The sequence below is a fragment of the Streptomyces spectabilis genome, assembly GCF_008704795.1.
Classification (GTDB): Bacteria; Actinomycetota; Actinomycetes; order Streptomycetales; family Streptomycetaceae; genus Streptomyces; species Streptomyces spectabilis.
This window is the reverse complement of the sequence record NZ_CP023690.1, coordinates 5,925,584-6,382,317: the sequence shown is the minus strand read 5'-3', so window position 1 is coordinate 6,382,317 and position 456,734 is coordinate 5,925,584. Positions and strand designations below refer to the sequence as shown.

General features: G+C 72.1%; 398 protein-coding genes, 2 tRNA genes, 5 pseudogenes and 1 riboswitch (1 of these 406 cut by a window edge). Of the genes and pseudogenes, 168 read left to right on the top strand and 237 right to left on the bottom strand.

What is annotated here, in order from left to right; translation table 11 throughout:
• Positions 1-311 carry the 5' portion of a nuclease-related domain-containing protein gene (locus CP982_RS28145; RefSeq protein WP_150513025.1) on the bottom strand. The gene continues 493 nt to the left of window position 1, outside the view, so only the first 311 of its 804 coding nucleotides appear in the window; it begins with the start codon at positions 309-311; its stop codon lies beyond the left edge, outside the window.
• Positions 312-642: 331 nt separating this feature from the next.
• On the opposite strand from CP982_RS28145, the gene CP982_RS28140 reads away from it, so the two are divergent.
• The 8 genes from CP982_RS28140 (at position 643) to CP982_RS28110 (ending at position 7,093) form a co-directional block, all read left to right on the top strand.
• Entirely contained in the window at positions 643-927 is a 285-nt protein-coding gene (locus tag CP982_RS28140; protein ID WP_150513024.1) for a hypothetical protein, read from the top strand.
• Positions 928-965: 38 nt separating this feature from the next.
• A complete protein-coding gene (locus CP982_RS42665; protein WP_245004358.1) occupies positions 966-1,172 on the top strand; it encodes a hypothetical protein in 207 nt (68 codons plus the stop codon).
• Entirely contained in the window at positions 1,082-1,621 is a 540-nt protein-coding gene (locus CP982_RS28135; protein WP_342355649.1) for a class F sortase, read from the top strand. Before CP982_RS42665 ends, CP982_RS28135 begins: the two co-directional genes overlap by 91 nt.
• Before the next feature lie 57 nt (positions 1,622-1,678).
• Positions 1,679-2,476 carry a hypothetical protein gene (locus CP982_RS28130; RefSeq protein ID WP_372503422.1) on the top strand — a complete coding sequence of 266 codons (798 nt, stop codon included), beginning with the start codon at positions 1,679-1,681 and terminating at the stop codon, positions 2,474-2,476.
• Entirely contained in the window at positions 2,473-3,789 is a 1,317-nt protein-coding gene (locus CP982_RS28125; RefSeq protein ID WP_150513022.1) for an ATP-binding protein, read from the top strand. Before CP982_RS28130 ends, CP982_RS28125 begins: the two co-directional genes overlap by 4 nt.
• A 108-nt stretch (positions 3,790-3,897) precedes the next feature.
• On the top strand, positions 3,898-4,215 hold the full coding sequence (locus CP982_RS28120; RefSeq protein WP_150513021.1) for an SH3 domain-containing protein: 318 nt from the start codon (positions 3,898-3,900) through the stop codon (positions 4,213-4,215).
• A gap of 71 nt (positions 4,216-4,286) precedes the next feature.
• Entirely contained in the window at positions 4,287-5,639 is a 1,353-nt protein-coding gene (locus CP982_RS28115; protein WP_150513020.1) for an FtsW/RodA/SpoVE family cell cycle protein, read from the top strand.
• The gene (locus CP982_RS28110) at positions 5,636-7,093 is read left to right on the top strand and encodes a penicillin-binding transpeptidase domain-containing protein (RefSeq protein WP_150513019.1); all 1,458 of its coding nucleotides are present in this window, start codon (positions 5,636-5,638) and stop codon (positions 7,091-7,093) included. The genes CP982_RS28115 and CP982_RS28110 overlap by 4 nt, the downstream gene beginning before the upstream one ends.
• An 88-nt stretch (positions 7,094-7,181) precedes the next feature.
• On the opposite strand, the gene CP982_RS28105 is transcribed toward CP982_RS28110, so the two are convergent.
• The 4 genes from CP982_RS28105 to CP982_RS28090 all read right to left on the bottom strand — a co-directional run bounded on the left by CP982_RS28105 (position 7,182) and on the right by CP982_RS28090 (position 10,591).
• Positions 7,182-8,330, bottom strand: a complete 1,149-nt coding sequence (locus CP982_RS28105; RefSeq protein WP_150513018.1) for a C40 family peptidase — start codon at positions 8,328-8,330, stop codon at positions 7,182-7,184.
• Between the two features lie 155 nt (positions 8,331-8,485).
• Complete coding sequence (locus tag CP982_RS28100) at positions 8,486-8,776, bottom strand: hypothetical protein (protein ID WP_150513017.1); 291 nt, start codon at positions 8,774-8,776, stop codon at positions 8,486-8,488.
• A gap of 37 nt (positions 8,777-8,813) precedes the next feature.
• Positions 8,814-9,545 (bottom strand): TetR/AcrR family transcriptional regulator, encoded by a 732-nt coding sequence (locus tag CP982_RS28095; RefSeq protein WP_150513016.1) that lies wholly within the window; start codon positions 9,543-9,545, stop codon positions 8,814-8,816.
• A 107-nt stretch (positions 9,546-9,652) separates the two neighbouring features.
• Entirely contained in the window at positions 9,653-10,591 is a 939-nt protein-coding gene (locus CP982_RS28090) for an AurF N-oxygenase family protein (RefSeq protein ID WP_150513015.1), read from the bottom strand.
• A 227-nt stretch (positions 10,592-10,818) separates the two neighbouring features.
• Between CP982_RS28090 and CP982_RS28085 the strand changes: the two genes are divergently transcribed.
• Positions 10,819-11,925, top strand: coding sequence for a ferritin-like domain-containing protein (locus tag CP982_RS28085; RefSeq protein ID WP_150513014.1), 1,107 nt, complete (start codon positions 10,819-10,821; stop codon positions 11,923-11,925).
• An 80-nt stretch (positions 11,926-12,005) separates the two neighbouring features.
• Here the strand turns inward: CP982_RS28085 and CP982_RS28080 are convergent, their stop codons facing one another.
• The 5 genes from CP982_RS28080 to CP982_RS28060 all read right to left on the bottom strand — a co-directional run bounded on the left by CP982_RS28080 (position 12,006) and on the right by CP982_RS28060 (position 17,886).
• Positions 12,006-13,241, bottom strand: coding sequence for a styrene monooxygenase/indole monooxygenase family protein (locus CP982_RS28080; protein WP_150513013.1), 1,236 nt, complete (start codon positions 13,239-13,241; stop codon positions 12,006-12,008).
• A gap of 62 nt (positions 13,242-13,303) precedes the next feature.
• A complete protein-coding gene (locus tag CP982_RS28075) occupies positions 13,304-13,936 on the bottom strand; it encodes a GTP-binding protein (protein WP_150513012.1) in 633 nt (210 codons plus the stop codon).
• A complete protein-coding gene (locus CP982_RS28070) occupies positions 13,917-14,339 on the bottom strand; it encodes a DUF742 domain-containing protein (RefSeq protein WP_150513011.1) in 423 nt (140 codons plus the stop codon). The genes CP982_RS28075 and CP982_RS28070 overlap by 20 nt, the downstream gene beginning before the upstream one ends.
• A complete protein-coding gene (locus CP982_RS28065; RefSeq protein ID WP_229878557.1) occupies positions 14,339-14,803 on the bottom strand; it encodes a roadblock/LC7 domain-containing protein in 465 nt (154 codons plus the stop codon). The genes CP982_RS28070 and CP982_RS28065 overlap by 1 nt, the downstream gene beginning before the upstream one ends.
• Before the next feature lie 155 nt (positions 14,804-14,958).
• Positions 14,959-17,886 carry a sensor histidine kinase gene (locus tag CP982_RS28060; RefSeq protein ID WP_483409933.1) on the bottom strand — a complete coding sequence of 976 codons (2,928 nt, stop codon included), beginning with the start codon at positions 17,884-17,886 and terminating at the stop codon, positions 14,959-14,961.
• Positions 17,887-18,262: 376 nt separating this feature from the next.
• Here CP982_RS28060 and CP982_RS28055 point away from each other — a divergent pair, with 376 nt between their 5' ends.
• Positions 18,263-19,108 carry a protein phosphatase 2C domain-containing protein gene (locus tag CP982_RS28055; RefSeq protein ID WP_150513008.1) on the top strand — a complete coding sequence of 282 codons (846 nt, stop codon included), beginning with the start codon at positions 18,263-18,265 and terminating at the stop codon, positions 19,106-19,108.
• Between the two features lie 303 nt (positions 19,109-19,411).
• Complete coding sequence (locus CP982_RS28050; protein ID WP_150513007.1) at positions 19,412-20,770, top strand: hypothetical protein; 1,359 nt, start codon at positions 19,412-19,414, stop codon at positions 20,768-20,770.
• A 34-nt stretch (positions 20,771-20,804) separates the two neighbouring features.
• Here CP982_RS28050 and CP982_RS28045 read toward each other — a convergent pair whose 3' ends face one another.
• Positions 20,805-21,299 carry a MarR family winged helix-turn-helix transcriptional regulator gene (locus CP982_RS28045; protein WP_150513006.1) on the bottom strand — a complete coding sequence of 165 codons (495 nt, stop codon included), beginning with the start codon at positions 21,297-21,299 and terminating at the stop codon, positions 20,805-20,807.
• 315 nt (positions 21,300-21,614) lie between these two features.
• Between CP982_RS28045 and CP982_RS28040 the strand changes: the two genes are divergently transcribed.
• Positions 21,615-22,469, top strand: a complete 855-nt coding sequence (locus tag CP982_RS28040; RefSeq protein WP_150513005.1) for a lysozyme — start codon at positions 21,615-21,617, stop codon at positions 22,467-22,469.
• Between the two features lie 106 nt (positions 22,470-22,575).
• Here the strand turns inward: CP982_RS28040 and lon are convergent, their stop codons facing one another.
• Positions 22,576-24,993, bottom strand: coding sequence for an endopeptidase La (lon, locus tag CP982_RS28035; protein ID WP_150513004.1), 2,418 nt, complete (start codon positions 24,991-24,993; stop codon positions 22,576-22,578).
• Between the two features lie 215 nt (positions 24,994-25,208).
• On the opposite strand from lon, the gene CP982_RS28030 reads away from it, so the two are divergent.
• A complete protein-coding gene (locus CP982_RS28030) occupies positions 25,209-25,910 on the top strand; it encodes a GNAT family N-acetyltransferase (RefSeq protein WP_150513003.1) in 702 nt (233 codons plus the stop codon).
• A 713-nt stretch (positions 25,911-26,623) separates the two neighbouring features.
• Here CP982_RS28030 and CP982_RS28025 read toward each other — a convergent pair.
• The 3 genes from CP982_RS28025 to CP982_RS28015 all read right to left on the bottom strand — a co-directional run bounded on the left by CP982_RS28025 (position 26,624) and on the right by CP982_RS28015 (position 28,857).
• Positions 26,624-27,307: a hypothetical protein gene (locus CP982_RS28025; protein ID WP_150513002.1), complete on the bottom strand. Its 684-nt coding sequence runs from the start codon at positions 27,305-27,307 to the stop codon at positions 26,624-26,626.
• A gap of 40 nt (positions 27,308-27,347) precedes the next feature.
• Complete coding sequence (locus CP982_RS28020; RefSeq protein WP_229878490.1) at positions 27,348-27,698, bottom strand: PadR family transcriptional regulator; 351 nt, start codon at positions 27,696-27,698, stop codon at positions 27,348-27,350.
• 394 nt (positions 27,699-28,092) lie between these two features.
• Positions 28,093-28,857, bottom strand: coding sequence for a rhomboid-like protein (locus CP982_RS28015; RefSeq protein ID WP_229878492.1), 765 nt, complete (start codon positions 28,855-28,857; stop codon positions 28,093-28,095).
• 583 nt (positions 28,858-29,440) lie between these two features.
• Here CP982_RS28015 and CP982_RS28010 point away from each other — a divergent pair.
• From CP982_RS28010 to erm, 6 genes are all read left to right on the top strand, one after another.
• The gene (locus tag CP982_RS28010; RefSeq protein ID WP_150513001.1) at positions 29,441-30,169 is read left to right on the top strand and encodes a spermidine synthase family protein; all 729 of its coding nucleotides are present in this window, start codon (positions 29,441-29,443) and stop codon (positions 30,167-30,169) included.
• Positions 30,170-30,235: 66 nt separating this feature from the next.
• Positions 30,236-30,976: a response regulator transcription factor gene (locus CP982_RS28005; RefSeq protein ID WP_016641312.1), complete on the top strand. Its 741-nt coding sequence runs from the start codon at positions 30,236-30,238 to the stop codon at positions 30,974-30,976.
• 170 nt (positions 30,977-31,146) lie between these two features.
• The gene (locus CP982_RS28000; RefSeq protein ID WP_150515749.1) at positions 31,147-32,217 is read left to right on the top strand and encodes a HAMP domain-containing sensor histidine kinase; all 1,071 of its coding nucleotides are present in this window, start codon (positions 31,147-31,149) and stop codon (positions 32,215-32,217) included.
• 278 nt (positions 32,218-32,495) lie between these two features.
• Entirely contained in the window at positions 32,496-36,269 is a 3,774-nt protein-coding gene (locus CP982_RS27995; protein WP_150513000.1) for a multifunctional oxoglutarate decarboxylase/oxoglutarate dehydrogenase thiamine pyrophosphate-binding subunit/dihydrolipoyllysine-residue succinyltransferase subunit, read from the top strand.
• A 118-nt stretch (positions 36,270-36,387) separates the two neighbouring features.
• Positions 36,388-36,570, top strand: a complete 183-nt coding sequence (locus CP982_RS27990; protein ID WP_003961784.1) for a DUF6104 family protein — start codon at positions 36,388-36,390, stop codon at positions 36,568-36,570.
• A gap of 372 nt (positions 36,571-36,942) precedes the next feature.
• Entirely contained in the window at positions 36,943-37,743 is an 801-nt protein-coding gene (erm, locus tag CP982_RS27985; RefSeq protein ID WP_150512999.1) for a 23S ribosomal RNA methyltransferase Erm, read from the top strand.
• On the opposite strand, the gene CP982_RS27980 is transcribed toward erm, so the two are convergent.
• Entirely contained in the window at positions 37,717-38,649 is a 933-nt protein-coding gene (locus CP982_RS27980) for a TIGR03620 family F420-dependent LLM class oxidoreductase (protein WP_150512998.1), read from the bottom strand. The genes erm and CP982_RS27980 overlap by 27 nt on opposite strands.
• Positions 38,650-38,754: 105 nt before the next feature.
• Between CP982_RS27980 and CP982_RS27975 the strand changes: the two genes are divergently transcribed.
• Positions 38,755-39,381, top strand: a complete 627-nt coding sequence (locus CP982_RS27975) for a TetR/AcrR family transcriptional regulator (protein ID WP_150512997.1) — start codon at positions 38,755-38,757, stop codon at positions 39,379-39,381.
• A 73-nt stretch (positions 39,382-39,454) separates the two neighbouring features.
• On the opposite strand, the gene CP982_RS27970 is transcribed toward CP982_RS27975, so the two are convergent.
• A complete protein-coding gene (locus tag CP982_RS27970; protein ID WP_150512996.1) occupies positions 39,455-40,306 on the bottom strand; it encodes a serine/threonine-protein kinase in 852 nt (283 codons plus the stop codon).
• Between the two features lie 195 nt (positions 40,307-40,501).
• Between CP982_RS27970 and CP982_RS27965 the strand changes: the two genes are divergently transcribed.
• Complete coding sequence (locus CP982_RS27965) at positions 40,502-41,467, top strand: DUF4097 family beta strand repeat-containing protein (protein WP_150512995.1); 966 nt, start codon at positions 40,502-40,504, stop codon at positions 41,465-41,467.
• Between the two features lies 1 nt (position 41,468).
• Complete coding sequence (locus CP982_RS27960) at positions 41,469-42,698, top strand: PadR family transcriptional regulator (protein ID WP_150512994.1); 1,230 nt, start codon at positions 41,469-41,471, stop codon at positions 42,696-42,698.
• Between the two features lie 292 nt (positions 42,699-42,990).
• Here CP982_RS27960 and CP982_RS27955 read toward each other — a convergent pair whose 3' ends face one another.
• The 4 genes from CP982_RS27955 to CP982_RS27940 form a co-directional block, all read right to left on the bottom strand.
• Positions 42,991-43,545 carry a Clp protease N-terminal domain-containing protein gene (locus CP982_RS27955; protein WP_150512993.1) on the bottom strand — a complete coding sequence of 185 codons (555 nt, stop codon included), beginning with the start codon at positions 43,543-43,545 and terminating at the stop codon, positions 42,991-42,993.
• Positions 43,545-43,754, bottom strand: a complete 210-nt coding sequence (locus tag CP982_RS27950) for a helix-turn-helix domain-containing protein (protein ID WP_030687611.1) — start codon at positions 43,752-43,754, stop codon at positions 43,545-43,547. The genes CP982_RS27955 and CP982_RS27950 overlap by 1 nt, the downstream gene beginning before the upstream one ends.
• 112 nt (positions 43,755-43,866) lie before the next feature.
• A complete protein-coding gene (locus CP982_RS27945) occupies positions 43,867-44,829 on the bottom strand; it encodes a zinc-binding dehydrogenase (protein ID WP_150512992.1) in 963 nt (320 codons plus the stop codon).
• Between the two features lie 212 nt (positions 44,830-45,041).
• Positions 45,042-46,262: an NAD(P)-dependent malic enzyme gene (locus CP982_RS27940; RefSeq protein WP_150512991.1), complete on the bottom strand. Its 1,221-nt coding sequence runs from the start codon at positions 46,260-46,262 to the stop codon at positions 45,042-45,044.
• 600 nt (positions 46,263-46,862) lie between these two features.
• Between CP982_RS27940 and CP982_RS27935 the strand changes: the two genes are divergently transcribed.
• The 3 genes from CP982_RS27935 to CP982_RS27925 all read left to right on the top strand — a co-directional run bounded on the left by CP982_RS27935 (position 46,863) and on the right by CP982_RS27925 (position 49,853).
• Positions 46,863-47,828, top strand: a complete 966-nt coding sequence (locus CP982_RS27935; protein WP_150512990.1) for an ABC transporter substrate-binding protein — start codon at positions 46,863-46,865, stop codon at positions 47,826-47,828.
• Between the two features lie 319 nt (positions 47,829-48,147).
• Positions 48,148-49,092: an amino acid ABC transporter permease gene (locus CP982_RS27930; protein WP_150512989.1), complete on the top strand. Its 945-nt coding sequence runs from the start codon at positions 48,148-48,150 to the stop codon at positions 49,090-49,092.
• Complete coding sequence (locus CP982_RS27925; RefSeq protein ID WP_150512988.1) at positions 49,092-49,853, top strand: amino acid ABC transporter ATP-binding protein; 762 nt, start codon at positions 49,092-49,094, stop codon at positions 49,851-49,853. Before CP982_RS27930 ends, CP982_RS27925 begins: the two co-directional genes overlap by 1 nt.
• Positions 49,854-49,952: 99 nt before the next feature.
• Here the strand turns inward: CP982_RS27925 and CP982_RS27920 are convergent, their stop codons facing one another.
• A complete protein-coding gene (locus CP982_RS27920) occupies positions 49,953-50,726 on the bottom strand; it encodes a class I SAM-dependent methyltransferase (protein WP_229878494.1) in 774 nt (257 codons plus the stop codon).
• Between the two features lie 117 nt (positions 50,727-50,843).
• On the opposite strand from CP982_RS27920, the gene CP982_RS27915 reads away from it, so the two are divergent.
• Complete coding sequence (locus CP982_RS27915; protein WP_150512987.1) at positions 50,844-51,473, top strand: CGNR zinc finger domain-containing protein; 630 nt, start codon at positions 50,844-50,846, stop codon at positions 51,471-51,473.
• Here CP982_RS27915 and sodX read toward each other — a convergent pair.
• Positions 51,377-51,838 carry a nickel-type superoxide dismutase maturation protease gene (gene sodX / locus CP982_RS27910; RefSeq protein WP_150512986.1) on the bottom strand — a complete coding sequence of 154 codons (462 nt, stop codon included), beginning with the start codon at positions 51,836-51,838 and terminating at the stop codon, positions 51,377-51,379. The two genes, CP982_RS27915 and sodX, sit on opposite strands and share 97 nt — an antisense overlap.
• A 142-nt stretch (positions 51,839-51,980) precedes the next feature.
• On the opposite strand from sodX, the gene sodN reads away from it, so the two are divergent.
• Entirely contained in the window at positions 51,981-52,376 is a 396-nt protein-coding gene (gene sodN, locus CP982_RS27905) for a superoxide dismutase, Ni (protein WP_144320877.1), read from the top strand.
• A gap of 179 nt (positions 52,377-52,555) precedes the next feature.
• Positions 52,556-54,098: pseudogene (locus tag CP982_RS27900) on the top strand (GTP-binding protein).
• A gap of 22 nt (positions 54,099-54,120) precedes the next feature.
• Here the strand turns inward: CP982_RS27900 and CP982_RS27895 are convergent.
• The 3 genes from CP982_RS27895 to CP982_RS27885 all read right to left on the bottom strand — a co-directional run bounded on the left by CP982_RS27895 (position 54,121) and on the right by CP982_RS27885 (position 56,945).
• A complete protein-coding gene (locus tag CP982_RS27895) occupies positions 54,121-55,047 on the bottom strand; it encodes a sigma-70 family RNA polymerase sigma factor (protein ID WP_150512985.1) in 927 nt (308 codons plus the stop codon).
• Between the two features lie 261 nt (positions 55,048-55,308).
• Positions 55,309-55,947: an HAD-IA family hydrolase gene (locus CP982_RS27890; protein ID WP_150515747.1), complete on the bottom strand. Its 639-nt coding sequence runs from the start codon at positions 55,945-55,947 to the stop codon at positions 55,309-55,311.
• Between the two features lie 89 nt (positions 55,948-56,036).
• Positions 56,037-56,945, bottom strand: coding sequence for an EamA family transporter (locus tag CP982_RS27885; RefSeq protein ID WP_150512984.1), 909 nt, complete (start codon positions 56,943-56,945; stop codon positions 56,037-56,039).
• Positions 56,946-56,970: 25 nt separating this feature from the next.
• Here CP982_RS27885 and CP982_RS27880 point away from each other — a divergent pair, with 25 nt between their 5' ends.
• On the top strand, positions 56,971-57,540 hold the full coding sequence (locus tag CP982_RS27880; RefSeq protein ID WP_150512983.1) for a CGNR zinc finger domain-containing protein: 570 nt from the start codon (positions 56,971-56,973) through the stop codon (positions 57,538-57,540).
• A gap of 22 nt (positions 57,541-57,562) precedes the next feature.
• On the opposite strand, the gene CP982_RS27875 is transcribed toward CP982_RS27880, so the two are convergent.
• The 6 genes from CP982_RS27875 to CP982_RS27850 form a co-directional block, all read right to left on the bottom strand.
• The gene (locus CP982_RS27875) at positions 57,563-58,534 is read right to left on the bottom strand and encodes a hypothetical protein (protein WP_229878496.1); all 972 of its coding nucleotides are present in this window, start codon (positions 58,532-58,534) and stop codon (positions 57,563-57,565) included.
• A 112-nt stretch (positions 58,535-58,646) separates the two neighbouring features.
• The gene (locus tag CP982_RS27870; RefSeq protein WP_150512982.1) at positions 58,647-58,973 is read right to left on the bottom strand and encodes a hypothetical protein; all 327 of its coding nucleotides are present in this window, start codon (positions 58,971-58,973) and stop codon (positions 58,647-58,649) included.
• A gap of 44 nt (positions 58,974-59,017) precedes the next feature.
• The gene (locus CP982_RS27865) at positions 59,018-59,614 is read right to left on the bottom strand and encodes a dihydrofolate reductase family protein (protein WP_150512981.1); all 597 of its coding nucleotides are present in this window, start codon (positions 59,612-59,614) and stop codon (positions 59,018-59,020) included.
• A gap of 102 nt (positions 59,615-59,716) precedes the next feature.
• The gene (locus CP982_RS27860) at positions 59,717-60,346 is read right to left on the bottom strand and encodes a GNAT family N-acetyltransferase (protein WP_150512980.1); all 630 of its coding nucleotides are present in this window, start codon (positions 60,344-60,346) and stop codon (positions 59,717-59,719) included.
• A gap of 212 nt (positions 60,347-60,558) precedes the next feature.
• Positions 60,559-61,635, bottom strand: coding sequence for a family 2 encapsulin nanocompartment cargo protein polyprenyl transferase (locus CP982_RS27855; RefSeq protein ID WP_150512979.1), 1,077 nt, complete (start codon positions 61,633-61,635; stop codon positions 60,559-60,561).
• Between the two features lie 129 nt (positions 61,636-61,764).
• The gene (locus CP982_RS27850; protein WP_150512978.1) at positions 61,765-63,171 is read right to left on the bottom strand and encodes a family 2B encapsulin nanocompartment shell protein; all 1,407 of its coding nucleotides are present in this window, start codon (positions 63,169-63,171) and stop codon (positions 61,765-61,767) included.
• 228 nt (positions 63,172-63,399) lie between these two features.
• On the opposite strand from CP982_RS27850, the gene CP982_RS27845 reads away from it, so the two are divergent.
• The 4 genes from CP982_RS27845 (at position 63,400) to CP982_RS27830 (ending at position 68,034) form a co-directional block, all read left to right on the top strand.
• Positions 63,400-65,997: a phosphatidylglycerol lysyltransferase domain-containing protein gene (locus CP982_RS27845; protein WP_150512977.1), complete on the top strand. Its 2,598-nt coding sequence runs from the start codon at positions 63,400-63,402 to the stop codon at positions 65,995-65,997.
• A gap of 84 nt (positions 65,998-66,081) precedes the next feature.
• Positions 66,082-66,315 (top strand): hypothetical protein, encoded by a 234-nt coding sequence (locus CP982_RS27840; protein WP_150512976.1) that lies wholly within the window; start codon positions 66,082-66,084, stop codon positions 66,313-66,315.
• A 162-nt stretch (positions 66,316-66,477) separates the two neighbouring features.
• Entirely contained in the window at positions 66,478-67,068 is a 591-nt protein-coding gene (locus CP982_RS27835; RefSeq protein WP_170316498.1) for an N-acetylmuramoyl-L-alanine amidase, read from the top strand.
• 123 nt (positions 67,069-67,191) lie between these two features.
• Positions 67,192-68,034 carry a 1-aminocyclopropane-1-carboxylate deaminase/D-cysteine desulfhydrase gene (locus CP982_RS27830; RefSeq protein ID WP_150512975.1) on the top strand — a complete coding sequence of 281 codons (843 nt, stop codon included), beginning with the start codon at positions 67,192-67,194 and terminating at the stop codon, positions 68,032-68,034.
• On the opposite strand, the gene CP982_RS27825 is transcribed toward CP982_RS27830, so the two are convergent.
• Positions 68,013-69,611: a Na+/H+ antiporter gene (locus CP982_RS27825; protein WP_150512974.1), complete on the bottom strand. Its 1,599-nt coding sequence runs from the start codon at positions 69,609-69,611 to the stop codon at positions 68,013-68,015. The genes CP982_RS27830 and CP982_RS27825 overlap by 22 nt on opposite strands.
• 45 nt (positions 69,612-69,656) lie before the next feature.
• Between CP982_RS27825 and CP982_RS27820 the strand changes: the two genes are divergently transcribed.
• The 3 genes from CP982_RS27820 to CP982_RS27810 all read left to right on the top strand — a co-directional run bounded on the left by CP982_RS27820 (position 69,657) and on the right by CP982_RS27810 (position 71,753).
• Positions 69,657-69,917: a UBP-type zinc finger domain-containing protein gene (locus CP982_RS27820; protein WP_030683382.1), complete on the top strand. Its 261-nt coding sequence runs from the start codon at positions 69,657-69,659 to the stop codon at positions 69,915-69,917.
• Positions 69,918-70,161: 244 nt separating this feature from the next.
• Positions 70,162-70,575: an ATP-binding protein gene (locus CP982_RS27815; protein WP_030683379.1), complete on the top strand. Its 414-nt coding sequence runs from the start codon at positions 70,162-70,164 to the stop codon at positions 70,573-70,575.
• Positions 70,572-71,753 (top strand): RNA polymerase sigma factor SigF, encoded by a 1,182-nt coding sequence (locus tag CP982_RS27810; RefSeq protein WP_150512973.1) that lies wholly within the window; start codon positions 70,572-70,574, stop codon positions 71,751-71,753. The genes CP982_RS27815 and CP982_RS27810 overlap by 4 nt, the downstream gene beginning before the upstream one ends.
• Positions 71,754-71,829: 76 nt before the next feature.
• On the opposite strand, the gene CP982_RS27805 is transcribed toward CP982_RS27810, so the two are convergent.
• Complete coding sequence (locus tag CP982_RS27805) at positions 71,830-72,282, bottom strand: hypothetical protein (protein WP_150512972.1); 453 nt, start codon at positions 72,280-72,282, stop codon at positions 71,830-71,832.
• Positions 72,283-72,409: 127 nt separating this feature from the next.
• On the opposite strand from CP982_RS27805, the gene CP982_RS27800 reads away from it, so the two are divergent.
• Together CP982_RS27800 and CP982_RS27795 are read left to right on the top strand one after the other, a co-directional pair.
• A complete protein-coding gene (locus CP982_RS27800; RefSeq protein WP_150512971.1) occupies positions 72,410-73,378 on the top strand; it encodes a diacylglycerol/lipid kinase family protein in 969 nt (322 codons plus the stop codon).
• A gap of 320 nt (positions 73,379-73,698) precedes the next feature.
• Positions 73,699-73,956, top strand: a complete 258-nt coding sequence (locus CP982_RS27795; RefSeq protein WP_003992873.1) for a WhiB family transcriptional regulator — start codon at positions 73,699-73,701, stop codon at positions 73,954-73,956.
• Positions 73,957-74,153: 197 nt separating this feature from the next.
• On the opposite strand, the gene CP982_RS27790 is transcribed toward CP982_RS27795, so the two are convergent.
• Together CP982_RS27790 and CP982_RS27785 are read right to left on the bottom strand one after the other, a co-directional pair.
• Positions 74,154-75,620, bottom strand: coding sequence for a sensor histidine kinase (locus CP982_RS27790; protein ID WP_150515744.1), 1,467 nt, complete (start codon positions 75,618-75,620; stop codon positions 74,154-74,156).
• 494 nt (positions 75,621-76,114) lie between these two features.
• Positions 76,115-76,732, bottom strand: coding sequence for a TetR/AcrR family transcriptional regulator (locus CP982_RS27785; protein WP_150512970.1), 618 nt, complete (start codon positions 76,730-76,732; stop codon positions 76,115-76,117).
• A gap of 95 nt (positions 76,733-76,827) precedes the next feature.
• Here CP982_RS27785 and CP982_RS27780 point away from each other — a divergent pair, with 95 nt between their 5' ends.
• Positions 76,828-77,670 carry an SDR family oxidoreductase gene (locus tag CP982_RS27780; protein ID WP_150512969.1) on the top strand — a complete coding sequence of 281 codons (843 nt, stop codon included), beginning with the start codon at positions 76,828-76,830 and terminating at the stop codon, positions 77,668-77,670.
• Between the two features lie 41 nt (positions 77,671-77,711).
• Here CP982_RS27780 and CP982_RS27775 read toward each other — a convergent pair whose 3' ends face one another.
• Positions 77,712-78,782, bottom strand: a complete 1,071-nt coding sequence (locus tag CP982_RS27775; protein WP_150512968.1) for an SIS domain-containing protein — start codon at positions 78,780-78,782, stop codon at positions 77,712-77,714.
• A 429-nt stretch (positions 78,783-79,211) separates the two neighbouring features.
• On the opposite strand from CP982_RS27775, the gene nagB reads away from it, so the two are divergent.
• The gene (nagB, locus tag CP982_RS27770) at positions 79,212-79,997 is read left to right on the top strand and encodes a glucosamine-6-phosphate deaminase (protein ID WP_150512967.1); all 786 of its coding nucleotides are present in this window, start codon (positions 79,212-79,214) and stop codon (positions 79,995-79,997) included.
• Between the two features lie 91 nt (positions 79,998-80,088).
• Here the strand turns inward: nagB and CP982_RS27765 are convergent, their stop codons facing one another.
• The 4 genes from CP982_RS27765 to CP982_RS27750 all read right to left on the bottom strand — a co-directional run bounded on the left by CP982_RS27765 (position 80,089) and on the right by CP982_RS27750 (position 84,780).
• Positions 80,089-81,582 carry a glycoside hydrolase family 3 protein gene (locus tag CP982_RS27765; RefSeq protein WP_150512966.1) on the bottom strand — a complete coding sequence of 498 codons (1,494 nt, stop codon included), beginning with the start codon at positions 81,580-81,582 and terminating at the stop codon, positions 80,089-80,091.
• Positions 81,583-81,591: 9 nt separating this feature from the next.
• Positions 81,592-82,422: a carbohydrate ABC transporter permease gene (locus CP982_RS27760; RefSeq protein WP_150512965.1), complete on the bottom strand. Its 831-nt coding sequence runs from the start codon at positions 82,420-82,422 to the stop codon at positions 81,592-81,594.
• Positions 82,419-83,399, bottom strand: coding sequence for a carbohydrate ABC transporter permease (locus tag CP982_RS27755; protein WP_150512964.1), 981 nt, complete (start codon positions 83,397-83,399; stop codon positions 82,419-82,421). Before CP982_RS27755 ends, CP982_RS27760 begins: the two co-directional genes overlap by 4 nt.
• Before the next feature lie 106 nt (positions 83,400-83,505).
• A complete protein-coding gene (locus tag CP982_RS27750; RefSeq protein WP_150512963.1) occupies positions 83,506-84,780 on the bottom strand; it encodes an extracellular solute-binding protein in 1,275 nt (424 codons plus the stop codon).
• A 343-nt stretch (positions 84,781-85,123) separates the two neighbouring features.
• Here CP982_RS27750 and CP982_RS27745 point away from each other — a divergent pair, with 343 nt between their 5' ends.
• The 8 genes from CP982_RS27745 (at position 85,124) to CP982_RS27710 (ending at position 95,181) form a co-directional block, all read left to right on the top strand.
• Positions 85,124-85,957 (top strand): GntR family transcriptional regulator, encoded by an 834-nt coding sequence (locus CP982_RS27745; protein ID WP_221515156.1) that lies wholly within the window; start codon positions 85,124-85,126, stop codon positions 85,955-85,957.
• 178 nt (positions 85,958-86,135) lie between these two features.
• On the top strand, positions 86,136-88,277 hold the full coding sequence (locus CP982_RS27740) for a carbon starvation CstA family protein (protein ID WP_150512962.1): 2,142 nt from the start codon (positions 86,136-86,138) through the stop codon (positions 88,275-88,277).
• Positions 88,274-88,474 carry a YbdD/YjiX family protein gene (locus tag CP982_RS27735; protein ID WP_150512961.1) on the top strand — a complete coding sequence of 67 codons (201 nt, stop codon included), beginning with the start codon at positions 88,274-88,276 and terminating at the stop codon, positions 88,472-88,474. Before CP982_RS27740 ends, CP982_RS27735 begins: the two co-directional genes overlap by 4 nt.
• 121 nt (positions 88,475-88,595) lie before the next feature.
• Positions 88,596-88,883: a DUF3311 domain-containing protein gene (locus CP982_RS27730; protein ID WP_150512960.1), complete on the top strand. Its 288-nt coding sequence runs from the start codon at positions 88,596-88,598 to the stop codon at positions 88,881-88,883.
• The gene (gene mctP / locus CP982_RS27725; protein WP_150512959.1) at positions 88,880-90,502 is read left to right on the top strand and encodes a monocarboxylate uptake permease MctP; all 1,623 of its coding nucleotides are present in this window, start codon (positions 88,880-88,882) and stop codon (positions 90,500-90,502) included. The genes CP982_RS27730 and mctP overlap by 4 nt, the downstream gene beginning before the upstream one ends.
• A 74-nt stretch (positions 90,503-90,576) precedes the next feature.
• Positions 90,577-91,212 (top strand): hypothetical protein, encoded by a 636-nt coding sequence (locus CP982_RS27720; protein WP_229878498.1) that lies wholly within the window; start codon positions 90,577-90,579, stop codon positions 91,210-91,212.
• 197 nt (positions 91,213-91,409) lie between these two features.
• Positions 91,410-91,536: riboswitch (cobalamin riboswitch) on the top strand.
• 133 nt (positions 91,537-91,669) lie between these two features.
• A complete protein-coding gene (locus CP982_RS27715; protein WP_150512957.1) occupies positions 91,670-94,087 on the top strand; it encodes a ribonucleoside-diphosphate reductase subunit alpha in 2,418 nt (805 codons plus the stop codon).
• A 137-nt stretch (positions 94,088-94,224) separates the two neighbouring features.
• The gene (locus CP982_RS27710; protein ID WP_229878558.1) at positions 94,225-95,181 is read left to right on the top strand and encodes a ribonucleotide-diphosphate reductase subunit beta; all 957 of its coding nucleotides are present in this window, start codon (positions 94,225-94,227) and stop codon (positions 95,179-95,181) included.
• Here CP982_RS27710 and CP982_RS27705 read toward each other — a convergent pair.
• Complete coding sequence (locus CP982_RS27705) at positions 95,094-95,324, bottom strand: hypothetical protein (protein ID WP_150512956.1); 231 nt, start codon at positions 95,322-95,324, stop codon at positions 95,094-95,096. The genes CP982_RS27710 and CP982_RS27705 overlap by 88 nt on opposite strands.
• Before the next feature lie 93 nt (positions 95,325-95,417).
• Between CP982_RS27705 and CP982_RS27700 the strand changes: the two genes are divergently transcribed.
• Positions 95,418-96,389 (top strand): GlxA family transcriptional regulator, encoded by a 972-nt coding sequence (locus CP982_RS27700; RefSeq protein WP_150512955.1) that lies wholly within the window; start codon positions 95,418-95,420, stop codon positions 96,387-96,389.
• A gap of 47 nt (positions 96,390-96,436) precedes the next feature.
• On the opposite strand, the gene CP982_RS27695 is transcribed toward CP982_RS27700, so the two are convergent.
• The 10 genes from CP982_RS27695 to CP982_RS27650 all read right to left on the bottom strand — a co-directional run bounded on the left by CP982_RS27695 (position 96,437) and on the right by CP982_RS27650 (position 106,874).
• On the bottom strand, positions 96,437-97,816 hold the full coding sequence (locus CP982_RS27695) for a bifunctional albaflavenone monooxygenase/terpene synthase (protein WP_150512954.1): 1,380 nt from the start codon (positions 97,814-97,816) through the stop codon (positions 96,437-96,439).
• On the bottom strand, positions 97,813-98,925 hold the full coding sequence (locus tag CP982_RS27690; RefSeq protein ID WP_150512953.1) for a terpene synthase family protein: 1,113 nt from the start codon (positions 98,923-98,925) through the stop codon (positions 97,813-97,815). The genes CP982_RS27695 and CP982_RS27690 overlap by 4 nt, the downstream gene beginning before the upstream one ends.
• A gap of 427 nt (positions 98,926-99,352) precedes the next feature.
• Entirely contained in the window at positions 99,353-100,003 is a 651-nt protein-coding gene (gene def, locus CP982_RS27685; protein WP_150512952.1) for a peptide deformylase, read from the bottom strand.
• 83 nt (positions 100,004-100,086) lie between these two features.
• Positions 100,087-101,067, bottom strand: coding sequence for a tetratricopeptide repeat protein (locus CP982_RS27680; protein ID WP_150512951.1), 981 nt, complete (start codon positions 101,065-101,067; stop codon positions 100,087-100,089).
• A 280-nt stretch (positions 101,068-101,347) separates the two neighbouring features.
• Positions 101,348-102,640, bottom strand: coding sequence for an HD-GYP domain-containing protein (locus CP982_RS27675; protein WP_150512950.1), 1,293 nt, complete (start codon positions 102,638-102,640; stop codon positions 101,348-101,350).
• A complete protein-coding gene (locus CP982_RS27670) occupies positions 102,637-104,004 on the bottom strand; it encodes an HD-GYP domain-containing protein (protein WP_150512949.1) in 1,368 nt (455 codons plus the stop codon). Before CP982_RS27670 ends, CP982_RS27675 begins: the two co-directional genes overlap by 4 nt.
• A 192-nt stretch (positions 104,005-104,196) precedes the next feature.
• Positions 104,197-104,496, bottom strand: coding sequence for a mycothiol system anti-sigma-R factor (rsrA, locus tag CP982_RS27665; protein ID WP_030683322.1), 300 nt, complete (start codon positions 104,494-104,496; stop codon positions 104,197-104,199).
• On the bottom strand, positions 104,493-105,176 hold the full coding sequence (gene sigR / locus CP982_RS27660; RefSeq protein WP_189719296.1) for an RNA polymerase sigma factor SigR: 684 nt from the start codon (positions 105,174-105,176) through the stop codon (positions 104,493-104,495). The genes rsrA and sigR overlap by 4 nt, the downstream gene beginning before the upstream one ends.
• A gap of 221 nt (positions 105,177-105,397) precedes the next feature.
• The gene (locus tag CP982_RS27655) at positions 105,398-106,057 is read right to left on the bottom strand and encodes an alpha/beta hydrolase family protein (protein WP_150512947.1); all 660 of its coding nucleotides are present in this window, start codon (positions 106,055-106,057) and stop codon (positions 105,398-105,400) included.
• Position 106,058: 1 nt separating this feature from the next.
• Complete coding sequence (locus CP982_RS27650; protein ID WP_150512946.1) at positions 106,059-106,874, bottom strand: SOS response-associated peptidase; 816 nt, start codon at positions 106,872-106,874, stop codon at positions 106,059-106,061.
• Between the two features lie 49 nt (positions 106,875-106,923).
• Here CP982_RS27650 and CP982_RS27645 point away from each other — a divergent pair, with 49 nt between their 5' ends.
• The 4 genes from CP982_RS27645 (at position 106,924) to CP982_RS27630 (ending at position 110,694) form a co-directional block, all read left to right on the top strand.
• Positions 106,924-107,646: a M50 family metallopeptidase gene (locus CP982_RS27645; protein WP_150512945.1), complete on the top strand. Its 723-nt coding sequence runs from the start codon at positions 106,924-106,926 to the stop codon at positions 107,644-107,646.
• Between the two features lie 194 nt (positions 107,647-107,840).
• Complete coding sequence (aroA, locus tag CP982_RS27640) at positions 107,841-109,181, top strand: 3-phosphoshikimate 1-carboxyvinyltransferase (protein ID WP_150512944.1); 1,341 nt, start codon at positions 107,841-107,843, stop codon at positions 109,179-109,181.
• 16 nt (positions 109,182-109,197) lie between these two features.
• Positions 109,198-110,208 carry a ribosome small subunit-dependent GTPase A gene (gene rsgA / locus CP982_RS27635; protein WP_150512943.1) on the top strand — a complete coding sequence of 337 codons (1,011 nt, stop codon included), beginning with the start codon at positions 109,198-109,200 and terminating at the stop codon, positions 110,206-110,208.
• 162 nt (positions 110,209-110,370) lie between these two features.
• Positions 110,371-110,694: a DMT family transporter gene (locus CP982_RS27630; protein ID WP_150515741.1), complete on the top strand. Its 324-nt coding sequence runs from the start codon at positions 110,371-110,373 to the stop codon at positions 110,692-110,694.
• Here the strand turns inward: CP982_RS27630 and CP982_RS27625 are convergent.
• The gene (locus tag CP982_RS27625; protein WP_150512942.1) at positions 110,660-111,289 is read right to left on the bottom strand and encodes a TetR/AcrR family transcriptional regulator; all 630 of its coding nucleotides are present in this window, start codon (positions 111,287-111,289) and stop codon (positions 110,660-110,662) included. The genes CP982_RS27630 and CP982_RS27625 overlap by 35 nt on opposite strands.
• Before the next feature lie 146 nt (positions 111,290-111,435).
• Between CP982_RS27625 and hisN the strand changes: the two genes are divergently transcribed.
• Both hisN and CP982_RS27615 read left to right on the top strand, forming a co-directional pair.
• Positions 111,436-112,233 (top strand): histidinol-phosphatase, encoded by a 798-nt coding sequence (gene hisN, locus CP982_RS27620; RefSeq protein WP_150512941.1) that lies wholly within the window; start codon positions 111,436-111,438, stop codon positions 112,231-112,233.
• 244 nt (positions 112,234-112,477) lie between these two features.
• On the top strand, positions 112,478-112,894 hold the full coding sequence (locus tag CP982_RS27615) for a CBS domain-containing protein (protein ID WP_150512940.1): 417 nt from the start codon (positions 112,478-112,480) through the stop codon (positions 112,892-112,894).
• Positions 112,895-112,969: 75 nt separating this feature from the next.
• Here the strand turns inward: CP982_RS27615 and CP982_RS27610 are convergent, their stop codons facing one another.
• Positions 112,970-114,439 carry a catalase gene (locus tag CP982_RS27610; protein ID WP_150512939.1) on the bottom strand — a complete coding sequence of 490 codons (1,470 nt, stop codon included), beginning with the start codon at positions 114,437-114,439 and terminating at the stop codon, positions 112,970-112,972.
• Between the two features lie 126 nt (positions 114,440-114,565).
• Here CP982_RS27610 and CP982_RS27605 point away from each other — a divergent pair, with 126 nt between their 5' ends.
• Positions 114,566-114,985, top strand: a complete 420-nt coding sequence (locus CP982_RS27605) for a Fur family transcriptional regulator (protein ID WP_150512938.1) — start codon at positions 114,566-114,568, stop codon at positions 114,983-114,985.
• Positions 114,986-115,145: 160 nt separating this feature from the next.
• On the opposite strand, the gene CP982_RS27600 is transcribed toward CP982_RS27605, so the two are convergent.
• The 4 genes from CP982_RS27600 to CP982_RS27585 form a co-directional block, all read right to left on the bottom strand.
• A tRNA-Met gene (locus CP982_RS27600) sits at positions 115,146-115,219 on the bottom strand.
• A gap of 169 nt (positions 115,220-115,388) precedes the next feature.
• The gene (locus CP982_RS27595) at positions 115,389-117,200 is read right to left on the bottom strand and encodes a tetratricopeptide repeat protein (RefSeq protein WP_150512937.1); all 1,812 of its coding nucleotides are present in this window, start codon (positions 117,198-117,200) and stop codon (positions 115,389-115,391) included.
• Between the two features lie 248 nt (positions 117,201-117,448).
• Positions 117,449-117,522, bottom strand: a tRNA-Met gene (locus CP982_RS27590).
• A gap of 80 nt (positions 117,523-117,602) precedes the next feature.
• Entirely contained in the window at positions 117,603-120,530 is a 2,928-nt protein-coding gene (locus tag CP982_RS27585) for a UPF0182 family membrane protein (protein WP_150515740.1), read from the bottom strand.
• A gap of 147 nt (positions 120,531-120,677) precedes the next feature.
• Between CP982_RS27585 and CP982_RS27580 the strand changes: the two genes are divergently transcribed.
• Complete coding sequence (locus CP982_RS27580; protein WP_221515158.1) at positions 120,678-121,235, top strand: PPA1309 family protein; 558 nt, start codon at positions 120,678-120,680, stop codon at positions 121,233-121,235.
• Positions 121,236-121,321: 86 nt separating this feature from the next.
• Here the strand turns inward: CP982_RS27580 and CP982_RS27575 are convergent, their stop codons facing one another.
• From CP982_RS27575 to CP982_RS27560, 4 genes are all read right to left on the bottom strand, one after another.
• On the bottom strand, positions 121,322-122,416 hold the full coding sequence (locus tag CP982_RS27575; RefSeq protein WP_150512935.1) for a YlbL family protein: 1,095 nt from the start codon (positions 122,414-122,416) through the stop codon (positions 121,322-121,324).
• Positions 122,417-122,524: 108 nt separating this feature from the next.
• Positions 122,525-122,704: a hypothetical protein gene (locus CP982_RS27570; RefSeq protein WP_030683279.1), complete on the bottom strand. Its 180-nt coding sequence runs from the start codon at positions 122,702-122,704 to the stop codon at positions 122,525-122,527.
• 162 nt (positions 122,705-122,866) lie between these two features.
• A complete protein-coding gene (locus CP982_RS27565) occupies positions 122,867-123,331 on the bottom strand; it encodes a molybdenum cofactor biosynthesis protein MoaE (protein WP_150512934.1) in 465 nt (154 codons plus the stop codon).
• Positions 123,332-123,504: 173 nt separating this feature from the next.
• On the bottom strand, positions 123,505-124,617 hold the full coding sequence (locus CP982_RS27560) for an SDR family oxidoreductase (protein WP_144320819.1): 1,113 nt from the start codon (positions 124,615-124,617) through the stop codon (positions 123,505-123,507).
• 192 nt (positions 124,618-124,809) lie between these two features.
• Between CP982_RS27560 and CP982_RS27555 the strand changes: the two genes are divergently transcribed.
• Complete coding sequence (locus CP982_RS27555) at positions 124,810-126,288, top strand: zinc-dependent metalloprotease (protein WP_150512933.1); 1,479 nt, start codon at positions 124,810-124,812, stop codon at positions 126,286-126,288.
• Positions 126,285-126,815 (top strand): NUDIX hydrolase, encoded by a 531-nt coding sequence (locus CP982_RS27550; protein ID WP_150512932.1) that lies wholly within the window; start codon positions 126,285-126,287, stop codon positions 126,813-126,815. Before CP982_RS27555 ends, CP982_RS27550 begins: the two co-directional genes overlap by 4 nt.
• A gap of 97 nt (positions 126,816-126,912) precedes the next feature.
• On the opposite strand, the gene CP982_RS27545 is transcribed toward CP982_RS27550, so the two are convergent.
• The 4 genes from CP982_RS27545 to CP982_RS27530 form a co-directional block, all read right to left on the bottom strand.
• The gene (locus CP982_RS27545; RefSeq protein WP_150512931.1) at positions 126,913-127,668 is read right to left on the bottom strand and encodes an AIM24 family protein; all 756 of its coding nucleotides are present in this window, start codon (positions 127,666-127,668) and stop codon (positions 126,913-126,915) included.
• Between the two features lie 14 nt (positions 127,669-127,682).
• Entirely contained in the window at positions 127,683-128,363 is a 681-nt protein-coding gene (locus CP982_RS27540; protein WP_150512930.1) for an AIM24 family protein, read from the bottom strand.
• 11 nt (positions 128,364-128,374) lie between these two features.
• Positions 128,375-130,129, bottom strand: a complete 1,755-nt coding sequence (locus tag CP982_RS27535; protein ID WP_150512929.1) for a TerD family protein — start codon at positions 130,127-130,129, stop codon at positions 128,375-128,377.
• A 152-nt stretch (positions 130,130-130,281) separates the two neighbouring features.
• Complete coding sequence (locus tag CP982_RS27530; RefSeq protein WP_144320814.1) at positions 130,282-130,878, bottom strand: M48 metallopeptidase family protein; 597 nt, start codon at positions 130,876-130,878, stop codon at positions 130,282-130,284.
• Between the two features lie 350 nt (positions 130,879-131,228).
• On the opposite strand from CP982_RS27530, the gene CP982_RS27525 reads away from it, so the two are divergent.
• Together CP982_RS27525 and CP982_RS27520 are read left to right on the top strand one after the other, a co-directional pair.
• Entirely contained in the window at positions 131,229-132,374 is a 1,146-nt protein-coding gene (locus tag CP982_RS27525; protein ID WP_150512928.1) for a TOMM precursor leader peptide-binding protein, read from the top strand.
• A gap of 33 nt (positions 132,375-132,407) precedes the next feature.
• Positions 132,408-133,823 (top strand): ABC1 kinase family protein, encoded by a 1,416-nt coding sequence (locus tag CP982_RS27520; protein WP_150512927.1) that lies wholly within the window; start codon positions 132,408-132,410, stop codon positions 133,821-133,823.
• A gap of 66 nt (positions 133,824-133,889) precedes the next feature.
• On the opposite strand, the gene CP982_RS42660 is transcribed toward CP982_RS27520, so the two are convergent.
• From CP982_RS42660 to CP982_RS27495, 5 genes are all read right to left on the bottom strand, one after another.
• The gene (locus CP982_RS42660) at positions 133,890-134,081 is read right to left on the bottom strand and encodes a hypothetical protein (RefSeq protein WP_150512926.1); all 192 of its coding nucleotides are present in this window, start codon (positions 134,079-134,081) and stop codon (positions 133,890-133,892) included.
• Positions 134,082-134,212: 131 nt separating this feature from the next.
• Positions 134,213-134,536: a hypothetical protein gene (locus CP982_RS27510; RefSeq protein WP_150512925.1), complete on the bottom strand. Its 324-nt coding sequence runs from the start codon at positions 134,534-134,536 to the stop codon at positions 134,213-134,215.
• The gene (locus CP982_RS27505) at positions 134,533-134,901 is read right to left on the bottom strand and encodes a WhiB family transcriptional regulator (protein WP_030684686.1); all 369 of its coding nucleotides are present in this window, start codon (positions 134,899-134,901) and stop codon (positions 134,533-134,535) included. Before CP982_RS27505 ends, CP982_RS27510 begins: the two co-directional genes overlap by 4 nt.
• 168 nt (positions 134,902-135,069) lie before the next feature.
• The gene (locus CP982_RS27500) at positions 135,070-135,399 is read right to left on the bottom strand and encodes a hypothetical protein (RefSeq protein ID WP_150512924.1); all 330 of its coding nucleotides are present in this window, start codon (positions 135,397-135,399) and stop codon (positions 135,070-135,072) included.
• A gap of 164 nt (positions 135,400-135,563) precedes the next feature.
• Positions 135,564-137,771, bottom strand: a complete 2,208-nt coding sequence (locus CP982_RS27495) for an ATP-dependent DNA helicase UvrD2 (RefSeq protein ID WP_150512923.1) — start codon at positions 137,769-137,771, stop codon at positions 135,564-135,566.
• A 269-nt stretch (positions 137,772-138,040) separates the two neighbouring features.
• Between CP982_RS27495 and CP982_RS27490 the strand changes: the two genes are divergently transcribed.
• Positions 138,041-138,283 carry a mycoredoxin gene (locus CP982_RS27490; protein WP_150512922.1) on the top strand — a complete coding sequence of 81 codons (243 nt, stop codon included), beginning with the start codon at positions 138,041-138,043 and terminating at the stop codon, positions 138,281-138,283.
• A 16-nt stretch (positions 138,284-138,299) separates the two neighbouring features.
• Here the strand turns inward: CP982_RS27490 and nudC are convergent, their stop codons facing one another.
• From nudC to CP982_RS27460, 6 genes are all read right to left on the bottom strand, one after another.
• On the bottom strand, positions 138,300-139,247 hold the full coding sequence (gene nudC, locus CP982_RS27485; protein WP_150512921.1) for an NAD(+) diphosphatase: 948 nt from the start codon (positions 139,245-139,247) through the stop codon (positions 138,300-138,302).
• A 60-nt stretch (positions 139,248-139,307) separates the two neighbouring features.
• A complete protein-coding gene (locus CP982_RS27480) occupies positions 139,308-140,729 on the bottom strand; it encodes a dipeptidase (protein ID WP_150512920.1) in 1,422 nt (473 codons plus the stop codon).
• A 10-nt stretch (positions 140,730-140,739) separates the two neighbouring features.
• Positions 140,740-144,357, bottom strand: coding sequence for an ATP-dependent helicase (locus tag CP982_RS27475; RefSeq protein WP_150512919.1), 3,618 nt, complete (start codon positions 144,355-144,357; stop codon positions 140,740-140,742).
• 69 nt (positions 144,358-144,426) lie between these two features.
• Positions 144,427-145,125 (bottom strand): hypothetical protein, encoded by a 699-nt coding sequence (locus tag CP982_RS27470; RefSeq protein ID WP_150512918.1) that lies wholly within the window; start codon positions 145,123-145,125, stop codon positions 144,427-144,429.
• 160 nt (positions 145,126-145,285) lie between these two features.
• Positions 145,286-148,696, bottom strand: coding sequence for an ATP-dependent helicase (locus CP982_RS27465; RefSeq protein WP_221515246.1), 3,411 nt, complete (start codon positions 148,694-148,696; stop codon positions 145,286-145,288).
• Positions 148,697-148,903: 207 nt separating this feature from the next.
• Positions 148,904-149,299, bottom strand: coding sequence for an MGMT family protein (locus CP982_RS27460; protein WP_229878499.1), 396 nt, complete (start codon positions 149,297-149,299; stop codon positions 148,904-148,906).
• A gap of 173 nt (positions 149,300-149,472) precedes the next feature.
• Between CP982_RS27460 and CP982_RS27455 the strand changes: the two genes are divergently transcribed.
• The 3 genes from CP982_RS27455 (at position 149,473) to CP982_RS27445 (ending at position 155,757) form a co-directional block, all read left to right on the top strand.
• The gene (locus tag CP982_RS27455; protein WP_150512916.1) at positions 149,473-152,397 is read left to right on the top strand and encodes a lysylphosphatidylglycerol synthase transmembrane domain-containing protein; all 2,925 of its coding nucleotides are present in this window, start codon (positions 149,473-149,475) and stop codon (positions 152,395-152,397) included.
• Between the two features lie 112 nt (positions 152,398-152,509).
• A complete protein-coding gene (locus tag CP982_RS27450; RefSeq protein WP_150512915.1) occupies positions 152,510-154,099 on the top strand; it encodes an alpha/beta hydrolase in 1,590 nt (529 codons plus the stop codon).
• A gap of 71 nt (positions 154,100-154,170) precedes the next feature.
• Positions 154,171-155,757, top strand: a complete 1,587-nt coding sequence (locus CP982_RS27445; RefSeq protein WP_150512914.1) for an alpha/beta hydrolase — start codon at positions 154,171-154,173, stop codon at positions 155,755-155,757.
• 88 nt (positions 155,758-155,845) lie between these two features.
• Here the strand turns inward: CP982_RS27445 and moeZ are convergent, their stop codons facing one another.
• The 12 genes from moeZ to CP982_RS27390 form a co-directional block, all read right to left on the bottom strand.
• The gene (moeZ, locus tag CP982_RS27440; RefSeq protein WP_144320799.1) at positions 155,846-157,024 is read right to left on the bottom strand and encodes an adenylyltransferase/sulfurtransferase MoeZ; all 1,179 of its coding nucleotides are present in this window, start codon (positions 157,022-157,024) and stop codon (positions 155,846-155,848) included.
• Positions 157,025-157,087: 63 nt separating this feature from the next.
• Positions 157,088-157,915 carry a spherulation-specific family 4 protein gene (locus CP982_RS27435; protein WP_150512913.1) on the bottom strand — a complete coding sequence of 276 codons (828 nt, stop codon included), beginning with the start codon at positions 157,913-157,915 and terminating at the stop codon, positions 157,088-157,090.
• The gene (locus CP982_RS27430) at positions 157,903-158,853 is read right to left on the bottom strand and encodes an NAD-dependent epimerase/dehydratase family protein (RefSeq protein ID WP_150512912.1); all 951 of its coding nucleotides are present in this window, start codon (positions 158,851-158,853) and stop codon (positions 157,903-157,905) included. Before CP982_RS27430 ends, CP982_RS27435 begins: the two co-directional genes overlap by 13 nt.
• Before the next feature lie 303 nt (positions 158,854-159,156).
• The gene (locus CP982_RS27425) at positions 159,157-160,254 is read right to left on the bottom strand and encodes a hypothetical protein (protein WP_229878500.1); all 1,098 of its coding nucleotides are present in this window, start codon (positions 160,252-160,254) and stop codon (positions 159,157-159,159) included.
• A 107-nt stretch (positions 160,255-160,361) separates the two neighbouring features.
• The gene (locus CP982_RS27420) at positions 160,362-162,107 is read right to left on the bottom strand and encodes a DUF3492 domain-containing protein (RefSeq protein ID WP_184925218.1); all 1,746 of its coding nucleotides are present in this window, start codon (positions 162,105-162,107) and stop codon (positions 160,362-160,364) included.
• Positions 162,108-162,341: 234 nt separating this feature from the next.
• The gene (locus tag CP982_RS27415) at positions 162,342-163,979 is read right to left on the bottom strand and encodes a dipeptide ABC transporter ATP-binding protein (RefSeq protein WP_150512911.1); all 1,638 of its coding nucleotides are present in this window, start codon (positions 163,977-163,979) and stop codon (positions 162,342-162,344) included.
• Positions 163,976-164,983, bottom strand: a complete 1,008-nt coding sequence (locus CP982_RS27410; RefSeq protein WP_150512910.1) for an ABC transporter permease — start codon at positions 164,981-164,983, stop codon at positions 163,976-163,978. The genes CP982_RS27415 and CP982_RS27410 overlap by 4 nt, the downstream gene beginning before the upstream one ends.
• A complete protein-coding gene (locus CP982_RS27405) occupies positions 164,980-165,984 on the bottom strand; it encodes an ABC transporter permease (protein WP_150512909.1) in 1,005 nt (334 codons plus the stop codon). Before CP982_RS27405 ends, CP982_RS27410 begins: the two co-directional genes overlap by 4 nt.
• 21 nt (positions 165,985-166,005) lie before the next feature.
• Positions 166,006-167,730, bottom strand: a complete 1,725-nt coding sequence (locus CP982_RS27400) for an ABC transporter substrate-binding protein (protein ID WP_150512908.1) — start codon at positions 167,728-167,730, stop codon at positions 166,006-166,008.
• 214 nt (positions 167,731-167,944) lie between these two features.
• On the bottom strand, positions 167,945-168,037 hold the full coding sequence (locus CP982_RS43140; RefSeq protein ID WP_311775232.1) for an Ms4533A family Cys-rich leader peptide: 93 nt from the start codon (positions 168,035-168,037) through the stop codon (positions 167,945-167,947).
• Positions 168,038-168,104: 67 nt separating this feature from the next.
• The gene (locus CP982_RS27395; RefSeq protein ID WP_150512907.1) at positions 168,105-169,502 is read right to left on the bottom strand and encodes a DUF3152 domain-containing protein; all 1,398 of its coding nucleotides are present in this window, start codon (positions 169,500-169,502) and stop codon (positions 168,105-168,107) included.
• A gap of 8 nt (positions 169,503-169,510) precedes the next feature.
• Entirely contained in the window at positions 169,511-170,548 is a 1,038-nt protein-coding gene (locus CP982_RS27390) for an alpha/beta fold hydrolase (protein ID WP_150512906.1), read from the bottom strand.
• 215 nt (positions 170,549-170,763) lie between these two features.
• On the opposite strand from CP982_RS27390, the gene CP982_RS27385 reads away from it, so the two are divergent.
• From CP982_RS27385 to CP982_RS27370, 4 genes are all read left to right on the top strand, one after another.
• Complete coding sequence (locus CP982_RS27385) at positions 170,764-170,982, top strand: hypothetical protein (protein ID WP_150512905.1); 219 nt, start codon at positions 170,764-170,766, stop codon at positions 170,980-170,982.
• A gap of 167 nt (positions 170,983-171,149) precedes the next feature.
• A complete protein-coding gene (locus CP982_RS27380) occupies positions 171,150-171,791 on the top strand; it encodes a TetR/AcrR family transcriptional regulator (RefSeq protein ID WP_144320788.1) in 642 nt (213 codons plus the stop codon).
• Between the two features lie 154 nt (positions 171,792-171,945).
• A complete protein-coding gene (locus CP982_RS27375) occupies positions 171,946-172,173 on the top strand; it encodes a DUF3107 domain-containing protein (RefSeq protein WP_138961648.1) in 228 nt (75 codons plus the stop codon).
• Between the two features lie 288 nt (positions 172,174-172,461).
• A complete protein-coding gene (locus CP982_RS27370) occupies positions 172,462-172,731 on the top strand; it encodes a hypothetical protein (RefSeq protein WP_150512904.1) in 270 nt (89 codons plus the stop codon).
• Between the two features lie 48 nt (positions 172,732-172,779).
• Here the strand turns inward: CP982_RS27370 and CP982_RS27365 are convergent, their stop codons facing one another.
• Positions 172,780-173,544 (bottom strand): ferritin-like fold-containing protein, encoded by a 765-nt coding sequence (locus CP982_RS27365; protein ID WP_221515163.1) that lies wholly within the window; start codon positions 173,542-173,544, stop codon positions 172,780-172,782.
• A 531-nt stretch (positions 173,545-174,075) separates the two neighbouring features.
• Between CP982_RS27365 and CP982_RS27360 the strand changes: the two genes are divergently transcribed.
• Together CP982_RS27360 and CP982_RS27355 are read left to right on the top strand one after the other, a co-directional pair.
• Complete coding sequence (locus CP982_RS27360; RefSeq protein ID WP_260422935.1) at positions 174,076-175,548, top strand: DEAD/DEAH box helicase; 1,473 nt, start codon at positions 174,076-174,078, stop codon at positions 175,546-175,548.
• A 118-nt stretch (positions 175,549-175,666) separates the two neighbouring features.
• On the top strand, positions 175,667-176,560 hold the full coding sequence (locus CP982_RS27355; RefSeq protein WP_150512902.1) for an alpha/beta fold hydrolase: 894 nt from the start codon (positions 175,667-175,669) through the stop codon (positions 176,558-176,560).
• Between the two features lie 19 nt (positions 176,561-176,579).
• Here the strand turns inward: CP982_RS27355 and CP982_RS27350 are convergent, their stop codons facing one another.
• Complete coding sequence (locus CP982_RS27350) at positions 176,580-177,494, bottom strand: NYN domain-containing protein (RefSeq protein ID WP_184925221.1); 915 nt, start codon at positions 177,492-177,494, stop codon at positions 176,580-176,582.
• A gap of 214 nt (positions 177,495-177,708) precedes the next feature.
• On the opposite strand from CP982_RS27350, the gene CP982_RS41865 reads away from it, so the two are divergent.
• On the top strand, positions 177,709-177,861 hold the full coding sequence (locus CP982_RS41865) for a hypothetical protein (RefSeq protein ID WP_138961645.1): 153 nt from the start codon (positions 177,709-177,711) through the stop codon (positions 177,859-177,861).
• Positions 177,862-177,964: 103 nt separating this feature from the next.
• On the opposite strand, the gene CP982_RS27345 is transcribed toward CP982_RS41865, so the two are convergent.
• From CP982_RS27345 to CP982_RS27330, 4 genes are all read right to left on the bottom strand, one after another.
• The gene (locus CP982_RS27345; RefSeq protein ID WP_150512901.1) at positions 177,965-178,567 is read right to left on the bottom strand and encodes a MarC family protein; all 603 of its coding nucleotides are present in this window, start codon (positions 178,565-178,567) and stop codon (positions 177,965-177,967) included.
• A 115-nt stretch (positions 178,568-178,682) separates the two neighbouring features.
• Entirely contained in the window at positions 178,683-179,558 is an 876-nt protein-coding gene (locus CP982_RS27340) for a PHP domain-containing protein (protein WP_150512900.1), read from the bottom strand.
• Positions 179,559-179,728: 170 nt separating this feature from the next.
• Positions 179,729-180,370: a DUF6758 family protein gene (locus CP982_RS27335; RefSeq protein WP_150512899.1), complete on the bottom strand. Its 642-nt coding sequence runs from the start codon at positions 180,368-180,370 to the stop codon at positions 179,729-179,731.
• Positions 180,371-180,586: 216 nt separating this feature from the next.
• Positions 180,587-181,180, bottom strand: coding sequence for a suppressor of fused domain protein (locus CP982_RS27330; protein WP_150512898.1), 594 nt, complete (start codon positions 181,178-181,180; stop codon positions 180,587-180,589).
• A 507-nt stretch (positions 181,181-181,687) separates the two neighbouring features.
• On the opposite strand from CP982_RS27330, the gene CP982_RS27325 reads away from it, so the two are divergent.
• Both CP982_RS27325 and CP982_RS27320 read left to right on the top strand, forming a co-directional pair.
• Positions 181,688-182,803, top strand: coding sequence for a magnesium and cobalt transport protein CorA (locus tag CP982_RS27325; RefSeq protein WP_144323748.1), 1,116 nt, complete (start codon positions 181,688-181,690; stop codon positions 182,801-182,803).
• Between the two features lie 41 nt (positions 182,804-182,844).
• Positions 182,845-183,360, top strand: a complete 516-nt coding sequence (locus CP982_RS27320) for a hypothetical protein (RefSeq protein ID WP_150512897.1) — start codon at positions 182,845-182,847, stop codon at positions 183,358-183,360.
• 31 nt (positions 183,361-183,391) lie between these two features.
• On the opposite strand, the gene CP982_RS27315 is transcribed toward CP982_RS27320, so the two are convergent.
• The gene (locus CP982_RS27315; protein WP_229878503.1) at positions 183,392-184,117 is read right to left on the bottom strand and encodes a hypothetical protein; all 726 of its coding nucleotides are present in this window, start codon (positions 184,115-184,117) and stop codon (positions 183,392-183,394) included.
• A gap of 273 nt (positions 184,118-184,390) precedes the next feature.
• Here CP982_RS27315 and CP982_RS27310 point away from each other — a divergent pair, with 273 nt between their 5' ends.
• The 3 genes from CP982_RS27310 to CP982_RS27300 are packed head-to-tail and all read left to right on the top strand — an operon-like array spanning position 184,391 to position 187,417.
• Positions 184,391-185,665, top strand: a complete 1,275-nt coding sequence (locus CP982_RS27310; RefSeq protein WP_144320779.1) for a magnesium transporter MgtE N-terminal domain-containing protein — start codon at positions 184,391-184,393, stop codon at positions 185,663-185,665.
• Positions 185,655-186,239, top strand: coding sequence for a DUF1003 domain-containing protein (locus CP982_RS27305; RefSeq protein WP_150512895.1), 585 nt, complete (start codon positions 185,655-185,657; stop codon positions 186,237-186,239). Before CP982_RS27310 ends, CP982_RS27305 begins: the two co-directional genes overlap by 11 nt.
• Positions 186,240-186,283: 44 nt before the next feature.
• Positions 186,284-187,417 (top strand): Mrp/NBP35 family ATP-binding protein, encoded by a 1,134-nt coding sequence (locus tag CP982_RS27300; protein WP_150512894.1) that lies wholly within the window; start codon positions 186,284-186,286, stop codon positions 187,415-187,417.
• Between the two features lie 67 nt (positions 187,418-187,484).
• Here CP982_RS27300 and CP982_RS27295 read toward each other — a convergent pair whose 3' ends face one another.
• From CP982_RS27295 to sigE, 5 genes are all read right to left on the bottom strand, one after another.
• A complete protein-coding gene (locus tag CP982_RS27295) occupies positions 187,485-188,159 on the bottom strand; it encodes a hypothetical protein (protein ID WP_184925224.1) in 675 nt (224 codons plus the stop codon).
• Between the two features lie 206 nt (positions 188,160-188,365).
• On the bottom strand, positions 188,366-188,839 hold the full coding sequence (locus CP982_RS27290; protein ID WP_150512892.1) for a sec-independent translocase: 474 nt from the start codon (positions 188,837-188,839) through the stop codon (positions 188,366-188,368).
• Positions 188,840-188,958: 119 nt separating this feature from the next.
• The gene (locus CP982_RS27285; RefSeq protein WP_150512891.1) at positions 188,959-190,737 is read right to left on the bottom strand and encodes a trypsin-like peptidase domain-containing protein; all 1,779 of its coding nucleotides are present in this window, start codon (positions 190,735-190,737) and stop codon (positions 188,959-188,961) included.
• Positions 190,738-190,824: 87 nt separating this feature from the next.
• The gene (locus CP982_RS27280; RefSeq protein ID WP_150512890.1) at positions 190,825-191,814 is read right to left on the bottom strand and encodes an anti-sigma factor family protein; all 990 of its coding nucleotides are present in this window, start codon (positions 191,812-191,814) and stop codon (positions 190,825-190,827) included.
• On the bottom strand, positions 191,811-192,575 hold the full coding sequence (gene sigE, locus CP982_RS27275; RefSeq protein WP_184925227.1) for an RNA polymerase sigma factor SigE: 765 nt from the start codon (positions 192,573-192,575) through the stop codon (positions 191,811-191,813). Before sigE ends, CP982_RS27280 begins: the two co-directional genes overlap by 4 nt.
• A gap of 149 nt (positions 192,576-192,724) precedes the next feature.
• On the opposite strand from sigE, the gene CP982_RS27270 reads away from it, so the two are divergent.
• Positions 192,725-193,423, top strand: a complete 699-nt coding sequence (locus CP982_RS27270; RefSeq protein WP_144320773.1) for an O-methyltransferase — start codon at positions 192,725-192,727, stop codon at positions 193,421-193,423.
• Between the two features lie 132 nt (positions 193,424-193,555).
• Here CP982_RS27270 and CP982_RS27265 read toward each other — a convergent pair whose 3' ends face one another.
• Positions 193,556-193,723 (bottom strand): DUF3117 domain-containing protein, encoded by a 168-nt coding sequence (locus CP982_RS27265; RefSeq protein WP_003966491.1) that lies wholly within the window; start codon positions 193,721-193,723, stop codon positions 193,556-193,558.
• A gap of 342 nt (positions 193,724-194,065) precedes the next feature.
• Here CP982_RS27265 and chcB point away from each other — a divergent pair, with 342 nt between their 5' ends.
• A complete protein-coding gene (gene chcB, locus CP982_RS27260; RefSeq protein WP_150512889.1) occupies positions 194,066-194,866 on the top strand; it encodes a 2-cyclohexenylcarbonyl CoA isomerase in 801 nt (266 codons plus the stop codon).
• Here the strand turns inward: chcB and CP982_RS27255 are convergent.
• Both CP982_RS27255 and CP982_RS27250 read right to left on the bottom strand, forming a co-directional pair.
• Positions 194,851-195,462 carry a DNA-3-methyladenine glycosylase I gene (locus CP982_RS27255; RefSeq protein WP_150512888.1) on the bottom strand — a complete coding sequence of 204 codons (612 nt, stop codon included), beginning with the start codon at positions 195,460-195,462 and terminating at the stop codon, positions 194,851-194,853. The two genes, chcB and CP982_RS27255, sit on opposite strands and share 16 nt — an antisense overlap.
• Positions 195,459-195,920, bottom strand: coding sequence for a DivIVA domain-containing protein (locus CP982_RS27250; protein ID WP_150512887.1), 462 nt, complete (start codon positions 195,918-195,920; stop codon positions 195,459-195,461). The genes CP982_RS27255 and CP982_RS27250 overlap by 4 nt, the downstream gene beginning before the upstream one ends.
• 160 nt (positions 195,921-196,080) lie before the next feature.
• On the opposite strand from CP982_RS27250, the gene folP reads away from it, so the two are divergent.
• Positions 196,081-196,941 (top strand): dihydropteroate synthase, encoded by an 861-nt coding sequence (folP, locus tag CP982_RS27245; RefSeq protein ID WP_150512886.1) that lies wholly within the window; start codon positions 196,081-196,083, stop codon positions 196,939-196,941.
• Positions 196,942-196,990: 49 nt separating this feature from the next.
• On the opposite strand, the gene CP982_RS27240 is transcribed toward folP, so the two are convergent.
• On the bottom strand, positions 196,991-197,746 hold the full coding sequence (locus CP982_RS27240; protein ID WP_150512885.1) for an LOG family protein: 756 nt from the start codon (positions 197,744-197,746) through the stop codon (positions 196,991-196,993).
• 92 nt (positions 197,747-197,838) lie between these two features.
• The gene (gene dapE / locus CP982_RS27235) at positions 197,839-198,930 is read right to left on the bottom strand and encodes a succinyl-diaminopimelate desuccinylase (RefSeq protein WP_150512884.1); all 1,092 of its coding nucleotides are present in this window, start codon (positions 198,928-198,930) and stop codon (positions 197,839-197,841) included.
• 122 nt (positions 198,931-199,052) lie between these two features.
• Here dapE and CP982_RS27230 point away from each other — a divergent pair, with 122 nt between their 5' ends.
• Both CP982_RS27230 and CP982_RS27225 read left to right on the top strand, forming a co-directional pair.
• Positions 199,053-199,949: a heavy metal transporter gene (locus CP982_RS27230; protein WP_229878505.1), complete on the top strand. Its 897-nt coding sequence runs from the start codon at positions 199,053-199,055 to the stop codon at positions 199,947-199,949.
• A 300-nt stretch (positions 199,950-200,249) separates the two neighbouring features.
• Entirely contained in the window at positions 200,250-200,651 is a 402-nt protein-coding gene (locus tag CP982_RS27225) for an ATP-binding protein (RefSeq protein ID WP_150512882.1), read from the top strand.
• A gap of 73 nt (positions 200,652-200,724) precedes the next feature.
• Here CP982_RS27225 and CP982_RS27220 read toward each other — a convergent pair whose 3' ends face one another.
• On the bottom strand, positions 200,725-201,816 hold the full coding sequence (locus tag CP982_RS27220; RefSeq protein WP_150512881.1) for a bifunctional succinyldiaminopimelate transaminase/glutamate-prephenate aminotransferase: 1,092 nt from the start codon (positions 201,814-201,816) through the stop codon (positions 200,725-200,727).
• 94 nt (positions 201,817-201,910) lie between these two features.
• Positions 201,911-202,231, bottom strand: coding sequence for a ferredoxin (gene fdxA / locus CP982_RS27215; RefSeq protein ID WP_019058397.1), 321 nt, complete (start codon positions 202,229-202,231; stop codon positions 201,911-201,913).
• A gap of 143 nt (positions 202,232-202,374) precedes the next feature.
• Between fdxA and CP982_RS27210 the strand changes: the two genes are divergently transcribed.
• The 3 genes from CP982_RS27210 to CP982_RS27200 all read left to right on the top strand — a co-directional run bounded on the left by CP982_RS27210 (position 202,375) and on the right by CP982_RS27200 (position 205,288).
• Positions 202,375-203,385: a GNAT family N-acetyltransferase gene (locus CP982_RS27210; RefSeq protein ID WP_150512880.1), complete on the top strand. Its 1,011-nt coding sequence runs from the start codon at positions 202,375-202,377 to the stop codon at positions 203,383-203,385.
• 124 nt (positions 203,386-203,509) lie between these two features.
• Entirely contained in the window at positions 203,510-204,364 is an 855-nt protein-coding gene (locus CP982_RS27205) for a transglutaminase-like domain-containing protein (RefSeq protein WP_150512879.1), read from the top strand.
• Positions 204,365-204,409: 45 nt separating this feature from the next.
• Entirely contained in the window at positions 204,410-205,288 is an 879-nt protein-coding gene (locus CP982_RS27200; RefSeq protein WP_150512878.1) for a transglutaminase family protein, read from the top strand.
• A gap of 18 nt (positions 205,289-205,306) precedes the next feature.
• Here CP982_RS27200 and CP982_RS27195 read toward each other — a convergent pair whose 3' ends face one another.
• The 8 genes from CP982_RS27195 to CP982_RS27155 form a co-directional block, all read right to left on the bottom strand.
• On the bottom strand, positions 205,307-205,984 hold the full coding sequence (locus CP982_RS27195; RefSeq protein WP_150512877.1) for a response regulator transcription factor: 678 nt from the start codon (positions 205,982-205,984) through the stop codon (positions 205,307-205,309).
• Positions 205,981-207,216, bottom strand: a complete 1,236-nt coding sequence (locus tag CP982_RS27190) for a sensor histidine kinase (protein ID WP_372503420.1) — start codon at positions 207,214-207,216, stop codon at positions 205,981-205,983. The genes CP982_RS27195 and CP982_RS27190 overlap by 4 nt, the downstream gene beginning before the upstream one ends.
• Positions 207,213-208,091 (bottom strand): ABC transporter permease, encoded by an 879-nt coding sequence (locus tag CP982_RS27185; protein WP_150512876.1) that lies wholly within the window; start codon positions 208,089-208,091, stop codon positions 207,213-207,215. Before CP982_RS27185 ends, CP982_RS27190 begins: the two co-directional genes overlap by 4 nt.
• On the bottom strand, positions 208,088-209,047 hold the full coding sequence (locus CP982_RS27180) for an ABC transporter ATP-binding protein (RefSeq protein ID WP_150512875.1): 960 nt from the start codon (positions 209,045-209,047) through the stop codon (positions 208,088-208,090). The genes CP982_RS27185 and CP982_RS27180 overlap by 4 nt, the downstream gene beginning before the upstream one ends.
• Positions 209,048-209,184: 137 nt before the next feature.
• Complete coding sequence (locus tag CP982_RS27175; RefSeq protein ID WP_170316496.1) at positions 209,185-211,230, bottom strand: hypothetical protein; 2,046 nt, start codon at positions 211,228-211,230, stop codon at positions 209,185-209,187.
• A gap of 140 nt (positions 211,231-211,370) precedes the next feature.
• Positions 211,371-211,766, bottom strand: coding sequence for a DUF6113 family protein (locus CP982_RS27165; RefSeq protein WP_150515734.1), 396 nt, complete (start codon positions 211,764-211,766; stop codon positions 211,371-211,373).
• A gap of 170 nt (positions 211,767-211,936) precedes the next feature.
• On the bottom strand, positions 211,937-212,845 hold the full coding sequence (mshB, locus tag CP982_RS27160) for an N-acetyl-1-D-myo-inositol-2-amino-2-deoxy-alpha-D-glucopyranoside deacetylase (protein ID WP_150512873.1): 909 nt from the start codon (positions 212,843-212,845) through the stop codon (positions 211,937-211,939).
• A gap of 104 nt (positions 212,846-212,949) precedes the next feature.
• On the bottom strand, positions 212,950-213,144 hold the full coding sequence (locus tag CP982_RS27155) for a hypothetical protein (RefSeq protein WP_144320756.1): 195 nt from the start codon (positions 213,142-213,144) through the stop codon (positions 212,950-212,952).
• A gap of 169 nt (positions 213,145-213,313) precedes the next feature.
• Between CP982_RS27155 and CP982_RS27150 the strand changes: the two genes are divergently transcribed.
• Positions 213,314-215,488 carry a S9 family peptidase gene (locus CP982_RS27150; protein ID WP_150512872.1) on the top strand — a complete coding sequence of 725 codons (2,175 nt, stop codon included), beginning with the start codon at positions 213,314-213,316 and terminating at the stop codon, positions 215,486-215,488.
• Positions 215,489-215,694: 206 nt separating this feature from the next.
• Here the strand turns inward: CP982_RS27150 and CP982_RS27145 are convergent, their stop codons facing one another.
• From CP982_RS27145 to CP982_RS27090, 12 genes are all read right to left on the bottom strand, one after another.
• Entirely contained in the window at positions 215,695-216,717 is a 1,023-nt protein-coding gene (locus CP982_RS27145) for an ABC transporter ATP-binding protein (protein ID WP_150512871.1), read from the bottom strand.
• The gene (locus CP982_RS27140) at positions 216,710-217,762 is read right to left on the bottom strand and encodes an ABC transporter ATP-binding protein (protein ID WP_229878507.1); all 1,053 of its coding nucleotides are present in this window, start codon (positions 217,760-217,762) and stop codon (positions 216,710-216,712) included. Before CP982_RS27140 ends, CP982_RS27145 begins: the two co-directional genes overlap by 8 nt.
• Positions 217,763-217,768: 6 nt before the next feature.
• The gene (locus tag CP982_RS27135; protein ID WP_150512870.1) at positions 217,769-218,737 is read right to left on the bottom strand and encodes an ABC transporter permease; all 969 of its coding nucleotides are present in this window, start codon (positions 218,735-218,737) and stop codon (positions 217,769-217,771) included.
• Positions 218,730-219,653 carry an ABC transporter permease gene (locus CP982_RS27130; RefSeq protein WP_150512869.1) on the bottom strand — a complete coding sequence of 308 codons (924 nt, stop codon included), beginning with the start codon at positions 219,651-219,653 and terminating at the stop codon, positions 218,730-218,732. Before CP982_RS27130 ends, CP982_RS27135 begins: the two co-directional genes overlap by 8 nt.
• Positions 219,654-219,723: 70 nt before the next feature.
• Complete coding sequence (locus tag CP982_RS27125; RefSeq protein ID WP_150512868.1) at positions 219,724-221,346, bottom strand: peptide ABC transporter substrate-binding protein; 1,623 nt, start codon at positions 221,344-221,346, stop codon at positions 219,724-219,726.
• A gap of 466 nt (positions 221,347-221,812) precedes the next feature.
• The gene (locus CP982_RS27120) at positions 221,813-222,967 is read right to left on the bottom strand and encodes an ABC transporter ATP-binding protein (RefSeq protein ID WP_150512867.1); all 1,155 of its coding nucleotides are present in this window, start codon (positions 222,965-222,967) and stop codon (positions 221,813-221,815) included.
• Positions 222,960-224,012: an ABC transporter ATP-binding protein gene (locus CP982_RS27115; protein WP_150512866.1), complete on the bottom strand. Its 1,053-nt coding sequence runs from the start codon at positions 224,010-224,012 to the stop codon at positions 222,960-222,962. Before CP982_RS27115 ends, CP982_RS27120 begins: the two co-directional genes overlap by 8 nt.
• An 11-nt stretch (positions 224,013-224,023) precedes the next feature.
• A complete protein-coding gene (locus CP982_RS27110) occupies positions 224,024-224,986 on the bottom strand; it encodes an ABC transporter permease (protein WP_150512865.1) in 963 nt (320 codons plus the stop codon).
• Positions 224,979-225,905, bottom strand: a complete 927-nt coding sequence (locus CP982_RS27105; protein ID WP_150512864.1) for an ABC transporter permease — start codon at positions 225,903-225,905, stop codon at positions 224,979-224,981. The genes CP982_RS27110 and CP982_RS27105 overlap by 8 nt, the downstream gene beginning before the upstream one ends.
• Before the next feature lie 80 nt (positions 225,906-225,985).
• Positions 225,986-227,617, bottom strand: coding sequence for a peptide ABC transporter substrate-binding protein (locus tag CP982_RS27100; RefSeq protein ID WP_150512863.1), 1,632 nt, complete (start codon positions 227,615-227,617; stop codon positions 225,986-225,988).
• A 509-nt stretch (positions 227,618-228,126) separates the two neighbouring features.
• Positions 228,127-230,034, bottom strand: coding sequence for a translational GTPase TypA (typA, locus tag CP982_RS27095; protein ID WP_150512862.1), 1,908 nt, complete (start codon positions 230,032-230,034; stop codon positions 228,127-228,129).
• A 143-nt stretch (positions 230,035-230,177) separates the two neighbouring features.
• Entirely contained in the window at positions 230,178-232,529 is a 2,352-nt protein-coding gene (locus tag CP982_RS27090; RefSeq protein WP_150512861.1) for an ABC transporter family substrate-binding protein, read from the bottom strand.
• 595 nt (positions 232,530-233,124) lie between these two features.
• On the opposite strand from CP982_RS27090, the gene CP982_RS27085 reads away from it, so the two are divergent.
• The 5 genes from CP982_RS27085 to CP982_RS27065 all read left to right on the top strand — a co-directional run bounded on the left by CP982_RS27085 (position 233,125) and on the right by CP982_RS27065 (position 238,498).
• Positions 233,125-233,451 (top strand): hypothetical protein, encoded by a 327-nt coding sequence (locus CP982_RS27085; RefSeq protein WP_150512860.1) that lies wholly within the window; start codon positions 233,125-233,127, stop codon positions 233,449-233,451.
• Between the two features lie 55 nt (positions 233,452-233,506).
• On the top strand, positions 233,507-234,340 hold the full coding sequence (locus tag CP982_RS27080; RefSeq protein ID WP_150512859.1) for a hypothetical protein: 834 nt from the start codon (positions 233,507-233,509) through the stop codon (positions 234,338-234,340).
• A gap of 49 nt (positions 234,341-234,389) precedes the next feature.
• A complete protein-coding gene (locus tag CP982_RS27075; RefSeq protein ID WP_150512858.1) occupies positions 234,390-236,318 on the top strand; it encodes a fumarate reductase/succinate dehydrogenase flavoprotein subunit in 1,929 nt (642 codons plus the stop codon).
• Positions 236,315-237,103 carry a succinate dehydrogenase/fumarate reductase iron-sulfur subunit gene (locus tag CP982_RS27070; protein WP_150512857.1) on the top strand — a complete coding sequence of 263 codons (789 nt, stop codon included), beginning with the start codon at positions 236,315-236,317 and terminating at the stop codon, positions 237,101-237,103. The genes CP982_RS27075 and CP982_RS27070 overlap by 4 nt, the downstream gene beginning before the upstream one ends.
• A 135-nt stretch (positions 237,104-237,238) precedes the next feature.
• Positions 237,239-238,498 (top strand): alpha/beta hydrolase family protein, encoded by a 1,260-nt coding sequence (locus CP982_RS27065; protein WP_229878509.1) that lies wholly within the window; start codon positions 237,239-237,241, stop codon positions 238,496-238,498.
• A gap of 19 nt (positions 238,499-238,517) precedes the next feature.
• Here the strand turns inward: CP982_RS27065 and CP982_RS27060 are convergent, their stop codons facing one another.
• A complete protein-coding gene (locus CP982_RS27060; RefSeq protein WP_150512856.1) occupies positions 238,518-239,192 on the bottom strand; it encodes an SMI1/KNR4 family protein in 675 nt (224 codons plus the stop codon).
• A 245-nt stretch (positions 239,193-239,437) separates the two neighbouring features.
• On the opposite strand from CP982_RS27060, the gene CP982_RS27055 reads away from it, so the two are divergent.
• Positions 239,438-241,462 (top strand): TPM domain-containing protein, encoded by a 2,025-nt coding sequence (locus CP982_RS27055; RefSeq protein ID WP_150515731.1) that lies wholly within the window; start codon positions 239,438-239,440, stop codon positions 241,460-241,462.
• Positions 241,463-241,562: 100 nt separating this feature from the next.
• Complete coding sequence (locus CP982_RS27050; RefSeq protein WP_150512855.1) at positions 241,563-242,276, top strand: PspA/IM30 family protein; 714 nt, start codon at positions 241,563-241,565, stop codon at positions 242,274-242,276.
• Between the two features lie 29 nt (positions 242,277-242,305).
• On the opposite strand, the gene CP982_RS27045 is transcribed toward CP982_RS27050, so the two are convergent.
• The 8 genes from CP982_RS27045 to CP982_RS27010 all read right to left on the bottom strand — a co-directional run bounded on the left by CP982_RS27045 (position 242,306) and on the right by CP982_RS27010 (position 252,138).
• Positions 242,306-245,080, bottom strand: coding sequence for a SpoIIE family protein phosphatase (locus CP982_RS27045; RefSeq protein WP_221515259.1), 2,775 nt, complete (start codon positions 245,078-245,080; stop codon positions 242,306-242,308).
• Positions 245,081-245,549: 469 nt separating this feature from the next.
• Complete coding sequence (locus CP982_RS27040; protein ID WP_245004352.1) at positions 245,550-246,002, bottom strand: ATP-binding protein; 453 nt, start codon at positions 246,000-246,002, stop codon at positions 245,550-245,552.
• Positions 246,003-246,305: 303 nt separating this feature from the next.
• Positions 246,306-246,710, bottom strand: coding sequence for a (deoxy)nucleoside triphosphate pyrophosphohydrolase (locus tag CP982_RS27035; RefSeq protein ID WP_150512854.1), 405 nt, complete (start codon positions 246,708-246,710; stop codon positions 246,306-246,308).
• A 24-nt stretch (positions 246,711-246,734) separates the two neighbouring features.
• Positions 246,735-246,917, bottom strand: a complete 183-nt coding sequence (locus CP982_RS27030) for an SPOR domain-containing protein (protein ID WP_150512853.1) — start codon at positions 246,915-246,917, stop codon at positions 246,735-246,737.
• Positions 246,918-247,324: 407 nt separating this feature from the next.
• Positions 247,325-248,077, bottom strand: a complete 753-nt coding sequence (locus CP982_RS27025; RefSeq protein ID WP_144320735.1) for a GntR family transcriptional regulator — start codon at positions 248,075-248,077, stop codon at positions 247,325-247,327.
• Between the two features lie 146 nt (positions 248,078-248,223).
• Positions 248,224-249,480 carry an alpha/beta hydrolase gene (locus CP982_RS27020; protein ID WP_150512852.1) on the bottom strand — a complete coding sequence of 419 codons (1,257 nt, stop codon included), beginning with the start codon at positions 249,478-249,480 and terminating at the stop codon, positions 248,224-248,226.
• A gap of 213 nt (positions 249,481-249,693) precedes the next feature.
• Positions 249,694-251,277, bottom strand: coding sequence for a S8 family peptidase (locus tag CP982_RS27015; RefSeq protein ID WP_150512851.1), 1,584 nt, complete (start codon positions 251,275-251,277; stop codon positions 249,694-249,696).
• A gap of 354 nt (positions 251,278-251,631) precedes the next feature.
• Complete coding sequence (locus CP982_RS27010) at positions 251,632-252,138, bottom strand: MarR family winged helix-turn-helix transcriptional regulator (protein WP_150512850.1); 507 nt, start codon at positions 252,136-252,138, stop codon at positions 251,632-251,634.
• Between the two features lie 199 nt (positions 252,139-252,337).
• On the opposite strand from CP982_RS27010, the gene CP982_RS27005 reads away from it, so the two are divergent.
• Both CP982_RS27005 and CP982_RS27000 read left to right on the top strand, forming a co-directional pair.
• Positions 252,338-252,946, top strand: coding sequence for a malonic semialdehyde reductase (locus tag CP982_RS27005; protein ID WP_150512849.1), 609 nt, complete (start codon positions 252,338-252,340; stop codon positions 252,944-252,946).
• A gap of 39 nt (positions 252,947-252,985) precedes the next feature.
• Positions 252,986-254,224 carry an MFS transporter gene (locus CP982_RS27000; RefSeq protein ID WP_150512848.1) on the top strand — a complete coding sequence of 413 codons (1,239 nt, stop codon included), beginning with the start codon at positions 252,986-252,988 and terminating at the stop codon, positions 254,222-254,224.
• 55 nt (positions 254,225-254,279) lie between these two features.
• Here the strand turns inward: CP982_RS27000 and CP982_RS26995 are convergent, their stop codons facing one another.
• Positions 254,280-255,698, bottom strand: a complete 1,419-nt coding sequence (locus CP982_RS26995; protein WP_150512847.1) for an amidase — start codon at positions 255,696-255,698, stop codon at positions 254,280-254,282.
• 60 nt (positions 255,699-255,758) lie between these two features.
• Here CP982_RS26995 and CP982_RS26990 point away from each other — a divergent pair, with 60 nt between their 5' ends.
• Positions 255,759-256,340, top strand: coding sequence for a Uma2 family endonuclease (locus tag CP982_RS26990; protein WP_150512846.1), 582 nt, complete (start codon positions 255,759-255,761; stop codon positions 256,338-256,340).
• A 65-nt stretch (positions 256,341-256,405) separates the two neighbouring features.
• On the opposite strand, the gene ychF is transcribed toward CP982_RS26990, so the two are convergent.
• On the bottom strand, positions 256,406-257,494 hold the full coding sequence (gene ychF, locus CP982_RS26985) for a redox-regulated ATPase YchF (RefSeq protein WP_144320727.1): 1,089 nt from the start codon (positions 257,492-257,494) through the stop codon (positions 256,406-256,408).
• A gap of 250 nt (positions 257,495-257,744) precedes the next feature.
• Between ychF and CP982_RS26980 the strand changes: the two genes are divergently transcribed.
• Entirely contained in the window at positions 257,745-258,482 is a 738-nt protein-coding gene (locus CP982_RS26980) for a DUF6542 domain-containing protein (protein WP_425329810.1), read from the top strand.
• 34 nt (positions 258,483-258,516) lie between these two features.
• On the opposite strand, the gene ppgK is transcribed toward CP982_RS26980, so the two are convergent.
• Both ppgK and CP982_RS26970 read right to left on the bottom strand, forming a co-directional pair.
• Positions 258,517-259,260, bottom strand: coding sequence for a polyphosphate--glucose phosphotransferase (ppgK, locus tag CP982_RS26975; RefSeq protein WP_150512845.1), 744 nt, complete (start codon positions 259,258-259,260; stop codon positions 258,517-258,519).
• A gap of 63 nt (positions 259,261-259,323) precedes the next feature.
• Entirely contained in the window at positions 259,324-260,310 is a 987-nt protein-coding gene (locus CP982_RS26970; RefSeq protein ID WP_150512844.1) for a 4-hydroxy-3-methylbut-2-enyl diphosphate reductase, read from the bottom strand.
• Between the two features lie 97 nt (positions 260,311-260,407).
• Between CP982_RS26970 and CP982_RS26965 the strand changes: the two genes are divergently transcribed.
• The 4 genes from CP982_RS26965 to CP982_RS26950 all read left to right on the top strand — a co-directional run bounded on the left by CP982_RS26965 (position 260,408) and on the right by CP982_RS26950 (position 264,230).
• Positions 260,408-261,817: an APC family permease gene (locus CP982_RS26965; RefSeq protein ID WP_150512843.1), complete on the top strand. Its 1,410-nt coding sequence runs from the start codon at positions 260,408-260,410 to the stop codon at positions 261,815-261,817.
• A 175-nt stretch (positions 261,818-261,992) separates the two neighbouring features.
• The gene (gene xseA / locus CP982_RS26960) at positions 261,993-263,201 is read left to right on the top strand and encodes an exodeoxyribonuclease VII large subunit (RefSeq protein ID WP_150512842.1); all 1,209 of its coding nucleotides are present in this window, start codon (positions 261,993-261,995) and stop codon (positions 263,199-263,201) included.
• A gap of 9 nt (positions 263,202-263,210) precedes the next feature.
• Positions 263,211-263,435, top strand: a complete 225-nt coding sequence (locus CP982_RS26955) for an exodeoxyribonuclease VII small subunit (protein ID WP_030668228.1) — start codon at positions 263,211-263,213, stop codon at positions 263,433-263,435.
• Between the two features lie 204 nt (positions 263,436-263,639).
• Positions 263,640-264,230, top strand: coding sequence for a malonic semialdehyde reductase (locus CP982_RS26950; protein WP_150512841.1), 591 nt, complete (start codon positions 263,640-263,642; stop codon positions 264,228-264,230).
• Positions 264,231-264,330: 100 nt separating this feature from the next.
• On the opposite strand, the gene CP982_RS26945 is transcribed toward CP982_RS26950, so the two are convergent.
• On the bottom strand, positions 264,331-264,879 hold the full coding sequence (locus tag CP982_RS26945) for a DUF4245 domain-containing protein (RefSeq protein WP_150512840.1): 549 nt from the start codon (positions 264,877-264,879) through the stop codon (positions 264,331-264,333).
• A gap of 160 nt (positions 264,880-265,039) precedes the next feature.
• Between CP982_RS26945 and glpX the strand changes: the two genes are divergently transcribed.
• On the top strand, positions 265,040-266,074 hold the full coding sequence (gene glpX, locus CP982_RS26940; RefSeq protein ID WP_144320720.1) for a class II fructose-bisphosphatase: 1,035 nt from the start codon (positions 265,040-265,042) through the stop codon (positions 266,072-266,074).
• Between the two features lie 141 nt (positions 266,075-266,215).
• On the opposite strand, the gene CP982_RS26935 is transcribed toward glpX, so the two are convergent.
• Together CP982_RS26935 and CP982_RS26930 are read right to left on the bottom strand one after the other, a co-directional pair.
• Positions 266,216-266,635 carry a WhiB family transcriptional regulator gene (locus tag CP982_RS26935; RefSeq protein ID WP_144320719.1) on the bottom strand — a complete coding sequence of 140 codons (420 nt, stop codon included), beginning with the start codon at positions 266,633-266,635 and terminating at the stop codon, positions 266,216-266,218.
• A gap of 181 nt (positions 266,636-266,816) precedes the next feature.
• Positions 266,817-267,491 (bottom strand): DUF1707 SHOCT-like domain-containing protein, encoded by a 675-nt coding sequence (locus tag CP982_RS26930; protein WP_150512839.1) that lies wholly within the window; start codon positions 267,489-267,491, stop codon positions 266,817-266,819.
• 209 nt (positions 267,492-267,700) lie between these two features.
• Here CP982_RS26930 and CP982_RS26925 point away from each other — a divergent pair, with 209 nt between their 5' ends.
• Entirely contained in the window at positions 267,701-269,365 is a 1,665-nt protein-coding gene (locus tag CP982_RS26925; RefSeq protein ID WP_150512838.1) for a fumarate hydratase, read from the top strand.
• Positions 269,366-269,422: 57 nt separating this feature from the next.
• Here the strand turns inward: CP982_RS26925 and CP982_RS26920 are convergent, their stop codons facing one another.
• Complete coding sequence (locus CP982_RS26920) at positions 269,423-270,976, bottom strand: ricin-type beta-trefoil lectin domain protein (protein ID WP_150512837.1); 1,554 nt, start codon at positions 270,974-270,976, stop codon at positions 269,423-269,425.
• Positions 270,977-271,128: 152 nt separating this feature from the next.
• Here CP982_RS26920 and CP982_RS26915 point away from each other — a divergent pair, with 152 nt between their 5' ends.
• From CP982_RS26915 to CP982_RS26895, 5 genes are all read left to right on the top strand, one after another.
• Positions 271,129-272,541, top strand: coding sequence for a class II fumarate hydratase (locus CP982_RS26915; protein WP_150512836.1), 1,413 nt, complete (start codon positions 271,129-271,131; stop codon positions 272,539-272,541).
• Positions 272,542-272,647: 106 nt separating this feature from the next.
• Entirely contained in the window at positions 272,648-273,334 is a 687-nt protein-coding gene (gene fomD / locus CP982_RS26910; protein ID WP_150512835.1) for a cytidylyl-2-hydroxypropylphosphonate hydrolase, read from the top strand.
• 116 nt (positions 273,335-273,450) lie between these two features.
• The gene (locus CP982_RS26905) at positions 273,451-274,128 is read left to right on the top strand and encodes a class I SAM-dependent DNA methyltransferase (RefSeq protein WP_372503417.1); all 678 of its coding nucleotides are present in this window, start codon (positions 273,451-273,453) and stop codon (positions 274,126-274,128) included.
• Between the two features lie 56 nt (positions 274,129-274,184).
• On the top strand, positions 274,185-276,257 hold the full coding sequence (locus CP982_RS26900; RefSeq protein ID WP_184925659.1) for a SpoIIE family protein phosphatase: 2,073 nt from the start codon (positions 274,185-274,187) through the stop codon (positions 276,255-276,257).
• Positions 276,258-276,421: 164 nt separating this feature from the next.
• A complete protein-coding gene (locus CP982_RS26895) occupies positions 276,422-277,918 on the top strand; it encodes a catalase (protein ID WP_184925662.1) in 1,497 nt (498 codons plus the stop codon).
• A gap of 71 nt (positions 277,919-277,989) precedes the next feature.
• On the opposite strand, the gene CP982_RS26890 is transcribed toward CP982_RS26895, so the two are convergent.
• The gene (locus CP982_RS26890) at positions 277,990-280,446 is read right to left on the bottom strand and encodes a transglycosylase domain-containing protein (protein ID WP_150512833.1); all 2,457 of its coding nucleotides are present in this window, start codon (positions 280,444-280,446) and stop codon (positions 277,990-277,992) included.
• Between the two features lie 340 nt (positions 280,447-280,786).
• Here CP982_RS26890 and CP982_RS26885 point away from each other — a divergent pair, with 340 nt between their 5' ends.
• From CP982_RS26885 to CP982_RS26875, 3 genes are read left to right on the top strand one after another with little or no spacing between them, the layout of a single operon-like run.
• Positions 280,787-281,314: a PadR family transcriptional regulator gene (locus CP982_RS26885; RefSeq protein WP_144320709.1), complete on the top strand. Its 528-nt coding sequence runs from the start codon at positions 280,787-280,789 to the stop codon at positions 281,312-281,314.
• On the top strand, positions 281,311-281,997 hold the full coding sequence (locus CP982_RS26880) for an ABC transporter ATP-binding protein (protein WP_144320708.1): 687 nt from the start codon (positions 281,311-281,313) through the stop codon (positions 281,995-281,997). The genes CP982_RS26885 and CP982_RS26880 overlap by 4 nt, the downstream gene beginning before the upstream one ends.
• Positions 281,994-284,432, top strand: a complete 2,439-nt coding sequence (locus CP982_RS26875) for an FtsX-like permease family protein (protein ID WP_150512832.1) — start codon at positions 281,994-281,996, stop codon at positions 284,430-284,432. The genes CP982_RS26880 and CP982_RS26875 overlap by 4 nt, the downstream gene beginning before the upstream one ends.
• 164 nt (positions 284,433-284,596) lie before the next feature.
• Here CP982_RS26875 and CP982_RS26870 read toward each other — a convergent pair whose 3' ends face one another.
• On the bottom strand, positions 284,597-285,535 hold the full coding sequence (locus CP982_RS26870) for a LysR substrate-binding domain-containing protein (protein WP_150512831.1): 939 nt from the start codon (positions 285,533-285,535) through the stop codon (positions 284,597-284,599).
• Positions 285,536-285,665: 130 nt separating this feature from the next.
• Here CP982_RS26870 and CP982_RS26865 point away from each other — a divergent pair, with 130 nt between their 5' ends.
• Both CP982_RS26865 and CP982_RS26860 read left to right on the top strand, forming a co-directional pair.
• Positions 285,666-286,220 (top strand): peroxiredoxin, encoded by a 555-nt coding sequence (locus tag CP982_RS26865; protein WP_150512830.1) that lies wholly within the window; start codon positions 285,666-285,668, stop codon positions 286,218-286,220.
• Positions 286,221-286,222: 2 nt separating this feature from the next.
• Positions 286,223-286,753 (top strand): alkyl hydroperoxide reductase, encoded by a 531-nt coding sequence (locus tag CP982_RS26860; RefSeq protein ID WP_150512829.1) that lies wholly within the window; start codon positions 286,223-286,225, stop codon positions 286,751-286,753.
• A 173-nt stretch (positions 286,754-286,926) separates the two neighbouring features.
• Here the strand turns inward: CP982_RS26860 and CP982_RS26855 are convergent, their stop codons facing one another.
• From CP982_RS26855 to CP982_RS26840, 4 genes are all read right to left on the bottom strand, one after another.
• Positions 286,927-288,204, bottom strand: coding sequence for an AI-2E family transporter (locus CP982_RS26855; protein ID WP_372503524.1), 1,278 nt, complete (start codon positions 288,202-288,204; stop codon positions 286,927-286,929).
• A gap of 526 nt (positions 288,205-288,730) precedes the next feature.
• Positions 288,731-289,471, bottom strand: coding sequence for an aggregation-promoting factor C-terminal-like domain-containing protein (locus CP982_RS26850; protein ID WP_446560836.1), 741 nt, complete (start codon positions 289,469-289,471; stop codon positions 288,731-288,733).
• A gap of 515 nt (positions 289,472-289,986) precedes the next feature.
• Complete coding sequence (gene phoH2 / locus CP982_RS26845) at positions 289,987-291,309, bottom strand: RNA 5'-3' helicase PhoH2 (RefSeq protein WP_150512827.1); 1,323 nt, start codon at positions 291,307-291,309, stop codon at positions 289,987-289,989.
• A 297-nt stretch (positions 291,310-291,606) separates the two neighbouring features.
• Positions 291,607-292,368, bottom strand: coding sequence for an isoprenyl transferase (locus tag CP982_RS26840; protein ID WP_150512826.1), 762 nt, complete (start codon positions 292,366-292,368; stop codon positions 291,607-291,609).
• Positions 292,369-292,799: 431 nt separating this feature from the next.
• Here CP982_RS26840 and mgrA point away from each other — a divergent pair, with 431 nt between their 5' ends.
• The gene (mgrA, locus tag CP982_RS26835) at positions 292,800-293,837 is read left to right on the top strand and encodes an L-glyceraldehyde 3-phosphate reductase (protein ID WP_150512825.1); all 1,038 of its coding nucleotides are present in this window, start codon (positions 292,800-292,802) and stop codon (positions 293,835-293,837) included.
• A 278-nt stretch (positions 293,838-294,115) separates the two neighbouring features.
• The gene (locus CP982_RS26830; protein WP_150512824.1) at positions 294,116-294,478 is read left to right on the top strand and encodes a DUF192 domain-containing protein; all 363 of its coding nucleotides are present in this window, start codon (positions 294,116-294,118) and stop codon (positions 294,476-294,478) included.
• Between the two features lie 273 nt (positions 294,479-294,751).
• Here the strand turns inward: CP982_RS26830 and CP982_RS26825 are convergent, their stop codons facing one another.
• The 25 genes and pseudogenes from CP982_RS26825 to CP982_RS26710 form a co-directional block, all read right to left on the bottom strand.
• A complete protein-coding gene (locus CP982_RS26825) occupies positions 294,752-295,126 on the bottom strand; it encodes a winged helix-turn-helix transcriptional regulator (protein WP_150512823.1) in 375 nt (124 codons plus the stop codon).
• 69 nt (positions 295,127-295,195) lie between these two features.
• Positions 295,196-295,984 (bottom strand): class I SAM-dependent methyltransferase, encoded by a 789-nt coding sequence (locus tag CP982_RS26820; protein ID WP_150512822.1) that lies wholly within the window; start codon positions 295,982-295,984, stop codon positions 295,196-295,198.
• Between the two features lie 39 nt (positions 295,985-296,023).
• Entirely contained in the window at positions 296,024-297,442 is a 1,419-nt protein-coding gene (locus CP982_RS26815) for a DUF6177 family protein (RefSeq protein WP_150512821.1), read from the bottom strand.
• On the bottom strand, positions 297,439-301,449 hold the full coding sequence (eccCa, locus tag CP982_RS26810; RefSeq protein ID WP_150512820.1) for a type VII secretion protein EccCa: 4,011 nt from the start codon (positions 301,447-301,449) through the stop codon (positions 297,439-297,441). The genes CP982_RS26815 and eccCa overlap by 4 nt, the downstream gene beginning before the upstream one ends.
• Before the next feature lie 27 nt (positions 301,450-301,476).
• Positions 301,477-302,676 (bottom strand): CpaE/TadZ family protein, encoded by a 1,200-nt coding sequence (locus CP982_RS42655; RefSeq protein ID WP_170316495.1) that lies wholly within the window; start codon positions 302,674-302,676, stop codon positions 301,477-301,479.
• A 14-nt stretch (positions 302,677-302,690) separates the two neighbouring features.
• Positions 302,691-304,007 carry a type VII secretion integral membrane protein EccD gene (gene eccD / locus CP982_RS26800; protein ID WP_372503416.1) on the bottom strand — a complete coding sequence of 439 codons (1,317 nt, stop codon included), beginning with the start codon at positions 304,005-304,007 and terminating at the stop codon, positions 302,691-302,693.
• A gap of 67 nt (positions 304,008-304,074) precedes the next feature.
• Positions 304,075-304,368 (bottom strand): hypothetical protein, encoded by a 294-nt coding sequence (locus CP982_RS42650; RefSeq protein WP_150512818.1) that lies wholly within the window; start codon positions 304,366-304,368, stop codon positions 304,075-304,077.
• 67 nt (positions 304,369-304,435) lie between these two features.
• On the bottom strand, positions 304,436-304,819 hold the full coding sequence (locus CP982_RS26790) for a hypothetical protein (RefSeq protein WP_150512817.1): 384 nt from the start codon (positions 304,817-304,819) through the stop codon (positions 304,436-304,438).
• A gap of 10 nt (positions 304,820-304,829) precedes the next feature.
• On the bottom strand, positions 304,830-306,881 hold the full coding sequence (locus CP982_RS42645) for a hypothetical protein (RefSeq protein WP_229878515.1): 2,052 nt from the start codon (positions 306,879-306,881) through the stop codon (positions 304,830-304,832).
• The gene (locus tag CP982_RS26780) at positions 306,878-307,291 is read right to left on the bottom strand and encodes a DUF6507 family protein (RefSeq protein WP_221515706.1); all 414 of its coding nucleotides are present in this window, start codon (positions 307,289-307,291) and stop codon (positions 306,878-306,880) included. The genes CP982_RS42645 and CP982_RS26780 overlap by 4 nt, the downstream gene beginning before the upstream one ends.
• Positions 307,292-307,341: 50 nt before the next feature.
• The gene (locus CP982_RS26775; protein WP_150512815.1) at positions 307,342-307,653 is read right to left on the bottom strand and encodes a pore-forming ESAT-6 family protein; all 312 of its coding nucleotides are present in this window, start codon (positions 307,651-307,653) and stop codon (positions 307,342-307,344) included.
• An 81-nt stretch (positions 307,654-307,734) separates the two neighbouring features.
• Complete coding sequence (locus tag CP982_RS26770; RefSeq protein WP_144320688.1) at positions 307,735-308,064, bottom strand: hypothetical protein; 330 nt, start codon at positions 308,062-308,064, stop codon at positions 307,735-307,737.
• Between the two features lie 307 nt (positions 308,065-308,371).
• A complete protein-coding gene (locus CP982_RS26765; RefSeq protein WP_229878521.1) occupies positions 308,372-309,007 on the bottom strand; it encodes a GNAT family N-acetyltransferase in 636 nt (211 codons plus the stop codon).
• Positions 309,008-309,100: 93 nt separating this feature from the next.
• Positions 309,101-309,727 (bottom strand): OmpA family protein, encoded by a 627-nt coding sequence (locus CP982_RS26760; RefSeq protein ID WP_150512814.1) that lies wholly within the window; start codon positions 309,725-309,727, stop codon positions 309,101-309,103.
• 3 nt (positions 309,728-309,730) lie between these two features.
• Positions 309,731-310,330 (bottom strand): hypothetical protein, encoded by a 600-nt coding sequence (locus CP982_RS26755; RefSeq protein ID WP_150515722.1) that lies wholly within the window; start codon positions 310,328-310,330, stop codon positions 309,731-309,733.
• Positions 310,331-310,365: 35 nt separating this feature from the next.
• On the bottom strand, positions 310,366-310,617 hold the full coding sequence (locus CP982_RS43135) for a hypothetical protein (RefSeq protein WP_342355651.1): 252 nt from the start codon (positions 310,615-310,617) through the stop codon (positions 310,366-310,368).
• Between the two features lie 207 nt (positions 310,618-310,824).
• Positions 310,825-310,917: pseudogene (locus tag CP982_RS43130) on the bottom strand (pilus assembly protein TadG-related protein); the annotation flags it as partial.
• A gap of 65 nt (positions 310,918-310,982) precedes the next feature.
• Positions 310,983-311,209: pseudogene (locus tag CP982_RS26745) on the bottom strand (hypothetical protein).
• Positions 311,210-311,426: 217 nt separating this feature from the next.
• A complete protein-coding gene (locus tag CP982_RS26740) occupies positions 311,427-312,317 on the bottom strand; it encodes a DUF5936 domain-containing protein (protein WP_268255439.1) in 891 nt (296 codons plus the stop codon).
• Between the two features lie 17 nt (positions 312,318-312,334).
• Positions 312,335-313,282, bottom strand: a complete 948-nt coding sequence (locus tag CP982_RS26735) for a type II secretion system F family protein (RefSeq protein ID WP_150512812.1) — start codon at positions 313,280-313,282, stop codon at positions 312,335-312,337.
• A 30-nt stretch (positions 313,283-313,312) separates the two neighbouring features.
• On the bottom strand, positions 313,313-314,653 hold the full coding sequence (locus tag CP982_RS26730) for a TadA family conjugal transfer-associated ATPase (protein WP_150512811.1): 1,341 nt from the start codon (positions 314,651-314,653) through the stop codon (positions 313,313-313,315).
• A gap of 6 nt (positions 314,654-314,659) precedes the next feature.
• Positions 314,660-315,004 (bottom strand): TadE/TadG family type IV pilus assembly protein, encoded by a 345-nt coding sequence (locus CP982_RS26725; protein WP_184925681.1) that lies wholly within the window; start codon positions 315,002-315,004, stop codon positions 314,660-314,662.
• A gap of 101 nt (positions 315,005-315,105) precedes the next feature.
• Positions 315,106-316,716, bottom strand: a complete 1,611-nt coding sequence (locus CP982_RS26720; RefSeq protein WP_150512809.1) for a CpaE/TadZ family protein — start codon at positions 316,714-316,716, stop codon at positions 315,106-315,108.
• 62 nt (positions 316,717-316,778) lie between these two features.
• A complete protein-coding gene (gene cpaB, locus CP982_RS26715) occupies positions 316,779-317,489 on the bottom strand; it encodes a Flp pilus assembly protein CpaB (RefSeq protein ID WP_150512808.1) in 711 nt (236 codons plus the stop codon).
• A 102-nt stretch (positions 317,490-317,591) separates the two neighbouring features.
• Complete coding sequence (locus CP982_RS26710) at positions 317,592-318,494, bottom strand: hypothetical protein (RefSeq protein ID WP_229878525.1); 903 nt, start codon at positions 318,492-318,494, stop codon at positions 317,592-317,594.
• A 208-nt stretch (positions 318,495-318,702) separates the two neighbouring features.
• On the opposite strand from CP982_RS26710, the pseudogene CP982_RS42640 reads away from it, so the two are divergent.
• Positions 318,703-318,923 (top strand): annotated as a pseudogene (locus CP982_RS42640) (tyrosine-type recombinase/integrase); the annotation flags it as partial.
• Positions 318,924-319,048: 125 nt separating this feature from the next.
• On the opposite strand, the gene CP982_RS26700 reads toward CP982_RS42640, so the two are convergent.
• From CP982_RS26700 to CP982_RS26690, 3 genes are all read right to left on the bottom strand, one after another.
• The gene (locus tag CP982_RS26700; protein ID WP_150512807.1) at positions 319,049-319,420 is read right to left on the bottom strand and encodes a DUF6188 family protein; all 372 of its coding nucleotides are present in this window, start codon (positions 319,418-319,420) and stop codon (positions 319,049-319,051) included.
• A 2-nt stretch (positions 319,421-319,422) separates the two neighbouring features.
• Positions 319,423-326,289 (bottom strand): polymorphic toxin-type HINT domain-containing protein, encoded by a 6,867-nt coding sequence (locus CP982_RS26695; protein WP_229878527.1) that lies wholly within the window; start codon positions 326,287-326,289, stop codon positions 319,423-319,425.
• Between the two features lie 97 nt (positions 326,290-326,386).
• Positions 326,387-330,157, bottom strand: coding sequence for a laminin G domain-containing protein (locus CP982_RS26690; RefSeq protein WP_308294314.1), 3,771 nt, complete (start codon positions 330,155-330,157; stop codon positions 326,387-326,389).
• 538 nt (positions 330,158-330,695) lie between these two features.
• Between CP982_RS26690 and CP982_RS26685 the strand changes: the two genes are divergently transcribed.
• Positions 330,696-331,733 carry a chitinase gene (locus tag CP982_RS26685; RefSeq protein WP_150512806.1) on the top strand — a complete coding sequence of 346 codons (1,038 nt, stop codon included), beginning with the start codon at positions 330,696-330,698 and terminating at the stop codon, positions 331,731-331,733.
• Positions 331,734-331,797: 64 nt separating this feature from the next.
• Here the strand turns inward: CP982_RS26685 and CP982_RS26680 are convergent, their stop codons facing one another.
• A complete protein-coding gene (locus CP982_RS26680; RefSeq protein ID WP_150512805.1) occupies positions 331,798-333,129 on the bottom strand; it encodes an Nramp family divalent metal transporter in 1,332 nt (443 codons plus the stop codon).
• A 267-nt stretch (positions 333,130-333,396) separates the two neighbouring features.
• Here CP982_RS26680 and CP982_RS26675 point away from each other — a divergent pair, with 267 nt between their 5' ends.
• Positions 333,397-334,740, top strand: coding sequence for a M14 family metallopeptidase (locus CP982_RS26675; RefSeq protein ID WP_150512804.1), 1,344 nt, complete (start codon positions 333,397-333,399; stop codon positions 334,738-334,740).
• Positions 334,741-335,234: 494 nt separating this feature from the next.
• Here CP982_RS26675 and CP982_RS26670 read toward each other — a convergent pair whose 3' ends face one another.
• From CP982_RS26670 to CP982_RS26655, 4 genes are all read right to left on the bottom strand, one after another.
• Positions 335,235-336,743: a GntP family permease gene (locus CP982_RS26670; RefSeq protein ID WP_150512803.1), complete on the bottom strand. Its 1,509-nt coding sequence runs from the start codon at positions 336,741-336,743 to the stop codon at positions 335,235-335,237.
• A 316-nt stretch (positions 336,744-337,059) separates the two neighbouring features.
• Positions 337,060-337,479 carry a RidA family protein gene (locus tag CP982_RS26665; protein WP_030668394.1) on the bottom strand — a complete coding sequence of 140 codons (420 nt, stop codon included), beginning with the start codon at positions 337,477-337,479 and terminating at the stop codon, positions 337,060-337,062.
• A complete protein-coding gene (locus CP982_RS26660) occupies positions 337,476-338,240 on the bottom strand; it encodes an IclR family transcriptional regulator (RefSeq protein ID WP_150512802.1) in 765 nt (254 codons plus the stop codon). The genes CP982_RS26665 and CP982_RS26660 overlap by 4 nt, the downstream gene beginning before the upstream one ends.
• Positions 338,237-339,400, bottom strand: coding sequence for a sugar kinase (locus CP982_RS26655; RefSeq protein ID WP_372503414.1), 1,164 nt, complete (start codon positions 339,398-339,400; stop codon positions 338,237-338,239). The genes CP982_RS26660 and CP982_RS26655 overlap by 4 nt, the downstream gene beginning before the upstream one ends.
• 218 nt (positions 339,401-339,618) lie before the next feature.
• Here CP982_RS26655 and CP982_RS26650 point away from each other — a divergent pair, with 218 nt between their 5' ends.
• Both CP982_RS26650 and CP982_RS26645 read left to right on the top strand, forming a co-directional pair.
• Positions 339,619-340,944: an amino acid deaminase gene (locus tag CP982_RS26650; RefSeq protein WP_150512801.1), complete on the top strand. Its 1,326-nt coding sequence runs from the start codon at positions 339,619-339,621 to the stop codon at positions 340,942-340,944.
• Between the two features lie 215 nt (positions 340,945-341,159).
• Entirely contained in the window at positions 341,160-342,773 is a 1,614-nt protein-coding gene (locus CP982_RS26645) for an N-acyl-D-amino-acid deacylase family protein (protein ID WP_150512800.1), read from the top strand.
• A gap of 23 nt (positions 342,774-342,796) precedes the next feature.
• On the opposite strand, the gene CP982_RS26640 is transcribed toward CP982_RS26645, so the two are convergent.
• Positions 342,797-343,702, bottom strand: coding sequence for a S1 family peptidase (locus CP982_RS26640; protein ID WP_150512799.1), 906 nt, complete (start codon positions 343,700-343,702; stop codon positions 342,797-342,799).
• A 250-nt stretch (positions 343,703-343,952) separates the two neighbouring features.
• Between CP982_RS26640 and CP982_RS26635 the strand changes: the two genes are divergently transcribed.
• Both CP982_RS26635 and CP982_RS26630 read left to right on the top strand, forming a co-directional pair.
• Positions 343,953-345,164, top strand: a complete 1,212-nt coding sequence (locus tag CP982_RS26635) for a pyridoxal phosphate-dependent aminotransferase (RefSeq protein WP_144320674.1) — start codon at positions 343,953-343,955, stop codon at positions 345,162-345,164.
• Positions 345,165-345,274: 110 nt separating this feature from the next.
• Entirely contained in the window at positions 345,275-345,682 is a 408-nt protein-coding gene (locus CP982_RS26630) for an SCO4983 family protein (RefSeq protein WP_150512798.1), read from the top strand.
• A gap of 105 nt (positions 345,683-345,787) precedes the next feature.
• Here the strand turns inward: CP982_RS26630 and CP982_RS26625 are convergent, their stop codons facing one another.
• Complete coding sequence (locus tag CP982_RS26625) at positions 345,788-347,638, bottom strand: phosphoenolpyruvate carboxykinase (GTP) (RefSeq protein WP_184925671.1); 1,851 nt, start codon at positions 347,636-347,638, stop codon at positions 345,788-345,790.
• A 240-nt stretch (positions 347,639-347,878) separates the two neighbouring features.
• On the opposite strand from CP982_RS26625, the gene trhA reads away from it, so the two are divergent.
• A complete protein-coding gene (gene trhA, locus CP982_RS26620; RefSeq protein ID WP_372503413.1) occupies positions 347,879-348,631 on the top strand; it encodes a PAQR family membrane homeostasis protein TrhA in 753 nt (250 codons plus the stop codon).
• Positions 348,632-348,726: 95 nt separating this feature from the next.
• On the opposite strand, the gene CP982_RS26615 is transcribed toward trhA, so the two are convergent.
• Positions 348,727-349,248 (bottom strand): hypothetical protein, encoded by a 522-nt coding sequence (locus CP982_RS26615; RefSeq protein ID WP_221515707.1) that lies wholly within the window; start codon positions 349,246-349,248, stop codon positions 348,727-348,729.
• Between the two features lie 234 nt (positions 349,249-349,482).
• On the bottom strand, positions 349,483-351,507 hold the full coding sequence (locus tag CP982_RS26610; protein WP_150512795.1) for a thioredoxin domain-containing protein: 2,025 nt from the start codon (positions 351,505-351,507) through the stop codon (positions 349,483-349,485).
• A 237-nt stretch (positions 351,508-351,744) separates the two neighbouring features.
• Between CP982_RS26610 and CP982_RS26605 the strand changes: the two genes are divergently transcribed.
• From CP982_RS26605 to CP982_RS26590, 4 genes are read left to right on the top strand one after another with little or no spacing between them, the layout of a single operon-like run.
• The gene (locus CP982_RS26605) at positions 351,745-354,972 is read left to right on the top strand and encodes a tetratricopeptide repeat protein (RefSeq protein WP_150512794.1); all 3,228 of its coding nucleotides are present in this window, start codon (positions 351,745-351,747) and stop codon (positions 354,970-354,972) included.
• 51 nt (positions 354,973-355,023) lie between these two features.
• Positions 355,024-357,489, top strand: coding sequence for a tetratricopeptide repeat protein (locus CP982_RS26600; protein WP_150512793.1), 2,466 nt, complete (start codon positions 355,024-355,026; stop codon positions 357,487-357,489).
• Positions 357,490-357,494: 5 nt separating this feature from the next.
• Positions 357,495-358,790 carry a CHAT domain-containing protein gene (locus tag CP982_RS26595; RefSeq protein ID WP_150512792.1) on the top strand — a complete coding sequence of 432 codons (1,296 nt, stop codon included), beginning with the start codon at positions 357,495-357,497 and terminating at the stop codon, positions 358,788-358,790.
• The gene (locus CP982_RS26590; RefSeq protein WP_150512791.1) at positions 358,787-359,806 is read left to right on the top strand and encodes an alpha/beta hydrolase family protein; all 1,020 of its coding nucleotides are present in this window, start codon (positions 358,787-358,789) and stop codon (positions 359,804-359,806) included. The genes CP982_RS26595 and CP982_RS26590 overlap by 4 nt, the downstream gene beginning before the upstream one ends.
• A gap of 23 nt (positions 359,807-359,829) precedes the next feature.
• Here the strand turns inward: CP982_RS26590 and CP982_RS26585 are convergent, their stop codons facing one another.
• Positions 359,830-360,069, bottom strand: a complete 240-nt coding sequence (locus CP982_RS26585; protein ID WP_150512790.1) for a hypothetical protein — start codon at positions 360,067-360,069, stop codon at positions 359,830-359,832.
• Positions 360,070-360,951, bottom strand: coding sequence for a mycothiol conjugate amidase Mca (mca, locus tag CP982_RS26580; RefSeq protein ID WP_150512789.1), 882 nt, complete (start codon positions 360,949-360,951; stop codon positions 360,070-360,072).
• A gap of 122 nt (positions 360,952-361,073) precedes the next feature.
• Between mca and CP982_RS26575 the strand changes: the two genes are divergently transcribed.
• The gene (locus CP982_RS26575) at positions 361,074-361,505 is read left to right on the top strand and encodes a DUF4307 domain-containing protein (protein ID WP_150512788.1); all 432 of its coding nucleotides are present in this window, start codon (positions 361,074-361,076) and stop codon (positions 361,503-361,505) included.
• Positions 361,506-361,671: 166 nt separating this feature from the next.
• The gene (greA, locus tag CP982_RS26570; RefSeq protein WP_144320664.1) at positions 361,672-362,169 is read left to right on the top strand and encodes a transcription elongation factor GreA; all 498 of its coding nucleotides are present in this window, start codon (positions 361,672-361,674) and stop codon (positions 362,167-362,169) included.
• A 76-nt stretch (positions 362,170-362,245) separates the two neighbouring features.
• Here greA and CP982_RS26565 read toward each other — a convergent pair whose 3' ends face one another.
• The 3 genes from CP982_RS26565 to ilvA all read right to left on the bottom strand — a co-directional run bounded on the left by CP982_RS26565 (position 362,246) and on the right by ilvA (position 365,534).
• Positions 362,246-363,100, bottom strand: coding sequence for an ABC transporter permease (locus CP982_RS26565; RefSeq protein ID WP_150512787.1), 855 nt, complete (start codon positions 363,098-363,100; stop codon positions 362,246-362,248).
• A complete protein-coding gene (locus tag CP982_RS26560) occupies positions 363,097-364,122 on the bottom strand; it encodes an ATP-binding cassette domain-containing protein (protein ID WP_150512786.1) in 1,026 nt (341 codons plus the stop codon). Before CP982_RS26560 ends, CP982_RS26565 begins: the two co-directional genes overlap by 4 nt.
• Before the next feature lie 182 nt (positions 364,123-364,304).
• Entirely contained in the window at positions 364,305-365,534 is a 1,230-nt protein-coding gene (gene ilvA / locus CP982_RS26555) for a threonine ammonia-lyase (RefSeq protein WP_150512785.1), read from the bottom strand.
• Between the two features lie 145 nt (positions 365,535-365,679).
• On the opposite strand from ilvA, the gene CP982_RS26550 reads away from it, so the two are divergent.
• From CP982_RS26550 to CP982_RS42630, 3 genes are all read left to right on the top strand, one after another.
• Positions 365,680-366,192 carry a MarR family winged helix-turn-helix transcriptional regulator gene (locus tag CP982_RS26550; protein ID WP_150512784.1) on the top strand — a complete coding sequence of 171 codons (513 nt, stop codon included), beginning with the start codon at positions 365,680-365,682 and terminating at the stop codon, positions 366,190-366,192.
• 238 nt (positions 366,193-366,430) lie between these two features.
• A complete protein-coding gene (locus tag CP982_RS42635; RefSeq protein WP_150512783.1) occupies positions 366,431-366,919 on the top strand; it encodes a sigma factor-like helix-turn-helix DNA-binding protein in 489 nt (162 codons plus the stop codon).
• On the top strand, positions 366,916-367,170 hold the full coding sequence (locus CP982_RS42630) for a hypothetical protein (RefSeq protein WP_150512782.1): 255 nt from the start codon (positions 366,916-366,918) through the stop codon (positions 367,168-367,170). The genes CP982_RS42635 and CP982_RS42630 overlap by 4 nt, the downstream gene beginning before the upstream one ends.
• Before the next feature lie 38 nt (positions 367,171-367,208).
• Here CP982_RS42630 and CP982_RS26535 read toward each other — a convergent pair whose 3' ends face one another.
• On the bottom strand, positions 367,209-368,363 hold the full coding sequence (locus tag CP982_RS26535; RefSeq protein WP_030668471.1) for a cystathionine gamma-synthase: 1,155 nt from the start codon (positions 368,361-368,363) through the stop codon (positions 367,209-367,211).
• Positions 368,364-368,484: 121 nt separating this feature from the next.
• On the opposite strand from CP982_RS26535, the gene CP982_RS26530 reads away from it, so the two are divergent.
• The 3 genes from CP982_RS26530 to CP982_RS26520 all read left to right on the top strand — a co-directional run bounded on the left by CP982_RS26530 (position 368,485) and on the right by CP982_RS26520 (position 371,274).
• Positions 368,485-369,603 carry a hypothetical protein gene (locus CP982_RS26530; protein WP_150512781.1) on the top strand — a complete coding sequence of 373 codons (1,119 nt, stop codon included), beginning with the start codon at positions 368,485-368,487 and terminating at the stop codon, positions 369,601-369,603.
• A 165-nt stretch (positions 369,604-369,768) separates the two neighbouring features.
• Positions 369,769-370,476 (top strand): peptide-methionine (S)-S-oxide reductase MsrA, encoded by a 708-nt coding sequence (msrA, locus tag CP982_RS26525; RefSeq protein ID WP_150512780.1) that lies wholly within the window; start codon positions 369,769-369,771, stop codon positions 370,474-370,476.
• A gap of 3 nt (positions 370,477-370,479) precedes the next feature.
• On the top strand, positions 370,480-371,274 hold the full coding sequence (locus CP982_RS26520; RefSeq protein ID WP_150512779.1) for an alpha/beta fold hydrolase: 795 nt from the start codon (positions 370,480-370,482) through the stop codon (positions 371,272-371,274).
• A gap of 21 nt (positions 371,275-371,295) precedes the next feature.
• Here CP982_RS26520 and CP982_RS26515 read toward each other — a convergent pair whose 3' ends face one another.
• Both CP982_RS26515 and CP982_RS26510 read right to left on the bottom strand, forming a co-directional pair.
• Entirely contained in the window at positions 371,296-371,685 is a 390-nt protein-coding gene (locus CP982_RS26515) for a VOC family protein (RefSeq protein WP_150512778.1), read from the bottom strand.
• Between the two features lie 235 nt (positions 371,686-371,920).
• Entirely contained in the window at positions 371,921-373,006 is a 1,086-nt protein-coding gene (locus CP982_RS26510; RefSeq protein ID WP_150512777.1) for an NAD(P)-dependent alcohol dehydrogenase, read from the bottom strand.
• A 128-nt stretch (positions 373,007-373,134) separates the two neighbouring features.
• On the opposite strand from CP982_RS26510, the gene CP982_RS26505 reads away from it, so the two are divergent.
• On the top strand, positions 373,135-374,022 hold the full coding sequence (locus CP982_RS26505) for a helix-turn-helix domain-containing protein (protein ID WP_150512776.1): 888 nt from the start codon (positions 373,135-373,137) through the stop codon (positions 374,020-374,022).
• 16 nt (positions 374,023-374,038) lie between these two features.
• Here the strand turns inward: CP982_RS26505 and CP982_RS26500 are convergent, their stop codons facing one another.
• The gene (locus CP982_RS26500) at positions 374,039-374,836 is read right to left on the bottom strand and encodes a group II truncated hemoglobin (RefSeq protein WP_150512775.1); all 798 of its coding nucleotides are present in this window, start codon (positions 374,834-374,836) and stop codon (positions 374,039-374,041) included.
• The gene (locus CP982_RS26495; protein WP_150512774.1) at positions 374,833-375,258 is read right to left on the bottom strand and encodes a winged helix-turn-helix transcriptional regulator; all 426 of its coding nucleotides are present in this window, start codon (positions 375,256-375,258) and stop codon (positions 374,833-374,835) included. The genes CP982_RS26500 and CP982_RS26495 overlap by 4 nt, the downstream gene beginning before the upstream one ends.
• 25 nt (positions 375,259-375,283) lie before the next feature.
• On the opposite strand from CP982_RS26495, the gene CP982_RS26490 reads away from it, so the two are divergent.
• Positions 375,284-375,688 (top strand): YybH family protein, encoded by a 405-nt coding sequence (locus CP982_RS26490; protein ID WP_150512773.1) that lies wholly within the window; start codon positions 375,284-375,286, stop codon positions 375,686-375,688.
• Positions 375,689-375,751: 63 nt separating this feature from the next.
• On the opposite strand, the gene CP982_RS26485 is transcribed toward CP982_RS26490, so the two are convergent.
• The 3 genes from CP982_RS26485 to CP982_RS26475 all read right to left on the bottom strand — a co-directional run bounded on the left by CP982_RS26485 (position 375,752) and on the right by CP982_RS26475 (position 381,192).
• On the bottom strand, positions 375,752-379,018 hold the full coding sequence (locus CP982_RS26485) for a S8 family peptidase (protein ID WP_150515716.1): 3,267 nt from the start codon (positions 379,016-379,018) through the stop codon (positions 375,752-375,754).
• Between the two features lie 345 nt (positions 379,019-379,363).
• A complete protein-coding gene (locus CP982_RS26480; RefSeq protein WP_150512772.1) occupies positions 379,364-380,611 on the bottom strand; it encodes a L,D-transpeptidase in 1,248 nt (415 codons plus the stop codon).
• Between the two features lie 245 nt (positions 380,612-380,856).
• Positions 380,857-381,192 (bottom strand): hypothetical protein, encoded by a 336-nt coding sequence (locus CP982_RS26475; protein ID WP_150512771.1) that lies wholly within the window; start codon positions 381,190-381,192, stop codon positions 380,857-380,859.
• Between the two features lie 111 nt (positions 381,193-381,303).
• Here CP982_RS26475 and CP982_RS26470 point away from each other — a divergent pair, with 111 nt between their 5' ends.
• Both CP982_RS26470 and CP982_RS26465 read left to right on the top strand, forming a co-directional pair.
• Positions 381,304-381,561, top strand: coding sequence for an LPXTG cell wall anchor domain-containing protein (locus tag CP982_RS26470; protein ID WP_229878528.1), 258 nt, complete (start codon positions 381,304-381,306; stop codon positions 381,559-381,561).
• A gap of 77 nt (positions 381,562-381,638) precedes the next feature.
• Positions 381,639-383,114, top strand: a complete 1,476-nt coding sequence (locus CP982_RS26465) for an APC family permease (RefSeq protein WP_150512770.1) — start codon at positions 381,639-381,641, stop codon at positions 383,112-383,114.
• Between the two features lie 61 nt (positions 383,115-383,175).
• On the opposite strand, the gene hutH is transcribed toward CP982_RS26465, so the two are convergent.
• The 5 genes and pseudogenes from hutH to CP982_RS26440 form a co-directional block, all read right to left on the bottom strand.
• Positions 383,176-384,714 (bottom strand): histidine ammonia-lyase, encoded by a 1,539-nt coding sequence (gene hutH / locus CP982_RS26460; protein WP_150515714.1) that lies wholly within the window; start codon positions 384,712-384,714, stop codon positions 383,176-383,178.
• Positions 384,715-384,799: 85 nt separating this feature from the next.
• On the bottom strand, positions 384,800-385,942 hold the full coding sequence (locus tag CP982_RS26455; protein ID WP_150512769.1) for a GGDEF domain-containing protein: 1,143 nt from the start codon (positions 385,940-385,942) through the stop codon (positions 384,800-384,802).
• Between the two features lie 65 nt (positions 385,943-386,007).
• Entirely contained in the window at positions 386,008-386,802 is a 795-nt protein-coding gene (locus CP982_RS26450) for an enoyl-CoA hydratase/isomerase family protein (protein ID WP_150512768.1), read from the bottom strand.
• 85 nt (positions 386,803-386,887) lie between these two features.
• Positions 386,888-388,162, bottom strand: a complete 1,275-nt coding sequence (locus CP982_RS26445) for an adenylate/guanylate cyclase domain-containing protein (RefSeq protein ID WP_150512767.1) — start codon at positions 388,160-388,162, stop codon at positions 386,888-386,890.
• 228 nt (positions 388,163-388,390) lie between these two features.
• Positions 388,391-389,253, bottom strand: a pseudogene (locus tag CP982_RS26440) (biotin--[acetyl-CoA-carboxylase] ligase).
• Between the two features lie 127 nt (positions 389,254-389,380).
• On the opposite strand from CP982_RS26440, the gene CP982_RS26435 reads away from it, so the two are divergent.
• Both CP982_RS26435 and CP982_RS26430 read left to right on the top strand, forming a co-directional pair.
• Positions 389,381-391,033, top strand: coding sequence for an acyl-CoA carboxylase subunit beta (locus CP982_RS26435; protein ID WP_229878529.1), 1,653 nt, complete (start codon positions 389,381-389,383; stop codon positions 391,031-391,033).
• Positions 391,034-391,077: 44 nt separating this feature from the next.
• Positions 391,078-391,284, top strand: a complete 207-nt coding sequence (locus CP982_RS26430; protein ID WP_138961501.1) for an acyl-CoA carboxylase epsilon subunit — start codon at positions 391,078-391,080, stop codon at positions 391,282-391,284.
• A 43-nt stretch (positions 391,285-391,327) separates the two neighbouring features.
• Here the strand turns inward: CP982_RS26430 and CP982_RS26425 are convergent, their stop codons facing one another.
• Complete coding sequence (locus tag CP982_RS26425) at positions 391,328-392,782, bottom strand: FG-GAP repeat protein (RefSeq protein ID WP_150512766.1); 1,455 nt, start codon at positions 392,780-392,782, stop codon at positions 391,328-391,330.
• Positions 392,783-392,925: 143 nt separating this feature from the next.
• On the opposite strand from CP982_RS26425, the gene mmpB reads away from it, so the two are divergent.
• Positions 392,926-393,054 (top strand): morphogenic membrane protein MmpB, encoded by a 129-nt coding sequence (gene mmpB / locus CP982_RS42995; protein ID WP_260423091.1) that lies wholly within the window; start codon positions 392,926-392,928, stop codon positions 393,052-393,054.
• A gap of 28 nt (positions 393,055-393,082) precedes the next feature.
• A complete protein-coding gene (locus tag CP982_RS26420; RefSeq protein ID WP_150512765.1) occupies positions 393,083-393,694 on the top strand; it encodes a nucleoside triphosphate pyrophosphatase in 612 nt (203 codons plus the stop codon).
• A 9-nt stretch (positions 393,695-393,703) separates the two neighbouring features.
• On the opposite strand, the gene CP982_RS26415 is transcribed toward CP982_RS26420, so the two are convergent.
• The gene (locus CP982_RS26415; RefSeq protein ID WP_150512764.1) at positions 393,704-394,135 is read right to left on the bottom strand and encodes a hypothetical protein; all 432 of its coding nucleotides are present in this window, start codon (positions 394,133-394,135) and stop codon (positions 393,704-393,706) included.
• A 359-nt stretch (positions 394,136-394,494) separates the two neighbouring features.
• Here CP982_RS26415 and CP982_RS26410 point away from each other — a divergent pair, with 359 nt between their 5' ends.
• A complete protein-coding gene (locus CP982_RS26410) occupies positions 394,495-396,267 on the top strand; it encodes an acetyl/propionyl/methylcrotonyl-CoA carboxylase subunit alpha (RefSeq protein ID WP_150512763.1) in 1,773 nt (590 codons plus the stop codon).
• A 97-nt stretch (positions 396,268-396,364) separates the two neighbouring features.
• Positions 396,365-396,934 (top strand): TetR/AcrR family transcriptional regulator, encoded by a 570-nt coding sequence (locus CP982_RS26405; protein ID WP_150512762.1) that lies wholly within the window; start codon positions 396,365-396,367, stop codon positions 396,932-396,934.
• A gap of 33 nt (positions 396,935-396,967) precedes the next feature.
• Here the strand turns inward: CP982_RS26405 and CP982_RS26400 are convergent, their stop codons facing one another.
• Together CP982_RS26400 and CP982_RS26395 are read right to left on the bottom strand one after the other, a co-directional pair.
• The gene (locus tag CP982_RS26400; protein ID WP_144320639.1) at positions 396,968-397,939 is read right to left on the bottom strand and encodes a DeoR/GlpR family DNA-binding transcription regulator; all 972 of its coding nucleotides are present in this window, start codon (positions 397,937-397,939) and stop codon (positions 396,968-396,970) included.
• A 224-nt stretch (positions 397,940-398,163) separates the two neighbouring features.
• Entirely contained in the window at positions 398,164-399,612 is a 1,449-nt protein-coding gene (locus tag CP982_RS26395) for an NAD(P)H-quinone dehydrogenase (RefSeq protein ID WP_150512761.1), read from the bottom strand.
• A gap of 379 nt (positions 399,613-399,991) precedes the next feature.
• On the opposite strand from CP982_RS26395, the gene CP982_RS26390 reads away from it, so the two are divergent.
• The 4 genes from CP982_RS26390 (at position 399,992) to CP982_RS26375 (ending at position 404,425) form a co-directional block, all read left to right on the top strand.
• Positions 399,992-400,429 (top strand): gamma-glutamylcyclotransferase family protein, encoded by a 438-nt coding sequence (locus CP982_RS26390; RefSeq protein ID WP_150512760.1) that lies wholly within the window; start codon positions 399,992-399,994, stop codon positions 400,427-400,429.
• A gap of 104 nt (positions 400,430-400,533) precedes the next feature.
• Positions 400,534-401,358: a purine-nucleoside phosphorylase gene (locus CP982_RS26385; protein WP_144320636.1), complete on the top strand. Its 825-nt coding sequence runs from the start codon at positions 400,534-400,536 to the stop codon at positions 401,356-401,358.
• 50 nt (positions 401,359-401,408) lie between these two features.
• On the top strand, positions 401,409-403,076 hold the full coding sequence (locus tag CP982_RS26380) for a phospho-sugar mutase (RefSeq protein WP_150512759.1): 1,668 nt from the start codon (positions 401,409-401,411) through the stop codon (positions 403,074-403,076).
• A 128-nt stretch (positions 403,077-403,204) separates the two neighbouring features.
• The gene (locus tag CP982_RS26375) at positions 403,205-404,425 is read left to right on the top strand and encodes a mannosyltransferase family protein (protein ID WP_150512758.1); all 1,221 of its coding nucleotides are present in this window, start codon (positions 403,205-403,207) and stop codon (positions 404,423-404,425) included.
• Between the two features lie 280 nt (positions 404,426-404,705).
• Here CP982_RS26375 and CP982_RS26370 read toward each other — a convergent pair whose 3' ends face one another.
• A complete protein-coding gene (locus tag CP982_RS26370; RefSeq protein ID WP_150512757.1) occupies positions 404,706-405,350 on the bottom strand; it encodes a PH domain-containing protein in 645 nt (214 codons plus the stop codon).
• A gap of 205 nt (positions 405,351-405,555) precedes the next feature.
• Here CP982_RS26370 and CP982_RS26365 point away from each other — a divergent pair, with 205 nt between their 5' ends.
• The 4 genes from CP982_RS26365 (at position 405,556) to CP982_RS26350 (ending at position 411,338) form a co-directional block, all read left to right on the top strand.
• On the top strand, positions 405,556-407,889 hold the full coding sequence (locus tag CP982_RS26365; RefSeq protein WP_150512756.1) for a glycosyl hydrolase family 18 protein: 2,334 nt from the start codon (positions 405,556-405,558) through the stop codon (positions 407,887-407,889).
• Positions 407,890-408,017: 128 nt separating this feature from the next.
• Positions 408,018-409,010, top strand: coding sequence for a deoxyribose-phosphate aldolase (gene deoC / locus CP982_RS26360; RefSeq protein ID WP_372503412.1), 993 nt, complete (start codon positions 408,018-408,020; stop codon positions 409,008-409,010).
• Positions 409,011-409,015: 5 nt separating this feature from the next.
• Positions 409,016-410,452, top strand: a complete 1,437-nt coding sequence (locus CP982_RS26355; protein ID WP_150512755.1) for an aldehyde dehydrogenase family protein — start codon at positions 409,016-409,018, stop codon at positions 410,450-410,452.
• Entirely contained in the window at positions 410,445-411,338 is an 894-nt protein-coding gene (locus CP982_RS26350) for an aldehyde dehydrogenase family protein (RefSeq protein ID WP_150512754.1), read from the top strand. The genes CP982_RS26355 and CP982_RS26350 overlap by 8 nt, the downstream gene beginning before the upstream one ends.
• A 59-nt stretch (positions 411,339-411,397) precedes the next feature.
• Here the strand turns inward: CP982_RS26350 and CP982_RS26345 are convergent, their stop codons facing one another.
• On the bottom strand, positions 411,398-411,781 hold the full coding sequence (locus CP982_RS26345) for a hypothetical protein (RefSeq protein ID WP_150512753.1): 384 nt from the start codon (positions 411,779-411,781) through the stop codon (positions 411,398-411,400).
• Positions 411,782-411,899: 118 nt separating this feature from the next.
• On the opposite strand from CP982_RS26345, the gene CP982_RS26340 reads away from it, so the two are divergent.
• Positions 411,900-412,601, top strand: coding sequence for a uridine kinase family protein (locus CP982_RS26340; RefSeq protein ID WP_372503522.1), 702 nt, complete (start codon positions 411,900-411,902; stop codon positions 412,599-412,601).
• A gap of 168 nt (positions 412,602-412,769) precedes the next feature.
• Here CP982_RS26340 and CP982_RS26335 read toward each other — a convergent pair whose 3' ends face one another.
• The gene (locus CP982_RS26335) at positions 412,770-413,540 is read right to left on the bottom strand and encodes a SigE family RNA polymerase sigma factor (RefSeq protein WP_150512751.1); all 771 of its coding nucleotides are present in this window, start codon (positions 413,538-413,540) and stop codon (positions 412,770-412,772) included.
• Positions 413,541-413,752: 212 nt separating this feature from the next.
• Between CP982_RS26335 and afsQ1 the strand changes: the two genes are divergently transcribed.
• The 5 genes from afsQ1 to CP982_RS26310 all read left to right on the top strand — a co-directional run bounded on the left by afsQ1 (position 413,753) and on the right by CP982_RS26310 (position 417,575).
• A complete protein-coding gene (afsQ1, locus tag CP982_RS26330) occupies positions 413,753-414,430 on the top strand; it encodes a two-component system response regulator AfsQ1 (RefSeq protein WP_030562528.1) in 678 nt (225 codons plus the stop codon).
• The gene (locus CP982_RS26325) at positions 414,427-416,028 is read left to right on the top strand and encodes a sensor histidine kinase (RefSeq protein WP_150512750.1); all 1,602 of its coding nucleotides are present in this window, start codon (positions 414,427-414,429) and stop codon (positions 416,026-416,028) included. Before afsQ1 ends, CP982_RS26325 begins: the two co-directional genes overlap by 4 nt.
• Positions 416,025-416,630 (top strand): hypothetical protein, encoded by a 606-nt coding sequence (locus CP982_RS26320; RefSeq protein ID WP_150512749.1) that lies wholly within the window; start codon positions 416,025-416,027, stop codon positions 416,628-416,630. The genes CP982_RS26325 and CP982_RS26320 overlap by 4 nt, the downstream gene beginning before the upstream one ends.
• Positions 416,631-416,759: 129 nt before the next feature.
• Positions 416,760-417,269, top strand: a complete 510-nt coding sequence (locus CP982_RS26315; RefSeq protein ID WP_229878531.1) for a VanZ family protein — start codon at positions 416,760-416,762, stop codon at positions 417,267-417,269.
• Positions 417,270-417,371: 102 nt separating this feature from the next.
• Positions 417,372-417,575, top strand: a complete 204-nt coding sequence (locus CP982_RS26310; RefSeq protein ID WP_150512747.1) for a PspC domain-containing protein — start codon at positions 417,372-417,374, stop codon at positions 417,573-417,575.
• A gap of 67 nt (positions 417,576-417,642) precedes the next feature.
• On the opposite strand, the gene CP982_RS26305 is transcribed toward CP982_RS26310, so the two are convergent.
• Entirely contained in the window at positions 417,643-418,107 is a 465-nt protein-coding gene (locus tag CP982_RS26305; protein WP_150512746.1) for an ATP-binding protein, read from the bottom strand.
• A 131-nt stretch (positions 418,108-418,238) separates the two neighbouring features.
• Entirely contained in the window at positions 418,239-419,432 is a 1,194-nt protein-coding gene (locus CP982_RS26300; RefSeq protein ID WP_150512745.1) for an adenosine deaminase, read from the bottom strand.
• Positions 419,433-419,534: 102 nt separating this feature from the next.
• On the opposite strand from CP982_RS26300, the gene CP982_RS26295 reads away from it, so the two are divergent.
• Positions 419,535-420,299: an alpha/beta hydrolase gene (locus CP982_RS26295; protein ID WP_150512744.1), complete on the top strand. Its 765-nt coding sequence runs from the start codon at positions 419,535-419,537 to the stop codon at positions 420,297-420,299.
• A 112-nt stretch (positions 420,300-420,411) separates the two neighbouring features.
• Here CP982_RS26295 and CP982_RS26290 read toward each other — a convergent pair whose 3' ends face one another.
• Together CP982_RS26290 and CP982_RS26285 are read right to left on the bottom strand one after the other, a co-directional pair.
• Positions 420,412-422,112 carry an FAD-binding oxidoreductase gene (locus CP982_RS26290; protein ID WP_150512743.1) on the bottom strand — a complete coding sequence of 567 codons (1,701 nt, stop codon included), beginning with the start codon at positions 422,110-422,112 and terminating at the stop codon, positions 420,412-420,414.
• A 282-nt stretch (positions 422,113-422,394) separates the two neighbouring features.
• Positions 422,395-423,357 (bottom strand): LysR family transcriptional regulator, encoded by a 963-nt coding sequence (locus CP982_RS26285; protein WP_150512742.1) that lies wholly within the window; start codon positions 423,355-423,357, stop codon positions 422,395-422,397.
• A 63-nt stretch (positions 423,358-423,420) separates the two neighbouring features.
• Between CP982_RS26285 and CP982_RS26280 the strand changes: the two genes are divergently transcribed.
• Positions 423,421-424,713 (top strand): MFS transporter, encoded by a 1,293-nt coding sequence (locus tag CP982_RS26280; RefSeq protein WP_150512741.1) that lies wholly within the window; start codon positions 423,421-423,423, stop codon positions 424,711-424,713.
• Between the two features lie 173 nt (positions 424,714-424,886).
• A complete protein-coding gene (locus CP982_RS26275) occupies positions 424,887-425,870 on the top strand; it encodes a sigma-70 family RNA polymerase sigma factor (protein ID WP_150512740.1) in 984 nt (327 codons plus the stop codon).
• Here the strand turns inward: CP982_RS26275 and CP982_RS26270 are convergent.
• The 13 genes from CP982_RS26270 to CP982_RS26210 all read right to left on the bottom strand — a co-directional run bounded on the left by CP982_RS26270 (position 425,781) and on the right by CP982_RS26210 (position 442,085).
• Positions 425,781-426,170: an STAS domain-containing protein gene (locus tag CP982_RS26270; protein ID WP_150512739.1), complete on the bottom strand. Its 390-nt coding sequence runs from the start codon at positions 426,168-426,170 to the stop codon at positions 425,781-425,783. The genes CP982_RS26275 and CP982_RS26270 overlap by 90 nt on opposite strands.
• A 164-nt stretch (positions 426,171-426,334) precedes the next feature.
• Positions 426,335-427,612: a thymidine phosphorylase gene (locus CP982_RS26265; protein WP_150512738.1), complete on the bottom strand. Its 1,278-nt coding sequence runs from the start codon at positions 427,610-427,612 to the stop codon at positions 426,335-426,337.
• A gap of 115 nt (positions 427,613-427,727) precedes the next feature.
• Positions 427,728-428,120: a cytidine deaminase gene (locus CP982_RS26260; RefSeq protein WP_150512737.1), complete on the bottom strand. Its 393-nt coding sequence runs from the start codon at positions 428,118-428,120 to the stop codon at positions 427,728-427,730.
• Positions 428,117-429,379, bottom strand: coding sequence for an ABC transporter permease (locus CP982_RS26255; RefSeq protein ID WP_150512736.1), 1,263 nt, complete (start codon positions 429,377-429,379; stop codon positions 428,117-428,119). The genes CP982_RS26260 and CP982_RS26255 overlap by 4 nt, the downstream gene beginning before the upstream one ends.
• A complete protein-coding gene (locus CP982_RS26250) occupies positions 429,376-430,500 on the bottom strand; it encodes an ABC transporter permease (protein ID WP_150512735.1) in 1,125 nt (374 codons plus the stop codon). The genes CP982_RS26255 and CP982_RS26250 overlap by 4 nt, the downstream gene beginning before the upstream one ends.
• Positions 430,497-432,128, bottom strand: coding sequence for an ABC transporter ATP-binding protein (locus CP982_RS26245; protein ID WP_150512734.1), 1,632 nt, complete (start codon positions 432,126-432,128; stop codon positions 430,497-430,499). The genes CP982_RS26250 and CP982_RS26245 overlap by 4 nt, the downstream gene beginning before the upstream one ends.
• A gap of 202 nt (positions 432,129-432,330) precedes the next feature.
• Positions 432,331-433,386 (bottom strand): BMP family lipoprotein, encoded by a 1,056-nt coding sequence (locus tag CP982_RS26240; RefSeq protein ID WP_150512733.1) that lies wholly within the window; start codon positions 433,384-433,386, stop codon positions 432,331-432,333.
• 490 nt (positions 433,387-433,876) lie between these two features.
• Entirely contained in the window at positions 433,877-434,977 is a 1,101-nt protein-coding gene (locus CP982_RS26235; protein WP_150512732.1) for a BMP family lipoprotein, read from the bottom strand.
• 297 nt (positions 434,978-435,274) lie between these two features.
• Entirely contained in the window at positions 435,275-436,525 is a 1,251-nt protein-coding gene (locus tag CP982_RS26230) for an amidohydrolase (protein ID WP_150515711.1), read from the bottom strand.
• A gap of 522 nt (positions 436,526-437,047) precedes the next feature.
• On the bottom strand, positions 437,048-438,202 hold the full coding sequence (locus CP982_RS26225) for a hypothetical protein (protein WP_150512731.1): 1,155 nt from the start codon (positions 438,200-438,202) through the stop codon (positions 437,048-437,050).
• Positions 438,203-438,391: 189 nt separating this feature from the next.
• Positions 438,392-439,327 (bottom strand): N-acetylneuraminate synthase family protein, encoded by a 936-nt coding sequence (locus CP982_RS26220; RefSeq protein WP_150512730.1) that lies wholly within the window; start codon positions 439,325-439,327, stop codon positions 438,392-438,394.
• Between the two features lie 14 nt (positions 439,328-439,341).
• The gene (locus tag CP982_RS26215) at positions 439,342-440,637 is read right to left on the bottom strand and encodes an N-acylneuraminate cytidylyltransferase (protein ID WP_150512729.1); all 1,296 of its coding nucleotides are present in this window, start codon (positions 440,635-440,637) and stop codon (positions 439,342-439,344) included.
• A gap of 98 nt (positions 440,638-440,735) precedes the next feature.
• Positions 440,736-442,085 (bottom strand): DUF6716 putative glycosyltransferase, encoded by a 1,350-nt coding sequence (locus CP982_RS26210; RefSeq protein ID WP_150512728.1) that lies wholly within the window; start codon positions 442,083-442,085, stop codon positions 440,736-440,738.
• 198 nt (positions 442,086-442,283) lie between these two features.
• On the opposite strand from CP982_RS26210, the gene CP982_RS26205 reads away from it, so the two are divergent.
• The gene (locus tag CP982_RS26205; RefSeq protein WP_030668679.1) at positions 442,284-443,264 is read left to right on the top strand and encodes a glycosyltransferase family 2 protein; all 981 of its coding nucleotides are present in this window, start codon (positions 442,284-442,286) and stop codon (positions 443,262-443,264) included.
• A 32-nt stretch (positions 443,265-443,296) separates the two neighbouring features.
• Positions 443,297-444,703 (top strand): alpha-2,8-polysialyltransferase family protein, encoded by a 1,407-nt coding sequence (locus tag CP982_RS26200; RefSeq protein ID WP_150515710.1) that lies wholly within the window; start codon positions 443,297-443,299, stop codon positions 444,701-444,703.
• Between the two features lie 119 nt (positions 444,704-444,822).
• On the opposite strand, the gene CP982_RS26195 is transcribed toward CP982_RS26200, so the two are convergent.
• Positions 444,823-445,458: a TetR/AcrR family transcriptional regulator C-terminal domain-containing protein gene (locus CP982_RS26195; RefSeq protein ID WP_150512727.1), complete on the bottom strand. Its 636-nt coding sequence runs from the start codon at positions 445,456-445,458 to the stop codon at positions 444,823-444,825.
• A 29-nt stretch (positions 445,459-445,487) separates the two neighbouring features.
• On the opposite strand from CP982_RS26195, the gene CP982_RS26190 reads away from it, so the two are divergent.
• The 3 genes from CP982_RS26190 to CP982_RS26180 all read left to right on the top strand — a co-directional run bounded on the left by CP982_RS26190 (position 445,488) and on the right by CP982_RS26180 (position 448,492).
• Complete coding sequence (locus CP982_RS26190; protein WP_150512726.1) at positions 445,488-446,951, top strand: FAD-dependent monooxygenase; 1,464 nt, start codon at positions 445,488-445,490, stop codon at positions 446,949-446,951.
• The gene (locus CP982_RS26185; protein ID WP_150512725.1) at positions 446,948-447,445 is read left to right on the top strand and encodes a MarR family winged helix-turn-helix transcriptional regulator; all 498 of its coding nucleotides are present in this window, start codon (positions 446,948-446,950) and stop codon (positions 447,443-447,445) included. Before CP982_RS26190 ends, CP982_RS26185 begins: the two co-directional genes overlap by 4 nt.
• 108 nt (positions 447,446-447,553) lie before the next feature.
• Positions 447,554-448,492 carry a L,D-transpeptidase family protein gene (locus CP982_RS26180; RefSeq protein WP_150512724.1) on the top strand — a complete coding sequence of 313 codons (939 nt, stop codon included), beginning with the start codon at positions 447,554-447,556 and terminating at the stop codon, positions 448,490-448,492.
• 349 nt (positions 448,493-448,841) lie between these two features.
• On the opposite strand, the gene CP982_RS26175 is transcribed toward CP982_RS26180, so the two are convergent.
• From CP982_RS26175 to CP982_RS26165, 3 genes are all read right to left on the bottom strand, one after another.
• Complete coding sequence (locus CP982_RS26175) at positions 448,842-450,011, bottom strand: hypothetical protein (protein WP_150512723.1); 1,170 nt, start codon at positions 450,009-450,011, stop codon at positions 448,842-448,844.
• The gene (locus CP982_RS26170) at positions 450,011-450,682 is read right to left on the bottom strand and encodes an RNA polymerase sigma factor (protein WP_144320599.1); all 672 of its coding nucleotides are present in this window, start codon (positions 450,680-450,682) and stop codon (positions 450,011-450,013) included. The genes CP982_RS26175 and CP982_RS26170 overlap by 1 nt, the downstream gene beginning before the upstream one ends.
• Positions 450,683-451,014: 332 nt before the next feature.
• Entirely contained in the window at positions 451,015-451,842 is an 828-nt protein-coding gene (locus CP982_RS26165; RefSeq protein WP_150512722.1) for a hypothetical protein, read from the bottom strand.
• A 306-nt stretch (positions 451,843-452,148) separates the two neighbouring features.
• Here CP982_RS26165 and CP982_RS26160 point away from each other — a divergent pair, with 306 nt between their 5' ends.
• Positions 452,149-453,546: an FG-GAP and VCBS repeat-containing protein gene (locus tag CP982_RS26160; RefSeq protein ID WP_150512721.1), complete on the top strand. Its 1,398-nt coding sequence runs from the start codon at positions 452,149-452,151 to the stop codon at positions 453,544-453,546.
• A 102-nt stretch (positions 453,547-453,648) separates the two neighbouring features.
• On the opposite strand, the gene CP982_RS26155 is transcribed toward CP982_RS26160, so the two are convergent.
• From CP982_RS26155 to CP982_RS26145, 3 genes are all read right to left on the bottom strand, one after another.
• Positions 453,649-454,164 carry a hypothetical protein gene (locus CP982_RS26155; protein WP_221515712.1) on the bottom strand — a complete coding sequence of 172 codons (516 nt, stop codon included), beginning with the start codon at positions 454,162-454,164 and terminating at the stop codon, positions 453,649-453,651.
• Positions 454,165-454,257: 93 nt separating this feature from the next.
• Positions 454,258-454,770, bottom strand: coding sequence for a hypothetical protein (locus CP982_RS26150; RefSeq protein WP_150512719.1), 513 nt, complete (start codon positions 454,768-454,770; stop codon positions 454,258-454,260).
• A 120-nt stretch (positions 454,771-454,890) separates the two neighbouring features.
• Positions 454,891-456,498: a beta-N-acetylhexosaminidase gene (locus CP982_RS26145; protein ID WP_150515709.1), complete on the bottom strand. Its 1,608-nt coding sequence runs from the start codon at positions 456,496-456,498 to the stop codon at positions 454,891-454,893.
• Positions 456,499-456,734: the final 236 nt, after the last annotated feature.

Sequence of the window (456,734 nt, the reverse complement as noted above, 5' to 3'; positions counted from 1 at the left end):
GCCGACGGCGGGTCCCGTTCGAGCCGGACGCGCAGCGCCTCCCCCGGCCGGTTCGGCGCGAGGTCGTCGTCGGGGTGGAGGGAGAGCCGGGCCAGCTCGGCGGGGGTGGGCACGGGTGGGGGCCCGACCGCGACGTTGCCCGTGAGGAAGGGGGCAAGGACGTGCAGGACGTCCTCCTCCTCGGCCGCGCTGAGCAGGTTCACCCGGGCGGTCTCGCGGTCGTACCAGGCCACGTTCCTGCCGTCCGCCCGGCACACGTAGAGCCGCTCATGACCGTGTCGGAAGGCCGGTACGACACGCAGTCCGCTCATCCCCATCACCCCACCGACCATGGGAACAGTCCGGACGCGCCTCGGGCAAGAAGCTGACAGGGCCGCAAGGAAGTTGATGCCCGTGCGCCCGTTGTTCACCCCGCCCGGCCCGGCCCGCGCGCCGTGCCTTCCCCGCCCGGCCCGGTCCACGCGCCGTGCCCTCCCCGCCACGCCCCCGGCCCCCCATTCCGTAACGGCACCGCCCGCACAGCTATGGCGCGCTGTTACACACTCGCCGAACCGCCGCAATGGCGGACACCTAGCGTCGTAGCTGCCATCGCCTCCCGCCCGCCGGGGCCGGGCCCCGCCGCACGAGCGCAAGGAACGTACCGTGAGCCATCCCCGCCGCACCGCAGCCCTCCGTACCGCCGCCGTCGCCGTGCTCGCGGGCGGCGCGCTGCTCGTCCCCGCCACCGGCGCCCTCGCCGCCGAGCCCGCCCCCGCGCCCCGGCACGCGGACGAGACCGTCACCCCCAAGGGCGGCGTCCGCGCCGGTGCCGACGGGCTGCGCGAGGCGGGCGACCCCGCCTTCCTGGCGGCGGGCGGCGCCATGGCCGCCGCCGGAGCCGCGGGGCTCGGCTTCGCGATGCTCCGCCGGGGCCGCACCGACGGCTGACCCCGCCCCCTTCTCCGCAGACCAGCCCAGGAGCGCTCATGACCACCCCCACCGCGCAGCCCCAGGAAGACACCGCCGCCCCCGCCCGCCGCCGCACGGGGCGCATCGCGGCGGCGGCCGCCCTCACCGCCGCCGTCGGCGTCGGGCTCATCGCCTGCGGCCAGGGCGGGCACGGCGCCGCCGCCCCCGACGTGACCGTGAAGAACGCGGCGGCCGCGCGGGCCAAGCAGGCCCCGGCCCCCTGAAGGAGTCGAAGCCGACCGGGCTGCGGATCCCGTCGGCCGGGGTCGACGCCTCGCGGATGCTGGACCTCGGCATCGGCGCGGACGGGGAACTGGAGGTGCCGCCGGTCGCGAAGGCCGAGGTGCCGGGCTGGTGGACGGGCGGCGTCACGCCCGGTCAGAAGGGCGCGGCCGTCCTCGTCGCGCACTACGACACCGCGAAAGGACCGGCGTTGATGCGGAACGTGGCCGAAGTGAAGGTCGGCGACGCCATCATGGTGCCGCGCGCGGACGGCAGCACGGCGACGTTCCGGGTGCGCGAGATCCAGCAGGTCGACAAGAAAGACTTTCCAACCCATAAGGTGTACGGGGCGACCGACCGGCCGGAGCTGCGCCTCCTGACGTGCGGCGGCCCGATCAGGAACGGCCACCGCGCCGACAACATCATTCTCTACGCCGACCTCGTGCGGTGACCAGGCTCCCCCGGCTCCTGGCTCCGCGCGCCCCATCACCGTCCCCGGCCCGCAGGAGTGCAGTTGAACCCCAGCCGCAGCCGCCGCAGCGCGCTCGCCGCAGCCGCCCTCGCGCTGCTCGCGGGGGCGTTCACCGCGGGCTGCGGCGACCCGGGCGACCTGCGCGGCGCGGGCGCGACCCCCACGGCCGTCGGCCCCACCCGCCTCTGGCCCGACCTGCCGCCCGCGTCCTCCCCCCTCGGTGACTACGGAACGGCGGACACCGAGGAGGTCAAGGGCGTGCGGGTGCCCGGCGGCGACCTGCACGAGGTGGACCCGGTCGCCATCGTGAAGGCGCAGGCCGCCGCGCACCCCGACGACTACAGCGGCCCGTCCGCGCTCTACAAGGAAACCGTCGACGCGCTCAAGAACTGCGGCAAGAAGGGCAGGGAGTGCCCGGTCCTCAAGGCGTACTACCGCGACTTCACCGGTGACGGGAAGGACGACATGGTCATCGGCATCCGGATGCCCGAGGAGCAGCTCGCCATCCGCGTCTACGCGATGGAGAAGGGGCATCTGACGCAGATCATGGGCACCTCCGACGCCGTGCTCGGCGTGGAGCTGGCCGGGCGCGACCTGGTGCTCCGCGCGGCCTCCGACATCCCCGGCTACGAGTACCGCACGGCCTGGTCCTGGGACCGGCACCAGCGCGCGATGCTGCCGACCCGCGACGAGTTCCTGCGCTCGTCCGACGCGCCGCGCGCCAAGGGAGAGCGCAGCCCGGCGCCCGAGCTGACCGAGATCCCCGCCGAGGAGGCGCCGCCGGTTCCGGCCCCGGGACCGAGCTCCAGCGCGCACCCGGACACCGGCGCATGAGCGAGCCCCGCAGGCCGCGCCGCCCCCGGCTCCCGCTGCGCCTGCCCGCCTGGACCGCGACCCTGACGTGGAAGGCCGCGGTGTTCATCGCCGTGATGTGCTGCGCCCTCGCGGCGCTGCTCGGCGTCCTGGTGCACGTGGCGGTGACGAACCAGACCGTGGGCCAGGCCCGTGAGCGCGCCCTGTCCCGGCTCGACGACGCCACCAAGCAGTACGAGGCGGGCGGCCGCCTCGGTCCGGGCGCGGGCATCGATCCGCCGGGCCTGCCGGACCGGCTGCGCGACCTCGCCGTGGGCGGGGAGCGCGGCACGATGGTCGGCGACCACGACAGGACGCCCACGGTGTGGGCGGCGGGGCCCGCGGACGGCGGCCGGGCGATCGCCGTGGAGGTCGACTACGCGCAGGGCGCCCGCACCATCGACGGCCTCGACCGGGCGATCCTGGGCTCGTCCGTGCTCGCGATCGGCGCGACCCTGCTGGTCGGGGCGTTCGCGGTGACGCGCGTGACGCGGCGCCTGCATCTGACGGCCCGGGTCGCGCGCCGCATCAGCGCGGGCGACCTGGACGCGCGCGTGCACGACCCGCGCACCCGTGACCCCGGCCGCCACCAGGACGAGGTGGCCACGGTCTCCGGGGCCCTGGACACCATGGCCTCCTCGCTCCAGGGCAAGCTCCTGAGCGAGCAGCGGTTCACCGCGGACGTGGCGCACGAGCTGCGCACCCCGCTGACCGGGCTGCACGCGGCGGCCGAGCTGCTGCCGCCCGGCCGCCCGACCGAGCTGGTCCGGGACCGGGTGGCCGCGCTGCGCACCCTCACCGAGGACCTCCTGGAGATCTCCCGGCTCGACGCGCGCAACGAACGCGTGGACCTGGACGCGGTGCGGCTCGCTCCACTGGCGGAGCGCGTGGTGCGGGCCTCGGGCGCCGAGGTGGAACTGACCGTCGTCCACGACCTCGTGGTGGAGACCGACGGGCGGCGCCTGGAGCGGGTGCTCGGCAACCTCGTCGCGAACGCCCTCAAGCACGGCGCCCCGCCGGTGCGCCTGACCGTGGACGGGCCGGTGATCACCGTGCGGGACCACGGCCCGGGCTTCCCCGACTACCTGGTGGAGCACGGCCCGCAGCGCTTCCGCACCGAGGGGACGACCAAGGGCCACGGCCTCGGTCTGACCATCGCGCTCGGTCAGGCGCGGGTGGTCGGGGCGACCCTCACCTTCACCAATGTGGCGCAAGGGACGGGAGCGGTCGCGACGCTCACGCTGCCGTCCGACGAGCGGCCCTCCGGGGACGAGCCGGACGAAGTCCGGGCCTGACGGGAACACCTGACCGCACGTGACCTTTTGCGGACGCCGGGTGTCGCTTTTAGCGTGAATCGCGGCCTGTGAACCGGCCGCACACCGCACTCCCCCGAGGAGACCCTCATGGCCCTTCGTCCCCGCTCCCTCGCCGTCACCACGCTGGCCACCGCCCCGGCCCTCGCCGCCGACAGCAATGAGCACCCCCGCGTCTACAAGGGCAAGGTCACCGCCAAGGGCGGGCTGCTCCTGCGCGACCGGCCCACGCGGGGCAGCCACGTCATCCGGCACGAGCCGTACGGCAAGATCGTGCACATCTTCTGCAAGACGCGCGGCGACAACGTGCGGGGCAACGACCGCTGGTACCTCCTCACGGACGGCACCTGGGCCTGGGGCGCCGCGCACTACATCGCCAACATCGGGCCCGCGCCGCGCTGGTGCTGAGCCGCCGCGGCCACCGCGGCCGAGGCGGGGCATAACCGGACATTAGGCCCGGAGCTTGCTACGTTCCGGTCATGGAGGTCCGCGTCCCGCGGCGCCGGGGCACCGAACTCGCCCTGATCGTCGTCGCCGTCCTGCTCTCGGTCTACGGCTACTGCGACGTGGGCCTGGCCAGGACCGGCTCCGTCCCGCCCGGCGCCGCCGGCTACGGGGCCGGTCTTGGCGTGCTCGCGCTCCTCGCCCATCTGGCGGTGCGCCTGCGGGCCCCGTACGCCGACCCGCTGCTCCTTCCGATCGCCGTGCTCCTCAACGGCCTCGGGCTCGTCCTCATCTACCGGCTCGACCTGGAGACGCCCGGCGACCGGGCCGCGCCCACCCAGCTGATCTGGTCCACCATCGGCGTCGGCCTGTGCGTCGCGGTCGTGGTCCTGCTGCGCGACCACCGGCTGCTGCGGCGCTACGCGTACCTCTCCGTCGTGGCGGCGCTCGTGCTGATGATCGTGCCGATCTTCTTCCCGGCCGTGAACGGCGCCCGCATCTGGATCCGGGTCGGCGGATTCTCCATCCAGCCGGGCGAGTTCGCGAAGATCCTCCTCGCGGTGTTCTTCGCCAGCTACCTCGCGGCCAACCGCACCGCACTGGCCACCACGGGGCGCACCCTCTGGAAGTTCGTCCAGCTCCCCACCGGGCGCGTGCTCGGCCCGGTCGTGGCGATCTGGCTGCTGAGCGTCGGGGTCCTGGTCCTGGAGCGGGACCTCGGCACCTCGCTGCTCTTCTTCGGGCTCTTCGTGGTCCTGCTCTACGTCGCCACGGGCCGCACCGGCTGGATCGCCGTCGGCCTTCTGCTCGCGGCGGCGGGCGCCTACGCGGTCGGCTCCCTCGAACCGCACGTGCACAGCCGCGTCGCGGACTGGCTGCACCCCTTCGCGTCCATCGAGGCCGGACAGGGGCCCAACCAGCTCGCCCAGTCGCTCTTCGCGTTCGCGGCGGGCGGCCTGCTCGGCACCGGGCTCGGGCTCGGCCACTCCATCCTCATCGGCTTCGCCGCGAAGTCCGACTTCATCCTGGCGACGGCGGGCGAGGAGCTGGGCCTCGCCGGACTCACGGCGATCTTCCTCCTCTACGCGCTGCTCGTGGAGCGCGGCTACCGCGCCGGGCTCGCCCTGCGCGACCCCTTCGGACGGCTCCTCGCGATCGGGCTCGCCTCGATCGTGGCGCTCCAGGTGTTCGTGATCGCGGGCGGCGTGACCGGGCTCATCCCGCTGACCGGCATGGCGATGCCGTTCCTCGCGCAGGGCGGCTCGTCCGTCGTCACCAACTGGATCATCGTGGCGCTGCTCATCCGGCTGAGCGACTCGGCCCGCGCGCACGCCGGGGCCGGCGGGGAGCCCGCCGGGGACCGGCTCCACCAGGAGGCGCCCAGGTGACCCGGTACATCCGCCACGCCGCGGCGTTCTGCCTGCTGCTGCTCGTGGCCCTGCTCGTGAACGCCACCCGCGTGCAGGTCTTCGACGCCCAGGAGTACGACGACAACCCCGCCAACCGCCGCCGCGACATCGAGCGCTTCGCCGCGGCCCGCGGCGACATCCTGGTGGACGGCCGCCCGGTCACCGGCTCCAAGGACACCGGCGAGCAGCTGCGGCACGAACGGACGTACGCGCAGGGACCGCTGTACGCGCCGGTGACGGGCTTCGCCTCGCAGGTGTACGGCACGACCTTCCTTGAGCACGCCGAGGACTCCGTGCTCTCCGGCACCGAGCCGATGCTCGCGCCGCTGCCCCTGTGGCACGACCTGACCCGGTCGCGGAGCCCCGGCGGCGACGTCGTCACCACCGTGAAGGCCGCGGTGCAGCGGGCCGCGTACGCCGGGCTCGACGGCAAGAAGGGCGCCGTGGCCGCGCTCGAACCGGCCACCGGCAGGATCCTCGCGCTCGTGTCCACACCGTCGTACGATCCCGAGCGGCTCTCCGGCACCGGCCGCTCGGTGGCGGACTCCTGGGCGCGGCTCAACGGCGACCCCGACAAGCCGATGCTGAACCGCGCGCTGCGGCAGACGTATCCGCCGGGCTCGACGTTCAAGGTGGTCACGGCGGCCGCCGCGCTCGACTCGGGCGAGATCACCGACGTGGACGCGCCGACGAAGTCCCCCGACCCGTTCACCCTCCCCGGCACCTCGACCCGGCTTTCGAACGAGGTCACCGGCTGCGCCGACGCCAGCCTGCGGTACGCCTTCCGGTGGTCGTGCAACACCGTGTTCGCCAAGCTGGGCGCCGACACGGGGCTCGGCGCGATGGTGGAGACGGCCGGGAAGTTCGGCTTCAACGACCCCGGGGTCAAGGTGCCGTCGTCGGTGGCCGCCAGCACCTTCGACACGTCGATGGACCGGGCGCAGCTCGCGCTCTCCGCCATCGGCCAGTACGACACCCGGGCCACGCCGCTGCAGATGGCGTCGGTGGCGGCGGCCGTCGCCAACGGCGGCTTCGTCAAGGCGCCGCACCTCGTGGAGCGGACGACGACCGCGTCCGGGACCACCGTGGACTCGACGCCGACGCGCACGCTCCACCAGGCCATGGGCCCCGGCACGGCGATGCGGCTGCGGGAGCTGATGACGGAGGTCGTCGAACGGGGCACCGGCACGAACGCGGCGATCCCCGGGGTGACCGTGGGCGGCAAGACCGGCACCGCGCAGCACGGGCTCGGCAACTCCGGTACGCCTTATGCCTGGTTCATCTCGTGGGCGCAGAAGCCGGGGGACGGGGAGCCTTCGGTGGCTGTGGCGGTGGTCGTCGAGGACGCGGCCGCGGCCCGCGCGGACATCAGCGGGGGCGGGAGCGCGGCTCCCATCGCCCGGGCCGTGATGGAGGCCGCGCTCTCTGGCTGAGGGCCTTTGCTGCCGTCTGTCGACTGCGGGTGCGTTGTGGCTGGTCGCGCCCGCGCGGCGGAGCCGCAAATGACACAGCCCCGCGCCCCTATGGGGCGCTCAGGCCGGTGTCCGCTCCTGCGCGGGCGCCGGGGGGCAGGCGTGGCGGACGGTAGTCGGGCACCGGGGTTGCGCCTGGGTCGGGGCGGACCGCGCCTAGCAGGGGGTTCGCCGCGAGGGGGGAGACCTTCACCTTCGCGCCGGGGCGGGGGGCGTGGACCACGAGGCCGTCGCCCAGGTAGAGCGCGATGTGCGTGGCCTTCGGGAAGTAGACCACCAGGTCCCCCGGCCGCAGCTGCCGCAGCGGCACCCGCGGAAGCCGCGCCCACTGCTCCTGGCTGGTGCGCGGGATCTCCCGGCCGCCCGTGCCCCACGCCCGCTGCGTGAGTCCGGAGCAGTCGAACGAGGCGGGCCCCTCGGCGCCCCACTCGTACGGCTTCCCGATCTGCGCGACGGCGTACCGCACGGCCCGCTCCCCCCGGGCCGACGGGGCCCGCCGTGCGCCCGGCGCCCCGAGCGCGCCGGAGGCGACGAGCTCGCGCTGGGCGGCGTCGGCGCCCGCCCGCTCGGCCCGGCCGACCGCGGCCAGCTCCTCGGCGCTGAGGGATGCGAGCAGCTCCTCCACCTCGCGCAGGCGTGTCCGTACGCCGTCGCGGGCCCGCTCCTGTCGCCGGGCGAGGGACTCCTGCGCGGCCAGGGCCCGCCGGGCGGCGCGGGCGAGGCCGTCGGCCCGCTTCTCGCCGTCGACGAGGCGGGTGACGGCCGCGGCCCGGTCCGCCGCGGCCCGGCGCAGCACGTGGCGCTGGTCGAGGGCGCCCCGCGGGCTGCGGGCGAGCAGCAGCCGGACGTACGAGGAGATCTCCACGCTGTTGTTCTGGTACTGCTGGCGGGCGAGGCGCCCCGCCGCGCCGCGGCCGTCGCGCACCGCGGTCCGTGCCGCGGCCAGGCGGCGGTCGAGGTCCGCGACCCGGCGGCGCTGGTCCGTGAGCTCCTCGTCGGTCGCGTTGTACGTCTCGGTGGACTCCTCGGCCTCGCGGTACAGGCGCTGAAGGTCCGTCAGGAGGGTGGCGACGGAGCGTTCGCCGGGGGCGGGGGCGGGCCCGGGGGCAGCGAGGGCAGGGGGCAGCGAGGGCAGGGGCGCCACCAGTGCGGAGAGCGCGGAGCCGGCGCAGGCCCAGCGCAGCAGCCTTCCTGACACGTCATCACCTCCGGTGCGCGACGGGCCTTCCGGCGCGCACCGCGAGCATCCGGCCACGGGCCGGGGCCCGCCTCCCGGCGGTGGGCGGTTGGCGCAACGAGGTCACTCGTCCTTGGGGCGCGCGGCGCGCCACCTTGCCCCGGCGGGGCGGGGGGCTAGTCCCGGTGGGCCTGGGGCTTGGACCAGGGCCACTTCAGGTCGCGCAGGCCGCCGCCGCGGGGGTCCGCGTCGGGGTCGTACTCGTACCGCCAGCCCGGGTGCAGCCCGAACCGCTTGGCGGTCTCGGCGGGCACCCGCCGGTAGACGAGCACCGTGGGCTCGCCGCCCGCGTCGTCCGGCACCGGGACCCGGTACACCTTCGGCGGATGACCGGTCGGCCCGAGCAGGACCGGGAGCACGCGGCCGTCCAGGGGGCCGCCCACGAAGGGGGTGTCTTCACTCTTCACCGGCCCAGTGTCCGTCACCCGGCGGCCCGGGCGCCCGTCACACCAGGTGCGCGGCCTGCGCCACCACCGGAAGGACCCGCCGGACCAGCTCGCCCACCGGCCCGTCGGGGCTCTCCAGGGCGAGGGCGCGGCGCACCACCTCCGCGGTCTGCGGGTCCCGCCCCGCGGTGGCCGCGACCTGGGCCACGAACTGCTCGACGAGGAGCTCGCGCAGCTCGTCGAGGGGCGGCCGCTTGTCCTCGTCGAGCCAGATCAGGGAGGCCGCCTCCACCGCGGTGACCCACATCCGCACGGTGGTGCGCAGCCGCGGTCCGGCGGGCTCGGCGAGGTCCATGTGGGCGAGGATGTGCGTGACGGCGGAGCGGCGCACCCCGTCCACGATGGCGGTGGTGCGGGAGGTCTCCACGACGCTGCCGCCCTGGAGCAGCGCGCTGAACCCGGCGTCGTGCTCGTCGACGAAGGCCAGGTACCGGTCGACGGCCCGGGACAGGCGCTGGGTGAGCGGCCCGTCCTGGGGCTCGGCGAAGCACTGCTCCAGGTCGTCGGCGGCCGACCGCAGCGCGGCCTCGTACAACTGCTGTTTGCCGCCCGGGAAGTAGCGGTAGACGAGGGGGCGCGAGACCCCGGCCGCCGCCGCCACGTCGTCGAGCGAGACCTCTTCGGGCGCGCGGTGCGCGAACAGCGAGAGGGCGGCGTCGAGCAGCTGGCTCCGCCGCTGCTCGACGCTCAGGCGCCGGTACGCACGGGTGGGGCTTACGGCTGCGGTCATGCTCCGCAGAGTAACCGGGTTGTCGTACGAATGGTTCGGTCCGTTTTGTCGATCGTCCGCGGCCGCAGGTGGCCGGTCGCGCGGTGGCCCGCGCCCTCACGGAGCACTCAGGCGAGCAGCCCCGACGACTTCCACAGCCTTCGGCCCGGCCCGCGCAACACCCCGATGTCGTCGAGGAAGTCGGTGAGGCGCTTGGCGCCGCTCTGCATGACCTCGCGGCGGTGGCCGCTCGCCTTGACCTGGGCGAGGGCCTCGCGGCGGTCGAGGCCCACGTCCGTGTAGACGCGCGGGTTGACGAAGGCGATCGAGAAGACGCGGGCGGCCTCGCCGGAGCTGATCCGGGTCAGCTCGCGCTCCCAGCGCGGGGCGGTCACCATCTGGCGGCGCAGCTCCTCGCGCGCGTAGCGGACGTGCCGGGCCTCCTCCACGACGTGGATGCGGGTCACGCCGCGCACGAGGGTCTGCACGCGCTCGTCGGGGAAGGTCAGGCGCTGCATCCAGTCGAGGATCTCCTCGCCGAGCAGCGTGCAGGCGAACGAACCGGGCGTGGTGGAGACGGTCTTCAGGAGGCGGGCGAGGTTGTGGTTGAGCCGCGACACGGGGTACGTGGGCGCGCCGTTCTTCTCGATCATGCGGGCGAACATCATCGAGTGGCGGCACTCGTCGGCTATCTCCGTGAGCGCGTACCGCACGTGCGCGCTGGTCACGGACTTGTCGTAGATGTGCCGCACCAGGAGCTGCATCAGGATGATCTCGAACCAGATGCCGAGGGACGCCAGCGAGGCCGCCTCGTGCCGGGCGAGGTCGAAGCGCTGCTCCTCGGACATCCGCTTCCACATCGGGGTGTCGTAGAGCGAGACGAGCTCCGGCGGCCAGAACCACTTGCCGTCCTCGACGGGGGCGTCCCAGTCGAGTTCCCTGTCCGGGTCGAAGGAGTGCTTGGCGGAGGACTCAAGGAGCCGGGCGGCCACTTGTTCGCGGTCCTTGAGCAGGCCGAGCGCGTCCCGCAGACCGGTGAGCTCGCCGTCTTCGGTCACGGTCGTCATGAGGTCTCCTGCTCTTCGGGGCTGGTGCTCTTCGGGGTCCTTCCGGTGCCGTCCAGGACGGGTTACCGGCGGTCACCTCTTATGAGACTGCTTGTCAGCAAGGCCGTCAATCCCTTGCGCGCAACTTGTTGACCGCTCGTCTACCACCGTGTGAGCCTGCCAACCAGCCACCATTTCGCGGCGGTTGCGGAGACGACGGGGCCGCCGAGACCCGTGAGGAGCCGTCAGTGTCCACTCGCGATCTGTACACCAGGAGCCAGCAGGACCTCACCTGGCAGGTGCCCGCCACCGGGGCCGCCCGCTTCAGCTGGGAGTACGACGACGGGCGCGAACGGCTCCTGAACCTGTACCAGAAGGGCAAGGACAAGCAGTGGGACGGCGCCAAGCGCATCGACTGGGACCTGGAGGTGGACCCCCTCGATCCGCTCGGCACCCCCGACGAGGCCATGACCCTGTACGGCACCCGGCACTGGGACCTGATGAACGGGCACGAGCGCGGTGAGCTGCGCAAGCACTACGCCTCCTGGCAGTTCAGCCAGTTCCTGCACGGCGAGCAGGGCGCCATGGTGTGCGCGGCCCGCATCGTGGAGTCCGTCCCCGACCTGGACGCGAAGTTCTACTCCGCCACCCAGACCATGGACGAGGCCCGGCACGCCGAGATCTACAGCCGCTTCCTGCACGAGAAGATCGGCATGCTCTACCCGGTCAACGACAACCTCCAGGGGCTGCTCGGCGACACCCTGCGCGACTCCCGCTGGGACATGCCGTACCTGGGCATGCAGGTCCTCATCGAGGGCCTCGCCCTGGCCGCGTTCGGCATGATCCGCGACACCACGGACAAGCCGCTGCCGCAGCAGATCCTCGCCTACGTCATGCAGGACGAGGCCCGGCACGTGGCCTTCGGCCGCATGGCCCTGCGCGACTACTACCGGCAGCTCACCGACGCGGAGCTGCGCGAGCGCGAGGAGTTCGTCATCGAGGGCTGCCATCTGATGCGGGACCGGCTGCGGGGCGTCGAGGTCCTGGAGAACTTCGGCGTCCCGAAGCGGGAGGCCGAGGAGCTCAGCGAGCGCTCCGAGTACCTCCAGCTCTTCCGCAGGCTGCTGTTCAGCCGGATCGTCCCCTGCGTCAAGGACATCGGCCTGTGGGGCGAACGCCTCCAGCGGGCGTACGTCGACATGGGCGTCTTCGAGATGGGCGACTCGAACCTGGATCTGCTGATGGCCCAGGACGAGGAGATCGCGGAGAAGCTGGACGCGGAACGCTTCGCCGCGGAGGAGCGGCAGCGTGTGGCCGAGGTGGACGCCACGATCGCCTCGGGCGGCGCAGCCTAGGCGATCGGCGCTCCGCGCCTCGTCCTCAAACGCCGGACGGGCTGGATCTCCCAGCCCCTCCGGCGGTTGAGGAGTGGGGGCTACGCCCCGGCCACCTCCGCCAGGTACGCCTCCGCGCGAGCCGGGTCGTAGAAGTAGGCCTCGAAGTCCGCCGGATCGTTGAAGCCGTTGGCGAAGCGGTCGGCCACCGGCGGGAGGCCACCCGCCGCCCCGAGGAGGGTGAGCACGTGCTCCGGCGGGGGCGCGAGCATCGCGTTGGTCCACTTCGTGACGTGCCGCGCCGTCTCCCAGTACCGCTCGAACGTCGCCCGCATCCAGTCCTCGTCGAAGGGCCGGTCCCCGTGCTCCACGATGGCGGACAGGTACGACGCCGCGCACTTGGAGGCGGAGTTGGAGCCCTGCCCGGTGATCGGGTCGTTCGCGACGACCACGTCGGCGACGCCGAGGACGAGGCCCCCGCCGGGCAGCCGCCCGACGGGCTTGCGGACGGTGGGGGCGTACCGGCCGGCAAGGGTGCCGCCCGCGTCGGTCAGCTCGGCCTTCGTGGCGCGCGCGTACTCCCAGGGCAGGAACTTCTCAAGCAGCCCGAGGGTGAGCGAGAGGTGCTCGTCGGGGTCCTTCACTCCCTGGAAGACGTCGAGGGGGCCGCCCGGCACGCCCTCCCAGAAGAGGATGTCCGCACGGCCGGACGTGGTGAGCGTCGGCATCACGAACAGCTCGCCCACCCCCGGCACCAGATTGCAGCGGACCGCGTCGAACTCGGGGTGCTCGGGGCGCGGCCCGAGCCCGTGGACGTAGGCGACGGCGAGCGCCCGCTGCGGCGCGGCGTAGGGCGAGCGCTCCGGGTCCCGCTCGAACATCGACACCAGCTCGCCCTTGCCCGCCGACACCAGGACCAGGTCGTAGGCGCGCGAGAAGTAGTCGAGGTCGCCGACGGCCGCGCCGTGGATGACGAGCTGGCCGCCGCGCTGGGCGAACGTCTCCATCCACCCGGCCATCTTCACGCGCTGGTCGACGGACTGGGCGCGGCCGTCGAGCCGGCCCACCCAGTCGATGACGCGGGCGGAGTCGGGCCCGGCGACGGACACGCCGACGCCCTCGATGTCCGGGGCCTGCGACTCCCAGAAGTTGAGCCCCAGGTCGCGCTCGTGCTGGAGGGCGGTGTGGAACATGCACTGCGTCGACATGACCCGGCCGGACCGGATCTCGTCCGCCGTGCGGTTGGACATCAGCGTGACCTCGTACCCCCGCGACTGGAGTCCGAGCGCGAGCTGGAGACCGGACTGACCGGCTCCGACGATGAGTATCTTCCGCATACGGGTCCTTCCACCACTTCCGGGAACTCGGCGGGCGCTCGGGCGCGGGCACGCCCGAGCCGTCACTCGGGCGTTTCGTCCAGCGCGTGGCCCACCAGGGCGAGCAGTGATTCGATCACGGAAGGCCGCTGTCGCGCGTCCATGATCAGAACGGGTATCCGGTCGGCGATGGTGAGCGCCTCGCGGACGTCCTCCGCCTCGTACCGCTCGGTGCCCTCGAAGTGGTTGACCGCGACGACGTACGGCAGGCCGCAGCTCTCGAAGTAGTCGAGCGCGGGGAAGCAGTCGGTGAGCCGGCGGGTGTCGGCGAGGACGACCGCGCCGATCGCCCCGCGCACCAGGTCGTCCCACATGAACCAGAAGCGCTGCTGGCCCGGCGTGCCGAACAGGTACAGGACGAGGTCGTCGGCCAGCGTGATGCGCCCGAAGTCCATGGCGACCGTGGTCGTGGTCTTGCCCGGGGTGGCGCTCAGATCGTCGGTGTCGGCGCTGGCCTGCGTCATCAGCGCCTCCGTCTTCAGGGGCGTGATCTCGGAGACCGCCGAGACGAGCGTCGTCTTGCCGACGCCGAAGCCGCCCGCGACCACGATCTTCGTGGCGATCGGCGCGCGCGTCCGGTCCAGCTGCCAGTCCTGTACGCCCTCTTCGCCGTCGAGCAGTTCCCGGACGCGGGCGTCAGATGCCGCGGAGCCCATGCAGCACCCTCTCCAGCAGCGCGCGGTCCGGCCGCCCCGGGCCGTGGCCCGTCCCGTACACGCGGATCCTTCCCTGGTCGGCGAGGTCGCTGAGCAGGACGCGGACCACCCCGAGCGGTATCTTCAACAGCGCCGAGATCTCCGCGACCGTCCGCATCCGGCGGCACAGCTCCACGATGGCCCGCAGCTCCGGCAGCACCCGGGCGGCCAGCGGGTCGCCCTGCCCCAGCTCGCGCCGCTCCTCGGCCGCTTCGAGCGCGGGCTGGGCCGCCACGAACGTCTCCACGAGCAGGACGTGCCCGAAGCGGGTGCGGCCGCCGGTGAGCGAGTACGGGCGCACCCGCGCGGGTTTCCGGTCGGCGCCGCGCACCGGCAGGCGGGGCGCCGCCGCGCCCGCGCCCATCAGGCGTTCTCCATCGACTGCCGCAGCTCGCTGCGGAGTTCGGGCGTCAGGACGTGCCCGGCCCGGCCGACGAAGAGCGCCATGTGGTACGCCACGACGGTCATGTCGCAGTCGGGGGTGGCGTGCACCCCGAGCAGCGAGCCGTCGCTGATCGCCATCACGAAGAGGCTGCCCTCGGCCATGGCGACGACGGTCTGCTTGACCGTTCCTCCGTCCATGAGCTGGGCCGCTCCGAGGGTGAGGCTGCCGAGCCCGGACACGATGGTGGCGAGGTCCGCGCTCGACCCCCGGGGCCCGGTCGGCCGGTGGGCGGGGCGGCTCTCGGCGTTGCGGGCGGGGTCGGAGGACAGCAGCAGGAGGCCGTCGGACGAGACGACGGCCACCGAGAGGATGCCGGAGACCTCCTCGACGAGGTTCGTCAGGAGCCAGTGCAGATTGCGGGCCTCGCTGCTCAGGCCGTGCACGGCGGGCCCGGCCCCGTCGGGCTGCCTGGCAGGGGCGGACTCCTCGGGTCTCGCCGACTCGGGTCTCGCCGACTCGGGTGTCGTCGACTCGGGTGTCGCGGACTCCTCGGGTTTCCTGGTCTGGGCGGAAGAACCGGGTGTGCGCATGGGCGCAGTCAACTGCTTGCCTCCTCGACTGGGTCCCCCGGAACATCTGCGGTCCCTGCTGTGTCCACGGCCCCGGCGGGGCCCGGCCCGCGGGCCGCCTGGCCGGCGAGCTCCGCCGCCACGTCCCGCCGCCCGCTCCTGGCCCCCTGCTGGAACCCGCCGAGCCTGCGCCGCAGTTCCTCGGCGTCGACTCCGGCGGGGCGGGTCCTGGGCGCGAGTCCCCCGGCGATCGGGCTGACCCTCGGGGTGCGCTTGGGCAGGCCCTTGGCGGTGAAGACCTGGGGCCCGGCCTCCGGCGGGGTGTCCGCCTCGGGCACGTCCTCGTCGGGCAGCGCGTGCGGCGCCGGCTCCCGGTGCTCGTCGGGGTGGTCGGCCCCGAGCGTCGGCACCAGAAGTTCCATGGTGGTCTCCGCGGCCGCGATCAGGGGGTCCCGCTCCCCCGAACGCGTCGGCAGCACGCGGGAGTCCGCCTCCGCCTCGGAGCCGTCCCGGGCGGCGGGCACGGCGGGCGTCGGCTCGGCCGCGGGCAGCTCGACCGGGGAAGGCTCCGGCCGCGGAGCCACCGCGGCGGGCGGTTCGGTGAGTATGCCGTCGGGCAGCACCACGACGGCGGCCACGCCGCCCTGCTTCTGCTCGCGCAGCCGCACCCGCGCCCCGTGCCGGGCCGCGAGCCGGGCCACCACGTACAGGCCGAGCCCGAGTTCGTCGCCGCTCTCGTGCTCGTACGCGTCCTCGGGGGAGAACGCGGAGTACTCGGCGAGGCGCGCGTTCAGCTCCCGCAGCCGCTCCACGCTCGCGCCGATGCCGTCGTCCTGTACGGAGAGCATCACCTCGCCGTTCTCCAGGAGCCAGCCGGCCACCTCGACGGAGGAGTCGGGCGGCGAGAACGACGTCGCGTTCTCCAGGAGCTCCGCCACCAGGTGGCTGATGTCGTCCGCGGCGAACCCGGCGATGTGGGAGTGCGGCGGCAGGGTGGCGATGCGGACACGCTCGTACCGCTCGATCTCGCTGACGGCGGCGCGGACGACGTCGACGAGCGGCACCGGGCCCGCGTGCTGGTGGCCGTGGTCGGCGCCCGCGAGGACCAGGAGGTTCTCGCTGTGGCGGCGGGTGACGGTGGCGAGGTGGTCGAGCTTGAAGAGCGTGGCGAGCCGGTCGGGGTCCTGCTCGCGCTCCTCCAGGTTCTCGATGACGGCGAGCTGGCGCTCGACGAGGCCGAGCGTGCGCAGCGCGAGGTTCACGAACGTGCCCTGGATGCCGCGCCGCACCCGGTCCAGGTTGGTGGCGGCGTCGGCCAGTTCGGCGCGCAGCGCGTCGCGCTCGTCGGCCATCGCCTGGCGGGCGTCGGCCATCGTCTGGCGTCGGCCGATGAGGTGCTTGCGGTCGGCTTCGAGCGTGCCGAGGCGCTCCTGGAGGGCGATCGCGTGGCCGTGCAGCGCGTTGACGGACCGTACAACGGCGGCGAACTCGTCGTCACGGCCGGTGAACCGCACCGGCTCCGCCGTCCCGGGCTCCGCCGCGACCCGGGCCGCGCCGAGGCGCAGCACGGCGAGCGGGCGGGTGAGCGAACGGGCCGTCGCCATGGCCACGCCGACGGCGAGGAGCAGCAGCGCGCCGACGAGCCCCACCCTGATCTCCAGGGCGGTGACATCGTCGTCACGCAGCTCCGCGAGGCTCTTCGTACGGGCGGTGGCGAGCGCGCTCTCGGCGCCGCGCATGGCCTCGATGCGGGCGGAGAGGGCGGTGTTGACCTTGTCCCGGTCCAGGCGCTGGTCGGCGGCGGACAGCTCGCGCTCGTCGGTGAGCCGGTCCAGGTACTGCTCGGCGGTGGTCACGTCGGAGCCGGTGACCGTCGTCTCGTAGGTGGCTCCTGCCCTGGCGGGCGCGGCCTCCTGGAAGTCGGCGAGCGCGGCGAGTTCGCGGACGTGGGCCTGCTGGGCGGCGGCGCTGAGGTCGTCGCGGCGCCCGGCCTCGGCGTCCGCCTCGTCGGCCTCGGACGTGGGCAGGCCCGTGACCGGGTCGACGGTGGTGCCGGTGGCGGCAGGGCGGGGCACGGAGAGGGCGGCGAGGAGCAGGCCGCGCGTGGCACCGGCCTGGTCGACGGCGTGGTCGAGGTCGGCGAGCGCGTAGGCGCCGGAGCCCGCGCGCGGCGGCAGTTTCTCGGCGAGTTCGCGGGTGAGGGCGTGGAGTTCGCCGATGGCCTTCGCGTACGCCTTGTGGGCGTCGAGGGCGCTGCTCCTGCCGGTGAGCGCGGAGCGCCGCACGGTGGCGAGCTCCGCGAGGTCGCTGCGGAGCCCGGCGGTCACGGAGCTGTTGGTGTTCGCGTCGGCGGCGGCTTCGCGCAGCTCCTCGATCCGCCGGTCCACGCGGGCGCTGCGGCTCTCCGACAGGCCCTTGCCCTCGGGGCGTCCGGCGGCGATGTAGGCGGTGACCTCGTCGCGCTCGTCGGCCAGCGAGTGGCTGAGCGTGATGGCCTGCTGGGTGAGCTCGGAGAGCGTGACCAGGCTCTGGGAGTCGTTGAGATCCTCGGACGCGGCGATGATCGCGGGCGCCCCGGCCCCCGCGACGGCGGCGGCGACGACCGCGACGGCGACGATGAGGCGGTTGCGGACGCGGGCCTTGGGAGGCGTGGGGGCGGCCTGCGGGGGCACCGGCTGCTCGGGGGCGCCGGTGGGGTGCTCGGGCTCCGCGGGCGCGTCCGCGCGCGCGAGGGGCGTGTCCGTGGCGGCCGTATCCGTGGCGGCCGTGTCCGTGGGGGCCGTGTCCGTGGCGGCCCGGGAACCGTCGTGCGCGGCGTCGACAGGGGTCTCCGCGCGCCCCTCGCGCCCCGCGGCGCCGGTGCCCTGGCCGGAGGGACCGGAGGGAGGGGTCGCGCCCGGTCTGGCCCTTCCCGGGGCCTGCTGGCTGCCTTCGCGCCGAGGCCGCATCTCTTGCACCGGAGCTCGCATTCCTGTTTTCGTCTGCCCTAGGGCCCGGGTGACGATCCGTCAACGCGAGCGCTCCCGGCACGGACCCTGACCTTGCCAGACGATTCCAGTGCCGGTGCACGGCAGTCTCGCATCGTCCGCCTGGCCACCTGAAGGAGTGAACATCGACTGGGAGTTGGCGGGCAAGTCACGCTGCGTGTCGTGAGGGCCGCGCGCGGTGCGCCGGTTGGACGTCCGTGAGCGGCTTTGGCAGGATGCGCCGCCACACCCTTCGGAGCCGTCGATTCCGGCCGTTTTCCGCTGCCGTGACCGCCGCCGCGAGCCCCCTCCTGGCCACCGCGCACCCTCCGGCCCCGCCGGGGCGGGCCTCGGGCAGACTGACCCGATGCGCATCGAACTGGCCACCGAACCCGGCGACCCCGACCGCCCCAACGAGGACTACGCGTCGGTCGCGCTGCCCGCGTCCGGACAGGGCGGATCACTGGTCCTGCTCGACGGTGTGACGCCCCCGGCCGAGGACGTCGGCTGTCTGCATTCCGTCCCCTGGTTCACGGCGCGGCTCGGCGGCGCGCTGGGCGAACTGTCCGTTTCACGACCGGACCTGACGCTCCCTGAGATTCTCGCGGCGGCGATCTCCCGCACCGCGGACACCCACCGTGACACCTGTGACCTTTCTCACCCGCGCACACCGCAGGCGACGGTGGTCCTCGCGCGGTGGGACGCGGAGCGCGTCTCGTACCTCGTCCTGTCCGACTCGGCGCTGCTCGTCGCGGGGCCCGGCGGCGCGGTGGACGCGGTCCTCGATCCGCGCCTTGACGAGCTGCCCGCCGCCGTGTGCGAGCTGCGCGACGCCGTACGGGCGCTGCCGCGCGGCTCCGCCGAACGGCACGCGCTCGGCCGTGAGTACGCGGCCGCCGTCGAGGCCCTGCGGAACGCCGACGGCGGCTTCTTCACCGCCGCCGCCGACCCGGCCGTCGCCGCCCGCGCGGTCACCGGCACGCTTCCGCGCTCCGCCGTCACCGCCCTCGCCGCGCTCACGGACGGGGCCGGGCGCTGGGTCGAGACGTTCCGCGAGGGCGGCTGGGCCGACTGCTTCGCGCTCCTTCGCAAGGACGGGCCGCGGGGACTCGTGGAGCGCGTACGCGAGTTGGAGTCGGCGGACCCGGACGGTACGGGGTTCCCGCGCGGGAAGCGGCACGACGACGCGGCCGTGGTGTACGCGGAGCTGTAGCCGGGGTTCGGCGTGGAGCCGTAACCGGGTTTCGGCGCGTCCGCAGGTGGGTTTCGGCGCGTCCGCAGGTGGGTTTCGGCGCGTCCGCAGGCGGGTTTCGGCGCGTCCGCAGGTGGCAAGAAATCTCCACGCATTCAATTCCCTTTCGGGCCCGGCCCGGTGAATTCATCTCCGGGACATTTGAACTGAACTAGCGAACAGCAATTGGCTGTTGAAATTCGCTTCGACGGCACGGAAGGATCAGCGAGCGAGGGGAACGCATGGCCACATCCGGCCATGTGCCCACGCACGAAGGAGAATTGAATGTCCCAGCGCTTGGCGGTCCGCGCGGGTTCCGTACTCGCGGCCGCGCTGGTGCTCAGCGGCTGTGGCGGCGACGGCGGCGACAGCGGGAGCGGAGAGGGTGGCGGCGCGGAGCCGGCCGCGGCCGAGGCGAAGGTGCTCGCCGAGGTGGCCCAGCCGAAGGTCGGCGAGATGGCCGGGGCCATGGGCATGTGGACGACCGACCGGCATTTCGTGAAGGCCGGGCTCAAGAAGATATCCGGCTATCCACTGACGGGCGGAAAGGCCGCCTGGGAGGTGCCGTTGGCCGGGGAGATCTGCTGGTCGTCCCAGACCCCCACGAAGGACGGGAAAGTCGCGGTCGTCTTCCAGGACGACAAGAAGGACCCGTCGGTCTGCACCGAAGTCGGCGTCGTCGACATCAAGCAGGGGAAATTGCTGTGGCGCAGACAGGGGGCCGACGCGAGCGGCACCAGCGAGATGTTCGACGAGGTGACCATCGGCGGCGGCACGGTCGCCGCCGCCGGCACCGGCGCGAGCGCGGGCTGGAAGCTCGACGGCACGCCGCTGTGGAAGCCGTCCGACGAGCCGTGTGACACCGTCGGCCACGCGGGCGACGAGACCAAGCTGGTCGTGGTGCGCGACTGCGGCGACACCGAAAGCCCCAGGCCGAAGGTCGAGACGGTCGACCCCGGCACCCGCGCGGTGAAGTCGACGTTCGCGCTGCCGCGGGGCACCGAGTACGTCCATGTGGTGTCGGTCGACCCGCTGGTCCTGGCCGCCGACGACGGCGACGCGCAGGGCGGCAGCGGCATCTCCCGGTTCATCGCCGTCGACGACAGCGCCGCGCGCGGCAAGGCGCTCAGCACGATCCCCGCCGACGGCGGCGAGCACGGCAAGTACGAGGCCGAGTGCCCGGCCACGGAGGTCACGGGCTGTGCCCAGCTCGCGGTCAGCAAGGAGCGCAACGCGCTCTACCTCGCCACCCGCGATCCGGCGAGCAGCGCGTCGGCGGCCCGGAACGACCTGGTGTCCTTCGACCTCAGGACCGGCAAGCAGCTGCGCCGCGCGCCCGGCTCCGACGCGGGCCGCATGGTGCCGATCGGCCTCGACGAGGGCGGCAAGGTCCTCGCGTACCAGGAGGCGAGCATCGTCGGCGAGGAGGGCGGCGCGGTCTGGCGCGTCGACCCGGCCACGCTCAAGTCGACGAAGCTGCTGCAGAACCCGTCGGACAGCTATGAGACGGAGGCGAGGTTCGAGTCGGATCGCCGCCTGCTCTACGCGGGCGGGCGCCTGTACCTGGGCGCCGACCACGTGACGGAACCGTCCACGGTGTACAAGACGCCGCAGCCGCTGGCGGTGGTCTTCGGCACGGACTGAGGGGCACCCGGGGCCCGGGCCGGGGTGGGGTCGCCTAGAACTCGGCCCGCGCGTTGAGCTGCCGGAGCAGCCGGGCCAGCTCCGCCACCTCGGCCCGGTCCCATCCGGCGAGCTGGCGCACGTACCGCTCGCGCCGCCCGCGGCGCACGGTCCGGAACCGCTCGCGCCCCTCGTCCGTGAGCCGCACGAGCCAGGCCCTGCCGTCCGCGGGGTCCGGCTCCCGCGTGACCAGGCCCAGCTGCTCCAGGGCCCGCAGCTGGCGGCTCATGGTGGCCTTGCCGACGCCGATGAAGGCGGCCAGGTCCGTGGCGCGCCGCGGACCGGACTCGTCCAGGAAGGCGAGGAGGCCGTACGCGGCCGGTTCCAGATCCGGATGGACCTGGCGGGCCATCTCGCCGGACGAGGCCCGGGCGCGGCGGAGCAGCAGCGTCAGCTCCCGCTCCAGGGCGAGGAACTCGTGGTCCACACCACCGCCCGCCCCCGCCCCGCCCGCACCGGAACCCCCGCCGTGGTGCGTGTCCTCACGCATGTCAGCACCCCTGCCGCACTTTCCCGAACCTGAAAGTTTTCGCCGACCGCGGCCATCGCCGCAGCTCGCCCAGTATTTCGCAGGCGTAGACCAACGGCGGCCACGAGAGCCCCTTCCCTCCCGTTGTCTACGTGCGTAGCTTCTTTAGTGACATGTTCACACCAGTCAGTTCGGTGACATCGGTTCGGTGACATCGATCGCCGTGACATGTCGACAGGTCCCCCCACCGAGTCCGTACGCCGCACCGGGCGAAGCGCCACACCTTCGGCCACGCCTGCGCCGGACGGACTCCATGAGGCCTTTCGGAGGCACGCCATGCCCGTGCACAGACCTCGTACGGCCCGCACTCGTACGGCCCGCAGCGGACACTCCGCCGCGGGCGTTCTCCTCGCCGTCCTGTCCGCTCTCGCCCTGCTCGTCGCCCTGCCCGGCGCTGCCCAGTCCGCCGACGGCGACGACATCCCACCGCGCGGCAGCGCCCGCATGGGCCAGGGCGTCATCGAGCACGACGGCCAGGGCGGCAGACCGAGCGGCGGCGACGCCGCACAGACAGAGGGCGTCGACGTCAGCAGCCACCAGGGCAACGTCAACTGGTCGGCCCTGTGGAACAGCGGCGTCCGATGGGCCTACGTGAAGGCGACGGAGTCCACCTCCTACCGCAATCCGTACTTCGCCCAGCAGTACAACGGCTCATACAACATCGGCATGATCCGGGGCGCCTACCACTTCGCCACCCCCGACACCTCCAGCGGCGCCGCCCAGGCCAACTACTTCGTCGACAACGGCGGCGGCTGGTCCCGCGACGGCAAGACCCTGCCGGGCGCCCTCGACATCGAGTGGAACCCCTACGGCGCCGCCTGCTTCGGCAAGTCCCAGAGCGCCATGGTCAGTTGGATCCAGGACTTCCTGAACACCTACCGGGCGCGCACCGGCCGCGACGCCGTGATCTACACGGCCACCACCTGGTGGAAGCAGTGCACCGGCAACTACGGCGGCTTCGGCTCCGCCCACCCCCTGTGGATCGCCCGCTACAACACCAGCCCCGGCGAACTCCCCGCCGGCTGGGGCTTCCACACCATGTGGCAGTACACGTCGTCCGGCCCGATCGTCGGCGACCACAACAAGTTCAACGGCGCCTACGACCGCGTGCAGGCCCTGGCCAACGGCTGACCGGGCCGCCCCGGCAGCACCCTCCGTATCCATGTGCGGCACCCCCCATGTGCGGCAAGGTCCGGGGCCCTCAGGGCCCCGGACCTTCACCGCCCCGCCGCGCCCGTCACGCCGCGGCGGGAACCTTCACCTCGGCCGGTGCGAGGGCCAGTTCGAGCACCTGCCGGACGTCCGTCACCGCGTGCACGTCGAGCTTCTCCAGGACCTCGGCGGGGACGTCGTCCAGGTCCGGCTCGTTCCGCTTCGGGATGATCACCGTGGTGATCCCGGCGCGGTGGGCGGCGAGCAGCTTCTGCTTGACGCCACCGATCGGCAGCACCCGGCCGGTCAGCGACACCTCGCCGGTCATCGCCACGTCCGTGCGCACCTGGCGGCCGCTGAGCAGCGACGCGAGCGCCGTCGTCATCGTGATGCCCGCACTCGGCCCGTCCTTGGGCACCGCGCCCGCCGGGAAGTGGATGTGCGCGCCCCGGTCCTTCAGATCGCCGACGGGCAGCTCCAGCTCCGCGCCGTGGGAGCGCAGGAAGGACAGCGCGATCTGCGCGGACTCCTTCATCACGTCACCCAGCTGTCCGGTGAGCGTGAGCCCGGCCGCGCCCGTCTCCGGGTCGGCGAGCGAGGCCTCGACGAACAACACGTCGCCGCCCGCCCCGGTGACCGCGAGCCCCGTGGCCACGCCGGGCACCGCGGTGCGCCGCTCGGCCGGGTCCTGCGCCGACTCCGGCACGTGGTGCGGCCGCCCGATCAGCTCGCGCAGCGCGTCCGCGCCGACGGTGAACGGCAGCTCGCGCTCGCCCAGCTCGTGCTGCGCCGCGACCTTGCGGAGCAGCCGTGCGATGGAACGCTCCAGATTGCGCACCCCCGCCTCGCGCGTGTACTCACCGGCGAGCCTGCGCAGCGCGCTCTCGTCGACCGTCACCTCGCCCTCGCCGAGCCCGGCCCGGTCGAGCTGGCGCGGAACCAGGTGGTCCCTGCCGATCACGACCTTCTCGTCCTCGGTGTAGCCGTCGAGCCGGACCAGCTCCATGCGGTCGAGCAGGGCCTCGGGGATGGCCTCCAGGACATTGGCCGTGGCCAGGAAGACCACGTCGCTCAGGTCCAGCTCCACTTCCAGGTAGTGGTCGCGGAACGTGTGGTTCTGCGCCGGGTCGAGCACTTCGAGCAGCGCGGCCGCCGGGTCGCCCCGGAAGTCCGAGCCCACCTTGTCGATCTCGTCGAGGAGCACCACCGGGTTCATCGAACCGGCCTCTTTGATGGCCCGCACGATCCGGCCCGGCAGCGCGCCCACGTAGGTGCGCCGGTGCCCTCGGATCTCCGCCTCGTCCCGCACGCCGCCGAGCGCGACCCGCACGAACTTGCGCCCCATCGCGTGCGCCACCGACTCGCCGAGCGAGGTCTTGCCCACGCCGGGCGGCCCGACGAGCGCGAGCACCGCGCCGCCGCGGCGGCCGCCGACCACGCCCATGCCGCGGTCCGAGCGCCGCTTGCGCACCGCCAGGTACTCGGTGATCCGCTCCTTCACGTCCTCCAGGCCCGCGTGCTCGGCGTCGAGGACCTCCTGCGCGCCCTTGATGTCGTACGCGTCCTCGGTCCGCTCGGTCCACGGCAGCTCCAGGACCGTGTCGAGCCAGGTGCGGATCCAGGAGCCCTCGGGAGACTGGTCGCTCGTGCGCTCCAGCTTCTCGACCTCCTTCAGGGCGGCTTCCCGCACGTGCTCGGGCAGGTCCGCGGCCTCCACCCGGGCGCGGTAGTCGTCGGACTCCTCCTCACCCTCCCGGCCATTCAGCTCGCGCAGCTCCTTGCGCACCGCCTCCAGCTGCCGCCGCAGCAGGAACTCGCGCTGCTGCTTGTCCACGCCCTCCTGGACGTCCTTGGCGATCGACTCGGCGACGTCCTGCTCCGCCAGGTGCTCGCGCAGCTGCTCGGTGGCGAGCCTCAACCGGACCGTCGGGTCCTCGGTCTCAAGCAGCTTGACCTTCTGCTCGGTCGTGAGGAACGGCGAGTATCCGGAGTTGTCCGCGAGCGCCGAGACGTCGTCGATCTGCTGCACGCGGTCGACGACCTGCCAGGCCCCGCGCTTCTTCAGCCAGCTCGTGGCCAGCGCCTTGTACTCCTTGACCAGCTCGGCCGTGGCCCCGGGCAGCGGGTCCGGCACGGTCTCCTCGACCTGGGCCCCCTCCACCCACAGGGCGGCGCCGGGGCCGGTGGTGCCCGCACCGATCCGCACCCGGCCGCGACCGCGGATCAGCGCCCCCGGGTCGCCGTCCGAGAGCCGGCCCACCTGCTCGACGGTGCCGAGCACACCGGTGCCCACATACGTCCCGTCGATACGCGGAACAAGCAGCACCTGCGGCTTGCTGCTACTCCCACTGGACCTCGCGGCGGCCTGAGCGGCCTCCACCGCGGCTCGTACGTCGGCGTCGGACAGGTCGAACGGCACCACCATGCCGGGCAGCACGACCTCGTCATCGAGCGGCAGCACGGGCAGAGCGAGCGAGGTGTAAGCCGTGGACTCAGCAGCCATGATCTCCCCTTCGGCATTCAAGTTGAGCTATACCGACTCAATGCTTATGAGCCTTGGATTGTTCCCACGGGTTTGTTCGCTGTGAGCGATCACCTCTGCCCCCACGGAAACGCGGCTCTGTAATCTTCACTTCGCCAGTTCATCCATTACTGGTGAGGGCTGCACCTGCCAATCGGCCATTACACGGCCGTTGGCCGACACGGGGAGGCATTCGGATGGAAGCGACGGGGGCGACGGGGACCGCGGAGGCCCGGGAAGCCGACGAGGCGGTTCGCGCCTGGGTCGACGGCTGGGTCGTCTCTCGCGGAGCGGCTCCGCCGGTGGTGGAGCCCTGGGGCTACACGATCGACGTCGGCCTGGCCAAGCACCCGTCCCGCCACGTCTTCGGCTCGCCCCACGGGGGCGCCCTGGAGGCCGACGTACGCAAGGTCGCCGCGTCCGTGTCGGGTGCGGATGTCTGGCTGAAGGTCTTCGCCGAGCCGTCGCGGGTCACGCCGTGGCTCGGCCCGGAGTGGTGGGTCGATCCGGAGGAGGGCTACTTGATGACGGTGACCCTGACCCCGGCGCCCCCGCAGCACCTGGTGGCACCGGAGGGTTACCGGCTGCGCACTTGGATGCGGGGTGGTGTCGTGCGAACGATGGTGACCGCCGCCGACGGCTCCTGGGCGGCGCGCGGCCAGATGGCACCGACGGGCCGCACCGCGGTCGCCGACCAGATCGAGACCTCCCCGGCGCACCGCCGCCGCGGCCTGGGCAGCCTCGTCATGCACACGCTTCAGACTGCCGCGGCCGAGCAAGGCTGCGAGATCGGCGTCCTGGCGGGGACCGTGGAGGGGCGCGCCTTGTACGAGTCGCTCGGTTGGCAGGTGGTGGCACCACTGACGAGCGCCCGCCGGAAGGGTCCGGACGAGTCCTGAGCGGTGGCTGGTTAGTCGACGGCCGGGCTTGACCGGCTATGTGGTGTGGCGGCGGTTGGGTAGTGGGTGTGGTGATTGCTCGGGCTTGGCTGGTGGTCGCGTGTGGTGATTGGTCCTGCTTGGCGCCTGGTCTTACTAGGTGAGTGGCCGCGTGTGGCGGCTGGTCCCGCTTGGTGAGTGGCCGTGCCTGGCGACTGGTCCCGTGTGCCGGCTGGTCGCTCGTGGTGACTGGTCGCTCGTGGTGGTTGATTGCTTTTGGTGCTGCTTGCCGCCAACGCCTTGGTGGTTGCCTGCTGCGTCGGCCGCGAGTTGGCAGGTCGGCCGTGGTCCGCAGCGTCGGTGGCTGCCGCTGGGGCAGTGGCCGTCCCGCTGTGTCGGCAGTCGCCGTCCGGGCAGCCACTGTCCCGCTATGTCCGCAGCCGACGCCAACTCAGCCGTCGTCCCGGTGCATGGGCAGTGGCCCTCAAGGCAGCCACTGTCCCGGTGCGTCGGCAGTTGCCACTGGTTCAGGCACGGCCCCGCCGTGTCAGTAGTCGCCGCCAAGTCAGCCACAGTCCGGCTGCGTGGGCAGGTGTATGCCGCCGTGGGCGGTGCCTGCCGCTACAGGCGCTGGCTGTCACCGCAGGCTGTGCCTGCCCCCGGGGCGAAGCCTGGTTTCTCGGCCAGCGCCCACGGCGCAACGCCCTCGCTTCCCCGGGCGCCAGCCCGTCCCCTCACCCCTTCGAGGGCCCTCCCCTTCTCGCTCGGAAGTCCTTGACGGCGTACGGCAGGCCGGGCACGAGGAACAGCAGCGTGCCCCACAGCGGCAGGCGGAAGAGTGGGTCGTCGCCTATGAGCCAGCCGGTGAACTCAGCTACGGGCAGCGCGGCGACGCCAAGGAGCATCCAGCGTCTGAAGCCGAGGTTCCCTCGCCGCATTCCCCAGGTGACGGCGCCTATTGCCAGCGCCCCGTAGAAGGCGATGCGGGGCGCCTCTATCTCCAGGGTCAGGGTCCGGTCGAGGAGATGGGTGAGCAGCAACAGGGAGCCGACCACGAAGGGGATCAGCGCCGCCATGCGCAGGACGCGCAGCGGCAGGGGCGTGTGTGCGCGGGCCCAGGCGGCGGCGAACGCCTTCACGTCGGCCCCGACCACGTCCTGCGGGGTGCGGCCCGCGGCGGCGGCTTCCTCCAGGTGGCCGGAGAGCTCGTCGAGCATCTCGCGCAGGGAGGCGTCGTCGATCCCGCGGTACTCCCAGTTGCTCCGGCAGACGGCGAGGGCGCGCTCGCGGGTGAGCCCGGTGTCGGGTGCGGCCTTGCCCGGCGGGTCGTGGTCCGGTGTTCGAGCAGCCGACGCGGCCGCCCCCGCTCCCGTCCTCGCCTCGCCGATCGCCGTCGCGCTCGTCGTCTCGTACGTCATGTGCCGTCTCCCCCGATTGGTGCCGTGTCGTGCGCCCCGGTCAGGTCCCCAAGGTGCTGGAGACCGCGCCCGTGAAGGCGGTCCAGGTGGTGCGGCCGCTTGCCAGCTCGGCCGCGCCCGCCTCGGTCAGGCGGTAGTACTTGCGCGGCGCCCCGCCCGCGGCGGACGGAGCGCGATAGGAGTCGACCAGGCCCGCCCGCTCCATACGTGCGAGCAAGGGATAGATACTCCCCTCGCTCACCAGGTCGAGGCCGCTCTCGGTCAGGGCTTCCACGAACTCATAGCCATACCGAGGCCGCTCCGCGATGAGCGCGAGCAGACACAGGTCGAGCACCCCGCGCAGCAGCTGGCTACGGCGCTGGTCGTGCGACGCGGACAGCTCCTTTGTCATGCGGTACAAGATAGTCGCCCATTGCCTTGCGGCGCAAGAGTCTTGCGAGAATCAATCCCCGACGCTTCCGCAAGGTCCGCCGACATCCGCCCGATCCACCCGGAGGCCGCGCGGCGTGGCGCGACCCGCCCTGCCACACGACTGCGCTACTGCGCTACTGCACGACCCCACGGCGCGAGCCCGCGCCGCCCGCACCGACCAAAGCCCCAGCTCAAGCCAAGGCCACACCAAGACCCGAGCCGACGCCGAAGCCGAAGGCGGCACCAGAGCCAAGGCCGGAGCCAGCCCAGGAGCCAAGCCACGAGCCAGGGCCCGCCCCCAAGCCAACCCCGACGTCAGCACCCACGCTCCCGCCGAGCCCAGACCGACCGACGCGCCGAGCCCCCCGCCCCGCCTAAGCCACCCCGCCCCGCCCCTGCGGGCTCCGCAGCAGCGGCCACGTAGCCACACCCACGGCGAGGGCGAGCAGATGCCCCCAGTTCGTCATCGGGTCGGTGAACGCGATGAGGTCCTCGACGAGCATCCAGCCGAAGCCCGCCAGAACCACCCAGCGCAGCCACGGCCCGAGGACGCCCGCAAGCGCGCCGACGCTCGCGGCGACGCCGAAGCTGATGCCGTAGTCGAGCCGGTGCAGAGACGTGCCGGGCAGGTGGCCGACGAGGACGGAGAGCCCCACCGGGATCTCCGTGGCGAGGGTCGCGACGACGTGCCCGAGCACGAAGACGCCCGCGGCGCGCAGCGCGCCCACGCGCCGTTCGAGCGCGGTGAGGACGAACAGGAACCCGATGGCGTACGGCGACGTGATGCCGCCCGCGATCCACAGCGCGCTGGCGAGGAGGACGAACACGGGCCGGTCCGCGAGGTGGGCGACGTCCGTGCTCGAACCCTGGTGCATCGAGGAGATCACCGACGGGTCGGCGTGCTCGGCGACCAGCGAGGTGACGAGGAGGACGACCGCGTATCCGAAGGTGAAGGGCGTCCCGGTCGGAGTCGGCAGCAGCCGCCAGGGTCGCAGCCGGCGGAGCCCGGACCACGCCGCGGCACCGGGAGAAACGGGCCCTGCGGGAACGGCGGACGCCGGGACGGAGGCGGAAGCCTGCCCGCCCCCCGTCGCAGCCGGACCGACTGCCGCGGCCGGGCCACCCCCGTCCGACCCCAACCCCGAACTGGATTCCGAGCCCAAGCCCGAACCCGAACCGGCCCCGGAGCCGGAAGCCCCCTCAAACCCATCCACGGCACCCGCGGCCCCCACGGGGGACCCGACCAGCACCACCCGCCGCTGCCGCGGCACCGCGTCCAGCACGCCCTCGCGGGATATCCCGTCCAGCACGTCTCCGCTGCCGACCGCCCCGGGCTCACCCTGACCGGAAGCCTCGTCGGCCTCCCCGCCGGAACCCGCAGAAGCGCCCCCATCAGTACCCATAGAGGCGCCCACGCCTGAAATGGTCCGGTTCACGCTGAGGCGCTCCCTCCGTCAAGGAACTTCACCAGGAACTTCGCTAGGAACTTCCTACGCGACTGCATCACAAATCGATCACGTTCGCTACATCACGAATGGATCACGTTCACGCTTCACCGATCGTTCCCCTGCTGTCTATGACCGACGCCACGTGGGACGCGATTCACAGGAACTCACAGCAACCCGCGCTCATTCCTCGGCGTCCCGCGCGCGGGACGCCGAGACCCTCCGGGGGCCGGTCAAATCCCTGGAGTCACGGGTGGACGGGCAGCAGGATGGGGGGATGCGCACTCCGTATCACCCCGATCCCCCCGTGGTGCTCGACAGGCGCGACGGCCCCTACGGCGAGGTCGTACTGCGCCGCCACGGAGACCTGCTCCAGATCATTGCCAATGGCATGTTCCTCATGGACACCTCGGACGGCCGCTCCGAGCGCCTCCTGATCGACGCCGCCCACGAGGCGCTGGACGGGCGCCCGCGGCCCAGCGTCCTCATCGGCGGTCTGGGAGTCGGCTTCTCGCTCGCCCACGCGGCCGCCGACCCACGCTGGGGCCGCATCACCGTGGTGGAGCGGGAGCGGGCGGTCATCGACTGGCATCGGGACGGACCGCTCGGGGAGCTCTCGAAGCAGGCGCTCGCCGACCCGCGCACGGAGATCCTGCACACCGATCTGATCGCATATGTCAGGGGCGCATTCGCAAGCGTCAACGAAGCAGGAATCCCCCACTCCGGTGCGTCCCCGAGGACGTACGACGCTCTCTGTCTGGACATCGACAACGGGCCCGACTGGACCGTCACGGAGGACAACGGGAGCCTCTACTCACCCGCGGGACTCGCCGCCTGCCGGGCCCGGCTCACCCCCGGCGGCGTCCTCGCGGTGTGGTCCGCGCAGCCGTCATCCGCTTTCGACTCTGCTTTGCGGAATGCCGGATTCCAGCACGTACGTACGGAAGAGATCGCCGTTGCCCGGGGCGTCCCGGACGTGGTCCATCTCGCGACAAGGGCTGCGTAGCCGAGGTGCCTCCGCGCCCCGTACTCTGCTGACCGGACACCAAGCGATCACGTCAGGGGCGGGGCGATGGAGCAGACACACACCTCCCACAACAGCGCCACGGCGGCGATGCCGGGAGCACAGCGCCGGGTGCTCGTGGTCGAGGACGACCCGACGATCGTGGACGCCATCGCCGCCCGTCTGCGCGCCGAGGGTTTCGTCGTGCAAACGGCGGCGGACGGCCCGGCTGCGGTGGACACCGCCCAGGCTTGGCAGCCCGATCTGCTGATCCTCGACATCATGCTGCCGGGATTCGACGGCCTGGAGGTCTGCCGCCGCGTGCAGGCCCAGCGCCCCGTACCGGTGCTGATGCTGACGGCGCGGGACGACGAGACGGACATGCTCGTCGGGCTCGGCGTCGGCGCGGACGACTACATGACCAAACCGTTCTCGATGCGCGAACTGGCCGCACGCGTGCATGTGCTGCTGCGCCGCGTGGAACGGGCCGCGCTCGCCGCGACGACGCCGCGCAGCGGCATCCTGCGCCTCGGCGAGCTGGAGATCGACCACGCGCAGCGGCGGGTGCGGGTGCGCAGCGAGGACGTGCACCTGACACCCACGGAATTCGACCTCCTGGTGTGCCTGGCGAACACCCCGCGCGCGGTGCTCTCGCGCGAGCAGTTGCTCGCCGAGGTGTGGGACTGGGCGGACGCCTCCGGCACCCGCACCGTCGACAGCCACATCAAGGCGCTGCGGCGCAAGATCGGCGCGGAGCGCATCCGCACGGTCCACGGGGTCGGGTACGCCCTGGAGACGCCGACGCCATGACCGCGGACCCCGGCGCCGCCGACGGCCCGCCCCCCGGCGCCCTGAGCGGCACGACGCCCCAGAGCGCCGGGAGCGGTACGACGGCGTACGGCGCCGTGGGAGGCATGGCGGGCGGCACCCCGGGCATGGGTGGTCTGAAGTGGCGCTGCGACCGGGGTGGAGGTGGTGGGATGAGCGGTCCCTTCGGCGGGCTCAGACCCTTCTCCATCAAGACGAAGCTCGGGACGCTGGTGGTCGTCTCGGTGTTCATCACCACCGGGCTGCTGATGGTGGCCATGAAGACCGAGACCGAGCTGCGCTTCATCACGGTCTTCTCGGTGATCGCCACCTTGCTGATCACGCAGTTCGTGGCCCACGGCCTCACCGCGCCGCTGGACGAGATGAACTCGGTGGCCCGCGCGGTCTCGCACGGCGACTACACACGCCGTGTGCGCGGCGCCGACCGGCGCGACGAGCTGGGCGACGTGGCCACGACGATCAACCGCATGGCCGACGACCTGGAGGCCCAGGACCAGCAGCGCAAGGAGCTCGTCGCCAACGTCTCGCACGAGCTGCGCACCCCCATCGCGGCCCTGCGGGCCGTCCTGGAGAACGTGGTCGACGGCGTCTCGGCCGCCGACCCGGAGACGATGCGCACGGCCCTGAAGCAGACGGAGCGCCTGGGCCGTCTCGTGGACACGCTTCTCGACCTCTCGCGCCTGGACAACGGGGTCGTGCCCCTCAAAGCGCGCCGCTTCGAAGTGTGGCCCTATCTGTCGGGGGTCCTGAAGGAGGCCAATATGGTCGCCTCCGCGCGCAAAGGGATGCCGTCCGGCTCCGGCAGTCACACGCGGACGGATGTCCATCTGCACCTGGACGTGTCGCCCCCGGAGCTGACGGCGCACGCCGACGCCGAGCGCCTGCACCAGGTGGTCGCCAACTTGATCGACAACGCCGTGAAGCACAGCCCGCCGCACGGCCGCGTCACCGTCCGTGCCCGGCGCGGGCCCTATCCCGAGTCCTTGGACCTGGAGGTCCTCGACGAAGGACCCGGGATCCCCCAGTCGGAGTGGCACCGGGTGTTCGAGCGCTTCAACCGGGGCGCGCACGCCGGCGCGCCGCCCGGGGGCGACGGCGGCACGGGCCTCGGGCTCGCCATCGCCCGCTGGGCCGTCGATCTTCACGGCGGCCACATCGGGGTGGCCGAATCGGCTCGCGGCTGCCGGATCCAGGTCAGCCTTCCGGGCCTGCTCGAAGACTGAAGTTGACGTAAGGTTCGAAGTGGAAGCGAGTCACGGGCGCGCAGGTCACGCGCCCGGACGGGCCGCAGCCGCGTGTCGACGTACCCGAGGGGTCTCCACGTGGAGCCGCGTCGTAGGCAAACCTCGCTTGTTTCCCGCCATTTACAGCCCCGAAACTCGCAATCCAGTGTGACTTACGCGACGGATGACCGGCCCGGCCTGCACCTGGCGTCCTTGGAGGCGTAGCCTTTATTTCCGCTGTCCATCACCTTGTGAAGCGGAAGAGGGCGGTTGCCGCCGTGTCGCCACAGTCCCCCAGTAACTCGAGCACTTCGACCGACCAAGAAGCGCAGGGCAAGAACCCTGCTGCCGCGTTCGGTCCCAATGAGTGGCTCGTCGACGAGATCTATCAGCAGTACCTCCAGGACCCGAATTCGGTCGACCGTGCCTGGTGGGACTTCTTCGCCGACTACAAGCCAGGGGTAGGCGCGTCCGTCGCCGCTCCGGCCAAGCCGGCGGGTGACGCGGCCGCGGGGGTCGCGTCCACCACGTCCCCCGCCCCGGCCGCGCCCGCCGCGCAGCCCCCGGCCGCCGCCAAGCCCGCGCCCGCCGCGAAGGCCCCGGCCCCCGCCGCCAAGCCCGCCGCGGCGCCGCCCGCGGCCGCGAAGCCCGCGGCCAAGGCCGCGCCCGCGACGGAGGCGCCCGCCGGTCCCGAGTACGTGACCCTGCGCGGTCCGTCCGCGGCCGTGGCGAAGAACATGAACGCCTCCCTGGAGGTGCCCACGGCGACGTCCGTGCGCGCGGTCCCGGTGAAGCTCCTGTTCGACAACCGCATCGTCATCAACAACCACCTCAAGCGCGCCCGCGGCGGGAAGATCTCCTTCACGCACCTCATCGGGTACGCGATGGTGCAGGCCATCAAGGCCATGCCGTCGATGAACTACTCCTTCGCGGAGAAGGACGGCAAGCCGACGCTGGTCAAGCCGGAGCACGTCAACTTCGGCCTCGCCATCGACCTCGTGAAGCCCAACGGCGACCGCCAGCTGGTCGTGGCGGGCATCAAGAAGGCCGAGACCCTGAACTTCTTCGAGTTCTGGCAGGCCTACGAGGACATCGTCCGCCGCGCCCGCGACGGCAAGCTCGGCATGGACGACTTCACCGGCGTCACGGTCTCCCTGACCAACCCCGGCGGCCTCGGCACCGTCCACTCCGTGCCGCGCCTCATGCCCGGCCAGTCGGTCATCATGGGCGTCGGCTCCATGGACTACCCGGCCGAGTTCCAGGGCACCTCCCAGGACACCCTGAACAAGCTGGGCATCTCCAAGGTCATGACCCTGACCTCGACGTACGACCACCGGGTCATCCAGGGTGCCGCCTCCGGCGAGTTCCTGCGGATCGTCGCGAACCTGCTGCTCGGCGAGAGCGGCTTCTACGACGAGATCTTCGAAGCGCTGCGCATCCCGTACGAGCCGGTCCGCTGGTTCAAGGACATCGACGCCTCGCACGACGACGACGTCACGAAGGCCGCCCGCGTCTTCGAGCTGATCCACTCCTACCGCGTCCGCGGCCACGTCATGGCCGACACGGACCCGCTGGAGTACAAGCAGCGCAAGCACCCGGACCTGGACATCACCGAGCACGGCCTGACGCTCTGGGACCTGGAGCGCGAGTTCGCCGTCGGCGGCTTCGCGGGCAAGTCGATGATGAAGCTCCGCGACATCCTCGGCGTCCTGCGCGACTCGTACTGCCGCACCACCGGCATCGAGTTCATGCACATCCAGGACCCGAAGCAGCGCAAGTGGCTCCAGGACCGCATCGAGCGCCCGCACGCCAAGCCGGAGCGCGAGGAGCAGCTGCGCATCCTGCGCCGGCTGAACGCGGCGGAGGCGTTCGAGACCTTCCTGCAGACGAAGTACGTCGGCCAGAAGCGCTTCTCCCTGGAGGGCGGCGAGTCCGTCATCCCGCTGCTCGACGCGGTCATCGACTCCGCGGCCGAGTCGCGCCTGGACGAGGTCGTCATCGGCATGGCCCACCGCGGCCGCCTGAACGTCCTCGCGAACATCGTCGGCAAGTCGTACGCCCAGATCTTCCGCGAGTTCGAGGGCAACCTCGACCCGAAGTCGATGCACGGCTCCGGTGACGTGAAGTACCACCTGGGCGCCGAGGGCACCTTCACGGGCCTGGACGGCGAGCAGATCAAGGTCTCCCTGGTCGCCAACCCCTCGCACCTGGAGGCGGTCGACCCGGTCCTGGAGGGCGTCGCCCGCGCCAAGCAGGACATCATCAACAAGGGGGGCACGGACTTCACCGTCCTGCCGGTCGCCCTCCACGGAGACGCGGCCTTCGCGGGCCAGGGCGTGGTCGCCGAGACGCTCAACATGTCGCAGCTGCGCGGCTACCGCACGGGCGGCACGGTCCACATCGTCATCAACAACCAGGTCGGCTTCACGGCCCCGCCGGAGTCGGCGCGCTCGTCGATGTACTCCACCGACGTGGCCCGCATGATCGAGGCGCCGATCTTCCACGTGAACGGCGACGACCCGGAGGCCGTGGTCCGCGTGGCCCGCCTGGCCTTCGAGTTCCGGCAGGCGTTCAACAAGGACGTGGTCATCGACCTGATCTGCTACCGCCGCCGCGGGCACAACGAGACCGACAACCCGTCGTTCACGAACCCGCAGATGTACAGCCTCATCGACAAGAAGCGCTCGGTGCGCAAGCTCTACACCGAGTCCCTGATCGGTCGCGGCGACATCACCCTGGAAGAGGCCGAGCAGGCCCTCCAGGACTTCCAGGGCCAGCTGGAGAAGGTCTTCACGGAGGTCCGCGAGGCCACCACGACCCCGGCTCCGGCCGAGGTCCCGGCCCCGCAGACCGAGTTCCCCGTGGCCGTGGACACCGCGGTCTCCCAGGAGATCGTCAAGCGGATCGCCGAGTCCCAGGTCAACATCCCCGACCGGATCACCGTGCACCCGCGCCTGCTGCCGCAGCTGCAGCGCCGCGCGGCCATGGTCGAGGACGGCACGATCGACTGGGGCATGGGCGAGACCCTCGCCATCGGCTCCCTGCTGATGGAGGGCACCCCGGTCCGCCTCGCGGGCCAGGACTCCCGGCGCGGCACCTTCGGCCAGCGGCACGGCGTCCTCGTGGACCAGACGACCGGCGAGGACCACACCCCGCTGCAGTACCTCTCCGAGGACCAGGCCCGCTACAACGTCTACGACTCGCTCCTGTCCGAGTACGCGGCGATGGGCTTCGAGTACGGCTACTCGCTGGCCCGCCCCGAGTCGCTCGTCATGTGGGAGGCGCAGTTCGGCGACTTCGTGAACGGCGCGCAGACGGTGGTGGACGAGTTCATCTCGTCGGCCGAGCAGAAGTGGGCGCAGACGTCCGGCGTCACGCTCCTGCTGCCGCACGGCTACGAGGGCCAGGGCCCCGACCACTCGTCGGCCCGCCCGGAGCGGTTCCTCCAGCTCTGCGCCCAGAACAACATGACGGTCGCGATGCCGACGCTCCCGTCGAACTACTTCCACCTCCTGCGGTGGCAGGTGCACAACCCGCACCACAAGCCGCTGGTGGTCTTCACCCCGAAGTCGATGCTGCGCCTCAAGGCCGCGGCCTCGAAGACGGAGGAGTTCACGACGGGCGGCTTCCGCCCCGTCATCGGCGACGCGTCGGTGGACCCGGCCGCGGTCCGCAAGGTCGTCTTCTGCGCCGGCAAGTTCTACTACGACCTTGAGGCCGAGCGGCAGAAGCGCGGTGCGACGGACGTCGCGATCATCCGCATCGAGCGCCTGTACCCGCTGCCGGGTGCCGAGCTCCAGGCGGAGATCGCCAAGCACCCGAACGCCGAGAAGTACCTGTGGGCCCAGGAGGAGCCGGCGAACCAGGGCGCGTGGCCCTTCATCGCCCTCAACCTGATCGACCACCTGGACCTGGCGGTCGGCGCCGACATCCCGCACGGCGAGCGCCTGCGCCGCATCTCGCGGGCGCACGGCTCGGCCCCGGCGGTCGGCTCCGCCAAGCGGCACCAGGCCGAGCAGGAGCAGCTGGTGCGCGAGGTGTTCGAGGCCTAGGCCCCGGCACGGTCGTACCAAGGTGGGCCCGGCCCCGAGTTCTCGGACTCGGGGCCGGGCCCACCGGCGTTCCGGCCTACGATGAACAGGCACATCCCGTCTCGTCAGGAGCATGACTTTGTACTTCACCGACCGTGGCATCGAGGAGCTGGAGAAGCGGCGCGGCGAGGAGGAGGTCACCTTCGAGTGGCTGGCCGAGCAGCTCCGCACGTTCGTGGACCTCAACCCGGACTTCGAGGTGCCGGTGGAGCGCCTGGCGACGTGGCTGGCACGCCTGGACGACGAGGACGAGGACGAGTAGGGGGCAGTGCCCCGAAGGGGCGCGGGGAACTGCGCGCCCAGCCACGACAGACCGCCAGGTGCTCCACGGCCCATCCCTCCGATGCCAACGAAGCACTGAGGGCGGGGCACGGCGACCCGGTCGGCTCCGAAAATCGATTGCCGCCCGTGGCGCGGGCGGCCTATCGTGCGCCGCATGTGTGGAATCGCAGCCAACGCTGCCTGCGCGGTGACGAGGTACCGCCGCCCGTAGCGGCGGTCGGTCTCTCCCGCGCCACCGCGGAACACCTCGCTCCATGGTGGCCCTCAGGAACGGAACGCTCCGCCGCTTCAACGCGTCAGCGTCGAGCGGCACTTCGTGCTGCCCGGCTCACCTCGAAGCCGCGGAGTCCCTGTGCGCACGCACCACACCACCCCCACGCACCGTCACGGCCGTCATGAGCTCGGCCAGAACTTCCTCACCGACCGGGCCACGATCGACGCCTTCGTCGACCTCGTGGCCCGCACCCGGGGGCCGATCGTCGAGATCGGCACGGGCGACGGCGCGCTCACGCTGCCCCTCCAGGGGCTCGGCCGGAGCCTGACGGGCATCGAGATCGACGCCCGCCGCGCCGCCCGTCTGGCCCGCCGCACGCACCCCTCGACGACGATCGTCACCGCCGACTTCCTGCGCTACCCGATGCCGTCGACGCCGCACGTCCTGGTCGGCAACCTGCCCTTCCACGAGACGACGCCGATGCTCCGCCGGATCCTGCGCACACCGGCCTGGACGGATGCCGTCCTGCTGGTCCAGTGGGAGGTCGCGCGCCGCCGGGCGGGCGTCGGAGGGGCCACGTTGATGACGGCCCAGTGGTGGCCCTGGTACGCCTTCACGCTCGTCCGGCGGGTCCCCGCGGGGGCCTTCCGTCCGCGTCCCACCGTGGACGGCGGCCTCCTGACGATCGCCCGCCGCGACCGCCCGCTCGTCGACCGCGCGGCCCTGAAGGCCTACCAGGACCTCGTGCACCGCGTCTTCACGGGCCGGGGCCGGGGCCTGCCCCAGATCGTCGCCACCGCCTGCCCGGGCCTTCCCAGGCGCGGCGTGCAGGAGTGGCTGGGCCGCCACGGCCTCGGCCCGGCGCGGCTGCCCAAGGACCTCACGGCGCCGCAGTGGGCGGAGCTGTACGCCCTAGGGGCGGGCGGGCGCCGCCGTTAGCACCGGCGCCAGCTCCCGCCACTCGCGCAGCGGGAACGCCCCGTCGGCCGTCAGGACCTGGACGCACACGTGGTCCGCCCCGGCGGCGAGGTGTTCCCGTACGCGCGCGTGGAGGACATCGACGTCCCCGTAGGCGACGATCGCGTCGACGAGCCGACGGCTCGGGCCGCCGCCCGGCGGCAGGTCCTCGTCGCCGAACCCCAGCCGCCGCAGGTTCGCCGCCTGGTGCGGCACTCGCGCGTACCCGGCGACGTGCTCCTCGGCCACGGACCGGGCCCGCGCCCGGTCCGTGTCGAGGACGACGGCCTGCTCCACCCCGAGGAACGCGTCGGGCCCGAGAGCCGCGCGGGCCCGCGCGGTGTGCTCCACCGACACGAAATAGGTGTGCGCTCCCCCGGTGCGCTCAGCCGCGAGCCCCAGCATCTTCGGGCCCAGCGCGGCGAGCAGCCGACGGGGAGCGGGCTCGGGCACCGGCCCGTGCGCGGGCGCCGCGTCCATGGCGTCCAGATAGGCCCTCATGGTCGTCACCGCCTTCCCGCGCGCGGGTACGCGATAGCCGTCGACCTCGATGACGGTGTCGTCGACCCGGTGTCCGCCGAGGCCGAGGACGTGCCGCCCGGGGAAGGCCTCCCCCAGCGTGCGCTCCGCGTTGGCCATGGCGAGCGGCTCGCGATAGGCGATGTTGGCGATCCCGGAGGCGACCGGGACGCGCCGCGTGGCGGAGAGCAGCAGCCAGGCCTGCCCCACCGTGTCGCGGCCGAACGCCTCTCCGTACCAGAGGGCTCCGTAGCCCAGTTCCTCGATCTCGGCGGCCGCCTCGCGCACGCGCCCGGCGGGCTGCCCTTCGAAGGCGAAGGTCCAGACACCGACCCGCCCGAGCCCGTCCGGCCCCTGAAGTCCCCGCATGTCGACACCCCTCACCCTTTACCGGAGAGCTTCTCCGGATATTTGTGGAGGTACAATACGGAGAAGTTCTCCGGACAGCTACCCCGACCTCGCTGGAACGCAGAGATGACCGAGACCCCAGGGCGGGCGACCGCCGAGTCGGCCGCCACCACGCCGCACGGCCGCGCCCCGCGCGCGGACGCCGTCCGCAACCGCGAGCGCATCGTCGCGGCCGCCCGGGAGGCCTTCGCGGAAGCGGGGCCCGAGGCGTCCCTCAACGACATCGCCCGGCGCGCGGGCGTCGGACCCGGCACGCTGTACCGCAACTTCTCCGGGCGGTCCGAGCTGCTGGCGGCCGTCCTGAAGGACCGCATCGACACCCTGTGCGGACGCGCGGACGACCTCCTGGCGGCGGACTCGCCCTACGACGCCCTCGCGGAGTGGCTGCACGCGTTCCTCGTTCACGCGCGCGTGAACCAGGGGCTCGGCGGCACCCTGCTGCTCGAACAGCTGGAGGAGTCGGGCGCCCTGGGCATCGACTGCCACGAGCGCGTTCACGACGCCGTGGCGGCACTCCTCACCCGCGCCCAGCGGACGGGCGCGGCACGCCCCGACCTGAGCCCCTCCGACCTGCTCCACCTGGTCGTCGGCATCGCCCTGTCGACGGCGTGCACGGGCGGATCGGCACCGGAGGACCCCCGGCGGCCCGAGCGGCTGCTCGGCCTGGTCCTCGACGCGGTGCGGGCGCGCTGACGGAGGGCGCGGCCCGGCGAGGGCTCACGTACGGCACGGGGCACCGAAGGCGGCCGGTCCCGCGCCCGCGCGGCTACTCCCGCTCCCGCGCCCGGTCGTACGCGAACCCCAGCACCCCGTGCACCACGAGGACGAGGCCCGCCACCGTCCAGCCGCCACCGCCGCGCCGCCGCAGGGACCAGGCGAGGAGCGGCACTCCCGCCGCGAGCTGGCCGCCGGCCAGGGCACGCGCCCGCGGCCCGCGCAGCCAGGGGCCCAGCGGGCCGCTCTCCACCGCGTCGAGCTCGGCGCGCACCGCGTCGCGCCAGCCCGACCACTCGACGCTCCGTACGCCGTCCAGGACGCGGGCCACTTCCCGTAGCCGGTCCGCCGGTTCGCCGGGGTTCAGGCCCGGTGGCAGGTCGACTCCCACACGCGTGAGGACCGCGATGAGGCCGCGCAGCCGGGCGCGCGCGTCCGCGTCCGAGTCGGGGCGGGTCAGCGGATCCAGGGCCTGCATGTCGAGCACCGGGTCGAGGCCGAGCCGGGCGGCGAACGTCCGCATGGCCTCGTCCTCGCCGACCGGGGTACCGTTCGCCAGCCACACGTACCCGACCGTCCGCCGGAAGCCCGCCGCGAGCGTGCAGCCGGAGCGGTCGGCGTCCCACCACAGCGCGAGAACCGGCCACGGCGAGCCGACGGCGAGCGCGGTGGCCCACCCGGCGAGCACACTGTCGACCGGCTCCCCGCCCTCCAGCCACGGCTTGCCCTCGGGCACCAGCACGCTCCACTCCGGGCCCGCGGGCGCGAGCAGCATCCGCTCGCGCAGCAGTTGGGCGACCGTCTCGACGGAGTCCGGCCGGGCCCGGCAGAGCAGCAGCGCACCGGGAGAGGAGGCGGCGTCGGCGGAGTCCGTCGCGGGGGCGGGGGTCGACTCGGAGGACATGGCCCCACGCTAGGACAAACCATGATGTTTGGCGCGCGGCCCCCGGCCGAGTGCGGCGCGAGGTTTCGATGAAGCGCGACGTCCGGTTTCCGGCGAAGAAGTACGTCTTGACTTTCCGTATCCACGATATATCGTGTCTAGTCAAGGATGCGATATGGCGCGTTGCGTCCGAGCCGCCCAAGGAGGTCAGTCACCATGCCGAAGTGGTCCGTCGATGAGCCCAGGAAGCTGACGTTCGACGCGCCCGTGAGGCGCCTGCACGTACGCGTCGTGAACGGCACGGTGAACGTGGTGGGCACGGACGACGACACAGCCAGGCTGGAGGTGTCCGAGATCGCGGGCCCCCCGCTCGTCGTGACGCACTCCGACGACACGCTCTCCGTCGTGTACGAGGACCTGCCGTGGAAAGGCCTTCTCGGGTGGCTCATCCCCAAGGGCACGCGCCGCAGCGCGGTGGTGTCCGTCGCCGTGCCGGCCGGGACCCAGGTCGAGGTGGGTGCGGTCGGCGCCGGAGCGGTGGTCACGGGGGTCGAGGGCCGGGCGGAGGTGCGGAGCATCACGGGCGACACGACCCTGGTCGGCCTGACCGGGCCGGTCCGCGCCGAGACGGTCTCGGGCGCCGTCGAAGCCCAGGGCATCACCGGGGAGCTGCGGTTCAACTCGGTCTCGGGCGACTTGACGGTCTTCGACGGAGCGGGGTCCTCCGTTCGGGCCGAATCGGTGAGCGGCTCGATGATCCTGGACCTGGATCCGGTCGGCGGTCCGGCCGACATCGGGCTCAGCAGCGTCTCGGGCGAGATCGCCATCCGGCTGCCCCGCCCGGGGCACGCGCAGGTGGAGGCGGACACCACGAGCGGCTCGGTCTCCAGCGATTTCGAGGAGCTGAGGATCAGCGGCCTCTGGGGCTCGAAGAAGATCACGGGCAGGCTCGGCTCCGGCCGCGGCCAGCTCAAGGCGACGACGGTCACCGGCTCGATCGCGCTGCTGCGCAAGCCGGACGTAGAGGAAGATCGGTACGAGACCGACGAGCCCGCGCGGGACTCCGCCCCGGCGGACGCCCCGTCCCCGGCTCCCCCGGCCGACGCCGTGACCGAGACCCCGACCGGCGCCCCGGAGGCGGACACCGCCGCCGACGCCCCGACCGACAAGAAGGTGCTCTGAGATGCCCCCCGTGTTCGCCCACGGCCGTCTGCGCCTGTACCTGCTCAAGCTCCTGGACGAGGCCCCGCGCCACGGCTACGAGGTGATCCGCCTCCTGGAGGAGCGCTTCCAGGGTCTTTACGCGCCATCGGCGGGCACCGTCTATCCCCGCCTGGCCAAGCTGGAGGCGGAGGGCCTGGTCACCCACACCACGGAAGGCGGCCGCAAGGTCTACTCGATCACGGACGCGGGCCGTGCCGAGCTGGCCAGCCGCAGCGGCGAGCTGGCCGACCTGGAGCTGGAGATCCGCGAGTCGGTCGCCGAGCTGGCCGCCGAGATCCGCGACGGCGTGCAGGGCGCGGCGGGCGAGCTGCGGCGCGAGATGCGGGCAGCGGCCCAGCAGGCCCGGACGGCGGGCAGGAGCGGCACGGGGAGCCACTCGGGTCTCGGCGACTTCCTCGACGGTTCCTGGACGGACAGCGAGGGCTGGCGCCAGGCGAAGGAAGAGGTCCGGCGGGCCCGGCAGGAGTGGAAGGAGCAGGCTCGGCGCGCGAAGGACGAGAGCCGCCGCGCCCGCGAGGAGGCCCAGCGGGCCCGCCGCCAGGCCCGGGACGCGCGGGAGCAGGCGCAGGAGGAGGCGCGGGAGGAGTGGCAGCGCATGGCCCAGCGGGTGCAGGAGCATGTGCAGGACCACTTCGCGCGCGGCGACTGGCCGACAGGGGTGCGGGAAGGGCTCGCCGAGCTGGCCAAGGAGGTCGGTGAATTCGGCAGGGGGTTCGGCAAGGACTTCGTGGACTTCGGCTTCGGCGACACGGACCGCAAGCGGGCCAAGGGCACCGAGCACGATGTGAGGCCCGAGCGGGACGCGGCCTCCGGAGGGGACGCGGCATCCGCGCCCGACGCGGCCTCCGACACCGGGAAGCCCTCCGGCGCGAGCGAGACCCCCCACACGGGCAAGGCCTCCGACACGAGCAAGGCCTCCAGCACAGACAAGGCTGCCGCGCCGGGCCCCGTGTTCGCACCGCCGCGCGACCAGGTGCCGGTGGAGTACCTGCCGGACTGGGCCCAGGAGGAGGCGACGGGCGGAGATCCCGCGCGCGATCTGGAGCGGCTCCTCGACCGCCTCCGTGACGACGTCCGCGACGCGGCCCGTGACCACGGCGTCTCCCCGGAGCAGCTCCGCGAGGCCCGCCGCCACCTGTCGGAGACGGCGGCCCATGTGACGGCGATACTGCGCATGCCCAAGCCCTGACGGACGACGGCCACGCCGGAGCCCGGAGCCACGCCGGGCTCCGGGCCGGCCGGGCATCGGACCGACCAGCCATCGGAGCAGCCGAGCATCGGGCTGGCCCGGCGTCAGGGCGGCTGGGCACCGGACCAGCCAGGCATCAGACCAGCCAGACATCGGCCCGACCCGACATCAGCACAGCCGGACCTCAGGACAGCAGGGCAGCAGGACAGCAGGACAGCAGGACAGCAGGACAGCAGGGCAGTCAGACCCAGGACCCGGAGGGCACCCGACCGGCCCGCCCAGCCCCGGCTGCCTACGCAAGCACCCGGTCCAACGCCTCCCGCGTCACCCCCCGGTCACCGAGCACCTCCGCCACGATGCCGGGCCGGGTCGTCAAGGCGAGCAGGATGTGCTCGTCACCGACAGTGCGTTCCCGTCGCGCGGTGGCGATCCGCAGGGCCCGCACCAGCACGTCCTTGGCCTCCCGGGTGAAGGGGCGGTGGCCGAACCAGGAGCCGAGCCCCTTGCGCCCGCGGCCCGCCCCGGCACCCGCCAGGGCGCCCGCCCCATGGGTCTCCTCGACACGGGCGACGATCTCCTCGACATCGATGCCGAGCCCGGCCAGGGCCTCGGTGTCCGCCTGGGTGAGACCGCCGCGGCGGCGGGCCTCGGCCAGCGCATCGGCGATCTCCTCGCGCCGCCGGTCGGCCCCCAGCGCCGCCAGGGCGAAGGAGGCGCGGCTGCCCTGCCGGTCGAGCAGGGCCAGCAGGAGATGACCGTCGTCGACGGAGTCGGCGCCCACCCGCTCGGCGTGCTCGACCGCGCCGGTCACCACAGCCCGGCCGTTGCTCGTGAACCGCTCGAACATCACTGCCTCCCGTATTTCTTGTGCACGGCCTGCCTGCTCACGCCGAGCTCGGCGGCGATCTCCTGCCACGACCAGCCCTGCTGGCGGGCGCTGCGCACCTGGACGGCTTCGAGCTGCTCCACGAGGCGCCGCAGCGCCGTGACGGCACGCAGCCCCACCCGGGGATCGCGGTCGCCCGCGCGCTCGGCGAGATCCGTTGCTTCGGTCATACATGTCAACGTAGGTTGACACCCGCCCTCGCGTCAACCCTGGTTGACAAGAAGGCGGGTGAGGGAGGCTTCCGCGGTGCTCCGACCGCTGGAGGGGAGGGCCCCAGAAGGCTCAGACCGTCAGCACGATCTTGCCGAACTGGTCCCCCGCCTCCAGGCGCTCGAAGCCCTCCCGCGCGCGGTCCAGCGGCAGGACCTCGTCGACGACAGGGCGTACCCCGGTGTTCGCGCAGAACGCGAGGAGGTCTTCGAGCTCGTCCTTCGTGCCCATCGTGGAGCCGACGATCCGCAGCTCCAGGAAGAAGACGCGGGTCAGCTCGGCGTGCGAGGGGCGGTCGCCGCTGGTGGCGCCGGAGATGACCAGCGTGCCGCCGGGCCGGAGCGCCTTGATGGAGTGCGACCAGGTGGCGGCGCCGACCGTCTCGATCACCGCGTCGACCCGGTGCGGGAGCCGCGCGCCCGCGGGCAGCGCGTCCACCGCGCCCAGCTCGACGGCCCGCTTCCGCTTGGCCTCGTCACGGCTGGTGGCGAAGACCTTGAGGCCCGCCGCCCTGCCGAGCACGATCGCGGCGGTCGCGACGCCGCCGCCCGCGCCCTGGACGAGGACCGAGTCGCCGGGGCGTACGCCCGCGTTGGTGAACAGCATGCGATACGCGGTGAGCCAGGCCGTGGGCAGGCAGGCGGCCTCGGCGAAGGAGAGCCCGGCGGGCTTGGGCAGGACGTTCCAGGTGGGCACGGAGACCTGCTCGGCGAAGGTGCCCTGGTACTTCTCGGTGAGGATGGTGCGGCGCTCGTGGGGGCCGACGCCGTAGCCGGACTGGCCGATGACGGAGTGCAGGACGACTTCGTTGCCGTCCTCGTCGACCCCGGCGGCGTCACAGCCGAGGATCATCGGGAGCTTGTCCTCGTCGAGGCCGACTCCGCGCAGGGACCACAGGTCGTGGTGGTTGAGGGAGGCGGCCTTCACGTTCACGGTGGACCAGCCGGGGCGGGGCTCGGGGGCGGGTCGGTCACCCACCTCAAGGCCGTTGAGGGGGTGCGCGGGGTCGATGCGGGCGGCGTAGGCAGCGAACATGGCGCCGACCGTAGTCCCGCTCCCTGGCCCTTAGGAACGGCCCGAAGGTGTGACCCGCGCCGCGCCCCGGGGGCCGCAGCCCGGACTGACAGCGCGCCCCCGCGGCGAGCAGAAACCGCCAGGCCCCACCCCGCCGGGGCGAGATGGGGCCTGGGCGGGGCGGAGCCCGGGCGAGATGAGGCCCCGGCGAGGCGGGACCCGGAACCCTCCCGTCAGCGGCGGGCGACCCCTTCGGCCCGGGCCGCCGCGGCGACCGCGGCGGTGACCGCGGGCGCCACCCGCTCGTCGAACGGGGACGGGATCACATACGCGGCGGAGAGCTCGTCCCCGACCACACCGGCGAGGGCGTCGGCGGCCGCGATCTTCATGCCCTCGGTGATGCGGGAGGCCCGCACCTGGAGCGCGCCCGCGAAGATGCCGGGGAAGGCGAGGACGTTGTTGATCTGGTTCGGGTAGTCAGAACGGCCCGTCGCCACCACGGCGGCGTACTTGTGGGCGATGTCCGGGTGCACCTCGGGGTTCGGGTTGGCCATGGCGAACACGAACGAGTTCGGCGCCATCGAGGCCACCGCGGCCTCGGGGACCGTACCGCCGGACACGCCGATGAACACGTCCGCACCGGCGAGCGCGCTCTCCAGGGAGCCGCTCAGACCCGCCTTGTTCGTGAGCTCCGCGAGCTCGCGCTTGACCGGGGTGAGGTCGTCCCGGTCCCGGCTGACGATGCCCTTGCGGTCCGCGACCGCCACGTCACCGAGCCCGGCCTCCAGGAGGAACTTCGCGATGGCGACGCCCGCCGCGCCCGCGCCGGAGATCACGGCGCGCAGGTCGCCGAGCGTCCGGTCGGTGAGCCGCGCCGCGTTGCGCAGCGCGGCGAGGGTGACGACCGCCGTGCCGTGCTGGTCGTCGTGGAAGACCGGGATGTCGAGGCGCTCCTGCAGCCGCCGCTCGATCTCGAAGCAGCGCGGCGCGGAGATGTCCTCCAGGTTCACCCCGCCGAAGGAGGGGGCGAGCCGCACCACGGTCTCGATGATCTCGTCCGTGTCGGTGGTGCCGAGGGCGATCGGCACGGCGTCGACGCCGCCGAACTGCTTGAAGAGGATGGCCTTGCCCTCCATCACCGGAAGGGAGGCCTCCGCCCCGATGTCCCCGAGGCCGAGCACGGCCGTGCCGTCGGTGACGACGGCGACGACGTTCGACTTCCAGGTGTAGTCGTGGACGAGGTCCGGCTGCTCGGCGATGGCGCTGCACACTTTCGCCACGCCGGGCGTGTACGCGAGGGACAGGTCGTCCTTGTCCCGTACCGGGACGGTGGCCTGCACGGCCATCTTGCCGCCACGATGCAGGGCGAAGGCCGGATCGAAGGGCTCTTCGGCGCCTTCGTGACCGGTACTCGTACCGCTGTCGCTGCGAGGATTGACGATCTCCGCTGCCACTGTTTCTGACCCCTTAAGTGTTCATGGTTGAGGGTGGACCACTTCCTGGTGGAGAAGTGGGGCGGGAACCGCGTCCGTGCTGAGGCCTCGGGCCTTGCGGCCCGTGACCCTCCGCCTGTCGGCGGAGCGGTACGGGAGGTACGTAACGGACGCGCGGGCGCGCCGCACACGCGCCCTGGCCCCGGATGAGGGGTGTAACCGTCTTTTCTACCGGATGCTTCCTGCCGCCGACGAGCCATATCTGTCGCAGCCCCATGTGAACGGCGGGTTTCGGGCCCGGGACGGGCCGACGGAGGTCGGGGATTTATCCCTATATGAGACAAAGGTCCGTTCGGCGGGTCCACATAGCGAGATTGGGTGGTTATCCCGTGGTTGCCACCACTTCGCCCCACCCCGTCAATGAGCAAGGCGTACCGGCCTGTTGTGGCCCCCGGATCGCCCGTTATCCGATTTTGACATCTCCGGCCCCCAGAATCGGACGGTCCGAATGGCAAGATGCACCATCACACGAGGTCGCGACACCCGAAGGTGTGTGCACGACGGTGTGTGCACAACCCCATGTCAGACCCATGGCTACTCCCCATCCGCCGGAGGACCCCTATGACCGCAGGCACCACTTGTCGCACGACCGCCGCGAAGTCCGCGAAGTCCCGGATCGTCGCTGTCGGCGCGATCGCGGTCGCCGGCTCGCTGCTCCTGACCGGCTGCGGCGACCAGCGGGACAACAAGAAGGGCGACGGCGGCAAGAAGGTCGTCGACGCGCCGCTCTCCGACATGCTCCCCACGAACGTCCGCAACAAGGGCGTCATCAAGGTGGGCTCGGACATCGCCTACCCGCCGGTCGAGTTCAAGGACAAGAACGGCGACACGGTCGGCATCGACCCCGACATCGCCGAGGCCATGGGCAAGCAGCTCGGCGTGGAGTTCGAGTTCGACAACGGAACCTTCGACACCCTGCTCGGCGGTCTGCGCTCCAAGCGGTACGACATCGCGATGTCGGCGATGACGGACACCAAGAACCGCCAGGAGGGCATCGACGAGGAGACCGGCAAGAAGGTCGGCAAGGGCGTCGACTTCGTCGACTACTTCACCGCGGGCGTCTCGATCTACACCAAGAAGGGCGAGGACCAGGGCATCAAGACCTGGTCCGACCTGTGCGGCAAGAAGATCGTCGTCCAGCGCGGCACCGTCTCGCACGACATGGCCAAGGCCGAGTCGAAGAAGTGCAAGGGCGGCAAGAAGATCTCCATCGAGTCCTTCGACAACGACCAGCAGGCCCAGACCCGGCTGCGCTCGGGCGGCGCGGACGCGGGCTCGTCGGACTTCCCGGTCGCCGCGTACGCGGTGAAGACCTCCGGCGGCGGCAAGGACTTCCAGCTCGTGGGCGACCAGGTGGAAGCGGCCCCGTACGGCATCGCGATCTCCAAGGAGAACACCAAGCTGCGCGACGCGATCAAGGCCGCGCTCGACGCGATCATCGCGAACGGCCAGTACGAGAAGATCATCAAGGAGTGGGGCGTCGAGGCCGGCGCGGTCAAGGAAGCCAAGGTCAACGGCGGCAAGTGAGCGCCTGACCGGACGCCGCGCCCCATCGGCGGCCACGGCCACGCCACGGCAGCTCCCGCTCGGGCCCACGGCCCCCCTTCGGCAGGCCCCGCCCGGGCCCACGACCACCGGTCGGCGGGCCCGGGCCACCGGCCGGAGGGTCCGCGCCACCGCCGGACCCGCGGCGGGCCGTCGGCACCCCGACGGCGGCCCCAAGAGCCCGAGGCCCCAAATCCCCGAGGCCCCGAGAGCTCAAAGGCCCCGAAGCCACCGAAGGCCCCCGGCAGGCCCGCGTCCTGCCGCACCCCTCGTCACACCTCGTCGCTGAAAGGCACCACCCGTGACAACGGACATCACCAAGTCGGGCTCGCCCGGCCCCAAGGACGAGCCGCCACGCTCGGCCCCGGAAGCCATCAAGGCCGTCCCCGTGCGGCACTACGGCCGCTACGTGGCCGGCGTGCTCGCCCTCGGCGTACTCGGCGCGATCATCTACGCCTTCTCCCAGGGCGACATCAACTGGGACGCCATCCCCGACAACTTCTTCGACGAGCGCATCCTCAAGGGTGTCCGCGAGACCCTGATCCTCACGGTCCTCTCGATGCTCATCGGTGTCGTGGGCGGTGTCGTCCTCTCGGTGATGCGCCTGTCGAAGAACCCGGTGACCTCGTCGATCGCGTGGTTCTACATCTGGTTCTTCCGCGGTACGCCGGTCCTGGTCCAGCTCTTCGTCTGGTTCAACCTGGGCTTCGTCTTCGAGTACATCAACCTCGGGCCGATCTACCAGGACGAGTGGTCGGACTTCATGACGCCGTTCCTGACGGCGCTGCTCGGCCTCGGCCTGAACGAGGCCGCGTACATGGCGGAGATCTGCCGCGCCGGTCTGCTCTCGGTCGACGAGGGCCAGACGGAGGCCTCGCAGGCGCTCGGCATGAGCCACGGCAAGACGCTGCGGCGCATCGTCATCCCGCAGGCGATGCGCGTGATCGTGCCGCCGACGGGCAACGAGGTCATCAACATGCTGAAGACGACCTCCCTGGTGGCGGCCGTCCAGTACTACGAGCTCCTCAAGTACGCCCAGGACATCGGCACCTCATCGGGCGCCACCGTCGAGGCCCTGCTCCTCGCCGCCACCTGGTACCTGATCATGACGTCGATCCTCAGCGTCGGTCAGTTCTACCTGGAGCGGTACTACGCGCGCGGCTCCTCGCGCAGCCTGCCGGACACCCCCTGGCAGAAGATCAAGGCGAACATGCTGTCGCTGGGCAACCGTTCGGGAGTGCGCTGATGACCGCCATGGTGAAGGCCGAGAACGTCCACAAGTCGTTCGGCCACGTAGAAGTCCTCAAGGGCATCGACCTGGAGGTCAAGTCCGGCGAGGTGTTCTGCCTCATCGGCCCCTCCGGCTCCGGCAAGTCGACGTTCCTGCGCTGCATCAACCACCTGGAGAAGATCAACGCCGGTCGTCTCTACGTCGACGGGGAGCTGGTCGGCTACCGGCAGAAGGGCGACAAGCTGTACGAGCTCAAGGACAGCGAAGTCGCCATGAAGCGCCGGGACATCGGCATGGTCTTCCAGCGCTTCAACCTCTTCCCGCACATGACGGCCCTGGAGAACGTCATGGAGGCGCCGGTCCAGGTCAAGGGCCAGCCCAGGGCGGCGGCGCGGGAGCGCGCGGGGCAGCTCCTGGAGCGGGTCGGGCTCGCCGACAAGGCGAAGAACTACCCCTCGCAGCTCTCCGGCGGCCAGCAGCAGCGCGTGGCCATCGCGCGCGCCCTGGCGATGGACCCGAAGCTGATGCTGTTCGACGAGCCGACGTCGGCGCTCGACCCGGAGCTCGTCGGTGACGTGCTCGACGTGATGCGCGACCTCGCCGAGTCCGGCATGACGATGATCGTCGTCACGCACGAGATGGGCTTCGCGCGCGAGGTCGGCGACAGCCTCGTCTTCATGGACGGCGGCGTGGTGGTCGAGTCCGGGAACCCGAGGGACGTCCTGACGAACCCGCAGCACGACCGGACGAAGTCGTTCCTGTCGAAGGTCCTGTAACACTCGCGGGGTGCCGCACGGGCCCGCGGAGTCGCGGAAGGGGCGGTCCGGATCCTCCAGGATCCGGGCCGCCCCTTGCTGCCGTGCGCGGGGAAGTCCCTACTTCAGCCCCAGGACCATCGCGTCCGACGGCGACGACCACACCGTGCGGGCCTCCGCGAAGCCCGCCTCGCGCAGGGTGCGGGCGTGCCACTCGGCGGGCGGGGTGTCGCCGTCCGCGTGCTCGCCGTAGATCTCGAAGCGCTTGGCCGTGGGCCCGGCGAGCACCGGGTCCTGCGCGGCGAGCGCCCACCAGTCCGCCCAGTCCAGGACGCCCGCGGCCCGGGCCGCGGCCTGGCGGGCGTGCCGCTGCTCGCGGTCGGCGGCGTTGAGGCGCGGCGTCGTCGGGTCGGGCATGTGGTCGGCGTTGAGGAAGACGCCGCCGTCGCGGACGAGGCCGCCGAGCCGGTGGTAGAGCGCGGCCAGCGGTTCGCTGAAGAGCCAGTGCAGGGCAGTGGCCGTGAGCACCGCGTCGTAGGAGTCGTGCGGGAGCTGCGACGCCCAGGCCGGGTCCTTCAGGTCCGCGGTCACGAACGTGACCCGGTCGTCGTCCGCGAAGGTGCCCTCGGCGATGGCGAGCAGGGCCGGGTCGAGGTCGACGCCGACGCTGGTGGCCTTGGGGAACCGCGCCAGGAGCCGGGCCGTGATGGTGCCCGTGCCGCACGCGAGGTCCAGGACGCGGGGCTCCGGGCCGACCAGGGCCTCGACCATGTCGAGCATGACGCGGAACCGCTCCTCGCGGTCCGGCATGTACCACTCCTGCTGCCGGTCCCAGCTCTCCTGCCAGGCGCGCCAGTCGGTTCCGAATCCCGTACCGCTAGCCGTTTCCGTCACCGGAAGCCCTCCGTCCCGTACTACCCTCGATTAACCTCGACAGGTAACACCCGCGATGGAAAAGCGACTGTTACCACGCCCGCAGACGAAGATAGCCCGCCCCGGTAAGGACTACAAGTGGAACTGGCCTATTACTCGGACTATGCCGTACGTCTGGTCAACACCGAGGAGCCGGAGCGCAACAGGGACACGCTGACGTCGGTCGAGGCGGTCCGCGAGCTGTTCGGGGCCAACCAGCAGGCGGGCCGGCGCGCCACGGACTCGGACGTGACGCGCTTCCGCTCGGTCCGGGGGCGGCTCAGGGCGGTCTTCGAGGCGGCGGACGGCGGCGACGAGACCCTCGCCGTGGACCTGCTGAACTCGCTGCTCCTGGAGTTCCCGGTGAGTCCGCAGATCTCCGGCCACGACTACCGCGACGACGACGGCCGTCCGTTGTGGCACATGCACCTGGCCGACCACCCGTCGAACGCCACCGCCGGGTACGCGGCGATCGCGGCCATGGGCCTCGCCTTCCACCTCACCGAGCACGGCGTGGACCGGCTCGGCCTGTGCGAGGCGGCGCCGTGCCGCAACGCCTATCTGGACACCTCGACCAACCGCTCCCGGCGCTACTGCTCCGACCGCTGCGCGACCCGGGCGAACGTGGCGGCCTACCGCGCGCGCAAGCGCTTGGAGAGCGAGCGGTCGGCGAGCACGGGGCGCACGGCGGAGAAGGTCCAGGAGACCAGCGCCGTCAGGGACAGCTGACGCCGCCCCAGCGCCTCACGCTCCTGGCGGAATCTGCCGAGCGGCCGGAAGCGCCCCCGCACCCGGGCGAGCACGAGGTCCTCCGGCACCACGCCGTAGACGTTGCTGTCACCGCCCGTGTTGTATGGATTGTCGCCGAGGACCCACCAGCCGCCGTCCCGCCGCTCGACCGCGCGCTTGACCACCAACAGGTCCTGTTGCAGCGGGTGCCGCAGGATCACCACGTCGCCGGGCCGCACCCGCGCGCCGTGCTGCACCAGCATCCAGTCCCCCGGATTCAGCGTGGGCACCATCGACGGACCGTCGACCTCGATCAACTGGAACGGCACGCGTGTCTCCCGCCCGTCTGCCGTCATTTCCGGCATCAGACAACCTCCCGGTCCAATCCTCCACCAGTTCCAGTGTGACCCTGGACTTTTGACCTAAGCCCATGGGGGCACTCGCGAAATCACGTCTCTCACGGAGTAATGTCCCACCTGAGAAGACGATCACGAGGAGGACAGCTCAATGCTTTCCCGCCTGTTTGCCCCCAAGGTCAAGGCCAGCGCCCACTGCGACCTGCCTTGCGGCGTGTACGACCCGGCCCAGGCCCGCATCGAGGCGGAGTCGGTCAAGGCCGTGCAGGAGAAGATGGCCGCGAACGACGACCCGCACTTCCAGGCCCGCGCCACGGTCATCAAGGAGCAGCGCGCCGAGCTCGCCAAGCACCACGTCTCGGTGCTGTGGAGCGACTACTTCAAGCCGCCGCACTTCGAGAAGTACCCGCAGCTGCACGTACTGGTCAACGACACCCTGAAGGCCCTGTCGGCCGCCAAGGGCTCGACGGACCCGAAGACCGGCGAGAAGGCCCTTGAGCTCATCGCCGAGATCGACCGCATCTTCTGGGAGACCAAGAAGGCCTGATCCCAGGGCGGTTCACACCGCGGAGGGGCCCGTACGGAGCGATCCGTACGGGCCCCTTCGTCATACCGGCGGCCCCATGGAGACCCCGGATGCGCCGGACGCCCATGTCCCACCAGGAAGGAACCGACCCCATCACGAGGACATGACGCCCTGTGCCGTCGCACACCCCCGCACACACGCTGAACCTGGGAGTCCTGGCGCACGTAGACGCCGGTAGGACCAGCCTGACCGAGCGGCTCCTGCACCGCGCCGGTGTCGTCGACGAGCTCGGCAGCGTCGACGACGGCAGCACGCTCCTCACGCTCGCCTTCGTCAACAAGGTCGACCGCCGGGGCGCCGACGGCGAGCGCGTACTCGCCGAGATCGGCCGAAAACTGCCCCCGGGAGCCGTCGCCCTCGGCGCGGTCCGCTCCCCCGGTACGCGGGGCGCGCGGGCCGTCCCGTACGCGCCGGACGACGCCTCTTTCCGCGCCCGCCTCACCGAGTCCCTCGCCGAGCGGGACGACGCGCTGCTCGCCGCGTACGTCACGGACGACCGCACCGCCCTCACGTACGCGCGCCTGTACTCCGGCACGCTGCGGGTGCGCGACCGGGTGCCGTTCGGCGGCCGCGCCGAGCCCGGCAAGGTCCCCGCGGCCAGCGTCTTCGAGCAGGGCATGGCCGTGCGCCGCGAGGCCGTCGTCGCCGGGCAGATCGCCCGCCTCCGGGGCCTCGGCGACGTACGGATCGGGGACGTGCTCGGCGACGTGCATGACCTACCGGAACGGCGCGCGCCGCGGCGGCACTTCGCGCCGCCCACCCTCGAAACCGTCGTCGAGCCGCGTCGGCCGGGCGACCAGGGGCGCGCTGCACGCCGCACTCACCCGGCTAGCCGAGCAGGATCCGCTGATCGGCCTGCGGCAGGAGGTCTCCGTCAAGCTGTACGGCGAGGTCCAGAAGGAGGTCATCGAGGCCACGCTCGCCGAGGAGTTCGGCGTCGGCGTCGACTTCCGCGAGACCACGGCCCTGTGCGTGGAGCGGGTCGTCGGCACCGGCGCGCACGTCGAGGTGATCGACACGGACCCCAACCCGTTCCTCGCCACGGCGGGGCTGCGCGTGGAGCCCGCGCCACCGGGCTCCGGCGTCGCGTTCCGGCTCGGCGTCGAGCTGGGCTCGATGCCGTACGCGTTCTTCGCGGCGATCGAGGAGACCGTGCGGGAGACGCTGCTCCAGGGCCTGCGCGGCTGGGAGGTCTCCGACTTCCTCGTCACCCTGACGCGCTGCGGGTACTGGCCGCCCCAGAGCCACGCGCACGCGGTCTTCGACAAGAGCATGTCGAGCACGGCAGGGGACTTCCGCCTCCTTACACCGCTCGTCCTCATGGACGCGCTGCGGGCGGCGGGCACACGGGTGCACGAGCCGGTGCACCGGTTCCGGCTGACCGTCCCCGCCGAGGTGTTCGGCACCCAGCTGCCCGTCATCGGACGCCTCGGCGCGGTGCCGGACGCACCGGTGGCGCACGGCTCGGCGTACGTGCTCGACGGCCTGATCCCGGCCGCGCGCGTGCACGAGCTCGGGCAGCTGCTGCCCGGCCTCACGTGCGGCGAGGGCGAGGTGGAGTCCGCCGTCGAGCGCTACGAGCCGGTGCGCGGGGTGCCGCCCGCGCGCCCGCGCACGGACCACAATCCGCTGGACCGGAAGGAGTACGTGCAGCGGGTCACGCGGCGCACCCGGGTGGGCTGAGGCAGTGGGCTCCCGGCTGCCGTCAGTCCGTGGCCTCCCCGGTGACGGCAGCGAGCGTGTCGGCGTCCAGGAGCGCGGCGAGCCGGTCGTGGTCCGCCAGGATGTTGATCTCGACGATCCGGCCGTCGCGCACGGTGAACTCGCCGACGGAGAACGGCTTTCCGTTCACCACCGCCATCTGCCCCACCCTGCCGTTGACGAGCACCAGGTGCGTCGAGAGCGCGACCGTGGCGAACGAGCGCGCCCCCGCCACCACCTCCTGGGCGCCCCGCACCAGGCGCGAGAGGCCCGCGACCTCGCCGCCGTCGGCCCGCAGCACCACGTCCGGGTCGAGGAGTTCGAGCAGCGCGTCGAACTCGCCGCCGCGCGCCGCCGCGAGGAACGCCTCGACGACCTCGCGCTGCCTGGCCCGGTCCGGGTCCGGCACCGGCGCCGCGTCCCGCACCCGGCGGCGGGCGCGGCTCGCCAGCTGCCGGGTCGCGGCCGGGGCCCGCTCCACGATCGGCGCGATGTCCTCGAACGGCACGGCGAACATGTCGTGCAGGACGAACGCGAGGCGCTCGGCGGGGCCGAGCGTGTCGAGAACGACGAGCAGGGCGAGGCCCACCGAGTCGGTGAGCAGCGCCGCCTCTTCGGGGTCGGCCGTCCCGCTGCGGCCGGGCAGCGCGCTGACCTGCGGGTCGGGCACATAGGTGGCGGGCACGTCGAGCGACTGCTCGCCGCGCTGCTGGCGGGAGCGCAGCAGGTCCAGGCAGATGCGGCCCACGACGGTCGTCAGCCAGCCGCCCAGGTTCCGCACGGCCTCGCTGTCGGCGCGGCTGAGCTTGAGCCAGCTCTCCTGGACGGCGTCCTCGGCCTCGCTCAGGGAGCCCAACATGCGGTACGCGACCGCCTTCAGGTGGGGCCGGTGCTCCTCGAAGCGCTCCGCGAGGAGATCTCTTCCGTCCATCTGTCACATTCCTTCGTCGCGATCCGTCAGTGCGGTGACACACCGAGAACGGCGGTGCGTCACCCGCCGCGCTGCGGCGCCGAACAGAAGATCACGAAGCGGTACGTCCACGGTATCCGTCCTCGCGCGAATGTGACATGGACGGGCGTGTGACGTGGAGGACAGACAGATGACCGTGCTTGTGCAGCACCCGGGCCGGGCGGCCGGCGGACCGGCCCGGTGACGGAGGGGCCGTCCGCGCTGCCCCGCGCCCCGCCCCGGTCAGCCGAACAGGGGCGCCAGGGCCGCGCGCAGGTCGTCCGGCCCCCGGTACAGCACGCCCCGCATCCCGAGCGCGGTCGCCGCGGCCACGTTCTCCTCGCGGTCGTCCACGAACAGACAGCGTGTGACGGCGGCTCCCAAGCGCTCGGCGGCCAGTTCGTAGATCCGCCGGTCGGGCTTGGCCAGGCCCAGCGCGGCGCTGCCGACCACGTCGTCCACCAGGGAGGTGAGGCCGAGCCGCGCCAGGTCCTCGTCCAGCCAGGGCGTGGCGTTGGTGACGATCGACACCGGTACGTGGGCACGGGCGCGGCGCAGCAGATCGACGACCGTCTGGTCGGCCCAGAACCCCGACTCGGCCAGTGCGAGCCCCAGTTCACGGCCGCGCGCCGCGTCGAGCCCCCGGCGCACGGCGAGCCCTTCGGCGATCGCCGCCACCCACTCGTCCTTGCCGATCCTGCCGAGCATCAGCGGCAGATCGGTCTCGGGCGCGAAGGCGATCTCGGCGGTGGCCCCCTCGGGCAGTCCGGCCGCGCGCTCCAGCTCCGTGAGGCCGGACATGTCGTAGAAGCGGATGACGCCGTCGAGGTCGGTGAGAACGGCGTCGAAGGGGCGTGGCTCCGCGGCGGCCGCCGGGCGCATGAGGTCTGCCTGGGCGTCGGTCACCGGATGAGGCCTTCGAGTCGGGTCATGGGCCCATCATGCACATGAGCCCACCGGGCGGTGAGGCACTACACCGCCCCGCCGCCCCCGGCAGCGTGGGCCTCCGCCTTGGCGGTGCCGTCCTCGGTCCCGGCGGCGTTCCCCGACCACACCGCCCACGCGCAGGCCGCCACCACGAGTGCCACCGCTCCGCACTGCCGTACGTTCAGCTGCTCGCCGAGCGCGGCGAACCCGACCGCCGCGCCGACCGCGGGCCCGAGCGCCAGCAGCACCCCGAAGGCGCGGACCCCGACGCGGCGCAGGGCGAGCAGGTCCAGTGAGTACGGGATCAGGGACGACAGGAGCGCGACGAGGAGGCCGGTGCCGAGGACGGCCGGGTGCCGGGCGACGGCCGCGCCGTCGGTCGCGGCCGCGACCGGCACGAGGAGCACCGCGCCCACGGCCAGCGCGACCGTGAGCCCGGACCAGTCCGGAAAGAGCCGCCCCACCCGCCGGTTGAGCACCACGTACGCGGCCCGGCAGACCGCGGCGAGCGCGCCGAGCGCGAGCCCCGCGACCGGCAGCGCCCCGCCCGGCGCCGCGAGCAGCAGCACCCCCGCGAGGGCGAGGAACCCCGCGCAGAGCTGCGCCGGGCTGCGCGAGAGCGCGAGGGCGAGCAGGAGGGGCCCGAGCAGTTCGAGGGTGGCGGCGACCCCGAGCGGCAGCTCGCCGATGGCCTGGAAGTACGCCGTGTTCATGGCCGCGAGCACCACGCCGAGCCCCACGGCGGCCCGCCACCGCTCGGCCGTGAACCGCCCGAGCCGCGGCCGCACCACACACCACAGGACGAGGGCCGCGAACCCGAGCCGCATGCCCGCGAGGGCGGTCGGGCTGACGTGCGCGTACGCGGCCTTCGCGACCGCCGCGCCCGCTTGCAGGCTGACCACCTGCGCGAACACCAGGCCGAGGGCGCCGCGCGCGGCGCGAGTGTTCCCCATGGGCCCAGCGTGATGTCATGCCCTTATGCATTTCAACCATTACGGAGGCGAGGCGGCACTGCTCGCGGCGGACCTGGTGAACGCCTACGCGGGCCCGGACGGCACGGACCCGAACGACACGGACCCGGACAGCGCGGCCTGCGCGACCGGGGCGGCCGACCCGTCGGCCCTGCTCGCCGCGCACGGTGTCGTGGAGCACGCGCTCGCCCCCGCGCAGCGGCGGGACGTCCGCGCCTGGGCCCGCCGCCTCGCCGACTGCTTCGGCCCGCAGGACCTGGCGGAGCGCTGTGCCCGCATCAACCGGCTGCTCGACGACGCGTCGAGCCGCCCGTACATCGCCCTGCACGACGGCACCCCGCACTTCCACTACAGCGCGCCCGGCGCCGACCCGGCGGCCCACGTGCGCGCCCTGACGGCGGCCGGGCTCGCGTACATCGTGTGCCACGCCGACGCCCGCCGCCTGGGCCGCTGCGCCCGCGCCGCCTGCGGCCGCGCCTTCGTGGACACCTCGCGCGCGGGCCGCCGCGCCTACTGCTCGGTGCGCTGCGCCAACAACGACGCGGTGGCCAGGCACCGGGCACGCCGCCCCCGGTGAACGGCCGCCCCGCGCAAGGCCGTCAGGCAGACGGCCGCTGGGCGAGTGCCCGGCGCACCACCGCCCGCACTCGCTCCAGGTCGGCGCGGACCGCGTCGTACGACGCCTGGTGCCGGGATATGTCGTACCGCTGCTTCTTGGCGGCCACGGTCCACCACACGCCGACCGTGTTGTGCTCGCGCTTGCACTCGATGTCGGCGACGGCGGTGCCGCGCTCCCGGCCCGTGCGCGCGGTCCGGCCGTCGCCGGCGCGCCGCCACGCCTTGTCCAGGAAGGCGGCCTCCGGGCTCGCGTAACGCTTGAAGCCCTTGCCCTCCACGCAGTCGGCCCACGCGTCGAGGGCGCGCCGCATTCGCCGGTCCTTGGCGACGGCCTTGTCGAGGACCGCGCGGCGCTCGGCGACGTATCCGGTCATGCGCGGCTCGTCCTTGACGTCGGCCCACAACTGGCGCGCCCCGCGCTGGGAGCAGCCGCCGTCCGGAACCTCGCGGCCGTTGACCTTCGAGCTGCCGTGCAAGGCCTTGTCCACGCCGCGCAGCACTGCGGACTCGTCCCGCGTGACCAGGCGGCCCTTCGAGAAGCGCCGCTCGCGGTACTCCTTCACGGCGTCACTGTCCACGCCGTACCCCACCCGCCGGGCCTGGTCGAGGTCGAGCGTGCCGGTGAGCGTGGTCGAGATCATCGTCCCGATGGCGACGTTGCTCATGGTGGTGTCGCGCTCGCGCCAGCGCAGGGGGAAGTCGGTGAAGCCATAGGACTTCATGCAGGCCTGGGTGAGGCGCAGGGTGGCGGCCTCCTGCCGGTCGTAGTCACGCCGACCGAACTCGTAGCGATCCAGCGGAAGTTCCGGAAGGTCATGCTCCGTGTCGACCTCGGGCACCCCGGAAGCACGCGCGCCACCGGCCGAGCCGCCGCCCTCGGACCCGCACCCGGCAAGCGCCACCACCGCCACCACCGCCGCGGCAGCCCACCGTTTCCCCCACATCACCTTCATGCCCGGGACCTTATCGGCACCCACTGACAATCAGCCGTCCACGCAGGTCAGTTGGGGCATGACGCACCGACGGTACGACCGGAGTCCCGGCCGCCGCACGGCGATCGGCGACTCAGGCGCCGGGGTCCCGCTCCGGCTCCACGACGGATTTGGTGTCGGCCTCGGCGGGGCCGGGCGCGGGCGTCTGAGGGCGCCCCTTCTGCTGCTGGTGGGCGCCCCGCCGTCGGCCCTTGTGGCCGCGGCGGCCCCCGCCCCCGGACTCCTCCTCGGTGACGCACGCGTCACACGCGGGGTTGCGGCACGGGGCCGGTCCCCAGACGGGAACGTACGCCCCGAGCACCTTGCGTCGCTTGATGGCCGTGCCGACCAGCCGTCCGCAGCTCGGGCATGCGTGCTCGCCCTCGGGACGGGGGACGGACCGGCTCCCATCAGTGCCCATAAACCCAGGATATGGCGGTTTATGAGAGCCGCACAGCCCAAGCGTCACCCGTTTGCGGACTGCCGCGCGTAGTTCCGTACGACGACTCCGTTGCCGAAGACCCGGGACGAGGTCAGTGTGAAGCCGCTGACGGCGGACTCCACGCCCGCGAACATCGGCATGCCGGAGCCGAGCAGCACCGGATACGTCTTGAGCACGAGCTCGTCGATCTCGTCGCGCAGCACGCCCGCGAGCTGCGCGCCCCCGCACAGCCAGATGTCGAGGTCACTGTCCTCGGCCTTGAGTTCGCGCACCTTGCCGACGAGGTCGTCGGCGATGACCTGGACCTTCGGGTCGGGCGCCGTACCGAGGCCGCGCGAGGCGACGTACTCGCGCAGGTGCGCGTACGGGCTGGGAATGCCCTCGTCCAGGCCGACCTGGTAGGTGTTCATGCCCTGGATGACGGTGTCGAACCTCCGGTTCGGCGCGCCGTCGAAGCCAAGGATGCGGCGTCCGGCGACGGAGATCGTCTCCGGGTACTCCGTCTTGAGGAACTCCAGGAACTCCTCGTCCACGTACGCCATGTAGGAGTTGGCGTCTCCGCTCGGGTCACCGATGAACCCGTCGATCGAGACGGCGACGAAGTAAGTGAGCTTGCGCAAGCTGGAACCTTCCCCCAAGGCGACGGGTGAGCGCTCACGGCGGGCCGCTTCCGCAGTCTCCCCACGAGCTACTCCCTTTGTAGTGCTTCAGGCACAGTGGCTTCAACGGCTCGATGAAGCTCCGGTTCGGCCGAGCCGCGGCTCGCGCCACATGGGCCACATCGTGGGCCCGTCGGGAAGGTCGAGAGCCTGCCCCAGGTCGGTGAAGCCGAGGCGCAGATACAGCTCACGGCTGCGCGCGTTGCTCGCCTCCAGATACGCGTGCAGGCCGTCGCGGTCGCATCGCTCCAGGACGGCGTTGACGAGCGCCGTGCCGAGCCCCTGCCCCTGCCGGTCGGGCCGCACGGCGATCATGTGCAGATACTGGTGCGGCCGGTCGGTCGGGTGGATCTCGGACGTCAACTGGCCGATCACCTCGACCCGTTCGTTGTCCGGGTCGACGGCCTCCCGGAGCTGCGCGGGCCCGTCCTCGGGCGCGCCGTCCGCGTGTTCCGCGCCCGCGGGCACCGACCACCACAGCGCCACCGCGGACCCGTCCTCGGCGATGTCGACGTACCCCTCCGCGAACGCGAGATCGAGGAAGGCGCCCATCAGCGCGCCGTGCCTGCGCCGCCGGCGCTCCTCGTCCGGGAACAACCAGCTGCTCACGGGGTCCCGGTGGAACGACTCGTTCATGAGCCGGACGACATCCGCCCGGTCACTCTCGGTCGCTCTCCGTATCGCCACTCCCACGTCCCCACTCCTTCACCGTCAACTCCTCCCCCCGCTGCGCCGGTTGCAGCCTAAGTGATCGATTCGTACGTGGCGACGGAGCGGCACGCCACCGGGCACGGGGCGGCGAGAAGGCGGAGCGGCCTCCCGAACGCCCGGTGGATGGCGGCCGCCGACCGCACGAGGCGGCACGACGAGCCCCCACCCACCGGGCACCCCCCTCGGGCCGGTCGTCAGTGGGTACGGCGGGTGACGTACTCCGCGAGCGCCAGCAGGCCCCCCGCCCGCTCGGGGTCCGGCACCGCGCGGGCAAGCTCCTGCAAGGCCCGGGACATCCGGTCGGCGGCCTGCGTCTGCGCCCAGTCCCGCCCTCCGGCGCCCTCGACCGCGTGGGCCATCCGCTCCAGATCGCCCGCCTCGGCCCTACGGCCGTACAGCGCGGCCAGAGCGGCCCCGTCCGGGGTGCCGGAGGCGAGCGCGGCGACCACCGGCAGCGACTTCTTCCGGGCCGCGAGGTCCGCCCACACCGGCTTGCCCGTCCGCACGGGATCCCCCCAGATCCCGATCACGTCGTCGATGAGCTGGAAAGCGAGCCCCGCCTGTCTGCCGAACCCGTCGAGGGCGTCGGCGGTCTCCGCCCCGGCGCCCGCGTACACGGCCCCGATCGCGCACGCGCAGCCGAGGAGCGCTCCGGTCTTGGCCTCGGCCATGGCGAGGCACTCGTCGAGCGAGACCTCACCGGGGGCGCGCCGCTCCAGGGTGCAGTCCACCTGCTGCCCGGCGCACAGTTCCACGACGCAGGCGGCCAGGCGGGCGGCCGCCACCGCGGCCCCCGGGTGGGGGTCCTCGGCGAGCAGCCGCTGCGCCAGGGCCTGGAGCGCGTCCCCCGCGAGGATCGCGTCGGCGTCGCCGAACACGGTCCACGCGGTGGGCCGGTGCCTGCGGGTGGTGTCCCGGTCCATGACGTCGTCGTGCAGCAGCGTGAAGTCGTGGGTCAACTCCACGGCCGCCGCCGCCCGGACGGCCGCGCGCGGGTCGCCGCCGAGCGCCCGCACCGCCGTCAGGACGAGCGCGGGCCTGATGGCCTTGCCCGCGCTCCCCGCCGCGGGCGTGCCGTCCGCGCGCTCCCAGCCGAAGTGGTAGAGCGCGACGCGGCGCATCGACCCCGGCAGCGAATCGACGGCCCGGCGCAGCTCCGGGTCGACGCGGCGGCGCGCCGCCGCGAGGATGTCCGCCGCCTCGCACCCCTCCGGAGGACCGTGACCCCTGGGGGCCCGCACACGGTCCGTCACGTCCGTGGTGTCCGTCATGGACCTACTCCGGCGTGGAGGCGGACGGTGGCCGATCCTTGGTCCCCGGGCGCGTACAAGAAGGGTGCGCCCGGCGCCGCTGCAAGGGACACGGACGGCGGTGCTGTCGCCACGGGCAGGGGCGGCGGGTCACCTCCAGCGGCCGATCTCGACGTTCTCCAGGATGCCGAGGGCATCGGGAACCAGGACGGCCGCCGAGTAGTACGTCGAGACCAGGTAGGAGATGATCGCCTGCTCGCTGATGCCCATGAAGCGCACGGACAGGCTGGGCTCGATCTCGTCCGGGAGGCCCGCCTGGTGCAGACCGATGACGCCCTGCTCGTCCTCACCCGTACGCATGCAGATGATCGAGGACGTGCGCTCCTCGGTCACCGGGATCTTGTTGCACGGGAAAATCGGCACACCGCGCCAGGTGGGGATGCGGTGCCCGGACATGTCGATGGTCTCCGGAACGAGTCCGCGCTTGTTGCACTCGCGGCCGAACGCGGCGATCGCGCGCGGGTGGGCGAGGAACAGCTTCGATCCGCGCCTGCGGCTGAGCAGCTCGTCCAGGTCGTCCGGGCTGGGCACGCCGTCGTGCGGCTGGATCCGCTGGTCGTACTCGCAGTTGTTGAGCAGCCCGAACTCGCGGTTGTTGATGAGCTCGTGCTCCTGGCGCTCCTTCAATGCCTCCACGGTGAGGCGCAGTTGCTCCTCGGTCTGGTTCATCGGCTGGTTGTAGAGGTCCGCCACGCGCGTGTGGATGCGCAGGACGGTCTGGGCGACGCTCAGTTCGTACTCACGCGGCCGCGCCTCGTAGTCCACGTAGGTGCCGGGCAGTACGGGCTCGCCGACGTGGCCCGAGGAGAGGTCGATGGCTGCTTCGCCATAGGTGTTCGTGCGCTGGGACGGAATGGACCGCAGTCCCTGGAGATGGGCGCTCAGGGAGTCGGAGCGCTCCGCCACCTGCTCCAGGTCCTGGCGTGGGAGCGCGAGGACCGTGCACGCGGTCACCGCGCGGACGGTGTACTCCCAGATGGTCTCCGGGTCGATCAGCGCCTGCTCCCCGAAGTACGCGCCGTCCGCGAGGGTGCCGAGGACCGTGTCGTCGCCGTAGGGGCCGGTGCCGATCTGCTCGACCCGGCCGTGGGCCAGCAGGAACACCTCGTCCGCCTGGCTGCCGAAGGACGCGAGCACCGAGCCCGCCTCGAACTCCCGCTGCTGGCAGCGCTGCGCAAGCTCCGCGAGCACGTCCTGGTCCTCGAAATCCCGCAGTACCGGCAGCTCGCCGAGCTCGGCGGGGATGACCTCCACACGGTCCCCGGTCTTGATGAACGTGACCCGGCCGTCACCGACCGAGTAACTCGTCCTGCGGTTCACTCGGTACGTGCCGCCCTGCACCTGGACCCAGGGCAGCATCCGCAGCAGCCAGCGCGAGCTGATCTCCTGCATCTGCGGCGCGGACTTGGTGGTGGTGGCCAGATTCCGCGCGGCAGAGGTGCCGAGACTCTGCTGCGGCCTGCCTTCGTCCGTACGGATCTCTTCGCCTACCGACATGGACAATGCCCTCCCGATCATGTGCTGGCTGCGTTCGTCAGCCTTTCAGCACGGTGAGTACGGGCGCCATTACACAAATGAGCGGGAATGGATCGGGGCGGACGGGGCACGCTGCCGTTTACCAGGCGCGATCCTTCGTACGTTCGTCCAAGGTCGAGGGCGGGGCGCGCATCACCCGTTCGGCCCACCCCGGATGTGCCTGCGGCGGCCGCCTGATGCGCTCGGTGGATGAGCACCCCCGAGGGCCCGGCGGGCGGCGCCGCCGCGGAGCCGGCGCCACGGCCGCCGCTCGCACCGCCGGGCGAGCGGGGTCCCCTGCGCTGGTTGCGCGCCGCCCGGCGCGCCTTCGCGCCGGTGAGCCACGCGCCCGTGACGGTGTTCCTCGTCGTGGCGCTGTGGGCCGTCGGGCTGTTCACCGGCAGCCTCGGCGGTGGCCCCGACGACGAGCTGCTCGCCGACGTCGGCGTGGGCGTGCCCGCGCTCGCCGACGGCCGCTGGTGGACACCGCTCACCTCGATCCTGTGGTGCTCGGGGATCGGCAACTACGTGGGGTCCACGGTCCTGTTGCTGCTGCTCGGTCCGGCCGCCGAGGTCCGCGTGGGATCGGTGCGCACCGCCGTCCTCCTCGTCGTCGGCCAGGTGCTCGGCTCGCTGCTCGGCACCGGCGTGGTCAAGGTCGGCGAGCTGGCGGGCGACGACTGGCTGGCCGACCTCGCCCAGGACCTCACGGCGACACCGGGCATCGCGGCCTGCGCGGTGGGCGCCTTCCTGAGCTTCCGGCTCAGCGCCCTGTGGCGGCGCAGGCTCCAGCTCGCGCTGATCGTGTTCCCGCTGATGCTCGCCCTCTACGTAGGACACCTCCAGGACGTACTGCGGTTCGCGGGCACGGTCGTGGGCCTCGCCGTGGGCGCGCTCGCGCACCGGGACTCGCACCGGCTGCGCGTGCCGCACGCCTCGCACACGGAGGGCCGCGTCCTGGTGGCCCTCGTCGTCGCGGCCTCGGCACTCGGCCCTCTGATCGCCACCCTCTACAGGGACGCGCTCGGGCCTTTCGACGTGCTCGACCTGTACGTCTCCGGGGGTCCTGGCCCCCAGGAGATCGCCGACGCCTGTGCCACCCCCGGCCCCGACTGCGACCGCGTACGCGCCCAGGACCACTTCTACGGCTCGCCCGCGATGCTCATGGGCGTCGCCATCCCCCTGCTCCTCCTCGTCCTCGCCGAGGGCCTGCGCCGCGGGCTGCGGCCCGCCTGGCGGATCACGGCGGCCGCGCACCTGGTGTGGCTCGGCCTCATGGCGTACCTCCTGAGCGACGTCGCCGCGCATCCCGGCCGCTACGCCCTCGAAGGCGGCGATACCGCCGACCAGAAGCGGGCGATGGTCCAGGCAGTGGTGGAACAGGCGCTGCTCCCCCTGTTCGTGCTGCTCCTGCTCTTCCTGGCCCGCCGGCTCTTCGACCAGCATCTCGGCCGCGCCGCGGTGACGGCGCTGACCGGGGTCATCGGCGGGACGCTGCTGCTGTCCTGCGCCGCCTACGTGGGCATCGGCTACGCGGTGCGCGACCAGTTCGCCCCGGACGCCACCTTCGGGCGGCTCGTCGCGGGGCTGCCCGCGCAGTTCCTGCCGCCCAGCTACGAACCGCTCTTCTTCCGGGGGCGCTCCCCGGTACCGGTCGGCGGCACGGCACTGTCCCTGTACGAGTACTGCGGCGTGGTCTTCTGGGTGGTCACCCTGATCGCCCTCTTCGTAGCGTTCCGGCGGCCTTCGGTGCGCACGGACGCGGGCGCGGCGGCACGTGCGCGTGCCCTGCTCACCGAGCACGGCGGCGGCACGCTGTCGTACCTGGCGATGTGGGACGGCAACGACTACTGGTTCAGCGCCGACGGCAGGGCGGCGGTCGCCTACCGGGTGCGGTCCACGGTCGCGCTCACCACGGGCGACCCGTTCGGCGTGCCCTCCGCGCGCGGGGACGCGGTCGAGGGGTTCGCCGCCTTCTGCGACGAGCACGGCCTGACCCCGTGCTTCTACAGCGTCACGGCCGCGGTCAAGGCCCGTACGGACGCGGTCGGCTGGAGCGCGGTACAGGTCGCGGAGGACACCGTCGTACCGCTGCCGGACCTCGCGTTCACCGGGAAGAAGTGGCAGGACGTGCGCACCGCCCTGAACAAGGCCAAGAAGCAGGGCGTCACCGCCGAGTGGCACGTCTTCCCCGAGGCGCCCCTGGACCTGACGGACCAGATCCGCTCGATCTCCGAGGAGTGGGTCGCCGACAAGGGACTGCCGGAGATGGGCTTCACGCTCGGCGGCATCGCCGAGCTCGACGATCCGCACGTGCGCTGTCTCCTGGCGGTCGACGAGGGCCGCACGGTGCACGGCGTGACGAGCTGGATGCCCGTCCATGGAGCAAATGGGGCACACGATTTCGGCCAACCCGTGGGGTGGACGCTTGACTTCATGCGCAGGCGGTCGGACGGATTCCGGGGAGTGATGGAGTTCCTGATCGCGTCCGCCGCGCTCGGCTTCAAGGAGGAAGGCGCCCAGTTCCTGAGCCTGTCGGGCGCTCCGCTGGCCCGCGCCGACACCGCGGAGCCGACCGCCGCGCTGCAGCGCCTGCTCGATTACGCGGGCCGCACCCTGGAGCCCGTATACGGCTTCCGTTCCCTGCTCCACTTCAAGGCCAAATTCCAGCCCGAGTACCGCCCGATGTACATGTGCTACCCCGATCCCGCGGCGCTGGCGAGCATCACGCACGCGATCGGCAAGGCATATCTGCCGCACATGTCGGCAGCCCAAGGAGTCCGCCTGATGCGCAAGCTGGCCGCGTAGGGCGGTGGGAGGGGAACTGCAAGATCCGCGCGCTCGTTGCACCACACATACGCAGCGAGCGCACCAACCGTCAGGAGAAAGCACATGGCAGGCTTCCTGGACCGCGCAAGAGAACAGGTGCAGCAGGGGCTCAACCAAGGCAAGCAGAAGATCGACGAGGTCCAGGCCCAGCGCGCGGGCAACGATCTCCTGAAGCAGCTCGGCGCGGCGTACTACGCGGAGCGCCGCGGCAGCGGCACCCCCGACGCCACCCAGGGGGCCCTCGCGGCCCTGGAGGCCCACATCGCGACGCACGGCGACGGCTTCCTGCGCGCTTGATCGCCGTCCGCATCGAGCGGCGCCCGCGCAGCTGACCGAATCGGCTCGCACAGGGGCCCGAACAGCCATCGAACAGCTAGTTCGGGCCTCTGCTGTTCGGTACAAGCTGCGTACGAGGCGGATCGCGACGGGCGACCGTCGCGTTCCCCGAAGGAGGCGGCCATGGCTACACCCATGTCCGCGAACAGGTTCCTGGACGCGCTGCGCGACGAAGGCGTCACGGTCGTCGAGGTCGGCGACTGGCGCACCCACAACCGCAATCACAAGGGCCCCTGGGGCCCGGTGCACGGCGTGATGATCCACCACACCGTGACGTCCGGCGCCGAGAAGACCGTACGGATCTGCCGCGAGGGCTACGAAGGCCTGCCGGGCCCCCTGTGCCACGGCGTCATCACCAAGGACGGCCGCGTCCACCTCGTCGGCTACGGCCGTTCCAACCACGCGGGCCTCGGCGACGACGACGTGCTGCGCGCCGTCATCGCCGAGAAGGCCCTGCCGCCGGACAACGAGGCCAACACCGACGGCAACCGCCACTTCTACGGCTTCGAGTGCGAGAACCTCGGCGACGGCGAGGACCCCTGGACGGAAGCCCAGCTGGACGCCGTCGAGAGGGTCTCCGCGGCGATCTGCCGCCACCACGAGTGGACGGCCCGCTCGGTCATCGGGCACCTGGAGTGGCAGCCCGGAAAGATAGACCCCAAGGGCTTCACGATGGACGCGATGCGGGCCCGCGTCCACGAGCGCCTGAAGTAACCCCGCGCGGACACGGAGGGACAATGGCGGGGTGTCACCCACCCCGCCCACCCTCCTCCCCCGGCTGCCCACCCCCTCCAGCCGGTCACCGACCCCCGCTTCGCCGCGCGGGGCGTCCGCCTCCTGCTCAAGCGCGACGACCGCATCCACCCGGCCCTGCCGGGCAACAAGTACCGCAAGCTCGTCCTGAACCTGGAGCGGGCGCGGGCGGCGGGTCACGGCACCCTGCTGACGTTCGGCGGCGCCTACTCCAACCATCTGCGGGCCACGGCCGCCGCGGGCCGTCTGCTCGGCTTCGCCACCGTCGGCGTCGTCCGCGGCGAGGAGCTGGCCGGCAGGCCCCTCAACGCGTCACTCACGCAGTGCGCGGCCGACGGCATGCGGCTGCACTTCGTCGACAGGTCGACGTACCGCCGCAAGCACGAACCCACGGTCCTGGCCGCCCTCCAGCGCGAGACCGCCACCCAGGAGGCGTACGTCATCCCCGAGGGCGGCAGCAATCCCCTCGCCGTGCACGGCTGCGCGGCCCTGGGCGCGGAGCTGCGCGGGCACACGGACGTCGCGGCCGTGGCCTGCGGCACCGGCGGCACCCTCGCGGGCCTGGCGGCGGGCCTCGCCCCGGGGCAGCGCGCCCTGGGGATACCCGTCCTCAAGGGCGGCTTCCTCGGTGAGGAGATACGGCGGCTCCAGGACGCCGCCCTCGGCTCCCCCACCCCCAACTGGAGCCTCGACGACCGCTTCCACTGCGGCGGCTACGCCCGCGTCACCGACGCCCTCACCGCCTTCGCCGACGACTTCGAGGACCGGCACGGCCTCCCCGTGGAGCGCGTCTACGTGGCCAAGCTCCTCTACGCGCTGACGGCCCTCTCCGAAGAGGGCGCCTTCGGCCCCGGGACCACGGTCACGGCCGTCGTCACCGGCATGCCGCCGGTGTCGGGCCCCGCTCACTCCTCGACCTCCCGATAGGCCGCGGCCTCCTCCAGGTCCAGCTTGCGCAGCAGCGTCCGCAACAGCTCGTCGTCAATGCGCCGCTCGTCCCTGAGGCGCACGAACACCTCGCGCTCGGCGGCGATGGCCTCGCGCGCGAGCCTGCGGTAGGTGTCGTCCGCCGTCTCGCCCGTCACCGGGTTGGGCGGGCCGAGCCGCTCCCACACGGAGTTGCGGCGCCGCTCCAGAACGGTGCGCAGGCGGTCCTGGAGGGGCCCTGGGAGGCGGTTGCGCTCGTCCGCCACCAGTTCGTCGAGACGGGCCTCCGCGGCCTGTGAGGCGGCGTTCTGCGCCTGCGCCTCAGCGAGCGTCTGCGCCCGCGCGTCGGGTCCGGGCAGCCGCAGCACCTTGATCAGCCACGGCAGCGAGAGGCCCTGCACCACGAGGGTGCCGATGACGGTCGTGAAGGTCAGGAAGAGCACCAGGTTGCGGGCGGGGAAGGGCTCGCCGTCGTCCATGACGAGCGGAATGGAGAACGCGATCGCCAGCGACACGACGCCCCGCATCCCGGCCCAGCTGACGACCAGCGGCCGCCGCCAGTCCGTCTCGCTCTCGCGGTCCCTGATCCGCGGCGACACGAACCGCGGCAAGTACGTCGCCGGATAGGACCACACGAAGCGCACCACCACGACGAGGACGAAGACCGCCAGGGCGTACCAGACGGCCTGTCCCACGCTGTACTCGCCGAGGTCCCTGAGGACGATCGGCAGCTGGAGCCCGATGAGCGCGAACACCGCCGACTCCAGGAGGAAGCCGACGACCCGCCACACCGCGGCCTCCTGGAGGCGCGTCTCGAAGTCGACCTGCCAGGAGCGGTGCCCCAAGTAGAGGGCCACCACGACCACGGCGAGCACTCCGGAGGCGTGCACCTGCTCCGCGACGGCGTACGCCACGAAGGGAATGAGCAGGGACAGCGTGTTCTGCAGGAGCGCCTCCTTCAGGTGGGTGCGCAGCCAGTGGATCGGCACCATCAAGAGGAGGCCGACGCCGACGCCGCCGACCGCGGCCACCAGGAACTCCTGGATGCCGCCCGCCCAGCTCGCGCCCTCGCCGACGGCCGCCGCGAGCGCCACCTTGTAGGCGGTGATCGCGGTCGCGTCGTTCACCAGGGACTCGCCCTGGAGGATCGTGGTGATGCGCGAGGGCAGCCCCACGCGCCGCGCGATCGCGGTGGCGGCGACGGCGTCCGGCGGCGCGATCACCGCCCCCAGGACGAGCGCGGCGGTCAGCGGAAGATCGGGGATCAGCAGATACGCGAGCCAGCCGACGACGACCGTCGCGAACAGAACGTAACCGACGGACAGCAGCGCCACGGGCCGCACATTGGCCCTCAGGTCCAGATACGAGCTCTCCAGGGCGGCCGTGTGCAACAGCGGCGGCAGGACCAGCGGCAGCACGATGTGCGGATCGAGGTGGTAGTCGGGCACCCCGGGCAGATAGGCGGCGATCAGTCCGACGCCCACCAGGAGCAGGGGCGCGGGCACCGGGGTGCGGCGCGCCGCACCGGCTACGGCCGCGCTCGCCGCGATCAACGCCACCAGTGGCAGTACGTCCATGGCAAGGCCCTCCGCCGTCCGCTCGCCCGTCGTAACCTGGCCATCATGAACGAGTGTGTGCACGTCAGCGCGCTACCCCGCCCCGAGCCCGAGCCGCTGAGCGAAACCTGCCCGGAGTGCCTCGCGGCCGGCAGTCACCCCGTGCAACTGCGGCTGTGCCTGACGTGCGGGCACGTGGGGTGCTGCGACTCCTCCCCGTTCCAGCACGCGACGGCGCACTCCAAGGAGACCGGGCACCCCGTGATGCGGTCCTTCGAGCCGGGTGAAAGCTGGCGTTGGTGCTTTGTCGACGGTTCGATCGTCTGAGCCCTGGGTACGTCAACCCGACGCTCGTTCTTTCCAATTGGGCCCGCGAAACCCCTAGCCACTGTCCGTACCCGTAGGCTTACTATGAGTGACAGCAACGGGGCGGGGTCCCCGGGACACGGAACTGAGCAGCGCGGTAGCGTCACCGCTGAAAGACGAGGTGCGTTACCCGAGTGACGCAGTCCGGGCCGCCGGAGAGCGGCCCCGGAGCCCCGAAAGTGCTTGTACCACCTTGGAGGTGAGGGTGTCCCAGATCGCAGGCGAGCCCGGGAATCAGGACTTCGTAGAGGTCCGCCTTCCGGCTGCGGGTGCCTACCTGTCGGTGCTGCGTACGGCCACGGCCGGCCTCGCGGCGCGCTTGGACTTCACCCTGGACGAGATCGAGGACCTCCGCATCGCGGTCGACGAGGCCTGCGCGATCCTGCTCCAGCAGGCCGTGCCCGGCTCCGTGCTCAGCTGCGTCTTCCGGCTCGTCGACGACTCGTTGGAGGTGACCGTGTCGGCCCCCACCACCGACGGCCGCGCTCCGGAGCGGGACACCTTCGCCTGGACGGTGCTGTCGGCCCTCGCGGGCATGGTCGACTCCTCGGTCGGCGACGACAAGACCGTTTCGATCAGCCTCTACAAAAAGCGCGGCGCGGGACCCGGGCCGGCGTGAAGGACGGGGACGGGCCGGTGCGGGACGAAGAGCGCGGAACACCCGGCAAGCACGGCACCCACGGCCTGCCCGGCCGCGGCAGGGGCGGCACGCGCCCGGCCGCGGGGCGCGGCGGCCCGGTGGAGCCCGGGCCTGCCCCCGGAGGCATCCCCGAGCAGCAGGCAAGGCCGCATCCGCAGGACCCGGAGCAGTCGGGTCCGCTGACGGTGGCCGAGAAGACAGCGATGCCGGATGAGGCAGCGCCGACCGCCGAGGACGGGTTCGACGGGCCGTCCGGTCCGGGCGGGGGGCGAAAGGACCAAGTAGGCGCCGCACGCAGGGGGTCCCCCCGGGCGTCCAGCACTGGGGGCGCGGCCCCCGAAGGGCGGCGGCTGGTGACGGGCGGGACGATGAGCGAGCACGAGCAGCACAGCCGGCACGATCCACAGGACCGCAGCGGCGCGCGAGCGATGTTCGTGGAGCTGCGCGCGCTGGCGGACGGCAGCCCGGAGTACGCGGAGCTGCGCAACAAGCTGGTCCGCATGCACCTGCCGCTCGTGGAGCACCTGGCCCGCCGCTTCCGCAACCGCGGCGAGCCCCTGGACGACCTGACGCAGGTCGCCACGATCGGTCTGATCAAGTCCGTGGACCGCTTCGACCCGGACCGCGGCGTGGAGTTCTCGACGTACGCGACGCCGACGGTGGTCGGCGAGATCAAGCGCCACTTCCGGGACAAGGGCTGGGCGGTGCGCGTCCCGCGGCGGCTGCAGGAGCTGCGCCTCGCCCTGACGACGGCGACCGCCGAGCTCTCCCAGCTGCACGGCCGCTCCCCCACCGTGCACGAGCTGGCCGAGAAGCTGGCGATCTCCGAGGAAGAGGTCCTGGAGGGCCTGGAGTCGGCCAACGCGTACTCCACGCTGTCCCTGGACGTCCCGGACACGGACGACGAGTCCCCGGCCGTGGCGGACACCCTCGGCGCCGAGGACGAGGCCCTGGAGGGCGTCGAGTACCGCGAGTCCCTCAAGCCGCTCCTGGAGGACCTGCCGCCCCGAGAGAAGCGGATCCTGCTCCTTCGCTTCTTCGGCAACATGACGCAGTCGCAGATCGCCCAGGAGGTCGGCATCTCACAGATGCACGTCTCCCGGCTGCTCGCACGCACCCTGGCTCAGCTGCGGGAGAAGCTCCTCGTCGAGGAGTGACCGTCCCCGCGCGCGGGGCGCGCCGCCCGCGGGGGCCGCAGCCTTCCCGCCCGGGCCCGCTCGACGGGCCGGTGGGTTACTTGCCGTCTTCTTGTACGGACCCGGGTCCGCCGATGCCCAGGGCCTCGGTCGCCGCGGGGTTCACCAGGAGGACGAGCGTGGCGACCGCGACCGCGGCGAGTGCGATACCGCCCGGGATCATCGCGCTGTCCGCCTGCAACAGCTGCCAGGCCACCGGCAGCGCCATGATCTGCGTGATGATCGCGGGCCCGCGGGCCCACCGGCGCAGCCGCAGCAGACCGCGCGCGGCGATCAGCGGCAGCAGCGCGAGGACGATCAGCGTGACCCCGCCCGTCGTGGCCTGCCGCGGGTTGTCGGGATCACCCGCCAGGCCCATCACGAGCATGTACGCACCGCCGACGACGAGGGCGAGGCCCTCCAGCGCGGCGAGCGCCGCGGCGGCCGTCAGGCGCCCGGGACGCGGTCCCGTTTCCGGGGCTTCGGGAGTGGTCTTCGGCTCAGTGCTCACCCATCGAGGGTAGCCGCGGGCGGCGCGGGACCGGCACGTCGGTGGGCCCGTCCCCGGGCACCGTCGGTGAGGCCTGGGCGAGACCTCGGTCTGGGCCGGGTAAAGACCGCTAGGTAGTCTGCTGCGCATGCGTGCTCTTCTCGTGGTCAATCCGGCGGCTACTACCACCAGTGCGCGCACGCGTGACGTACTGATCCACGCGCTGGCGAGCGAGATGAAGCTCGAAGCGGTGACCACGGAGTACCGCGGCCACGCCCGCGACCTCGGCCGCCAGGCGGCGGAGAGCGAGGACATCGAGCTGGTCGTGGCCCTCGGCGGCGACGGCACCGTCAACGAGGTCGTCAACGGTCTCCTGCACAACGGCCCCTCTCCGGAGGACCTGCCCCGCCTCGCCGTCGTCCCCGGGGGCTCCACCAATGTGTTCGCGCGCGCCCTGGGGCTGCCGAACGACGCCGTGGAGGCGACCGGCGCGATCCTGGACGCGCTGCGTGAGGGAAGCGAACGCACGGTGAGCCTCGGCCGGGTCTCGGGCACCCCCGGGACGGACGACGAGGCGGTCCCGTCGCGCTGGTTCACCTTCGCGGCCGGGCTCGGCTTCGACGCGGGCGTGGTCGGCCGGGTCGAACAGCACCGGGAGCGAGGCAAGAAATCGACGCACGCCCTTTACGTGCGCCAGGTGGTACGCCAGTTCCTCGGGGAGAACGACCGCCGGCACGGTGCGATCACCTTGGAGCGGGCGGGCGAGGAGCCGGTGACGGACCTCGTGATGTCCATAGTCTGCAACACGTCTCCCTGGTCCTACCTGGGCAATCGGCCTTTGTACGCCTCCCCGAAGGCGTCGTTCGACACCGGTCTCGACGTGCTCGGCCTGAAGCGTCTTTCGACCGCCGCGGTGGCCCGTTACGGGACCCAGCTGCTGCGCTCGACCCCGGAGCGCGGGCCGCACGGGAAGAACGCGGTCTCGCTGCACGACCTGACGGACTTCACCTTGCATTCGAAGGCGCCCCTGCCGCTCCAGATGGACGGTGACCACCTGGGGCTGCGGACGAGCGTGACGTTCACAGGCGTACGCCGTGCACTGCGTGTGATTGTGTGAGTGGAAGGGCCTAAAGTCCTTTCACTCGAACGTTTAGGCCAGGATCCACCCCATGGAAGTACGGCTGTGACCCAGTCGACACTGAGGAATCAAAAAAAACTTTCCGGAAGGGGTTGTATCCGCCGCCGAGGTTTGCGAATCTCTAGGTGGCGATCGGGACGGCCCGCAACACCGGCCTCTACAGACCGCCAGAACCCCTCCTCTCACCACAAGGTCCACACCAGGCAACTGGGAGTCGGCCCTTCCCGCGCGGAGGGATTCGTGAAAGCGTTCACATTCACAAGCACCCTGCATGTAAGACCCAAGGAGAGGTAGCAGCCATGGACTGGCGTCACAACGCCGTTTGCCGCGAGGAAGACCCCGAGCTCTTCTTCCCCATCGGCAACACCGGTCCTGCGCTGCTGCAGATCGAGGAAGCCAAGGCCGTCTGCCGTCGCTGCCCTGTCATTGAGCAGTGCCTGCAGTGGGCGCTCGAGTCCGGCCAGGACTCCGGCGTCTGGGGTGGCCTCAGCGAGGACGAGCGCCGCGCGATGAAGCGCCGCGCCGCCCGCAACCGGGCGCGCCAGGCCAGCGCCTGACGCCCACGCCCCACACGAGCCTGAGCCCGGCGGCGCGTACAGCGCGTACGCAACCCCCGCCCCCGAGCCGCAGCCGCGCAGTACCCCCGGTGCGCATCGCAACGTGAACGAGAAGCCCCGGACCGAATCGGTCCGGGGCTTCTCGCTGTGCGCGCCCGCTCAGGGCTTCCGGGGCTCGCCGCGGTGCGCGCCCGGCGTCACTTGTCGGCGCGTACCGGGATGTCGAGGACGACGCGCGTGCCGCGCTCCGGAGCGCGGACCATGTCGAAGGTGCCGCCCAGCTCGCCCTCGACGAGCGTACGGACGATTTGCAGGCCCAGATTGCCGGTGCGATGCGGATCGAATCCTTCCGGAAGACCGACGCCGTCGTCCTGGACGGTGATCAGCAGCCGGGCCTCCTTGGTGGTGCCGCCGCGCACCGCGGACACCTCGACGGTGCCCGTGTCGCCCTCGCGGAAGCCGTGCTCCAGGGCGTTCTGCAGGATCTCGGTGAGCACCATCGACAGCGGCGTGGCGACCTCGGCGTCGAGGATGCCGAAGCGGCCCGTGCGGCGGCCCGTCACCTTGCCGGGCGAGATCTCCGCGACCATCGCGAGGACGCGGTCGGCGATGTCGTCGAACTCCACGCGCTCGTCGAGGTTCTGCGAGAGCGTCTCGTGGACGATGGCGATGGAGCCCACGCGGCGGACCGCCTCTTCGAGCGCCTCGCGGCCCGAGACGGAGTCGATGCGGCGCGCCTGGAGGCGCAGCAGGGCGGCGACCGTCTGGAGGTTGTTCTTCACCCGGTGGTGGATCTCCCGGATGGTGGCGTCCTTGGTGATCAACTCGCGCTCGCGGCGACGCAGTTCGGTGACGTCGCGCAGCAGCACGAGCGAACCGATGCGCGGACCCTTGGGCTTGAGCGGGATGGCGCGCAGCTGGATCACGCCGTCGCCGCCCTCGATCTCGAACTCGCGGGGCGCCCAGCCGCTGGCGAGCTTGATCAGCGCCTCGTCCACCGGCCCCCGGGACGGGGCGAGTTCGGCGGTCGCCTTGCCCAGGTGGTGGCCCACGAGGTCGGCGGCCAGGCCGAGGCGGTGGTACGCGGACAGGGCGTTGGGGGACGCGTACTGCACGATGCCGTCCGCGTCGAGACGGATCAGACCGTCCCCCACGCGCGGGGAGGCGTCCATGTCGACCTGCTGGTCGGGGAACGGGAAGGAGCCCGCCGCGATCATCTGCGCCAGGTCGGAGGCCGACTGGAGGTAGGTGAGCTCAAGGCGGGAAGGGGTGCGCACCGTAAGGAGGTTGGTGTTGCGGGCGATGACGCCGAGGACGCGCCCTTCCCTGCGTACGGGGATGGACTCGACCCGGACGGGGACCTCCTCGCGCCACTCCGGGTCGCCCTCGCGCACGATGCGGCCCTCGTCGAGGGCGGCGTCGAGGAGCGGGCGGCGGCCGCGCGGGACGAGGTGGCCGACCATGTCGTCCTGGTAGGAGGTGGGGCCGGTGTTGGGCCGCATCTGCGCCACGGAGACATAGCGGGTGCCGTCGCGCGTGGGGACCCACAGGACGAGGTCGGCGAAGGACAGGTCGGAGAGCAGCTGCCACTCCGAGACCAGCAGGTGCAGCCACTCGAGGTCGGAGTCGCCGAGGGCTGTGTGCTGGCGTACGAGGTCGTTCATGGAGGGCACATGTGCGAGCGTACCTGGCGGTCCGGGCGGGGTCCGGGGGCCGCTCCCCCGCGCGCGGGGGCGGTCGGCGCGCCGACGGGCCGCGGCGCCAGGGCGGGACCCTCAACCCGTCCCCAACACCGCAGCCCTTTGGTGCATCGGCGGCCGGACTGTGCGGTATCGGCCGCCGATTCGGGAGAAGCCGACGCGGTCAGGGCAGAGAGCGCCGGTTCCTCGGTCCGCTCTCCTGTGCGGGGAGGGCGGAGCTTATACCCCGCATTGTGGACTAGACCATTCGCGTCTGTCTACGTACGGGGGGATGTTTGTTGTCGCGCCGCGCGCGAGGGCCCTGGGACACGCGGCCTCGGTGCGGAAACGCGCGGCCTCGGTGCGAGGACACGCGGCCTCGGTGCGAGGACACGCGGCTCGGTGCGAGGACACGCCACCTCGGCGCGGGAACCCGCTCTCGGCGCGGGGAACCCGCGCTCGGCGCACGGAATCCACTCTCAGTGCGTGGAGCCCACCGGTTCGGACGCGGGCCAGGCCCGCATCGACATCTCCGCGACGGCCTCCAGCTCCTCGCGAGTGGCACCGTCCCTCGACTGCTGGGACAGGCCCTGCAGGACGGCGCCCACATAGCGGGCGAGCGCCGCCGCGTCCGTGTCCCGGGGCAGTTCGCCGCTCGCGACGGCCGCCTTGATCCGGTCCTCGAACGAGGCGATGTTCGCGTTGCGCTGGTCGCGCAGGGTCTGCTCGACCTCGGGCGTCGCGCAGTTGACCGCGGCGTGGATGACGAGGCAGCCGTGCGGATGCGACGGGTCCGTGTACTCCGCGGCTGCCTCGCGCAGCATGCGCTCGACGCCCGCGCGGGCGGTCGGCTCCTCGTCCATCGCGCGGGCGCCGAAGGCTCCGTACGAGACCGCGTAGCGCTGCAGGACCTCCGCGAACAGGGTCCGCTTGTCGCCGAAGGCCGCGTACAGGCTCGGCGCGCCGATGCCCAGCTCGCGGGTGAGGTCGGAGACGGACGTCGTCTCGTACCCCTGCTCCCAGAACGTGCGCAGGGCCTTCTCCAGGGCCGTCTCGCGGTCGAAGGAGCGGGGCCTGCCTCGCTGTTTCGTCGCCATGGGAAAAATTCTATAGCGGGCACTAGAAAAGCGGGAAGGAGATCGGGTATGGTCTTTGTGTAGCGACCGCTAGAGAAAGAGGGGGGCGCCTGATCATGGGTGCGTCGAAGGGGAATGCGACGGGGACGGCTTCCGGGGAGGCGGCGCCGGGGGAGGCCGGCCGCACGGCCGGATCTGCGGCGGGGCGGCTCGCCGGAAGGACCGCGCTCGTCACGGGCGGCAGCCGGGGCATCGGGCGGGGCATCGCCGAGCGGCTCGGCCGGGACGGCGCCCGCGTCGCCGTGCACTACGGCAGCAACGAGGCGGCCGCGAAGGAGACGGTGGCGGCGATCGAGCGGGCAGGCGGCTCGGCGTTCGCGATCGGCGCGGAGCTCGGGAGGCCGGGGGACGCCGAGGCGCTGTGGACGGCGTTCGACGCCCACGCGGACGGCGTCGACATCCTGGTGAACAACGCGGGCATCGGCACGTCACGCCCCTTCGCGGACACCGACGAGGCGGAGTTCGACCGGCTCTTCGCGGTGAACACCAAGGCGCCGTACTTCATCACGCAGCTCGCCACGGAGCGCCTGCGCGACGGCGGCCGGATCATCAACATCTCGTCCGGCGTCTCCCGCGCCGCCGTCATGCCGGACATCCTGACGTACGCGATGACGAAGGGCGCCCTGGACGTCTTCACGCGGAATCTGTCGAAGGTCCTGGGCCCTCGCGGCATCACGGTGAACTCGGTCGCCCCGGGCGTCGTGGACACGGACGTCAACGCCGCCTGGCTGCGCGGCGAGGAGAACGAGGCGGCGCGGGCGGGCGCGGCGGCGCTGTCCGCCCTCGGCAAGGTCGGCACGGTGGAGGACATAGCCGACGTGGTCGCGTTCCTCGCCTCGCCGGACGGCCGCTGGGTGACGGGCCAGTGGCTCGACGCCACGGGAGGCTCGCTGGCCTGAGGGCTCAGGGCCCGGCCGCGGCGGGGTGGGGCCCCGGTCGCTCAGCGGGTCTCCGTCACCTTGGCCAGTGCCCTGGGCGCGTCCGGGTCCTGGCCGCGGGCGATGGTGACCTCGTAGGCGAGGAGTTGCAGGGGGATGATCTCCAGGATCGGCTGGAGTTCCTCGGCCACGTCCTCGGTCGGCAGCACGAATCCGGCGGACGCCTGCTCGACCTGGGCCTTGGGGCCGATGACCACCAGGTCGGCGCCGCGGCCGCGCAGCCGGTCGAGCACGGGCTGGAGCGCCTCCCCTCCCCTGCCGTCCGTGACCACCGCGATGACCGGCGAGATGTTGTCGACCATGGCGAGGGGGCCGTGCAGGAGGTCGGCGCCGGAGTAGGCGAGGGCGGGGATGTAGCTGGTCTCCATCAGCTTCAGGGCGGCCTCCTTGGCGGTGGGGTAGCCGTAGCCGCGCGAGGTGATCACCATGCGTTCGGCGAAGCGGTAGCGCGCGGCGAGGGTGCGGATCTCGTCGTGGCGCGCCAGGAGGTCCGCGGCGAGGCCGGGCAGGGCACCGGCCTGTGCGCCGTCGCTCCCGCGCAGGCCCTCGACGAAGAGGTACAGGGCGAGCAGGGACGCCGTGTAGGTCTTGGTCGCGGGGAGGGCCTTCTCCGGGCCCGCGAGGATGTCGATGTGGTGCTCGGAGACGGCCGCGAGGGGCGAGTCCGGGTTGTTGGTGACGGCGAGGGTGACGGCGCCGGCCTCGCGGGCGGCCTGGGTGGAGGCCACCAGGTCCGGTGACCCGCCCGACTGGCTCACGGTGATGACCAGGACGTCCCGCAGATCGGGCTTGGCCGCGTAGGCCGTGGTCGTGGACATGGAGGTCAGCCCGCAGGGCAGGCCGAGACGGACTTCGAGGAGGTACTTGGCGTAGAGCGCGGCGTGGTCGGAGGTGCCGCGGGCGGTGAGCAGCACGAAGCGGGGGTGCTTCGCCGCGACCTCTTCGGCGGTCCTGCGGATCCGGGGCGCGCCGCTGTCGAGGATGCGTCGCAGCACGTCGGGCTGCTCGGCCATCTCCCGGGACATGATGCGGCCCGGCTGCTCGCTGTACGGGGAGGAGGGGGTCACGGTCATGCGTACCACTCTGCTCGCTCCCGGCCGGGAGCGCTCCTTGTTCACGTTCGCGGGGGCTCGGGAGCTCGGGGGCGCTTCGTCCGCCGGGGCCTGGCGCGGCTGGTTCGCCGGGGCTCCTCGGGGAGGGCCTTGTTCGCCAGGGCTCGGGGGGGGCTTCGCCGGTGTCGGGCGTGCCGGCCTCCGTTCCACCGGCCTGGGCTCGGGCGGCGCCCCGGCCTCGGGCAGCCTCGGCCTGGCCGCTGTGGGCGGGTGGTGGGCTGCGGGGCGCCCGGGCGGGCCCCGGCGGGCTCCGGAGCGTGTCCTCGCTCGCCGGGCGTGGTGGGCACGGAGCCGGAAGCATGGGTGTGAGAGGGCTGCGCTCCAGGGGGTCAGCTCTGCTAGATTGGTCTATACCACACCGTCCCCCTTCTCCAGATCGGCAGGCCCAGCGTGGAAGTTGTCATCGTCCCGGACGCCAAGGCAGGCGGCGAGCTCATCGCGGAGGCCATGGCCGCCCTGGTGCGCCGTAAGCCTGACGCCCTGCTCGGTGTCGCCACCGGCTCGACCCCGCTGCCCATCTACGAGGCCCTGGCCGCCAAGGTCCGCGACGGTGCCGTGGACGTGGCGCGGGCGCGGATCTGCCAGCTCGACGAGTACGTCGGGCTTCCGGCCGGGCACCCGGAGTCGTACCGCTCGGTGGTGCTCCGGGAGGTCGTCGAGCCGCTCGGTCTGAGCGAGGCGGCCTTCATGGGCCCGGACGGCAGCGCCGAGGACGTACAGGGCGCCTGCGAGGCGTACGACCGCGCCCTCGCCGAGGCGGGCGGCGTGGACCTCCAGCTGCTCGGGATCGGCACGGACGGGCACATCGGGTTCAACGAGCCCTGTTCGTCGCTTGCCTCGCGGACGCGGATCAAGACCCTGACCGAGCAGACCCGGGTGGACAACGCGCGGTTCTTCGACGGCGACATCGACCAGGTCCCGCACCACGTCATCACGCAGGGCATCGGCACGATCCTGGAGGCGCGCCACCTGGTGCTGCTCGCGACGGGCGAGGGCAAGGCGGACGCCGTGGCGGCCACGGTCGAGGGGCCGGTGGCGTCCATCGTGCCCGCGTCGGCGCTGCAGCTGCACGCGCACGCGACGGTCGTGGTGGACGAGGCCGCGGCGTCGAAGCTGAAGCTGGCGGACTACTTCCGGCACACGTACGCCAACAAGCCTGCGTGGCAGGGGCTCTAGGCCTCCGGCCCCGGGCACACCGACGGCGCCGGGCCGCCCTCCCCTCTAGGGGTGGGGCGGCCCGGCGCCGTCGCAAGGGCGGAGCGTGCGGCTACGCGCCCGTGATCGCCTCTGCCGCCGCGATGCCGCAGACGCGGGCCGCGCCGTGGGTGGCGATGTGGAGGGCGCCCGTGGGCTTGGCCTGCGGGACGCCCATCTCGACCACGATGGTGTCGGGGCGGGCGGCGAGCAGATGGTCGACGGCCGCCGTCATCCAGGGGTGGCGGTGGGCGTCGCGGACGACGGCGACGATCCGCCGGTCCCCCGCCGCGGCCAGGGCCTCGCGGCCCGCGTCGGCACCGGTGAAGGAGCCGGTCTCGGTGCCGGGCAGACGGCGGCCGAGTTCGGCGGCGACGCCCCACGGGGTCTCGTCGCCGACGGCGATGTTGGCCACCGGTGTGAGCGCGGCGACGTAGGGGGCGCTGGTCAGCGGGCCCGCGTAGGTCTCGCTGTGGGTGACCGTCAGGGCGCGGCGGGCCGCGCGCAGGCCGATCTCGGTGTCGGGCACGCCCCCCGAACGCCCGGCCGCGCCCGACACCGAGGTCCAGTGCGCGAGCGCCCGGACCCGGGCGGCCGCGTCGGCGAGCCGCTCCTCGGGCAGCTCGCCCGCGCGGACCGCCGACACGAGGGCGTCGCGCAGACGGCGTACCGTCAGCTCGTCGTGGAGGCCGCCGCCGACGCAGATGGCGTCGCAGCCGGCGGCGATGGCGAGGACGGTGCCGCGCTCGATGCCGTACGTCGAGGAGATGGCCTGCATCTCGATGCCGTCGGTGACGATCAGGCCGTCGAAGCCGAGCTCGCCGCGGAGCACATCGGTGAGGATGCGCCGCGAGAGCGTCGCCGGGTACTCCGGGTCGAGGGCCGGGACGCTGATGTGGGCGCTCATGACGGCGCGGGTGCCCGCGGCGATCGCGGCCCGGAAGGGGGCGAGTTCGCGGGCGCTCAGGACGTCCGCGTCGACGCCGATGTGCGGCACGGCGTGGTGCGAGTCGACCGCCGTGTCGCCGTGGCCGGGGAAGTGCTTGGCGCAGGCGGCGACGCCGGAGGACTGCAGGCCCTCGATGTAGGCGGCGGTGTGCCGGGCCACCAGGTCGGTGTCGGCGCCGAAGGAGCGCACGCCGATGACCGGGTTGTCCGGGTCGGAGTTGACGTCCGCGGACGGCGCCCAGTTGAAGGTGACGCCGCACTCGGCGAGGCGGCGCCCCAGCTCGGCGGCGACGCCGCGGGTGAGCGCGGTGTCGTCCACCGCGCCGAGCGCGTGGTTGCCGGGGAAGGACGAGCCGGTGCGCACCTCGAGGCGGGTGACGTCACCGCTCTCCTCGTCGATGGCGACGAGGAGGTCCTCGCGCTCGGCGCGCAGCTGGGCGGTGAGCGCGGCCACCTGCTCGGGCGTCTGGACGTTGCGGCCGAACAGGCCCACGGCGGCCAGGCCCTCACCGATGTGGCGGAGCAGCCAGTCGGGGGCGGTGGTCCCGCCGAAGCCGGGCTGGAGGACGGTCAGGGCGTCGCGCGTCAGGGTGTCCGGCGTGGATGCGGTGGAGCTCATGAGTGTGCGTTATCCCTTCACGGCACCGTCGGTGAGACCGGCGACGGCGCGCCGCTGGAGGAAGACGAAGAGGAGCAGGATCGGGATGGCGAAGATCGTGGACGCGGCCATGGTGGCACCCCAGTCGTCGCCGTAGACGGTCTGGAAGCTCGTCAGCCACGTCGGCAGCGTCTTGGACTCCGGGTCCTTGTTGACCAGCATGGCGATGGGGAACTCGTTCCAGGCGGTGATGAAGCCGAAGAGCGAGGTGGACATCAGGCCGGGGGCGAGCAGCGGCAGGATGATGCGGCGGAACGCCTGCATGCGGGTGCAGCCGTCGACCATCGCCGACTCCTCCAGTTCCTTGGGCACGGCGGCGACGAAGCCGCGCAGCGTGAGGATCGTGAAGGGCAGGATCATCACCATGTAGAAGAGCGTCAACGGCACCAGGCTGTTCAGCATCTCGGCGTCGCGCACGATCATGTAGATCGAGATGACCATGACTTCCCAGGGCGCCATCTGGGCCAGCATGAAGCCGATGATGAAGCCCCGGCGGCCCTTGAACCGCATACGGGCGAGCGCGAAGGCCGACAGCAGGGCGATGGCGAGGGAGAAGACGACCGCGAGGACGGTGACGGTCACCGAGTTCCTGACCATCTGCCAGAAGTGGTCGGCGTCGACGGCCGTCTTGAAGTGCTCGAAGGTGAAGTCGAAGGGGATCCAGACCGGGTCCTCGCTGATGATGTCGCCGGTCGGCTTGAAGGCCGTGGCGAACATCCAGTAGACGGGGAAGACCAGGCCGATGAAGAGGACGACGGCGACGACGTTGGGCCAGGTGCGGCCGAACCAGGAGCGCTTCACGCGTCCTCCTCTTGCTTGAGCACGATGCGCAGGTGATACGCGGTCAGGAAGAGCATGATGATGATGGTCAGCATGGCGATGGCGGAGCCCATGCCGTAGTGCTGGTTGCCCGAGCCCTCGATGTAGGCGTAGACGGGCAGGATCTCCGTGAGCCGGTCGGGGCCGCCCTGGTTGATGGCATAGACCTGGACGAGGGCCTTGAAGACCCAGATGACCTCGAGGAAGGTCGTGGCGTAGAGGAAGGGCCGCAGGAACGGCAGGGTCACCGAGGTGAACTGCTTCCAGGCGCCCGCGCCGTCGAGCGACGCGGCCTCGTAGAGCTCCTTGGGGATGGTCGTGGTGGCGGCGTACAGGTTGATCGCCACGAAGGGGATCGACATCCACACGATCAGCGTGATGATCACGAAGAAGGTGGAGTACTGGCCGCCGAACCAGTCGTAGTCGGCCATGGAGCTGAAGCCGACCTTGGCGAGCACCCAGTTGACGACGCCGTAGCGCTGGGCGAACAGCCACTGGTAGACGGTGGTGCCCGCGACGACGGGCATGGCCCAGGCGAGGACGAGGCCGAAGAGCAGCAGCCGCCGCATCTTGGTGCCGAGCTTGGCGAGCAGCAGTCCGATCAGGGTGCCGAGCACCATGATGAGGACGACGTTGATGGCGGTGAAGACGATCGACCGCCCGGTGACGCGCCAGAAGTCCTCGCTCTTGAGGACCTCCTTGTAGTTGTCGATGCCGTTCCACTCGGTGAGATGCAGGATGACCTGTCTCATGTTGAGGTTCTGGAACGACAGGATCCCGTTGTTCACCAGCGGCCAGCCCAGGAACACCAGGGTGGCCACGAGCGCGGGAAGCAACAGCAGATAGGGACCCAGGGACCCGATCCTGACGCGGGGCGTGCGCGGGGCCCCGGTGCGCCCGCCGCCCGACTTCACTACCTCCGGCGGGCCGGAGGGCGGCCGCTCGGTCTGTACGGTCATGCTCGCCATCTCTCTCATCGGCACGTCACACAGGAATGCGCCGGGGGCGGCGAGGCGGGGGTCGCGGGCACGACCCTGTGGTCACCGCCCCCGGCGGGGCGCTTCCTTACTGCTTCTGCGACAGGCGCTTGTTGAACTCGCCCTCGACCTTCTTGGCGGCGTCGGCGGGCGAATCGCCGTTCATGACCGCGGTCAGATAGCTCTTGATCGGGTTGGGCTCGTTCTCGACGGCGCCCCACTCCGGGATCAGCGGGGTGATGCCGCCGCCGGCGGTGGCCGGGGCCATGGCCTCGGCGGCCACGTTGCCCTTGAGGTTGGACTCCAGGGCCTTCTTGTTCGGGATCACGCCGCCTTCCTTGGCGAGCTGGCCCTCGAACTTGTCGGACATCGCGATCTTCAGGAACTCCTTGGCGAGCTCCTGCTTCTCGCTGGTGGCGGCGACGGCGAGGTTGGAGCCGCCGAGGAAGACGCCCTCGGGCTTGGCGGCCGTGGCGCCCGGGATCGTGAAGTAGCCGATGTCCTTCTCGATCTTCTTGTTGGCCTTGATGGCCGTGGCGGCCTCCCAGCTCATGCCCACGAACGCGCCGGTCTTGCCCTTGGCGAAGACCTCGGCCTGCTGCGGGGTGGCCTCGTCCTTGTTCTTCGGCGCCTTCGACAGGGCCTGGAACTTCTTGTACGTCTCCACGGCCTTGACCACCTTCGGGTCGTCGAGGTTGGAGACGTACTTGTCGCCGTCCTTCTTGACCAGCTCGCCGCCCTCGCCGATGACGAGGCCCACGAAGTGGTACCAGTTCTGGCCCGGCATGTAGATCGGCTCCGCGTCGGTCTTCTCGCCGATCTTCTTCAGGTCGGCGTAGAACTCGTCACGGGTCTTGGGCGTCTTCTTGATGCCCGCGTCGGCCCAGATCTTCTTGTTGTAGAGCACGACGCGGTTCAGCACGAACCACGGGGCGGCGTACTGCTTGCCGTCGACGATCGTGGACTTGTTGACGGACTCGGTCCAGTCGGCGCCGATCGACTCCTTGAGGTCGCTCAGGTCGGCGAGACCGCCGGACTTGGCGTAGGCGGCCGTCTGGGTGTTGCCGATCTCGAAGACGTCCGGCGGGTTCTCCTCGGAGAGGGCGGCGGTCAGCTTCTGCTGGATGCCGTTCCAGTCCTGGACCTCGAGCTTCAGCTTCGCGCCGGTCTTCTTCTCGAAGGCGGCCGTGACGTCCTTGGTCCACTGGTCCGGCGTCGAACCGTCCATGGCCCAGAGCGTCAGCGTCTCGCCCTTGAAGCCGTCCGCCCCGGACTTCTTGTCGTCCTTGTCGTCGCCGCCACACGCCGCGACCGAGACCAACATGCCCGCGACACCGATCGCCGCTATGAGCTTGCGCTTCACGTCATCCTCCTTTGGATGCCACCCAGCCAACCCCCCACCCGCAGCGACCAAGAGGACCGAAAGACTGCCCGTGGGACTGGACCTGGTCTTTAATGGTGTAGACCAGTACGGGGGAGCTTGGCCTAGACCTTTTGGGGTGTCAAGGGTGTATAAGAAGGGCTGTCGGCTCCGTTATCGGACCGACACCTGAGCGGCACGGCTCTCCCCCGACGGCTTCGCTCGAACAGGGGTGACCCCCCTGGGCCGGACCGTGCCACGATGTGAGCCGCGACAGACGGAGGAGCCGGTGACGGCAGCAGCACAGGAGCCGGTCAGAGCAGCACAGGAACGGGGAAGGCGGAGCATGGGCACAGAGGCGGGCAGCACCCGGGCCGGGGTGGGCACCTCGGCGACGGCAGCCGCGAGCGCGGCCGCCCCCGCCCTCGCGGCAGGCGACGGCTCCGGCCCCGCCAAGTCCGTGCGCCCGGCCCGCGTGCCCAAGTACTACCGCCTGAAGCGGCACTTGCTGGACATGACCGAGACCCTGCCGCCGGGCACCCCGGTGCCGCCCGAGCGCACCCTCGCCGCCGAGTTCGACACCTCGCGCACCACGGTGCGCCAGGCCCTTCAGGAACTGGTCGTCGAGGGCCGCCTGGAGCGCATCCAGGGCAAGGGCACGTTCGTGGCCAAGCCGAAGGTGTCGCAGGCGCTCCAACTCACCTCGTACACCGAGGACATGAAGGCCCAGGGCCTGGAGCCGACCTCCCAGCTCCTGGACATCGGGTACATCACCGCCGACGACACCCTGGCCGGTCTCCTGGACATCGCCGCCGGGGGGCGCGTCCTGCGCATCGAGCGGCTGCGGCTCGCCAGCGGCGAGCCGATGGCCATCGAGACCACGCATCTGTCCGCCAAGCGCTTCCCCGCGCTCAGACGCTCGCTCGTGAAGTACACGTCCCTGTACACGGCCCTCGCCGAGGTCTACGACGTGCACCTCGCCGAGGCCGAGGAGACCATCGAGACCTCCCTCGCGACCCCGCGCGAGGCGGGCCTGCTCGGCACCGACGTCGGCCTGCCGATGCTGATGCTGTCGCGGCACTCCGTGGACGGGAGCGGGCAGCCGGTGGAGTGGGTGCGCTCGGTCTACCGGGGCGACCGGTACAAGTTCGTGGCCCGGCTCAAGCGGCCGCAGGACTGAGGCCGCGCCGACGCCCCGGCGCCGACGCCGACGCGCCCCGGGGCGACGCCGCGGGAGTGATGCCGCGCCCCGGGCCCCCGGCCCCGCCGCGTTTCACCCTGCCCGCCCCGTAGCGCGGATCACTTTCCTGCCCTACCGTCCTCCCGTCACCGCAGACACGCGACCGGGAGGACGGCCCGTGCGCACAGCCACCCCCAAGACCATCGCCCTCTGGAGCCTCGTCGCGCTGGTCGGCGCCGCGGGCTGGACCGTGCTCGCGCTCTCCCGGGACGAGGAGGTGTCCGCCGCCTGGATGGTGGCCGCCGCCCTCGGCTCGTACGCCATCGCCTACCGCTTCTACGCGAAGTTCATCGCGCACAAGGTCCTGCGCGTCGACAAGCGCCGGGCCACCCCCGCCGAGCGGCTCGACAACGGCATCGACTACCACCCGACCGACCGGCGCGTGCTGCTCGGGCACCACTTCGCGGCGATCGCGGGCGCGGGTCCGCTGGTCGGTCCCGTGCTCGCCGCCCAGATGGGGTATCTGCCGGGCACCATCTGGATCATCGCAGGGGTGATCTTCGCGGGGGCCGTGCAGGACATGGTGGTCCTGTTCTTCTCGACCCGCCGCGACGGCAAGTCGCTCGGCCAGATGGCGCGGGACGAGATCGGCCCGTTCGGCGGGGCCGCGGCCCTGCTCGCCACCTTCGCGATCATGATCATCCTGCTCGGCGTGCTCGCGCTCGTGATCGTGAACGCCCTCGCCGAGTCGCCCTGGGGCACCTTCTCCATCGCGATGACGATCCCGATCGCCCTGTTCATGGGCTTCTATCTGCGCGTCCTGCGCCCCGGCCGGGTCAGCGAGGTCTCGCTCATCGGCATCGGCCTGCTGCTGATCGCCCTGGTCGCGGGCCGCTGGGTGGCGGAGTCCTCGTGGGCGGAGGCCTTCACACTCGCCCCCTCGACGCTGGTCGTCTGGCTGGTGGCGTACGGCTTCATCGCCTCGATCCTGCCGGTGTGGATGCTGCTCGCGCCGCGCGACTACCTGTCCACGTTCATGAAGATCGGCACGATCGTGCTGCTCGCGCTCGGCGTGCTCGTCACCCTGCCGACGCTCAAGATGGACCCGGTCACCGACTTCGCCTCGCGCGGCGACGGGCCGGTCTTCGCGGGCTCGCTCTTCCCGTTCGTGTTCATCACGATCGCTTGCGGCGCGCTCTCCGGCTTCCACGCCCTGATCTCCTCCGGTACGACGCCGAAGATGATCCAGAAGGAGACCCAGGTCCGGATGATCGGCTACGGCTCCATGCTGATGGAGTCGTCCGTGGCGGTGATGGCCCTGGTCGCGGCGAGCATCATCGACCCGGGCCTGTACTTCGCGATGAACGCGCCGGCGGGCGTCGTCGGCGACACCGTCCAGGAGGCGTCGCGGGCGGTCGCGAACTTCGGGTACACCATCTCCCCCGAGGACCTGGCGCGGGCCGCCGAGGACGTCGAGGAGAGCTCGCTGCTCTCGCGCACGGGCGGCGCCCCCACCCTCGCGATCGGCGTCTCGGAGATCTTCTCCAAGGTCACGGGGGACTCGCTGCGGGCGTTCTGGTACCACTTCGCGATCATGTTTGAGGCGCTGTTCATCCTCACCGCGCTCGACGCGGGCACGCGCGTGGGCCGGTTCATGCTCCAGGACATGCTGGGCAACGTCTACAAGCCCTTCAGGAACGTGAGTTGGAAGCCGGGCCTGGTCCTGACCAGCGCCGCCGTGACCGGCATGTGGGGCTACTTCCTCTGGGTCGGCGTGCACGAGCCGCTCGGCGGCATCAACCAGCTCTTCCCGATCTTCGGCATCGCCAACCAGCTCCTCGCCGCCGTCGCCCTCGCCGTGTGCACCACGCTCCTGGTGAAGTCCGGACGGCTCAAGTGGGCCTGGATCACCGGGATCCCGCTGGCCTGGGACGCGACGGTGACGCTCACGGCGAGCTGGCAGAAGGTGTTCTCCAGCGACCCGCGCGTGGGCTTCTTCAAGCAGCGCTCGATCTACCAGGACGCCATCGACGACGGCAAGGTCCTGCCGCCCGCCAAGACCATGGACGACATGCACACCGTGGTCACCAACTCCACCGTGGACGGCGTGCTTTCGGCGGCCCTCGCGATCCTCGTCGTGATCGTCCTCGTGGACGCGGCCCGCGTGTGCGTCCGGCACGTCCGCGACCCGCTGTCCTCGCGCCTGAGCGAGACGCCGTTCGTGGAGTCGAAGACCGTCGCGCCCGCCGGGCTCGTCGCCACCGAGGAGGAGAAGGCGGAGCTCGCGGCCCACGAGCGCGCGAAGGCGGGCTCGTCGTGACCGGGCCGCTGCGCCGCGCGCTGCGCGCCGTCCGTTGGTACGTACGGGAGTTGACGGACGAGTCCGCGTACGAGCGGTACGTGGCGCACGTCCGCAGGGAGCATCCGGCCGCGGCCGTGCCGACCCGGCGGGCGTTCGAGCGTATGCGGACGGACCGCCAGGAGTCGGACCCGCGGCAGGGGTTCCGCTGCTGCTGAGAGGCCCTTTCGGCCGCTCTGTGGCTCGTCCGTTATACGGACAGGGGTTCCGTAGGCCGAGACCGTCGCTTAGATTTCCCGCACGTTAAACACGGGATAAGTGAGCGAACGGAGCCGCGGTATGCCAGATGCGCCTGAAGTGCCGGTTGCGCCTGAAGTGAGACAGCCGGTGGTCACACCGGTCCGTGTGGTCATAGCCGTCTGTCTCGTGGCGCCCTTCGTGGCCATGCTCTGGGTGAGCTCCTACGCGAAGGCCGATCCGGCCTTCATCGGCATCCCGTTCTTCTACTGGTACCAGATGCTGTGGGTGCTGATCTCGACCGTGCTCACGATGATCGCCTACCAGCTGTGGCAGCGTGAGCAGCGCGCCCGCAAGGCCGCCCGCGGCCAGAGAGGTGCGCGGTCATGAACGACGGCGTGAACGGCGTCGCGCTCGCCGTCTTCATCTTCTTCTTCCTCGCGGTGACGGTCATGGGCTTCCTGGCCTCCCGCTGGCGTCGGGCCGAGAACGAGCAGAGCCTCGACGAATGGGGCCTCGGCGGCCGGTCGTTCGGCACCTGGGTGACCTGGTTCCTGCTCGGCGGCGACCTCTACACGGCGTACACCTTCGTGGCCGTGCCCGCGGCGATCTACGCGGCAGGCGCCGCCGGGTTCTTCGCGGTGCCGTACACCATCCTCGTCTATCCGCTGATCTTCACCTTCCTGCCGCGCCTGTGGTCGGTGTCGCACAAGCACGGGTACGTGACGACGTCGGACTTCGTCCGCGGGCGCTTCGGCTCCAAGGGGCTCTCGCTCGCGGTGGCCGTCACCGGCATCCTCGCCACGATGCCGTACATCGCGCTCCAACTCGTCGGCATCCAGGCCGTCCTCGACGTGATGGGCGTCGGCGGCGGCGAGGACACCAACTGGTTCATCAAGGACCTGCCGCTGCTCATCGCCTTCGGCGTGCTCGCCGCGTACACCTACTCCTCGGGCCTCAGGGCCCCGGCCCTGATCGCGTTCGTGAAGGACACCCTGATCTACATCGTGATCGCGGTGGCCATCATCTACATCCCCATCAAGCTGGGCGGGTTCGACGAGATCTTCCGGGCGGCGAACGAGAAGTTCTCGGCGACGAACGAGGCGACCGGCAAGCCCGTGGGCGCGCTCGTGCCCGGCGACGCGGGCACCTGGACGTACGCGACCCTGGCCCTCGGCTCGGCGCTCGCCCTGTTCATGTACCCCCACTCGATCACCGCGACGCTGTCCTCGCGCAGCCGCGACGTGATCCGCCGCAACACCACCATCCTGCCGCTGTACTCGCTGATGCTGGGCCTGCTCGCGCTGCTGGGCTTCATGGCGATCGCGGCCGGGGTGAAGGTCGAGAACGGGCAGCTGGCGATCCCGCAGCTGTTCGAGGACATGTTCCCCGACTGGTTCACGGGCGTCGCGTTCGCGGCGATCGGCATCGGCGCGCTCGTCCCTGCGGCCATCATGTCGATCGCGGCCGCGAATCTCTTCACCCGCAACATCTACAAGGACTTCCTGAAGCCCGACGCGACGCCCGAGCAGGAGACCAAGGTCTCCAAGCTGGTCTCGCTCCTGGTGAAGGTGGGCGCCCTCGCCTTCGTGCTCACCATGGACAAGACGGTCGCGATCAACTTCCAGCTCCTGGGCGGCATCTGGATCCTGCAGACCATGCCCGCGCTCGTGGGCGGCCTGTTCACGCGGTGGTTCCACCGGTGGGCGCTCCTGGCCGGCTGGGCGGTCGGCATGGTCTACGGGACGGTGGCCGCGTACGGCGTGGCCTCGCCGACGCAGAAGCACTTCGGCGGCTCCTCCAAGGAGATCCCCGGCATCGGCGAGATCGGCTACATCGGCCTGACGGCGTTCGTCCTGAACGTGGTCGTGACCGTCGTCCTCACCTTCGTCCTGAAGGCGCTCAAGGCTCCCGAGGGCATCGACGAGACATCGCCCGAGGACTACACGGCGGACGCCGGGGACAAGGGCGTGGCCACCGAACTGCCCAAGGTGGGCGCGGGCCACTGAACCGGGGCGGCACGGACTGACAGGGCCGGGGCCGGGACACGGACGGCGGCGGGCGCATGCGAAAGGATGTACGCATGAGACGTTCCCACCGCCTCCTCCCGGCCCTGCTCCTCGTCCCGCTCGCCCTCACCGGCTGCGGCTCGGACAGCCTCGCCGGCACGGCGCCGCCGGACCGCTCCGAACTGGAGGAGCGCGCCACGGCGGCGCAGACGGTCGTGGAGCACGTGTACGTGACGGAGGCCGACGGCTTCGAACTCGCCCGGCAGTCGGTGGGCGTGATCGGTGAGGACGGCTTCCAGTCCACGTACGTGAAGGACGAGGGCGGCGCGCAGCTCACGCTCTCCGTCGACCGGGGCACCGTCACCGACGGGAACTGCCGCACGGTCCCGCCCGCCGCCAAGAGCTGCGAGAAGGACGGCAAGGGCTGGTACCGCGTCACGGGCTCCCGGCACGAGTACGTCCGCTCGGAGAACGGGCTGCGGATCCAGCTCGCCGCCGACCGCGGCGCGGTGGACCGCGCCGCGCTGCGCGCCGCCGCCGAGACCGCCCACCGCGCCGACGACCGCGAACTGGACGCCACCCTGCCCGAGCAGGCCGACCCCGAGGTCCTGCCCCCGGACGGCGGCGGGACGGGCCTCCCGGCGGACCGCGGCGACCTGCCCCCGAACGGGGACGGCGCTCCCCAGGACCCACCGGGCACGAGCGGCTGACCTGCCCCACCGCCCCGCCCGACAGGCCGCCGGGGGCGCGGCGTCCGCGCCCCCCGCCGGGACTGCGAACCCGCCCCCGGTCTGGGGCTTCTCTCCTGCGAGTTGACGCTCCGACAGGCACACGAGCGACCACACCCCGTGAGGGAACGGTCACCTCCGACACAACATCTAGGGGTGCCACCGAAACCCAGCACAAGATGTATGCTCGTCCTCGCTGTCGCCGCAGGGGAATCCGGTGCAAGTCCGGAACTGTCCCGCAACGGTGTACGTGTGCGCATTTGCGTACCCGCAAGTCCGAGGACCTGCCGACAGCACGCCCGTGCCGCCCGGTCCGGGCGCAGACGTCCGGGCCTCGTGGAATGGGCTGGTGGACGCGGCGTACGTACCGCTGCCCGCGGTCGCGCCCGTGTGCCCTCAGCCGCCTCGATGCCCAGAGCCGAGCGAGGGAGAGCACCACGTGACCATCGCGCCCGCCGAGCCCGCGTCAGCGCAGGCCGAAGCCGGTCAGCAGCCCGCCGAGCAGTCCACGCGGACTGACGCCCCGGGCACCGCGCTGCTGCGCACCCTGACCGACCTCACCGCCGACCTCCCCGACGCCGACCCCGGACGCGTCGCCGCGGCCGCCCTGCGCGGGCGCTCGGCGAAGGCCGACGAGGCCGAGCTGCGGGAGCTCGCCACCGAGGCGGCCGCCGGGCTCATCTCCGAGGACCCCGCGTACTCCCGGCTCGCCGCCCGGCTGCTGACCATCGGCATCCGCGAGGAGGCCGCCTCGCAGGGCGTCACGTCGTTCTCCGAGTCCGTCGCGGTCGGCCACCGCGAGGGCCTGATCGCCGACCGCACCGCCGCGTTCACGGCCCTGCACGGCGCCCGTCTCGACGGGCTCGTGGAGGCCGCGCTCGCCGACGGCGCCGACCGCCGCTTCGGCTACTTCGGCCTGCGCACGCTGCACAGCCGCTATCTGCTGCGCCACCCGATCACCCGCAAGGTCATCGAGACGCCGCAGCACTTCATGCTGCGCGTGGCCGCCGGTCTCGCCGAGGACGACTCCGCGCGCGCCCTGGACGAGGTCGCCTCCCTGTACGGCCTGATGAGCCGTCTGGACTACCTGCCGTCCTCGCCGACGCTCTTCAACTCCGGCACCCGGCACCCGCAGATGTCGAGCTGCTACCTGCTCGACTCGCCGCTCGACGAGCTGGACTCGATCTACGACCGCTACCACCAGGTGGCGCGCCTGTCGAAGCACGCCGGCGGCATCGGCCTGTCGTACTCCCGCATCCGCTCGCGCGGTTCGCTGATCCGCGGCACGAACGGCCACTCCAACGGCATCGTGCCGTTCCTGAAGACGCTCGACGCCTCCGTCGCCGCCGTGAACCAGGGCGGCCGCCGCAAGGGCGCCGCCGCGGTCTACCTGGAGACCTGGCACTCCGACATCGAGGAGTTCCTGGAGCTGCGGGACAACACCGGCGAGGACGCCCGGCGCACCCACAACCTGAACCTCGCGCACTGGATCCCGGACGAGTTCATGCGCCGGGTCGCCGCCGACCAGGAGTGGTCGCTGTTCTCGCCCGCCGACACGCCCGAGCTCGTCGACCTGTGGGGCGAGGAGTTCGACGCCGCGTACCGCGCGGCCGAGGCCAAGGGCCTGGCCCGCAAGACCATGCCGGCCCGTGACCTGTACGGCCGCATGATGCGCACCCTCGCGCAGACCGGCAACGGCTGGATGACCTTCAAGGACACCTCCAACCGCACCGCCAACCAGACCGCCGAGCCCGGCCACACCGTGCACTCCTCCAACCTGTGCACGGAGATCCTGGAGGTCACGGACGACGGCGAGACGGCCGTGTGCAACCTCGGCTCGGTGAACCTCGGGGCCTTCGTGGCCGACGGGGACATCGACTGGGAGCGCCTGGACGCCACCGTCCGCACCGCCGTGACGTTCCTCGACCGCGTCGTGGACATCAACTTCTACCCGACCGAGCAGGCCGGGAACTCCAACGCCAAGTGGCGCCCCGTGGGCCTGGGCGCCATGGGTCTGCAGGACGTCTTCTTCCAGCTGCGGCTGCCCTTCGACTCCCCCGAGGCGAAGGCGCTGTCCACGAGGATCGCCGAGCGGATCATGCTCGCCGCCTACGAGGCCTCCGCGGACCTCGCCGAGCGCCACGGCCCGCTGCCCGCCTGGGAGAAGACCCGCACGGCGCGCGGCGTCCTGCACCCCGACCACTACGAGCACACCGCGGCGGAGCGCGCCTGGCCCGAGCGCTGGGACGCGCTGCGGGAGCGCATCGGCAAGGTCGGCATGCGCAACTCGCTGCTCCTGGCCATCGCCCCGACCGCCACCATCGCCTCCATCGCGGGCGTCTACGAGTGCATCGAGCCGCAGGTCTCCAACCTCTTCAAGCGCGAGACGCTGTCCGGCGAGTTCCTCCAGGTCAACTCCTACCTGGTGCAGGACCTCAAGAAGCTCGGCGTGTGGGACGCGCAGACCCGCGAGGCCCTTCGCGAGTCCAACGGCTCGGTGCAGGGCTTCACCTGGGTGCCCGCGGAGGTGCGGAACCTGTACCGCACGGCCTGGGAGATCCCGCAGCGGGGCCTGATCGACATGGCCGCCGCGCGCACGCCGTACCTCGACCAGTCGCAGTCCCTGAACCTGTTCCTGGAGACGCCGACCATCGGCAAGCTCTCCTCGATGTACGCCTACGCCTGGCAGCAGGGCCTCAAGACCACGTACTACCTGCGCTCGCGCCCCGCGACGCGCATCGCCCGCGCCGCCGGGGGCTCCGCCGCCGCGGCCGCCCCCGTCCCCCAGCAGGTGAGCGACCCCGAGGCGATCGCCTGCTCCCTGGAAAACCCCGAGTCCTGCGAGGCCTGCCAGTAATGCCCACCCGTCACCCGACCACCGCCCCTGATGGACAGCGCTCCGCGCCGGAACGCTCTTCGTCGGAACTGCACACCACCACGACGACGGGCGAGAAGAACCTGCTCGACCCGGGCTTCGAGCTGACGCTCCGCCCGATGCGCTACCCGGACTTCTACGAGCGCTACCGGGACGCGATCAAGAACACCTGGACCGTGGAGGAGGTCGACCTCCACTCGGACGTGGCCGACCTCGCCAAGATGACGGCCGAGGAGCAGCACCTCATCGGCCGCCTGGTCGCGTTCTTCGCCACCGGCGACTCGATCGTGGCGAACAACCTGGTGCTCACGCTCTACAAGCACATCAACTCCCCCGAGGCACGGCTCTACCTGAGCCGTCAGCTCTTCGAGGAGGCCGTGCACGTCCAGTTCTACTTGACGCTGCTCGACACCTACCTGCCCGACCCGGAGGACCGCGCCGCCGCCTTCGCGGCCGTGGAGAACATCCCCTCCATCCGGGAGAAGGCCGAGTTCTGCTTCAAGTGGATGGACTCGGTGGAGAAGCTGGACCGCCTGGAGTCCAAGGCCGACCGCCGCCGCTTCCTGCTGAACCTGATCTGCTTCGCGGCGTGCATCGAGGGCCTGTTCTTCTACGGTGCCTTCGCCTACGTCTACTGGTTCCGCAGCCGCGGTCTGCTGCACGGCCTCGCGACCGGCACCAACTGGGTGTTCCGCGACGAGACGATGCACATGTCCTTCGCCTTCGAGGTCGTGGACACCGTCCGCAAGGAGGAGCCGGAGCTGTTCGACGAGGCGCTCCAGGAGCAGGTCACGGACATGCTGAAGGGAGCGGTCGAGGCCGAGCTGCAGTTCGCCCGCGACCTGTGCGGCGACGGCCTGCCCGGCATGAACACCGACTCGATGCGCGAGTACCTCCAGTGCGTCGCCGACCAGCGCCTGGCGCGCCTCGGCTTCGCGCCGGTGTACGGCTCCGAGAACCCGTTCTCGTTCATGGAGCTGCAGGGCGTTCAGGAGCTGACCAACTTCTTCGAGCGGCGCCCGTCCGCGTACCAGGTCGCCGTGGAGGGCTCGGTCTCCTTCGACGACGAGTTCTGATCCTGCGGCCCGGGCCCGCGCTCGGCCCCTCGCAGCTGCCGGTCGATCCGGCGGTCGTGGGCGTGGCCGATCAGTGACGGCAGGGCCATGAGCAGGAAGACCCCGAGGACGGCCAGCGTGTCGAGTGCGTCATGTGCGTTCATGACGACCACTCTCGCGCCGGCCGTCCTTCGGCGTGAGTGGCAGGACTGTCGCCCACCCTCGATTTCCTGCCAGCGACGCGGCACACTGTCCCCATGTTGAGGAACGTGGCCGCCGTCGCGCTCGACGGCGTGCACCCCTTCGAACTCGGCGTCGTGTCCGAGGTGTTCGGCCTCGACCGCAGCGACGAGGGCCTGCCGGTGTACGACTTCGCGCTCGTCTCGGCCGAGGGCCCCACGCTCTCCACGCACGCCGGCTTCACCATCTCCACGCCGTACGGCCTCGACCGCCTTGAGGAGGCCGACCTCATCACCGTGCCCGCGGGCGACTCCTATGTGACGCGGGACTTCCCGCCCGCGCTGCTCGACGCCCTGCGCCGCGCCACCGACCGCGGCACCCGGGTGCTCAGCGTCTGCACCGGCGCCTTCGTGCTCGCGGCGGCCGGGCTCCTGGACGGGCGGCGCTGCGCGGTGCACTGGCGGCACGCCGACGAGCTGACGCGCCGCTGTCCGCGCGCCGTCGTCGAGCCGGACGTGCTGTACGTCGACGAGGACCCGGTGATCACCTCCGCGGGCACCGCGGCGGGCATCGACGCCGCCCTGCACCTGGTCCGCAGGGAGAACGGCGCGGAGGTCGCCAACGCCATCGCCCGCCGGATGATCGTGCCGCCGCACCGCGACGGCGGCCAGGCCCAGTACATCGAGCGTCCGCTGCCGCGCGCCCGCTGCGACACCGTCGGCGGCGTCCTGGCGTGGATGGAGCGCCACCTCGACCGGGAGCTGACCGTCGACCTGCTCGCGGCCCGCGCCCATATGTCGCCGCGCACCTTCGCCCGCCGCTTCAAGGAGGAGACCGGCACCACGCCGTACCGCTGGCTGCTGCGCCAACGCCTGCTCCGCGCCCAGGAGTTGCTGGAGGTCACGGACCAGACCGTGGACGCGGTCGCCTGGCGCTCCGGCTTCGCGAACGCGGCCGCGCTGCGCCATCAGTTCGTCCGCGTGCTCGGCACGACGCCGAACGCCTACCGGCGCACGTTCCGCGGCCCCGGGGCCGAGTCCGCGGCCTGACGCGCGCGCCCGCACCGGCCCCTCAGGGCGGTGCGGGCGCGCGGGCGTCAGCGGGCCGTGGCGCGCAGCACCAGATCCCGCGGGTGCAGCGTGATGCCGACCTTCGTGCGCGTGTCGGTCCCCGCCACCGGGGCCAGCCGCCAGCGGGGGACGATCGTGGCCAGGATGATGGTGAGTTCCGCCAGGCTGAAGTGGTCGCCCGGGCACTTACGGTTGCCCACGCTGAAGGGCATCATGGCGAACTCCGGTACGCTCGCCGCGCGTTCCGGATTCCATCGGTCCGGGTCGAACTCCAGATGCCGCTCGAAGGAACGCGGATCGCGCTGCATCGCGTACACGCTGTACACGATGTCCGCGTCGGCCGGAATGCGATAGCCGCCGAGCGTGGTCTCGGCCACGGACCGCCGCGTGAAAATCCAGGCGGCCGGTCGTATACGCATCGCCTCCGTGACGACATTGCGCGTGTGCCGCAGCTCGCCGAGATCGGCGAAGGCGACCGGACGGCCTCCCGTCACGGAATTTACCTCTTCAACCAACCGCCTTTCGTGGTCGGGGTGTTCGGTGAGCAGATGGAAGGCCCATGCCAGTGTCGAGGCGACATTCTCGGCACCCGCCACGACGAGCGAGACGACGTGGTCATGGATCTCCTGGTCCGTCAGCGGCTGCCCCGATTCGTCGCGGGCGGCGAGCAATACGGCCAGCAAGTCCTCTTCCGTGCCGTTTCCGCACCGGCGGCGTTCGGCGATGATCTCGTCGACGAGCGCGTGCAGATCGGCGAGCGCGCGCTCGAAGCGCCGGTTGGCGGGCGTCGGTACGCGGTACAGCGGCCCGACGGAAAGCACCATGCGGCGGTACAGGCCCTCGAAGACGGTGTGCAGCGAGTCGCTGATGCGGTCCGCCTTCTCGCCGATCGAGTCGACCTCCAGGAGGGAGCGGGAGACGACGCGCACGGCGGTGCGGAACATCTCCGCGCTCACGTCCACCGTTTCGCCGTCACTCCAGCGGGCCGCCGTCGCCTGGGCCTCCTGTGCCATCACGCGCGCGTAGTCGGCGATGCGCTCGGGCCGGAACGCGGGCTGCATCATGCGCCGCTGGCGCCGGTGCAGCGGACCGTTGCTGGTCGCCACGCCCTTGCCGAGCAGCACCTCCAGGGTGTCCCACAGCGGCCCTCCGACGACGTACTCGGGGCTCTTGAGCAGAGCGCCGACGAGCTGCGGGGCGCACACCGCGTACGCCGTTTTGGGCCCTAGTCGGATCCGGACGAGGTCCCCGTGGTCACGCAGATCGGCCAGGAAGCCGAGCGGGTCGCGCACCAGGTTCCAGGCGTGGCCGAGAAGTGGCGCTCCACCGGAGACCAGCGGCGGCGTATTCAGCCGCTGGGAACCGGCCGGTGCGGGTATGGCGGACGCTGCGGATTCGACGGTCATTCCTGGCCTCCTGCCAGTTCGGGCCCTGCCAATTCGCATTCCGGGAACTCGGGTCCCGGTGCGTCGGACACATACGGGGGCAGCGATCGGTCGTCCCAGCTTTCGACGCGGTATCTGCCGGATTCGTGATGGAACCAGTAGACGGAACTGAACCAGTTCCGCATATTGAAGACGCAGGATTGCAGTGCGGCGCTCGCCTTCCGGCCCGCCGCGCTGCCGTCGATCAATTCATCCGCCAAACTGAGGACTTCCGGTTCCACCGCGAGAAAATCACGTACACAGTCACTGACGCGCCGGTGCACTTCTGCCACCGCCTGCTGCAGGGAGAGACCTTCGTGGTGGATGAGGGAAATTCCGAGGTTGTGTACCTCGTCGCCCGCCAATTCCTTCGGCAGTGAGCAGAGGTCGTTGTACCAGGCGGAGAAATCCTGCGTGGCGAGTGCCGCCGCGCGATAGGCGGGGTGTTTCCGCACCGCGTCCGGCAGCTCCTGGCGCGCGGTGGGTTCGAGCAGGTCGATCCAGATCCAGTGCGCGAAGGTGAGCCGGCGCAGCTCGATGTACGCCTCGACGCTCGGCACGGTCCCGGTGCGGCGGTTGCCGAACTCGTGGTCGTAGGCGTCGATCACCGGGTGGAAGTGCCGGGCGAAGCGCCCGTTCCACCGCGGTCCGAGGTGCGCGTACAGCCTCAGGACGCAGTCTGCGAAGCCCGCGACCAGGGGGTCCTCGTGGTGCAGGTGCGCGCGCGGGTCCTGAAGTGTCTCGTGTAGCCCGGCGCACAGGCGCCGCCAGCCCGTGGTCCTGCCGTGCACCGCGTCCCGGTCGTGCCGGTCGTCCCAGCCGAAGAACCAGGAGCTGAGGTCGGCGATGGCGGCGAGCAGCTCGTCGGGGGCACCGATGTAGTACCCAGCCACCAGGTCGGTGTAGCACAGGCTATCGGCATATGCCGCGACCTTGTCCGGGGGCATGAGGCGCTTTTCCAGGAGCCACGCCCTGGACTTCTCCTGAAGCTTTGGCCAATACGGATGCAGATGCCGGGGAAACTCCGACTCCACCACCGGAAGGGCCAGTGCGGGCGGCACCGATACCGCCTGTCGAACTGGTGACTGCATCTGCTCGGACGGCTTCCGCCGTTGCCTCGGGACGCGTTCCGCTGCATATGCCGGAACCCGTGCCGGGGTGCGTGTCGCCCAGTCCGACTGTGAAGTGCTGTGTGAGGAAGCAGGCACGAACAAACCCCTCTCGACCGCGCTGAGGCCCACGCCCCTCTTGCCGTGCCGGGCGCGCGCCGTTGCGTATCCCCGCGCTTTCCATTCAGCACCACAACTGACCGTTCAGGGAACACATTTGCGCCATTCACTACCCCACCGTGCCGAGAACATCCCCTTACGTGACTGAATCTGGATCACCCACGGCCGATCGTGGGCTAGTCCTGTCCGGTTCTGAGCGGGTACACCAACGGCCCCTGGTCAGTGGGGTGTCCCCGACCAGGGGCCGCTGTCGTCACGCGCTCACCGCACGCCTCAGTTGTGGCGCAGTTCAGTCATTCGGCACCACGGGGTAGCGCGGCGTGCCCTCCGACATCTGCCGCAGCGCGTCCTTGCGCTCCCGCTTGGAGAGGCGGTCGATGTACAGATAGCCGTACAGGTGGTCCGTCTCGTGCTGGAGGCAGCGGGCGAAGTAGCCCGTGCCGCGCACCTTGATGGGGTTGCCCTTCTCGTCCTGACCGGTCACGACCGCGTAGTCGGGGCGGGCGAGGGGCGCGTACGCCGTCGGCACGGACAGGCAGCCCTCGCCCGAGTCGTCCAGGCTCCGCCGCTCCGCGGGCAGCTCCTGCAGGACCGGGTTGCAGACGACGCCGACGTGCCGCACGCCCTCGTCGTCCATGCAGTCGTACACGAACACCTTCAGGTCGACCCCGACCTGGTTCGCGGCGACGCCGACGCCCTGCGCGACGCGCTGGCTCGCGAACATGTCGTCGATCAGCTTCGCGAGCTCGTCGTCGAAGGCGGTGACGTCCTTGCACTCCTTGTGCAGCACCGGGTTGCCGACGACCGTGATGGGCCGGGACGTGCCGCGCTCGCGGTAGGCCGTCTCCCGCGCCTCGCAGTCTTCCGTGTCGATGACGAAGCCCTCGTCGTCGACCGGGAGCACCCCGTCCGCGTAACTCTGCTCAGTGTCCTGCGCCATGTCCGCCGTATGCCTTCTTCCTGGGTCGTGTGCTGCCCGTACAGGGTACGGGCAGCACCCCGCCGGAGCATCGGCGTCCGGGGCTAGCAGACCTCTTCGAGGTCCCGCCAGTCGCGGGAGTCCGGGCTGTCGGCGACCCAGCCGTCGAGGAGGCCCCGCACCAGCCCCGCCGGGGCGGCGATGCCGCACTCCCGCTCGGGCACCCAGATCGGTCCGGGGCTGCGGTGGCCGAGCGGCCCGGGGTGCCCCGGCTCGCTGTGGTCGTGCGGGTCCAGGTGCTCCCCGTCGCCCTCGTCGCTCGGCATCCGCGACTCCGAGCACATCCGGCACAGCAGCCGCACGGACGACGACCAGTCCTCGGCGGCGAAGCCGGCGTCGGCGGCGAGCTTCTCCAGGGCGTCCCGGTCCTCCTCGGTCGCGGCCTCCAGGAGGACCACCCAGGTGGGCACGGGCGACGGCGCCCACAGCTCGATCTCGTCGAAGACGGGGTACGCGTGCCCCGCGGCCGTGGTCCGCTCCCCGTGCGGCACGCCGTCGTGCAGCACGACCTCGCCCCAGCGCCGCCCGGAGGACGGCAGCGGAATGGAGAGCACCTCCATGCGGGCCGGGTCCAGCCTGCGGCCCCAGACGACCTCCGCCTCGCCCTCCGGCGAGAGCCGCACCGCCGCGCTGCCCAGGTCCATCCCCGCGGGCTCGCCCGTCGCGGCGACCCCGCCGGGCACCCTGAGTCCGTACGCCTGCCAGGCCCTGCGCGCCAGCGGCCAGTCCTGCAGGGCGGTCGCCGCGATGCCCACGTTCCACCAGTCGGGGGCCCCGGCGGAGCGGTCGAGCAGCGCCACGGCCCGCAGGCCCGCGGCCCGCGCCTGCTCCCAGTCGTGCCGGAACTTGTGCAGGAGCGCGAGGTTGAACCAGGACTCCGACAACCAGGGTTCGAGATCGGCGGCGCGCGTCAGGAGCGCGCCCGCGTCCTCGTAGCGACCGTCGCCGATGAGCGTGAACGCCCTGTCGGTGGCCTGCCGCCAGGAGGCGGAGGGCCGGTGCCGTCCCTTGCCGAAGATCCTCACGATTCCCGCCTGCCAGCTCTTGTCGGGATGTCCCCGCCGCCGCGCTGCCGCGCGGCCCCGCTTCTCTTTCGCATCCAACCACGTACGGTCGGACGGCCGCTCATTACCCATGGGTTACCCAGCGGGACCCGAGGTCAGACGACCCGGCCCCGGCGCCTTCGCCGGGGGCCCCGGGGCCCCGCCCCGGCGGCCCGGGCGCTCCGCCGCGGACCCCCCGATCGTGTGGGAGCGCGGTGCCGTTCCCGGCCCTCCGGCGCCTCGGGACGCGCGTGCGCCACCCTCAACAGGGGTCCAGGGGGCCGAGCCCCCGGCGCGGGGCGGCCACCGGCCCCGTGCACCCCGCGAGCACCCTCGCCAAGGCCTCCACGACCTCCGTCTGGTACTCGCGCCCCGTCGCGACCCGCAGTCGCTCCAGGGCGGCCAGCGGCCCTTGAGGCCCGTGTTCCCGGGCCATCTCGTCGTATGCGTTCGCCGTCCGCACGATACGCGCGGTGAGCGGCTGCTCGCGGTACGGATCGGCCTGGCGCTCCACCACGACGGCGACGTCGGCGGCCACGCCGGTCTGCCGGACGACGGCCCCGCCGAGCAGGGCGATGCGCCGCTGCTCGGCGGCGGGAAGGCGCGCGGTGGCACCCTCGGGCACGGGGTCGACCAGGGAGAGCTGCCCGATGTCGTGCATCAGCGCCGCGTACTCCAGGACGCCCAGGTCCGCCCCGGAGAGCCCCAGCTCACGGCCCATGGCCCGGCTGAGGTCCGCCACCCGCCTGGCGTGCCCGGCCGGGGTGTACCCGGCGATCTCGGTGGCGCGGGCAAGGGAGGCGATGGTCTGCCGGTACGTGGCCCGCACGGCGGCGTAGCGGCGGACGGCCAGCTGGGTGAGCAGCAGCGGGCAGCTGAACACCGGCAGCGCCCACAGCCCCGCCACGGCGACGGCCAGCGCCATCACGGCCCCCGTGGCGCACACGGCGGAGCCGATGCCGGGCATGCGCCGCAGCTCGTCCCTGAGCAGCGGCCCGAACGGCCACCCCCGGCGGGCGTGCGCCAGGGCCGCCGCGAGCACGGCGTCGCACAGCGCGGTGAGCGCGAGCAGGGCCACCACCACGGCGGCGTACCAGGAGCCGTAGCCCGCCCGGTCCTCCAGGCGGCCCGAGTTGTACAGCGGCTGGAAGCACACGGCGGCGAAGGCGACGGTGAGCACGCGCCGGGCGAGGGCGTCGGGCGCGGGCCCGCGGCCGAGCGCCACGTGCGGCACGGCGCCGACCAGCCCCGCCGCCACGACGACGGCGACCACCTGGAGCACCCCGTGGTGGGTCGCCCGCCCGCCGCTCTCCCCCAGCAGGGCGTACGCGAGCGCGCCCGCGGCCCCCAGGGGCGCGGGCTCCCGCTCGCCGCCGCTGCCCCACCGGGCCAGCTCGCCCACGGCTATGAGCACGCCGAAGGCGAGGGCGGTCCGTGGCTCCTCGACGCCGCGCCAGAGCGTGACGCCGAGCGCGCCGACGGCGACGAGTAGCGCGGCGCCGCGGATCACGGCGGCCACCGCGGCGGCGGGCCGCCCCGCGGGCTCGTGCGTCACCGGGCGGCCGGGCCGCGGGCCGCGGGGGCGCCGGACACCACGCCGTCGACGGGGCTTCCGGGGCCGTCGGGGCCCGTGCGCCGGGCCCCGGCCGAAGCCTTTGCCTCGCCCCCGGCCGTGACCTCCGCGTCCCATCCGTACCGGTCGAGCGCCCGGGCGAGGGCGCCGACCATGGCCGGGTCGAACTGGGCCCCCGCGCAGCGCCGGAGTTCGGTGACGGCGGCCGCGACCGGGCGGGCGCGGCGGTAGGAGCGCGAGGACGTCATGGCGTCGAAGGCGTCGGCGACGGCCACCACCCGGGCGCACTCCGGGATTTGACGACCCGTCAGGCCGTAGGGGTAGCCGCTGCCGTCGATGCGCTCGTGGTGGTGCAGGATCGCCGCCCTGGCCTCCCCGAGGAAGCCGATGCCCCGCACCATCTCGTGGCCGTACTCCGGGTGCAGCTCGATCACGCGCCGCTCCTGCGGGGTCAGCGGCCCCTCCTTGCGCAGCAGCCGGGTGGGGACGCCGAGCTTGCCCACGTCGTGCAGGATCCCGGCGAAGCGGAGCAGCTCCACGCGCGCGTCGTCCATGCCCAGCTCGCGGGCGATCAGCACGGAGGCGCGGCCGACCCGCTCGCTGTGGCCCCTGGTGTAGCGGTCCTTGATGTCGACGGCCTGCACGAGCGCGCGGATGGTGGCCTGGTGGGCGGAGCGCTCGCGGTGGTACTGGGCGAACACCCAGCACGAGACGCCCATCGGGAGCAGGACGAGCAGCGCGGCGAGGGGCCCGTACCGGCTGTCCCAGAGGACGGCCATCATCAGCCCGGCGAGCCCGTGCACGGCGACGGGCGCGAGCGAGCCGGGCAGCAGTCCCCGCCAGGCGTGGCGCGGCGGAACCCCCTCCGCCGCCACCAGGATGCCGCCGTCGAGGGCGGCGATGACCGCGGCGAAGCAGAGCACGGCGACCGCGGCGGGCAGCAGGACGTACGGGAAGTCGGGGGGCGCCGAGGCCGCCGCGGGCCCGTCGAGCGCGGCGTACGTCCGCCCCGCGGCCCAGGCGGCGAGGGCCAGCTGAGCGGCCCGCCACAGGCGGCGCAGCCACCGTGGCCGCCGTTCGACGCGGGCGAGCAGGGCGCCCGGGACGGCGACGAGCGCGGCCGCGGCGGGCGGCAGCAGGAACACCGCGGCCAGCAGCACGGGGTAGAAGGCGGGCACGGCCGGGCCGCTGCGGACGACGGTGTGCTCCCCGCCCGCGTACAGCAGGGCGAGCAGTCCGACGACGGGCCATGCCGTGCCGGGGCCGAACGCGGGCGCCGCGCAGGCGGCCGCGCCGAGCGCGGCGCACAGGACGTAGCCTCGGGCCCACACCGGCACCGACCGCATAGGGGTTCTCCTCCCGATCCAGGTCGGGAGAGTAGAACGGGCCCTGAGCACGCCAGCGTCAGCGGGCGCGAATTAGCACCTTCGAGTGAGAAACCCCAGCAGAAACAGAGAGAAACGTTCAACTAGCGGGTGAACGGCAGCCCCACGGGGAACGCGGGGCGCACCCGCTCAGCTCTGACCCGGGGGCTTCGCTCAGGACCCGGGGGCCAGATCCACCCCGTCGTCCGGAACCGCCTGTCCGGAGCGGATCAGGTCGATCCGGCCCATGACCTTCGCCCGCAGGTCGGCGGGCACGTCGTCCTGGCCGCAGCAGCGCTTGACGAGCTTCTTCACCGCCTGTTCGAGGCCGTACTTCTCCAGGCAGGGGGAGCACTCCTCGAAGTGCGTCTCGAACTTCGTGCAGTCGCTGTCCGGCATCTCCCGGTCCAGGAACTCATAGAGGTGGTCCAGGACCTCACTGCAGTCAGTCTCGTGCGGCTCTCCGCAGCTCATGAGCCCGAGCCTTTCGCTTCGTTCGAGTCTCCGGCACCGGCCGGGACCAGGCCGCGGTCACGCGCGTAGTCCTCCAGCATGCCGCGGAGTTGGCGGCGGCCGCGGTGAAGACGGGACATCACCGTACCGATGGGTGTACCCATGATGTCGGCGATCTCCTTGTACGCAAAGCCCTCCACGTCCGCGAGGTACACGGCGATGCGGAATTCCTCCGGGATCGCTTGGAGCGCGTTCTTCACGTCGGAGTCCGGCAGGTGGTCGAGCGCCTGCGACTCGGCCGAGCGCAGTCCGGTGGACATGTGCGACTCGGCGCGCGCCAGCTGCCAGTCCTCGATCTCCTCGGCGGCGCTGCGCTGGGGCTCGCGCTGCTTCTTGCGGTACGAGTTGATGAACGTGTTCGTGAGGATGCGGTACAGCCAGGCCTTGAGGTTGGTGCCCTCGCGGAACTGGTGGAACGACGCGTACGCCTTCGCGTAGGTCTCCTGGACCAGGTCCTCCGCGTCCGCCGGATTGCGGGTCATCCGGAGCGCCGCCGAGTACATCTGGTCGAGGAACATCAGCGCGTCCCGCTCGAAGCGGGCCGTGCGCTCCGCGGCCGTCTCGGAACCCTTGTCGGAACGCTCCGGCTGCTCGGAGTGACCGTGCTCAGTGCCTGCGTCGGTCCCAGTGACCGGACCCACCTCCTCCAACGACGTGGTGGGGCCGTAGCCGGTCCCACTGGTTTCGGAGGATAGACGACGACCTGCTTTGCGCGCCGCTCGAATAGGGGCCGCCTTGGGCGAGCTCAGCACGCTCCACTCCAGCTCAGGGGTGGTGGAGCGGTCCGGGCAGATGGTCGTTCCCATGCGGCGGTCTCCCTCTCGTACGCACACTGTTCGCTGTTCGTACGGGACAACAGTCGTCACGTGCTCAACATTCCCGGCGCGCCCGTCCACGCGACGACGGCGTCCGTGATCCGTTTCACAGCGTCCTCCTGGCCGATCCCGGCCCGCTTCGGTACGGCGAAGGAGTGGTCGCCGAAGGGGATTTCGACGAGTTCGTAGGCCGTGCTCCGGGGGAACTCCGCGGGCTTGCCGAAGGGGTCGTTGCCGCCCTGCACCACGAGCGTCGGCACCCCGGCGCCGAGCAGTTCGTCGGCGCGGGACTTCTCCGGCCTGCCCGGGGGGTGCAGCGGGAAGCTCAGCGCGAGCACGGCGGCCGCGCCGAGCTCGGCGGCCGTGCGGCAAGCGACGCGGGCCCCGGCGCTGCGGCCGCCCGCGAGCACGGGCAGGCCGGGCTTCGCGAGGGCGGGCCACACGCCGCGCCAGCCGGTGTCGAGCGTCTTCGGCGCGGGCGCCACCTTCTTGCCGGCCACCCGCCAGGGCTGCTCCACCAGGGCGACGGTCACGCCGTGCGCGGGCAGGGTCGCGGCGATGGCCCGCAGGTCCCGCGCCTCGATGCCGCCGCCCGCCCCGTGGCTGACGGCGAGCACGGCCCGGGCCTGCTTCGCGGGGTGCCAGGTGATCCGGGCGGCCCCGGCGTCGGTCTCGACGACTTCGCTGTGGGTCTCACTGTGCGTCACGTCAGAAGAGTGTGCCCTCTTCGGGGGCCTCCAGTTCCGTCAGCAGCTCCGGACCGTTGTTGCGGACGTTGCTGACGGCCGTCGACACGGGGAACGCGCGCATGAGCCCGGTGGGCGGCGGCTCCAGGAGCGGGCGCAGCTCCTCCGCGGCGGTGCGCGCCGGGTCGAGCCAGGCGTCCCAGCGGTCGGGCGTGAGCATCAGCGGCATGCGCGGGTGGATGTCCGCGAGGGAGGAGGGGCCGTTCTCCGGGGCGATGGCGAGCGGGGCGGTCTCCGCCTCCGTGGTGATCACCGAGCAGGTCACCCACCAGGCGAGCGGATGCTCGTCGGGCAGCGTGCGGTCCCGCCAGAACTCGTAGAGGCCGGCCATCGCGAACACCGAGCCGTCGGCGGGCAGCACGAAGTACGGCTGCTTGCGGGGCCGCTTCTTCTTGCCCTCGACCTCAAGGTCGCGCTCGGCGGCGCCGGTCACCCACTCGTAATAGCCGTCGGCGGGCAGGATGCAGCGGCGGGCGGCGAAGGCCCGGCGGTAGGAGGGCTTCTCGTGCACCGTCTCGGCGCGCGCGTTGATCATCCGCGCGCCGCCCTCCGGCGTCTTCGCCCAGGACGGTACGAGTCCCCACTTCAGCCTGCGCAGCTGGCGAACCGGACGTTTGTCCTCGGCGTCCTTAAGGGGGCGGTCGAGCACGGCGTAGACCTCTTTGGTGGGAGCGACGTTGTAGTCCGCCTCCAGGGCCTCTTCCGGCTCCCACTTCTCGATCTCAAAGATTCCTGCGAGATCCTCGGGCCTACGACTCGATGCATACCGTCCGCACATACGTGCCACACTGCCACGCCGTGGCCGACCACAGGGAGCCGACCGAGCAATGCACACCACCGCTTCCGCCAGCCTGAGCGACCTGTGGGACCGCGTCGTCGGTACGCAGTCCGCGCCCGATCAGTGGCTGGTGATCGCCACCGGCGTCGTCGCGCTCGCCGCCGTCGTCCCGCACGGCGTGTGGCGCGTGGCCCGCAACGCCGTCACCATCGCCCACGAGGGCGGCCACGGCCTGGTCGCCCTGCTCACCGGGCGCCGCCTGGACGGCATCCGGCTGCACTCCGACACCAGTGGTCTGACCGTCAGCCGCGGCAAGCCCTCGGGCCTCGGCATGATCCTCACCGCCGCCGCGGGCTACACCGCTCCCCCGCTGCTCGGCCTCGGCGGTGCCGCGCTGCTCTCCCAGGGGCACATCACGGCCTTCCTGTGGATCGCCACGGCCCTGCTCGCCGCGATGCTGGTGATGATCCGCAACGCGTACGGCGCGCTCACGATGATCCTGGCGGGCGGCGCCTTCCTGGTCGTCTCCTGGCTGGCGAGCACCGACGTGCAGGCCGCCTTCGCGTACGCGGTGGTGTGGTTCCTGCTCCTGGGGGGCGTGCGGCCCGCCTTCGAGCTCCAGGCGAAGCGGCGGCACGGGGGCGCCGGTGACTCGGACGCGGACCAACTGGCCCGTCTGACGCACGTTCCCGCCGGAATATGGCTCTTCCTTTTCCATGCCGTGTCACTGTGCTCGCTGATAGGCGGAGCCCGCTGGCTGCTCACCGTGTGACCTGACGTTCGACCCCGACACGGGAGCGCCCCGAAGGGGCGCGGGGAACCGCGCGACGAGCCACGACGGACCCGCGGGCGACCGACGGGCCCGCACGGTCATTCCGGCGAAGCGTTCGGCGCTTCTCTGTTTCGCCTGGATTTCACCACTTTTGATCAAGATCTGTGGTCGTCGCCAACCACTAAAGTGAAGGCATGACCGTGAACCCGACGCACACCGCCCTCTGGCCCGCCCCGCACGCGAGCGGAGCCGTCGCCGCGACGGTCCACGTGCCGGGCTCCAAGTCGGTCACCAACCGCGCCCTCGTCCTGGCCGCCCTCGCCGCCGAGCCCGGCTGGCTGCGCCGCCCCCTGCGCTCCCGCGACACCCTCCTCATGGCGGGTGCCCTGCGCGCCATGGGCGTCGGCATCGAGGAGACGGTGTCGTCCAGCTCCGCCGCCGCGGGCGGCCCGGACGCCTCCGGCGAGGCCTGGCGCGTCATCCCCTCGGGCCTGCACGGCCCGGTCACGGTCGACGTGGGCAACGCGGGCACGGTGATGCGCTTCCTGCCGCCGGTCGCCGCCCTCGCCGACGGCCCGATCCGCTTCGACGGCGACCCCCGCTCCTACGAGCGCCCGCTGCACGGCGTGATCGACGCGCTGCGCGCCCTCGGCGCCCGCGTCGACGACGACGGACGCGGCGCGCTGCCCCTGACGGTGCACGGCGGCGGCGCCCTGGACGGCGGCCAGGTCGAGATCGACGCCTCCTCCTCGTCCCAGTTCGTGAGCGCGCTGCTGCTCTCGGGCCCGCGCTTCAACCAGGGCGTGGAGGTGCGCCACGTGGGCAGCACCCTGCCGTCCATGCCGCACATCCGCATGACCGTCGACATGCTGCGCTCCGCAGGCGCCCAGGTCGACACCCCCGAGGCGGGCGGCGAGCCGAACGTCTGGCGGGTCACGCCCGGCGCGCTGCTCGGCCGTGACCTCACCATCGAGCCGGACCTGTCGAACGCCCAGCCGTTCCTGGCGGCCGCCCTGATCACCGGTGGCCGCGTGACGATCCCGGACTGGCCGACGCGCACCACCCAGCCCGGTGACGCACTGCGGCAGCTGTTCACCGAGATGGGCGGCTCCTGCGAACTGACCGAGCACGGCCTGACGTTCACCGGCTCGGGCTCGGTGCACGGCATCGACGCCGATCTCAGCGAGGTCGGCGAGCTGACCCCGGGCATCGCGGCCGTCGCGGCCCTCGCCGACTCGCCGTCCACGCTGCGCGGCGTCGCCCATCTGCGCCTGCACGAGACGGACCGGCTCGCCGCCCTCACCAAGGAGATCAACGAGCTGGGCGGTGACGTCACCGAGACCGCCGACGGCCTGCACATCCGCCCGCGCAAGCTGCACGGCGGCATCTTCCACACCTACGACGACCACCGCATGGCCACGGCGGGAGCGATCATCGGCCTGGCCGTGCCGGGCGTACAGATCGAGAACGTCGCGACGACGGCGAAGACGCTGCCCGACTTCCCCGACCTGTGGGCCGGGATGCTCGGGAACTGACGGGCGGACTGGAACCATGCGCCGCTACGGCAAGCACACCGACGAGGACGACGTCCGGGTCCGCCCCAACCGCAAGGGCAACCGTCCCCGTACGAACATCCGCCCCAAGCACGAGGACGCGGCCGACGGAATGGTCCTCACCGTCGACCGCGGCCGCCTGACCTGTCTGGTCGACGACCGGGTCGTGGTCGCGATGAAGGCCCGTGAGCTGGGCCGCAAGGCCGCGGTGGTCGGCGACCAGGTCGCCCTCGTGGGCGACCTGTCCGGCGACAAGGACACCCTCGCCCGCATCGTGCGCATCACCCCGCGCACCTCGGTGCTCCGCCGCACGGCGGACGACGACGATCCGTTCGAGCGCGTGGTCGTCGCCAACGCCGACCAGCTCGCCATCGTCACGGCCCTCGCCGACCCCGAGCCGCGCCCGCGCCTGATCGACCGCTGTCTGGTCGCCGCGTACGACGGCGGGCTCACCCCGCTGCTGATCATGACCAAGTCGGACCTCGCCCCGCCGGACAAACTCCTGGAGCTCTACGGCGACCTGGACATCCCCTACGTCGTCACCAGCCGCGAGGAGCTGGAGAACGGCACGGCGGTGGCGCGCGTGCGCGCCGAACTCGACGGCAAGATCACGGCGTTCGTCGGGCACTCCGGCGTCGGCAAGACCACCCTGGTGAACGCGCTGGTCCCCGAGGAGCGACGGCGCAGCACCGGCCATGTCAACGCGGTCACGGGCCGCGGCCGCCACACCACCACGTCCGCGCTCGCGCTGCCCCTCGACGGCGACGAGGGCTGGGTGGTCGACACCCCGGGCGTGCGCTCCTTCGGCCTGCACCACGTGGACCCCTCGCGGGTCATCCACGCCTTCCCCGACCTGGAGCCCGGCACCGAGAACTGCCCGCGCGCGTGCAGCCACGACGAGCCCGACTGCGCGCTCGACGCGTGGGTGGCCGAGGGCCACGCGGACCCGGCGCGGCTCTACTCACTGCGCAGGCTGCTCGCCACCCGGGAGCGGACCGACGGCGACTGACGCCCCTCCCCCGGCCGGGCCGCACCTCCCGCGAGTGGCCCGACCTTCGCGTTGTTTACGTCCGGGCCGCTTCGGTAAGTGCATAATCGCACCAAGATTGTTCCAAGCTTTGGCGAAGCGGTCACGGAGCGTACGAACCGTACGGATGTGGGAGGCACAACCATGGCGTGGCTGCTGGTCATCGTCGCCGGGATCCTCGAGACGGGCTTCGCGGTCTGCCTGAAGCTGTCGCACGGCTTCACCCGCGTCTGGCCCACCATCGCCTTCGCGTGCTTCGCCCTGGGCAGCTTCGGCCTGCTCACGCTGGCCCTGAAGAAGCTGGACGTGGGCCCGGCGTACGCGGTCTGGACGGGCATCGGCGCCGCGGGCACGGCCATCTACGGCATGATCTTCCTCGGCGACCTGGTCTCCGCCCTCAAGATCGTCTCGATCTCCCTCGTGATCGCCGGGGTCATCGGCCTCCAGCTGTCGGGCTCGGCCCACTGAGGCCGCGCAGCACGACGCGGCGGACCAGCTGGACCGACTCCTCGTCCCGGCTCCCGGGCGCCACGACGTAGGACAGCGCCACCCGCACCGCGCTCTCGCAGGCCCGCGCCAGCTCCTCCGTCTCCGAGGGGCGGCCGCGCTCGGTCAGGGCGGCCATCACCCGGTCGCGCACCTGGACGAGTAGTTCCGCCGGACTCGGCACGCCCGCGTCCGCGCGGCGCTGCGCCGGCACCGGCGAGCTGGACACCGCGGCCCGGCTCGGCGTCGGCAGGCGCTCGCTCCAGAAGCCGGTGAGCACCGCCCGCACCAGCACGTTCTCGCGGGCGGCGCCGATCGTCCAGGCGCTCACCGCGGCGAGCCGGTCCACGGGGTCGCGGGCCTGCGCGAGCGCCCGCTCCACCCCCCGCAGATACGCGTCGGTCTCGCGGCGGAGCAGGGCCCGCGCGAGGCCGTCCTTGCTGCCGAACTCGTTGTACAGGGTCTGCCGGGACACCCCGGCCACCGCCGCCACGTCGACCATCCGCACGCCCGCCCACGGCCTGCGGGCCAGTGCGGTGTACGCCGCGTCGAGCAGTGATTCCCGCGCTGCAGGCATCGTCGCCTCCCGCTGCCCAGGGCCGGGTGGCCCGAGCGGTTCTGCTGGCCAGGTTTGACGTGCCACGGGGCACTGTCAAGGGGTACGGCGGGCGCCGCCCGATACGCGCTGTGGCTCGCGCGAAACGAGATCGATACTGTTCACCCATGCCCGACTACCTCGATGATCTGCGCCTTGCCCACGTCCTCGCGGACGCCGCCGACGCAGCGACGATGGACCGGTTCAAGGCCCTCGACCTCCGGGTGGAGACCAAGCCGGACATGACGCCGGTGAGCGAGGCCGACAAGGCCGCCGAAGAACTGATCCGCGGGCATCTCCAGCGCGCCCGGCCGCGGGACGCGATCCTCGGCGAGGAGTACGGCGTCGAGGGCACGGGCCCGCGCCGCTGGGTCATCGACCCGATCGACGGCACGAAGAACTACGTGCGCGGCGTACCGGTCTGGGCCACGCTCATCTCCCTCATGGAGGCGGGCGAGGGGGGCTACCAGCCGGTGGTCGGCGTCGTCTCCGCGCCCGCGCTCGGCCGCCGCTGGTGGGCGGCGAAGGGCAGCGGCGCCTTCACCGGCCGCAGCCTGACGTCCGCGAGCCGCCTTCGCGTCTCCGAGGTGGGCGGGCTCCAGGACGCGTCCTTCGCGTACTCCTCGCTCAGCGGCTGGGAGGAGCGGGGGCGCCTGGACGGCTTCCTCGACCTCACGCGCGCCTGCTGGCGCACCCGCGCGTACGGCGACTTCTGGCCGTACATGCTGGTCGCCGAGGGCGCGGTCGACATCTGCGCGGAGCCGGAGCTGTCCCTGTGGGACATGGCGGCGACCGCGATCGTGGTGACGGAGGCGGGCGGCCGCTTCACCGGCCTCGACGGCGCCCCCGGCCCGCACAGCGGCAACGCGGCGGCGTCGAACGGACTGCTCCACGACGAGATGCTCGCCCATCTGAACCGGCAGTAGGACGGCGGCCCTTCCGAACCGACGGCAGGGCGGCAGTGCGGCAGCGCGGCAGTGCAGCAGGGCGGTGACCCGGACCGGCGCGCTCCCGAACTGGGCGCACCTGCCCCCTTGTTGGCCTTCCGTTTCGCTGCGACTCTGAGAGTCCCCCCGCTTGTGAACTTGTGAATCCTTTCTCTTGGCCATGCGGCTCCCCGCTCCAGGCATGCCAGGGGTAAAGGGCTCACCAAGGAGGTGGCTCAAGCCCATGCTCGTCCGTGACGCCATGAGCACATTGGTCCTCACCATCGGCCCCGCGCACACCCTCCGTCAGGCGGCCCGGCTGATGTCGGCGCGCCGCGTCGGCGCGGCCGTCGTCCTCGACCCCGACACCTGCGGCCTCGGCATCCTGACCGAGCGCGACGTCCTCAACTCCCTCGGCCGCGGCCAGAACCCGGACTTCGAGACCGCGAGCGCGCACACGACGACCGACGTCGTCTTCGCGGGACCGGCCTGGACCCTGGAGGACGCCGCCGACGCCATGTCCCACGGCGGCTTCCGGCACCTGGTCGTGCTCGACCACGACGAGCCGGTGGGCATCGTCTCCGTCCGCGACATCATCCGCTGCTGGGCGCCGGGCCGCCGCCGCGCCGCCGCCCCGGTGGCCGAGTTCACGGCCCCCTGAGCACCGCCAGGACACGGCGAACGGGCCGGACCCCCGAGGGGGTCCGGCCCGTCACCTACGGCAAGGGCTTGGGTGTCAGCCGCGCAGGGCCTGGACCGCGGCCTCCAGGCGCTTGCCGAAGTCTTCGTCCGCCCGGCGGAAGTTGCCGATGGCGCGCTCGGCGATGTCGGCACGCGAGACGCCCGCGATGTTGCCCGCGAGGTTGTCGACGAGCCGCGTCTTCTCGTCCTCCGACATCAGGCGGTACAGATTGCCCGCCTGCACGAAGTCGTCGTCCTCGGCGTGCACGGGCGCCACGTGGTTGCCCGTGCTCCCGGCGACGGCGGTCGGGGCCCATAGCGGCCGGTCCGTCTGGGCGGGGCCGCCGAAGGAGTTGGGCTCGTAGTTCTTGGCGCCCTTGTGGCGGCCGTCGTACAGATAGCCGTCACGGCTGTACGAACGGGCCTCCGTGGCGTGCGGACGGTTCACCGGCAGGTGGTCGGCGTTGATGCCGACGCGGTAGCGGTGGGCGTCGGCGTACGCGAACAGCCGGCCCTGGAGCATCTTGTCCGGCGACGGGCCGATGCCGGGGACGAAGTGCGCGGGCGAGAAGATCGCCTGCTCGACCTCGGCGAAGACGTTCTCCGGGTTGCGGTTGAGCTCCAGCTTGCCGATCTCGACCGGCGGGTAGTCCGCGTGCGGCCACACCTTCGTGAGGTCGAACGGGTTGAAGCGGTAGGTCGCCGCGTCGGCCACGGGCATGATCTGGACCTGCACGGTCCAGGTCGGGAACTCGCCGCGCTCGATGGACTCGCGCAGGTCGCGCTGGTGCGAGTCGGGGTCCTTGCCCGCGAGGACCTCCGCCTCCTGGGCGGTCAGGTTCTTGATGCCCTGGTCCGTCTTGAAGTGGTACTTGACCCAGAAGGCCTCGCCGGCCTCGTTCTGCCACTGGAAGGTGTGCGAGCCGAAGCCGTCCATGTGGCGGTACGACGCCGGGATGCCGCGGTCGCCGAACAGCCAGGTCACCTGGTGCGTGGCCTCCGGGCTCAGACCCCAGAAGTCCCAGACGTTGTCCGCCTCCTGGGAGCCCGTGTAGGGGTCGCGCTTCTGGGTGTGGATGAAGTCGGGGAACTTGATGGCGTCCCTGATGAAGAAGACCGGGGTGTTGTTGCCGACGAGGTCGTAGTTGCCCTCCTCGGTGTAGAACTTCAGCGAGAAGCCGCGCGGGTCACGCACCGCGTCGGCCGCGCCGAGGTTGCCCGCGACCGTGGAGAAGCGCAGGAAGACCTCGGTCTCCTTGCCGATCTCGGAGAGGAACGCGGCGCGCGTGTAGGGAGTGACGTCCGCCGTCACCTTGAACGTGCCGTAGGCGCCCGCGCCGCGTGCGTGCACCACGCGCTCCGGGATCCGCTCGCGGTTGAAGTGCGCCAGCTTCTCCAGGAGGTGCTGGTCCTGGAGCAGCATGGGACCGCCGACGCCCGCGGTCTCGCTGTTCTGGTTGTCGGCCACCGGCGCGCCGGCCTCGGTGGTGAGGGGTCCCTGCGTCACGTGCGCCTCCTGCGTCATTTCCTGCAAGTCCTGTCCCTTGGCGATTGCCGAACTCGATCCTACGATAGACATTGTCTAAGTCAAGTGACCTTCCAAAGTCACACTCGGTCGGGACCTAGGTCCCCTGCCTGTTAGGCTGGATTCATGAGCGACCTGTTGGAACGACTGCGCGGACGCGGCTGGCGGATGACCGCGCAGCGTCGCGTCGTGGCCGAGGTCCTCGATGGGGACCATGTGCATCTGACGGCGGACGAGGTGCACGCCCGTGCCATCGTGAAGCTGCCGGAGATCTCCCGGGCGACCGTCTACAACACCCTGGGCGAGCTGGTCTCGCTCGGCGAGATCCTCGAGGTCAGCACGGACCGCAGAGCCAAGCGCTACGACCCGAACGCGCACCGGCCGCACCAGCACCTGGTGTGCTCGCAGTGCGGCGCGATCCGTGATGTGCACCCGACGGGCAATCCGCTCTCGGTCCTGCCCGACTCCGAGCGCTTCGGCTTCACGATCTCGGACGTGGAGGTCACGTATCGGGGCGTGTGCCCTTCGTGCGCGGCGGGCGCCTGAGCAGACGACATGCGTGAGGCCCGGCACCCCTGGGGTGCCGGGCCTCACGCATGTCCGGGCCCGCCCGCAAACAGTCGGGCCCCGACCGCACACGCCGAAGGGTCCGCCCGGAAACACCGAAGGCCCGGAACCTCATCGGTTCCGGGCCTTCGGCCTCTAGTAGCGGGGACAGGATTTGAACCTGCGACCTCTGGGTTATGAGCCCAGCGAGCTACCGAGCTGCTCCACCCCGCGTCGGTGAACCCAACAGTACGCCAAGCCCACGACCAGCGCAAATCCCTTCCCCTTGCACTCCGCGCGCTGTGGGCAGCCGGTCGGCCAGGGGCGGAACGGGTGGGCACGGCGGGCCTCGCGCGGCCGCGCGACGGACCCGCCCCGGCCCGGCACCGGACGCCCGGGCTCGCTACGCCGAGAGCTCCTGCCGCAGCGCCTCGCCGAGCCGCGCCGCCCGCTCGGCGACCTCCGCCGGGCCCAGCTCCACCGCCCGGGAGGCCCACCGCTGCCCCTCCGCGAGCTGCCCCCGGCGCGCGTACAGCAGCGCGAGCCGCAGCGCGGCGCGGCCGTGCCCGGCGTCCGCCGCCCGCGTCCACCACAGCGCGGCCTCCGGCTCGCTGCCCTCGCGGGCGAGGAGCAGGCCCAGATTGAACGCGCCGTTGCGGCTCCCGGCCTCCGCCGCGAGGCGGTACCAGCGCGCGGCCTCGACCACGTCGCCCCGCCCGGCGGCGAGCATCCCGACCCGGACCTGGGCCCGGCGGTGCCCCTGCTGGGCCGCGCGCTCGTACCACTCCTCGCACTCCGACTTGCGGGCCGCGGGCTCCCCGAGCGCGGGCGCCGCCGCGGCCGGGCGGCGCGCGTCGAGCACGGTACCCAGGCGGTACGCGGCCTCCGCGCTGCCGCCGCCCGCGGCGCACCGCAGGTGCCGCTCGGCCTCCTGCTCGTCGCCGTCGCGCAGGCGCGCGGTGCCGACCTGGAGCGCGGCGTCGGTGTGTCCCGCCGCCGCGGCCCGCTCGTACCAGCGCAGCGCGGCGGTGTCGTCGCCCCGGCTCGCGTACAGGATCCCGAGGTTGAACGCGGCGTCCACGCTGCCGGCCTCGGCGGCCTTGGAGAACCACGGCTCGGCGCCGAGCGCGTCGCCGCCCTGGAGCAGCAGCACGGCGAGCGCGTTGGCCGCCTCGCGGTGCCCGGCGTAGGCGGCGCGGCGGTACCACTGGTCGGCCTGCGCGGTGCGCTTCTGCTCGGCGCACAGCAGACCCAGGTTGTACGCGCCGTTCACGTCGCCCGCGTCGAGCGCCGCGCGGTACCAGCGCTCGGCGGTCTGGGTCTCGCCGCGCTCGGCGTGCAGCGCGCCGAGCGCGTTGGCCGCGTTGCCGTCGCCGTCCTGGGCGGCCTTGAGCCACCACACGGCGGCGTTCGTCTCGTCGCCCGCGTCGCGCAGCAGGAAGCCGAGGGCGCAGGCGGCCTTGGCCTCGCCGTCCTTGGCGGAGGTCAGATACCAGCGCCCGGCCTCCTTGAGCTCGCCGCGCTTCTCCAGGATGGCGCCGAGGTGCAGCGCGGCGCGCCGGTGGCCGCGCGCGGCGGCCTGGCGGTACCACTGCTCGGCCTCGTCGAGCGGCGAGCGGCCCGTCCGGGGGCGGGCGTCGGTCTCGCCGGGGGGCTCCTGCTCGGCGCGCCGGTCCAGGGCGCGCGCCAGGCGGTACGCGGCCTCGCGGTGCCCGCGCTCGGCGGCGGTGCGCATCCAGCGCTCGGCACCGACGTCGCCGCGGTGCTCCAGGAGGTCGGCGAGCGCGTACGCGCCGAGGGTGTGGCCCTGCTCGGCGGACTGGCGCAGCCAGTACTCGGCCGCGGGCTCGTCCCCGCGCTCGCGGTGGTGCCTGCCGAGCGCGTGGGCGGCGGCGGCCGAGCCCGCGACGGCGGCGATCCGCCACCATCCCGAGGCTTCCTCCACATAGCCGCGCTGGTGCAGGAGGACACCCAGGTTGTTGGCCGCGGCGCGGTCACCGGCTGCGGTCGCCGCGCGCAGCAAGGATTCGGCACCGTCGAGATCACCACGGCGCAGCAACAGGCTTCCCAGGACGCTCATCGCGTCCACGTCGCCGGCCTCGGCCGCGACCCGGTGCTGCATCTCTTCCGCGGCGGCCCCCGGATCATCCCGGTCGGCCGACGGCGCAAAACGCCCAGTCTCCAACAGAGTTGCCTTGTCCCCCATAACGTCCATCGTCGCACCACCCGCAACCTGGGTACACCTGGTATACCGCAGCCATTGAGGTCACTTCAGCGTTTTGTCGACATGCCCACAGAGAGATAAGTGAAACACAGCTTCCCTCAACTCCCCCCGCCCGGACCACTCTTCGCACGAACCCCACAGCACTGGCATGGGACACCGGCATGAGCGCGTTCGGAAGGGGGCGCGCCGGGCATGACGAAGGCCCGGATCCTCTGGAGGATCCGGGCCTTCGTCTTGAGTAGCGGGGACAGGATTTGAACCTGCGACCTCTGGGTTATGAGCCCAGCGAGCTACCGAGCTGCTCCACCCCGCGCCGTTGTGTACACACCGTATCACGGCGCGGGGTGGCGTCCGCGCGCTCTGCGCGCGCTCCGGGCGTCCCGCGGGAAGCGGCTAGCCGCCGCTGCCCCCGCCCTTGTCGTTGTCGTTCTTCTTCGACTTCTCGGACTGGGCGTCCTCGGCGCGCTCCAGGGCCTCCTGGAGCTTGGCCTGCGCCTTGCCGTAGGCCTCCCAGTCGTCGTCCTTGAGGGCCTCCTTGCCTTCGTCGATCGCCTTCTGGGCGTCGTCGATGGCCTTCTGGAGGTCCGGGTTGTCCGACGTCGGCGGCTTCTCCTTGTCGGGCTTCTCCTTGTCACCGCTGCCCGGTTTGTCCGGTGGCTCGACGGGAGTCGGCCCGTCGGTTCCGAAGACCACGTTGAGCGCCTTGTCCAAGGTGCTCTCGAAGGCGATCTTGTCTCCGTAGGTGACGAGGACCCGCTTCAGGAGCGGGTACTTGAGCCCACCGCCCTTGACGTAGACCGGCTCCACATAGAGCAGGCCGCCATCCAGGGGCACCGTCAGCAGATTGCCGTAGTCGACCTCCGAGTCGCCGCCCTTCAGAAGTCTGATCTGCTCCGCGATGTCCTTGTCGGAGTTGAACTGACTCTGGACGAGCTTGGGACCGTCGACAGTTCTGTCGGTCGGCATCTTCAGGATCTGGATCTTGCCGTAGTCCGGTGATCCCGCGTCCGCGTTGACCGCCATGAAGGCGCTGAGGTTGTTCCGCTTGTTGGGCACGAAGGTCGTCGTCAGCGAGAAGTCCTGCTTCTTGCTGTTCGGCATCTTCATGCTCAGGTAGTACGGCGGGACGGCGCTGGACGTCTGGTTCGTCGGGTCGCTCGGGACCTCCCACACCTCACTGCCGCTGAGGAACGTGTCGGCGTCCTTCACGTGGTAGCGGGTGAGCAGCTCGCGCTGGACCTTGAACAGGTCCTGCGGGTAGCGCAGGTGGTCCATCAGGGTCGCGGAGATCTCGCTCTTGTCCTTGACGGTGCCCGGGAACGCCTTGCGCCAGGTCTTCAGAATGGGGTCCTTGGTGTCCCACTCGTACAACTTGACGTCACCGGTGTACGCGTCGACGGTCGCCTTCACCGAGTTGCGGATGTAGTTGACCTGGTTCTGCTGGGCGACCACCTGGCGCTGGTTGTTCCGCGCCGTCAGGGAGTCGGCCGTGGTGTCGCCGAGCGTGGTGCGCGACGCGTACGGATAGCCGTTCGTCGTCGTGTACGCGTCGACGATCCACTGGATCTTGCCGTCGACCACCGCCGGGTAGGCGTCGCCGTCGATCGTCAGCCAGGGGGCCACCGCCTCGACGCGCTCCTTGGGCGTGCGGTTGTACAGGATCCGCGAGCCCTTGCCGATCGCGCCCGAGTACAGCATCTGGGGCTCGCCGAACGACACCGCGTAGGCGGCCCTGTTGATGGGGTTGGAGAGGTTGACGCCGCTGTCGCCCTTGTAGCTGGTCGTCTTCTCGCCGCTGTCGTCCGAGTAGTCGATCTCCTTCTGCGGACCGCCGACGATCGAGTACTGGGTGGTCTTCTCGCCGTAGTAGATGCGCTGCTGGTACCGCGGCAGGCTGCCCTTCGACGGCAGGTCGGACTCGGTGAAGACCGGCTCGCCTGACCCCTTCGCCTCCGTGCCCTTGGCCGCGACGACGCCGTAGCCGTGGGTGTAGCGGAAGTGGTCGTTGATCCAGTTGTTCTTCTGGACGCCCTTGAGGTCGAGCTCGCGCAGGCCGATGACGGTGTCCTGCTCCTTGCCGTCCTTGTCCTTGTAGCGGTCGACGTCCAGGTTCGACGGGAAGCCGTAGTAGGCCTTCATCTGCTGGAGCTGCTGGAACGTCGGCGAGACGATGTTCGGGTCGAGCAGGCGGAAGCTGGCGGCGTCGGTGGCGGCGGTGCGCAGCTTCGACGTGTCCGTGGTGTTGCTCACGCCGGGGTACTTCTTCACATCGGTGCCGCCGATGCCGTACGCCTTGCGCGTCGCTTCCAGGTTCTTCTCGACGTACGGGGCTTCCTTCGCCTGCTCGTTCGGCTGGACCTGGAACTTCTGGACGATGGCCGGGTACAGGCCGCCGATCAGGATCGCGGAGAGCACCATCAGGCCGAAGCCGATCACCGGCAGCTGCCAGGTGCGCCGCCACAGCGTGGCGAAGAACAGCAGCGCGCAGATGACGGCGATGCAGAACAGGATCGTCTTCGCCGGCAGATAGGCGTTGGCGTCGACGTACCTCAGGCCCGTCCAGCTGTCGGTCGCCTTGAAGTCACTGGACTTCACCGCGAGGCCGTACCGGTCGAGCCAGTACGCGACGGCCTTGAGCGCCACGAAGATGCCGATGAGCACCGAGAGGTGCCCGGTGGCGGCGGCCGTGGCCCGGCCGCCGGGGCTGGTGATGCGCAGGCCGCCGTACAGGTAGTGCGTCAGGGCGGCGGCGATCACCGACAGGACCGTGGCCGCGAAGCCGAAGCCCAGCAGGAAGCGGTACCACGGCAGGTCGAAGGCGAAGAAGGAGACGTCCAGGTGGAACTGGGGGTCCTTCTGGCCGAAGGGCACGCCGTTGACCCACATCAGCCAGGTGCGCCACTGGCCCGCCGCGGAGGCGCCCGCGATCAGGCCGACGAGCGCGGTGATGCCGATCAGGAGCCACTTCTTGTACGGCGCGATCGCCATGCGGTAGCGGTCGAGGCTCTGCTGCTCCATCGACATGGCGCTCAGCGGCGGGCGCAGCCGGTGCGCCAGCCAGATGTTCACACCGACCGCGGCCGCCATGAGGAGGCCGAAGACGAAGAACAGGCCGATCTTGGTCGACAGGGTCGTCGTGAAGACCGATGAGTAGCCGACCGAGCGGAACCAGAGCCAGTCCGTCCAGAACCCCGCGAACATGACGAACGCCATGGCCAGCACGGCCAGGACGCCGAGCGTCAAAAGCAGGGTCCGGACACGACGGGACGGTCGGCCCACTCTGATCCGTGGCCCCGTCGGGCCTCCGCCGCGGTCCGGCATCTGGAAAGCCAAGGTGCGCACCTCGAAGTTCGCTGTAGCTGTAGCTCTGGCTGAATCAGGCCCCGCGATCGTAGAGCCCACTCATGCAACTTACCGACGCTTTACTCAGTTCCCGTTCCGGGGTCTGAACCAGGCAGGATATTGGGCATGCCCAACGTTTCTCCCTCCGGCCCTCCGATGGCCGCGAGCCCGCTCACCCGCGCCGTGCTCGAAATCGACGAGTATGTCGCGAGCCTCGGCTGGGATCAGCCCGCCCGTCTCTTCGCCCTCGTGGACACCGCGCGCCTGCGCGTCCAGGAGCCCGGCCTCGCCGACCGCCTCGGCCTCTCCGACGACGGCGCCGCCGCGCCGCTCACCCCCATCGAGCAGGAAGAGCTGCCCGCCGGGGCCGCCCTCGACGAGTTCCTCGGCACCATCGCCTGGCCCGACTCCGTCGCGGGCTGCGCCCTGACCGTGGAGCGCCTGATGCTCCCGCCGTCCGCGGAAGCTTCCGTTCCGCAGGATCTGAGCGAGAAGCAGCTCGCCGCGTGGGTGGCGAAGCACCCCGAGCGCCAGGAGGTCCGCATGACGGTCGCGGTGCTCCGCGACGGCGCGCGCGAGTCGGCCCTGCGGCTGCGCGAGAAGGACTCCGCCACGGACGTCCTGACGGGCTCCGACCTGGTTCCGGGCCTCGCGGAGGCCCTGACCTCGACGTTCGCGGAGTAGCCGCGCCGCGGCAGCTCCACACCAACTGACCGGGTACGTGGCCGGGGCCGGGGTCGTCCGCCCCGGCCGCGGCCGTTCCCGGGCGCTCAGCCCTTGGTGCACTGCGGCAGGCCGGCGGTGTCTCCCTTGCGGATCTTGTCGAGGGACTTCACCGCGTCGGCGATGGTGTCCACCTTGACCAGCGTGAGCCCGTCGGGGACGTCGCTCGCGGCGGTCGCGCAGTTGTCCTTGGGCGTGAGGAAGTACTCCGCGCCCTTGTCGCGTGCGCCGACGGTCTTCATCTCGATGCCGCCGATCGGGCCGACCTTGCCGTCGTCGTCGATCGTGCCGGTGCCCGCGACGAACTTGCCGCCCGTGAGGTCACCCGGCGTGACCTTGTCGACGATGCCGAGCGCGAACATCAGGCCCGCGCTGGGCCCGCCCACGTCGGCGAGCTTGATGTCGATGGTGAACGGGAAGGTGTGGTCGGTCCCGGCCTGGATGCCGACGATCGCCCGGGCCTTCCCCGCGTCGTCGGACTTCTCCGTGGTGATCTTGACGTCCTCGGTCCTGGTCGGCTCCTTGCCCGCCTTCTCGGCTGCGGCCGCCTCCTTGACCGGTACGACGGTGAACGTGACGGTTTCGCCGGGCTTGTGCCGGGTGACGAGCTTCGCCACGTCCGGGGTCTTCTTCACGGCCGTGCCGTCCACGCTCTTGATGACGTCGCCCGCGTGCAGCCGGCCCTCGGCCGGGCTGTCCTTGAAGACGCTGCCGACGACGACCTGGGTCTTCACCGGGATGTCCAGCTGCTTCAGGGCGGCGACCTTCGCGCTCTCCTGGGACTGGCTGAACTCCTCGGCGTTCTCCTGGGTCGACTGCTGCTCGGTCTTGCCGTCCGGGTACAGCGTCTCGTGCGGGACGACGATGTTGTCGTGCGCGAGCCAGCCGTAGACGGCCTCGGCGAGGTTCATCTTGTAGTCGGCGCTGGTGACCCGGACCGTCGTCATGTTCAGGTGCCCGGTCGTGGGGTACGTCTTGCGGCCCGAGATCTGGAGCACCGGCTCGCCGTCGTGGTCACCCAGGGTGTTCACCGTCGGCCCGGGGGACATCTCCGAGTACGGCACTTTGATGAGCACTCCCGCGCAGAGCAGCGCGATGAGCATCAGGGTGGAGGCGAGCAGCGTCGCCGTGCGGCGTGGCATGGAACGACAGTACGGGACGGTCCTGTGAGGGCACCCCCGGGGCCGGTCCGTACGGGCCCGGGCGGGCGGGCCGCCGGGCGGTCCCCCGGGCGTCGCGGGGACCGCGGATCAGACGGCGTCGGTACCCGAGTGGGTCTTCTCCATCGCCTTGCGGAACGCCGCGTAGCCGTTCAGCTCGCTGATGTCGCCGGTCTTCCCGCTCTCGCGGTTGCGGTGGGCCAAAAGGGCCCACAGACCGGCGCCGACCGCCGCCAGAAGTGGAATGAGCAACCAGGCAAGTGATGCCATGTCGACCTCCCGACCCCATGAGCGACCACAACTGACTGATCAGCAGATTAACCCGCCGCTCCGACAACGCTCACGGCAGGGGTGCGGTTACGCAACCGGAGCTCCGCGGGCGCGGCGCCTGCGGCGGTCCGTACGGGGCCGCGCCGGCCCGTCGGGCGGGCGCTAGCAGGCCCCGACCCACTCCTCCTGGCCGTCGGAGAAGGTCTGGTGCTTCCAGATGGGCACCTCGTGCTTGAGGTCGTCGATCAGCTTGCGGCAGGCCGCGAAGGCCTCGGCCCGGTGCGGGCAGGAGACGGCGACGACGACCGCGATGTCACCGATGGCGAGGTCACCGACGCGGTGCACGGCGGCCAGGGCCCGCACGGGGAAGTCCGCGACGACCTTCTCCGCGACCCTTCGCAGCTCCGCCTCGGCGGTGGGGTGACTGGAGTACGCGAGCGCGTCCACGTCCGCGCCCCCGTCGTGGTCGCGCACCGTCCCGACGAACAGTGCCGTGCCGCCCGCGGCGTCGTCACCGACGGCCCGGAAGACCTCGTCGAGCGAGAGCGGCGTGTCCCGGATCGCAAGGAGTCGAATCGGCTCCTCGGCCGCCTGCTCACCCGGGTGATCGATCGGAGTACGTGCCATGGGGCCATGGTGCCGCACGGGAGGGACCCGGAGGAATAGCGCTATCCCCCAGCCCGCGCGCGGGCCGCTTGGCCCTCTCTACGACTCCGCCCGCTATGGGCCCCCGGCCGGTCGGGGCGGACCGGGGCCGTGAGGGGGGCCGTGAGGGCGGCCGTGAGGGGGCCAGGCGGGCCTCAGAGCCGCCGCCGCGCCTTCCGGGCCCGCCGCACCAGGGCGGCGGTGCCCAGCAGCGCCACGGTGGCCCCCGCGGCCCCCGCCGCCGTCGCGTCCTTGCGCCCGAGCCGCCGCCCCGCCACGGTCCGCCGTCCCGCGACCTCCTCGAGGAGTTCCGCGAGGACCTCCTCGTTGGTCCACTGCGGCCGCCACCCCGCGTCGTGCAGTCGGCTGCCGCTGACGACCCAGGGGTACATCGTGTACGCGAGGTCCCCGGCGGGAGACGGCGTGAGCCCGATGCGGTGCAGCCGCGCGGCCGCCCCCAGGGCGACGGCGGACGGCAGCTCCATGCGCCGGATCCCGCTCAGCTCCTCGACCTCCTCCTGCTCCAGCCAGCCGTCGCAGCCGACGGCCAGCTCGCCCTCGACCTTCTCCAGGACGGCGTACTCCAGGGCGCTGCACAGGTCGTCGACGTGGCAGAACTGCCAGGCGGGCCGGGACCCGGCGACGACGAGCAGCCGGGGCGACTCGAAGTACCGGGTCAGCGCGGTGTCGGTGCCGCCGACGAGGACGGCGGGCCGCACCACGGTGACGTTCAGGCCGGGATGCGCCCGGGGTGCGCGCCGGGCGAGGCGCTCGATCTCCAGGAGGTCGCCGACTCCGGTGGCCTCCGCGGTCGCCCGCAGTTCGGCGTCTTCGGAGAGGGGCAGTTCGTTGTCGGCGAGGGCTCCGTAGACCATCGCCGAGGTGCACAGCACGACCCGGTGCACCCCCGCGGCGGCGGCCGCGGTCAGCACGGTCTGCGTACCGCGTACGTTGTACGCGGTACGGGCCGCCCCGTCGGTCTCCAGGTCGAGGTCGAGTGCGAGGTGCACGACGACGTCCACGCCGCGCAGCTTCTCGGCGATCGCGGGGTCACGGACGTCCAGGATGTGCCACTGGGCCGCCGCGCACTCGCCGCGCCGCTCGTCGATGGCCACGACCTGCTTGATCTCGTCGGACTCGGCCAGGCGCTCGGTCAGCAGCGCGCCGACGCCCGCCGCGGCGCCGGTCACGGCGACGACAGGCCCGCGTACGGGGGCCGGGGTCGAAGGGTTTCGCGCTGCGCGAACCTGCGGATCTGGGGAACTCACCGGGCGTCTCCAGCGGTTGTCTTCAGTACGTATGCGAATGACGCGTACGTACCAGGTGGCATCCATCCTGCCGCAGCCCCCGAGGCGGCGGAGCACCGAGGCCCGATCCCGTCACGGTGTCTACGCTGGGGGGTGTTGTCGGGCAGCCGCCGCCGGACCCAGATCCGGTGGCCTTACGAGCCGAGGAAACCCGTGAGTGACACCCCATTCGGATTCGGCCTTCCGCCGGAGGAGCCGGAGGACGGCGACGAGGGCAAGAAGAAGGACACCCCCGGAGGGGGACAGGGTTCCGGTGGCCCCGGGAACCCGTTCGGCTTCGGTGTGCCCGGCCTGGGCGGCCCCGGCGGCGGGGACAACCCGTTCGCCGCGATGTTCGGCTCCATGAACCCCAGCGACCTGGGCGCCGCCTTCCAGCAGCTCGGTCAGATGCTGTCGTACGAGGGCGGTCCCGTGAACTGGGACATGGCCAAGGACATCGCCCGCCAGACCGTCGCCCAGGGCACGGCCGACGGCACCAAGGACGCCAGCGTCGGCCCCGCCGAGCGGACCGCCGTCGAGGAGGCCGTGCGCCTGGCCGACCTCTGGCTGGACGACGCCACGTCGCTGCCCTCCGGCTCCGGCACGGCCGTGGCCTGGAGCCGCGCCGAGTGGGTCGAGGCGACCCTGCCGGCGTGGAAGGAGCTGGTCGACCCCGTCGCCGAGCGCGTCGGCATGGCCATGGGCGATGTCCTGCCCGAGGAGATGCAGGCCATGGCGGGCCCGCTGATCGGCATGATGCGCTCCATGGGCGGCGCCATGTTCGGCCAGCAGATCGGCCAGGCCGTGGGCGTCCTCGCGGGCGAGGTCGTCGGTTCCACGGACATCGGCCTGCCCCTCGGCCCGGCGGGCCGCGCGGCCCTCCTGCCGGTGAACGTGACCGCGTTCGGCAAGGACCTCAGCGTCCCGATGGACGAGGTGCGGCTGTATCTGGCCCTGCGCGAGGCCGCCCACCAGCGGCTCTTCGCCCACGTGCCGTGGCTGCGCTCGCACCTGTTCGGCGCCGTCGAGGGCTATGCCCGCGGCATCAAGGTCGACACGACGAAGCTGGAAGACGTCGTCGGCCAGTTCGACCCGCAGAACCCCGAGCAGCTCCAGGAAGCCCTCCAGCAGGGCATGTTCCAGCCCGAGGACTCCCCCGAGCAGAAGGCCGCCCTGGCCCGCCTGGAGACGGCCCTCGCCCTCGTCGAGGGCTGGGTGGACGCGGTCGTGCACGCGGCCGCCAAGCCGCGCCTGTCGTCGGCCGACGCGCTGCGCGAGACGCTGCGCCGCCGTCGCGCCACCGGCGGGCCCGCCGAGCAGACGTTCGCGACGCTCATCGGCCTGGAGCTGCGCCCGCGCCGGCTGCGGGACGCCTCGCGCCTGTGGGCCTCGCTCACGGACGCGCGCGGGGTCGACGGCCGCGACGGCCTGTGGGCGCACCCGGACATGCTCCCCACGGCGTCCGACCTGGACGACCCGGACGGCTTCGTGCACCGCGAGCAGCTGGACTTCTCCGAGCTGGACAAGATGCTCGGCGAGGCGGCGCACGGCGGCGCGTCCGGCAAGCCGGACCTCACGAAGGGCGACGGCTCCGCCGAGGGCGGCTCCCCTGAGGGCGACTCCTCCGAGGGCAAGGGCGACGACGGCAAGTGACCCTCCGCGACGACGCGGTGCTCGTGCTGAAGGCGTACGAGCACCAGGAAGACCTGCGGCAGTACTACTTGGACCATCTGTCGGCCCACCCCGAGGACGGCATGTGGAAGGCCTGCACGGACGGGCACGTGACCGCCAGCGCGCTGGTCGTCGACCCGTCCCGCGGGCGCGTGCTGCTCACGCTCCACAAGAAGCTGGGCATGTGGCTCCAGATGGGCGGCCACTGCGAGCCGGGCGACGCCACCCTCGCGGAGGCGGCGCTGCGCGAGGCCACCGAGGAGTCCGGAGTGCGGGGCCTGACCCTGCTGCCGGGCGGCCCGGTGCGCCTGGACCGCCACCCGATCCCGGGCCCCTGCACCCAGCACCTGGACGTGCAGTACGCCGCCCTCGCGCCGTCCGGCGCGGTGGCGGCGATCAGCGACGAGTCCCTGGACCTGCGCTGGTTCGCCTACGACGAGGTGGGGGGCGTGGCCGACGAGTCCGTCGTCCGGCTCGTGGAGGCCACGCGGGAGCGCCTTCCGGTGTGACGGCGCCGGTGTGACGGCGTCCGGCCGTGCGGCATGGGTAAGGGGCGGTCGCCATGGCGACCGCCCCTTACCCATGTCTGCCGGGTGTGTGCCGGGCTCAGTTCCAGACGTTGCTCTGGTTCTGTCCCCGCGCGCCCTGCTGTCCCACGCCGAACTGGGCGCGTGCCCCCTGGCCGATCTGGGCGTGCTGCGGCGGCAGCAGCTCGCTGGGCTGGACGAGCGCGTAGCCCTGCCCCATGAAGCTGAGCTCCCAGCCCTCGCCGGTGTTGCCGCGGCGCCGCCACACGCCCGAGGAGTGCGTCTGCGCCTGCATCTGCACCCGCAGACCGCTGGACCAGGCGACGATCGCGTCCGCGTCGGCGTTGACGTACCGGTCCGGGGTGACCTGGAGCATCAGCGGCTGCCCCGATGTCATCAGGGCGACCTTGCCGCGCCCGGTGATGTTCAGCTGGTACTTGCCGGAGCCGGAGATCCCGTACTGGCTGTCCACCGCGATCACCTGGTGGGACAGCGAGGAGTCCATGGCGAGGACGTAGGAGCTGTCCACCGTCAGGCCGTCCTGCTCCACGTCCACGACGTGGATGTACTGGGCGAGGTTCGCGAAGTAGACGGTGCCCTGGCCGTGGCAGCGCATCAGGTCCAGGCCCTCACCCGTGTGCGCGCGGGCCCGCCGCTGTCCCCCGGACTGGAACTCGGCGTCGAACTCGACGAGCCCCTGATAGGCGACCATGGCGCCCTTGCGGGCGAGGACGTCGTCGTGCCCCTCCAGGGCGACGCGCAGCAGCTGCGGGTTCTGGACGGTGTAGCGCTCCTGGGACTGCTGCTCGGAGTGCGCGAAAAGCGAGCTCTGCATGGTGGTGCTCCCCCTCAGCTCCGGATCCGGAGGCGGTCGGTGCTGTCCTCACTGGGCTGTACGACGACGATGCCCTCCCCGGAGAAGCCCATCTGGTAGGCCTCGCCGCTGCCGCGTCCGATCAGGGAACCGGCCTTGAAGCTGCGCTTGCCCTTCACCTTCAGGTTCGGCGACCAGGCGATCAGGGCGTCGGGGTCCACGTACGTCTCGTCCTCGCCGCGGCCGCAGTCGACGACGATGGGCGTGCCGCGCGAGGTCAGCGCCACCCAGCCCTGCCCGGAGACCTTGATGTTCCACAGGCCCTGGCCCGCGAACTTCGCGAGGCCCTTGACCCGCTCGACGCCCCACTGGAGGCCCGCGTCGAAGGCGAGGAGGTTGGTGCCGTTCACCGAGAGCGAGTCGCCCGCCAGGTTGATGACGACGACGTCCGCCCCGTAGTCGGCGAGGTACAGCAGACCGTCTCCGGAGCACTTCATCAGCGGGGCGCCCTCGCCGGTGATCCAGTCACGGGCAATCTGGCGGACGGCGGGCGGGTTCGGCTCGTACTGCACGAACCCTTCGTAGGCGACCATCGAGCCCACGCGCGCGAAGAGGTCGTTTCCGGTCTGCATGGCGACCTTGACCATGTGGTGGCCGTGGTTCTCCATGCGCGCGGCGACAGGGGCCGGGGCGTAGCCCGCGAGTGGCTGGTTCATGACGGGCTCCCTCAGACCTCGTACGGCTGGACGACGATGAAATTGCCGGGCGCACCACGGAACTGGAGGTTCACGCTCTCCCCCGTGGAGCCCGCGGAGGCGTTGCCGCGCAGCCTGACCTGGCTGGACACGATCGCCTGTGCGGCGGCCGACCAGGCGACGACGGCGTGGCAGTCGGCGAAGGTGGTCGGGGTCACCGGCAGCACGACGGGCGTGCCGTGCGTCTTCACGACGACGGTGCCGCTGCCCTGGAACTGCATGACGAACAGCGCGCCACCGGGGATGCCGTGCCCTTCGATGCGGCGCACCTCGTGCTGGAGGGACTCGTCGAAGGCGAGGACGTTCTCCGCGGAGACGCAGATGGCGTCCCCCTGGAGCTCGATGGGGTGCAGGTGGGTGCCCTCTTCGGCGAGGAACACCTGGCCGCGGCCCGTGCAGCGCATCAGCTGCATCTCCTGGCCGGTGGCGTTGCCCACGACGCGGCCCGCGAAGCCCGCGCCCTTGTAGCTGAACTCGACCTTGCCCTGGTAGAGCACCATGCTGCCCTGCCGGGCGAGCACGGGCTGGCCGCCGACGTTCAGGTCGATGCGGACCATCTTCTCGTTCTGCTGCGTCCAGCGCTGGCCGGTGCCCGCCTCGCGGTACTTCTGGAGCGCGGCGGCCACACCGGCGCCCTGCGGGGCCGCCTGGCCGGGGACCGGGGCCGGGGGCTGCTGGCCGTACCCGGGCGGCGGAGGCGCGGTGGGCTGGCCGTACCCGGGGGGCGGCGGCGCGGACGGCTGGCCGTAGCCGGGCGGCAGGGGTGCCGAGGGCTGCTGGCCGTAGCCCTGCGGCTGGCCGTACGGGGTCTGGGGCGCCTGCGGCGGCATGGGTGCCTGGGGCGGAACGGGCGCCGGTGGCGGAACGGGGCCGCTCGGCTGGCCCAGCGGGGCCACGATGGTCTGCGCGGCGTGCACCGACGGGGCGGCCGGGGCCGGCGCGGGCGGCGGCGTCACGCTCGCGGGAAGCGGGGTGTGCTGCGCGGGGGCGGGGGGCGCCGGGGGCGCCGGGGCGGGAGTCGGCGCGGGGGCCGGGGCTGCCGGGGCTGCCGGGGCTGCCGGGGCTGCCGGGGCTGCCGGGGCTGCCGGGGCTGCCGGGGCTGCCGGGGCCGCGAACGCGGGCGGCGGCGTGGCGCCCCCGGGCGGTGCGAAACCGGGCGCCGCGGCCGGGGCCTGCGGCTCGGGCACGGCGGGCTCGTCCTCGGCGACCTCACCGCCGAAGTTCCGCAGCAGCGCGTCCAGGCCGCCGTCGAAGCCCTGCCCGATCGCGGCGAACCGCCACACGTCCTTCAGATAGAAGTCGCCGAGCATCAGCGCGCGCTCGGTGGAGAACTCCGCGCCGTTGAAGGCGTAGCGGGCCACCTCCTCGCCGCCCGCGACGATCCGGATGTAGCCCGAGGCGATCTGGGACATCTGCCCGGCGCCGTCGATCGCGGCTGTGAACGACAGCTTCTGGATCTGCGGCGGGATCCGGTCGAGGGTGACGCGGAAGGACTCGTTGTCACCGGCCTGCGCGCCCAGGAGCTGGAGCGACTCCTCCGGGGACTTCGGCTGGTTGAAGAAGATGAAGTAGCGGTCGTCGGACAACCGCTCGTCCGCGTCGAGGCCGAAGCAACTGATGTCGAAGGTCAGCCCGGGGGCAGCGATGTGCACGCCGACGTACAGATCGGTCCCCGCGGTGAGGTCACTGATCTTGGCCTTGTGGCCGCGTTGGAATTCCCTGGGCATACGTAACGACCGTCCCCCATCCCGAAGGTGAATGCGTCGCGCCAGGCTAACCGCAAAGTCCGACAACGGACGAAGCCGGTACAGACCCGGTACACAACCACCGGGGGTGCCGCAACGGGGTGCCCCGCCTCAGCCGCGGCGCCGAGCCCCGGTCATTCCTCGCGGGCGGCGGGCAGGTGCGGCAGCCGGTCCGCGGCCACCACCCCTTCGAGATAGCCCCGGGCGCGCTCCGTGCGCGGATAGGCCTCCAGGAGCTGCCAGAAGCGCGGCCCGTGCCCCGGCACCAGCAAGTGCGCCAGCTCGTGGAGCAGGACGTAGTCGACCACGTACTCGGGCATGCCCTGCAACCGGTGCGAGAGGCGGATGCTGCCTTCCGACGGCGTGCACGAGCCCCAGCGGGTGTTCTGATTCGTCACCCAGCGCACGGACGTGGGGCGCGCCCTGCCGTCGAAGAACTGCTCCGAGAGCCGCCGCGCCCGCTCGGCGAGCTCGCTGTCACCGAGGACCCGCTTGCTCTCCTGTGCGGCCAGTTTGTCCAGCATGACGGTCACCCAGCGCTGCTCCTCCGCCTCGGACATGCGTGCGGGGATGAGGACGACCGTGCGGTCCCCCTCGCGGTACGCCGAGACCGTTCTGCGTCGGCGGGCGCTCCGTCGCACCTCGACCGCGGTCGCCGCCGGGCCGGACGACGGCGGACTGGTCGCGCTGCGCTGTGGGCTTCCGGCGCGGTGCAGTGGGTCGGCGGGCACGCCTTGACGTTACCCGTTCGGCGAGCGGGAAGTCCCGCCTCCGGGACGGTTCGGTATCGATCCCCTCCCCGTGCGCTCGATTAGCTCGATTAGTACGACAAACACTCATCGCCTGTGGACAACCCCGAGCACGCCTCGGCCCGAGCGGGCATGCTGACGGTCGAAAGGCGCCATCGAAACGGGACGGCTCGGAACACCGCACGACGCCGGGCAGTACGACACGGCACGGCGGCACCGCACGGCACGACCCACACGACACCGCACCGCACCGCACCGCACCGCACCGCACCGCACCGCACGACATAACGCCGCACGACACCGCATGGCACTGCATGACACGGGGGAAACGCATGCATCCGATCCTCAAGCCCGCGCTGCGACGCGGCTGGCGCGATCTCAACACCGTCCAGTTCGGGGTGACGCCCGCACACGCCCGGGTGCTCGGCCCGGTGGACACCGCGACCGGCAGCTTCCTCACCCTCCTCGACGGCACCCGAAGCCTGCCCCTCCTGCGCGCCGAAGCCAAAGGAATGGGCCTGCCGGACGGCCACGTGGACGCGCTGCTCCGGCGTCTGGACCACGCCGGGCTGCTGGACGACGCGACGGGCGGCGGCCCGGCCGCGGACGCTCTGCGCGCCCGCCCGGACGTCATGGACCGGCTGCGCCCGGACCTCGCCGCCCTCTCCGCCGTCACCCCGCGTCCCGACGACGGCATCCGCAAGCTGGCTGCCCGCCGGGCCACCCGCGTGCGCGTCCAGGGCACCGGCCGCGTGGGCGCGATCGTGGCGTCGGTCCTGTCCGGCGCGGGAGTCGGCCAGGTGGACGTGCGGGACGGAGGCTGCGTCGAACCCTGGGATGTCGCTCCGGGCGGACTGCCCGCCGAATCCATCGGGCAGCGCAGGGACGCCGCGGCACGACGGGCCGCACGCCAGGCCGCGCCGGGCCGCCCGCCACGGCACCCCGAGGACAGAGCCGACACCGAGCACCCCCTCTCCCTGGTCCTGCTCACCCCACGCGACGGCCTCGACGCCTACGCCCCGGCGCCGTCCGCAGCCGAGCCCCTGGTCGCCGCCGGCACCCCGCACCTCTACGCGGGCGTGCTCGAAGGCACCGGCGTGGTCGGCCCCCTGGTGCTGCCGGGCGTGAGCGCCTGCGCGGGCTGTCTGGCCCTGACCGAGACGGACCGCGACACCACCTGGCCGCGCATGCTGGCGCAGTGGCACTCGGGGCACCGGCGCCAGGTGCCCGCCTGCGACCTGGCCCTGGCCACCACCGTGGCAGGGCTCGTGGCCGCGCACGCCCTCGCTTTCCTGGACGGCGCAGCCCCCTCGCTCACGGGCGCCCGCTGGCTAGCGGCGGCGCCACGCTTCGCCTGGCACGCCCAGCGCGCACCGGCGCATCCGTCGTGCCCGTGTGGGGCGAGTGAGCGCGTTAAGGGGGAGGACACCTCCGTGGATCGAGAGCCACACGAGACAATGACCGGTGTAACCGCCTGAGAAGGCGCGGCTGTCTGGGACTTGGAGGGGCGCATGTCTGATCTTCCCCGGAAGGCGGTAACCCGTACCGCCAAACTGGCCGCGCTGCCGCTCGGCTTCGCGGGCCGCGCGACATGGGGGCTCGGCAAGAGAATCGGCGGGAAGTCGGCGGAGCTCGTCGGCCGCGAACTGCAACAGCGCACGGCGGAGCAGCTGTTCAAGGTGCTCGGTGAGCTGAAGGGCGGGGCGATGAAGTTCGGGCAGGCCATGTCCGTCTTCGAGTCGGCCCTGCCGGAGGAGGTCGCCGGGCCCTACCGCGCGGCGTTGACGAAGCTCCAGGAAGCGGCGCCGCCGATGCCGACCCGCACCGTGCACGCCGTGCTCGCGGAACGGCTCGGTGAGGACTGGCGGGAGCTGTTCCTGGAGTTCGAGGACAAGCCCGCGGCGGCGGCGTCGATCGGCCAGGTGCACCGGGCCGTGTGGGCGGACGGACGCGACGTCGCGGTGAAGGTGCAGTACCCGGGAGCGGGCGAGGCGCTGCTCTCCGACCTGAACCAACTGGGCCGCTTCGCCCGGGTCCTCGGCCCGTTGATCCCGGGGATGGACATCAAGCCCCTCATCGCGGAACTGCGCGACCGCGTGTCCGAGGAGCTGGACTACGACCTGGAGGCACAGGCCCAGCGCGCCCACGCGGAGGAGTTCGCGGACGACCCGGACGTGATCGTCCCCGACGTGGTCCACCAGTGCGAGCAGATCCTCGTGACGGAGTGGATCGACGGGGTGCCGCTGGCCGACGTCATCGCCGACGGCTCACAGGAGGAGCGGGACCGGGCAGGGCAGCTCCTCGCCCGCTTCCTGTTCTCCGGCCCGGCCCGCACCGGCCTGCTGCACGCCGACCCGCACCCCGGGAACTTCCGGCTGCTGCCGGGCGAGAAGGGCGAATGGCGGCTCGGCGTCCTGGACTTCGGCACGGTGGACCGGCTGCCCGGCGGGCTGCCCCCGACGATCGGCCGCTCCTTGCGGATGACGGTCGAGGGCCAGGCCGACGCGGTCTACGAGATGCTGTGCGAAGAAGGCTTCGTCAAGGACTCCGTCGACCTGGAGCCGGAAGCGGTCCTCGACTATCTGCTGCCGATCATCGAGCCCGCCCTCGCGGACGAGTTCACCTTCACCCGCGGCTGGATGCGCAGCCAGGCGACACGGGTGGCCGACCCCCGCTCCCCCGCCTACCAGTTGGGCAAGCGGCTGAACCTCCCGCCGTCGTACCTGCTGATACACCGCGTGACGCTCAGCACGATCGGCGTCCTGTGCCAGCTGGGCGCCACCGTGCGGATGCGGGACGAGCTGGAGGAGTGGCTCCCCGGATTCCTGCCGGACGAACCGGATGAACTGGACGAGCCGGTGGAGCAGGACGCGAGGCAGGACCCGGGCGACGGCCGGGGGCTGGACGGCGCGGTGGCTGAGGCATGAGCTGACGCGCGGGGGGGCTGGGGTGGGGAGGGGGCGGGGGGAGGGGGAAGCCCCCCGAAGCGTCGGTCACCACCAGGCCGAGTCAAGTCTCCCCTCAATAGCCCGAATATTGTCCCGAGCACAGATGTCGCAGAAGTAGTGGCGGATGCCGTTCTCCACGGAGCAGGTCCAGGTGGGGGGCCGGCCGTCGGCGACCGTGCCGCAGCGGGAGCACACGAGATTCTCGGTGTCCGCAGGCTGAGAAGGCTGCTGGTCCACTCGGTGACCTTATCGCCGTCGCCGGGTGATCGGCGGGCACAACGCACCTCGGGGGCCGGTCCGTTCGGGCCGGCCCCCGAGGGTGTGCGCGGAAGCTCGGTGGAGGCTTCCGGTGCCGTGTGGCGGCGGTTTTACTGCATGACCGCTATGGCGAGCGCGCGGCGGGCGCGCAGGGACGCGCGCTCGGCGCGGCGCTGCATGCGGCGGGCCGCGATCAGGCGGGCGGCCGGGCGTTGCTGCTCGGCTTCACGCAGTCGCTCGTGCATATGCGCACGGGCCATGGCTTCTGGGATGAGTTGCATCTCTCGGGTCCTGTTCTGGCGCGAGCCGGTCGCGCCGGTGGTGGTGAAGTCTGGGGTCGCGGAGCCGGTGGGCTCGGTCGCGGGTGCCTTCATCGGGGCCTGCTTCTTCGGGTCGTGCGTCAGGGGGCGGTCGATCGTTCCGGCGGTACTCATGCCACTACCGGGTTCTTCCGCGGACGGCCACGGGGGCGCTTGCGGGCTACGACGACGCCCTGGACGAACAGCTCACCGCCCCAGACGCCCCACGGCTCACGCCGCTCCTTGGCGCCGGCGAGGCAGGCCTCCATCAGCGGGCAGGTGCGGCACAGCGACTTGGCGTACTCGACGTCGGCCGGGGACTCGGCGAAGAAGACCTCCGGGTCGTAGGCGCGGCAGGGGACGGGTACGCCGAGGTTCTCGATGGCGTCGTCGAGCGCGGTGAGCGCGGTGAGGGGAGTCAAGGTCGGGTCCTCCGTGGGTGCGGGCGGGGGGAGCGTCTCTGAAGGCGGTACGGACGGGGCGTGCGCTTCGAGTTGCACGGTGGTGTTCTTCCTCGTCTGGTCGTTCCGGCCGGGTTCGGCCGGTTGGCGGCTGGTACCGGGTCTTGCTGTGGCCCCTTCGCTCTGTCTCCCTGTTTCGGGGAAAACAGAAGGGCCGCGGATCCCGGGTGGGGTTCCGCGGCCCTGAAGGCGCCGGTCTGATCGAGATCAGACTGGATCACTCCAGGGTTCGAGCCCACGGAAGGCCCACATCGTGTGGTGCTGCGTCGTCTGCTTCCGGAATCCGGCACCGGCCGCCGCGAAGGCATAGGCCTGCGCCTGTGCCTTCGCTACTGCTGCTTCCGGTGCCTGGGTCGGTCGCTCATTGCCTTCACGGATCTTGAGAGCCGTGGCGGGCAGGGAGGCAGCCGGGCGAGCGGCGGCGTTGCCGACGGACAGACCGGTGCCCTGGTTCGAGAAGCCGAGCAGGCAGGAGGCGACGACCGAGCGATCGGTCATTTTGACGGTGCTGATGAAGCTCTTGTTGGTGCTGATCACTGGAATCGCCTCCTCTCGGCGTCTAGGGGATCGGCCGGGGCCGATCCTTCGGACTGACAAGTACAGCACAGAACCGGGGCTCCGGAGAAGCCCGCCGTGTTCCGTGCTAAGAACCTATGGGGATTGCTGGCGCATGCGCAAACTATTTTTTCGACGAGTTTGAATCACTTGCCCTCGTCACCGTCGAGAACCTCCTGACCTGCGCAAATGGCGAGGACGTCGGCGCCGTAGGTGCGCAGCTTGCGCTGGCCGACGCCGGGGATGCGGGCGAGTTCGCCCTCCTCCTCGGGCACGGACTCGGCGATGGCGATCAAGGTTTTGTCCGTGAAGACGCAGAACGCGGGCTGTCCGATGCGTCGCGCGCGCCCCGCGCGCCACTCGCACAGGCGCTCGTAGAGCCCTTCGTCCATGTCCGACGGGCAGTCCTCGCACCGCATGAGTTTCATCTCACCGGCATCGGTGAGGGTGCGGCCGCAGACGCGGCAGCGGGCCGGGGTGCGGTTGGTGCGGCGGCGGGCTGTGGGGCCGCCCGGTTCGGTGGCGCCGCCCGTGCCGCGCTCGATGCCGCCCGTGCCTCCTGCCGCGCGTGCCCCGGCGGTCGCGCCCGAGCCGGGGCGCAGTCCGTCGAGGAACCGGGTGGCCCGCCGGTTGGGGCGCCCGCCCGGCGAGCGGGAGACCGCCCAGGACAGGGAGAGGTGGGCGCGGGCGCGGGTGACGCCGACGTAGAGGAGGCGGCGCTCTTCCTCGACCTGTTCGTCGGTCTTGGCGTAGGTGATCGGCATCATGCCTTCGGCGAGGCCGACCAGGAAGACGGCGTCCCACTCCAGGCCCTTGGCGGCGTGCAGGGAGGCGAGGGTGACGCCTTCGACGGTGGGGGCGTGCTGGGCGGCGGCGCGCTCGTCCAGCTCGGCGACGAGGTCGGCGAGGGTGGCGGAGGCGTTGGCCCGGGCGAAGTCCTCGGCGAGGCGGACGAGGGCGGCCAGGGACTCCCAGCGGTCGCGGACGGCGCCGGAGCCCGCGGGGGGCTCGGTGGTCCAGCCCTTGGTGGAGAGGACGGCCCGGACCTGTGAGGGCAGGTCGACGACGTCGTCGAGGAGGGCGTCGTTGCCGCCGAAGCGGGCGGCGCCGCGCAGGGCGGCGCCCGCTTCGCGCACCTCGGTGCGTTCGAAGAAGCGCTCGGCGCCGCGGAGCTGGTAGGGGATGCCGGCGTCGGCCAGGGCCTGTTCGTAGATCTCCGACTGGGAGTTCGTGCGGAACAGGACGGCGATCTCGCTGGCGGGGACGCCGTCGGTCATGAGGGCGCGGATGCGGCGGGCGGCGCCTTCGGCTTCGGCGGGCTCGTCCGTGTATTCGGTGTAGACCGGCTCGGCGAGGGGTTCGCGCTGGGAGACGAGTTCCAGGCGGTGGTCGGCGGCGCGGCCGTGGGCCTGGGCGAGGAGGCCGTTGGCGAGGCGGACGACCTGGGGGGTGGAGCGGTAGTCGCGGACGAGTTTGACGACGGTCGCGCCGGGGTGGCGGGTGCGGAAGTCGAGGAGGTGGTCGGGGGTGGCGCCGGTGAAGGAGTAGATGGTCTGGCTGGCGTCGCCGACGACGCAGAGGCTGTCGCGCTCGCCGAGCCAGAGTTCCAGGAGGCGCTGCTGGAGGGGGCTGACGTCCTGGTATTCGTCGACTACGAAGTGCTGGTACTGGGAGCGGACCTGTTCGGCGATGTCGTGGCGGTCCTGGAGGATGCCGACGGCGAGGAGGAGGACGTCCTCGAAGTCGATGACGGAGCGGTCCCGCTTGAGGTCTTCGTAGGCGGCGTAGAGCTGGGCGAGCTCGGCGGGGTCGCGGGGGGTTTCGCGGCCTGCTTTGGCGGCCGCGGCGGCGTAGTCGGCGGGGACGGTCTGGGTGACCTTGGACCATTCGATCTCGCCGGTCGCGTCCCGCAGTTCGTTGCGGTCGAGGCGGATGCGGCAGGCGGCCGCGGCGTCGGCGACGAGTTGGATCTTGCGCTCGACGAGCCGGGGCAGGGGGCCGCCGACGGCTTTGGGCCAGAAGTACTGGAGCTGGCGCAGGGCGGCGGAGTGGAAGGTGCGGGCCTGGACGCCGTGGGCGCCGAGCTGGCGCAGGCGGCCGCGCATCTCGCCTGCGGCGCGGTTGGTGAAGGTGACGGCGAGCACGCTGGCGGGCTGGAGGATGCCCGCGCGCACTCCGTACGCGATGCGGTGGGTGATGGCTCGGGTCTTGCCCGTGCCGGCGCCCGCGAGTACGCAGACCGGCCCGTGCAGGGCCGTGGCGACCTCGCGCTGCTCGGGGTCGAGCCCGTCGAGCACCGCGTCGGCCGAGTCCGGGACCCGCGGGAAGAGGGTGGAGTGCGTTGCTGCTGTCACCCTTCAATGCTGCCAGTTCCTGTGGGGCGGGTGAGCGGGTTGTCCACAGGGTGACGGTCGCAGTCGTATTAATCGCGGGAGGCCCCGGAGCACGGCCCGGTGCTGGAGCGTGTCCTGGTGCCGGGGCAGGTACTGGTGCCAGGGCGTGTGCGTGGGCGGGTGGGGCGCGGGTGCGGGAATGGCTGCGGGGTCGCGTACGTTCGACTGGGTGCGACGACGCACCCCGAAGTGCGATGACGCACCCCGAGCCGTGAAGGAGCGCGAGAGACATGCCGGGCACTGTGACGATGTACAGCACCACGTGGTGCGGCTACTGCCGCAGGCTGAAGGGCCAGATGGACCGCGAGGGCATCGCGTACGCCGAGATCAACATCGAGCAGGACCCGGAGTCCGCCGCGTTCGTCGAGAAGGCGAACGGGGGGAACCAGACGGTTCCCACCGTTCTCTTCCCGGACGGTTCGACGTTGACGAACCCCTCGCTGGCGCAGGTGAAGCAGAAGCTCGCCGCCTAGGTCCCGAGGGGCCGGGTCAGGCCGCCGCGCCGGGGCGCGGCAGGGACTCGCCGTACCAGAGTTCGATCAGGCGGGCCGCGATCGAGATGCCGTAGGGAGGCAGGACCTCCCCGGACTCGAACGCGGCCCGCAGGTCGTCGCGGGAGAACCAGCGGGCCTCGTGGATCTCCTCGCCGTCGACGTTGATCTCAGACGAGGTGGCCTTGGCCATGAAGCCGAGCATGAGGCTGGACGGGAACGGCCAGGGCTGGCTGGTGACGTACTCGACGTCGCCGACGGTGACGCCCGCTTCTTCCCAGACCTCGCGGCGTACGGACTGCTCGATGGACTCTCCGGGCTCCACGAAGCCGGCGAGGGTGGAGAAGCGGCCTTCGGGCCAGTGGACCTGGCGGCCGAGGAGCGCGCGGTCCTTCTCGTCCGTCACGAGCATGATCACGGCCGGGTCGGTGCGGGGGTAGTGCTCGGCGCCGCAGGCCTGGCAGCGGCGGATGTGGCCGGCGGCCGCGATGACGGTGCGCTCGCCGCAGCGCGAGCAGAAGCGGTGCATGCGCTGCCAGTTCTCCAGGGCGACGGCGTGCACCATCAGGCCCGCGTCGCGGGGTGACAGGAGCAGGCCTGCCTCGCGCAGTCCGGCGGCGCGCGCGGAGGCGTCCATGCGGCCGGGCAGGGTGTCCTTCTGGAGGGCGAAGTAGCTCACGCCGTCGTCGTCGGTGCCCAGGAAGTAGCGGTGGGCTTCGGTGAGGGGCGCTTCGAAGCTGGGGGTCATGACCAGTTCGGTGCGGCCGTCGGGGGTCTCGTCGATGAGGACCTGGCCGCCGGAGACCACGAAGACGCGGGTCGAGGGGTGGCTCCACGCGGCGGCGAGCCAGGCCTCGTCGAGGCGGTGGTGGGCCGCGCGGTCGATGCCGCTCGGCGCGGTGAGCGAGACGGGGCGGTCTGCGGCGCGGTCGGTCCAGGTGGTCACTGGTGCTTCCAACTCCCCCGGTGGAATGGGTGGTTCAGCGAGCAGGTGTCTTCGGTGTGCTCAGGGTGCATCGCGCCAGTGCTCCGCGAGGTCGCCCCAGAGGTAGGCGGTGGTCTCGACGCCCTTGAGGAGCAGGTCGAGCTCGACCTTCTCGTTCGGCGCGTGCCAGCCGTCCGAGGGAATGGAGATGCCGAGGAAGAGCACGGGTGCCCCGAGGACGTCCTGGAGGTCGGCTGCGGGTCCTGAGCCGCCTTCGCGCGTGAAGCGGATCTTCTGCTCGAAGGCGCGGCTCATGGCGCGGGCCACGGACTGCAGGGCGGGGTGGTCGAGCGGGGTCAGGCAGGGGCGGGTGGCGGCGCCGAAGGTGATGGTGTGCCGGATGCCTGCGGGCAGCTGGTCGGCGACCCACGCGCGGACGGCTTCTTCGACGTGGTCGGGGTCCTGGCCCGCGACCAGGCGGAAGGAGAGCTTCAGGAGGGCGCTCGACGGGATGATCGTCTTGCCGCCCGCGCCTTGGTAGCCGCCTCCGATGCCGTTGACCTCGGCGGTGGGGCGGGCCCAGACGCGCTCCAGGGTGGTGTGTCCGGCCTCTCCGTAGGGCGCGTGCGACTTGGCGGTGCGCAGCCATTCGGCTTCGTCGAAGGGCAGCTCTGCGAAGAGTTCCCGTTCGCGCTCGGTGAGCTCGACGATGCCGTCGTAGAAGCCCGGTACGGCTACGCGCGCGTGCTCGTCGTGGAGTGCGGCGACGAGGCGGGCGGCGGCGGTGGCCGGGTTGGGTACGGCGCCGCCGAAGGAGCCGGAGTGGATGTCCTGGTCGGGGCCGTACAGCTCGATCTCGCAGTCGGCGAGGCCGCGCATGCCGGTGCAGACGGTCGGGGTGTCCTTGGACCACATGCCGGTGTCGGAGACGACGACGGCGTCGGCGCTGAGGCGGTCGCGGTGGCGCTCGATCAGGTCGCGGAAGTGCGTGGAGCCGGATTCCTCCTCGCCCTCGACGATCAGCTTCAGGTTCACGGCGGGGGCGGTGCGGCCGGTGACGGCGAGGTGGGCGCGCACGCCGAGGGTGTGGAAGAAGACCTGGCCCTTGTCGTCGGCGGCGCCGCGCGCGTAGAGGCGGTTGTCGCGGACGACGGGCTCGAAGGGGTCGGTGTCCCAGCCGTCCTCGCGGGCGGCGGGCTGCACGTCGTGGTGGCCGTAGACGAGGACTGTGGGGGCCTGGGGGTCGCCGGAGGGCCATTCGGCGAAGACGGCGGGGGCGCCCGCCGTCTCCCACACCTCGGCGGTCGGGAAGCCGGTGTCCTTCAGTCGGGCGGCGAGCCAGTCGGCGCTGCGGCGCACGTCGTCGGCGTGCTCGGGCTGCGCCGACACGGACGGGATGCGCAGCCACTCGGCGAGGTCGTCGAGGAAGGCGGCGCGGTGGTCGTCGACGTACTCGCGTACGGCGCTGACGACACTGTCAGCTTGGTCGGCGGACTTACTCATGGTCACGAGCCTATCGGCCCGCGGGGGCGGTCCTGTCCGGTGGCCGGTCGGGCTCCGGGCCGCCGCTGCTTCGGCCGCTTTGTCCGCCGTCGTCGCCGTCGGTGTCGTGGCGCTCGTCCTCGCCGATCAGCAGTCGTTCCAGCTCCGTCCGGCCGGGCAGGTTCCGGGGGCGTACGGCGTCGCCGCTGCGGACGTACAGGAACGTGGCTGTCACCGACTCCGGGGGGACGCCGTGCTGCTCGGCCCAGGCCAGGCGGTACACGGCGAGCTGGAGCGGGTCGGCGTCCTGGGTGCGGCTGGTCTTCCAGTCGACGATCTCGTACGTGGTGCCGGCGCCTTCGCCCTGTTTGTAGACGGCGTCGATGCGGCCGCGGATGAGGCGGCCGGCGAGGGTGAGCTGGACGGGGACCTCGGCGCGGTAGGGCGTGCGGCGGGCGTACTCGGTGCGTTCGAAGGCTTCCTTGAGTGCTTCCAGGTCGCGCTCGTCGGCGATGTCGGCCTCTCCGGGGGCGCCGCCGGGCAGTTCGTCGGGGCCGAGCATGGGCAGGCGCAGCTCTTCGAAGCGGGCCTCCACCCAGGCGTGGAAGCGGGTGCCCCGCCGGGCGGCGGGCTGGGGCGGCCGGGGCATGGGCCGGGCGAGCTCCTGGGCGAGGCCGTCGGGGTCGGCGGCGAGGCGCAGCAGCTGGGAGGCGGTGAGCGTGGCGGGCAGGGGCACGTCGCGCACGCCTTGGCGGGCGCGCAGCAGTTCGTCGGTGAGGGCGTCCAGGTCGCGGTCCCAGGAGGCGAGGGTGCGCTGTTCCTCCGGGGTCAGGGGCTGCTGGGGTGCCGTGGCGTGCGGTACGCGTGCGTGCGGGATGGCCGGTTCCGGGGTCGGGGGCAGGGGCGACGGGCGGTCGCTGCTCCAGGCGTCCCAGTCGGAGGGGTCATCGGCCTCGGGCGGGGGGCCGCTGTCTTCGTGGTCGTGCGCACCGTACGAGTCATGCGCACCGTACGAGTCTTCGTCGTCGTACGCGTCTTCGTAGGGCTCGTCGTACTCGTCGTCCTCGGGGGGCGGTGGCCACTCCGGGTCCGCTGCCGGGTGGGGGTCCTGGTGGTCGCGGGCTCCGTCGGTCCTGAGGCGGCCCAGGTGTGCCTGGACGGTGTCCGCGGCGGCGCGGCGGCGGGCCAGGGAGGCGGGGTCGAGCGGGAGCGGCCAGGCGTGGTCGGCGGCGGCCTCGCGCAGGGCGGGGTTCCCCTCGCCGTCCTGCGGCTCGTCGGCCCAGGCTTCGATCTCGCCGTGGCCCGCGGCGCAGTGGTCGTGCAGGGCCTTGAGGAAGTCGGAGGGGCCGCGCGGCTTCTTCTGGGTGGGGCCCCACCAGTGGCCGGAGCCCAGGAGGAGGCTGCGGGGCCGGGTGAAGGTCACGTAGCCGAGGCGGAGCTCCTCGGTGTGCTGGTGGTCCTTCATGTCGGCGTGGAAGGCCTTGAGGCCCTTGGCGTCCCAGGTGTCGACGTCGGGCAGGGTGTCGGCGTCGCCGCGCAGGGCGTGCGGGACGACCTTGGCCTGCGCGGTCCACTTCTCGCGACCCTGTGCGCTCGGGAAGGTGCCGGTGACGAGGCCGGGGACGGCGACGACGTCCCACTCCAGGCCCTTGGACTTGTGGGCGGTGAGCACCTTGACGGTGTTCTCGCCGCCGGGCAGGGCGTTGTCGAGGCCCTTTTCGTACTGCGCGGCGGTGCGCAGGAAGCCGAGGAAGGCGAGCAGGGAGGCGGCGGGGTCGTGGGCGGCGAAGGACGCGGCGACGTCCAGGAAGTTGGAGAGGGTCTCGCGGCGGCGGGCGGCCAGGGCGTGCGGGGACGCGGAAAGCTCGACTTCCAGGCCGGTGACGGCGAGGACGCGGTGCAGGACGTCCATCAGGGGGTCGGCGAGGGAGCGGCGCAGGTCGCGCAGTTCGGCGGCGAGGTGGGCGAACCGGACGCGGGCTTCGGCGGAGAAGGGCAGGCCGTCGTCTTCGGAGGTGCCGATCGGCGATTCCAGGAAGGTGTCGAGGGCGTCGGCGAGCGATATCACCTCGGACGGGTCGACGCCTTCCACGGCCTGGGCGAGGCGCCGGTCGGCGGCTTCGGGGTCGTCGGGGCCGCCGGGCGCCGGGTGGCCGTGGCGGACGAGCAGGCGGGCGCGGCGGCCGAGGAGGGCGAGGTCGCGGGCGCCGACGCGCCAGCGGGGGCCGGTGAGGAGCCGCACCAGGGAGGCGTTGGCGCCGGGGTCCTGGAGGACCTCGCAGACGGCGACGAGGTCGGCGACTTCGGGCAGGTGCAGGAGCCCGGAGAGGCCGACGACCTCGACGGGGACGTCGCGGGCGACGAGGGCGCCCTGGATGTCGGCGAAGTCGGTGGCCGTGCGGCACAGGACGGCGATCTCGCCGGGTGCGGTGCCGGTGCGGACGAGGTGGGCGAGGGAGTCGGCGATCCAGTCGATCTCTTCGGCGTGAGTGCGCAGGAGGGCGCACCGGACCGTGCCGTCGCGCTCGGCGCCGGGGGCGGGCCGCAGGGCCTCCACGCCCGCGTGGCGGGCGCGCAGGGGGGCGGCCAGACCGTTGGCGAGGTCGAGGAGGCGGCCGCCGCTGCGGCGGTTCTCGCTGAGGGCGTGGCGGGCGGCGGGGCGGCCGTCGGCGTGGGCGAAGTGGTGCGGGAAGTCGTCGAGGTTGGCGACGGAGGCGCCGCGCCAGCCGTAGATGGCCTGGCAGGGGTCGCCGACGGCGGTGACGGGGTGGCCGGTGCCGCCGCCGAACAGTCCTGCGAGGAGGACGCGCTGGGCGACGGACGTGTCCTGGTACTCGTCGAGCAGGACGACGTGGAACTCCTCGCGCAGGATCGCGCCGACGTCCGCGCGGGTGCGGGCGAGGGTCGCGGAGTGGGCGATCTGGTCGCCGAAGTCGAGGAGGTCGCGGGCGCGCTTGGCGTCGCGGTACCGCTCGACGAGGCCGGTGAGCTCGGTGCGGGCGGCCGCCGCCTCGGGGACCTTGCGGAGGTCGCCGTTGGTGAGTTTGGCGCCCGCCAGGGTGCGCAGGAGTTCGGTGTCGTACGCGCGCAGTGCGCCGGGGTCCACGAGGTGCTCGGCGAGCTCGCTGTCGAGGGCCAGGAGGTCGCTGACGAGGTCGGGGAAGGAGCGGGTGAGCGCCGGGTACGGGCCGGGGGCCTCGCGCAGCACGCGCGCGGCGAGCTGGAAGCGGGTGGCGTCGGCGAGGAGCCGGGAGGTGGGTTCCAGGCCGATGCGCAGGCCGTGGTCGGTCAGCAGGCGGCCCGCGAAGGCATGGTACGTGGAGATGACCGGCTCGCCCGGGGCGTCGTCGGGGTCGGCCGGGTCCGGGTCGGTGACGCCCGCCTTGACCAGGGCCTGTCGGACGCGGTCGGCGAGCTCGCCCGCCGCCTTGTTGGTGAACGTCAGGCCGAGGACCTGCTCAGGGGCGACCTGGCCGGTGCCGACCAGCCACACCACGCGCGCGGCCATCACCGTCGTCTTGCCCGACCCGGCTCCGGCCACGATCACCTGCGGGGCGGGCGGCGCGGTGATGCAGGCCGTCTGCTCCGGGGTGAAGGGGATGCCGAGGAGCTCTTTGAGCTCGTCGGGGTGGGTGAGGCGGGAAGGCACGTGAGAAAGGCTAGCGGCGGCCACTGACAGCCGGGGCTGTCGGTGGCCGCCGCCGCGGAGCGGGGCGGCTCAGAGGCCCGCCAGCTCCTTCTGGTCGACGACCTCGTCGGCCGCGGGGGCCTTGACGTCGACGGGCTTGCCGTAGTCGCTGAAGGTCGCCGTGCCCTTGTCGTCACCGTCGTTGGTGACCTTCAGGAAGTAGGGCTTGCCCTCCATGGCGACGTAGAAGGTGGTGGTCTCCTTGCCCTTCTTCTTGACGAGGACGGCCGCCTTCGTGCCGTTCACCTCGGCGTCCTCCCCACGCTTGAGACCCTTGAGCTTCTTGCTCTCGAACATGTCGTCCAGGTTGCAGGCGCTGCCGCCCTGGGCGCTGGGCGTCTTCACCCAACGGCCCTTGACCCGTCCGGCGATGGTGGCGCCGGCACTCGCCTTCCAGAACTTCTCGTCGGCCTTCACGTACTGGGCCTTGCCGACGTGGAGCAGCTCGGAGTGGCCCGTCTTGCCCGAGTCGATCGTGGCCTTGCAGTCGCCGCCCTCGGTGACGGAGAACGCGCCGGTGGTCTGCGCGCCGTCCTCCTTGACCTCGCTCTTCATCGCGAAGGAGCCCGCGTTCTTGGAGGCCTTGGACGCCTTCTTGGCGATCTTGTCGGCGCTCATGCCCTCGAAGGGGTCCTTGTCGCCGCCGCTGTCGCTGCTGCAGCCCGTGACGCCGATGACGGCGGCGGCGCAGGCGGCTGCCGCTGCCAGGAGCTTCCGGTTGGCTGCCATGGTGACTCTCCTCAGGACGGTGCACGTTCGGGGGGTGCGGGACGCACCGCGCCCCATGCACGGCTCAGCTTTACCGAGACTTTAGATGGCCTGTGCGAGTGCTATGAGCGCGGGTGGCGGGACGTGACGTTGGCCACCACCGGGAGCCCGGCGGCGGGTGTCACTCCACGACCTGGCGGCCTTCCGGGAGGGCGCTGCAGGAGGCGCGGAAGGCGCAGTGGGTGCAGTGCTGGCCCGTTGCGGGCGTGAAGCGTTCGTCGAGGACCTTGCCCGCGGCGGTGGCCAGGAGGTCGCCGACCCAGTCGCCTTCGCCGCCTTCCAGGGGCTGCTGTGCCTGGACCTTCGGCAGGGTGTCGCCGCCGTCCTTCTTGGCGGCGCCCTGGCGCAGATGCACCAGTTCCGCGCCGCCCGCTTCGGGGCGCGTGCCGCCGAACGCGTCGTCGGCCGCGCCCTCGCGCACCGCGAGCTGGTAGACGGCCAGCTGGGGGTGGCGGGCGACGTCGGCGGCGCTGGGGGCCTGTTTGCCGGTCTTGAAGTCGACGACGTAGGCGCGGCCTTCGCCGTCGCGTTCGACGCGGTCCATGGAGCCGCGCACACGCACTTCGTAGGGGCCCGCTTCCAGGGTGACGTCGAAGCCGTGCTCGCTGGCGACGGGGGTGCGGCCCGCGTGGGCGCCGCTGACGTGCCACTGGAGGAACCGTTCGAGCGCTCCGCGCGCGTGTTCTTTCTCCTGGTCGGACTTCCAGGGGGCGTCGAAGGCGAGGGCGTCCCACACCGATTCGAGGCGCTCCATGAGGACGTCGAGATCGGCGGGCGTGCGCCCGGAGGCCACCTCGTCGGCCAGGACGTGGACGACGTTGCCGAAGCCCTGGGCGGCGGTCGCGGGCGCGTCCGCCTTCACCTCGCGGCCCAGGAACCACTGCAGGGCGCAGGTGTTGGCGAGCTGGTCCAGGGCGCTGCCGGAGAGGGTGACCGGCTTGTCGCGGTCCCGGAGGGGCGCGGTGCTCGCTGTCGGCTCGTGCATGCCCCACCAGCGGGAGGGGTGCGCGGACGGCACGAGGGGACGGCCGTCGGTGTCGGCGAGTCCGGCGAGGCGGGCCAGGCGCCGGGCGGCGGCCTCGCGCAGGGCGTCCGACGCGTGCGGGTCGACGGTCGTGGCGCGCAGCTCGGCGACGAGCGCGGAGACGGACAGCGGGCGGCGCGGGCGGCCGGTCACGTCCTTGGGTTCGACGCCGAGTTCGGTGAGGAAGCGGGACGGCTGGTCGCCGTCGTCGGCGGGTGCCTTGACGGCGGTGACGACGAGGCGTTCACGCGCGCGCGTGGCGGCGACGTAGAACAGTCGGCGCTCTTCGGAGAGGAGCGCTCCGGGGGTGAGGGGTTCGGCGATGCCGTCGCGCCCGATGCGGTCGGCCTCCAGGAGGGAGCCGCGGCGGCGCAGGTCGGGCCAGAGCCCCTCCTGGACGCCCGCGACGACGACGAGCCGCCACTGCAGGCCCTTGGAGCGGTGTGCCGTCATGAGGCGTACGGCGTCGGGGCGCGCGGCGCGGCGGGTGAGCGTGTCGGCGGCGATGTCCTGGGCCTCGATCTCCTCCAGGAAGTTCAGGGCGCCGCGGCCTCCGGTGCGCTCCTCGGCGCGGGCCGCGGTGGCGAACAGGGCGCACACCGCGTCGAGGTCGCGGTCGGCGTTGCGGCCCGCCGCGCCGCCGCGCCGGGCGGTGCGTTCCAGGCGGCGCGGCCAGGGGGTGCCGTTCCACAGCTCCCAGAGCGCCTGCTCGGCGGTGCCGCCGCCCGCGAGGCACGCGCGCGCCCGGCCGAGGAGCTCGCCGAGGCGCTGGGCGCCCTTGGCGTACGAGGGGTCGTGCGCGACGAGCCGCTCCGGTTCGGCGAGGGCGCGGGCGAGCAGTTCGTCGGAGGGCGGCGGCAGGTGCTGTCCTGCGGCGCGCTCCTCCTCGCGCAGGGCGCGGCCGAGGCGGCGCAGGTCGGCGGCGTCCATGCCCGCGAGCGGGGAGGTGAGCAGGGTCAGTGCGGTCTCGGTGCCGAGCCAGGCCGGGGTGACCGCACCGTCCGCCGGGTCGGCCGCGGGGTCTTCGGGGCGCGCCTGGTCCTCCGCAGCGCCTTCAGGGCGGTCCCCCGCAGCCGTCTCCGCCTCAGGGGCCCCGGCCCCCGTCGCCGCATCGCCCCGGGCGGCTCCCGCGCGTGCCTGGTCCTCCGCCGTCGCCACCGCCCGCAGGGCCGTCAGGAGGGCCGTCACCGCCGGTTCGTGGCGCAGGGGGATGTCGTCGCCGTCTATGTCCAGGGGGACGCCCGCGGCGGTGAGGGAGCGGCGGAAGGAGGGCAGGGTGCGGGCGCCCGCGCGGACGAGGACGGCCATCTCGCTCCAGGGGACGCCGTCCTCCAGGTGGGCGCGGCGCAGGACGTCCGCGATGTTGTCGATCTCCGCGCCCGCGGTGGGGAAGGTGAGGACGTCCACGCGCCCGCCGTCCCTGACGGCGGCGAGCTCGCGGTGGGCGCGCACCTTCTCCGCGGGCAGCCGGGTCAGCGGCATGCGGCGGGTGAGGAGGCGGGTGGCCGCGAGGAGTCCGGCGCCCGAGCGGCGGGACGTCGTCAGGACCTCGACCGGTGCCGGGGTGCCGTCCGCGCGCGGGAAGTCGGCCGGGAAGCGGAGGATGCCGTTCACGTCGGCGCCCCGGAAGGTGTAGATCGACTGGTCCGGGTCTCCGAAGGCGACGAGGTCGCGGCCCCCGCCCGCGAGGGCGTGCAGCAGCCGCACCTGGGAGGGGTCGGTGTCCTGGTACTCGTCCACGAACACGGCGTCGTACTGCGCGGCAAGGGCCCGTGCCACCTCGGGGCGGTGGGCGAGCAGCACCGCGCGGTGCACCAGCTCGGCGTAGTCGAGGACCCCTTGGAGGTCGAGGACGTCGAGGTACTCGGCGAGGAACGCGGCCGCGGCGCGCCAGTCGGGGCGTCCGCTGCGGCGCGCGAAGGCGTCGAGGGCGGCCGGGCCGAGGCCCAGCTCACGGCTGCGGGCGAGGACGGCGCGCACCTCGTCGGCGAAGCCGCGGGTGGTCAGGCAGGCGCGCAGTTCGTCCGGCCAGCGGACCCGGGCGAGGCCTTCCTCGCCGAGGGCGAGCTGCCCGGCGAGCAGCTCGCGCACGGCGACGTCCTGCTCGGGCCCGGAGAGCAGCCGCAGCGGCTCGACGAACAGGTCGGCGTCCTGGTGGGCGCGGACCAGGGCGTAGCAGAAGGAGTGGAAGGTGGTCGCCTGCGGGGCGTCGGCGGCGCCGATCCGGTGGGCCATCCGGTCGCGCAGCTCCACCGCGGCCTTGCGGCTGAAGGTGAGCACCAGGACGCGCTCGGGGTCGGTGCCCTTGGCGACGCGCGCGGCGACCGACTCGACCAGGGTCGTGGTCTTGCCGGTGCCCGGACCTGCGAGAACGAGCAGCGGACCGCCGTCGTGGTCAACCACGGAGCGCTGACGTGCGTCCAGCTCAGGGGGGTCCGCGGAGACCGGTGGGGTACGCACCAGTCGATAGGCGCCCGTGACCCCCTGTCGTACCTGCTGGTACGACAGGTGCCGCGCGTGCCTGGCGGATGAAGTGGAGCTCACGTGGGTCGCCGGTCCTGGTGGGTGTTCTGGTCGAGGTGCGGCTGCGGGACAGCCGCGGGGTGAGGGTGCATGCGTGCTGTCGACGCTACGCCAGCGGTCGCGTGGGGCGTGTGGCTTCCCCCGTACGGGCCACCAGCGGCCCACCGCCGCGGGCCCGGATGCCGGAAGCTGTCAGTTGTGACCTTCCGGAGCCTGCGGCCGCCCGCCGGGGCCGTCGGCGGCCGCCCCGCCGTCCCAGCGCGCCCGGCGCATGTCGATGCGCGGCACGTGGCCCTGCGCGGCCCGGCTCGCCTGCCGCAGGGGCGTGCCCTCCGCGCGGTAGGCCTCCAGGGCGCGCAGTTCGTGTCCGGGCAGCAGGGTGCCGTCGGCGCGGACCACGCGCCACCACGGCACCGCGCCTCCGTAGAGGGCCATCACCCGGCCGACCTGGCGGGGGCCGCCCTCCTCCAGCCACTCGGCGACGTCTCCGTAGGTCATCACCCGGCCCGGGGGAATCATTTCCGCCACTTCCAGGACCCGCTCGGCGTACTCCGGAAGCTCCGGCACCACTGCGCTCTCCTCGCTCATCCGGACCATCCTGCCCCATGCCACGGACACGGTGACGGGGTGGCCACGGAGCGTGGGGGACCCTGGACGACAAGGTCCTATGTGGCAAATCGTGACCGTTTCGCGCCCCCGGATTGCCCCCTGATGCCCCCCGTTGTCGGCGGGGCATGCCACCATCATGCGGGCGGTGACTGGTGATACGAGATCAAGAAGAGGCGACGGAGCAGCAGAGCGTGCATTCCGACAAGACGGCTGGCACCTCCGCGGACACGTCACGCCCGGGTACCGGTGAGCCTGTCGGTGCGGCCGAGGAAGGCCGGGAGTCTCGGTCCCTGACCGCCGCCGATCAGCCGCCCGGCATGCCCGAGCCGCACACCACCGAGCCCCGCCCCGCCGAGCCGCGTCCCACGGAGCCGCACGCCGCGAAGTCCCGCCCCGCCGATGACCACCCCGCGGACGCGCCCGACCGGGCCGCGGCCCCGGCGGACGTGCCCGGCTTCGACACCGACTGCGCCGACGACTCCTACGCCGAGCGCGTGGAGGGCGACGAACCGCTGCTCCCCGCGCGCGTGCACCGCCCCTCCGACCTGATGCGGCTGCTCATCGGCGTGCTGGCGATCGCCGTGCTGCTCGCGATCTCCGCGTTCGCGCACGGCACGACGTCGGGCCTGGAGCAGGACATCAACGCGGGCACCGGCGAGCCGCCGGACCTGCTGATGAAGCTGGCGGGCCTGACCGCGAGCATCGGCGTCCTGCTCGTGCCCGTGGCCTTCGCGATCGAGCGCCTGATCAAACGGGACGGGCTGCGCATCGCCGACGGCGTCCTCGCGGCCGTGCTCGCGCACGGGGTCACCCTGGCCACCGACCTGTGGGTCGCCAGGGGCGCCCCGGAGTCCATCCAGGACGCCCTGACGCAGCCCTCGCCCGGCGACGTGCACGCGCTGACCGACCCGGTGCACGGCTATCTCGCCCCTGTCATCGCGTACATGACGGCCGTGGGCATGGCGCGCCGCCCGCGCTGGCGCGTCGTGCTGCTCGTCGTGCTGCTGCTCGAAGCCTTCACGATGCTCGTGTCGGGCAACACGACCCCCTTCTCGATCATCCTGACCGTCCTGATCGGCTGGACCGTGGCGTACGGCACGTTGTACGCGGTCGGCTCGCCGAACGTGCAGCCCACCGGGCAGACCCTGCTCGCGGGCCTGCGGCACGTCGGCTTCCGCCCGGTGAGCGCCGCCCGCGAGGACACCGGGGAGAGCACCGACCAGGGCGACCGCGGCCGGCGCTACTTCGTCACGCTTGAGGACGGACCACCGCTCGACGTCACGGTCATCGACCGCGAGCAGCAGGCGCAGGGCTTCTTCTACCGGGTCTGGCGCCGTCTCACGCTACGCAGCATCACCACCCGGCGCAGCCTTCAGTCACTACGTCAGGCACTGGAGCAGGAGGCGCTGCTCGCGTACGCGGCGATCGCGGCGGGCGCCAACGCGCCGAAGCTGATCGCCACCTCCGAGCTGGGCCCGGACGCGGTGATCCTCGTCTACGAGCACACGGGCGGGCGGACCCTGGACTCGCTGCCCGACGTGGCCCTCACCGACGAGCTGCTGCGCGAGACCTGGCGGCAGGTGCGGGCGCTCCAGTCGCGGCGGATCGCGCACCGCAGGCTCGCCGGGGACGCCATCCTGGTGGATCGTTCCGGCAGGGTGATCCTGACGGATCTGCGCGGCGGCGAGATCGCGGCCGGTGACCTCGTGCTGCGGATGGACATCGCGCAGCTGCTCACCGCCTTCGGCCTGCGCGTCGGCGCGGAGCGCGCGGTCGCCTCCGCGGTCAAGGTGCTCGGGCCCGACGCCGTGGCCGACTGTCTGCCGCTGCTCCAGCCGATCGCCCTGACGCGCTCCACGCGCGCCACGCTGCGCAAGCGGGCCCGCGAGCGCGCCCAGCGCGAGCGCGAAGCGGTCCTTGAAGCGTCCCAGCGGGCCAAGCTGGCGCGCGGCGAAAACGCGCCGGAGGAGCAGGCCCCGGACTCGGCGGCGGCCCGCAAGTCGCTGCGCGCGGAGAAGCAGGCCGAGAAGCAGGCCATAGACGAGGCTCTGGAGCAGGCGCGCGAGGAGGACCTGCTCTCCCAGATCCGCCACCAGGTGCTGCTGATCCGGCCGACGGCCCCCATCGAGCCGGCGCAGCTGGAGCGGATCAGGCCGCGCACGCTGATCAGCTTCATCGCCGGTGCCATCGGTGCCTACTTCCTGCTCTCGCAGCTCACCCACGTCGACTTCGGCACCATCGTCGGAGAGGCCGAGTGGGGCTGGGTCGCCGCGGCCGTGGCGTTCTCGGCGCTGAGCTACTTCGCGGCGGCGATGAGCCTGCTGGGCTTCGTGCCGGAGCGGGTGCCGTTCCTGCGGGCGGTGGCCGCGCAGGTCGCCGGTTCGTTCGTGAAGATCGTGGCGCCCGCGGCGGTCGGCGGTGTCGCGCTGAACACCCGGTTCCTCCAGCGGTCCGGGGTGCGCTCCGGGCTCGCGGTGGCCAGTGTCGGCGCCTCGCAGCTGTTCGGGCTCGGCTCGCACATCCTGCTGCTGCTCGTCTTCGGCTATCTGACGGGCACCGAGAAGACGCCGTCGCTCACCCCGTCGCGCACGGTCATCGCGGGCCTGTTGTCGGTGGCGGTGCTCGTCCTGGTGGTGACCGCCATCCCGTTCCTGCGGAAAATCGTCGTCACGCGCGTGAGGTCGCTGTTCGCGGGTGTCGTGCCGCGCATGCTGGACGTCCTGCAGCGCCCGCAGAAGCTGCTCACCGGCATCGGCGGGATGCTGCTCCTGACGTTCTTCTTCGTGCTGTGCCTGGACGCGTCCGTACGGGCGTTCGCCAGCGAGGAGATGGGCACCCTGAGCCTGGCCAGCGTCGCCGTGGTCTTCCTCGCGGGCAACGCGCTCGGTTCGGCGGCGCCCACCCCCGGCGGCATCGGCGCGGTCGAGGCGACGCTCACGCTGGGCCTCGTCGCGGTGGGCGTGCCCAAGGACGTGGCGGCGCCCGCCGTGCTGCTGTACCGGCTGCTGACTCTGTGGCTTCCGGTGCTCCCCGGATGGCTGTTCTTCAACCATCTGACGCGCAAGGGGCTGCTGTAGCGCGCCCCGGCGCCCCCGCGGGACGGCACCTCCGCGCGCCCTGAAGGCCGCCAGGTCACCCGCACGGCTCGTGCCCCGAGCGCCCCGCCCTGCTCCCCCGCAGGATGGACCCATGCCCAAGCTCCCGCCGCGTGCCAGGACCCTGGCCGCCACCGCCGTCCTGCTGTCCACCGCGCTCGCGGCCTGCGGTGACGGAGCCTCGGACAGCGCAGACGCCGCCGACGAGGCCCGGCCGGACCAGAAGCTGAGCTGGAAGGACTGCCCGGCGCCGTCCGCGGCCGAGGGCGGCGGCGGAGCCCCCTCACCGCTGCCCGGCGGGGCCACGTGGCAGTGCGCCACCATGAAGGCCCCGCTGGACTGGAAGAAGCCCGAGGGCGACACCATCGGCATCGCGCTCATCCGCGCGCGCTCCAGCGGCGCGAAGGACAAGCGCATCGGCTCGCTCGTGTTCAACTTCGGCGGCCCCGGCGGCTCGGGCGTCACCACGCTGCCCGCGTTCGGCGCCGACTACGCGAAGCTGCGCACCCGGTACGACCTGGTGAGCTTCGACCCGCGCGGCGTCGGCCGCAGCGACGGCGTGAAGTGCGAGGACGACGAACAGCTCGACACGTACTTCCAGCAGGACGCGACACCCGACGACGAGGCCGAGCGCAAGAAGTTCATCGACAACGTGAAGAGCTTCAACGGGGCGTGCGAGAAGAACTCCGGCACGGTGCTCCCCCATGTGCGCACCACCGACGTGGCCCGCGACATGGACCTCATGCGGCAGGTGCTCGGCGACGACAAGCTGCACTACTTCGGCATCTCCTACGGCACCGAACTCGGCGGCGTCTACGCCCACTTGTTCCCGAAGAACGTGGGCCGTGCCGTGTTCGACGCGGTCGTCGACCCCACCGAGACGCCCGAGCAGGGCTCCCTGGGGCAGGCCGAGGGCTTCCAGCTCGCCCTCGACAACTTCGCGAAGGACTGCGTGTCCCAGGAGGACGACTGCCCCGTCGGCGACACCGAGGACGACGTCGAGGCCCGTATCGCCAGGCTCCTGAAGGACCTGGACGCCAAGCCGCTGCCCGGCCTCCCGCCGCGCCGCCTCACCCAGACCGCGGCCACCAACGGCATCGTGCAGGCGCTGTACTCCCAGGACTTCTGGCCGTACCTGACCGAGGGCCTGGACGAGGCCTACGACGGCGACGGCCGGATCCTCATGGCGCTGTCCGACTCGATGAACGGGCGCGACGAGGACGGCGAGTACAGCAATCTGTCCGCCGCGAACGTCGCCATCAACTGCGCCGACGACAAGCCGCGTTACACGACGGCCGACGTCGAGGCGCGGCTCCCCCGGTTCCGGGAGGCCTCGCCGCTGTTCGGCGACTATCTGGCGTGGGGCATGCTCGGCTGCACCGACTGGGCCGTGCCGGGCCAGGCCGACCACCCGGACGTCCAGGCCTCCGGGGCGGCGCCGATCCTCGTCATCGGCAACACCGGAGATCCCGCCACGCCGTACGAGGGCGCCCGCAAGATGGTCGGCGCGCTCGGCGAGGGCGTGGGCGTCGAGCTGACGTACAAGGGGCAGGGGCACGGCGCGTACGACAGCAAGGACACGTGCGTGCGGGGCGCCGTGGACGGCTATCTGCTGAACGGGACGGTGCCGGAGTCCGGCACCGTCTGCGGGGCGGACAAGGGGGCGGTCCCGTCCGGCAGTTGAGGACCGTCCGGGGCGCTGTCAGTGGCCCCGCCTAGGATGGCTGGACGTTCTTTCGAGGGGGGAAGCGAGACATGCCGCGTTTCGTACGGTCGGCGGCTCTGGCCACCACGGTGACCCTGGTGGCCGCTCTCGCCGCGGGCTGCAGCGGCTCGTCCGACGACAAGAACGGCAAGAGCGGCGGGAGCGGCGAGCGCCCCGCGGCGCAGGGCGCCGACCCGGAGCCGCGGCCGGACCCCTCGTCCACGCTGCCCGCGGCTGTCGTCTCGCAGAAGCTCGACTGGCGCGCGTGCGAGGGCTCGGGCGAGGACGCGCCGCCCGGCGACGAGTGGCGGTGCGCGACCCTCAAGGTCCCGCTGGACTACGCGAAGCCGGACGGCGGGACGATCGGCATCGCCCTGATCCGCGCCGCGTCCACCGCCAAGAAGCGCGGCGACCGCATCGGCTCGCTCGTGTTCAACTTCGGCGGCCCAGGCGGCTCGGGCGTCTCCATGCTCCCGGCGTTCGCGGGTTCGTACGGCGACCTGCGCGAGCGGTACGACCTGGTGAGCTTCGACCCGCGCGGCGTCGCGGGCAGCGAGGGCCTGCGCTGCCGCAGCGACAAGCAGACGCGGGCGGCGGAGAACAGGGACCCCACACCGGACACGGCGGCCGAGGAGAAGGCGTATCTGGCCGACGCGGCGGCGTTCGGCGCGGGCTGCGCGCGGGACGCGAAGAAGCTGCTCCCCCACGTCTCGACGGCCGACGCGGCCCGCGACATGGACGTGCTGCGGCAGGTCATCGGCGACGAGAAGCTGCACTACTTCGGCATCTCGTACGGCACCGAACTGGGCGGCACGTACGCCCACTTGTTCCCGGAGAAGGTGGGCCGCCTCACCCTCGACGCGCCCGTCGACCCGACGGCGGGCGCGGTGGGCCACGCGCGGAACCAGGCGCGGGGCTTCCAGCGCGCCCTGGAGAACTACCTCAGGTCCTCCGGGGAGGTCCCCGGGACGGGCACGCGGAAGATAGCCGCCCTGCTGCGCCGTCTGGACGCGAAGCCGCTGCGGACGTCCACGCCCGGCCGCAGGCTCAGCGAGTCCCTCGCGACGACGGGCATCCTGGTCGCGCTGTACAGCAGACAGACCTGGCCGGTGCTCACCGACGCCTTGGAGAAGGCCGAGAAGGGCGACGGCTCGGGGCTCCTCGAGCTGGCCGACACGTACAACGAGCGGAGCGCGTCCGGCACGTACAGCACGCAGAGCCACTCGCAGCGCGCGATCGCCTGCCGGGACACCAAGGAGCGGCCGACGGCGGCCGAGGCCAAGGCGCGGCTCGCCCGGTTCCGCGAGATATCACCGGTGTTCGGCGGCTTCATGGCCTGGGACACGGCGGGCTGGTGCCACGACTGGCCGGTGGCCGGTCTTCAGGACACGCCCGAAGTGAGCGCCCCCGGCGCAGCCCCCGTCCTGGTCGTCGGCACCACCGGCGACCCGGCGACGCCGTACGAGGGCGCCCGGAAGATGGCGGACGAGCTGGGCGAGGGCGTCGGCGTCCAGCTCACCTGGAAGGGCGAGGGCCACGGAACGTACGGCAACGGCAGCGACTGCGTGGACGGCACGGTGAACGACTACCTGCTGAAGGGCAAGGTCCCGCGGGACGGCAAGGTCTGCGCACCATGACGAACGGCCCCCGGGTGGCAAGCACCCGGGGGCCGTTGAGGCCGAGGCAGTGCGTCTCGAAGCCCTGCCCTGCGGACCGGGCGGGCGCCTAGTAGACCGGCTTCTCGGGCTCGATCTGGTTGACCCAGCCGATCACGCCGCCGCCGACGTGGACCGCGTCCGCGAAGCCCGCGGACTTCAGGACGGCGAGGACTTCCGCACTGCGGACACCCGTCTTGCAGTGCAGGACGATCTTCTTGTCCTGCGGCAGGGTCTCCAGGGCGGTGCCCATGAGGAACTCGTTCTTCGGGATCAGCTTGGCGCCCGGGATCGAGACGATCTCGTACTCGTTCGGCTCGCGGACGTCGATGATCTCGATCTTCTCGTCGCCGTCGATCCACTCCTTGAGCTGCCGGGGAGTGATCGTCGAACCGGCGGCCGCCTCCTGGGCCTCCTCGGACACGACGCCGCAGAAGGCCTCGTAGTCGATGAGTTCGGTGACGGTGGGGTTCTCGCCGCAGACCGCGCAGTTCGGGTCCTTGCGGACCTTGACCTGGCGGTACTGCATCTCCAGGGCGTCGTAGATCATCAGTCGGCCGACGAGGGGCTCGCCGATGCCCGCGAGGAGCTTGATGGCCTCATTGACCTGGATCGAGCCGATGGAGGCGCACAGCACGCCCAGCACGCCGCCCTCGGCGCAGGACGGGACCATGCCGGGGGGCGGGGGCTCCGGGTAGAGGCAGCGGTAGCAGGGCCCGTGCTCGGACCAGAACACCGACGCCTGGCCGTCGAAGCGGTAGATGGAGCCCCACACGTACGGTTTGTTCAGGAGCACGCAGGCGTCGTTGACCAGGTAGCGCGTCGCGAAGTTGTCGGTGCCGTCGACGATCAGGTCGTACTGGCTGAAGATGTCCATCACGTTGTCGGCTTCGAGCCGCTCTTCGTGCAGGACCACGTTCACGTACGGGTTGATGCCGAGGACGCTGTCGCGGGCCGACTCGGCCTTGGAGCGGCCGATGTCGGCCTGGCTGTGGATGATCTGGCGCTGCAGGTTCGACTCGTCGACCTCGTCGAACTCCACGATGCCGAGGGTGCCGACGCCCGCCGCCGCGAGGTACATCAGCGCCGGTGACCCGAGGCCGCCGGCGCCCACACAGAGCACCTTGGCGTTCTTCAGCCGCTTCTGCCCGTCCATCCCGACATCCGGGATGATCAGGTGGCGGGAGTACCTGCGGACCTCGTCGACGGTGAGCTCGGATGCTGGCTCGACCAGGGGTGGCAGCGACACGGGGACTCCGTTGGTCGGATATGCGGAACGGTTGTTCTCTCCGTAACACTGCCACGGCCTTCTTCATTCCGAGACACCTGGTCCGATACGCGAGACGATGTCGTCCCAGTAACCGGGCAGGGCCTCCCAGGGGTCGCCGCCCAGGGCGCGGGAACCGCCGGAGCCGCCGCCGTCCGTGCGGTCGGTGAAGTAGATCGTCGAGGCGCCCTGCCAGCGGGCGACGCGCAGCGCCTCGTCGAGGTGGCCGCGCGGCACGCCGTGCACCAGGTGGCAGAAGCGCTCGGGCGGGTAGTCGGCGGTCCACTCGGCGACCTGGGACCAGCGGTAGTCGCTCCAGGGGCCGCTGAAGGTCACCAACTGGTCGGCGCTCTCGACGTATCCGGGGTACGGGTGGGACCCGTGCCCGAACACCACGTGCGCCCTGTCCAGGAGCGCACGCAGGGTGGTGACGGTGCGTCGGACCTCCGGGAGCGCCGTGCGCTCGGTCGGGCAGCGGGCGAGGAAGAAGCCGTCGACCAGGTACCAGTCGAGGTAGCGGTGGGCGTCGGAGACGAGCTCGCCGAAGCTGCGGGCGCCGTATGCCACGTCGAGGTGGCCGAGGACCCGGACGCCCGCGTTCCGCAGCCGTCCCGCGGCGTCGAGGCAGTGCGGGTCGGGCCGGTCGCCGGGGCCGCCCGCGACGTTCAGGACGACCCAGTGCAAGGAGCCGCAGGACCGGGTGAGTTCGGCCCACTCGGCGGCTGCGAGCAGCGGGTGGGCGGTGCCGGGGACACCGAAGCCGACGCGCAAGGGGGTCCGCGGGGCGCCGACGGCCGCGGTGCCCGTGGGGTGCGGTCCCCGGACCGGCAGGGGGGTGCGGCCGGGGCGCGGTGTGCGGCCTAGATGCGGCATGCGGCTTCCATCCAGATGTCGGCGAGTGACTCTTCGAGGTTGATGCGCGGCCGCCAGCCGAGGCGGTCGCGCGCGGTGCGCACGTCGGCCTGCTGCCAGCTGCCGCAGCCGTCCGGGTAGGGGTAGACGGCCGGGGACGCGTGGTCGGTGTCGGGCCTGGGGTGCAGGCCGGGCCTGCCGGGCGGCTGGTCGAGTTCGTGCAGGGCGCCGCCGTAGCCGGCGACGCGGGCGAGCACGGCGGCGGCGTCACGCAGCCGCACGGCGCGCCCGGAGCCGATGTTGACGATGCCCTGGGCCGCGGAGAGCGAGGCGGCGTGCACGGCGCGCGCGACGTCGCGCACGTCGATGAAGTCGCGCTGCACGCCGAGCCCGCCGAGCTTCAGCTCGCCGTCGCCGGACTGCATGGCGCGGCGCATGGCCTCGGCGAGGCGGCCGAGCGGTGATCCGGCGGGGGTGCCGGGGCCTGCGGGCGAGAACACCCTCAGGACCACGGCGTCGAGCCCCGAGCCGAGGACGAGTTCGGTGGCGGCCAGTTTGCTGACGCCGTAGGGGCCGCCGGGGCGGGGCACGGCGTCCTCCGCGGTGGACGAGCCGGGCTGGCTCGGGCCGTACTCGGCGCCGCAGCCGAGCTGCACCAGGCGGGCGCCGCAGCCGCTGCGGCGCAGGGCCTCGCAGATGGTGGCGACGGCGACGGTGTTGTGCCGGGTCAGTTCGCGGGCGCCGCCGCGGGTGGCGCCCGCGCAGTTGATGACGACGCCCGGGTGCACGGCGTCCAGGAAGCGGGTGAGCGCGCCGGGGCTGCCGCTTGCGAGGTCGAACCGTACGTCCGAGTCGTCCCCGCGGCCGAGCGCGGTGAGCTGGACCGCCGGGTCGGCGAGCAGCCGGTCGGCGACGAACCGGCCGAGGTATCCGTTGGCTCCGATCAGCAACACCCTCATCGGGCGCCTCCGGGGACGGACGCTCGGATGCTGGGCCTTGTCATCTGCGTTTCTCCTTCAGGGTGGTGCCGGCTGTCGCGGGTAACGGATGGACCGGCGCGGCCCGCCGCGACCGGGGGCCGCGCCGCCGGGGCCCGCACCGGGTGCGCGGGACCGGGGGTTCGGACCGCTCCAGGGCGGTGGGGTCGGGGGGTGCGCCTCGGGGGTACGGAAGCGGACGGCCGGGGGGCCGCGGGCGGGAGGGCCGCAGGCAGGCAGCCTGTGGGCAGCCGGGGCTGAGGTGCTTACAGGTGGCGCGCGCGCTCATGTCGTACCCCCGCGGGCGTGCGCGGAGGCGCGGCCCAGTACGCGGACCGCGCGGGCCAGCAGGACGGCGGCGCCCGCCCCGCAGACGACGGCGGGCGCGCCCCAGGTGAGGGCCGCGGTCTCCACCGGCGCCGCGAGGAAGCCGCAGCCCGGCAGGCGGGCCGCCCACGCGAGGGCCAGGGCCGCCGCCTCGGTCGCGCCGACCGCGGCGTAGACGAGGACGGCCGCGCGCGTGGAGCCGTGCGCCGCGAGCAGTCGGCCGAGCCACAGCAGCGCGGCCAGCGCCCCGACGCCCAGGGCGGGGGCCACCCCGCCGGGGCCGAGTGCGGCGTCCGCTCCGGCGAGTGCCAGGCCCACCGCGGCCGCGTAGAGCGCGAACACGCCGATCAGGAGCGGCCGTACGGACGCGGCGAAGTCGGCGAGCCCCCGGCTCCTGCCGAGCCGTGCGTGGGCCCGCACCGCGAAGAGCCGCGCGCACGCGAGGCCGGGCGCGACCGCCGCGGTGAGCCCGAGGGCGGCGAGGGCCGAGGGCGCCCAGGGCCGGTCCGCGCCCCCCGGTGCGGCGGCGCGCAGCAGGCCTTCGCCGAGCAGGGCGTACGCGAGCAGCCAGCAGGTCCACGCGCGCGTGGCCGACGCGGCGGGGCGGGGGGTGCGCAGCGGGCCGTGCCGCAGGGCGACACGTGTCGTGGCGGCCAGGGCGGCCGCCCCGCCGAGCGCCACGGCCACCCGTGCGCCGCCGGTGGTGAGGCCGAGTCCGGCGACGGTGAGGGCGCACACCGCGCCGGGGAGGAGCGCGAACACGGGCCATCCGGCGTGGACTTCGGGAGCCGCGCCGTGCTGCCGGTCGGCGCCGTCGTCCCCGGGGGTGTCGAGGGCGTCCCACTCGTCGTTGTCGCGCGGCACGCGCGCGTACATCTCCTCGGCAAGGGCGAACACGTCGCGGTGCCGGAACCGCGCGGCCGTGCGGTCGGTGACGCCGTGCGCCTCCAGGCCCGCCGCGATCTCCAGGGGGTCGACGGCGCGCTCGCAGAGGTCGCGGTGGCGGTGGAGCAGCGCCTTGACGGGGTCGACGGTGCCGCGCCTCGGGGCGGTCACGGCCGAAGCAGAGTCGAGAGCGGAGTCGAGAGCGGAGTCGTGAGCAGAGCCCGGAGCGGGGTCGAGCGCCGAGCCCGGAGCCGAGCCCGGGGCCGAGTCGAGTCCCTTCACGAGGCCACCTCCCCCAGCTGCCCGCGCAGCCCGCAGCGGGCGGCCCAGCTCGGCCCGGCGGCGGCCGCGGGGCCCAGGGGCGCGTGCGGTGTGAGCGGTGCGGCCCTGCCGACGGGCGCCGTGCCCGCGACGCCGCCGACGGCCCACCGGCCCGGCACGGACGCCTCGGCCGGGTGCGCGAACGGCACCGGCTCGCCCGCCTCGTCCACGGTCTCGCGGCGCACTGGGCAGTGCGAGACGATCTCCAGGTAAATGCCGTGAAATGCCTCGATGTTCTGCTCGACCGTGAAGAGTTCGAGCGCCCTGGCCCGCGCCGCCGCGCCGAGGCGTGCGCGGCGCTCGGGGTCGCGCAGCAGCGCCACGCACGCCTGCGCGAGCGCCCGCGGGTTGCGCGGCGGCACCACGAGGCCCGTGCCGCCGATGACCTCGACCACCGCGCCGACGTCCGTCGAGACCGTGGCGCGCCCGCAGAGCATCGCCTCGATCAGGCTGATGGGGAAGCCCTCGACGACGCTGGACAGGACGACCACGCCGCCCCCGGCGTAGGCGTCAGTGAGGTCCGGCGCCTCCGGCCCGCCGATCTCCTCGAACGAGACCGGGTTGGCGCCGACCGCGTGCACGTCGTCGGCCTCGTCGGGGAACAGCTGCGCGGCGAGCGCCCGGCAGTGGTCGAGATAGGCGGCCGCGCGCGCCCCGTCGGCGAGCGCGCCGACGATCCGCAGCCGGGCCCGGGGCTCCTCCTTGCGGACCTCGGCGAAGGCGTGCAGGAGCGAGATCAGGTCCTTGGCGGGCTCGATCCTGCCGACCCACAGGAGGGTGTGCGGTTCGCCGGGCTCCTCGCGCTCGCCGACCTCGGCGAAGCGGTCCGCCTCCAGGCCCGGGTAGACCGTGCGCAGCTTGGCGCGGTCGGCGCCGCACCGCTCCTGCCAGCGGCGGGCGTGCGCGTTGCCGGGGGTGATGACGGTGGCCTCGCGGTAGGTCTCGGCGGCGAGCCTGCCGTGGAAGGAGGCGAGCAGGGCCCGCGCGGGAGCGCTCGGACCGGGCTCCCCGGCACCGCCCGCGCCCGCCAGGTAGTGCGCCCGCAGCCGTACGCCGTACTCGGTGACGAGCAGCGGTACGCCCGCGAAGTGCCGGGCGAGCAGGCCCGGAAGCGCGGCGGCGCCGCCCGCCGTGGCGTGGCAGAGGTCGACGGCGCCGAGCGTGTCGTCGTCGTACCAGTCGAGGGAGAGCGGGCGCAGCACCCGTTCCAGGTCCGCGGCGACGGCGAGCAGGTCGGGCACGCGGGCGGCGCGGGCCGCCCGGTGCGCGCCGGGCGCGCGGCAGGCGCTCTCCAGGGCGCGCACGGCGTCCTCGGAGCGCAGGGCCCCGGCGAGCCCGCCGGTGTCGCGGGCGAGTTCGGCGAGCCCGTAGAGGCCGCTGCCGAAACGGTCCGCCAACTGGCCGGAGGTGCCCGTCATGCCCGCCGCGAGTTCCCCGAAGCACTCCGCGAAGCGCCGGCCCGCGCGGCGCCGCCCCCACAGCACCGACCGTCCCGAGGCCTCGCCCCAGAGCGCGGCGCTCCGTACCCGGCGGACCTGCGGGGGCAGTTCGACCCAGCCGAGTGCCTCCTGACGGGCGCTCCCGCTCAGTGCGTAGACGTCGAACTCGTGCTGCCCGAGCCCGCGCACGAGCCGGTCGCACCAGAGCCTGGCCTCACCGCCCACATACGGATAACCACCCTCCGTAAGCAGTCCAATGCGCACGCGTGCACCCCCGATCTGCCCTAGGCGAGCCGCCGTTGGCCCGGCGGCTCGCAGCGGGACGAACGTATGCGGACATGCCGGTGGCGCGACGGACGGTTGTCCATCGCGCCACCAGAAGGGGTGAAGAGCAGTAACTTTCCTGCACCGGTAGCGTTCCGTCGCGCTATAGAAGCCTCATAGGGCGACGAAAGGCGTCATGAGGGGCTCGTGGGAGACCCCCTCGCTCACGCGCAGTCATGCCACGGCCAATTCCTCCGGGGCCGACGGGGGCCGGGAGAGACGGGCCGCGCGCCGCTCGGCGGCGAGCGCGGGGTCGAGGGCGGGCACGGCGGCGAGCAGGTCCTTCGTGTACGGGTCCCGGGGCGAGTCGTAGACCTCGTCCACGGAGCCGTACTCGACGATCCGGCCGCGCCGCATCACCGCCACCCGGTCGCTGACCTGGCGCACCACCGCGAGGTCGTGCGCGACGAAGACGAGCGCGAGCCCCAGTTCCCGCTGCAGCTCCGCGAGCAGCGCGGTGACCTGGGCCTGGGTGGTCACGTCGAGCGCCGAGACGGGCTCGTCGCAGACGATGAGCCGGGGCTCGGCGGCGAGCGCCCGCGCGATGCCGACGCGCTGGCGCTGGCCGCCGCTGAACTCGTGCGGATAGCGGTCGTAGTGCGCCGGGTCGAGCCCGACGCGCTCCATCAGATCCCGTACGCGGGCGCGGATCGCGGCCTCGTCGCGGTCGCCGCGGGCGCGCAGCGGATCGGCGATCGACTCGCCCACCGAGCGGCGCGGATTGAGCGAGGAGACGGGGTCCTGGAACACCATCTGCACGCCGGGGACGGCCCCCGTGCCCCGCTGCTCGGCACCGGCGTGCCTCAGCCGCCCGGCGGTGGGCTCCAGGAGCCCCACGAGCATCCGGCCGAGGGTCGTCTTGCCGCTGCCGCTCTCGCCGACGACGCCGAGGGTCTCGCCGCGCCGCACGGTCAGCGACACGTCGTCGACGGCGACGAAGGCGCCCTTGCCGCGCCCGAACTCGCGCCGCAATCCCTTCGCCTCGACGACGACGTCGCCGAGCTCGCCGGAGCGCTCGTCGCGGACGGCGTCGACGCGCGGCACGGCGCTCAGGAGCTGCTTGGTGTACGCCTCCTGGGGCGCCGCGAGGACGTCGGTGACGCCGCCGCGCTCCACGACGCGCCCGTGCCGCATGACGAGCACGTCGTCGACGCTCCCGGCGGCCACGCCCACGTCGTGGGTGACCAGGAGCAGGCCCATGCCGGTCTCCGCGCGCAGCACGTGCAGCAGATCGAGGATCTGCGCCTGCACCGTCACGTCCAGGGCCGTGGTCGGCTCGTCGGCGACGAGCAGGTCGGGCTCGCAGGCGAGGGCCATGGCGATCAGGGCGCGCTGGCGCATGCCGCCGCTGAACTCGTGCGGACGCGAGCGCGCCCGGCGCGCGGCGTCCGCGATGCCGACCCGGCCGAGGACGTCGACGGCACGCGCGCGTGCGGCGCGGCGCGAGGCCCCGGAGTGGTGGCGGTACACCTCGGCGATCTGGTCGCCGACCGCGTAGTACGGGTCGAGCGAGGACAGCGGGTCCTGGAAGACCATCGCGGCGACCCCGCCGCGCAGCCGCCGCAGTTCGCGGTCCGTGGCCCCGGTGACGTCGACGCCGCCGACGCGCACGGCGCCGGTGACCCGCGCCCCGGTGTCCCGGTGCAGGCCGAGCAGCGCGGAGGCGACGGTCGACTTGCCGGAGCCGGACTCGCCGACGAGGGCGAGGGCGGCGCCGCGCGCCAGTGTGAAGGAGACCTCGTCCACGGCGCGCACGTCGCCGAAGTCGACGCTCAGGCCGTCCACGTGCACGAGGTGATCGTCGAGGCTCATGCGAGCACCACCCGTCGGTCGGCCACCGCGTACAGGACGTCCGCGACGGCGTTGGCGAGGACCACGAAGAAGCCGGTGACGAGGACCATGCCGACGACCACCGGCAGGTCGACGACCCGGACGGCGTGCACGAGTTCGCGGCCGAGCCCGGGCAGGCCGAACAGCGTCTCGGTGAGCAGGGCGCCGCCGAACATGGTCCCGAAGTCGTTGGCGCTCAGCGCGATCACGGGCGCGAGGGCGCCGCGCAGGGCGTGCCGCCCCACGAGGGAGCGCTCGCTGATCCCGTACGCGCGGAAGGTGCGCACATGGTCCTCGGCGAGCGTCTCCAGCATCGCGGACCGGGTCAGGCGCGCGTACTTGGCGGACTCGATGAGGGCGAGCGACACCCAGGGCAGGAGCAGGTTCCACGCCCACTGCTGCGGGTCCTCGGTGAACGGCACGTACTGCGGGAACGGCAGCCACTGGAGCTGGCCGCAGACCAGGATCATCAGGAGAAGCCCGATGACGAACACGGGGGTTGCCGTGCCCGCGAGCGTGACGGCGGTCAGGACGCGCTCGGTGGGGCGGCCGCGCCGCCACGCGGACACGACGCCGGTGCCGACGCCGAGGATCAGCCACAGGACCATCGCGCCGATCGCGAGCGACCCCGTGACCGGAACCTTGTTCAGGATCAGATCGGTGACCTGCTGGTCGGTCTGGTACGACAGGCCGAGGCAGGGCGCGTCGCAGTGCAGCACCGCGGTGCCGGTGGAGTAGTCGTGGCCGACGAAGACGCCGCGCAGGAACTCGAAGTAGCGCGTGTACAGCGGGTCGTCGAGCTTGAGCTGCTCGGCGACCTGCTGGACCTGGGCGGGCGAGCAGCGCGGGCCGCAGGTGATCTGCGCGACGTCGCCGGGGGCGACGTAGAAGACGGCGTAGATGACGACGGACAGGGCGAAGAGGGTGACGGCGGCGCCGACGGCGCGGCGCGCGACGAAGCCGGTGAATCCGGAGCCGAGGCTCATGACGCCGCCCCCTTCCTGCCGCGCTTCGTGCCCACCCGGAGGCGGGAGGCCGCGCGCGGGTCGAGGGCGGTGCGGACGCCGTCGCCGAGGACGGTCAGCGCGAGCACGGTGACGAACAGGGTGCCCGCGGGCAGCAGCAGGTACTGCGGTGCCGCCTGGTACCAGACGTCGGCGGAGGTGAGCATCTGGCCCCAGGACGCGGTGGGCGGCTTGACGCCGACGCCGAGGAAGGACAGGGCCGCCTCGACGGTGATGTTGGTGGGGACGAGCAGCGCGGAGTACGTGATGACGGGCGCGGCGAGCGCGGGCAGCAGCTCGCGGCGCGCGACGCTCGCCCCGCCCCAGCCGCTCAGGCGGGCCGCGGCGACGTGGTCGAGCGCCTTGAGCGAGATGGTCTGCGCGCGCACGATCTTCGCCATGCCGCCCCAGCCCACGATGCCGACGACGAGCGCGACGAGCACGGGGCGCGGGAAGCCGGTCGGCACGACGGCGAGGAGCCCGAGCGCGAGGACCATCACGGGCAGCGCCACCAGGACGTCGGTGGCGCGGCTGAGGGCGAGGTCGAGCCAGCGGTTGCCGAGGCCGCTGGCGAGCCCGACGCCGATGCCGAGCGCGACCTGGAGCACCGTCGCGATCAGCGCGACGCCGAGGGAGACCCGGGCCCCGTAGACCAGGCGCGCGAACAGGTCGCGGCCGGTCTGCGGTTCGACGCCGAGCCAGTGCTCGGCGCTCATGCCGCCGAAGGAGCCGACCGGCACGCCGCCGCGCGCGGAGTCGATGAGCTCCGGGTGGTACGTGGTGGGGTCCTGGCCCTCCAGGGCGGTGAGCAGGGGCGCGGCGAGCGCGACCAGGACGAGCAGGGCGACGATCGCGCCCGCGACGAGGGCGGCGCGCTGCGTGCGCAGGCGTCGCCAGAACTGACGGGCTCCGGAGGAGCCGGGAGCGGACGCCGTGGCGGCGTCCGCTCCCCCGCTCTCCGAGGCCAACAGGGCCTCACTCATGACGGATCTACCTGGCGGTCCCTACTTGACCGCGACCTGGGAGATGTCCAGGACGCCGGTCCAGTCGCTGATCACGACGTTCTTGACGTCCTTGCCGTACAGGCGCTTGTAGACCGGGTGGAACAGCGGCACGTTGACGGCCTTCTCGCCGATCTTCTTGTCCAGAGCGCCCCACCTCTTGGCGGCCGCGTCGTGGTCGGTCAACTTGTTGATCGCGTCAATCTCCGCATTGACCGACTTGTCGTTCAAGAAGGACGAGTTGAAGTTGTATCCATCATTGACAATCTGGCGGCCGTCGAAGATGGGCGAAAGGAACGGGCCGCCGGAGGGCCAGTCGGCGCCCCAGTGGGCGAGGAAGAGGCCCGGCTCGTCCTTGGCGTCGTGGACCTTGTCCTCGTAGTCGTTGTCCTCCAGGCCCTGGAGCTTGACGGTGATCCCGGCCTTCTTCAGGGCGTCCTGGAGGGCGGTGGCGATCTCCGGGCTGGTCTCGAAGTTCTTGGCGTTGGAATGGGTGAGGGTGATGGTCAGGCCGTCCTTGTAGCCGGCCTCCTTCAGCAGTTCCTTGGCCTTCTTCGGGTTGCCGCTGTCGCCCGCCGGGAAGTGGTCGAACTTCTGGTAGCCGAAGGACTCCTGGTCGGGCAGGAAGGTGGTGGCCGGCTCGGCGAGCGAGGAGCCGCCCGCGGCGTTGATGACCGAGGAGCGGTCGACGGCGTAGGCGACGGCCTGGCGGACCTTCGGGTTGTCGAAGGGCTTCTTCTTCGGGTTGAAGGCCAGGTAGTTGGTGTAGCCGAAGTGGCCGGTGCCGACCTGCGCGGCGAGCTTCTTGTCACCGGTGACCTTGGCGAGCTCGGCGGGGCCGAGGTTGGTGTCGGTGGTGACGGCGGCGGCGTCGGCGCCCTGGCTCGCGGAGAGGCGCTGGTTGATGACGGAGGAGTTGAAGCCGGAGCGGACGTCGATCTTGTCCGGGTAGGCCTTGCGCTCGGCGTCGGTCTTCTGCGACCAGTGCGGGTTGCGCTCCAGCTGGAGCCGCTCGCCGCCGTTCGTGTTCTTGACGACCTGGTACGGGCCCGAGGAGATCGGGTGCTCCTCGTACTTGGTGCCCTTGTCCTTGGCCTTCGGTACGGGCGCGAACGACGTCTGGGTCGCCACGTAGTCGAAATCGCCGACGGGCTTGTTCAGGTGGAAGACGATGGTGCGGTCGTCCGGCGTCTCGACCGAGTCCAGGCCCTTCTTGTCCTTGTAGGGGCCCTGGTACTTGTCGCCGCCGATGAGCCAGTCCCGCAGGAAGGGCGCGCCGCCGGACAGCTCGGCCGCGAAGGAGCGCTCGATGCCGTACTTGATGTCCTTCGTCGTGATCGGCGTGCCGTCCTCGAACTTGAGGCCCTTCTTCAGGGTGTACGTCCACACCGTGGCGTTCTTGCTCGGCTTGCCGAGGCTCTCGGCGAGGTCCGGTACGACCTTCGCGCCCTCGGCCCCGTCCTCTCGGTTGCGGGTGGTCAGGGTGCGGAAGACGAGGCTCGGCACGTTGCCGCCGCCGGAGGTGTACAGACGGGCCGGGTCGAAGGTCTTCTGCGGTTCGCGGTTGAGGACGGTGAGCGTGCCGCCCTTCTTGGCCTTGCCGTCGCCCCCGGCGTCGTTGCCGTCCTCAGGTCCGCAGGCGGCGGCGCCCGCGGCCAGGACGACCAGGGTGGCGGATGCCGCTGCCACGCGGCGGGATATGACGGACTTCTGACGACGCAGACGCATCGGAGTGCCTCTCGGAAAGCTGAAGAGAAAAAGAGGGAGCGGGGGGAAGCGCGGGAGCCCGCCCCGGGCACGTACGTCAAGACCGTCTGTCCAGGATGCGGACACCTGGCCACATCGTGGACCGCGTACAGAACGCGCCACACGCACAGGGGGCATGGGGCACGGAAACGCGGTGAAGGAAGGAGAAGCGCGACGCACTCGCCGGGGGCGGGCGTCAGCGACAGTGAATATCGGCCACGCAGAGCGCGGTCACGCCGAACAGCGCCAGCTCAAGGGCGGCGCTCGGGGAGGCGTGACGGGTCGACATGCGGAGAAATATGGACGATGCCGCGTGGAATGTCAACGCGACGTCTCACTCTCTGAGCCGCACCGTCTCACTCCTTGGGAAACACCCAGGGGTTGGGCTTGCAGTGGATGCCGTCGTGGTCGAGGAACTTGGTCTGCTGCTGCATGACGGGCGCGAGTTCGCCGTCCCGCTGGCAGTCCACATGGCCGTGGCCGAGCCGGTGGCCGACCTCGTGGTTGATCAGCATCTGCCGGTAGGGGTGGATGCGGTCGCCGTAGGTCTTGGCACCCTGGGCCCACCGATAGGCGTTGATCATGATGCGTTCGGTAGAGGCCGAGTCACAGGACACGTTCTGCTTGAGCGTTTCGAGGCCGGACTTCGCGCACCACTTCGCGGTGGTCACCGGGCTCGCCAGGGTGATGACGAAGTCCGGCTTCCCGGAGGAGATCCGCTCGAAGGCGCGGGCCCCGCCGTGCGCCCAGCTCCGCTCGTCGTTCAGGGTCTTCTGCACGGCCTGCGCGAACAGGGCGCCGTCCAGGCCCATGCCCTTCTCGACGTCGACGCGGTACCGGAACTTCTGCCCCTTGCCGGGCGCCCGGTCGAATCCGGGCATCACCTCGAAGTCCCCGGACGCCGCGAGCTTCGCGTCCAGCGGGTACTTCTTGCCCATCTTCGTCTCGTACGACTCCGGGGTCGGCTTGTCGGACGGCGCGGGCCGGTTGTCCGAGCGCGAGGCGGAGCCGCGGGCGTCCCGGGCGTCGCCCGCGTCGTGGTCGGCGGCCCGGGTGTCGGAGCCGGAGCCCTTGGCGTCGTCGGTGACCTGCGCGGCCACGACGATGGCGAGGGCCAGGGTGACGGTCGCGGCGGCGGCGCCGATGACGGTGCGGCTGCTGAGCCGCCCGCCCGCCGGGGTCCCGCCAGCGGCGGCGGGGGCCGGGGAGCCGCCGCCCGTGCCGTCGCCGTCGTCACCGGCGTCGGTCTCCCAGGCGGTGACGGACGCGTACGGATCGCGGGGCGCGGGCGGCCGCACAGGGGTGGCGCCCGCCGCGAGCACATCCACGCCCTCGAAGCCGTCCGGGGCACCGAGGGCGTCGAAGGCCGCGACATCCTCCCGTCTCGGTCCCGGCGTCCGGGGCGGCCGCGCCGCGCCGGACCCGGTCCGCGGCGCCGCGGAGCCGACCGTGCCCCAGCCGCCGCCGGGCTCGCGCTGCTCGGGGTGGCCGCCGCGCACCCGCGGGGTGCCGTGCGGCGGGGTGGCCTGCGGCACGCCGTGCGGGGGCGTTCCCTGCGGCGGCGTCACCCGGGGCGTCCCGTGCGCGGGCGTTCCCTGCGGCGGCGTCACCCGGGGCGTCCCGTGCGCGGGCGTGTCACCGCGCCGACGGCGGCCGCTGCCCGTCCCGGACGGTGCCGTCCGGGACTCGGGTATGCCGGAGGTGCTGCTGGTGTCTGTGTTGTCGGCCGGGTCCCGGCGGCTATGGCGTCCCACGCGGCGTGTCAGCTCCTCGTACCCGACGTACCCGGATCGCGGCGGTCGTCGCTCACGCCGCCGCCCTTGCGCACCGCACGAGGATCCCTCAACTCACCGGCGTCAGCCACGAGTTCGCGGATCCCGGCGGCCACCGCGTCCGGAAACTCCATCATCGCCACGTGCCCGGCCTCGGTAAGCGTCAGCAGCCGCGAGTCGCGGAAGGCCGCCGCGGCCTTGTGCGCCATGCGGTACGACACGAGCTGGTCCCGGCCGCCGTACACGAGCAGCGTCGGCGCGAGCACCCGCTCGGCCTGCCGCCACAGGCCGTGCTGGCCGCCGAGCGTGTACGCGTTCACGATGCCGCGGGCCGAGCGGGCCATGGCGTCCCAGAAGTAGGGGCGCGCGAGGCGGCGCTCCATCTCGCGCACGGCCGCCGCGAACGCGTCCGGCGAGACCTTGGCCGGATCGCCGTAACAGAGCTCCATGACGCCGCGCACCCGCATCTCCGGCGTCCACTCCTTGGTCAGCCGGGTGAACAGGGCGGCCACACCGGGCAGCGCGAGCAGTCCCGTGGGCACGGCGGTGCGCTGCACCCGCAGCTCGGGCAGGGCGGGCGAGACCAGGGTGAGGGTGCGCACGAGGTCGGGCCGGACCGCGGCGACGCGGGTGGTGACGGCGCCGCCCAGGGAATTGCCCACCAAGTGGACGGGGCCGCGCCCGCGCGCCTCCAGGAAGCGGATGACCGCGCGCGCGTGCCCGGTGACCGAGTAGTCCCCGTCGTCCGGGGGCGGCGAGTCGCCGAAGCCCGGCAGGTCGAGGGCCTCGCCGTCCATGACGTCCTGGAGCAGCGGCATCAGCGCCGACCAGTTCTGCGAGGAGCCGCCGAGCCCGTGCACGTACAGCGCGGGCGGCAGACCCGTGTCCGCCGCGGGCCGGGTGCGCACCGAGAGCGTCATGCCGGGCAGCGTGACCGAGTCCATGCGCTCGCCCTCCACGACACCGACGGCACCCGGCTTGGGGGCGACGGTGGCGGCGAGCACGTCCGGCAACTCGGTCGAAGACATGCGGGCAATGTTACGAGACGATCACGCGTTGGATCGCGTGTTCGGGGTCACAGGTGCGGTTTGGATCGCGTAACAGATCACGCGGGCACCCGGCAAAAGATCGCGTGGCGCCCCGATCGGGTGTTCCCTGGGGGAAGAGGGAACTCGCCGGGAAGAGGCGCGCGAATCAGGGCACCCGCCCAGACACCGGCAAGAGATCCGAGGGAGTCCCCATCATGAGCGTTGACCCGACCGACCCGGACACGTTCGAGGTCGAGGAGACCGCGGGCGACTTGGACGAGGAGACGCCCGAGGCCGACGCCGCCGAGCAGCACACCGAGCTCGCGCCGCAGCACGACGGCTCCCTGGAGGACGTCGACCCCGGCGCCGCCAACGTGGCCGACGTCGCCGAGCAGGCCCGCGTGGTCGACCTGGACGAGGACGACTACCGCTGAGCAAAGGCGCGCACCCGCGCGGCTGCCCGTGTTTGCCCTGCTACGCACCGCTTCCATGGGTACGGGGTCCGTGAAATTCTGCGCTCGCACCGCGCACATCACAGTTACCGAAAAGTACGATGGCGGCGCGGCGCACACCGCAACTAAGGACGATTCTGGGAGGCGGCGTGACAGCCATCGAGCAGACAGAGGCGGCACGCCCGCGGGGCACTCGCCTGCCGCGCCGTGCCCGACGCAACCAACTCCTCGGCGCGGCCCAGGAGGTCTTCGTCGCCCAGGGGTACCACGCGGCGGCGATGGACGACATCGCCGAGCGGGCGGGTGTCAGCAAGCCGGTGCTCTACCAGCACTTCCCCGGCAAGCTCGACCTCTACCTGGCGCTGCTCGACCAGCACTGCGACAACCTGCTGCAGGCGGTGCGCGCGGCCCTGGCCTCGACGAACGACAACAAGCAGCGCGTCGCGGCGACGATGGACGCCTACTTCGGGTACGTGGAGGACGACGGCGGCGCCTTCCGGCTCGTCTTCGAGTCGGACCTGACCAACGAGCCCGCGGTCCGCGAGCGCGTCGACAAGGTCACGCTCCAGTGCGCCGAGGCGATCTGCGAGGTCATCGCGGAGGACACCGGCCTGCCCGAGGCCGAGTCGATGCTGCTCGCCTCCGGGCTCGGCGGCCTCGCCCAGGTCGTCGCACGCTCCTGGCTGCACAGCGACGGCGGCGTCCCGCGCGAGAAGGCGGTGCAGCTGCTCACCTCGCTCGCCTGGCGCGGCATCGCGGGCTTCCCGCTGCACGGCTCCGAGGGCCACTGAGCACACGGGCCGGTTCTCCGTCCCGCGTTTCTTCCCGGTACGTGTTCGCTCCTGGCGTGCGCGGCCGGAGCCGTCGGCGTCGCTTCACCGGGCTAATCTGTGCAGGTACGGCGCGGGCGGCCGCGCACATCACTGACCGTCGGAGGGACAAAGCGTGGAGGTCAAGATCGGCGTGCAGCACGCGCCGCGCGAGATCGTTCTGGAGAGCGGTCAGAGCGCCGAGGAGGTCGAGAGCGCGGTCTCCGAGGCCCTGACGGGCAAGGCCCCGCTGCTGAGCCTGACGGACGACCACGGCCGCAAGGTCCTGGTCCCCGCCGACCGCCTCGCGTACGTGGAGATCGGCGAGCCGGCCCAGCGCAAGGTGGGCTTCGGCACCCTGTAGCACGCGGACGGCGCGCGCCCGCGCGGCGCGCACGAAGAGCGGCCCGGTGGTTCGACCACCGGGCCGCTCTCGCGTGTTCACCCGCTGTTCACCCGGTGTACGGGGATCCTCGGTGCGTTCCGGACATGAATGGGGTGGAGGGTTGCGTTCCGACCGCCGGGGTAGAACCGGCTACGACCGTTTTGCCCCCATGATCCGTACGCGATCGGCATGATCCGCAAACGATCGGCATGATCCGTACGCGATCGGCCACGATCCGCACCCGACCACGAGGGAGGGACCCCCACCGTGATCCTGGAAGCGCTCGGCTCCGCACTTCTCGGCCTGGCCCTCGCCTGGGCGACGGCCCACCGGCTCGCCCACCGGCTGCCGTCCCGCACGCTCGTCCTCGCGACCGGAGTGGGCGGGGCGCTCATGGGCGCGTTCATCGCGCACACGGCGCTCGGCCCCGGCAGCTCCCCCATGACGCTGGCAGGCGCCCTGATCGTCTCGGCCGCGCTGCTGTCCCTGCTGCTCCGCCCTGACCGCCGCCTGCGCCGCCGTCAGGTCACGGCGTAGGCCTCCGGAGCACGGCCCGGGGCCCGGCCCGCGGGCCGGGCCCTCGACTCAGGCCGCCAGGCCGAGTGCGGCCATCCGCTTGGTGTGCGCCTCGGTGATCCGCGAGAACATCCGCCCGACCTCCGCGAGGTCGAACCCGTCCGCGACACCGCCGACCAGCATCGTCGACAGGGCGTCCCGGTCGGCCACCACCCGCTGCGACTGCGAGAGCGCCTCGCCCATCAGCCGTCGGGCCCACAGCGCGAGCCGCCCGCCGACGCGCGGGTCCGCCTCGATCGCGGCGCGCACCTTCTCCACGGCGAAGCTCGCGTGCCCGGTGTCGTCGAGGACGCCCAGGACGAGCCGGCGCGTGTCGCCGTCGAGCCGGGCCGCCACCTCGCGGTAGAAGTCACTGGCGATGGAGTCGCCGACGTAGGCCTTGACCAGGCCCTCCAGCCAGTCGGACGGCGCCGTCTGCCGGTGGAAGCCGTCGAGCGCGGCGACGAAGGGATCCATGGCCTCGGTCGGCTCCGCGCCGACCGCCGCGAGCCGGTCCCGCAACTGCTCGAAGTGGTGGAACTCGGCGGACGCCATCTTCGCCAGCTCCGCCTTGTCGGCGAGCGTCGGCGCCAGCTTGGCGTCCTCCGCGAGGCGCTCGAACGCCGCGAGCTCGCCGTAGGCGAGCGCGCCGAGGAGGTCCACGACCGCGGCGCGGTACTGCGGGTCGGCGGAAGCTTTCGCCCAGTCCTGGGCGGCCACCCCGGTGGGGGTCTCGGCGGCCCCGGCGTCGGCTGCGTCGTGTCCGGGCTGAGCTGCGTTGTCAGGCGTCTCCATGAAGCGCACAATAGCCCGCCCGTCCGGTGGCGTAAGGCCCTGGTCAGCCACTGTGACGACAACGACGTACGGCCGCCGAGGGGGGCGCATGACAGGCGCGCGGGAGCGCCGGTGCGCGACGGGTGACACAAATCGCCGGACACTCATGCGAGATTCCGGGGTACAGTGGTAATGCGCCCGCCGAATATTCGACGGGCCGTATGAATGAGGATGCCCGGTCGGTGGCCCGATCGGCTCCGACCAGACAGCCCTCCAGGGCAGTGCGCATCGTGCGTACGGCATGCGGAGGGACCCTCAGCGGTGTGAGCGCTCGAGCGTCGGCAGTGGTCCCGTGCCACCTGGCCCGCCCGGTTCGTTCCACAGGCGGCCGACAGTCCCCGACACGGTCACGACCCCCAGCGTTCGCCTCGCGCCGCGTCTCACAGAAGAGGCATAGCCCTGACTACCACTTTCCGGGATCTCGGGATCCTTCCCGAGACAGCCGAGGCCCTTGAGGCCGTCGGCATCGTGAACCCCTTCCCCATCCAGGAGATGACGCTCCCCGTCGCGCTCTCCGGCACCGACGTCATCGGCCAGGCCAAGACCGGCACCGGCAAGACGCTCGGCTTCGGCCTTCCGCTCCTCGAGCGCGTCGTCGTCCCCGCCGACGTCGAGGCGGGCCGCGGCACGCCCGACGACCTCACGCAGGCCCCGCAGGCGCTCGTCGTCGTCCCCACCCGCGAGCTGTGCACCCAGGTCACCAACGACCTGCTGACCGCCGGCAAGGCGCGCAACGTCCGCGTCCTCGCCATATACGGCGGCCGTGCCTACGAGCCCCAGGTCGAGGCCCTGAAGAAGGGCGTCGACGTGGTCGTCGGCACCCCCGGCCGCCTGCTCGACCTCGCCGGACAGCGCAAGCTGAACCTGAAGCACGTCAAGTGCCTCGTCCTCGACGAGGCCGACGAGATGCTCGACCTGGGCTTCCTGCCCGACGTCGAGAAGATCATCAACATGCTTCCCGCGAAGCGCCAGACGATGCTCTTCTCCGCGACCATGCCGGGCGCCGTCATCGGCCTCGCCCGCCGCTACATGTCGCAGCCCACGCACATCCGCGCCACCGCGCCGGACGACCAGGGCGCGACCGTCGCGAACATCGCGCAGCACGTGTACCGCGCGCACTCCATGGACAAGCCCGAGATGGTGTCCCGCATCCTGCAGGCCGACGGCCGCGGCCTGGCCATGATCTTCTGCCGTACGAAGCGCACGGCCGCGGACATCGCCGAGCAGCTGGAGCGGCGCGGCTTCGCCTCCGGCGCGGTCCACGGCGACCTCGGCCAGGGCGCCCGCGAGCAGGCCCTGCGCGCCTTCCGCAACGGCAAGGTCGACGTGCTCGTCTGCACCGACGTCGCCGCCCGCGGCATCGACGTCGAGGGCGTCACGCACGTCATCAACTACCAGTCCCCCGAGGACGAGAAGACGTATCTGCACCGCATCGGCCGCACCGGCCGCGCGGGCGCCAAGGGCATCGCGATCACACTCGTCGACTGGGACGACATCCCGCGCTGGCAGCTGATCAACAAGGCGCTCGAGCTGGACTTCAACGACCCGGTCGAGACGTACTCCAGCTCCCCGCACCTGTACGAGGAGATGAACATCCCCGCCGGCACCAAGGGTGTCCTGCCGCGCGCCGAGCGCACCCGGGCGGGGCTCGACGCCGAGGAGATCGAGGACCTCGGCGAGACGTCCGCCCGCGGCGGCGCCAAGGGCCGGTCCCGTGGCCGCTCCCGCACCGCGGCCGCGGAGGAGCCCGCCGCCGAGCGCCCGGACCGTACGCCGCGCAGGCGTCGCCGCACCCGGGCGGGAGCCCCGGTGTCCGGTGCCGCGGAGACCGCCGCGGGCACCGAGGCGCAGCCTGCCGAGGCCCCGGCCGCCGCGCCCGCCGCCGCGGAGGAGTCGGCCGCGCGCACGCCGCGTCGCCGCCGCCGCACCCGCTCGGGCAAGTCCTCCGAGACCGCGGAGCAGTAGGCAGTAGGCACACCGACGCCGCGCCCATCCGTCCCCGCCCCCTGTGGGCGACCGCCCCGCAGGGCGTGGACGGGTGGGCGCGGCGTCCGTGTGCCGGGCACCGGTTAACGTACGGGGCATGAGTCGGCCCCCCACCTTCAGTCCGCCCCCGGGCACCCGCGCGCGCGTGCTGGAGACCGCGCGCGGGGCGTTCGCCGTACTGGACGCCGCGCCCGCCCGCCCGACCGGCGAGGCCGGCGAGGTCAGCGAGGTCAAGGGGGTGGCGCTGCTCCTGCCCGGGTTCACCGGCAGCAAGGAGGACTTCATCGCGCTGCTCCGGCCGCTGGCCGCCGCGGGCTACCGCGCCGTGGCCGTGGACGGGCGCGGGCAGTACGAGTCCGCGGGGCCTGACGACGAATCCGCCTACGCCCTGGGCGAGTTGGCGCGCGACGCGCTCGCTCAGGCCGACGCGCTCGACGGCCCGGCGGCCGGCCCCCCGCACCTCGTCGGCCACTCCCTCGGCGGTCTGATCGCCCGCAGGGCCGCGCTGCTCGCGCCCACCGGCACCTTCGCCTCGCTCACGCTCATGTCGTCGGGCCCCGGCCGCATCGCGCCGTCCCAGCGCACCCGCGCCACCCTGCTCACGGACGCCCTAGCGACGCATTCGATGGCGGCGGTGTGGGAGGCGATGCGGGCCATGGACCCGCCGGAGGACGCCGAGGTGGACGGCGGCGCGGACAACGGCGCCCTGCGCGCCCGCTGGCTGCGCAACAACCCGGCCCAGCTGATCGCCACCGGCAAGCAGCTGTGCGTCGAGCCGGACCGCGTGGCCGAGCTCGCCGCCCTTGAGCTCCCGGTGCACGTGCTGTCCGGCGAGCACGACGACACCTGGCCGGTGCCGCTCCTGGACGACATGGCCCGGCGCCTCGGGGCGCACCGCACGGTCGTCACCGGCGCCGACCACTCCCCCAACACCGACCGTCCGGAAGCGACCGCCGCCGCCCTCGTCTCCTTCTGGGACGGGACGCGCTGAGCCCGGGCGGGTCAGGGCCTCAGTAGCACTTCTGCAGGTGCTCCCAGAAGCCGTCCCGCAGCACGCGGCGCAGGTCGGACTGGCCCCGCAGCGAGTAGTCGAGCAGCCGCTCCGCCTCGACGAGGAGCTCCTGGTCGACCGAGCCGGGCAGATAGGGGTGGCCGGGCAGCAGGCCCACGAGGGCCTCGCGGCCCCGTGCCGACAGCCACTTCGCGGAGATCTGCGCGCCGACGAAGCGCACGTCGTCCCGCGAGGGCCGGGAGGCCGCCACCGCGCCCTCGTAGGGCAGGGGGGAACGGCGTGTGATGTACGGCTTGAAGAAGTCGGCGTCGAACGTGCGCTGGCTGTCGACCTCCCACAGCAGCGGCTCCGCCTGGTTGCGCCCGTCGGGGGCCTCGATGCCCCACAGGTGGACGCGCGCGCCGTACCCCTGCGCCGCCTCGACCGCCGACACCAGGTCCTCGTCGCCGCCGATGAGCGCGGCGTCGCTGATGGCCCGGTGCCGGGCCAGGGACTCCAGATCGCTGCGGATCAGCGAGTCGACGCCCTTTTGCTGGTTGTTGGCGTTGAGGTTGCCGAGCCGCACCTTGACGTCGGGCAGTTCGGCGATGGACTGCTGCTCGGTGGTGTGGATGCGCCGCCGGGCGCCGTCGTACCAGTACACGCGCAGCAGCCTGCTGTCGGCGAAGATCGTGCGTGCCTTGTCGATGAGCGCGTCGATGAGCCCTTCCGCGTCCAGGTCGAAGGCGCGCCGGTCCTCGGTGCCCACGGCGAGGCGCCCCGCGGCGGCGTACAGATAGCCGGCGTCGACGAAGATCGCGTGCGTCGACGGGGTCTTCGCCACCTCGGCGAGCATGCGCTCGAGCAGCCCGTTGGCGCGCACCAGTAAGGCGTTGACCTCGCCGGTCTCGTGGAGGGTCTCGTCCGTGTCCATACGGAACACATTGTCGCGTCCGTCACACAGGGGGCACAACCAGTGCTAGTTACGCAACGAACACAACCGGCCGCGAAACGGGGCGGCAACACGGCGTTCATTAGCCTCTCAAAAAATTTCCTTAGCGTAGGGAATGTTTGAGGCGGGAAACTCGTTGGAACCGTACGTAACCGAAGTTCTCCTCAGGAGGATCACCAGACGAAGGGAGAAGCCCATGCGCTTCGAAATCATGCGACTCGACGACGTCGACGGCACCGCTGTGGACACCACCGTCGTGGACGCCGCCTCCGTCAACCGGATCGTGCAGCAGGCGGCCGCCATCGGCCAGCGCCTCTACATCCGCCCGGCCGACACCACGGCCTCGTAACGCCGCACGTCCCCACCCATCACGCTCCAGAGCCCTGTACGACACCGGATCACGCCGGTGACGTACAGGGCTCTGTTCGTGGGTGCGCGGGGTGCGCGGGGCGTCAGCCGCCCCGGATGATCTGGGTGACGCCGTTGACGATCTGCTGCACCGCGATGGCCGACAGCATCATGCCCGCGAGACGCGTCACCAGGACCACGCCGCCGTCCTTGATGACCCGGATGATCAGCAGCGAGAAGCGCATCGCGAGGAACAGCACCACGTGGATGGCGAGGATCGCCGCCCAGACCGAGACCTGCTCCGCGGCACTGGCGTGCTGGACGGCCAGGATCACCTGGACGATCGCGCCGGGCCCGGCGAGCAGCGGCATGCCGAGCGGCACGAGCGCGACGTTCACGTCCTTGGTCTGTTTGGGCTCGTCGGTCTTGCCGGTGAGCAGGTCGAGCGCGACGAGCAGCAGGAGCAGCCCGCCCGCGATCATCAGCGCCTGCGTCGACACGTGCAGATAGTCGAGGATCTGCTGGCCGACGACGCCGAACACGGCGATGACCCCGAAGGCCACGCAGACGGCCTGGAAGGCCATCTTCTTCTGCACCTTGGCGGGGCGGCCCGAGGTCAGGGCGAGGAAGATCGGCGTGATCCCAGGGGGATCCATGATGACAAAAAGGGTGAGGAAGAGAGATCCGAAAACGGCGACGTCGAACACGGTGATGGCCTTGCAGAGAGTCGTACGAGGTGAGGGAGGTGAGGCGGCGGCGCCCGCGCGCGGGCGCGGGTGGCGCGCGGCCCCGGACGGGGCGCGGCGGACGGTGGAGCGCCCGCTAGGCGGGCAGGTCTCCGCCCGCGCCCGGAACCGGGAACGCCCCGGTGGCGCGGCGCGTGATCTCGCCGTAGATCTCGGGGTCGGTGGTGTACTCACCGAGCGAGACGGTCTTGCGGCTGCCGTGGTAGTCACTGGAGCCGGTCACGAGCAGGCCGAGGTCGGCGGCGAGGCCGCGGAGCCGCGGGCCCGCCTCGGGGGCGTACGCCAGCTGCTCGGGGTGGTCGACCTCGATGCCGTCGAGACCGGCCGCGGCCAGCTCGGCTATCGCGGACTCCGGGACGACCTTGCCGCGCTGGGCGGCGGCCGGGTGCGCGAAGACGGTGACGCCGCCCGCGGCCTTGACCAGGCGGATCGCCTCGAAGGGGTCGAGCTCGGTCTTCTCCGCGTGCGCGCGCCCGCCGTCCGCGAGCCACTCGGGCGTGAACGCGTCCGAGACGCCGGCGACGACGCCGAGCTCCACGAGGGCCTCGGCGACGTGCGGGCGGCCCACGGAGCCGTCGCCCGCGATCCGCGCGACCTGCTCCCAGGTCACCGGGACGCCGAGCTCCTGGAGCTTGCGGACCATCGTCCGCGCGCGCGGCACCCGGTCGTCGCGCACCAGCTCGCGCGCGCGGGCCAGCTCCGGCTCGTCCGGGTCGAAGAGGTACGCCAGCATGTGCAGGCCCACGCCGTCGAGGCGGCAGGACAGCTCGGCCCCGGTGACGAGGGTCAGGCCCGGCGGCAGCGCGGCGACGGCCTCGGCGTGGCCGCGCGTGGTGTCGTGGTCGGTCAGGGCGACGACGTCGAGCCCCGCGGCGGCGGCGTTGCGCACGAGCTCGGCGGGGGTGTCCGTGCCGTCGGAAGCGGTGGAGTGGGTGTGCAGATCGATGCGCACGCGAGACTCCACGCTGTTCGGGGCGGACAAGGGACGCATCAAGGATAACGGCCGCATCGGGGGCGACCGGCCAGGTGTTCGCGCCCGCGCGGAGCGCGCTCGGCGAATCCGGCGCGACGGCGAGGCCGTGAGGCTAGAGGGCAGCGGGGCAGCGGGCGCGTCCGCGAGGGCTACGGCGTCAGCAGCCGCGGCGACAGCGCCCCGCACGGCAGCAGCTCGACCTCGGCCCCCGCGTCCCGCAGGTCCGTGAGCACCAGCTCGTCGTACATCAGGAGCCCCGACTGCTCCGGCCACGCGATCGCCCACAGCCACAGGCCGCACGCCTCGCCCGCGAAGACGGCGCGGTCCTCCGGGGTGCCGGACACGTGCCACATGGGCGTCGGGCGCCCGGCCGCGAGGACCTTGGCGGCGGGCGGCTTGCCCACGTTCATGCCGGGGCCGGGGTCGGGGCCGTCGATGCCCGCGTAGCGCGCGCCGAGGCCGATGCCCAACTCCTCGGCGACCAGGATGAGTTCGCCGACGCCGCCGAGCGGGGCGGGCCCCGAGCAGGCCACCGCGGTCGCCCGGCCGCCGCCGCGGTCGTCGCCCGCGCAGGCCACGCCGGTGAAGAGCCAGCCGACGGGCAGTGGCCAGGGCATCCACACCGGCACCTGCGCGCGGTGCACCACGACGCTGAGGGCCTCGACGCTGGGCGGGATCACGGGCTGCAGCGGATGCACGGTCCCGTGCACGTCACACTGCCAGGAGTCGGCAAAGAGGCCGGGAGCCCTGACCCGGCCACCACACTTCGGGCAACTGGGTTCGCCCCTCATAGCGCCCCACGGTCCTCCCCGGTGGACGCCGCGTCAAGGACGATCACCCGTCCGGAGTGCGGCCGCCCGGCGCCGGGGCCGACAGCCGGGCCGGGGACGGAGCAGCGCCCACGGGCGCGCGTACGCCTTCGGTCCAGGGCCGCGTACGCGCCGGATGCGGTGCGAGGCACGCATCCGGTCCGGACGCGTGAGCCCGCGCCCCGTCCTTCTGGCGTACTAGTCGAGGGCCACGCCCGCGCGCAGCGGGTCGCGCAGGTCCGTGCCCTTGTTCAGCCAGCGCTCCTGGAGGGCCTGCGCGCCGTGCACCCGCTTCCAGGCCGCCTCGTTCGGCGTCATCGGGAGCAGCGGCAGGAACCGTACGGGCTCCATCGGCTCGTCCAGGTCCAGGTCCGCCACCAGGCCGCCGGGCTCGGCGACGAGCACCGAGGTGAAGGGCGCGCCCGGCCACAGCGGCTCCCCCACGTCCAGCGAGCTGCCGGGGGCCACCACGAGCCCTTCGACCTGCGGCGACGCGGCGAGCACGGCCAGCGGCCTGAGCACCTTGTCGGTGTCGGCGACGCCGCCCTTGACGGAGAGGACCAGCTCCGCGCGGGGGCCCTTCACCGGGTCGGCGAGCACGGCCGTCGGATCGGACATCGGCTGGGCGGACATCCCGAGGGTCGCGTACCGCACGGCCCGGCCCCGGTTTTCGGCCGGAAAGCGCAGGACCTCGACGCGGTCCGTGCCGAGGAACGTCACCGACGCGCGGGCGTCGGGCTCCCCCAGGGCTTCGCGCAACCGGGCCTCGACCAGAGCAAGAACATCAGCCATGCGGTGAGCATAGAACTCGTCAGTGATGGGTAAAGGTGGGGGTTTGACGGACCGGTCGGCTGATACTGTTGGCAGCTGGCCCGGGCGGCACGCAGAAGCGTCGCTCTCAAGCCCGGACCTCAGGGCCCTCGGGCCCGAACTCGACGGACGGCGCCCGCGTGCGCCTGGGAACTCCCCTACGGGGGACCGGCCGGAGGAGGTGGGGCTGCAGTGGATCGAAGTCGACCGTGCAGTACCACTCGCTCTTCCGCCCGCTGACTTCCCGCAGCAACGACGCTGCGGCGGCCGTGCGCCCGGCACTCCACGAACCACCCGGCCCTACCCGGCCCGTGCCCCGCATGACGGAAGAGCACCGCGTTTCACCTGATCTGCATCAGTAGCGTTGCTGCCACCGCGACGGTGCGGTGCTCCCCGCTTTGTGGACGTGCCTCCCCAGCACAGCCGGACGTCCCCATTCCGGGTAGTTCCACCCGCCGCAGGCGGCCCTTTCGTCGAAGGAGCCTGCCCATGTCGATGATCCGCGACCTGCGCGCCGCAGTCCGCCCCTCCCTGCGCAAGGAGAGCGGCGCCTACAGCTCGTACGACACCACCCGCGACCCCCGCGCCGCGTCCGCCGTCGTCGACTGCGCCGTCTACCGCGACGGCCGCCGCGTGTCCTGCGACGAGACCCTCACGCCGCACGAGGCCATGCTCCAGGTCCGCCGCGACGGCGGCTTCGCCTGGATCGGCCTGCACGAGCCGACGGAGGCCGAATTCGCGGGCATCGCCGCCGAGTTCGGGCTGCACCCGCTGGCCGTCGAGGACGCCGTCCACGCCCACCAGCGGCCCAAGCTGGAGCGCTACGACGACACCCTGTTCACGGTCTTCAAGACCATCCACTACGTGGAGCACGCCGAGCTGACCGCCACCAGCGAGGTCGTGGAGACCGGCGAGGTCATGTGCTTCACCGGCCGGGACTTCTTCATCACCGTCCGGCACGGCGGCCACGGCTCGCTGCGCGCGCTGCGCCGCCGCCTCCAGGACGAGCCCGAGCTGCTCGCCAAGGGCCCCTCCGCGGTCCTGCACACCATCGCCGACCACGTCGTCGACGGCTATCTGGCGGTCGCCGACGCGATGCAGGTCGACATCGACGACGTCGAGAACGAGGTCTTCGCGGCCACCGGCAAGGGCGTCTCGCGCGGTGTCGACGCCGGCCGGATCTACCAGCTCAAGCGCGAGGTCCTGGAGTTCAAGCGGGCCGTGCAGCCGCTGCTGCGCCCGATGCAGCTGCTCTCCGAGCGCCCCATGCGGCTCGTCGACCCCGACATCCAGAAGTACTTCCGCGACGTCGCCGACCACCTCGCCCGGGTCCAGGAGCAGGTCCTCGGCTTCGACGAACTGCTCAACTCGATCCTCCAGGCCAACCTCGCACAGGCCGCCGTCGCGCAGAACGAGGACATGCGCAAGATCACGTCCTGGGCGGCCATCATCGCCGTGCCGACGGCCGTGTGCGGCGTCTACGGCATGAACTTCGACCACATGCCCGAACTGCACTGGCGCTACGGCTACCCGATGGTGCTCGGCCTGATCGCCACGGTCTGCTACACGATCCACCGCACCCTGAAGCGGAACGGCTGGCTGTGAGCGGGGGTCCCGGCCGCGGGGCCGCTGGCTAAGCTGCCGTCATGACCGCTGACACGCTGTTCGGGCGCGCCCTGATCGAAGAGGCCACCAAGAAGTCGGGCCTCGTGTGGGTGCGCGGCGCGGGTCAGGACCGCGCCCTGTGGCACGTCTGGCACGACGGCGCGGCGCACCTCGTGGGCGACGGCCCCGGCGAGCAGCCCCTGCCGCAGCTCGCCGACGGCGCCACCGCCGAGGTCACCGTGCGCAGCAAGGACAAGGGCGGCCGCCTCCTGTCCTGGACGGCGACGGTGACGGAGCTGGCACCGCGCACCGAGGAGTGGGAGGCGGCGGTCGCCGAGCTGAAGGGCAAGCGCCTGAACGCCCCCGACGGCGAGCGGGTCGTCGAGCGCTGGGCGGCCGAGTGCCGCGTGCTGCGCCTGACGCCGCGCGAGGCGGACCTGGAGCTGCCCGACGGCTCCCTGGCCGCCCCGCCCCTGCCGACGCCCGTGACGACCCGTCAGCCCATGCCCGAGGGGCTGCCGAAGCTGCTCCTCGGCCGGAAGAAGAAGCGGCGCTGAGCCGCGGCCGCGGGGCGGGCGGCCGCTCGGGCTACGACGTCGGCAGCTGCTTGCCGTAGTCCACCGTCTCGTTCAGGCCCGGCTCCTTCAGGGGCACGGCCTGGTTCCACTCGCTGAGCCGCAGCGTGCCCGCGTCGCCCGCGCGCCGCAGGGTCAGCGGGTACGGCTTGCCGTCGAGGGACACCTCCAGGGTGCCGCCCGCGCCCTCGTCGCCGCTGATCCTGATGTAGCGCTTGGTGCCGGACCCGCCGCGCTCGCCCTTGGCCAGCGTGCCGTGCAGCGCGAGGGTGCCGTCGAGGAGCACGTCCTTGTCGGTGAACCCGCTGAGCCTGCGGTACGCCGGGTCGCCCTGGGGCACCTTCACGTACTTGCCGTCGAGCTTGGCCGCGGCCGTACTGTCCGCGCCGGCGGAGCCGCTCCCCTCGCCCTGGTGCGCCCAGAAGGCCGAGTCCGCCTTCAGATAGAGGTTCTCGCCGACGCGGAGCAGCTCGAACCGCTGCCCCTTGGACGTCACCGTGCCCGTGCCTCCATTGGCCGTGAGCCGCATGTCGAGCTTGTACGTGTGGCCCTTGGTGACGACGCTGCCGGAGAGCCGCACGGCGGGCGCCGCCTCGGCGGCCTGCCGCGCCTTGCTCTGGATCCTGGCCGCGGAGAGCTTGCCGACGCCGTTCGTGCCCTGGTCGGGGTCCTCCCCGCCGCCCCCGCACGCCGTCAGCCCCGCACCGCCCACCACGAGCCCCACGCACACCGCACCCATCAGCGCGGACCTTCGGAATCGGGGAGCCGGTCGCATCGCAGTCACAGGTGGGGCTGCCTCTCGTGCGGACGTCGTCTACGGCCACGGCCGTACGCCGGACCGGCCTGGCGTACCGCAGCGTACCGGTGTCTCCCACGTCCCTCGGAGCCAGTCCGTCCGGACCGCTCACCAGGGCATATGCGCGAGGTACGGGCTAGCCTGAACCCCATATCACCGGCATAGGGCACATACCGCCGAAACGGTTCCCCCCTCACCCCGAGAAAGGCGCGGCAGATGGCAGGAGGCGTGCCCCGGATCTTCGTCTCGCATCTGTCCGGCACCGCGGTCTTCGACCCGAACGGCGACCAGGTGGGCCGCGTGCGGGACCTCGTCGTCATGCTCCGCGTCGGCAGGAGGCCTCCCCGGCTGCTCGGCCTGGTCGTCGAACTGGCGACCCGGCGCCACATCTTCCTGCCCATGACCCGGGTGACCGGCATCGAGTCCGGCGAGGTCATCAGCACCGGCGTGCTGAACGTACGCCGCTTCGAGCAGCGCCCCACCGAGCGGCTCGTCCTCGGCGAGATGCTCGACCGGCGCGTGCGCCTGGTGGAGACCGGCGAGGAGGTCACCGTCCTGGACATGTCCGTGCACCGGCTCCCGGCCCGCCGCGACTGGGAGGTCGACCGGGTCTTCGTGCGCAAGGGCAAGGAGGGGGCCTTCCGGCGCAAGGGCGAGACGCTGACCGTCGACTGGGCCGCCGTCGACGGCTTCTCCCTGGAGGAGCACGGACAGGGCGCCGAGAACCTGCTCGCCACCTTCGAGCAGCTGCGCCCCGCCGACCTCGCCAACGTCCTGCACCACCTCTCCCCCAAGCGCCGCGCCGAGGTGGCCGCCGCCCTCGACGACGACCGGCTCGCGGACGTCCTCGAAGAGCTGCCCGAGGACGACCAGATCGAGATCCTCGGCAAGCTCAAGGAGGAGCGCGCCGCCGACGTCCTGGAGGCCATGGACCCGGACGACGCCGCCGACCTGCTCGCTGAGCTGCCCGAGGACGACAAGGAACGCCTGCTGACCCTGATGCAGCCGGACGACGCGGCCGACGTACGGCGCCTGATGGCGTACGAGGAGCGCACGGCGGGCGGTCTGATGACGACCGAGCCGATCGTGCTCCGCCCGGACGCCACGGTCGCCGACGCCCTGGCCCGGGTGCGGCAGGAGGACCTCTCCCCCGCCCTGGCCGCGCAGGTGTACGTGTGCCGCCCGCCCGACGAGACCCCGACCGGCAAGTACCTGGGCACCGTGCACTTCCAGCGGCTCCTTCGCGACCCGCCGTACACGCTCGTCGGCTCGATCCTGGACGACGACCTGCGCCCCCTGTCGCCGGAGGACCAGCTGCCGGTGGTCGCGGGCTTCTTCGCCGCGTACGACATGGTGGCGGCGCCGGTCGTCGACGAGGGGGGCGCGCTCCTGGGGGCCGTCACCGTCGACGACGTGCTCGACCACATGCTGCCCGACGACTGGCGCGAGACGGAGTTCCACCTCCAGGAGGAGGCCGGCCATGGCGCGTGAACGGCAGGGGCGCGACCGCGAGGCGCGCGACGAGCGGCGCGAGACCCGCCCCGAGACCCGGCCCCGGTTCCGCCTCGACCAGCCCCGCGCGCGGCGCCGCAAGCTCCTCCCGGACTACGACCCCGAGGCCTTCGGGCGGCTCTCTGAGCGGATCGCGCGCTTCCTCGGCACCGGCCGGTTCATCGTCTGGATGACGGTCGTCATCATCCTGTGGGTGGTCTGGAACGTCTCCGCCCCCGAGAGCCTGCGCTTCGACAACTACCCGTTCATCTTCCTGACCCTGATGCTCTCGCTCCAGGCCTCGTACGCCGCCCCGCTCATCCTGCTCGCGCAGAACCGCCAGGACGACCGCGACCGCGTCACGCACGAACAGGACCGCCGCCAAAACGAACGTTCTATCGCCGACACCGAGTACCTCACCCGCGAGATCGCCTCGCTGCGCATGGGCCTCGGCGAGGTCGCCACCCGCGACTGGCTCCGCTCCGAACTCCAGGACCTGGTCAAGGAGCTGGAGGAGCAGCGGCGGCTATTCCCGCCCGAGGCCGCCCGGGCACGTGACGTAGGCGACCGCTGACGGGCCTTCCGGACCCCCCTACCGGGAGCCGTACCATCGAGTACATGGTTACGGAAGACGCGGTGCGCGAAGCACTGGCGACGGTGAACGACCCCGAGATCCAGCGGCCCATCACCGAATTGGGGATGGTCAAGTCCGTGGAGATCGGTGCGGATGGCGCGGTCGCGGTCACCGTGTATCTGACGGTCTCCGGCTGCCCGATGCGGGACACGATCACGAAGAACGTGACGGACGCCGTCTCGCGCGTCGAGGGCGTCACGCGGGTCGGCGTAACCCTCGACGTGATGAGCGACGAGCAGCGCAAGGAGCTCGCGGCGGCGCTGCGCGGCGGCACGGCCGAGCGCGAGGTCCCGTTCGCCAAGCCCGGCTCCCTCACCCGTGTGTACGCGGTCGCCTCCGGCAAGGGCGGCGTCGGCAAGTCGTCCGTGACGGTGAACCTGGCCGCGGCGATGGCCGCCGACGGCCTCAAGGTCGGCGTGGTCGACGCCGACATCTACGGCCACTCGGTGCCGCGCATGCTGGGTGCGGACGGCCGCCCCACCCAGGTCGAGAACATGATCATGCCGCCGTCGGCGAACGGCGTGAAGGTCATCTCCATCGGCATGTTCACACCGGGCAACGCGCCGGTGGTGTGGCGCGGGCCGATGCTGCACCGCGCGCTCCAGCAGTTCCTCGCGGACGTCTTCTGGGGCGACCTGGACGTGCTCCTCCTGGACCTGCCGCCGGGCACCGGCGACATCGCGATCTCCGTCGCCCAGCTCGTCCCGAACGCCGAGATCCTGGTCGTCACCACGCCCCAGCAGGCGGCGGCCGAGGTCGCCGAGCGCGCGGGCTCCATCGCCGTCCAGACCCACCAGAAGATCGTCGGCGTGGTCGAGAACATGTCGGGCCTGCCCTGCCCGCACTGCGGCGAGATGGTCGACGTCTTCGGCACGGGCGGCGGCCAGAAGGTCGCCGAGGGCCTCACGAAGACGACCGGCGCGACGGTGCCGGTGCTCGGCTCCATCCCCATCGACGTCCGGCTGCGCGAGGGCGGTGACGAGGGCAGGCCGGTGGTCCTCTCCGACCCGGAGTCCCCCGCGGGCAGCGCGCTGCGCACCATCGCGGGCAAGCTCGGCGGCCGCCAGCGCGGCCTCTCGGGCATGTCCCTGGGCATCACGCCGCGCAACAAGTTCTAGACCCGCGCCTGTGCGAAGGGGCGCCGTGGAGTCCACGGCGCCCCTTCGTACGTGCTGGTCCTGTGGGCTACTTCGCGTAGGCGGCGATGTCCTTGACCACCGAGAAGCCGAGGCCGTACGCGCTCATCCCGCGCCCGTACGCCCCCAGATGCACCCCCTCCTTGGTGGACCCGGCGAGCACCCATCCGTACTCGGACTCCCGGTAGTGGAACGAGGTCGGGACCCCGTCCACCGGCAGGGAGAGGGCCGACCAGTCGGATCCCTCGAGGTCGTCCGCGAGGACCCAGGCCGTCTCCGTCTGCTGGTCGAGCCAGTCGTCCCGCAGGCTGTGGTCCATCTGGCCCGGCCAGGTGTAGGACAGCAGCCCGACCCCGGCGAGCCAGGCCGCGGAGGACACCGAGGTCGCCTCCAGGACGCCCGTGCCGTCGGCGCTGCGCCGCACCGGGTTGGCGGCGACGGTCACCACGACCGCGAAGCGCTCCCTGTCCCCGTTGCCGAACCCGCCCTCGGCCCGGACCGACGGCTCGTCACCGTGGCCGATCGAACCGTGCTCCACGGCGCCGTCCGCCGCCGTGCCGACCTGCATCAGCCAGCGCGGTCCCGTGAAGGCCTCGTCCAGGCCGTACCAGGGGAAGGGCGCCAGCAGGTAGCCGTCGACCGTACGCCGGGCGGAGGGCACCGCTTGCGACGCGGCACCGTCCGCGGCTGACGCCTGAGCGCCCACCCGACTTGTCGTCTCCATGTACCCGGCCGCCTCCTCGCTCTCGTCGGTCCGGGCGGCCCGCCCCCCTCGGGCGTCCTCACGCCGGACAACAAGGCAGGATAGCCACACCGCTTCCGGATGCCGGTAAAGCAGTCGGCGGACGGGTGTCCGGAAGGCCACGACGGCGGGCACCGCGGCGCACCGGGCGGCGCACGCGTGGCGCCGGATGGCGCACGCGGGTGCGCTCAGGTCGCGTCGGCGTCGAAGGGCGGGTGGTCGTCGGCCGCGGGCTTGGCGGGACGCTTCTCCATGTCGATCCGGCCGCCGCCGTTCACCGCGGGCGTCGACGCGCCGGAGCGGCTCGCGCCGTCCGCGCGGTCCTCCGCGGCCTCGCCCTCGCGCCCGTGCACGGAGTCGGTCACTTCGGCCATTTCCTTGCGCAGGTCGAAGCCGTTGCGGATCTCCTTGAGCCCGAGGTCGTCCCGCTCCATCTGCTTGCGGATGAACTTCTTCGGATTCAGGTCGTCGAACTCGAAGTCCTTGAATTCAGGTCCGAGTTCGTCCCTTATGTCCTGCTTGGCACTGTCCGAGAACTGACGGATCTTACGAATGGTCCGGGACGCGTCCTGAATGAACTTGGGCAGCTTGTCCGGGCCGAAGATGAGTACAGCGAGGATGACCAGCGTCACTATCTCGAATACGCCGATGTCGTTGAACACCCTGAGCTCCTTGCCGTCCGGACCCGCTCTACGGTACCCGGCGCTGCTGTACGTCCGGTAGCCGCAGGGCGTCAACGACGTCAACAGCGGCAAGTGTGAACCAGGGGCGCACTCCCGGCTCAGTCGCCACTGGCGCTGCCGAGGACCAGTGTCACCGTGCGCTCGTCGCCGCCGCGCTCGAGGGTGAGCTCCAGGCGGTCCCCGGGCCGGTGCGCGCGGACCTTGACGATCAGCTCGTCGCCGGAGTGCACGCGGCGGCCGTCGACCTCGGTGATCACGTCGCCCGGCCTGAGCCCCGCCTCGGCGCCGGGGCCGCCGCGGGTGACGGCGGGGCCGCCGTTCTGGCTCTTGCGCGCGATGCGCGCGCCGTCGCCCGTGAACCGCTTGTCGATGGTGACGCCGATCACCGGGTGCGTGGCCCGGCCGGTGTTGATCAGTTCCTCGGCGACCCGCTTGCCCTGGTTGATCGGGATGGCGAAGCCGAGCCCGATGGAACCGGACTGTCCGCCCTCGGACTCCGAGCCGCCGTCGGCGGAGCGGATGGCGCTGTTGATGCCGATGACGCGGGCCTTGGAATCGACGAGCGGCCCGCCGGAGTTGCCGGGGTTGATGGGCGCGTCGGTCTGGAGGGCGTTCACATACGAGACGTCGCTGCCGTCGCCCTTCTCGCCGCCCGCCGTGATGGGGCGCTCCTTGGCGCTGATGATCCCGGAGGTGACGGTGTTGGCGAGGTCGAAGGGCGCGCCGATGGCGACCACGGGGTCACCCACCTGCACGTTCTCGGAGTTTCCGAGGGGCAGCGGCTTGAGGCCGCGGACGCGGGAGACCTTCACGACGGCCAGGTCGTATCCGCTGTCCCTGCCGATGACCTTGGCGCGCGCGGTCTCGCCGCCGCTGAAGGTCACGGATATCTCGCCGCCCGTTCCCGCCGGTTCGACGACGTGGTTGTTGGTGAGGATGTGGCCCTTGCCGTCGAGTACGAATCCGGTGCCGGTGCCGGCCCCTTCGGAGCCGCGCACGTGCAGCGTGACGACGCCGGGCAGGGCGCTCGCGGCGATCCCGGCCACGCTGTCCTTGGGCCGGGTGTGGGACTCGGCCCCGGCCTGCGGCAGTTCCACCCCGCCGCCGCCGATGCCGCCCTCGCGCTCCAGATACGCCCCTACGACGCCGCCGATGCCGCCCGCGACGAGCGCGATGACCGCCGCCCCGGCCACGAGGACCCGCCGCCCGCGCCTGCGCCGCTGCTCCCGCGTCTCGACGGCGGCACCGGTCTGCTGGAGGGGCGCGGCGCTCCAGGGGTCGTAGCGCTGCCAGGGCGCGGGCGCCGCGGGCGCCGGAGCGGGCGGGGCCGTGCCGTGGGCCGGGGTGCCGTGGGCCGGGGTGGTGACCGGGTGCTGGACGGGCGGGGCGGGGGCCCAGGGGCCGGGCCCGCCGTAAGGCGGGGTGCTGTACGGGTCGGGCTCGTGCAGCGGCCGGGGCCGGTCGGCCGGGGAAGGGGGCACCGCCGCGTCAGCCGGGGCGGGCGTCGTGGGCCGGGCCGGGTGCTCGGGCGCCGCCGCCGGGCCGTCGAGCGCGCCGGGGCGGCCGCCGGTCATCGGAGGCCAGGGGGACGCGGAGGCCGACGCGTCCGGGGAAGCCGGAGCGGGTGTCGCGGACCGGGCCGGGTGGTCGGACGCCGCGGGCGCTGCCGGGGCGGCCGGCGCGCCGGGATGGCCGCCGGTCACCGGAGGCCACGGGGACGCGGAGGCCGACGCGTCCGGGGAAGCCGGGGCTCCGCCCGGGGCGTCAGGGGCCGGGGGCTGGGCCTCGGCCGCGCCGGAGGGGCGGGGTGCGTCCGCCTCCCCGCGTGGCCCCGTGCCAACGTCTCCGCTCGGCCCAGTACCCACGACCTCGTCCATGCTCTCCCCACAACTGCCCCACGGCGGACGCCGATTCCGTGCCCGTCGGGCACACCGGGGAATTCAACCAGGTCCGCGCGCCGGACGTCAGTGGATCTCGGCCGTGCCCCGTCGCTGGGCGAGGCCGGGGGGAGGCGTCGCCCGGGGCGCCGTGTCCGCCGCCGCGTTCAGCGTGAGGCCGGTGGCGGGAACGCCCGGTCTCTCCGGATCGTCCGGGGCGGCGGCGCGCACCAGCGGCGACATCACTCCGGCACCGGCGAGCAGCGGGGCCGTGAGGTGCTGGGGCGTGGGCGTGGACGGCCCGGGCGCACCGGAGAGCAGCGGCACGGCGGCCGTGGTCGGTGCGGGCGCCTGGGGCCGCTGCCCCTGGACGGAGAAGGGGCTGCTGCCACGGCGGCGTGTGGACTCGGGGACGCCGGTGGCGGGGGCCGTCTGGGAGCGCGGCGGCGAGGCGTTGCTGTTCGCCCCCGAGCCGCCCGCGCGCTGGTCGGAGGAGCCGAGCGGAGCGCTCACCGTGACCCCGCCGAGCGCTATCGCGGCGAGGGACACGGCTCCGGCGGCCGCGAAGGCGAACCGCCGTCCGCGCCAGCCGGACCGCTCGGCCTCGGTCCTGGCGACGGCGTGTATCCGGAAGCCGCGCTGCTCGCTGGGGAGCACCGCCGCGTGGGCGCCCGAGGGCGCGTACTCGAGCAGGGGGTCGGGGCGCGGGCCGCCGACGGAGAACACACCGCCGCCCGGCAGGCCCGTCGTCCCGGACGAGCCCGTGGCGAAGCCGTCGTCGACGGGGGTGCGGGGGCCGCCCTGGCCCTCGATGTCGTCGAGGCTCATGCCCGGGAGGTTCTGCAGTCGGGCGAGGAAGCTCTCGCTGGGCGGCGGGGCCGCCGTCTGCGCGAACACGCTCTTGAGCCGGCGCTGGGCGTCGGCTTCCGTCTTGCACGTAGGACAGGTGGCCAGATGCGCGAGCACGCGCTCGCGGGCGTCATGACCGAGCTCACCGTCGACCAGCGCGGCGAGCCGGTCCCCCAGGTGCTGCTCGGCGAAATGCCGCTCGGCAGGATTGGACCGTGATCCACTCACGCGGTCGCGCCCCCTCCTCCCAGCGCCACGGCACCGGTGACGGCGAGCGAACGGCGCTCGGCGCGGGCCTCGGGGGAACGGTGCTGGAGCGCCTTGCGGAGCTGGGAGCGGCCACGGTGGATACGGCTGCGGACCGTACCGAGCTTGACGCCCAGGGTGGCGGCGATCTCCTCGTACGACAGGCCCTCGATGTCGCACAGGACGACGGCGGCGCGGAACTCGGGCGCGAGGGTGTCGAGCGCCTGCTGGACGTCCGCGTCGAAGTGCGTGTCGTTGAACACCTGCTGGGGGGACGGCTCGCGGCTCGGGAGGCGCTCGGCGGCGTCGTCCCCCAGGGCGTCGAACCGGATGCGCTGCTTGCGGCGCACCATGTCCAGGAAGAGGTTCGTGGTGATGCGGTGCAGCCAGCCCTCGAAGGTGCCGGGCGTGTACGTCGACAGGGAGCGGAAGACGCGGACGAAGACTTCCTGCGTGAGGTCCTCGGCGTCGTGCTGGTTGCCCGTCAGGCGGTAGGCGAGGCGGTAGACGCGGCCGCTGTGCGTGCTGACGATCTCCTCCCACGTGGGGGGAGTCCACGCCTGGGCATCCGCGTCAGCGGCAAAGGTCGCGGTCTGAGCGGAGTTAGCGCGGTCAGCGGTGTCGGTCACGGATTTCGGCCTACCCGCCAACCTGAGAAGACGCCGGAGCGCTCCTCCCCGATCCGCGGACTCGGCCGCACCTCCCCTGTCGGCTCTGGTGGTGTCCAGTGGAGCCCCTACCATAACCACCTCGCCCGTTAGCTCCGGATAAGCGTTTTTACCTAGATTTGCCTCTTGGGCTCTTGGTACGGCCTTCTCGATCGTGCCTTGATCCACCCGATTCCCCCGTCAGCTACCCCCGTCAGCCTCACACCTGACTAACGCACGGTCCCATCTGCGGGTTCCCGGGCCCAACGGATACAGTCACCGCCAGGCAACCACGGGGACAGGAGAGGGCCATTAGCGGCAACCGGCAGACGAGCTGGGCGTTCGCCGACGCCTTTGTCGCCGAGGACGAGGCGCTGCTCTGGGCCCGGGACCGGGCGCAGGACGCGGGGCTGCGCTCCGTGTCGCCCGGCACCGGCGCCGCGCTGCGGCTGCTCGCCGCCACCGTGGACGCCAAGGCCGTCGCCGAGATCGGCACGGGCACCGGGGTCTCCGGCATCCATCTGCTGCACGGCATGCGCCCCGACGGGGTCCTGACCACCGTCGACCCGGAGCCCGAGCGCCAGCAGTTCGCCCGGATGGCGTTCCGGGCCGCGGGCTTCGCCGGGAACCGCGCCCGCTTCATCCCGGGCCGCGCCCTCGACGTCCTGCCGCGCCTCGCCGACGGCGGCTACGACCTCGTGTTCTGCGACGGCGACCGCCTGGAGTGCCTCGACTACCTCGCTGAATCGTTGCGCCTGCTGCGTCCGGGCGGGCTCGTCTGCTTCGAGGGCGTGTTCTTCGACGGCCGCACCGTCGACTCCGGACCCCAGCCCATAGAAGTACTGCGACTGCGGGAGCTGCTCCGCGCGGTGCGCGAGAGCCAGGACCTCGTACCGTCGCTGCTCCCGGTGGGCGACGGCCTGCTGTGCGCGGTCAAGCGCTAGGTCACGGCAGGGCCCGCGCGGGGGCGCGTCAAGCCCTCGTATGCCTTTCCGCCGTCAGTCGATCTTCCACACAGCACTGCCCCGGCTCGTCGTACGATGCCGGGGCAGTGGAAAAGTGTGGGCGATTGCGCGTCAGCCGACGACCTTCTTCAGGGCGTCGCCGAGTGCGTCGGCCTCATCCGGGGTCAGTTCGACGACAAGTCGACCGCCGCCTTCGAGCGGAACGCGCATGACGATGCCCCGCCCCTCCTTGGTCACCTCGAGCGGGCCGTCGCCCGTCCGCGGCTTCATGGCCGCCATGCTCGTTCCCCTTCCTGAAACCAGCTTGTCGCAGCCGACAACCCAGGTGTCACCGGCATCGAACACATTGCTTCCAGGTCATTATCCCGCATGGCGGGACCCGATGACCAACATGAGTCGGCATCGCTTGCGCAACGCGCGCCCGCAAAACCACTCAATTCGGCGATGTGGCTGCAATACTTCGCCGCCCCAGGCGCTCCTTCCGCCTCTGGTTCTTTGACGCAGGTCACATCTCCGACGGCGTACCGGTGGCCGATGATCTAGTTCATGCTGGGCGCACCGAGGCTCCGGGACAGACGCCCACAGGACCACCCACACAGGACCAGCGGAGGGGACCCCACCATGGCCGACACCGTGCTCTACGAAGTGAGCGACGGACTCGCGACGATCACGCTGAACCGTCCTGACGCGATGAACGCGATGAACACCGAGGCCAAAGTGGCCCTGCGGGAGGCGGCGCGGAACGCGGCGGCCGACCCCGGGGTGCGGGCGGTGCTGCTCACCGCGACCGGCCGCGCCTTCTGCGTGGGCCAGGACCTCAAGGAGCACATCGGAGTGCTCCAGGAGTCGCGCGCGTCGGGCTCCGGACAGACCATGAGCACGGTCCGCGAGCACTACAACCCGATCGTGCGAGCGCTGACCGGCATGGCCAAGCCGGTCGTGGCGGGCGTGAACGGCGTGGCGGCCGGCGCGGGCTTCGGCTTCGCCCTCGCCGCCGACTACCGCGTGGTCGCGGACACCGCGTCGTTCAACACCTCCTTCGCCGGGGTCGCGCTGACCGCCGACTCGGGCGTGTCCTGGACGCTGTCCCGGCTGATCGGCCAGAGCCGCGCCGCCGATCTGCTGCTCTTCCCGCGCACCGTCAAGGCGCAGGAGGCCCACGACCTGGGCATCGCGAACAAGGTCGTCCCGGCGGACGCCCTCGCCGACGAGGCGCGCGCGGTGGCCCGCGCGCTGGCCGAGGGCCCGACGCTCGCCTACGCGGCGCTCAAGGAGTCCCTCGCCTACGCCGCCGGGCACTCCCTGGACGAGACGCTGGACAAGGAGGACGAGCTCCAGACGAAGGCGGGCGCGTCCGAGGACCACGCCATCGCCGTGCAGGCCTTCCTCGACAAGGCCAAGCCCGGCTACCTGGGCCGCTGACCGCTTTCCGGGACACCGCTCGCCTCGCGGGCCACGCAGTCCGCGAGGTGGTCGTTCACCAGGCCGCAGGCCTGCATCAGGGCGTACGCCGTGGTGGGGCCGATGAAGCGCAGGCCGCGCTTCTTCAAGGTCTTGGCCAGGGCCGTGGACTCGTCCGTGACCGCGGGCACGTCGGTGAGGGTCCGCGGCGCGGGGCGGGTGGTGGCGTCCGGCGCGAAGGACCAGATCAGCCGGTCGAGCTCGCCCTCGGGCCAGTCGGCGAGCACGCGCGCGTTGGCGAGGGTCGCGTCGACCTTCGCGCGGTTGCGGATGATGCCCTCGTCGGCCAGGAGGCGCTCGCGGTCGTCGTCCGTGAACTCCGCGACCGCGGCGATCTTGAAGCCGGAGAAGGCCGACCGGAAGCCCTCCCGGCGGCGCAGGATCGTGATCCACGACAGGCCCGACTGGAAGGCCTCCAGACAGAGGCGCTCGAACAGCGCGTCGTCGCCGTGGACGGGGCGGCCCCACTCCCCGTCGTGGTACGCCACATAGTCCTCGGTGGACAGGCCCCAGGGGCAGCGCAGGGCGCCGTCCGGGCCGGGGATCGCGTCGCTCATCGGTCGTCCTCCGGTCGCTCGGCAGGGGGCGCCGCCGGGTCCCGGTCGCCCGGGGCGCGGTCTCTCGGGCCGCGCTCCTCGGGGTCCGGGGCGCCGGGGCCGTACTCCCCGGGGCCGCCGTACGTCGTGAAGAGGCCGGGGCCGCCGACGGCCGTGGCCTGGGCGCCCGCGAGCGCCGTCTCCAGCTCCGCGATGCGCGCGTCCCGCTCGGCCAGCTCCGCGCCCAGGCGGTCGAGCGCCTCGTCCACGTCCACCATGCGGTAGCCGCGGACGGTCATCGGGAAGCGCACCGCCTCCACGTCGGCCCGGCGCAGCGGGCGGTCCGGCGGCAGCGGGTCGGCGAAGCGCTCCGGGGGCACGTCCGGCAGCGCGCCGCCCTCGGAGCCGCCGAGGACGGCCAGCGTCACCGCGGCGACCACCACCACGAGAGCGACGACCAAGAACAGGAACATGACCATCTGTGCGGGTCCCCACGCTCGGATGCCGACCGCGGCCGGTCGGCACGGAACTGTTGGCTAACTGTCTGGCTCCGATCGTGCCATGCGCCTCTGACAGTTAAGGTCGCAGGCGGCGACGGCCACGCGGTCCGCCACGTAACGAAAGGGAGGCGCACAGGGGATGCTCAAGCTGGGCACGCGCGTGTTCGAGGCGCATGAGCCGGTCATCATGGCGATCGTGAACCGGACCCCGGACTCCTTCTACGACCAGGGCGCCACGTTCCGCGACGAACCCGCCCTCGCGCGCGTGGAGCAGGCCGTGGCCGAGGGGGCCGCCATCATCGACATCGGCGGCGTCAAGGCCGGTCCCGGCCAGGAGGTGACCGCCGAGGAGGAGGCCCGCAGGACCGTCGGGTTCGTGGCCGAGGTGCGGCGGCGCTTCCCCGAGGTCGTCATCAGCGTCGACACCTGGCGCCACGAGGTCGGCGAGGCCGTGTGCGACGTCGGCGCCGATCTGCTCAACGACGCGTGGGGCGGGGTCGACCCCAAGCTCGCGGAGGTCGCCGCGCGGTACGGGGTGGGGCTCGTGTGCACCCACGCGGGCGGCGTGGAGCCGCGGACGCGGCCGCACCGGACGGAGTACGAGGACGTCGTGGCCGACATCCTGCGCGTGACGCTCGGACTCGCCGAGCGGGCCGTGGCGTTGGGGGTGCCCCGGGAGTCCGTGCTCATCGACCCCGGGCACGACTTCGGGAAGAACACGCGGCACTCCCTGGAGGCGACGCGGCGGCTCGGGGAGCTGGTGGACACGGGGTGGCCCGTGCTCGTGTCGCTCTCCAACAAGGACTTCGTCGGGGAGACCCTCGACCGGCCGCTCAAGGAGCGGGTGGTGGGGACGCTGGCCACGACCGCGGTGTCCGCGTGGCTCGGGGCGCAGGTGTACCGGGTCCACGAGGTGGCCGAGACGCGGCAGGTCGTGGACATGGTGGCGACGATCGCCGGGCACCGGCCGCCGGCGGTCGCCCGCCGGGGCCTGGCGTAGCCCCGCCCCCCTCCGGACGGGCTGTCTCCGGCCCGTCCAGGGGGCACGGCTAGCGGCCGACCTCCTTCGTCACCAGGCTGACCGCCTCGTCCACGTCGTCCGTCACGTGGAACAGCAGCAGGTCGTGCTCGGAGGCCTTGCCCTGGGCCACGACCGTGTCGCGGAGCCAGTCGACGAGGCCGCCCCAGTAGGCGGAGCCGAAGAGGACGATGGGGAAGCGGGTCACCTTGCGGGTCTGGACGAGGGTGAGCGCCTCGAAGAGCTCGTCGAGGGTGCCGAGCCCGCCGGGCAGCACCACGAACCCCTGCGCGTACTTCACGAACATCGTCTTGCGGACGAAGAAGTAGCGGAAGTTGACGCCGATGTCGACGTGCGGGTTGAGCCCCTGCTCGAAGGGCAGCTCGATGCCGAGCCCGACGGAGACGCCCTTGGCGTCGCGGGCCCCCTTGTTGGCGGCCTCCATGGCGCCGGGGCCGCCGCCGGTGATCACCGCGAAGCCCGCGTCGACGAGGGCCTTGCCGATGCGCACCCCCGCCTCGTACTCGGAGGTGCCGGGGCGGGTGCGGGCCGAGCCGAAGACGCTGATGGCGCTCGGCAGTTCGGCGAGCGCGCCGAAGCCCTCGACGAACTCGGACTGGATGCGCATCACCCGCCAGGGGTCGGTGTGCACCCACGCCGAGTCGCCGCCGCCCTCGGTGTCGAGGAGCCGCTGGTCGGTGGTGCCGGGCGTGATCTGTTCACGGCGCCGCACCACCGGCCCCAGGTGCTGTTCCTCCGGCGGACCCTGCGATTCCGGATTGCCCATGAACATCCCCTTCCACTGACCGTCGTTCGTCGTGCCACTTCAGCGTAGGTCTACGGGCGTTACGCGCGGCGTAATTCCACGAGGCGACCGGGTCAGGAAGTGAGCCAGGCGCGCAGCCGGGCCTCCGTCTCGGGGATCAGGGAGGCCGTGACCCGCTCGTCCACCTTGTGGGCGAGGAGCGGGTTGCCGGGGCTGTAGTTGACGGCGGGCACGCCCAGGGCGCTGAAGCGGGCGACGTCGGTCCAGCCGAACTTGGGCCGGGCCTCGCCGCCGACGGCCGCGAGGAAGGCCCGCGCGGACGGGTGCGTGAGGCCGGGGCGCGCCCCGCCCGTGTGGTCGTCGACGACGAACTCGTCGATCCCGCAGTCGGCGAAGTAGTCGCGGACGAAGGCCTCCGCCTCCTCGGGCGTGCGGTCCGGCGCGTAGCGGAAGTTGACGACCACCGTGCAGGCGTCGGGGATGACGTTGGTCGCGACGCCGCCCTCGATGCCGACCGCGTTGAGGCCCTCGTGGTACTGGAGGCCGTCGACGACCGGCTTGCGCGGCTCGTACGCGGCCAGCTTGGCGAGGATCGGGGCGGCCGCGTGGATGGCGTTGGAGCCCATCCACGCGCGCGCGGAGTGCGCCCGCTCCCCCGTCGTCTTCAGGTGGACCCGCAGCGTGCCCTGGCAGCCGCCCTCGACCTGGCCGTCGGTGGGCTCCAGGAGCACCGCGAAGTCGCCCGCGAGCCAGTCGGGGTGGGCGTCGGCGACGTGCCCCAGGCCGTTGAGGTGCGCGGCGACCTCTTCGTTGTCGTAGAACACGAAGGTGAGGTCGCGGTTGGGCTCGGTCACGGTCTGGGCGATGCGCAGCTGGACCGCGACGCCCGACTTCATGTCGCAGGTGCCGCAGCCCCACAGCACGCCGTCCTCGTCCAGGCGCGAGGGCACGTTCCCGGCGATCGGGACGGTGTCGATGTGGCCGGCGAGGATGACGCGCTCGGCGCGGCCCAGGTGGGTGCGGGCCACGACGTTGTTGCCGTACCGGTCGACCGTCAGGTGGGGCAGGGCGCGCAGCGCGGTCTCGATGGCGTCCGCGAGCGCCTTCTCCTGGCCGCTGGGGGACGGGAAGTCGACGAGCGCGGCCGTCAGCGCGGCGGCGTCCAGAGTGAGGTCGAGCGGCGGCTGAGCCGGGGTCTGATCCATGGCCTCGACCCTAACTCTCCGCTCCGGACCGCCTCCCTCTCCGTCCCGCCGCCGCACTCCCCGGCCCACTCCTCTGCGTAGCCGTTTCGGCACTGTCAGTCCGCTCCAGTACCTTGGTGCGCGTGTCCGAGCCGTCCCCCCTCGCCCGGCGCGGCCGTCTCCCGCGCGCCGGGGCGGCCCTCGCCGCACTGCTCGCCGTCGTGGCCTACGTAGTGGTCCAGTACGTCTCCGGGAGCCGTTCCGACCCCCGCTGCACGGTCGTGTCGGGCAACGGCGACGGGGCGACGTACGAGATGAACGCGGAGCAGGCCGTCAACGCCGCGACCATCGCCGTCGTCGGCACCCGGCGCGGCATGCCCGAGCGCGCGGTGACGATCGCCCTCGCGACCGCCCTCCAGGAGTCGGGCCTGCGCAACATCCGCCACGGCGACCGGGATTCGCTCGGCCTGTTCCAGCAGCGGCCCTCGCAGGGCTGGGGCTCCGAGCGGCAGATCATGGACCCGGTGTACGCGTCGGTGCGGTTCTACGACCACCTCAAGGACGTGCCCGGCTATTCGCGGCTGCCCCTGACGGTCGCCGCCCAGCGCGTGCAGCGCAGCGGCTTCCCGCAGGCGTACGCGAAGCACGAGCCGGACGCGGCGCTGCTCGCCGCCGCGCTCACCGGGCGCACGCCCGCGACGCTCAGCTGCCAGGGCCTGCCGGGCATCGATCCGGGCGGCCCGGACGAGGTGCGGCGGGCGCTCGCGCGGGACTTCGGCCGGGGCGTGCTGCCCGAGGGGGCGCCCGCGCGCGGGCGCGTGGTGAGCGTTCCCGTCACCGGGGCGAGCGCCGCCGCACCGGAAAGCGGCACTCCGCAACGCGGCTGGGAGCTGGCGCACTGGGCGGTGGCCAACGCCACGGCACTGCGCATCGAGCGGGTCGCGTACGGGGATCTGGAGTGGAATGCCGGGGATTCCGGTGCTCTGTGGCGTACGACCGGTGCGCGTACCCGCGACGTCCGAATCGTCGCTGGGCAGTAGTGCGGAAGGGTCCCTCGAATGAGGGACGGCGATTGCTGCACGGAGACGCCGGGACACCCCATTCGAACGGGTGCGGCACCGTCCTCAAATCCCTTGAGAACAAGGGGCGTTGAGAGGGCCGGACGGCATTTTCACGAATGACGTTTGCCCGAATTTATCCGCAGCCGATAATGCGACGCATTGCCAACTCTTTACGTTGGCCCACCGCAACCTTCGGGAGCTTCGAGCGGTAGTCACTGCGTCCGACGCCGGAGATCCTCCGGCCGGACGGATCCCCTTCCCCTCCCGCTAAGGAGCATCATGTCCCTCCCCCTGACCCGTCGGATCGCCCAGGCCGCGCTGCTCCTTGCGGCGGGAGCGGCGCCCGTGGTCGGTGCGGCCGGCTCCGCGAGCGCCGCCGAACTGCCGGACCCGGGCAAGCTGGGCGGGCTGTCCGCCGTCGACCCGAGCAGCCTGGGCGACACGGTCGACGGTGCGACGCAGAAGGCCAGCGGCGTCGCGACGGAGGCCGGGAGCAAGGCCGTCAAGAAGGGCGTGCCGACCGCGGGCAAGGCCGTGGGCAAGGGTGCGAAGACGACGACGCCCGCGGCCAAGGGCGCGGCGGACGACGTCACCGAAGGCGCGGGTGAGGTCCTCGGGGACGCGACCGGCAAGGGGCTGCCGACCGAGCAGCTGCCGGTGAAGAGCCTGCCGCTGGGCTGACCCCAGGGGTCGGTACGCGCAAAAGGGGTGCGGGGAGCTCTTCAGCTCCCCGCACCCCTTTGTGCCCTGCGCGTCAGAGGCGGGCCACCGCTGCCGCCACCCGCTCGTCCGTCGCCGTCATCGCCACGCGCACGAAGCGGTCGCCCGCCTCGCCGTAGAAGTCGCCGGGAGCCACGAGGATGCCGAGGGCGGCCAGGTGGGCGACCGTGTCCCAGCAGGGCTCGTCGCGGGTGACCCACAGGTACAGGCTCGCCTCGCTGTGCTCGATGCGGAAGCCGTGCCGGACGAGGGCCTCGCGCAGGGCCGCGCGCCGGGCCGCGTAGCGCTCGCGCTGCTCGCGGACGTGGGCGTCGTCCCCGAGGGCCGCGATCACCGCGGCCTGCGTCGGGGCGGAGGTCATCATCCCGCCGTGCTTGCGGATCTGCAGGAGGTCGCCGAGCACGGCGGCGTCACCGGCGACGAACGCCGCGCGGTAGCCCGCGAGGTTCGAGCGCTTGGAGAGGGAGTGGACCGCCACGATGCCCTCGTACGAGCCGCCGCAGACGTCCGGGTGCAGGACCGAGGTCGGGTCCGCCTCCCAGCCGAGCTCCAGGTAGCACTCGTCGCTGACCAGCAGGACGCCGTGCTCGCGCGCCCAGGCCACGACCCGGGTCAGCGTGTCCTTTGACAAGACACGGCCGGTCGGATTGGAGGGCGAGTTGAGCCACAGGAGCTTCAGGCCCGCGGGGTCGAGCTCCAGCGGATCCTCGTACGTGAGGTACTCAGCGCGGGCCAGGCGCGCGCCGACCTCGTAGGTGGGGTAGGCCAGGCGCGGGTAGGCCACCTTGTCGCCCGGGCCGAGGCCCAGCTGGGTGGGGAGCCAGGCGACGAGCTCCTTGGAGCCGACGATCGGCAGCACGTTGTGGTGGGTGAGGCCGCGGGCGCCGAGGCGGCGGCCGCACCAGCCGGTGAGCGCGTCGCGCAGCTCGGGCGTGCCCCACACCGTCGGGTAGCCCGGCGAGTCGGCGGCCGCGACGAGTGCCTTCTGGATCAGCTCGGGCACCGGGTCCACCGGGGTGCCCACGGACAGGTCCACGATGCCGCCGGGGTGCGCGGCCGCCGTGGCCTTGTACGGCTCCAGCTTGTCCCAGGGGAAGGCGGGAAGGCGTTCGGAAAGTGCGGGCACGGGTGGCTCCAGCGGTGCGTAGGTCTGTACAAACGCCCCGGTCCCGTACAGCGGGCGTGGCCGTACGGGACCGGGGCGGCGCGTGTGCGGCCGCTTACTGGTTCTGCGGCGGCAGCGCTGCGACGAAGGGGTGGTCGCGCTCGATCAGGCCGAGCTTGCTGGCACCACCGGGCGAGCCGAGCTCGTCGAAGAACTCGACGTTCGCCTTGTAGTAGTCCTTCCACTCCTCAGGAGTGTCGTCCTCGTAGAAGATCGCCTCGACCGGGCAGACCGGTTCGCAGGCTCCACAGTCGACGCATTCGTCCGGGTGGATGTACAAGGACCGGGAGCCCTCGTAGATGCAGTCGACCGGGCACTCCTCGATGCACGCCTTGTCCTTGACGTCGACACAAGGCTGCGCGATGACGTAGGTCACGCTGTCGTTCCTCCTCGATACGGGCGTTGGCGGGCCGTCCTCAGGCTCCGCTCGCCTGGCGCGCGGGAGCGCGGCGTCGTCGATGCCCGCACCTAGTATCTCCGTTCCCGGGCAAGATCCGAACAGGAGGGGCGTACAGAGCTGTGGAATTCACTGCGGGCGGACGGCTCGAGGTCCGAATCACCCCTTCTGACGTGGGTAAACGCGTATCGGTTCGACGTGTGAGCGCGGCGGACGCCCCGGGCTCCCGGTTCACCGACACGGTGGGTGTTCTCACATCATGGGACGCCGGTGTGTTGGTGATCACACGCAAGAGTGGCGAGGCTGTCCGGATTGCGGAGAGTGCCCTGGTCGCGGGGAAGGTCGTCCCGGCCGCGCCCGCGCGCCGGCGGGGGCCCGCCGCGACGTACGAGGAGCTGGCGCGGGCCGGGGCGCGCTCCTGGCAGCCGGTGGAGAGCGAACGCCTCGGCTCGTGGACGCTGCGGGCCGCCGCCGGGTTCACCCGGCGGGCCAACTCCGTGCTGCCCCTCGGCGATCCGGGCCGCCCCCTCGACGACGCGCTGGCGCGGGTGCGGAGTTGGTACGCCGACCGGGGCCTGCCCGCGTACGTACAGGTGGCCACCGGAGTCGACGACGTGCAGGAACGGCTCTGCGCGGAGCTCGAACAGCGCGGCTGGGTACGGGAGGTGACCACGGCGGTGCTGTTCGGCGCGCTCGCCCCCGTCGGGGACCTGCCCGTCGACACCTCGGGCGTGACGCTGTCGCGGAGCGTCGACGCGGCGTGGCTGCGGCGCTACCAGCGGGCCGGGGTGCCGGGACCACATGTGGTCGGGGTACTGACGAGCGGCCCTTCGGTGTGGTTCGCTTCCGTGCCCGGTGACGAGGGCGCGCCGACGGCGATCGGGCGGTGCGTGGTCGACGGGCGGTGGGCGGGATTCATGGCGGTGGAGGTGGACCCGGCGGTGCGGCGGCAGGGCCTGGCCACGGCCGTGATGACGGCCCTTGCGCGGCGGGCGCTCGACGAGGGCGCGTCGGCCGCGTGGCTCCAGGTGGAGGAGGACAACGGCGGCGCGCGAGCGCTGTACGACGGGATGGGATTCGCCGTCCACCACCGTTACCACCACTACCGGGAGCCCGAGCGGCCGACGGCGTGAGCGGCCCCGGGACGCCTCGGCAGCGGCGGCGTACGCGTACGACGAAGACAGCACGGGAAGCAGCACCCCGGCACCACCCCTCGGCCCGGCCGGACGGGCCCACACAGAAACGACAGAGGCACGGATGCGCGCACAGCCCGCGAAGTCCAGTGAATGGCGGCGCAGATTCGCCGACGAGGCCAGGTCCGAGCGGCCCGACCTGTCCCTGTTGTGCCTGCTGCTGAGCGGGGAGGCGGACCCGCAGCTCGACGAGGCGGGCATCGACGCGGCACAGATCGACCTCGACGCGCTCGCCGGGCAGCTCCCCTACCGGCCGGGCGGTGCGCGCGCGTGGGCGGCCGCGGTGTCCGAGCTGCTCGGGGGGCGGCACGGCTTCCACGGCACGGCCACGGACTACCAGCGCCTGGAGTCCTCGCTGCTGCACGAGGTGCTGCGCACCAAGCGGGGCCTGCCGATCCTGCTGTCCGTGGTGTGGATCGAGGTGGCGCGGCGGGCGGGCGCCCCGGTGTACGGCGTCGCGCTGCCCGGGCACTTCGTGGTCGGCTTCGGCGGCCCGGACGAGTACGGGGGCACGGAGCAGGTGCTCGCCGACCCCTTCAACGGGGGGCGGCTGCTGAGCCGCGAGGACGCGGAGCAGCTGGTGGCGCAGACGACGGGCGGCAAGCTCAACCCCTCGCTCCTGACGGCCGCCGCCCCGCTGAACATCATGCTGCGCATCCTCAACAACATCCGCGCCTGGGCCGCGGACCGCTCCGAGCGCTCCCACGTGGCGCTGTGGGCCCTCGAACTGTCCCTTCTGCTGCCCTCGCACCCGGCACGGCTGCGCTACGAGCGGGCGCAACTGCTCGTCGAGCGCGGTGACTTCCTGGAGGGGGCCCGGGGCCTCGACGAGTACGCCGACGTTGTCGAGTCCATCGAGCCCACCACCGCGGACCGCGTCCGCCTCCAGGCCCGCGCGGCCCGCTCGAAGCTCAACTGAGGGAGCCTTCTGGTTGGACGGGCTCCGGTCGGGCACCACCGTGCTATGCATTCGTGGCGTCGAGCCTTCGCGGCGGAGGCCGGGTCCGAGCGGCCCGACCTCGCGCTGCTGTGCCTGCTGATCGGCACGGAGGCGGACCCCGCGCTCGACGGGACCGGCATGGCGGCGGCTCGGCGCCAGCTGGACCTGCTCGCGCGGCGGCTGCCGCCGAGCCCGGGCGGGCCCCGCGCCTGGGCGGCGGCGCTCGCCGAACTGCTCGGCGGGCGCTTCGGGTTCGCCGGGCACCCCGGCGACTACCAGCGCCTGGAGTCGGCCCTGCTGCACCGCGTCCTGCGGCGCAGACGCGGCCTGCCGATCCTGCTGTCCGTGCTGTGGATCGAGGTGGCGCGGCGGGCGGGCGCCCCGGTGTACGGCGTCGCGCTGCCCGGGCACTTCGTGGTCGCCTTCGGCAGCCCGGACGCGTGGGTGGGCGAGGGCTGCGGAGCCTACGACTCCTGCGGCGGCCAGGGCGGGTGCGAGGAGCGCGTGCTCGCCGACCCGTTCGGCGGAGGGCGCCTACTGAGCTGTACGGATGCGCGGCTGCTGGTCGCGGGCGCCACCGGGGCACCGCTGGAACCGGCGATGCTACGGCCCGCGCAGCCGCACGAGATCGTCCTGCGCGTCCTGAACAACATCCGCGCCTGGGCCGCGGCCCGGCCCGAGCGCTCCGACGTCGCCCTGTGGGCCGTGGAGCTCTCGCTGCTGCTGCCCGCGCCCGCGGACCGGCTGCACTACGACCGGGCCCGGCTCCTGGTCCAGCGCGGCGACTTCCGCACCGGCGCCAGCGAGTTGGAGACCTACGCCGAAGCCCTCGGCCCGAGTGACGCGACGGCGGCCGAGCGGGTGCGGCGGCAGGCCCGGGCCGCCCGCGCACGACTCAACTGACCTGCGTGGAAGGGGAGTTCAGAGCCAGCCCTTGTCCCGGGCGACGCGTACCGCATCCGCGCGGTTGCGCGCGGCGAGCTTCTGGATGGCCGTCGACAGGTAGTTGCGGACGGTGCCCTGGGACAGCTGGAGGGCGGCGGCCAGCTCGGCGTTGGTGGAGCCGTCGGCGGCGGCGCGCAGGACCTCCCGCTCGCGGTCGGTCAGCGGGTTGGCGCCCTCGGCGAGGGCCGCCGCGGCCAGCGTGGGGTCGATGACGCGCTCGCCCGCGAGGACGCGGCGCACGGCGTCGGCGAGCTGGGCGGCGGGCGCGTCCTTCACCAGGAAGGCCACGGCCCCGGCCTCCATGGCGCTGCGCAGATAGCCGGGGCGGCCGAAGGTGGTGAGGACGACGACCTTCACCTCCGGCAGCGCGGCGCGCAGCTCCGCCGCCGCCTCGATGCCCGTGCGGCCCGGCATCTCGATGTCGAGGAGCGCCACGTCCACGGGGTGGGCGCGGGCGGCCGCGAGCACCTCGTCGCCGCGCGCCACCTGCGCGACGACCTCGATGTCCGGCTCCAGGCCGAGCAGCGCCGCGAGCGCCTCGCGGACCATGGACTGGTCCTCGGCGAGCAGCACCCGGACGGGGCCGCCCGCGGCGTCGGTGCCCGTGGGGTCGCTGGCGTCGCCGGGGTCGGCGGGGGTGTGGGTGCCGGTCATGCGGGTGATCCTAGAGCGGCCTCGGCGGCGGCCCCCGCCGGGTCCGCGGCCAGCGGCACGCGCGCGGCGAGCCGGAAGCCGCGGCCCTTGCGTCCGCCGCCGGAGCCCACCTCCAGGACGCCGCCGACGGCCTCCAGGCGCTCGGTGAGCCCGGTCAGGCCGTTGCCGTGGCCGCCGCCCGCCGCGGGGCCCACGCCGTCGTCCTCCACGGCCAGTTCGAGCACCGGGCCCGCGAGGGTCTGGCGCCGGGTGAGCGTGACCGCGCAGCGGCTCGCGCCGCTGTGGCGCACGACGTTCGTCACGGCCTCGCGCAGCGCCCAGGCGAGCGCGGCCTCCCGCTCCTCGTCGAGCGCCTCCGGGGCCTCCTCCAGCGGTACGACGGCCTCGACGCCCGCGGCGGTCAGCGCGGTGCGGGCCCCGGCGAGCTGGCCCGGCAGGGTGAGCCTGCGGTAGCCGGTGACCGCCTCGCGGACGTCCACCAGGGCCTGGCGGCTGACCTGCTCGATGTCGGCCACCTGCTGGGCGGCCCGGTCCGGGTGGTCGGGCAGCATCCGCCCGGCGAGCTCGCTCTTCAGCGTGATCAGGGACAGCGAGTGGCCGAGCAGGTCGTGCAGGTCGCGGGCCAGGCGCAGGCGCTCCTCGTTCGCGGCGAGCTGGGCGACGGTGGCGCGGGCCTGGCGGAGCTGGACGGTCGTGCGGATCAGATGGCGGACGCCGGTCATCGCGAAGCCGACGAGGAACGTCGTCACGCCGAGGCCGGTGATCAGGTCCGCGGCGCCCACGCCCTGCGCGTACACGCCGATCGCGGTCATCGCCCCGGTGACGGCCGGGATCACCCACAGGGCCTGCCCCGCCGGCAGGACGGCGCCCGCGGAGACCGCGACGTACACCCACAGGCCGAGCCAGGCGGAGTCCATCCAGGTGGACAGGGCGGCCGCGAGGAGGACGAGGGCCGCGTACGTCACGTACGCCCAGCGCCAGGCGAGCACCCGCGTCGTGTACCTGAAGACCAGGGTGAGGTAGCACCCGATGAACGCGGCGAGCCCGAGCGCGCCGAGGACCGTCGCCGCCGTGGAGCGGCCGCCGTCGGCCAGGTCCTTCACCGGTGCCGCCATGAAGATCAGCCAGATGCCGATCCAGCCGGCCTTCGCGCGGGCGGCGCGGCGGTCCGTGACGGGCCTGCCGAAGCTCTGCAGGGGGTGGCGGTCCGCGAGGTCCAGTGGTTCGTTCACGCCTTCAGTGTGTCCTTCCGGTACAGCCAGGCCGCGCCCGCGGCGAAGGCCGCGAAGTACGCGCCGAGCAGTACGACATCCTTGGCGTGCGGGGCGCCGCCCAGCTCGATGGCGCGGCCGAGCGCCGCGTACGCGTGCGTGGGCAGCCACTCGCCGACGGTCTGGAGCCAGTGCGGGAAGGTCGTCGAGGGCATCCACAGGCCGCCGAGCACCGACAGGGTGAAGTAGAGGATCATCGCGATCGGCCGGGCCGTGTCGCTGGTGGCGAGGTAGCCGACGGCCACGCCGAGCGCGGCGAAGCACAGGCTGCCCGCCCAGATCGAGCCGGTCAGGGCCAGCCACTGCCAGGCGTCCAGGCGGACGCCCTTGACGACCGCTCCGGCCACGAAGACCACGACGATCGACGGCAGGCTGACGACGGCGGCGCTGCCCGTCTTGGCCAACACGTAGCCGCGGCCCGGCAGGCTGGTCAGGCGCAGCTGGCGCACCCAGCCGTTCTCGCGCTCCTGCGCGATGCGCTCGCTGTTGCCCATCAGGACGGCGGTGAGCGCTCCGAAGGAGGCCATCGACACCATCAGGTACGCGGGCACGCTCAGCCCCCCGCTGCCGGGCATCGTGGCGTCGGCGTCCTGGCCGCCCGCGGTGATGAGGAAGAGCAGCGCCGGGAAGAGCACCGAGAAGAACAGGAACTTCCGGTTGCGCAGGGAGCGCTTGATCTCCAGCGTGACGAGGGCGGCGGAGGAGAAGCCCGCCGCGCCCCGCCGGGCGCCCGCCCGTGCCGTGGTCGTGTGCGTCGCCGTGGTCACGTCGATCTCCGGGGTCGTGTCGGGGTGCAGGGTGGTGCCGGGGCGCGGGGTGGTGGAGGTGCCGGTCATGCCGCCTTCGCCTCCTCGGCCTCGGTGATCGCGACGAAGGCCTGCTCCAGGCCCAGGCCCGCGACCTCCAGGTTGCGGGGGTAGACGCCGAGGGCGTACAGCGCGTGCACGGTGGCGTCGGCGTCGGTGGACTGGAGCCGGACCGTGCGCCCGGACACGTCGAGCGCGCTGACGTGCGGAAGGCCGCGCAGCGCTGCGGTGAGGTCGCCGCCGGGGCCGGTCAGCTCCTGGAGGTCGAAGCTGACCTTGCGGGCCCCCGCCCGCGCCTTGATCTCGGCGGCGGTGCCGTCGGCGAGGAGGCGGCCGCGGTGCAGCACCAGGACGCGGTCCGCGATCGCGTCGGCCTCCTCCAGGTAGTGCGTGGCGAACAGGACCGCGCGGCCCTGGTCCGCCTGCTCCCGCATGGTCGCCCAGAAGGCCTTGCGGGCGCTGACGTCCATGCCGGTGGTCGGCTCGTCGAGGACGATCAGGTCGTTGGCCCCCGCGGTGGCGAGTGCGAACCGGACGCGCTGCTCCTGGCCGCCGGAGAGCCGGTTGACCTTGCGGTCCGCGATCTGTGTGACGCCCGCGTGCGCGAGGACGTCGTTCACGCGGTACGGACGCGGGTGCAAAGCGCAGGCGAGGCTCACCAGTTCGCGCACCGAGACGTCGTCCATGAGGCCGCCGCTCTGGAGCATCGCCCCGACGCGGCCCGCGGTGATCGCCTCGCGCGGTCCGGTGCCGAACACGCTGACCGTGCCGCTGTCCGGGCGGCGCAGGCCGAGGAGCAGATCGAGGGTGGACGACTTGCCCGCGCCGTTCGGCCCGAGCAGCGCCACCGTCTCGCCGGGCCGCAGATCGAGGCTGAGGCCGTCGACGGCCCGTACGTCGCCGTAGGACTTGGTCACCGCGTCGAACCGCACGGCGCTCGCCGAGGCCGCCGAGGGGCTCGCCGCCGTTGTCACTGTCGTCGTCATGTGCAACATCGTCGCTGGTCAGAGCGGTGCGGCGGCAGTGTCGTGTGTGGTGACTTCCGCATGACAGATGTCATGCGGAAGTCATGACGGGCCCGCGGCCGACCGGCGGGCCCGTCGCGGCGGATCCAGCGGAGCGGCTAGCTCACGTTGGTCTCGATCACGCCGATCCGCTCGGCGGGCGTCTTGCCGCGCAGCGCCTTGCCCATGGCCTGGGCGACGTCCGTCGGCTGGACCGGCGTCTTCTTGCCGTTGCCGCGCTGGACCAGGACGCCGTCGTAGGTGCTGCCGTAGAGCGCCTTGAGCGCCTTGAGGTCGTACGTCTCGACGAGCTTGCCGTTCACGGCCTTCACGCCGAGGACCTGCGGCAGCGACCGCGCGGGGCCGAGGGGGATGCCCTCGCTCGCGCCCGCCTTGATCGTGACGTTGCCGGACATGGCGGGCTTGGCGAACTCCCGCATGAACCGGTCGACCTCGGCGTCCGAGACGGTCGGCTTGCGGTTGGTCACGGGCACCGCGACGCTGCCCGCGCTGCCGGTCTCGACCTGCTTCTTGTACGCCTCCGCGACCGCGGCCGACGCCTTCTCGGCGTCGATGCCCTTGCCCGCCCTGCCGTGCACGGCGACGGCCTTGCCGGGCACGAACTTGACCGTACCCTCCTTGGCGGAGCCGGAGCCGCCCGCGGCGCGCTCCAGGGCGGCCGCCAGCTTCTCCTCGTCGACGGGCATCTCCGGCTCGACGACGCGCTCGCCGCCGAACAGGCCGCCGATCACCGACACCGGGTTGTAGTCGCTGCCCGCGGCGGCGCGGACCGTGGCCTGGCTGTCGAGCGTGAGCCCGGACTGGTCCGGCTTGAGGGTGACCGTGTCGCCGCCGACCGTCAGCTTGAGCGGCTTGTTGACGCGCTCGCCGAGCGCCGCGTCGAGCTTCTTGACGGCCTCGTCGCGGGTGCCGCCGCCGATGTCGACGCCGAGGACGGTGGTGCCCTTCGGCACGTCCGCGTGGTTCATCAGGAGGCCCGCGCCGTACGCGCCGCAGCCGGCGACCACGACGAGCCCGGCGAGCATGACGAGCTTGCTGCGGCCCTTCTTCTTGGCCTTCTTGGACGCCGGGGCGGCCGGGGCCTTCTGCTGCACGGGCTCGGGCAGCTTCGGCGGCGTGTGCGGCACCGGTCCCTCGCCGGGCGCGCCGGGCGCGAACGGCGCGTTCTGGGCGGGCGGTACGACCGGGATGCCGCTGTTCAGCGTGTCACCGGAGACGTTGCCTCCGGGGGCACCGGGGCCCCCGGGAGCGGGCGGCCGGGGGCCGCCCGCGCCGGGCACGGGCTTCTGCGGCGTGAGGATCGCGGTGTCGTCGCTGAGACGGCCGGGGCCGCCGGGGCCCGCGGGGCCGCCCGCGAAGGGGTCGGTGCCCATGCCGTACGGGTCGGCGGCGCCGGCGCCGTAGGGCCCTGCCTCGGCCGGAGGCTCCGGCGTGATCATCGGGCCGTCCCCGGTCACCGGTCCCCCGGTGGGCCCGGCGGGCCGGTCGCCGTCGGGGAAGTACGGGAGGTCGTCGCGGCGCGGCTCCCCGCCGGAGCCCAGCGGTCCGTTCGCCACGGCGCCGGACACGTCGTACGCCCCCGTGCCGGAGTCACCCGAACCGGTGCCCGAAGAGGGAGCGGGGGCCGACGGGGTGGACGGACCCTTGGGCGAGGCCTTGCGCGGCGCGAACCAGTCGCTCGTCGGCTCGCCGCCGTCGTCGCCGGAAGCGGAACCTCCGGTGGACCCCGCGGACGCCTGCGGAGCGGCACCGCCGTTCACGGTCCCCCCGGGGGCGGGGGCGGACGGAGCGGGGCCGGACAGCGCCGAGGAAGGGCCGCCCAGGGGGCCCGGACCCGCGGCGGTGTCGTCCAGGCCCTGCGGTTCCGTGCCTCTGTCCCCGTCGGCGTCCCCGACCGGCGTGCGCATCACGACGGGCGGGATGGGCCGCGATCCGGGGATGTTGATCCGGATCCGGGTGGTCAGGGTGGTCTCGGTCTTCGGTTCGTCGGACCGCCGGTCGCCGGGCCCGAGCCCGGCGCCGTCCGTTCCGCCGTCCGGGCCGACGCCCTGGGCGGGCGAGCCGTACGGCGGCGTCCCCGACGGGTACGCGGCTCCCGCGCGCCCGTGAGGACCGGAGGACGAACTGTCAGTTTCACGACTCAAGGCAGGTTCTCCTGGTTGGCTCCGCCGCCCGTCTCGACCACTCGGGCGGCTCGGCGGCGCGCACCACCATACTGGCCGCCGTCGGCAGGCATCCCGTGACCGGCGTCAAACCCCTGCGGGGCACGGTCTCAAGTGGTACGTCACTTGCCAAGTCGGGCGTCGGACGCGCCCGGTTGCGGCCGCTGCCAGAGCGTGGCACACATCACAGCCACGCCCATGCCGCCGAGCAGGAAGACGTACGAGCCGAGTCCGGCCCCGAACACGAAGTCGCCTTCCGGGCGGGTCGCCGTGAGCAGCATGACGGCGGCGAGCCACCCTCCGGCGGGCGCGAGGGCCCCGGCTCTGGTGCCGGTGGCGCGCGAGCCGCCGTAGAAGGCACCTGCGGCACCGGCGAGCGCGAGCAGCAACCCGCCGGGGAACCAGCCCTGTTGGACGAGCGCGCCCGCGACCCCGACGACCGCGCCGAGCAGGAAGAGCGCGACATACGCCACGAGCCGGGCGGCGTTCAGCGGCTGGGCGAGGAAGCTGCCGGGCACGGCGGCGGCCGCCGCGCCGGAACCGGAGGCCGGGGCCGGGGCGGGCCCCACGGCCTTGGCGGACTTGGCCGACTTCGTGGATTTGGCCGACTTGGCCGACTTGGCCGACTTGGCCGCCTTGGCGGAAGGCGTCGCGGACTTGTCGGCCGACGAAGCCCTGGATCGCGTGCTCACTGGTCCATCCCTTCGGTGCCGAGCCCGGCGAACAGATCGGTCTCGCGCGCGCCGGGCGCCGCCCCCGACTCGCCCCGCACCAGCTCGTAGTACTCGGTGACGAAGATCGGCTGGGCCAGGCCGTTCGACAGCGCGAACAGCGGCTCGCTCACCTCGATCTGGGTGGCGTGGGCCCGCATGGCCGCGGCCTTGGCGGCGCCGAAGGCGGGCCCGCCGGCCTCCGCGGTGATCCGCTCGTCGTCCGTCACGCCCGGCACGTCGGCGAGGGCGGCGACCGCCGTGAAGGGCGAGCCGGGCAGGGCGTCCGCGAGGCCCCGGAAGCCCTCCTCGACGACCGAGCGCGGCACGCGGTTCCAGTAGACCTTGGCGATGGCGTGCGGCTCGCCCAGGTCGGCGCGGAAGCCGGGATCGGCCGCGAGGTCCGCGGCACGCATGGCGACGCGGTGCGCCTGAATGTGGTCGGGGTGGCCGTACCCGCCGTCGGGGTCGTAGGTGACGAGCACCTGCGGCCGCACCTCGCGGATCACCTCGACGAGGTGCGCGGCGGCCTCGTCCACGTCGGCGGCCCAGAAGGCGCCGGGGCGGTGGTTCTGCGCCACGCCCATCATCCCGGAGTCGCGGTAGCGTCCGGTGCCGCCGAGGAAGCGGTGGTCGGTGACGCCGAGCTCCTTCATCGCGGCGGCCAGCTCCCCGACGCGATACGCGCCGAGCGCGTCCTCGCGGTCGGGCGCGAGGTGCGCGAGCTCCGCCGGGATGACCTCGCCCTCCTCGCCGAGCGTGCAGGTCACCAACGTGACACGGGCACCGGCGGCCGCGTACGCGGCCATGGTCGCGCCGTTGTTGATCGACTCGTCGTCGGGGTGCGCGTGCACGAGCAGCAGGCGCCGGGCGGGCGGTTCCGTCATGGGAACAGCCTACGAGCCCGGCGCACCCGCCCCGCCCGCACGGCGCACGTCCGCCCCCGTCGCGCCGGTCGGCCGGCACCACGGGAGCGGTGATGAAGAGCGCCTTACGGGTCGATGTCCTCGATCACGCCAGCCAGGTTCGTCGACAGTTCGTCGATGGTTGGCGCCACGGACGAACTGGCCAGGTAGAACCCGAGCAGGACGCAGACGATCGCGTGGATCGTCTTGAGCCCCTGCTTCCGCACCAGCATGACCACGATGATGGCCAGCAAAAGCACCACCGAGACCGAGAGCACCACGCCGGTTCACCTCCCACTTCCCCGAGCCTCACCCCTGCCTTGCCGGCGGAGTCCTCCACCCGTGCCAGCAAGGTCCTACCCACCACGCGCTACGGATCATAACTATCCGTGGAATCACATGAGTCGGAGCACCGAAACACAGGGGGCGCATCACACTTAGGCTCGGGGGATGACCACCCTGAACCCCGAGAACCACGAGACCGACGCCTCCGCGCAGCGGCTGTCCTTCCCGCGTCTGCACGCCCGAACGCAGCGCTTCTCCCTCGGGACGCCGCGCGCGTTCACGGTCGCGCCGGACGGCTCGCGCGTCGTCTTCGTCCGCTCCGCGTCCGGCACCGACCGCGCGAACCAGCTCTGGGTCCTCGACCTCGCCGCCGACGGGTCCCCCGTGGAGCGCGTCGCCGCCGATCCGCGGGCGCTGCTCGGCGGCTCCGCCGAGCAGCTCTCCGCCGCCGAGCGGGCGCGCCGCGAGCGCAGCCGCGAGGGCGGCGCCGGAGTCGTCGGATACGCCACGGACGCGGCGGTGGAGCTGGCGGCGTTCGCCCTCTCGGGCCGCCTCTTCGCCGCGGAGCTGCGCGCGGGCACCGCGCGCGAGCTGCCCGTGCCGGGCCCGGTGATCGACCCGCGCCCGTCCCCTGACGGGCGGCACATCGCCTACGTCGCCGAGGGCGCGCTGCGCGTCACGGGCGCCGACGGCGGCCCCGACCGGGCGCTCGCGGAGCCGGAGGGCGCCGGGGCGGGCACGGTGACGTACGGGCTCGCCGAGTTCATCGCGGCCGAGGAGATGCAGCGCTCCCGGGGCTTCTGGTGGTCGCCGGAGTCCGACCGGCTCCTGGTCGCGCGGGTCGACGACACCCCGGTGCGGCGCTGGTGGATCGCCGATCCCGCGCACCCGGAGCGGCAGCCGGAGCAGGTCGCGTACCCCGCTGCGGGCACGCCCAACGCGGACGTGCGGCTCTTCGTGATCGGCCTCGACGGCGCCCGTACGGAGGTCGTCTGGGACCGCGAGCGCTATCCGTACCTGGCCCGCGTGCACTGGTCGGCGAGCGGCGCGCCGCTGCTCCTGGTCCAGGCCCGCGACCAGCGCAGCGCGCTGTACCTGGCCGTGGACCCCGACGCCGGGACGACCCGGATGGTGCACGCCGACGAGGACGAGGACTGGCTGGAACTGTTCCCCGGGGTGCCCTGCTGGTCGCCCAGCGGGCAGCTCGTGCGGATCGCGGACGAGGGCGGCGCACGGGTCCTCGCGGTCGGCGAGCGGCCGCTCACGGGACCGCAGCTGCACGTCCGCGCCGTGCTCGACGTGACCGACGACTCCGTGCTGATCTCGGCGTCGGCGGGTGAGGCCGCCACCGATCCGGCCCTCGGCGAGGTGCACGTCTACCGCGTCAACGAACTCGGCGTGGAGCGGGTCTCGCAGGAGCCCGGGGTGCACTCGGCGGTGCGGGCCGGTGATGTCACGGTGCTCGTTTCGGCCACTCTCGACCACTACGGCTCACGGGTCCGCGTGCTGCGCGACGGCAAGCAGCTCGCGACCGTCGTCTCACACGCGCAGCAGCCGGGGCTCACCCCGCGCGTGACCCTCACCGAGGGGGGCGCACGGCGGATTCCGTGCGCCGTTCTGCTTCCGACGGGGTACGACCCGTCCACCGGAACGCGGCTTCCCGTCCTCCTGGATCCGTACGGCGGCCCGCACGCCCAGCGGGTGCTCAGCGCGCGGAACGTCTTCCTCACCTCGCAGTGGTTCGCCGACCAGGGCTTCGCGGTCGTCGTCGCCGACGGGCGCGGGACACCGGGCCGCTCGCCCGCCTGGGAGAAGGCCGTCAAGGGCGATCTGACCCGCACCCTCGACGACCAGGTGGAGGCCCTGCACGCCCTCGCCGAGCGCTTCCCGCTCGACCTGGACCGCGTCGCCATCCGCGGCTGGTCCTTCGGCGGCTACCTCTCGGCGATGGCGGTGCTGCGCCGCCCCGACGTCTTCCACGCGGCGGTGGCCGGGGCGCCGGTGACGGACCTGCGCCTGTACGACACGCACTACCAGGAGCGGTACCTGGGCGATCCGGCCACCTCGCCCGAGGCCTACCGCACCAGCTCCCTGGTCGCCGACGAAGGGCTCGTCGACCCCGCCGAGCCGCACCGGCCGCTCCTGGTCATCCACGGCCTCGCCGATGACAACGTGGTCGTCGCGCACGCGCTGCGGCTCTCCTCCGCGCTGCTCGCGGCCGGGCGCCCGCACGAGGTGCTCCCCCTCTCCGGGGTCACGCACATGACGCCCCAGGAGCAGGTCGCGGAGAACCTCCTGCTGCTCCAGGTCGACTTCCTGAAGCGGTCCCTCGGCCTGTAGGCGGTGACGACCGGCCGGGGTCACATGGCTTCCCCCGGCCGGTCCAACGGCACCCGCACGGCCGTACGCCACCAGGCTGGCGCGCTCTCTTTACCTCCTGGGGTCCCCCGTGTTGCCGCCCTGTTACTGAAAGATCCAGCCCCTCCGGCGTTTGAGGAGCGGGGGTCTGGGGGCGGAGCCCCCAGGTCAGGGGCGTCCCGCGCGGGCTACGGCACCACGTGTTTCTCCTCCGCGAAATGGCACGCGGAATCGTGCGCCGCAGGCCCCGTGGCGAGGCGGAACTCCGCGGGGACCGCGAGTTCCGGGACCTCCAGGGCGCAGCGCTCGCGGGCCTTCCAGCAGCGGGTCCGGAACCGGCAGCCCGAGGGCGGGTTCGCGGGCGAGGGCACATCCCCGCTGAGGATGATGCGCTCGCGGTGCTCCCGGGCCCGCGGGTCGGGCACGGGCACGGCGGAGAGCAGCGCCTGGGTGTAGGGGTGCGTCGGATGCTCGTAGATCTCCTCGTCGGTGCCGACCTCGACGATCCGCCCGAGGTACATGACCCCGACCCGGTCGGAGATGTGCCGCACGATCGACAGGTCGTGCGCGATGAAGACGTACGAGAGCTCGAACTCGCTCTGCAGCCGCTCCAGGAGGTTCACCACCTGCGCCTGCACCGACACGTCGAGCGCGGAGACGGGCTCGTCCGCGACGATGACCTCCGGGCGCAGGGCGAGGCCGCGCGCGATGCCGATGCGCTGCCGCTGCCCTCCGGAGAACTGGTGCGGATAGCGGTTGATGTACTCGGGGTTGAGCCCGACCACGTCGAGGAGGTCCTGGACCTTCGTGCGGCGCGAGCCCTTCGGCGCGACCTCCGGATGGATCTCGTAGGGCTCGCCGATGATGTCGCCGACGGTCATGCGGGGGTTCAGGGACGTGTAGGGGTCCTGGAACACCATCTGGATGTTCCGGCGGACGGCCTTCAGGGCCCGGCCCGTGAGCCCCGCGATGTCCTCGCCCTTGAAGCGGATCGCACCCGCCGTGGGCCGCTCCAGGTTGACGAGCATCTTGGCGACGGTGGACTTCCCGCAGCCGGACTCCCCGACGATGCCGAGGGTTTCCCCGCGCCGCAGGTCGAAGTCCACGCCGTCGACGGCCTTGACGGCGCCGACCTGCTTCTTCAGCACGATCCCCTGGGTGAGCGGGTAGTGCTTGACGAGACCGCGCACTTCCAGAATGGGCTCAGCCACGGAGGCACTCCTTCCAGAAGTGGCAGGCGCTGTGCCGCTCCCCCGCGAGCCCCTCGTACGTGACCTTGGCGAGCGGCGGTTCGTCGGTGCGGCACACGTCCTGGGCCATGGGGCAGCGCGGGTTGAAGGCGCAGCCGGGCGGGATGTTCGTGAGGTTGGGCGGCAGGCCCTTGATGGCGTAGAGGTCCTGGCCCTTCTGGTCCAGGCGCGGGATCGACTCCAGGAGGCCGCGCGTGTAGGGGTGCGCGGGCGCCTTGTAGATCTCGTGGACGGGGGCCTTCTCGACGATGCGGCCCGCGTACATGACGGCGATGGTGTCGGCGACGTCGGCGACCACGCCCAGGTCGTGGGTGATGAGGATCAGGCCCATGTTCAGCTCGCGCTGAAGCTCCGCGAGGAGGTCCATCACCTGGGCCTGGACGGTGACGTCGAGGGCGGTCGTCGGCTCGTCGGCGATGATCAGCGCCGGTTCGAGGGCCATCGCCATGGCGATCATGATGCGCTGGCGCATGCCGCCGCTGAACTGGTGCGGGTACTGCCCGACCCGCTCCCTGGCGGCGGGGATGCGCACCCGGTCCATCAGCTCGACGGCCTTGGCGCGGGCGTCCTTGCGCGACATGCCGCGGTGCACGACGAACATCTCGCCGAGCTGGTCGCCGACGCTGAGCACAGGGTTCAGGGAGCTGAGCGCGTCCTGGAAGATCATCGCCATGCCCGCGCCGCGGACCTTGCGCCGTTCGTCCTCCTTGAGCTTCAGCAGGTCCCGGCCCTGGAAGAGGATCTCGCCGCCGCTGATGCGGCCGGGCGGGGTGTCGAGGATGCCCATGATGGCCTGTGCGGTGACGGACTTGCCGGAGCCCGACTCGCCGAGCACGGCGAGCGTCTCGCCCGCCGCGACGGCGTAGTCGACGCCGTTGACGGCCTTGGCGACGCCGTCGCGGGTGCGGAACTCCACGTGCAGATCGCGCACTTCGAGCAGCGTGGCCCGCGGGGCCGCCGCGCCGGCTGCGGCCGGCGCTGATTCCGGGGGTGCCGTGGGTGCCATGGGCGCCTACCTCAGCTTCGGGTCGAGGGCGTCGCGCACCGCGTCGCCGAGCATGATGAACGCGAGCACGGTCACGGCGAGGGCGCCGGCGGGCCAAAGGAGCATGTGCGGGGCGTTGCGGACGTACGCGGACGCGGCCGAGATGTCGATGCCCCAGCTGACCGTCGGCGGCTTCAGACCGACGCCCAGGTACGAGAGCGTGGCCTCCAGGGCGATGTACGTACCGAGCGCGATGGTGGCGACGACGATGACGGGCGCGACCGCGTTGGGCGCGATGTGGCGCAGCAGCATCCGGGAGTTGGAGGCGCCGAGCGCGCGGGCCGCCTGCACGTAGTCGTTCTGCTTGGCGGTGATCACCGAGCCGCGGGCGATGCGGGAGATCTGCGGCCAGCCGAGCAGCACCATGAAGCCGATGACGGGCCAGACGGTGCTGGAGGTGACCACGGAGAGCAGGACGAGACCGCCGAGCACCACCGGGATGGCGAAGAAGATGTCGGTGATGCGGGACAGGATCGCGTCCCACACGCCGCCGAAGAACCCGGCGAGCCCGCCGAGCACGCTGCCGAGGAGGGCGACGCCGAGGGTGGCGCACACTCCGACGGTGACCGAGGCGCGGGCCCCGTAGACGGTCCTCGTGTAGACGTCGCAGCCCTGGCCGTCGAAGCCGAAGGGGTGGCCGGGCGACGAGCTCTTCTGGGCGTTGGCGAGGTCGCAGTCCAGCGGGTCGCCGGAGGCGATCGCCGAGGGCCACAGGGAGATGAAGACGAGGAAGAGGATGATCAGGCCCGAGAGGATGAAGACGGGGTTGCGGCGCAGGTCGTGCCAGGCGTCGGACCACAGGCTGCGGGCGGGCGCGGTGGGCCCGCCGCCGGGGGCGCCGGGGGCGAGCGTCGTCGCCTCGCTCGTGGCGAGGTCCATCGCGCCGCCCGCGCCGGTGCCGGCAATGGCGCCGTCGGGCTCCTGGGGTTCAGGCATAGCGGATCCTCGGGTCGAGTACGGCGTACAGGAGGTCGACGATGAGGTTGGCGACCAGGAAGACGAGGACGAGCACGGTCACGAAGCCGACGACGGTCTGGGTGCTCTGCCGCAGGATGCCCTGGTAGAGCTGGAAGCCGACGCCGTGGATGTTGAAGATGCGCTCGGTGACGATCGCGCCGCCCATGAGCGCGCCCACGTCGGTGCCGATGAACGTGACGACCGGGATGAGGGAGTTGCGCAGCAGGTGCCGCAGGACGACGCGGCGCCGGGGCAGGCCCTTGGCGACGGCGGTGCGGACGTAGTCGGCGCGGCGGTTCTCGGCGATGGAGGTCCGGGTGAGCCGGGTGACGTAGGCCAGCGAGACGGAGGCGAGCACGAGGCCCGGCACGATCAGCTCGTCCACGGTCGCCTCGGCCGACACGGCCGGTTTGATGACGCCCCACTCCACGCCGAGCAGCAGCTGGAGCAGCAGACCGGTCACGAACGTCGGCACCGAGATGACGACCAGGGTGAGGATGAGCACCGTGGTGTCGATGGGCCTGCCGCGCCGGAGCCCGGTCAGCACGCCGAGGCTGATGCCGATGACGATCTCGAAGACGATGGCGACGAGCGTGAGCCGGATGGTCACGGGGAACGCGGTCGACATCAGCTCGGTGACCTTCTGCCCGTTGAAGGCGGTGCCGAAGTCGCCGGTGAAGACGTTGCCCATGTAGGTCACGTACTGCTGCCAGACGGGCTTATCGAGGCCGAACTCCTTCTTGAGCTGCGCGGCCGTCGCGGGGTCGCACTTGCGGTCGCCGCACAGGCCCGCGATGGGGTCGCCCATCACGTTCACCATCAGGAAGATCAGCAGTGTGGCGCCGAAGAAGACCGGGATCATCTGCAGCAGGCGCCGGATCACATATCGCCCCATGGGCTGGCTCCGGAGGTAGGGGGAGCGGCCGCCCGGATGTCCTGGGGACCGGACGGCCGCTCCGCGCGGCTCAGTTGACCTTGATCTCCGCGTACACGGGCACGCTGAACTGGTTCAGGGCCACGTCCGAGACCCGGTCCGAGTAGCCGGCGCTGCCGTTCTGGTACCAGAGCGGGATGGCCGCCATGTCCTTGGCGAGCACCTTCTCCGCGTCCTGGAAGGTGGAGACGGCCTTGCCGGTGTCGGTCTCGGCGTTGGCCTCGTTCACGAGTTTGTCGAACTCCTCGCTGCTGTACTTGCCGTCGTTGGACGGGGCGTCGGTGTAGTACACCGGCTGGAGGAAGTTCTGGATCAGCGGGTAGTCCATCTGCCAGCCCGCGCGCCAGGCGCCGTCCAGCTTCTGCTGGGAGGCCTTGCTGCGGAAGTCGGCGAAGGTGCCGACGGAGTTGCCGACGCAGGACTTGTTGTTGCCGAGCGCCTTGTTGATGGAGTTGCACACGGCGTCCACCCACTCCTTGTGGGAGCCGGTGTCCGCGTTGTACGAGATCTTCAGGGTGCCGCCGGGGATGCCGCCGCCCTCCTCGACGAGCTTCTTGGCCTGCTCGGCGTCGTAGTCGCAGGCGTCGCCGCACAGGCTGTCGCTGTAGCCGCCGTCCTTGCCGAGCACGGGCGAGGTCCAGTCCTTGGCGGGCGTCCGCGTCTTCTGGAAGATCGTCTCGGTGATCTGCTCGCGGTTGATGGCCATGGAGAGGCCCTTGCGAACCTTCTCCGCCCCGGGCTTGTTCCACTTGCTGTCATAGAAGGCGAAGGCCAGCGTCTGGATGATTCCGGCCGGGGTGTTGATGTACCGGTCCCCGAGGTCGTTCTTGACGTTGCGCAGCTGCGCGGCCGGGATGTCGTCGACGAGGTCGAGGTTCCCCGCCATCAGGTCGTTGTAGGCGCTGTTGTTGTCGGTGTAGACCCGGAGGTCCACGCCGCCGTTCTCCGCCTTGTCGTCGCCGCTGTAGGCGTCCCACTTCCTGAGCTCCATCTTGGAGCCCTTCTGGTACGACTTGATGCTGTACGGGCCGTTGCCGACGGGCTTGGCGAGCCAGCCCGCGCGGTCGTCGAAGAAGGCCTTGGGCAGGGGCGCGAAGGCCGGGTAGCCGAGGGTCTCGGGCCAGGTGGAGAACTTCTGCGAGAGCTTGACGGTGAAGGTCCGCGCGTCGACGACCTTCAGGCCCGAGAGGGTGTCCGCGCTGGGGTCGCCCTTCTCCGGGTGGACCTTGTCGTAGCCCTCGATGTAGCCGAAGAAGTAGGCGCCCTTCTGGTTGTTCTTGAGGTGCGCCCCGTAGTTCCAGGCGTCCACGAACGACTTCGAGGTGACGGCCTCGCCGTTGCTGAACTTCCACCCGTCCTTGACCTTGACGGTGTACGTCTGCGAGTCCTCGGTCTCGATGGACTCCGCGACCATGTCCTTGGCCTCGCCGGTCTTCGGGTCGTACCGCTTGAGCCCCCGGAAGAGCATGTCGAGGACCTTGCCGCCCTGCACCTCGTTGGTGTTGGCGGGCTCCAGGGGGTTCTGCGGATCGCCCCAGGAGGAGCTCACGACCCCCGAGCTGTCGCCGCCACCGCCTCCGCCACCACAGGCTGTCGCCGCGAGCGCGACCGCCGCCGCACAAGCGGCCCACTTGGCGTGCGTGGCTCCACGCATGAACTGCCTCCTCGCCTCCACCACGCGCCTGGCGCGCGCACTATCGCCAATATCGCGTTATAGGGGGCAAGCGGCACATTTAGCCCGGCCGTATGAGGGAGAAGGCCCTCCGGATGCACGCATCCGAAGGGGCCGGGCGCCCGTGACAGCCTGGGGCCGCGCTGTCACGCTGGCGGCAGTTCCTCCTCTGGAGGGGGAGTCGTACGTTGCCCAGCCGAACAGCCCCCTGGCCCCTGTGCCGCACCGCCTCCCGCCGACGGCGCGGGCGTCCGGGCGGGGCCGCTGCGGCGCGTGCTGCGGCCGCTCGCGAGCCGCGACGTCCTCCACGAGCGGGAGGACGGCACGTTCCGGCTCACCCCCGCCGCCGAGCTGCTGCGCCAGGCCCGAGCAGGGATGAGGTGAGCGAACGCGGGAGCCCCCGGCCGGATGCGGCCGGGGGCTCCCGCGTTCGCTCGTGCGTGCGGCGTCAGGCCGCGTGCACCACGTCCTTCTCCTCCGCGAAGTGGCACGCCGACTCGTGGGCGGCCGGGGTGTCCGCGTTCTTGAAGCGCTCGGGGATCGCGAGCAGCGGGATCTCCTCGGCGCACTTGTCCTGCGCCTTCCAGCAGCGGGTGCGGAAGCGGCAGCCCGACGGCGGATTGGCCGGGGACGGGACGTCGCCGGTGAGGATGATGCGCTCGCGGCCCTCGCGGGCCTCCGGGTCGGGGACCGGGACGGCCGAGAGGAGCGCCTGCGTGTACGGGTGCGTCGGGTGGTCGTAGATCTGCTCGTCGGAGCCGATCTCGGCCATCTTGCCGAGGTACATCACGCCCACGCGGTCCGAGATGTGCCGGACGATCGACAGGTCGTGCGCGATGAAGACGTAGGACAGGTTGAACTCGTCCTGGAGCTTCTCCATCAGATTGATGACCTGGGCCTGGACGGAGACGTCCAGGGCCGAGACCGGCTCGTCGCAGATGATGATCTCGGGGTTGAGGGCCAGGCCGCGGGCGATGCCGATGCGCTGGCGCTGACCGCCGGAGAACTGGTGCGGGTAGCGGTTGATGTACTCGGGGTTGAGGCCGACCACGTCCAGGAGCTCCTGGACCTTGCGGCGCCGGTCGCCCTTCGGGGCCACCTCGGGGTGGATCTCGAAGGGCTCCCCGATGATGTCGCCCACCGTCATGCGCGGGTTGAGCGAGGTGTACGGGTCCTGGAACACCATCTGGATGTTCCGGCGGACCGCCTTCAGGGCCCGGCCGGACAGCTTGGTGATGTCCTGGCCCTTGTAGAAGACCTCGCCCGCGGTGGCCCGCTCCAGGGTCATCAGGAGCTTGGCGACCGTGGACTTGCCACAGCCGGACTCGCCCACGATGCCGAGGGTCTCGCCCTGGTAGAGGTCGAACGAGATGCCGTCGACCGCCTTCACCGCGCCGATCTGGCGCTTGATCAGGATGCCCTGGGTCAGCGGGAAGTGCTTCACCAGATTGCGGACCTGGAGGATCGGCTCGCCGCGCTCGACGGGGGCCTCGATGGCCGCGACGGCCTCCTCGGGCGTCGCCGCGTCGACCGTTTCGACCTCGGTGACGTTCGGCGTGGCGTCGGTGACGTCCGGGGCGTCCTTCTTGAGGTTCTCAGCCATGGATCGTCTCCTTCCAGAAGTGGCACGCGCTGCCGCGGCCGACGAGCTCCCCGCCGTCCCGCTCCGTGACCGGGGCGAGCGTCGGGATCTCGGTGCGGCAGATGTCCTGCGCCTTCGGACAGCGCGGGTTGAACGCGCAACCCGAGGGGATCTTCAGGAGGTTGGGCGGCAGACCCTTGATCGCGTACAGCTCCTGGCCCTTCTGGTCCAGGCGCGGGATCGAGTCGAGCAGACCTCGCGTGTACGGGTGCGCCGGGCGCTTGTACAGCTCGTGCACCGGTGCCGTCTCCACGATCCGGCCCGCGTACATGACGGCGATCTTGTCCGCCACGTCCGCGACCACGCCGAGGTCGTGGGTGATGAGGATCAGGCCCATGTTGTACTCGCGCTGGAGCTCCGCGAGCAGATCCATGACCTGCGCCTGGACCGTCACGTCGAGGGCCGTGGTGGGCTCGTCGGCGATGATCAGGTCCGGTTCGAGGGCGAGCGCCATCGCGATCATGATGCGCTGGCGCATGCCGCCCGAGAACTGGTGCGGGTAGTCGTCCACCCGCTCCTTGGCGGCCGGGATCTTGACCTTGTCCATCAGCTCGATGGCCTTGGCCTTGGCCTCCTTGCGGCTGGCGCCCTGGTGCACCCGGAACATCTCGCCCAGCTGGTAGCCCACGCTGAGCACCGGGTTCAGGGAGCTGAGCGCGTCCTGGAAGATCATCGCGATCTTGCGGCCGCGGACCTTCCGGCGCTCCTCGTTGGACATCTTCAGCATGTCCTGGCCGCGGAAGAGGACCTCGCCCTGCGGAATGCGGCCCGGCGGCATGTCGAGGATGCCCATGATCGCCTGCGCGGTCACGGACTTGCCGGAGCCCGACTCGCCGAGCACGGCGAGCGTCTCACCGGCCTCGACGGTGTAGTTGACACCGTTGACGGCCTTGGCCACGCCCTCGCGCGTGTGGAACTCGACGTGCAGGTCCCTGACTTCGAGGAGCGGCGCGGTCTCGCCGCTCCGCGGGGCGGGCACGTCCGCCTGCTTTTCGATGGTGGTCACGTACGCCTCCCTCAGCGCAGCTTGGGGTCGAGGGCGTCGCGTACGGCGTCGCCCAGCATGATGAACGCCAGGACGGTCAGGCTCAGCATGCCGGCCGGGAAGAACAGCATGTACGGGTTGTTGCGCAGCTGCTTGGCGGCGTCGGAGATGTCGCTGCCCCAGGAGATCGCGTCGTCCGAGAGGCCCATGCCGAGGAAGGAGAGGGTCGCCTCGGCCGTGATGTAACCGCCCAGGGCGATCGTGGCGACGACGATCACGGGTGCGGCCGCGTTCGGCAGGATGTGCCGGATCAGGATGCGCCAGGTACTCGCACCGAGGGCTCTGGCGGCCACCACGTAGTCGGAGTGTTTGGTGGTGATCACCGAACCGCGCATGACACGGGTGATCTGGGTCCAGCCGAGCAGGGCGAGCGCGCCCACCACCGTCCACACCGTCCGGTCGGTCACGGCGTTCATCACGACCATCGTGCCGAGCAGGAACGGAATGCCGAAGAACACGTCGGTGAGCCGGGAGATGATCGCGTCCCAGATGCCGCCGAAGTAGCCCGCGAGCATGCCGAGCACGGACCCGACGATCGACACCGCGAGGGTGACGAGGATGCCGACGGTGATGGAGTTGCGGGCACCGAAGAGGACACGCGCGTAGATGGAGCGGCCCTGGGTGTCGTAACCGAACCACTCCGCCTGGAAGAAGTGCGTGTAACTCGGCTTCTCCTGGAAGTGGTTGCGCAGATCGCCCTTGTTCGGGTCGGCGCTGGTGAACCAGCCCGGGAAGATCGCGATGGCCACGAGCAACAGGATGAGCACGGCCGATATCACGAAGAACGGGTTGCGGCGCAGATCCCGCCAGGCGTCGGCGGCAAGCGAGCGGGGCTTGCCGGGCGCCGGGCCCGCGGCCTCGGCGACCGTCGCCGGGATGTCGGCGGCGATGTCGGGCGTCCCGTCCGTACTACTGGTCTTGATGGTCTCAGGCATAACGGATCCTCGGGTCCAGGACCGCGTAGAGCAGGTCGACGATCAGACTCGCGGCCAGGTAGACGAGCACCAGGATGGTCACGGTGCCGACGATGACCTGGCCCTCACGGCGTGCGAGCGCGTCGTACAGGGTGTTCCCGACGCCCGGCACGTTGAAAATGCCTTCGGTGACGACCGCGCCGCCCATCAGGGTGCCGATGTCGGTGCCGAGGAAGGTCACGACCGGGATCAGCGAGTTGCGCAGCAGGTGCCGCGTCATGATCCGGCTCTTGGGCAGGCCCTTGGCGACGGCGGTGCGGATGTAGTCGGCGCGCAGGTTCTCCGCGATGCTCGTGCGCGTCAGACGCGCCACGTACGCGAGCGAGAGCGAGCCGAGCACGAGCGCCGGAAGGATCAACTGGGTGATGTCCGTGGCGTCCTGGACCGTTGGCTCGGTCCACTTGAGTTGCAGTCCGAACACCGTCTGGACGATGTAGCCGAGCACGAACACCGGAACCGAGATGACGAGCAGCGTGAAGACCAGGATCAGGTTGTCCACGACACGGCCGCGGCGCACGCCCGCGAGCATGCCGAGGGCGATGCCGAGGATCATCTCGATGCCGAAGGCCAGCAGGGCGAGCCGCACGGTGACGGGGAACGCCTGGCTGAGGATGTCGCCGACCGGCCGGCCACCGATGTTGGTGCCCAGGTCACCGACGGCCAGGTTCTTCATGTAGTGCAGATACTGCTGCCAGAGCGGCAGGTCGAGCCCGCGCTGGTGGCGAATGGCCTCCATCTGCGCCGGGTCCGGCGGCTTGTCCCCCCACAGCGCCCGTACCGGGTCGCCGGGAAGCACGTTGACCATCAAGAAAATGAGAAGAGTGGTCCCAATGAAGACCGGGATCATCTGGAGCAGTCGCCGCGCGACGTAGCGCCCCATGGAAGCCTCCGTCCTGTGCGAAGCCGCCCGTGGTGCCGGCCGGGGTCACCGGCCGGCACCACGGGCTGAGCCCTCGCGAACTACTTCTTGTACACCTGGACTTCAGTGAAGATCGGAGCTGCTTGCTGGTCGAACTTCACGCCGGTGACATTGGTGGAGGCGCCGGTCTGGAGCTTGCCGTACCAGAGCGGGATGGAGGGGAAGCTGTTCTGGAGGCTGGCCTCGGCCTCGTTGTACAGCTCGGCGGACTGCTCGGTGGTCTGGGCCTTGTCGGCCTTCGCCGTCAGCTTGTCGAAGTCCTTGTTCGAGTAACCGCTCTGGTTGCCGCCCACGCCGGTGCCGTAGAGGTCGCGCAGGAAGTTGCCGTTGAACGGGTAGTCGAGGACCCAGCCGGAGCGGTACATCGACTTGACCTTCTTGGCGTCACGCGTCTGCGTGTCGGCCTGGAAGTCGGTCTTCGGGTCGCCGACGCAGTTCACGCCGGTCGACTGCTTGATGCTGTTGCAGACGGCCGTGACCCAGCCCTTGTGCGGCTGGTCGGCGTTGTACTGGATGGAGACCTTGTTGTCCGGGACGCCGCCGCCGGCCTTGATGAGGTCCTTGGCCTTCTTGGCGTCGAACTTGCAGTACTCGCCGCAGGCGCCGGCCTTGTAGCCGATGACGTCCTTGGCGACCCAGCCGGTGGCGGCCTCACGGGTGTTGTTGAGGACCGTCTTGATGATGGTGTCGCGGTCGATCGCCATCGACAGGCCCTGGAGGACCTTGACGTCGATGTTCTTCCACTGCTTGGTGTAGCGGGCGAACGCGATCGTCTGGATCATCGAGTAGTCCTGGTTGATCGCGCGATCGCCCAGGTCTTCCTGATAGTTGGCCAGCTCGCCCTCGGGGACCTGGTTCATGGAGTCGACGTTGTTCGACACCAGGTCCTTGTACGCGCCCTCGGAGGAGGCGTAGTTCTTGAAGGTGACGCCACCGTTCTTGGCCTTGTTCGGGCCCTGGTAGCCGTCGTAGCGGGTGACCTTGATGGACTTCTTGTGGTCCCAGCTGGCGAACTTGTAGGGGCCGTTGCCGACCGGCTTCTCGCCGTAGCCCTTCGGGTCCTTGAAGAAGCCCGAGGGCAGCGGGGAGAAGACCTCGTAGCCCAGCTTGTACGCGTAGTACGGGATGCCCGAGGTCAGCGTGATCGTGAACTCGTTGGCGCCCTTGACCTTCAGACCCGACATCTTGTCGGTCTTCGGCTTGCCCTTCTCGGGGTGGACGTCGGTGTAACCCTCGATGTCCGCGAACCAAGAGCTGTTGGTCTGGTTGTTCGGCGTGTAGGCCGCCCAGTTCCAGGCCTTGACGTACGACTCCGCGGTGACCGCCTCGCCGTTGTGGAACTTCCACCCCGGCTTGAGCTTGACCGTCCAGGTCTTGTTGTCCTTGGACGGCGTCACCGACTCCGCGTTCATGTTGACCAGCTTGCCGGTGCCCGGCGTGTAGTCGACGAGACCGGTGAACAGCGTGTGGATGACGTCGCTTCCGTACGCCTCCTTGGTGTTCGCCGGCTGAAGCGGGTTCTGCGGCTCGCCACTCGCGTAGACGAAGGTGCCGTTCTTGTCGATCGCCCGGTTCTTGTCGTCACTGCCGCTGTCGCCACCACCACAGGCCGTCGCGGCAAGGGCGATCGCAATCGCGCCCCCAACCCACTTGGCGCTCCTGGCACCACGCATGGGGTTCCTCCTCATGAGTCCACTTGTTCACTACAAGAGGGGGTACGTGAAGCAGCGTCGACACCCCTGCCGACGAAGATCGAGTACCCCAGTGTGCTCGTGAGTCGGCGCTCCCCACAGCGCGTGACCCATTGACCCGAGCTATACGCGGTCAACTATTAGCCATGAGATACGGCCCGACCACACCCTTTTGGTCTCGGTTCAATCACACCTGGCCAGTACAACTTCCAAAATCCGGACAAACCGATCCCAGATAGATGGTTGCGAAACGGACGTGTTACCCATCTAACGGTCAAGAGAGTCCGCATAGCGGACAGATCGTGGGCAAAAACCGGTTGCCTCGCGGCTACTGAAGGGGCCCCGGATACGCCGGAGGCCGGTTGCCCCACACCGTTGGGTGTGAGGCAACCGGCCTCGGTGCGCCCCGAAGGGGCGCGGGGAACTGCGCGACCAGCCACGACGGACCGCAAGGCGGTCAACGGCCCGTCACGGCACTTCCAGCGAAGCGCTTAGCCGTGCTTGGCGCGCGACGCCGCACGGGCGCGCTCGCGCTGGTCCAGGTTCACCTTGCGGATGCGGACCGCCTCCGGGGTCACCTCGACGCACTCGTCGTCGCGGCAGAACTCCAGGGACTGCTCAAGGGAGAGCTTGCGCGGGGGCACCACGTTCTCGGTGTTGTCCGCGGAAGCCGCACGCATGTTGGTGAGCTTCTTCTCCTTGGTGATGTTCACGTCCATGTCGTCGGAGCGCGAGTTCTCACCGACGATCATGCCCTCGTACACCTCGGTGCCGGGCTCGGTGAACAGCACACCGCGCTCCTGGAGGTTGATCATCGCGAACGGCGTGACCGAGCCCGAGCGGTCGGCGACCAGCGAACCGTTGTTACGGGTCTGGAGCTGGCCGAACCACGGCTCGTGGCCCTCGTGGATGGAGTGCGCGATGCCCGTGCCGCGGGTGTTCGTCAGGAACTCCGTACGGAAGCCGATGAGGCCGCGGGACGGGACGACGAACTCCATGCGCACCCAGCCGGAGCCGTGGTTGGACATGTTGTCCATGCGGCCCTTGCGGACGCCCATGAGCTGCGTGACGGCGCCCATGTGCTCCTCGGGCACGTCGATGGTCATGCGCTCGACCGGCTCGTGCGTCTTGCCGTCGATCTCCTGGGTGACCACCTGGGGCTTGCCGATGGTCAGCTCGAAGCCCTCACGGCGCATCTGCTCGACCAGGATGGCGAGGGCCAGCTCGCCGCGGCCCTGCACCTCCCAGGCGTCCGGGCGTCCCGTCTCCAGGACACGGAGGCTGACGTTACCGATCAGCTCGCGGTCCAGACGGTCCTTGACCTGGCGGGCGGTGACCTTGCGGTCCTTGACGGCGGACTTGGCGTCCGCGCCCTTGCCGGTGCCGCCGCGGCCGACCAGCGGCGAGGTGTTCGTACCGATGGTCATGGAGATCGCGGGCTCGTCGACCGTGATCAGCGGGAGCGCGATCGGGTTCTCGGGGTCCGCGAGGGTCTCGCCGATCATGATGTCGGGGATGCCCGCGACGGCGCAGATGTCGCCGGGGCCCGCCTTCTCGGCGGGCTTGCGGGTGAGGGCCTCGGTCATCATCAGCTCGGTGATGCGGACGTTGGACATCGAGCCGTCGCGCTTGATCCAGGCGACGGTCTGGCCCTTGCGCAGCTCGCCCTGCTCCACGCGGAGCAGCGCGATGCGGCCGAGGAAGTTGTCGGCGTCCAGGTTGGTGACGTGCGCCTGGAGCGGGGCCGACTCGTCGTACTCGGGGGCCGGGACGTGCTCCAGGAGCGTGGTGAAGAACGGCTCCAGGTTGGTGCTGTCCGCCGGCACCGTGCCGTCCTCGGGCTTGGTCAGCGAGGCCACGCCGTCACGGCCGCAGGCGTAGACGATCGGGAACTCGATCTGGTCCTCGTCCGCGTCCAGGTCGAGGAAGAGGTCGTACGTCTCGTTGACGACCTCGTCGATGCGCGAGTCGGGGCGGTCCGTCTTGTTGATGCACAGGATGACGGGCAGGCGCTGCTGAAGGGCCTTGCGCAGCACGAAACGGGTCTGCGGCAGCGGGCCCTCGGAGGCGTCGACCAGCAGGACGACCGCGTCCACCATCGACAGACCGCGCTCGACCTCGCCACCGAAGTCGGCGTGGCCGGGGGTGTCGATGATGTTGATCGTGATCGGCTCGCCACCGTCCTTCGGGTGGTACTTGACCGCCGTGTTCTTGGCCAGGATCGTGATGCCCTTCTCACGCTCCAGGTCGTTGCTGTCCATCATGCGGTCGTCGAGGGACTCAGCGGCGTGCGCGGCGAAGGCGCCGGCCTGCTTGAGCATGGCGTCGACGATGGTCGTCTTGCCGTGGTCGACGTGGGCGACGATGGCGACGTTACGAATGTCGTGGCGCGTGGGCATGCGAGGTGCGCTTCTCCCGGGAAGAGTGGAAGGCTGCGCGTACTTTTCTCTTTTGGTACGCGCGCCCTGCCGGGCAGACACACGCCACGGCCTTACCCCATTCTACGTGGCCCCGCCGGAACCGGCCCGGCGGGGCCTCCGGCTCAGCCGTCGGACGGCTTCTCGCCCGGCTTCGCGCCGGGCTTCAGGAAGCCGATGTCCTCGTACAGCGGGGTCGCGAAGCCGAAGGCTCCGGCGTTGGCGAGGCGCGCGCGGGCCGCGACCAGCTGGGGGCGCTGGTAGAGGGGGATGGAACCCGCCGCCGCCCAGATGCGGGCGTCGGCCTTCTTCACCAGGGAGCGCATCTCGCCCTCGTCCAGCTCGGCGAGGGCCTGGTCGAAGAGCTGGTCGATGTGGTCGGTGCCGACGCGGGTGTAGTTCTGTTCGACGTTGAGGGAGCCGTCCGCCGCGGGCACCGGCTTGGCGAAGATCGGCCGGGCGTCGGTGGCGGGGAAGGCGGACGCGGGCCAGGAGTACAGGGCCAGGTCGTACTGGCCGGACGCGATGTGGTCCTTGAAGTAGCTCTCGTCCGCGACCTTCGCGATCTCCGTACGGACGCCGATGCGCTCCAGCATCCGGGAGATGCGGTCGGCGACGCCGCGCAGCGCCTGCGAGCCGTCGCCGGACGGCAGCACGAAGCGGAGCGTGAGCGGCTTGCCGTCCTTGGCGAGGGGCCCGCCCGCGCCCTTGCGCGTCTTCGGGGCGGCGGTGCCCTTGGGGGCGTACGCGCCCGGCGCACCGCCCTTGGCCTGCTTCTCGGTGTGCTTGCGCGCGTGCTTCTTGGCCGGTCCCCCCGGGTCCTTGCGCTGTTCCTTGTCGGCGTCGCCGGGCGCGGTGAGGGCGTCGGCCTGGCGGACCAGGACGGACTGCTGGAAGGCGGCCGCGGGGGCGGGCGCGAGGACCGAGGTGCCGGTGTCGCCGGGCTTCTGGTCGTCCTCGCCGACGATGTACGTGTCGTCGTCGGAGCCGCCGCCGTCGCCGCCGCCGTCCGTGCCGCTGTCGGCCCCGTCTGCGCGCCCGCGGGCGTCCGCCTCGCCCCCCGCCGTCTTCTCCTTCTTGTCCTTCGCGTACTTCTCCTTGAGCGGGCCGCCGGGCGTCCAGCCCGCGTCGGCGAGCAGCGCCCGGGCCTCGGCGGTGTCCTGGTCGCCGAGCGCCCCGCTGTTGTCCGCGTACGCGTCCTGCCCTGCCAGGGCCAGATGGCTGCCGACCGGGCTCGCGGGCAGGCCGAGCGGCTTCAGAACCGTTTCCGCCAGCTCGGCGCGGTTCAGGGCGCGGGCGACCGCGCGCCGGACCCGGTCGTCGGCGAGCGGGCCCTCGGCGCCGTTGAGGGCGAGCTGGGTGTAGGCGGGTTCGAGGGACTTGCGGACCGTGTAGCGGCGCAGGCCCGTCTGCTCGTCGGCGTACCGCCGGGTGGCCTTGCCGGTCCGCTCGCGCGCCTCCAGCTCGACCGCCGCGGCCTCCTCGTCCGTGCCGTGGGCGACCGCCCAGGAGCGCAGGGCGTCGGCGGGGGCGAGCCGGGCGCCGGGGCCGTGCGCGAGCGGGCCCGGGGCGCCCTTGTCGCGGGCCGCGAGGGCGATCCGGCCCGCCTCGTCGGCGTCCACGTCGGCCAGGTCGACCTTGCCCGCAGCGAGCGCGGCGGCGCGGCGCTCGCGCGGTACTTCGCGCAGGACGAGCGCGTCCAGCTTGGCGGGGCTGCCCCACCAGCGCGGGCTGCGCCGGAGCGTGACCTCGCCCGCGCCCCGGTCGACGTCCTTGAGGGCGAAGGGGCCCGCGGTGACCTTCAGCTTGGTGCGCGCGCCGTCGTTGAAGGAGTCGGGGGTGCCCATGACCTCCTTCGGGTACAGCGGTGAGAACAGCGAGCGCCAGTCGGCGTACGGCTGCGCGAAGGTGACGCGCACCTCCAGGTTGTTGGCGCCGCGCTCGATCTTCTCGATGCGGTCGTAGCCCGCGTTGCGGGCCGTCCAGTACGCGCTGTCCTTGCCGGACAGGGCCCGCCACTGGGCGGCGAAGTCGTCCGCGCCGATCTCCCGGCCGTCGCTCCACACCGCCTGCTGGTTCAGCTTGTAGAGCACGACCTGCTTGGGCTCGCGCTCGACGACCTTCGCGCTCTCCAGGAAGTCCGGGTTGCGCACGACGCGGCCCCGCGCGTCGAGGCGGTACAGGGACGGCAGGACGGCGCCGGCCACCCGGGACGTGGCCTCGTCGGCGTCCGACTGGAAGGTGTTGAAGGTCTCCGGCAGCGCGTCGACGGCCCATTTCACGGTGCCGCCGTCGGCCACCAGGTCCCGTGCGGCGGGCGCGATGTCCTGCGCGGCCGCGGGGGCGCTCGTCTCGTCGTCCGCGCCGCACCCCGCGAGGGCGGGCAGCGCGAGGACTCCGGCGGCGAGGAACACGGCGGAGCGGACCGTGGCCTTCGGGCGGACCGGTCGCGGCGGCCTGGCGCGGTCGTGGGGCATGACGGGTACCTCCGGGGCTCGCCCGGCCGCGGTGCGCCCTGACGGGCGGGGTGGGAGGGGGCCGGGGCTGGTGACGTGGTGCCGTGTGCGGTGCCGTTTCGGCGTGTGTACGCGATTAGCGGTGTTTCGGGCGAAATATGGAGTTGATCACATGTATCGCCTCCACTGAACGCGAAGCTCCACCCCAGAACCCCCCGACACGGCGACCCACCCCCAGAACCCACCCGTGCGGCCCAACGCACCAGATCCAGCCCGTCCGGCGTTTGAGGACAAGCGCGCCAGCGCGATGCAGGAACGGACACAGAACGACGACGCACAGCCGACAAATCCAGCCCGTCCGGCGTTTGAGGACGAGGCCGCAAGGCCGATGGAGGGGCGGGTGGGCGGGAGGAAGGAGCAGGCCGGACCCAAGCCGCGGGAGAGCTGGAGCGCGGCCCCACCGGGGGCGCCGGGGCGCGCTCCGGCGGACATGCGCCAGCCCCGCCCCATTCCCGGCCCCAATCGCGACAGATCCCTTCCCAAGCCGGGATGTGAGGCGCGACACTCGCAGGCGCATGAGCGTTTACGACCGCACCCCTTGAAGTGAGGGCAAGTCATGGCTCTGCAAGACGACCTGACGGCCATTCAGCGCTGTGTCGACGACCTCGTCCGCACCGTGGGCCGGATCGAGCGGCAGGCCGAGCCGGAAACGGCGGGCGTCGACTTCCGCCGGGTCCGCATGGACACCGACCACCTGCGCGAGAGCGTCGCGCTGCTGCGCGCGGCCGTGGCGCCCGCATCCCCGCCCGAGCGCCCGGCCCAGGCGCCCCCGCCCCCCACGCGGCCCGCGATGGTGCCCGTACCGGACACCCCGTACGACAGCTCCCTGTGGACGGACTCGGACGACGAGGGCCTGGGCGCCCGCCACCGCCGCGCGCCGTAGCCCCGCCCCGGCCCGCCCGTCGTAACCCACCCGTCGACGAAGGAGTGGAGCCTCGTTGGCAACTGGCACCGAACCCCATCTGAACAAGGGCACGGCCCCCGGCGGCGTACGGCACGGCACGCGCGCCGCGATCGCCGCTGCCCATCTGCGGACGGACCGCTGGTGGCTCCAGCCCGCCGCGACCGCCGCCGGACTCTTCGCCTTCGTCGTCTATTCGACGTGGCGGGCGTTCGCCAATTCCGACTACTACGAGGCACCGTACGTCTCGCCGTTCTACTCGCCGTGCGTCGCGGACAACTGCGAACCGATGAGGAACGGCCCGAACTGGGAGATCTTCGGCAGTTGGTGGGGCCTGTCCCCCGCCCTGCTCATCCTCATCTTCCCGCTGGGCTTCCGGCTCACCTGCTACTACTACCGCAAGGCCTACTACCGCGGATTCTGGGCGTCCCCGCCCGCCTGCGCGGTCGCCGAGCCGCACGCCAAGTACACCGGTGAGACGCGTTTCCCGCTGATCCTGCAGAACATCCACCGGTACTTCTTCTACGCCGCCGTGCCGGTCGCGGGAATCCTCACGTACGACACGGTGCTCGCCTTCCGCGACGAGCACTACGAGTGGGGCCACATGGGCCTCGGCACGCTCGTGTTCCTGGTGAACATCGTGCTGATCTGGGCGTACACGCTCTCCTGCCACTCGTGCCGGCACATCGTCGGCGGAAAGCTCAAGCATTTCTCCAAACACCCGGTGCGCTATCGGATGTGGCGGTGGGTGGGCTGGCTGAACGGCCGTCACATGCTGCTCGCCTGGGCGTCGTTGATCAGTGTCGCGCTCGCCGACTTCTACGTGTATCTGATTGCCTCCGGCGCATTCGACGATCCGGCACTGTTCTGACGGCGGAAGACAGTGAATGACGACGCAAGACGAAATAGGGGCGTTCTGAATGTCTCAAGTGGAGCGGCAGCAGTGGGATGTCGTCGTCGTGGGGGCCGGCGGGGCGGGCCTCCGGGCCGCGATCGAGGCGCGTGAGCAGGGCGCGCGTACGGCGGTGATCTGCAAGTCGCTGTTCGGCAAGGCGCACACGGTGATGGCCGAGGGCGGCATCGCGGCGGCCATGGCGAATGTGAACTCCGGTGACAACTGGCAGGTGCACTTCCGTGACACGCTGCGCGGCGGCAAGTTCCTCAACCAGTGGCGGATGGCGGAGCTGCACGCGCGCGAGGCCCCCGACCGGGTGTGGGAACTGGAGACCTGGGGCGCGCTCTTCGACCGCACCAAGGACGGCCGGATCTCGCAGCGGAACTTCGGCGGCCACGAATATCCACGGCTCGCCCACGTCGGTGACCGTACGGGGCTCGAACTGATCCGTACCCTCCAGCAGAAGATCGTGGCCCTCCAGCAGGAGGACGAGAAGGAATTCGGCGACTACGAAGCCCGGTTGAAGGTCTTCCAGGAGTGCACCGTCACGCGCGTCCTGAAGGAGGGCGAGCGCGTCAGCGGCGCCTTCTGCTACGAGCGGGAGAGCGGGCGGTTCTTCGTCGTCGAGGCGCCCAGTGTCGTGCTCGCCACCGGCGGCATCGGCAAGTCCTTCAAGGTGACCTCGAACTCGTGGGAGTACACGGGCGACGGGCACGCCCTCGCGCTGCTCGCGGGCGCGCCGCTGCTGAACATGGAATTCGTACAGTTCCATCCGACGGGAATGGTGTGGCCGCCGTCGGTGAAAGGAATCCTCGTCACCGAGTCCGTGCGCGGCGACGGCGGCGTGCTGAGGAACTCCGACGGCAAGCGGTTCATGTTCGACTACGTTCCGGACGTCTTCAAGGAGAAGTACGCGGAGTCGGAGGAAGAGGGCGACCGCTGGTACGAGGACCCGGACCACAACCGCCGCCCGCCCGAGCTGCTGCCCCGGGACGAGGTGGCGCGGGCCATCAACTCCGAGGTGAAGGCGGGGCGCGGCTCGCCGCACGGCGGGGTGTTCCTCGACGTGTCGACGCGGATGCCCGCCGAGGTGATCCGGCGCCGACTGCCGTCGATGTACCACCAGTTCAAGGAGCTGGCGGACGTCGACATCACCGCCGAGGCGATGGAGGTGGGGCCGACCTGTCACTACGTGATGGGCGGCGTCGCGGTCGACTCCGACACGGCGGCGGCGCGGGGCGTGCCGGGCCTGTTCGCGGCCGGTGAGGTCGCGGGCGGCATGCACGGCTCGAACCGGCTCGGCGGGAACTCCCTTTCGGACCTCCTGGTGTTCGGCCGCCGCGCCGGTCTCCACGCGGCGCGGTACGCGGCCGAGCTGGCCGTGCGCCCGGTGGTGGACGAGCCGCAGCTGGACACGGCGGCGGCGGAGGCCCTGCGTCCGTTCAGTGCGGAGGGCCCATCGGACGGGGCGACTCCGGAGAACCCGTACACGCTCCACCAGGAGCTCCAGCAGACCATGAACGACCTGGTCGGCATCATCCGCCGCGAGGGCGAGATGGAGCGGGCCCTGGACAAGCTCGCCGAGCTGCGGGTGCGGGCGCGGCGGGCCGGGGTCGAGGGGCACCGGCAGTTCAACCCGGGCTGGCACCTGGCGCTCGACCTCAGGAACATGCTGCTCGTCAGCGAGTGCGTGGCGCGCGCGGCCCTGGAGCGCACCGAGAGCCGCGGCGGGCACACCCGCGACGACCACCCCGGGATGAGCCGCGAGTGGCGCCGCGTGAACCTGCTGTGCCGCCTCACCGACCCGACCGGGGGCCTCGCGGCCACCGACCCGGTGCGCGGCCAGATCGACCTCGCGCGCGTGACGACCGATCCCATCCGCCCCGACCTGCTCGCTCTCTTCGACAAGGAGGAGCTGGTCAAGTACCTGGCCGAAGAGGAGCTCTACGAGTGAGCACAGTTGCATCGTCCACGGCGTACGACGCGCACTTCAGGGTCTGGCGCGGCGACACCGGCGGGGGCGGCCTCCAGGACTTCACGGTCGAGGTCAACGAGGGCGAGGTGGTCCTCGACATCGTCCACCGCCTCCAGGCCACCCAGGCGCCGGACCTCGCGGTGCGCTGGAACTGCAAGGCGGGCAAGTGCGGTTCCTGCTCGGCGGAGATCAACGGCCGGCCGCGTCTGCTGTGCATGACCCGCATGTCGGTGTTCTCGCGCGAGGAGACCATCACCGTCACCCCGCTGCGGGCGTTCCCCGTCGTCCGTGACCTGGTGACCGACGTCGGCTTCAACTACACCAAGGCGCGGGAGGTGCCCGCCTTCGTGCCGCCGCCCGGCGTGGGCCCCGGCGAGTACCGCATGATGCAGGAGGACGTGGACCGCTCCCAGGAGTTCCGCAAGTGCATCGAGTGCTTCCTGTGCCAGGACACCTGCCACGTGGTGCGTGACCACGAGGAGAACAAGACGGCGTTCGCGGGGCCGCGCTTCCTGATGCGGGTCGCCGAGCTGGACATGCACCCGCTGGACGCGGCGGCGGACACGGGCCTGGACCGCAAGGCCACCGCCCAGGAGGAGCACGGGCTCGGCTACTGCAACATCACCAAGTGCTGCACGGAGGTGTGCCCCGAGGGCATCCACATCACGGACAACGCGCTGATTCCCTTGAAGGAGCGGGCTGTCGACCGCAAGTACGATCCGCTGGTCTGGCTGGGGAACAAGATCCGGCGGCGGGGCGAGTAGGCGGCGGCTCAGCCTCTTCCGGGGTCTTCCGGGCCCTCGGGCGGCGCTCGGGCAGGGGTTGTGGGGGTAATCCCCCAGGAGATTCTCTTGATCGCCCCCATGGTTCCGGCGCGGGCGCGCGGCCAGCATGGAGCCATGGACATGCGTACGGCGCGGCGCTCGCGCTCGATGAAGGTGCTGGTGGCCGCGGGGATCGCGGCGGCGGTGACGCTGGGGGCCGGAGCCCCGGCCTCCGCGCGGGGGACGGAGAGCCCGGTGCGCACACAGCCCGGGGACCCGGTGCGCCCCGTCCTGCCCGCCCCCACCGGCCCCCACCCCGTCGGCACGGTGACGACCCGCCTCGTCGACCACTCCCGGCCCGATCCCTGGGTCGACTCGCAGCCGTATCGCGAGCTGATGGTCAGCGTCTGGTATCCGGCGCGCAAGACCGGCGGCGGCACCCGCCCCGCGCCGTACATGGCACCGGGCGCGGCCGAGCGGTGGGACGCCGCCGCACCGCACGGCATAGCGAAGGGCGCCGTCGACTGGGCGGGCATGCGCGCCCACGCCCGCACGGCCGCCCCCGTCGACGACCGGGGCGGCCGCCGCCCGGTGCTGCTCTATTCGGCGGGTGCCAACGACCCGCGGACCTGGGGCACCTCCCTGGTCGAGGAGATGGCCAGCCGCGGCTATGTGGTGATCACCGTCGACCACACCTATGAGGCGCCCGGTGTGCAGTTCCCCGACGGCTCGGTCAAGGGCGACAAGCCCCTGCGGGACGCCTTGGCCGAGGTGACGGACGACCGGTCGCTGTCCGAGCTCCTGAAGAAGGTCCTGGACACCCGCGTCGCCGACGACAAGTTCGTCCTCGGCCGGCTCGGCGCCCTCCCGCACGGCCTGTCCCGGGCGATCGACCGCGACCGCGTCGGCATGCTCGGCCATTCCGCGGGCGGAATCGCCGCCGCCGAGACGATGTACGAGGACAAGCGCGTCAAGGCCGCCGTCGATCTGGACGGCACCCTGGAGCTCAACGGCGAGCCGAATGGCACGAACCTCACCCCGGTCGCCCGGCACGGCGTCGACCGCCCCCTGCTCCTCATGGGCCGCGACGGCAGCGACCACACCACCGAGCCCTCCTGGCGCTCCTTCTGGTCCCACACCCCGGGCTGGAAGCGGGACTTCACCCTCCGCGGCTCCCGGCACCAGACATACACGGACCTCGCGGCCGTCCTGCCCCAGACAGGAGCCTCCCGGGACGTCATCGAGAAGAACATAGGCACCGTGGACCCGAAGCGGGCCGTCGCCGCCCAGCGCGCCTATGTGGCGTCCTTCTTCGACCGCTGGCTGCGCGACCGGGACGACCACCTCCTGGACGGCCCGTCGCCCCGCTTCCCGGAGGTGCTCCACGTCCCCTAGGGGGTAGGGGGCCGTCGGGCTAGGTCGCACGGAAGCGGGGGCGCCCCTCGGCCGCTGTCCGCTCCGCATGCTCCAGCCACGACAGATACCACTGGGCGAAGGTGACGCGGGGCTTGTCCTGGAGGGTCACCGGCTGCACTCCCTCGCCGACGGCACGCACGTCGTCCCACAGGGTGCCGCGCTCCGGCCCCGTCACGGCGAGGAGGGTGTAGTAGCCGCACCCTTGGTGGCTGAGGCAGAGGGTGCCGTCGGTCAGGGATGCGTGAAGCGTGTCGTGCCGCGCCTGCCAGGCCGCGTGGTCACGGCGCAGGGCCTCGTCGTCGGCGTAGTCGTCCGGGCGCGGCTCCGCACCCTCGTGACCGTCGAGTTCGTCGGTGGCCTCGGGGCGGAACGGCAGCGCGCAGGCGCCGGAGCCGGGCTCGGCGTCCGGCCCGGTCACCCGGTGCCCGAAGAGGCCGTAGTCCGGGCCCGCGCCGCCCGCGCCGACCTGGAGGAGGAAGTCGCGGTACTCACCGGGAAGTTCGACACCCAGGCCCTGCTCGACGGCCCGCACCTCGGGCTCCGTGAGGACGGGCTCAAGACGGAAGCCATGGCCGTGCCCGCCCGGCCAGTCCGCGCCGAACACCTCGCGCCAGTGCGGCCGCTCCCGCACCGCGAGCACCCGCTCCCGGGCGCCCGCCCAGACCCCGTCCACCACCGGCCTCCCCTCAGCTCGATCGTCTCCACCGTACGAGAGGGCATCGGCCCCGGTCGCGGGGGTTCGGGGACCGTCCTACGCTGCGAGATGTGACGTCGTTCCCGTCGTCCCGGCCGTTCGCGCTGCCCGCGCCCGCTGTGGCGTCCTCGCCGTCCGTGTGGGCACGCACCGCCACGCGGGCCGCGGCGGCCGTGCTCCTCGCCTGCGGCGGACTGTCCGGGCTCGTGTGCCCCGCGTATGCGATGCCCGCCGGAGCCATCGGGTCCGGTGCCCGGGCTGCGCCCGCCGACGAGCCCGTGCGCCTGGACCGGGACGGCCAGATCACCGACAAGGTGGGCGCGCTCGGTGATCGGCGGGCCGCCGTGGCCGACGCGCTCGACCGGCTCTACGACGACCGGAGGGTCCAGCTCTTCGTGGCGTATGTACGGGACTTCTCCGGACGGCCCGCGCGTGACTGGGCGCACGCCACGGCCGAGCGCAACGGCCTCGGGACGGACGATGTGCTCCTTGCCGTGGCCACCCACGACCGGCAGTACGCGTACTCGGCCGAGCGGGGCGGGCGGTTCAGTGAGGCACAGCTCGGGGAGGTCGCCGCGACCGCCGTCGAGCCCGCTCTGCGGCAGCGCGACTGGGCGCGGGCGGCGATCGGCGCGGCGGGCGGGTTCGGGGCCGTGCTCGCCGGGGAGCCCGTGCCCCGGCCCGCGATCACCCCCGGCGAGGCGGATCCGGGAGGTGGGGGCGGCGGTGACGACGGGGTGGCGGGAGACCTGGTGCTGCCCGTGATCGCGGTCGGCGTGGCGGGGACCTTCGCGGCGGTCGCGTACCGGCGGCGCAAGCGGCGCTTCACCACCCGGACGACGCCCGGCGGCTGGGGCGAGGGACAGCGGCTCACCCCGCTGCCCGACCTCGACGCCCGCGCCGGGCACCTGCTCGTCGAGACCGATGACGCGGTGCGCACCAGCGCCGAGGAACTGGGCTTCGCCACCGCGCAGTTCGGCGAGGAGGCGGCACGGCCGTTCGCGGCGGCCGTGGCGTATGCGCGCGAGGAGCTGACGGCGGCGTTCCGGCTGCGGCAGCGGCTCGACGACGCCTACCCGGAGGACGAGGCGACGCGGCGGCGGATGCTCGACGAGATCGTGGCGCGCTGCACGGAGGCGGGGCGGCGGCTCGACGCGGAGGCGGCCGCGTTCGACGAGCTGCGCTCCCTGGAGCGCACCGCGCCGAGCGCCCTGGAGCACGCCGAGACGGTGCTCCGACAGGTCGACGCCCGGGCCCTGGAGGCGGAGTCGACGCTGAAGGAGCTGCGGACGGCTTATGCGCCGACGTCGACCGAGGCGGTCGTCGGGAGCGTGGCGCAGGCCAAGGACCGGCTCGCGTTCGCCGCGAGCCAGCTGCACCAGGCCCGCACGGCCGTCGACGCCGCCGACAACGGCACGGCCGCCGTGCATCTGCGCGCGGCGGAGGGGGCCGTCGACCAGGCGGGCACGTTCGTCGAGGGCGTGGTCCGGCTGGCCGGGGAACTCGCCGAGGCCGACCGGCGGCTGCCGGGCGCGCTCAGCGAGACCGAGGCCGACCTCGCCGACGCGCGCGGGCTCCTGACGGGCGCGGGCGCGGGCACGCCGACCGCCGATCTGCGCGGCCGGATCGCGCGGGCCGAGTCCGTCGTGGCGGAGGTGGAGCGCGCGCGGGCGGCGGGGGCGTACGACCCGATCGACGCGCTGCGCCGCGTCGAGGAGGCCGACGCGGCGCTCGACCACGCCCTGGCCGGGGCGCGGCAGCGCGAGAGCGAGGACGACCGGGCCCGAACGCTCCTCGGCCAGGCCCTGCTCACCGCGCGCAGTGCCGTCGCCGCCGCCCGGGACTACGTGACGACGCACCGGGGCGCGGTCGGCGCCGAGGCCAGGACCCGGCTCGCGGAGGCGGAGCGTCATCTGGAGCGGGCGGAGGGCCCCGGCGGACCGGGCGCGCCCGCCGCCGCCCTCGCCGGGGCGCAGCGGGCCGACTCCCTTGCGCGGCAGGCCCAGGCCCTCGCCGAGCGGGACGTCCGGGCGTACGGCAATCCGTACGGCGGAGGCCTCGGCGCGGGCGGCCGGGGCGGCGGCATGGGCGGCGCCGTCCTGGGCGGAATCGTCCTCGGGGAGGTCCTCGGCGGGCTGGGGCGCGGGGCCGGAGGCGGCCGAGGGGGCGGCGGGTTCGGAGGCGCGGGGCCCGGGGCGTTCGGCGGGGGCGGGACGCGGGGGCGGATGGGAGGCGGTGGGCGGTTCTGAGCCCGGACCCGCGCCTCCCCCAGGACCCCGGCTTCGCACCAAGGCTTCGCGTGAAGGGCTTCGCATCAGGGCCTCGTACAACTCGTACAAGGAGAGCGACATGACCAAGCAGACCGTCCTCGGGCGTGTGACCCAGCTGGCGAAGGCCAATGTGCATGCCCTCCTCGACCAGGCCGAGGACCCGCAGAAGATGCTCGACCAGCTGATCCGCGAGTACACGGAGAGCATCAAGGAGGCCGAGCAGGCCGTCGCCGCCACCATCGGTGATCTGCGGCTCATGGAGCAGGACCACGGTGAGGACCAGCGGGCGGCCGTCGAGTGGGGCGCGAAGGCGCTGGCCGCGAGCCGGAAGGCGGACGCGCTGCGGATGGCGGGGAGCGCCGTCGAGGCCGACCGGTTCGACGGCCTGGCGAAGGTGGCCCTGGGGCGGCAGTTGCGCGCGGAGAAGGAGGCCAAGGAGGCCGAGCCGACGATCGCCGCGCAGAGCGACGTGGTCGCCCGGCTCAAGGACGGCCTCGACTCGATGAAGATCAAGCTGACGGAGTTGCAGTCGAAGCGGGACCAGTTGGTGGCCCGGGCCAAGGCGGCACAGGCGCGCAACCGGATGGCCGACGCCGCCCGGAGCCTGGACGTGCTCGACCCGACGAGCGAGCTGAGCCGGTTCGAGGAGAAGGTGCGCAGGGAGGAGGCGCGGGCGCTCGGTCAGGAGGAGCTGGCCGCGTCGTCGCTCGACGCGCAGTTCGAGCAGCTGGAGAGCCTGAGCGACGAGGCGGAGGTCGAGGCCCGGCTCGCCGCGCTGAAGGCCACCACCTGAGCAGAGCCCCCCCTGAAACGACAGCCCGCTCAGAACAGGCTCATCAGCGCCTCCGCCGCGTCCATCGGCGGCGTGTCCCCGTCCGGCAGCGCCAGTTCGAACCAGACCGTCTTGCCCCGCGGCGTGCGGCGTGAGCCCCAGGCCGCGCTCAGCAGGCCGACGAGCTGGAGTCCGCGCCCGCCCTCGTCGGTGTCGCGGGCGCGGCGGCGGCGCGGCTGGACCAGGCCCGCGTCCCACACCTCGCACACCAGCGTGCGGTCGAGGAGCAGCCGCAGCCGGATCTCGCCCTCGCCGTACCGCAGGGCGTTGGTGACGAGTTCGCTGACGAGGAGTTCGGCGGTGTCGACGAGCGGGTCGAGGCCCCACTCCCGCAGGCGCGCGCACGCCAGCTCGCGGGCGTGGCCCACCGAGCGCGGCTCACGCGGCAGAGTCCAGTCGCCGACGTGCTCGGCGGGCAGCCCCTGCACCCGTGCCATGAGCAGGGCGATGTCGTCCTCGCCGTGGTGCGTGTCGAGGGTGCTGAGGACGTGGTCGCAGATGTCCTCCAGGGCCTGTCCGCGGTCGGTGAGGGCGCCGACGAACGCGTTCAGGCCCTCGTCGAGCGGATGGTCGCGGGACTCGACGAGGCCGTCCGTGTAGAGGGCGAGCAGGGCGCCTTCGGGCAGGTCGACCTCGACCTCCTCGAAGGGTTCGCCGCCGACGCCGAGCGGCATGCCGGGAGGTACGTCGAGCATGAGCGCGCTCTCGTCGGGTTCGACGAGGACGGGCGGCAGATGGCCCGCGTTGGCGATGGTGACGCGCCGGGTGACGGCGTCGTACACGGCGTACACGCAGGTGGCGAGGTACACCTCGGCGAGGTCGTCGGTGTCGCGGGCGCCCCGGGCGGTGGTGCGCCGGGGGCCCGACGGATTGCCGAGGCCGCGGGCGATCTCGTCGAGCGCGGAGAGCACCTCGGCGGGCTCCAGGTCGAGCAGGGCCAGCGTCCGCACGGCGGAGCGCAGTTCGCCCATGGTGACGGCGGCGCGCAGACCGCGGCCCATGACGTCGCCGACGACGAGGGCGGTGCGGTGGCCGGGCAGTTCGATGACGTCGAACCAGTCGCCGCCGACCTCGGTGGCCGCGTTGCCCGGCAGATAGCGGCAGGCGATGTCGAGCCCGGCCGCCTCCGGGTCGCCGGGCGGCAGCAGGGAGCGCTGGAGGATCAGGGCGCGCTCGTGTTCGCGGCGGTAGAGGCGGGCGTTGTCGATGCAGACGGCGGCGCGCGCGGCGAGCTCCCCGGCGAGCGCGCGGTCGCGTTCGCCGAACGGCTCGCTGCCCTTCGTACGGGAGAACTGGGCGAGGCCCACGACGGTGTCGTGGGCGACCATCGGGACGGCGAGCGTGGACTGGATGAGGCCGCCGGTGAGGCGGGTCGGACCGCAGTCGTCGCCGGCGGCGATCAGGCGCGCCCGTGCGGTGCGCAGCGCGTCGGCACAGGGCGAGGTGAACGGGAAGCGGTGCACGGAGCCGACGTCGATGGGGCCCGTGCCCTCGGGGAAGGGCGCGTCGGCCACGGCGCTGGCGAAGGCGACGCGGCGCAGCTCGGCGCTGCCGTCGGCGAGCCCCGGCGGTGTCTCGTCGCCGTCGAGGAGGCCCTGGTAGAGGTCGACGGACGCCAGGTCGCAGAAGCCGGGGACGGCGACGTCGAGGAGTTCGCGGGCGGTGGTCTCCAGGTCGAGGGAGTTGCCGATGCGGACGCCCGCCTCGTTCAGGAGGGCGAGGTTGCGGCGGGCGTGGGCGGCCTCGCGGGCGGCGACGTGGCGGCTGGTCACGTCGTTGCCGAGGCCCGCGATGCCGATGGGGCGGCCCGAACCGCTGTGCACGCGGTAGAGGTTGATCGACCAGTGGCGGCGCTCGCTGCTGCCCGGCGCGGGCCCGACGATCTGCATGTCGGTGACGGCCTCGCCGGTCTCCAGGACGCGGCGCAGGGCGGCCTGCAGGCGGTCGGCCTCGTTGCGCGGCAGATAGTCGTGGACGGTGCGGCCGCGGTGGTCCTCGGCGGCGCCCCCGAAGACGGCCGCGAAGCGGCGGTTGGCGCGCTGCACCGTGAGGTCCGTGCCGAACAGGAGGAATCCGAAGGGGGATTGACCGAAAATGGACTGCGAGGCGGCGAGGTCGGTCTCGATCTGCCGGAGCGCCCGGACGTCGACGACGATGCACACGGCGGACCGCTCGCCGTCCGCCGTCCTGGCGGGCATGACATAGACCTCGGCGACGCCCTCGCGGACGGGGGCGCCGGGCGCGGGCGGCTCGGTCGAGGGTCCGGCGGGCCCGGCCAGCGGGTCGGCGGGCTCGGGCAGGGGTGCGGCCGACTCGGGCAGCCGGAAGGGGACCGACCCCGTCCACTCCCGGCCGTCGAGGATCTCCGCCATCTTCCGGTGGCCGCGCGGACGCAGCTCCGGCGGTACGAACGCCTCGATCGGGTCCTTGCCGACGGCGTCCCGCGCGGGCACGCCGAACAGCCGCTCGGCCCGGCCGCTCCACTGGTCGACGAGCCCGTCCGGGCCGATCGAGAACGACGCCACCTTGATGTAGTCGTAGAGGGAGCCGGGCGGGCTGTTCTGCCAGATGATGTCGCCCGGGGTGAGGGGCCGGTCCTCGACGCGGGGGCGCGGACGGCCCGCGCCGTGGCGACGCGCGTCGACGGCGTCCCGTGCCCCGGCTACGCCTTGCGCCGCACCGGTACCTACCGTCCCGGACGCGTCGCGCCCTACGCCACGGCCGGGGTCGGGGCGCGCGCCGCCGCCCGGGACCCGGCTCGGCAGGCCGCCGCCCGTGCCCGTCGCCGGGACGTCGTCCGCGGCGTCCGGGGCCCGGCCCGCGCCGCCTTCGGAGCGCTCGGGTCCGGCCGCGCCCGCGGGGCCGCGGCCGCGCTCGGCCGCCGCGCCGAGCCGGCCATGGTCCACGCCGCCACCTGCGGTGGTACGCGCACCGTCGCCCGCGCTCGACGCCGCGGGCCCGGCAGGGCCCGCGGCCGCCGATGAGGCTGCCCGCCCCGCCCGCGCCGCCGACCGCGTCGAACCCGTCGCCTTCGCTGGTATCTCGCTCACGCGAACCGTCCCCTCCAGCTCACCGCATCCGGCACCGGTCACCGAATGTGGCTGCCCGCAGTATCCAGCACTACGGGGCCGTGCCACACGCCGTTCACGATCACAGCACGCACTTACCGCTTTTTGGCCCGTGACCGCCTTGCGTCCGGCCCGTGCACTTGTACGTACCGACGCTCTCTGTCTTCTAACCGGGCAGCGCCAGCTCGAACCACACCGTCTTCCCCGCTGTTCCCGTACGTCCCGGGCGGGTGCCCCAGCGGCTCGAGGACCTGGCCACCAGCTGGATTCCCCTGCCGCCCTCGTCGTCGAGGGCGGCGACGCGCTCGCGCGGCGGGTCGGGCACGGGGTCGGAGACCTCGACGAGGAGCGTGTCCAGCGGGCCCTTCGGGCGGACGAGCCGGACGCCGATGGGCCCCGAGGCGTATCGCAGGGAATTGGTCACCAGCTCGCTGACGAGCAGGACGGCGACGTCGCCCAGAGGGGCGAGGTCCCAGTCGCCCAGTTGCTTCCGGACGACCGCGCGGGCGGTGCGGACGGCGCCCGGGTCCGCGGGAAAGTCCCACTCGGCGCAGTCGCCTTCGGTGTCGAGCACGCCGATCACTTCCCAGCCGAGCGACGGATCCATGTCCGGTTTCATGGGGTTAATGGGCACATACCCGATATCCCGGTGGGATTACCGTGTTCAAGGTGGCACTGTGGCACGAACGGCGTACAGGAAGCGGAACTCCGCCTTGACGAACCTCGCGCGCCCCTTGCCGCCCCGCGCCGCACAGAGGAGCGCCGGGCCCTCGCCGGCCACGCCCTGCCCACCCCGACGCCCCGTCCCGCGCCGCCCGCCCACCCATCCAGCCGCAGCGCTCCGCGCCGGGGCCGCACAGGCGGAGCCGGGTGGTCGTGGGCGGGTGGGTGGGAAATTCCCCGCCGCGGCAGCGGCGCGGGTCTACCGCTCGCCCTGGCCCGCAGGGCCCAGCGCGCGGACGGCCGGCACGTCTGCCGCCAGCCACTCCACCGTCCACAGCGCCTCGGGCTCCAGCCAGCGCAGCGCGTCGTGGTCCTGGAGCGGCCGCGGCTCGCCCGCGAGCAGCCGGGCCCGCCACACGCGCATCACATAGCCGCGCCCGAGCGGGAACTCCCCCGGCACGCGGTCGACGACCTCCGCCTCGACGCCCAGTTCCTCCTTGAGCTCGCGCACGAGGGCGTCCTCGTCGCGCTCGCCGGGCTCGACCTTGCCGCCGGGCAGCTCCCAGCGCCCGGCGAGTTCCTCGGGCGCGCTGCGGCGCGCGGCCAGAAGGCGGCCCTCACCGTCGTACAGCGCGGCGCCGACCACCACGATCCGCTCAGTCATGCGCCGGAGCCTACGCCCGACGCGTCACCGCCCGCCGTTCTGGTTCAGGCGCTCGATCCAGTACAGCTGTCGGTGCCCGCGGTCATCCAGGCTGTCGGCGATCTTCTGGGCCTCGGCCTTGGTCGCGTACCTTCCGACGCGGTAGCGGTTGCCGTTGTCGTCTTGCCGTATCACGAGCCAGGGAAGTATGACCGTCCCGTCGTTCATGCCGTCCCTCCGCTCCCCACCCCCGGCGCACCCCACGCCTCGATCAGTAAGGAAACCGCATTCCGCATATGCCCGAGCTTACGCCCGACCTTTACGCAGCGGATACGACTTTGCACAAAGAGATACGCAATCGGCCAGCACTGAGGGGGCGCATCCTCGCGGATACGCCCCCTCGATCGGCCACAACCGGCCGCGACGAGCCCTAACTCAGCTCCCTTTGCGCCCCGTTGACCCAGGCGCCCCGCCGTCGTGCGCCCCGCCCACCGGCGGGCTCGGTGTCGACGCGAGGACGGGCCAGGCGGTACCGCGCCGAGCCGCCCGCCGGGCGAACGGGCAACGGGCCAGGGCGAGTCGGGCCGCGAGAACGGCCAGAATCCAGCGCCGCCGCCCGCACGCCGAGCGAGCGGTCAGCGGACGGGCAGGTGATACGAGACGCGGTACCGGTCGGCGGGCACCACGATGTCGGCGGTCTCCACGGGGCGCCCCGAGGCGTAGTACGTGCGCTGGACGACGAGGACGACGTGGCCGGGCACCCCGCCGAGCGCGAGGAGCTCCTCGGCGAGACCCGGCCGGGCGCCGACCTCCTCGGCCACGTTGTCCACGACCACGTCGATGGCGGCCATCCGGTCGACGACGCCGCAGCCGCCCAGGGGGCCCTCCTCCGGGAGCATCACGGGGGTGCGTCCTGTGACGGCGAGCGGCTCCCAGGAGGTGGAGAGCATCATCACCTCGCCCGCGTCCCGGAAGACGTACTTGGTGCACATCACGCGGTCGCCAACGCGGATGCCGAGCCGCTCCGCGACGGCGCCGTTCGCCTCGGCCTGCTCGCTGCGGGACTCCCAGGTGCCGCGGGTACCGTCGGCGGCCTGCTCCTGACGAAAGGGCGAGGAGGCGCCGGGGCCGCGGAATCCCGTGCGCGCGATGCGGCGCGGGACGGGGCGCTCGCGCACATAGGTGCCGGAGCCCGAGCGCCCCTCGACGAGCCCCTCGGCCATGAGGACCTTGCGGGCTTCGAGGGCGACCGTGTCCGAGACGCCGTACTCCTCGCGGATCCTGGCCTGCGAGGGGAGACGGGTGTGCGGAGGCAGCGAACCGTCGGCGATCTTCTTGCGGAGATCACCCGCGACGCGCAGATACGCAGGCTGCTCACCGAAAGTCACTGGCCACTCCCATCAGGTTGACAGACAGCAACAGCGTGGCAACCGTGGGTTGTTGGCCGCAACCCTAGACCAAGGATTCACCCGAAGTGATGATTTCCCGGTCCGCAGGGCTTTACGCCGCGCTCCCCCAGCGCTATATCCCTCAACTATCTACCCTGAACGGGGAGTTGACGCCCATCTGTCCGCAGGGTGAAGCCGCCAGGGCCGGACGGCCGCCCCGCGATCCCGTCCAGGAAGCGCCCGAGCGCGGCCCGCGCGACCTGGCTCGCCCACCCGCCCCAGTTGACGTCGAAGCAGTGGTCCGCCCACGGCAGCTCCACGTACGACGCCCGGGCCCCGGCGGCGGCCAGGCGTCGTGCCAGGTCACGCGCCTGCGCGACCGGAACGGCCCGGTCCGCGCCGCCGTGCAGGAGCAGCGTGGGCGGCACCCGGCGGTGGACGAGGCGCGCGGGCGAGCCGAGCCGGTAGCGCTCGGGGGCACCGGCCGCCGAACCGCCCATCAGGCGCGGCATCAGCGGATCGGCGCGCAGGACGGTCCGTTCGATGAGGCGCCGCATGTCGGTGGGCCCGTAGAGCGAGACCACCCCGGCCACGGCACTGTCACGCATCGCGCACATCGACCGCGTGTGGCGCTCACTCTTCGTACCCGCCGCACGCCATGCGCCTGGGGCGTGCGAGGAGGGCGCCCGCGCGTAGGCCGCGGCGAGCGCCAGGTTGCCCCCGGCGGAACTGCCCGCCAGGACCAGGCGCTCGGGGTCCACTCCGTAGGTACGCGCGTGCCGCCGCACCCAGTGCACCGCGCACCGTACGTCACGGATCTGGTCGAGCTGGGTGACGCCGGGCGCGAGGCGGTAGTCGATGTCGAAGACCGACCAGCCGCGGTCGTTGAGCCAGCGGTTCCAGCGGGGCGACTGGCTGCGGTGGCCCTTGTTCCAGCCGCCGCCGTGCACCCAGACCACGGCGGGCCTGCGCACCGCGGGGCGCTTGGGCAGCGTCCACAGGTCGAGTCTGACGCGCTCGCCGCCGGGGCGCGCGTAGGTGATGCCGCGCCCGCGGTCGGGCGTCTTGGCGTAGTTGACCCCGCCGCCGACGTACGCGCCGAGGTCCAGCGTGGTGCCGTGGCGCTCGGCGGTGCGGTACGCGGCCGCGTACGGCATCACCCCGTACACCAGGGCGGCGAACGCGGTGAGGGCGGCGGCACCCGCCCACCACGGGCACCGCCGCCCCGCGCACGCGGCGGCCGCGAGGCCGAGCAGCGCGGGCGGCACGAGGACGAGGCTCCAGGAGGTGACCGCGACGGCGAGGGCCACGAGGGCGGGGACACGGGGCAGTGGTGCGGCGACGAGCACGGCGAGCGCTGCGTTGAGCAGGCAGAGGGCGGCCAGGAGCGCGCGGATGACCACGCCACAGAACTATCACGGAAGCAGACAAAAGGCCCTTATGGTCACCTTCCTGGCCGACCCGGCCGCGCCCCGGCCGTCCGGGCGCGGACGCGCCTCGTCCCCACGGGCGGCCGGGGCGGACCCGGAACCGCGCCGCGGGGACGAGGTCACTCACCACTCATGTCACTGACGCTCAGGTCACTGACACTCATGTCACTGCCGCGGGCAGGGGGCTCAGAACTGCAGGCCCCAGCTGTCGAGCGTGCCCACGTCCTGGGCCGCGTTGTCGGACACCCGGAGCTTCCAGGTGCCGTTGGCGGTCTCGGACGAGGCGTTGACCGTGTACGAGGTGTTGATGTCGTCCGAACTGCCGCCCACGCCGTAGTCCTTGAGGACGTAGGCCGTGGTGTCGGGGGCGACGAGCTCGATCTTCAGGTCACCGACGTACGTGTGCTTGATGGCGACCGGCACGCTCAGCGTCGACGGGGCGTTGCCCGGGACGCCGGAGACGGTGATGGGGGACTCCACGGAGGAGTTGTCGGTGATGGAGAAGTCCGCGCCGTTCTCGAACTTCGGCCCCGGCGGGTTGGTGCCGCCGCCGCCCACGTAGAGCAGGCGGTTGGGCGAGCCGGTGCCGGGGCTGCCGACGACGTTCGGCGTTGCCGCGCCGACCAGGGCCTGGGAGACCTGGGCCGGGGTCGCCGACGGGTTCTCGGCGACGTACAGGGCGGCGGCGCCCGCCACGTGCGGCGAGGCCATCGACGTGCCGTTGAGGGTGCTGGTCGCCGTGTCGCTGGTGTTCCACGCCGACGTGATGCCCGAGCCCGGGGCGAACAGGTCGAGGACCGTGCCGAAGTTGGAGTAGCTGGCCTTGGCGTCGGTGTTGGTGGTGGCGCCGACGGTGATGGCCTCGGTGACGCGGGCGGGCGAGCGGGTCGAGGCGTTGGTGGACTCGTTGCCCGCCGCGACGGCGTAGGTGATGCCCGCCGCGACGGAGTTGCGCACGGCCGTGTCGAGCGCGCTGTCGGCCGGGCCGCCGAGGCTCATGTTGGCGACGGCGGGCTTGACCGCGTTCTTGGTCACCCAGTCGATGCCCGCGACGACCTGGGCGGTGGTGCCCGAGCCCTGGTTGTTGAGCACGCGCACGCCGACGATCTTCGCCTTCTTGGCGACGCCGTGCGCGGTGCCGCCGACGGTGCCGGCGACGTGCGTGCCGTGGCCGTGGCCGTCCTGCGCGACGTTGTCGTTGTCGACGGCGTCGTAGCCGTCGGCGGCGCGGCCGCCGAAGTCCTGGTGGCTCTTCCGGACGCCGGTGTCGATGACGTAGACGGTGGCGCCCTCACCGGCCTTGTCCGGATACGTGTACTTCTGATCGAGGGGGAGATTGCGCTGGTCGATGCGGTCCAAGCCCCACGACGGCGGGTTGGGCTGGGTCGCGGCGACCGTGTAGGTGCGGTTCTGCACGACGGAGGCGACGGCGGGGTCCGCGGCGAGCTTCTCCGCCTCGGCCCGCGAGGCCTCGACCTCGTAGCCGTTGAGCACCTTCTTGTACGTCCGCTCGATCTCCGCGCCGTGCTTCTTCACGAGCGCGCGGCCCTTGGCCGAATCCGCCTTCGCGGCGTCCTCGTCGAGCGTGACGATGTAGCTGTTCGCGACGGCGCCCGGGGCGCCCGCGTACTGGATCGTGCCGTCCGCGCCCTTGGCCTCGGCGGCCGCGGGGAGGGCGGACACGACGCCCAGGGCGACCGCCGTGGCGGCGGTCAGCGCGAGGGTTCCGGCACCTGTCAGTCTTCGTCGACTGTGACGCGTCACTGCCATCTGAGGGGTCCTCCTCGATCGGTGGTGCGCCTGTGGGGGATGCGACAGGGGCATGACAATGTAGTGGCGCCATGCCTACGCCGAGTTGATCAGCGTTCAACTCTCTGTCGCCGACGAAAGGTTGGCGGATACCCAGGGGTCGCACAAGGGTGGGGTTCGGACGTAACACGATTGCCATGTGCGGGTCATGGCCGAAAAGCAGCGACAGACGGGCCCCTTGAGGCCCGTCCGCCCTTCTGAGATGGCCCCGGAGACGCCCGGCGGCCCCCACGTCCGGCGCGAATCCGGCGACGCCCCGCGTCCGGCGCGAACCCGGCGGCGCCCCGCCACGGCGCCGGACCCGCGCGCCATCGGCTATGTGATCGACGTGTCCCCGTGCAGCTCCAGGAACTTGCGGAGCAGCTCGGCGGCGCGCTCGATCTCCTCGCGGTCGAGGCCCTCGACGAGCCGGTCGTAGTTCTGCAGGTGCTCGACCATCAGCGTGTCCGTGAGCTCCTTGCCGCGCTCGGTGAGCCGGATCTTGACGGTGCGCCGGTCGCCGCCGTCCCGGACGCGCTCGACCAGGCCCTTGGCCTCCATGCGGTCGATGCGGTTGGTGATCGCACCGGAGGTCACCATGGCGGCCTTGAGGAAGGCACCCGCCGTCAGGGCGTACGGCGGTCCCGAGCGGCGCAGCGTGGTGAGGACGTCGAACTCGCCGGTCTCCACCCCGTGCAGGGCACCGAACGCCTTCGCCTCCCGGTCGAGCACCCGGTGCATGCGCTGCACCCGGGCGATCAGTTGCACCGGCCACAGGGCGTCGACCAGCTCGGGCCGCTCCTTCTCCCACTGCCCCACGATGGCGTCCACGGCATCGCTCATGCGGACCCACTCTCCTTCGCTTCAGCTCTCTCAACGGACGTCTTCTCAATGTTAAGACACTTGACGCTGAACGAACCCGCGTGCTTTTATCTCAACGTTGAAACTCTCACTGCTCAGAAGGCGAGGGCGAAGAGAGCGAACACGAAGAGAACGTACGCAAAGAGAACGAACGCGAAGAGACCCAAGGAGCAGCACGCCGATGTCCACCACCGCCAAGACCGCCCTCACCCTCGGCCCCGAGGCCCAGGACCTGCTCTTCCGCGAGGCCCGCACGGCCAACACCTTCACCGCCGAGCCCGTCACCGACGAGCAGATCCAGGCCGTCTACGACCTGGTCAAGTACGGCCCGACGGCCTTCAACCAGTCGCCGCTGCGCGTGGTGCTCGTCCGCACCCCGCAGGGCCGCGAGCGGCTCCTGAAGCACATGGACGAGGGCAACCGCGCCAAGACCGCCGCCGCCCCGCTCGTCGCCATCCTCGCCACGGACCACGAGTTCCACGAGGAGATGCCGCGCCTGGTGCCGCACGCGCCCGACGCCGGCACCACGTACTTCTCCGAACGCGCGGTGCGCGAGCGGTCCGCCGCGCTCAACGGCGCCCTCCAGGCCGCGTACTTCATCGTCGGCGTGCGCGCCGCCGGCCTCGCCGCCGGCCCGATGACCGGGTACGACGCGGCGGGCCTGCGCGCGGAGTTCCTGGACGACGACCACGAGCCGCTGATGGTCGTCAACATCGGCAGGCCCGGTCCGGACGCCTGGTTCCCGCGCTCGCCCCGCCTGCCCTACGACGACGTCGTCACCACGGTCTGACGCCCGGCCGCCGCACACCATTCACTTCAGGGGGTTCCCATGTCCACCGCCACCGTCGTCGGCAAGGCCGTCCCGAGCGCCGCCGCCACCGAGGCCACCGCTCCCGCCCGCTCCGGCCGGGTCCCCATCGGCTGGCTGGCGCTGCTCGCCGCGCCCGTCGCCGCCGGGGCCAACGCGCCGGTGCTGATCCTGCCGGACATGGCGCGCTCCCTCGGCGTCCCCACCGCCACGGCGACCTGGCTGGTGACCGCCTTCGCCTGGGCCATGGCCGCGGGCACCCCCCTGCTCGCCGGACTCCTGCGCCGCCGCGGCCTCGCCACGGTCCTTCGGCTGAGCACGGCCCTCGTCCTCGGCGGCACCGCGCTCGTCGCCGCCGCGCCCTGGCTGCCCGTGGCCCTGGTGGGCCGCGCCGCGCAGTCCCTCGGCGGCGCGGGCCTGGTCGCCATCGCGATGAGCCTCGCGGGCGACGCCCGCCGCATGGGCGTGATCAGCTCCGGCTTCGGCGTCCTCGGCGCCGCCGGACCGCTGCTCGGCGCGACGCTCACCGACGCGGTGTCGTGGCGGCTCGCGCTCGCGGTGTCGTCCGTCGCGGTCCTCGCGGTCCCGGCGGTCGCCCGGTACGCACGTCAGGCGCCGCCCGCCCAGGGCCGCTTCGACGCCCGCGGTGCCGCGCTGCTCATCACCCTCGCCACCTCCCTGATCCTGCTGCCCACCACGCCGCTCCCGGCCCTCGCCGCCGCCCTGGTCTCCGCGCTGCTCCTCGCCCTGCACATCCGCCGCCGCCCCGAGGGCTTCGTACCGGCGCGCCTCCTGCGCTCCCCGCTCTTCGTGATCTCCGCGGTGCTCGGCGCCACCCTCTCCACCTCGTACTTCACGCTCCTGTTCACCGTGCCGAGCCTGCTGCAGGACCGGGCGGGCTGGTCGAAGGGCGCGATCGGCACCGGGCAGATGGTGACCCTGCTCGTCGCGTCCGCCGCCTCCTGGCTCCTGGCCGCGGCCTCGGCCCGCATCGGTCGCACGGCGGTCCGCGCCGTCCTGATCTCGGTGGGCACAGCGGCCGTCGTCACCGCCGCCCTCGCGACCTCGGGCCCGCTGCTCCTGCTCGCGGCCGGCGCGGCGGCCTTCACCGCGACGGGCGCCAACGCGACGCTCTCGGTGCACGCCTCGTCCGCCACCACGGAGGCCCAGCGCCCCACCGCGATCGGCCTGTTCGCCCTCAGCTACCAGCTCGGCGGCGCCTTCGGCCCCGGCCTCGCCACCCTGCTCGTCCTCGGCTAGGCCCCCCCGACCGGCCGCGGCCCCCGCCCCCTCCGGGCGGGGGCCGCACCGCTGCTCACACGGCGGGCCGCCGACGCCCCCACCCCGTCGCGGCCTCGAAGGCGGCCCCCGCTTCCAGGACGGCCCGCTCGGCCCGGGGCGGGCCCACGATCTGGACCCCGACCGGGAGCCCGGCCGCCGTGAACCCGGCGGGCACGGCGAGGGCGGGCCCGCCGAGCAGTGACACGTACGACGCCGACCGCATCCAGTCGATGTACGTCTCCTGCGCCCGCCCGTCCACCACGCGCGGGTACTCCCACTCCACCGGGAACGGCGCGACCTGGCTCACCGGCGCGACGAGGACGTCGTACCGCTCGAAGAACCCGACGGCGGCGAGCAGGATGCGGGTGTGCTCGGCCGTGGCCGCCGCGAGGTCGGCGCCGGTCAGCTTCCGGCCCTCCTCGATGTTCCGGACCACGCTCTCCTTGAGCAGCTCGCGGTGCTCGTCGAGCAGCGGCCCGAGCCCGAGCAGGAAGGCCTGCGCGCGCAGCGTCCGGAACACGGCGTCGGCCCCGTCCAGATCCGGGCAGTCCTCCTCGACCCGCCAGCCCAGCGCCTCGAACACCGCGCCCTGGCGGTCCAGTACGTCCCGTACGTCGGGGTCGACCGGCACCCGTCCCCCCAGGTCCGGCGCCCACGCGACCCGCAGCCCTCCGGTGTCGCGCTCCAGCGGCGCCCGGAACGACGCGGCGGGCGGGGTGTCGAGCGACAGCGGACAGCGTGGATCCGGCCCCGCGACGGCGGACAGCAGCAGCGCCACATCGGCGACCGTGCGCCCCATGGGCCCCGGCACGGTCAGGCTGTTCCACACGTTCGCCGTCGGGTACGAGGGGACGCGCCCGGGGGTCGGCCGCAGCCCCACGACGTTGCAGAACGAGGCCGGATTGCGCAGCGAGCCGCCCATGTCGCTGCCGTCCGCGAGCGGCTGGAGCCCCGCCGCGAGCGCGGCCGCCGCTCCCCCGCTGCTGCCGCCCGCGGACCGCCCGAGGTCGTACGGATTGCGGGTCGCGCCGAACACGGCGTTGAAGGTGTGCGACCCGGCCCCGAACTCCGGCACGTTGGTCTTGCCGAAGCCCACGGCCCCCGCCGCCCGCATCCGCGCCACCACCAGCTCGTCCTCGTCGGGCACCCACGTGGCGAACACCCTCGACCCCAGCGTCGTCCGCATCCCCCGCGTCAGATGCGTGTCCTTGAACGCCACCGGCAGCCCGTGCAACGGCCCCACGTCGCCACCCCCGACCAGCCGCTCGTCCGCCGCCGCGGCCGCCGCGAGCGCCCCCTCCCCGTCCACCGTGACCACGGCGTTCACGAGATCGTTGACCCGCGCTACCCGCCCCAAACACGCCCCCACCACCTCCCGGGCGGACACCTCCCCCGCCCGCACCATCCGAGCGAGCTCCACCGCGTCCAGGAAACAGAGATCGTCATCACCCATACCGGAACACGGTGGGGACGAGGGGACGGGGCGTCAACCACCACTCGCTACGGTGGCGGCATGCCCGGCCTACCTGACTGGATGCGACCGCCACGCGCGGAGGGCTGGTTCGCGGAGGACCTGGACCACCTCCCGGAAGCCCCGCGCCACACCGAGCTGATCGACGGAGCCCTCGTCTTCATGCTGGCGCCGCAGAGGTCCTGGCACAGTCGCATCGTCACAGCCCTGACGGCAGCCCTCATGCGGCAGGCCCCGGAAGGAGTGGAGGTCGCGCAGACCATGACCATCAAGCTCGACGCTCGCAACCGCCCCGAGCCCGACCTCCTGGCGACGACGGCCGACTTCGAAGGCGATCGCACCTGGTTCGCGCCGGAAGAGGTCCGTCTCGTCGTCGAGGTCGTCTCCCCCGAATCCGCCCACCGGGACCGCACCGTCAAGCTCCGCAAGTACGCCGAGGCAGGCATCCCGCACTACTGGTGCGTCGAGGACGAGGACGGGGCGCCCGTCGTCCACGTCTACGAACTCGACGAACCGACCGGCGCCTACGCCCCGGCCGGCATCTTCCGCCACACCCTCCAACGGGAGCTCCCTTTCGAGATCGGCCTCGACCTCGACAAGCTCACCCCCTCACGCGAGCGCTGACGCCGTACGGCACCACGCGAAAGGGGCCGGGTTCACCAGAACCCGGCCCCTTTCGCGTGAGCGGATCAGACGTTGAAGCGGAACTCCACCACGTCGCCGTCCTGCATCACGTAGTCCTTGCCCTCCATGCGGGCCTTGCCCGCGGAGCGGGCGTCGGCGACCGAGCCCGTTTCGACCAGGTCGGCGAAGGAGATGACCTCGGCCTTGATGAAGCCCTTCTGGAAGTCGGTGTGGATGACACCGGCCGCCTCGGGGGCCGTCGCGCCCTTCTTGATGGTCCAGGCGCGGGACTCCTTCGGGCCCGCCGTCAGATAGGTCTGGAGGCCCAGGGTGTCGAAGCCGACGCGGGCGAGGGTGGCGAGGCCGGGCTCCTCGGCGCCGACGGACTGGAGGAGCTCCAGGGCGTCGTCCTCGTCCAGCTCGGCGAGGTCGGCCTCCAGCTTGGCGTTGAGGAAGATCGCCTCGGCGGGGGCGACCAGGGCGCGCTGCTCGGCCTTGAAGGCGTCGTCGGTCAGCTCGTCCTCGTCGACGTTGAAGACGTAGAGGAAGGGCTTGGTGGTGAGGAGGTGCAGGTCGTGCAGGAGCTCCTCGTTGCCGGAGCCCTGGACGATGCCCGCGGAGAACAGGGTGTCGCCCTTCTCCAGGATCTCCTTGGCCGCCTCGACCGCCGCCACCTTCGGGGCGATGTCCTTCTTGATGCGCGACTCCTTCTGGAGGCGCGGCAGGACCTTCTCGATGGTCTGGAGGTCGGCGAGGATCAGCTCGGTGTTGATCGTCTCGATGTCGTCCTTGGGCGAGACCTTGCCGTCGACGTGCACGACGTTCTCGTCCGCGAAGGCGCGGATGACCTGGCAGATCGCGTCGGACTCGCGGATGTTCGCCAGGAACTTGTTGCCCAGGCCCTCGCCCTCGCTGGCGCCTCGCACGATGCCCGCGATGTCGACGAAGTCGACCGTGGCGGGGAGGATCTTCTGGGAGCCGAAGATCTCGGCGAGCTTGTCGAGGCGGGTGTCCGGGACGCCGACCACGCCCACGTTCGGCTCGATCGTCGCGAACGGGTAGTTGGCCGCAAGGACGTCGTTCTTGGTCAGGGCGTTGAACAGGGTCGACTTGCCGACGTTGGGCAGACCGACGATTCCGATCGTGAGCGACACGTTGCGACTTCCCGTACGTGAGGAGTGGGGTCTTGGCTGGGGCTGTGTGAGGGCCGCGTGGGCGGACCGCCGGTCGGCTGCTGCGCTCGCCGTCCCCGTCGTCCGGGGGCTCCGTCCGGGGCCCGCGGTGGTCCCTCACCGGCCCCGCACTGCCTGGGGCACGATCCACCAGTCTACGGTGTGCCGCGCCCCGTGCCCCGCCCGCGTACCGCCCCCGCGTCGAACGCCGGACCAAGGTCGGCCAAAAGGCGTGTCCCAGTCCCGGTTCCGCCCCCGGCGCGACCTAGGTTGGTGCGGTGGAGCAACACAGGACCCGCCCCCGCGCGCCAGGCCGCGCCCCGCCGCGCCCCTGCCCGGGCAGAGCAGCCCCACCGGCCCCGTCGGCCCCACCGGCCCCGCGGAGTCGGCGACGGTCTACCGGGCCGCCTCCCGGCCGCCCGGCCCCTCCTCCCCGCTCACCCGGGTCCTGCGCCGGACGCCGGTCTACCGCGCCCTGAACCGGATGCCGCTGTACCGCAAGCTGCGCCGCATGCCGAACCCGCGTCTGACCGGCCTCGGCAGCGGCCTGTTCGCCGCCGTCGTCATGCTGCTGCTCGCCTGCCTGCTGCGGCTGCTCTTCGGCAGCTCGCTGGTCGCGTACGGAGTGCTGTTCCTGCCGGTCAGCGCGCTCACCGCGCTGTGGGTGCGGCCCGCCGACCTGGTCACCGCGCCCGTCGTCGTGCCGATCGCCTTCGCGGCCGGGGTGCTGCCCATCGCCGAGGGCGCGGGCGGCTTCGGCGGCCAGTTCATGGGCCTGCTCACCTCGCTGGCCCTGCACGCGGGCTGGCTGTACGGCGGCACGCTGGTCGCCGGAGTGATCGTGACCGTGCGCAAGCTGCGTCTGATGGGGCGCCGGCGCGCGCAGCGCAAGGAACAGCGCCCGCCGCGCCCGGGCGGCCGCGCCCCACGGCCCGCCGAGCGGGACAGGATCAGCCCGTCCGGCGTTTGAGGACGAGCGCGCAGCGCGAGGGGCCGCCCAAGCCCTAGGCGGTGGCCCTCGCGGCCATGGCGGCGCCTACGATCCCGGCGTTGTTCTGCAGCTTCGCCGGGGTCACCTCGGCCTCGATGCCCTTGATCAGGGGCAGGAACTTGTGGGCCTTGCGGCTGACGCCGCCGCCGATGATGAACAGCTCGGGCGAGAACAGCATCTCCACGTGCGCCAGGTACTTCTGTACGCGGTGCGCCCAGTGCTCCCAGGTCAGGTCCTCGTCCTCGCGGGCCTTGGACGAGGCGCGCTTCTCCGCGTCGTGGCCGTGCAGCTCGAGATGGCCGAGCTCCGTGTTCGGCACGAGGTGGCCGCCGGTGAAGACGGCGCTGCCGATGCCCGTGCCGAGGGTGAGCAGGATGACCGTGCCGGTGCGGTCGCGGCCCGCGCCGAAGTGCATCTCGGCGACGCCCGCCGCGTCCGCGTCGTTCAGGACGGTGACCGGGGCCCCGCCGAGCCGCTCGGAGATCAGGCCGCGGATGTCCGTGCCGATCCAGCTCTTGTCGACGTTGGCCGCCGTGCGGGCCGTGCCGCCGGTGATGACACCGGGGAAGGTGGCGCCGACCGGTCCCGACCAGCCGAAGTGCTCGACGACCTCGCACACGCGCTCCACCACGCCCTCGGGCGTGGCCGGGTGCGGCGTGAGCACCTTGTGCCGCTCCTGTGCCAGGTCTCCGCGGCCCAGGTCCACGGGAGCGCCCTTGATCCCTGATCCGCCGATGTCCACACCGAAGATCTGCATGGCCCCACGGTACGACGCCGGACCGGCGGTGACCCGGTGGTCACCGCTTCCCGGACGGCGCGGTCACTTCTTCCCGGACAGCTCCGCGGCCTCCGTGCGCAGGTCCCGGCGCAGCTCCTTGGGCAGCGAGAAGGTGATCGACTCGTCGGCCGTCTTCACCGTCTCCACGTCCGCGTACCCGCGCTCGGCCAGCCACTCCAGGACGCCGTCCACCAGGACGTCCGGGACGGACGCACCCGAGGTGAGGCCGACCGTGGTCACGCCCTCCAGCCAGGCCTCGTCGATCTCGCCCGCGTTGTCCACCAGGTGCGAGGCGGGTACGCCCGCCTCCAGGGCGACCTCGACCATGCGGATCGAGTTCGAGGAGTTCTTGGAGCCGACGACGATGACGAGGTCGGCGTCCTCGGCGAGCTTCTTGACCGCGATCTGGCGGTTCTGCGTGGCGTAGCAGATGTCGTCGCTGGGCGGCGAGAGCAGGTTCGGGAACTTGTTCTTCAGGGCGCCGACCGTCTCCATCGTCTCGTCGACGGAGAGCGTGGTCTGGGAGAGCCAGACGACCCGGTCCGGGTCGCGGACCTCGACGTTCGCGACGTCGTCGGGGCCGTCGACCAGCGTGATGTGGTCGGGCGCCTCGCCGGACGTGCCGATGACTTCCTCGTGCCCCTCGTGGCCGATCAGGAGGATGTCGAAGTCCTCCTTGGCGAACCGGACCGCTTCCTTGTGGACCTTGGTCACCAGCGGGCAGGTCGCGTCGATCGTGGCGAGCTTCCGCTCGGCGGCCTCCTCGTGCACGGTCGGCGCTACGCCGTGCGCCGAGAACATCACGATGGAGCCCTCGGGCACCTCGTCCACCTGGTCGACGAAGATCGCGCCCTTCTTCTCCAGGGTCTGCACGACGTACTTGTTGTGGACGATCTCGTGGCGGACATAGATCGGGGCCCCGTACTGCTCCAGGGCCTTCTCGACGGCGATCACGGCACGGTCCACGCCCGCGCAGTAGCCACGGGGAGCGGCGAGCAGGACACGGCGGGAGCCAGGCGTTGCAGTCATAGGCCCATCGTAAGGCCGCGTACGAGAGGTCAAAGATCGCCTGTGTGGGGAGACTGGGGGCCAAGTGTGCGATCAGCGTCAGGCACCCGGAGGCACGATGTCCGCCCACAGCACGAATGCGCACCCGCCGTCCGACGGGGGCCGGGAGCCCGGCCCGCCCGCAGCGGAGGGCGAGGGCCTGCGGCGCACCCTCGGCTTCCGCGACCTCGTCGTCTACGGCCTCCTCTTCATCGCCCCGATGGCCCCCGTCGGCGTCTTCGGCACGCTGGACGCCAAGTCGCACGGCGCGGTGGCCCTGGTGTACGTCGTCGCGACGGTCGCCATGGCGTTCACCGCCTTCAGCTACGCCCAGATGGTGCGCGTGGTGCCCCAGGCGGGCTCGGTCTTCGCGTACGCGCGCGCGGGCCTCGGCAACGGCGCGGGGTTCGTCGCGGGCTGGATGGCGATGCTGGACTACCTGCTGATCCCGGCCGTGGCGTACCTCTTCTCCGGGATCGCCATGCACGAGCTGGTGCCGGAGGTGTCCCGGTGGGTGTGGACGGCGATCGCGGTGGTCGTGACGACCGCCCTGAACCTGTGGGGCGTACGTCCCGCCGCGCGGGTCGGCTTCGCGATCCTCGCCATGGAGATCGTGGTCCTGGTGGTGTTCGTGGTCTCCGCGATCGTGGTCCTCGCGCGCGACGGCGCGGAGCGGGGCTGGCTGTCGCCGCTTTCGGGTGACGGTACGCAGGGCGCGTTCGCGCTCTCCGCGGTGGTGGGCGCGGTGTCCGTGGCGGTCCTGTCCTATCTGGGCTTCGACGCGATCGCCTCGTTCGCGGAGGAGGTCACCGGGGGCTCGGCGAAGGTGGCGCGGGCGGTCCTGTTCTGCCTGGCCCTGACGGGCGTCCTGTTCGTGGCGCAGACGTACCTGGCGGCGCTCCTGACCCCGGTGTCGTCCGCCGACCTGGCCGCGCACCCCGACGACCAGGGTTCGGCGTTCTACTCCGCCGTGGACGCCTCCGTCGGTTCCTGGCTGCACGACCTGGTGGCGGTGAGCAAGGCCGTCGGCGCGGCGTTCGCGGCCCTCGCCGGGCAGGCCGCGGCGGGCCGGCTGCTCTTCGCGATGAGCCGGGGGCGGCGCCTGCCACGGCTCCTGTCCCGTACGGAGTCCGGCACTCCGCGCGTGGCCCTACTGTGCGCGGCGACCGTGACGCTGATCGCCGCCGTGTGGGCCGCCCGCCGCGACGACGGCATGAACCACCTGGTCTCGGTCGTCGACATCGGCGCCCTGACGGCCTTCGCCCTGCTGCACGCGAGCGTGATCGGCTGGTTCGTGGTGCGGCGCCGGGGCTCCACGGTGAGCTGGTGGCGGCACGTCCTCATCCCCGTCCTGGGCACGGCGATCGTCATCGCGGTCATCGCAGAGGCCTCGGGCTCCGCGCAGGTGGTGGGCGGGATCTGGTTGGCGGTGGGGTTGGTGGTGCTGTGGGTGCAGGGGGTCCGGAGGGGGGCGGAGGAGGACGGGTAGCCGAGGAGTTCCCGGAGAGGAAGTCCGCCGCGGAGCGGCGGGGATGGGGCCCGGGCAGGCGAAGCCGAGGAGTCATGGGCGGGCGGGTGGGAGAAGGTCCCGCCACGGAGCGGCGGAGAAGCCCCGGCCGCCGCGGAGCGGCGGCACTGTCCGCCCCGACGGCTAGTCTCACGGCATGGGTCTGAACACGTCCGCCGACACCCCCCTCCCCGTAGGCGAGGTGTCGCGCCTCATCGGCGGCTGGATCGACCGGCTCGGCGCCGTGTGGGTCGAGGGGCAGATCACGCAGCTGTCCCGGCGCCCCGGCGCGGGCGTGGTCTTCATGACGCTGCGCGACCCGTCCCACGACATCTCGGTGAGCGTCACGTGCTACCGCCAGGTGTTCGACGCGGTCGCGGACGTCGTGTCCGAGGGCGCCCGCGTCGTCGTGCACGCCAAGCCGGAGTGGTACGCGCCGCGCGGCCAGCTCTCCCTGCGGGCCGCGGAGATAAGGCCGGTCGGGGTCGGGGAGCTGCTCGCCCGCCTGGAGCAGCTGAAGAAGGCGCTCGCCGGGGAGGGCCTGTTCGCGGCCGACCGCAAGCGCCCGCTGCCGTTCCTGCCGCAGCTCATCGGCCTGGTCTGCGGCCGCGCCTCCGCCGCCGAGCGCGACGTCCTGGAGAACGCCCGCCACCGCTGGCCCGCGGTCCGCTTCGAGGTGCGCAACGTGCCGGTGCAGGGCGTGCACGCGGTGCCGCAGGTGGTGCAGGCCGTCAAGGAGCTCGACGAGCTGGCCGAGGTCGACGTGATCATCGTGGCGCGCGGCGGCGGCAGCGTGGAGGACCTGCTGCCGTTCTCGGACGAACAGCTGGTGCGGACGGTCGCCGCGTGCCGTACGCCGGTCGTGTCGGCGATCGGCCACGAGCCGGACAACCCCCTGCTCGACCACGTGGCGGACCTGCGCGCCTCGACGCCGACCGACGCCGCGAAGAAGGTCGTACCGGACGTGGGCGAGGAGCTGGAGCGGATCGCGTTCCTGCGGGAGCGGGCGCGGCGCGGCGTGACGGCGCTCCTGGAGCGCGAGGAGCGGGGCCTGGCGCACGCCCTGGCCCGGCCGTGCATGGAGCGGCCGCACCGCATGGTCGAGGAGCGCGAGGAGCAGATCACGGCGTACGCGGACCGGGCCCGGCGCACGCTCGGGCACCTCCTGGACCGCGCGGAGTCGGAGCTGGCCCACACGCACGCGCGCGTGGTGGCGCTCTCCCCCAAGGCCACGCTCCAGCGGGGGTACGCGGTGCTCCAGAAGGAGGACGGCGCCGTCGTCCGGGCCGCGGACGAGGTGACGGGCGGCGAGGCGCTGCGCGCGCGGGTCGCCGAAGGCTCATTCCCCGTACGGGTCGACATCTAGGGTGGGCGCATGACCAGCAAGACGGACGAAACCGCCGGTACGGCGGGCGCGCTCGGCTACGAGCAGGCGCGGGACGAGCTCATCGAGGTGGTCCGCCGCCTGGAGGCCGGAGGCACCTCCCTTGAGGAGTCCCTGGCCCTGTGGGAGCGGGGCGAGGAGCTGGCGGCAGTGTGCCGGCGCTGGCTCGAGGGCGCCCGCGCCCGCCTTGACGCCGCGCTGGCCGACGAGGACTGAGGCCCCGCCTCCAGGGGCCCGCCGGAGCCCGCGCGACGACCTGCGAGAGCCCGCGAGAGCCACCCGGATGTTGCGTAGCTCACCTCGCCCCGAGTTTAGTTGAAGGTTGAACCTCACTGGAGTAAGGTCATCCTCACGTCCCCGCCCCATGACGTACGGCCCGCCGCCGTGCGACGACGCTTTGAGATTGAGAAGGCTGAACAGATGTCCCTCGTTCTTGACCCCGCCGCCCAGGACCTGCTCTTCCGCGAGGCCCGCACCGCCAACACCTTCACCGACGAGCCCGTCACCGACGAGCAGATCCAGGCCATCTACGACCTGGTCAAGTTCGGCCCGACCGCGTTCAACCAGTCGCCGCTGCGCGTGACCCTGGTGCGTTCGCCGGAGGCCCGTGAGCGGCTCGTGCAGCACATGGCCGAGGGCAACCGCCCGAAGACCCTGACGGCCCCGCTCGTCGCGATCCTCTCGGCGGACAACGAGTTCCACGAGGAGCTGCCGGCGCTCTTCCCGCACTTCCCGCAGGCCAAGGACGTCTTCTTCGCCGAGCGCCCGGCCCGTGAGCAGGCCGCGGGGCTGAACGCCGCGCTGCAGGCCGCCTACTTCATCGTCGGCATCCGCGCCGCGGGCCTCGCGGCGGGCCCGATGACCGGGCTCGACTTCGCGGGCGTGCAGAAGGAGTTCCTGGACGACGACCACACCCCGCTGATGGTCGTCAACATCGGCAAGCCGGGCGAGGACGCCTGGTTCCCGCGCTCCCCGCGCCTCGAGTACGACCAGGTCATCACGACCGTCTGAGCGAGCGACGCCCCCGCGGCACGGACCCCGTGCCGCACGCCAGAGGCCCCCGGCACGCGCCGGGGGCCTCTGGGCATCACAGGGTCGAGAACCGCGCGGGTCAGCCCGCCTTCACCGGCTCCACGGGCGTCCGCTTCATCTCCAGGGACTCCGCCATCGTCGACAGCTGGTCGAACGGGGCCGTCCCGAGGACCACGGTCGTGGCGCCCTTGTCCTGGAGCACGAGCGCGTCGTAGCGCGTGCCCTTGTAGCGCTGCCAGGTCTTGCCCGCGATCTTCTCCGTCGCGTCCGTCTTGCGGGCCTTCTGCGTGGCCTCGTCGATGAACTCGGAGGGCTTGCCGGTGGACTGCTTGACGGCCACGTACTCGCCGGCCGGGTCGAGGAAGCCCAGGTGCCAGCTGTCGTGGGCTGCGCCGTTGTACCGGACCGATGTCGGCTTCCAGGACGCGGGCAGGCCCTTGGGGGCCGCCACGGGGTACGCCGCCGCTCGCCGGGCGGTCAGGAGCTCGACGCGGTAGTCGACCCGCTCGACCGGGTCCTCGGACTCGTCGTGCGGGATGAAGACGTAGATCGCTGCCACGACCATGCCGATGACGGCCATCGAGAGCAGCATGTTCCGCACGGTCTGCTTGCCAGTTCTGCCTGCCACGCCCCCCATCGTCGCAGGTCCTCCGCGGGGCTCTCGCGCGCCCCCTCCCCTCCCGGGCGCCCGCTCATGCGTGGGGCCCCCTGCTCACTTTGTCGACCTGCGGATAGAGTCAAGGCATCACCCTCATCCGGCCGTCGTCGTATCAGAAAGGTGCGTCTCGATGACCGAGCATCACCATCTGCCGTCCGAGTTGGAGGTCTCCCCGGAGGCCCCCGACCGCAACCTCGCCCTGGAACTGGTCCGGGTCACCGAGGCCGCCGCCATGGCCGCGGGCCGCTGGGTCGGCCGCGGCGACAAGAACGGAGCGGACGGCGCGGCCGTGCGCGCCATGCGGACCCTCGTCCACACCGTCTCGATGAACGGCGTCGTCGTCATCGGCGAGGGCGAGAAGGACGAGGCGCCGATGCTCTTCAACGGCGAGCGCATCGGCGACGGCACCGGCGCCGAGGTCGACATCGCCGTCGACCCGATCGACGGCACCACGCTCACCGCCAAGGGCATGCCGAACGCGATCGCCGTCCTCGCCGCCGCCGACCGCGGCACCATGTTCGACCCGTCCGCCGTCTTCTACATGGACAAGCTGGTCACGGGGCCCGAGGCCGCCGACTACGTGGACATCAACGCCCCGGTGTCGGTGAACATCCGCCGCGTCGCCAAGGCCAAGAAGTCCGCCCCCGAGGACGTCACGGTCGTCATCCTGGACCGGCCGCGGCACGAGGGCATCGTCAAGGAGATCCGCGAGACCGGCGCGCGCATCAAGTTCATCTCGGACGGAGACGTGGCCGGTTCGGTCATGGCCGTGCGCGAGGGCACCGGCGTCGACCTGCTGATGGGCGTCGGCGGCACCCCCGAGGGCATCATCAGCGCCTGCGCCATCAAGTGCCTGGGCGGCGTCATCCAGGGCAAGCTGTGGCCCAAGGACGACGAGGAGAAGCAGCGCGCGCTCGACGCGGGCCATGACCTGGACCGCACGCTCACCACGAACGACCTGGTCAGCGGCGAGAACGTGTTCTTCGTGGCGACCGGCATCACGGACGGCGAGCTGCTGCGCGGCGTGCGCTACGGCGCCGAGATGGCCTCGACCCAGTCCCTGGTCATGCGCTCCAAGTCCGGCACGATCCGGAAGATCGACTCCGACCACCGGCTCGCGAAGCTGCGCGCCTACAGCGCGATCGACTTCGACCGCGCCAAGTAGCCGGGCCGAGCAGCCGGACCCAGCAGATCCACCGGGCGCGGCGCACCGCGCACGGACGACGGGGGCGCTCCGTGCGGGGAGCGCCCCCGTTGTCGTACGGTGCCGAGGTCCCGGCCCGTCGGGCCGGGGTGGGTGCGGGCGCTAGCCCGCGGCCGCGACCGCGCCGGTCGCCGTGCGGGTCGCCTTCTTCAGCTCCAGGTCGCGCCGGCGGCGCCGGGCGAGCACCACCCGGCGCTCGGCGGCGGTCAGACCGCCCCACACGCCGTACGGCTCGGGCTGGAGCAGGGCGTGCTCGCGGCACTCGACCATCACGGGACAGCGCGCGCAGACCCGCTTCGCGGCCTCCTCGCGGGAGAGGCGCGCGGCCGTCGGCTCCTTGGACGGGGCGAAGAACAGACCGGCCTCGTCGCGACGGCAGACGGCGTCGGAGTGCCATGGGGTGTCCTGGTCCCGCTCGCGCACTGGCACCCTTCCCCACGCGCTCGGCTGCGCTCGTGCAGGGGAGGCCCCGGCGGCCGGGACGGCGGCGACCTGCAGGGACTGATGCGTCGGTTGCAGCACGGTCTACTCCTGACGACGGCTTCGCGAGCGAGAGACGATGCACGAAGCTCTACCCGCTGTGTGCGGGCCTATGCACTGTGTCCCGGTGCACGGAAGTTCCGGTTCCTGATACCGGGGCCGCCTGGCCGAAACGTGACGTCGCCGTGGAGCCGTCGTGCGCGCCGGGCGCGCGGCGGCGTACTCAGTCCTCCTGGCGCTTGTGCAGCAAGCCGCGCAGGTCGCGGATGAGCTTGCCGCGCCGGGGGCGGGCCGTGAGGTCGCCGAAGACGGAGAAGCCCTCCACGAAGACCACCGGAGCGTCACGCTCCGCCGATTCGAGGGTGTCCACTTCGAAGGCGCCGAAGACGGCGGTGCCGCGGCCGCGAAGGGACACGTTCTCCGGGACGCGGACCTTCACCCTGCCGAAGACGGCGAAGCCCTTGACGGCGATCTGCCGGTGCCGGAACACCGCCTCGCTGAGGTCGATGACCACGTCGCCGAAGACGGCGTACGCGTGCGTACGGCGGCCGGGGCTCCAGCGGCCCTTGCGGACCGCGTCGCTGAAGACCCCGTACAGCGTTTCGTCGGCGCTCTCGGGGATCGCACCCGGCGTGGGGCGCGCGGGAGCCTCGGCGAGGGAGGTCCCGCCGCCGGGGCCCTCGGGGTCGGGCAGGTCCGCCAGATGGGGCTCGATCTCGGCGAACGTCTTCGCCCCATAGACACCGTCGAGCCGCTCGCTGTGCTCCTGCGGGTCGATGCGGCCCGTGGCCAGCGCGTCCGCCAGGACGTCGGCGGCCCGCTCTCGATCGGCGTCCGAGGCCCTGAGGTGCGACGGCGCCGTGGTGGGGGGTGTCGGGGAACGCTTCTCCAGGTCCACACCGCAAGACTACCCAGACGCGATAGATCGCGACTACCCCTCGATGGCCCGCGACCGGCTCGCGCCGGGCGCACGCGCGGGCCGCGCACGGCCCGCACCCAACTGAGCCTTACCTCACAAGGACCCCGCTTCCCGGCCGTTCTACGCTGGTCGGGCGCCGCCAATGGAGGCGAGCGCCGCGCTGTCTGCCAAGTGAGGAATTGGGCGTCATGCCAGAGTTTGCGTACTCCGATCTGCTCCCGCTGGGAGAGGACACCACTCCGTACCGGCTGGTGACCGCCGAGGGTGTCTCCACCTTCGAGGCCGACGGGCGCACCTTCCTCAAGGTCGAGCCGGAGGCGCTGCGCAAGCTGGCCGAGGAGGCCATCCACGACATCCAGCACTTCCTGCGGCCCGCGCACCTGGCCCAGCTGCGCCGCATCGTCGACGACCCCGAGGCGTCGGCCAACGACAAGTTCGTCGCCCTGGACCTGCTGAAGAACGCGAACATCGCGGCCGCGGGCGTGCTGCCCATGTGCCAGGACACCGGCACCGCGATCGTCATGGGCAAGCGCGGGCAGAACGTGCTCACGCGGGGCGGCGACGACGAGGCCCTGAGCCGCGGCATCTACGACGCGTACAAGAACCTGAACCTGCGCTATTCGCAGATGGCTCCGCTCACCATGTGGGAGGAGAAGAACACCGGCTCCAACCTGCCCGCGCAGATCGAGCTGTACGCGACCGACGGCGGCGCCTACAAGTTCCTGTTCATGGCGAAGGGCGGCGGCTCCGCCAACAAGTCGTTCCTGTACCAGGAGACGAAGGCCGTCCTCAACGAGGCCTCCATGATGAAGTTCCTGGAGGAGAAGATCCGTTCGCTCGGCACGGCCGCCTGCCCGCCGTACCACCTGGCGATCGTCGTCGGCGGCACGAGCGCCGAGTACGCCCTGAAGACCGCCAAGTACGCCTCCGCGCACTACCTGGACGAGATCCCGGCCGAGGGCTCCGAGCTCGGCCACGGCTTCCGGGACAAGGACCTGGAGGAGAAGGTCTTCGAGCTGACGCAGCGCATCGGCATCGGCGCGCAGTTCGGCGGCAAGTACTTCTGCCACGACGTGCGCGTGGTGCGCCTGCCCCGGCACGGCGCCTCCTGCCCGGTCGCGATCGCCGTGTCCTGCTCGGCCGACCGCCAGGCCGTCGCGAAGATCACCGCCGAGGGCGTCTTCCTGGAGCAGCTGGAGACGGACCCGGCGCGCTTCCTGCCGGACACCGAGGACGCCCACCTGGACGAGGGCGAGGTCGTGAAGATCGACCTGAACCAGCCCATGGACGACGTCCTCGCCGAGCTCACCAAGTACCCGGTCAAGACCCGGCTCTCGCTGACCGGCCCGCTGGTCGTGGCCCGCGACATCGCGCACGCCAAGATCAAGGAGCGGCTCGACGCGGGCGAGGAGATGCCGCAGTACCTGAAGGACCACCCGGTGTACTACGCGGGCCCGGCGAAGACCCCCGAGGGCTACGCCTCCGGCTCCTTCGGCCCGACCACGGCCGGGCGCATGGACTCCTACGTCGAGCAGTTCCAGGCGGCGGGCGGCTCGAAGGTCATGCTGGCCAAGGGCAACCGCTCGCAGCAGGTCACCGACGCCTGCGCCGCGCACGGCGGCTTCTACCTGGGCTCGATCGGCGGCCCCGCGGCGCGCCTCGCGCAGGACTGCATCAAGAAGGTCGAGGTCGTCGAGTACGAGGAGCTCGGCATGGAGGCGGTCTGGAAGATCGAGGTCGAGGACTTCCCCGCGTTCGTCGTCGTCGACGACAAGGGCAACGACTTCTTCCAGAACCCGGCCCCCGAGCCGACGTTCACATCGATTCCGGTACGGGGGCCGGGGCTGGCCTAGGAGCGCCCCGTAGGGGCGCGGGGAACTGCGCGAGCAGCCACTACGGACCGGCAGGCGCTATGCGAACCGCTGGCTCGCAGCCCCCGTGCACTTCTGGAGGCGCAGCGGCTCCTTGGCCCCCGCGAGGGTCAGGCAGAGGGTGGTGGCCGCCGCCGGGCGCAGGGTGGCGGCGTCCTTCACGAACTTCTGGTTGCCGCCGCCGTGGCAGTTCCAGAGGGTGACGGCGGTGCCCTCCTTGTAGGCGCCCTCGGGCACGTCCACGCAGCGGTCGTGCGTCAGGCCGGTGCGCAGGGACTGCCGTTCGGTGTCGTACCACCACGTCTGGTTGCGGTTGCCGGTGCAGTCCCAGCCCTGGACCTTGGTGCCGTTGCGGCTGCTGGAGGCGTCGGCGTCGAGGCAGGTGCCGGTGCCCTCGTTCTTCAAGGGCTTGAACGCGTCGTCCCAGCCGCCCTTGTGGAGCTTGGCGCTGCCCGTGCCGGCCGGGTCGGCGCAGCCGCCCTCGGCCCACCCGGAGTCGTACAGCTGGGTCAGGCAGGACGCGAAGGCCGCGTGGCCGCGGGCGTTGGGGTGGAAGGACTGGCGCACCGAGTTGGAGTCCGGCGGGAAGGGGTTGGACAGCTCGACGTACAGGCCCCGCGCCCAGGTGTCCTCCGTGCAGACCTCGTGGCCGTGGAAGAGGCGGGAGTTGTCGAGGTAGGTGGCGCCGGTGCTGCGCGCGGCCTGCCGGATGCCGCGCTCGAAGGCGGGCACGGCCTCGTCGCGGCCCCACTGGGTGTCGGAGTCGTAGCCGAGGCCCCCGCAGGCCAGCTTGCCGGGGAAGTTCGGGTTGTCGCGGAAGTCGGGGCCGATCGGGCTCGGGTAGCCCATGACGACCAGCTTGTAGTCGCTGCCGGAGTACCCGGCCTGGCTCATGACGGTGCGCAGGTCGCGGACCGTCTGCTCGACCTTCGGCACGAGCGCGTCGACGCGGGCCTGCCAGCCGCCCGCGTACTTGGGCGCGCACGGGCCCTGGAGGGTGAGGTAGCGGGTCACGCAGTCGGTCATGACGGGGGCGAACTGGAGGTCGTCGTTCGCGCCGATGACCAGCATGATCGCCTTGATCCTGGTGTTGCGGGCCTTGATGGCGAGGTTGTCGCTCTGCACCAGCTCGTCGGCGTACTGCTGCTGCCCGCCGATGCGGACGTTCGCGGTCGTCGCCCCCGAGCACGCGACGTTGTACGTGACGTCGACGGGAATGCCCGTGCGGTGGATGGCCGCGTCCGGCGAGCGGTGGCACCAGTTGTCGGGCCCGTCGGTGCCGGACTCGTAGCGGCCGATGCCTTCGCCGCTGATCTCGCTGTCCCCCAGCGAGATCAGGCCGGTCTTGCGCTCGGCGAGCGGACGTTCGGCGGCGTCGCCGTAGAGCTTGGTGGCCTCGGCCGCGCGGATCCTCTCCAGGTCCGCGGGCAGCGGGGCGGCCGTCGTGGCCGGGCCCTTCGGTCCCGCGGGCGCGGCGTGGGCGGGTGCGGCCGCCACGGCGCCGCCGAGCAGGGCCGTCAGGGCCGTGACGACGGTGGCCGTGGCTCGCAGACGGCCCGCGCCGCCCTTTCTGACGCGTGTCGTGCGCTTCATTGCGCCTCCCCGGTTTGGTGTTACCCAGGGTTTTTACTGGTGGGTAGGAGCCTTGGGAATACTCCGAACAAGACAAGAGCTCAACTTTCCGAGGCAGTTGCACGTTCTTTGAGGCAGTTGCGGACGATACGGAACGGAAGGACAGTCGGACCATGAGCGGCGGCGCAGGCAACGACGGCAGCGGCGAGTACCGGATCGAGCACGACTCCATGGGCGAGGTGCGGGTCCCCGCCGGCGCCAAGTGGCGTGCCCAGACCCAGCGCGCGGTGGAGAACTTCCCGATCTCGGGGCAGCGCATCGAGCGCGCGCACATCGCCGCGCTCGCCGAGATCAAGGCGGCGGCCGCGCAGGTCAACGCGCGGCTCGGCGTGCTCGACCAGGACGTGGCCAACGCCGTCGCGGACGCGGCCCGCGAGGTCGCCGACGGCCGCTGGGACGACCACTTCCCCGTCGACGTCTTCCAGACCGGCTCCGGCACCTCGTCCAACATGAACACGAACGAGGTCCTCGCCACGCTCGCCACCGAGCGGCTCGGCCGTGACGTCCACCCGAACGACCACGTCAACGCCTCGCAGTCGTCCAACGACGTCTTCCCCTCCTCGATCCACATCGCCGCCACGGCGGCCGTCACCGGCGATCTGATCCCGGCCCTCGAGCACCTGGCCGCCTCCCTGGAGCGCAAGGCCGCGGAGTTCGCCGACGTCGTCAAGTCCGGGCGTACGCATCTGATGGACGCCACGCCCGTCACCCTCGGGCAGGAATTCGGCGGGTACGCGGCCCAGGTGCGCTACGGCGTCGAGCGGCTGCGGGCCTCCCTGCCGCGCCTGGCCGAACTGCCGCTCGGCGGCACCGCCGTGGGCACCGGCATCAACACCCCGCCCGGCTTCTCCGCCGCCGTCATCGCCGAGGTCGCGCGGGCCACGGGACTGCCGCTCACCGAGGCCCGCGACCACTTCGAGGCGCAGGGCGCGCGCGACGGCATCGTGGAGACCAGCGGGCAGCTGCGCACCATCGCCGTCGGCCTCACGAAGATCTCCAACGATCTGCGGTGGATGGCGTCCGGGCCGCGCACCGGACTCGCCGAGATCAGCCTGCCCGATCTGCAGCCCGGCTCCTCGATCATGCCCGGCAAGGTCAACCCCGTGATCCCCGAGGCCGTCCTGATGGTGGCCGCGCAGGTGACGGGGAACGACGCGACCGTGGCCACCGCCGGGGCCGCGGGCAACTTCGAGCTCAACGTGATGCTGCCGGTCATCGCGAAGAACGTCCTGGAGTCGGTGCGCCTGCTCGCGAACGCGTCGCGGCTGCTCGCCGACCGGACCGTCGACGGGGTGGTGGCGCACCGCGAGCGGGCGCGCGAGTACGCCGAGTCCTCGCCGTCCGTCGTCACGCCGCTGAACAAGTACATCGGGTACGAGGAGGCGGCGAAGGTCGCGAAGCGGGCGCTTGCCGAGCGGCGGACCATTCGCGAGGTCGTCCTCGACTCCGGCTACGTCGACCGCGGGGACCTCACCCTGGAGCAGCTGGACGAGGCCCTGGACGTCCTGCGCATGACCCACCCGTAGGCAGCTCCCGTCAATCGGCGCTCCGCGCCTCGTCCTCAAACGCCGGACGGGCTGGATCTTCCAGCCCCTCCGGCGCTTGAGGAGCGGGGAGTCCTAATATCTGTTCATGACAGACCATCACGACGGGACCACGGCAGCGGCGGGCGCCCCGCGCTGGAGCCCCGGCGCACACATCCTGTGGCGCTACCGCGCCAACGGCGGGGACGGGATCCACATCTGCCGGCCCGTCACCGTCGTGGAGGACACGGAGGACCTGCTGGCCGTCTGGCTGGCGCCGGGCACGGAGTGCGTGCGTCCGGTGCTCGCCGACGGCACCTCCGTGCACGAGGAGCCCCTCGCCACCCGGTACACGAAGCCGCGCACGACCCGCCGCGGCCACTGGTTCGGCACCGGCGTCCTGAAGCTGGCGCGGCCGCGCGAGCCCTGGTCGGTGTGGCTGTTCTGGGAGCCGGGCTGGCGGTTCAAGAACTGGTACGTGAACCTGGAGGAGCCCCGCACCCGCTGGTCCGGCGGTGTGGACTCCGAGGACCACTTCCTCGACCTCTCCGTGTACCCGGACCGGACCTGGCGCTGGCACGATGAGGACGAGTTCGAGCAGGCCCGGCGCGCCGGACTGATGGGCGAGGACCGGGCGGCGGCGGTCCGCGCGGCGGGCCGCGAGGCCGTGGCGGCGATCGAGGCGTGGGGCGCCCCCTTCGCGGACGGCTGGGAGCAGTGGCGGCCCGACGCGAGCTGGCGCATTCCCGCCCTGCCGGGTGACTGGGACCGCACGCCCGCGCATGTCTCGTCGTGAGACCCTTGATGCGCCCCCGTGGTTCAAACGTAGGATCGTCCTCCGCAAGGGCGCACAGCAGCAACTCTTGGTGCCCCCGCGCGGCCTGACAGGATGTCATCGAGGAGCGGCTGAACGTGAGCGAGGAATACGGAGTGCGTGGCGGCCGCGACCGCACGGGCCAGGCCGAGGCGTTCGACGCCATCGGCGCGGCGTACGACATCGCTTTTCCGCACAAGGAGGGGCAGCTCGCGGCCGGAAAGAGACTCGTCGCCGAACTGCCCGCCGGGTCCCGGGTCTTGGACGTGGGCTGTGGCACCGGGCTGCCCACGGCCCGTCAGCTCACCGACGCGGGGCACACCGTGCTGGGTGTCGACCTGTCAGCCGGAATGCTGGACCTCGCGCGCGGGAATGTACCCCCGCCCGCGGCCGAGTTCCGCCGCCTCGACCTCGCCGACCTGCGGATCGACGGCGAAGGACCGGGCACTGTGGGGCAGTTCGACGGGATTGCCTGCTTCTTCGCGCTGTTGATGCTGCCCCGGGAGGAGATACCGTCTGCTCTTCGGCTGCTGCGGTCACTGCTCAGGCCCGGTGGTCTGCTCGCGCTGTCCATGGTCGAGGCCGACCTGGACGACGCGGCGATTCCGTTCCTGGGGCACGTAATCCGGGTATCCGGTTACCTGCGGGACGAACTGCGGCAGGTCGTGCGGGACGCCGGTTTCGACATCGCCCACGAGGAGTCGTACGCGTACGCCCCGGCGAGCACCGACGCACCACCTGAGCACCAGTTATTCCTGCACTGCCGACGCGGCTGAGCAACGCTTGGACGGCGCGCGCGGCGCGCAGCCCCGGACGGACGGATTCAAAACGCGTGACGGAGCACCTCAGCCCCTACGAGGGCCGCAAGGCACCAGTTGCCCGGCCCCCCGCCCCCGCGGATCCCCGCGGGGCGCTGCTGCGTACCCCGGAGCCGGAGGTGCGGGGCTCCGCGGGGGTGAACGCCATGCCCGCGCAGGCACGTACGGGTGAGCAGGACGCGGGCAGCGAGCACGCCCAGTCGTCGACGGCGGCCACGAACGGGCCCGGCGGGCACCGGCCGCGGCCCGCGCCGGAGAGCGTTCCCGGCCAGCCGCACACCGGCGCGGGCGAGCCCCGCCCCGCCGCCGAGCTCTCGTCCGCCGCGGCCGGCGGCCCGCCCGGGGGCACCGAGCGCCGCTCGGGCCTTCCGCGCCCGCCGGGCCCGGCCGCGATGCGGCGCGACGGCGACCGGCTGCGCTTCGTGGGCGCGGCGACGCGGCGCATCGCCCGCGGCATCGACCTCGACGAGATCGTGATGGGCCTGTGCCGGGCCACGGTCCCGACGTTCTCGGACGCGATCCTCGTCTATCTGCGCGACCCGCTGCCGGTGGGCGACGAGCGCCCGGTCGGGCCGCTGCTGCTGCGCCTGCGCCGCACCGACCGCATCCCGGAGGACCACGACACCGACGGCGGCACGCTGCCCGCGCTCCAGGTCCAGTCCGACCTGGCGACCGCGGCGGAGCTGTGCGAGGTCGTCGGCGAAAGCGCGCTCGACCACGTGCTGCGCGGGGTGCGGCCGGTGTTCGCGGACTCCCCCGCGGCGCTCGGCGCGCTGCCGCAGCTGCTCGGCGAGGGCCGCTCGGCCCCCGGCGGGCAGCGGGCGATCCTGGCGCCCCTGCGGGGGCGGCGGCGGGTCATCGGCGCGGCGGTCTTCCTGCGCCGCCCGGACCGGCACGCCTTCGAGGCCGACGACCTGCTGGTGGCCGCCCAGCTGGCCACGCACAGCGCCCTGGGCATCGACAAAGCGGTCCTGTACGGCCGCGAGGCGTACATCGCGGACGAACTGCAGCGCACGATGCTGCCCGAGACCCTGCCGCGCGCCACCGGCGTGCGGCTCGCCTCGCGCTACCTCCCGGCCGCCGAGACCGCCCGCGTCGGCGGCGACTGGTACGACGCGATCCCGCTGCCCGGCAGCCGCGTGGCGCTCGTCGTCGGTGACGTCATGGGGCACTCCATGACGTCCGCCGCGATCATGGGCCAGCTGCGCACCACCGCGCAGACCCTCGCCGGGCTCGACCTGCCGCCGCAGGAGGTCCTGCACCACCTGGACGAGCAGGCCCAGCGGCTCGGCTCGGACCGCATGGCGACCTGCCTGTACGCGGTCTACGACCCGGTCTCGCACCGCATCACCATCGCCAACGCGGGCCACCCGCCGCCCGTCCTGCTGCATCTGGGCGGGCGCGCGGAGGTCCTTCGCGTGCCCCCGGGCGCGCCCATCGGCGTGGGCGGCGTGGACTTCGAGGCCGTCGAGCTGGACGCCCCGGCGGGCGCGACGCTGCTCCTGTACACGGACGGGCTCGTGGAGTCCCGCCTCCGCGACGTGTGGACCGGCATAGAGCAGCTGCGCGAGCGGCTCGCCGCCACCGCCCAGCTGACCGGGCCCGACCATCCGCCGCCCCTGGAAGCGCTGTGCGACGAGGTGCTCGACATGCTCGGGCCCGGCGACCGCGACGACGACATCGCGCTGCTCGCCGCCCGCTTCGACGGCATCGCGCCCAGCGACGTGGCGTACTGGTTCCTGGAACCGGAGGACGCCACCCCGTCGCGCGCCCGCCGGCTCGCCCGCAGCGCCCTGGAGCGCTGGGGCCTGACGGATCTGAACGACGCGGTGGAACTGCTGGTCAGCGAGGTCGTCACCAACGCCGTGCGGTACGCCACGCGCCCGATCACGCTGCGCCTCCTTCGGACCGACGTCCTGCGCTGCGAGGTGGGCGACGACGTGCCGCAGCTGCCGCGGCTGCGCCAGGCGCGCGCCACGGACGAGGGCGGCCGCGGCCTGTACCTGGTCAACAAGCTGGCGCGGCGCTGGGGCGCCACCCGGCTCAGCACGGGAAAGGTGGTCTGGTTCGAGCTGAACCAGACATGAGCCGGACCTGAGCGGGAACCCGGACCCGGCCACCGCCGGGTCCGGCCCCCGGGCTCGGCCCCGTCCTGCCCGGTCCGGCCAAAAGTTGCCGACGCCTTGTCGGCGTCGTTGACTGGCGTGGTGAACGAAGCGACCTGACCCCCCTCTCCGATGGGAGGACGCTCGTGAGCGAGGCGCCCCGGAAGGCCCCCTCCAGCACCGACAACACCATCCCTGCCACCACCGACAACGCCGGTATTCCGGTCGAGAGCGACGAGCACTCGCTGACCGTCGACGCGAACGGTCCGATCCTGCTCCAGGACCACTATCTGATCGAGAAGATGGCCCAGTTCAACCGCGAACGGGTGCCGGAGCGCGTGGTGCACGCCAAGGGCTCGGGCGCGTACGGGACCTTCGAGGTCACCAACGACGTCAGCCAGTTCACCAAGGCCGACCTGTTCCAGCCCGGCAAGCGCACGCAGATGCTGGCCCGCTTCTCCACGGTGGCGGGCGAGCAGGGCTCCCCCGACACCTGGCGCGACCCCCGCGGCTTCGCCCTGAAGTTCTACACCGAGCACGGCAACTACGACCTGGTGGGCAACAACACCCCCGTCTTCTTCGTCCGCGACCCGCAGAAGTTCCAGGACTTCATCCGCTCGCAGAAGCGCACCCTCGACAGCGCGGTGCGCGACCACGACATGCAGTGGGACTTCTGGACCCTGTCACCGGAGTCCGCGCACATGGTCACCTGGCTGATGGGCGACCGCGGCATCCCGAAGACGTACCGCCACATGAACGGCTACTCGTCGCACACCTATATGTGGATCAACGGCGGCGGCGAGAAGTTCTGGGTGAAGTACCACCTCAAGACCGACCAGGGCATCGACTTCCTCACCCAGGACGAGGCGGACGACCTCGCGGGCAAGGACGGCGATCTGCACCGCCGCGACCTCTTCGAGTCGATCAAGCGGGGCGACCATCCGAGCTGGACGGTCAAGGTCCAGGTCATGCCGTTCGACGACGCCCCTGACTACCGCTTCAACCCGTTCGACCTGACCAAGGTGTGGCCGCACGGCGACTACCCGCTCATCGAGGTCGGCCGGATGACCTTGGACGAGAACCCCGACGATTTCTTCGTCCACATCGAGCAGGCCGCGTTCGAGCCCTCCAGCATGGTGCCGGGCATCGGCCCGTCCCCGGACAAGATGCTGCTCGGCCGCCTCTTCTCGTACCCGGACACGCACCGCTACCGCATCGGCCCCAACTACCAGCAGCTGCCGCCGAACCGCCCGCGCTCCGGCGTCCGCTCGTACGCGAAGGACGGCCCGATGCGCTACGAACCGGCGCACGTCGCGCGCCCCTACGCGCCCAACTCGTACGGCGGCCCGGCCGCTCCCGTGCAGGAGTCCGTGGACCCGGCGGGCTGGCGGACCGCGGGCGAGATGGTGCGCGAGGCGTACAAGCTGCACCGCGAGGACGACGACTTCGGGCAGCCCGGCACGATGGTGCGCGAGGTGCTCGACGACGCGGCGCGCGAGCGCCTGGTGTCGAACATCAGCGGGCATCTGCTCGACGGCGTCTCCCGGCCGGTCCTGGACCGGGCGCTGCGCTACTGGCGCAGCGTGGACAAGGACCTCGGCGACAAGGTCGCGGCGAAGGTCGACGGCGCCCGACCCAGCTGACCGGCCGACGGAAAGTGCCCGGAACCATGGGGTTCCGGGCACTTCTCACGCCTGCCGCTACTCGTCCGCCGCTACTCGTCCTCGCGCGACGATCTGTCGGCCCGCCGATCGTCCGGGTCGTCCGGGATCCCGAACGTGGGCGACGTCGGCGTCGTCGGGGTCGTCGGCGGCGGAGTCGTCGGCTTCGTGGGCGGCGGGGTCGTCGGCGGCTTCGTCGACGGCGGCTTCGTCGTCGGGGGCTTCGTCGACGGCGGCTTGGTGCTCGGCTTGTCCTCGTCGTCCGGCTCGGTGGGCCGGGTCGTCGGGGTCGGCGGGGCCTGCGTGGTCGGGTCCGGCGGCGGCGCGACGGCCGCGCCCATGTCGGTGTCCAGATTGAACTTGGTGCGCGAACCGGTCGCGTTGAAGGTGTACGCCGCCCAGATCTCGGCCGGGAAGCTGCCGCCGTCGACGCGCGGCTTGCCGCCCGCGCCCCGCATGGACACCTGGGTGCCCCGCTTGACCTCGCCGTCGTCCTTGGGCTGCTCGCCGAAGAGACCGACCGCGGTGACCAGCTTCGGCGTGTAGCCCACGAACCAGGCCGACTTGTTGTCGTCGGACGTACCGGTCTTGCCCGCGACCTGCTGGCCCTTGCGGGTGGGCGCGTCCCGCACGGACGTGCGGGCGGTGCCGTCGTCGACCACGCCGGTGAGCACCGACGTCACCGAGTCGGCCGCGCCCCGGCTGATGACCCGGTCACCGATGGCGTCCGGCACCTCGACGGTGCGGTCCTTGTGCTCGACGGACTTCACGAGGCGCGGGGTGACCTGCTTGCCGTGGTTGTCGAGCGTCGCGTACACCCCGGCCATCTCCAGGGGGCTCGCGCCCATCGTGCCGAGCGTCTGCGCGGGCACCGCGGGCACGCCCTTGGTGCCCATGCCCAGCTTGCCCGCGGTCTCCAGGACCTTGTCCATCTTCACGTCCACGCCCATCTGCGCGAACACGGAGTTGACGGACTTGTTCATCGCGGTCTGCACGGTGACGGGGCCGTAGGAGCGGTCGTCCTCGTTCGGCGGCGCGAAGGCGATGTCGCTGCCCTTGACGGGGCGCTCGCTGCGGCCGCTGTAGATCGTGTTCGCCGTGATCGGCTTGCCGTCCTGGGTGGTGGCGCCCTCCTCCAGGGCGGCGGCGAGTATCAGCGGCTTGAAGGTGGAGGCGGGCTGGTAGTCGGTGCGGGTCGCGTTGTTCCGGTAGTGCTTGAGGTAGTCGTCGCCGCCGTACATCGCGACGATCGCGCCGGTCTTCGGGTCCACGGACACCGCGCCCGCCTGCACGCGCGCGTCGGCCTTGCTCTTCTTCGGGTCCAGGCGGTCGTTGAGCTTGCGGTCGACGGCCTTCTCCAGCTCGCGCTGCTTCTTGCGGTCGATGTTCAGCGTGATGGTGTAGCCGCCCAGCTTGAGCTGCGCCTCCGCCTCGGACTTGGTGTAGCCCTGCTCCATCAGCTGCCGCTGGACGATCTCGTTGGCGAACTGGACCAGATAGCCCGTCTGCCCCTTCATGCCGGGCGCGGCCTTCGGCGCGTGCGGATAGGGGAACTTCAGCCCGTCGCGCTTGCCGGAGTCGAGCCAGCCCTCCTCGACCATGTTGTTCAGTACGTAGTTCCAGCGCTCCTTGACCAGCTTCTTACCGGTCGGGGTCGCGGTGGTGTAGTCGTAGGAGCTCGGCGCCTGGAGGAGGGCGGCGAGGTAGGCGCCCTGCGAGACGCTCAGCTTCGCGGCGTCGACGCCGTAGTAGGCCTGGGCAGCGGCCTGGATGCCGTACGCGCCGCGGCCGTAGTAGCTGGTGTTGATGTAGCCCGCGAGGATGTCGTCCTTGCTCTTCTCGCGGTCCACCTTCAGCGAGATGACCAGCTCTTTGAGCTTGCGCGTGACGGTCTGTTCCTGCGTCAGGTAGTAGTTCTTGACGTACTGCTGGGTGATCGTCGAGCCACCCTGCTTGCCCTTGCCCGACAGGGTGTTGAGCACGCCGCGCGCGGTGCCCTTGAAGTCGATGCCCGTGTCCTTGTAGAAGGACTTGTTCTCGGCGGCGACGAAGGTGCGCTGCACTTCCTTGGGGATCTCGTCGAGGTCGACGATCTCGCGGTTGACCTCGCCGTCGCGGTACAGGACCGTGCCGTCGCTGTACTTGATGATGTTGCTCTGCTTCTTCGCCAGGGCGTTGCCCTTGGGGATGTCCACCACCAGGTAGAGGATCACGAAGCCGAGCATGCCGAGCAGGATGACGCCGAAGAAATAGCCGAGGAGCTTCTTCCAGGTGAAGAAGCGGCGTATGCCGGTGCGCTTGGGCTTGCCGCCGCGGGTGCGCCGCGCCTTGGCGCCCTCGCCGGATTCGCCCGAGCCGGAGCCGGGCCCGGTGCCCGCCGGTGCGCCCTCGGCGGGGCTCGTACCGGCGTCGGCGGACGTACCGGCGTCGGCGGGCCCGGTGGCCGGGCGGCCGCGCACGGCTCGGCGCGCGCCGCGCTGCCGCGCTTTTCGCTCTTCCGCTCGGCCCATGACTGTCGTCGCTCCGCTTCTCGTCGTGTCGTCTCGTACCGCTCGCGCGTCCCGTACTTCTCGTACTTCTCGTACTGCCCGCACGGGTCAGGTCAGCTCATGAAGCTAACACCGCACCCAAGGACAAAAGGCGCCCGATCCGGTCTTTTCCGGACGTGACAATGAGCACCCATGCCAGGGGAACCCTTGCCACTCCACCGGAATCGACTCCTCGGAAGCGCGGACGGTTGCCTCCCCTTTCTGCCGGAGTGGTCACACCCGCTGCCCCCGGCCGACCACGGGGCCGGCTACACACTCGACGTATACACACCACGTATACGTGGTGTGTATAGTGCTCCGCATGTCCATCGGTCACACCCTCCTCGGCTTGCTGGAGTCCGGTCCGCGCCACGGCTACGACCTCAAGCGCGCCTTCGACGAGAAGTTCGGGCACGACAAGCCGCTGCACTACGGCCAGGTCTACTCGACCATGTCGCGCCTGCTGAAGAACGGCCTCGTCGAGGTCGACGGCATAGAGGCGGGCGACGGCCCCGAGCGCAAGCGGTACGCCATCACCGAGGCGGGCGTCACCGACGTCCAGCGGTGGCTCGCGACGCCGGAGAAGCCCGAGCCGTACCTCCAGTCGACGCTCTACACCAAGGTCGTCCTCGCGCTGCTCACGCACCGGGACGCCGCCGACATCCTCGACACCCAGCGGTCCGAGCACCTGCGCATGATGCGCATCCTCACCGACCGCAAGCGCAAGGGCGACCTCGCCGACCAGCTGATCTGCGACCACGCCCTGTTCCACCTCGAAGCCGACCTGCGCTGGCTCGAGCTGACCAGTGCCCGCCTCGGCAGGCTCGCCAAGGAGGTGCTCCCCGCATGACCCCCGCCGGTTCCCTGCTCGCCGCACACGGCCTGCGCAAGGCCTACGGGCCCACGACCGCGCTCGACGACGCCGAGTTCTCCATACACCCCGGCGAGGTCGTCGCCGTCATGGGCCCCTCCGGCTCCGGCAAGTCCACGCTCCTGCACTGTCTGGCCGGGATCGTGCGTCCCGACGCGGGCGAAATCTCGTACAACGGCCGCTCATTGACGTCGATGACGGACACCGGCCTGAGCGCGCTGCGGCGCAGCGAGTTCGGCTTCGTCTTCCAGTTCGGGCAGCTCGTGCCGGAGCTGACCTGCGTCGAGAACGTGGCCCTTCCGCTGCGGCTCAACGGCGCCAAGCGCAAGGACGCCGAGCGCACCGCCCTGTCCTGGATGGAGCGCCTGGAGGTCGACGACGTGCGCGCCAAGCGCCCCGGCGAGGTCTCCGGCGGCCAGGGCCAGCGCGTCGCCGTGGCCCGCGCGCTCGCCACCAGCCCGCGCGTGGTCTTCGCCGACGAGCCCACGGGCGCGCTCGACTCGCTCAACGGCGAGCGCGTGATGGAGCTGCTCACCGACGCCGCCCGGTCCACCAACGCCGCCGTCGTCCTGGTCACGCACGAGACCCGCGTCGCCGCGTACTCCGACCGCGAGATCGTCGTCCGCGACGGCAAGTCACGGGACATGGAGCGCCTCGTATGAGCACGACCCGGACCAAGCCGGCCGTGGCGGCGCCCGCCGCGCCCGTCGGCCCCACCGGCGTCCGCGCCTGGCTCCGCGACCTGGCCATGGGCCTGCGCTTCGCGGTCGGCGGCGGTCGGCAGGGCTGGACCCGCACGATCCTCACGGCCGTCGGCGTGGGCCTCGGCGTGGCGCTGCTGCTCGGCGCCGCGTCCGTCCCGGACATGCTGAACAAGCGCGACGCCCGCTCCACGGCGCGCACCCCGCTCGCCGAGATGAACGGCAAGCAGGTCGAGCCCGGTGACACGTCGGTCCTGTCCATCAACGTGGGCACCGACTTCGGCGACTCCGAGATCAACGGCCGCATGCTGCGCGCCGACGGCAAGCGGCCGGTCCTGCCGCCCGGCCTCGGCTCCCTGCCCGGGCCCGGCGAGATGGTCGTCTCGCCCGCCCTGCGGGACCTGATGAACAGCTCCGGGGGCAAGCTCCTCAAGGAGCGCTTCAGCCAGTACCGCCAGGCGGGCACCATCGGCGACGCGGGCCTGATGCACCCCAAGGAGCTGTACTACTACCTCGGCTCCGACTCCCTGACCAAGAGCGACGGCGCCTACCGCACGCAGTCCTTCGGCTACAAGGAGCCCGCCGAGCCCCTCGACCCGCTCCTGGTCGTCCTCATCGTGCTGATCTGCGTCGTCCTGCTCACCCCGGTGGTCATCTTCATCGGCACCGCGGTCCGCTTCGGCGGCGAGCGCCGCGACCAGCGACTGGCCGCGCTGCGCCTGGTCGGCGCGGACCGGCGGGCGGTGCGGCGGATCGCGGCGGGCGAGGCGCTCTGCGGGGCGCTGCTCGGGCTCGTCGCGGGCGCCGGGTTCTTCCTGCTCGCCCGGCAGCTGGTCGGCATGGTCGACATCTGGAAGGTCAGCGCCTTCCCGTCCGACATGGTGCCGCTGCCGGGGCTCGCCGCCCTGATCCTCGTGACCGTGCCCGTCTCCGCGGTGGTGGTCACCCTGGTGTCGCTGCGCGCGGTCACCATCGAGCCCCTTGGCGTCGTCCGCAGCTCGGCGCCGCGCAAGCGCCGCCTGTGGTGGCGGCTGCTGCTTCCGGTCGTCGGCCTCGGGATCCTGCTCGGCCAGGACCGCATCTCGACCCAGTCCACCACGGCCGACGTGCACGTCTACGTCATCGCCGTCGGCGCGACCCTCGCCCTCGTCGGCCTCGCCACGCTGCTGCCCTGGCTCGTCGAGGCCGCCGTGGCCAAGCTGCGCGGCGGGCCCGTGCCCTGGCAGCTGGCCACCCGCCGGCTGCAGTTGAGCAGCGGCACCGCGGCCCGCGCGGTCAGCGGGATCACGGTCGCGGTGGCGGGCGCCGTCGCCCTGCAGATGCTCTTCGCGTCCATGCACGACGACTTCAACACCGTCACGGACAGCGACCCGCGCCGCGCCCAGCTCAGCGTGCACTCGTCGCAGGCCAGCGGCGCGCTCGCGCAGCGCATGATCGACGACTTCCGCGCCACCAAGGGCGTCAAGAGCGTCATGGGCAGCGTCTCGGCGTACGTCGTCAAGCCCGGCAAGCTGCCCAAGGGCCAGGAGTCCGACGGCTACCGGCCCACCACGGAGCTGCGCGTCGGCACCTGCGAGACGCTGCGCGAACTCGCCCGCGTCAAGTCCTGTACGAACGGCGACACGTTCATCGTGCGCTCCGGGGACCGGGAGTCGACCGCGCAGGTCGAGATGGTGGCCCGCCCCGGCAAGCCGGTCGACCTCAACTCCGAATCCTGGTTCCGCTACGACGGCAGCAAGCCGCGCGGCAAGCACTCTCCGTGGACGCTGCCGAAGTCGACCCGGACCGTGCAGTCCCGGCCCGACCCGGTGGGCGACGAGTACTACGGCATCTTCGCCACGCCGCGCGCCGTCGACGTGGACCGCATGGCCGACGCCTCGACCAACGCCATGGTCCAGATCGACCGGAGCGTGCCGGACGCCGAGGAGTACGTGCGCAACACCGCGGCCCGCATGGATCCGCTGGTGCGCGTGATGACCATCCGCCTGATGGAGCGCGACAAGCAGTACGCGTCCGTCCAGAAGGGCCTGCAGGCCGGTGCCGTCGCCACGATGATGCTGATCGCCGCGTCCATGCTGGTGTCCATGCTGGAGCAGCTCCGCGAGCGCAAGCGCCTGCTCGCGGCCCTGACCGCCTTCGGCACCCGCCGCACCTCGATGGGCTGGTCGGTCCTGTGGCAGACCGCCATCCCCGTGGCGCTCGGCCTCGCCCTCGCCGTCGCCGGCGGCCTGGCCCTCGGCGCCGTGATGTGCCGCATGATCGCCAAGCAGGTCACGGACTGGCTGGTGTTCCTCCCGCTGGCGGGAGCGGGCGCGGTCCTGGTCGCGGTCGTGACGGCCCTGAGCCTGCCACCGCTGTGGCGGATGATGCGCCCGGACGGCTTGCGAACGGAGTGACGCGGGTACGTACGTCTGCTGGGGCGGGAGTTCATGAACTCCCGCCCCAGCGGCATGGGCGCCCCCGAAGGGGCGCGGGACTGTGTCCATATGCGGCTCCGCCGCGTGGGCGCGCCCAGCCCCAGTCAGCGGCAAGCCGACAGACCACACCCACCACAGCGGCGTTAGAGCACCCGCACGGGCAGGGGCCGCAAGGCCCCCCGCAACGCCTCGGCCAGCTCCGCGTATTCGGCGCCCCGGGCCGCCCCCGACCGCATCGCCAGCGCGACGCGCCTCGTGGGCGCGGGATCGGCGAAGTATCCGGTGAGCAACTGGCTGCTGCGGCTGGTCTCGACGCGCACGGCGGTCCGCGGAAGCAGCGTCACCCCGAGCCCGCCGGCCACGAGCTGCACCAGGGTGGAGAGCCCGGCGGCGGTCGTGGTGACGGGCGCGTCGGCGCGGCCCGCCTCGCGGCAGATGTCCAGGGCCTGGTCCCGCAGGCAGTGCCCCTCGTCGAGCAGCAGCAGATTCAGCTCCCGCAGCGCCTCGCGGGGAATCCCCTCCCGGCCGCCCAGCCAGTGGTCGAGCGGTGTGACCAGGACGAAGTCCTCGTCGAACAGGGGCAGTTCGGTGACACCGGGCACCCCGAGCGGCACCGCGAGGAGCAGCAGGTCGAGCCGCCCCGCTCCCAGGCCTTCGAGCAGCGAGGACGTCTGCTCCTCGTGCACCTGGAGATCCAGGTGCGGATACTTCTCGTGGACGAGCGCGAGCACCGTCGGCAGCAGGTACGGCGCCACGGTCGGGATCACGCCGAGCCGGAGCGCGCCCGTGAACGGCGCCTTCACGGCGTCCGCCTCCTCCAGGAGCGCCTCGACCTCGCCGAGGACGGCCTTGGCGCGCACGGCGAGCCGCTCACCGGCCGGGGAGAGCAGCACCTTGCGGGTGGTCCGCTCCAGGAGCTGGACACCCAGTGCCTCCTCGAGCGCGGAGACGGCACCGGACAGCGCGGGCTGGCTCATCCCGATCGCCGCCGCGGCGTCCCGGAAGTGCAGATGCTCGGCGACGGCGGCGAAGGCGCGCAGCTGCGCCAGACTGGGTTGCTTGCCCCTATTTACGGCAGCCACTGATAGCTACCTCCAATCAACGCGACCCAGTGTAGCTATTTCCCTAATCAATGCACCCTGTGCCACGATCACTGGAGTCCAACCCCTTGGATTCCCTCGACCAGGGTTTCCTCCGCTGCAAGGAGTGCGCGTGCTCACTGTTGGTGACAAGTTCCCCGAGTTCGACCTGACTGCCTGTGTCTCGCTGGAGAAGGGCAAGGAGTTCGAGCAGATCAACCACAAGACCTACGAGGGCAAGTGGAAGATCGTCTTCGCGTGGCCCAAGGACTTCACCTTCGTGTGCCCGACCGAGATCGCGGCCTTCGGCAAGCTGAACGACGAGTTCGCCGACCGTGACGCCCAGGTCCTCGGCTTCTCCGGCGACTCCGAGTTCGTGCACCACGCCTGGCGCAAGGACCACCCGGACCTGACCGACCTGCCCTTCCCGATGCTGGCCGACTCCAAGCACGAGCTCATGCGTGACCTCGGCATCGAGGGCGAGGACGGCTTCGCGCAGCGCGCCGTCTTCATCGTCGACCAGAACAACGAGATCCAGTTCACGATGGTGACCGCCGGTTCCGTCGGCCGTAACCCCAAGGAGGTCCTGCGGGTCCTCGACGCTCTCCAGACGGACGAGCTGTGCCCCTGCAACTGGAGCAAGGGCGAGGACACCCTGGACGCGGTCGCGCTCCTGGCCGGTGAGTGAGCATGGCCCTCGATGAGCTGAAGGCCGCCGTCCCGGACTACGCCAAGGACCTGAAGCTGAACCTCGGCTCGGTCATCGGCAACTCCGAGCTGCCCAAGCAGCAGCTCTGGGGCACGGTGCTCGCCTGCGCGATCGCCTCGCGCTCCGCGCGGGTGCTGCGCGAGCTGGAGCCCGAGGCGAAGGCGAACCTCTCCCCCGAGGCGTACACCGCGGCCAAGTCCGCGGCCGCCATCATGGCGATGAACAACGTCTTCTACCGCACGCGCCACCTGCTCTCCGACCCGGAGTACGGGACGATGCGCGCGGGCCTGCGGATGAACGTCATCGGCAACCCGGGCGTGGAGAAGGTCGACTTCGAGCTCTGGTCGCTCGCGGTCTCCGCGATCAACGGCTGCGGCATGTGCCTCGACTCGCACGAGCAGGTGCTGCGCAAGGCCGGTGTGGACCGCGACACGATCCAGGAGGCCTTCAAGATCGCCTCCGTGATCCAGGCCGTCGGCGTCACCCTGGAGACCGAGGCCCACCTGGCCTGACGGCCGTGGCTGGTCGCGCAGTTCCCCGCGCCCCTTCGGGGCGCTGTCGAAAGGCCCCGCTCGTACCCACGAGCGGGGCCCTTCGGCGTACCGGCAGAGAATCAAGCCCGTCCGGCGTTTGAGGACGAGCGCGCCAGCGCGATGCGGGTACGGACGGCAGGAAACAGCCCGAGTCAGCCCGAGGAGGGGCGGGTGGGCGGGGAGGGAAGCTGCTCCGGAGCCGGGGCCGTGTCCGCCACCGCTTCGGCCTGGCGAAGGGCCAGTTCTCGGGAGTAGGCACGCAAGTGCCCGACCACCGTGTTCGTCACGGCCACGAGCGGCACGGCCACCACCGCTCCCCCGATCCCGGCCACCATGCCCCCGGCCGCCACGGAGAGCACCACGGCCAGCGGGTGCACCCGCACCGCGCGGCCAAGGATGAACGGCTGGAGGATGTGCCCCTCGATCTGCTGCACCGCGAGGACCACCACGAGCGACATCACGGCCGTGAACACGCCCTGCGTGACCAGCGCGACGACGACCGCGAGCGCGCCGGAGATCACCGCGCCCACCAGCGGGATGAACGCGAACAGGAAAATGAAGACGGCCAGCGGCACGGCCATGGGCACGCCCAGGAAGTAGATCCCGAGCCCGATGAAGACGGCGTCGATGAGGGCCACTATCACCGTGCCCCGCACATACGCGGTGAGCGTGCGCCACGCCTGCGGCCCCGCCCCCGCGACGCCGGGCCGGGCCGCGGCGGGCACGAGCCGGAGGAACCACTTCCAGATGCGCGGCCCGTCGTACAGCAGGAAGAGCGTGGAGAACACCGCGAGGAGGATGCCGGTGAGGGCCTCCATGATGACGGTGACGCCTTCGAGGCTCGCGGAGGTGATCTCCTCGGAGTTGGCACCCACCGCTTCGCGCAGGCTCTTCGCGATGTCGTTGATCTGGTCCTCGGTGACGTGGAAGGGGCTGTTGAGCAGCCACTTGCGCAAGTCCTCGATGCCGTCCTGGATTTGGCTGGAGAGCGTGTCGACGTTCTCCATGACCTGCCAGACCACGAACCAGCCCACGAGCCCCATGATCACGAAGCCGAGCACGGCGGTGACCATCGTGGCGAGCCCGCGCGGCAGACCGAGCCTGCTGAGCCGGGCCACGGTCGGCTGCAGCAGCGCCGTGATGAGCAGCGCGGCGACGAACGCGAACACCACGAGCTGGACCGCGCTGATGACCTTCATCAGGACCCAGACGGTGCCCGCGAGCACGAGCAGCCGCCACCCGGCCTCGGCGGCGACCCGCATGCCCCACGGCACGGCGGCCACGGGGTCGGGCCGCGCCGCTATGGCGGGCGCGTAGGCGGGCGGCGCGGGCACCTGGTCCGCGGCCGCGGCGTCGTCCGCGTCGGACGGGTCCTCGCCCCGGGCCCGGCCCTCGGCGTCGGCCCGCGCGTCGGCGGCGTGCCGCACCATGTCGGCGTACCGCTTGCGCAGCGACAGCTTCGTGCCCCCCGGGGCGTGCTCCCCGGGGGCGGCGCCGTCCTCGGCGGCGGGCCGCGCGGCGGGCGCGGAGTCGTCGGCGCGCGCGTGCGTGCCGTCGGGGGCGGCGTCCTCGGCCTCGGCGGGTCCGGGAAGGGCGGCTCCGGCCGTCAGACCCTCGCCGACAGCACCGGACACACCAGGGGCACTGGACGTATCGGATACATCGGATACGACGGACGCGTCGGACGGCTCGTCCCGGCCGACGGCGGCCGGCTCCGGTTCGGGGGTGTCCTGGCCGCCCTGGGCACGGCCCGTGTCCAGGCGTTCACCCAGCCTGGTCAGGCCCGCGCCGACGCGGCGGCGCCACCCTGGAACTCGCGACATGATCCGTCCTCTTCCCCCCGCCTTGCCCCACCGGAGCCCCCGGTCGTCCCGCTGGGGCGTTCGAACCGACCGTACATGGCGAAGCCCCCCACCGTAGGACGATGAGGGGCCGCGCCAGGTTGAGCGTGATCGCTCAGTACCAGTTGTTCGCCTGCCAGAAGCTCCAGGCTCCGCACGGGCTGCCGTAGCGGTCGTTCATGTAGTTGAGGCCCCACTTGATCTGCGTGGCCGGATTGGTGCGCCAGTCTGCGCCCGCCGAGGCCATCTTGGTGCCGGGCAGTGCCTGGACCAGGCCGTAGGCGCCGGAGGAGGCGTTGGTGGCGCGGTAGTTCCACGTGGACTCGTGGTTCACGATGTTGCTGAAGCACTGGAACTGGCCCGCGGGGACCATCTGCCGGGCCATCGCCTGGACCTGGGCCACCGTGTAGGAGCTCTGCGGGGCGAAGTCGGAGGCATCGCGCGAGGAGGAACGGCTCGCCTTGTTCTCCAGGCGCTCCTTCTCCTGCTGCTTCTTCTTCTCCGCGGCTTCCTTGGCGGCGGCCTTCTTGTCCGCTTCCGCCTGCTTCGCCGCCTTCTGCTTGGCGACGGCGTTCTTGGCGGCCTGGACGCGGGCGGCCTCAGCGGCGGACTTCTTCGCGGCCGAGTCGGCGGCCATCGCCTGGGCGTCGGCCTGCTGCGCCACCGAAGTGGTCTGCACCTGGGCCTGCTCGCCTGCGGGGATGTCTGCGAGGAGAGTCGAGTCGCTGGCCGTCGCCTCGAGGTCGTTCGAGTTCGAGGACTGGGTGTCGCCCGAGGCAACACCCACGACGGCGCCTACGGTGGTGACCGCGGTGGCCGACGCCACCGCGAATCCCCGGACCGAGATCCGGCTCACACGGTTTCCTTCCAGCATCGCCCGCATAGGTGACCTCGCGGACGCAATCGTGCCCCTGACGCTGGCCTCCGCTTGCTGATCGGTCACGGGAGGCGCGGGCCCGGTGGACAACTCCCGTGGCGGGAGCGCCGCGTGGTGCTTCGGGCGGCATACGGCTACCACTATGAAGTTCTGTTGTTCCGTACCGCTGGGGGTACAGGAGTGCCGTATGCGGGGCCTGACAGGACCCAGACTCTGCCGTAGCGGGATGCCGGGAGGCAATTCCGAGTTGCGTGTGAAAGCTCACATCCCGTTTGTCCCAGCAGTTTTACGGAAACACAGACGCACGGGGGCGACACCCCACTAGGCTCTTCCGCTTCATCGGTCGCGGCCGATCGCCGCTGCCCCAGGGGCAATTGACCTCACCTCAGTCCTGAACCACGAAAATCCCCCGTTCCGTGCGGAACGGGGGATTTTCGCGCTTCGGACGAACTTCGGGCGGACTTCGGACGAAACGGCCGGACCTGTCGGGCCGCTCAGATCTGGCTGTCCTCCAGCATCTCGGTCACCAGGGCCGCGATCTGCGAGCGCTCCGAGCGCGTGAGCGTCACATGGGCGAAGAGCGGATGCCCCTTCAGCTTCTCGATGACGGCGACCACTCCGTCGTACCGCCCGACCCGGAGGTTGTCGCGCTGGGCGACGTCGTGGGTCAGGACGACGCGGGAGTTCGCGCCGATCCGGGACAGGACCGTCAGGAGGACGTTCCGCTCCAGGGACTGGGCCTCGTCCACGATGACGAACGCGTCGTGGAGGGAGCGGCCGCGGATGTGCGTGAGCGGCAGGACCTCCAGCATGCCCCGCGCCGACACCTCCTCGATGACCTCCTTGCTCGCGACCGAGCCGAGCGTGTCGAAGACGGCCTGCGCCCAGGGCCCCATCTTCTCGGCCTCGGTGCCGGGCAGATAGCCGAGCTCCTGCCCGCCCACCGCGTACAGCGGCCGGAAGACCATCACCTTCTGGTGCTGGCGCCGCTCCAGGACGGCTTCCAGGCCCGCGCAGAGCGCGAGCGCGGACTTGCCGGTGCCCGCGCGGCCGCCCATCGAGACGATGCCGACGTCCGGGGCGAGGAGCAGGTCGAGTGCGACGCGCTGCTCGGCGCTGCGGCCCTTGAGGCCGAAGGCCTCGCGGTCGCCGCGGACCAGGCGCACATTGCCCTCGGCCGTGACCCGGCCGAGCGCCTTGCCGCGCTCGGACTGGATGGTCAGACCGGTGTGCACGGGCAGCTCGGACGCCTCCGGGACGTACAGCGTCTCCGTCTCGTAGAGGAGGTCGACCTGCTCGCCCGAGAGGGTCAGTTCGGACATGCCGGTCCAGCCGGAGGAGTCCGTGATGGCGAGCTCCGCCCGGTACTCCTCGGCGAGGAGGCCGACGGAGGACGCCTTGATCCGCAGCGGCAGGTCCTTCGATACGACGGTGACGTCGTACCCCTCGGCCTGGAGGTTGCGGGCCACGGCGAGGATGCGCGAGTCGTTGTCGCCCAGGCGGTAACCGGCGGGGAGCACGCCGGGGTCGGAGTGGTTGAGCTCGACGCGCAGGGTCCCGTCCAGGCTGCCGATCGGGATGGGCGCGTCCAGGCGCCCGTACCTGATGCGGAAGTCGTCGAGCAGGCGCAGGGCCTGCCGGGCGAAGTAGCCGAGCTCGGGATGGTGGCGCTTGGCCTCTAGCTCCGTCACTACGACGATCGGCAGCACCACTTCGTGCTCGTCGAAACGCGCGAGCGCGTTCGGGTCGGCGAGCAGGACGCTGGTGTCGAGAACATAGGTGCGCCGGCCTTGCTGGCGCTTCGTGCTGGTCACCACGGAAGGACGTACCCCCTCGGATGAGGTCGGGGAGCGACGGAGGGAACTGGGCCGGTGTGCGGCCCCCATGCGCGGGCCGGGCACCGGCCCTCCGTGTCGTCCGCGCTCACCGCGCGGTCGTCCTGGCGCAAAGGGCCTCCCGGGCGGACGGCCCCGTGCCGTCCGCTGAGATACGGCGCCCGTGAATCGGACACCGACCTGGAGGGCTTATTCCCTCGAACAAGCGCAGCCATGCCATGGCATATGACGGCGCGTTGGTTAACTCCCGGTTACCGAGTCCTCAGTCCACCCGGTTCGTCATCCACCGTAACGGCGGTGCCGCGCGGCGTAATCACGCAGCGCACGCAGGAAGTCCACCTTCCGGAACGCCGGCCAGAAGACTTCGCAGAAGTAGTACTCGGAGTGAGCGGACTGCCAGAGCATGAAGCCGGACAGGCGCTGTTCACCACTCGTCCGGATCACCAGGTCGGGGTCCGGCTGGCCGCTGGTGTAGAGGTGCTTGGAGATCTGCTCGACGTCGACGCTGTCGGCGATGTCCTCGATGGAGGTGCCGCGCTCGGCGTGGTCGAGCAGCAGGGAGCGGACGGCGTCGGCGATCTCCTGGCGGCCGCCGTAGCCGACCGCGACGTTGACGAGTATCCCCTTGTTGGTGTCGGTGGCCTGCTCGGCCTCCTTCAGGACCCGCTGGGTGCGGCCCGGGAGCAGGTCGGGGGTCCCCACGTGGTGCACGCGCCAGCGGCCGTCGGCCGCGAGGCTGCGGACCGTCTCCTCGATGATGCCGACGAGCGGGACGAGCTCCTCTTCGGGGCGGTCGAGGTTGTCCGTGGACAGCATCCACAGCGTGACGACCTCGACGTCGGTCTCGGCGCACCAGCCGAGGAACTCCTCGATCTTGTACGCGCCCGCCTGGTGGCCCTGCTCGGTGGTGCCGCCGGAGGCCTTCGCCCAGCGGCGGTTGCCGTCGAGGATGACGCCGATGTGCTTGGGCACCTGCGCGTGATCGAGGCGGCCCTCCACCCGGTGTGCGTACAGCCGGTACACCAGGTCGCGCAAGCTCACGAGATTCCACCTCTCACGAAAGTCAGCCGCTGCCCCGGGGGGCCGACCGGCCGGGGGGTCCTGGGGCCCGACAGCAGTCCCCGAAGCCGAAAGGGTACCGCTGCGCGGGCGGTCCCTCGGCCCGGGTGCCGCCCCGGACGGGAGAAAGCGGGGCGCGCGGCACGGGCGTTGGGGCCGCAGGCCCATCCGAGCCCGTCCGGCAATCGAGGAAGACGAGACCGCAGGCCCATCCGAGCCCGTCCGGCGATTGAGGACAAGGCCGCAGGCCGATCCGAGCCGGTCAGGCGATGCGAGGCCCGCAGGCCCATCCGAGCCCGTCCGGCGATTGAGGACGAGGCCGCAGGCCGATTGAAGGGGCGGGCGGGAGGGAGGAAGAGGGGGCCCCACCCGCAGAGCCGCCCAAGCCGAACGCAGTGGCGTAGCTTCGTTTCATGAACGACATCTCCGCCTACCGCCCCGCCCCCGACCGCTACGACGCGATGGAGTACCGCCGCACCGGCAGGAGCGGCCTGCGGCTCCCGGCCGTCTCGCTCGGCCTCTGGCACAACTTCGGCGACGACCGCACCCTCGACTCCCAGCGCGCGATCCTGCGCCGCGCCTTCGACCTGGGCGTCACCCACTTCGACCTGGCGAACAACTACGGTCCGCCGCCCGGCAGCGCGGAGCTGAACTTCGGCAAGCTGTTCGCCCAGGACTTCGCCCCCTACCGGGACGAGCTGGTCGTCTCGACCAAGGCGGGCTACCTCATGCACCCGGGCCCGTACGGCGAGTGGGGCTCCCGCAAGTACCTGCTGTCGTCGCTCGACGCCTCGCTGAAGCGCATGGGCCTGGACTACGTCGACGTCTTCTACTCGCACCGCTTCGACCCGGACACCCCGCTGGAGGAGACCATGGGCGCGCTCGCGTCCGCGGTCCAGCAGGGCAAGGCGCTGTACGTCGGCGTCTCCTCCTACAACAGCGAGCAGACGGCGGAGGCCGCGCGGCTGCTGCGCGAGATGGGGGTCCGTCCCCTCATCCACCAGCCCTCGTACTCGATGATCAACCGCTGGACCGAGGACGACGGCCTCCTCGACACCCTGGAGGCGGAGGGCATGGGCTGCATCTCCTTCGTCCCGCTCGCGCAGGGCCTGCTGACCGACAAGTATCTGAAGGGCATCCCCGAGGGCTCGCGCGCGACCCAGGGCAAGTCGCTCGACCCCGGGCTCCTCAGCGACGAGGTCGTACGCCGTCTCAATGGCCTGAACGGCATCGCGGCGCGGCGCGGTCAGTCGCTCGCGCAACTGGCGCTGAACTGGGTGCTCCGGGACGAGCGCATGACGTCGGCGCTCATCGGCGCGTCCAGCGTGCGGCAGCTGGAGGAGAACGTGGCGGCCCTGTCCGGGCCGAAGCTCACGGAGGCGGAGCTCGCGGAGATCGACACCTTCGCGGTGTCGACGCCGGGGACGAACATCTGGGCCGGACGGAGCTGAGCCGGACGGCCGCGGCGCGGCCAAAAGAAACGGGCCGGTCCGTGGGGGGGGAGACGGACCGGCCCGAGGGGGGGTTTCCACCATAACCCTTCGTAAGTGCTTCGCGGTGCATCGGCGTGCCACAACTACTCTCCGAGACCGCCCGGCGACTCCGTGGCCCCCACCCCCCACCGGATTCCGGCCCTCGCGGCCAGATCCGAGCGCCCGGAGGCGGTAGCCCCGAAGGGTGACGCGGGGGCGGGGCGCGCGCTTGACGCGGGGAGCGCTAGCGTCGCGCCATGGCGACCTTGACGGTGCCGGGCGCCGGGCGCCCGGTGGTGGTCCCCCTCGAAGTGGCGGACTCCCCCCGCGCGCGGCGGCGCGGGCTGCTCGGCCGCGACGGCGTCCGCGGCGCCCTGCTGCTGCCGCGGACGAGTGCCGTGCACACGCTGGGGATGCGGTTCGCGGTGGACGTGGCGTACCTGGACCGGGGGTCCCGTGTCCTCGCCGTGCGGACGATGCGGCCGGGCCGTGTGGGCCTGCCCCGGCTGCGGGCCCGGCGGGTGGTGGAGGCGGAGGCCGGAGCGATGGCGGGGTGGGGGGTGCGCGCGGGCGTGCGCCTCGTGGTGGACCTGGGCGGACCCGATCGGAACGGCGCCTAGGGGCACGGTGCGGCGCTCGCGCCCGGGAAGGGCGCGCACGAGGCCGCGCAGCCCCCTCCACTGCGCGGCACCGCCCCGCGCAGCTTTGCGCCCGCGAATTAGCGTTGGTCTGAACTTACGTGACTCCGGCGTTCGAATCGAGCCGGTGTCCGCAACAATCGATAACAATGTTGAATCGGCGGGCACATCGCACCGGCGTCACACCGGAGTCGCCCCGAATTGCCCGAATTGACGTACTGGGCACCGGGCTTCAGGCGCCGGGCTGCGGCTCGCTCAGGCGCCGCGCGCGACCGCGGCGGCGGCCTTGGCCTCCTGGTTGGCCACCAGCCGCTCCATGTGCTCGTCGCCCCACAGGCCGAGCGGCCCCAGGGCCTGGTTCAGCGACTGGCCGAGGTCGGTGAGGGAGTACTCCACCTTGGGCGGCACCTCGCGGTAGACCTCGCGGTGCACGATGCCGTCCGTCTCCATCTCCCGCAGCTGCTGGATCAGCATCTTCTCGCTGACGCCGGGGACGTGCCGCCGCAGCTCCCCGAACCGCAGGGTGCCGCCCGCGTGCAGCGCCCACAGGATCAGGGGCTTCCACTTGCCGCCGACGACGTCCACGGCCGCGTCCAGACCGCAGTGGTACGGCCCCTTGCCCTTAGCCATGTGCCAACTCCTCGTCCCCGTACGCCCGCTGTGACACTTACCGGATCGACAGTACCGCCCGACCCGTGGTCAGCGCTTGCGCGCGTCGAAGAGGTGCCGGGTGCTGTGGGCCACGAACGGGCCTTCCTCCCGGATCAGCCCGTCGAGCTCGCGCAGCCGCGTCCGGTACGCGTCGACGGTGAAGCCGGGCACCATCCACACCACCTTCCGCAGGAAGTGGACGACGGCCCCGACGTCGAAGAACTCCATCCGCAGCCGCTCGGCGCGCAGCGACACCACGTCCAGGCCCGCGGCCTCGGCCGCGGCCCGCTCGCCCTCGGGGTCGCGGGCGTTCCTGACCTCCTCCGGCTGCTCCCCCAGGAAGTACTCGACGAGCTCGAACACGCTGCTCGGGCCCACGTGCTGGGCGAAGTACGTCCCGCCGGGCCGCAGCACCCGCGCGATCTCCTCGAAGTGCGGCGTCACGGGGTGGCGGCTGGTGACGAGGTCGAAGGCGCCGTCCGCGAACGGCAGCGGCGCGTCCTCGGCCGAGGCCACGACGACCGCGCCGCGCGGGTGCAGCAGCGCCGTCGCCTTCGCCACGTTCGGCGGCCACCCCTCCGTGGCCACGGCGACCGCGGGCAACGAGGGCGCGGACGCAAGGACCTCACCACCCCCCGTCTGCACATCGAGCGCGGCCGACACCGCCCCGAGCCGCTCCCCCATGGCCCGCGCATACCCCCACGAGGGCCGCGCCTCGGTGGCCCGTCCCTCGAACCAGGAGAAGTCCCAGCCCTGGGTGGGGGCGGCTGCGGCTTCGGCGACGAGGTCGTCGAACGTACGGGAACCGGCGGATGCGCTGTCGCGGGAGGAACTCATGTCCCGATGCTCTCAAGCACGGGTCCGGCTCGCCCGGAATCACGTAGGGGCCGCCGCGAGGTGGCGAGTGAGCCGGTCGACGTCGGCCCAGGCGGCGGGGTCCGTACCGGCGCCGAAGCGGTAGTGCAGCGCGGGCGCCGCCGCCGGCCCGAGCGGGGTGGGACGGCACGGCAGCGGCGGGCGGCGGGCGTGGTCGACGCCGACCGCGCGGACGTCGGCGGCGCCCAGGGTGAAGGAGACGGGCGCGGGCGGGTGCTCCAGTTGCGCGGGGACCGTGAGATCGGCGCGGGCCGGGTGCAGCGTGACGAGCATGGTGCGCAGTCCGTGCCGGGCCACGAGGGCCTCGGCGAGCGGCTCGATCGCGTCCAGGGGGTCGGGGGCGTCGGCGGCGAGGCCGAGGGCGAGGGTGACCTCCTGGGCGAGGCCGGTCCTCGTGCGCTCGACGCGGAGGGCGGCGAGCGCGGGCCGGTCCGGGTGGCCGACGGCGAGCAGATGGCTGGGGTCCGGAGCACGGTCGCGGGCCAGTGCGGTCAACTGCCTCGGCGACCAGGGCAGGTTGATGGGCTCGGCGGTGCCCCACCCCGCGGGGGCGGCGTCGGTGAGGTGCCGCCAGGCGGCCTCGAGGCCGCGGCCCAGGACGAGGTCGGGGTCCGGGGCGTGGTGGGTGCGGAAGGAGACGGTGAGCTGCCGCTCGGCGCTGGGTCCCGTCGGCTTGAAGGCCTCCGCCATGACGGCCTCGCCGCCCTGGCCGGGGGCGGGTGCGAAGGTGCCGTCCTGCCAGCGCAGCACGGCACCGGACAGGCCGTCGTAGTAGCCGTGGTCGGGGTCCTGGACCACCCAGCGGTTCGGCGGACCGGTGAGGGCCGTGCGCAGGGGCAGGCTCAGCCGGGCGTGCGGCGGCGTGACGATGTGCAAGGCACGGCCGGAGGTGACGGCGGCGCGCAGCACCTCGGAGAGCCACGCGGTCAGGGCGACGACGGGCCGGTCGGCGATGACGACGGCCGTGGAGTCGGTGAGGACGTCGACGGCGGGCAGGGCGCCCTCGGGGGCCGGGGCCGCGGTGATCCCGCCGTCGTCGGGGGTGTCGACCACCCGCACGGTGGCGGCGCCCGGCGGCCAGGTGGTGCCGCCGAGCAGCAGCGTGAGACGGCCGCAGAACGACCCGGCGAGGTCCTCGGCCTCCGGTACCGCCGTCGAGGCGCGGGCCTCGGTCCACCAGAACGGCACCTCGGGCACGAGCACCCCAGAGCCGAGCAGGCGCTCGGCCTCGCCCGGGGTGTGGACGATGAGCGGCGCCTCGACCGACACGAGCGGCCGGCCCGTCGGCGAGCACAGGTGGATGACCGCGTCGTCGGCGCTCGTGGTCACGCCAAGGTCCGGGCCGCCCGCGTGGAGTCCGGCCAGGAGGGCCATCGAGTCGGGCATCTTGGGCGTCAGGGCGATGACGTCCTTGGTCACGGCGTCTCCTCGGCGGAGGTTTCCGGGGTCAGGGCGGTCTGGACGAGCCGGGGACGGTGTCCGCGGCGGATGAGGGTGCCACGGCCCGGCGGTTGCGGGGAGGGGTGGACGCCGGGGAAGAGCTGGCCTTCGCTGCGGTCCCCGGTCATCAGCAGGCAGGTGGCGCCGGTCTCGCGCAGGGCTGTCAGGAAGGGCTCGTACAGGGCGCGGGAGGCCCCGGCGACGCGCCGGGCCACGACGAAGTGCAGGCCGATGTCCTGGGCCGAGGAGACGTAGGGCAGGAAGGGGGCCAGCGGCTGCTGGCCCGCGGTGGTCAGGATGTCGTAGTCGTCGACGAGGATGACGATGCGGGGACCGGTGAAGGCGGGCTCGCCGGTGTCGGGCGTGTCGGGGTCCGCGGTGTCCGGGAGGCGTTTGTCGAGCTCGCCCGCGATGCCGGTGGCGAGCGCGGCCGCGAGCCTGGCGTTGTGGGCGTAGCCGCCGCGGTAGGGCTCGGGGACGTGACCGCGAAGGCCGCGCCGGGGGTCGAAGACGCCGAACACGACCTCTTTGTCCCCGTACCGCGTGATGAGCTGCCGGGTGATGAGCTTCAGCAGATTGGTCCTGCCGCACTCGTTGTCGCCCAGGATCAGCAGGTGCTGATCGCGGTCGAAGAGGTCGAGGCGGACGGGGCCGAGGGTGTCCTGCTCGACGCCGATCGGCACCTGGTCCGGCTCGGCGGAGGGCGGGGGCAGCGCCGCGGCGGGCAGGCTGAGCGGCAGCACGCGGACGGGGGCGGCGAGTTCGCCGTGCCAGGTGGCCCCGATCGTACGGGCCGCGTCCTCCAGGGCGGTGCCGAGGTCGCTCGTCCCGGTGCCGCCGTCGGTGCGGGGCAGCGCGGTCTGCGCGAAGAGCTTGCCGTCGGTCAGGACCCGTCCGGGGGTGCCCGCCGTGACCGTCTCCGCGAGCCTGCGGTCGACCGTGGAGTCGGTGGGGTCGTTGAGGCGCAGCTCGACGCGGGTGCCGAACAGGGACTGGGTGGCGATGCGGACGTCGTTCCAGCGGAGCATGCCCGCGACGACGTGGATGCCGTAGCCGCCGCCGCGCTTGAGCAGGTCGGCGATGGCGTCGTCGAGATCGCTGAACTCCTCGCGCAGCGCGCCGAATCCGTCGACGAGCAGGACGAGGTCGGTGGAGCCGAGTTCGGTCAGCGCCCCCTTGGCGCGCATCCGCCGCAGCTGGTCCAGGGAGTCGATGCCGTGCTCGCGGAACAGTTCCTCGCGCAGGGCGAGCTGGGCGGTCATCTCGGCGACGGTGCGGGCGAGTCGCTCGCGGTCGGCGCGGGAGGCGACGCCCCCGACGTGCGGCAGGCCCGCGAGCGCGCCGAGACCGCCGCCGACCAGGTCGAGGCCGTACACGGCGACCTCGGCTGGGGTGCGGGTGAGGGCGAGCGACAGCGTCAGGGTGCGCAGCAGCGTGGTCTTGCCGGACTGCGGGCCGCCGATGACGGCCACGTGGCCGCCCGCGACGTTCAGATCGAGGGTCCACAGCCCCTGCCACTGCGCGGCCGGGTCGTCCAGGACGCCGAGCGGCACGCACAGGTGGCCGCCGGACCGGGTGAGGTGCAGTCCGCGCTCGGAGACGCCCAGCGGTCCGGCCGCGGCGTCCAAGGCGATGGCGTCGGGCAGCGGCGGCAGCCAGATGCGGCGCACGGGCGGGGCGGCGGTGGCGAGCTGGTCGACCATCGTGGACATGACGGTGGGCCCGGTCTCCCGCTCGCGCGCCCCGTCCTCCCGCGTGGCGCCGGTGTCCCGCGCGGGCGCGTTGAAGGCGGAGTAAGCCCAGGCGCGCGGCCGTTCGTCGGCGGTGGCCGCCGGGGCGGGGCCGCGCCAGGCCCCGGACACGTACCCGGCCTTGAAGCGCGCGTACGTCGACGTGTCCACCTTCAGATAGCCGAAGCCGGGCAGCGGCGGCAGTTGGAAGGCATCGACGGTGTCGAGGACGGTGCGGGACTCGTCGGCGGAGAACGTACGCAGACCCAGCCGGTACGACAGATACGTCTCCAGGCCCTTGAGCTTGCCGCTCTCGATGCGCTGGCTCGCCAGCAGCAGATGGACGCCGATCGAACGCCCGATGCGGCCGATGGACAGGAACAGGTCGATGAAGTCGGGTTTGGCGGTGATGAGTTCGCCGAACTCGTCGATGACGACGAACAGGTGCGGCAGTGACTCCAGGCCCCGGCCCGGTTCCTTCGCGCGCAGCGCGGCGTAGTGCCCGATGTCGGCGACGTTGCCCGCGTCCTTCAGGACCCGCTGGCGGCGCTTGATCTCACCGGCGAGGCTGGTGTGAACGCGCTCGACCAGGTCGGCCTGGTTCTCCAGGTTCGTGATGACTCCGGCGACGTGCGGCAGGCCGGTGAAGGGGGCGAAGGTCGCGCCGCCCTTGTAGTCGACGAGGACCATCGCCAGGTCCTCGGGCGCGTGCGTGGCGGTGAGCGCGAGGACGAGGGTGCGCAGGAGCTCGCTCTTGCCGGAGCCGGTGGCTCCCACGCACAGGCCGTGCGGGCCCATGCCGAGCTCGGCGGACTCCTTCAGGTCGAGCAGTACGGGTTCGTGGCGGTCGTCGAGGCCGATGGGCACGCGCAGGAAGTCCCGCTCGCCGCGGGGCGCCCACAGCTCGCCGAGGTCCAGGCGCGCCGGGTCGTCGACCCCGAGCAGCGCGGGGAAGCCGACGGGGCCGGACACCGGAGTGCCTTCGGCGGCGGATTCGGGGGTGAGGCGGAGGGGCGCGAGGAGACGGGCGAGGCCCTCGGCGCCGGGCACGCCGACCGCGTCGGCGAGCCCCTGGGAACGGCGGCCCTCGGGGGCGCGGAGGTCCTCGACGGTGACCTGATCGCCGTCCACGGTGATGCGGACGCTCACCTCGTCCGGCTCGTGGATCTGCTCCGCCAGCAGATGCAGCACGGTCACGCCCATGTCGGCGATCCCGACGGCCGCATCCGGGAGGGGCAGCTCCACCGCCGTCTCCCCGTGCACATCGCTGACGACCAGCATCCGGCCCGCCATGAGCAGCGCCCGCTTGTCGGACAGCCCACGGCGCACCTCGGCGGCGTACGAGGAGCGGCGGCGCAGCTCCGCGGCGCACAGCCGGGCGAGCCCGGCGAGGCCGGGGGCGATGCGGCGAACGGCGGCGGGGTCGTCGTACGCCTCCGGGTCGGCGTCCGGATCCAGCACGTGGGGCAGCCACTTGGCCCACTCCCAGTCGGCGATCCGGTCGCCGGGCACACCGAGCGCGATCGCCACGTCGTCGGGCGCGTGCGTGACGGCCGTCTGCACGAGAAGCGCGCGGGCCACCCGCAGCACGGCGTCCCGGTCGCCGATGACGCTGACGTTGCCCGCCCGGTCGAGGGGCACGGTCAGCGGGAAGTCCGGCGCGACGGCGAAGCGCGCCTGAAGGGCGCGCGCTTCGTTGAGCATGAACGGATCGGGCGGCGTCAGCACGCCGCTCCCGCTGTTCTGCCCGATCACGACGTCCTGCGCGGGCACGTCTCCGGTGCCGACGCGCACGTCCAGGAAGTCGGCGTCCGCGCGGCGGCGCTCCCACAGCCGCGCCGGGTCGCGCACGAGGTCGTACAGGGCCTGTGGCGGCGGATTGAGCAGCCGGGCCCGCTGTCGCGACTCCCGCTCGGCGGCGCCGAGTTCGTGCCGCCGCTCCTCCACGTACTCCAGATACCGCTCGCGCTGCGTACGCCGCGTGCGCTGGGCCTTGCCGCGCTGCGACAGGAACAGGGCGACGGCGCCGAGCAGCGCGAAGACCAGCACCACCGCGCCGAGCGCGGCGAACCGGCTGGAGCGGATCACGGTCATCATCACGACCGAGCCCATGACACCGGCCATGGGCAGCAGGGCGGTGGCGGCGTTGCCCAGCTTGCCCTCGGGCAGGTTCGGAGGCGGTTCGATGGTGTGCTGGGCGGCGGTCGCCGGGGGCCGCGTGGAGCGCGCCGGACGGTGGACGAGGCGGTGGGTCATCGCGTACTCCGGTGGGTCATGGCGCGCTCACCGCACCCTGACGGCTCGGTGCATCGCTTCGGCCGCGAGGCGGGCGGCCGAGTCCCGGGTGGTCTCGGCGAGCCGCTCCACGCGGATCGGGCCGCCGGCCGCCAGATGACGGTCGTAACCGAGCGGTACGACGGTGACGCCGGTCTCGCGCAGATGCGCGGCGGCGGCCTTGGGATCGAGTGCCGCGTCGGGAGTGGCGACGGTGAGGGCGACCACGGTCGTGGCGAGGGCGGAGTGGGGCAGCCGGGCCAGCCAGTCCAGGACGAGCCGGGTCCCGTTCACGCCCTCGGCGGTCATCGGCGCGACGACCACGCGCGCGTGCGCGGTGTCCATGGCGGTGCGGGCGACTTCGCCGGGGAGCGTCTCGCAGTCCACAACGGTCACCGCGAAGTAGCGGCGCAGGGCCAGCGTGACCGTCCGGTACGTCGCCACGTCGAGCGGGGCGCCGACCCGCCCGTGGCTCGCGGGCAGCAGCCAGCCGCCGTCGCTCACCGGCACCAGGTAGCCGGTCACGTCGGTGAGCCGCATGGCGGGGTTCAGGACCCGGGCGAGGTCGGCGCAGGCCCAGCGGATCGACTCGGCCCCCATCCGGACCGGAAGGGTGCCGAGCGCGGCGTCCGCTTCCAGGGTGAGCACCGGGTCGTGCCGGTAGTGGTTGAACGTGCGGCCGAGCAGCGCCGCCACGGTGGTCTTGCCGACCCCGCCCCGGATGGACGTCACCGCGATCACGCGCCCGGTGGTGACGGGCTGCTGCACCTCCTGGGCGCGGCGCGTCTCTTCCGCGACGTCCCGCGAGGCGGAACCGGTGAGCTTGCGGAGCGTCCGGCCGGTGCGGCGCAGAGCGGTGTCGCCGTGCGCGGGCGCGCCGAGGGCCAGGGCCAAACGGGGGTCGAGGGTGGGGGTGGAATCGGGGCTCGGCGCGGGGGCCGCGGGGCGCGGGACGGGGTGGGACTCGGCGCCGGGGCGCGGGACGGGGTGGGGCCCGTCGGCGTGCCGCGAGGTGGGCAGGGGCTGGTCGGCGGAGTGCGGGGCAGATCGGTCCTCGGCGGCGCGGTGCTGCGAAGCGGGCGGTTGGCCGGTGCGGCGCGGGTCGGGCGCGGGCTCCTCGGCGGGGCGAGAGGCCGCGTCCGTGGTCGCCGGGCCGCCCGGCCTCAGCTCGCGCAGCACGTCGCGCTGCCAGTCCTGGCCCTGTGCCATGTCTCCTCCCACCCTCACGCGAAGGTGTCGAGCAGACGCCCGTACACACCGAACACACCGAGCAGCAGCGGCACGAGCGCGATCACGCCCACCGACTCCAGCACGTCCCCGAACCTCCGCAGCCGCACCCGCACGTGTTCGGCGGGCCGGACGGCGAGCACGAGCAGCGGAGCGACGGCGAGCACGACGAGCAGGGCGAGCGGTCCCGCCGCGCCGGAGTGCCCGAGCCACACCCACACCAGCCGCACCACCACGGTCGCCCCGGCCACCAGCAGCGCGACGACCTCGGCGATCAGGGGGAAGGCACGTGCCCGCAGGACGAGGACCGTCGCCGTGGTGACGGCGAGCAGCACGGGCCACACCGTCTCGGCGCGCAGCGCCAGTACGGCGCCGCCGGCGGCGGACACCGCGCAGACGAGGGTCGCGAGCGCGAGTCCGCGGTGCGTGGCGGCCAGGGCGGTGCCGACCTGGTACCGGCTCACGGAGACGCCGCCCGACCGCCGGTCGTCGAGGCCGGAAAGCCCGGATGCCATCAGGGCGAGGCGGGGCAGTACGCCGAGGGCGACCACCGAAAGCACGGCCAGTACGGCGCCGACGCGTGCCGCGCCGTCACCTTCGACGCCCTGCGCGGCGAGGGCCACTTCCCATGCGGCGGTGCCCCCGACGAGCGCGCCGCCGCCGACCAGGCCGCCCCGCCCGAGCGGCGTGAACCAGCCGAGCAGCAGCAGCGTGACGGCGAGAGCCCCGCAGACACCGGCGAGCCTCGCCGCCCCGTCCCACTCGTTCGCGTCGGCCGCCGTCCACGCGCCCAGGACTCCCAGCGCACCCGCGGTGGCGAGCAGTCCGGCAGCGAGAGCGACCCGCCGGGCGCGGCCGAGCAGCGCGCCGCCGAGCGCGGCCGCCGCGGCGACCGCGACGAGGGCCGCGGCCACTCGCGGGGCGGCGAACTCACCCCGGGCCAGGAGCCCCGCGAGCAGCGCCCACCCGGCCACCGCGCCCCCGCACACCACGCTCCGGGCCCGCGGGTCCCATCGCCACCGCCGTACGTCCACGTCGCCGGCGGCCTCATCGGTGACGTCGTGCACCACCGGTGCCGAGGGCGCATCCTCGACCCGGACCAGCCGCAGCACGGCTCCGTCGGCGATACCAGCGGACTCCAACGTGCCGTCCAGTGCGAGGGCCGAGCCGTCCGTGGTCACGAGATGCCGGAGCTCGGGCCGCTCCCCGACCTGATCGCCGAGCAGCCGCATCACCTCGGGCAGCAGCAGCCCGACCGGCTCCTGAGAAGGCAGCACGAGATCGACCCGCCGCCGCTCTCCCACCAGGGTCACGCGACTCAGTGCCACTTGACCCCGGCTACGGCTCAACGCCCCCGCAGATATCACAAGTTCGAACCTATCACCGAGAAGAAGGCGCCACAGAGGGCGATTCAGACACGCCTGACGACGAAGTCCTGGGAACGGAACGGGAAACCTCGGGCTTCTCTTTCATCACCCGCTCCGAGACAAATGACCAGCCGACGCACCCAGCACACAACACGGCACCGATGACAATCCCGCCGAACACCTTCCCAAGCCGCTCGTCCCACCCGCGCCGCTGCCGCTCACCCCCGAACACCACGGCATCCCGAAGCCGCCGCCGCCGAACAGCCACGGATTCCAGAAGCTGACTGTCGTAGTCCTGGGCTGCCAACGCGCCCCCTATGCTCGTCCGAAGCACCTTCCCGTACCGCGCCCTGCCCCGCGCAACGAGGACGTTGTCACCATCTCTCCTCCACCCAATCCAGAATTCCGAGAAGCTTCGGACGCTGCACATCCGGCATGCAATATCCACAATCTCGCATGCGAATCAGGAATTCCTCGGGCAAGCGCACGTAATGACTCCGCACATAGAACCACAAGTCGCCACGCCACAGCCATTCCCCGTCGGTGTAGAGAGAGTCACCGCCCACGATGCGCTCACCCGAGCCCAGAACGTCCGGAGATGCACCCATCACCGAAATGATTTCATGCCCTGCCTGGAGATATCTTGCAATATCCCCCTGCTCAGGGTACGCGGCAGAAGCAAGGAACTCCCGCACGCTTCCGCGAGGACGCCCGAAGCTCGGCGACCAGAGCTCCTCAAAGTGGTCTGCGATCTGCATGGAAACCTCTCTACTTGGCCATCGGCAAGAAGATTCGCCAATATCCATTGTCCGCGATCCTCGGAACCTGGCCAGGCCCCCGCAGCGGCGAGACTCCCACCTTGTGAGTCGGCGCCATCACTGGGACGCCGAGCTCATTCGCAATCTCTTGAGCAGCCGGATGATGCAGGGCAGGGTCGCCGACGCGCGCGCCCTCCTCAGCGGCCCTCAACGGTCCCGCCGCGCCGCGCGGCAGGTCCACCACTTCATTGCCATGCAGCCATGCCGTATGACATGAGACGAGCCGGACGGCGCCGCCGCTGTAGCTTGGGTTATTGCGAATCGCCTCTGCAATATGGGAAGGGTGCACATCGCCAAGCGAAAAACCCACACCGGCTTCATTGACCCGCCCTGGCTCAAAGAAACCTCGGCCGTTTCCATGAACCACGACATCGTGGTAGCCAGCCACCGGCTTCACCAAGCCAAAGTTGACCAGAGTGTTACGGTCATAACCAATAGCCGTTGCCCCGTCCCGAAAATAGACATGATCTCCTGTATCCAGGACTATGTCACCCGGTTGCTTGGGGACCACCGGCATCGTTGACTCGGGCGCGATTCGCGCTTCGAAGTCGCGGCGAGTCCCCATCCCGTGAGCGTCCACGCCGCCGCGAAGCTCCCCCGGAACGAGACCCGCATGCCCCTCAACGGAGCCCGGACTTCCCCCAGGTTCACCATGATTCATGGCGCTGCCGACGTGGGCCCGTTCCGCTACTCGTTCAAGCACCCTGCCGTGCTCGTCGACAATGGCCCCGTCGCGCGTCATGTACAGCGTGTGACCCTCGCTGTCGGCATACGCTCGGGCGTTGTCCGGTACCGACGCGGGCCTCGGGGACGGCCTCGCTCCGTCGTCGACGAGGTGGTAGGAGCCGATCGGGGCGTCGAGCCGGGGGACTGTGCGGGCGTTGCGGAGGGGGGCCAGCAGGTCGCCGACCTTGGAGACAGTGAAGGTGACACCCTTTGCGGCGTACGTGAAGGGATCCACCGCCCGGCCGAACTTGCTGACAGCTGAGATCGTCTTCGCCGCCGCGCCGCCCTTGGCGGCGGCGCCGGCGCCCCGCGTCGCCAGGATCGTGAGCGCGTTGAAGCCGACGAGGCCCGCGGCTCGTGCCGGGTTCTTGCTCCACTCGTCGTAGGCGATCAGGCCCTTGCCGGTGTCGACCACCGTTCGGCGGGAGTCCCGGAGGAAGCTGGGCAGTTGGTCGTCCTTGGCCAGCCAGAAGACACCGGCCGCCGGTCCGATGCTGAGCGTGAGGCCGGTGGCGAGCTTCCCCAGGTTGGTCCACGCCTCCCCGGCCGCGCCCCAGCCGCCCTCGCCCTGACCCACCAGCGTGGCGAGCGCCCCGGCCGCACCGCCCACGCCGTCGATGAAGAAACCCTTGCCGACGTCCTTCGCCTTGTGGAGCAGCCAGTCGACGCCGTCGCGGTCCTTCTCGACCGTGCCGCCCCAGGGGAACTCCTCGGCCTGCTCGAGCACCTCGTCGGTGTAGCCGTACGTGTCACAGCTGCTGGTGCCGTCACTGCTGGGCCGCAGCTGCACACCACCGACCAGCCTGGTGATCTTGTTGTGGCAGTCGATCTCAGCCGCGCGGAAGGCCTGGGTGACGGTCGCGACCTCCTGCACGAGCCGGTTGTTGTGGTCGCGCTTGTCGTCGTCCTTGCGCCAGTCGTCGTCGGTGGAGACCTCGTCGATGTAGAAGGCGCTGGCCTCGGTCTGGAGCTGCTTGAGCTTCTTCGCGAGCGGCCGTACGTCAGTCGCGTACTCGCTCAGCGCCTGTGCCACCTTCTCCAAGTCGTCGGCGAACGCGTCCGTCTTCGTCTGCACCGGCTTGGTCGTGGCGAACAGCTGCTCGGCCTCCGGTGCCTCGTAGAACGCCGAGAGCCCCTGGAAGTCGGAGTGCACGTCCCCGCCCGCGTCCCGGAAGCGCGATGCCTCGCTTCGCAGGTCCGAGACGTCCCGCTCCAACTGCTCCAGGTCACCGGTGAACTGCGGTATCGCGTTGGGGTCGATCGGCTCGTTGCTCACTTCTTGCCGCCCCCACCACCGCCGTTGGCGCCGGGCATGTCGGGCACGATGCCGTTGATGGCGTCGCGGTTCCGGCTCGCGGCCATCTTCAGATCGCCCTCCACGTACTCCTTCGTGGCCAGGTGCGCGCCGAGCAGCGAGCTCGCGGCGCGCCGCGAGATGTAGTCCAGGTCGTCGTTCCACCGCCGCGCGAACACACCGAGCGCGGAGGCCACCGGACCTTGCTTCCCGCCCTGGCCGGGCCGCCCGTCCCCCTCGTGCCCGCCCTCGGCGATCGTCCCCGCCGAAGCCGCCGCGCTCGGCAGCGTCTTCTGCATCTCGCCGCCGGCCTTCGCCATGCGCTCGGCCGATTCACCGGCCCGCCGCAGCACGCCGCCGACTCCGCCTGGCTTGATGTCCCAAGCCGTCACCACACGCCCCCTAGGTCCCCGTCGTCCCGCCGCACGGTGTGCCGCTGTGGTCAGCCGATGTTGTTGACAGCGGCCCGAGCGCGGGACAGCGTCGTCTGGGCCGTGCCGTCGTTCTCCTCCAGGGTCGAGCGCACGAGGCGGATGATCTCGCGCACCTCGTTGGCCGCCTGGTTCCAGCGGACTTCCTTGCCGTGGTACTCGTCCGAGACGCCGTCGGCCTGGTAGTCGGCCATCGCCGCCTTCACCGCGCGGTCGCGGTCACCGAGCACCCGCTCCAGCTGGCCGATGACGACGTGCAGACCGCCCTGCACATCGGCGGACGCGCCGGTGTCGTACGAACGCCGGTCCTGGTTTCCCGCCATGACTCACAACTCCCCGCGACGAACAGACGAACAATGGAATGTGGAAGGACGGGCCCTCGCCGGCCCGCGTGCGGCTGCCGCTCAGCCGGAGAACCGCGCCGCCTGGAAATTGGCCGCGCCCATGTTCCGCTGCGCGTTGTCGGACTGCTCCTGCGTGCCGGTCGCGAACGCCTCGTCCATGCCCGCCTGGCCGCCCAGGATCGACTGCAGCGAGCCGTTCAGCGCCGCCGTGATCTCGTCCGCGCGCAGCTTGAAGGAGTCGAACGTCGCCTTGCCCGCGCCGTTGAACTTCCCCTCCAGCGGCTCCGCGGCCGACACCAGCGCCCGGATCAGCGCGCCCAGGTCGTCGCTCGACCCGGAGGTGTTCTTGCCGAGGACGGCCAGTGTCGTCTCGCCCATGTCGAACTTCATGCGTCCAACCCCCGCTTCAGCCTGCTCACACTGCGCTCATGCCACATAGCTCATCGAACATACTTCCCGACAATTCATTGCAAGCGCAACGCAGTTGTGGGGCAGGTGGCGCGATCCCGCCACGTGCCCGTCCGCGTCCTCGCCGCGTCGGCCCTGGCGTCACCGCCGTCTCCCCTCCCACCACGGATCCCGGGCCAATCCCTCGTACGGGCACTATGGCCAAAAGTGTGCGCCGAGCGAACGGCGCGGACGCTCGGGACACGGGCTTGTTTGCGCCTGCGTCGACCCCTCCGGCTGGCGCGCGCCCCTAGGGCACGCGGCGCACCATGCACCACGTGCGCGGCCCGCCCCCGGGCAGGGTGAGGTCGGCGGTGACCTCGAAGCCGAGGCGTTCGTAGAAGCGGAGGTTGGTCTCGGCGGAGGTTTCCAGGAACGCCGGTACGCCGTCCCGTTCCGCCGCCTCGATGCCGGGGCGCAGGACCGCCCGGCCCAGGCCCGCGCCCTGGCGGTCGGGGTCGACGCCGACCGTCCCCAGGAACCACACCGGCTCCGCGGGCCGGTGCGGGCGCAGTGCCGCCTCGGCCTCCTCGTACGCCTGCGCGCGGTCCCCGGCCAGTTCCGTGAAACGGGGTGCGAGCTCGGCGAAGACGGCCCCTGCGTCCGCCGTGGCCGGGGTCGTCCACACGGCCACCGCCGCTCCGCCCCCGGCGACCCACACCCTCCCGTGGGCCAGGCCTATCCGCGTCAGGAACAGCTCCTGCAGGCCCTCCACGCGCCGTACGTGGTCGTCGGCGGCCACCGTGTGCCGGGTCCAGGCGTAGTCGGCGAAGGCCCGCCCCAGGGTACGGACGGCTCGGGGGACGTCCTCGGGGGCCGCCGGGCGCACGGTGGCGTCGTGGTCGTGGTGATCCCTGTGGCTGTTGTGGTCGTCGTGCTCGGGCACCGCGTTCTCCCATCGGCCTCGTACGTTCGTTTGCTCGTACGTACGGTGAGAACGGTCGGGGGCGCCGCTGTGTCCCCGGTGGTGCCCGGTGTCTCACGTTCCGCGGGGGAACGAGACCTCCACCCGGCGGTTCTTCTTCCGGCCCTCCTCCGAGCCGTTGTCCGCGATCGGGTAGTCCTCGCTGTAGCCGCGTACGGAGTACGTGACCTGGGGGCCGAGGAAGGTCGCCAGGCGGTCGTGGACGGCCTCGGCGCGGTCCTTGGAGAGCTTCTTGCCGTGGGCGTACGAGCCGAGGTTGTCCGTGAAGCCGAAGACGCGGACGTCGGTCGCCTTCTGGGCCTTCGCCTCGTCGGCGATCGCCTCGATGCGGGCGTTCGCCTCGGGGTTGAGCTTCGCGCTGTCCTTGGGGAAGAGGACCTCCGCCTGCAACGCGAACTTCACGTCCGTGTTGGTGTCCTCGCGGCGCTCCTCACCGCCCAGGTCCTCGACGACGGACTTGATGTCCAGGACCTTGGCGGGCGCGAGCGTCGCCCCGTCGGCGAGCTTCAGCCCCGGGCTGTTGGAGTCGACCTCGGGGGGTGGGGAGGTGGTGGAGGAGCCGGGGGGTGCGCTGGGGTCGTCGTCGGCCCATGCGGGGGTGGGGGTGAAGAGGAGGACTGCGGTGAGGGTGGTGGTTGTGGCGAGAGTGCGCCGTCGAGCACGACTTCGCGGGTGGGCCATGGGTCACTCACCCTCGCTGAGTTCGAGGGCGGCGGGTGGCATCGTCGGCACCTGGAGTTCCACCTTCGTGGTGTCCTCCGGCGGCGCCGGGAATTGGGCGAACCAATCGGCGGACTGGTTCTGATTGATGCCGCCCTCGAATTTGGTGCACAGGCACCTGCCTGTGGTGTCCCGCAGCACCAGATACTTCTTCTTGCCCGACGCGTCGACGATGGAAGCACCGGCCAACGAACCGCCGTTCTTCTTCAGTTCGTTCTCGTCACTCCGCCACTCACTGGCGATCCACATGCCCGAGGTGCCGTTCGTGACCCTGCCGCTCACGGTCAGGAATCCGCCTTCGTCACGCTCGGCGGACGTGACCGTCAGCGTGATGCCATTGCCCTTGACCTCGGCCAGGGTCTCGTCCGAAGCGGAATCCTCGGCCTCCTTGCCGCTGTCGCCGTCGTCGACGTCCTTGGCGGGCCCTGAGGAGGACGACTTCTTGTCGGACTTGGAGTCACCGCCGTCTCCACCGCCGCAGCCGGCCACCGTGAGGACCAGCCCAGTCGTGATCGCCACCGCGGTCATTGCCCTGCGGGTCGTCATGGTGCGCCGAAGCTTCATGTCAACGGCTTCCTTTTCATCTCTGTGATCGCTTGTCACTTGGCCAGGTGTACGGAGAACAGGACCGACGCGTCCGGCAGGTCGTCCAGGTCGAAGTCGTCGGGGTCGATTTCGATGGGGGCCTCCTCGCCGTCGCAGACGAATTCCACGACGTCTTCGTCGGGGTCGGTCGGCGGTTCCGCGTCGCACCGGGGCTTGATGACGGCGGTCGCCTCCGCCCTCGCGTGCTTCGTCTCCGTGCCCGGAATGATCGAGTCGCCGACCGTGTAATTGGTCGTGACCTCCACCTGGTAGCCCGGATAGCCGTTGACCTCCGCGCCGCCGAAGCCTGTGACCTTGGAGTCGTTCTCCGCGGCCAGCGCGTCGGCCGCCGCCTTGGCTCCCTCGCCCGTGAACAGGTCGCCGCCGAGCCAGTCCAGCCACTCGTCCCCGTCGCCCGCCTCGATGGCCTTGCCCAGGCCCTCGAAGAGCTCGTCACGCGAGTCCTGTGCCGCCGCCAGGGCGGCCGCGTCGGCCGCCGACTGCGCGCCGTTGCGGGCCGACGCCGCCTGAGCGAACGCAAAGAAGGCGAGCGCGACGAAGAGCAGAATTCCGGTCAGCCAGATGTAGATCGGCAGAGTCTGTCCACGATCACTTCGTACCCGGCTCCGGATCAGCCACCGATGACGTCGTTGACCGCGTTGCCGATCGCCTGGGAGATCTTGCCGTCCAGGCCCAGTTGATCGATGAGGGTGTAGATCCCGGCAATCAGAATCATCAAACCCGCATACTCCACGAACCCCGCCCCCGGTCCCCCTCGCTCCCCCGGGCCCGCCGTACCCGCGCGGACACCGTCAGGGTCCAGGTGACCCACGCACCCAGTACGCGTTCCTTCAGCATGACGGACGACCTTTCTCTCCCACCCGATACCGATACCGTCTACGTGACCGACTATCACAAGCACTGCCCCAAGAGACCCCTCGCGCAACCGACTTCCCGTCCGGCGCGCAGGTTGGCCTATTTCACTGGCCTCACTGGGTATCGAATGCCTCATCGCCGCCCTTCCCTTCGGGAGGGTCCCATACGCGGTTGCATCAGCAAGGACATTTGGTGAAGCTCACCGCCCCAGAATCGAGCCGAAGTCGGAACCGGAGCCCAGGAACATCCCGGCGGCGATCAGGATCATCGTCGCCGGAAGCATGAACACCAGCGTCACCAGCGTCGCCTTGGGGATCGTCTTCGCCGCTCTGCGGCGGGAGTTCTGGGCGTCCGTGCGGCGCATGTCGGTGGCGAGTTGGATCAGGGTTTCCGCGATGGGGGAACCGAGTTCCTCGCCCTGTTGGAGGGCGGAGACGAACTGGGCTACCTGCTCGGAGGAGTTGCGGCGGCGGAGTTCGTCGAAGGCCTGGCGGCGGCTGACGCCCATGTCCATCTGGCGCAGGGTGATGCGGAGTTCGTCCGCCCACGGACCCTCGTACTTCTCGGCGACGCGGTCGAGCGCCTGGCGGAAGCCGAGGCCCGCGGAGACGACGACCGCGAGGACGTCGAGGAAGTCGGGGAGGGTGCGGTCGATGACCTCGCGGCGTTCGCGGATGGCCTGCCAGATCAGGGCGTCCGCGGCCATCGCGCCGAAGACGAAGGTCATGGCGGCGAAGAGGGGCTGGGCGTTGGTGAGGAAGACCAGGCCGAGGACGAGGCCGAACAGGCCGTACACCGCGCGGCGGGCGGCGTAGCGGTCGATGGTGAGGCCGCCGGGGTTGCCCGCCATGTCGATCCTGCGGCGCTTGGCCGCGACCCGCTTCGGGCCCATGAGGCGCAGGACCAGGGGCGCGAAGCGCATCCCCAGGCGGTCCACGGCCCCGCCCGCCGCCGAGACGCGGGTCGCGCCGACCTCCAGGGCGACCGCCAGGTCGGGCGGGAGCTTCGCCTCGGCGCGGTACATGCGGATGCCCTGGCAGGCTCCCGCGACGGCCAGGCCCATCAGGAGGGCGATCAGCAAACCCGGCACCGTGACCCCACCTCCCCTCAGACCTCGATCTTGCCCAGGCGCCTGATCACGAAGAAGCCCACCGCGTACAGGCCCAGTGAGATCAGGATCAGGGTCTGCCCCAGGGGCGAGCCCGTCACGCGCTCAAGGGCGCCCTCGTTCGAGGAATTGATCAGCAGGAGCGAGCCGAGGCCCAGGAGCGGCACCGTGAAGGCCGTGGCGTGGACCTCGGAGAGCATCGTGCGGACCTCGCGGCGCGTCTCCTTCCGGTCTTCGAGGGTTTGCGTGAGGTTACGGAGGGAGTTGACCACCGATCCGCCCGCCTTGTTGGACAGGACCAACGTCGTGACCAGCACTATCAGTTCGCGCGAGGGGAGGCGCTGGGCCAGCTCCTCCAGGGTGTCGTCGATCGAGCGGCCGACCGTCAATTGGTGCGCCACGTGGGAGAGTTCCTCGCCCGCGGGCGATTCGAGCTCCTCCGCCGCCATCGCGAGCGAGGTGCGCAGGGCCAGGCCCGCGGCCGTCGCGTTGGCGAGGATGCGGGCCACGTCGGGGAGCTGGTTGATGAACGCCTCGATGCGCTTCTGCCGCTGCCAGTTGAGGAAGATGACCGCTCCCCAGACCGCCACCACGCCCGCGATCGGGCCGAAGAAGGGGGCCAGGGACGCCGCCGCGATCAGCCACACGGCCGCCACGACGGCCGAGACGTACGTGAAGAACTCGCCGGGCGTCAGGTCGAGGCCCGTCGCCGAGAGCCGCAGCTGGAGTTCGCGGCCGAGCCGGGTGCGGCGCAGCCTGCGGTCGACCGCGGTGAACCGGCGTCTGCGCGCGCCGCTCTCCAGGGCCGCGGGCCCGCCCTCGGCGGACAGGCGGTCCACGAGGGCCTGGCGCTGCGCGCGGCCGGAGGCGTACGTCTGGATTCCGGCGACGGCGAGCGTGCCGGTGAGGAGCGTGGCGCCGAGGGCCAGGAGCGTGGGGTTGTTCATGGGGTGTCCTCAGGTCTCCTCTGGTTCTCCTCAGCCGATCGCTTCGCGCGTGTTGAGTACGTCGATGGCCTCGGCCACGCCGTACGCGGGCGGCACCGGCTCACCGGCGACGTACAGGCGCTCGGCGACGGGGCGCGGCAGCGGCAGGTGCTCGAAGTAGCCGTGGACGACCCGGTCGGGGCCGACCGGGTGCGGGACGAAGCGGGTGACGGGGGCGATGCGGAACTGCTGGCGGCCGTGCGAGACGAGCAGCACGATCTCGGCGACCTTGCGGGAGCCGTCGGCGTGCCGGGCGAGCTGGACGACGACGTCCACGGCCGAGTTGATCTGGTCGCGCAGGGCCTCGAAGGGGACCTGGACCTCCGACATGGAGCCGAGGGTCTGGAGGCGGGTGAGGGCGTCCTCGGCCGTGTTGGCGTGGACCGTGGCGAGGGAGCCGTCGTGGCCGGTGGACATGGCCTGGAGCATGTCGAGCGTCTCGCCGCCGCGGACCTCGCCGACGATGATGCGGTCGGGGCGCATCCGCAGGGAGTTCCTGACCAGGTCGCGGATCGTGATCTGCCCCTTGCCCTCGACGTTCGGCGGGCGGGACTCGAGGCGGATCACGTGGTCCTGCTGGAGCTGGAGTTCGGCGGAGTCCTCGATGGTGATGATGCGCTCGTGGCCCGGCAGGAGGCCGGAGAGGGCGTTGAGGAGCGTGGTCTTGCCCGAGCCGGTGCCGCCGCTGACGATGAGGTTGAAGCGGGCCCGTACGAAGGCCGCAAGGAGCATCAGCATGTGCTCGTCGAGCGAGCCGAGGCCGATCAGCTCCGGCAGCGTGTACGCGCGCGGGAAGCGGCGGATCGTGAGGGTGGCGCCCGTGAGGGCGAGCGGCGGGATGATGACGTTGACGCGCTCGCCGGTGGGCAGGCGCGCGTCGACCATGGGGTTCGACTCGTCGACGCGGCGGTTGACCGTGGAGACGATGCGTTCGATCGTCTGCATCAGCTGGTCCTCGGACGCGAAGCGGAGCGGGAGCTGCTCCACGCGGCCCGCGCGCTCCACGAAGATCGAGTCGGGGCCGTTGACCATGATCTCGGTGATGGACGCGTCGGCCAGGAGCGGCTCCAGGACGCCGAGTCCCAGGGCCTCGTCCACCACGCGCCGGATCAGATGGGCCCGCTCGGAGACCGAGAGGACGGGGCCCTCGCGGCTGATGATGTGGCCAAGGACCCGCTCCAGGCGGACCCGGCGGTCGGCCGCCGACAGGGACGACATCTCGGCCAGGTCGATCTCTTCGAGCAGCTTCGCCCGGTACGTGGCCACGAGGCTGTCGTCGCGGCTCGGGGCGGCTGCGTCGGCGGGCGGCGCGACGCGGGAGCGCAGGCTCATGCGGGGTCAGCCTCCTGTTCCTGGGCCGCCGCTTTCGGCGTCGTCGGTGGGCATGGTCACGGTCTTCTCGACCTCCCAGTCCGTGTCCACGAAGGGGAGGAGTGTGGGGACCTGGACGGTGACCGTGGCGGTGGTCGTCTCCGGGCCCTGCGGCGCCGATACGTCCGCGTCCAGGCCGGAGTGCATCGCCGCGTGGCCCGCGGCCTCGCCGTCGCCGCCCTGCGCGGCGACCCGGGCGGCCGCCCGTGCGCCGGAGCCCGCCTGGCTGGCCGCGTAGCCGACGAGGCCGAGCTGGATGGCGGCGAGGCCCACGAGCAGGAGGATGGGGAGGAAGCCGGCGAACTCCAGCATGGAGACGCCCTTGTCGCCGCGGGGGCGCCTGCTCGGCCTGATCTGCCGCCCGGGCCTGCGGGGCGACGGCCCGCGGAGGAGACCGGCGAAGTAGCCCGCGTTCATGGCGCGTCCTCCCCCTCCACCGCCGCACCGGCCTCGGCATGGACCTCCCACCCCGTCGTGACCCCGGGGAAGAACACGGGGACCTTGATGTCCACCCGGGCCTTCATCACGTCGCCTTCGGCCGCGCAGGAGACCCCGGCGTCCTGCCACGCACCGGGCAGGTGTTCCTTGGCCGCGGAGTCACAGGCCCCGGCGTCGCCGGAGACCACCGCGGCCGCAGCTGCGCGCGCGGCCTCGTCCGCCGCGTTCCCCGCCAGGGAGTACGAGTAGCCGTACAGCGTGCACTGCCACAGGATCCCGAGGACGGCGAGGAGGAGCGGGAACATGCCCGCGAATTCGAGGGTGACTGCGCCGCGGTCGGACTTCGTGGCGCGGCGCAGGCCGCGGCCGCCCTTGCGGCCGCCCTCGGCCGCCGGCTCCACGACGCCCAGTTCACCGGCGAGCCCCCACAGCGCCTGCTTGACGGTGGACTTGGCGTCGAGGTCGTGCAGACGGCCCGCGTCCACGGCCGTGTGGAGTTCCTTGGGGACGTCGGGGACGGTGGTGCGGGCAGCGCGCGTGCCGGTGACGCGGGCGACGAGGGACGGCTGGATCTCGGTGCCGCGCGCGTGCCGGTTGACGACGGTCACCGTCTCCTCGGCCTTGCGGATCTGGAGTCGGTCCCAGAGCCGGACCATGCGCTTGGCGGCGCGTACGGCGACGACGTCGGGGGTCAGCAGCAGGACGGCCTGGTCGGCCATCTCCACGACGGCCGCGCCCGCGGTCGTGACGTACGTACCGCAGTCGACGATCACGACGTCGTAGCGTCCGCGCAGCGCGTTGACGGTCTGGCGTGCGACGCGTTCGGTGATCTCCTCGCCGCGTTCGCCATCGGCGGGGGCCAGGAGGAGGCCGATGCCGGTCTCGTGGGCGTAGACGGCGTCCTGGACGACGCGTGGCGTGAGGTCGCTGATGGCGGCCAGGTCGGCGACGGAGCGGCGGAACTGCACGTCGAGGTACGAGGCGACGTCGCCGGACTGGAGGTCGAGGTCGAGCAGCGCCGCGCTGCGGCCCGAGGCCTGCGCGGCGAGGGCGAGCTGCACGGCGGTGAGGGTGGTGCCGACGCCGCCCTTCGCGCCGGTGACGGCGACGACCTGGCCGCTGCCGGCGGCCGGGGCGCCGCCTCCCGAGCCGTACAGCTCGACGGCGCCGGTGCCGAGGTGGCGCCGCATGCCGGTGGCCCAGCCCGCCGCCGCCTGGACGCGCTCGGCCAGGGCGTCGTAGGCCAGCGGGTAGGTGACGATGCCGCGCGCGCCGCAGTCCATGGCGGCGGTGAGCAGGGCCGGGCTCGAGTCGGCGGTGACGAGGACGACGCCGACGGCGGGGAAGCGCAGGACCAGGTCGCGGATGAGGTCGAGGGCCGGGACCGGGGCGATGCGCTCGTGCACGAGGACGACTTCGGGCAGCTCGTCGACGGACTCGGCGGCGAGGTGGGCGAGGGTGTCGAGGAGCGCGGTGGAGTCGGCGACGGGCGTGGCGGGTTCGGCGTCCGGGAGCTGGGCGGCGAGTCCGCTCAGGGTGCGGGCGGCGTCCGGGTCGCCGACGGCGGGGAGGATGCGGATGGTCATGGGCGGCCTCCCTCGGGCGACGGGTGGCTCCGGCCACAGGGACCGTTCATCTGGCGGCTCCCCTACTTGTCCTCGTCGAGGGTGTACGTACGGTCCCCGCGCGGAACGTCCGCGTCGCCGCCGCTGCCGACCAGGGCGAGCCGGACGTGCGAGGCGAACGACTCGGCGTACGCGACGCGCTGGGCGTCCCGCGTGTCGAGGGCGAAGGTGATGGGCACGGCCTCGTCGGTGCGGCGGCGGCTGCGGTCGTCGCGGTCGGGTTCGAGGGCCGTCAGCTTGCCGACGTCGATGACCCTGGCCTTCTCGACGATGACCTTCGACTGGTCCTTGCCGCGGTCGGTCTCGGCCTTGAAGGTGGCGTAGATGTTGACGGTCGAGCCGGGGGTGATCTTTCCGGCGACGCCGGTCGCCGCGTCGATCATGATGGCGATCTCCTGCTGGCCGGGTTCCAGGCGCGGTCGCTTCACGATCATGTCGTTCTGGAGCAGGGAGCCCTTGCGCAGCTGGGTGACCGCGATCTTCCCGCGGATCTCCCGGAGGTTGGTGACAGCGTTCTCCGAGAGCCACCGCTCGGGCATCTCGACCTTCTTGAACTGGCCGGGCTCCAGTTCCTTGTAGGGCGCGATGTCCGTCCTCAGCTCGTACGCCTCGGTCTCGGGGCCGACCTTGGAGTTCACGTCGCGGATCACCGAGAGGACGCCCGCGAAGGCGCCGATCGCGCACAGGACCGACAGGACCATCAGGATGACACCGCGGCGCTGGCGTGAGTTCATGGGCCGGACTACCTACCTCGTTCGATCGTGCGGCGAGTGCGTGTGGCTACGGACGGTGAGCGCGGTGGTGCGTGAGCCGGTGGGGCCCGGGCGGAAGGGGGTCTAGGTGGCGCCGCGGGGCAGCAGCGCCCGCGCCCCGGTGGTCACCTCGGGGGCGGCGGCGACCCGCTCGGACGGCGGGAGCAGCGGCGCGGCGCAGAACGCGCAGCGGTCACCGATGAGTTCGAGACCGCACCAGTGGCAGTCCTCCCTCCGCACGGACGACACCAGTTGGTAGAGCACGGAGATGTCCGGGATGGCGGCGGCGAACTCGACGAGCTTGCCGGTGGCCCACCAGCGCGCGGACTCGGCGGGCAGCGGTACGTCGACGGCGCCTTGCGCCTGCCAGACGTCGGCGAGCGTGTCGGTCACCCAGGCCGGGTCGAGCTGGCCCGGCGCGTACAGCAGCTTCGTGCCGAACTCCGGTGGCGGCAGCACCGCTTCTCGCGTCGCCTTCACCATCGCGGTCCGCGGGGCGGCGAGTACCGCGAACTGCGTGCCCGGAACCCAGGACTTGGTGTGCGAGCGCAGCGTGACGGGCACGCGGTCCAGCCTGGCGACGGACCCGAGCAGGGCACCCGCGTAGATGTAGTGACTGAGCAGCCGCGCGGCGGACGCGAGCACGCCCGGGCTGAAGTCGCAGACGGACAACTGCCGTAACTGCAGCGCCAGTACGGAGAGCCCGAGCGGCGGCAGCTCACTCCTCACGAACGCGATCCGGTCGCTCTCCAGGACGGACCGGATCGCGTGCAGCCGATGCCGCACCGCCTGGGGCGCGGACGCCGGACAGAGCACGATCACATACCCGTGGTACTCGATGAGCTGGTGCATCTCGGTGAGCGCCTGGTCGAGCGAGTACGTCTTCGGCGACTGCCCGGCGCTCTTCAGGGCGACGGCGGTCGGGGTGTGGCGATCGGGCGAAGGCAGCACCAGCTCCGGGCTGGTGACAGCTATCGCGGTCGGCATGCGCACACCCCCGGCTCCGAGTCCTCACACTCCGCCCGCACGCAGCGTGCACGTGCGCTCCTAGCTGTGCACCATATCCACGCGGGGGCCGCGCTAACACCCAACTTCCCACTGTTCACCTATGGGTTGTCGGGATCGCTCCCGCCTCGCCGAGACACCGGAGCACTGCCCGGCCGCCGGCCCCGACTGCCACCAGTCGCCGGAGCACCACCTCACCCGGACCTTCACCACGCTCCTCCGCGAGCCGGCCTCCGCCGCATCCGCTTCCACGACCTCTGCCACTCGACCGCCACCCTGCTCCTTGAACAAGGCGCCGATCTCGTCTTCATCACGGAACTCCTCGGCCACGCCCTTCACAAACCCTCTGAGGCCACCAGTCAGTCCGCCGACGGCGACGACCCACCGCCTTGCGCAGCACCCGTCGGCTGACGTTGCCGTCAATTACTGTCGTCAGACACCTCTGTGGCCCCGCCGGGACGATCCCGACGGGGCCACAAAATTGCCCTGTATACAGGTGCGATGCGAAGATCAAGCTTTCCGGTTACGGCCGGATATCACTCACCACGCCACACCGCAATCTCTCCTCCGGGCATGCAGGTAACTCGCTCCCCCTTAGGCCCGACCAACCCCCAAGCCTCATACTCTTCGTCCGGCTGGACAGTCAGTTTCGTGCCGCTTTCGAATTCGATCACGAGATCCCCGACTCTTCCCACCTCAGCCTCAGTAATCACATCACGGGCCAGTCGGACGAGATGGGGAGCCACAATGTCCGGGGATTCTGGATCGAAAGACACATGATCCCCGGCCGAGACTTGAAGAACCGCCTCGGTCTCGACGCGCAGTTCACAATCCCCACTGGTCAGGACCGTGAGAGCCGCGTCGAAGCAGACACGGGTAACTGCTTGACCTCGAAGGTTCAGGTTCATTCCTACCATCCCACCGGAAGTGGATAAGTGCCGTCTGGATTCATCGGGATATGCGTATCCGCTTTCGAGCCGGGCTTTCCGTCGAGCCCGATCGGCTGGCCATGTTTGTTGGTAAAACGCACATAGCCATCCGGGTACCTTCCGGTCGGATTCATCACGCGAAGCATGTCAGCATTTCCGGTCGACCCAGGCTTCTGCCACACACTTCCCTTTCCGTTATCGGCTGCACGCGCCACCCAGTCGTCACCCACTCCAGTGGGACGCTGAGGGCCGATGACGGGAGGGCATGGTGTCGAATTGTGAACCAGGACCGGTGTCTCGCCAGCCAGCACATAGTACGTGTGGATGTCCTCGACCGTGAGGTTATAGGTCCGGGCTCGCTGCGAGAAGGAGTGGTTGTTGGTCACGACGACGGTGTCGCCGTCATCCGTGCGCAGCGTCATGCCGGGCGCCAAGTCCCGGGCATCGACCCAACGGCGCTCGGACGGTGACCAGAACGGATGCTCATGGGTCGCGGTGAGCGTCTCGATGCCGTCATCCGTGGCGATGGAGAGCTTGTTGAAGTGCTTGTCGCTCTCCGTGACGATGAGGCGCGTTACCTTCTTGGGTGCGGTTCGGCCGCTCTTCGGATCCGTGGCGAGGACCTGGTCGCCCAGCCTGACGTCTTCGATGTCCTTGGTCTTGCCGTCCGCCATGAGGACATCGGTTCCGGCCAGGAAGCACTTGTTGCAGTCGGCTAGGGCTCCCCCCTTCTTCGCTCCGCCCGCACCCTTCTCGCCCCTCTTGGTCAGCTTGAGGACGCCCTTCCCTATCTTGAAGGGCTTGCCCACCGGGGTGTCCAGCAGCAGCACGCCGCAGCCCGCACGCAGTTCCTTCGAACAGCGCTGCCACGCGCCGAAATCGGGGGCGATGATGCCGACCACCACACCAACGGCCTTGGTGAACCAATTTCCGCTGTCGCTGGGGCCCTTCTTGGGCGTGTGCAGCCTGTCAATGCGTGGTCCGTAGCCCGTAACCCCAGCGCCGCAACCGTAGCCGCACTGGTACGCATCCCTCATGCGGCTGTAGCTGGAGTTGTCCGTGGGGAAGTTCGGGTATTTGCCAGCCCACGTCTCACCGGAGGAGAAGTCCGGTGAGGCGTTGGAGTCGATGAAGTCGATCGCTCCGCCACCACACTGACTGCCCTTGCACGTGAAGCTGTCCAGACCCGACGGGTCGGATGCCGTGACGGGGTTGTTCTCCGCGTAGCTGTAGCCATTGAGGCTGCCGGGCTTTTGATGCGCGAGCAGCGGGTCCACGCTGATGAACTGGCCGATGGCCGGGTCGTACTCGCGCGCCCCGACGTGCGTGAGGCCGGTCCCCTTGTCCACCGGCTTCCCCAAGAAGCCCTTGTCGTCCGGCCAGTCGGGAGCCTTCTCCCCGCGCGGGGAGCCGAAGGGCGTCGTGTAGCGCTTCGTCACCGCGTACGTCGTCGCGTCCAGGGCGATGCTCGACGTGCCGTGGTGGTCCGCCGCCAGGAAGCTGAGTTCCGTGTCCGTGGCGCCGCTCGTTCCGGTGCGGACCGCGATGGTCTGGCCGTTGGCGGTGTAGTAGCGGGTGCCGGTGAGGGTCTTCTTCGTGCCCTTCGCCGTCAGGCGGACTTCCGTGGCGCCGAGGTAGAGGACCGTGTCGCCGTCGCCCTTGGCGCGGCGGATGAGGAGTTCGCCGTCGGCGTCGTAGAGGTAGGCGGTCTCCGCCGTGCCTTCGAGCGTCTTGGCCAGCTTGCCTTCCGTGTTCCACGACAGGGTCTGCTGAGCCTTCGGCCCGGGGCGCTTCGTCGTGTTGCCGGTCTTGTCGTACGCGTACGTGGCCGCACGGGAGCCCGTCGTCTTGGTGAGCGGGTGGGGCTGGCCCTCCGGTGTGCCGTAGTCGTACGTCGTGGTCTCGTCACCCGACGACGTGTGCTGGGTTTCGGACTTGCGCTGGCCCGCGTCGTTGTAGGTGTACGACGTCCAGTACGGGGCCGCCCCGTCGATGTTGGCCTTCGTGCGCTTCGCGGCGGCGCAGTCCGCCGTCTTCGGGGTCCAGGCCTCGGTCAGGCGGCTGTAGCCGTCGTACTCGAAGCACTGGTAGTCGGCCTTCTGCGTGCCGCCCTGCGTCGTGGCGTCGAGGATGGAGAGGACGTTTCCGGCGTCGTCCCGTTTGAACTTCAGCTCCTGCGGCATGTAACCGTGCACGTCGTCGGTGACGTAGGAGCGGGTGAGGCGACGGGTTCCCGCCTCGTAGTCGTAGTTGAGGTAGGCCTTTTTCTCCGTGCTGGCTCCGCTCATGCCGAGCGTGAGCTGGCGCAGGTCGCCCTGCGGCGAGAAGGCGGCGCCGTGGAGGTACCCCGTGGTGCCGTCCAGGCCGGTCTGCTGGCCCGTGGCGTTGTACTCGTAGCCGATCGTCTCGCCCTTGAGACCCGCCACGGCGGGCTGCGAGGCCTGGCTGATCGTGCCGTCGAAGCGGTAGCCCGTACTGAAGGCCAGCTTCTGGGGGACACCCGCCTTCACGATCGGGTCGTCCTCGGGCAGGCTGAGTTCGCTCTCCTTGACCTCGTAGAGCGGGGTGTAGGTGGTGACCTTCCGGGTGTACGCCTTGCCGGTCAGGCCGCCGTCGTAGCGGGTGGCCGTGTCCTGCTGGCCCTTGGCGAGGTCGTCGAAGGTCCAGGCGGCGAGCTTGTTGGCGTCCGTCTTCTCGGTGTGCCACATGCCCGTCTTGCGGCCGAGGTCGTCGTAGCCGTACAGCAGCTTCCGGTTCTCGACGTCCTTGGTCGTGGTGGCACGGTCGAGGCTGTCGTACGTCGTGGTCGTGACGCCCTTGTCCGGGTCGTCCGCGCTGATCTGGCGGCCGAACAGGTCGTAGGAGTAGGACCACTTGGCCTTGTCCGGGCCGGTGATCGTCTCCTGCTGGCCTCCGGGCGTGTAGGTGTAGCGGGTGCTCGTGAAGTCGGTCCCGGTCGGCTTCGGGCCGCCGTACTCGCGGCGCAGCACGACCTGGCCGCGGGCGTCGGTGACTTCGGCCGTGGCCTGCCCGCCGTCAGGGGCGCTGGTGGCCACCGCGTCGCCGGAGTAGGCCGTCGTGGTCGTCCAGCGCGTCACGCCGAAGTTCTTCGTGACGGCCTTCGTGGCACGGCCCGCCGCGTCGTACGTGGTGTCGGTCTGGAGCGGCGCCTGGCTGCCCTCGGTCTGCACGGGCGTACCGCTGGGAGCCGAGGTCTCGTCCCAGGTGTCGCCCTGGACGCTGACGGCGAGCCCCCGCGTGTCATAGAGCGTGATGCCGATCAGACGGCCGCCCACAGGTGTCGGGGTCTGGGTCTGGCGGGGGCGCAGGAGCGAGTCGTAGAACTCGTACGAGGTGTTGTAGCCGGAGCCGTCGCCCTTGAGCGTGCCGGTGGACACCCAGGACATGGCCTTGCTGGTGACCTTGTAGTCGTAGACGTAGTTGGGGGTCTTGTCGAGGACACGGAGCCGGTTGGGCAGCCAGACCTGCGTGGTGCGGCCGAGGCTGTCGTACGTCGTCTCCGTGATCTTGCTGTTCGGGTCGGTGACCTTCACGGGAGCGCCGGTGGCGAACTCGACGTCCGTGGTGGTCTTGTGGCCCTTGACGTTCGAGACGCTGCTCGACGTCAGCGGTCCGGAGGCCGCGGGCGTGTAGGTGGTCTTCGCCGTCGTCAGGCCGTTGGTGTCCTTGACCTCGGTCGGACGCCCAAGGGTGTCGTACGTCGTCGTGGCGGTCTTCTGCCAGGACGCGACGTTGTCCGTGCCGTAGGACTTCGCCCGGCCGGTCCAGGTCGGCTCGCCCTTGGTCGGCTTCTGGGCGGACGTCCACTTCGTGGCGTCGGGGTCGTCGTAGACGGTCGCCGAGTCGCTCACGACGTCGCCCGGCTTGTCGGAGTCGGCCGGCAGGTCGAGGTCCGCGACCGTCGTCGAACAGGGCTTGGCGACCGTACGCGTACGTGAGGCGAGGGAGTTGATGCCCTTGTCGTCGTTGCGGGCGTACCAGGTGCGGGTGCAGAGCTCGTCACCTGTGACGTCGTCGTCGCCCTTGTCCTCGACGGCCTCGGGCATGCCGTAGTCGTCGTAGGTGGTCTTGACGGTACGGACGCGGTCGCGCGGGGTTTCGCCACTGGTGACGCGGGTGCGCTCGTGCGTGGCGGCGGCACGGACGTAGTGGGCCTCGGTGTCCGCGTACGACTTGTGCTGCGTCGCCGTCCGCTTCGACCACGGGTCGGTGATCGTCGCGGAGACCTCGGTGTCGCCGTTGTAGGTGACCGTCTCGCGCGCGAAGCCCGCGTACTGGTCGGAGTCGGTGATCTCCTCCGCCTTGATGCCGCCGGCCTTCGCGGTCCTGCGCTTGTCCGGGTCCGGGGTCTTTCCGTCGGAACCGGCGACGCGGTCGCCGTTCATGCCGCGCATGTAGATGCTGACCGTCTTGAGGCGGTCGGTGCCCTTGTCACCGGTGTGGTGCGTGACCTTCTCGTAGCCGCGCCAGACCGACCAGGTGCGCTCCTTCGCGGGCGTCATCGGGTCGTCGTTGTAGTGCCAGGCGCCGCCGCCGGAGTACTCGTACGCGTGCTGCACGGCTTCCGCGCCGCCGCGCGGGTCCGTGGTGGAGACGGAAGTGACCGGGTACTTCTGGAACCAGTCGAGCTTCGGGGTCTTCTCGCCGTTCGGTGACCAGTACACGGGGTAGCAGCGCCGGGTGTTGTCGTCCGGCTTCGGCATCGTCTGGCCCGCCACGCATTCGGCGGGCTGGTACGAGACGATCGTCTGCGCGCCCGTCTCGGACGTGACCGAGCGCAGGCGCGGCTTGTCCAGGGAGAGGATGTCGTCGGAGGCGCCGTCGACCCGGTTGGGCAGGAAGGCGTGGGTGAACTTCACCGGGTCCAGCGAGATGTCGTCGCCGCGCTTGCCGGTGTGCTGGAGCTCGTCGAGCCACAGGGACTGGTCGGTGCTGTCACCGGTGTCGCCCGGGTCCAGGTAGAGGTGCTTCAGCTTCCAGCTGTCGACCTGCCAGTACGCGGGCACGTCCAGTGCGGCGTTCCAGGCGTACGTCGTGACGGCCGTCATGCGCTTGCGGGTGAAGAACGACGGGCCGACGTTGCCGGTGCACTTCTTGTCGTCCTTGCAGACGCTGTCGAAGGGGACGTCCGGCCAGTTGTCCCGCTTGTCCTCGGTCAGCTCGTCGCAGCCGGTGCCGGACGCCAGGCAGCGCTCGGCGTAGGTGAAGGCGACCTTGTGGGAGGCGGCGGGCTTGGCGGAGAAGAGGGCGTCGGCGCGCTGGCCGTAGCGGATCTCCTTGAGGTAGCCGCCGCGCGTGTAGTCGGTGCCCGTGTTGTCGTCGCCGAGCTTGTCGTAGTTGTTGTGCTCGGCCTCGTACCAGTACGTCATGGCGTTGCCGCGGGTGTCCTCGACGAGGTCGAGGTTCCAGCGCCAGGCCTGCTTCTTGTCCCGGTCGGAGAAGCCGGTGCCGTCGGAGTGGCCGGGCTCGCCCTCGTCGTCGCCGAAGACCGGCACGGTCCAGACCGAGTCGGTGCGGTCGTCCGTCCCCGCGCCTTCCAGCTTGTTGAGGCCGAACGTGTAGGTCGTGCCGTCGCCGGTGGTGACCGTCCAGTACTCGCCGTTGTCGTCACCGTTGCTCGCGCCGGTGTGGCGCTTGACGGTGGACGCGTCGTCGTTCTTCAGCCGCCACTGGCCGCTGGTGTCGTCCTTGACCAGCTCGGTGGCCTTGCCGTTCAGAACCAGCGAGGCGTTGTCGTACTTCCAGCACAGGTCGTACTTCTTGTCGTGCCCGTCGTCCTCGCAGGAGCCGTACTTGCGCTCGACGTACGAGGAGGTCAGGTCGAAGCCCTCGCCGATGACCGTGCCCTGGTTGTTCGTGGAGGCGGTGCGGCCGTCCACGCTTCCGGAGTCGTAGGAGATCGTCAGGTCGGGCGCCGGGCCCGCGGCCGCCGGAGGCGTGCGCAACGGGTACGACCACGTGAAGGAGCCCGACGAACCGCCCGCCTCCCAGGTGGAGGAGGCGGCGAGCGGGGTCGCCTTGTAGTCACCGGAGCCGGACTTGGTGCCCGCGGCCAGGGCGAGGACCATCGTCCGGCCCGCCTTCGCACCCGATGCGGCCGCGGGGAAGGACAGGGCGGCCTTCAGCCGCTCGTCCTTGCGGGCGTTGGTGAATTCGACCGGCTCGCGGGTGCGGCAGTCGGCTTTGCCGGGATGGTCGAGGGCGCAGTCCGGCAGGCGCAGGACCTGGAGGCGCCCCGCCCAGTCGCCGCCGTACGCGGAGGCGAAGGCCGAGTAGTCGATGCCCAGACGCGCCTTGCCGCCGTCCTTGGGGCCGGTTGCCGTGAGGACGACGCCCTTGACGCCGAGCCGCCTCGCCTCGCGCTGATCGAGGACCTCGACCTTGAGCCGCTCGGCCGCCCGCTGGGGAGCGCCCCGCGCTGCCTTCGGCGCGGAGAGCGTGACCGGCAGGGATCCCGGCCTTGCCTTCGCCGCACCCGAGCCGGGCAGCTTCAGGTCTGCCGCACCGGCCTCGGGCCACGTCACGGTGCGCCGCTGGTCGCCGCGCGCCCGCTCGGCCGCCTCGCGGTCGGCCGCGGCGGACTTGCGGACCGCGGCCGTGTTCTTGTCGTTCGCCTCCACCGTGAACGGTGAGACCTCGGCCGAGCGAGGGGCGTCCAACTTCGGTCTGCCGAGCGGGTCCGTGGCGGCTGCTGCCGTATTCGTGAACATCACCGGGGACAGCAGCCCCGGCAGGAGGGCGAAGCCCGTGACGACGGCGATCCGCGAGCTCCATCGGCGTCTCGCTGATCTGCCGGTTCGGGGCAGCCCGAAGCCAAGCTGTTTCATGTGTGTGTCTCCTCGCGCGCGGCCGCCGCATCGGGCGGCCGCACGCCTTCGAAACCAGTGAGGGAGAAGAGAAGGCCGGGAGGAAGGCCCCGTCGGCCTACGTCGAGGGCTCCGCGATCTGGTCGGTGACCTGCTCCCGGTTCATCGCGCCGGCCCACACGCGCAGCTTCGCGAGATCCCCCGGCAGGTAGTGGCCGGTCTTGCCCTGAGCGGATCCACGTCCCACCGTCAGCGCGCCGTCACCCTGCTGGGCCCTGGCGAGCCCGGCGTCGTCCTCGCCCTGCTGGGCGAACTGGCCGACGTAGAGCCGGGCCACGCCGAAACGCTGGTCGCCCTCGTCGTCGGTGAAGTCGAGACCGGCGTCGAAGACCCCGGTCACGTCGACCCAGGTGTCCCACTCCTTGTCGCCGATCGTGTCCTCGGCCGGTGCCACCGCCGTCGCGACGACCTTGCCGTCGGCGTTCACCGCGGTCCGTCCGAACTTCCACTGGTAGGCGCTGGAGGAGACCTTCTCCACCCACAGCGCCCACGACGACTCCTTGCCCGCCGGCGTGGCCTGCCCGGCCACGAGCGCCCGGTAGCCGATGTCCTTGCCCGCGAACTCGGCCTTGGTCAGCCGTACGCGCGCCGAGACGGTGAACGACCCGGTCTCGTCGACGACGGGGCCCCCGACCGAGGCGTAGCCGCTCTTGCCGTCCAGGACGAGGGAGGTGGCGTCGTCACCGGTCAGGCGGGCGCCGGAACCGGACAGGTCCAGTGGCCCCCGGCGGTAGGGGAAGGCTGCGCTGGACGGATCGCCCGGGTCCTCCGGGCTCTCGACGACCTGGCCCCCGGAGGAGATGGTGGCGTCCCAGTGACCGACGAGTTCGTTGGTGGGCAGACCGCTGCGCTCCAGACGGTTCTCCTCCCGGATCTCGTCCGGCTCCAGCGGCCGCTGCCAGGTGGCGACCTCGTCGATCCGGCCCAGGAAGTAGTCACCGTAGGAGCCGCCCACCTTGACGCGCCCGACCATCATGTTCCGGTCGGCGGTCCACGGGGTGTACTTGGGCGCCTCGTCCGCGAGCACCACCGGCTTGCCCTGCGGCCTGCCGTTGACGAAGAGCTGGATCGTGTCGTCCTTGGGGTCCGCGTTGTCCTGTGTGTCGAAGACGCCGACGAGGTGGGTCCAGACCTTCAGCGGAGGGTTCTCCGCGTCTGCCGCGGACCGGATGTAGACGGGACCGTCCTTGTCCTGGTCGGTGCGGTTGAACACCCACTTCTTGAAGGTGGACGAGTAGTACAGGGTGAAGGCCGATCCGTGCTCACCAGGGGCCGAGAGCACCGTGCGGTTGGCCTTGTCGTCGGTCAGGTACGCCCAGGCGGACACCGTGAAGGAGCTCTGGGAGTTGACCGGGACACCGTCCGTGGAGGCGTAGCCGACCTGCTTGTCGGGGTCGCTCTGGTTGTCGTTCAGGCGCAGTGAGTAGTCCCCGGCGCCGCGCCGGCCCAGCGTCGACCAGTCGGTGCCGGCCTCGTCGCGCATCACGACGTCGTGGCGGCTGCCGACTTGGCCGGTGTCGTTCGCGGTGGCCTTGCTGGAACCCGGCCCCGCGTCGTCGAAGCGCCACCGTCCGGTCGTGCCGTCGGCTGCGCCGACCTTGAAGACGAACTCGGCGGGCGGGCCCCAGCGGACGCGGCCCTCCTTGTCCTTCTTCAGGTCACTGGCCTCCACGGAGAGGGTCTGGGTACCCGCAAGACCGGGCTTGAGGGACGGGACCATGGCCGACCCGTCGCCCATCGACTTCACCGTCCTGGTCGCGTCGGCGTCCGACGTCAGGAGGCGCCACCGGTACTCCTTCACGTCCTTGTCGGCCTTGTTCGGGCGGAAGAAGAAGAGCCCGCCCTTCCCCGGCCCGCCACGGGCCGCGCAGTCGTCTGCAGTGCACTCGGAGTACGGAGCGAAGGACTGGATCGTCGGCTCCTTCGGCGCCGTCGAGTCGATGCGCAGATAGCACCACTTCGAGTACGGCGAGAAGAGGTCGCCCTTCTTGCCGCCGTAGACCCAGTGCGACTGGGTGCGCGCCTTGAAGCGGTACAGGCCGCCGTCCGCCCGCTTGGTGGTGGTGATCGTCTCCCGCGTACCGTCCGGGTCCCAGCCCGAGTCCGGCTTGTAGTCCTTCCAGACCCCGTCCCACGACCCCGACGTCGTGTCCGTGCTGGAGCGCTCCATCACGAACTCGGCCTGGAGGGAGCCCTCTTCCTCCCCTTGGTGCTGTTCGACCTTGGTCTGGACGGTGGCCTGGATCTTCGGCGTATCCACCGTGACGGTCACGGGGTCCTTCGCCGGGCGGCACTGCGCCTTGCCGTTGCCCGTCCCGGGGATGGCGCCCACTGACGTCGGCACCCCAGGCTTGTGCATGTACCAGACTTTGAGCTCGGCGTTGTTGTCGAACCGCTTCCACGCCCGCGGCTCGCCCTCGTCCTTGGCCCGCAGCATCAGCGTGAGGCGCGAGATCTTGCCGTTGGCGAGGGAGCGCACCGTGGAGGCGAGGTTCTCGTCCTTCTCGTCGGGGTTGTCGTTGAACTCGATCCAGGAGTTGGGCTGTTCAGGGCTGCACAGGTTGCCGCGCCCCGCCGAGACGTACCGGTCGCCCATCTGGTCGAGCTGCTTCGGGCCGGGCCAGCGCGAGCCCTCGGAGATGTTGTCCGTGCGCTCCAGGTCGACCCAGTGCGGCTGGCAGTTGAACGACCACGTCTCGTACGCGCGGAACGTGGCGTCGAGGACGTGCTTGCCCGCGAGCTTCGAGGCGCCGAACTCGAAGTACATCCGGTCCGTGTAGCCGCCCAGGTCGCAGTAGTAGCCGTCCGCGATGCCGCAGCGGCCGACGCCCTTGGGTTCGCTGAACTTCCAGAACTTGTCGCCGTCCGACGACAGCTTCGTCCACTCGGAGCGGCCCAGGCCCACCGAGGGGTCGATGAAGACCGGATACACGGTCTTCTTGCCGCGCAGCAGGTCCAGGTCGGGGGTCACCGACACCGCGCCGTCCCCGACGGTGACGGGGAGGTCTGCGGTCGCGTCGCCCTGGCCGGGCTGCGCCGGGTCCTCGGCGGCGCCCTTCTTCGCGGGGCGGTCCTCCGGGGCGATCGCGCGCAGGCCCTTGCGGGGCGCGGACGTGGGCGCGGTCGCGGTGTCGCCCGCGGAGTCCCACATCTGCCCGGACGGCCCGCGGAACACGGCGTTGCCGTCCTCGTCGACCGCGCGCAGCCCGCCGCCCTCGCCGGGGGTCACGCTCAGGCCCTCGCCGCGCGCGGTGAGCCTGACCTTCTCCAGCTCGGGACTCGCGGCGGCTTCGGCCGACTTGACGACGAGGACCTCGCGGTAGCCCTCGGCCGTCGCCGTCAGCTGGAGGTCCACGCCCTTGACCGGCACGTCCGCGTATGTGGCGGTCGCACCGTCGAGGGTCGGCTCGGGCAGGCCCGTCGGCCAGCCGAGCTTGAGGCGCTGGCCCGCCGTCCCCAGGGTCAGCAGCCCGGTTCCGCTGCCGCCACCGGAGAAGGCGAGGTCCACCACGGCGGACTTCGGCCCGACGGTGCCGTCGGGCCGCTTCTCCAGGGTGACGTCGATGTCCTGCCACGCGCCGCTCTTGTCACGGGCCCGCTGCGGCTCCGTCGCCTGGGTCATGACGAACGTGCCGTCGGGATTCGCCATCGTCGTCGTGTACTCGGTGCGCTCCGACGTCACCTCGACCGGCTCGCCCGTCGCCGCCGCGCGCTGCGACGCGCTCTGTTCCGTCAGCGGCCCGGTCGGCGCCGAGGCGTGCGCCTCGGCAGCGGGAACGGCGAACGCGACTGCTGGAAGCAGCGAAAGAAGGAGGGCCGTTGCCGACACTCCCCCCGTGACACGTCCTGACCTTCTTCGATTTCGGGCATGACGATGCCCCCACCCCAACTCCACAGTCCCCACCCCAGAGTTACGAAAACTTCACAGTTTGCAGGTGGAGAGAGTTAACTCTCGGCGAGTTCCTTGCGTCAATGTGAAGTGCGCCACAAAACAGCATGTCTGTGCAACCCCAACAGGGCTCCTACGAGCGGAACTTGAGAGTCCTCCGCCGTGCGCCTACCGCCCCTGCCAGCACGAGTTCACCCTGCCGCGCAAACGACACCTCCAACGCAGCGTCACGATCACGCCATTCTCAGAATGGTCGAGGCGCAGCGTTTGAAGCGTGACTTCTTTGCCGGAGCGACTTCACGGCCTCACGGGCAGGCCTACGCGATCGCGCGGAATCAGCCACGCGAGCCCGCCGGAGGGGGCGGCGCACACCCCCTTGACAAGCACATTGGTCTGGACCAACTTGTACGACCAGGCAACAGCGGTGGCCACCGCCCCCTTCCGGCCCGTACGGGCCCTCCCCCCACCGGAGGCTGAAGTGGACCGCGCACGCGTACGTACACGTAGGAAGAAGAGCGGCGTTCTCGCCGGGCTGATCGCCGCGTTCGGCCTTGCGGTGGCCGGGCTCGCCACCGGTGGTGCCGGGAGCGCCGACGCCCGGGACGCCGGGGCGCGGGCGCAGACCCGGGCCGTGCCCAAGCACGCCGTCACCGGGTACTGGCAGAACTTCAACAACGGCGCCACCGTGCAGCGGCTCGGCCAGGTGCAGGATCAGTACGACATCATCGCCGTGGCCTTCGCCGATGCCACCGGGCAGCCGGGGCAGGTGACCTTCAACCTGGACTCGGCGGGGCTCGGCGGGTACACCGTGGCGCAGTTCAAGGCCGACATCAAGGCCAAGCAGGCGGCCGGGAAGTCCGTGATCGTGTCGGTCGGGGGCGAGCGCGGCAGCGTGTCCGTGAACAGCTCGGCCGCCGCGAACAACTTCGCCGATTCCGTGTACGCGCTCATGCGGGAGTACGGCTTCGACGGCGTCGACATCGACCTGGAGAACGGGCTCAACGCGACGTACATGACGCAGGCCCTCAAGTCCCTCTCCCAGAAGGCCGGGCCGGGCCTCGTGCTCACCATGGCGCCGCAGACCATCGACATGCAGTCGACGTCCAACGCGTACTTCAGGACGGCCCTGAACGTGAAGGACATCCTCACCGTCGTCAACATGCAGTACTACAACAGCGGGGCGATGCTGGGCTGCGACGGGAAGGTGTACAGCCAGGGGTCCGTGGACTTCCTCACCGCGCTCGCCTGCATCCAGCTGGAGGGCGGGCTCGCGCCATCGCAGGTCGGCATCGGGACGCCCGCGTCGCCGCGCGGGGCCGGGTCGGGGTACGTCTCGCCGACCGTCGTGAACAACGCCCTCGACTGTCTGGCGCGCGGCACCAACTGCGGGTCGTTCAAGCCGTCGAAGACCTATCCGGGCATCCGCGGGGCCATGACCTGGTCGACCAACTGGGACGCCCTGAACGGGAACGCGTGGTCCAACGCCGTGGGCCCGCACGTCCACGGGCTGCCGTAACCCCCACCGGCCTGCGCAGCGCCGCCGTCGCCCCGGCCCCGGCGGCGCTGCCGCATCCCCGGGATCAGAAGAAGCTGCTCCAGTCCTGGTCCGTGACCTGCTTGACGCACAGCACCAGGAACAGCAGGCCCGCGATCGCCAGCATGCCGTTGCTGAGCCAGCCGTTGCGCCACTCCGCGGGCGTCCGGGACGAGTTGAGGAGCCAGATCAGGGTCAGGGCGAGGAACGGCATGAAGGCCGCGCCCAGGACTCCGTAGATGATGATCAGGCGGAACGGCTGCCCCTGGAAGAGCAGGATGATCGGCGGGAAGGTCAGCCAGAGCAGGTACGCGCGGAAGGGGAGCGAGCGCTCGCGGGCGCCGGAGGCCACCTCGGCGCCGGTCGAGACGGTGCCGGCCGCGCCCGTACGTGACTTGCGGTAGTGCTCCACGAAGTCGGCGAACATCAGGCTCACGCCGTGCCAGACGCCGATGAGGGAGGTGAAGGACGTGGCGAAGAAGCCGATGAGGAACAGCTTCGACGTGGCGGTGCCGTACTCCTTCTCCAGGATGTCGCTCAGCTGGACCAGGCCCTTGTCGCCGCTCGCGATCGCGACGTTCGCGGAGTGCAGCATCTCGGCACCGACGAAGAGCATCGCCACGACGAAGACGCCGGTCGTGATGTACGCGACGCGGTTGTCGAGGCGCATCACCTTCATCCAGCCCGTGTTCGTCCAGCCCTTGGCGTTCACCCAGTAGCCGTACGCGGCCAGGGTGATGGTGCCGCCGACGCCGCCGATGAGACCGAGGGTGTTGAGGACCGAGTCCTTCTCGTCGGGCAGGACGGGGAGCAGGCCCGCGACGGCGTCGCCGAGGTTCGGGGTCACGCGGATCGCGAGGTACACGGTGACGACGAACATGACGCCGACCAGGACCGTCATGACCTTCTCGAACACGTCGTACTTGTTGAACCAGACGAAGACCAGGCCCACCACACCGGTGAGCACGCCCCACCACTTCAGGTCCATCACGCCGGGGAACAGGGCCTGGAGCGGCAGGCCCGACGAGGACATGGCGGCCGCGCCGTACGCGAAGCCCCACACCACGACGTAGACGACGAAGAACCACGTCGTCCAGCGGCCCAGGCTCGCCCAGCCCTCGAAGAGCGTGCGGCCGGTCGACAGGTGCCAGCGGCCCGCCGCCTCGGCGAGGGAGATCTTCACGACGCAGCCGATGACGGCGGCCCACAGGAGCGTGTAGCCGAAGTTACTGCCCGCGATCAGCGTGGCCACCAGGTCACCCGCGCCGACGCCCGTGGCGGCGACGACGATGCCGGGACCGATGTACTTCCAACTGGACTTGCGGGGGACGGGCATGACGTCCCCGGCGGTGCTGGGTCCACCCTTGGTTTCGGCCATGCGATCAAGAAAGCGCACGGACGCGCGGGGCACAAGGGGTCGTACGGCAGCGGACCGTGGGACGCGGGAGGCGCGCGCCGCGGCCGCGCGGGCACCGCACAGTCGCCGCACAGTCGCCGCACAGTCGGCTCAAAGACGTGTTGACCAGGACATGCCACGCCAGGACCATGGGCCAGCACGGGCCGTGCCCACCCGGCACCTCGCGCGCTCGTGCCACCCGCACCACATGCGTCGCAATGCACCACCCCCACCCCCACAGGAGCATTCATGCGACTTCGCATACGCGGAAAGAGATCAGCCGCTCTGGCGGCCGTGCTCGCCCTCGCGGTCGCGGCGCCCCTCAGCGCCAACGCGTCCGACAGCTCGACCCCCTCGGCCAGGAAGGCGGCGGCCGCCGCCGCGGCCGAGGACGAGATCCGCCAGTACTCCGTGCCGGGGCCCGCCACGCGCGCGGCCCGCACGGCGCTCGCCGCGACCGGCGTGTCCATCGACGAGGCCGGCGACCACGGGGTCGTCGTCTCCGCGAACGCCGCCCAGGCCGGGAAGCTGCGTGCGCTCGGCTACACGCTCAAGACGCTGGCCGGCCCGCCGAAGCGCACGGGCGACGGGCCGGTGCGGGTCCGGGACTTCCCGCCCGCCGACTCCCGCTACCACAACTACGCGGAGATGACCGCGGAGATCGACCAGCGGCTCCAGCAGTACCCGAACATCATGAGCAAGCGCGTGATCGGCAAGTCGTACCAGGGCCGGGACATCGTCGCCATCAAGATCAGCGACAACGTGGGCACGGACGAGAACGAGCCCGAGGTGCTCTTCACCCACCACCAGCACGCCCGTGAGCACCTGACGGTGGAGATGGCCCTCTATCTGCTGCGCGAGTTCGGCGCGGGCTACGGCAGCGACGCGCGCGTCACCAAGATGCTCAACGAGCGCGAGATCTGGATCGTGCCGGACCTCAACCCGGACGGCGGCGAGTACGACATCGCCACCGGCTCCTACCGCAGCTGGCGCCTCAACCGGCAGCCCAACCCGGGCGGCGCCACCGGCACCGACATGAACCGCAACTGGAACTTCAAGTGGGGCTGCTGCGGCGGCTCCTCGGGCACGCCCGGCTCCGAGACCTACCGCGGCCGCGCCCCCGAGTCCGCGCCCGAGGTCAAGGTCGTCGCGGACTTCGTGCGCAGCCGGGTCGTCGGCGGCAAGCAGCAGATCAAGACGGGCATCGACTTCCACACGTACAGCGAGCTGGTGCTCTGGCCGTACGGCTACACGTACAACGACACGGCGCCGGGGCTGACCCAGGACGACCACGACGCCTTCGCCACCGTCGGGCGCAAGATGGCCGCGAGCAACGGCTACACGCCCGAGCAGTCCAGTGACCTGTACATCACCGACGGCACCATCGACGACTACCTGTGGGGCAGCCAGAAGATCTTCGGCTACACCTTCGAGATGTACCCCAGGTCGGGGGGCGGCGGCTTCTACCCGCCCGACGAGGTCATCGAGCGCGAGACCTCCCGCAACCGGGACGCGGTGCTGCAACTCCTGGAGAACTCCGACTGTATGTACCGCTCGATCGGCAAGGAGCAGCAGTACTGCACCGGTCAGTGACCGGGCACGGGTAGCCCCTGGGGTCCTTATTGATCACTCACAGGGGTTGATTCCCGACGCCGCATGCATATCGGGGCAGTCCAGGCGCAGCCTCTCGGCGGGTGATCACAAAAGCGGATCACCCGCTGACCGGACTACGGAGAGGAAGTGCTCTGTGCGCGCTGTGTCCTCCATGCTTTCGATGCTCTCGGCGTCCCCGGGACCCACGCGGCGGCGAGCCGCGCTGGCCGCTGTCGGCGCGGTGACGGGGGTGGTGCTCGCCCTCGCGGCGGATGTCGCGAGGGCGGCGACGACCACCGGCTCCCGGGCCGGCCGCTGCTGCGGAATGCGCCGCCCGCTGCGGGCCCTGCGCAGGCGGCGTAACGATCAGGCACGGCCGGTTCGACGGCCGGGCCAGGAAGGCGTGGTACTGCGTAAGGCGTGAAACGGCGCCGGAGCGGGGGCACTCGGTGAACCACCGGGTGCCCCCGCTCCGCTGCGCCGTGCGCGGTGGGCTACACGAAGAGGCTCACCACCGCCGCCACCGCGAAGCCCGCCACCGACAGGACCGACTCCAGGACCGTCCAGGTCTTCAGGGTGTCGCGCTCGGAGATGCCGAAGTACTTCGCCACGATCCAGAAGCCGCCGTCGTTGACGTGCGAGGCGAAGATCGAGCCCGCGGAGATGGCCATGATGACCAGGGCGGTGAAGGCGTGGGAGTAGTCGCCCTCGGCGAGCAGCGGGGCGACGATGCCCGCGGTGGTGACGATCGCGACCGTCGCCGAGCCCTGGGCCACGCGGAGCACCAGGGAGATGAGGTAGGCGAGCACGATGACCGGCAGGCCCACGTCGTTGAAGGTGTCGGCGAGGGCGTTCGCCACGCCGCTGCCCTTGAGCACGGCGCCGAAGACCCCGCCCGCGCCGACGACGAGGAGGATGTTGCCGACGGGCTTCAGGGACGCCGTCGACACCGTCTCCAGGGACTTGCGGGACCAGCCGCGGCGGATGCCAAGCAGGTAGTACGCCATCAGGAGCGCGATCGTCAGGGCGACGAAGGGGTGGCCGAAGAACTCGATCACGCTGCGGAGCGTGGACGGGTCGAAGGCGATGGAGGAGAACGTCGCGAGCAGGATGAGCAGCAGCGGGGTGCCGATGATCAGGAAGACGGTGCTCAGCGCGACCGGCTCCTCCGTCGGGGTCAGACCCTGCGCGCGCTGCTCCTCGGCGACGGCCGCCTTCGCCTCCTCGGAGGCCTCCAGCATGTCCTGCGGTACGGGGACGAAGATCCGCTTGCCGATCCAGGCGGAGTACACCCAGGCCGCGAGCACGGCCGGGATGCCGCAGACGATGCCCATGAGGATGACCCAGCCGAGGTCCACCTTCAGCAGTCCGGCCGCCGCCACGGGCCCGGGGTGCGGGGGCAGGAAGGCGTGCGTCATGGACAGGCCCGCGAGCAGCGGCAGGCAGTACAGGAGGATCGACTTGCCGCTGCGCTTGGCGGCGGCGTACACGATCGGCGCGAGGACGAAGATGCCGACGTCGAAGAAGACCGGGATGCCGAAGATGAGGCCGGTCAGGCCCATCGCCACGGGGGCGCGCTTCTCGCCGAAGAGGTCGAGGAGGCGCCGGGACAACACCTCGGCCCCGCCCGAGACTTCGAGGATCGCGCCGAGCATCGTGCCGAGGCCGATGATGATCGCCACATGGCCGAGGATGCCGCCCATGCCGGACTCGATGAGCGAGACCGCGTCCGACTTCTGGACGGTGCCGAAGAGTTCGGTGACCGAGAGGCCCGCGGCGAGTCCGACGGCTATCGAGACCGCGAGCAGCGCCACGAACGGCTGGAGCCTGACCTTGATGATCAGGAAGAGCAGGAGCAGGATGCCGAGGGCCGCGACGGTCAGCAGTCCCGCCGTGCCGTCGATCAGGGCCATCAGGCCACCGGTGTGCGGGGTCTGCGGCGGGTCGGAGGCGGCGAGCGCGGTGAGGGCTCCGGCGGAGCCCGAGGGGGCGAACGGGGACATCGTTGACCTCGTAAGTGCATGGGGCTTTCTGGGCAGGGGGTATCCCGGTGCGGCGCCCCGTGGGTGGCGGGCGCCGCTCCGTGACGACAGACGTGCGGTGGGGGGTGGCGACGCGGCGGGCGCGGGCGGGGATGGGCCCGCGGCCGCGGCGGCGTCGGAGGATCCGGGCGGCATCGCGCTGCGCGCTCGTCCTCGATCGCCGGACGGGCTGGATGGTGCCGGACAGCGGCTGTTCAGCCCGTCCGGCGTTTGAGGACGAGGCGCGAAGCGCCGATGGAGGGCGGCACCGGGCGATGGTGCCGCGCCGGGAAGAGCCTCAGCCGAGGACGGCCAGCGCGTCGATCTCGATGAGGAGGCCCTTGGGGAGGCCGACGTAGACCGTGGTGCGGGCGGAGGCGGGGGCCTTGAGGCCCTGCTCCTCGAAGTACTGGTTGTAGATCTCGTTCATCTCCGCGAAGTGGTCGACGTCCGTGAGGTAGACGCGCATCATCATCACGTCGTCCCAGGTGGCGCCGCCTTCTTCGAGGACGGCCTTGACGTTGGCGAAGGTCTGCAGGGTCTGCTCGCGCAGGGTGGGCCCGGCCGGGGTCGGCGCCTTGCCCTCCTCGGCGGGGAGGAAGCCGACCTGCCCGGCGACCTGGAGGATGTTGCCCTTCTTCACGCCGTGCGAGAACTTCGCGGGCGGGGTGGTGTGCGTGGAGGGCGTGATCGCGGTCTTCTGGGTGTTCTCGCTCATGAACTTGCTTCCTTGATAGGGGCCTTGCCGGAGTACTCCCGGCTGATCGCCTCCGCCGTGCGGCGCACCAGCGGGAGCAGGGTGAGGAGTTCCTCCGCGGTGACGACGACGTTCGGCGCGGACACCGACATGGCGGCGACGACGCGGCCGTCCGCGCCCCGGATGGGCGCGCCGACGCAGTTGATGGACTCCTCGTGGCCACCGAGGTCGGTGGCCCAGCCCTGTTCGCGCACCTGCACCAGCTCCTTCAGGAAGGCGGCGGCGTTGGGCGTCGAACGGGACGTGTACGTGGGGTAGTCGAGCTTCTCGGCGATCACTCGGCGCTCGCCCTCGGGGAAGTCGGCGATCAGGAGCTTGGCGACCGCGGCGACGGTGATGGCCACGGGCTTGCCGATGCGCGAGTACATCCGCACCGGGTAGCGGCTCTCGACCTTGTCGATGTAGACGACCTCGCCCTCCTCGTACACCGCGAGGTGGACCGTGTGGCCGCAGCGGTCGTTGAGGGCGAGGAGGTGGGGATGGGCGATCTCGCGGACGTCGAGGTGCTCGACGGCCTCCTGGGCGAGCGCGAAGAGCCGCGCTCCCAGGCGGTAGCGCTGGTCGGACTGGCGGAAGACCAGGCCGTGTTCGTGCAGCGTGCGCAGCAGGCGCAGGGCCGTGGACTTGTGCACGCCGAGGCGGTCGGCGACCTGGCCCAGGTCGGCGGGTCCCTCGGCGAGCAGGGGCAGGATCGTCAGGGCTCGGTCGACGGTCTGGCTCATGGCGTACGTACCTCCTCGGGGGCCCCGGGGCGGCGCGGCTCTGCCGTCCAGCCGGGGCCAAGGCGCAGTGTCTCCCAGGCGGCGGGGTCGAGGGCGGCGAGCGCATCGGCGTGCTCGCGCGCGGGGGGCGTGGCGAGGTCGCCCGGCACGGTGAGGGCGGCGGCGGCCATCAGATGGCCGTGCCGCAGCCGTCGCTCGGGCTCCAGGCCGCGCAGGGTGCCGGACAGGTATCCGGCGGCGAAGGCGTCACCGGCCCCGACCGGGGCGACGACGTCGACGCGCAGGGCCGGGACGAAGGTGACGGTGTCGCGGCCGGTACCGGGGTCGGTGACGAAGGCGGTGGCGCCCTCCGATCCCTGCTTGACGACGAGTTGGGCGGGTTCGGGAAGGGCGGCGCGGAGGGCCTCGGGCGCGCCGGTGAGCCCCCAGGCGGCCGCGGCCTCGTCGACCCCGACGAAGACGAGGTCGGCGCCGCGCGCCAGGTCGAGCAGGACGGCGGGGCTCCGGCCGCCCTCGGGCCACAGGCCGGGGCGGTGGTTGACGTCGAAGGAGACGAGCGAGCGGCGGCGCCGGCCGGCGGGCCGTTCGCACAGGGCGCGCACGAGCGCGAGGCAGTCGGCGGACAGGGCGGCGGTGATCCCCGACAGATGCAGGACGCGCCCGCACCACAGCGCGTCGGCGGCGAGCGTCCGCGGCGACATCGCCGAGGCCGCGGAGCCCGCCCGGTAGTAGACGACCTCGTGGGCGTCGGCGTCGCGGTCGTCGGCGGTGCGGAAGTAGATGCCGGTGGGCCGGCGCGGGTCGCGCCCGACGGCGGAGGTGTCGACCCCGTACGCCCCGATGGCGTCGACGAGGTGGTCGCCGAAGCCGTCGGCCCCGACCCGGCTGACCCAGCGGGCGCGGTGTCCGGCGGCGGCGAGCGCGCAGGCCACGTTGGACTCGGCACCGCCGATGCCCCGCTCGAAGGCGGGCACGTCGGCGAGCCGTCCCGGCCGGGTGGGCAGGAAGGTGACCATGGACTCCCCGAGCGTGACCACGTCGACGTCGGCGCCGCCGCCGTCCGCGCCGCCGGGGGCACAGGACGGGGCTCCGGGGGCGCTCCCGCCCTCGGGCGCCTCGCCGGTCGCGGCCTCGGTCGCGTCTCGGTCTGCTCCGGTCACGCTCGTGTCAGCCCTTCAATCGTCGTTCGCCGCACGCTCGACGGCCGGGTGGGGGCACCGGATCAGCCGGTTCGAAAGGCCCGCGAGCGGGGCCGAACCCCGGTGCGAGGACCGGGCCCGGATCCGTTGACCCGGCGTTGGCTCGGATGTTAGACAGCAGTAAGCGACATACGCAATGAACGTTGCAGTATATGCAACGCAGCTCTGAGGAGACGCCCATGGCCGCCGACACGCCCGCCGGCACCCCCTCCGGCACGCCCTCCGAACGCGCCGCGACCGCCCTCGCGGGGCTGGCCGAGGAGCGCGTCGACCACCGCTTCAAGGGACTGCCGCCCGACGCCGCGGGCCTCACCGTCGGCGAGCTCGCGGCCCAGCGCCGCAATCTGTTCACGGACGGCTTCACCACCCCCGTCCTCGCCCTCTCCGCCGAGCGCCTCGAACACAACCTCGCGCTCATGGAGGAGTACGCGACCCGCCACGGCCTCGCCTTCGCGCCGCACGGCAAGACCTCCATGGCGCCGCGCCTCTTCCAGCGCCAGATCGAGCACGGCGCCTGGGGCATCACGCTCGCCGTGCCCCACCAGGTGCGCGTGGCGCGGGAGTTCGGCATCCAGCGGATCTTCCTGGCCAACGAGCTGGTCGACGCCGCCGCGCTGCGCTGGCTCGCCCAGGAGCTCGCGCACGACCCCGACTTCCGCTTCCTGTGCTACGTGGACTCCGTACGCGGCGTCGAGCTGATGGACGCCGCGCTGCGCGACGCCGGAGCGGGGCGCCCCCTCGACGTGGTCGTCGAGCTGGCCGCGGGCGAGGGCGCGCGCACCGGCGCCCGCACCGAGGCCGACTGCGCGGCCGTCGCCGACGCCGTGGCGGCCACCGCGACGCTGCGGCTCGTGGGCGTCGCCGGGTACGAGGGCGAGGTGCCGGACGCCACGCCCGAGCGGGTGCGCGCCTATCTGCGGCGGCTCGTCGCGCTCGCCGCCGACTTCGACGCGGCGGGGCGGTTCAAGGCGGGCGGGCTCGACGAGGTCGTGATCAGCGCGGGAGGCTCCGCCTGGTTCGACGCGGTCGCCGACGTCTTCGCCGGGATCCCGTCGCTCACCCTGCCCGTCCTGAAGCTGCTGCGCTCCGGCGCCTACGTCTCCCACGACGACGGGCACTACCGGCACCTCACGCCCTTCAACCGCGTGCCCGACGAGGGGGCGCTGCACCCCGCCTTCCGGCTGTGGGCCCAGGTCGTGTCGCGGCCGTCGCCGGAGCAGGCCTTCATCAACGCGGGCAAGCGGGACGCCGCGTACGACCTCGACCTGCCCGAGGCGCAGGCCGTCCGCCGGGACGGGGCGGAGCGGGACGCGGCGGGGGTCTCGGTCCACGCCCTCTCCGACCAGCACGGATGGGTGCGGACCTCCCCCGAGGCCGACCTGGAGGTCGGCGACTGGCTCGGGCTCGGCCTCTCCCACCCCTGCACGTCCTTCGACAAGTGGCAGCTCATCCCCCTGGTCGAGGCGGACGGCACGGTCACGGACTACATCCGCACGTACTTCTGACCCTCGCGGGGCGCCCCAGACCCGCCCCTTCCCGAACAAGGGGGCTCCTTTCGGCGCTCCGCGCCTCGTCCTCAAACGCCGGACGGGCTGGGTCTTCCAGCCTCTCCGGCGTTTGAGGAGCGGGGGTCTGGGGGCGGAGCCCCCAGGTCGGGAAGGGGCGGGCCTGGGGCGCCACCCGCGAGGGCACCACCCGCACTCACCAGAGAGGCACCCCCATGGACCTGGTCATCCGCGGAGCGCGCGTCGTCGACGGCTCCGGTGACGCCGCGTACACGGCCGACGTGGCGATAGAGGACGGACGGATCACGGAGATCCACCGCGAAGGGGACGCGGGGCCACGCCCCGCGGGGACCCGCGTCCTGGACGCCCAGGGCCTCGCCCTCGCGCCCGGCTTCATCGACATGCACGCCCACAGCGACCTCGCCCTGCTCCGCGACCCGGACCACAGCGCGAAGGCGGCCCAGGGCGTCACCCTGGAAGTCATCGGCCAGGACGGCCTGTCGTACGCCCCGGTGGACGACCGCACGCTCGCCGAGGTCCGCCAGGCGATCACCGGCTGGAACGGCGACGGCAGCGACATCGACTTCGACTGGCGCTCGGTCGGCGAGTACCTCGACCGCCTGGACCGCGCGCACGGCGGCCGCGGCATCCCGGTCAACGCCGCGTACCTCATCCCGCAGGGCACGGTCCGGATGTACGCGATGGGCTGGGAGGACCGGGAGGCCTCTCCGGCCGACCTGGAGCGGATGAAGGAGCTGGTCGCCCAGGGCATGGAGCAGGGCGCCGTCGGCATGTCCTCGGGCCTGACCTACACCCCCGGCATGTACGCCAAGGACGCCGAACTCACCGAGCTGTGCCGCGTCGTGGCCTCGTACGGCGGCTACTACTGCCCCCACCACCGCAGTTACGGAGCGGGCGCCCTGGAGGCGTACCGCGAGATGGTGGAGCTGACCCGGACCGCCGGGTGCCCGCTGCACCTGGCGCACGCCACCATGAACTTCGGGGTGAACAAGGGCAAGGCCCCCGACCTGCTCGCCCTCCTCGACGAGGCCCTCGACGACGGCGCCGACATCACGCTCGACACCTACCCCTACACACCCGGCTGTACGACGCTCGTCGCGATGCTGCCGAGCTGGGCGAGCGAGGGCGGCCCCGAGGCGATCCTGTCCCGGCTCCAGGACGACGGGACGGCGGCACGCATCCGGCACCACATGGAGGTCATCGGCTCCGACGGCTGCCACGGCGTGCCGATCGAGTGGGACACCATCGAGATCTCGGGGGTCTCCGACCCGGGGCTCGCCTCCTGCGTCGGCAAGACCATCCAGCGCTCCGCCGACATGCGCGGCGAGGAGCCGTGGGTCACCGCACGGCGGCTGCTGATCAACGACCGGCTCGGCTCGACGATCCTCCAGCACGTGGGGCACGAGGAGAACGTCCGCGCGATCATGCGGCACCCCGTGCACACCGGCGGCAGCGACGGCATCCTGCAGGGCTTCAAGCCGCACCCGCGCGCGTACGGGACGTTCCCGCAGTACCTCGGCAAGTACGTGCGGGAGCTGGGGGTGCTGTCCCTGGAGGAGTGCGTCGCGCACCTCACCTCGCGGCCCGCCGCCCGGCTCCGGCTGCCCGACCGGGGGCACGTGCGCGAGGGCTACCGCGCCGACCTGGTCCTCTTCGACCCCGAGACGGTCGCGGCGGGGTCGACGTTCGACGCGCCGCGCACACCGCCCGTGGGCGTTCCGCACGTCCTCATCGACGGGAAGTTCGTCATCGAGGACGGGCGGCGCACGGACGTCATCGCGGGACGCGCCGTGCGCCGCACCGCCTAGTTCACGCGGTGCTCAGGCCCGGGTCAGCGGCGCGCGGCCGCCGCCGGCTTGGGCAGGGTACAGCCCGGCTTGTTCAGGTCGATCTTGTTGCCCGCCCCGACGCAGGGAACGATGGTGTAGGTCTGCTGGCCGTAGTTGATGCCCTGGCGGACGGTGACCTTGCCGTTCTCGTCGACCTCGCAGGGGTTGTTGTCGGTGCAGCGCTGACCGTCCTCGTTGCCGGTGTTGTTGAGGGCCACGACCTTGCCGGTCTGGTCGTCGATCACCGGCGAGCCGGAGGTGCCGCCGATCGTCTGGCACGCGGAGGTGTAGCGGACCGAGTCCTTCCAGGTCCACAGGCCTTCCTTGAGCCGGTACGCGAAGCCGTCGATGTTGCACTTGTACATGCGCTTCCAGTAGCCGGAGGCGACGGTGATGGCCCGGCCCGCGGTCGGGCGCGCGGAGTCGATCTCCAGGGCCTTGATGCCGTAGCGGCTCTCTATGTCGCGGTAGGTGCTGGTCAGTTCGTACAGCGAGACGTCGTTGTCCGTCATCGTGCCGTACGCGATCTTGCTGGCGCGCACGGTACCGGCGTTGCCGCCGCTGGCGTTCAGGAGCGTGAAGCTGCGGCTGGAGGCGCGGTTGACGATGACCTGGCCGGGGCCGGGGAATCCGGTCTCCAGACAGTGGCCGTTGGACATCACGAGCGCCTTGTCGGTGGGCTGCGAGCTGGGCACGCGCACGACGGAGCCGGAGCAGTTGCTGAGCGCCACGGTGCCCGCGAAGGTCACGGCCTTGGCCTTGACCTTGGTCTTCGTCTCGGCGACGGGCTGTGTGCGCGTCACCTGCTTGTCGGCCGTCGGCGCCTCGTTGGTGACGGCGGCCGCGGGCAGTGCCGTCGCGCCGAGGAGCAGCGCGGTGAAGACGGCACCGACGAGAGGCTTGTTCATGTGGGGGTCCCCTCTGGAATGACTGCATGACCGGAGGACCAACCGACCCCCCAGTTTTGTCATGCGCATTCTTGAGCCACCTCACCCTCAGGAACAAGACCTCCACCGGAAAGCGCCCCGCACGGGAAGCGCCCCGAAGGGGCGCGGGGAACTGCGCGAGCAACCACGACGCACCGGCACCGGAGGGCACACGGGAACCACCCGAGCTCCCACCGTCCAAGGCGCCCACGCCAGAGATAGGCTCGGGGGCATGCAGGTGATCCAGTCGACCAAGCTCGCCAACGTCTGTTACGAGATCCGGGGCCCGGTGCTCGAGGAGGCGATGCGGCTCGAAGCAGCAGGTCACCGCATCCTCAAGCTCAACACCGGCAACCCCGCGGCCTTCGGCTTCGAGTGCCCGCCGGAGATCCTGGAGGACATCCTCCGCAACGTCGGCGACGCACACGGCTACGGCGACGCGAAGGGCCTGCTCGCCGCGCGCCGCGCCGTGGTGATGCACAACCAGACCCTCGGCATCGAGACGGACGTCGAGCACGTCTTCATCGGCAACGGCGTCTCCGAGCTGATCGTGATGGCCATGCAGGGCCTGCTCGACGACGGCGACGAGGTCCTGGTCCCCGCGCCCGACTACCCGCTGTGGACGGCCGCGGTCTCCCTCTCGGGCGGCACCGCCGTGCACTACCGCTGCGACGAGCAGTCGGACTGGATGCCCGACCTCGCCGACGTCGAGCGCAAGGTCACCGACCGCACCAAGGCGATCGTGATCATCAACCCGAACAACCCGACAGGCGCGGTCTACGACGAGGCGGTGCTGCGCGGCCTGACCGACATCGCCCGCCGCCACAACCTCCTGGTCTGCTCGGACGAGATCTACGACAAGATCCTCTACGACGGCGCGCGGCACACCCCGACCGCCGCCCTCGCCCCCGACCTCCTCACCCTCACCTTCAACGGCATGTCGAAGGCGTACCGCGTGGCCGGGTACCGCGTCGGCTGGATGTCGGTCTCGGGCCCGAAGGCGCACGCCACCTCGTACATCGAGGGCCTGACGATCCTCGCGAACATGCGCCTGTGCGCGAACATGCCGGGGCAGCACGGCGTGGTCGCCGCCCTCAGCGGGCGGCAGACCATCAACGACCTCGTCCTGCCGGGCGGCCGCCTGCTCGAACAGCGCGACACGGCGTACGACCTGCTCACCCAGATCCCCGGCGTGACCTGCGTGAAGCCCAAGGGGTCCCTCTATCTCTTCCCGCGCCTCGACCCCAAGGTCTTCAAGGTCAAGGACGACCGGCAGCTGGTCCTCGACCTGCTGCGCGCCGAGAAGATCATGGTCGTGCACGGCACCGGCTTCAACTGGCCCGAGCCCGACCACTTCCGCATCGTGACCCTGCCGACGGCGCCGGACCTGGCGGAAGCGGTGACCCGGATCGGGACGTTCCTGGACGGCTACAGCCAGCCGTAGCGCGGCGCGGGCGGGGCCGGCGGCGGGCCCCGCTCAGGAACGGACTCAACTTTAGACAGGATCTAATTCAAGAGCTAAGATGGGTACTCGACAGCTTGGAGACCCATCCCATGTACGAGCCGATCCGCGCCAAGTCGGTCCACACGATGGCCGACCCGGGCGACTTCCCGCACCGCAGCCGCGAGGAGGAGCTGGACATCCAGCTCGCCGGACACCTGGCCGCGCTGCTCGCCGTCACCGACGAGCTGCGCGCCCTCGCCCCCGACCCCGCCCTCGACTCCGCCGCCGAGCGCCTCGCGGCACAGGTCGCCCGCCTGCGCGGGGGCCTGCCGCCGGTCCGCTCGGCAGTCGCCGCCGCCATCCACGAGCCCCATCTGACCGCCCTGCACCAGCGCGCCCACGCCCTCGCGGGCCGCGCCCTGGTGGTGGCCGCGTCCCGTGCCGACACGGGGGCGGCGATCCTCGCCGCCCAGCGCATGGAAGCCCACGCCCAGGCCACGGAACTGGTCGGAGCCTGACCTCTCCCCACGACCACCGCCCACCCGGCCCCGGTCCCGCCCACCCGCCCCGTCGGGCGTCACGGGTGGGCGGGTGGGCGGGTGGGCGGGTGGGCAGGAAAAGGCTCAGCCCAGTCGCGCGACCAGCGCCCGGTACTCGTCCCACAGCTCCTTCGGCGTGTGGTCACCGAACGTGTTGAGGTGCTCGGGCACGAGCGCCGCCTCCTCGCGCCAGACCTCCTTGTCCACCGTGAGGAGGAACTCCAGGTCGGCCGCGGGCAGTTCGAGCCCGTTCGTGTCCAGGGACGCGGCCGTCGGGAGGACGCCGATGGGCGTCTCGACACCCTCGGCGGTGCCCTCGAGGCGGCCCACGATCCACTTCAGGACGCGGCTGTTCTCGCCGAAGCCGGGCCAGACGAACTTGCCCGCGTCGTTCTTGCGGAACCAGTTCACGTAGTAGATCTTCGGCAGCTTGGACTGGTCCTTGCCCTTGGCCACGTCGACCCAGTGGGCCATGTAGTCGCCCATGTTGTACCCGCAGAACGGCAGCATGGCGAACGGGTCGCGGCGCAGCTCGCCGACCTTGCCCTCGGCGGCGGCGGTCTTCTCGGAGGCCACGTTCGCGCCGAGGAAGACGCCGTGGTTCCAGTCGAAGGACTCGGTGACCAGCGGGACCGCGGAGGCGCGGCGCCCGCCGAAGAGGATCGCCGAGATCGGCACGCCCTTGGGGTCCTCCCACTCGGGCGCGATGATCGGGCACTGCGCGGCGGGCGTGGTGAAGCGGGCGTTCGGGTGCGCGGCCGGGGTGCCGGACTCCGGCGTCCAGGAGTTGCCCTTCCAGTCCGTCAGATGCGCCGGGGTCTCCTCGGTCATCCCCTCCCACCACACGTCGCCGTCGTCGGTCAGGGCCACATTCGTGAAGACACTGTTGCCCCACAGCGTCTTCATCGCGTTGGCATTGGTGTGCTCACCGGTGCCGGGCGCGACACCGAAGAAACCGGCCTCGGGGTTGATCGCGTACAGCTGGCCGTCCTCGCCGAACCGCATCCAGGCGATGTCGTCGCCGATGGTCTCGACGGTCCAGCCGGAGATCGTGGGCTCCAGCATGGCGAGGTTCGTCTTGCCGCAGGCGCTCGGGAAGGCCGCGGCGACGTACTTCGACTCGCCCTGCGGCGGCGTGAGCTTCAGGATCAGCATGTGCTCGGCGAGCCAGCCCTCGTCGCGGGCCATGACCGAGGCGATGCGCAGGGCGTAGCACTTCTTGCCCAGCAGGGCGTTGCCGCCGTACCCGGATCCGTACGACCAGATCTCGCGCGACTCCGGGAAGTGCGAGATGTACTTCGTGGAGTTGCAGGGCCAGGGCACGTCCGCCTGGCCGGGCTCCAGCGGGGCGCCGAGGGTGTGCACGGCCTTCACGAAGAAACCGTCGGAGCCCAGCTCCTCCAGGACCGGCCGGCCCATGCGGGTCATCGTGCGCATGGACACGGCGACGTACGCCGAGTCGGTGATCTCGACGCCGATCGCGGACAGCGGCGAGCCGAGCGGGCCCATGCAGAAGGGCACGACGTACATGGTCCGGCCGCGCATGGAGCCGCGGAAGATCCCCTTCTCCCCCGCGAAGACGTCCCGCATCTCCGCCGGGTCCTTCCAGTGGTTCGTCGGCCCCGCGTCCGCCTCCTTCTCGGAGCAGATGAAGGTGCGGTCCTCGACGCGTGCGACGTCCGTGGGGTCGGAGGCCGCGTAGTAGGAGTTCGGCCGCTTGATCGGGTCCAGCTTCTTGAAGGTGCCCTTGGCCACGAGCTCCTCGCACAGGCGCTCGTACTCGGCCTCGGAACCGTCGCACCAGACCACGCTGTCCGGCTGGGTCAGTTCGGCGATCTCGTTCACCCAGGAGACGAGCCCCTGGTGGTCGGTGGGAAGGGTGCCCGCGGACTGCGAGGACTGCGAGGAAGAGGGAGCCGCGATATCGCGCGCCACGATTGCTCCTATACGAGGGGTTTTAGGTTGGGGCCCCGTGGGGGCTGCGACCCGGACGCTTCACTGCATTTCGATCTTCTGGCGCTCATCCGGTGCCGACCGCACTCATTTGATCATCCGTCCCTGCCGCCCATCTGTCCAGAGGGCTTCACACGTGAGCGGAGTGACCATGGCCACTTGTAGGATGTGATTTCACCGCTTTGATACGTAACTTACGGTTCCGTAGGTACGATGCGGCGCATGACCGCTCCCGTCCCCGACGCGATCACGAGTTCTGCCGCAGGCGGCTCAGGCCCCGCCGTCCCCGCAGGCGAGATCGCCGCCGCAGCCCTCGAACCCGTCGCCGCGGCCGTGCGCCCGGTGAAGCCCAAGCTGCGCGGCTGGCTGCATGCCGGGATGTTCCCCGCGGTGCTGGTGTCCGGCCTCTTCCTGACCGCGCTCGCCGACTCCACCCGCGGCCGCGTCGCCTGCGGGATCTACGTCCTGACGGCCTGCCTGCTGTTCGGCGTCAGCGCGCTCTACCACCGCGGCGACTGGTCGCCGCGCATGGACCGCGTCCTGCGCCGCCTCGACCACGCCAACATCTTCCTGATCATCGCGGGCACGTACACCCCGCTGACGATGCTCCTGCTGCCCGACGCCAAGGGCCAGTGGCTGCTGTGGGGCATCTGGGCCGCGGCCGCCGCGGGCATCGTGTTCCGCGTCTTCTGGGTGGGCGCCCCGCGCTGGCTGTACACCCCCTGCTATCTGGCCATGGGCTGGGCCGCCGTCTTCTTCCTGCCCGACTTCATGCGCGCGGGCGGCATCGCGGTCCTCATCCTGGTCATCGTCGGCGGCCTGCTCTACAGCGCGGGCGGTGTGGTCTACGGCTTCAAGCGCCCCAACCCCTCACCGCGCTGGTTCGGCTTCCACGAGGTCTTCCACTCCTTCACCCTCGCCGCCTTCGCCGTGCACTACGTGGGCATCTCCCTCGTGGCCTACCAGCACGCCTGACGCCCCCCGAGGGGGCGGGCTCACTCGGTGTCCTGACATACAAAACCGGGGTTCGAAAGGCCGCCGCCTTTCGAACCCCGGTATCGCGTTACGGGCTAGTTGCCCCAGGTGCCCTGGTTCACGGCGCAGTTCCAGCCGTTGCCGCGGACCTGGAACTTCACCTTGTAGCTGTTCTTGTTCAGCAGGCGGGTGCGGACCTGGACGCCCAGCTTGGCCTTGCCGCTGAACGACTTGTCGTAGACCGTGATGGACCGCGACGTCTTGTGGGTGATCTTGCCGCCCTTGGCGGTCGCCCGGCCGAAGCGGATGTTCTTCACGTTGGTGACGGTGAACTTCACCTTCGAGAACTTCTTGTTGCTCTTGTTCTTGATGCCGAAGTACAGGCCGTTGCCCGTCACCCAGCCGCCCTGGCCGATGTAGAAGCGCGACGTGTAGACGATGTCGATCGGGCAGCCGGAGCTGGTCGCCTTGGCGAACGGCGCGGAGCTGCTCGGCTTGTCTGCGGACGCGGAGCGCTGGGTGGCGTCACCCGCCGCGGAGGCGGTGCCGGCGAGGCCGAGCTGGGCGGCGGTGATGAGCCCGGCCGTGCCCAGGGCTGCGGCGGTCGTACGCGTCATGCGGTTCACTGCGGTGAGTACCTCTCCCCCGGTGCCCCATGTGCTGGGGCCAACTGACAGAACGATGGCGAACATTCACAGCGGCTCCTTACGCCACTGCGACGCCCGTATTGGTATCACGCCGATGGTCACACAAGGAGCACAAGGTGGACGCCCTGCCTCTGCCGTGACAGAAGCAGGACAATCGGCGGGCATCCCCGGGCGGCGATTCACCGTCCGGGGTCGCCCGGCCGCTCAGCGCAGCGCGCCGAGGGCCGCCGCCAGCTCGGCCGGATCCGTCGTCGGCCGGTCGCACACGAAGTCCCGGCACACGTACGCCGTCTCCCGGTCCGTCAGCGGGGACCGGTCACCGAGCAGCGGCAGCTCCCCGTCCGCGGGGCCGACGGCCACCGCGGCGCCGGGCGCCGTGCCGAGCAGCGCGACCCGGTGCATCGGGCCGTCCACCGCCCCCACCACGGCGACCTCGCGCGGACCGTCGAGCGCGGCCTCCGCGACGGCGAGCCCGTGCCCGATGAAGCGCGGCACGCGCGGCGCGAGCGCCTTGACCACGCCCAGGGCCCGTTCGGCGGCGCGCCGGTGGGGCGCGGCCCCGGTGTGCGCGGCGTAGGTGAGCAGCGCCCCGGCGGCGGCGGTCCAGCCGGAGGGCGCCGCGTTGTCGGTGGGGTCCTGCGGCCGCCGGATGAGCGGCTCGGCGTCGGCCGCCGTGTCGTACAGGGCGCCCGTCTCCTCGTCGGTGAACTGCACCAGGACGTGGTCGAGGAGCAGGCCCGCGAAGTCGAGCCACACCCCTTCGCCGGTCACCGCCGCGAGCGCGAGGAAGCCCTCGGCGACATCGGCGTAGTCCTCCAGGACACCGGCGTTGGCGCCGGCACGGCCGTCCTTGGAAGTGCGGGCGAGCCGGGCCCGGTCGTCCATGTGGAGGCGGACGAGCAGATCGCCCGCGCCGACGGCGGCCGCCACCAGGTCGGGCCGGTCGAAGTAGGCGCCGGTCTCGGCGAGCGCGGCGACGGCCAGGCCGTTCCAGGCGGCGACGACCTTGTCGTCCCTGCCGGGGGCGGGGCGCAGGGCGCGGGCCGCGAGGAGGCGCTCGCGCACGGAGGCCACCCGGTCGGCGTCGGCGACCGCGCCGTCGCGCTGCGGCAGTTGGAGGACGGAGGCTCCCTCCTCGAAGGTGCCCTCGTCGGTGACGCCGAAGTACGCGGCCGCCAGCTCGGCGTCCGCGTCGCCGAGGACCTCGCGCAGCTGCTCGGGGGTCCAGACGTAGTACGCGCCCTCCACGTGACGGCCGGTGGCGTCGGCGCTGTCGGCGTCGAGCGCGGAGGCGAAGCCGCCCTCGTTCGTGCGCAGCTCGCGGACCATGAAGTCGGCCGTCTCCAGGGCGACCCTGCGGGCCAGTTCGGAGCCGGTGGCGCGCCACAGGTGGGCGTAGGCGCGGCACAGCAGGGCGTTGTCGTACAGCATCTTCTCGAAGTGCGGCACGACCCACTCGCGGTCCACCGAGTAGCGGGCGAAGCCGCCGCCGAGCTGGTCGTAGATGCCGCCGCGCGCCATCCGCTCGCAGGTGTCGGCGGCCATCTGGAGGGCGCCTTCCGCGCCGGTGCGGGCGTAGTGGCGCAGCAGGAACTCGATGACCATGGACGGCGGGAACTTGGGCGCGCCGCCGAAGCCGCCGCAGCGCTCGTCGTAGTCGCGGGTCAGGCCGAGCAGCGCCTTGGCGAGGTCCTCCTCATCGGGCCGCCGGTCGTCACCGAGGGCCAGTTGACGCTCCGCCAGATCCTTGACGATCTTCGAGGCGACCTCGGTGACCTCCTCGCGCCGGTCCTGCCACGCCCGCCGTACGCCGTCCAGGACCTGCGGGAAGGACGGCATGCCGTGGCGCGGCCCGGGCGGGAAGTACGTGCCGAAGTAGAAGGGCTCGGCGTCGGGGGTGAGGAAGACGGTCATGGGCCAGCCGCCCTGCCCGGTGGCGGCCTGCACGGCCTCCATGTAGACGGCGTCGACGTCGGGGCGCTCCTCGCGGTCCACCTTGACGTTCACGAAGTTCTCGTTCATCAGCGCGGCCGTCGCGCCGTCCTCGAAGGACTCGTGCGCCATGACGTGACACCAGTGGCAGCTCGCGTACCCGACGGACAGCAGGACGGGGACGCCGCGCCGCCGCGCTTCCTCGAAGGCCTCGGGCGCCCAGGGCCACCAGTCGACCGGGTTGTCAGCGTGCTGGAGGAGGTAGGGGGAGGTCTCGTGGGCCAGTCGGTTCGGCATGGGGACCATCCTCGCGCACGCGGCGCCTGACGGCGGGGTTGCCTCGGCGCGCCGCCCCCCTTCGGAGCGCTCCCTCGCGTCCGTCGGGGGTTCGCAGCACACTGACACGTACATGTAGAGGTGACGGGGTACGTGCACCCGTGCAGGGCGGGGTGCGTGGACACGTGCCGCGCGAAGGTAGGCGGGTACGGGCACGCGCGACGGCGTTGTCACGTGCTCCTCTGTGAGGGGGACCAGATGCGGGACAGCCACCGGGCCGAAGCCGAGCGCCTGTTGGCACGGGCGGTCGAGGAAGAGGTCCGGCGCACCGGCGGCCGCACCGACGGGAACGTGCTGCTCTCCCGGGCGCGGGCCTCCCTGGACGCCATGGAGCAGACGGCGGCCGAGGAGTACGAGGCGTACACGCGGGCCCTGGACGAGTCTGCCGCGGGGCAGCTGACGTTCGGTCAGCGGTACGCGAAGGAGGCGGCCGGGACGCCCTTGCTCGTCGTGGCGGTCGCCGCCGTCGCCGCGTGCGTGGCCGACCTCGTGCTCGGCACGGGCGGCGGCACCGCGCTCGGCGCGGGCGGGGCCGTCGCGGTCGCCGGGTTCGCCGCGACCGTGGTGAAGGTGACGGCGGCCCACGTCCCGGCGGCGCAGCGGCACGCGGGCACGGTCCACCAGCCCGGCGGGCCCGAGCAGCTCCGGCTCCAGTGGCTGACGGCCCTGGAGGTGCGGGGCATCAGGCCGTTCCTCGACCAGCAGCGGGTCCTCACGGCGGCCACGGCGGGCGGCGTCGGCGGCGCGCGCTCCGGACAGCAGAAGCGGGCGCCCCAGCTGCGCGGCGCCGACAAGAGCGCGGCCGCCCGGCGGCGCACCGTCCTGGAGCAGTCCTTCGCGCAGCTCCCGCAGCCGGACGGCGAGTTCGCGGGCAGACGGGCCGAGCTCGGACGGATCGCGCAGTGGGTGCACGCGGCCCGGGCCAGCACCCAGACCAAGTCGACCGTGGTGGTCCTGCACGGCGCGCCCGGGGCGGGCCGGTCCTCGCTCGCGGTGCGGGCCGCGCACGACCTCAAGGACCAGTTCCGCGGGGCCTGCGTGGTGGACCTGCGCGGCGAGAGCCCGGACACGCCGCCGCTGTCCACGCGCGACGCGCTCCTCCACCTCCTGAACCGCCTGGGCGCCCCGCGCGAACAGCTCCTCTTCCGTGAGCGCTCGACGCAGGAGCAGCAGGTCAAGCGGCTCAGCGAGCTGTATCACCAGCACCTCACCGGCCTTGAGGTCGTCGTCGTCCTGGACGACGCGAGCGACCCCGAGCAGGTGCGCACGCTGGTGCCCGAGCGCTCCGACAGCCTCGTCCTCGTCACCGCCCGGGGCCCCCTCGACCTGCCCGCGGACCTGCCCGCGTGGGTGCACGAGATCGCGGTGGAGGCGCTGGACGACGCCGGGGCCGAGCAGCTCATCCGGCAGGTGGCGCAGGACCTGCCGGAGCCGTACGACGCCCAGTCCCTCGACCGGCTGCGGGAGCTGTGCGCCGGGCTTCCGCTGGCGCTGCGCGTCGCGGGTTCCGCGCTCGGCCCCCGCACCCCCGAGGCGCTCGTCGCCGACCTCGCCGCGTACGGACCCGTGGAGCCGGTCGAGCGCACCCTGTGGCTGCGCTACAGCGACCAGCCCGAGGCCGCGCGCCGTCTGCTGCGGCGCCTCGCCCTCGCCGGGCGGGCCTCGCTCGGCACCGCCGCGGCGGCCGCGCTGCTCGGCGCCGACGAGCAGGAGGCGGCCCGGCAGCTCACCGCGCTGTCCCGCGCGGGCCTCATCGACCAGGTGCGCGCCAGCCGCTACCGGCTGCACGACGTCGTCCGCTCCTTCGCCCAGGCCCGGCTCGCCGACGAGGAGGAGCCGACCGAGCGCAGCGCCGCGCAGGAACGTCTCATCGCCAGCTACGGCGAGCTGGCCGACTCCGTGATCCGCCTTGTCGACGGCAAGACCTCCACGCGCGCCGACCAGTTCGGACAGCACGGCTTCACCTCCCTGGACGCGGCGCTCCGCTGGCTCGACGACGAGTCGAGCTTCATCACGGCGGCCCTGCGGCACGCCGAGGGCGTCGAACCCCGGGCCGTGCTCGGCCTGCTCGGCGCGCTGTGCGACTACTGCCTGCTCCGCGGCGACCTCTACCGCCTGGGCGAGATCAGCGAGCTCGCGCAGGCGGTCGACCAGGGCCTGCTCGGCCGGAACGTGAAGTGGCGCACCGGCATCGCGGCCCGCCACCTGGGCGAGCTCGACCAGGCCCGGTCCACCCTCGCCTCGGTCGTGGACCTCTACTTCGAGGCCCACCAGGATGCGGGGGCCGCCCGCGCCCTCGGCTCCCTCGGCATCACCCTGCACCACCAGGGCAACCTCTCCGAGGCCGCGGCCCGGCTCCGCGAGGCCCTCGACCTCCAGGTCGCCGAGGAGCTGGCGGGCGACCGCGGCTGGACCCTGCACGCCCTCGCCGCCGTGGAGCGCGACCGCTCGCGTCTCTCCGAGGCACAGGAGATGCTGCTCACGGCCCTCGAACTGCACCGCGACAGCGGCTCCGTGCACGGCGAGGCCTGGGCGCACTTCCAGCTCGGCCAGGTGTGCCTGCGCATGGGCGACGTACCGCGCGCGGAGACCGAACTGCGCCGGGCGCTCGATCTGTACCGGCGCACGCGGGACGCGCGCGGCGAGGCCTGGGCGCTCACCCAGCTCGCCCGCGCCCGGCTCGTCGCGGGCGACCCGTCCCCGGCGGTCGACGACCTGCGCCAGGCGGTCTCCCGGCACCGCGACAACGAGGACGCGCGCGGCGAGGCCTGGACCCTGTACTACCTGGGCCAGGCCCTGGAGGAGACCGGCGTCCTCGACCAGGCGGTACGGGACCTGGAGCGGGCCCGCACCATGTTCTCCCGCATGCGCGACGTCTACGGCCTGGCCTGCGCCCGCCACCACTCGGCCCGCGTCACCCGCGACCAGCGCGCCGCCCAGACCGGCTCGCTGCGCAACTCCGGCTTCGCCCGGCAGCTCCTGGTCGACGCCCGGGCCGACTTCCAGCGCATCGGCGTCGCCCACGGCGAGGCCTGGACGTGCCTCGAACTCGCCGTCATCGACGCGGGCAACGCCCGGACGCAGGCGGCCCTCGCCCTGTGCGACGACGCCATCTCGCTCTTCGCCTCGTACGGGGACCGGCGCGGCGAGGACTGGGCCCACTTCCTGCGCGCCACGCTCCTTCCGTACGCGTCGCCCGGCGGCTGGGACATCGGCGTCGCCGTCGCCCAGGAGGAGCTGGCCCAGCTCGCCCGCACCGGACACCCGCTGCGGGACGCCAAGCTCGACGGCTACACGGAGGCGTACGAGCTGTTCCTGGAGCGGAAGGCGGAGCTGGAGACCGGCTGGCAGGGGTGGCGGCTCGGCATGACGCCCGACCGGCACGCCAGGGAGATCATGGGGGTTTCCGTGACGTCCCGTCACTGACCGCGCGATAGTGGGGAGTTGAGCGTCGGGGGCGGCTGAGGGGGTGGTGCGATGGGCGGCTGGGTGCCGGACGCGCGCGGCCCGTTTCCGGGGCCGCGGCGCGAGAAGGACCTGCCCACGCCGGCGCACGCCTTCCTGTGGCAGCTCTGGGAGCCCGGTCTGCTGGAGTTGTACGGGCCCCAGCCGCTGCACACGTCGGCGGTCGCGGCCCGACTCGCACGGTTCGCCCGGGACGCGGAGTCGCGGTGGCGGTCCGATCCCGTGTGGCTGGCCGTGGGGCCGACCGACGCGGTGGCGCCGGAGCGACTGCTGCTGCGGCTGCTCGAACAGACCGAGAGGGAGGACCCGCCGGACGATGATCCGGCGGCGGACCACCTTTCCCCCTTCCGGGCCGCCCAGCCCCAGGCGCTGGCCGACGCGCTGCCCGGCCGGTGCCGTGCCCGCCTCGCGCGGCGGCGGTGGACGGTGGTGCTTGACGGCGTGCCCGACGGCAAGCGGGGAGACGAACTGCTGATCCTCGCCGAACAACTCGTCATGGACACCGAGTCCCGCGTCGTCGCCGTCACGCACCGCCCCCACGTCCTGCCCGGGAGACGCTGGTTGCGGAGCGAGGTGGCGGCGACCGCCCCCGCCGTACCGGACAAGCCGCTCGGACCCGCCGCACTCAACATCTTCATCGCCGTGGAGAACTGGGAGGGTGACGAGTTCGACGCGTCGGTGGCCGGTGCGCTCTGCGCGGGCACGCCGATGACGGACCGGCAGCGCGACGCGGCGCTGCGGGTGCTGACCGCGCACGGGGTGCTCCAGCAGACGCGGCCGGGCTGGTACCGGTTCACCGGCCGCCGGGGCCCGCGCGGCGGACCGGAGAAGGACCAGGCGCTTGCCCGGGCCGTGCTCGACGGCACCGCGGACCCGCGCCCCGCAGTCGACGCGTACGTCGATCTGGCGGTACGGCTCCTGGACCGCGGCGCCCCGGAGGGAGCGGACCTCCTGGAACGCCTGGAACCCCAACTGATCACCGAGCAGGGCCTCTTCCGGCTCCTGCGGGCCAAGCAGACCCTGTGGCGCGCGACCGGCGACTGGAAGCCGCTGTGCGTCACTGCGGCCGTGGCCGTCCGGGAGACGGGCGCACCCCAACGGGCCCTGGAAGCCCTGGAGCGGCTCAGCGCCCCGCGCGCCGTCCGGGAAATCGCCGTCACCCTGCGCTACTTGGGCGAACTGCCCTTCGCCTCGGGCGCGCTCGACGCCTTCGAGGCGTCCGACCCCGCCCCCGCCACCGCACCGGACGGCTGGATCCTGCACACGCGGGCCGCGATCCAGTGCGACCAGGGGCGGCTGAAGGGCGCGGACCGGCTGCTCCGGCGGGCGGTGGAGGCCCACCAGGTGCGCGGGGACGTGCGCGGCGAGGCCTGGGCCGTGCACCACTACGGCCGTCTGCGGCTGCTGCGCGGCGACGTGGAGGAGGCCCGCAAGGTCCTGGAGGACGCCCGGGACAGGTTCGACGGACTCGGCGACCTCCAGGGCGAGGCCTGGACCGCGACCGAGCTGGGCAAGGCTGCCCTGGTGCGCGGCGACGTCATGGAAGCCGTCGAGGCCCTGGGCCGGGCGGCCGGGCTGCACCACGCGAACGGGGACGTGCGGGGCAGGTCCTGGACCGAGCTGTACCTGGGCATCGCCCGCGCGGTCTCGGGCGGCCCGGAGGAGGCCGGGCCGCCGCTCGGCCGGGCGCACCGCGGGTTCCATGGCGTCTCCGACCGGCTGGGCCAGGCGTGGGCCGACCACTGTCTCGGGGCCCTGCCGACGACCCTCGCCAGGGACCGGCTTGCGGCAGGCGCGAAACTGTCCTCGGCGCTGTCGGAGTTCCGGAGGGCTGAGTGCCCCCACGGAGCGGCGTGGACGCTCCTGGAACAGGCCGCGCCGTGGCGGAACCTCTGGGACGCCGCGCACGGGAAGCACGACCAGGCCCTGCGCGTCTTCGAGAGCATCGACGACCCGTCCGGGCTGCTCTGGAGCGGAACCTGGGGGTCGGGCCACGTCGCGACCGGCCGCATCCCCCTCACCGCCCGCCTCACCCTCCCCGAACCCCACGCGGACTTCGACCACGCCGCCCTGTCGCCCGCCACGCACGCGCGCGTCCGGCTCACCCTCCTCGACGACCGATCCACCGCCGGGACGGCCTCCCGGATCGCGCTGCGGGTGCTGCCCGGCCCCGCGCACCCCTGGTCGGAGCGGACCGCCGCCGCGCTCCCCTGGCTCACCGTCCGCGCCACCCCGCTCTCCGGCGCCGACGTGGAGCCCGCGCACGCGGTGACGCTGCGGCCCTCGCCCCGCGAGGCGGACGCCGCCGAGTTCCTGTTCACGCCCCGGCGCGCGGGCCGGCACCGGCTGCTCTTCACCGTCGAGCACCTGGCGACGGCGACCGTGCTCCAGGAGGTCGAGACGTACATCGACGTCGTCGAGGGCGACGGCGGAGGACCCCGCTCCGGGCACGCCCCCGAAGCCCTGCGGAGGTCCTGAGTCCCATGGCCCACGACCTCCCCGTCCACGTCACGCAGGACCCCAGCCACGGCTATACGCGGCTGCCCCGGGGCGTCATCCGCCGCCCCGACCTCGTCGTCGGCTTCGAGGGGCGGCGCGAGGACGAGCCGATGACCGCCCGGATGTACGGGCCCGCCGTGCCGTCGCTCAGCGGCTCCGAGCACACGGTGACGCTGCGGGTGCGGCCCGGCGAGGTGCGGGCCGTGGCGGCACGCCTGCGGCAGGTGTGGAGGGACGAGTTCGTGGCGCTGCGGCCGGTGGGCGCGGACGGCCTTCCGCGCGGCGCGCCCTTCCCGTACGCGAGCCGCGTCGACCTCACCGGGGAGCCCGCGGCCGAGCTGCGCGCCGCCCTCGACCGGCTCGCCCTGTACGGCGCGCAGTTGCTGTTCGACGTGCTGCTCGGCGGCGAGGACGAGGCCCTGAAGCTGTTCCGCGACTTCCTCGCGGACGCGCTGAGCCGTGACGTGCCGCTCCGCGTGCGCTTCCACTCCGACCTGTTCCTGCCGTGGCCCATGATGTGTCTGCCCGCCGCCGCGTCCGGGGAGCCGGAGGACCCGTCCCTGGCAGGGGTCTTCGCCCGCTTCCTCGGCTATCGGCACCAGATCGAGCAGACCGGCGGCGACGCCTACGCGTGCGTGGCCGACGACCGCGATCCGCCGCCGCGCACGGCCCCCGTCGTCAGCCTCAACCACGACACCGCCGTGGACGCGGCGGGCCTGACCCGGGCCGCCGAGGTCGCGGCCGCGCTGGCCGCGGGCGGTGACCTGGTGGAGCGCACCACCCGGGAGGAGCTCGAGCGCGCCCTGCGCGACCGGTCCCTGGACGAGCAGCTGATGTACTTCTGGTGCCACGGCCACTTCGCCGCGTCCGGCGACGAGGCGCCGTACCTCGTCCTGAAGCTGTCCGACCAGCTCGCCATCGACGGCTACACGCTGCGCGCCCACCGCCCGCCCCCGCGCTCCTGCGTGCCGTTCCGCCCCTTCGTACTGCTCAACGCCTGCTACGCGGGCCTGCCGGGCAACGCCGATCTGGCCTATCTGGGCCGGGCCCTGTTCGAGGCGGGCGCGTGCGGGGTGCTCGGGCCGCAGATCGAGATGCCGCAGCGGTTCGCCGCCGAGTACGCGCTGGCGTTCGTCACCCGCTATCTGACCGGCGAGGAGACCGCGGGCGCGATAGCCCACGCCCTGACCCGGCACTTCGCCGACACCTGGCACAACCCCCTGGGCCTCGCGTACGCGCTGCACAGCGGCATGGACAGCAGGCTGGAGCGGACCGCGTGACGACGGCCGGGGACGCCACGGACGACGGGGGCGCCGTCGTCGACCTCGACGAGCGCGGCTGGCCGCTGCGGGCCACGCGCGACGGGCCGCGGCCGGTGCCGCCGCCCGGCCTCCTCGACCACTTCGCCGCACGGCTCACCCCGCCTTCGTGGGCGACGGACGTCGTCGTGTACGTCCACGGGTGGCAGACCTCGCGCACGTCGTCCCGGCAGGCCGTGGCCGAACTCCTCGGCCTGGTGGAGCGACAGCTCGCGCGGCGGCCGGGGCTGTACCCGCGACTCGGCGGGGCGGGCGGCGGGGGCTTCGCACCCTGGCCGGTGCTCGTCCGCTGGCCCTCCCGTTCGCTGCCGTCCCTCGGCGGCTACCGCCGCATCCGGGACCGCGCGCACGCCATGAGCACGCAAGGGCACGCGGCCCACGTCGTCGGGCAGCTGCTCGGCTATCTGGACGCCCGGCGCGGCGACCCGCGCCGCGCACCGGTGCTCGCCGGCCGGGGCGGCCAGCGGCTGCACCTCGTCGGGCACTCCTTCGGCTGCCGCCTCCTGTGCGAGGCGGTGCAGTGGGCGGCCGCGCCGCCGGGCGGCACGCTCGGCTGGAGCACGCCCGCGCCGCCGGGGCGGCCGTTCACCGTGGACTCGATGCTGCTGTTCCAGATGGCCGCGCCGCGCGACGCCTTCGCCACGACGTTCACCCGGCTCGCCGGGGCACCGCTGCGCGGCCCGGTCGTGGCGACGTACGCGCAGGGCGACCGGGCCACCGGTTTCTGGCACCTGCGGGCCGAGAAGCGGGCGGGCATCGGGCACGCGGGCATCGGCACGGCGCCCGCGCCCGTCTCCGGCATCCGGATGCGGGGCACGGACGACGCCTATCCGCTCGCGGTCCTCGACCACCGGTTCGTCAGCGTCGACGCGAGCCACGTGTTCGTGCGCGGGCGCGGACCTGCGGGCGCGCACTCCGACCATCTGCGGCCGGAGTCCGCGCACCTGCTGCTGTCACTGGCGGACCACTCGCGCTGAGGCCCGCCGCCCGCCTTGCGGGGTCAGCCCCGCTCGGCCTTGGCATCGGCGGCGTCGGCCGACTCGCGGGACGCCCCGGCCGGGTCCGGCGCCTCCTTGAAGTCGACCTTGCTCATGTGCCGGTTCATCGACTTCATCAGCCGCCACACGGCAAGGGCCATCACCGCGAAGACGATGAACCCGAGGACCCCGGGGGTCACCTTGTTCTCGTCCACCTCCTTGGCGAGGGGGACGAGATGCGTCATTGCCAGGCTTGCGCTCATTTAGGCATTGTCGCGGATGCCCGCGAAGAGGTCGTCCTCGGGGAGGGAGGTATCGACGAGGGACTTCGCCAGCTCGTACTCCTCCGTGGGCCAGACCTCCTTCTGGACGTCCATCGGGACCCGGAACCAGCCGCCGTCGGGGTCGATCTGCGTCGCGTGCGCGATCAGCGCCTTGTCGCGGATCTCATAGAACTCCGCGCACGGCACGTGCGTGGTGAGCGTGCGCTCGACCCGCTCGAACTCGTCCCAGCGCTTCAGCCACTCCCCGTACGGGGACTCCAGGCCGCGGTCCAGCATCGCCTGGTGCAGGGCCTCGGTGCGGGGGCGGTTGAAGCCCTGGTTGTAGTAGAGCTTCCGCGGCGTGAAGACGGGACCGAACTCGCTCTCCGGGTACTTCTCCGCGTCCGCCGCGCCGTCGAAGGCCACCATCGAGATCTTGTGGGTCATGATGTGGTCCGGGTGCGGATACCCGCCGTTCTCGTCGTACGTGGTGATGACCTGCGGGCGGAACGAGCGGATCTGCTTCACCAGCTCGCCCGCCGCCTTGTCCACGTCCTCCAGGGCGAAGCAGCCCTCCGGCAGCGGCGGCAGCGGGTCGCCCTCGGGCAGACCCGAGTCCACGAAGCCCAGCCACTCCTGCTTGACGCCGAGGATCTCGCGGGCCTCGTCCATCTCCTTCTTGCGGACCTCGTGGATGTGCTCCTGGATGTACGTGTCGCCCTGGAGCTTGGGGTTGAGGATGTCGCCGCGCTCCCCGCCCGTGCACGTCACCACGAGCACGTCCACCCCTTCGGACACGTACTTGGCCATCGTGGCCGCGCCCTTGCTCGACTCGTCGTCGGGGTGGGCGTGAACGGCCATCAGTCGCAGCTGCTCAGTCAAGACTCGATCCTCGATGAATAGGGCGCCCTCGGTCATCCACTGCAATGGGCGGCTTCTATAGTGACGGAATCGGGGGACGGAAAATTCCGGCACCCCTGTCCCGTGTCCAGTGGAGGACGAGCATGACCGCGGTCAGCGGCCGTGACACCAGCGGCACCGCCGCCCGGCCCCCCGAGGGCCGCTACGGCTCCGCCCTCACCGCCGACCAGCGCGCCGACCGCAAGCTCAAGGCCGTGGGCGCGGTCCTCGGCGTCCTGCTGCTCGGCGTCGTCGGCTGGTTCGGCTACGACGCCCTCGCGGGTTCGAAGATCAGCGCCGAGATCATCAAGTGGGACTCCGTCTCGGCCAAGACCGTCGAGGTCCACCTGGAAGTGCGCAAGGACGCGGGCGCGAAGGGGTACTGCACGCTGCGCGCGCAGGCCGAGAGCGGGGCCGAGGTGGGCCGTGCCGACTTCCGCTTCGACCAGAGCCGGGACCGCATCGACAAGACGGTCACCCTCCGCACCACGGAACGCGCCACGAGCGCGTCCCTGGTCTCCTGCCACACGGACTGACCCGCGCCCCGCTCCCGGGCGGCTGCCCGCGCTGACGTGGTTCTGATGCCGTATGTCCTCCCCTTACGGCAGCGAAATTGTTAGGCTCGTGGTTTCGCCCACCCATGAGGGAACATCCTTCTGGGTAGGGCGATGCTTTGTATTCAAGGACCTACGAGGAGCACCTGTGACCCAGACCAGCGAGAACGTCACCTGGCTGACCCAGGAGGCGTACGACAAGCTCAAGGAAGAGCTTGAGTACCTGTCTGGTCCCGCGCGCACCGAGATCGCAACCAAGATCGCGGCGGCGCGTGAGGAGGGCGACCTGCGCGAGAACGGCGGGTACCACGCGGCCAAGGAGGAGCAGGGCAAGCAGGAGCTCCGCGTCCGCCAGCTGACGCAGCTCCTGGAGCACGCCAAGGTCGGTGAGGCGCCCGCCGAGTCCGGTGTCGTCGCCCCCGGCATGGTGGTCACGATCGCCTTCGACGGCGACGAGGACGACACCGTGACCTTCCTCCTCGCCTCCCGCGAGTACGCGAGCAACGACATCGAGACGTACTCGCCGCAGTCCCCGCTCGGCTCCGGCGTGAGCGGCAAGAAGATCGGCGAGGACGCCCAGTACGAGCTGCCGAACGGCAAGCTCGCCTCGGTCAAGATCCTGGAGGCCAAGCCCTACCAGGGCTGAGCCCGCCCCGACGCCCTGGAAGCCCCCGGCACGCGCCTCGTGCCGGGGGCTTCGCCGTGCGCGGGGCGCGAGCCGGTCAGGACGTCGCCGTGCGGTACTTGCGGACCGCGAGTGTCCGGAAGACCAGGATGATCAGCACAGACCACAGCACCGATGCCAACACCGGATGCTGCATGGGCCAGGCCTCCGGCACTGGATAGCCCGCCGGGAGGTTCCCGAAGAGTTCGCGGCACGCCTGGACGGTAGCGCTGAACGGGTTCCACTCAGCGATATGCCGCAGGAAGGTGGGCATGTTCTCCGCCGGGACGAACGCGTTCGAGATGAACGTCAACGGGAAGAGCCAGATCAGGCCGCCGGACGTGGCTGCCTCCGGGGTGCGGACCGACAGACCGATCAGGGCGCCGATCCAGGTGAAGGCGTACCCGGACAGGAGCAGCAGGCCGAAGGCGGCGAGTGCCTTGGGGAAGCCCTCGTGGATCCGCCAGCCGACGATGAGGGCGACCACGGCGAGGACCAGCAGGGTCAGCGCGGTCTGCACCAGGTCGGCGATGGTGCGGCCGGTGAGGACGGCGCCGCGCGCCATGGGCAGCGAGCGGAAGCGGTCGATCAGGCCCTTGTGCATGTCCTCGGCGATGCCCGCGCCCGCCCCCGCGGTGGCGAAGGTGACGGTCTGCGCGAAGATGCCCGCCATCAGGAACTCGCGGTACCCGCCAGGGCTCAGGCCCGCACCGGGGACGTTGATCGATCCCCCGAAGACATAGCTGAAGAGGACGACGAACATCACCGGCTGGATCAGGCCGAAGAGAATGATCTCGGGGATCCGGCTCATGCGGATCAGATTCCGCTTGGCGACGACGAGGGAGTCGCGGACGGAGGCGCTCAGGCCGCCCGCGGGCCTGGCTGCGGGTGCGGTGTCGCTGAGGGCGCTCACTGGTCGGCCTCCTTCTTGCGCTTGTCCTTGGCGCCCGCCCGGGACTTCTCGGGGGCGGTGTCCGTGCCGTTGCCCTCGTCGACCTCGGCGATGTGGCCGGTCAGGGAGATGAAGACGTCGTCGAGGGTGGGGCGGCGCAGGCCGATGTCGTCGATCTCGATGCCGCGGGCGTCGAGCTCGCGGATGACCTCGGCGAGCAGCTTGGCGCCGCCGGTGACGGGCACGGTCAGCTTGCGGGTGTGCTGGTCGACGGTGGTCTCGCCCTTGCCGAAGCCGGTGAGGACGTCGCTCGCGACGGCGATGTGGTCGCGCTCGTGCACGACGACCTCGACGCGCTCGCCGCCGGTCTGGGCCTTGAGCTGGTCGGCGGTGCCGCGGGCGATGACCCGGCCGTGGTCGATGACGCAGATGTCGTGCGCCAGGTGGTCGGCCTCCTCCAGATACTGCGTGGTCAGAAGGAGGGTCGTGCCGCCCGCGACGAGCTCTTGGATGACTTCCCACAGGGCTTGGCGGTTGCGCGGGTCGAGGCCGGTCGTCGGCTCGTCCATGAACATCACCGGCGGTGAGACGACGAGCGCCGCGGCGAGGTCGAGTCGGCGGCGCATGCCGCCCGAATACGTCTTGGAGGGGCGGTCGGCCGCGTCGCTCAGATTGAACCGCTCGAGCAGCTCGCCCGCCCGGGCCTTGGCCTGCTTGGTCGGCATCTGATAGAGCTGACCGACCATCTGGAGATTCTCGCGGCCCGTCAAGTACTCGTCGACGGCGGCGAATTGACCGGAGAGTCCGATCGATCGCCGCACCTCGTTCGGATGCTTCAGTACGTCGATTCCGGCGACGACCGCTCTGCCGCTGTCGGGGGTCAGCAGGGTGGTGAGACAGCGGACCGCCGTCGTCTTTCCCGCGCCGTTCGGCCCGAGGAGGCCGAGCACGGTGCCTTCCGGGACATCCAGATCGACGCCGTCCAGAGCCTTTACGTCGCCGAAGGTCTTCACCAGACCTTCGGCGTAGATGGCGCCTGGCATAGGGGTCTCCCATAGTTTGGGTCGGTACCTAGCGAAAAGCCTAGATTCGCCGGACCTCGCTCGCCCGGCGGCCAGTGGAGTGGGTCACACCCTAACGCGATGTATCGCGTTTTCTCAACCGGTTCGGGCAAGCCTGTGGAAAACCCCGGCCCCCGGCCGGGGCCGCGCTCGGCCCGGGTCCGTCAGTCCAGGACCGTGTAGCCCGCGTCCCGCAGCACCGCGCCCACCTCGGCGCAGTGCTCGGGCCCCTTCGTCTCCAGGTGCAGCTCCACCTCGACCTCGGTGAGCCCCAGCCGGGGATCGGTGCGGACGTGGCTCACGTCGAGGACGTTGGCGTCCACCACGGTCAGCGCGCCGAGCAGCGAGGCCAGGGCCCCGGGGCGGTCCGGCAGGCGCAGGCGCAGCGACAGGTAGCGGCCCGCGGCGGCCATGCCGTGGCGCAGGATGCGCTGCATCAGGAGCGGGTCCACGTTGCCGCCGGACAGCAGGGCGACGACGGGTCCCTCGAAGGCGTGCGGGTCGCTCAGGAGCGCCGCGACCGTGCTGGCGCCCGCGGGTTCGACGACCATCTTGGCCCGCTCCAGACACAGCAGCAGGGCGCTGGAGAGGGCGTCCTCGGAGACGGTGACGATGTCGTCGACGAGCTCCTCGACGAGCCGGAACGGCACGTCGCCGGGGCGGCCCACCTTGATGCCGTCCGCCATGGTCATCGGGTTGCCGATGGACACCGGCCGGCCCGCCGCGAGCGAGGGCGGGTACGCGGCGGCCCCCGCCGCCTGCACGCCGACGAGCCGCACGTCGGGACGGAGCGCCTTGACGGCCACGGCGATGCCCGCGGCGAGCCCGCCGCCGCCCACGCCGATGAGCAGCGTGCGCAGTTCGGGGCACTGCTCCAGGACCTCAAGGCCCACGGTGCCCTGCCCGGCGACGATGTCCGGGTGGTCGAAGGGGTGGATGAAGACGGCTCCGGTGGCGTCCGCGTACTCCTGCGCCGCGGCCAGCGTCTCGTCGACGACCTGGCCCTCCATGCGCACCTCCGCGCCGTAGTCGCGGGTCGCCGCGACCTTCGGCAGCGGGGCGCCGACCGGCATGAACACCGTCGAGCGCACCCCGAGCAGCGAGGAGGCGAGGGCCACGCCCTGGGCGTGGTTGCCCGCGCTGGCCGCGACGACGCCCGCCGCGCGCTCCTCGGGCAGCAGACCGGCGATGCGCACATAGGCGCCGCGCAGCTTGAAGGAGCCGGTCCGCTGGAGGTTCTCGCACTTCAGATGGACGGGGGCGCCGACGAGCCCGGACAGGTACCTGCTGCCTTCCATGGGCGTGACCCGGGCGACGCCGCCCAGCATCTTCTGGGCGCCGCGCACGTCGTCCAGGGTCACGTCGGGCAAGGAGCGTGTCGTGCGGTAGCTCATGACTGCAGTCTCGCAGTTCACGCCAGTCTCCTCGCGGCCTGACCAAGCGGCGAGACGGGTTTGCGCAGCGCCGGTACGGGTAGCGCCCGGACCCCGTACCCTGTCCCCCAACCCACCACCCTTCCCATGAAGTGAGCCCACGGCCATGCCCACAACTCCGGACATGACGACCGCCAGCGATCCCGGCCTCCTCGACACGCTCCAACACCAAGTAGCGGTGTTCGCGCGGCGTGCCGAGCAGACCCGTCTTGGCGGCGTCGGACAGGTCCGCAACTCCATGGACCGAGCCGCGTACCTCCTGCTCAACCGTCTCGACAAGGAAGGCCCGATGGGCGTCAAGGCGCTCGCGGCGAGCATGGGCATCGACTCCTCGACCGTGACCCGCCAGGTCGCGCCGCTCGTCGACACCGGCCTGGTCAAGCGCACCTCGCACCCCGAGGACGGGCGCGCGGTCGTCCTGCAGCTGTCGCCGCGCGGCCAGGCGCGTTTGGACGAGGTGCGGTCCTCGCGCCGTGAGCTCATGGCCGAGCTCACGCAGGACTGGACGCCCGAGGAGCGCACCGGCTTCACCGCGCTGCTCACCCGCTTCAACACCGCGCTCTCCGCGCGGCAGAGCTCCCAGGCGGTGCCCGACGCGGTGCCGCAGACCGACTCCTGAGCCCGGGGCCGCGGTACGCCGACCACCGCGGCCCCGGCCCTCGCACGGGAGTGCGCGGACGCGCGCCGTCAGTGCGGCGCCCGCCCGGCACCGCCCGTACGAGGGCCTGGCTCAGGACGACACGTTCCACCCCCGGCCGCCCGAGCGCGCGGTTCCGCTCGTGCCGGGCTCTTGACCTGGGCACCCCGCCTGGCCTCAGATGAAACCGGTCCCCCTACGCCGACCGGCGGGAGGCGCGGTGCGAGAGCGGCAGGCCGCCCAACAGGCCCGTCGCGCCCGGGAGTTCCAGGCGTTCGTCGCGGGCGCGGCAGGGCGCCTTCTGCATGCCGCCACGCTGCTCACCGGCGAGCCGCCGGACGCCAACCCCCGCGCGCGGGCCCTGCTCACCCGCGCGCTCGCCGCGACGTACGCCTCCTGGGACCGCATGCGCGGCGAGGATCCCTACGACCGCACCCGTACGCACGTGGCCGTCCACTACGCGCGCGGCGCCTGGTGGCGCTACCGCGGCCAGGGCGGGCTGCTCGCCCGGCTGTCCCCCCTGGAGCGGCTGGTTCTCGTCCTGCGTCTCTACGAAGGCGTCGCCGAGGAGCAGGCCGCGGCGCTGCTCGGGCTGCCGCCGGAGCGCGTACGGACCGTGTGCGCCCGTGCCGTGGCGACGGTCCTGCACCCGCCGCGGGGGCCCGCTCCCGCGGTGCCGCCCGCCCTGGGGGAGGCGACCTGGTCATGAGCCAGCAGGAGCGCCGCGAGGCGGCCGTACGCCGGCTCCTGGACGCGGGTGCGCCCGCGTCCGTGCCGCCCGACCTGCACGCGGACGCGGTGCGGCGCGGCTCGCGCGCGCTCAGGCGCCGCACCGCCGGGCGGCGCCTGCTGTGGCTGCTGTTGCTCGCGGCCGCGGTGGCGTTCTCCGTGTGGGCCGCGACGGCGCAGCCGTGGGTGGAGCCGCCGTCGCGGACGACGCCGCCGCTCACGCGCTGGTAGCCCGCGAGCGGCGGCGCGGACTGTCCGGCCGACCGGACTTAGCCCAGGGCCTGCTTGAGGTCCGCGAGGAGGTCGTCGACGGCCTCGATGCCCACTGACAGGCGCACCAGGTCGGCCGGGACCTCCAGGGCCGAGCCCGCCACGGAGGCGTGCGTCATGCGGCCGGGGTGCTCGATGAGGGACTCCACGCCGCCGAGGGACTCGCCGAGCGTGAACAGACGGGCCCGGTTGCAGACCTCCACGGCCGCTTCCTCGCCGCCCTCGACCTGGAACGACACCATGCCGCCGAAGGCCTTCATCTGCTTGGCGGCGATCTCGTGGCCGGGGTGCGAGTCCAGGCCCGGGTAGAAGACGTTGGTCACGCGCGCGTGGCTGGTCAGCATCTCGGCGACGCGGGTCGCGTTCTCGCTGTGCCGGTCCATGCGGACGGCGAGCGTCTTGACGCCGCGCAGCACCAGCCAGGAGTCGAACGGTCCGGCGACCGCGCCCATCGCGTTCTGGTGGTACGCGAGCTCCTCACCCAGGGCGTCGTCGTTGACGATCAGGGCGCCGCCCACGACGTCCGAGTGGCCGCCCATGTACTTCGTCATCGAGTGCACGACGACGTCCGCGCCGAGGGCGAGCGGCTGCTGCAGATAAGGGCTGGCGAAGGTGTTGTCCACGACCAGGCGGGCGCCCGCCTCGTGGGCGATCTGCGCGACGGCGGCGATGTCCGTGATGCCGAGCAGCGGGTTGGACGGGGTCTCGACCCAGACGGCCTTCGTCTTGGGCGTGAGGGCGGCTCGTACGGACGCCGGGTCCGAGGTGTCCGCGACGGACCACTCCACGCCCCACCGCGCGACGACCTTCGCGAAGAGGCGGAACGTACCGCCGTACGCGTCGTTGGGGATGACCACGTGGTCGCCGGGGGCGAGCAGCGTACGCAGCAGGCAGTCCTCGGCGGCGAGGCCGGAGGCGAAGGCGAGACCGCGGCGGCCGTTCTCCAGGGCGGCGAGGTTCTCCTCGAGCGCCGTGCGGGTGGGGTTGGCGCTGCGGCTGTACTCGTAGCCGCCGCGCAGTCCGCCGACTCCGTCCTGCTTGTACGTGGACACCTGGTAGATGGGCGGGACGACCGCGCCGGTGAGCGGGTCGGCGGTGTTGCCCGCGTGGATGGCTACGGTCTCGAAGCTCTGGCTGCTGTGCGAGTCACTCATGCGGCCTGAGCGTAATGCGGGACGGCTGCGGGGGCCGTACGGGGCGGTCACCACGAGCGGTTTGGCCTGCGCGGACGGTCAGGTTGGCCAATTGTCACAGGCGTCTGGTTCGCTTGGAGGCATGGAGATTCTCTGGGTCCTGATGGCAGTGGTCATGATCGGGGCGGTGCTCGGGCCGATCCTGCTGCGCAGGCGCGCCGGGATCCGCCAGGTGCACCCCGGCGCCCCGGACGCGGCGGACCCGGCGAACTACGGCTTCGCGCGCCAGGAGGACCTGGACATCCGCATGCCGGGCCCGGACGCCGACCTGGTCGAGGTGCTCGACCTGGTGCAGCGCACCCAGGACTGGCGCGGCGCGTCCCAGCTCCTCGCCGGGACCGAGGTGCACGGCGAGCGGCGCTGGCAGCGCGTGCAGGCCTTCGCGGGCGCCGCGTCCCTGGAGCTGCGGCAGCGGCCCGGCGGGGTCAGCGACACCCCGGGCGGCCAGTGGCTGCGGGTGTGGCGCGCGGAGGCCGAGAAGGACGCGGGCGGCGCGGCGGTGCACGCGGAGTTCCTGGTGCAGCAGGCCTGGCGCACCTCGACACCGGGGACGGACGAGTTCCGGATCATCCTGGAGGAGGCCAGGGCGGCCTGCGGCCAGGCGGCGCTGCTCTCCCCCGGCGACCCGGTCCCGTACGTCATCGAGCTGTCGATCGCCCGCGGACTCGCCTATGAGCGCGCGGAGTTCGAACAGCTGTGGCTGAAGATCCTGGACCGCGCGCCCGCGCACATGGGGGCGCATCTGGCGGCGCTGCACTACTGGTGCGAGAAGTGGCACGGCACCCGCGAGGAGGCCTTCTCCTTCGCCGAGGCCGCGGCCGCCCGCGCCCCCGGTGGCTCGCTGCTCTCCGCGCTCCCCCTCTTCGCGGTGTACGAGCACCTCCCCGAGGTCAACATGGTGCGCGGTTTCTACCAGAGCGAGGTCGTGACCAAGGCCGTCGAGGGCGCCCAGTTCGCGGTGCACTCGGCCCGTCCCGACGACCCGATGCTGGCCCACGTCCGGCACCTCCTGGTCTTCTTCCTGGTCCGCGGCGAGCGCTGGGGCGAGGCGATGGACCAGCTGGTGCGCGTCGACGGCCACGTGGGGGCGCTGCCCTGGACCCTGTCGGCGGACCCCGCGGCGGACTACGCGGTCTACCGCGCCCTGGCCGTCGCGGGCTATGAGGCCAATGGCGGCAGCCCGGCGACGCTGCGGCACTAGCCGCTTCGCGGGAGTGCCGCGACAGGCCGTCGATCGTCTGCGAGCCCGCTGTGGCTGGTCGCGCAGTTCCCCGCGCCCCTTCGGGCGCTCCCGCTGTCGGCCCAGGAATTCCCCGTCGCCCCCAGGCGTTGAGCATCACGCCGACACCTGCTCCAGGAGGACCCGATGATCTTCGGCCGCACCCCCGTGCTCCCGACTCCCGAGGAGGCCCTGAAGGGCCGCGAGACCCCCGAGTTCGAGGTCCCCTCCCGTCACACCGTCCTCGGCACCGCGCTCCAGGGCCCGTATCCCGAGGGCCTTGAGGTGGCGGACTTCGCGCTCGGCTGCTTCTGGGGCGCGGAGCGCAAGTTCTGGCAGACGGACGGCGTCTGGACGACCCTCGTCGGCTACCAGGGCGGATACACGAAGAATCCGGCGTACGAAGAGGTCTGCTCCGGCCTGACCGGCCACACCGAAGTGGTCCGCGTCGTCTTCGACCCCTCCAAGGTCACCTACGCCGAGCTCCTGAAGGTCTTCTGGGAGTCGCACAACCCGACGCAGGGCTTCCGCCAGGGCAATGACGTGGGCACGCAGTACCGCTCGGCGATCTACACCCACTCCCCCGTCCAGGAGGAGACGGCCACCGCGTCCCGCGAGGCCTATCAGCAGGTCCTCACGGCCGCGGGCCTCGGCACGATCACCACGACGGTCCTGCCCGCCGAAGACCGCGCCTTCTGGCCCGCCGAGCCCTACCACCAGCAGTACCTGGACAAGAACCCCGACGGGTACTGCGGCATTGGCGGCACCGGCGTCGAGCTGAGCAGCCCGTCCGAGACGAACTGGGGCCGTGCCTGCCCCACGGGCATCGCCCCCGCGCCGGAAGCCGCGCAGTAGGTCATGCCCCTCGCCTTCGCCGACGACGGCACCGGCCTCGCGTACGAGCTGAGGGGCTCCGGTGAGCCCCTCGTCCTGTTGAGCGGGCAGTCCAACAGCCGGCGGTGGTGGGACCCCGTCGTGGCGGACTTCGCCGCCGCGTTCACCGTGGTGACGCTCGACTGGCGCGGGACCGGCGAGAGCGACCGGCCGGACACGGACGCGTACAGCACGCGCGGGTTCGCCGACGATGTGGCGGCCGTCCTCGCGGACGCCGGCATCGAGCGGGCGCATGTGTACGGGACGTCGATGGGCGGCCGGGTCGCGCAGTGGCTCGCCGCCGACCGGCCGGACCTGGTGGACCGGCTCGTCCTCGGCTGCACGTCGCCGGGGGCGCCGCACGGCGTGGAGCGCGGGCCCGAGGTCCGGCGCGCGCTGACGCAGCCGGACCAGGAGGCGGCGGCGCGCGCCCTTCGGGAGCTGATGTACACACCCGCGTGGCTGGCGGCGCAGCGGGCGGCCGGGCGGACGCGGTTCCACACCCTGGGGGACCCCTCGATGCCCGCGCACGCCCGGCGGCGTCATCTGCGGGCCAGCGCCCGGCACGACGCGTGGGACGCGCTGCTCCGGATCAAGGCGCCGACCCTCGTGGTGCACGGCAGCGACGACGCCTTCAATCCGGCGGCCAACGCCCCGCTGCTCGCGGAGCGGATCGCGGACGCCCGGATGCGGTGGGTCCCGGGCGCCCGGCACGCGTACTTCGAGGAGTTCGCGGACGTGGCCACGCCCCTGGTCCTGGGGTTCCTGCGCGGGGAGTGACCCGCGCGCGGGCGCCCCGGCTCAGGCGTCCCCGGCTCCGTACGGCTTGGTGATGATCTCCAGCTTGTGGCCGTTGGGGTCGTCCCAGTAGAGCCCGCGGCCGCCGTCGTTCGTGTTGATCTCGTTCTTCCGCGTGTGGTACGGGTCCGCCCAGTAGGTGAGGCCCCGCTCCTTGATGCGGCTGAAGATCGCGTCGAACTCGCCATCGGAGACCATGAACGCGTAGTGCTGCGACACGAGCGGGTCGCCGTCGCCCTCGTAGTAGTCGAGCGTGACGCCGTTGGGGATCTCCACGGGGATGAACGGGCCGTACTGGGGGCCGACTTCGAGCCCCAGGATGTCCGCGAGGAACCGTGCGGACGCCTTCTTGTCCTCGGCTTGGACGATGGTGTGGTTCAGCTCGATGCTCATCGTGCGGACCTCCTCCGGTGCCTGTCGTGCTGACACCCGGAACGCTACGGCCGGGCCCTCACTCCGGGCATCGGCCACCAGGTCCCGCGCTGCTGCGCCATGCGCCCTAGGGCCAGGGGACCAGGGGGCCTCGCGGGGCGCCCCAGGCCCGCTCCTCAAACGCCGGAGGGGCTGGATCTTCCAGCCCGTCCGGCGTTTGAGGACGAGGCGCGGAGCGCCGAAAAGCGGCGCCCACTCAGATCGTGGCCGCGTCGATGACGAAGCGGTAGCGGACGTCGCTCGCCAGGATCCGCTCGTAGGCCTCGTTGATGCGGTCGGCGCCGATCAGCTCGATCTCCGCGCCCAGGCCGTGCGCGGCGCAGAAGTCCAGCATCTCCTGGGTCTCCGCGATGCCGCCGATGGCTGAGCCCGCGAGGGTCTTGCGCTGGAGCATGAGCGAGAAGACGTTGAGGGACACGGGCTCCTCGGGTGCGCCCACGTTCACCAGGGCGCCGTCCGTCTTCAGCAGGCCCAGGTACCTGTCGAAGGGCAGCGGCGCCGAGACCGTGGACACGATCAGGTCGAAGGCGCCCGCGAGCTGCTCGAACGTGGCGTCGTCGCCGGTCGCGTAGTAGTGGTCGGCGCCGAGCCGGAGCCCGTCGTCCTTCTTGCGCAGGGTCTGCGACAGGACGGTCACCTCGGCGCCCATCGCGTGCGCGATCTTGACGGCCATGTGGCCGAGGCCGCCGAGCCCGACGATCGCGACCTTCTTGCCGGGGCCCGCGTTCCAGTGCGCGAGCGGGGAGTACGTGGTGATGCCCGCGCACAGCAGCGGCGCGGCCACGTCCAGGGAGAGGCCGTCGGGGATGCGCAGGGTGAAGGCCTCGTCGACGACGATCTGCCGGGAGTAGCCGCCGTAGGTGGGCTCACCGCTCTTGTCGAGCGCGTTGTACGTCTGGACGTTGCCCTTGACGCAGTACTGCTCAAGGCCCGCCCGGCAGGCGTCGCACGTGCGGCAGGAGTCGACCATGCAGCCGACGCCGACGCGGTCGCCGACCCGGAACTTGGTGACGCCGGGGCCGACCTCGGCGACGACGCCCGCGATCTCGTGTCCCGGCACCATCGGGAAGATGCCCTCGCCCCAGCCGTCACGGGCCTGGTGGATGTCGGAGTGACAGATTCCGGCGTACTTGATGTCGATCAGCACGTCGTGCTCGCCGACGGGGCGGCGCGGGACGGTGGTGCGCTCCAGGGGCGCGGAGGCCGCGGGGGCGGCGTAGGCCGGTACGTGCCCGGCCGGGGCGTTGCGGGTGGTGGTGGGGGAGGTCGTCTGTGCGGTCATGCCATCGAGCCTGGCAGCGGGGCGGGCGGTCACCCAGCCCTCCGTTGTGCCTACGCACCGTGTGCGTACCACTGGTGGTATCAGGCTCAGGAGCGTACGAACGGCGGCACGCCGGAATACTGGAAGGCATGGACGTGAACGCCGCCGCCCCCGAGGGCCTCGACCGCAGGGCCGAGCTGAGCGAGTTCCTGCGCACCCGCAGGGCCCGGCTCCAGCCGCAGGACGTCGGCCTGACCGGCTACGGCAGGCACCGGCGGGTCCCGGGCCTGCGCCGCGAGGAGCTGGCGCAGCTCGCGGGCGTCTCGGTGGCGTACTACACACGCCTTGAGCAGGGCAACGGACGCAATGTCTCGGCGGAGGTCCTCGACTCCATCGCGCGGGCCCTGCGGCTGAGCAACGCGGAGCACGCGCACCTCACGCACCTCGCGAAGCCCACGGCGCACAAGAAGAAGCGGGTCGCGCCGACGCAGACGCTGCGGCCCGCGCTCCAGCACCTCCTCGACGCCATGGAGACCGTCCCGGCGTACGTCGGCGGGCGCCGCTCCGACATCCTCGGCTGGAACCGCATGGCGACCGCCGTGTTCGGCGACTGGGGCGCCCTGCCGCGCGAGCAGCGGAACTGGGCCCGGCTCGTCTTCCTCGACCCCGCCGTGCGGGAGCTGTTCGCGGACACGTGGGACCAGAAGACGTCGGACATGGTCAGCTTCCTGCGGATGGACGCGGGCTGCTATCCGAACGACCCGCAGCTGTCGGCCCTGGTCGGGGAGCTGTCCGTGAAGAGCGAGACGTTCCGGAAGCTGTGGGCGGCGCACGACGTGCGGGAGAAGGGGCACGGGGTCAAGCAGCTGCGGCACCCGCTGGTCGGCGAGCTCACCCTCTCGTACGAGACGATGCGGCTCGACGACGACGCGGAGCAGTACCTGGTCACGTACCACGCCGAGCCCGGCTCCCCCTCCGCCGAGGCCCTCCGCCTCCTGGCCAGCTGGAGTGCGGAGTCCCCGGCGGGGGTTCGCTGACGGCTCTTCGGGGCCGTCACGGCTGGTACGGCGGGGCCGCGCCCCAGGTCCAGGTGGGGACGGGCTGGTCGGCGGGGCGGGTGGCCTCGGGGCCCGAGAAGGAGACGGCGAGGCGCGTGCCCCACTCCACGTACGCCACGAACGCCGAGCGGAACTCCGCGTCGGTCGGCAGGCCCGCCTCGTCCGCCGCGTCCTGCATGAGGTTCACCCAGCGGCGCCGCTGGGGCTCGGTGATGCCCTTGCCGAGGTGCTTGGAGACCATGTGGCCGTGCGCGCCCGAGCCGTCGGGCCCGCCGTGGTCGCGGGAGTACGCCGCCGGGCCGCCGAAGACCTCGCCGAGCCACTGCGCGACGTGCGCCGCGTGCTCGGGCGCGAGGCCCGCGAAGACCGGGGCGAGCAGGTCGTCCGCGAGGACCTTCTCGTAGAAGACCTCCGTGAGCCGCACGAAGCGCTCCGCACCGCCCGCCCACGCGTACAGCGTCGGCGTCGAGGCGCCGGAGCCGCGCACCGAGGTCGGCGTGTAGTGCCGCATCTCCTCGATGTTCTCGACGTACGGGCGGACGTGCGCGAAGAAGTCCCGGAAGTGCTCGGAGGAGCGGAAGCCCTCCAGGTGGTCCTTCGTGGAGGTCCAGGTGATGCGCAGGACGAAGTGCTCGAAATCCTCCTCGCAGCGGGCGAGTTCGTAGTCCACGCACTGCGGCGCCGCGGCCAGCGGCACGGCCGCGCGGGTGTACGCGGACAGGAACTCGGCGGCGCGCTCGGCGGGCACGCGGTAGCGGATGTACTCGACGGTGTGGGCGGGGCTCGCGCTCATGGCGTGTCGGCTTCCTCTTCCGGGACGTCAAGGGCGGCGGCCGCGCCCCAGTCCCAGAGGGCCTGGAGCACCGGACCCAGCTCCCTGCCGTGCGGGGTGAGTCGATAGGTGACGGCGGGCGGCCAGCCGGGCGTACGCGTGCGCCGGACCACTCCGGCGGCGGTGAGCTGCGCCAGCCGCTCCGCAAGTACCTTGTCGGACAACTCCGGGAGCGCGGCGGCGAGTTCGCTGTACGCGTACACGTCACCCGCGAGCAACTCGCGCACCACGAGCGTGGTCCAGCGGCCCCGCAGCGCCGCGAGCGTGACCTCCACGGGGCAGCCGGGGCTGGGCGCCGTGACCCGGGCGCGCGGGTCGTCGGGAAGTCCCGGCCGTCCCGCGCGGACGCCCTGACCTGCCTGACTTACCGTTCGGTGAGTCACGAGGACGCCTCCTACCGTGTCGCGCATGACCGAGCCGAGCACCCCCATCCTGCCCCCGTCCCCCCTGCCGACGCGCGCCGAGGACGTGCCCGCCGCGTTCGCCGCGCGCTTCAACAGCGGCGACCCGAACGCGGTCCGCGAGCTGTACGAGCCGCGCGCCGCGTTCGTACCGGAGTCCGGCGTGCCGGTGCACGGGGACGCCGCGATCGCCGCGCAGAACGCCCCGTTCCTGGCCCTCGGCCTGCCCATCGCCGTCCGCACCCGACAGGTGTACGTCGCAGGTGACGGCGATGTCGCGCTGCTCGTCGTGGACTGGGAGATCGGCGGCAAGGTGCGCTCGACGGCCACGGACGTAGCACGGCGCGGCGCCGACGGATACTGGCGATATGTGATCGACAGTCCGTTCGGCGCCGCGCCTCAAAGCGACTAGCGACTAGCGACTAGCGACTAGCGACTAGCTCACGTACTCAAGTGACCGGGCCAAGCAGCCGGCTCACTTGCCGTAGTACGCGTTGTAGATCGACAGCGACGACTTGTTGCCCTTCTTGTCGCTGACCTTGGCGTGGAAGGAGATGCCCTTGCCCGCGGCCGGGTTCTTCACCGAGATCTTGCCGTTCTTGACCTCGACGGGCTCCCAGTTGCGGCCGTAGTCGTAGCTGACCCAGACGGCGAGGGACTTGAGGTTGGCCCCGGCCGCCGCGCCCTGCACCGTCACCGGCACGGACTGCTTCTTGTCGGCGGGCGCCCGGCTGTCGAGGCCGACCTCGGCGTCGAAGCGCACGCCGGAGACGGGCAGCTTCGTGCGGGCCGTGGTCTTCTTCGAGCGGAAGGAGTAGCTCGCGTCGATCCGCGTGGAGGCCGCGGCCACGGCCACGCTCCGCTTGACGGACGTCGACAGCTGGTACTGGGCGTCGCCCGCGGGCACCTTGAAGGGGGCCTCGCCGGTCAGCGGGTCGGTGTTCTCACCGATCTGCGTGCCGTTGTGCTTCAGGGTGGTCTTCACCGACGTGTACACGGAACCGCCCGCGTGCGTCTGGCCGTCGGCGAACAGCGGCAGGGCGCCGGAGATCGCGTTGCCCTTGCGGAAGACGCCGTAGTCGCCGCCGATCCGCGGCCCGAAGACGGCCGTGTTGAACTTCTTGGCGTACGTCTTGCCCGCCGTGAAGGTCTGCGGCGCGCCGAGCGTGTACCCGGCGTCGACGATCGGCCAGCCGTCGTCGCCCACGCCGCCGCGCTGCTCGAACTCCAGGGTCCACTTGACCTTATCGCCGGTGGACACGTACAGGGTGCGCGTGCTCGGCGCCTTCTGCGGCACGCTGACGCCGGCACTCAGGCCGCTGCCGGGCAGATAGCCGAACGCGGAGACCGTGGCCGTCTTCCCGCTCGACGAGGCGCCGAGGCCGACCTTCACGGTGGCGAGGTCGGACTCCTTGTAGTGCTTGGTGTAGCCGGTGGCGAACTGCTTGACCTTGCCGCCCGACACGACGTCGTACTCGCTCTTGTCGCCCTTGGACCAGCGCGCGTCCCAGCTCTGCCGCAGCGAGCCGTCGCTGACGGCCGGGCCGAGGTGCGCGGTGCGGAAGCCCGCGTAGGAGTCGAGGAACCAGCCCGACGCGAAGTCGACGGCGTCGTTCTGGATGCCGTAGAGCGGCAGCGCGAGCTCGGACTTCGCGTCGGCCGCGGGCACCGTGACGTCGACGGGCTTCGCCTTGCCGGCGTCCACCGTCACCGTCGTGTCCTTGGTGACGTTCAGCTTCGGCTGGACGACCCAGTCGATGCCCTTGGAGGCGTCCTCCGGGTCGACGAAGACGCTCGCGTCCAGGGCGTAACCGCCCTTGGGCACGCGGACCTTGGCGGTGCCGGACGGGTCGTAGACCTGGAAGTCCTGGTCGGCGGTGGACCCGGAGGTGCCGAACAGGGCCGAGCTGTAGGCCGTGGCGGGCTGCCCGTCGCGGCCGACGTGCTTCACCGTCACGTCGTACGACTCGACCTCGCGGTTGACCGCGGCGGCCGTGCGCACCGACTGGCCGCCGCCGCTGGCGGTCACGTACGCGGAGTACGCGCCGTCGAGGGTGCCGCCCAGCTTCGTGTCGCTGGTCAGGTCGACCGAGGCGGTGCCGCCCGCGGGGACGGTGACCTTCTTGGCGGCGAGCTTGAAGAAGCCGGAGGGCGCCGGGTTGCCCTTGGGGTCGGCCGTCGTGAGGGCCAGGTCGAGGGTGACCTCGCCGCTGCCGAGGTTCCGGTACGTGACCTTCTTGGTGACCGGCTTGTCGTCGGTGTGCGGCCACGCCTGCGTGCCGAAGCTCACCGACACCGGGTCGGCGATCACGGACTGCTTGATGGCGCCGTCCACGGCGATCCGGCCCGAACCCTGCTGGAACGGCGTGTACTTGCCGGGCTTGGTGGACGCGGTGAGCGCGCCCTTCAGCTCGGTGTACTTCCAGTTCGGGTGCTGCTGCTTGAGCAGCGCGGCGGCGCCCGCGGCGTGCGGCGTCGCCATCGAGGTGCCGGAGATCGTCAGATAGCCCTCCGGCTTCTGCCCGACCTCCTTCTCGATCTGGCTGCCCGGGGCCGCGGCGGCGGTGATGTCCACGCCCGGCGCCGTCACGTCCGGCTTGATGGCGCCGTCGCCGACGCGCGGGCCCTGGCTGGAGAACTCCGCGAGCTTGTCGTTGTCGTCGACCGCGCCGACGGTGAGGGCCGCGTCCGCGCTGCCCGGCGAGCCGACCGAGGCGGGCGCCCCGTCGTTGCCCGCGGCGATCGCGAAGAGGATGCCCTTGTCCTCGGAGACCTTGTTGACGGCGGCCTCCAGCGGGTCCACGCCGGGCGTGTCACCGCCGCCGAGGCTCAGGTTCACCACGTCGGCGCCCTCGGCGGCCGCCCACTCGATGCCCGCGATGATCCCGGAGTCGTCGCCGGAGCCCTCGTCGCCGAGGACCTTGCCGTTGAGGACCTTCGCGCCCGGGGCGACGCCCTTGTAGGCGCTGTTCTTGGTGCCGGTGCCCGCGGCGATGGACGCGACGTGCGTGCCGTGGCCGACGCGGTCCTTGCTGTCGGGCGACGGGGTGAAGTTCTTCTCCCCGACGACCTGTTCCTTGAGGTCGGGGTGGGTGGCGTCCACGCCGGTGTCCAGGACGGCGATCTTCACGCCCTTGCCGTCGTACCCGGCCTGCCAGGCCTTGGGGGCGCCGATCTGCTTGACGCTCTTGTCGAGGCTCGCCCTGCGGGTGCCGTCGAGCCAGACGCGGCTGATGCCGGACGCGGTGGTGCGGGCCGCGCCGCGCTCCGCGGTGAGCGCGTCCCAGAGCTTCGCGGCGTCGCGCTTCGGGGTCTGCACGGCGTCGGCGTTGAGGGTCTTCAGGGAGTGGCGGAGCTTGGTGCCGCCCGCGTCCCGCACGTCGGCCTTGGCCGCCGCGGCCGCGCCCTTGTAGGCGACGATGACCTTCAGGCCCTGCTTCTGGGCCGCGCGGCTGCTCTTCTTGCTCAGCTCGGTGACGTCGAAGAGCCGCTGGTCGAGCTTGCCGTCGGCTATCAGCCGCTGGGCGTCGGCCGGTACGACGAGGGTGTGCCCGTCGGTGCGGGTGGTGCGCACGGGTATGTGCGTACGCCCCTTCGCGGGGTCGAACGCGGTGACGCGCCCCTTGGCGTCGACCGTGACGCGGTCCCCGGTGAGGAGCGTGATGTGGTGTTTCACCGGCGCCTTGACGCCGCCGTGCTCAACTGCGGCGGAGCCGGGGCCCGCCTGGGCCGGGCTGGTCATGCCCGCGGCAAGGGCCACGGCCGCCGCGGCCGCGATGGTGGCCGCGCCCGCGCGACGCGCGGTGACCGGTCGTCTCGCCTTCTTCACTTGTCTGAGCAAGTTTCCCCCTCAAAGGTGAAAGCTCTGAGTCACGCAGTATGTCGAGGGGGACGATATCCGTTCAACTATGCGACGGAAGTGAATAGTTGAGGTTGTTGGCCGGTTCAACATGGCCGCGCAACGCCGCGGACACGGAACGGGCCCGCACCCCGGGTGGGGTGCGGGCCCGTTCGGACGGCCCGGAGGCGGTGATTCAGCCCGGAGGCGGGTTCGGCCCGGAGGCGGCTTCGGACCGGAGGCGGCGGCTCAGAGGGCGGAGCCCGCCTTCCACTGCGACCAGCTCATGTTCCAGCCGTTGAGGCCGTTGTCCGGGGCGATCGTCTTGTCGCCGGTGTTGCGGACGTCCACGACGTCACCGGTGATCGTGTTCTCGAAGAACCAGGAGCCCGGGGTGGACTTGTCGCCCGCGCCCTTGGCGTCCTTCAGGCCGATGCAGCCGTGGCTGGTGTTCACATTGCCGAAGATCGAGGGCGAGCCCCAGTAGTTGCCGTGGATGAACGTGCCGGAGCTCGACAGGCGCATGGCGTGCGGGACGTCCTTGATGTCGTACTCGCCCTTGCCGTCGCTGTCCGTGAAGCCCACAGTCGCGCCGTTCATCCGGGTCTCCTTGAACTTCTCGGAGATCACCATCTTGCCGTTGTACGTCTTGTTGTCCGGCGACCCGGCCGAGATCGGGATGGTCTTCACGACCTTCCCGTCCCGCATGATCTTCATCTGCTTGGTCTTGGCGTCCACGACGGACACCTGATTGCGCCCGATCTTGAACTGGACCGTCTTCTGCTGCACGCCGTACACCCCGTCGGCGCCCTGGACGCCGTCGAGGTCCAGCTTCAGGGTGACGGTGGAGTTGCCCTTCCAGTAGTCCTGGGGGCGGAAGTCCAGGCGCTGGTTGCCGAACCAGTGGCCGACGATCTCCTGGCCGGAGGTGGAGGTCACCTTGACCCCGCTCTGCACGGCCTTGCGGTTGGTGATCGGCTTGTCGAAGTTGATCGACACGGGCATGCCCACGCCGACCGTGGAGCCGTCCTCGGGCGTGAAGCTGCCGATGAAGCTGTTGGCCTTCGAGACGGTCGTGAAGGACGAGTTCTCGTGCGCCTTGCGGCCCTCGGAGTCCGCGGCGGTCGCGGTGATCTTGTACGTGGTGGCGCGCTCCAGCTGGGCGCTCGGCTTCCAGGTCTTCTTGTCCGCGGATATCGCGCCGGCGACCGCGGCGCCGCCCTCCGCCTTCATCACCACGTTCGTGAGCGTGCCCTCGCTCACGGTGACCTTGGCGTCCTTGTTGATGCTCGCGTTGTCGGAGCCGTTCTTCGGCGCGATCGCGATCTTGGCCGCCGAGGTCTTCTCCGCGGCCGCCTCGTCGACCTGGCTCTGCGACTCCTTGCCGCCCGAGCCCTTCTTGTCGCCGTCGTCACCACTACAGGCAGAGAGCACGAGCACCCCGCCGACCAGGGCGGACACGGCCACCAGACCTCTGCGCCGCTTACTGTCCGTCATTACACGCATCTCCATCGTTGCCGAATCCCCGAAAGACCCGGGGGTCCCGTAATCCCGCTTCACGCCTAACGCAGTTCCCGGTCCTCCGCGTTCCATTTCCACCCTAGATGTGGGGAACGCCACGCCGGGCGGGACGGCAGGGTCAGCCGCGCGTTCAGGAGACGACGGAGCCCCGGGCGGCGGTTGCCGACCGGGGCTCCCCCGCGCTCTCGGTGCTGACCGGTGCGCGGCGCCGCGGGCGTGCCCTAGGGCTCCTCGCCGTCCTCACCGTCATCATGCTCGTCCGGGTCCCAGTCCGGCGAATCGGGGTCGTAGTCGATCACTTCGCTGCTCCAGGACGCCTGGGTGAGCTCGATTCCGGGCAGCCCCTTGACCAGGTCGAAGGGGTCCACGAGGTAGGCGAGCGCCTCCGCGTCGTCCTCCTTGACGGCGGCCTCGGCGTGGGTGCGCTCGTCGTCGGGCAGGTGGGGGTCGTCCACGATGCGCTTCAGGGCGGTGGCGGTCAGCTCGCCGGACCCGTCCACCTCGACCAGCAATTCGGCACGCAGCCGTACAAAACGTGATGTTTCATTCACATTCATGAGAGGGAGGGTACGGCCCATTCCCGGCGCGACTTCCGCACGACCCGCGCCTTTCATTAGCATCGCCCCAGACGGCCAATTCGCCAGCTCCACAAGGGGGATCCGTTTCCCGTGACCGCACTTCGCCCGCTGCTCACCGCGGCCGCCGCAGCGACGCTGCTCAGCGCCCTGTGGTTCGTCCCCTCCGCGAAGGCGGCCCCGGCGCCCGACGCGCCGCGCCACGCCACCACCGCGACGGCCACCGAGGACCGGCTCGCGGACACCGGCTCCATCGACACCACGCCGTACGTGGTGGGCGGCACGGCGTTCCTGGGCCTCGGGGCGGGGTTCGTGGCGTATTCGGTACGCCGGGAGAGCGCGACGGACTGAACCGGCGCAGGGCCGGGGACAGGGCACCAACTCCCCTCTCCGCCCGACCTCTTTGACCGCCGCGCCCAGGAGGCTCCATGCCGGACAAGGGCTTCGTACGCCGTGTGGGCCCCTTCCAGGCCACCGCCATCAACATGAGCCAGATGTGCGGCATCGGACCTTTCGTGACCATCCCGCTGATGGTCGCGGCGTTCGGCGGGCCGCAGGCGGTCACCGGGTTCGTGGCGGGCGCGCTGCTCGCGCTCTGCGACGGCCTGGTCTGGGCCGAGCTGAGCGCCGCCATGCCGGGCTCCGGCGGCAGCTACGTCTATCTGCGCCAGGCCTTCCAGTACCGCACGGGGCGGCTCATGCCGTTCCTGTTCGTGTGGACGGCGATGCTGTTCATCCCGGTGGGCATGTCCACCGGGATCGTGGGGTTCGTGCAGTACCTGGGCTACCTCGCGCCCGGCATGGGGCGGACGACCGGCGATCTGATCGGGCTCGGCGTCATCGCGCTCGTCATCGCGCTGCTGTGGCGCGGCATCGAGCACATCGCGCGGATCACGGCCGTGATGTGGGTCGTGATGATCGTGTCGGTCGGCTGCGTGATCGTCGCCTCGCTGACGCACTTCGACGCCGACCTGGCGTTCACCTATCCGTCCGACGCCTTCGAGCTGACGGGCAACCACTTCTGGATCGGCTTCGCGGGCGGCCTGACGATCGGCATCTACGACTACCTCGGCTACAACACGGCCGCGTACCTGGGCGCCGAGATCAAGGATCCGGGGCGGACCCTGCCCCGCGCGATCGTCTTCTCGATCCTCGGGATCATGACGATCTACCTGCTGCTCCAGATCGGCACGCTCGGCGTCATCGACTGGCACCGCATGACGGACCCGGACGACGTCGCCTCGACGTCCGTCGCGTCGGCCGTACTGGAGGAGACCTGGGGCAAGGGCGCGGCGGACACCGTCACCGTGCTGATCCTCATCACCGCCTTCGCCTCCGTCTTCGCGGGGCTCCTCGGCGGCTCGCGCGTGCCGTACGACGCGGCCCGCGACCGGGTGTTCTTCCGGCCGTACGCGAAGCTGCACGCCCGGCACCGCTTCCCGGTGCTCGGCCTCGCCACCATGGGCGTGGTGACGTCCGGGGGCTTCCTGCTCGGCCGCCACACCGACCTCGCGACCCTGATCCAGCTCCTGACGGCCGTGATGGTGCTCGTCCAGGCGCTCGCGCAGATCCTCGCCCTGAGCGTGCTGCGCCGCCGTCAGCCCGCGCTGCGCCGCCCCTACCGCATGTGGCTGTACCCGCTCCCGAGCTTCGTCGCCCTCGCGGGCTGGCTGGTCATCTACGGGTACGCCGACAAGAACTCACCGGGCCGCCATCCCATCGAGTGGTCGCTCGCCTGGGTCGCGCTCGGGTGCGTGGCGTTCGTGGTGTGGGCGCGCCTGGAGAAGGTGTGGCCGTTCGGGCCGAAGGAGATCAGCGAGGACTTCCTGACGGCAGGGGCGGCGGGGACGGCCGAGGCGGCGGGCGACGACCCGGCTCCGGGAGAACCGGAGCCGGTGCCGTAGCCGTAGAGCCCGTACAGCCGTACAGCCGTAGAGCCGTAGAGCCGTACAGCCGTAGCCGTGATCAGGCCAGCGGCCCCGTGACCGTCTCCGCGGCACCGACGAGATCGCCGCCGCGGACGAACTTCTCCGCCGCCGCGAGGTCCGGCGCGAGGAAGCGGTCGGGCCCCGGCCCCTCCACCCCCGCCTTCCGGGCGGCCTCGATGACGGCGCGGCTCGCGGGCGCGGGCGTGAGGCCCTCGCGCAGCTCGATGGCGCGCGTGGCCGCGTACAGCTCGACGGCGATGATCCGGGAGAGGTTGTCGACGGCGGTGCGCAGCTTGCGCGCGGCCGACCAGCCCATGGAGACGTGGTCCTCCTGCATCGCGGAGGACGGGATGGAGTCGGCGGAGGCCGGGACGGCGAGCCGCTTCATCTCGCTGACCAGGGCGGCCTGCGTGTACTGGGCGATCATCAGGCCCGAGTCGACACCGGCGTCGTCGGCGAGGAACGGCGGCAGGCCGTGCGAGCGGTTCTTGTCGAGCAGCCGGTCGGTGCGCCGCTCGGCGATCGAGCCGAGGTCGGCGGCCGCGACGGCCAGGAAGTCCAGGACGTACGCGACGGGGGCGCCGTGGAAGTTCCCGTTCGACTCCACGCGCCCGTCCGGCAGCACCACCGGGTTGTCGACGGCGGCGGCCAGCTCGCGCTCGGCGACCGTGCGGGCGTGCGCGAGGGTGTCCCGGCCCGCGCCCGCGACCTGCGGGGCGCACCGCACCGAGTACGCGTCCTGGACGCGCGGCGCGTCGTCCTGGTGGTGCCCGGTCAGGCCCGAACCGGTGAGCACGGCCAGCATGTTGGCGGCGGCGGCCGCCTGTCCCGGGTGCGGGCGGATGGCGTGCAGCTCGGGCGCGAGGACCTTCGCCGTGCCGAGCAGGGCCTCCAGGGAGAGCGCGGCGGTGATGTCGGCGGACTTGTAGAGGACGTCCAGGTCGGCGAGGGCCATCACCAGCATGCCGAGCATGCCGTCGGTGCCGTTGAGCAGCGCGAGGCCCTCCTTCTCGCGCAGCTCGACCGGGGCGATGCCGTGCTCGGCGAGCAGCTCGCCCGCGGACCGGAGCGTCCCGTCCGGGCCCTCGGCCTCGCCCTCGCCCATCAGGGTCAGGGCGCAGTGGCTGAGCGGGGCGAGGTCGCCGGAGCAGCCCAGGGAGCCGTACTCGTGCACGACCGGCGTGATGCCCGCGTTCAGGACGTCGGCCATGGTCTGCGCGACCTGCGGGCGCACGCCGGTGTGGCCCGAGCAGACCGTCTTCAGACGCAGGAACATCAGCGCCCGCACGACCTCGCGCTCCACCCGCGGGCCCATGCCCGCCGCGTGCGAGCGGACGATGTTCCGCTGGAGCTGGGCGCGCAGGTCGTGGCCGATGTGCCGGGTCGCGAGGGCACCGAAGCCGGTCGAGACGCCGTAGACCGGCTCCGGTTTGGCGGCGAGGGCGTCGACGATCTCCCGGGCCGCGGTGAGGGCGACGACGGCGTCGTCGCCGAGCTCGACGCGGGCGTTCTGTCGGGCGACGGCCACGACGTCCGCGGCGGTGGTGCCGGACGTCCCTACGACCACAGTCTGCATATCCATATTCAGGAGCGTACGCACTGAAACTCGCGGTGTCACTGGTGAACTCAGGACGGGCGGGCCCGAGCCCGCCCGCGCCGGGCTACCGCCCCCGGAAGCGGCGCCGCTCGCCCCGCGCGGGGGCCGCCGCCTCGTCCGCGAGGCGCACCACCGGATCGTCGGCGCCCTCGCGCCCGGCGACCACCGGCTTCACCGCCCGCGCCCCCTTCGCCCGGTACTGCGCCGCGTCCGCGAGCCGGAACAGGCGCCGGGCCGACCGCACGGGCCCGATCGGATCCCCCGTCGACGCGACCCCGCAGGCGACCCCCTCGCCCAGCTCCAACTCGTACGCGCGCACGCACAGTTCGTCGGCGACCCGCACCACCTCGTCCGAGGTCGGCCCGACCGACAGGAGGCAGAACTCGTCGCCGCCGAGCCGCGCCGCGAGGGCTCCGGGCAGCATCGCCCCGCACAGCGAGAGCAGCGAGCCGAACCGCTCCAGGAGCCGGTCGCCGACCGCGTGCCCGAGCCGGTCGTTGACCTGCTTGAGCCCGTTCACGTCGCAGACGACGAGGCTGACGACGACGCCCTCGGTCCGGTGCCGCTCCACGGCCTCGTCGAGCCGCACGTCGACCGCGCGCCGGTTGGCGAGGCCGGTGAGGGAGTCCGTGAAGGCCAGCCGCCGGGCCTCTTCGAGACGCTCGGTCTGGGCGATCCCGGCGGCCACCACGGCCGCGAGGACGGTGGCGAAGTCCGCGTCGGCGCGGTCGAAGACCGGCGCGCCCACCGGCCGCGCCACGTACAGCTCGCCCCAGGCGCGCCCGCGGAGCACGATCGGGGCCACCACGCAGCAGCCGCGCCCGCGCCTGCGCAGCGCGGCGACCCGCTGGTGGCAGTAGCCCGCGCGCTCGCCGCCGCCGGGCCCCCGCGCGGTCTCCACCCAGGCGTGCGGCTCGCCGCCGCCGGCCCAGCGCTCGTGCAGGAACTCGGTGATCTCCGGGAACTGGTGGACGGGGTAGGCCTCGTCCTCGGGGAACTCCTCCTCCCCCGCGGCCAGCTCCCCGGCGTTCGCGAGAACGCGCAGGCGCCCGCGCTCGCGCTCCCACACGGACAGCGCGGCGAAGCTCCCGTCGAGGGCCCGCCGGGCGCCCTGGGCGGCCGCCCGCCAGGACCCGCGCGGGGTGTGCGCGGCGGCCATCCCCTGCGCGAGCGCCACGACAGCGCGCAACCGAACGTCCTGTCCCATCACTCCAGGTTACGGACATTCCACGCAAAGGGAGAAGCGAGGCAGGACAGCCCCGGCGCGCGGCCCTACTCGCCGGGCCACTCCGGCTTCCGCTTCTCGTTGAACGCCGCGACGCCCTCGGCCCGGTCCCCCGAGAACGCCACCGACCGCCAGGCCGCGTCCTCCACCTCCAGGCCCGCGCGCAGATCGAGCCCGTGGCCCAGGCGCAGCGCGCGCTTGGCGGCACGAAGGCCGACCGGCGAGTTCGCGGCGATGCGGGCGGCGAGCGCCAGGGCCTCGTCGCGGTCCTCGCCCTCGCCCGCCACCAGGTCGACGAGCCCGAGCTCCTTGGCCTCCGCCGCCTCGACGCGGCGCGCGGAGAAGATCAGCTCGGCGGCCCGCGCGGCGCCCACGCGCCGGGGCAGCAGCTGGGTGCCGCCACCGCCGGGGAGCACGCCCACGGACACCTCGGGCAGGCCGACCACGGCCGTCGGGTCGGCGACGATGACGTCGCAGGACAGCGCCAGCTCGAAGCCGCCGCCGAGGGCGTAGCCGTGCACGGCGGCGACGGTGGGCATCGGCAGCTCCAGCACTCCGGTGTACGCGGCCCGCGTGACGGGCCGCTGGCGCACCAGCTCCGCGTCGGTGAGGGAGTTGCGCTCCTTCAGGTCGGCGCCCACGCAGAACGCCCGCTCGTGCGTGGAGGTCAGCACCACCACGTGCACGTCGCGGTCCGCGCCGAGCGCGTCGCAGGCCTCGCTGATGGAGCGGGCCATGGCGCTGGACACGGCGTTCATGGCCTTGGGCCGGTCGAGCGCGAGCTCCGCCACGTGCCCGTGCCGGCGTACCCCCACGAACTCCCCGAACCGCTGCTCGCCCATGACCCCTCCAACTCCCGGTTAACGATCGTTACGCCGAGATGATGTCAGCCGGGCCGCGCCTTGGGTACCCGTGACCCTGCCGGGGTCAGCCCCTGCGGGTGAGCAGCCAGGGCTCGACGATGCCGAGCCCGCGGACGGGGCGCTGCCACATCGGCTGGAGCGCGAAGCGGTACGAGGGCGGTTCCCCGCCGTCCTGCCCCGCGCGCTCGGCGAGCGCCGCGGCCTCCGTCTCGGACGCGGGGGCATCGCCGGTCCTGGTCAGCTCCTCGGCGAGCGCCCCGTCCACGAGCACGGCGTCCCGCGGCGCTATCGAGGTGAGGCGGCTCGCGAGGTTCACCGTGGTCCCGAACACGTCTCCCATGCGGGTCGTCACCGTGCCGAAGGCGATGCCGACGCGCAGCTCGGGCATGGTCTCGTCGTTCGCCATGGTCTCGATGAGCCGCAGCGCGATCTCGGCCGCGATCCCGGCGTCGTCGGCGGCGAAGAGGACCTCGTCGCCGAGGGTCTTGATGAGCCGTCCGCCGTGCGCGGCCACCAGGTCGGCGGCGGTCGTCTCGAACGCCTCGACGAGCTCGCCGAGTTCCTCCTCCTCCATGCGCCGCGTCAGCCGCGTGAAACCGACGAGGTCGGCGAAGCCGACGGCGAGCCGCCGGTCGACCATCTCCTCGTCGTCGGCCGCCTGGACGACCCGGCCGGTGGCGGCGGCGAGCTGACGCCGCCACACATAGATGAGGAACTCCTCCAGCTCGGGCAGCAGCAGCTCGACGAGCGGATACGTGACTTCCGTACGGGTCATGCCCGGCTCGGGCGGCTCGGTGAGGCCCTCAAGGAACGAGTCGATCTGCCACTCCGCGAGCCGCGCGGTGGTCTGCCCGGTGGACCGCGCCACCTGCACCGCCATCGCCTCGCTCAACAGGCCCGCCTCGACGAGGCCCGCGAGGCGGCGCAGGGCGAGCACGTCGGCCTCGGTGAGCGCCTTGGCCTGGCCGATGTCGGGGAAGCCCATGGCCCGCCAGAAGCGGGACGCCAGCTCCATGGAGACGCCCGCGCTGCGGGCGGCCTGGAAGGGGGTGTAGCGCCGGTCGGCCCCGAGGATCAGCTGCTCCAGACGGAGCGCCAGGGGGTCCTTCTCGTCGTCCGGGTCATCCGGCTTGCCCGGGTTCGCCGTGCGGTCGAGGGCCGCCGTCAGGCCGGGGTCCTTCGGCTGGTGCGGGCCCGCCGACCGGTAGGGGTCGTCCGGCTTGTCGTCCTTGGCGCCGGGTTCAGGGCTCTCCTCGGAAGCCGACGGCGCCGCCGCGCGGGGCTCACCGTCGGGGGCTGGGTGTGCGCCCTGGCCGGAGCCGGTGTCGTCGACGGTCACGCCTGCTGCCCTTCCGATCTGCCACGGTCAGATATCGACCGGCGCCAACTTTACGGCAGGTGTGCCCCAGCTCACTCCCGACTCGACCCGCCCCTTCCCGAACAAGGGGGCTCCGCCCCCTTGGACCCCCGTTCATCGGCGCTCCGCGCCTCGTCCTCAAACGCCGGACGGGCTACGAATAGCCCCTCCGGCGTTTGAGGAGCGGGGGTCCGGGGGCGGAGCCCCCGGTCAGTCGGTGCCCCGCACATGCACCACGTCCCCCGCCGCGATGGGCTCCCGCACCCCGGCCCCCGTGGCCAGGACCAGCCGCCCGTCCCCGTCCACCGCCACGGCCTCGCCGGAGACCACGCGCCCCCGGGCAGCTCGGCCCGCACCGCGCGGCCGAGCGTCGCGCAGCCCGCCGCGTACGTCTCCTGGAGCCCGCACGCCGCTGGGTCGCCCCCGGCCCCGCGCCAGTCGCCGTACCAGCGCTCCAGGCTCCGCAGGACGGCCCGCAGGAGCGGGTCGCGGTCGGTGCTCACCGCGCCCGCGAGGGCGAGGGAGCCCGCGTGCGGCACGGGGAGTTCCGCGGCGCGCAGGGTGACGTTGAGGCCGATGCCGATGACGACGCCGGTGGCGCCCGCGCGCTCGGCGAGGATGCCCCCGGCCTTGCGCTCCTGGCCGTCGACCGTGACGAGCAGGTCGTTGGGCCACTTCAGCGCGGTGTCGACCCCGGCCGCCCGGGAAAGCCCGGTGGCGACGGCGACGCCGGTGAGCAGGGGCAGCCAGCCCCACCGTTCGACGGGCACCTCCTCCGGCTTGAGCAGGACGGAGAAGAACAGGCCCGAGCGCGCGGGCGCGGTCCAGCGCCGGTCGAGGCGGCCGCGCGCCGCGCTCTGCGCCTCGGCGACGAGCACGGCGCCCTCGGGCAGCTCGTCGGCGCGGGCCGCCAGGTCGCTGTTGGTGGAGCCGGTGGACGCCACCACCTCCAGGGAGCGGTAGAGCCCGCCGTCGCGGACGAGGGCGCGGCGCAGCGCGCCCTCGTCGAGGGGCGGGCGGTCCAGGTCGCTCCAGCGGTTCCCGGGGTTCTCTTGGTCATTCGACGGCGTCATGCAAGCCACCCTAGGTGTGGTAAACGCCGCACTGCACAGGCGTATCCGCGCCGATACGCTACGAGTCAGTAGCCAGCGTCGTAAGCCCCTCACCGTCCCCTTTGAGCAGGCAGGGAGCCGCGTCCCGATGTCCGAGCCGCACGAGCCCAAGCAGCCTTCCGCGCAGCCCCAGGAGTCCCAGGCGCCCCCCGGGGGCGATCCCGGTGCCGACATCCACACGACCGCGGGGAAGCTGGCCGACCTGCGGCGCCGCATCGAGGAGGCGAACCACGCCGGTTCGGCGCGCGCGGTCGAGAAGCAGCACGCCAAGGGGAAGTTGACGGCACGCGAGCGGATCGAGCTGCTCCTGGACGAGGGCTCGTTCGTGGAGCTCGACGAGTTCGCCCGGCACCGCTCCACCGACTTCGGCATGGAGCACAACCGCCCGTACGGGGACGGCGTGGTGACCGGCTACGGCACGGTCGACGGCCGCCCGGTCGCCGTCTTCTCGCAGGACTTCACGGTCCTCGGCGGCTCGCTCGGCGAGGTCTTCGGCCAGAAGATCATGAAGGTCATGGACTTCGCCCTGAAGACGGGCTGTCCGGTCGTCGGCATCAACGACTCGGGCGGCGCCCGCATCCAGGAGGGCGTGATGGCCCTCGGCATGTACGGCGAGATCTTCCGCCGCAACACGCACGCGTCCGGGGTGATCCCGCAGATCAGCCTCGTCGTCGGGCCGTGCGCGGGCGGCGCCGTGTACTCCCCCGCGATCACCGACTTCACGGTGATGGTCGACCAGACCTCGCACATGTTCATCACGGGCCCCGACGTCATCAAGACCGTCACCGGCGAGGACGTCGGCTTCGAGGAGCTGGGCGGCGCCCGCACGCACAACGCGACCTCCGGCGTCGCGCACCACATGGCGGGCGACGAGAAGGACGCCATCGAGTACGTCAAGTCGCTGCTCTCGTACCTGCCGTCGAACAACCTCAGCGAGCCCCCGGTCTTCCCCGAGGAGGCGGACCTGGAGCCGACCGACGAGGACCGCGAGCTCGACGTCCTGGTGCCGGACAGCGCCAACCAGCCGTACGACATGCACACGGTGGTCGAGCACGTCCTGGACGACGCGGACTTCTTCGAGACGCAGCCACTGTTCGCGCCGAACATCCTCACCGGCTTCGGCCGCGTCGAGGGCCACCCGGTGGGCATCGTCGCCAACCAGCCGATGCAGTTCGCGGGGTGTCTCGACATCGACGCGAGCGAGAAGGCCGCGCGCTTCGTGCGCACCTGCGACGCGTTCAACGTGCCCGTCCTGACGTTCGTGGACGTGCCGGGCTTCCTGCCGGGCGTCGGCCAGGAGCACGAGGGCATCATCCGCCGCGGCGCCAAGCTGATCTACGCGTACGCCGAGGCGACGGTCCCGCTGATCACCGTGATCACGCGCAAGGCCTTCGGCGGCGCGTACGACGTGATGGGCTCCAAGCACCTGGGCGCGGACCTCAACCTGGCCTGGCCGACCGCCCAGATCGCGGTGATGGGCGCGCAGGGCGCGGTGAACATCCTGCACCGCCGCACCATCGCGGCGGCCGGGGACGGGGCCGCCCAGGAGGAGACCCGGGCGCGGCTCATCCAGGAGTACGAGGACACGCTCCTGAACCCGTACACGGCCGCCGAGCGCGGTTACGTCGACGCCGTGATCATGCCTTCCGAGACCCGCTCGCACCTCGTGCGCGGCCTGCGTCAGCTGCGGACGAAGCGGGAGTCCCTGCCTCCGAAGAAGCACGGCAACATCCCGCTGTAGCCCGGCCGCACACGGCTGTGTCCCGACCCCCGAGGAGCCCATTCGTGATCAAGGTCGTACGGGGCAACCCGACCCCCGAGGAGCTGGCCGCCGCCCTGGCGGTGGTCCAGGCGCGCGCCGCGGCGGCCGCGCAGGCGCCGTCCGGCGCGCCCCGCACCCCGGACGCCTGGGCGGACCCGGCCCGGGTGGCCCGCGAGCGCCTGCCGCAGCCGGGACCCGCGTCCTGGGGCCGCACGTACTGGCCCGTGTGACGCCCGTGGTGGGGGCCCCGGCCCGCGCCCCCACCACGGCGGTTCAGCGGCCGAGCACGGACCCGAACCGCTTGTTCTGGTACGTCAGGCCGAAGGCCTTCTCGCTCAGCGAGTACGCCCCGGCGGTGGTGACCCCGCCCGCCGCGCCCCGCAGCACCCAGGCGGAGCCGTCGTTCCACCGGGCGCCGGGGAACACGTCCTCGCCGGACGCGGCCACGACGACCTCCGCCCTGCCGTCGCCGTCGGTGTCGCGCACCTGGACCGCGGAGCCGAAGCGGTCGTCGTCCTCGGCCGCGCCCGGCACGCCCGCCGTGCCCTGGTCGAGGACCTGTGCGCCGGTGCCGGTGAGCCCGGCAGCGGAGCCCTTGAGGAGGTGCACCGCGCCGGTGGCGGACCTGCCGTCCACGTCCTCGCCCGGGGCGCCGACCGCGACGTCGGCGTAGCCGTCCCCGTCGACGTCGCCGACCGAGGCGCTCGTGCCGAACTCGTCGCCGTCCTCGCCCTCGTCCGGTACGCCGGGGCTGTCCTGGTCGAGCACGGTGCCGCCGCCGCTGCCGGGGCCGCGCCCGCCGCCGTAGTAGACGCCGACCTGGCCGCCCTTGGCCGTGGACCTGTCGGTGATCACGAGGTCCTCGTACCCGTCCTTGTCGACGTCTCCGGAGCCCTCGATGCCGACGACGGTCTCGGGCAGCACGGCGGACGGCCTGGTGAACGTCACGCCGGTGCGGCCGCCCCGCCAGTAGAAGAGCCGGGCGCCCGGCTCGTCGGCCTCCATGTTCGCGATGCCGGAGGCGATCAGGTCGTCGTCACCGTCGCCGTCGTAGTCCCCCGCCTCCAGGCGCTCGATGACCGGGAAGGTGTCGTCGGCATGAAGGCTCAGGCGCTGCTGCTTCGGGGCCCGGGTCCGGGTGAAGCCGTCGCCGGACAGGCTGACCGCGCCCCAGTAGGAGCGCGTGGCGAGCTGCTGCTTGCCGTCGCCGTCGAAGTCGCCGACGACCAGGGACCCGCCGTAGTGCACGTCGTCCGTGCGCAGCGAGGTCATGCTCAGACCGCCGTGGACGAGCCCGCCCCTGCCGCCCCACAGCACGGTCATGAGGCCGCGCTGCTCGTTCTCGCCCGACACCCCGACGACCAGGTCCGCGTACCCGTCGCCGTCCATGTCCCCGGTGTCGTACGCGGCGCCGAACCGGTCCCGCTCCTCCGGCACCCCCGGCACCTTCGCCGAGGCCTGGCTCACCAGCTGCTTGCGCCCGCCCGCGACCCCGTCCGCCGACCCGTACAGGACGGCGACGTGCCCGGCCTTCTTGACGCCGTTCACGGTCGCGTCGGGGGTGGCGAGGACCACGTCGCCGTAGCCGTCGCCGTTGAAGTCGGCGGCGGCCTTCGCGGCCGGTGCGGGCGCGGCGGCGGCCGTGCCCGCGAGCGGAACCACCAGGCCCCCGGTGGCCGCGGCGGCCGTGGCCACCGCCATCAGGACCTTCGTGCGCACAGCGCGCATATCAGAACGCTCCAATCCCAGAGAACCGACGCGTGGTTGACACCTGGACACCCTCCCGGGGTTGTACGGGTGAACGAAGGACCCGAGGAACTTAGGTACGCGTACTCAGGCGCGGCCCCGGCCCGGCGCGCACCATCGGAGCCATGCTGTGGTCCGACCCGGAGAACGACCCGCCCAAGGACATGCGGGACATGCAGGTCAAGATGCGCCGCGCGGGCGTGCTCCTGGCGGTCGCCATGCTCCTCGCGATGCTGATCCTGGGGATCATCTGAGCGGCGGGCCCCCGGCTACGCTGGCCGCATGAGTGATCAGCCCACCCGCCGACTCGTCCTCGCCTCCCAGTCCCCCGCGCGCCTCGGCCTGCTGCGCCAGGCCGGCCTCGCCCCCGAGGTGATCGTCAGCGGCGTCGACGAGGACGCGGTCACCGCCCCCACCCCGGCCGAGCTCGCCAAGGCCCTCGCGGAGGCGAAGGCCTCGGTGGTCGCCGCACGGCCCGACGTCAAGGGCGCCCTGGTCATCGGCTGCGACTCGGTCCTGGAGCTGGACGGCCGGGCCCTCGGCAAGCCCGCCGACGCCGAGGAGGCCACCGCCCGCTGGAAGTCCATGCGGGGCCGCGCGGGCGTCCTGCAGACGGGCCACTGCGTGTACGACACGGCCGCGGGCCGGCACGTCGCCGCCACCGCCTCGACCGTGGTCCGCTTCGGCGACCCCTCGGACGAGGAGATCGCGGCGTACGTGGCGAGCGGCGAACCGCTCCACGTGGCGGGCGCGTTCACGCTCGACGGCCGCTCGGCCCCGTTCATCGACGGCATCGACGGCGACCACGGCAACGTCATCGGCCTCTCGCTGCCGCTGCTCCGCCGCCTCCTCGCCGAACTGGGCGTCGGCATCACCCAGTTGTGGGCCGACTAGCGCACGGCCTCAAGCCGCCTGCGGGGCGTCCGCCCCGGCCTCCCGGTGCTCGTAGCGGTCGTAGGCCAGCAGCGTCAGCACGATGAGGCCGAGCACCAGCATCATGAACGCGAACGCGAGCCAGCCCACCAGGCCGACCGCGAACGCGCCGAGCAGCGCGTGCAGCACGGCCGCGCCGATCAGCACGGTGCGCCCGAAGCCGCCCGGCGCGCGGTCGCGCACGGCGGTGCGGGCCAGCAGGACGCCGCACAGCACGAGACAGAGCCCGAGGACGCCGCCCGCGATCCACGCCGACACGGTCATGGCGTGCGGGTCGAGCCCGGCGAGGGACATCTCCTGCTTGTCGACGACGAGGCCCAGGAACCAGTTGAGGAACCCGACGCCGGCCGCCTCCGCCCACAGCACGACCGCGCCCGCCCACGCCACCGGCCTGCGCACCACGCCGCCCCACCCACCTCTCCATGACTGCTGTTACCGCAAGTACGTACGAGACATCGGGCACGCTACTTGCGGGTAAACCGAGGGACAAGAGCCGCGGCGGAGGCAAAGATTCATTGGGCCATTCGTAGGGACTCCACAAAGAAAGCCCCCACGCCGCAGCGCGCCCTCACAGAGACCTTGACCACACCGGAGGGCTACGCTGCCGGGAAGGGACCCTGCGTACCGCGGTGCGACAAGGGATTACGGGGGTCGAGCGCGCCTCGGATCACGCTCCGTGTGGGCAAGCTCACCAATGGGGACGGGTCGAAAGGCCGTGTCGGCAGTCCCTAAACTCGGCTTGTTTCAAGGAGGGAGCCATCGTGCGCAAGGTGCTCATCGCCAACCGTGGCGAAATCGCTGTCCGGGTCGCCCGGGCGTGCCGGGATGCCGGGATCGCGAGCGTTGCCGTCTACGCGGACCCCGACCGGGACGCGCTGCATGTGCGGGCCGCAGACGAGGCGTTCGCCCTCGGCGGTGACACTCCGGCGACCAGTTATCTGGACATGGCGAAGGTGCTCGCCGCCGCCAAGGACTCCGGGGCGGACGCCGTCCACCCCGGCTACGGCTTCCTCTCCGAGAACGCCGAGTTCGCGCAGGCCGTCCTGGACGCCGGTCTCATCTGGATCGGCCCGCCGCCGCAGGCGATCCGGGACCTGGGTGACAAGGTCGCCGCGCGGCACATCGCGCAGCGCGCGGGCGCCCCGCTGGTCGCGGGCACCCCGGACCCGGTCTCCGGCGCCGACGAGGTGGTCGCGTTCGCCGAGGAGCACGGCCTGCCCATCGCCATCAAGGCGGCCTTCGGCGGCGGCGGCCGCGGCCTGAAGGTCGCCCGCACCCTCGAAGAGGTGCCGGAGCTGTACGACTCCGCGGTGCGCGAGGCCGTCGCCGCCTTCGGCCGCGGCGAGTGCTTCGTGGAGCGGTACCTGGACAAGCCGCGGCACGTCGAGACCCAGTGCCTCGCCGACCGGCACGGCAACGTGGTCGTGGTCTCCACCCGCGACTGCTCGCTCCAGCGCCGCCACCAGAAGCTGGTGGAGGAGGCCCCGGCGCCGTTCCTCTCCGACGCCCAGATCGAGGAGCTGTACAGCTCGTCGAAGGCGATCCTGAAGGAGGCCGGCTACGTCGGCGCGGGCACCGTCGAGTTCCTCGTCGGCGCCGACGGCACGATCTCCTTCCTGGAGGTCAACACCCGTCTCCAGGTGGAGCACCCGGTCACCGAAGAGGTCGCGGGCATCGACCTCGTACGCGAGATGTTCCGCATCGCCGACGGCGAGGAACTCGGCTACGGCGACCCCGAACTGCGCGGCCACTCCTTCGAGTTCCGCATCAACGGCGAGGACCCGGGGCGCGGCTTCCTGCCCGCGCCCGGCACCGTCACCAAGTTCGCGGGCCCCTCAGGGCCCGGTGTCCGCCTCGACGCGGGCGTCGAGTCCGGCTCGGTCATCGGCCCGGCCTGGGACTCGCTGCTCGCCAAGCTGATCGTCACCGGGCGCACCCGCAAGGAGGCCCTGGAGCGGGCCGCGCGCGCCCTCGCCGAGTTCGAGGTGGAGGGCATGGCCACGGCCATCCCGTTCCACCGCAAGGTGGTCACCGACCCGGCGTTCGCGCCCGAACTGACCGGCTCCGACGAGCCGTTCACGGTCTTCACCCGGTGGATCGAGACCGAGTTCGTCAACGACGTCCCGCCGTTCGCCCCCGTGGGCGGCGACGCCGATGAGGAGGACGGCGACCGCGAGACGATCGTCGTCGAGGTCGGCGGCAAGCGCCTCGAGGTCTCCCTGCCCGCCGGCATGGGCATGTCCCTGGCGCGTACGGGGCTCTCGGCGGGCGCCAAGCCGAAGCGCCGCGCGGCCAAGAAGTCCGGGCCCGCCGCCTCCGGCGACACCCTGGCGTCCCCGATGCAGGGCACCATCGTCAAGGTGGCCGTCGAGGAGGGCCAGGAGGTCAAGGAGGGCGACCTCGTCGTGGTCCTGGAGGCCATGAAGATGGAGCAGCCCCTGAACGCCCACCGCTCCGGCACGATCAAGGGCCTGACGGCCGAGGTGGGCGCGAGCCTCACCTCGGGCGCGGCCATCTGTGAGATCAAGGACTGACGACCCCGGCGCGGACGCCCCGAGCCGCCCGTGCCCGCCCGCCGCCCACCCGCCCCTTTCCGGAGCGGGTGGGCGGGGGACTTTCCGAGGAGGACGCATGCGCGCCGATGCCCAGCGCAACCACCAGCGCCTCCTGAAGGAGGCCCGCTCCGCCTTCGCGGAGCACGGTACGGACACCTCCCTGGAAGACGTCGCCCGCCGCGCGGGCGTGGGCATCGGCACGCTGTACCGGCACTTCCCGAACCGTCACGCGGTCATGAGCGCCGTATTCGAGGACGCCGTCAGCGACCTCCTCGACCGCTCGCGGGAGCTCCTGGACGCCCCGCAGCCGTGCGCGGCCCTCGTGACGTGGCTGCGCGCGCTCGTCACGCACGCGAGCGAGTACCGGGGGCTCGCACGGGCCCTGATGTCGGTGTCGCGGGACGACAGCACCCCGCTGGGGCGGTGCAGCCGTCCCATGCGGGAGGCGGGCGCGGCCCTCCTCGGCCGCGCGCAGGCCGCGGGCGCGGTGCGCGCGGGCGTGTCGATCGAGGACCTGCTCCAGCTCACGAACGCGATCGCCCTGGCCGCCGAGGAGTCCCCCGACGACCCGGAGCTTGCCGACCGCCTGCTCACGCTGACCCTGCGCGGCCTCAAGGCCCACCCCGCGGGCCCGGCCGGCGGCTGAGGGCGGGGCACGGAGCGCGCCCCGCCCCGGAAACTACCGCCGCCGCAGGTCGGCCACCCGGGCGGACCTCTCCCCCGGCTGCTGGTCGCCCAGGACCGCCGCACTGCGCAGCTGCGGCCCCTGGCCCCCGTGCCCCCGCCGCTGGCCGGGCAGCGGCACGTCCCTGCGGGGTTGGCGGCCCGTGGGAACGGAGTCAACTCCGGGGGCCTGGCCGGGGCCCGCCGCTCCGCCCGCCACGGCGATCTGCACGCCCTGGTCCGCCAGGGCCTGCAGCTCCGTGGCCGCGCGGTCGTCGTGGGCGGGCGGTTCGTCGGTGACGAGCCGGGTGATGACGTCCGTCGGCACGGTCTGGAACATCGTGTCCGTGCCGAGTTTGGTGTGGTCGGCGAGGACCACGACCTCGGCCGCCGCCTGGACGAGCGCGCGGTCCACGCTCGCGGAGAGCATGTTCGACGTGGACAGGCCGCGCTCGGCGGTCAGACCACTGCCGGACAGGAAGGCGCGCGAGACCCTGAGGCCCTGGAGGGACTGCTCGGCACCACTGCCCACCAGGGCGTAGTTGGAGCCGCGCAGGGTGCCGCCGGTCATGACGACTTCCACTCTGTTGGCGTGGGCCAGGGCCTGGGCCACGAGCAGGGAGTTGGTGACCACGGTCAGGCCGGGTACCCGCGCGAGCCGGCGGGCCAGCTCCTGCGTGGTCGTACCCGCCCCGACGACGATGGCCTCGCCCTCTTCGACGAGACCCGCCGCGAGATCGGCGATGGCCGTCTTCTCGGCGGACGCGAGATGCGATTTCTGCGGAAAGCCGGACTCCCGCGTGAATCCGCCCGGCAATACCGCACCGCCATGCCGGCGGTCGAGGAGTCCTTCTGCCTCCAGCGCGCGCACGTCCCGCCGTACGGTCACTTCGGAGGTCTGGACGACGCGGGCGAGCTCACGGAGCGATACAGCCCCGTTGGCCCGCACCATTTCGAGGATCAATTGGCGACGTTCTGCAGCGAACACGAAACTGACAGTAACCCCAACGACCGTCTGCTTTCAGCAGTTTGCGCCGAATTACAGAAGTTGTACGCACGACAGGGGTGGAAGTGGTATAGGGGTACTCCACGCGCCTATGCCGCACGCATGGACCGCAACAGGCTGTGACCTGCGAAGAGTTGATTCCGGCCGCCGGAGGGATCACTTCCGGCGGCCGTGCGCAGCGGTTCGAGACGTCGGGGGTGCCGGAATCAGGCCTCGGCGCTCGTCTTGCGGGTGTGCAGCTGCCGGGCCACCTCGGCGATCGACCCCGAAAGCGAGGGGTACACGGTGAAGGCGTTAGCGATCTGCTCCACCGTCAGATTGTTGTCGACCGCGATCGAGATGGGGTGGATCAGTTCCGAAGCGCGCGGCGCGACGACCACGCCGCCGACCACGATGCCCGTGCCCGGACGGCAGAAGATCTTGACGAAACCGTCCCGGATGCCCTGCATCTTCGCGCGCGGATTGCGCAGCAGCGGCAGCTTCACGACCCGGGCGTCGATCTTGTCCGCGTCGACGTCGGCCTGGGTGTAGCCGACGGTGGCGATCTCCGGGTCGGTGAAGACGTTCGACGAGACGGTCTTCAGGTTCAGCGGGGTCACCGCGTCGCCCAGGAAGTGGTACATCGCGATGCGGCCCTGCATGGCGGCGACCGAGGCGAGGGCGAAGATGCCCGTGACGTCACCGGCGGCGTACACGCCGGGCGCGGAGGTCCTGGACACCCGGTCGGTCCAGATGTGCCCGGAGTCCTTGAGCTTGACCCCGGCCTCCTCCAGGCCCATGCCGCTGCTGTTGGGGATGGCGCCGACGGCCATCAGGCAGTGCGTGCCGGAGATGACGCGCCCGTCGGCGAGGGTGACCTCCACGCGGTCCCCGACGCGCTTGGCGGAGGCGGCGCGCGAGCGCGCCATCACGTTCATCCCGCGGCGCCGGAAGACGTCCTCCAGGACGGCGGCGGCGTCCGGGTCCTCGCCCGGCAGCACGCGGTCGCGCGACGACACGAGCGTCACCTTCGAGCCGAGCGCCTGGTAGGCGCCCGCGAACTCGGCGCCGGTGACGCCGGAGCCGACCACGATGAGCTCCTCGGGCAGCTCGTCGAGGTCGTACACCTGCGTCCAGTTCAGGATGCGCTCGCCGTCCGGCTGCGCGTCCGGCAGCTCGCGCGGGTGGCCGCCGGTGGCGATGAGCACGGCGTCGGCGGTGAGCCGCTCCTCCGACCCGTCCGCGGCGCGCACGACGACGGTCCGCGAGCCGTCCATGGCCTGCTGGCCCTCAAGGCGCCCGCGCCCGCGCAGCACGCGCGCGCCCGCCCTGGTGACGGACGCGGTGATGTCGTGCGACTGGGCGAGCGCGAGCCGCTTCACCCGGCGGTTGACCTTGCCGAGGTCCACGCCCACGACCCGGGCGGCCTGGTCGATGTGGGGCGTGTCGTCCTCGACGATGATCCCGAGCTCTTCGTACGACGAATCAAAGGTGGTCATCACCTCGGCCGTCGCGATCAGGGTCTTCGACGGCACGCAGTCGGTGAGCACCGACGCCCCGCCCAGACCGTCGCAGTCGACGACGGTCACCTCCGCGCCGAGCTGGGCCGCGACGAGCGCCGCCTCGTATCCGCCGGGTCCGCCACCAATGATCACGATCCGAGTCACGTACTCCATTCTCCCGCACCCCCCGCTCCCCCGTTGACCCGGGGCCGCATCCAGCGCGCCGCACCGCGCCCCGACAGGTCCCTGGGCAGACGCGGCACACCGCCCACCGGCACCCGACGACGAGCGCCAAGCGCACCATCCAGCCCGTCCGGCGTTTGAGGACAAGCGCGCAGCGCGGAAACCCACCCACCCGGACGCACGAGGACAACCGCACAGCACCGACATCCAGCCCGTCCGGCGTTTGAGGACAAGCGCGCAGCGCGGGAATCCACCCACCCAGCCTCCGACGACAAGGCACGAAAGCGCCAAAGAGCAGGGAATGGGGGCGCAGCCCCCAGAACGGCAACTGCGTAGGGCGCCCACGCCAGAAAGCCGTACCCTCGACGGCATGTCGCTCTACGCCGCGTACGCCGGCAATCTCGACGCGCGGCTCATGACGCGCCGCGCCCCGCACTCGCCGCTGCGCGCGACCGGCTGGCTGAACGGCTGGCGGCTGACGTTCGGGGGCGAGCACATGGGCTGGGAGGGCGCACTCGCCACGATCGTGGAGGCCCCGCGCTCCCAGGTCTTCGTCACCCTGTACGACGTGGCGCCGATGGACGAGGACTCCCTGGACCGCTGGGAGGGCGTCGGCCTCGACATCTACCGCCGCATGCGCGTGCGGATCCACACCCTGGAGGGCGAGGAGCCCGCGTGGGTCTACGTCCTGAACGGCTACGAGGGCGGCCTGCCGTCGGCGCGCTACCTCGGGGAGCTGGCCGACGCCGCCGAGTCCGCGGGCGCCCCCCACGACTACGTGATGGAACTGCGCAAACGCCCCTGCTGACACCCCCGGGGCGATCAGCTTGTCGGAAACGACAAGGCAACGATCGCCATCCCGTGAGCCTCGTCATCTACGCGCGTAGGGCGTAACCGGCTACCCTCGTCGGCGTGAACGCTTCAGTTATTCCGGACGACATCCAGGGCGACCCGTACGCCGCCGCCGACGCCGCCGCCACGCGCCTGCGTGAGCTGACGGGCGCCGAGACCCACGACGTCGCCCTCGTGATGGGCTCCGGCTGGGCACCGGCCGTCGACGCGCTCGGCGCCCCCGAGGCCGAGTTCCCGGTCACCGAGCTGCCCGGCTTCCCGCCGCCCGCCGTCGCGGGCCACGGCGGCAAGATCCGCTCCGTCAAGGTCGGTGACAAGCGCGTCCTGGTCTTCCTGGGCCGCACGCACTACTACGAGGGCCGCGGCGTGGCCGCCGTCGCGCACGGCGTGCGCACCGCCGTCGCCGCGGGCTGCAAGACCATCGTGCTCACCAACGGCTGCGGCGGTCTGCGCGAGGGCATGCGCCCCGGCCAGCCGGTCCTGATCAGCGACCACCTGAACCTCACGGCGACGTCCCCGATCGTCGGCGCGAACTTCGTGGACCTCACGGACCTGTACTCGCCGCGCCTGCGCGCGCTGTGCAAGGAGGTCGACCCCACCCTCGAAGAGGGCGTGTACGCGCAGTTCCCCGGCCCGCACTACGAGACGCCCGCCGAGATCCGCATGGCCCGCACCATCGGCGCGGACCTCGTCGGCATGTCGACGGTCCTGGAGGCGATCGCCGCCCGCGAGGCCGGCGCCGAGGTGCTCGGCATCTCCCTGGTCACCAACCTCGCCGCGGGCATGACGGGCGAGCCGCTGAACCACGAGGAGGTCCTCCAGGCGGGCCGCGACTCGGCGACCCGCATGGGCGAGCTGCTCGGCAAGGTCCTCGGCCGCCTCTGACCGCGCCACCCCCGGCCGTACGACCCCCCTCACGGAGAGGCTGACCACACGTGCAGGACCACCAGGACCACGACGTACTCATCGCCCGGGCCCAGGCGTGGCTCGACGAGGACCCGGACGCGGAGACCCGCGAGGAGCTGGCGAAGCTCATCGCGGGGGCGGACGACGCGGACGTCCTGGCCGACCTCGCCGCCCGCTTCGGCGGGACGCTCCAGTTCGGCACCGCCGGACTCCGCGGCGAGCTGGGCGCGGGGCCGATGCGGATGAACCGCTCCGTGGTGATCCGCGCGGCCGCGGGCCTCGCCGCGTACCTGAAGGGCAAGGGCCACACCGAGGGCCTGGTCGTCATCGGCTACGACGCCCGTCACAAGTCGGCGGACTTCGCGCGGGACACGGCGGCCGTCATGACCGGGGCGGGGCTGCGCGCCGCCGTCCTGCCCCGGCCGCTGCCCACGCCGGTCCTCGCCTTCGCCATACGGCACCTGGGCGCCGTCGCGGGCGTGGAGGTCACGGCCAGCCACAACCCGCCGCGCGACAACGGCTACAAGGTCTACCTGGGCGACGGCTCGCAGATCGTGCCGCCCGCCGACGGGGAGATCGCCGCGGAGATCGACGCGGTGGCGAGCCTGCACGACGTACCGCGCCCGGAGTCCGGCTGGGAAGTGCTCGGCGACGAGGTCCTGGGGGCCTATCTGGCCCGTACGGACGCGGTCCTGGCCCAGGGCTCGGCCCGGACCGCCCGGACCGTCTACACGGCCATGCACGGCGTCGGCAAGGACACGCTCCTCGCCGCCTTCGCGCGGGCCTCCTTCCCCGAGCCGGTGCTCGTGGCCGCGCAGGCCGAAGCGGACCCGGACTTCCCGACGGTGGCGTTCCCGAACCCGGAGGAGCCGGGCGCGATGGACCTGGCGTTCGCCGCGGCCCGTGAGGCGCGGCCCGACCTGGTGATCGCCAACGACCCGGACGCGGACCGCTGCGCGGTGGCCGTGCCCACCGACGCCGAGCGGACCGAGTGGCGGATGCTGCGCGGCGACGAGGTCGGCGCGCTGCTCGCGCAGCACTTGGTGCGCCGCGGCGCGCGCGGCACCTTCGCGGAGTCGATCGTGTCGTCGTCGCTGCTCGGCCGGATCGCCGAGAAGGCGGGCCTGGCGTACGAGGAGACCCTCACGGGCTTCAAGTGGATCGCCCGCGTGGACGGCCTGCGGTACGGCTACGAGGAGGCGCTCGGCTACTGCGTCGACCCCGAGGGCGTCCGCGACAAGGACGGCATCACGGCGGCGCTCCTGATCACCGAGCTGGCCTCGGAGCTGAAGGAGGAGGGCCGCACGCTGCTCGACCTCCTCGACGACCTGGCGGTCGAGCACGGCCTGCACGCCACCGACCAGCTGTCGGTGCGCGTGGAGGACCTGTCGCTGATCGCGGACGCCATGCGGCGCCTGCGCGAGCAGCCGCCCGCGGGCCTCGCCGGGCTCGCGGTGACGCGCGCGGAGGACCTGACCGAGGGCTCGGCGCAGCTGCCGCCCACGGACGGCCTGCGCTACACCCTCGAAGGCGCGCGTGTGATCGTGCGCCCGAGCGGCACCGAGCCGAAGCTGAAGTGCTATCTGGAGGTCGTGGTGCCGGTCGCGGACCGCTCGGGCCTGCCCGCCGCCCATGTGCGGGCCGCGGAGCTCCTGGCCGCCCTGAAGCGGGACTTCGCGGTGGCGGCCGGAATCTGAGACCCGGGGCTCCACCCGTACGGGTGGTTCCGCGCGGCAACTGACGCAGCGTGCAGGTGCGCTGCCGGTCACCCCAGGAAGGGTCCGACCGGTAGCGCACCTTCTTTTTGTCACGCCCGGGAGCCGCCGTGCCGTACGGACCCCTCGCCCGCCTCTCCGGCCTCGCCGCCGGCACGCCGTCCCGCGTCCCCTCGTCGCGCCGCTCCCGTCCTGCCGCACGGCCGTCGAGGGGCCCGCGCGCACGGGCGGGCGACGCGCTGCGGCACGCGGCCCCCGCGCTCCTGGCGTACGCGGCGGTGCGCGTGCTCGGCCTGCTGGTGTTCGCCTTCTGGGCCCGCCGCGAGCACCGCGGCGTCTGGCACCTGCTCGCCGAGTCCTGGGACTGCGACTGGTACTTGAAGATCGCCGAGCACGGGTACGCGGACACGCTCGGCCACACCTTCGACGCGAACAACCTGGCGTTCTTCCCGCTGTACCCGCTGCTGATCCGGGCGGGCGAGCAGCTGCTGCCCGCGCCGCGCGGCGCGGTGGGCCTGGCGATCGCGTTCGCGGCCTCGTTCCTCGCGGCCTGGGGGATCTTCAAGGTCGGCGACCGGCTGCACGGGCGGCGGGCCGGCGTGCTGCTCGTGACGCTGTGGGCGTGCCTCCCCGTGGCCCTCGTGCAGTGGATGGGCTACACGGAGTCCCTGTTCACGGCGTTCGTGGCGTGGTCCCTGTACGCGGTCCTCACCGGGCGCTGGGTGACGGCGGGGGTCTGTGCCGCGCTCGCGGGCCTGACCCGTCCGACCGGCATCGCGGTGGCCGCGGCGGTCTCGGTGACGGCGGTGCTCGCGCTGCGCCGCGGCTTCTGCCCGCGGGCCCTCGCGGGGGCGGTCCTCGCGCCCCTTGGCTGGCTCGCGTACGTCGGCTGGGTGGGCGTCAGGCTCGGCCGCTGGGACGGCTACTTCGCGGTGCAGAAGTGGTGGCACAACGAGTGGGACGGCGGGGTCGGCACCCTGCGCTGGGTGAAGAGCCTGTTCGTCGTGGAGCGGCCGCAGCTGTTCCTGGTGATGGTGACGCTGGTCCTGTTCGGCGCGCTCGTGCTGTTCGCGCTCTCGGTGGCGGGGCGCGAGCAGCCGCTGCCGCTGCTGGTGTTCACGGGCCTGCTGCTCGCGATCGTGCTCGGCTCCCGGGGCGTGTACTTCCCCCGGGCGCGGTTCCTGCTGCCGGGCTTTCCGCTGCTGCTCCCGGTGGCGCTCGCCCTCGCGCGGGCCCGGGCGCGGCTGGTGGTGCCGGTGCTCACGGGCGCGGCCCTGGTGTCGGCGGCGTTCGGCGGGCACATGCTGCTCGTGTGGCTGGGTCCGCCGTGAGCCGCCCGGGTGCGCCGGGGCACGCCGGGGGCATGGGTGTCCACTGCATCCCGGCCTCGGCCGTGTTGAATCCGGCCCGGTTCGTGGGGAATTGACGCCCGGCGGACGCAGCGGATGCCGCGCGAGGACAACGATGCCTCACTATGGAAGCGCTGTCCGGCGGCTCCCCGGCCCCCCAGTGGGAGCCGGCGGCTCCGGCGCCCCGCTCACCCCCCTTGTGGGGCGCCGCCCGGCCGGACACGGCGACGGCCGTGTCCGGCTCCTCCCCGGCCCCGAGGCCTCAGCCGGTGGCGAGCAGCACGGCCAGGACGACCGCGCCCGCGAGGCTCGGGCCGAGGATCTCGTACGCCCAGCGCGCCAGCGGCTCGCCCTGCGCGTCCGCCGCGCCCTCGCGGCGCTCGGAGATCTCCCGCAGGTCGTCCATGGCCTGGTCGCCGGGCGCGCGCGTGTTCTCGTGCGCGCTGCCGGGGCGGACGAGGCTCGCGGACGGGTCGTCGGAGGCGACCTGGCGCGCGTGCCGCTGGGCGGCGCGCTTGCGGCCGCGCAGGGACACCGGGATGGCCCAGAGCTGGTACTTGGTGCCGTCCTGCGTGAAGACCTCGTTCGAGTACCCGGAGCGGAGCCCCGAGATCGCGCCCCACGGCAGGACGATCGTGCGGAACGGGTTGCGGACGCGCAGCCGGTCCTCGCTCGCGTACACGGCGGGCCGCACGGTGTAGGCGACGACCAGCGGCACCGCGAAGAGCAGCCCCGCGAGGGCCAACCAGGGGGTGCGCCCCTCGCCCCGGATCAGCGCGTCGATGCCCAGCCAGGCACCGATCGCGAGCAGCATGACGCCGCCCGCGATGGCCGCGTGCGACCGGTAGACGCGGTCCTTGTACGCGGGGGTGGGCTCCGCCGGGGTGGGCTGCGGGTCGCTCGTCATACGGCTGATTCTGCCTGACGCGCCGACGGGCGCCGCGCGCGGCGGGGGTATGGCGATTGGTCCAGACCTAGTACCGTCGAGGGTTGTCATGTACGCCTAACCGTCGCCCGGCGACGCGGCGGCCCGGCACCGCACGGCACTCCCACACCCACCCCCCGTACGCACCCCGAGGAGTCACCCGCAACGAACACCCCCGAGGAGAGTCATGACCCCCACCGGACCAGGAACCAGGAGAACGCCCGGACTCCTGCGCAGAGCGGCCGCGGCCCTGCACGGCAGGACCGCCGTACTGCTCGCCGCCCTGCTGCTCCCCGCGGCGCTGCTCACCGCGCTCGCGGCGGCCCCCGCCATCGCCGCGGGCACCCTCACCGCGGCCTTCAGCACCGAGGGCAGCGGCTCGTCCTGGCAGGGCAAGTACGTCGTCCGCAACAGCGGCTCCGCCGCGTCCGCCAACTGGACGCTCGAGTTCGACCTGCCGCCGGGCGTCACCGTCAGCGGCCACACCCACGGCGAGGCGACCGTCTCGGGCAGCCACGTCACCGTGAAGAACGCGTACTACAACGGCCGCGTCCCGGCGGGCGGCTCCACCGAGCCGTACAGCTACCAGTTCACCGCGCGCGGCCCGATCGGCACGCCCACGGGCTGCACGGTCAACGGCGACAAGTGCGACGGCACGCCGGACAAGCCCCCGACCGCGCCCGGCACCCCGACCGTCACCACCGCCACCTCCCGCACGATCTCCCTGACCTGGCCCCCGGCGGGCGCGGGCGACTACCCGGTCACGACGTACGAGGTCCTCAGCGGCGCCAGCGTGGTCGCGAGCTCGGCGACCAACAGCGCGACCGTCACCGAGCTGGCCCCGGCCACCCGGTACTCCTTCACCGTCCGGGCCAAGGACCGGCGCGGCAACACCGGCCCGCAGAGCCCGCCGGTCAGCGCGACGACCGTCGACCCCTCGACCGACCCGAGTCCGCCGACCGCGCCCGGCAGTCTGCGCGCCACCGGCAAGACCCAGGTCTCGGCGACCCTGGCCTGGGAGAAGTCCACGGACAACGTGGCCGTGGCCGCCTACGACGTCTACCGCGGCAAGGAGCTCGCGAAGACGGTCCCCGCCTCGGCGACCACCGCGACCGTCGAGGGCCTGACCCCCGCCACCGCCTACGCCTTCACCGTCAAGGCGCGTGACACCGCCGACAACGAGTCGCCCGCGTCGAACGCCGTGAACGTCACCACCGACGACGCGGCGGGACCCGGCAACCACCTCACGGTCGGCTACTTCGCCCAGTGGGGCATCTACGGCCGCCAGTTCTTCGTGAAGAACCTGGACACCTCGGGGGCCGCGGCCAAGCTCGACGTCATCAACTACGCCTTCGAGAACGTCGACCCGGTCAACCACACCTGCCTGGCCGGGGTGGTCAAGGGCGTCTCCGGCAAGCCGCAGGACCCGGACGAGGGCACCGGCGCGGGCGACGCCGAGGCCGACTACGGCCGCGCCTTCTCCGCCGCGCAGTCGGTGGACGGGGTCGCGGACGACGGCTGGGGCAAGCTGCGCGGCAACTTCAACCAGCTCAAGAAGCTCAAGGCCAAGCACCCGCACCTGAAGGTCGTCGTCTCGCTCGGCGGCTGGACGTTCTCGAAGTTCTTCGCCGACGCGGCGGCCACGCCCGCGTCCCGGACGAAGTTCGTGAAGTCCTGCGTCGACACCTGGATCAAGGGCGACCTGCCCGTCTACAACGGCGCGGGCGGCCCCGGCACCGGCGCGGGCGTCTTCGACGGCATCGACATCGACTGGGAGTGGCCGGGCTCCGAGGGACACCCCGGCAACCACTGGGGCCCGGCCGACAAGGACAACCTCACGGCGCTGCTCGCCGAGTTCCGCAAGCAGCTCGACGCCACCGGCGGCAGCCACAAGCTCCTGACCGCCTTCACCCCGGCCGACCCGGCGAAGATCGAGGCGGGCTGGGACATCAAGAAGATCTTCGAGTACCTGGACTTCGCCAACGTCCAGGGCTACGACTTCCACGGCGCGGGCAGCGACGACTCCTGGGAGCCCAAGCGCACCGGCCACCAGGCCAATCTGCACCGCGACGCACAGGACCCCTATTCCTTCGACTTCAGCGTCGCGAAGGCCGTACAGACCTATCTGGACGCCGGAGTGAACCCGCGGAAGCTGACCGTCGGCTTCCCGTTCTACGGCCGCGGCTGGAAGGAGGTCGCCGACGGCGGCGTCAAGGGCGAATGGCAGTCGGCGAACGGCGCGGCCCCCGGCCAGTTCCCGGAGGAGGCGGGAACCAGGGGCTACCACAACCTGATCACCAGCGTCCCGAACATGACCGTGCACCACGACGAACAGTCCGTCTCCACCTACGGCTACACGGGCAACAACGGCCAGTGGTGGAGCTTCGACGACACCTGGTCGATCGGCAAGAAGACCGCGTGGATCAAGTCGAAGGGCCTGCTCGGCGGCATGGTCTGGGAGATGTCGGGCGACACCCCGACCGGCACCCTCATGACGGCCCTGGACAACGGCCTGAAGTGAGCACGCTCACCCCGCGGTGACGTGCGTACCGCGAACCGCACTGTTCGCGGTACGCGCGCTCCGCGCGCTCCCCAGCGAGGACCGTATGCCCCTGTACAGGCCGCTACGCGCGTAGATATGCTCCCCTCGTGACTATGCCGACGACGACATCACCCCCAGGGACAGCCGGGGCGGCCGCACCCACCGGCAGCCCCTTCGCCGACGTCACGACGTCGGCCGCCACGCTGCACCGCTTCCTGCACGGCCTGCCGGGCGTGGACGCGGTCGGCCTCGAAGCCCGCGCCGCCGCCCTCGGGACGCGGTCGATCAAGACCACGGCCAAGGCGTACGCCATCGACCTGGCCATCTCCATGATCGACCTGACGACCCTGGAGGGCGCCGACACCGTCGGCAAGGTCCGCGCGCTCGGCGCCAAGGCCGTCCACCCGGACCCGACGGACCGCGACACGCCCCGCACCGCCGCCGTCTGCGTCTACCCGGACATGGTGGCCACCGCGAAGGAGGCCGTCGCGGGCTCGGACGTGAAGGTCGCCTCGGTCGCGACCGCGTTCCCCGCGGGCCGCGCCGCCCTCGGCGTGAAGCTCGCGGACGTCCGCGACGCCGTCGCCGCGGGCGCCGACGAGATCGACATGGTCATCGACCGCGGCGCGTTCCTCTCCGGCGACTACCTGAAGGTGTACGAGGAGATCGTCGCCGTCAAGGAAGCCGCACAGCACGCCCGCCTCAAGGTCATCTTCGAGACCGGCGAGCTGTCGACGTACGACAACATCCGCCGCGCGAGCTGGCTCGGCATGCTCGCGGGCGCCGACTTCATCAAGACGTCGACCGGCAAGGTCGGGGTCAACGCGACGCCCGCCAACACCCTGCTGATGCTGGAGGCCGTCCGCGACTTCCGCGCGCAGACCGGCGTCCAGATCGGCGTGAAGCCCGCGGGCGGCATCCGCACGACGAAGGACGCCATCAAGTTCCTGGTCCTGGTGAACGAGACCGCGGGCGCGGACTGGCTGGACAACCACTGGTTCCGCTTCGGCGCGTCGAGCCTGCTCAACGATCTGCTGATGCAGCGTCAGAAGCTGGCCACCGGACGCTACTCCGGCCCTGACTACGTGACGGTGGACTGATCGCCATGGCATCGATTTTCGAGTACGCACCGGCCCCCGAGTCCCGCTCGGTCGTCGACATCGCCCCCTCCTACGGCCTGTTCATCGACGGCGAGTTCACCGAGGCCGCGGACGGCAAGGTCTTCAAGACCGTCTCCCCGTCCACCGAGGAGGTCCTCTCCGAGGTCGCCCAGGCCGGCGAGGCGGACGTCGAGCGCGCGGTGAAGGCCGCCCGCAAGGCCTTCGAGAAGTGGTCCGCCCTGCCGGGCGCCGAGCGGGCGAAGTACCTCTTCCGCATCGCCCGCATCATCCAGGAGCGCAGCCGCGAGCTGGCCGTCCTGGAGACCCTCGACAACGGCAAGCCGATCAAGGAGACCCGCGACGCGGACCTCCCGCTGGTCGCCGCGCACTTCTTCTACTACGCGGGCTGGGCCGACAAGCTCGACCACGCCGGGTACGGCGCGAACCCGCGCCCGCTGGGCGTCGCGGGCCAGGTCATCCCCTGGAACTTCCCGCTCCTGATGCTGGCCTGGAAGATCGCCCCGGCGCTCGCGACGGGCAACACGGTGGTCCTCAAGCCCGCCGAGACCACTCCGCTGTCGGCTCTCTTCTTCGCGGACATCTGCCGCCAGGCGGGCCTGCCGAAGGGCGTCGTCAACATCCTTCCCGGGTACGGCGACACGGGCGCGGCCCTCGTCGCGCACCCCGACGTCAACAAGGTCGCCTTCACCGGCTCCACGGCCGTCGGCAAGCAGATCGCCCGCACGGTCGCGGGCACGGACAAGAAGCTCACCCTCGAACTGGGCGGCAAGGGCGCGAACATCGTCTTCGACGACGCGCCGATCGACCAGGCCGTCGAGGGCATCGTCACGGGCATCTTCTTCAACCAGGGCCAGGTCTGCTGCGCGGGCTCGCGCCTCCTGGTCCAGGAGTCGATCCAGGACGAGCTCCTGGACGCCCTCAAGCGCAGGCTCTCGACGCTGCGCCTCGGCGACCCGCTCGACAAGAACACCGACATCGGCGCGATCAACTCCGCCGAGCAGCTGGCCCGCATCACCTCGCTCGCCGACCGGGGCGAGGCGGAGGGCGCCGAGCGCTGGTCCCCGGCCTGCGAGCTGCCCACATCGGGCTACTGGTTCGCCCCGACGCTGTTCACCGGCGTCACCCAGGCGCACACCATCGCCCGCGACGAGATCTTCGGCCCGGTCCTGTCCGTCCTCACCTTCCGCACGCCGGACGAGGCCGTCGCCAAGGCGAACAACACGCAGTACGGCCTGTCCGCGGGCATCTGGACGGAGAAGGGCTCGCGCATCCTCGCGGTCGCGAACAAGCTCCGCGCCGGTGTCGTCTGGGCCAACACCTTCAACAAGTTCGACCCGACCTCGCCCTTCGGCGGCTACAAGGAGTCGGGCTTCGGCCGCGAGGGCGGCCGCCACGGCCTGGAGGCTTACCTCGATGTCTGATGCACGTCTCAGCGTCTTCAAGACCTACAAGCTGTACGTCGGGGGCAAGTTCCCCCGTTCCGAGAGCGGCCGGGTGTACGAAGTGACGGACTCCAAGGGCAACTGGCTGGCCAACGCCCCGCAGTCGTCCCGCAAGGACGCCCGTGACGCGGTCGTGGCCGCGCGCAAGGCGTTCGGCGGCTGGTCGAACGCGGCGGCGTATCTGCGCGGCCAGATCCTCTACCGCGTGGCCGAGATGCTGGAGGGCCGCCGCGAGCAGTTCGTGCGCGAGGTCGCCGAGGCGGAGGGCCTGTCGAAGTCCAAGGCCGCCGCCGTGGTCGACGCGGCCATCGACCGCTGGGTCTGGTACGCGGGCTGGACCGACAAGATCGCCCAGATCGCGGGCGGGGCGAACCCGGTCGCGGGCCCGTTCTTCAACCTCTCCACCCCCGAGCCGACGGGTGTCGTCGCGGTGGTCGCGCCCCAGGAGTCGTCCTTCCTGGGCCTGGTCTCCGTGCTCGCCCCGGTGATCGCCACGGGCAACACGGCGGTCGTCATCGCCGCCGAGCAGGCCCCGCTGCCCGCCCTGTCCCTGGGCGAGGTGCTCGCCACGTCCGACGTCCCCGGCGGCGTGGTCAACATCCTCTCCGGCCGGACGGCGGAGCTCGCGGCCCCGCTCGCCGCCCACCAGGACGTGAACGCCCTCGACCTCACGGGCACGTCCGCGGACCTCGCGAAGGACCTGGAGATCGCGGCGGCGGACAATCTGAAGCGCGTGCTGCGTCCACAGGCTGTGGACACGGACTTTACCGCGTCCCCGGGCACGGAGCGCCTCACCGCGTTCCTGGAGACGAAGACGGTCTGGCACCCCACGGGCTCCCTGGGCGCCTCGGGTTCCTCGTACTGAGCACCCCGCGACCCGCGAGCGCCGGACGGCCTGTCTCCAGGCCGTCCGGCGCTCGCCGTTCACCCGGGCAACAGCCCCGACACCGCCCCCGTCACGGGCAGATCACCGAGGGCCCCGCCCTGCGTCAGCGGCCCCGTCGCCATCCCCGTGCTGACCGGCTGGAAGTCGGCGACCTGCGTGCCCACCGCGTTGTCGAGCGGATCCACGCCCGTGCCCGCCAGCGGGTCGAGCTTCAGCCGCTTCGCGGGCGCGAGCGCGGGCCCCAGGGCCGCGGTGGCCGCCTGTACGTCCAGGTTCCCCAGACCACCGGCCTGCGAGGCGACGGGCGGCGGCGCGAGCTCCGCGCCACTCGCACCACCCGCGCCGACACCGAGGGCGGCCCCCGCCGCGGACACCGTGAGGCCCGCCCGCAGAAGCGCCCGCACCGGGGCGGAGGACGACATCGACGCGCCGCTCCGCGCCGCGGACCGAGCTGGGTTTCGCGCCATCTGGACCATGTGGACCACCTAACGAACTCGCCGTGAGTAACCGTGCGCGCACGCAGCGTAGCCGTGCAAGCACATTCCGACCAAAGCCCGCCCCGCCGGACCCCCGCCCCACCGGAATGCCGCAGACTGTTCTCTCGTGAGTTCCCATCCTCCGATACCCACGCGCGTCGTCCTGCTCACCGGGCCTTCAGGCTCCGGCAAGTCGTCGTTCGCCACCCGCAGCGGGCTGCCCGTCCTGTGTCTCGACGACTTCTACAAGGAGGGGACCGACCCTTCGCTGCCGCTGGTCGAGGGCAGCTCGGACATCGACTGGGACTCCCCCCTGTCCTGGGACGCGGACGTCGCCGTCGCGGCGATCGAGGAGCTGTGCCGCACGGGCCGTACGCGTGTGCCGGTGTACGACATCTCGACGAGCGCGCGCGTCGGTGAGGAGGCGCTCGACATCGAGCGCACGCCGCTGTTCATCGCCGAGGGCATCTTCGCCGCGGACATCGTGGACCGCTGCCGGGAGCTGGGCGTCCTGGCGGACGCGATCTGTCTGCGCGGCCGGCCGTCGACGACGTTCCGGCGCCGGCTCCTGCGCGATCTGCGCGAGGGCCGCAAGTCCGTGCCGTTCCTGCTGCGCCGCGGCTGGCGCCTGATGCGCGCCGAACGCGCCATCGTGGCCCGCCAGACCGCCCTCGGCGCCCACGCGTGCGGCAAGGAGGAGGCCCTCGGCCGCGTCGCCGCCGCGGCGGCGGGCCGGTGTGTGAAGGCCCGCGCGGGCGCGGCGTAGCCGCGCCCCGGAAACCGTCGGACCGTGCGAAAAGAGCGGGACCGGAAAGACCCCCCGGCCTTCCGGTCCCGCAGTGTTTCCCCCGTGGATCCCCCGTGATCCCCGCTTTCCCCCGTGCTTCCCCTCCCTTTCTGCCGCTTCCCCCCTAGGAGCGGCAGCCCCCTATCCTCAGGCGACCAACTCGCCGAAGGACTCCTCCTGGTCACGGCCGAAGCTGAGGACCTCGTCCTCGCGCAGCCGGCGCAGCGAGCGCCAGATGCTGGACTTCACCGTGCCGACACTGATGTCGAGGATGTCCGCGATCTCCGGGTCCGTACGGCCCTCGTAGTAGCGCAGGACCAGCATGGTGCGCTGGAGCTCGGGCAGCCGGGCGAGCGCCTGCCACAGGACGGCGCGCAGCTCGGTGCCGCGCATCGCGTCCGTGTCACCGACGGTCTCCGGCAGTTCCTCGGTCGGGTACTCGTTGAGCTTGCGGCGGCGCCAGGCGCTGATGTGCAGATTGGTCATGGTGCGCCGCAGATAGCCGCCGACGGCGGCCTTGTCGCTGATCCTGTCCCAGGCGCGGTACGTCGAGAACAGGGCGCTCTGCAGCAGGTCCTCGGCCTCGAAACGGTCGCCGGTCAGGTGGTAGGCGGTGGCGTACAGGGAGGCGCGGCGCTCCTGGACGTAGGCCGTGAACTCGGCCTCCGACCGGGACGTCCGCTCCCCCGATTCCTCCCTGTACGCGGCTCCCCCATCGCTGCCGCCCTTGAGCGCGTCAACCACCGTCATATAGGCCTGGCGGCCCGGCTTCGCAGCCGCGGTGTGCTGACGCCCGGTGCCGCGAGCGCACCCCCGCCCGCTCACGGCACCGGACTTCTCGTGCTTCTCAGAACTCCGCCCCAGGTCGTGCAGACGCGTGACAACTGCGCTCGAGCTGGTGCTGTGCAGCGTGTTCATCTCGCGCCCCCCGTCGTGGAGTCTGGGATTTCCGTGTGCCCAAAACTCTGCACGAGCGACTTCATGGCGGTGTCCGCCGACTGTCACAGGCCTGTCACAGGGGTTCGTGGGGTCCTGTTCAAGATCGGTTGCGGCATTCGCTCGTGTGGGTGCGGTGTGAGACGCCCGCCAACAGTCGAACTGCGCCCGCGCCATGGGACAGAATGACGTTCGTGCCTTCCCTGTTGCTGATCGAGGACGACGACGCCATCCGGACGGCCCTGGAGCTCTCACTGACGCGCCAGGGCCATCGGGTGGCCACTGCTGCCACCGGCGAGGACGGCCTGAAGCTCCTGAGCGAGCAGCGGCCGGACCTGATCGTGCTGGACGTGATGCTGCCCGGCATCGACGGCTTCGAGGTGTGCCGTCGCATCCGGCGCACCGACCAGTTGCCGATCATCCTCCTCACCGCGCGCAGCGACGACATCGACGTGGTCGTGGGCCTGGAGTCGGGCGCCGACGACTACGTGGTCAAGCCCGTGCAGGGGCGCGTGCTCGACGCCCGGATCCGGGCGGTGCTCCGCCGCGGCGAGCGCGAGGCGAACGACGCGGCGACGTTCGGTTCCCTCGTGATCGACCGCGCGGCGATGACGGTGACGAAGAACGGCGAGGACCTCCAGCTCACGCCGACCGAGCTGCGCCTGCTCCTGGAGCTGAGCCGCCGTCCCGGCCAGGCCCTGTCGCGCCAGCAGCTCCTCCGTCTGGTGTGGGAGCACGACTACCTGGGCGACTCGCGGCTCGTGGACGCGTGTGTGCAGCGGCTGCGCGCCAAGGTCGAGGACGTGCCGTCCTCGCCGACGCTGATCCGCACGGTGCGTGGCGTGGGCTACCGGCTGGACACGCCTCAGTGACCCCACCGCACGACAAGCTCCGCGGTCTGCCCGCGGCCCGCAAGGCGATCTGGTCCGGCCTGCGCTTCACGAGTCTGCGCCTGCGGCTCGTCGTCGTCTTCGCCCTGGTGGCCCTGACGGCGGCGGTGTCCGCCTCCGGCATCGCGTACTGGCTGAACCGCGAGGCCGTCCTGACGCGTGCGCAGGACGCCGCGCTCAAGGACTTCCGGCAGCAGATGCAGACCCGCGCGGGCGCGCTGCCGCCGAACCCGACGCAGGACGCGCTGCAGGCGGCCGCCGGGCAGATGGCCAAGAGCAGCCAGCGCTACAGCGTGCTCCTGGTCGGCGAGAACGCCCAGGGCGAGATGGTCTACGGCTACTCCGACCTGGACGCGTTCACGCTCGCCAAGGTGCCGAAGGCGCTGCGCGAGGCCGTGAAGAAGCAGCAGCGGCTCTCCGACGGCAACAAGAGCCCGTACCACCTGTACTGGCAGCGGACGGTCGAACACGGCACTCCGTACCTCGTCGGCGGTACGAAGATCGTCGGGGGCGGGCCGACCGGCTACATGCTCAAGTCGCTCGAACCGGAGGCCAAGGACCTCAGTTCGCTCGGCTGGTCGCTCGCGATCGCGACGGCGCTCGCGCTCGTGGGTTCCGCGCTGCTCGCGCAGGCGGCCGCGACGACCGTTCTGAAACCGGTGCACCGGCTCGGAGTCGCCGCGCGCCGCCTCGGCGAGGGCAAGCTGGACACCCGGCTCAGGGTGTCGGGCACGGACGAGCTCGCGGACCTCTCGCGTACGTTCAACCGCACGGCCGAGAACCTGGAGAAGAAGGTCGCGGACATGAGCGCCCGCGACGAGGCGAGCCGGCGCTTCGTGGCGGACATGTCGCACGAGCTGCGGACCCCGCTGACCGCCATCACGGCGGTGACGGAGGTCCTGGAGGAGGAGCTGGACGCCGAGACGGGCAGTGTCGATCCGATGATCGAGCCCGCGGTCCGGCTCGTGGTCAGCGAGACCCGGCGCCTGAACGACCTGGTGGAGAATCTGATGGAGGTGACCCGCTTCGACGCGGGCACCGCTCGCCTCGTCCTCGACCACGTCGACATCGCCGACCAGATCACGGCGTGCATCGACGCCCGCGCCTGGCTGGACGCCGTCGACCTGGACGCCGAGCGCGGCATCATGGTCCTCCTCGACCCGCGCCGCCTGGACGTGATCCTGGCGAACCTCATCGGCAACGCGCTCAAGCACGGCGGCTCCCCGGTGAAGGTGTCGGTGCGCCTCGACGGCGACAGCCTGGTCATCTCCGTCAAGGACGGCGGCCCGGGCATCCCCGAGGACGTCCTGCCGCACGTCTTCGACCGCTTCTACAAGGCCAGCGCCTCCCGGCCGCGCTCGGAGGGCAGTGGCCTCGGCCTGTCCATCGCCCTGGAGAACGCGCACATCCACGGGGGCGAGATCACGGCCGCGAACTCGTCCGCCGGAGGCGCGGTGTTCACGCTGCGCCTGCCGCGCGACGCCTCGCCGCTGACGGCGGAGCGGGAGCCGGAGCGGGCGGAGCAGAACCAGGCCGGGCAGGCCGCGGACCGTTCCGAGGAAGGCAAGGAAGAGACATGACCAGGCGACGGCTCCGCGCCGTGCTCGCCACCGCCGCGCTCGCCTCCGTGCTCACCGGCTGCGGCATCCGCTCCACCGAGGTGCCCACCGACTTCGGCGCCGCGCCCTCGCGGGTGCCGTGCGGCGCAGCGGCTTCCGGGATCTCGGCCCGCGACCAGGCGACCGGCGTGCCCGTGCAGATCTTCCTGCTGTGCGCGGGCCGGCTGGTCGCCGTCGACCGGACGGTGCGCATCCCCACGGACCGCACGGGCACGGACCGCGCGCGCATCGCGCAGGCTCTCCTGAACGAGCTGTCCACACCGCCCTCGGAGGACGAGCGGCAGGCCGGGTACGCGACGGAGCTGCGCCGCGGCATCACGGTCACCGGGCCGCGCCCGGCCGATCCGAACGAGGCCCTGCGGCTCAGCAGGCAGCCCCAGGAGCTGCCGACGGCCGCGCTCGCGCAGCTGGTGTGCACGTACGCGGACAGTGCCGCGTCCGACGGCGGGTCCGTCATTCTGGGCGGCCCCGCGGGCACGGCGCTGCGGCGCTACGAATGCACTCCGGAGGCCAGGGACCGGCCCGGCACGGTGCCGCCGCCCTCCCGGGCGCTGGAGTCCTGAGGGGCCGTTTCGCGCCACGCGGCGTCCCGGGCGACCGCCCGTTATTACTCGCGCGGAACCGATCCCGCCGCCCGACGCGTCTTGGGGAGCGTGCGTCAAGGCTCGGGCGGGCGCGGTGCCGCCATTCGCTTGCGCGCGGCGGGAGGGGTCCTCCTCGTCGCGCATCTCCTGGTCGTCGCGTGGATCACGCTGCGGCCGCTGGACGTGCCCTGGGTGAGCGCCGCGAACCTGGAGCCGCTGGCGGGCATCAAGGCGGACCTGGAGCGCGGCCCCGAGCAGGCGGCACGGCAGATCGGCGGCGCGCTGCTGCTGCTCGCGCCCCTGGGGGTGCTGCTGCCGCTGGTGGGCGGCCGCCTGGACGTGTCGCCGCTGGCCTCCCTCGCCCGTACGGTCGCGGCGGGCGCCCTGCTCTCGCTCGCCATCGAACTGCTGCAGACCGGTGTGCCCGGGCAGGTCGTGGACGTGGACTCGCTGCTCCTGAACACCGTGGGCGTGGGGCTCGCCCATCTCGCCGTGGTGCCCGCGGCGCGGGCCCGCCTTCGCCGCCGCCGCTGTGTGCGGCCCCGGGCGCGCCGCACGCGGGACGAGGCCCCTCAGGGGGCGACCCCGAAGATTCCCAGGGTCGGCATCGCCCCCTAGCCCGATGCCGCGGCCGTCCGCCGCTCCTACCGTGGAGTCATCGGGCTACCGGAGAGCCGGGGCCCGACCGACGACCCGACCACGGTCCATGAAGGAGCCACCATGACCGCCCTTGTCCGCCCCGCCGACGGCCGCATGATCGGCGGCGTGTGCGCTGCCCTCGCCCGCCGCTTCGGCACCTCGGCGACCACGATGCGCGTGATCTTCGTGCTCTCCTGTCTGCTGCCCGGCCCGCAGTTCCTGCTGTACATCGCACTGTGGGTGCTGCTGCCGAAGGAGGGCGCCAAGGCGAAGACCGCCTGGTGACCCCCGTGCGCGTACGACGACGGGGCGCACCCCAAGGGTGCGCCCCGTCAGTCGTGTGCGGCTGCCGTCAGAGCGGCAGGCCCAGGCCCTGCGTCGGCAGGCCCTGCGTCGCGACGGGCCCCGTGGGCAGGCCGCCGAGCAGCTGGCCCACCGGGTTGGCCCCCGGGGCGGCGGGCTTCGGCTTGGCCGCCTTGGTGCCGTCCTCACCCTCGTCGTCGCCCTGCTCGAGGGCTTCGGCGGCCGTGGTCTCCAGGGTCTTGGTCGACAGCGACCCGACGAAGTTCTCGACGGCGGGCTGGGCGGCGGTCAGGCCGGTCGTGAGGGCGCCCTGACCCGCGGCGAGGGACTCGGGCGCACCGGCGGGCAGCGTGCTCGCGGCCCGGTCGAGCGGCAGCGTCGTGGTGACGGTCTCCAGGGCGGTGGAGGGGTCGGGGACGGTGGCCGGGGCCGCGTTCGCGGCGCCCGCGCCGACGGCGGCGAAGGCGGCACCGAGCGCGGCGACACCGAGGGTCTTGACGGCAGACTGCTTCATCTTCAATGCGTCCTTGCTACGGGGGCGTTGAGCGGTCCCCGACGTTAAACACCCTCAAGCCCGGGCCGCAAACAGCCGAAAGCGGCCGGAAGTGGGTACTCCCGGCCGCTTCATTGACGTACAAAATCCGCTTAGCTGTCGACGGATCCGCTGGTGGAGGCGGTCTGGCGGAACAGCCATTCGGACTTGAGCTCCGCATAGCCGGGCTTGATCACGTCATTGATCATCGCGAGGCGTTCATCGAAAGGAATGAACGCCGACTTCATGGCATTGACGGTGAACCACTGCATGTCGTCGAGCGTGTAGCCGAAGGTGCCGACCAGGTGCTCGAACTCGCGGCTCATGCTGGTGCCGGACATCAGGCGGTTGTCGGTGTTGACGGTCGCCCGGAAGTGCAGCTTGCGCAACAGGCCGATCGGGTGCTCGGCGTACGAACTGGCCGCGCCGGTCTGGAGGTTCGAGCTGGGGCACAGCTCCAGCGGGATGCGCTTGTCGCGCACGTACGAGGCGAGGCGGCCGAGCTGCACGGTGCCGTCGTCGTCGACCTTGATGTCGTCGATGATGCGCACGCCGTGGCCGAGGCGGTCGGCGCCGCACCACTGGAGGGCCTGCCAGATCGAGGGCAGGCCGAAGGCCTCACCGGCGTGGATCGTGAAGTGGTTGTTCTCGCGCTTCAGGTACTCGAAGGCGTCGAGGTGGCGGGTGGGAGGGAAGCCCGCCTCGGCGCCCGCGATGTCGAAGCCGACGACGCCCGAGTCGCGGTAGCGGTTGGCGAGTTCGGCGATCTCCAGGGCGCGGGCGGCGTGCCGCATGGCGGTGAGCAGGGCGCCCACGCGGATGCGGTGGCCGTTCGCCCGGGCGCGGCGCTCGCCCTCGCGGAAGCCCTCGTTGACGGCCTCGACGACCTCTTCGAGGGTGAGTCCGGCCTCCAGGTGCTGCTCCGGGGCGTAGCGGACCTCGGCGTAGACGACGCCGTCCTCGGCGAGGTCCTCGGCGCACTCGGCGGCGACGCGCTTGAGGGCGTCCTTGGTCTGCATCACGGCGCAGGTGTGCGCGAACGTCTCCAGGTACCGCTCCAGGGAGCCGGAGTCGGCGGCCTCGCGGAACCAGACGCCGAGCTTGTCGGGGTCGGTCTCGGGGAGGCCCTCGTAGCCGCTCTCGCGGGCGAGGTCGACGATGGTGCCGGGGCGCAGGCCGCCGTCGAGGTGGTCGTGGAGCAGGACCTTGGGGGCGCGGCGGATCTGCTCGGAGTCCGGGACTCCCGGGGCGGTGCCACGGCCCGTGTGACCGCTTCCTTCAGTGATCTTCCTGATCTGGCTCGTCATTTCCGCACTCTAACGCCTACGCGCGTAGAACTCACTGGTCGATACGTAACAGTGACCAGGCGGACGGGTGGCATCCACAGGGACTTCTGACACTGTTCTGCCATGGCTCAGCAAGCGACATCGCGTCCGGCGCGCACGGCCAGGCTCGGGCGTGTGATCGGCACGCGCCCCTCGACGGTGAGCGCGGTGGTGCTGCTCCTGCCGGGCGGGCACGCGGCTTCGGCCCGCAGGCCGTCGTTCCTCGCCGCGTCGGCGGTGCGGCCCCTGGGTCGGCGGCTCGCCCGCGCCGGGCGTGCCGACGGGCTCGCGGCCCACGTCGTGCGCTACCGCGTGAGCGGCTGGAACGGCGCCGAGGCGCAGCTCGCCCGGGACGCCGAGTGGGCGGCCGACGAGGTGGTGCGCCGCTACGGCGACGTGCCGGTGTGCCTCGCCGGGGTCGACATGGGCGGCCGCGCGGCGCTGCGCACGGCCGGTCACAGCGCCGTGCAGTCCGTGCTCGCGCTGGCGCCGTGGCTGCCCGAGGACGACGTGGCCGCGCCGCCCGAGCCGGTGAAGCAGCTGGCGGGGCGGCAGGTGCTCATCGTGCACGGCACGAACGACGAACGGACCGATCCCGAGCTGTCGTTCCGGCTCGCGGAGCGGGCGAAGAAGGCGAACCGCGACGTGTGCCGGTTCGAGGTCCACTCGGACGGGCACCGGCTGAGCCAGCACCGGAGCGAGGTGCTGGCCCTTGCCGCCGACTTCGTCCAGGGGTCCTTGTACGGGTATCCGTACGCCCGGCCCCTGGAGGACGCGCTCGCGGCTCCGCCGCCCATCGGTTTACGGATGCCGCTCGCCTCCGGCTTCGGTGGGGCGTCGCGACACTGAGCGGCTCGTTTGCGGCTGCGGGTGCGTTGTGGCTGGTCGCGCAGTTCCCCGCGCCCCTAAGGGGCGCTCCCGCGGGGCGCGGGGACGGCCTGCGGCCTAGTGCGTCACTGCCTTACGGCAGCCGGACCGACTGGGCGTGTCGGAAGATGTCCTTCGGGTCCCAGGCCGCCTTCGCCTTCTGCAGGCGGGCGTAGTTGTCCTTGTAGTACAGGCTGTTCCACGCGGTCGACGAGGTGTTCCAGGCGGCGTCGCCGAGGTCCTTGTCGGGGTAGTTCACATAGCAGCCGTCGTTGATGTCGCCGGGCACCGGGACGCCGCCGGTCTCCGCGTACACGTCCTTGTAGAACTCGCGGATCCAGGCCAGGTGCTTGGCCTCCTCGGCCGGGTCGGTCCAGTAGGTCTGGTACTGGAGCTTGAGCACCGAGTCGCGCTGCGGCACGGCGGTGTCGCCGGGCTTGACGGCGTTGATGCGGCCGCCGTACGAGTCGATCTGGACCAGCGCGTCACCGTTGCTGTAGTCGGTGCGCGTCAGGTGCTTGTACATCGCCTTGATCTGGGTGACGGAGAAGCCCTTGCGGGCGTAGGCCGACTTGTACTTGCCGTACAGCGTGGGGTTGCCGCCGCTGAGGTAGTCGGTGGCGATGTACCAGGGCAGCGTGCGCGGCTTGGCGAACTGCGGCATGGCCGCGTGCTCGCCCGACCGCAGGGTCATCGCCTGGCGCGTGACGCCCACGCCCGCGGAGATCGCGGCCAGGTACTCGTCGAGGAGGGCCTGGGCGTCGGGGACGGTGGCGTCCATCTGCGTGAGCAGGGCGATCTGCGCGTTGTCACTGGCCTTCTGGTTCAGCTTCAGGAGGCCGAACAGCGAGTTGAACTTGGAGTCCGGGGCGCTGTTCTTCTCGTGCCAGGCGCCCCAGTTCTGCAGCAGGCGGGTGAAGGACGCCTCGGTCATGTCCTTCCAGGGGAAGGCCGTGGCGTGCACGAAGACCTCGGACGGGGGCTTCGGCAGGAGCTTGGTCGGGTCGGTCCCGGTGGCGCCGGGCGAGCGCAGCCAGTAGCGGGTGATCAGGCCGAAGTTGCCGCCGCCACCGCCGGTGTGGGCCCACCACAGGTCCTTGAGGTTCGCGTCGGTGGAGTCGCGGGTGGCGACGACGGCCTTGGCGGTGCCGTTCTTGTCCACCGTGACGACCTCGACGCCGTAGAGGTGGTCGACGGTCAGTCCGTGCAAACGGGAGAGCAGGCCGTAGCCGCCGCCCGATATGTGGCCGCCCGCGCCGACGGAGGCACAGGAGCCGGCCGGGAGCGTGACGCCGTACAGCTTGTAGAGCGTCTCGTAGATCTGGAGGTTGGAGGCACCGCCCTCGACGGCGAAGGCGTTCTTGGCGCTGTCGTAGTAGACCTGGGTCATCCCCGACATGTCGATGACGACCTGGACGTCCTTGTTGAAGACGAAGTCCTCGTAGCAGTGGCCGCCGCTGCGCACGGTCAGGCGCTTGTTCGCGGAGACGGCGTCCTGGACGGCGCGCACGGCCTGGGCGGTGGTGGTGACCAGGCGGACGTAGTCGGGCTTGGCGACCCAGCGCTGGTTGGTACCGCGCACCAGGTCGGGAAAGCGCGGGTCAGTGGGGCTGACGGTGACGTAGTCGGTCGTCGCGGCGGCCTCGGCGGCCGACGCGGCAGTCGTCGCGGCGGCGGCGCGCGGGGCGGCCTGAGCGGTCGCGGGCAGCGCCGAGCTGACGGCCGCCCCACCGGCGACGGCGGCGGCACCGGTCAGGAGGGATCTACGACCCAGGGATCTGTCGTTCTTTGCCATGTATGCCTCACTTGTCTCGCACCTGGCTCCACTCCCCCAACGGGCATGGCCACAAAGGAAGTTGAAGACCCATCGAACGATGATCGATCAAAGCCTAGACCAGTGTTACTGGTGTGACGCAACACCTCGATCGATAAAACTGTCCGAACTGCCTGCGAAACCACATTTGGTTGCAGCATGTGCAACTCGTCCTACTCGCAAGTCCTGTTCATTCCGGGGCGATCGGGGAATTCCGCCGGGCGGGCGGCCGGGGGAATTCCGCCGGGCGGCCGCCCCGCCCCGTCAGCGGGGCAGCAGCTGTCCGCGTCTGCTCAGCAGGAACCGCTTGAACGCCGCCACCGGCGCGGTGTCCGGGTGCCCGTCCAGCCACGCCACGCCGATCTCGCGGACCGCCCGCTGCCCGGTGACGTTCAGCTCCACCACCCCCGGCCGGGCCACGGCGGGCGGCGGGAGCAGCGCCACGCCGAGCCCGGCGGCCACCAGGCCCCGCAGCGTCTCCGCCTCCTCCCCCTCGAACGCGATCCGGGGCTTGAACCCGGCCTCGGCGCAGAGGGCGTCGGTGATCCGCCGGAGGCCGTACCCCGGCTCCAGGGTCACGAAGGCCTCGTCGGCGGCCTCGGCGAGCCGCACCCGCTTGCGCCCGGCGAGCCGGTGGTCGTCCGGCACCACGAGCCGCAGGCGCTGCTCGTCCAGGCGCCGCGCGACCAGGTCGGGGGCGTCGGGCACCGGCGAGGTGAGACACAGGTCGAGCTCCCCGGCGCGCAGCCGCTCGATCATGGCCTCGCCGTAGTTCTGGACGAGGCTGAACCGCACGCGCGGATGGTCGGCCCTGAACGCCCGGATCAGGCCGGGGACCGTCTCGGACCCCATGGTGTGCAGGAAGCCGAACGCGACCTTGCCCGCCGCCGGGTCCGCGTCGGCGCGCACGGACTCGGCGGCCCGGCCGACCTCGGCGAGCGCGCGCTCGACCGAGCCGAGGAAGGTGCGGCCCGCGGGGGTGAGCGACACCGTGCGCCCGTGCCGCGCGAACAGGTCGACACCCAGGTCCCGTTCGAGCCGGACCAGCGCCCGCGACAGCGTGGACTGCGGCACCTGGAGCTCCTGGGCGGCGCGCGTGACGTGCTCGGTGCGCGCGACCCCGGCGAAGTACGCCAGGCGCGGGGCGAGCAGCCGCACGATGTGATCTGTGTCCTCTGTGTCACTGTTCTGCGACAGTCGACCCGCTGACCTCGGCTGATGCTGCATGGGATGGATTATGGCCGGTTCATGCATTGGACGCATGAGGAGGGGCGGTCATACGTTCGTGACATGCCTCCTGCCAGTAGCGGGGCGGCCGCCACCCACGCGGTCGCCCTTCCCCCGTCGTCCCCCGCTCCCGATTCCACCCCGCGCGACTCCCGCATGGCACCCGGAGGCCCCGGCTACCGCCGCATGAGCTTCGCGCTCTTCCTCGCGGGCGTCGCCACCTTCGCCCTGCTGTACTCCACGCAGGCGCTCCTGCCCCTGATCTCCGCCGACTTGGGCGTGAGCGCGTCCACCGCGAGCTGGACGGTGTCCGCCGCGACCGGCGCGCTCGCCCTGTTCGTCCTGCCGCTGAGCGCCCTGTCGGAGCGGTACGGCCGCCGCACCCTGATGACGGCCTCGCTGGCCGTCGCCGTCGTGGTCGGCCTGCTCGTGCCGCTCGCCCCGTCGGTGGGCGCGCTGATCGCGCTGCGCGCGGTGCAGGGCGCGGCGCTCGCCGGTCTGCCCGCCTCCGCGATGGCGTACCTCGCCGAGGAGGTGCGGCCCAAGGCCCTCGTCGCCGCGATCGGCATGTTCGTGGCGGGCAACTCCATCGGCGGCATGAGCGGCCGCATCGTCACCGGCTGGGTCGCGCAGGCCTGGGGCTGGCGCTGGGCGCTCGCCGTCGTCGGCGCCGTCGCGGTCCTGTGCGCGCTCGCCTTCCGCGCGCTGCTGCCCGCGCCGCGCCACTTCACACCGGGCACGCTGAGCCCGAAGTCCCTGGCCCGCACGGTGCGTTCGCACCTGTCGAACCCGCTGCTGTGCCGTCTGTACGCGATCGGCGCGCTGTTCATGACGGTGTTCGGCGCGGTCTACACGGTGATCGGCTACCGCCTCACCGAGGCGCCGTTCTCGCTGCCGCAGGGCGTCATCGGCTCGATCTTCCTCGTCTATCTGGTCGGTACGGCCTCCTCGGCCGCGGCCGGGAAGCTGGTCGCGCGGCTCGGGCGGCGCGGCGCGCTCTACCTGGCCGCGAGCACGACGGCGGCGGGCCTGCTGCTCTCCCTGTCCTCCGACATCCTCCTCGTCCTGCTCGGCCTCGTCCTGATCACGGCGGGCTTCTTCGCGGGACACGCCGTGGCGTCCTCGTCGGTGAGCCGCACGGCCACCCGGGGCCGCGCGCAGGCGTCGGCGCTCTACCAGTCCGCGTACTACGTGGGCAGCAGCGCGGGCGGCACGCTCGGCGCGATCGCCTTCCACTCCGGCGGCTGGGCCGGGACCGTGGCGCTCGGCGTGCTCGCGGTGACCGGCGTCGTGGGGATCACGCTGTTCGGGACCCGGGCCGCGCGGCGCCCGGCGCCGGTGGCGAGCGCCTGCTGACGGCGCCGGTGGCAGGGCGCGGGCGCATGCCGCAAGGCGTGCGCCCATAGCGCATGCGACCCCGGTGAGCTGCCGTTTTCTCCGCTCCGGAGGCCGTTGTCAGTGGGCTGCGGTAGCTTCCGGTGTGCTGGGGCGTCCGCGCCGGCGAGGCAGAGGCACAGGGGTGGGTTGGGATGAGCCGTACCGTTGGAGCGACCACCGAGCTGGACGCGAGCCTGGAGAAGCACCGCGTCGAGCTCACGGGGTACTGCTATCGCATGCTGGGCTCGGCCTTCGAGGCCGAGGACGCCGTGCAGGACACGATGGTCCGCGCCTGGCGCAGCTATGAGAAGTTCGAGGGCCGCTCCAGCCTCCGCTCCTGGCTGTACCGCATCGCGACGAACGTCTGCCTGGACATGCTGAACGCGGGCAATCGCCGCGCCCGCCCCATGGACCTGACCGCGTCCACGCCGCTGGCCCAGGCCGCCCTCACCCCCCGCGCGGACAACGTCTGGCTGGAGCCGATACCGGACGCCCGCGTGCTGCCCGCCGTCAGCGGCCCCGAGGAGGCAGCCGTCGCCAAGGAGTCCGTGCGGCTCGCCTTCATCGCCGCGCTCCAGCAACTGCCCGCCAAGCAGCGGGCGGTGCTGATCCTGCGCGAGGTCCTCGCCTGGAAGGCCAGTGAGGTCGCCGAGCTGCTCGGCACGACGGTCGCCTCCGTGAACAGCGCGCTGCAGCGGGCCCGCGCGACCCTCGCCGAGCGCCCGGCCGACGACACCGCGACGTCCGACCCGCTCGACGAGGAGCAGCGCAAGCTCCTCGACCGCTATGTGAAGGCCTTCGAGGGGTACGACATGGCGGCGCTCACCGCCCTGCTCCACGAGGACGCCGTCATGACGATGCCGCCGTTCGACCTGTGGCTGCGCGGGCCGCAGGACATCACCGGCTTCATGTCGACGATGGGCGCGGCGTGCGCGAACTCCCGGCTGATCCCGGTGGAGGCGAACGGCACCCCCGCGTTCGCGCAGTACAAGCCCGACCCGGACAACGGCGGCTTCGTGCCGTGGGCGATCCAGGTCATCGAGCTCTCAGCGGGCCGGGTCGCCGGATTCCACTGCTTCCTCGACACCGAGCGGTGGTTCCCGCTGTTCGGGGTCCCGCTCCACCTCGACGCATAGCTCCGCGAGACCGACGAGGCACAGCAGCGCCCACAGCGCCGGGGTGGGGCCGCGCAGGCGCAGTCCCACCCCGGCCCTGCGGGCGGCGAGCCGCAGCCGGGCGACGGCGTCGACCGTGGCCAGGTCCGCGGTGGTGACGCCGCGCAGGTCACACACCACTTCGGTGTGGCCGTTCCCCGCGCGGTGGCGCAGTTCGGCGCACAGCGCGGGTACGTCGTCCGGCCGGACGGGGCCGGTGATGACCATGAGGTTCGCAGAGGTTGCCACGTAGGAGGGACCGGCGGGGGGCGGCGAACTCATCGGTGCGCCTTGCTCCCCCACCCCGCCCCTTCCCGAAACCGGGGCTCCGCCCCGGACCCCGACACGGATGGGGCTCCGCTCCTTTCCCCCGAATCGGCGCTCCGCGCCTCGTCCTCAAACGCCGGACGGGCTGAGGGATTTCAAGCGCGGCCCCGGCGACCGGTTCAGCCCACCCGCTCCAGGACGATCGGCTTCGCCGAGAAGGCCGTGCCCTCGGGGGCGATGTCGTACGCGCCCGCCAGGGACTTGAGGGCGTACTCGAAGCGGTCGGGGGTGTCCGTGTGGAGGGTGAGGAGGGGCTGTCCGGCCACCACCGCGGTGCCCGGCTTGGCGTGGAGTTCGATGCCCGCCCCGGCCTGCACCGGGTCCTCCTTGCGGGCGCGGCCCGCGCCGAGGCGCCAGGCCGCGACGCCGATGTCGTACGCGTCGAGGCGGGTCAGGACGCCGGACGACGGCGCGGTCACGACGTGGGTCTCGCGCGCCACCGGCAGCTCCGCGTCGGGGTCGCCGCCCTGCGCGGCGATCATGCGGCGCCAGACGTCCATCGCGGAGCCGTCGGCGAGGGCCTTCGCCGGGTCGGCGTCCGGCAGGCCCGCCGCGTCGAGCATCTCGCGGGCGAGCGCGAGGGTCAGCTCCACGACGTCGGCCGGGCCACCGCCCGCCAGGACCTCGACGGACTCGCGGACTTCGAGCGCGTTGCCCGCGGTGAGGCCGAGCGGCGTGGACATGTCCGTCAGGAGCGCCACCGTGCGCACGCCGTGGTCGGTGCCCAGACCGACCATCGTGGAGGCCAGTTCGCGCGCGTCCTCGATCGTCTTCATGAACGCGCCGGTGCCGACCTTCACGTCCAGGACGAGCGAGCCCGTGCCCTCCGCGATCTTCTTGGACATGATGGAGGAGGCGATCAGCGGGATCGCCTCCACCGTGCCGGTCACGTCGCGGAGCGCGTACAGCTTCTTGTCGGCGGGGGCCAGGCCGTCGCCCGCCGCGCAGATGACCGAGCCCACGCCGTCGAGGACGTTCAGCATCTCCTCGTTGGAGAGCAGGGCGCGCCAGCCGGGGATGGCCTCCAGCTTGTCGAGGGTGCCGCCGGTGTGGCCGAGGCCGCGCCCGGACAGCTGCGGCACGGCCGCGCCGCACGCGGCGACCAGCGGGGCGAGCGGCAGCGTGATCTTGTCGCCGACGCCGCCGGTGGAGTGCTTGTCGGCGGTGGGGCGGGACAGGGAGGAGAAGTCCATGCGCTCGCCGGACGCGATCATCGCCGCCGTCCAGCGGGCGATCTCGGCGCGGTTCATGCCGTTGAGCAGGATGGCCATGGCCAGGGCCGACATCTGCTCGTCGGCGACGGCGCCGCGCGTGTACGCGTCGATGACCCAGTCGATCTGCTCGTCGCTCAGCTCGCCCCGGTCCCGCTTGGTACGGATGACGGAGATGACGTCCATGGCATGTCCTTCCGGCAGTGACAGTCGTGCGGAGAAAAGTCGTGCGCAGACGGGACTCTACGCGCATAGAGAAAGGGGGTTGAAGAAGGCCCCCGCCGACGGCGGGGGCCTTGTCTCAGTTCAGGTTCTCGGGGCCGAACGCGTCCGGCAGCATCTCGCCGAGGGTGCGGATGCCCGACGCCGTCTCCACCAGGAGGCCGGGGCCGCCGAACTCGTACAGGAGCTGGCGGCAGCGGCCGCACGGCATGAGGATGTCGCCCTTGCCGTCCACGCAGGTGAAGTGGGTGAGGCGGCCGCCGCCGGTGAGCTGGAGCTGCGAGATCAGACCGCACTCGGCGCACAGGCCGAGCCCGTACGAGGCGTTCTCCACGTTGCAGCCGGTGACCGTGCGGCCGTCGTCGGCCAGGGCCGCCGCGCCGACGGGGAAGCCCGAGTAGGGCGCGTACGCGCGGGACATGGCCTCGCGCGCGGCGTCCCGCAGGGCCTCCCAGTCGGCAGCGGTGGTCACTTCCCTTGTCCCTTCCGGTACGGCAGGCCGTTCGCCTTCGGCATCCGCAGGCGTTGCGCGGACAGCGACAGGACCAGCAGCGTCACGACGTACGGCGTGGCCGTCACGACCTGGTTCGGCACCTCGTCGGTGAGGCCGTACCAGGCGAACGTCAGCGCCGAGACCGCCGCGGTGATCGCCGCGGGGACGTAGCGCTTACGCCACACCAGGTAGATCGCACCGATGATCAGCAGGATGGCGATCAGGAGCAGCAGCGCGTGGACATTCGTGCCGCCGCCCCGCAGCTTCAGGCTGTCGGTGTAACCGAACAGGCCCGCGCCGATCGCGAGTCCGCCCGGCATCCAGTTGCCGAAGATCATCGCGGCGAGGCCGATGTAGCCGCGGCCGCCGGTCTGGCCCTCCAGGTAGATGTTCGACGCGACCAGGGACAGGAAGGCGCCGCCGAGACCGGCGAGGCCGCCGGAGATCACGACCGCCAGGTACTTGTACTTGTAGACGTTGACGCCGAGGGACTCCGCGGCGACCGGGTTCTCGCCGCAGGAGCGCAGGCGCAGGCCGAACGCGGTGCGCCAGAGGACGAACCAGCTCAGCGGCACCATCGCGATGGCGATGAGCGTCAGCGGCGAGACGTCGGTGAGCAGCCCGCCGAGCAGGCCCGCGAGGTCGGAGACCAGGAACCAGTGCTTCTGGTTGAGGTCCACCAGCCAGTCCGAGAGGCCCGGCACGGAGAACTTGCCGAGCGAGTCCACGCCCGGCGACTGCTTGGACGAGCCGCCGTCCGTGCCCTCGAAGGCGTACGTCGACAGATAGCGGGTGATGCCGAGGGCGAGGATGTTGATCGCCACACCGGAGACGATGTGGTTGACGTTGAACGTGACCGTGACGATCGCGTGCAGCAGACCGCCGATGGCGCCGCCGAGGATGCCGAAGAGGATGCCGACCCAGGGGCCCCACTGGTAGCCCGCCCAGGCGCCGAACCAGGTGCCGAGGATCAGCATGCCTTCGAGGCCGATGTTGACCACGCCCGCGCGCTCGGCCCACAGGCCGCCGAGGCCCGCGAGCCCGATCGGCACGGCCAGGCGCAGGGCGCCGGACATCTGCCCGGTGGAGGTGATGCCGTGGGCGTCGGTGACCATCCGTACGACCGAGGTCAGGACGAGCACGCCCGCGATGATGAGCAGCAGGACGGGGAGCGAGACGCGGCGGCGGCCCGGCGCGGCCTTCACGGGCGCGGCCTTGGTGACGGTGGCGGAGCTCATCGCGCGGCCACCTCCTTCACGGAGTCGTTGGTGCTTGCTGCGCGAGCGGCCGCGGCGAGTTCCTCACCGACGCGCTGCTGCTGGCGGCGCAGCCCCCAGCGGCGCACGGCCTCGTAGGAGACCACGACGGCGATCACGATCAGGCCCTGCATGATGACCGCGATCTCCTTGTCGTACCCCTTGTAGTCGAGCGCGGGGGACGCCTTGTCGAGGAACGCGATGAGCAGCGCGGCGAAGGCGATGCCGACCGGGTTGTTGCGGCCGAGCAGCGCGATGGTGATGCCGGTGAAGCCGAGTCCTGTGGGGAAGCTCAGGCTGTAGGTGTGCACGTCGCCGAGGAGGATCGGCATGCCCGCGAGGCCCGCGACCGCGCCGGAGATCAGCATGGCGGTGAGCACCATGCGCTTGGCGTTGACGCCGGACGCGGCGGCGGCCGACGGGGAGGCGCCGGTGGCGCGCAGGTCGAAGCCGAAGCGGGTGCGGTTGAGGACGAGCCAGTACAGGACGCCCGCGAGGACGGCGACGACCACGAAGCCGTAGACCTCGCCGGAGGAGCCCATGTCGATGCCGGGGAACCAGCCGGAGGAGTGCATGACGCCGGTGGTCTGGTTGTTGCCGACCGGGACGCCGAAGTTCTCCTCGAGGGTGAGGTAGCCGATGACGCTCGTCGCGATGGCGTTGAGCATGATCGTCGAGACGACCTCGCTGACGCCCCGGGTGGTCTTCAGGATGCCCGCGACGCCCGCCCAGAAGGCGCCGGTGAGCATCGCCACCAGGATCAGGAGCGGGATCTGGAGGCCCGACGGCAGCGACACGTGCGCGCCGACGACCGCGGTGACCATCGCGGCGAGGCGGTACTGGCCGTCCACGCCGATGTTGAACAGGTTCATGCGGAAGCCGATGGCCACCGCGAGGGCGGCCAGGTAGTACATCCCGGCCTGATTGATGATCAGGACCTGGATGTCCGAGTAGGTGCCCTGCTCGAACATCAGGCTGTACGGCTCGATCGGGCTCTTGCCCGAGGCGACCAGCACGACCGAGGTCAGCACCATGGCCGCGACGAGCGCGATGACCGGGCCCGCGAGGGCGAGGAGCACGCGCTCCTTGTCGAACTTCTTCATCGGGCCTCGTCCTCCGGACCGGCGTCTTCCATGACGTCCGCCGCCGGCGCGGCGGACGCGTCGTTCTCGGGTTCCTCCACGTGCTCCAGATGGCCGGAGGCCGCGCCCGTCATGGCCGAGCCCAGCTCCTCCGGCGTGACCGAGGCCGGGTCGGCGTCCGCGACGAGCCGCCCGCGGTAGATCACCCGGAGCGTGTCGGACAGGCCGATCAGCTCGTCGAGGTCGGCGGAGATGAGGAGCACGGCGAGGCCCTCGCGGCGGGCCTCGCGGATCTGGTCCCAGATCTGCGCCTGCGCGCCGACGTCCACGCCGCGCGTGGGGTGCGCGGCGATGAGGAAGCGCGGCTTGTGGCTCATCTCGCGGCCGACGATCAGCTTCTGCTGGTTGCCGCCGGACAGGGAGGCCGCGGTCACGTCGATGCCGGGCGTACGGACGTCGTACTCCTCGACGATGCGCCGGGTGTCGGCCTGGGCGCCCTTGGGGTCGAGCCAGAAGCCGCGCGCGTTGGGCTTCTCGGTCACGTGGCCGAGGATGCGGTTCTCCCACAGCGGGGACTCCAGGAGGAGCCCGTGGCGGTGGCGGTCCTCGGGGATGTAGCCGACGCCCTCCTCGCGGCGCTTGCGCGTCGCCCAGGCGGTGATGTCCTCGCCGGCGAGCCGGACGGTTCCGGAGTCGGCGTGCTTGAGGCCGATCAACGCGTCGATCAGCTCGGTCTGGCCGTTGCCCTCGACACCGGCGATGCCGAGGACCTCGCCCTCGTGGATGGTGAAGGAGATGTCGTCGAGGAGCGCCCGCTCGGAGTCGGCGGCGAGCAGCTTGAGCCCGTCGACCTCCAGCATCGGCCGGTCGGTGACCGTCGACTCGGCGGTCTCCGGCGTCGGCAGCTCGCTGCCCACCATCAGCTCGGCGAGCTGGCGCGGCGTGGTCTGCGACGGCACGGCCGTGCCCACGGTCGTGCCGCGCCGGATGACGGTGATGTCGTCCGCCACCGAGAGCACCTCGCCCAGCTTGTGCGAGATGAAGATGACGGACAGGCCCTCGGACTTGAGCTCGCGCAGGTTGTCGAAGAGCGCGTCGACCTCCTGCGGCACGAGCACGGCGGTCGGCTCGTCGAGGATGAGCGTGGTGGCGCCCCGGTACAGGACCTTGAGGATCTCCACGCGCTGCCGGTCGGCGACGCCCAGGTCCTCGACGTCGGCGTCCGGGCGCACGCCGAGGCCGTAGCGCTCGGAGATCTCCAGGACCTTGCGGCGGGCCCCGGCACCGATGCCGTACAGCTTCTCGCTGCCGAGGACGATGTTCTCCAGGACCGTGAGCTGGTCGGCGAGCATGAAGTGCTGGTGCACCATGCCGATGCCGCGCGCGATGGCGTCGGCCGGGCTGGCGAAGGCGACCTGCTCGCCGTCGACCGCGATGGTGCCCTCGTCCGGCTTCTGCATGCCGTAGAGGATCTTCATCAGGGTCGACTTGCCGGCGCCGTTCTCGCCGACGAGGGCGTGGACGGTGCCCTTGCGGACGCTGAGGTGGATGTCGTGGTTGGCGACCACGCCGGGGAACCGCTTGGTGATTCCGGCGAGTTCCACCGCGCACGTGGTGGCGGTGGGCGGAGGGGTGGTGGACGCGTCGATGGCGCACTCTCCTCGGGGACTTAAAGGAAAGGGGCCTGCGCCGCGACGCGGTGTGCCCCTGCTTCACGCCTCAGACGTCACCGCGCGCCGCCGACTGCGGTACGTTTCCCGGTGGTTGAGGCCTGGCCGCGCGAACGGGGCGCGAGCGGACGTGACCGTCCATGGTGCCCACACCCCGTTCCGCGGCCGTGACGCCGCTCGCTCAGAGCTTCGTGTTGACCTTGATCTTGCCGCTGATGATGCCCTGCTCGGCCTTCTTCAGCTCCGCCTGGAGGTCCTTCATCTTCGTGAACTCCGGGTTGGAGTCGGCGAGTCCGACGCCGCCGGACTTCAGGTCGGCGCGGACGACGCCGCCCTCGGCCTTGTCATCCTGAACCGACTTCACCAGGTTGTACACCGCGCCGGCGACGTCCTTGGTGGCCGAGGTCAGGATGTACTTCTTGTACTTGTCGAGGGCCTTCTGCTTGTACTGGTCGGAGTCGACGCCGATGGCCCACACCTTCTTGGCGGCGGCGGCCTCGATGACGCCCTGGCCGGAGAGGCCGGCGGCGTGGTAGACGACGTCGGCGCCGCCCTCGATCTGGCCGCCGGCCGCCTCCTTGCCCTTGTCCGGGCTGGAGAAGCCGCCGTCCTCGGCCTTCTCGGTGAGGAACTGGCGCTTGATCTTGACGGACTTGTCGGTGGCCTGGACGCCCTGGACGAAGCCCGCCTCGAACTTGCGGATCAGCGGGTTGTCCACGCCGCCGATGAAGCCGACGGTCTTGGACTTGGTGGCCTTGGCGGCGGCGACGCCCGCCAGGTAGGAGGACTGCTCCTCGTTGAAGACCAGGTCGGCGACGTTCTTGGCGTTGATGGTGGCGTCGTCGACGATGCCGAAGGTGACGTCCGGGTTCTTGGCCGCGACCTCCTTGATGGCGGGCGCGTAGGCGTAGCCGACGCCGATGACCGGGTTGTAGCCCTGCTTGGCCAGCTCGGTGAGGCGCTGGATCTTGTCGGCGTCGGACTCGCCGTCGGTCGGCTCGACGGCCTTCTTGCCGATCTTGAAGTCCGCGGCGGACTTGTCCATGCCCGCCGTGGCGGCGTCGTTGAAGGACTGGTCGCCGGCGCCGCCGACGTCGTACGCGATCGCCACGCCCTTCTTCTTGCCGCCGTCGTCGCTCTTGGCGGCGTCGCTGGAGGTGCCGCCACAGGCGGAGACGGTGACGGCGAAGGCAGCGGTCGCGGCGGACGCGAGCGCGAGTCGGGACACCCGGCGCATAGGGACGAACTCCTTTTGACAACGACCTGACGTGTACGCGGGTACGGCCGCCACGCGTGCGGGGGTGCGCTGCTGCGCGTGCACACGCTGCGAAAACGTACGGAGGCGTACGCGAGGACGTACGTGAGGCGCGCCTCACCCGGCGCGATTTCGCCGCAGCGTAACGCGCGTAGACCTGACATAAGAACCCTTCTGTCCGGTCCGTTATCGAGCTGTGGCCGCCGGGCGTCGACCAGGTGACAGCTGGTCGACGCCGCCCTCGGCGGACGGATCCGCCGGGGCGCAACGGGTTATACGTACGACGTCCGGGCGCGGGGGACTTGGTCGGTCGCGGTGGTTATACGTACGACGTGAACCTCCCCACGGTGGCTGGCCTCTGGCCTTGAACGGGGGTCTGGCGCGGGGCCTCCACCCCGGGCCGGATCGGCCTGCGGCCTCGTCCTCGAACGCCGGACGGGCTGGGTGGCCCGCGCACGCGCCCCTCCCGGTCCTATGGCTTGATCTCGACCTTGACCTTGCCGCTGATGATGTCCTTCTTCGCCTGCTCGACCGCGGCCACGACGTCCTTCATCGCCCGGTAGTCGGGGTTGGAGTCGGAGAACCCGACCCGGCCCGACTCCAGGTCGTACCGCTGCGTGCCCTTCATCGGCTTGCCGCGGACGACCGACTTCGTCAGGTCGTACACCGCCCCGCCCACGTCCTTGAACGCCGAACCGAGGATGTGCTTCCGGTACTTGGACAGGGCCTTCTGCCGGTACTGGTCGGAGTCGACGCCGATGGCCCACTTCTTCTGCGACCCGGCCTCCTGGATCACGCCCTGCCCGGAGAGCCCGGCCGCGTGGTAGAGCACGTCCGCGCCCGCTTCGAGCTGGCCGCTCGCGGCGTCCTGGCCCTTGTCGGGGCTGGCGAACCCGCCCTCCTCCGGCTTCTCGGTCAGATAGCGGCGCTCAATTTTGATCTTCGGGTCGACCGACTTCACGCCCTGGACGAACCCGGCTTCGAATTTGTGAATGATCGGAATGTCGACGCCGCCGATGAATCCGACGTGTCCGGCCTTGGTCGTCTTCGCGGCGGCGACTCCGGCGAGATAGGAGCCCTGCTCCTCGTGGAAGACCAGATCGGCGACGTTCTCGGCCTGGACGGTGTTGTCGTCGACGATCCCGAACGTGGTGTCCGGGTACTTCTTCGCCACTTCCTGTATCGCGGGGGCGTAGATGAAGCCGACGCCGATCACCGGGTCGTACCCCTGGCGGGCGAGCTGTTCGATGCGCTGGGTCTTGTCGGCGCTGGACTCGCCGTCGCCGGGCTCCATGTCGACCCCGTCGATCTTGAAGTCCTTGCGGGCCCGCTGGTAGCCGCTGTGGGCGGCGTCGTTGAAGGACTGGTCGCCCTGCCCGCCGATGTCGTACGCGAGTCCGATGCCCTTGCCCTGGTACGCGCCGCTCTTCTTGTCACCGCCGTCGTCGTCCTTGGCGGCGTCGCTGCTGGTCTCCCCGCACGCGGTGGCCACGAGGGCGAGGGCCGCCACCGCCACCGCCACGCGGGAAATCCTTGTTTGACGGGTGGTGCGAAACTGACGACGTCGACGCATAGGACGTACCCCTCACGTTCCGAACGTTCCCCGACGCACCTGGAACGGCGCGGATTTCGGCGCACACTAACGCGCGTAGAAAGGGAGGGAAACGGTTTCGGCGGGGGCCGTTATCGATTCGTGGCGGGATTCGTTGCGGGATCCGCGGCGGGATTCGCGGCGGGCGGGCCGCGGAGCGGATCCCGGGTGCGGGCCGCGGCGCCTTGTGGGTGCCGGCGGCGACGCTTCGCGGGATCCCGGCCGGGTGCTTCTGGCGGTGCGGCCGTGGCGCGTACGGGCCGTGGGAGGGCGGGGCCCTCAGGCGGTGCGGGTGGCCGCGTCGAGGAACGCGGCGGCGGTGAAGAGCTCCACGCCCACGGTGATGGCGTGCTCGTCGGCGTCGAAGTCGCCCTGGTGCAGATCGCGTACGCCGCGCTCGCCCGGCGTACGGACGCCGAGTCGGGCCATGGCGCCCGGCACGTGCTCCAGATACCAGGAGAAGTCCTCGCCGCCGAGGCTCTGCTCGGTGTCCTCGACCGCCTCGACGCCGCGCCGTGCGGTCATGGACGCCCTCAACAGGTCCGTGACGTCCGGGTCGTTGACGACGGGCGGTACCCCGCGCACGTAGTTGATCACGGACTTGGCGCGGTACAGGTCGGCGACCTCCTGGACGGCGGCGTGCACGATGTCGGGGGCCTGCCGCCAGGTGTTGATGTCGAGGCAGCGGATGGTGCCGGAGAGCTCGGCGTGCTGCGGGATCACGTTGCACGCGTGGCCCGCGTCGATGCGGCCCCAGGTGACGGAGAGGCCCGAACGGGCGTCCACGCGCCGGCCGACCAGGGCCGGGACATCGCTGACGACCTTGGCGGCGGCGGTGACGAGGTCGGTCGTCAGATGCGGCCGCGCGGTGTGGCCGCCGGGGCCGTCGAGGGAGACCTCCAGGCGGTCGCAGGCGGAGGTGATCGGGCCGTGGCGCAGGCCGATGCGGCCCGCGTCGACGCGGGGGTCGCAGTGGACGGCGATGATCCGGCCGACGCCGTCGAGGGCGCCGCAGGCGACGGCGTCCGTGGCGCCGCCGGGGAGCACCTCCTCCGCGGGCTGGAAGATCAGCCGCACCGGGTGCGGCAGCTGCCCCGCGCGGGCGAGTCCGGCGAGGACGAGCCCGGCGCCGAGGACGACGGTCGTGTGGACGTCGTGGCCGCAGGCGTGGGCGCGGTCCGGGACGGTGGAGCGGTAGCTGACGCTGGTCTTGGTGTCGGGGATGGGCAGGGCGTCGATGTCCGCGCGCAGCGCGAGCACGGGGCGTCCGGCGCTCTCCGGGGTGCCTCCGACGTCACAGACGAGCCCGGTGCCGACCGGGAGCACGCGGGGCGTGAGCCCGGCTTTCTCCAGGCGCGCCTTGATCGCCGCGGTCGTGCGGAACTCCTGGTTGCCGAGCTCCGGATGCATGTGCAAGTCACGCCGGAAGGCGATGAGTTCGGCGCGCAGCTCTTCTGGCAGCGCGCCGGGCGGATTTCCGGGCGGCGCGGACTCGGCTCCTTCGGGCGCGTCCGTGGACGCGCGGGACATCAATTGGTTCACCCTGTGAAGGGTAAGGCGCCGCACCCGTCAACTAAGCCTCGATCAACAAAAGTTCAGCCAGATTGAGGTAAGTTCACTGGCCGCGAGCGCATGCGCGGCTGGTACGGAGGGTAGGAAGGTAGGTTACCTTCCGCACACACAGAGAGATCACCGCAGGTCAGAGGCCTCCACCTTTGGGGTGGGTGGTCATCCTTGGGGTGGAGAATACGGACTTCGGCACGTTTGGGTGGCGGTGCGGGGGGCCAGCTGGTAATCGAACGTGCGGGTGAGGGGGTGGGGGCGCGTCCTGTACCGGGACAGACGGGGCCGCCCTCCCGACACCCGCACCCGCCCCACCCCCGCCCGGCTTGGGACACAACGGTTGTGTAGGGACAAACGCAGTGACCGGACGTGGGTGGTGCGGGTGGTGTGGCCGCGGGGCACGTCTGGGGACGGTGGCGCGGTTGCTGGTTCAGGATGCGCCGGGGGGATCAACGGCCTGTCAACAAGCGTTGAACAGGGGCGGGCCGCTCAGGCCGGGGCCGCTGCCTGGCGGGTCGGCTGGGCGGGGAGGCCGGGGGCCGGGTCCGCGGGCAGGATCGAGGCCAGGCGGTGGACGTCCCTGGCGGTGCCGGTGACGCCGGAGAGGAAGCCCTGGGCCCGGGGGGACGCCTTGTCCGTGAGCCACGCGGGGTCGATGTCCATGACCGCCACCTTGACCTCCGTACCGGCCAGGGCGAGCGGCAGGGTGTGTACGACCGTCGAGGGGAAGCTGAGGATGGTGCGGCCGATGGGGCCCCGGCGGGCGATCAGCTCCAGGGGCAGGTCGGGGCGGATCACCTGGAGGCCGGTCTCCACCGCGAGGCGGTGCAGCTTCTCGGCGCTCTCGCGGCGGTGCGCGAAGTAGCGGGCCGCCCCGTGCGTACGGGCGAGCGCGCCCACCGCGTCCAGATAGCGGTCGAGGTCCACCACGCCGGTCTCCACGAGGGAGGTGCCGACCAGGTCCGCTCCCTTGGTGATGCGCGGCGGGCCGAAGCGGGCCCGCGTCCACGCGAAGGAGTTCACCGTGACGCGGACGCCGTCGGGCGCCGCGTCGATGGGCATGGAGGAGAAGACCTCCACCCGGCGGCCGCCCTTGGGGCTCGGCGTGAGGCGGCGGCGGGCCGAGGACGAGACGGGCATGAAGACCATGTCCCTGGGCCCCGGCCTGCCGCCCCTGCGGTGCCAGCGCACCAGGCGCTCGCCGTTCGCCAGCTGGGAGATGAACTCCATGGTGGCCGTGCCGTCGTCGACCACGACGAGGTCCTGCGCGCGGGTGATGGTCAGCAGGAGCTGCACGTAGCGCGAGAAGGGGTCGCCGATCACTATCCGGGCGGCCCTGCGCAGCGGGCCCGCGAGGCCGCCGATCGTGTGGAACGGCGCGGTCGTGCCGCCGCGCGCCTCCTCCCAGCGCACCGTGTACCCCTCCGCGCGCGCCAGTTCGGCCATGCGGCGCAGCTGGCCCCGGGTCATGGGGTCGGTGGGGGCGAGCACCACCAGGGTGAGGTCGCCCGGCGCGGACTCGGGGGCGTGCGCCGTGGACACATGCGCCCACTCCAGCACGTTGAGCAGCTGCACCGGCGACTCCACGAACGCCAGCGTGCCGTGCGGTGCCCTCGCGGCGCGCCGTGCGCTCCGTGCTGACATGGGTCGGTCCTCCCGTGCGGGGTGGGGCGGGTCGGTCCGGGCCCCGGCCCTCCCCTGCGGGAGGGCCGGTGGGGGTGGTGCGAGGCCACCCGGGAACGCGCGGTGCGGGAGCGGCACCGGTGCGCTCCCGGGGGCGCCGGGGGCCGACGGGCGGGATGCGCCCGCCCGTCGGCGTGCGGCGGTCGGGGCTCAGACCGCGACGGGCTCGCGGTCCGCGGACTCGGCGACGACGCCCGCCACGCGGCGGAGCTTCTTCATCGGGCCGAGCTCGGACTCGTAGACCTTCTTGACGCCGTCACCGAGGGAGGCCTCGATGGTGCGGATGTCGCGGACGAGGCGCGTGAGGCCCTGCGGCTCCACGGACGCGGCCTGGTCGGAGCCCCACATCGCGCGGTCGAGGGTGATGTGGCGCTCGACGAAGGTGGCGCCGAGGGCCACGGCCGCCAGCGTCGTCTGCAGGCCCGTCTCGTGGCCGGAGTAGCCGATCGGGACGTTCGGGTACTCGGCCTGGAGGGTGTTGATCACCCGGAGGTTGAGCTCCTCGGCCTTGGCCGGGTACGTCGACGTGGCGTGGCAGAGCAGGATGTTGTCCGAGCCGAGGACCTCGACCGCGTGGCGGATCTGCTTCGGCGTCGACATGCCCGTGGAGAGGATGACCGTGCGGCCCGTGGCGCGCAGGGCGCGCAGCAGCTCGTCGTCCGTCAGGGACGCCGAGGCCACCTTGTGGGCCGGGACGTCGAACTTCTCCAGGAAGGCCACCGCCTCGGTGTCCCACGGGGACGCGAACCAGTCGATGCCGCGCTTGGCGCAGTGCTCGGTGATGGCCTGGTACTCGGACTCGCCGAACTCCACGCGGTGGCGGTAGTCGATGTACGTCATGCGGCCCCAGGGGGTGTCGCGCTCGATGTCCCACTGGTCGCGCGGCGTGCAGATCTCCGGCGTGCGCTTCTGGAACTTCACCGCGTCGCAGCCCGCGTCGGCGGCCACGTCGATGAGCGCGAGGGCGTTCTCCAGATCGCCGTTGTGGTTGATGCCGATCTCACCGGTGATGTAGACGGGGTGACCGGGGCCCGCGGTCTTCGAACCGAGGGTGCGCAGGCGGTTGTCGGAGGCCGTAGTGCTCATGGCAGGAACTTTCCTTAACTGTTGAGGGAGGGGCCGAGGATCCAGGCGGCGATCTCTCGGATCGCGCCGTCACCGCCGGGGACGGTGGTGACCGCGCGTGCGGCGCCGCGCACGACGTCGTGGGCGCTCGCGACCGCCACGGGCCAGCCGACGAGGCCGAAGCACGGGAGGTCATTGACGTCGTTACCGACGTAGAGCACGCGCTCGGGAGCGATGCCCTGCTCCTCGCACCACTGCTTCAGTGCGAGGTCTTTGCGGTCGATGCCGTGCAGCACGGGGAGCTTGAGCTTCCGTGCCCGCGCGGCGACGACCGGGTTCTGTTCCGTGGACAGGATCAGCATCCTCAGGCCCGACCTGCGCAGGGCCGCGATGCCGAGGCCGTCACCGCGGTGCACGGTGACGAACTCCCGTCCGTCGGAGTCGATCAGCACCCGGTCGTCCGTCTGGGTGCCGTCGAAGTCGAGTACGACCGCGTCGATGTCGTCGCGGGTCGGAAGGGCCGCCTCGTCGCCCGAGCACACCGCGTCGAAGAGCGGGGCGAGGGCGCGGGCGCGGGCCAGGTCGTGCGGGTCGTCGATCTCCAGGACGCGCGCGGGATCGGTCCGCACCAGTTCGGTGTGGCCGAAGAAGCGGTGCTTGTGCTCCCGGAAGCCGGCCGCGGCCATGCCGTAGGCGGCCCCGGTCTCCAGGAGGTCCTGGGGGCGGTCCTGGCGGCGGGGGCGGAAGGACTTGTCGTGGTTGACGCCGTAGCCGCCGGAGGTGACGGTGCCGGTGACGACCTTGGTCGAGCCGCCCTCCCGCGCGGTGCGCTCGCCCTCGATGGCGGGCGGCTCGTCGCCCGCGTCGCGCCAGACGAAGCCGTGGAAGGGCGCCACGGTGTGGGCCGTGTCGGCGCCGCCCTCGACGATCGCCTCGACGATGCCGTCGACGTCCTCGCGGGTGATGAAGGGGCTGGTGCACTGGACCAGGAGGACCACGTCGACCGGGGCGCCGTGCAGCGCCTCGTGCGCGTCCATGGCGTGCAGGACGGCCGCTTCGCTGGTCGCCGTGTCGCCCGCGATGGCGGCGGGGCGAAGGACCACCTCGGCGCCCGCGGCCCGCGCGGTCTCGGCGATCACCGTGTCGTCGGTGGACACGACGACGTGGGTGACCAGGCGGGACGCGGTGCACGCGCGGACCGCGCGGGCCACCAGCGGAACGCCGCCGACCGGCGCCAGGTTCTTCGCCGGCACCCCCTTGGAGCCGCCCCGCGCGGGGATGACGGCGAGGACGCGGCGTGCCGCCGCGCCCTGTGGGTGGGGCTTGGACATGGAGGCTCCTTCAGTGGTGCCAGGTGCGTCAGGGGTGCCTGGTGGGGGGTACTGGCCTTGCTGCGGGATCACGGGCGGGCCGTCCCGGTGCGGCCCGGTCACAGCTCGCCCATCCGCCGGATCACCGGGGCGACGCGCTGGACTCCGTGCCGGTAGGCGCCGCGCGCCGCGCTGCGCACGGCCTGGCGCACGGGGCCCGGCTCGCGGTCGGCGGCGGGGGCGCCGGGCAGCGGCGCTCCGTCGGGGCCGAGGTGGTGGCGGGCGAGGATGCCGGGCAGATAGCCGGGGGCCGTGACCTGCGTGTAGTACGGCCTGAGCGGCGGCAGACCGCCCTCGGCCGCGCGTCCGACGAGCTCCGCGACGCGCTTGCGGGCCTCGTCGAAGGCCGTGTCGTACGTGCCGTCGGCGGCGACGCCCTGGCGCGCGACCCAGAGGGGGTCGGGCTCCGGGGTGTGCCCGTCGTCGAGCTGGTTCCAGGAGGCCAGGCAGCCCGAGCCGATGAAGTGGTGGTTGCCGTGCGCCTCGCGGATGCCGAAGTCGGTGAGGACGGCCGTCGGGACGCGCCGGTGCAGGGCTTCGAGGGCGGCCGTGGAACTGACCGTGACCAGCAGGTCGGTGCGGTCGAGGACCTCGCCCATGTGCCCGTAGACGAGGCGGAAGTTGGGCGGCGTGTCGATGCCCTTGACCAGCTTCTGGTACGGCAGTTCCTCGATGTGCGTGGTGTGCTCGCCGGGCTTGCTGCGCAGCTTGAGCAGGACCTCGCGCTCGGGGTGCAGACGCGCGTGCTGGACGAGCCGGTCGAGCAGGTACGCGCGGTCGGCGCGCTTCTCCGGTACGGAGGGCTGGGCGGCGAAGACGACCGTGTAGGGGTCGCGGGGCGCGTACGGCGCGCCGCCGAGGAACGGCAGGGCGGCCTCCGTGACGCTGTCGGCGTCGGCGCCCACGCCTTCGTACACCGCGCGGAAACGCTCCGCGTCCTGACGGGAGTTGGCGAGGACGACGTCCGCGCCGTGGCGCAGGAGCAGGCCGTCGGCGAGCTTCTCGTAGACGACGCCGACGTAGCCGGTGACGACGACGGGCCGCTGCGGGGCGCCGGACCAGTCGCGGGCGAGGCCGTGCAGGACCGCCTGGACGCCGCCGCCGACGAGGGCGAGCACGAGGACGTCGTACTCCGCGGCCCGGCCGCGCATCTCGCTCAGGAACTCGATCGCGGTGACCTCGCGCAGGCTGTCCGCCCGCACGCCGACCTCTTCGAGCTGGCGGGGCGTCGGGGTGGCCCGGCCGCGCAGCAGATATCCGTCGAGGTGGACGTCCTGGGGTGCGTCCTCGGGGGCGGCCTGGGCCCCGGCGGCTGAGACCAGGCGCCGCGCGGTGAGCGCGCCCCACTTCCACCGGGTGTCGGAGTCGGCGAGCACGGCGACCCGCGTCGTCTTGTTGCTTACTGGCACAGCGAAGACGCTAGGAAGGCATTTCGATTCGTGGCCCAACTCAGGTGCAACAAACGGTTAACAGCGTGCCGACGAATGGCGAAGCAGCATGGCAAATGCGTGACGGGAGGCCCGGTTAACCATTCCGCCACGCTTCGTTCACCTGACATCCCACCACGGGTCAAGACGAATGCCGGGCCGACACCTAACGTCTCGCACGTGGTTAAGCTCTCCGTCATCGTGCCGTTCTACAACGTGCAGCAATACGCGCCCGACACCTTGAAGTCTTTGCGTGCGAACGCGCGTGACGACTTCGAATTCATTCTCGTCGACGACTGCTCGGCGGACGAGACGCCGGACATCCTGGAGCGGGCCGCGCGCGAGCTCCCCGGTGCCGTGCACCTCAGACACGAGCAGAACGGGGGCCTGGCCACCGCCCGCAACACCGGCCTGGACGCGGCCCGCGGCGAATATCTGACGTTCCTCGACGGCGACGACTGGCTCGCGCCCGGGTACTTCAGTCAACTCGTCGCCTCCATCGAGGAGTTGGGCTGCGACTTCGTACGCACCGACCATGTCCAGTGCACGGCGCGCGCCCGCAGCGTGCACCGCGTCCCGCACGGCAGGCGCGGCGTGGTGATGAGCCCGCGTGACGTGATACTGCCCGCGGACCGCTCCACGTCCGTGGACTACGCGTTCGCCTGGGCGGGCGTCTACCACCGCAGGCTGCTCGACCGCGGCCTGCTGCATTTCACGCACGGTCTGCGCACCGCGGAGGACCGGCCGTGGATCTGGCGGCTGCACCGCGAGGCGGAAACGTTCGCCGCGGTCAGCCTCTTGGGAGTGTTTTACCGGCGCGGTGTGTCGTCGTCGCTCACCCAGATCGGCGATGTGCGCCAGCTCGATTTCATCAAGGCCTTCGACCAGGTGGTGAAGGAGACGGCGGAGGACCGCGACGCGGACAAGCTGCTTCCGAAGGCCGTCCGTACATATTGCGCGATCATCTCCCATCACTTGGGATCAATCGAAAGGTTCGAGCCAGCGGTGGCGCGAAAGTTGAAGACGCTGAGCGCGGCCGCGCTCAAGCGGATGCCGCAGGGCGTCCTCGACGAGGCGCTCGACTCCATGGACCTGCAGCGGGCCACCCGCCTTCGGCGCCTGCGCCGCCGTCCGGTCGGTGCCGGGGAGGTGGCCGCGTGAGCGCCGCCGGACTGCCGGGCGCCGGGTCCGCGGTGCGCGACCCGCACACCGCGGCCCTCGTCGCCGCGACGCCCGACCACCGCAGGGGCACCACGCAGATCTTCCTGGCGTCCACGCTGTACGGCATCGCCACGCTGGCCGCCGCCCTGGACACCGACCGCTTCGGCCCGGCCGACCGGCGCGTCCTGCTGATCGCCAACAACGCGGCGACGCCCGAGACGACGCCGTCCGTCGCCACGATGCCCGGCTTCGAGAAGCTGCGGACCCGGTTCGACGACGTGGTGTCCTGGAACGAGACGATCTCCCCCTTCCACCCGGGCGGCTGGTCGCCGCGCGGCGACGACCTGCCGCTGTGGGAGCGGTACGTGCGCCTGGCCTGGGGCCTCGGCGACGACCGCGTCGAGCTGGCCGTCGAGTCGATCCAGGTCAACCCGGCGCTCGCGGTCGCGCGCATCTTCGAGGGCGCGCCCGTCGACGTGTACGCCGACGGCCTGATGAGCTACGGCCCGACCCGCAGCAAGCTCGACCCGCTGGTCGGCACCCGGATCCGCCGCCTGCTCCACCTCGACCTGGTGCCGGGCCTGAAGCCGCTGCTGCTCACGGAGTTCGGCGTGGAGCAGGAGGTCGTACCGACGGAGACCTTCGTGAAGGTCCTCGCCGAGCTCGCGGACGACGAGACCCACGCGGGCGTCATCGACGCGCTCCCCCGGGTCAGCGAGCCGGCCCTGCTCCTCGGCCAGTATCTGTCCGCGCTCGGCATCCTCACCGCGGAGGAAGAGGAGGAGCTGCACGGCGCCATGCTGCGCGGCGCCGCCGAACTCGGCCACACCCGCGTGGTGTTCAAGCCGCACCCGACGGCCCCGGCGCGCTGGTCCCGGCAGTTGGAGAAGGAGGCCGAGCGGATCGGCGTCGAGCTGACGGTCCTGGACACGCCGGTGCTCGCGGAGGTCCTCTACCAGCGGATGCGGCCCGCGCTCGTCGTCGGCTGCTTCTCCACCGCGCTGCTCACCGCGTCCGCGTTCTACGACCTGCCGGTGGCCCGCGTCGGCACGGAGCTGCTCCTGGAGCGCCTGAAGCCGTACGAGAACAGCAACCGCGTCCCGGTCACGCTCGTCGACGCCCTCCTTCCGGACCTGGCCGACCGGGAAGCCGTCGCCCGCCAGGGCGCGCGCCCCGACCCGCGCGCGCTGACCGGCCTCGTGCGCGCGGTGGGCTTCGCCATGCAGCCCAAGATCTATCCGAGCCTGCGCCCGGCCGCCGAGGCGTATCTGGCGGCGCATCTGAACGACCGCACCTGGCGGTACTTCAAGAAGCGCCGGCTCACCGCGCTCGCGCTGCCCGGTGGCATTCCGGTGCAGCTGGCGTTCATCCCGCGGAACGCGGCGGTACGGAAGGTCGCGCGGCGGGCGCGGTCGCTGAAGCGGGCCGCCCTGGGCTGAGCCCAGGGCGGGCCGCGGCGGGGTGTGGGCACCCCGCGCCCCACCGTCCCCCTCCTCGCCGTTTCTTCCGCCCGTTACTGCATCGCGCTGGCGCGCTCGTCCTCAAACGCCGGACGGGCTTAATTGGGCCTGCTCGGCCTCAGGGTGGTGCTGATGCCTGTCACCACCGCTGTGAGGCCCGCCTCGAAGCCGGTCTCGCGGCCGCGGAACAGCTCCTCGCCCGCGGCCGCGGCCAGGGGGTGGTCCTTCAGGCGCTCGGCTCGGGCGGCCAGGTCGTAGTCGCCGCCGGCCTGCTCCTCGATGACGTAGCCGATCGTGTAGCTGTACGCGGTCAGCCAGGCGCGGGCCGCCGCGGACGGGGTGAAACCCGCGCGGGTCAGCCGGTGCAGCTGGGCCTCCATCGGCGCGGCGTACGAGGTGTCCGTGAAGTGCGTGCCGCTGTAGACCTTCGCGCCGTCGCGGTAGCGCAGCAGATGGCCGCGCAGGGTGCGCATGGCCGAGGTCAGGGCCGCCTCCCAGCCGTCGTCCGGGCCGCCCTCCAGGTCCGCCGTCATGCGGCGCAGCATCTCCGTCGCCATCTCGTCGAGCAGCGCCTGCTTGTCCTTGAAGTGCCAGTACAGGGCGGGGGCCTTGACGTCGAGACGCTGGGCGATCGCGCGCAGGGTCAGGCCGTCGAGGCCGGTCTCGTTCAGCAGGTCCAGGGCGACGCGCGCCACGCGGGTGCGGTCCAGTCGAGTCGTAGGCACCTTGACAATTTAACACCGTTAAGCGCATCCTCCGGGGCATGGCACTTAACAACGTTAAGGAAGCGGGCGTCGCGGAAACGGACGTCCTAGTCGTGGGCGCGGGCCCCACCGGCCTGGCCCTGGCCGTGGACCTCGCCCGGCGCGGCGTGCCCGCGCTCGTCGTCGAACGGGCCGAGCGCCTGTTCCCCGGCTCGCGCGGCAAGGGGATCCAGCCGCGCACCCTGGAGGTCCTCGACGACCTCGGCGTCATCGGCACCGTCCTGGAGGCGGGCGGCCCGGCGCCGGTGGGCATGGTGTGGGCGGACGGCGTACGCCAGGGCGAGCACCGCATGTTCGACGAACCGGAGGCCACGGAGGCCGCGCCGTACACCGGGCCGTGGCTGCTGCCGCAGTGGCGCACGCAGGAGATCCTGTACGCGCGCCTGACGGAGCTGGGCGGCGCGGTGGCCTTCGGCACGGAGGTGACCGGCCTGGAGCAGGACGCGGCCGGGGTCACCGCGCGCCTCGCGGACGGCTCCGCGGTCCGGGCCGCCTACGCCGTGGCCGCCGACGGGGGCCGCTCCGCGGTGCGCCGCGCGCTCGGCGTCGGCATGACGGGCGAGACCGTCGACCCCAAGCCGATCCTCGTCGCCGACATCCGTATCCGCGAGGGCGCGCTCGACCGCGACAACTGGCACATCTTCCCGCCGTCGGCCGACGCGGGCTTCACCGCGGTCTGCCCGCTGCCGGGCACACCCGACTTCCAGCTCACCGCCCAGTTCGCGGACGGCGGCGCGCCGGACACCTCGCCCGACGGCGTGCGCAAGGCCGTGGCCGCGCGCACCCATCTGGCGGCCGACGACGTCACCGAGGTGCGCTGGGCCTCCGACCTCCGGCCGCGCGCCGCGCTCGCGGACCGCTTCCGCGCGGGACGGGTGTTCCTGGCGGGCGACGCGGCCCACGTGCACTCGCCCGCGGGCGGCCAGGGCCTCAACACCAGCGTGCAGGACGCGTACAACCTGGGCTGGAAGCTGGGCCTCGTCCTGCGGCACGGGGCGCCGGACGCGCTGCTCGACACGTACGAGGAGGAGCGGCTGCCCAACGCCGCGCGGATGCTGGACCTGTCCACCCGCATCCACCGCGGCCAGGCCCGCAGGGGCGCGGCCACGCGCCAGCTCGGCCTGGAGTACCGGGACTCGCCCCTGTCCCTGGATGCCCGGACCTCCGTCGGGGGCGTGCGCGCGGGCGACCGCGCCCCCGACGCCCGCCTCGGCGCGGGTCGCCTCTTCGACGCCTTCCGCGGCCCGCACTTCACCCTCCTGGCGGTGGGCACGGAGGCCGAACTCCCGCCGCTGGAAGCCGACTTGGTGCACATCCACCGAGCGGAAGCCCTCGACGGCTACGACGAGGGACTCTTCCTCGTCCGCCCGGACGGCTACGTCGCCCTCGCGGGCCGGAGCGGAAAAGACCTCCAGGAGTATTTGACCTCAACCAATCTTGAGGTTCTACGTTCATGGTCATGACGAACGAAACGAACGCCACACAGCCCGTCTTCACCCCCTCCCACAGCGACGCCGATCTGGTCAACCAGCCCATCGGCTACTGGAGTACGGCGGCGGGGCAGGTCGTCGTGCACCACATCCGCACGATGCTCGCGGAGGAGGGCCTCACCCAGCCGCAGTGGTGGGTCCTCAACCAGGTCCCGGCCGAAGGCCCCCGCGAGCGCGCGGCCGTCGTCGGCGTCCTGCGCGGCTACCTGGAGTTCGGCGAGGGCGGCATCGAGCACAACATCGACGCCCTGCTCCGCCGGAAGCTCCTCACCGAGGAATCCGTGGACGGCGTGCGGACGCTGGCCCGCACACAGGCCGGACACGCGTTGCAGCAGCGGGTCGCCGCTCGGCAGCGGGAGACCCGGCGGGAGATCCACGAGGGCATCGACGACGCCGAGTACGTACGGACGCTCAAGGTCCTCCAGCGGATGATCCACAACGTCAACGGCTCGGCCTGGCACCACTGAGCCCCCCCCCAACGGGCCCTCGTCGAGGCGTGGTTCACAATCCTTCGCGGGTGGGAAACACTGCGGAGGGTTGGCCATCGCAGTGACACGAAGTGACGTGGGGGATCCATGGGCAGGGTCGCGACCGCCAGGGCACGCGCGACGGCGGGGGCCGTCGTCGCGCTGACCCTGGCCTGCGGGTGCACGGCGCAGGCCGTCGGCACGGCGGGGAAGGACGACGAGAAGGCGGCGCCGCCGAGGCGCACCGCCCCGGACGCGCCCGATCCCACGCCCACCCGCTCCCCCACGCCGAAGATCAAGTCTCCCGTCTCGCGCGCGGAGCTGCCCCCGTCCAAGCTGCCGGAGCCGACGCCACCGCCGACGTCGGCCCCGCCCCGGCCGCGGACGACCCCGCCTCCGCCGCCGCCTCCGCCCGGGCCGGTGATCATGGCCCAGGGCAAGCGGGGCGAGCGGGTGCGCGAGCTCCAGGCCCGGCTGCGGCAGCTCGCCTGGTTCCACCAGTACCCGACGGGTCTGTACGGACCGGCGACGGCCGCCGCGGTCAAGGGCTTCCAGGCCAAGCGGGGCCTCGCCCCGACCGGCGCGACGGACACCCGCACCTGGGCGCGGCTGCTGCGCATGACGGACGAGCCGACGCGCCACGCGCTGTACCCGGACGGCGGCATGCCGCCCGCGAAGCCCGACCGGCGCTGTCTGACCGGGCGGGTGCTGTGCATCAGCAAGGAGAGCCGCACCCTGACGTGGATGGTCGACGGCAAGGTCATGTCGACGATGGACGTCCGCTTCGGCTCGGAGTACACGCCGACCCGCGAGGGCGCCTTCCAGGTCTTCTGGAAGTCCCGCGATCACGTCTCGACGCTGTACGACACGCCGATGCCGTACGCCATGTTCTTCAGCGGCGGCCAGGCCGTGCACTACTCGTCCGACTTCGCGGCGCGCGGGTACGGCGGGGCGTCGCACGGGTGCGTGAACGTCCGGGACAAGGGGCGGATCGCCGACCTGTTCAAGAAGGTCAGGGACGGGGACCGGGTGGTCATCTACCGGTGAGGACCGGTGCGGGACCGGTGCGGATCGATGCGGGGAGTGAGGGCGCGGGCGGAATCGGGGGAACGAATTCCGCCCGCGCCAATGGCACGGAGCCGTAGGTACGGGGGGAACCCCGGCTCGTGCGCGGGCCGATGACCAGTCGGCTCACTCTGTACTGCGCCGGGGGGCCGGAAAGTGTCACAGGGGGTCGGTGCGTCTTGCGTCACACCCGCACGGGGCACCGTTTGATCGGCGCTCCGCGCCTCGTCCTCAAGCGCCGGACGGGCTGACCCTGTCCGCTGGCCGCAGCCGAGATCATTCAGCCCGTCCGGCGTTTGAGGACGAGGCCGGAGGCCGATGGGTGAACGGGTCAGAAGACGGGGGCCGCCGTGTACGACGGGACGGGGCGGGGGTGGTGCGGGAGGGTGACGGGCGGGACGTGGCTGCCGCCCCCGGGGCGGCCGCCGTGGTGTCCGCCACCGGGCGGGCGGGGGCCGCCGTGGTCGTCGTCCTCGTCGTCCCCCTTGCCGCCGCCGTTGCCACCGTTGCCGTGGCCGCCGCCGTTGCCGCCGTTCCCGCGCCCGGGCTCGTCGTCGTCCTGGTCCTTGCCCTTGCCGTCCAGGACCCGCTGGCAGAACGAGCGCACGCGCTCCGAGCCGCGCGCGGCCTCCTCCAGGCTGCGGCGCCTGTCGTTCGCGAGCGCGCCGCTGCGGTAGTCGCGGCAGGCGGAGACCACGTGCTTGTACCACTTGCGGCTGTTGCGCTTCGCGTCCTTGCCCGGGTCGACGTCGTCCGTGCCGGGCGAGCCCGTGGCTCCCCGGTCGGCGCCGCCGTCGTCGTCCGGGGTGCCGGAGCGCTCGGGATCCTCGGGCGTCGCGGAGTCGTCCGGCTCGGCGGTCTTCCCGTCGTCGAGGAGGGACTCCTCCGCGTCCGGCACCTCGTCGGGCCGCGCGGGCGCGTCGGTCGACGGGCTGCGCAGCGGCCGCTCGGGCGTCTGCACCGGGGACGCGCTGGTGGCGGGCTCCCGGTCGGACCGGTGGAACGGCGAGGGGATCACTCCGGCCCCCGCCGCGACCGCGACCCCGCCGGCCATGCAGGCCGCGAGGGCCGCGGCGGCCCCGAGCCGCACGGGGCGGCCCCATCTGACGCGCCGCGGCGGGACGGCGGGGCCGCCGATGCGCACGGGCTCGTCCGCGGGGTCGGGGGCGCCACCGACGCCGCCGACGACACCAGGGGCCAGGGGGGACCCCACCGGCCCGACCGCCCCCGCCGCCTCGCTCGTCCCGTGCGCCTCGCTCGTCTCGGAAGTAAACGTCCGTCCGCCACGCGCCGCCCGGAACGCGGCCACCGCTCCGCACTCACCAGGAAGTTCACCGTCCGCACCGGTCTTCGCGGGCTTGCCCGCGGACAGCGCGGCGAGGGTCCTGGCGAGCCGCTCGGCCCGTTCGCGGTCGTGATCGCCGATGCCGTCGAGCCGCTCGCCGCGCAGCAAACGCTCCGCCGCGACACGGTCCAGCCACTTGTCCTGCTCGTCGGCCATCACATGTCCTTCTGCGTCCGCGTACGCGAATGCGTCACACAGGGGGACGGGGGCACCGCACGTCCGTGCGGGTCCGGCTGCGGGGGTACGGCGCCGAGGCCGCGCGGCCGCGCGGCGTCGTCGGAGCCCATCAGTTCGGCGAGCCGCTTGAGCCCGCGATGGGCCGCGGTACGCACCGCTCCGGGGCGTTTGCCGAGCGTCTCGGCCGCGCTCTTCGCGTCGAGGCCGACGACGACCCGGAGCACGACGGCCTCCGCCTGGTCCTGCGGGAGCTGGGCTATCAGCGCGAGCGCCGCGTCGGTGCCGAGCGACTCCATGGCCTCGCCCGCGGTGTCCGCGTCGGCGGGCTTGCCGGTCAGCTCGGTCTCGTCGCCGCCGATCGCGGGGCGGCGGCCGCGCATGCGGATGTGGTCCAGGGCGCGGTTGCGGGCGATGCGCGCCGCCCAGCCGCGGAAGCGGTCCGCGTCGCCGCTGAACCGGTCGAGGTCGCGGGCGATCTGCAGCCACGCCTCGGACGCCACGTCCTCGGCGTCGAGATCGCCGACGAGCGTCCTCACGTAGCCGAGCAGCCGCGGGTGCACGGCGCGGTACACAGTCCGGAACGCGGTCTCGTCCCCGGCCTGCGCCGCGAGCACGGCGGCGGTCAGCTCGGCGTCGTCCTCCCCCTGCACTGCGGGCCCCTCTGCGCCTGGCCAGGCGCGGCTCTCACGGGTCTCATGGCGCGCCGTCCGCCGCTCGCGGTCCGCCCGGCAGCGGCCCACGGTGATGGCTCGCGACACGGCGCGAAACTGCACGCTACGGCGTGAAAGCGGTGCACGTCCATGTTTGTACAACGCGCAACTAGCGGGTGACTCGGTGAGGTGTGACAGAAAACGCATCCTCGACGCAGTAGGGAGTACGGACCGCCACGCGGTTCGTGCCGTGTGACGGCCGGGGCCTCTCCTGTGGGGGGTGGCGGCCCCGGCCGCTCACTCAGCCCCGTCCGGTCCGGGGGGCGGGTTCGTCAGACCTCGAAGAGGCCGGCGCCGCCGCCGAGGCCTTCGAGTTCGCTCGCGTCGATCGTCTGGGCCGCGGGCGGCGCCTTCGCCTCGACCGGCTCGTCGTAGTCGGAGAGCCGCATCGTCGTGCGGTCGCCGCCGGGCTCCTCCATCTCCATCCCGACCAGGTCGGGACTGCCCTCCGCCGCGACGTAGACGGTGGTGACCGTGCCGTCCTGCCGCTCCACCAGCGGGATGACCTGCCGGCCGTAGCGCCACGTGGAGTCCTGGGCGCGGATGGTCGTGGTGCCGCCCACCTCGTCGAAGTTGCCGAGCAGCTCGTCCAGGTCGCACTGCGCCGACGGCATCACGCGCTTGCCCGAACTCCCGTCGCCCGTCGGGAACTTCACGTACTTCCCGCGCAGCATCCCGACGCGCCGCTCCAGCTGCGCGGACATCTCGGGGCCGCGCGCCCGGGCCAGGGAGCTGAGCGCGTCGAGCGAGGAGTCCTGGAAGCGCACGTACGTCGTGCGCCCCTGGACCATGATCATGTCGCCGCGCATGATGCCCTGTTCGACCGTGCCGGTGCAGTTGCTCTCCCGGTCGACGTGCAGCGTCACCTCCTGGCGCCGCGCGGTGCCGCCCGCCGCGGACCCCTTGGTCTGGGCCACGTTGATCCGCATCGAGTGCTTCGCCCTCATCAGGTCCAGCGCCCTCTCGGTGAGCTGCTGGCCGCGCGCCTCGTCGCGGGGCCGTTCCTTCTCGAACGTGCCGCTCAGCCGCACCGGCTTCCGCTCGCCGCCGCAGGCCGCCGTGGCCGACGCGAGCGAACCGGCCACGAGCGCGACGGCCACGGCCCGCGTCCACCGGCGGCGCGCGCCGCCCCGAGTCCCGCGCCCCGTCCTCAGCCCCAGCCCCACAGTTCCCACCGTCTCCGCCCCGCTCTGCCGCGCGTCCACGCGCCCGTCGGACTTCTCATACGCTTCTCATGAACCCTGCGCACTGGACCGCGCGGATGTCACATCCCCGGCGTGCGGGATACATCACGCGCCGTTTCCCACCACCCCGTACAACCCTCCGCGCCTCCCGTGAGTCTTACGAACTCGTTGATTCACCGGGAGTTCACTCAGGAGCTCAGGAGTTCTCAAGGGGTGGGGTACGTGACCCTCAAGCACAAGGCCTGGCTCGCCGTGGGCAGCGTCGTCCTCGGCGGCGCCGCCGTCAGCGGCACGGGCGCGGTGGCGCACGCGGCCACCGGCACCGCGGACAGCGCCGCCGACCTGGTGGCAGGCATGCCCCGAGCGGGCGGCACGGGCGCCCTGAGCGTCCTGCCGGGCGCGCCGGGCGGCCCCGACGCGGCCGCCCGCAAGCACCTCACGCAGTCGAGCCCCGGCGTCCCCGGCCTGGACGAGCCCGGCGACGAGTGGGCCGCCGCCACCGCCCAGGGCGACCTGAACGGGGACGGCCACACGGACCTCGTCATCGGCGCGCCCGGCGAGGACGACACCGCGGGCCACAAGGACCGCGGAGCGGTCACGATGCTGTACGGCCCGGACTTCGCCTCCGGCACGGACATGCAGCTGTCGGAGGACTTCGCGTACGGCGGCGCGCGGTTCGGCTCGGCGGTGGCCGTCGGCGACTTCGACAAGGACGGCAAGGCGGACGTGTTCGCGGCCTCCACCGGGACGGGCGGCAGCTGGGCCGCGCGGTTCTCCGCGGACAAGGAGGCGGCGGGCACGATCACCTCGGCCGAGCGGGCGATCTCCTTCCCGGCCGCCGCGTCCGGCGACTTCAACCACGATGGGTACGCGGACGTGGCCCTCACCTACCGGGACGCGGCGGGCCAGGCCAAGGCCGTCTGGTTCCGGGGCACCCGCTCGGGCCTCAGCCGCGTCGGCCAGCTCGCCACCCGGGGCGGCCGCTCGGTGGCGGCGGCCGACGTGAACGGCGACGGCTACGACGACCTGGTCGTCGGCCAGCCGTACACCTCCGAGTCGGGCGCGCACGCGGGCGGCCAGGTCACCGTCGTCAACGGCGGCTCCGGCGGCCTCACGAGCACGGGCGCGCGGACCGTCCACCAGGCCACGGCGGGGGTGCCCGGCGCGGCCGAGGCGGGCGACGCGATGGGCTGGTCGGTCGCGGCGGCCGACGTGGACGGCGACGGCTGCGCGGACGTGCTCACCGGTGCCCCGGGCGAGGACATCACGCGCGCGGGCAAGGCCCGTACGGACGCGGGCACGTCGCTGCTCCTCAAGGGATCCCGCGCGGGCCTGACCGGCACGGGCGCGCTGGCCGTCAGCCAGGACGAGCCGGACATCCCCGGTGTCACGGAGTCCGGCGACCGGCTCGGGTCCTCGGTCGCCCTCGCGGACTTCGACGGGAACGGGCGTGCCGACCTCGCGGTCGGCGCCGAGGGCGAGGACAAGGGGGACGGGACGGTGCTTCAGCTGGACACCGGGGCCGATGGCACTGTCGTGCGGGGCAGTGGCGTCTACTACGCGCGGGCGCAGCTCGGGACTCCTGCCGGAGCGCGCCTTGGTCAGGTGCTCGCGCCGTAGGTGTTCATGCCGTGCCCGTCTGCGGGTTCGATGTGGTTGCTCGCGCCCACGCGGCGGAGCCGCAAATAGACACAGCCCCGCGCCCCTAAAGGGGCGCTTCGCCTAGGGGGCGCTCCTCGCCCGGCGTGACACCACCGCGCGCAGCACCCTGCGGCCCTCCGTCGACACGTCGAGCACCTGGCGCAGGCCGCCGCCGGGAGCGCCCCCCGCGAGCAGTTCCAGGACCCGGATCTGGCGGCGCAGTTCGGCGGCGACCAGCGGCGCCACGCCCTCGTCGGTGGCGTCGAGGAGGCGGTGGATCTGGAGCGCGGCGGCGGAGCAGCCGTCGGCCCAGGTCCGCAGGGCGCCCGCGGTGCGCTCCGCGGGCACGGCGGCGAGCATGCGCCGCGCCAGCGCGGCCGCCGGATCCGCGGTGTCCCCGGCGTCCCCGGGCCCGAGGCTCCGCCGCACCCCTGCGAGCGCCCCGTCCCACGCCGTGCCGTCCGCGAGGTTCGCCCACAGCGGCCGCAGCGCCTGCTCGTCGACGCCGTCGCCGAACAGCGGCACGCACCGGTCGAGGCAGGCGAGCCCGCTCGCGGCGAGACCCGTCTCATCGGCCTGGGCGATCAGTTCCACCAAGCTCGCACGTGACTCTTCTGGCTTCACATGCCCTTACTGCGTCCGACGGCCCGTTTCCGTCACTGCGGCCGAAAAGCGCTGGTGGGCGGAGGGCTACTGCGGCAGCACCCCGAGCCGGTCCAGGAACCGGAAGAACAGCTGCTCGGCCGACGGCTCGGGATCGGCGCGGAGCACGTCGAGGAGGGCGGCGGAGCGCGCCCGGCGGCCCGCCTCGGCGGCCCAGGCGACGGCGCGCTCGGCGGCGTCGCGCGGCTCCAGGAAGTAGTCCTCGACGGTCAGCTCGTCGGCGGCCAGGTACCCGGCCATCGCGGCGCGCGCCAGGCAGGTGGTCCACGCCCCGCTCTCCGGCGCGGCCGCCTCGACGACGACGCAGTCGCTGCCCATCACATAGCCGAAGAGGGCGGGCGCGCCGGTCTCGGCGGCCAGCGCGTTCATGTTCCCGACGTCCTTGGCCTCCTCGGTGGCCTTGCTCGGGCACTCCCACACCTGCCAGCCGTCGGGCCGCCGCTCCAGAAGCGCGAGTTCGTCCCGCGCCCCCGCGAGCGCCGCGCACTCCCCCAGCGGACGCGCGCTCCTTCCCACGACGTAGTAACCCCAGTAGCCCATCTCCCCGCCCCCGTCGTACTCGCACCGTGCCTGTGCGGCCGTGGCCGCACACCCTAGGCGGCCGTCCTCCTCCCCCCTAGTTGGCCCGCCGGACCGCGCTCTCAAACTCCGGCCGTGGTGCTAGCCTCCGCCGCCCTCCACCTGCCCGGCAAGGGTCACGAAGTCGCGCCACGGCCGCGCCGGTTCCCGCGCGTCCCACAGCTTCTGCGCCGTCGCCCGCAGCGGCATCCGGATGCCCCGGGCCACCTGCTCCTGGGTCTGGGCCCCGGCGAGGTCGCACCAGACGGCGAAGACGGCGCCGAGTATCCGCCCGTCGTACGCGGCGTCGACCGGCCGGGTGCCGCGCAGGACGCGCGGCGTCCACTGCTCGTAGACGCGCTGTCCGGTGGGGTAGACGAAGTCGTTCGGCTCCCCCAGGACGTAGTAGAGGTACTCGTCGTTGTAGTTGACGACCTCGCGGCCCTCGCGCAGGTACTCGACGGGCTCGCGGACGCCGAGCTCCTTGCCGGTCCAGTACGCGACCTCGACGCGCTCGTCGGCGGCCGTGACGCCGCCGCGGAAGAAGCCGTCGTTCCAGGCCCGGACGGACCGCGCCGGGCCGACCGTGCGCACCCGGTCGTTCAGCCACCGCGTCGCCAGGTCCTGGACGCGGGCGCCGGGGCCGAGCCGCTCGCGCGCGGCCGCGGCCAGGCGCGGATAGGCCGCCTCCGGGTCGCGGCGGACCAGGGCCTGGTACTCGTCCGCGCCGATGTGCCACTGCGCGCCGGGGAAGAGTTCGCCGTACTCGCGCAGCAGGTCGTCGACCATCCGCGCCGCCTCGGGGTTCGCTATGTCCACGGCGCCCTGCGTCGCCACGCCCCGGCTGTCGCGCAGCTGGAGGTCCGGGTGCGCCTTCAGGACCGCGCCGAGGTGCCCGGGCGAGTCGATCTCCGGTACGACGGTGATGTGCCGGCTCGCGGCGAGGTCGACGATGCGGCGCACCTGCTCCTTGGTGAGGTGGTCGGCGGACACCACCTCGGGGTGGGACTCCGAGGCGATGCGAAACGCCTGGTCGTCGGAGAAGTGCAGACCCAGCTCGTTGTACTTGAGGTCGCCCAGCTCCGTGACGCGGCGCTCGATCCACTCGGCCGAGAAGTGCTTGCGGGCGATGTCGACCATGAACCCGCGCCGCGGCTTCGCGGGCGCGTCCCGTACGACGCCCTCGGGCGCGGCGCCGTCGGCGCGCACGGCCTGCTTCAGAGTGCGGGTGCCGTAGAAGACGCCCGCCTCGGCGGGGGCGGCGACGCGGACGGTCCGGTCCTTCACGGTGAGCGTGTACGACTCCGGGTTCCGGTCCTTCGCCCCGCGGTCCAGGTCGAGCCGGACGTCACCGGGGCGCGCCCGCGCCTCGCCGCCGTACCGCAGCCGCAGCTCACCGGCGAGCAGCCGGGCCTCGTCCAGCAGGCCGGGGTCGCCCACGACCACGCGTCCGCCGGGCCCGGGGCGCCAGCCGGGGCCGCGGGCCGGGGCGTGCTCGCGCACGGCCGGTATGGTCCGCGGGGCCTTCGACAGGGCGTAGGACCGCGAGGGCTCGGGGGTGGGCTCGGTGGCCGCGGAGGACGTGGGCGCCCGGCCGGGCCGCCGTCCGCTCTCGCCGCCGCCGTCGTCGTCGGGCCAGGCCACCAGGGCGACGACCACGGCGCCCGCCGCGACGACGCTCCCGCCCACGAGGGCCGCGCGCCGCGTCACCACGGGTCACCCCCCGCGTCACCGGGCGGCGCCGCCACGGCGCCTCCCGGCGTCCCGATCAGGATCCCGACAGTCGGCACGACCCGCAGAGTCCGCACGACCCGCACAGTCCGCACGGGCCGCACAGTCCCCACAGCCCCACATATCAAGGCGTCCACACCTCCACGCTAAGCCCCGTCTCCCCCGCCCCGCCCGTCCACCAGGTGCCGCCAAACTCTCCTATCCGGGTGAATTCG

Coding starts and splice junctions, on each gene's coding strand:
- CP982_RS42665 (WP_245004358.1), top strand. CDS start 966: ATGACCACCCCCACCGCGCAGCCCCAGGAAGACACCGCCGCCCCCGCC.
- CP982_RS28125 (WP_150513022.1), top strand. CDS start 2,473: ATGAGCGAGCCCCGCAGGCCGCGCCGCCCCCGGCTCCCGCTGCGCCTG.
- CP982_RS28120 (WP_150513021.1), top strand. CDS start 3,898: ATGGCCCTTCGTCCCCGCTCCCTCGCCGTCACCACGCTGGCCACCGCC.
- CP982_RS28115 (WP_150513020.1), top strand. CDS start 4,287: ATGGAGGTCCGCGTCCCGCGGCGCCGGGGCACCGAACTCGCCCTGATC.
- CP982_RS28095 (WP_150513016.1), bottom strand. CDS start 9,545: ATGACCGCAGCCGTAAGCCCCACCCGTGCGTACCGGCGCCTGAGCGTC.
- CP982_RS28090 (WP_150513015.1), bottom strand. CDS start 10,591: ATGACGACCGTGACCGAAGACGGCGAGCTCACCGGTCTGCGGGACGCG.
- CP982_RS28080 (WP_150513013.1), bottom strand. CDS start 13,241: ATGCGGAAGATACTCATCGTCGGAGCCGGTCAGTCCGGTCTCCAGCTC.
- CP982_RS28075 (WP_150513012.1), bottom strand. CDS start 13,936: ATGGGCTCCGCGGCATCTGACGCCCGCGTCCGGGAACTGCTCGACGGC.
- CP982_RS28070 (WP_150513011.1), bottom strand. CDS start 14,339: ATGGGCGCGGGCGCGGCGGCGCCCCGCCTGCCGGTGCGCGGCGCCGAC.
- CP982_RS28055 (WP_150513008.1), top strand. CDS start 18,263: ATGCGCATCGAACTGGCCACCGAACCCGGCGACCCCGACCGCCCCAAC.
- CP982_RS28050 (WP_150513007.1), top strand. CDS start 19,412: ATGTCCCAGCGCTTGGCGGTCCGCGCGGGTTCCGTACTCGCGGCCGCG.
- CP982_RS28045 (WP_150513006.1), bottom strand. CDS start 21,299: ATGCGTGAGGACACGCACCACGGCGGGGGTTCCGGTGCGGGCGGGGCG.
- CP982_RS28040 (WP_150513005.1), top strand. CDS start 21,615: ATGCCCGTGCACAGACCTCGTACGGCCCGCACTCGTACGGCCCGCAGC.
- lon (WP_150513004.1), bottom strand. CDS start 24,993: ATGGCTGCTGAGTCCACGGCTTACACCTCGCTCGCTCTGCCCGTGCTG.
- CP982_RS28030 (WP_150513003.1), top strand. CDS start 25,209: ATGGAAGCGACGGGGGCGACGGGGACCGCGGAGGCCCGGGAAGCCGAC.
- CP982_RS28025 (WP_150513002.1), bottom strand. CDS start 27,307: ATGACGTACGAGACGACGAGCGCGACGGCGATCGGCGAGGCGAGGACG.
- CP982_RS28020 (WP_229878490.1), bottom strand. CDS start 27,698: ATGACAAAGGAGCTGTCCGCGTCGCACGACCAGCGCCGTAGCCAGCTG.
- CP982_RS28010 (WP_150513001.1), top strand. CDS start 29,441: ATGCGCACTCCGTATCACCCCGATCCCCCCGTGGTGCTCGACAGGCGC.
- CP982_RS28005 (WP_016641312.1), top strand. CDS start 30,236: ATGGAGCAGACACACACCTCCCACAACAGCGCCACGGCGGCGATGCCG.
- CP982_RS28000 (WP_150515749.1), top strand. CDS start 31,147: ATGAGCGGTCCCTTCGGCGGGCTCAGACCCTTCTCCATCAAGACGAAG.
- CP982_RS27980 (WP_150512998.1), bottom strand. CDS start 38,649: ATGCGGGGACTTCAGGGGCCGGACGGGCTCGGGCGGGTCGGTGTCTGG.
- CP982_RS27975 (WP_150512997.1), top strand. CDS start 38,755: ATGACCGAGACCCCAGGGCGGGCGACCGCCGAGTCGGCCGCCACCACG.
- CP982_RS27970 (WP_150512996.1), bottom strand. CDS start 40,306: ATGTCCTCCGAGTCGACCCCCGCCCCCGCGACGGACTCCGCCGACGCC.
- CP982_RS27965 (WP_150512995.1), top strand. CDS start 40,502: ATGCCGAAGTGGTCCGTCGATGAGCCCAGGAAGCTGACGTTCGACGCG.
- CP982_RS27960 (WP_150512994.1), top strand. CDS start 41,469: ATGCCCCCCGTGTTCGCCCACGGCCGTCTGCGCCTGTACCTGCTCAAG.
- CP982_RS27955 (WP_150512993.1), bottom strand. CDS start 43,545: ATGTTCGAGCGGTTCACGAGCAACGGCCGGGCTGTGGTGACCGGCGCG.
- CP982_RS27950 (WP_030687611.1), bottom strand. CDS start 43,754: ATGACCGAAGCAACGGATCTCGCCGAGCGCGCGGGCGACCGCGATCCC.
- CP982_RS27945 (WP_150512992.1), bottom strand. CDS start 44,829: ATGTTCGCTGCCTACGCCGCCCGCATCGACCCCGCGCACCCCCTCAAC.
- CP982_RS27935 (WP_150512990.1), top strand. CDS start 46,863: ATGACCGCAGGCACCACTTGTCGCACGACCGCCGCGAAGTCCGCGAAG.
- CP982_RS27925 (WP_150512988.1), top strand. CDS start 49,092: ATGACCGCCATGGTGAAGGCCGAGAACGTCCACAAGTCGTTCGGCCAC.
- sodX (WP_150512986.1), bottom strand. CDS start 51,838: ATGCCGGAAATGACGGCAGACGGGCGGGAGACACGCGTGCCGTTCCAG.
- sodN (WP_144320877.1), top strand. CDS start 51,981: ATGCTTTCCCGCCTGTTTGCCCCCAAGGTCAAGGCCAGCGCCCACTGC.
- CP982_RS27895 (WP_150512985.1), bottom strand. CDS start 55,047: ATGGACGGAAGAGATCTCCTCGCGGAGCGCTTCGAGGAGCACCGGCCC.
- CP982_RS27890 (WP_150515747.1), bottom strand. CDS start 55,947: ATGCGCCCGGCGGCCGCCGCGGAGCCACGCCCCTTCGACGCCGTTCTC.
- CP982_RS27885 (WP_150512984.1), bottom strand. CDS start 56,945: ATGGGGAACACTCGCGCCGCGCGCGGCGCCCTCGGCCTGGTGTTCGCG.
- CP982_RS27880 (WP_150512983.1), top strand. CDS start 56,971: ATGCATTTCAACCATTACGGAGGCGAGGCGGCACTGCTCGCGGCGGAC.
- CP982_RS27875 (WP_229878496.1), bottom strand. CDS start 58,534: ATGAAGGTGATGTGGGGGAAACGGTGGGCTGCCGCGGCGGTGGTGGCG.
- CP982_RS27870 (WP_150512982.1), bottom strand. CDS start 58,973: ATGGGCACTGATGGGAGCCGGTCCGTCCCCCGTCCCGAGGGCGAGCAC.
- CP982_RS27855 (WP_150512979.1), bottom strand. CDS start 61,635: ATGACGGACACCACGGACGTGACGGACCGTGTGCGGGCCCCCAGGGGT.
- CP982_RS27850 (WP_150512978.1), bottom strand. CDS start 63,171: ATGTCGGTAGGCGAAGAGATCCGTACGGACGAAGGCAGGCCGCAGCAG.
- CP982_RS27845 (WP_150512977.1), top strand. CDS start 63,400: ATGAGCACCCCCGAGGGCCCGGCGGGCGGCGCCGCCGCGGAGCCGGCG.
- CP982_RS27840 (WP_150512976.1), top strand. CDS start 66,082: ATGGCAGGCTTCCTGGACCGCGCAAGAGAACAGGTGCAGCAGGGGCTC.
- CP982_RS27835 (WP_170316498.1), top strand. CDS start 66,478: ATGGCTACACCCATGTCCGCGAACAGGTTCCTGGACGCGCTGCGCGAC.
- CP982_RS27825 (WP_150512974.1), bottom strand. CDS start 69,611: ATGGACGTACTGCCACTGGTGGCGTTGATCGCGGCGAGCGCGGCCGTA.
- CP982_RS27820 (WP_030683382.1), top strand. CDS start 69,657: ATGAACGAGTGTGTGCACGTCAGCGCGCTACCCCGCCCCGAGCCCGAG.
- CP982_RS27800 (WP_150512971.1), top strand. CDS start 72,410: ATGCGTGCTCTTCTCGTGGTCAATCCGGCGGCTACTACCACCAGTGCG.
- CP982_RS27795 (WP_003992873.1), top strand. CDS start 73,699: ATGGACTGGCGTCACAACGCCGTTTGCCGCGAGGAAGACCCCGAGCTC.
- CP982_RS27790 (WP_150515744.1), bottom strand. CDS start 75,620: ATGAACGACCTCGTACGCCAGCACACAGCCCTCGGCGACTCCGACCTC.
- CP982_RS27785 (WP_150512970.1), bottom strand. CDS start 76,732: ATGGCGACGAAACAGCGAGGCAGGCCCCGCTCCTTCGACCGCGAGACG.
- CP982_RS27780 (WP_150512969.1), top strand. CDS start 76,828: ATGGGTGCGTCGAAGGGGAATGCGACGGGGACGGCTTCCGGGGAGGCG.
- CP982_RS27775 (WP_150512968.1), bottom strand. CDS start 78,782: ATGACCGTGACCCCCTCCTCCCCGTACAGCGAGCAGCCGGGCCGCATC.
- CP982_RS27765 (WP_150512966.1), bottom strand. CDS start 81,582: ATGAGCTCCACCGCATCCACGCCGGACACCCTGACGCGCGACGCCCTG.
- CP982_RS27755 (WP_150512964.1), bottom strand. CDS start 83,399: ATGACCGTACAGACCGAGCGGCCGCCCTCCGGCCCGCCGGAGGTAGTG.
- CP982_RS27745 (WP_221515156.1), top strand. CDS start 85,124: ATGGGCACAGAGGCGGGCAGCACCCGGGCCGGGGTGGGCACCTCGGCG.
- CP982_RS27730 (WP_150512960.1), top strand. CDS start 88,596: ATGCCAGATGCGCCTGAAGTGCCGGTTGCGCCTGAAGTGAGACAGCCG.
- mctP (WP_150512959.1), top strand. CDS start 88,880: ATGAACGACGGCGTGAACGGCGTCGCGCTCGCCGTCTTCATCTTCTTC.
- CP982_RS27720 (WP_229878498.1), top strand. CDS start 90,577: ATGAGACGTTCCCACCGCCTCCTCCCGGCCCTGCTCCTCGTCCCGCTC.
- CP982_RS27710 (WP_229878558.1), top strand. CDS start 94,225: ATGCGCTACCCGGACTTCTACGAGCGCTACCGGGACGCGATCAAGAAC.
- CP982_RS27705 (WP_150512956.1), bottom strand. CDS start 95,324: ATGAACGCACATGACGCACTCGACACGCTGGCCGTCCTCGGGGTCTTC.
- CP982_RS27700 (WP_150512955.1), top strand. CDS start 95,418: ATGTTGAGGAACGTGGCCGCCGTCGCGCTCGACGGCGTGCACCCCTTC.
- CP982_RS27695 (WP_150512954.1), bottom strand. CDS start 97,816: ATGACCGTCGAATCCGCAGCGTCCGCCATACCCGCACCGGCCGGTTCC.
- CP982_RS27690 (WP_150512953.1), bottom strand. CDS start 98,925: ATGCAGTCACCAGTTCGACAGGCGGTATCGGTGCCGCCCGCACTGGCC.
- def (WP_150512952.1), bottom strand. CDS start 100,003: ATGGCGCAGGACACTGAGCAGAGTTACGCGGACGGGGTGCTCCCGGTC.
- CP982_RS27670 (WP_150512949.1), bottom strand. CDS start 104,004: ATGCGGTCGGTGCCGGTGTGGGCCCGAGGCTACGTCCTGTGCGCCGCG.
- rsrA (WP_030683322.1), bottom strand. CDS start 104,496: ATGAGCTGCGGAGAGCCGCACGAGACTGACTGCAGTGAGGTCCTGGAC.
- CP982_RS27650 (WP_150512946.1), bottom strand. CDS start 106,874: ATGTGCGGACGGTATGCATCGAGTCGTAGGCCCGAGGATCTCGCAGGA.
- CP982_RS27645 (WP_150512945.1), top strand. CDS start 106,924: ATGCACACCACCGCTTCCGCCAGCCTGAGCGACCTGTGGGACCGCGTC.
- aroA (WP_150512944.1), top strand. CDS start 107,841: ATGACCGTGAACCCGACGCACACCGCCCTCTGGCCCGCCCCGCACGCG.
- rsgA (WP_150512943.1), top strand. CDS start 109,198: ATGCGCCGCTACGGCAAGCACACCGACGAGGACGACGTCCGGGTCCGC.
- CP982_RS27630 (WP_150515741.1), top strand. CDS start 110,371: ATGGCGTGGCTGCTGGTCATCGTCGCCGGGATCCTCGAGACGGGCTTC.
- CP982_RS27625 (WP_150512942.1), bottom strand. CDS start 111,289: ATGCCTGCAGCGCGGGAATCACTGCTCGACGCGGCGTACACCGCACTG.
- hisN (WP_150512941.1), top strand. CDS start 111,436: ATGCCCGACTACCTCGATGATCTGCGCCTTGCCCACGTCCTCGCGGAC.
- CP982_RS27615 (WP_150512940.1), top strand. CDS start 112,478: ATGCTCGTCCGTGACGCCATGAGCACATTGGTCCTCACCATCGGCCCC.
- CP982_RS27610 (WP_150512939.1), bottom strand. CDS start 114,439: ATGACGCAGGAGGCGCACGTGACGCAGGGACCCCTCACCACCGAGGCC.
- CP982_RS27605 (WP_150512938.1), top strand. CDS start 114,566: ATGAGCGACCTGTTGGAACGACTGCGCGGACGCGGCTGGCGGATGACC.
- CP982_RS27595 (WP_150512937.1), bottom strand. CDS start 117,200: ATGGACGTTATGGGGGACAAGGCAACTCTGTTGGAGACTGGGCGTTTT.
- CP982_RS27585 (WP_150515740.1), bottom strand. CDS start 120,530: ATGCCGGACCGCGGCGGAGGCCCGACGGGGCCACGGATCAGAGTGGGC.
- CP982_RS27580 (WP_221515158.1), top strand. CDS start 120,678: ATGCCCAACGTTTCTCCCTCCGGCCCTCCGATGGCCGCGAGCCCGCTC.
- CP982_RS27575 (WP_150512935.1), bottom strand. CDS start 122,416: ATGCCACGCCGCACGGCGACGCTGCTCGCCTCCACCCTGATGCTCATC.
- CP982_RS27570 (WP_030683279.1), bottom strand. CDS start 122,704: ATGGCATCACTTGCCTGGTTGCTCATTCCACTTCTGGCGGCGGTCGGC.
- CP982_RS27565 (WP_150512934.1), bottom strand. CDS start 123,331: ATGGCACGTACTCCGATCGATCACCCGGGTGAGCAGGCGGCCGAGGAG.
- CP982_RS27545 (WP_150512931.1), bottom strand. CDS start 127,668: ATGCAGAGCTCGCTTTTCGCGCACTCCGAGCAGCAGTCCCAGGAGCGC.
- CP982_RS27540 (WP_150512930.1), bottom strand. CDS start 128,363: ATGAACCAGCCACTCGCGGGCTACGCCCCGGCCCCTGTCGCCGCGCGC.
- CP982_RS27535 (WP_150512929.1), bottom strand. CDS start 130,129: ATGCCCAGGGAATTCCAACGCGGCCACAAGGCCAAGATCAGTGACCTC.
- CP982_RS27525 (WP_150512928.1), top strand. CDS start 131,229: ATGCATCCGATCCTCAAGCCCGCGCTGCGACGCGGCTGGCGCGATCTC.
- CP982_RS27520 (WP_150512927.1), top strand. CDS start 132,408: ATGTCTGATCTTCCCCGGAAGGCGGTAACCCGTACCGCCAAACTGGCC.
- CP982_RS27510 (WP_150512925.1), bottom strand. CDS start 134,536: ATGAGTACCGCCGGAACGATCGACCGCCCCCTGACGCACGACCCGAAG.
- CP982_RS27490 (WP_150512922.1), top strand. CDS start 138,041: ATGCCGGGCACTGTGACGATGTACAGCACCACGTGGTGCGGCTACTGC.
- CP982_RS27480 (WP_150512920.1), bottom strand. CDS start 140,729: ATGAGTAAGTCCGCCGACCAAGCTGACAGTGTCGTCAGCGCCGTACGC.
- CP982_RS27470 (WP_150512918.1), bottom strand. CDS start 145,125: ATGGCAGCCAACCGGAAGCTCCTGGCAGCGGCAGCCGCCTGCGCCGCC.
- CP982_RS27460 (WP_229878499.1), bottom strand. CDS start 149,299: ATGAGCGAGGAGAGCGCAGTGGTGCCGGAGCTTCCGGAGTACGCCGAG.
- CP982_RS27450 (WP_150512915.1), top strand. CDS start 152,510: ATGCCCAAGCTCCCGCCGCGTGCCAGGACCCTGGCCGCCACCGCCGTC.
- CP982_RS27445 (WP_150512914.1), top strand. CDS start 154,171: ATGCCGCGTTTCGTACGGTCGGCGGCTCTGGCCACCACGGTGACCCTG.
- CP982_RS27435 (WP_150512913.1), bottom strand. CDS start 157,915: ATGCCGCATCTAGGCCGCACACCGCGCCCCGGCCGCACCCCCCTGCCG.
- CP982_RS27430 (WP_150512912.1), bottom strand. CDS start 158,853: ATGAGGGTGTTGCTGATCGGAGCCAACGGATACCTCGGCCGGTTCGTC.
- CP982_RS27415 (WP_150512911.1), bottom strand. CDS start 163,979: ATGAGCCTCGACGATCACCTCGTGCACGTGGACGGCCTGAGCGTCGAC.
- CP982_RS27410 (WP_150512910.1), bottom strand. CDS start 164,983: ATGAGCCTCGGCTCCGGATTCACCGGCTTCGTCGCGCGCCGCGCCGTC.
- CP982_RS27405 (WP_150512909.1), bottom strand. CDS start 165,984: ATGAGTGAGGCCCTGTTGGCCTCGGAGAGCGGGGGAGCGGACGCCGCC.
- CP982_RS27400 (WP_150512908.1), bottom strand. CDS start 167,730: ATGCGTCTGCGTCGTCAGAAGTCCGTCATATCCCGCCGCGTGGCAGCG.
- CP982_RS43140 (WP_311775232.1), bottom strand. CDS start 168,037: ATGTCGACCCGTCACGCCTCCCCGAGCGCCGCCCTTGAGCTGGCGCTG.
- CP982_RS27390 (WP_150512906.1), bottom strand. CDS start 170,548: ATGTCTTCGACCGAGTTGCCGGACGTGCTCGCCGCCACCGTCGCCCCC.
- CP982_RS27385 (WP_150512905.1), top strand. CDS start 170,764: ATGAGCGTTGACCCGACCGACCCGGACACGTTCGAGGTCGAGGAGACC.
- CP982_RS27365 (WP_221515163.1), bottom strand. CDS start 173,544: ATGGAGACGCCTGACAACGCAGCTCAGCCCGGACACGACGCAGCCGAC.
- CP982_RS27360 (WP_260422935.1), top strand. CDS start 174,076: ATGACGCTCCCCGTCGCGCTCTCCGGCACCGACGTCATCGGCCAGGCC.
- CP982_RS27355 (WP_150512902.1), top strand. CDS start 175,667: ATGAGTCGGCCCCCCACCTTCAGTCCGCCCCCGGGCACCCGCGCGCGC.
- CP982_RS27350 (WP_184925221.1), bottom strand. CDS start 177,494: ATGGACACGGACGAGACCCTCCACGAGACCGGCGAGGTCAACGCCTTA.
- CP982_RS41865 (WP_138961645.1), top strand. CDS start 177,709: ATGCGCTTCGAAATCATGCGACTCGACGACGTCGACGGCACCGCTGTG.
- CP982_RS27335 (WP_150512899.1), bottom strand. CDS start 180,370: ATGAGGGGCGAACCCAGTTGCCCGAAGTGTGGTGGCCGGGTCAGGGCT.
- CP982_RS27330 (WP_150512898.1), bottom strand. CDS start 181,180: ATGGCTGATGTTCTTGCTCTGGTCGAGGCCCGGTTGCGCGAAGCCCTG.
- CP982_RS27325 (WP_144323748.1), top strand. CDS start 181,688: ATGTCGATGATCCGCGACCTGCGCGCCGCAGTCCGCCCCTCCCTGCGC.
- CP982_RS27320 (WP_150512897.1), top strand. CDS start 182,845: ATGACCGCTGACACGCTGTTCGGGCGCGCCCTGATCGAAGAGGCCACC.
- CP982_RS27315 (WP_229878503.1), bottom strand. CDS start 184,117: ATGGGTGCGGTGTGCGTGGGGCTCGTGGTGGGCGGTGCGGGGCTGACG.
- CP982_RS27310 (WP_144320779.1), top strand. CDS start 184,391: ATGGCAGGAGGCGTGCCCCGGATCTTCGTCTCGCATCTGTCCGGCACC.
- CP982_RS27305 (WP_150512895.1), top strand. CDS start 185,655: ATGGCGCGTGAACGGCAGGGGCGCGACCGCGAGGCGCGCGACGAGCGG.
- CP982_RS27300 (WP_150512894.1), top strand. CDS start 186,284: ATGGTTACGGAAGACGCGGTGCGCGAAGCACTGGCGACGGTGAACGAC.
- CP982_RS27295 (WP_184925224.1), bottom strand. CDS start 188,159: ATGGAGACGACAAGTCGGGTGGGCGCTCAGGCGTCAGCCGCGGACGGT.
- CP982_RS27285 (WP_150512891.1), bottom strand. CDS start 190,737: ATGGACGAGGTCGTGGGTACTGGGCCGAGCGGAGACGTTGGCACGGGG.
- sigE (WP_184925227.1), bottom strand. CDS start 192,575: ATGGTAGGGGCTCCACTGGACACCACCAGAGCCGACAGGGGAGGTGCG.
- CP982_RS27265 (WP_003966491.1), bottom strand. CDS start 193,723: ATGGCGGCCATGAAGCCGCGGACGGGCGACGGCCCGCTCGAGGTGACC.
- chcB (WP_150512889.1), top strand. CDS start 194,066: ATGGCCGACACCGTGCTCTACGAAGTGAGCGACGGACTCGCGACGATC.
- CP982_RS27255 (WP_150512888.1), bottom strand. CDS start 195,462: ATGAGCGACGCGATCCCCGGCCCGGACGGCGCCCTGCGCTGCCCCTGG.
- CP982_RS27250 (WP_150512887.1), bottom strand. CDS start 195,920: ATGGTCATGTTCCTGTTCTTGGTCGTCGCTCTCGTGGTGGTGGTCGCC.
- folP (WP_150512886.1), top strand. CDS start 196,081: ATGCTCAAGCTGGGCACGCGCGTGTTCGAGGCGCATGAGCCGGTCATC.
- CP982_RS27240 (WP_150512885.1), bottom strand. CDS start 197,746: ATGGGCAATCCGGAATCGCAGGGTCCGCCGGAGGAACAGCACCTGGGG.
- dapE (WP_150512884.1), bottom strand. CDS start 198,930: ATGGATCAGACCCCGGCTCAGCCGCCGCTCGACCTCACTCTGGACGCC.
- CP982_RS27225 (WP_150512882.1), top strand. CDS start 200,250: ATGTCCCTCCCCCTGACCCGTCGGATCGCCCAGGCCGCGCTGCTCCTT.
- CP982_RS27205 (WP_150512879.1), top strand. CDS start 203,510: ATGCGCGCACAGCCCGCGAAGTCCAGTGAATGGCGGCGCAGATTCGCC.
- CP982_RS27200 (WP_150512878.1), top strand. CDS start 204,410: ATGCATTCGTGGCGTCGAGCCTTCGCGGCGGAGGCCGGGTCCGAGCGG.
- CP982_RS27195 (WP_150512877.1), bottom strand. CDS start 205,984: ATGACCGGCACCCACACCCCCGCCGACCCCGGCGACGCCAGCGACCCC.
- CP982_RS27185 (WP_150512876.1), bottom strand. CDS start 208,091: ATGACCGGCACCTCCACCACCCCGCGCCCCGGCACCACCCTGCACCCC.
- CP982_RS27180 (WP_150512875.1), bottom strand. CDS start 209,047: ATGACGACGACAGTGACAACGGCGGCGAGCCCCTCGGCGGCCTCGGCG.
- mshB (WP_150512873.1), bottom strand. CDS start 212,845: ATGACGGAACCGCCCGCCCGGCGCCTGCTGCTCGTGCACGCGCACCCC.
- CP982_RS27150 (WP_150512872.1), top strand. CDS start 213,314: ATGACCACCCTGAACCCCGAGAACCACGAGACCGACGCCTCCGCGCAG.
- CP982_RS27140 (WP_229878507.1), bottom strand. CDS start 217,762: ATGGCACCCACGGCACCCCCGGAATCAGCGCCGGCCGCAGCCGGCGCG.
- CP982_RS27135 (WP_150512870.1), bottom strand. CDS start 218,737: ATGCCTGAACCCCAGGAGCCCGACGGCGCCATTGCCGGCACCGGCGCG.
- CP982_RS27130 (WP_150512869.1), bottom strand. CDS start 219,653: ATGGGGCGATATGTGATCCGGCGCCTGCTGCAGATGATCCCGGTCTTC.
- CP982_RS27125 (WP_150512868.1), bottom strand. CDS start 221,346: ATGCGTGGAGCCACGCACGCCAAGTGGGCCGCTTGTGCGGCGGCGGTC.
- CP982_RS27120 (WP_150512867.1), bottom strand. CDS start 222,967: ATGGCTGAGAACCTCAAGAAGGACGCCCCGGACGTCACCGACGCCACG.
- CP982_RS27110 (WP_150512865.1), bottom strand. CDS start 224,986: ATGCCTGAGACCATCAAGACCAGTAGTACGGACGGGACGCCCGACATC.
- CP982_RS27105 (WP_150512864.1), bottom strand. CDS start 225,905: ATGGGGCGCTACGTCGCGCGGCGACTGCTCCAGATGATCCCGGTCTTC.
- CP982_RS27100 (WP_150512863.1), bottom strand. CDS start 227,617: ATGCGTGGTGCCAGGAGCGCCAAGTGGGTTGGGGGCGCGATTGCGATC.
- typA (WP_150512862.1), bottom strand. CDS start 230,034: ATGCCCACGCGCCACGACATTCGTAACGTCGCCATCGTCGCCCACGTC.
- CP982_RS27090 (WP_150512861.1), bottom strand. CDS start 232,529: ATGCCCCACGACCGCGCCAGGCCGCCGCGACCGGTCCGCCCGAAGGCC.
- CP982_RS27085 (WP_150512860.1), top strand. CDS start 233,125: ATGGCTCTGCAAGACGACCTGACGGCCATTCAGCGCTGTGTCGACGAC.
- CP982_RS27075 (WP_150512858.1), top strand. CDS start 234,390: ATGTCTCAAGTGGAGCGGCAGCAGTGGGATGTCGTCGTCGTGGGGGCC.
- CP982_RS27065 (WP_229878509.1), top strand. CDS start 237,239: ATGGACATGCGTACGGCGCGGCGCTCGCGCTCGATGAAGGTGCTGGTG.
- CP982_RS27055 (WP_150515731.1), top strand. CDS start 239,438: ATGCCCGCCGGAGCCATCGGGTCCGGTGCCCGGGCTGCGCCCGCCGAC.
- CP982_RS27050 (WP_150512855.1), top strand. CDS start 241,563: ATGACCAAGCAGACCGTCCTCGGGCGTGTGACCCAGCTGGCGAAGGCC.
- CP982_RS27040 (WP_245004352.1), bottom strand. CDS start 246,002: ATGAAACCGGACATGGATCCGTCGCTCGGCTGGGAAGTGATCGGCGTG.
- CP982_RS27035 (WP_150512854.1), bottom strand. CDS start 246,710: ATGACTGAGCGGATCGTGGTGGTCGGCGCCGCGCTGTACGACGGTGAG.
- CP982_RS27030 (WP_150512853.1), bottom strand. CDS start 246,917: ATGAACGACGGGACGGTCATACTTCCCTGGCTCGTGATACGGCAAGAC.
- CP982_RS27015 (WP_150512851.1), bottom strand. CDS start 251,277: ATGGCAGTGACGCGTCACAGTCGACGAAGACTGACAGGTGCCGGAACC.
- CP982_RS27010 (WP_150512850.1), bottom strand. CDS start 252,138: ATGAGCGATGCCGTGGACGCCATCGTGGGGCAGTGGGAGAAGGAGCGG.
- CP982_RS27005 (WP_150512849.1), top strand. CDS start 252,338: ATGTCCACCACCGCCAAGACCGCCCTCACCCTCGGCCCCGAGGCCCAG.
- CP982_RS27000 (WP_150512848.1), top strand. CDS start 252,986: ATGTCCACCGCCACCGTCGTCGGCAAGGCCGTCCCGAGCGCCGCCGCC.
- CP982_RS26995 (WP_150512847.1), bottom strand. CDS start 255,698: ATGGGTGATGACGATCTCTGTTTCCTGGACGCGGTGGAGCTCGCTCGG.
- CP982_RS26990 (WP_150512846.1), top strand. CDS start 255,759: ATGCCCGGCCTACCTGACTGGATGCGACCGCCACGCGCGGAGGGCTGG.
- ppgK (WP_150512845.1), bottom strand. CDS start 259,260: ATGCAGATCTTCGGTGTGGACATCGGCGGATCAGGGATCAAGGGCGCT.
- CP982_RS26970 (WP_150512844.1), bottom strand. CDS start 260,310: ATGACTGCAACGCCTGGCTCCCGCCGTGTCCTGCTCGCCGCTCCCCGT.
- CP982_RS26965 (WP_150512843.1), top strand. CDS start 260,408: ATGTCCGCCCACAGCACGAATGCGCACCCGCCGTCCGACGGGGGCCGG.
- xseA (WP_150512842.1), top strand. CDS start 261,993: ATGGGTCTGAACACGTCCGCCGACACCCCCCTCCCCGTAGGCGAGGTG.
- CP982_RS26955 (WP_030668228.1), top strand. CDS start 263,211: ATGACCAGCAAGACGGACGAAACCGCCGGTACGGCGGGCGCGCTCGGC.
- CP982_RS26950 (WP_150512841.1), top strand. CDS start 263,640: ATGTCCCTCGTTCTTGACCCCGCCGCCCAGGACCTGCTCTTCCGCGAG.
- glpX (WP_144320720.1), top strand. CDS start 265,040: ATGACCGAGCATCACCATCTGCCGTCCGAGTTGGAGGTCTCCCCGGAG.
- CP982_RS26925 (WP_150512838.1), top strand. CDS start 267,701: ATGCCAGAGTTTGCGTACTCCGATCTGCTCCCGCTGGGAGAGGACACC.
- CP982_RS26920 (WP_150512837.1), bottom strand. CDS start 270,976: ATGAAGCGCACGACACGCGTCAGAAAGGGCGGCGCGGGCCGTCTGCGA.
- CP982_RS26915 (WP_150512836.1), top strand. CDS start 271,129: ATGAGCGGCGGCGCAGGCAACGACGGCAGCGGCGAGTACCGGATCGAG.
- fomD (WP_150512835.1), top strand. CDS start 272,648: ATGACAGACCATCACGACGGGACCACGGCAGCGGCGGGCGCCCCGCGC.
- CP982_RS26890 (WP_150512833.1), bottom strand. CDS start 280,446: ATGGGCCGAGCGGAAGAGCGAAAAGCGCGGCAGCGCGGCGCGCGCCGA.
- CP982_RS26885 (WP_144320709.1), top strand. CDS start 280,787: ATGTCCATCGGTCACACCCTCCTCGGCTTGCTGGAGTCCGGTCCGCGC.
- CP982_RS26880 (WP_144320708.1), top strand. CDS start 281,311: ATGACCCCCGCCGGTTCCCTGCTCGCCGCACACGGCCTGCGCAAGGCC.
- CP982_RS26875 (WP_150512832.1), top strand. CDS start 281,994: ATGAGCACGACCCGGACCAAGCCGGCCGTGGCGGCGCCCGCCGCGCCC.
- CP982_RS26860 (WP_150512829.1), top strand. CDS start 286,223: ATGGCCCTCGATGAGCTGAAGGCCGCCGTCCCGGACTACGCCAAGGAC.
- CP982_RS26855 (WP_372503524.1), bottom strand. CDS start 288,204: ATGGTGCGGCACGCCGCCGACGCGCGGGCCGACGCCGAGGGCCGGGCC.
- mgrA (WP_150512825.1), top strand. CDS start 292,800: ATGAACGACATCTCCGCCTACCGCCCCGCCCCCGACCGCTACGACGCG.
- CP982_RS26830 (WP_150512824.1), top strand. CDS start 294,116: ATGGCGACCTTGACGGTGCCGGGCGCCGGGCGCCCGGTGGTGGTCCCC.
- CP982_RS26825 (WP_150512823.1), bottom strand. CDS start 295,126: ATGGCTAAGGGCAAGGGGCCGTACCACTGCGGTCTGGACGCGGCCGTG.
- CP982_RS26820 (WP_150512822.1), bottom strand. CDS start 295,984: ATGAGTTCCTCCCGCGACAGCGCATCCGCCGGTTCCCGTACGTTCGAC.
- eccCa (WP_150512820.1), bottom strand. CDS start 301,449: ATGACCCACCGCCTCGTCCACCGTCCGGCGCGCTCCACGCGGCCCCCG.
- CP982_RS42655 (WP_170316495.1), bottom strand. CDS start 302,676: ATGGCACAGGGCCAGGACTGGCAGCGCGACGTGCTGCGCGAGCTGAGG.
- CP982_RS26790 (WP_150512817.1), bottom strand. CDS start 304,819: ATGCAGATCGCAGACCACTTTGAGGAGCTCTGGTCGCCGAGCTTCGGG.
- CP982_RS26775 (WP_150512815.1), bottom strand. CDS start 307,653: ATGGCGGGAAACCAGGACCGGCGTTCGTACGACACCGGCGCGTCCGCC.
- CP982_RS26770 (WP_144320688.1), bottom strand. CDS start 308,064: ATGAAGTTCGACATGGGCGAGACGACACTGGCCGTCCTCGGCAAGAAC.
- CP982_RS26760 (WP_150512814.1), bottom strand. CDS start 309,727: ATGGCCCACCCGCGAAGTCGTGCTCGACGGCGCACTCTCGCCACAACC.
- CP982_RS26755 (WP_150515722.1), bottom strand. CDS start 310,330: ATGAAGCTTCGGCGCACCATGACGACCCGCAGGGCAATGACCGCGGTG.
- CP982_RS26735 (WP_150512812.1), bottom strand. CDS start 313,282: ATGAACAACCCCACGCTCCTGGCCCTCGGCGCCACGCTCCTCACCGGC.
- CP982_RS26730 (WP_150512811.1), bottom strand. CDS start 314,653: ATGAGCCTGCGCTCCCGCGTCGCGCCGCCCGCCGACGCAGCCGCCCCG.
- CP982_RS26725 (WP_184925681.1), bottom strand. CDS start 315,004: ATGCTGGAGTTCGCCGGCTTCCTCCCCATCCTCCTGCTCGTGGGCCTC.
- CP982_RS26720 (WP_150512809.1), bottom strand. CDS start 316,716: ATGACCATCCGCATCCTCCCCGCCGTCGGCGACCCGGACGCCGCCCGC.
- cpaB (WP_150512808.1), bottom strand. CDS start 317,489: ATGAACTCACGCCAGCGCCGCGGTGTCATCCTGATGGTCCTGTCGGTC.
- CP982_RS26710 (WP_229878525.1), bottom strand. CDS start 318,494: ATGCCGACCGCGATAGCTGTCACCAGCCCGGAGCTGGTGCTGCCTTCG.
- CP982_RS26700 (WP_150512807.1), bottom strand. CDS start 319,420: ATGAACCTGAACCTTCGAGGTCAAGCAGTTACCCGTGTCTGCTTCGAC.
- CP982_RS26695 (WP_229878527.1), bottom strand. CDS start 326,289: ATGAAACAGCTTGGCTTCGGGCTGCCCCGAACCGGCAGATCAGCGAGA.
- CP982_RS26680 (WP_150512805.1), bottom strand. CDS start 333,129: ATGGCCGAAACCAAGGGTGGACCCAGCACCGCCGGGGACGTCATGCCC.
- CP982_RS26675 (WP_150512804.1), top strand. CDS start 333,397: ATGCGACTTCGCATACGCGGAAAGAGATCAGCCGCTCTGGCGGCCGTG.
- CP982_RS26670 (WP_150512803.1), bottom strand. CDS start 336,743: ATGTCCCCGTTCGCCCCCTCGGGCTCCGCCGGAGCCCTCACCGCGCTC.
- CP982_RS26665 (WP_030668394.1), bottom strand. CDS start 337,479: ATGAGCGAGAACACCCAGAAGACCGCGATCACGCCCTCCACGCACACC.
- CP982_RS26660 (WP_150512802.1), bottom strand. CDS start 338,240: ATGAGCCAGACCGTCGACCGAGCCCTGACGATCCTGCCCCTGCTCGCC.
- CP982_RS26650 (WP_150512801.1), top strand. CDS start 339,619: ATGGCCGCCGACACGCCCGCCGGCACCCCCTCCGGCACGCCCTCCGAA.
- CP982_RS26645 (WP_150512800.1), top strand. CDS start 341,160: ATGGACCTGGTCATCCGCGGAGCGCGCGTCGTCGACGGCTCCGGTGAC.
- CP982_RS26640 (WP_150512799.1), bottom strand. CDS start 343,702: ATGAACAAGCCTCTCGTCGGTGCCGTCTTCACCGCGCTGCTCCTCGGC.
- CP982_RS26635 (WP_144320674.1), top strand. CDS start 343,953: ATGCAGGTGATCCAGTCGACCAAGCTCGCCAACGTCTGTTACGAGATC.
- CP982_RS26630 (WP_150512798.1), top strand. CDS start 345,275: ATGTACGAGCCGATCCGCGCCAAGTCGGTCCACACGATGGCCGACCCG.
- trhA (WP_372503413.1), top strand. CDS start 347,879: ATGACCGCTCCCGTCCCCGACGCGATCACGAGTTCTGCCGCAGGCGGC.
- CP982_RS26615 (WP_221515707.1), bottom strand. CDS start 349,248: ATGACGCGTACGACCGCCGCAGCCCTGGGCACGGCCGGGCTCATCACC.
- CP982_RS26610 (WP_150512795.1), bottom strand. CDS start 351,507: ATGCCGAACCGACTGGCCCACGAGACCTCCCCCTACCTCCTCCAGCAC.
- CP982_RS26605 (WP_150512794.1), top strand. CDS start 351,745: ATGCGGGACAGCCACCGGGCCGAAGCCGAGCGCCTGTTGGCACGGGCG.
- CP982_RS26600 (WP_150512793.1), top strand. CDS start 355,024: ATGGGCGGCTGGGTGCCGGACGCGCGCGGCCCGTTTCCGGGGCCGCGG.
- CP982_RS26595 (WP_150512792.1), top strand. CDS start 357,495: ATGGCCCACGACCTCCCCGTCCACGTCACGCAGGACCCCAGCCACGGC.
- CP982_RS26585 (WP_150512790.1), bottom strand. CDS start 360,069: ATGAGCGCAAGCCTGGCAATGACGCATCTCGTCCCCCTCGCCAAGGAG.
- CP982_RS26575 (WP_150512788.1), top strand. CDS start 361,074: ATGACCGCGGTCAGCGGCCGTGACACCAGCGGCACCGCCGCCCGGCCC.
- CP982_RS26560 (WP_150512786.1), bottom strand. CDS start 364,122: ATGCCAGGCGCCATCTACGCCGAAGGTCTGGTGAAGACCTTCGGCGAC.
- ilvA (WP_150512785.1), bottom strand. CDS start 365,534: ATGAGCTACCGCACGACACGCTCCTTGCCCGACGTGACCCTGGACGAC.
- CP982_RS26550 (WP_150512784.1), top strand. CDS start 365,680: ATGCCCACAACTCCGGACATGACGACCGCCAGCGATCCCGGCCTCCTC.
- CP982_RS42630 (WP_150512782.1), top strand. CDS start 366,916: ATGAGCCAGCAGGAGCGCCGCGAGGCGGCCGTACGCCGGCTCCTGGAC.
- CP982_RS26535 (WP_030668471.1), bottom strand. CDS start 368,363: ATGAGTGACTCGCACAGCAGCCAGAGCTTCGAGACCGTAGCCATCCAC.
- CP982_RS26530 (WP_150512781.1), top strand. CDS start 368,485: ATGGAGATTCTCTGGGTCCTGATGGCAGTGGTCATGATCGGGGCGGTG.
- msrA (WP_150512780.1), top strand. CDS start 369,769: ATGATCTTCGGCCGCACCCCCGTGCTCCCGACTCCCGAGGAGGCCCTG.
- CP982_RS26520 (WP_150512779.1), top strand. CDS start 370,480: ATGCCCCTCGCCTTCGCCGACGACGGCACCGGCCTCGCGTACGAGCTG.
- CP982_RS26515 (WP_150512778.1), bottom strand. CDS start 371,685: ATGAGCATCGAGCTGAACCACACCATCGTCCAAGCCGAGGACAAGAAG.
- CP982_RS26510 (WP_150512777.1), bottom strand. CDS start 373,006: ATGACCGCACAGACGACCTCCCCCACCACCACCCGCAACGCCCCGGCC.
- CP982_RS26505 (WP_150512776.1), top strand. CDS start 373,135: ATGGACGTGAACGCCGCCGCCCCCGAGGGCCTCGACCGCAGGGCCGAG.
- CP982_RS26500 (WP_150512775.1), bottom strand. CDS start 374,836: ATGAGCGCGAGCCCCGCCCACACCGTCGAGTACATCCGCTACCGCGTG.
- CP982_RS26490 (WP_150512773.1), top strand. CDS start 375,284: ATGACCGAGCCGAGCACCCCCATCCTGCCCCCGTCCCCCCTGCCGACG.
- CP982_RS26485 (WP_150515716.1), bottom strand. CDS start 379,018: ATGACCAGCCCGGCCCAGGCGGGCCCCGGCTCCGCCGCAGTTGAGCAC.
- CP982_RS26480 (WP_150512772.1), bottom strand. CDS start 380,611: ATGACGGACAGTAAGCGGCGCAGAGGTCTGGTGGCCGTGTCCGCCCTG.
- CP982_RS26475 (WP_150512771.1), bottom strand. CDS start 381,192: ATGAATGTGAATGAAACATCACGTTTTGTACGGCTGCGTGCCGAATTG.
- CP982_RS26465 (WP_150512770.1), top strand. CDS start 381,639: ATGCCGGACAAGGGCTTCGTACGCCGTGTGGGCCCCTTCCAGGCCACC.
- hutH (WP_150515714.1), bottom strand. CDS start 384,714: ATGCAGACTGTGGTCGTAGGGACGTCCGGCACCACCGCCGCGGACGTC.
- CP982_RS26455 (WP_150512769.1), bottom strand. CDS start 385,942: ATGGGACAGGACGTTCGGTTGCGCGCTGTCGTGGCGCTCGCGCAGGGG.
- CP982_RS26450 (WP_150512768.1), bottom strand. CDS start 386,802: ATGGGCGAGCAGCGGTTCGGGGAGTTCGTGGGGGTACGCCGGCACGGG.
- CP982_RS26435 (WP_229878529.1), top strand. CDS start 389,381: ATGTCCGAGCCGCACGAGCCCAAGCAGCCTTCCGCGCAGCCCCAGGAG.
- CP982_RS26425 (WP_150512766.1), bottom strand. CDS start 392,782: ATGCGCGCTGTGCGCACGAAGGTCCTGATGGCGGTGGCCACGGCCGCC.
- mmpB (WP_260423091.1), top strand. CDS start 392,926: ATGCTGTGGTCCGACCCGGAGAACGACCCGCCCAAGGACATGCGGGAC.
- CP982_RS26420 (WP_150512765.1), top strand. CDS start 393,083: ATGAGTGATCAGCCCACCCGCCGACTCGTCCTCGCCTCCCAGTCCCCC.
- CP982_RS26405 (WP_150512762.1), top strand. CDS start 396,365: ATGCGCGCCGATGCCCAGCGCAACCACCAGCGCCTCCTGAAGGAGGCC.
- CP982_RS26395 (WP_150512761.1), bottom strand. CDS start 399,612: ATGGAGTACGTGACTCGGATCGTGATCATTGGTGGCGGACCCGGCGGA.
- CP982_RS26390 (WP_150512760.1), top strand. CDS start 399,992: ATGTCGCTCTACGCCGCGTACGCCGGCAATCTCGACGCGCGGCTCATG.
- CP982_RS26370 (WP_150512757.1), bottom strand. CDS start 405,350: ATGACGAGCGACCCGCAGCCCACCCCGGCGGAGCCCACCCCCGCGTAC.
- CP982_RS26365 (WP_150512756.1), top strand. CDS start 405,556: ATGACCCCCACCGGACCAGGAACCAGGAGAACGCCCGGACTCCTGCGC.
- CP982_RS26355 (WP_150512755.1), top strand. CDS start 409,016: ATGGCATCGATTTTCGAGTACGCACCGGCCCCCGAGTCCCGCTCGGTC.
- CP982_RS26350 (WP_150512754.1), top strand. CDS start 410,445: ATGTCTGATGCACGTCTCAGCGTCTTCAAGACCTACAAGCTGTACGTC.
- CP982_RS26345 (WP_150512753.1), bottom strand. CDS start 411,781: ATGTCGTCCTCCGCCCCGGTGCGGGCGCTTCTGCGGGCGGGCCTCACG.
- CP982_RS26335 (WP_150512751.1), bottom strand. CDS start 413,540: ATGAACACGCTGCACAGCACCAGCTCGAGCGCAGTTGTCACGCGTCTG.
- CP982_RS26320 (WP_150512749.1), top strand. CDS start 416,025: ATGACCAGGCGACGGCTCCGCGCCGTGCTCGCCACCGCCGCGCTCGCC.
- CP982_RS26310 (WP_150512747.1), top strand. CDS start 417,372: ATGACCGCCCTTGTCCGCCCCGCCGACGGCCGCATGATCGGCGGCGTG.
- CP982_RS26305 (WP_150512746.1), bottom strand. CDS start 418,107: ATGAAGCAGTCTGCCGTCAAGACCCTCGGTGTCGCCGCGCTCGGTGCC.
- CP982_RS26300 (WP_150512745.1), bottom strand. CDS start 419,432: ATGACGAGCCAGATCAGGAAGATCACTGAAGGAAGCGGTCACACGGGC.
- CP982_RS26295 (WP_150512744.1), top strand. CDS start 419,535: ATGGCTCAGCAAGCGACATCGCGTCCGGCGCGCACGGCCAGGCTCGGG.
- CP982_RS26290 (WP_150512743.1), bottom strand. CDS start 422,112: ATGGCAAAGAACGACAGATCCCTGGGTCGTAGATCCCTCCTGACCGGT.
- CP982_RS26285 (WP_150512742.1), bottom strand. CDS start 423,357: ATGCAGCATCAGCCGAGGTCAGCGGGTCGACTGTCGCAGAACAGTGAC.
- CP982_RS26280 (WP_150512741.1), top strand. CDS start 423,421: ATGCCTCCTGCCAGTAGCGGGGCGGCCGCCACCCACGCGGTCGCCCTT.
- CP982_RS26275 (WP_150512740.1), top strand. CDS start 424,887: ATGAGCCGTACCGTTGGAGCGACCACCGAGCTGGACGCGAGCCTGGAG.
- CP982_RS26270 (WP_150512739.1), bottom strand. CDS start 426,170: ATGAGTTCGCCGCCCCCCGCCGGTCCCTCCTACGTGGCAACCTCTGCG.
- CP982_RS26265 (WP_150512738.1), bottom strand. CDS start 427,612: ATGGACGTCATCTCCGTCATCCGTACCAAGCGGGACCGGGGCGAGCTG.
- CP982_RS26255 (WP_150512736.1), bottom strand. CDS start 429,379: ATGAGCTCCGCCACCGTCACCAAGGCCGCGCCCGTGAAGGCCGCGCCG.
- CP982_RS26250 (WP_150512735.1), bottom strand. CDS start 430,500: ATGAAGAAGTTCGACAAGGAGCGCGTGCTCCTCGCCCTCGCGGGCCCG.
- CP982_RS26240 (WP_150512733.1), bottom strand. CDS start 433,386: ATGCGCCGGGTGTCCCGACTCGCGCTCGCGTCCGCCGCGACCGCTGCC.
- CP982_RS26235 (WP_150512732.1), bottom strand. CDS start 434,977: ATGCGTCGACGTCGTCAGTTTCGCACCACCCGTCAAACAAGGATTTCC.
- CP982_RS26230 (WP_150515711.1), bottom strand. CDS start 436,525: ATGTCCCGCGCGTCCACGGACGCGCCCGAAGGAGCCGAGTCCGCGCCG.
- CP982_RS26225 (WP_150512731.1), bottom strand. CDS start 438,202: ATGTCAGCACGGAGCGCACGGCGCGCCGCGAGGGCACCGCACGGCACG.
- CP982_RS26220 (WP_150512730.1), bottom strand. CDS start 439,327: ATGAGCACTACGGCCTCCGACAACCGCCTGCGCACCCTCGGTTCGAAG.
- CP982_RS26215 (WP_150512729.1), bottom strand. CDS start 440,637: ATGTCCAAGCCCCACCCACAGGGCGCGGCGGCACGCCGCGTCCTCGCC.
- CP982_RS26190 (WP_150512726.1), top strand. CDS start 445,488: ATGGCACTTAACAACGTTAAGGAAGCGGGCGTCGCGGAAACGGACGTC.
- CP982_RS26185 (WP_150512725.1), top strand. CDS start 446,948: ATGACGAACGAAACGAACGCCACACAGCCCGTCTTCACCCCCTCCCAC.
- CP982_RS26180 (WP_150512724.1), top strand. CDS start 447,554: ATGGGCAGGGTCGCGACCGCCAGGGCACGCGCGACGGCGGGGGCCGTC.
- CP982_RS26175 (WP_150512723.1), bottom strand. CDS start 450,011: ATGGCCGACGAGCAGGACAAGTGGCTGGACCGTGTCGCGGCGGAGCGT.
- CP982_RS26150 (WP_150512719.1), bottom strand. CDS start 454,770: ATGGGCTACTGGGGTTACTACGTCGTGGGAAGGAGCGCGCGTCCGCTG.